363 protein-coding genes, 3 tRNA genes, 4 pseudogenes, 1 CRISPR repeat array and 3 riboswitches (1 of these 374 only partly in view) are annotated in these 423990 nt (G+C 71.2%); of the genes and pseudogenes, 131 read left to right on the top strand and 239 right to left on the bottom strand.

The features are described 5' to 3' along the window. Window positions 1–99: 99 nt before the first annotated feature. From OHA30_RS27330 to thyX, 3 genes are all read right to left on the bottom strand, one after another. Complete coding sequence (locus OHA30_RS27330) at window positions 100–1785, bottom strand: ribonuclease J (RefSeq protein ID WP_328916533.1); 1686 nt, start codon at window positions 1783–1785, stop codon at window positions 100–102. A gap of 102 nt (window positions 1786–1887) precedes the next feature. Then, window positions 1888–2787: a 4-hydroxy-tetrahydrodipicolinate synthase gene (gene dapA, locus OHA30_RS27325; RefSeq protein WP_328916532.1), complete on the bottom strand. Its 900-nt coding sequence runs from the start codon at window positions 2785–2787 to the stop codon at window positions 1888–1890. 252 nt (window positions 2788–3039) lie between these two features. After that, window positions 3040–4695, bottom strand: coding sequence for an FAD-dependent thymidylate synthase (gene thyX, locus OHA30_RS27320; protein ID WP_328916531.1), 1656 nt, complete (start codon window positions 4693–4695; stop codon window positions 3040–3042). Window positions 4696–4864: 169 nt separating this feature from the next. On the opposite strand from thyX, the gene OHA30_RS27315 reads away from it, so the two are divergent. Then, complete coding sequence (locus tag OHA30_RS27315; protein WP_328916530.1) at window positions 4865–5407, top strand: hypothetical protein; 543 nt, start codon at window positions 4865–4867, stop codon at window positions 5405–5407. Window positions 5408–5477: 70 nt separating this feature from the next. Here the strand turns inward: OHA30_RS27315 and OHA30_RS27310 are convergent, their stop codons facing one another. From OHA30_RS27310 to OHA30_RS27285, 6 genes are all read right to left on the bottom strand, one after another. After that, on the bottom strand, window positions 5478–5918 hold the full coding sequence (locus tag OHA30_RS27310) for a hypothetical protein (RefSeq protein WP_328916529.1): 441 nt from the start codon (window positions 5916–5918) through the stop codon (window positions 5478–5480). Window positions 5919–5923: 5 nt separating this feature from the next. Next, window positions 5924–6703: a 4-hydroxy-tetrahydrodipicolinate reductase gene (gene dapB, locus OHA30_RS27305; protein WP_328916528.1), complete on the bottom strand. Its 780-nt coding sequence runs from the start codon at window positions 6701–6703 to the stop codon at window positions 5924–5926. Between the two features lie 60 nt (window positions 6704–6763). Then, entirely contained in the window at window positions 6764–8140 is a 1377-nt protein-coding gene (locus tag OHA30_RS27300) for a M16 family metallopeptidase (RefSeq protein WP_328916527.1), read from the bottom strand. Then, complete coding sequence (locus OHA30_RS27295; RefSeq protein ID WP_328916526.1) at window positions 8137–10359, bottom strand: polyribonucleotide nucleotidyltransferase; 2223 nt, start codon at window positions 10357–10359, stop codon at window positions 8137–8139. The genes OHA30_RS27300 and OHA30_RS27295 overlap by 4 nt, the downstream gene beginning before the upstream one ends. Window positions 10360–10757: 398 nt before the next feature. Then, a complete protein-coding gene (gene rpsO / locus OHA30_RS27290; RefSeq protein WP_033173003.1) occupies window positions 10758–11045 on the bottom strand; it encodes a 30S ribosomal protein S15 in 288 nt (95 codons plus the stop codon). A gap of 174 nt (window positions 11046–11219) precedes the next feature. Continuing rightward, window positions 11220–11858, bottom strand: coding sequence for a chloramphenicol phosphotransferase CPT family protein (locus OHA30_RS27285; RefSeq protein ID WP_328916525.1), 639 nt, complete (start codon window positions 11856–11858; stop codon window positions 11220–11222). A gap of 512 nt (window positions 11859–12370) precedes the next feature. Between OHA30_RS27285 and OHA30_RS27280 the strand changes: the two genes are divergently transcribed. Next, entirely contained in the window at window positions 12371–15922 is a 3552-nt protein-coding gene (locus OHA30_RS27280) for a nucleotide-binding protein (protein ID WP_443045116.1), read from the top strand. Between the two features lie 198 nt (window positions 15923–16120). Here the strand turns inward: OHA30_RS27280 and OHA30_RS27275 are convergent, their stop codons facing one another. From OHA30_RS27275 to rimP, 10 genes are all read right to left on the bottom strand, one after another. Further along, on the bottom strand, window positions 16121–16696 hold the full coding sequence (locus tag OHA30_RS27275; RefSeq protein ID WP_328916524.1) for a DinB family protein: 576 nt from the start codon (window positions 16694–16696) through the stop codon (window positions 16121–16123). A gap of 46 nt (window positions 16697–16742) precedes the next feature. Next, window positions 16743–17795 (bottom strand): bifunctional riboflavin kinase/FAD synthetase, encoded by a 1053-nt coding sequence (locus OHA30_RS27270; protein WP_328916523.1) that lies wholly within the window; start codon window positions 17793–17795, stop codon window positions 16743–16745. Window positions 17796–18014: 219 nt separating this feature from the next. Further along, on the bottom strand, window positions 18015–21764 hold the full coding sequence (locus OHA30_RS27265) for a trypsin-like peptidase domain-containing protein (RefSeq protein ID WP_328916522.1): 3750 nt from the start codon (window positions 21762–21764) through the stop codon (window positions 18015–18017). Window positions 21765–22069: 305 nt separating this feature from the next. Beyond that, the gene (gene truB, locus OHA30_RS27260) at window positions 22070–22963 is read right to left on the bottom strand and encodes a tRNA pseudouridine(55) synthase TruB (protein ID WP_328916521.1); all 894 of its coding nucleotides are present in this window, start codon (window positions 22961–22963) and stop codon (window positions 22070–22072) included. Then, window positions 22960–23496: a 30S ribosome-binding factor RbfA gene (rbfA, locus tag OHA30_RS27255; protein ID WP_328916520.1), complete on the bottom strand. Its 537-nt coding sequence runs from the start codon at window positions 23494–23496 to the stop codon at window positions 22960–22962. Before rbfA ends, truB begins: the two co-directional genes overlap by 4 nt. 33 nt (window positions 23497–23529) lie before the next feature. Beyond that, entirely contained in the window at window positions 23530–23820 is a 291-nt protein-coding gene (locus OHA30_RS27250; protein WP_328916519.1) for a DUF503 domain-containing protein, read from the bottom strand. A 96-nt stretch (window positions 23821–23916) separates the two neighbouring features. Continuing rightward, window positions 23917–27009 (bottom strand): translation initiation factor IF-2, encoded by a 3093-nt coding sequence (infB, locus tag OHA30_RS27245; protein WP_328916518.1) that lies wholly within the window; start codon window positions 27007–27009, stop codon window positions 23917–23919. Window positions 27010–27160: 151 nt separating this feature from the next. Beyond that, entirely contained in the window at window positions 27161–27439 is a 279-nt protein-coding gene (locus tag OHA30_RS27240; RefSeq protein ID WP_328916517.1) for a YlxR family protein, read from the bottom strand. A gap of 114 nt (window positions 27440–27553) precedes the next feature. Then, window positions 27554–28543 carry a transcription termination factor NusA gene (gene nusA, locus OHA30_RS27235; protein ID WP_328916516.1) on the bottom strand — a complete coding sequence of 330 codons (990 nt, stop codon included), beginning with the start codon at window positions 28541–28543 and terminating at the stop codon, window positions 27554–27556. 2 nt (window positions 28544–28545) lie between these two features. Next, entirely contained in the window at window positions 28546–29151 is a 606-nt protein-coding gene (gene rimP, locus OHA30_RS27230) for a ribosome maturation factor RimP (protein WP_328916515.1), read from the bottom strand. A gap of 181 nt (window positions 29152–29332) precedes the next feature. Between rimP and OHA30_RS27225 the strand changes: the two genes are divergently transcribed. From OHA30_RS27225 to OHA30_RS27215, 3 genes are read left to right on the top strand one after another with little or no spacing between them, the layout of a single operon-like run. Further along, entirely contained in the window at window positions 29333–29821 is a 489-nt protein-coding gene (locus OHA30_RS27225) for a hypothetical protein (protein WP_328916514.1), read from the top strand. Further along, window positions 29818–30237 (top strand): ferritin-like domain-containing protein, encoded by a 420-nt coding sequence (locus OHA30_RS27220; RefSeq protein ID WP_328916513.1) that lies wholly within the window; start codon window positions 29818–29820, stop codon window positions 30235–30237. The genes OHA30_RS27225 and OHA30_RS27220 overlap by 4 nt, the downstream gene beginning before the upstream one ends. Before the next feature lie 48 nt (window positions 30238–30285). Then, window positions 30286–31230 carry an aminoglycoside phosphotransferase family protein gene (locus tag OHA30_RS27215; RefSeq protein ID WP_328916512.1) on the top strand — a complete coding sequence of 315 codons (945 nt, stop codon included), beginning with the start codon at window positions 30286–30288 and terminating at the stop codon, window positions 31228–31230. 7 nt (window positions 31231–31237) lie between these two features. On the opposite strand, the gene OHA30_RS27210 is transcribed toward OHA30_RS27215, so the two are convergent. From OHA30_RS27210 to OHA30_RS27165, 10 genes are all read right to left on the bottom strand, one after another. Continuing rightward, window positions 31238–32947, bottom strand: coding sequence for a proline--tRNA ligase (locus OHA30_RS27210; protein WP_328916511.1), 1710 nt, complete (start codon window positions 32945–32947; stop codon window positions 31238–31240). 74 nt (window positions 32948–33021) lie between these two features. After that, the gene (locus OHA30_RS27205; protein WP_328916510.1) at window positions 33022–33567 is read right to left on the bottom strand and encodes a GNAT family N-acetyltransferase; all 546 of its coding nucleotides are present in this window, start codon (window positions 33565–33567) and stop codon (window positions 33022–33024) included. Between the two features lie 89 nt (window positions 33568–33656). Next, on the bottom strand, window positions 33657–34499 hold the full coding sequence (locus OHA30_RS27200) for a GNAT family N-acetyltransferase (RefSeq protein ID WP_328916509.1): 843 nt from the start codon (window positions 34497–34499) through the stop codon (window positions 33657–33659). Window positions 34500–34743: 244 nt separating this feature from the next. Beyond that, window positions 34744–35898, bottom strand: coding sequence for a flavodoxin-dependent (E)-4-hydroxy-3-methylbut-2-enyl-diphosphate synthase (gene ispG / locus OHA30_RS27195; RefSeq protein WP_328916508.1), 1155 nt, complete (start codon window positions 35896–35898; stop codon window positions 34744–34746). A gap of 101 nt (window positions 35899–35999) precedes the next feature. Next, window positions 36000–37316, bottom strand: a complete 1317-nt coding sequence (locus OHA30_RS27190) for a M50 family metallopeptidase (RefSeq protein ID WP_328916507.1) — start codon at window positions 37314–37316, stop codon at window positions 36000–36002. Then, window positions 37313–38563, bottom strand: coding sequence for a 1-deoxy-D-xylulose-5-phosphate reductoisomerase (gene dxr, locus OHA30_RS27185; RefSeq protein WP_328916506.1), 1251 nt, complete (start codon window positions 38561–38563; stop codon window positions 37313–37315). Before dxr ends, OHA30_RS27190 begins: the two co-directional genes overlap by 4 nt. Before the next feature lie 107 nt (window positions 38564–38670). After that, complete coding sequence (locus OHA30_RS27180; protein ID WP_328916505.1) at window positions 38671–40593, bottom strand: acyl-CoA dehydrogenase family protein; 1923 nt, start codon at window positions 40591–40593, stop codon at window positions 38671–38673. A 181-nt stretch (window positions 40594–40774) separates the two neighbouring features. Continuing rightward, complete coding sequence (locus OHA30_RS27175; protein ID WP_328916504.1) at window positions 40775–42235, bottom strand: aldehyde dehydrogenase family protein; 1461 nt, start codon at window positions 42233–42235, stop codon at window positions 40775–40777. A gap of 237 nt (window positions 42236–42472) precedes the next feature. Next, window positions 42473–44011: a PucR family transcriptional regulator gene (locus tag OHA30_RS27170; RefSeq protein ID WP_328916503.1), complete on the bottom strand. Its 1539-nt coding sequence runs from the start codon at window positions 44009–44011 to the stop codon at window positions 42473–42475. Window positions 44012–44202: 191 nt separating this feature from the next. Then, window positions 44203–46392, bottom strand: a complete 2190-nt coding sequence (locus OHA30_RS27165; protein WP_405785174.1) for an ATP-binding protein — start codon at window positions 46390–46392, stop codon at window positions 44203–44205. 289 nt (window positions 46393–46681) lie between these two features. Here OHA30_RS27165 and gabT point away from each other — a divergent pair, with 289 nt between their 5' ends. Both gabT and OHA30_RS27155 read left to right on the top strand, forming a co-directional pair. Next, window positions 46682–48013 carry a 4-aminobutyrate--2-oxoglutarate transaminase gene (gabT, locus tag OHA30_RS27160; RefSeq protein WP_328916502.1) on the top strand — a complete coding sequence of 444 codons (1332 nt, stop codon included), beginning with the start codon at window positions 46682–46684 and terminating at the stop codon, window positions 48011–48013. Window positions 48014–48408: 395 nt separating this feature from the next. Beyond that, a complete protein-coding gene (locus OHA30_RS27155) occupies window positions 48409–49059 on the top strand; it encodes a phosphatase PAP2 family protein (protein ID WP_328916501.1) in 651 nt (216 codons plus the stop codon). Here OHA30_RS27155 and OHA30_RS27150 read toward each other — a convergent pair. The 3 genes from OHA30_RS27150 to OHA30_RS27140 form a co-directional block, all read right to left on the bottom strand. Then, complete coding sequence (locus OHA30_RS27150) at window positions 48995–50500, bottom strand: CoA-acylating methylmalonate-semialdehyde dehydrogenase (protein ID WP_328916500.1); 1506 nt, start codon at window positions 50498–50500, stop codon at window positions 48995–48997. The two genes, OHA30_RS27155 and OHA30_RS27150, sit on opposite strands and share 65 nt — an antisense overlap. Window positions 50501–50598: 98 nt before the next feature. Next, on the bottom strand, window positions 50599–51048 hold the full coding sequence (locus tag OHA30_RS27145; RefSeq protein WP_328916499.1) for a hypothetical protein: 450 nt from the start codon (window positions 51046–51048) through the stop codon (window positions 50599–50601). A gap of 122 nt (window positions 51049–51170) precedes the next feature. Beyond that, on the bottom strand, window positions 51171–51878 hold the full coding sequence (locus OHA30_RS27140; protein WP_328916498.1) for a GNAT family N-acetyltransferase: 708 nt from the start codon (window positions 51876–51878) through the stop codon (window positions 51171–51173). A gap of 363 nt (window positions 51879–52241) precedes the next feature. Between OHA30_RS27140 and OHA30_RS27135 the strand changes: the two genes are divergently transcribed. Then, window positions 52242–53318, top strand: a complete 1077-nt coding sequence (locus OHA30_RS27135) for an adenosine deaminase (RefSeq protein WP_328916497.1) — start codon at window positions 52242–52244, stop codon at window positions 53316–53318. Next, window positions 53318–54013 (top strand): glycerophosphodiester phosphodiesterase, encoded by a 696-nt coding sequence (locus OHA30_RS27130; RefSeq protein ID WP_328916496.1) that lies wholly within the window; start codon window positions 53318–53320, stop codon window positions 54011–54013. The genes OHA30_RS27135 and OHA30_RS27130 overlap by 1 nt, the downstream gene beginning before the upstream one ends. 47 nt (window positions 54014–54060) lie before the next feature. Here the strand turns inward: OHA30_RS27130 and OHA30_RS27125 are convergent, their stop codons facing one another. Continuing rightward, the gene (locus OHA30_RS27125; protein ID WP_328916495.1) at window positions 54061–55497 is read right to left on the bottom strand and encodes a gamma-aminobutyraldehyde dehydrogenase; all 1437 of its coding nucleotides are present in this window, start codon (window positions 55495–55497) and stop codon (window positions 54061–54063) included. 415 nt (window positions 55498–55912) lie between these two features. On the opposite strand from OHA30_RS27125, the gene OHA30_RS27120 reads away from it, so the two are divergent. The 3 genes from OHA30_RS27120 (at window position 55913) to OHA30_RS27110 (ending at window position 59134) form a co-directional block, all read left to right on the top strand. Continuing rightward, the gene (locus OHA30_RS27120; RefSeq protein WP_328916494.1) at window positions 55913–56641 is read left to right on the top strand and encodes an ABC transporter ATP-binding protein; all 729 of its coding nucleotides are present in this window, start codon (window positions 55913–55915) and stop codon (window positions 56639–56641) included. Window positions 56642–56732: 91 nt separating this feature from the next. Beyond that, complete coding sequence (locus OHA30_RS27115) at window positions 56733–57845, top strand: hypothetical protein (protein ID WP_328916493.1); 1113 nt, start codon at window positions 56733–56735, stop codon at window positions 57843–57845. Window positions 57846–58003: 158 nt separating this feature from the next. Continuing rightward, complete coding sequence (locus OHA30_RS27110; RefSeq protein WP_328916492.1) at window positions 58004–59134, top strand: LOG family protein; 1131 nt, start codon at window positions 58004–58006, stop codon at window positions 59132–59134. Here OHA30_RS27110 and OHA30_RS27105 read toward each other — a convergent pair. The 9 genes from OHA30_RS27105 to rpsB all read right to left on the bottom strand — a co-directional run bounded on the left by OHA30_RS27105 (window position 59121) and on the right by rpsB (window position 69139). Further along, window positions 59121–60161 carry an ABC transporter ATP-binding protein gene (locus tag OHA30_RS27105; RefSeq protein WP_328916491.1) on the bottom strand — a complete coding sequence of 347 codons (1041 nt, stop codon included), beginning with the start codon at window positions 60159–60161 and terminating at the stop codon, window positions 59121–59123. The two genes, OHA30_RS27110 and OHA30_RS27105, sit on opposite strands and share 14 nt — an antisense overlap. Before the next feature lie 2 nt (window positions 60162–60163). Further along, a complete protein-coding gene (locus OHA30_RS27100) occupies window positions 60164–61774 on the bottom strand; it encodes an ABC transporter permease (RefSeq protein ID WP_328916490.1) in 1611 nt (536 codons plus the stop codon). 128 nt (window positions 61775–61902) lie between these two features. Beyond that, a complete protein-coding gene (locus OHA30_RS27095) occupies window positions 61903–63003 on the bottom strand; it encodes a thiamine ABC transporter substrate-binding protein (RefSeq protein WP_328916489.1) in 1101 nt (366 codons plus the stop codon). Beyond that, window positions 62996–63107: riboswitch (TPP riboswitch) on the bottom strand. It overlaps the preceding gene by 8 nt. 44 nt (window positions 63108–63151) lie before the next feature. Next, window positions 63152–64258, bottom strand: a complete 1107-nt coding sequence (gene rlmN, locus OHA30_RS27090) for a 23S rRNA (adenine(2503)-C(2))-methyltransferase RlmN (protein WP_328916488.1) — start codon at window positions 64256–64258, stop codon at window positions 63152–63154. Between the two features lie 129 nt (window positions 64259–64387). Next, on the bottom strand, window positions 64388–65410 hold the full coding sequence (locus OHA30_RS27085) for a phosphatidate cytidylyltransferase (protein ID WP_405786048.1): 1023 nt from the start codon (window positions 65408–65410) through the stop codon (window positions 64388–64390). 145 nt (window positions 65411–65555) lie between these two features. Beyond that, window positions 65556–66113: a ribosome recycling factor gene (gene frr / locus OHA30_RS27080; protein WP_328918012.1), complete on the bottom strand. Its 558-nt coding sequence runs from the start codon at window positions 66111–66113 to the stop codon at window positions 65556–65558. Between the two features lie 137 nt (window positions 66114–66250). Beyond that, complete coding sequence (pyrH, locus tag OHA30_RS27075) at window positions 66251–67033, bottom strand: UMP kinase (RefSeq protein WP_328916486.1); 783 nt, start codon at window positions 67031–67033, stop codon at window positions 66251–66253. A gap of 149 nt (window positions 67034–67182) precedes the next feature. Further along, a complete protein-coding gene (gene tsf / locus OHA30_RS27070; RefSeq protein WP_328916485.1) occupies window positions 67183–68019 on the bottom strand; it encodes a translation elongation factor Ts in 837 nt (278 codons plus the stop codon). 172 nt (window positions 68020–68191) lie between these two features. Then, window positions 68192–69139 carry a 30S ribosomal protein S2 gene (gene rpsB, locus OHA30_RS27065; RefSeq protein WP_328916484.1) on the bottom strand — a complete coding sequence of 316 codons (948 nt, stop codon included), beginning with the start codon at window positions 69137–69139 and terminating at the stop codon, window positions 68192–68194. Between the two features lie 317 nt (window positions 69140–69456). On the opposite strand from rpsB, the gene OHA30_RS27060 reads away from it, so the two are divergent. Then, the gene (locus OHA30_RS27060; protein WP_328916483.1) at window positions 69457–70080 is read left to right on the top strand and encodes a M23 family metallopeptidase; all 624 of its coding nucleotides are present in this window, start codon (window positions 69457–69459) and stop codon (window positions 70078–70080) included. Window positions 70081–70161: 81 nt separating this feature from the next. On the opposite strand, the gene OHA30_RS27055 is transcribed toward OHA30_RS27060, so the two are convergent. From OHA30_RS27055 to proS, 17 genes and pseudogenes are all read right to left on the bottom strand, one after another. Continuing rightward, the gene (locus OHA30_RS27055; RefSeq protein ID WP_328916482.1) at window positions 70162–70749 is read right to left on the bottom strand and encodes a TetR/AcrR family transcriptional regulator; all 588 of its coding nucleotides are present in this window, start codon (window positions 70747–70749) and stop codon (window positions 70162–70164) included. A gap of 53 nt (window positions 70750–70802) precedes the next feature. Then, a complete protein-coding gene (whiG, locus tag OHA30_RS27050; RefSeq protein ID WP_328916481.1) occupies window positions 70803–71639 on the bottom strand; it encodes an RNA polymerase sigma factor WhiG in 837 nt (278 codons plus the stop codon). A gap of 290 nt (window positions 71640–71929) precedes the next feature. Further along, complete coding sequence (dprA, locus tag OHA30_RS27045; protein ID WP_328916480.1) at window positions 71930–73183, bottom strand: DNA-processing protein DprA; 1254 nt, start codon at window positions 73181–73183, stop codon at window positions 71930–71932. Beyond that, window positions 73180–74868, bottom strand: a complete 1689-nt coding sequence (locus OHA30_RS27040) for a YifB family Mg chelatase-like AAA ATPase (protein WP_328916479.1) — start codon at window positions 74866–74868, stop codon at window positions 73180–73182. The genes dprA and OHA30_RS27040 overlap by 4 nt, the downstream gene beginning before the upstream one ends. Further along, window positions 74868–75279: pseudogene (locus OHA30_RS27035) on the bottom strand (YraN family protein). Before OHA30_RS27035 ends, OHA30_RS27040 begins: the two are co-directional and overlap by 1 nt. A gap of 107 nt (window positions 75280–75386) precedes the next feature. Continuing rightward, window positions 75387–75713 carry a DUF2469 domain-containing protein gene (locus OHA30_RS27030; protein ID WP_328916477.1) on the bottom strand — a complete coding sequence of 109 codons (327 nt, stop codon included), beginning with the start codon at window positions 75711–75713 and terminating at the stop codon, window positions 75387–75389. Between the two features lie 101 nt (window positions 75714–75814). After that, window positions 75815–76546: a signal peptidase I gene (gene lepB / locus OHA30_RS27025; protein WP_328916476.1), complete on the bottom strand. Its 732-nt coding sequence runs from the start codon at window positions 76544–76546 to the stop codon at window positions 75815–75817. A 33-nt stretch (window positions 76547–76579) separates the two neighbouring features. Further along, window positions 76580–77542 carry a signal peptidase I gene (gene lepB / locus OHA30_RS27020; protein WP_328916475.1) on the bottom strand — a complete coding sequence of 321 codons (963 nt, stop codon included), beginning with the start codon at window positions 77540–77542 and terminating at the stop codon, window positions 76580–76582. Continuing rightward, complete coding sequence (gene lepB, locus OHA30_RS27015) at window positions 77436–78671, bottom strand: signal peptidase I (RefSeq protein ID WP_405785185.1); 1236 nt, start codon at window positions 78669–78671, stop codon at window positions 77436–77438. Before lepB (OHA30_RS27015) ends, lepB (OHA30_RS27020) begins: the two co-directional genes overlap by 107 nt. Beyond that, window positions 78664–79467 carry a signal peptidase I gene (gene lepB, locus OHA30_RS27010; RefSeq protein ID WP_328916473.1) on the bottom strand — a complete coding sequence of 268 codons (804 nt, stop codon included), beginning with the start codon at window positions 79465–79467 and terminating at the stop codon, window positions 78664–78666. Before lepB (OHA30_RS27010) ends, lepB (OHA30_RS27015) begins: the two co-directional genes overlap by 8 nt. Window positions 79468–79512: 45 nt before the next feature. Beyond that, complete coding sequence (gene rplS, locus OHA30_RS27005) at window positions 79513–79860, bottom strand: 50S ribosomal protein L19 (protein ID WP_328916472.1); 348 nt, start codon at window positions 79858–79860, stop codon at window positions 79513–79515. 132 nt (window positions 79861–79992) lie between these two features. Then, window positions 79993–80814, bottom strand: coding sequence for a tRNA (guanosine(37)-N1)-methyltransferase TrmD (trmD, locus tag OHA30_RS27000; RefSeq protein ID WP_328916471.1), 822 nt, complete (start codon window positions 80812–80814; stop codon window positions 79993–79995). Window position 80815: 1 nt separating this feature from the next. After that, window positions 80816–81466: a ribosome maturation factor RimM gene (rimM, locus tag OHA30_RS26995; RefSeq protein ID WP_328916470.1), complete on the bottom strand. Its 651-nt coding sequence runs from the start codon at window positions 81464–81466 to the stop codon at window positions 80816–80818. A gap of 176 nt (window positions 81467–81642) precedes the next feature. Then, complete coding sequence (locus OHA30_RS26990; protein ID WP_328916469.1) at window positions 81643–81882, bottom strand: RNA-binding protein; 240 nt, start codon at window positions 81880–81882, stop codon at window positions 81643–81645. Window positions 81883–81884: 2 nt separating this feature from the next. Next, on the bottom strand, window positions 81885–82322 hold the full coding sequence (gene rpsP / locus OHA30_RS26985) for a 30S ribosomal protein S16 (RefSeq protein WP_328916468.1): 438 nt from the start codon (window positions 82320–82322) through the stop codon (window positions 81885–81887). Window positions 82323–82470: 148 nt separating this feature from the next. After that, window positions 82471–83061, bottom strand: a complete 591-nt coding sequence (locus tag OHA30_RS26980; RefSeq protein WP_328916467.1) for a hypothetical protein — start codon at window positions 83059–83061, stop codon at window positions 82471–82473. A gap of 199 nt (window positions 83062–83260) precedes the next feature. Then, entirely contained in the window at window positions 83261–84673 is a 1413-nt protein-coding gene (proS, locus tag OHA30_RS26975; RefSeq protein ID WP_328916466.1) for a proline--tRNA ligase, read from the bottom strand. A 137-nt stretch (window positions 84674–84810) separates the two neighbouring features. Between proS and OHA30_RS26970 the strand changes: the two genes are divergently transcribed. Further along, a complete protein-coding gene (locus OHA30_RS26970; RefSeq protein ID WP_328916465.1) occupies window positions 84811–85356 on the top strand; it encodes a DUF402 domain-containing protein in 546 nt (181 codons plus the stop codon). Here OHA30_RS26970 and OHA30_RS26965 read toward each other — a convergent pair. From OHA30_RS26965 to nsdA, 6 genes are all read right to left on the bottom strand, one after another. Further along, window positions 85289–85843 (bottom strand): GNAT family N-acetyltransferase, encoded by a 555-nt coding sequence (locus tag OHA30_RS26965; protein WP_328916464.1) that lies wholly within the window; start codon window positions 85841–85843, stop codon window positions 85289–85291. The genes OHA30_RS26970 and OHA30_RS26965 overlap by 68 nt on opposite strands. Before the next feature lie 71 nt (window positions 85844–85914). Next, complete coding sequence (gene ffh, locus OHA30_RS26960; RefSeq protein WP_328916463.1) at window positions 85915–87468, bottom strand: signal recognition particle protein; 1554 nt, start codon at window positions 87466–87468, stop codon at window positions 85915–85917. A 130-nt stretch (window positions 87469–87598) separates the two neighbouring features. Continuing rightward, window positions 87599–90028 carry a [protein-PII] uridylyltransferase gene (locus tag OHA30_RS26955; protein ID WP_328916462.1) on the bottom strand — a complete coding sequence of 810 codons (2430 nt, stop codon included), beginning with the start codon at window positions 90026–90028 and terminating at the stop codon, window positions 87599–87601. A 56-nt stretch (window positions 90029–90084) separates the two neighbouring features. Further along, window positions 90085–90423 (bottom strand): P-II family nitrogen regulator, encoded by a 339-nt coding sequence (locus tag OHA30_RS26950; protein ID WP_328916461.1) that lies wholly within the window; start codon window positions 90421–90423, stop codon window positions 90085–90087. Further along, window positions 90420–91766: an ammonium transporter gene (locus tag OHA30_RS26945; RefSeq protein WP_328916460.1), complete on the bottom strand. Its 1347-nt coding sequence runs from the start codon at window positions 91764–91766 to the stop codon at window positions 90420–90422. The genes OHA30_RS26950 and OHA30_RS26945 overlap by 4 nt, the downstream gene beginning before the upstream one ends. Before the next feature lie 256 nt (window positions 91767–92022). Then, window positions 92023–93450, bottom strand: a complete 1428-nt coding sequence (nsdA, locus tag OHA30_RS26940) for a transcriptional repressor NsdA (protein ID WP_328918011.1) — start codon at window positions 93448–93450, stop codon at window positions 92023–92025. Window positions 93451–93829: 379 nt separating this feature from the next. On the opposite strand from nsdA, the gene OHA30_RS26935 reads away from it, so the two are divergent. Beyond that, complete coding sequence (locus OHA30_RS26935; RefSeq protein WP_328916459.1) at window positions 93830–94543, top strand: bifunctional DNA primase/polymerase; 714 nt, start codon at window positions 93830–93832, stop codon at window positions 94541–94543. Between the two features lie 70 nt (window positions 94544–94613). Here OHA30_RS26935 and ftsY read toward each other — a convergent pair whose 3' ends face one another. From ftsY to OHA30_RS26910, 5 genes are all read right to left on the bottom strand, one after another. After that, complete coding sequence (ftsY, locus tag OHA30_RS26930) at window positions 94614–95822, bottom strand: signal recognition particle-docking protein FtsY (RefSeq protein WP_328916458.1); 1209 nt, start codon at window positions 95820–95822, stop codon at window positions 94614–94616. Between the two features lie 99 nt (window positions 95823–95921). Continuing rightward, on the bottom strand, window positions 95922–97337 hold the full coding sequence (locus tag OHA30_RS26925) for a sugar porter family MFS transporter (protein ID WP_328916457.1): 1416 nt from the start codon (window positions 97335–97337) through the stop codon (window positions 95922–95924). Window positions 97338–97537: 200 nt separating this feature from the next. Next, on the bottom strand, window positions 97538–101200 hold the full coding sequence (smc, locus tag OHA30_RS26920) for a chromosome segregation protein SMC (protein WP_328916456.1): 3663 nt from the start codon (window positions 101198–101200) through the stop codon (window positions 97538–97540). A 362-nt stretch (window positions 101201–101562) separates the two neighbouring features. Next, the gene (locus tag OHA30_RS26915) at window positions 101563–101766 is read right to left on the bottom strand and encodes a hypothetical protein (RefSeq protein ID WP_328916455.1); all 204 of its coding nucleotides are present in this window, start codon (window positions 101764–101766) and stop codon (window positions 101563–101565) included. A 297-nt stretch (window positions 101767–102063) separates the two neighbouring features. Then, window positions 102064–102345, bottom strand: coding sequence for an acylphosphatase (locus OHA30_RS26910; RefSeq protein WP_328916454.1), 282 nt, complete (start codon window positions 102343–102345; stop codon window positions 102064–102066). Between the two features lie 151 nt (window positions 102346–102496). Here OHA30_RS26910 and OHA30_RS26905 point away from each other — a divergent pair, with 151 nt between their 5' ends. Next, window positions 102497–103366: a CAP domain-containing protein gene (locus tag OHA30_RS26905; RefSeq protein ID WP_328916453.1), complete on the top strand. Its 870-nt coding sequence runs from the start codon at window positions 102497–102499 to the stop codon at window positions 103364–103366. Between the two features lie 87 nt (window positions 103367–103453). Then, complete coding sequence (locus tag OHA30_RS26900) at window positions 103454–103849, top strand: winged helix-turn-helix transcriptional regulator (protein WP_328916452.1); 396 nt, start codon at window positions 103454–103456, stop codon at window positions 103847–103849. On the opposite strand, the gene mutM is transcribed toward OHA30_RS26900, so the two are convergent. The 9 genes from mutM to OHA30_RS26855 form a co-directional block, all read right to left on the bottom strand. Further along, window positions 103822–104688 (bottom strand): bifunctional DNA-formamidopyrimidine glycosylase/DNA-(apurinic or apyrimidinic site) lyase, encoded by an 867-nt coding sequence (gene mutM / locus OHA30_RS26895; protein ID WP_328916451.1) that lies wholly within the window; start codon window positions 104686–104688, stop codon window positions 103822–103824. The two genes, OHA30_RS26900 and mutM, sit on opposite strands and share 28 nt — an antisense overlap. Before the next feature lie 130 nt (window positions 104689–104818). Further along, window positions 104819–105577: a ribonuclease III gene (gene rnc, locus OHA30_RS26890; protein ID WP_405785194.1), complete on the bottom strand. Its 759-nt coding sequence runs from the start codon at window positions 105575–105577 to the stop codon at window positions 104819–104821. Window positions 105578–105584: 7 nt separating this feature from the next. Further along, window positions 105585–105758, bottom strand: a complete 174-nt coding sequence (gene rpmF / locus OHA30_RS26885) for a 50S ribosomal protein L32 (protein ID WP_328916449.1) — start codon at window positions 105756–105758, stop codon at window positions 105585–105587. Between the two features lie 2 nt (window positions 105759–105760). Further along, a complete protein-coding gene (locus OHA30_RS26880; RefSeq protein ID WP_328918010.1) occupies window positions 105761–106366 on the bottom strand; it encodes a YceD family protein in 606 nt (201 codons plus the stop codon). Between the two features lie 163 nt (window positions 106367–106529). Continuing rightward, window positions 106530–107678: an ATP synthase F0 subunit B gene (locus tag OHA30_RS26875; protein WP_328916448.1), complete on the bottom strand. Its 1149-nt coding sequence runs from the start codon at window positions 107676–107678 to the stop codon at window positions 106530–106532. Between the two features lie 9 nt (window positions 107679–107687). Next, entirely contained in the window at window positions 107688–108167 is a 480-nt protein-coding gene (gene coaD / locus OHA30_RS26870) for a pantetheine-phosphate adenylyltransferase (protein ID WP_328916447.1), read from the bottom strand. 80 nt (window positions 108168–108247) lie between these two features. Then, entirely contained in the window at window positions 108248–108829 is a 582-nt protein-coding gene (gene rsmD, locus OHA30_RS26865; RefSeq protein ID WP_328916446.1) for a 16S rRNA (guanine(966)-N(2))-methyltransferase RsmD, read from the bottom strand. 38 nt (window positions 108830–108867) lie between these two features. Continuing rightward, a complete protein-coding gene (recG, locus tag OHA30_RS26860; protein WP_328916445.1) occupies window positions 108868–111111 on the bottom strand; it encodes an ATP-dependent DNA helicase RecG in 2244 nt (747 codons plus the stop codon). Window positions 111112–111624: 513 nt separating this feature from the next. Then, on the bottom strand, window positions 111625–113340 hold the full coding sequence (locus tag OHA30_RS26855; protein WP_328916444.1) for a DAK2 domain-containing protein: 1716 nt from the start codon (window positions 113338–113340) through the stop codon (window positions 111625–111627). 213 nt (window positions 113341–113553) lie between these two features. On the opposite strand from OHA30_RS26855, the gene rpmB reads away from it, so the two are divergent. Then, window positions 113554–113739, top strand: a complete 186-nt coding sequence (gene rpmB, locus OHA30_RS26850) for a 50S ribosomal protein L28 (protein ID WP_093737864.1) — start codon at window positions 113554–113556, stop codon at window positions 113737–113739. Window positions 113740–113918: 179 nt separating this feature from the next. On the opposite strand, the gene thiD is transcribed toward rpmB, so the two are convergent. Together thiD and OHA30_RS26840 are read right to left on the bottom strand one after the other, a co-directional pair. After that, on the bottom strand, window positions 113919–114704 hold the full coding sequence (thiD, locus tag OHA30_RS26845) for a bifunctional hydroxymethylpyrimidine kinase/phosphomethylpyrimidine kinase (protein ID WP_328918009.1): 786 nt from the start codon (window positions 114702–114704) through the stop codon (window positions 113919–113921). Between the two features lie 50 nt (window positions 114705–114754). Further along, the gene (locus OHA30_RS26840; protein ID WP_328916443.1) at window positions 114755–115720 is read right to left on the bottom strand and encodes a thiamine-phosphate kinase; all 966 of its coding nucleotides are present in this window, start codon (window positions 115718–115720) and stop codon (window positions 114755–114757) included. Between the two features lie 158 nt (window positions 115721–115878). Between OHA30_RS26840 and OHA30_RS26835 the strand changes: the two genes are divergently transcribed. After that, a complete protein-coding gene (locus OHA30_RS26835; RefSeq protein ID WP_328916442.1) occupies window positions 115879–116112 on the top strand; it encodes an Lrp/AsnC family transcriptional regulator in 234 nt (77 codons plus the stop codon). Window positions 116113–116157: 45 nt separating this feature from the next. Further along, complete coding sequence (locus OHA30_RS26830) at window positions 116158–116640, top strand: DUF3515 domain-containing protein (protein WP_328916441.1); 483 nt, start codon at window positions 116158–116160, stop codon at window positions 116638–116640. A gap of 61 nt (window positions 116641–116701) precedes the next feature. Here the strand turns inward: OHA30_RS26830 and OHA30_RS26825 are convergent, their stop codons facing one another. From OHA30_RS26825 to OHA30_RS26815, 3 genes are read right to left on the bottom strand one after another with little or no spacing between them, the layout of a single operon-like run. Then, on the bottom strand, window positions 116702–117838 hold the full coding sequence (locus OHA30_RS26825) for a D-alanine--D-alanine ligase family protein (RefSeq protein WP_328916440.1): 1137 nt from the start codon (window positions 117836–117838) through the stop codon (window positions 116702–116704). A 12-nt stretch (window positions 117839–117850) separates the two neighbouring features. Continuing rightward, complete coding sequence (locus tag OHA30_RS26820) at window positions 117851–118852, bottom strand: NAD(P)H-dependent glycerol-3-phosphate dehydrogenase (RefSeq protein WP_328916439.1); 1002 nt, start codon at window positions 118850–118852, stop codon at window positions 117851–117853. Beyond that, window positions 118849–119565, bottom strand: coding sequence for a lysophospholipid acyltransferase family protein (locus tag OHA30_RS26815; RefSeq protein WP_328916438.1), 717 nt, complete (start codon window positions 119563–119565; stop codon window positions 118849–118851). The genes OHA30_RS26820 and OHA30_RS26815 overlap by 4 nt, the downstream gene beginning before the upstream one ends. Window positions 119566–119767: 202 nt before the next feature. On the opposite strand from OHA30_RS26815, the gene cofC reads away from it, so the two are divergent. After that, entirely contained in the window at window positions 119768–120418 is a 651-nt protein-coding gene (cofC, locus tag OHA30_RS26810) for a 2-phospho-L-lactate guanylyltransferase (RefSeq protein WP_328916437.1), read from the top strand. A gap of 53 nt (window positions 120419–120471) precedes the next feature. After that, window positions 120472–120690, top strand: coding sequence for a hypothetical protein (locus tag OHA30_RS26805; protein ID WP_328916436.1), 219 nt, complete (start codon window positions 120472–120474; stop codon window positions 120688–120690). Between the two features lie 161 nt (window positions 120691–120851). Here OHA30_RS26805 and OHA30_RS26800 read toward each other — a convergent pair whose 3' ends face one another. The 4 genes from OHA30_RS26800 to leuC all read right to left on the bottom strand — a co-directional run bounded on the left by OHA30_RS26800 (window position 120852) and on the right by leuC (window position 124096). Continuing rightward, entirely contained in the window at window positions 120852–121469 is a 618-nt protein-coding gene (locus tag OHA30_RS26800) for an HU family DNA-binding protein (protein WP_328916435.1), read from the bottom strand. A gap of 132 nt (window positions 121470–121601) precedes the next feature. Further along, window positions 121602–121826, bottom strand: coding sequence for a hypothetical protein (locus OHA30_RS26795; protein ID WP_328916434.1), 225 nt, complete (start codon window positions 121824–121826; stop codon window positions 121602–121604). Between the two features lie 246 nt (window positions 121827–122072). Further along, on the bottom strand, window positions 122073–122666 hold the full coding sequence (gene leuD, locus OHA30_RS26790) for a 3-isopropylmalate dehydratase small subunit (protein ID WP_328916433.1): 594 nt from the start codon (window positions 122664–122666) through the stop codon (window positions 122073–122075). 5 nt (window positions 122667–122671) lie between these two features. Then, window positions 122672–124096 (bottom strand): 3-isopropylmalate dehydratase large subunit, encoded by a 1425-nt coding sequence (leuC, locus tag OHA30_RS26785; RefSeq protein WP_328916432.1) that lies wholly within the window; start codon window positions 124094–124096, stop codon window positions 122672–122674. A gap of 193 nt (window positions 124097–124289) precedes the next feature. Here leuC and ndgR point away from each other — a divergent pair, with 193 nt between their 5' ends. Further along, entirely contained in the window at window positions 124290–125006 is a 717-nt protein-coding gene (gene ndgR / locus OHA30_RS26780) for an IclR family transcriptional regulator NdgR (RefSeq protein WP_328916431.1), read from the top strand. Between the two features lie 313 nt (window positions 125007–125319). Here the strand turns inward: ndgR and OHA30_RS26775 are convergent. The 7 genes from OHA30_RS26775 to OHA30_RS26745 all read right to left on the bottom strand — a co-directional run bounded on the left by OHA30_RS26775 (window position 125320) and on the right by OHA30_RS26745 (window position 129068). Then, window positions 125320–125392: transfer RNA gene (locus tag OHA30_RS26775), tRNA-Glu, on the bottom strand. A 62-nt stretch (window positions 125393–125454) separates the two neighbouring features. Then, window positions 125455–125527, bottom strand: a tRNA-Glu gene (locus tag OHA30_RS26770). Window positions 125528–125542: 15 nt separating this feature from the next. Continuing rightward, window positions 125543–125614: transfer RNA gene (locus tag OHA30_RS26765), tRNA-Gln, on the bottom strand. Between the two features lie 84 nt (window positions 125615–125698). Then, window positions 125699–126418: an HAD family hydrolase gene (locus OHA30_RS26760; protein ID WP_328916430.1), complete on the bottom strand. Its 720-nt coding sequence runs from the start codon at window positions 126416–126418 to the stop codon at window positions 125699–125701. A gap of 33 nt (window positions 126419–126451) precedes the next feature. Then, the gene (gltX, locus tag OHA30_RS26755; RefSeq protein WP_328916429.1) at window positions 126452–127951 is read right to left on the bottom strand and encodes a glutamate--tRNA ligase; all 1500 of its coding nucleotides are present in this window, start codon (window positions 127949–127951) and stop codon (window positions 126452–126454) included. Beyond that, window positions 127944–128744, bottom strand: a complete 801-nt coding sequence (locus OHA30_RS26750; protein WP_328916428.1) for a fumarylacetoacetate hydrolase family protein — start codon at window positions 128742–128744, stop codon at window positions 127944–127946. The genes gltX and OHA30_RS26750 overlap by 8 nt, the downstream gene beginning before the upstream one ends. 120 nt (window positions 128745–128864) lie before the next feature. Continuing rightward, the gene (locus tag OHA30_RS26745; protein WP_328916427.1) at window positions 128865–129068 is read right to left on the bottom strand and encodes a hypothetical protein; all 204 of its coding nucleotides are present in this window, start codon (window positions 129066–129068) and stop codon (window positions 128865–128867) included. Between the two features lie 581 nt (window positions 129069–129649). Between OHA30_RS26745 and OHA30_RS26740 the strand changes: the two genes are divergently transcribed. From OHA30_RS26740 to OHA30_RS26705, 8 genes are all read left to right on the top strand, one after another. Further along, entirely contained in the window at window positions 129650–134005 is a 4356-nt protein-coding gene (locus tag OHA30_RS26740) for a sensor histidine kinase (RefSeq protein ID WP_405785204.1), read from the top strand. A gap of 9 nt (window positions 134006–134014) precedes the next feature. Next, entirely contained in the window at window positions 134015–134428 is a 414-nt protein-coding gene (locus OHA30_RS26735) for a roadblock/LC7 domain-containing protein (RefSeq protein WP_205043647.1), read from the top strand. Window positions 134429–134506: 78 nt separating this feature from the next. After that, window positions 134507–134914 carry a DUF742 domain-containing protein gene (locus OHA30_RS26730; RefSeq protein ID WP_093788885.1) on the top strand — a complete coding sequence of 136 codons (408 nt, stop codon included), beginning with the start codon at window positions 134507–134509 and terminating at the stop codon, window positions 134912–134914. Continuing rightward, the gene (locus OHA30_RS26725; protein WP_328916426.1) at window positions 134895–135500 is read left to right on the top strand and encodes a GTP-binding protein; all 606 of its coding nucleotides are present in this window, start codon (window positions 134895–134897) and stop codon (window positions 135498–135500) included. Before OHA30_RS26730 ends, OHA30_RS26725 begins: the two co-directional genes overlap by 20 nt. A gap of 464 nt (window positions 135501–135964) precedes the next feature. Continuing rightward, a complete protein-coding gene (locus tag OHA30_RS26720) occupies window positions 135965–139135 on the top strand; it encodes a sensor histidine kinase (protein ID WP_328918007.1) in 3171 nt (1056 codons plus the stop codon). Window positions 139136–139144: 9 nt separating this feature from the next. Beyond that, window positions 139145–139558, top strand: coding sequence for a roadblock/LC7 domain-containing protein (locus OHA30_RS26715; RefSeq protein WP_033173109.1), 414 nt, complete (start codon window positions 139145–139147; stop codon window positions 139556–139558). A gap of 78 nt (window positions 139559–139636) precedes the next feature. Beyond that, window positions 139637–140209, top strand: a complete 573-nt coding sequence (locus OHA30_RS26710; protein WP_328916425.1) for a DUF742 domain-containing protein — start codon at window positions 139637–139639, stop codon at window positions 140207–140209. Then, the gene (locus OHA30_RS26705; RefSeq protein ID WP_326452080.1) at window positions 140190–140768 is read left to right on the top strand and encodes a GTP-binding protein; all 579 of its coding nucleotides are present in this window, start codon (window positions 140190–140192) and stop codon (window positions 140766–140768) included. Before OHA30_RS26710 ends, OHA30_RS26705 begins: the two co-directional genes overlap by 20 nt. Window positions 140769–140856: 88 nt before the next feature. On the opposite strand, the gene OHA30_RS26700 is transcribed toward OHA30_RS26705, so the two are convergent. The 12 genes from OHA30_RS26700 to OHA30_RS26645 all read right to left on the bottom strand — a co-directional run bounded on the left by OHA30_RS26700 (window position 140857) and on the right by OHA30_RS26645 (window position 154087). Beyond that, the gene (locus tag OHA30_RS26700) at window positions 140857–141072 is read right to left on the bottom strand and encodes an acyl-CoA carboxylase epsilon subunit (RefSeq protein ID WP_328916424.1); all 216 of its coding nucleotides are present in this window, start codon (window positions 141070–141072) and stop codon (window positions 140857–140859) included. A 45-nt stretch (window positions 141073–141117) separates the two neighbouring features. After that, window positions 141118–142701 carry an acyl-CoA carboxylase subunit beta gene (locus OHA30_RS26695; protein ID WP_328916423.1) on the bottom strand — a complete coding sequence of 528 codons (1584 nt, stop codon included), beginning with the start codon at window positions 142699–142701 and terminating at the stop codon, window positions 141118–141120. Window positions 142702–142879: 178 nt separating this feature from the next. Next, window positions 142880–143764: an HpcH/HpaI aldolase/citrate lyase family protein gene (locus OHA30_RS26690; protein WP_328916422.1), complete on the bottom strand. Its 885-nt coding sequence runs from the start codon at window positions 143762–143764 to the stop codon at window positions 142880–142882. After that, entirely contained in the window at window positions 143761–144876 is a 1116-nt protein-coding gene (locus tag OHA30_RS26685; protein WP_328916421.1) for an HpcH/HpaI aldolase/citrate lyase family protein, read from the bottom strand. The genes OHA30_RS26690 and OHA30_RS26685 overlap by 4 nt, the downstream gene beginning before the upstream one ends. Window positions 144877–144970: 94 nt before the next feature. Further along, window positions 144971–145465 carry a GNAT family N-acetyltransferase gene (locus OHA30_RS26680; RefSeq protein WP_328916420.1) on the bottom strand — a complete coding sequence of 165 codons (495 nt, stop codon included), beginning with the start codon at window positions 145463–145465 and terminating at the stop codon, window positions 144971–144973. Between the two features lie 178 nt (window positions 145466–145643). Next, window positions 145644–146174 (bottom strand): hypothetical protein, encoded by a 531-nt coding sequence (locus OHA30_RS26675; RefSeq protein WP_328916419.1) that lies wholly within the window; start codon window positions 146172–146174, stop codon window positions 145644–145646. Between the two features lie 203 nt (window positions 146175–146377). Next, window positions 146378–147976 carry a citramalate synthase gene (cimA, locus tag OHA30_RS26670; protein WP_328916418.1) on the bottom strand — a complete coding sequence of 533 codons (1599 nt, stop codon included), beginning with the start codon at window positions 147974–147976 and terminating at the stop codon, window positions 146378–146380. A gap of 537 nt (window positions 147977–148513) precedes the next feature. Beyond that, window positions 148514–149602: a branched-chain amino acid aminotransferase gene (locus OHA30_RS26665; RefSeq protein WP_328916417.1), complete on the bottom strand. Its 1089-nt coding sequence runs from the start codon at window positions 149600–149602 to the stop codon at window positions 148514–148516. Between the two features lie 188 nt (window positions 149603–149790). Continuing rightward, window positions 149791–150834 carry a 3-isopropylmalate dehydrogenase gene (locus tag OHA30_RS26660; RefSeq protein WP_328916416.1) on the bottom strand — a complete coding sequence of 348 codons (1044 nt, stop codon included), beginning with the start codon at window positions 150832–150834 and terminating at the stop codon, window positions 149791–149793. A 176-nt stretch (window positions 150835–151010) separates the two neighbouring features. Then, window positions 151011–151214, bottom strand: a complete 204-nt coding sequence (locus OHA30_RS26655) for a hypothetical protein (RefSeq protein ID WP_328918110.1) — start codon at window positions 151212–151214, stop codon at window positions 151011–151013. 218 nt (window positions 151215–151432) lie between these two features. Continuing rightward, window positions 151433–153064, bottom strand: a complete 1632-nt coding sequence (gene pruA / locus OHA30_RS26650) for an L-glutamate gamma-semialdehyde dehydrogenase (protein ID WP_328916415.1) — start codon at window positions 153062–153064, stop codon at window positions 151433–151435. A gap of 90 nt (window positions 153065–153154) precedes the next feature. After that, complete coding sequence (locus OHA30_RS26645) at window positions 153155–154087, bottom strand: proline dehydrogenase family protein (protein ID WP_328916414.1); 933 nt, start codon at window positions 154085–154087, stop codon at window positions 153155–153157. Window positions 154088–154295: 208 nt separating this feature from the next. Here OHA30_RS26645 and OHA30_RS26640 point away from each other — a divergent pair, with 208 nt between their 5' ends. Continuing rightward, window positions 154296–155606, top strand: coding sequence for a PucR family transcriptional regulator (locus tag OHA30_RS26640; protein ID WP_328916413.1), 1311 nt, complete (start codon window positions 154296–154298; stop codon window positions 155604–155606). A gap of 164 nt (window positions 155607–155770) precedes the next feature. Beyond that, window positions 155771–156526 carry a TnsA-like heteromeric transposase endonuclease subunit gene (locus OHA30_RS26635; protein ID WP_328916412.1) on the top strand — a complete coding sequence of 252 codons (756 nt, stop codon included), beginning with the start codon at window positions 155771–155773 and terminating at the stop codon, window positions 156524–156526. A gap of 655 nt (window positions 156527–157181) precedes the next feature. Here OHA30_RS26635 and OHA30_RS26630 read toward each other — a convergent pair. After that, window positions 157182–157397: a hypothetical protein gene (locus tag OHA30_RS26630; RefSeq protein ID WP_328916411.1), complete on the bottom strand. Its 216-nt coding sequence runs from the start codon at window positions 157395–157397 to the stop codon at window positions 157182–157184. Between the two features lie 156 nt (window positions 157398–157553). Here OHA30_RS26630 and OHA30_RS26625 point away from each other — a divergent pair, with 156 nt between their 5' ends. The 9 genes from OHA30_RS26625 (at window position 157554) to OHA30_RS26585 (ending at window position 171540) form a co-directional block, all read left to right on the top strand. Further along, window positions 157554–158702: a hypothetical protein gene (locus OHA30_RS26625; RefSeq protein WP_328916410.1), complete on the top strand. Its 1149-nt coding sequence runs from the start codon at window positions 157554–157556 to the stop codon at window positions 158700–158702. Further along, the gene (locus OHA30_RS26620; RefSeq protein WP_328916409.1) at window positions 158699–159835 is read left to right on the top strand and encodes an AAA family ATPase; all 1137 of its coding nucleotides are present in this window, start codon (window positions 158699–158701) and stop codon (window positions 159833–159835) included. Before OHA30_RS26625 ends, OHA30_RS26620 begins: the two co-directional genes overlap by 4 nt. Continuing rightward, on the top strand, window positions 159832–162444 hold the full coding sequence (locus OHA30_RS26615) for a TniQ family protein (protein ID WP_328916408.1): 2613 nt from the start codon (window positions 159832–159834) through the stop codon (window positions 162442–162444). Before OHA30_RS26620 ends, OHA30_RS26615 begins: the two co-directional genes overlap by 4 nt. A 113-nt stretch (window positions 162445–162557) precedes the next feature. Next, window positions 162558–164096, top strand: a complete 1539-nt coding sequence (locus OHA30_RS26610; protein ID WP_443045036.1) for an ISL3 family transposase — start codon at window positions 162558–162560, stop codon at window positions 164094–164096. A gap of 238 nt (window positions 164097–164334) precedes the next feature. After that, entirely contained in the window at window positions 164335–165699 is a 1365-nt protein-coding gene (locus OHA30_RS26605; protein ID WP_328916407.1) for a hypothetical protein, read from the top strand. A gap of 53 nt (window positions 165700–165752) precedes the next feature. Beyond that, entirely contained in the window at window positions 165753–165893 is a 141-nt protein-coding gene (locus tag OHA30_RS26600; RefSeq protein WP_328916406.1) for a hypothetical protein, read from the top strand. 325 nt (window positions 165894–166218) lie between these two features. After that, the gene (locus tag OHA30_RS26595; protein WP_328916405.1) at window positions 166219–167118 is read left to right on the top strand and encodes a radical SAM protein; all 900 of its coding nucleotides are present in this window, start codon (window positions 166219–166221) and stop codon (window positions 167116–167118) included. Further along, window positions 167115–167549 (top strand): DUF6375 family protein, encoded by a 435-nt coding sequence (locus OHA30_RS26590; RefSeq protein ID WP_328916404.1) that lies wholly within the window; start codon window positions 167115–167117, stop codon window positions 167547–167549. Before OHA30_RS26595 ends, OHA30_RS26590 begins: the two co-directional genes overlap by 4 nt. Further along, the gene (locus tag OHA30_RS26585; protein ID WP_328916403.1) at window positions 167536–171540 is read left to right on the top strand and encodes a hypothetical protein; all 4005 of its coding nucleotides are present in this window, start codon (window positions 167536–167538) and stop codon (window positions 171538–171540) included. The genes OHA30_RS26590 and OHA30_RS26585 overlap by 14 nt, the downstream gene beginning before the upstream one ends. 364 nt (window positions 171541–171904) lie before the next feature. On the opposite strand, the gene OHA30_RS26580 is transcribed toward OHA30_RS26585, so the two are convergent. Further along, window positions 171905–172789, bottom strand: coding sequence for an NAD(P)H-binding protein (locus tag OHA30_RS26580; RefSeq protein WP_328916402.1), 885 nt, complete (start codon window positions 172787–172789; stop codon window positions 171905–171907). 152 nt (window positions 172790–172941) lie between these two features. Between OHA30_RS26580 and OHA30_RS26575 the strand changes: the two genes are divergently transcribed. After that, window positions 172942–173919: a LysR family transcriptional regulator gene (locus OHA30_RS26575; RefSeq protein ID WP_328916401.1), complete on the top strand. Its 978-nt coding sequence runs from the start codon at window positions 172942–172944 to the stop codon at window positions 173917–173919. 76 nt (window positions 173920–173995) lie between these two features. On the opposite strand, the gene serA is transcribed toward OHA30_RS26575, so the two are convergent. The 6 genes from serA to OHA30_RS26545 form a co-directional block, all read right to left on the bottom strand. Beyond that, window positions 173996–175588 carry a phosphoglycerate dehydrogenase gene (serA, locus tag OHA30_RS26570; protein WP_328916400.1) on the bottom strand — a complete coding sequence of 531 codons (1593 nt, stop codon included), beginning with the start codon at window positions 175586–175588 and terminating at the stop codon, window positions 173996–173998. Between the two features lie 260 nt (window positions 175589–175848). Beyond that, window positions 175849–176847, bottom strand: a complete 999-nt coding sequence (gene ilvC / locus OHA30_RS26565) for a ketol-acid reductoisomerase (RefSeq protein ID WP_328916399.1) — start codon at window positions 176845–176847, stop codon at window positions 175849–175851. A 136-nt stretch (window positions 176848–176983) separates the two neighbouring features. Then, window positions 176984–177511, bottom strand: coding sequence for an acetolactate synthase small subunit (gene ilvN, locus OHA30_RS26560; RefSeq protein ID WP_328916398.1), 528 nt, complete (start codon window positions 177509–177511; stop codon window positions 176984–176986). A gap of 29 nt (window positions 177512–177540) precedes the next feature. After that, entirely contained in the window at window positions 177541–179412 is a 1872-nt protein-coding gene (locus OHA30_RS26555) for an acetolactate synthase large subunit (RefSeq protein WP_328916397.1), read from the bottom strand. 194 nt (window positions 179413–179606) lie between these two features. Continuing rightward, window positions 179607–182558: a putative bifunctional diguanylate cyclase/phosphodiesterase gene (locus OHA30_RS26550; RefSeq protein ID WP_328916396.1), complete on the bottom strand. Its 2952-nt coding sequence runs from the start codon at window positions 182556–182558 to the stop codon at window positions 179607–179609. Window positions 182559–183045: 487 nt separating this feature from the next. Then, a complete protein-coding gene (locus OHA30_RS26545) occupies window positions 183046–184014 on the bottom strand; it encodes a 2-hydroxyacid dehydrogenase (RefSeq protein WP_328916395.1) in 969 nt (322 codons plus the stop codon). 73 nt (window positions 184015–184087) lie between these two features. On the opposite strand from OHA30_RS26545, the gene OHA30_RS26540 reads away from it, so the two are divergent. Beyond that, entirely contained in the window at window positions 184088–185080 is a 993-nt protein-coding gene (locus OHA30_RS26540; RefSeq protein WP_328916394.1) for an aldo/keto reductase, read from the top strand. A gap of 202 nt (window positions 185081–185282) precedes the next feature. Further along, window positions 185283–186479 carry a PQQ-dependent sugar dehydrogenase gene (locus OHA30_RS26535; RefSeq protein ID WP_328916393.1) on the top strand — a complete coding sequence of 399 codons (1197 nt, stop codon included), beginning with the start codon at window positions 185283–185285 and terminating at the stop codon, window positions 186477–186479. Between the two features lie 758 nt (window positions 186480–187237). Here the strand turns inward: OHA30_RS26535 and OHA30_RS26530 are convergent. Together OHA30_RS26530 and OHA30_RS26525 are read right to left on the bottom strand one after the other, a co-directional pair. Beyond that, window positions 187238–190297: a helix-turn-helix transcriptional regulator gene (locus OHA30_RS26530; protein ID WP_328916392.1), complete on the bottom strand. Its 3060-nt coding sequence runs from the start codon at window positions 190295–190297 to the stop codon at window positions 187238–187240. Beyond that, window positions 190294–190548 (bottom strand): hypothetical protein, encoded by a 255-nt coding sequence (locus tag OHA30_RS26525; protein ID WP_328916391.1) that lies wholly within the window; start codon window positions 190546–190548, stop codon window positions 190294–190296. The genes OHA30_RS26530 and OHA30_RS26525 overlap by 4 nt, the downstream gene beginning before the upstream one ends. Window positions 190549–190950: 402 nt before the next feature. Here OHA30_RS26525 and OHA30_RS26520 point away from each other — a divergent pair, with 402 nt between their 5' ends. Further along, window positions 190951–192990: a protein kinase domain-containing protein gene (locus tag OHA30_RS26520; protein WP_328916390.1), complete on the top strand. Its 2040-nt coding sequence runs from the start codon at window positions 190951–190953 to the stop codon at window positions 192988–192990. 102 nt (window positions 192991–193092) lie between these two features. On the opposite strand, the gene gatB is transcribed toward OHA30_RS26520, so the two are convergent. The 18 genes from gatB to OHA30_RS26430 form a co-directional block, all read right to left on the bottom strand. Then, window positions 193093–194601 carry an Asp-tRNA(Asn)/Glu-tRNA(Gln) amidotransferase subunit GatB gene (gene gatB / locus OHA30_RS26515; protein WP_328916389.1) on the bottom strand — a complete coding sequence of 503 codons (1509 nt, stop codon included), beginning with the start codon at window positions 194599–194601 and terminating at the stop codon, window positions 193093–193095. Window positions 194602–194630: 29 nt separating this feature from the next. After that, window positions 194631–194912 (bottom strand): hypothetical protein, encoded by a 282-nt coding sequence (locus OHA30_RS26510; protein ID WP_328916388.1) that lies wholly within the window; start codon window positions 194910–194912, stop codon window positions 194631–194633. Further along, entirely contained in the window at window positions 194909–196402 is a 1494-nt protein-coding gene (gene gatA, locus OHA30_RS26505) for an Asp-tRNA(Asn)/Glu-tRNA(Gln) amidotransferase subunit GatA (protein WP_328916387.1), read from the bottom strand. The genes OHA30_RS26510 and gatA overlap by 4 nt, the downstream gene beginning before the upstream one ends. 5 nt (window positions 196403–196407) lie before the next feature. Further along, window positions 196408–196704: an Asp-tRNA(Asn)/Glu-tRNA(Gln) amidotransferase subunit GatC gene (gene gatC, locus OHA30_RS26500; RefSeq protein ID WP_328916386.1), complete on the bottom strand. Its 297-nt coding sequence runs from the start codon at window positions 196702–196704 to the stop codon at window positions 196408–196410. A gap of 101 nt (window positions 196705–196805) precedes the next feature. Then, window positions 196806–199091 (bottom strand): putative bifunctional diguanylate cyclase/phosphodiesterase, encoded by a 2286-nt coding sequence (locus tag OHA30_RS26495; protein ID WP_328916385.1) that lies wholly within the window; start codon window positions 199089–199091, stop codon window positions 196806–196808. 221 nt (window positions 199092–199312) lie between these two features. Then, window positions 199313–201631: an NAD-dependent DNA ligase LigA gene (gene ligA, locus OHA30_RS26490; protein ID WP_405786050.1), complete on the bottom strand. Its 2319-nt coding sequence runs from the start codon at window positions 201629–201631 to the stop codon at window positions 199313–199315. A gap of 23 nt (window positions 201632–201654) precedes the next feature. Beyond that, on the bottom strand, window positions 201655–202617 hold the full coding sequence (locus tag OHA30_RS26485) for a methionine synthase (RefSeq protein WP_405786051.1): 963 nt from the start codon (window positions 202615–202617) through the stop codon (window positions 201655–201657). A 284-nt stretch (window positions 202618–202901) separates the two neighbouring features. Then, window positions 202902–204284, bottom strand: coding sequence for an IS30 family transposase (locus tag OHA30_RS26480; protein ID WP_443045099.1), 1383 nt, complete (start codon window positions 204282–204284; stop codon window positions 202902–202904). Between the two features lie 100 nt (window positions 204285–204384). Beyond that, window positions 204385–205005, bottom strand: a complete 621-nt coding sequence (locus OHA30_RS26475; RefSeq protein ID WP_328916382.1) for a dihydrofolate reductase family protein — start codon at window positions 205003–205005, stop codon at window positions 204385–204387. A gap of 67 nt (window positions 205006–205072) precedes the next feature. Continuing rightward, entirely contained in the window at window positions 205073–206059 is a 987-nt protein-coding gene (locus tag OHA30_RS26470; protein WP_328916381.1) for an amidohydrolase family protein, read from the bottom strand. Then, a complete protein-coding gene (locus tag OHA30_RS26465; RefSeq protein WP_328916380.1) occupies window positions 206056–207033 on the bottom strand; it encodes a hypothetical protein in 978 nt (325 codons plus the stop codon). Before OHA30_RS26465 ends, OHA30_RS26470 begins: the two co-directional genes overlap by 4 nt. Window positions 207034–207101: 68 nt before the next feature. Then, the gene (locus OHA30_RS26460; RefSeq protein ID WP_328916379.1) at window positions 207102–208355 is read right to left on the bottom strand and encodes a Rieske 2Fe-2S domain-containing protein; all 1254 of its coding nucleotides are present in this window, start codon (window positions 208353–208355) and stop codon (window positions 207102–207104) included. Between the two features lie 13 nt (window positions 208356–208368). Next, on the bottom strand, window positions 208369–209403 hold the full coding sequence (locus tag OHA30_RS26455; RefSeq protein ID WP_328916378.1) for an ABC transporter substrate-binding protein: 1035 nt from the start codon (window positions 209401–209403) through the stop codon (window positions 208369–208371). 92 nt (window positions 209404–209495) lie between these two features. Then, complete coding sequence (locus tag OHA30_RS26450; RefSeq protein ID WP_328916377.1) at window positions 209496–210362, bottom strand: ABC transporter permease; 867 nt, start codon at window positions 210360–210362, stop codon at window positions 209496–209498. Next, complete coding sequence (locus OHA30_RS26445; protein WP_328916376.1) at window positions 210359–211222, bottom strand: ABC transporter ATP-binding protein; 864 nt, start codon at window positions 211220–211222, stop codon at window positions 210359–210361. The genes OHA30_RS26450 and OHA30_RS26445 overlap by 4 nt, the downstream gene beginning before the upstream one ends. 139 nt (window positions 211223–211361) lie before the next feature. Further along, window positions 211362–212375, bottom strand: a complete 1014-nt coding sequence (locus tag OHA30_RS26440; protein WP_328916375.1) for a fumarylacetoacetate hydrolase family protein — start codon at window positions 212373–212375, stop codon at window positions 211362–211364. Further along, window positions 212372–213304, bottom strand: a complete 933-nt coding sequence (locus OHA30_RS26435) for an amidohydrolase family protein (RefSeq protein WP_328916374.1) — start codon at window positions 213302–213304, stop codon at window positions 212372–212374. The genes OHA30_RS26440 and OHA30_RS26435 overlap by 4 nt, the downstream gene beginning before the upstream one ends. Before the next feature lie 180 nt (window positions 213305–213484). Continuing rightward, on the bottom strand, window positions 213485–214309 hold the full coding sequence (locus tag OHA30_RS26430) for an IclR family transcriptional regulator (RefSeq protein WP_328916373.1): 825 nt from the start codon (window positions 214307–214309) through the stop codon (window positions 213485–213487). Between the two features lie 55 nt (window positions 214310–214364). Here OHA30_RS26430 and OHA30_RS26425 point away from each other — a divergent pair, with 55 nt between their 5' ends. Together OHA30_RS26425 and OHA30_RS26420 are read left to right on the top strand one after the other, a co-directional pair. Continuing rightward, the gene (locus OHA30_RS26425; protein ID WP_328916372.1) at window positions 214365–215669 is read left to right on the top strand and encodes a flavin-dependent oxidoreductase; all 1305 of its coding nucleotides are present in this window, start codon (window positions 214365–214367) and stop codon (window positions 215667–215669) included. A gap of 202 nt (window positions 215670–215871) precedes the next feature. After that, on the top strand, window positions 215872–216204 hold the full coding sequence (locus tag OHA30_RS26420; RefSeq protein WP_328918006.1) for a 2Fe-2S iron-sulfur cluster-binding protein: 333 nt from the start codon (window positions 215872–215874) through the stop codon (window positions 216202–216204). A 44-nt stretch (window positions 216205–216248) separates the two neighbouring features. Here the strand turns inward: OHA30_RS26420 and OHA30_RS26415 are convergent, their stop codons facing one another. The 10 genes from OHA30_RS26415 to OHA30_RS26370 form a co-directional block, all read right to left on the bottom strand. Further along, on the bottom strand, window positions 216249–216962 hold the full coding sequence (locus OHA30_RS26415) for an SDR family oxidoreductase (protein ID WP_328916371.1): 714 nt from the start codon (window positions 216960–216962) through the stop codon (window positions 216249–216251). Then, complete coding sequence (locus OHA30_RS26410; RefSeq protein ID WP_328916370.1) at window positions 216959–217489, bottom strand: TIGR00730 family Rossman fold protein; 531 nt, start codon at window positions 217487–217489, stop codon at window positions 216959–216961. The genes OHA30_RS26415 and OHA30_RS26410 overlap by 4 nt, the downstream gene beginning before the upstream one ends. After that, window positions 217486–218646, bottom strand: a complete 1161-nt coding sequence (gene mnmA / locus OHA30_RS26405; RefSeq protein ID WP_328918005.1) for a tRNA 2-thiouridine(34) synthase MnmA — start codon at window positions 218644–218646, stop codon at window positions 217486–217488. The genes OHA30_RS26410 and mnmA overlap by 4 nt, the downstream gene beginning before the upstream one ends. 189 nt (window positions 218647–218835) lie before the next feature. Next, a complete protein-coding gene (locus tag OHA30_RS26400; protein ID WP_328916369.1) occupies window positions 218836–220002 on the bottom strand; it encodes a cysteine desulfurase family protein in 1167 nt (388 codons plus the stop codon). 80 nt (window positions 220003–220082) lie between these two features. Continuing rightward, entirely contained in the window at window positions 220083–220943 is an 861-nt protein-coding gene (locus tag OHA30_RS26395; protein WP_328916368.1) for a thioesterase family protein, read from the bottom strand. Between the two features lie 196 nt (window positions 220944–221139). Continuing rightward, on the bottom strand, window positions 221140–222243 hold the full coding sequence (locus OHA30_RS26390; RefSeq protein ID WP_328918004.1) for an ABC transporter ATP-binding protein: 1104 nt from the start codon (window positions 222241–222243) through the stop codon (window positions 221140–221142). A gap of 47 nt (window positions 222244–222290) precedes the next feature. Beyond that, window positions 222291–223397, bottom strand: a complete 1107-nt coding sequence (locus OHA30_RS26385; RefSeq protein WP_328916367.1) for an ABC transporter ATP-binding protein — start codon at window positions 223395–223397, stop codon at window positions 222291–222293. After that, window positions 223394–224407, bottom strand: coding sequence for an ABC transporter permease (locus OHA30_RS26380; RefSeq protein WP_328916366.1), 1014 nt, complete (start codon window positions 224405–224407; stop codon window positions 223394–223396). Before OHA30_RS26380 ends, OHA30_RS26385 begins: the two co-directional genes overlap by 4 nt. Before the next feature lie 95 nt (window positions 224408–224502). Next, on the bottom strand, window positions 224503–226278 hold the full coding sequence (locus OHA30_RS26375; protein WP_328916365.1) for an ABC transporter substrate-binding protein: 1776 nt from the start codon (window positions 226276–226278) through the stop codon (window positions 224503–224505). A 103-nt stretch (window positions 226279–226381) separates the two neighbouring features. Beyond that, window positions 226382–227380 carry an ABC transporter permease gene (locus OHA30_RS26370; protein ID WP_328916364.1) on the bottom strand — a complete coding sequence of 333 codons (999 nt, stop codon included), beginning with the start codon at window positions 227378–227380 and terminating at the stop codon, window positions 226382–226384. Between the two features lie 277 nt (window positions 227381–227657). Between OHA30_RS26370 and OHA30_RS26365 the strand changes: the two genes are divergently transcribed. After that, the gene (locus OHA30_RS26365) at window positions 227658–229220 is read left to right on the top strand and encodes a DUF885 family protein (protein ID WP_328916363.1); all 1563 of its coding nucleotides are present in this window, start codon (window positions 227658–227660) and stop codon (window positions 229218–229220) included. A 224-nt stretch (window positions 229221–229444) separates the two neighbouring features. Here the strand turns inward: OHA30_RS26365 and OHA30_RS26360 are convergent, their stop codons facing one another. Then, entirely contained in the window at window positions 229445–230212 is a 768-nt protein-coding gene (locus OHA30_RS26360) for an enhanced serine sensitivity protein SseB C-terminal domain-containing protein (protein WP_328916362.1), read from the bottom strand. A gap of 249 nt (window positions 230213–230461) precedes the next feature. Continuing rightward, a complete protein-coding gene (locus OHA30_RS26355; protein ID WP_328916361.1) occupies window positions 230462–231202 on the bottom strand; it encodes an enhanced serine sensitivity protein SseB in 741 nt (246 codons plus the stop codon). A 163-nt stretch (window positions 231203–231365) separates the two neighbouring features. Beyond that, window positions 231366–231467: riboswitch (glycine riboswitch) on the top strand. A 1-nt stretch (window position 231468) separates the two neighbouring features. Beyond that, window positions 231469–231573, top strand: a riboswitch (glycine riboswitch). A 62-nt stretch (window positions 231574–231635) separates the two neighbouring features. Between OHA30_RS26355 and gcvT the strand changes: the two genes are divergently transcribed. The 4 genes from gcvT (at window position 231636) to OHA30_RS26335 (ending at window position 236095) form a co-directional block, all read left to right on the top strand. Beyond that, complete coding sequence (gene gcvT / locus OHA30_RS26350; RefSeq protein WP_328916360.1) at window positions 231636–232751, top strand: glycine cleavage system aminomethyltransferase GcvT; 1116 nt, start codon at window positions 231636–231638, stop codon at window positions 232749–232751. 143 nt (window positions 232752–232894) lie between these two features. Further along, window positions 232895–233275, top strand: coding sequence for a glycine cleavage system protein GcvH (gene gcvH / locus OHA30_RS26345; protein ID WP_328916359.1), 381 nt, complete (start codon window positions 232895–232897; stop codon window positions 233273–233275). A gap of 82 nt (window positions 233276–233357) precedes the next feature. Continuing rightward, window positions 233358–234617 (top strand): serine hydroxymethyltransferase, encoded by a 1260-nt coding sequence (gene glyA / locus OHA30_RS26340; RefSeq protein WP_328916358.1) that lies wholly within the window; start codon window positions 233358–233360, stop codon window positions 234615–234617. A gap of 92 nt (window positions 234618–234709) precedes the next feature. After that, the gene (locus OHA30_RS26335; RefSeq protein ID WP_328916357.1) at window positions 234710–236095 is read left to right on the top strand and encodes an L-serine ammonia-lyase; all 1386 of its coding nucleotides are present in this window, start codon (window positions 234710–234712) and stop codon (window positions 236093–236095) included. A gap of 24 nt (window positions 236096–236119) precedes the next feature. On the opposite strand, the pseudogene OHA30_RS26330 reads toward OHA30_RS26335, so the two are convergent. The 20 genes and pseudogenes from OHA30_RS26330 to OHA30_RS26235 form a co-directional block, all read right to left on the bottom strand. Beyond that, window positions 236120–237345: pseudogene (locus OHA30_RS26330) on the bottom strand (IS701 family transposase). Window positions 237346–237480: 135 nt separating this feature from the next. Beyond that, on the bottom strand, window positions 237481–238035 hold the full coding sequence (locus OHA30_RS26325; RefSeq protein ID WP_328916356.1) for a hypothetical protein: 555 nt from the start codon (window positions 238033–238035) through the stop codon (window positions 237481–237483). Between the two features lie 104 nt (window positions 238036–238139). Continuing rightward, complete coding sequence (locus OHA30_RS26320) at window positions 238140–238895, bottom strand: 3-deoxy-manno-octulosonate cytidylyltransferase (protein ID WP_328916355.1); 756 nt, start codon at window positions 238893–238895, stop codon at window positions 238140–238142. A gap of 31 nt (window positions 238896–238926) precedes the next feature. Next, on the bottom strand, window positions 238927–239478 hold the full coding sequence (locus OHA30_RS26315) for an NUDIX hydrolase (protein WP_328916354.1): 552 nt from the start codon (window positions 239476–239478) through the stop codon (window positions 238927–238929). Between the two features lie 6 nt (window positions 239479–239484). Continuing rightward, window positions 239485–240606: an adenosylhomocysteinase gene (locus OHA30_RS26310; RefSeq protein ID WP_328916353.1), complete on the bottom strand. Its 1122-nt coding sequence runs from the start codon at window positions 240604–240606 to the stop codon at window positions 239485–239487. A gap of 31 nt (window positions 240607–240637) precedes the next feature. Continuing rightward, window positions 240638–241636 carry an NAD-dependent epimerase/dehydratase family protein gene (locus OHA30_RS26305; protein WP_328916352.1) on the bottom strand — a complete coding sequence of 333 codons (999 nt, stop codon included), beginning with the start codon at window positions 241634–241636 and terminating at the stop codon, window positions 240638–240640. 35 nt (window positions 241637–241671) lie between these two features. Continuing rightward, on the bottom strand, window positions 241672–242508 hold the full coding sequence (locus tag OHA30_RS26300; protein WP_328916351.1) for an aminoglycoside phosphotransferase: 837 nt from the start codon (window positions 242506–242508) through the stop codon (window positions 241672–241674). Next, the gene (locus OHA30_RS26295; RefSeq protein ID WP_328916350.1) at window positions 242505–243161 is read right to left on the bottom strand and encodes a histidine phosphatase family protein; all 657 of its coding nucleotides are present in this window, start codon (window positions 243159–243161) and stop codon (window positions 242505–242507) included. The genes OHA30_RS26300 and OHA30_RS26295 overlap by 4 nt, the downstream gene beginning before the upstream one ends. Then, the gene (locus tag OHA30_RS26290) at window positions 243158–243919 is read right to left on the bottom strand and encodes a phosphotransferase (protein ID WP_328916349.1); all 762 of its coding nucleotides are present in this window, start codon (window positions 243917–243919) and stop codon (window positions 243158–243160) included. Before OHA30_RS26290 ends, OHA30_RS26295 begins: the two co-directional genes overlap by 4 nt. Beyond that, complete coding sequence (locus OHA30_RS26285; protein ID WP_328916348.1) at window positions 243916–244767, bottom strand: class I SAM-dependent methyltransferase; 852 nt, start codon at window positions 244765–244767, stop codon at window positions 243916–243918. The genes OHA30_RS26290 and OHA30_RS26285 overlap by 4 nt, the downstream gene beginning before the upstream one ends. A 31-nt stretch (window positions 244768–244798) precedes the next feature. Continuing rightward, complete coding sequence (locus tag OHA30_RS26280; protein WP_328916347.1) at window positions 244799–245308, bottom strand: topology modulation protein; 510 nt, start codon at window positions 245306–245308, stop codon at window positions 244799–244801. Between the two features lie 96 nt (window positions 245309–245404). After that, window positions 245405–246457 carry a glycosyltransferase family protein gene (locus OHA30_RS26275; RefSeq protein WP_328916346.1) on the bottom strand — a complete coding sequence of 351 codons (1053 nt, stop codon included), beginning with the start codon at window positions 246455–246457 and terminating at the stop codon, window positions 245405–245407. Beyond that, entirely contained in the window at window positions 246454–248172 is a 1719-nt protein-coding gene (locus tag OHA30_RS26270; protein WP_328916345.1) for a carbamoyltransferase family protein, read from the bottom strand. The genes OHA30_RS26275 and OHA30_RS26270 overlap by 4 nt, the downstream gene beginning before the upstream one ends. 8 nt (window positions 248173–248180) lie before the next feature. Further along, complete coding sequence (locus tag OHA30_RS26265; protein WP_328916344.1) at window positions 248181–249131, bottom strand: thymidylate synthase; 951 nt, start codon at window positions 249129–249131, stop codon at window positions 248181–248183. Beyond that, entirely contained in the window at window positions 249128–249880 is a 753-nt protein-coding gene (locus OHA30_RS26260; RefSeq protein WP_328916343.1) for a hypothetical protein, read from the bottom strand. Before OHA30_RS26260 ends, OHA30_RS26265 begins: the two co-directional genes overlap by 4 nt. Further along, the gene (locus tag OHA30_RS26255; RefSeq protein WP_328916342.1) at window positions 249778–250974 is read right to left on the bottom strand and encodes a hypothetical protein; all 1197 of its coding nucleotides are present in this window, start codon (window positions 250972–250974) and stop codon (window positions 249778–249780) included. The genes OHA30_RS26260 and OHA30_RS26255 overlap by 103 nt, the downstream gene beginning before the upstream one ends. Next, window positions 250971–251666 carry an HAD family hydrolase gene (locus OHA30_RS26250; protein WP_328916341.1) on the bottom strand — a complete coding sequence of 232 codons (696 nt, stop codon included), beginning with the start codon at window positions 251664–251666 and terminating at the stop codon, window positions 250971–250973. Before OHA30_RS26250 ends, OHA30_RS26255 begins: the two co-directional genes overlap by 4 nt. 58 nt (window positions 251667–251724) lie before the next feature. Then, complete coding sequence (locus OHA30_RS26245; protein ID WP_328916340.1) at window positions 251725–252006, bottom strand: hypothetical protein; 282 nt, start codon at window positions 252004–252006, stop codon at window positions 251725–251727. A 129-nt stretch (window positions 252007–252135) separates the two neighbouring features. Further along, window positions 252136–252603, bottom strand: a complete 468-nt coding sequence (locus OHA30_RS26240) for a hypothetical protein (RefSeq protein ID WP_328916339.1) — start codon at window positions 252601–252603, stop codon at window positions 252136–252138. A 98-nt stretch (window positions 252604–252701) separates the two neighbouring features. Beyond that, a complete protein-coding gene (locus tag OHA30_RS26235) occupies window positions 252702–253091 on the bottom strand; it encodes an ATP-binding protein (protein WP_328916338.1) in 390 nt (129 codons plus the stop codon). Between the two features lie 261 nt (window positions 253092–253352). Here OHA30_RS26235 and OHA30_RS26230 point away from each other — a divergent pair, with 261 nt between their 5' ends. Further along, complete coding sequence (locus tag OHA30_RS26230) at window positions 253353–254600, top strand: helix-turn-helix domain-containing protein (RefSeq protein ID WP_328916337.1); 1248 nt, start codon at window positions 253353–253355, stop codon at window positions 254598–254600. Window positions 254601–254651: 51 nt separating this feature from the next. Here the strand turns inward: OHA30_RS26230 and cutA are convergent, their stop codons facing one another. Further along, window positions 254652–254978 carry a divalent-cation tolerance protein CutA gene (gene cutA, locus OHA30_RS26225; RefSeq protein WP_328916336.1) on the bottom strand — a complete coding sequence of 109 codons (327 nt, stop codon included), beginning with the start codon at window positions 254976–254978 and terminating at the stop codon, window positions 254652–254654. Between the two features lie 431 nt (window positions 254979–255409). After that, window positions 255410–256216 (bottom strand): transposase family protein, encoded by an 807-nt coding sequence (locus OHA30_RS26220; protein ID WP_328916335.1) that lies wholly within the window; start codon window positions 256214–256216, stop codon window positions 255410–255412. Window positions 256217–257436: 1220 nt separating this feature from the next. On the opposite strand from OHA30_RS26220, the gene OHA30_RS26215 reads away from it, so the two are divergent. The 6 genes from OHA30_RS26215 (at window position 257437) to OHA30_RS26190 (ending at window position 262399) form a co-directional block, all read left to right on the top strand. Then, entirely contained in the window at window positions 257437–258915 is a 1479-nt protein-coding gene (locus OHA30_RS26215) for an AMP-binding protein (protein WP_328916334.1), read from the top strand. Next, a complete protein-coding gene (locus OHA30_RS26210; protein ID WP_328916333.1) occupies window positions 258912–259169 on the top strand; it encodes an acyl carrier protein in 258 nt (85 codons plus the stop codon). Before OHA30_RS26215 ends, OHA30_RS26210 begins: the two co-directional genes overlap by 4 nt. Before the next feature lie 55 nt (window positions 259170–259224). Next, the gene (locus tag OHA30_RS26205; RefSeq protein WP_328916332.1) at window positions 259225–259599 is read left to right on the top strand and encodes an ectoine synthase; all 375 of its coding nucleotides are present in this window, start codon (window positions 259225–259227) and stop codon (window positions 259597–259599) included. Window positions 259600–259676: 77 nt separating this feature from the next. Further along, a complete protein-coding gene (locus tag OHA30_RS26200) occupies window positions 259677–260837 on the top strand; it encodes an acyl-CoA dehydrogenase family protein (protein WP_328916331.1) in 1161 nt (386 codons plus the stop codon). Window positions 260838–260864: 27 nt separating this feature from the next. Further along, window positions 260865–261551: a transglutaminase-like domain-containing protein gene (locus tag OHA30_RS26195; RefSeq protein WP_328916330.1), complete on the top strand. Its 687-nt coding sequence runs from the start codon at window positions 260865–260867 to the stop codon at window positions 261549–261551. A 20-nt stretch (window positions 261552–261571) separates the two neighbouring features. Beyond that, window positions 261572–262399: a maleate cis-trans isomerase family protein gene (locus OHA30_RS26190; RefSeq protein WP_328916329.1), complete on the top strand. Its 828-nt coding sequence runs from the start codon at window positions 261572–261574 to the stop codon at window positions 262397–262399. A 56-nt stretch (window positions 262400–262455) separates the two neighbouring features. On the opposite strand, the gene OHA30_RS26185 is transcribed toward OHA30_RS26190, so the two are convergent. Further along, the gene (locus tag OHA30_RS26185) at window positions 262456–262902 is read right to left on the bottom strand and encodes a MarR family winged helix-turn-helix transcriptional regulator (protein WP_328916328.1); all 447 of its coding nucleotides are present in this window, start codon (window positions 262900–262902) and stop codon (window positions 262456–262458) included. Between the two features lie 154 nt (window positions 262903–263056). On the opposite strand from OHA30_RS26185, the gene OHA30_RS26180 reads away from it, so the two are divergent. From OHA30_RS26180 to OHA30_RS26160, 5 genes are all read left to right on the top strand, one after another. Then, window positions 263057–263581, top strand: coding sequence for a nucleoside deaminase (locus OHA30_RS26180; RefSeq protein WP_328916327.1), 525 nt, complete (start codon window positions 263057–263059; stop codon window positions 263579–263581). Then, a complete protein-coding gene (locus tag OHA30_RS26175; protein WP_328916326.1) occupies window positions 263578–264234 on the top strand; it encodes a DsbA family oxidoreductase in 657 nt (218 codons plus the stop codon). The genes OHA30_RS26180 and OHA30_RS26175 overlap by 4 nt, the downstream gene beginning before the upstream one ends. Window positions 264235–264303: 69 nt before the next feature. After that, window positions 264304–264624 carry a DMT family transporter gene (locus OHA30_RS26170; RefSeq protein WP_328916325.1) on the top strand — a complete coding sequence of 107 codons (321 nt, stop codon included), beginning with the start codon at window positions 264304–264306 and terminating at the stop codon, window positions 264622–264624. Between the two features lie 46 nt (window positions 264625–264670). After that, on the top strand, window positions 264671–265102 hold the full coding sequence (locus tag OHA30_RS26165) for a DMT family transporter (protein WP_328916324.1): 432 nt from the start codon (window positions 264671–264673) through the stop codon (window positions 265100–265102). 349 nt (window positions 265103–265451) lie between these two features. Beyond that, window positions 265452–267125: an LCP family protein gene (locus tag OHA30_RS26160; protein WP_328916323.1), complete on the top strand. Its 1674-nt coding sequence runs from the start codon at window positions 265452–265454 to the stop codon at window positions 267123–267125. 31 nt (window positions 267126–267156) lie between these two features. Here OHA30_RS26160 and OHA30_RS26155 read toward each other — a convergent pair whose 3' ends face one another. The 4 genes from OHA30_RS26155 to OHA30_RS26140 form a co-directional block, all read right to left on the bottom strand. After that, window positions 267157–267420, bottom strand: a complete 264-nt coding sequence (locus tag OHA30_RS26155; RefSeq protein ID WP_328916322.1) for a hypothetical protein — start codon at window positions 267418–267420, stop codon at window positions 267157–267159. 109 nt (window positions 267421–267529) lie between these two features. Then, a complete protein-coding gene (gene mgtA, locus OHA30_RS26150) occupies window positions 267530–270265 on the bottom strand; it encodes a magnesium-translocating P-type ATPase (RefSeq protein ID WP_328916321.1) in 2736 nt (911 codons plus the stop codon). After that, on the bottom strand, window positions 270249–270602 hold the full coding sequence (locus tag OHA30_RS26145) for an ArsR/SmtB family transcription factor (RefSeq protein WP_328918003.1): 354 nt from the start codon (window positions 270600–270602) through the stop codon (window positions 270249–270251). Before OHA30_RS26145 ends, mgtA begins: the two co-directional genes overlap by 17 nt. A gap of 646 nt (window positions 270603–271248) precedes the next feature. After that, window positions 271249–274389: an AfsR/SARP family transcriptional regulator gene (locus tag OHA30_RS26140; protein ID WP_328916320.1), complete on the bottom strand. Its 3141-nt coding sequence runs from the start codon at window positions 274387–274389 to the stop codon at window positions 271249–271251. A gap of 432 nt (window positions 274390–274821) precedes the next feature. On the opposite strand from OHA30_RS26140, the gene OHA30_RS26135 reads away from it, so the two are divergent. After that, window positions 274822–276987 carry an AAA family ATPase gene (locus tag OHA30_RS26135; protein ID WP_328916319.1) on the top strand — a complete coding sequence of 722 codons (2166 nt, stop codon included), beginning with the start codon at window positions 274822–274824 and terminating at the stop codon, window positions 276985–276987. A gap of 35 nt (window positions 276988–277022) precedes the next feature. Here OHA30_RS26135 and OHA30_RS26130 read toward each other — a convergent pair whose 3' ends face one another. From OHA30_RS26130 to OHA30_RS26120, 3 genes are all read right to left on the bottom strand, one after another. Further along, entirely contained in the window at window positions 277023–277925 is a 903-nt protein-coding gene (locus OHA30_RS26130) for a carbohydrate kinase family protein (protein ID WP_328916318.1), read from the bottom strand. Window positions 277926–278244: 319 nt separating this feature from the next. Next, on the bottom strand, window positions 278245–278790 hold the full coding sequence (locus OHA30_RS26125) for a hypothetical protein (protein WP_328916317.1): 546 nt from the start codon (window positions 278788–278790) through the stop codon (window positions 278245–278247). 10 nt (window positions 278791–278800) lie between these two features. Beyond that, window positions 278801–279160 carry a hypothetical protein gene (locus OHA30_RS26120; RefSeq protein WP_328916316.1) on the bottom strand — a complete coding sequence of 120 codons (360 nt, stop codon included), beginning with the start codon at window positions 279158–279160 and terminating at the stop codon, window positions 278801–278803. Between OHA30_RS26120 and OHA30_RS26115 the strand changes: the two genes are divergently transcribed. Further along, the gene (locus OHA30_RS26115) at window positions 279159–279362 is read left to right on the top strand and encodes a hypothetical protein (protein WP_328916315.1); all 204 of its coding nucleotides are present in this window, start codon (window positions 279159–279161) and stop codon (window positions 279360–279362) included. The two genes, OHA30_RS26120 and OHA30_RS26115, sit on opposite strands and share 2 nt — an antisense overlap. Before the next feature lie 36 nt (window positions 279363–279398). Here the strand turns inward: OHA30_RS26115 and OHA30_RS26110 are convergent, their stop codons facing one another. The 6 genes from OHA30_RS26110 to OHA30_RS26085 form a co-directional block, all read right to left on the bottom strand. Continuing rightward, window positions 279399–280241, bottom strand: a complete 843-nt coding sequence (locus OHA30_RS26110; RefSeq protein ID WP_328916314.1) for a hypothetical protein — start codon at window positions 280239–280241, stop codon at window positions 279399–279401. 30 nt (window positions 280242–280271) lie between these two features. Further along, window positions 280272–280694 carry a hypothetical protein gene (locus tag OHA30_RS26105; protein ID WP_328916313.1) on the bottom strand — a complete coding sequence of 141 codons (423 nt, stop codon included), beginning with the start codon at window positions 280692–280694 and terminating at the stop codon, window positions 280272–280274. Window positions 280695–280753: 59 nt separating this feature from the next. Then, window positions 280754–282310, bottom strand: a complete 1557-nt coding sequence (locus tag OHA30_RS26100) for a hypothetical protein (protein WP_328916312.1) — start codon at window positions 282308–282310, stop codon at window positions 280754–280756. After that, window positions 282307–283794 carry a pyridoxal phosphate-dependent decarboxylase family protein gene (locus tag OHA30_RS26095; RefSeq protein ID WP_328916311.1) on the bottom strand — a complete coding sequence of 496 codons (1488 nt, stop codon included), beginning with the start codon at window positions 283792–283794 and terminating at the stop codon, window positions 282307–282309. The genes OHA30_RS26100 and OHA30_RS26095 overlap by 4 nt, the downstream gene beginning before the upstream one ends. A gap of 401 nt (window positions 283795–284195) precedes the next feature. Continuing rightward, on the bottom strand, window positions 284196–286538 hold the full coding sequence (locus tag OHA30_RS26090) for a glycoside hydrolase family 3 N-terminal domain-containing protein (protein ID WP_328916310.1): 2343 nt from the start codon (window positions 286536–286538) through the stop codon (window positions 284196–284198). Window positions 286539–286945: 407 nt separating this feature from the next. Continuing rightward, window positions 286946–287686 carry an alpha/beta fold hydrolase gene (locus OHA30_RS26085; protein WP_328916309.1) on the bottom strand — a complete coding sequence of 247 codons (741 nt, stop codon included), beginning with the start codon at window positions 287684–287686 and terminating at the stop codon, window positions 286946–286948. Window positions 287687–287734: 48 nt separating this feature from the next. On the opposite strand from OHA30_RS26085, the gene OHA30_RS26080 reads away from it, so the two are divergent. After that, window positions 287735–288124 (top strand): winged helix-turn-helix transcriptional regulator, encoded by a 390-nt coding sequence (locus OHA30_RS26080; RefSeq protein WP_328916308.1) that lies wholly within the window; start codon window positions 287735–287737, stop codon window positions 288122–288124. Window positions 288125–289358: 1234 nt separating this feature from the next. Then, a CRISPR array of direct repeats spans window positions 289359–289889; the repeat unit is 29 nt; unit sequence GTGCTCCCCGCGCACGCGGGGATGGTCCC. Between the two features lie 221 nt (window positions 289890–290110). Here the strand turns inward: OHA30_RS26080 and OHA30_RS26075 are convergent. Together OHA30_RS26075 and OHA30_RS26070 are read right to left on the bottom strand one after the other, a co-directional pair. Then, the gene (locus tag OHA30_RS26075) at window positions 290111–290479 is read right to left on the bottom strand and encodes a VOC family protein (RefSeq protein ID WP_328916307.1); all 369 of its coding nucleotides are present in this window, start codon (window positions 290477–290479) and stop codon (window positions 290111–290113) included. A gap of 551 nt (window positions 290480–291030) precedes the next feature. Then, on the bottom strand, window positions 291031–292020 hold the full coding sequence (locus OHA30_RS26070) for a LacI family DNA-binding transcriptional regulator (RefSeq protein ID WP_328916306.1): 990 nt from the start codon (window positions 292018–292020) through the stop codon (window positions 291031–291033). A 127-nt stretch (window positions 292021–292147) separates the two neighbouring features. Here OHA30_RS26070 and OHA30_RS26065 point away from each other — a divergent pair, with 127 nt between their 5' ends. The 5 genes from OHA30_RS26065 to OHA30_RS26045 all read left to right on the top strand — a co-directional run bounded on the left by OHA30_RS26065 (window position 292148) and on the right by OHA30_RS26045 (window position 296341). Then, window positions 292148–293068: a ribokinase gene (locus OHA30_RS26065; RefSeq protein ID WP_328916305.1), complete on the top strand. Its 921-nt coding sequence runs from the start codon at window positions 292148–292150 to the stop codon at window positions 293066–293068. Between the two features lie 37 nt (window positions 293069–293105). Next, entirely contained in the window at window positions 293106–294452 is a 1347-nt protein-coding gene (locus OHA30_RS26060; RefSeq protein ID WP_328916304.1) for an NtaA/DmoA family FMN-dependent monooxygenase, read from the top strand. A 55-nt stretch (window positions 294453–294507) separates the two neighbouring features. Then, complete coding sequence (locus OHA30_RS26055; RefSeq protein WP_328916303.1) at window positions 294508–295032, top strand: flavin reductase family protein; 525 nt, start codon at window positions 294508–294510, stop codon at window positions 295030–295032. After that, window positions 295025–295483, top strand: coding sequence for a riboflavin kinase (locus OHA30_RS26050; protein ID WP_328916302.1), 459 nt, complete (start codon window positions 295025–295027; stop codon window positions 295481–295483). The genes OHA30_RS26055 and OHA30_RS26050 overlap by 8 nt, the downstream gene beginning before the upstream one ends. Before the next feature lie 153 nt (window positions 295484–295636). Further along, on the top strand, window positions 295637–296341 hold the full coding sequence (locus OHA30_RS26045) for a nicotinamide mononucleotide transporter family protein (RefSeq protein ID WP_328916301.1): 705 nt from the start codon (window positions 295637–295639) through the stop codon (window positions 296339–296341). Between the two features lie 708 nt (window positions 296342–297049). Here the strand turns inward: OHA30_RS26045 and OHA30_RS26040 are convergent. From OHA30_RS26040 to OHA30_RS26020, 5 genes are all read right to left on the bottom strand, one after another. Further along, the gene (locus tag OHA30_RS26040; protein WP_328918002.1) at window positions 297050–297442 is read right to left on the bottom strand and encodes a sulfatase-like hydrolase/transferase; all 393 of its coding nucleotides are present in this window, start codon (window positions 297440–297442) and stop codon (window positions 297050–297052) included. 18 nt (window positions 297443–297460) lie between these two features. Beyond that, complete coding sequence (locus OHA30_RS26035; RefSeq protein WP_328916300.1) at window positions 297461–297850, bottom strand: hypothetical protein; 390 nt, start codon at window positions 297848–297850, stop codon at window positions 297461–297463. 47 nt (window positions 297851–297897) lie between these two features. Continuing rightward, window positions 297898–298632, bottom strand: a complete 735-nt coding sequence (locus OHA30_RS26030; protein WP_328916299.1) for a nucleotidyltransferase family protein — start codon at window positions 298630–298632, stop codon at window positions 297898–297900. 231 nt (window positions 298633–298863) lie between these two features. Continuing rightward, complete coding sequence (locus OHA30_RS26025; RefSeq protein ID WP_328916298.1) at window positions 298864–299241, bottom strand: hypothetical protein; 378 nt, start codon at window positions 299239–299241, stop codon at window positions 298864–298866. Further along, window positions 299238–299597 (bottom strand): ATP-binding protein, encoded by a 360-nt coding sequence (locus tag OHA30_RS26020; protein WP_328916297.1) that lies wholly within the window; start codon window positions 299595–299597, stop codon window positions 299238–299240. The genes OHA30_RS26025 and OHA30_RS26020 overlap by 4 nt, the downstream gene beginning before the upstream one ends. A gap of 210 nt (window positions 299598–299807) precedes the next feature. Between OHA30_RS26020 and OHA30_RS26015 the strand changes: the two genes are divergently transcribed. The 5 genes and pseudogenes from OHA30_RS26015 to OHA30_RS25995 all read left to right on the top strand — a co-directional run bounded on the left by OHA30_RS26015 (window position 299808) and on the right by OHA30_RS25995 (window position 303062). Next, window positions 299808–300629, top strand: a complete 822-nt coding sequence (locus OHA30_RS26015; protein WP_328916296.1) for a helix-turn-helix domain-containing protein — start codon at window positions 299808–299810, stop codon at window positions 300627–300629. After that, a complete protein-coding gene (locus OHA30_RS26010; RefSeq protein WP_328916295.1) occupies window positions 300629–300841 on the top strand; it encodes a DUF397 domain-containing protein in 213 nt (70 codons plus the stop codon). Before OHA30_RS26015 ends, OHA30_RS26010 begins: the two co-directional genes overlap by 1 nt. 304 nt (window positions 300842–301145) lie before the next feature. After that, window positions 301146–301409 (top strand): annotated as a pseudogene (locus tag OHA30_RS26005) (XRE family transcriptional regulator); the annotation flags it as partial. Window positions 301410–301611: 202 nt separating this feature from the next. Next, on the top strand, window positions 301612–301845 hold the full coding sequence (locus OHA30_RS26000) for a DUF397 domain-containing protein (protein WP_328916294.1): 234 nt from the start codon (window positions 301612–301614) through the stop codon (window positions 301843–301845). Window positions 301846–301886: 41 nt separating this feature from the next. Next, window positions 301887–303062, top strand: a complete 1176-nt coding sequence (locus OHA30_RS25995; protein WP_328916293.1) for an MFS transporter — start codon at window positions 301887–301889, stop codon at window positions 303060–303062. 112 nt (window positions 303063–303174) lie between these two features. Here OHA30_RS25995 and OHA30_RS25990 read toward each other — a convergent pair whose 3' ends face one another. Together OHA30_RS25990 and OHA30_RS25985 are read right to left on the bottom strand one after the other, a co-directional pair. Continuing rightward, on the bottom strand, window positions 303175–303591 hold the full coding sequence (locus tag OHA30_RS25990) for a hypothetical protein (protein WP_328916292.1): 417 nt from the start codon (window positions 303589–303591) through the stop codon (window positions 303175–303177). Between the two features lie 64 nt (window positions 303592–303655). Then, window positions 303656–304264, bottom strand: coding sequence for a TetR/AcrR family transcriptional regulator (locus OHA30_RS25985; RefSeq protein WP_328916291.1), 609 nt, complete (start codon window positions 304262–304264; stop codon window positions 303656–303658). A 117-nt stretch (window positions 304265–304381) separates the two neighbouring features. Here OHA30_RS25985 and OHA30_RS25980 point away from each other — a divergent pair, with 117 nt between their 5' ends. Then, entirely contained in the window at window positions 304382–305305 is a 924-nt protein-coding gene (locus tag OHA30_RS25980; protein ID WP_328916290.1) for an NmrA family NAD(P)-binding protein, read from the top strand. A 91-nt stretch (window positions 305306–305396) separates the two neighbouring features. Here OHA30_RS25980 and OHA30_RS25975 read toward each other — a convergent pair whose 3' ends face one another. Continuing rightward, entirely contained in the window at window positions 305397–306113 is a 717-nt protein-coding gene (locus tag OHA30_RS25975; protein ID WP_328916289.1) for an SDR family oxidoreductase, read from the bottom strand. Between the two features lie 71 nt (window positions 306114–306184). Here OHA30_RS25975 and OHA30_RS25970 point away from each other — a divergent pair, with 71 nt between their 5' ends. Beyond that, window positions 306185–307015 (top strand): helix-turn-helix transcriptional regulator, encoded by an 831-nt coding sequence (locus OHA30_RS25970; RefSeq protein ID WP_328916288.1) that lies wholly within the window; start codon window positions 306185–306187, stop codon window positions 307013–307015. Between the two features lie 91 nt (window positions 307016–307106). Continuing rightward, a complete protein-coding gene (gene fxsT, locus OHA30_RS25965; RefSeq protein WP_328916287.1) occupies window positions 307107–309737 on the top strand; it encodes an FxSxx-COOH system tetratricopeptide repeat protein in 2631 nt (876 codons plus the stop codon). Window positions 309738–310194: 457 nt separating this feature from the next. On the opposite strand, the gene OHA30_RS25960 is transcribed toward fxsT, so the two are convergent. The 5 genes from OHA30_RS25960 to OHA30_RS25940 all read right to left on the bottom strand — a co-directional run bounded on the left by OHA30_RS25960 (window position 310195) and on the right by OHA30_RS25940 (window position 312711). Further along, window positions 310195–310929, bottom strand: a complete 735-nt coding sequence (locus tag OHA30_RS25960) for an alpha/beta hydrolase (protein WP_328916286.1) — start codon at window positions 310927–310929, stop codon at window positions 310195–310197. 234 nt (window positions 310930–311163) lie between these two features. Then, entirely contained in the window at window positions 311164–311415 is a 252-nt protein-coding gene (locus OHA30_RS25955; protein WP_328916285.1) for a helix-turn-helix domain-containing protein, read from the bottom strand. Window positions 311416–311802: 387 nt separating this feature from the next. Next, window positions 311803–312186, bottom strand: a complete 384-nt coding sequence (locus OHA30_RS25950; protein ID WP_328916284.1) for a hypothetical protein — start codon at window positions 312184–312186, stop codon at window positions 311803–311805. Continuing rightward, window positions 312183–312317, bottom strand: coding sequence for a hypothetical protein (locus tag OHA30_RS25945; RefSeq protein WP_328916283.1), 135 nt, complete (start codon window positions 312315–312317; stop codon window positions 312183–312185). Before OHA30_RS25945 ends, OHA30_RS25950 begins: the two co-directional genes overlap by 4 nt. Next, the gene (locus OHA30_RS25940) at window positions 312304–312711 is read right to left on the bottom strand and encodes an ATP-binding protein (RefSeq protein ID WP_328918001.1); all 408 of its coding nucleotides are present in this window, start codon (window positions 312709–312711) and stop codon (window positions 312304–312306) included. The genes OHA30_RS25945 and OHA30_RS25940 overlap by 14 nt, the downstream gene beginning before the upstream one ends. A gap of 153 nt (window positions 312712–312864) precedes the next feature. Between OHA30_RS25940 and OHA30_RS25935 the strand changes: the two genes are divergently transcribed. After that, complete coding sequence (locus tag OHA30_RS25935) at window positions 312865–313692, top strand: helix-turn-helix domain-containing protein (protein WP_328916282.1); 828 nt, start codon at window positions 312865–312867, stop codon at window positions 313690–313692. Next, the gene (locus OHA30_RS25930) at window positions 313689–313898 is read left to right on the top strand and encodes a DUF397 domain-containing protein (protein ID WP_328916281.1); all 210 of its coding nucleotides are present in this window, start codon (window positions 313689–313691) and stop codon (window positions 313896–313898) included. The genes OHA30_RS25935 and OHA30_RS25930 overlap by 4 nt, the downstream gene beginning before the upstream one ends. Window positions 313899–313973: 75 nt before the next feature. Here the strand turns inward: OHA30_RS25930 and OHA30_RS25925 are convergent, their stop codons facing one another. Both OHA30_RS25925 and OHA30_RS25920 read right to left on the bottom strand, forming a co-directional pair. Next, window positions 313974–314243, bottom strand: coding sequence for a hypothetical protein (locus OHA30_RS25925; RefSeq protein WP_328916280.1), 270 nt, complete (start codon window positions 314241–314243; stop codon window positions 313974–313976). 186 nt (window positions 314244–314429) lie between these two features. Continuing rightward, window positions 314430–314915 (bottom strand): hypothetical protein, encoded by a 486-nt coding sequence (locus OHA30_RS25920; protein ID WP_328918000.1) that lies wholly within the window; start codon window positions 314913–314915, stop codon window positions 314430–314432. 441 nt (window positions 314916–315356) lie between these two features. Here OHA30_RS25920 and OHA30_RS25910 point away from each other — a divergent pair, with 441 nt between their 5' ends. From OHA30_RS25910 to OHA30_RS25890, 5 genes are all read left to right on the top strand, one after another. After that, a complete protein-coding gene (locus OHA30_RS25910) occupies window positions 315357–315623 on the top strand; it encodes a hypothetical protein (protein WP_328916279.1) in 267 nt (88 codons plus the stop codon). Continuing rightward, on the top strand, window positions 315589–316119 hold the full coding sequence (locus OHA30_RS25905) for a DUF6879 family protein (RefSeq protein ID WP_328916278.1): 531 nt from the start codon (window positions 315589–315591) through the stop codon (window positions 316117–316119). Before OHA30_RS25910 ends, OHA30_RS25905 begins: the two co-directional genes overlap by 35 nt. Before the next feature lie 41 nt (window positions 316120–316160). Next, window positions 316161–316964, top strand: coding sequence for a helix-turn-helix domain-containing protein (locus OHA30_RS25900; protein ID WP_328916277.1), 804 nt, complete (start codon window positions 316161–316163; stop codon window positions 316962–316964). A gap of 456 nt (window positions 316965–317420) precedes the next feature. Beyond that, window positions 317421–317876 (top strand): NUDIX domain-containing protein, encoded by a 456-nt coding sequence (locus OHA30_RS25895; protein ID WP_328916276.1) that lies wholly within the window; start codon window positions 317421–317423, stop codon window positions 317874–317876. Window positions 317877–317917: 41 nt separating this feature from the next. After that, window positions 317918–318862 (top strand): hypothetical protein, encoded by a 945-nt coding sequence (locus OHA30_RS25890; protein WP_328916275.1) that lies wholly within the window; start codon window positions 317918–317920, stop codon window positions 318860–318862. A gap of 557 nt (window positions 318863–319419) precedes the next feature. On the opposite strand, the gene map is transcribed toward OHA30_RS25890, so the two are convergent. After that, entirely contained in the window at window positions 319420–320187 is a 768-nt protein-coding gene (gene map / locus OHA30_RS25885) for a type I methionyl aminopeptidase (RefSeq protein WP_328916274.1), read from the bottom strand. A gap of 58 nt (window positions 320188–320245) precedes the next feature. On the opposite strand from map, the gene OHA30_RS25880 reads away from it, so the two are divergent. Continuing rightward, on the top strand, window positions 320246–320512 hold the full coding sequence (locus OHA30_RS25880; protein WP_328916273.1) for a helix-turn-helix domain-containing protein: 267 nt from the start codon (window positions 320246–320248) through the stop codon (window positions 320510–320512). 754 nt (window positions 320513–321266) lie between these two features. On the opposite strand, the gene OHA30_RS25875 is transcribed toward OHA30_RS25880, so the two are convergent. The 3 genes and pseudogenes from OHA30_RS25875 to OHA30_RS25865 form a co-directional block, all read right to left on the bottom strand. Then, the gene (locus OHA30_RS25875) at window positions 321267–322187 is read right to left on the bottom strand and encodes an aminoglycoside phosphotransferase family protein (RefSeq protein ID WP_328916272.1); all 921 of its coding nucleotides are present in this window, start codon (window positions 322185–322187) and stop codon (window positions 321267–321269) included. 73 nt (window positions 322188–322260) lie between these two features. Beyond that, window positions 322261–322531, bottom strand: a pseudogene (locus OHA30_RS25870) (hypothetical protein); the annotation flags it as partial. Window positions 322532–322705: 174 nt separating this feature from the next. Next, window positions 322706–324154 (bottom strand): MFS transporter, encoded by a 1449-nt coding sequence (locus tag OHA30_RS25865; RefSeq protein ID WP_328916271.1) that lies wholly within the window; start codon window positions 324152–324154, stop codon window positions 322706–322708. Between the two features lie 216 nt (window positions 324155–324370). Between OHA30_RS25865 and OHA30_RS25860 the strand changes: the two genes are divergently transcribed. The 3 genes from OHA30_RS25860 (at window position 324371) to OHA30_RS25850 (ending at window position 328501) form a co-directional block, all read left to right on the top strand. After that, window positions 324371–324640 carry a heavy-metal-associated domain-containing protein gene (locus tag OHA30_RS25860; protein WP_328916270.1) on the top strand — a complete coding sequence of 90 codons (270 nt, stop codon included), beginning with the start codon at window positions 324371–324373 and terminating at the stop codon, window positions 324638–324640. Window positions 324641–325320: 680 nt separating this feature from the next. Next, entirely contained in the window at window positions 325321–327750 is a 2430-nt protein-coding gene (locus OHA30_RS25855; RefSeq protein WP_328917999.1) for an endonuclease/exonuclease/phosphatase family protein, read from the top strand. Window positions 327751–328000: 250 nt separating this feature from the next. Then, the gene (locus OHA30_RS25850; protein ID WP_328916269.1) at window positions 328001–328501 is read left to right on the top strand and encodes a hypothetical protein; all 501 of its coding nucleotides are present in this window, start codon (window positions 328001–328003) and stop codon (window positions 328499–328501) included. Between the two features lie 15 nt (window positions 328502–328516). Here the strand turns inward: OHA30_RS25850 and OHA30_RS25845 are convergent, their stop codons facing one another. After that, window positions 328517–329920 carry a transcriptional regulator gene (locus tag OHA30_RS25845; RefSeq protein WP_328916268.1) on the bottom strand — a complete coding sequence of 468 codons (1404 nt, stop codon included), beginning with the start codon at window positions 329918–329920 and terminating at the stop codon, window positions 328517–328519. 204 nt (window positions 329921–330124) lie between these two features. Between OHA30_RS25845 and OHA30_RS25840 the strand changes: the two genes are divergently transcribed. The 5 genes from OHA30_RS25840 (at window position 330125) to OHA30_RS25820 (ending at window position 337462) form a co-directional block, all read left to right on the top strand. Then, window positions 330125–330292 carry a hypothetical protein gene (locus OHA30_RS25840; RefSeq protein ID WP_328916267.1) on the top strand — a complete coding sequence of 56 codons (168 nt, stop codon included), beginning with the start codon at window positions 330125–330127 and terminating at the stop codon, window positions 330290–330292. 244 nt (window positions 330293–330536) lie between these two features. Next, a complete protein-coding gene (locus OHA30_RS25835; protein ID WP_328916266.1) occupies window positions 330537–332186 on the top strand; it encodes an asparagine synthase-related protein in 1650 nt (549 codons plus the stop codon). Continuing rightward, window positions 332171–332905 carry a lasso peptide biosynthesis B2 protein gene (locus OHA30_RS25830; protein WP_328916265.1) on the top strand — a complete coding sequence of 245 codons (735 nt, stop codon included), beginning with the start codon at window positions 332171–332173 and terminating at the stop codon, window positions 332903–332905. Before OHA30_RS25835 ends, OHA30_RS25830 begins: the two co-directional genes overlap by 16 nt. A gap of 74 nt (window positions 332906–332979) precedes the next feature. Continuing rightward, window positions 332980–334959 carry an ABC transporter ATP-binding protein gene (locus tag OHA30_RS25825; RefSeq protein ID WP_328916264.1) on the top strand — a complete coding sequence of 660 codons (1980 nt, stop codon included), beginning with the start codon at window positions 332980–332982 and terminating at the stop codon, window positions 334957–334959. 628 nt (window positions 334960–335587) lie between these two features. Next, entirely contained in the window at window positions 335588–337462 is a 1875-nt protein-coding gene (locus tag OHA30_RS25820) for a discoidin domain-containing protein (RefSeq protein ID WP_328916263.1), read from the top strand. A 230-nt stretch (window positions 337463–337692) separates the two neighbouring features. On the opposite strand, the gene OHA30_RS25815 is transcribed toward OHA30_RS25820, so the two are convergent. From OHA30_RS25815 to OHA30_RS25795, 5 genes are all read right to left on the bottom strand, one after another. Continuing rightward, the gene (locus OHA30_RS25815; RefSeq protein ID WP_328916262.1) at window positions 337693–338163 is read right to left on the bottom strand and encodes a hypothetical protein; all 471 of its coding nucleotides are present in this window, start codon (window positions 338161–338163) and stop codon (window positions 337693–337695) included. A gap of 599 nt (window positions 338164–338762) precedes the next feature. Continuing rightward, a complete protein-coding gene (locus OHA30_RS25810) occupies window positions 338763–339254 on the bottom strand; it encodes an ATP-binding protein (protein ID WP_328916261.1) in 492 nt (163 codons plus the stop codon). 240 nt (window positions 339255–339494) lie between these two features. Continuing rightward, window positions 339495–340262 carry an enoyl-CoA hydratase/isomerase family protein gene (locus OHA30_RS25805; protein ID WP_328916260.1) on the bottom strand — a complete coding sequence of 256 codons (768 nt, stop codon included), beginning with the start codon at window positions 340260–340262 and terminating at the stop codon, window positions 339495–339497. Between the two features lie 82 nt (window positions 340263–340344). After that, complete coding sequence (locus tag OHA30_RS25800) at window positions 340345–341577, bottom strand: L,D-transpeptidase (protein WP_328916259.1); 1233 nt, start codon at window positions 341575–341577, stop codon at window positions 340345–340347. Window positions 341578–341727: 150 nt separating this feature from the next. Continuing rightward, window positions 341728–342666 (bottom strand): L,D-transpeptidase, encoded by a 939-nt coding sequence (locus OHA30_RS25795; protein WP_328916258.1) that lies wholly within the window; start codon window positions 342664–342666, stop codon window positions 341728–341730. A gap of 300 nt (window positions 342667–342966) precedes the next feature. On the opposite strand from OHA30_RS25795, the gene glgX reads away from it, so the two are divergent. The 7 genes from glgX (at window position 342967) to OHA30_RS25760 (ending at window position 355296) form a co-directional block, all read left to right on the top strand. Next, window positions 342967–345300 (top strand): glycogen debranching protein GlgX, encoded by a 2334-nt coding sequence (gene glgX, locus OHA30_RS25790; RefSeq protein ID WP_328917998.1) that lies wholly within the window; start codon window positions 342967–342969, stop codon window positions 345298–345300. A gap of 4 nt (window positions 345301–345304) precedes the next feature. Continuing rightward, entirely contained in the window at window positions 345305–346579 is a 1275-nt protein-coding gene (locus OHA30_RS25785) for an MFS transporter (protein WP_405785258.1), read from the top strand. Between the two features lie 179 nt (window positions 346580–346758). Further along, window positions 346759–348636 carry an ABC transporter ATP-binding protein gene (locus OHA30_RS25780; protein WP_328917996.1) on the top strand — a complete coding sequence of 626 codons (1878 nt, stop codon included), beginning with the start codon at window positions 346759–346761 and terminating at the stop codon, window positions 348634–348636. Continuing rightward, complete coding sequence (locus tag OHA30_RS25775; RefSeq protein ID WP_328916257.1) at window positions 348636–350504, top strand: ABC transporter ATP-binding protein; 1869 nt, start codon at window positions 348636–348638, stop codon at window positions 350502–350504. Before OHA30_RS25780 ends, OHA30_RS25775 begins: the two co-directional genes overlap by 1 nt. Window positions 350505–350876: 372 nt before the next feature. Beyond that, window positions 350877–353288 (top strand): M4 family metallopeptidase, encoded by a 2412-nt coding sequence (locus OHA30_RS25770; protein ID WP_443045115.1) that lies wholly within the window; start codon window positions 350877–350879, stop codon window positions 353286–353288. 278 nt (window positions 353289–353566) lie between these two features. Further along, the gene (locus tag OHA30_RS25765) at window positions 353567–353770 is read left to right on the top strand and encodes a cold-shock protein (RefSeq protein ID WP_328916256.1); all 204 of its coding nucleotides are present in this window, start codon (window positions 353567–353569) and stop codon (window positions 353768–353770) included. A gap of 29 nt (window positions 353771–353799) precedes the next feature. Continuing rightward, window positions 353800–355296 carry a DEAD/DEAH box helicase gene (locus tag OHA30_RS25760; protein WP_405785261.1) on the top strand — a complete coding sequence of 499 codons (1497 nt, stop codon included), beginning with the start codon at window positions 353800–353802 and terminating at the stop codon, window positions 355294–355296. 375 nt (window positions 355297–355671) lie between these two features. Here the strand turns inward: OHA30_RS25760 and glgP are convergent, their stop codons facing one another. Beyond that, window positions 355672–358260: an alpha-glucan family phosphorylase gene (glgP, locus tag OHA30_RS25755; protein ID WP_328916255.1), complete on the bottom strand. Its 2589-nt coding sequence runs from the start codon at window positions 358258–358260 to the stop codon at window positions 355672–355674. 637 nt (window positions 358261–358897) lie between these two features. On the opposite strand from glgP, the gene OHA30_RS25750 reads away from it, so the two are divergent. The 4 genes from OHA30_RS25750 (at window position 358898) to glgB (ending at window position 366762) form a co-directional block, all read left to right on the top strand. Further along, a complete protein-coding gene (locus OHA30_RS25750) occupies window positions 358898–360883 on the top strand; it encodes an alpha-1,4-glucan--maltose-1-phosphate maltosyltransferase (protein WP_328916254.1) in 1986 nt (661 codons plus the stop codon). Further along, window positions 360880–362580, top strand: coding sequence for a maltose alpha-D-glucosyltransferase (gene treS / locus OHA30_RS25745; RefSeq protein WP_328916253.1), 1701 nt, complete (start codon window positions 360880–360882; stop codon window positions 362578–362580). Before OHA30_RS25750 ends, treS begins: the two co-directional genes overlap by 4 nt. 249 nt (window positions 362581–362829) lie before the next feature. Beyond that, window positions 362830–364242 carry a maltokinase N-terminal cap-like domain-containing protein gene (locus OHA30_RS25740; RefSeq protein WP_328916252.1) on the top strand — a complete coding sequence of 471 codons (1413 nt, stop codon included), beginning with the start codon at window positions 362830–362832 and terminating at the stop codon, window positions 364240–364242. A gap of 87 nt (window positions 364243–364329) precedes the next feature. Further along, a complete protein-coding gene (glgB, locus tag OHA30_RS25735) occupies window positions 364330–366762 on the top strand; it encodes a 1,4-alpha-glucan branching enzyme (protein WP_328916251.1) in 2433 nt (810 codons plus the stop codon). Between the two features lie 95 nt (window positions 366763–366857). On the opposite strand, the gene OHA30_RS25730 is transcribed toward glgB, so the two are convergent. The 3 genes from OHA30_RS25730 to OHA30_RS25720 all read right to left on the bottom strand — a co-directional run bounded on the left by OHA30_RS25730 (window position 366858) and on the right by OHA30_RS25720 (window position 370819). After that, window positions 366858–368540 carry a glycosyltransferase family 2 protein gene (locus tag OHA30_RS25730; protein ID WP_328916250.1) on the bottom strand — a complete coding sequence of 561 codons (1683 nt, stop codon included), beginning with the start codon at window positions 368538–368540 and terminating at the stop codon, window positions 366858–366860. Window positions 368541–368748: 208 nt separating this feature from the next. Next, a complete protein-coding gene (locus tag OHA30_RS25725) occupies window positions 368749–369774 on the bottom strand; it encodes an ATP-dependent 6-phosphofructokinase (protein WP_328916249.1) in 1026 nt (341 codons plus the stop codon). 46 nt (window positions 369775–369820) lie between these two features. Then, window positions 369821–370819: a 2-hydroxyacid dehydrogenase gene (locus OHA30_RS25720; protein WP_328916248.1), complete on the bottom strand. Its 999-nt coding sequence runs from the start codon at window positions 370817–370819 to the stop codon at window positions 369821–369823. Window positions 370820–371068: 249 nt separating this feature from the next. Here OHA30_RS25720 and pta point away from each other — a divergent pair, with 249 nt between their 5' ends. The 3 genes from pta to pyk all read left to right on the top strand — a co-directional run bounded on the left by pta (window position 371069) and on the right by pyk (window position 376517). After that, window positions 371069–373180 carry a phosphate acetyltransferase gene (gene pta / locus OHA30_RS25715; RefSeq protein ID WP_328916247.1) on the top strand — a complete coding sequence of 704 codons (2112 nt, stop codon included), beginning with the start codon at window positions 371069–371071 and terminating at the stop codon, window positions 373178–373180. 719 nt (window positions 373181–373899) lie between these two features. Continuing rightward, entirely contained in the window at window positions 373900–375033 is a 1134-nt protein-coding gene (locus OHA30_RS25710) for an acetate kinase (RefSeq protein ID WP_328916246.1), read from the top strand. Window positions 375034–375098: 65 nt separating this feature from the next. Further along, window positions 375099–376517 (top strand): pyruvate kinase, encoded by a 1419-nt coding sequence (gene pyk, locus OHA30_RS25705; protein WP_328916245.1) that lies wholly within the window; start codon window positions 375099–375101, stop codon window positions 376515–376517. Window positions 376518–376635: 118 nt separating this feature from the next. Here pyk and OHA30_RS25700 read toward each other — a convergent pair whose 3' ends face one another. From OHA30_RS25700 to OHA30_RS25685, 4 genes are all read right to left on the bottom strand, one after another. Continuing rightward, complete coding sequence (locus OHA30_RS25700; protein WP_328916244.1) at window positions 376636–378198, bottom strand: hypothetical protein; 1563 nt, start codon at window positions 378196–378198, stop codon at window positions 376636–376638. Then, window positions 378188–378793 (bottom strand): DUF6114 domain-containing protein, encoded by a 606-nt coding sequence (locus tag OHA30_RS25695; RefSeq protein ID WP_328916243.1) that lies wholly within the window; start codon window positions 378791–378793, stop codon window positions 378188–378190. The genes OHA30_RS25700 and OHA30_RS25695 overlap by 11 nt, the downstream gene beginning before the upstream one ends. A 106-nt stretch (window positions 378794–378899) precedes the next feature. After that, window positions 378900–379517 (bottom strand): DUF6230 family protein, encoded by a 618-nt coding sequence (locus tag OHA30_RS25690; RefSeq protein ID WP_328916242.1) that lies wholly within the window; start codon window positions 379515–379517, stop codon window positions 378900–378902. Between the two features lie 648 nt (window positions 379518–380165). Then, window positions 380166–381140 (bottom strand): tetratricopeptide repeat protein, encoded by a 975-nt coding sequence (locus OHA30_RS25685; RefSeq protein WP_328916241.1) that lies wholly within the window; start codon window positions 381138–381140, stop codon window positions 380166–380168. A gap of 271 nt (window positions 381141–381411) precedes the next feature. On the opposite strand from OHA30_RS25685, the gene OHA30_RS25680 reads away from it, so the two are divergent. Beyond that, window positions 381412–382107, top strand: a complete 696-nt coding sequence (locus tag OHA30_RS25680; RefSeq protein WP_328916240.1) for a TetR/AcrR family transcriptional regulator — start codon at window positions 381412–381414, stop codon at window positions 382105–382107. On the opposite strand, the gene OHA30_RS25675 is transcribed toward OHA30_RS25680, so the two are convergent. The 7 genes from OHA30_RS25675 to OHA30_RS25645 all read right to left on the bottom strand — a co-directional run bounded on the left by OHA30_RS25675 (window position 382104) and on the right by OHA30_RS25645 (window position 388483). Next, a complete protein-coding gene (locus OHA30_RS25675; RefSeq protein WP_328916239.1) occupies window positions 382104–382274 on the bottom strand; it encodes a DUF397 domain-containing protein in 171 nt (56 codons plus the stop codon). The two genes, OHA30_RS25680 and OHA30_RS25675, sit on opposite strands and share 4 nt — an antisense overlap. Before the next feature lie 107 nt (window positions 382275–382381). Beyond that, complete coding sequence (locus OHA30_RS25670) at window positions 382382–384082, bottom strand: acyl-CoA mutase large subunit family protein (RefSeq protein ID WP_328916238.1); 1701 nt, start codon at window positions 384080–384082, stop codon at window positions 382382–382384. Window positions 384083–384271: 189 nt separating this feature from the next. Continuing rightward, window positions 384272–384613, bottom strand: coding sequence for a DUF3817 domain-containing protein (locus OHA30_RS25665; RefSeq protein WP_328916237.1), 342 nt, complete (start codon window positions 384611–384613; stop codon window positions 384272–384274). Between the two features lie 507 nt (window positions 384614–385120). Next, window positions 385121–385630, bottom strand: coding sequence for a MarR family winged helix-turn-helix transcriptional regulator (locus OHA30_RS25660; protein WP_328916236.1), 510 nt, complete (start codon window positions 385628–385630; stop codon window positions 385121–385123). A gap of 70 nt (window positions 385631–385700) precedes the next feature. Further along, window positions 385701–386960: a L,D-transpeptidase gene (locus OHA30_RS25655; RefSeq protein ID WP_328916235.1), complete on the bottom strand. Its 1260-nt coding sequence runs from the start codon at window positions 386958–386960 to the stop codon at window positions 385701–385703. Window positions 386961–386976: 16 nt separating this feature from the next. Further along, complete coding sequence (locus tag OHA30_RS25650) at window positions 386977–387918, bottom strand: hypothetical protein (RefSeq protein ID WP_328916234.1); 942 nt, start codon at window positions 387916–387918, stop codon at window positions 386977–386979. Continuing rightward, window positions 387911–388483, bottom strand: coding sequence for a SigE family RNA polymerase sigma factor (locus OHA30_RS25645; protein ID WP_328916233.1), 573 nt, complete (start codon window positions 388481–388483; stop codon window positions 387911–387913). The genes OHA30_RS25650 and OHA30_RS25645 overlap by 8 nt, the downstream gene beginning before the upstream one ends. 414 nt (window positions 388484–388897) lie before the next feature. Here OHA30_RS25645 and OHA30_RS25640 point away from each other — a divergent pair, with 414 nt between their 5' ends. Together OHA30_RS25640 and OHA30_RS25635 are read left to right on the top strand one after the other, a co-directional pair. Further along, the gene (locus OHA30_RS25640) at window positions 388898–389359 is read left to right on the top strand and encodes a prevent-host-death family protein (protein ID WP_328916232.1); all 462 of its coding nucleotides are present in this window, start codon (window positions 388898–388900) and stop codon (window positions 389357–389359) included. Further along, complete coding sequence (locus OHA30_RS25635) at window positions 389356–389712, top strand: hypothetical protein (protein ID WP_328916231.1); 357 nt, start codon at window positions 389356–389358, stop codon at window positions 389710–389712. Before OHA30_RS25640 ends, OHA30_RS25635 begins: the two co-directional genes overlap by 4 nt. Before the next feature lie 439 nt (window positions 389713–390151). On the opposite strand, the gene OHA30_RS25630 is transcribed toward OHA30_RS25635, so the two are convergent. Then, on the bottom strand, window positions 390152–390784 hold the full coding sequence (locus OHA30_RS25630; RefSeq protein WP_328916230.1) for a hypothetical protein: 633 nt from the start codon (window positions 390782–390784) through the stop codon (window positions 390152–390154). A gap of 81 nt (window positions 390785–390865) precedes the next feature. Beyond that, window positions 390866–392032, bottom strand: coding sequence for an MFS transporter (locus OHA30_RS25625; protein WP_405785265.1), 1167 nt, complete (start codon window positions 392030–392032; stop codon window positions 390866–390868). Between the two features lie 214 nt (window positions 392033–392246). Here OHA30_RS25625 and OHA30_RS25620 point away from each other — a divergent pair, with 214 nt between their 5' ends. Beyond that, the gene (locus OHA30_RS25620) at window positions 392247–393233 is read left to right on the top strand and encodes an ArsR/SmtB family transcription factor (protein WP_328916228.1); all 987 of its coding nucleotides are present in this window, start codon (window positions 392247–392249) and stop codon (window positions 393231–393233) included. A gap of 136 nt (window positions 393234–393369) precedes the next feature. On the opposite strand, the gene OHA30_RS25615 is transcribed toward OHA30_RS25620, so the two are convergent. Beyond that, window positions 393370–393663: an MTH1187 family thiamine-binding protein gene (locus tag OHA30_RS25615; protein ID WP_328916227.1), complete on the bottom strand. Its 294-nt coding sequence runs from the start codon at window positions 393661–393663 to the stop codon at window positions 393370–393372. Beyond that, on the bottom strand, window positions 393660–394007 hold the full coding sequence (locus OHA30_RS25610) for a DUF3817 domain-containing protein (RefSeq protein WP_328916226.1): 348 nt from the start codon (window positions 394005–394007) through the stop codon (window positions 393660–393662). Before OHA30_RS25610 ends, OHA30_RS25615 begins: the two co-directional genes overlap by 4 nt. A 270-nt stretch (window positions 394008–394277) precedes the next feature. On the opposite strand from OHA30_RS25610, the gene OHA30_RS25605 reads away from it, so the two are divergent. The 5 genes from OHA30_RS25605 (at window position 394278) to OHA30_RS25585 (ending at window position 397723) form a co-directional block, all read left to right on the top strand. Further along, the gene (locus OHA30_RS25605; RefSeq protein WP_328916225.1) at window positions 394278–395084 is read left to right on the top strand and encodes a DUF2127 domain-containing protein; all 807 of its coding nucleotides are present in this window, start codon (window positions 394278–394280) and stop codon (window positions 395082–395084) included. Continuing rightward, window positions 395084–395722: an AIM24 family protein gene (locus OHA30_RS25600; protein WP_328916224.1), complete on the top strand. Its 639-nt coding sequence runs from the start codon at window positions 395084–395086 to the stop codon at window positions 395720–395722. Before OHA30_RS25605 ends, OHA30_RS25600 begins: the two co-directional genes overlap by 1 nt. Beyond that, window positions 395723–396373 (top strand): AIM24 family protein, encoded by a 651-nt coding sequence (locus OHA30_RS25595; RefSeq protein WP_328916223.1) that lies wholly within the window; start codon window positions 395723–395725, stop codon window positions 396371–396373. A 29-nt stretch (window positions 396374–396402) separates the two neighbouring features. Beyond that, window positions 396403–397143, top strand: coding sequence for an AIM24 family protein (locus OHA30_RS25590; RefSeq protein WP_328917994.1), 741 nt, complete (start codon window positions 396403–396405; stop codon window positions 397141–397143). Window positions 397144–397240: 97 nt separating this feature from the next. Next, entirely contained in the window at window positions 397241–397723 is a 483-nt protein-coding gene (locus tag OHA30_RS25585; protein ID WP_328916222.1) for a MarR family winged helix-turn-helix transcriptional regulator, read from the top strand. Between the two features lie 129 nt (window positions 397724–397852). Here the strand turns inward: OHA30_RS25585 and OHA30_RS25580 are convergent, their stop codons facing one another. Next, window positions 397853–399055 (bottom strand): lipid II:glycine glycyltransferase FemX, encoded by a 1203-nt coding sequence (locus OHA30_RS25580; RefSeq protein ID WP_328917993.1) that lies wholly within the window; start codon window positions 399053–399055, stop codon window positions 397853–397855. 187 nt (window positions 399056–399242) lie between these two features. On the opposite strand from OHA30_RS25580, the gene murJ reads away from it, so the two are divergent. Continuing rightward, window positions 399243–400862, top strand: a complete 1620-nt coding sequence (gene murJ / locus OHA30_RS25575; RefSeq protein WP_328916221.1) for a murein biosynthesis integral membrane protein MurJ — start codon at window positions 399243–399245, stop codon at window positions 400860–400862. A gap of 215 nt (window positions 400863–401077) precedes the next feature. On the opposite strand, the gene meaB is transcribed toward murJ, so the two are convergent. Continuing rightward, complete coding sequence (gene meaB, locus OHA30_RS25570; RefSeq protein ID WP_328916220.1) at window positions 401078–402031, bottom strand: methylmalonyl Co-A mutase-associated GTPase MeaB; 954 nt, start codon at window positions 402029–402031, stop codon at window positions 401078–401080. A 210-nt stretch (window positions 402032–402241) separates the two neighbouring features. Continuing rightward, a complete protein-coding gene (locus OHA30_RS25565; protein WP_328916219.1) occupies window positions 402242–403444 on the bottom strand; it encodes an acetyl-CoA C-acetyltransferase in 1203 nt (400 codons plus the stop codon). Window positions 403445–403582: 138 nt separating this feature from the next. Here OHA30_RS25565 and mce point away from each other — a divergent pair, with 138 nt between their 5' ends. The 7 genes from mce to OHA30_RS25530 all read left to right on the top strand — a co-directional run bounded on the left by mce (window position 403583) and on the right by OHA30_RS25530 (window position 413091). Then, a complete protein-coding gene (mce, locus tag OHA30_RS25560; protein WP_328916218.1) occupies window positions 403583–404098 on the top strand; it encodes a methylmalonyl-CoA epimerase in 516 nt (171 codons plus the stop codon). 203 nt (window positions 404099–404301) lie between these two features. Further along, complete coding sequence (gene scy / locus OHA30_RS25555; RefSeq protein WP_328916217.1) at window positions 404302–407865, top strand: polarized growth protein Scy; 3564 nt, start codon at window positions 404302–404304, stop codon at window positions 407863–407865. A 105-nt stretch (window positions 407866–407970) separates the two neighbouring features. Beyond that, complete coding sequence (locus tag OHA30_RS25550; RefSeq protein ID WP_328916216.1) at window positions 407971–408909, top strand: cellulose-binding protein; 939 nt, start codon at window positions 407971–407973, stop codon at window positions 408907–408909. A gap of 99 nt (window positions 408910–409008) precedes the next feature. Beyond that, window positions 409009–410073: an ABC transporter ATP-binding protein gene (locus OHA30_RS25545; RefSeq protein WP_328916215.1), complete on the top strand. Its 1065-nt coding sequence runs from the start codon at window positions 409009–409011 to the stop codon at window positions 410071–410073. 1 nt (window position 410074) lies between these two features. After that, complete coding sequence (locus OHA30_RS25540; protein WP_328916214.1) at window positions 410075–410848, top strand: ABC transporter permease; 774 nt, start codon at window positions 410075–410077, stop codon at window positions 410846–410848. Window positions 410849–410968: 120 nt separating this feature from the next. Continuing rightward, window positions 410969–412219: an ABC transporter ATP-binding protein gene (locus OHA30_RS25535; RefSeq protein ID WP_328916213.1), complete on the top strand. Its 1251-nt coding sequence runs from the start codon at window positions 410969–410971 to the stop codon at window positions 412217–412219. Further along, window positions 412216–413091: an ABC transporter permease gene (locus OHA30_RS25530; RefSeq protein WP_328916212.1), complete on the top strand. Its 876-nt coding sequence runs from the start codon at window positions 412216–412218 to the stop codon at window positions 413089–413091. The genes OHA30_RS25535 and OHA30_RS25530 overlap by 4 nt, the downstream gene beginning before the upstream one ends. A 158-nt stretch (window positions 413092–413249) precedes the next feature. Here the strand turns inward: OHA30_RS25530 and OHA30_RS25525 are convergent, their stop codons facing one another. Together OHA30_RS25525 and OHA30_RS25520 are read right to left on the bottom strand one after the other, a co-directional pair. After that, the gene (locus OHA30_RS25525) at window positions 413250–414056 is read right to left on the bottom strand and encodes a polysaccharide deacetylase family protein (RefSeq protein WP_328916211.1); all 807 of its coding nucleotides are present in this window, start codon (window positions 414054–414056) and stop codon (window positions 413250–413252) included. A 540-nt stretch (window positions 414057–414596) separates the two neighbouring features. Then, complete coding sequence (locus OHA30_RS25520; protein ID WP_328916210.1) at window positions 414597–414926, bottom strand: ATP/GTP-binding protein; 330 nt, start codon at window positions 414924–414926, stop codon at window positions 414597–414599. A gap of 185 nt (window positions 414927–415111) precedes the next feature. On the opposite strand from OHA30_RS25520, the gene OHA30_RS25515 reads away from it, so the two are divergent. After that, window positions 415112–416137: an LLM class flavin-dependent oxidoreductase gene (locus OHA30_RS25515; RefSeq protein WP_328916209.1), complete on the top strand. Its 1026-nt coding sequence runs from the start codon at window positions 415112–415114 to the stop codon at window positions 416135–416137. Between the two features lie 99 nt (window positions 416138–416236). Here OHA30_RS25515 and OHA30_RS25510 read toward each other — a convergent pair whose 3' ends face one another. Beyond that, the gene (locus OHA30_RS25510) at window positions 416237–416629 is read right to left on the bottom strand and encodes an SCO5389 family protein (RefSeq protein WP_328916208.1); all 393 of its coding nucleotides are present in this window, start codon (window positions 416627–416629) and stop codon (window positions 416237–416239) included. Window positions 416630–417052: 423 nt separating this feature from the next. Here OHA30_RS25510 and nucS point away from each other — a divergent pair, with 423 nt between their 5' ends. Both nucS and OHA30_RS25500 read left to right on the top strand, forming a co-directional pair. Next, a complete protein-coding gene (gene nucS, locus OHA30_RS25505; protein WP_328916207.1) occupies window positions 417053–417724 on the top strand; it encodes an endonuclease NucS in 672 nt (223 codons plus the stop codon). A gap of 393 nt (window positions 417725–418117) precedes the next feature. Beyond that, entirely contained in the window at window positions 418118–421312 is a 3195-nt protein-coding gene (locus tag OHA30_RS25500; RefSeq protein WP_328916206.1) for a glycosyl hydrolase family 18 protein, read from the top strand. Between the two features lie 73 nt (window positions 421313–421385). On the opposite strand, the gene OHA30_RS25495 is transcribed toward OHA30_RS25500, so the two are convergent. The 4 genes from OHA30_RS25495 to OHA30_RS25480 all read right to left on the bottom strand — a co-directional run. Further along, window positions 421386–422234 carry an SDR family NAD(P)-dependent oxidoreductase gene (locus OHA30_RS25495; RefSeq protein WP_328916205.1) on the bottom strand — a complete coding sequence of 283 codons (849 nt, stop codon included), beginning with the start codon at window positions 422232–422234 and terminating at the stop codon, window positions 421386–421388. Between the two features lie 36 nt (window positions 422235–422270). Beyond that, window positions 422271–422960, bottom strand: coding sequence for a GntR family transcriptional regulator (locus OHA30_RS25490; RefSeq protein WP_328916204.1), 690 nt, complete (start codon window positions 422958–422960; stop codon window positions 422271–422273). A 78-nt stretch (window positions 422961–423038) separates the two neighbouring features. After that, on the bottom strand, window positions 423039–423839 hold the full coding sequence (locus OHA30_RS25485; protein ID WP_328916203.1) for an acetoacetate decarboxylase family protein: 801 nt from the start codon (window positions 423837–423839) through the stop codon (window positions 423039–423041). Between the two features lie 147 nt (window positions 423840–423986). Continuing rightward, window positions 423987–423990 carry the 3' portion of an amino acid ABC transporter ATP-binding protein gene (locus OHA30_RS25480; RefSeq protein ID WP_328916202.1) on the bottom strand. 746 nt of this gene lie beyond the right edge of the window, so only the last 4 of its 750 coding nucleotides appear in the window; the start codon falls outside the window, past its right edge — the gene reads right to left on this strand; its stop codon occupies window positions 423987–423989.

Raw genomic sequence — 423990 nt, 5'->3', positions numbered from 1 at the left:
GAGGCGGTTGTGCCAACGTACTGGAGCGGGCCCCCGGATGCAAATCCGGGGGCCCGCTCCATGTCGGCATGTTGACGTGCCGTCAGATCTCGACCTCCGTCAGACCTCCACGACGACCGGCAGGATCATCGGCCGGCGCCGGTAGGTGTCCGACACCCACTTGCCGACGGACCGCCGGATGAGCTGCTGAATCTGGCGGGTCTCCATGACGCCGTCCGACGCCGAACGGGAGAGCCCCTCCTCGATCTTGGGGATCACCGGGGCGAACGCCTCGTCCGCGATGCCCGACCCCCGCGCGTGGATGTTCGGGCCGCCGACCAGCTTGCCCGTGGTGCTGTCCACCACGACGAAGACCGAGACGATGCCCTCCTCGCCGAGAATGCGGCGGTCCTTGAGGGACGACTCGGTGATGTCGCCGACCGAGAGGCCGTCGACGTACACATAACCGGCCTGGACCTTGCCCGCGATCTTGGCGACCCCGTTGATCAGGTCGACCACCACGCCGTCCTCGGCGATGACCGTGCGCTCCTTGGGGATGCCGGTGAGCTGGCCCAGCTCGGCATTGGCCCGCAGATGGCGCCATTCGCCGTGGATCGGCATCAGGTTGCGCGGCTTGCAGATGTTGTAGAAGTACAGCAGTTCGCCGGCCGAGGCGTGCCCGGAGACATGCACCTTGGCGTTGCCCTTGTGGACGACATTTGCGCCCCAGCGGGTCAGGCCGTTGATGACGCGGTAGACCGCGTTCTCGTTCCCCGGGATGAGCGAGGAGGCCAGGACGACGGTGTCGCCCTCCACGATGCGGATCTGGTGGTCCCGGTTGGCCATCCGGGACAGGGCGGCCATCGGTTCGCCCTGGGAGCCGGTACAGACGAGGACGACCTTCTCGTCGGGGAGGTCGTCCAGGACCTTGATGTCCACGACGAGCCCGCCGGGCACCTTGAGGTAGCCCAGATCACGGGCGATGCCCATGTTCCTGACCATGGAACGGCCGACGAAGGCGACCTTGCGGCCGCGTTCGTGGGCGGCGTCGAGCACCTGCTGGATGCGGTGCACATGGCTGGCGAAGCTCGCCACGATGATGCGCTTCTCGGCCTTGGCGAAGGTCTGCCGCAGCACCTGCGAGATGTCCCGCTCGGGGGCGACGAAGCCGGGGACCTCCGCGTTGGTGGAGTCCGCGAGCAGCAGGTCGATACCCTCCGCGCCGAGCCGCGCGAAGGTCGGCAGGTCGGTGAGGCGGCCGTCGAGCGGCAGTTGGTCCATCTTGAAGTCGCCGGTGACGACGACCATGCCGGCCGGGGTACGGACGGCGACGGCCAGGGCGTCCGGGATGGAGTGGTTGACCGCGATGAACTCGCAGTCGAAGGGCCCGATCCGCTCCCGGTCGCCCTCGGTGACCTCCAGGGCGTACGGCCGGATGCGGTGCTCCTGGAGCTTGGCCTCGATGAACGCGAGGGTCAGCTTGGAGCCGATGAGCGGGATGTCGTCCTTCTCGCGGAGCAGGAAGGGGACGGCACCGATGTGGTCCTCGTGACCGTGGGTGAGGATGATGCCGACGATGTCGTCCAGCCGGTCCCGGATGGAGGTGAAGTCCGGGAGGATCAGGTCGACTCCGGGCTGCTCCTCTTCCGGGAAGAGGACACCGCAGTCGACGATCAGCAGCTTCCCGCCGAATTCGAAGACCGTCATATTGCGGCCGATCTCGCCGAGACCGCCGAGTGGTGTGATGCGCAGGCCGCCGTCGGGCAGTGCTCGCGGGGGGCCGAGTTCAGGGTGCGGATGGCTCAAAAGGTTCTCCTTACCGCGCACGCACCGGGCTCTCGGGGGAGCCGGGGCGCGCGCGACATCGATCGGTCTCTGTTCTCCGGTATTCAGTTGTGAAGTCTGTGGTCAGAGCTCTACCCCGCCGTCGGCGAGATCGCTCCTGAGCCGCTCGGTCTCGGCCTCGGTCAGGCCGACCAGGGGCAGCCTGAGCGGGCCGGCGGGCAGTCCGCGCAGCGCGAGAGCGGTCTTGGTGGTGACGACGCCCTGGGCGCGGAACATTCCCGTGTAGACGGGCAGCAGCCGCTGGTGGATCTCGGCGGCCTTGGCGATGTCACCGCCCGAGTAGGCGTCCAGCAGGGCGCGCAGCTCGGCGGTGACCAGGTGCCCGACGACGGAGACGAAGCCGGCGGCGCCGATGGACAGCATCGGCAGGTTGAGCATGTCGTCGCCGCAGTACCAGGCCAGGCCGCTGCGGCTGATCGCCCAGCTCGCCGCGCTGAGGTCGCCCTTGGCGTCCTTGTTGGCGACGATCCGGGGGTGTTCGCCCAATCGGACGAGGGTGTCGGTGTCGACGGCGACGGCGCAGCGGCCGGGGATGTCGTAGAGCATCACGGGCAGGTCGGTCGCGTCGGCGATGGCGGTGAAGTGCCGGTACAGGCCCTCCTGCGGGGGCTTGCTGTAGTACGGCGTGACCGCGAGCAGACCGTGGGCGCCGGCTCGCTCGGCCTGGCGGGCGAGGGCGACGCTGTGGGCCGTGTCGTTGGTGCCGATGCCCGCGACGACATGTGCGCGATCGCCCACGGCTTCGACCACGGCGCGTACGAGCTGGTCTTTCTCCGTGTCGCTCGTGGTGGGCGACTCCCCGGTGGTGCCGTTGACGACGAGGCCGTCATTGCCCGCGTCCACGAGGTGAGTGGCGAGCCGTTGGGCGCCGTCGAGATCGAGAGCGCCGTCCGCGGTGAACGGGGTGACCATTGCGGTCAGAACCCGCCCGAAGGGGGCCTTGGGGGTGGAGGTCGGAGCCATGGGTCCCACGCTACTCGGTGTGTGTACGGGGGCGCAGCCGTGGGACCTGCGGAGAAGGACTCCGGCGCTGCCCGCTCGGGGGTTCAAGCAGCACCGGAGTCCGTTTCTGCAGCCTAGATGAACTTCACGAATGCCTGCAATCCGAACACTTCGGACATTTACTGGTGAGGTGCTTGTCGGGTGGTCCCGCGCCGCCTTCCGGGCCGCACCTTCGTGCGGCCTTCCGTGCGGCCCGGCGGCGCGTCTCGCGCCCTAGGGCGCGACTCGGCCGTTCGCGTTGTAGGCGGCGTGGGTGAGCGGCATCAGCTCCGCCCAGGCGGCCTCCATCTTCTCGCCCACCATCTCGATCTCCCGCTGCGGGAAGGACGGCACCCGGGCGAGTTCGTGCTGGGTGCGCAGGCCGAGGAAGTGCATCAGCGAGCGGGCGTTGCAGGTCGCGTACATCGAGGAGTACAGGCCGACCGGAAGAGTGGCCCGCGCCACTTCCCGGGCCACCCCGGCCGCGAGCATCTCCTGATAGGCGGCGTACGACTGCTCGTACGACCCCTCCATCGCCTTGATCGTCGCGCTGCGCTGCTCGGGCGTGCCGTGCACGAATTCGTACTTCCCCGGCCGCCCCTGCTGCACGAGCTTCCGCTCCTCCCCCGGCAGGTAGAACACCGGCTGCAACTCCCGGTAACGCCCCGACTCCTCGTTGTACGAGTTGTGGACGACGATCCCGTCGGCCAGGAAGTTGTGCCACGGGCCGGCGACCGACAGGTCGTATGTCATCTCCTCGCCGTCCTCGGTGACCGCCACGATCCGGTCAGGTACCGCCACAGCGATCTTGCCGCCGCGCTGGGCGAGCGCCTGTTCCTCCGCGCTCTTGCTCGCGTGGCAGTCCGCGCACGCGGGAGCCAGATTCCGTTCGTCGAGTGCCTTGGTCAGGTCCGCGACGACGGGAACGACATGATCGAGGGCGAGGGACTCGCGCGGGAAGCTCCGGGCACACAGGTGACAGGTGTCCGTCTCCGCGATGATCCGGTTGCGCTGCATGGAGGTCCACACACCGATGCCCCGCCGCAGGCTGGGCGGCACCAGTCGCTGCGTGGGGCGGGGAGCCGTCCCTGCTGCCATGACGGCGTCGCCCGTCGACAGTTCGCCGGCCTTACGCCAGCCGTCGGGGGTGAGGATCGCGTGGTCCACCGAGCAGCGCAGCACCCGGCCGCCCTCGGTCGTGATCCTGATGAGGGACTTGACCCCCGACTCCATCACGTCGACGATCTGCGCCCGCTGAGCCCGGAGGGTGTCCTCGTCATAGCAGCGCACGTGATTGCGGCGGACGGAGTCGAGCTTCCTCAGACGCGTGCTGGGGTGTTCCTCGCGGAACTCGGCCACCGCGCTGTCCGCCGCCTCCCTGCTCTCGTACAGGCCGAGGTAGTGGTTCGCGCCGGCGTGCCGGGCCTGGGCCATCCACTTGCCCGCCTGGGCGTGCCAGGTGGCGCCTCCGGCGGACACCGGCATACGGTCCTCGACGCCTTCGTGCCAGTGGCGGTAGAGGTCCTTGATCGGGCGCCTGCGGAGATTGCCCGCTTCGCTCTCCAGGGTGATCATGGTGTCGCCCGCCAGACACCATCCGACCCTGTGGCGCATGAACTCGCGGAAGACGAAGATCGGGGCGCTGATGAAGAAGGTCATCGAGTTGTGCTCGAAGGGGCTGCCGTGGCGGTCGCGGAGGAGGAAGTTGATCAGGCCCTTGGACCGTTCGGGGTCCTTCGTCAGCTCCTCCAGGGACTGCTCACCGGCCGTCGAGACGCGCGCCGCCCACAGGACGTCGGAGTCCGACGCGCTGTGCTTGACGAGGTCGACGGTCACGTCGTCGCGGAAGTGGACGGGGACGGCGGTCCCGGTGGGCGGATCGGTCGACACCGGCAGGTCCTTCCATGTTGGCTGCTGTGCGCGGCCCAGCCTAAGTGGTGGGTCCGTCAGTGCGGTCCCGCGCGGCCGGGCCGACCCGGAGGTTGGCCGTGGTGCCCGCGACGGCTAGCCTCACCCGTCATAGCCCGCCACTGCCGGAACCCGAATGAGGTTTCTCCGCGTGTCCCTGCCATTCCGCTCCGCCACCGTGAACGACGAGTACGCCTCCGGCCGTGTCCTCCCGCACGCCGCGCAGGACCGCTGGATGAGGCCGTACCGCCCCGGCCCCTGGCGGGTCGGCACCGCCGCGCTCGCGCTGATGCTCGTCTCGTACCTGCTGTTCGCCGCGCTGATCATGGTCGCGGCCCGCAGCGCGGACGGCGCGGTGACCTGTGTGGTGGCCGCCGTGGTGGTGATCGCCGCCGCGCTGCGGCTGCTGCGGATGGGCGTCTGGCTGAGCGGCAAGGGGATGCGGCAGGTGAGGTACTTCACCACGACCACCGTCCCCTGGCAGCACATCGCGTCCGTGCGGACCGCCCAGCAGCCGGTGAAGGTGCTGGGGCTGCCGCGTACCGTCCAGGGTCAGGCGCTGGTCATCACGCGCCGCGGCGGTGGGTCGCTGCGCCCGCTGCTCACCGACCACAACGCCGACTTCCTGGGCCGGGTGGAGGCTTTCGACGTCGCGGCCGACGCCATAGAGGGATGGGCCACGGAGCTGCGCTGATCCCGAAAACGGCCCCCGCTGACCCCGCCGCCTGAAGGCCCCAAGGCGCCGCGTGAACCCCGCTCCCCCGCTACTTCCCGTCGTGCAGCGCGATCGCCCGCTGCATGGCCTTGCGGGCCCGGGGGGTGTCCCGGGCGTCGAAGTAGGCGATCGCCAACCTGAACCAGTTGCGCCAGTCGTCCGGCGCCGCCTCCGTCTCGGCCTGTCGCCTGGCGAAGACGGCGTCGGCGGAGGCGCGGTCGATCCGGCCGCTGGGGGTGCGTTCCAGCTCGTCGACGGGCAGTCCGCCCTCGGCCTCCAGCTCGCGTCCCAGCCGCCCGGCGTGCCGGGCGAACTGCGTGGTGTGCCAGAGGAACCACGCGCCGATCAGCGGCAGCACCAGCACGGCCACGCCGAAGGCGACGGTGACCGGCCGCCCGTCGGCGATCAGCAGCACTCCCCGGTCGCCGACCAGGACGAAGTAGAACAGGAGCGCGGCCGCCGAGGCGGCGTAGCTCAGTCTGGCGCGCATGGCGGTCAGTCCCCTTCCGTACCGGACCCGGCGGGCTCCTCGGACAGGAAGTGTTCCAGGCCGTAGGTGAGCCCGGGTACCCCGGGGACGGTACGGGTGGCGAGCAGGATGCCCGACATGAAGCTGCTGTGGTGCAGCGAGTCGTGCCGGATGGTGAGCGTCTCGCCGGTGCCGCCGAAGAGCACTTCCTGGTGGGCGAGCAGGCCGCGCAGCCGTACCGAGTGCACGGGTACGCCGTCGACGTCCGCGCCGCGGGCGCCGTCCAGGCCGTGGGTGGTGGGGTCCTGCTGGCGGTCGCGGCCGGCCTCCGCGCGGGCGGCGGCGATCAGCTGGGCGGTACGGGAGGCGGTGCCGCTGGGGGCGTCGGCCTTGTTGTTGTGGTGGAGCTCGATGACCTCGACGCTCTCGAACCAGCGGGCCGCCTGCTGGGCGAAGCGCATGGTCAGGACGGCGCCGATGGAGAAGTTCGGCGCCACGAGGACTCCGGTGCCCGGCGAGGCGGCCAGCCAGCCCTCCAGGGTGGCCAGCCGCTCCGGCGTCCAGCCGGTGGTGCCGACCACGGCGTGGATGCCGTGGCCGACGCAGAACTCCAGGTTGCCGAGGACGGCGTCGGGGTGGGTGAGTTCGACGGCGACCTGGGCACCTGCCTCGGTCAGCGCCTTCAGGTCGTCGTCCCGGTCGATCGCGGCGACCAGGTCCAGGTCGTCGGCCGCCTCGACGGCCCGGGCCGTTTCGGAGCCGATCCGGCCCTGGGCGCCGATGACGGCCACGCGGAGCTTGCTCATCGTTCTGCGGTCCTCCGAGTCGTACGCGGTGCACACGAGGTGCTGAAGGCGTTCATACGGTTATGCGATGGCTTCGTGCAGGCGGGCGGCCTGCTTGTCCTTGAGCGGGCCGATGACGGCCAGCGAGGGGCGCTGTCCCAGCACGTCGCGGGCCACCGCGCGTACCTCGTCCGGGGTGACCGCCGCGATCCTGGCCAGCAGGTCGTCCACGGACAGCTGCTCGCCCCAGCACAGCTCACTCTTGCCGATCCGGTTCATCAGCGCCCCGGTGTCCTCCAGGCCCAGCACGGTCGAGCCGGAGAGCTGGCCGACGGCGCGCCGCAACTCCTCGTCGCTCAGCCCGTGCTCGACGACCTGCTGGAGCTCGTCCCGGCAGATCTTGAGCACCTCGGGCACCCTGCGCGGCTGGCAGCCGGCGTACACGCCGAACATGCCGCAGTCCGCGTAGGACGAGGTGTAGGAGTACACCGAGTACGCCAGTCCGCGCTTCTCGCGGATCTCCTGGAAGAGCCGCGAGCTCATACCGCCGCCGAGCGCGGTGTTGAGCACGCTGAGCGCCCAGCGGCGTTCGTCGGTGCGGGAGAGCGCGGGCATGCCGAGGACGACATGGGCCTGCTCGGTGCGCCGGTCGAGCAGTTCGACCCGTCCGGCGGTGCGGATCGTCCGGGCGCCACCGCGCGGGGACTGCGGTACGGCCTCGGGGTCGCCGAGCGCGCCGGCCCGCTCGAAGGCGCGGCGGACCTGGCGGACGACCGCGGCGTGCTCGATGTTGCCCGCGGCCGCGACGACCAGCCGGGTGGGGTCGTAGTGCTTGCGGTAGAAGCGGGCGATCTGGTCGCGGGTGAGGGAGTTGATCGTCTCCACGGTGCCCAGGACCGGGCGGCCCAGCGGCGAGTCGCCGAGCAGCGCGGTGGTGAACAGGTCGTGGACCTGGTCGCCGGGATCGTCCTCGGTCATGGCGATCTCTTCGAGGACGACTCCGCGCTCGGCGTCGATGTCCTCCTGGCGGATCAGCGAGCCGGTGAGCATGTCGCTGACCACGTCGATGGCCAGCGGCAGGTCGGTGTCGAGGACCCGCGCGTAGTAGCAGGTGTACTCCTTGGCGGTGAACGCGTTCATCTCGCCGCCGACCGCGTCGATCGCGGCGGAGATGTCCAGGGCGCTGCGCCGCCGGGTGCCCTTGAAGAGCAGGTGTTCCAGATAGTGGGTGGCGCCGTTGAGCACCGGGGTCTCGTCACGGGAGCCGACACCGGCCCAGATGCCGAAGGTGGCCGAGCGCACGGTCGGCAGCGTCTCGGTGACGACGCGCAGGCCGCCGGGCAGCACGCTGCGGCGTACCGTACCGGTGCCGTCGGTGCCCGGCAGCAGGGTCCGCGTGCGGACGGCCCGCCCCTTGGTGGAGGGGCGGGCCGTCACTGCGGTGGAGCGGGTCGTCACTTGTCCGACTCGTCCTTCGCGTCGTCTGCGTCGGCGTCCTCGCCGTCGATGACCGGGATCAGCGAGAGCTTGCCGCGCTGGTCGATCTCGGCGATCTCGACCTGGACCTTGGCGCCGACGCCCAGGACGTCGTCGACGTTCTCCACGCGCTTGCCGCCGGCCAGCTTGCGGATCTGCGAGATGTGCAGCAGACCGTCCTTGCCGGGCATCAGCGAGACGAACGCGCCGAACGTGGTGGTCTTCACGACCGTACCCAGGTAACGCTCACCGACCTCGGGCATGGTCGGGTTGGCGATCTGGTTGATCACCGCGCGCGCCGCCTCGGCCTGGGAGCCCTCGGTGGCGCCGATGAGCACCGTGCCGTCGTCCTCGATGGAGATGTCGGCGCCGGTGTCCTCCTGGATCTGGTTGATCATCTTGCCCTTGGGGCCGATGACCTCGCCGATCTTGTCCACCGGGATCTTGATGCTGATGATCCGCGGGGCGTTCGGGGACATCTCGTCCGGGACGTCGATGGCCTCGTTCATCACGTCGAGGATGTGCAGCCGGGCGTCACGGGCCTGCTTCAGCGCGGCGGCCAGCACGGAGGCGGGGATGCCGTCGAGCTTGGTGTCGAGCTGGAGCGCGGTCACGAAGTTCTTCGTGCCGGCGACCTTGAAGTCCATGTCGCCGAACGCGTCCTCGGCGCCGAGGATGTCGGTGAGCGCCACGTAGTGCGTCTCGCCGTCGATCTCCTGCGAGATCAGGCCCATGGCGATACCGGCGACGGGGGCCTTGAGCGGCACACCGGCGTTCAGCAGCGACATGGTGGAGGCGCAGACCGAGCCCATCGACGTGGAGCCGTTGGAGCCGAGCGCCTCGGAGACCTGACGGATCGCGTAGGGGAACTCCTCGCGGGTCGGCAGGACCGGGATCAGGGCGCGCTCGGCGAGCGCGCCGTGGCCGATCTCACGGCGCTTGGGCGAGCCCACGCGGCCGGTCTCGCCGACGGAGTACGGCGGGAAGTTGTAGTTGTGCATGTAGCGCTTACGGGTCTCGGGCGCCAGCGTGTCGAGCTGCTGCTCCATCCGGAGCATGTTGAGGGTGGTGACGCCCAGGATCTGGGTCTCGCCACGCTCGAACAGCGCGGAGCCGTGCACCCGCGGGATCGCCTCGACCTCGGCGGCGAGCGTACGGATGTCCGTCACGCCGCGGCCGTCGATGCGGACCTTGTCCTTGATGACCCGCTGGCGGACCAGCTTCTTGGTCAGCGCCCGGTAGGCCGCGGAGATCTCCTTCTCGCGGCCCTCGAACTGCGGGAGCAGCTTCTCGGCGGCCAGGCCCTTGACCCGGTCCAGCTCGGCCTCGCGGGCCTGCTTGCCGGCGATGGTCAGCGCCTGCGCCAGCTCGTCGGTGACCGCGGCCTGCAGGGCCTCGAAGACGTCGTCCTGGTAGTCCAGGAAGATCGGGAACTCGCCGGTGGGCTTGGCGGCCTTGACCGCGAGCTCCGACTGCGCCTTGCAGAGGACCCGGATGAAGGGCTTGGAGGCTTCGAGGCCGGCGGCCACGATCTCCTCGGTGGGCGCCTCGGCGCCGCCCTCGACCAGCTTGATCGTCTTGTCGGTGGCCTCGGCCTCGACCATCATGATCGCGACGTCGCCGTCGTCCAGCACCCGGCCCGCGACGACCATGTCGAACACGGCCTCCTCGAGCTCGGTGTGGGTCGGGAACGCCACCCACTGGCCCCTGATCAGCGCGACGCGGACGCCGCCGATCGGGCCGGAGAAGGGCAGGCCGGCGAGCTGCGTGGAGCAGGAGGCGGCGTTGATGGCGACCACGTCGTAGAGGTGGTCGGGGTTGAGCGCCATGATCGTGCAGACGACCTGGATCTCGTTGCGCAGGCCCTTGACGAAGGACGGGCGCAGCGGGCGGTCGATCAGCCGGCAGGTGAGGATGGCGTCCTCGGAGGGGCGGCCCTCGCGGCGGAAGAAGGAACCGGGGATCCGGCCGGCCGCGTACATGCGCTCCTCGACGTCCACCGTGAGGGGGAAGAAGTCGAAGTGCTCCTTGGGCTGCTTCGAGGCGCTGGTGGCCGACAGCACCATGGTGTCGTCGTCCAGGTAGGCCACGGCGGAACCGGCGGCCTGACGGGCCAGCCGGCCCGTCTCGAAGCGGATGGTGCGGGTGCCGAAGGTGCCGTTGTCGATCACGGCTTCGGCGTAGTGGGTCTCGTTCTCCACTATGGGGATTCTCCTCGTCCTTGCCCGCCGGGCGTGTCCCGGGCGGGCCATCGGCGGAGGGGCGTCCTGCCGGTGCCGGTCTTCGATCGAAGCCTCCGGGGGTGTTGCCACCCGGGGGCCACTACCGAGGACCGGCGTATGCGGCGGATAGGAGGACGCTCCTCCTCATTCGTTGTCTACGGAACCATTGCACCAGACGGTGCCGTGGTCGCGCACGTCGTGTGCGGGCCCGGTCGTCCGGTGGGTGCGGCGGCCGTGTCGTACGGCTGCCGCGCTGTCGTGCGCGTCGTCGGTGTACGTCGCCCGCTGTCGCGGGGTGACGCGGTGCCGCCGTGCTCTGTCGCGTATACGGCAAAGGGAGCGGCCCCCGACGGGAACCGCTCCCCCTGCACGGTGTCCTAGCGGACGCCCGCCGCGCCGGCACGGATGCCGAGGCGCTCGCGGAGCTCACGGAAGCGCGTGATGTCCTTCTTGGCCAGGTACTGCAGCAGACGGCGGCGCTGGCCGACCAGGATCAGGAGCCCACGACGCGAGTGGTGGTCGTGCTTGTGGGTCTTGAGGTGCTCGGTCAGGTCCGAGATCCGGCGGGACAGCAGGGCGACCTGGACCTCGGGGGAGCCGGTGTCGCCTTCCTTGGTGCCGAACTCTGCGATGATCTGCTTCTTGGTCTCGACGTCGAGCGACATTCGGACTCCTCAGTGTCGGTGGCCTCCGAGCGCCCCCGGTCTTCTTCGCGGGGGTTCCTCAGGTAACTCGCGAGGCGCGGCCGCACGGTGTGAACACACATGTGACCGTCACCCAGAGTACCAGCCCGTGGCGACGTACTTACCCACGGGTCATCTGGGCGGTGCCGGGGCCGTTCACGGCTGCTCGGTCGCCGTCGCCTCTCGGGCTTCACGGGCTTGTCGGGCTTGTCGGGCTTCACAGGCTTCTCGGGCGCGGGCCGCCGCGCGCAGGCGGGCGAAGGCGGTCGGCGCCTCGCCGCGGGCGACGGCGGACTCGACGTGGGCCTTGATCAGTTCGGCGCACTCGCGCGGCGAGGAGGCGGCGGAGTCGCACTCGACGTCGTACACACCGTGCGCGTGCACCCGCTCGTACTGGTACGCCGCCAGGCCCGGCGGGCGGTCGCCGCGGGCGCGTTCCCGACGCTCCAGCTCGGCGAGCGGGCAGCGGACGCCGACCAGGAAGACGTCGACGTCCGCCAGGACGGTCAGGCAGTCGTCGAGCCGCCACGGTTCGCTCAGCACATGGTCGACGACGAGATCGTTCCCGGCGGCCGCCATGCCGGCGATCGCGCGGTGGTACCCCCTGCGGGTCCGGGTCAGTACGTCGTCGAGCGCGGCGGGGTCGATCTCCTTCTTGCCGCGCATCGCGTTGAACGCGTCGACGGCGAGATGGAAGTAGGGGTCGCCGTCGAGGATCGGCAGCAGTTCACGGGCGATGCTCGATTTGCCCGAACTGGAGGTCCCGTTGAGGAAGACGACCCGGCCCCGGCGCATACCGGAGACCGTATCGGCGGGTGCGCGACGGGCGTACGACGGGGTGTACCGCGGGCGTACGGCGGGAGTTGCGCCGGGCCACTCGCGCGGGTGCGGTGCGAGGGGTGCCCACCGGGGCGGGCGGACCTCACATCGAGTGCCGACCGGCGATTAGTCTTGCCCTGACGGGGAGGGGGATCGGCCATGGGGTGCTTGGGTACATGCGCCGCGGGACGGCGGGGTTCAGCAGACCAGGAGGCATTGTGAGCAGCGATCGGGACGAGAACCGCGTGGGCGGGGCCGCCCCTGTCGAGGACCAGTCGGAGTCGGACTACACCGGCGAGTTCAGTCTCGGGCCGCGGCTCCCCGCCTGGTACATGCCGGATGCCGGGGGCGTCGGGGCGGATGACGCCGACGAGACGACAGATGAGACGGCTGACGGGTCGGCTGACGGGCCGTCCGATGAGCCGGCGGTCGAGGCTCCCGCGCCTTCTTCGTTCTCCGCGGCGCTTTCGTCCTCCGATACGCCTGCTGTGAGCGGGAGTTCGGCGGAGACGGCGAAGGAGGCGGAGACGGCGAAGGAGGCGGAGACAGCGGCGGACGAGTCGGCGCCCGGTAGTACGGCCGGTGTCTCCCGGTCGGCCGCGTCCGTGCCGTCCATACCGCTGCCCGCAGAGGACGCGCCTGCCGAGGCCGACACCTCTGACTCACCCAAAAAGGAACCGGAGCCGTCGTGGTCCGCGGCGTCCGTGCCGGTGGTTCCCGCGCCCAAGGCCGAGGCGCCCGAGGCCACTTCGGCGGCTGCGCCGGAGCCACGGACCGAGGCGGAGAAGCCGTCGTGGTCGGCCGGGTCCGTACCGGTGATCGCGGCGCCGGAGCCGAAGGCCGCCGAAGCGGCAGAGGTGGCGGAGACGGCGGACCGGTCCGAGGCCGCCGAACCGTCCGGTGGCGAGCGGGAGTCGGCGACCGGGAAGGGGTTCCCGTCCTTCGGGTCGCCCTCCGCGTCGTCGCCCGTGTCGTCGGTGTCGCCCGCGCCCTCCGTGCCGACCGCGCCGCCCGCGCCGCCGTCCGGTGGGGCGGCGGACCTGCCTCGGCACGACGAGACGATGCGGTTCTCGGCGGCCGCGCTGCGACGTGAGATCGAGGAGCGTACGGGGGAGAAGTTGGACGACCTGAGGCCGTTCGAGGCCGGACGGGACGAGCCGAAGCCGAGCGCGGAGGCGAAGGAGCCGGAGGCCGCCAGGGAAGCGGAGGCCAAGGAACCGGAGGACGCGAAGCCGGTGAAGCGGGCGCCGGTGTGGACGCCGTTGCCGCCACCGCCCGCCGACGCGCAGCCGTGGGAGCCCGGTCCGCCGCAAGGCCCGGTCCCGCCGCTGCCGCCGCAGTTCGCGCGCGCGGACGCCCCGGCCTCACCGCCGGTCGGCCATCCCTATCCCCCGCCGCAGGTCCCCCTCCACCCGGGCGGCCTCAACCCGCCGGCCCCGCAAGGCGCTTACCCGCCGGCCGCCGCGCCCACCGCTCCCCCGCACCCGGGCGGTCCCCACCCGCCGGCGCCGCCCACGAGTGACGCGACCCCAGCGCCCACAGCCGAGCCGCAGGTTCCCGTCCACCCCGGCGGACCGAACCCGCCCGCACCGCCCACCGGTTACGCATACCCCGCGCTCACCACCGAGCCCCCGGCAGCCGCGCCCCCGCCCGCGCAGGGCGGCCTCTCCTCCTTCCCGCCGCCCACGGGCGAGCCGCAGGTTCCCGTCCACCCCGGCGGACCGAACCCGCCCGCACCACCCACGGCCTACGCGTACCCCCCGCCCACCACCGAGCCCCCGGCGCCCGCACCCGTGCCTGCGCAGCGCGGGCTCGACTTCCCTCCGCCGACGGGCCGGCCGGTGGACCCGAGCGGCTACGGCTTCCCGCCCGCCGCCCAGCAGCCTCCGGCTCCGGCTCCGGCCCCGGCTGTTCCGGCTCAGGAAGCGGCTCGGCCCACCGAATACGCCGCCCCCCAGACCCCGCAACCGGTGCCGCCCGCCGCGCCGAGCCCGTACGGATACCCGCAGGCACCGGTATCGGCCCCCGCATCGGGCATCCCCGCCCAGTCCGCCGCGCCCGAAGCCCCGCAGCAGGCCCCTGCCGCCGGAGCTCCCCAGCCGGGCAACCACCTGCCCACCCCCACCGGCTACGCGCAGCCCACGCCCGAAGCCCCGCAGGCACCGCAGCCGCCCAGGCCGAACCCATACGGCCCGCCGCAGGGCCAACTCCCCACGCCGGAAACCCCGCAGAGCGGCTACGGCTACCCCCAGCCGGGCGACCGGCTGCCCGCGCCGACCGGCTACCCGCAGCAGGCGCCCGGCCCCGTACCGACCGGCCTCCCGCACGAGGCCGTCGCACCTCAGGCCGTTATGCCTCAGGCCGCGCCCCAGCCGGTCCAGCAGCCCGTGCCCCCGCCCGTCCAGCAACCGCCGGCCCAGCCGCAGGGGCCGAGCGGTTACGGCTTCCCGCAGGTCGCCCCACCGCAGCCCGAGGCCGGGCCGTTGCCGCCGGCCCAGGCGCAGGGCGGTGGCTACGGTTTCCCGCCGCCGGCCCAGGCGGCGCCTCCGGCGCACCCCGTCCAGCCCCTCCCGCCGGAGGCCGCCGCCCCCGCCGCCCCCGTCGACCCACGGACCGGCGGGTGGCCGACCGTGACGCCGGATCAGCGGCAGCGGACCACGCAGGGCGGCGCGCCGCTCGGCTACACCGCGGCCGTGGAGCTGTCCTCGGACCGTCTGCTGCGCAACCAGCCGAAGCCGCGCAAGCCCGGCGCCAACGCGCAGCCCTCCCGTTTCAAGATCGGCGGGAAGAAGGAGGAGGCGGAGCGGCAGCGCAAGCTGGAGCTGATCCGCACCCCTGTGCTGTCCTGCTACCGGATCGCGGTGATCAGCCTCAAGGGCGGCGTGGGCAAGACCACGACCACGGCCGCGCTGGGTGCCACGCTGGCCACCGAGCGGCAGGACAAGATCCTCGCCATCGACGCGAACCCGGACGCCGGCACCCTGGGCCGCCGGGTGCGCCGGGAGACGGGCGCGACGATCCGCGACCTCGTCCAGGCGATCCCGTATCTCAACAGCTACATGGACATCCGCCGGTTCACCTCGCAGGCGCCCTCCGGTCTGGAGATCGTCGCGAACGACGTGGACCCCGCGGTGTCGACCGCCTTCAACGACGAGGACTACCGGCGGGCGATCGACGTACTCGGCCGCCAGTACCCGGTGATCCTCACCGACTCGGGCACCGGTCTGCTCTACAGCGCGATGCGCGGTGTCCTGGACCTGGCCGACCAGCTGATCATCGTATCGACGCCTTCGGTGGACGGTGCCTCCAGCGCGAGTACGACCCTGGACTGGCTGTCGGCGCACGGGTACGCCGAACTCGTCCAGCGCAGCATCACCGTCATCTCCGGGGTCCGGGAGACCGGCAAGATGATCAAGGTCGAGGACATCGTCGCGCACTTCAGGACCCGGTGCCGCGGGGTGCAGGTCGTGCCCTTCGACGAGCACCTGGCGGCGGGCGCGGAGGTCGACCTCGACATGATGCGGCCGAAGACACGGGAGGCGTACTTCAACCTGTCCGCGATGGTCGCCGAGGACTTCGTACGGGCGCAGCAGGCGCAGGGGCTGTGGACGCAGAACGGCCCCAACCCGCCGCCCGTACAGGCGCCGCCGATGCCGGGGCACTACGAGGCGCCGGGAACGTACGGGGGCGCGCCGGCCGGTTACCCCCCGCCGCCGCAGCAGGGCGGCTACCCGGCCCCGGGCCAGCCCTACGGTCAGCCGGGCCCCTACGGGCAGCCGGGGCAGCCCGGGCCGTACGGTCAGCCCGGCCAGGTCCCGCCCGGCCAGTACGGGGTGCCGCCGCAGGGCGCACCGCAGGCGTACCCGCAGCCCCCGCAGGCCGACGCCGCGCCGCAGTTCCAGCCGCAGTCCTCGCAGCCCCAGGCTCCGCAGGCGCAGCAGGGCTGGCCGCAACAGCAGCAGCCGGAGCCGCCGCAGCAGTTCCCGCCGCCGCAGGAGCAGCAGGGGTACGGCTACCCGCCGCCTCCGCAGCAGCAGTAGCGGGCGAGCCACCGAAGGGCCGCCGCCGTGGACCGGTCACCGTCCGCGGCGACGGCCCTTCCGGCTGTCCGCCCGGCGGCGGTCCGGGCACGGCGGCTCGGACCATGTGGTCCGGCGCCGCACGGGAACCACCCGACGGCGGCCCGGTCGATAGGCCCCGGGCCCCCGCCGACGCCCCCGCACGGACCTCGCCCGGCCTCAGACCCCCGTCATCCCGTCGATCCGCTCCCGCAGCAGGTCCGCGTGGCCGTTGTGCCGCGCGTACTCGGCTATCAGGTGGACCAGCAGGAACCGCAGCGACGTCTCCTTGCCGGTGGACAGCGAGCGGAAGGTCGTGTCCAGCGAGGGCGCCTCGGCGATGATGATCCTGGCCCGGTCGCGCTCGGCCCGCCACACCGCGAAGGCCGCCTCCACCGGGCCGTCGAGGCGGTCGAAGTCCTGGTCGGGGTCGTCGTCGGAGTAGTGCAGCATCGGCAGGTCCTCGGCGGCGAACTGCATCCGCACCCACCAGCGCTCGACCCCGGCGAGATGCCGTACCAGGCCGTGCAGACTCAGCCCGGACGGCGGGATCGCCCGGTCCGAGAGCCGTTCGGCGGCCACCCCGCGGCACTTCAGCTCGAAGGTCGCCCGGTGCCAGTCGAGGAAGGCGGTGAGTATCTCCCGCTCGCCGCCGGTCGTGGGCAGCGCGGGCCGCGAATCGTCCTCCTCCCACCTGGGCGAGAGCTGAACGGTCCGCGCGGTCGCTGCGATTCCCTGCTGTGCCTGCTCGATCATGCCGAACAGTCTCGCAGGGACCACTGACAATTCCCCTGACCTGCGGTTACTCCTGCCCGGAGGACTCGGCGGCGGCGGGCTCCACCGAGCCGGCACCACTGCCGACACCCGCGCCCGCCCCCGAGTCAGCGCCCGCGCCCGTATCCGCATCCGCATCCGCCGGTCGGACGATTTCACGCGCCCGCTTCACGTCGTCCGCCATGCGTTCCAGCAGCGCGTCGATCGTGTCGAACTTCTCCATCCCGCGCAGATAGGTGACGAAGTCGACCGCGACGTGCAGGCCGTACAGATCGAGGCCGATCCGGTCGATCGCGTACGCCTCGACCGTGCGGGCGGTGCCGTCGAACGTCGGGTTGGTGCCGACCGAGATCGCCGCGGGCATCGCCTCGCCGTCCACGTGCAGCCAGCCCGCGTAGACACCGTCGGCGGGGATCGCGGTGTGCGGCAGCGTCTCCACATTGGCCGTGGGGTAGCCTAGTTCGCGCCCGCGCTGGGCGCCCCGGACCACGACGCCCTCGACCCGGTGCGGGCGGCCCAGCACCTCCGCCGCGCCCTCCACATCGCCCTCGGCGACCAGTCGCCGGGTCAGGGTGGAGGAGAAGGGCTCGCCGCCGCCCGCCTCGCCGCGCACGAACAAGTCGACGACCTCCAGCTCGTAGTCGTACTTGAGGCCGAGCGCGGACAGCACGTCCACGTCGCCCGCGGCCCGGTGGCCGAAGCGGAAGTTGGGACCCTCGACCACGTACTTGGCGTGCAGACCGTCCACCAGCACCGTCCGTACGAACTCGCTCGCCGGGAGCTTGGAGAACTCGCTGGTGAACGGCAGGATGAGCAGCGCGTCCACACCCAGGCCCGCGACGAGTTCGGCGCGGCGGTGGTGCGCCGACAGCAGCGGAGGATGGGTGCCGGGCCGTACGACCTCGCTCGGGTGCGGGTCGAAGGTCACCACGACCGAGGGCAGTCCCTGTTCCCTGGCGCGCCGCACCGCCCGGCCGATGATCAGCTGGTGACCGCGGTGCACACCGTCGTACGACCCGATGGTGACGACGCTGCGACCCCAGTCACCGGGAACGTCCTCCAAGCCCCGCCAGCGCTGCACCTTGACGCTCCGCTTCTTCGCCGAAATCTCTGACTGTCGTCCTGCAGGGCCAAGCCTGCCATGCCGCCGCCCGGCGGTGACCATCGGCACGGTCCGAGGGCGCGGTGGCGGGCCTTCCCACCTGCGGCGCGCCCCCCGGTGTGATGTCGGCCGCGCGACCCCCGGGCCACGGCCCCGGTGCGGGACCGCGGACCCGCACCGGGTCGGCCGGGCCCCACCTCAGGCCACCGTGTCGAGGCTGCGCCGCGCGCTCGGCCCGATCAGCGCGTCCCAGGTGGAGCCCTCGGCCAGCCACGCGCGCAGCAGCCGGATGAAGTCAGGGCGGCTGCCCGCGAGTTCGACGATCCGCAGGTCGAAGCGGGCGGCGCCCTGCGGAGTGCGGCCCAGCAGCAGGCCGAGCCGGTGGACGAGGTCGCGGGTGAGCAGGGGATGGCGGGTGCGGCAGCCGTCGGCGGCCGCAGTGAGCAGGTCGACCAGCACCTCGGGGTCGCGTTCCGCCTCCAGCACCGTGTCCAGCAGCTCCTGCCGCAGCGGCCGCGACACTCGTGTGCCGGGCGCGGCGAACACCGGGGCGAGCACCCGCCGCACCTCGGGCGGGTGCTCGCGGACCAGGGCGGCGGCGAACGGCAGCAGCAGCGCCCGCGCCGCCGGGCCCTGCTCCAGCCGCAGATCCAGATAGCGGGCCACGTGCCGCGCGGCCCCGGGCCGGTGCCGCAGATAGTCCTGGACCAGGTCGGTGACCCGGCGGGCCGGGCCGTGGCCGGTGACGGCGGCCAGCTCCCGCATGATCTCGGCGGTCTCCGCGCCGCCGTCCGCGCTCTCGCGCACGGCCCGCAGCCTGGCCTGGAAGGCGGCGAGCACCGGCTCGGGGTGCGTGACGAGCGCCGAGGCGACCGCGCTCGGCGGCAGTTGGCGGTCGCCGGACGCGAAGTGCCGCAGGGCGGTCGGCAGATGACGGTCCCGGGTCGCCGGGTCGCGGACCAGGAGGCCGAGCGCGGCGCCGTGCAGCGCGCGGTCCTCCGGCCGGGCGAGCAGCGCGAGGGCGGCGTAGCGCAGCAGTTCGCGGTCGGCCGCGGACCGTACGAAGGGAGCCGTGCGCCGGCCGTACGCCGCCGCCGCGACATGGCGCTCCGGGCGCGGGTCGTGCGCCCAGCGGTCGACGGCCCGGCAGACGGCCGACGGCTCGTCCTCGGCGAGGGCCGCGAGCAGTTCGTCGGCCGCAGGGTGCCCCGCGGTCACCAGCGCCTCGGTGAGGTCGTCCACGGCGAGCCCTCGGTGGGTGTGCAGCAGCGCCTGCGCGGCCGAGGCGACGGTGAGCCGGGGCGCGTCCGGGCCGGGCAGCCGCGCCCGCAGCGGCCGGTCGTCGCCGAACCATCCGCACACGACGGGCAGCGCCGCCGCCGGCTGCTCGCGCAGCAGCTCCGCGGCCACGGCCAGGAACCGTTCGCCCGGTCCCGGCGGGCCGTCCGCGGGCAGCAGCATCCGCAGCAGTTCGAGCCTCTCCCCCACGGGCAGCGGCACCTGCCGCCAGAACCACGGCCCGAACTCCCCGAGCCCTTCCAGTCGTTCGGCCGCGAACCCGCCCGCCGCGACGGCCCGTACGACGATCCGTCCGGCCAGCGCACGCAGAACTTCGCGGTACGGCCCTGCGTCCGGTACACGCAGCAGCGCCTCCCGTACGAGGTGGGCGGCCCACCAGCCGGCCTCCCGCCGCCTGGCCGCGAACCCCGGCGGCTCGACCCGGACCAGGCCGTGCGGCGGCTGCGGCCGCACCCGTCGGGCCGGGACGGTGTCGGCGCCCTCCGCGCCCGATGGCTGCGTGGATTCCAGGGCCGGGCGCGGCACCCAGCGGGTCGGGGCCGGGGCCGCCCGGTCCAGGGCGCCGACCAGGGCGTGCAGATGCGTGGCCAGGACGGGCGGCGGCGCCAGCAGCAGCGCCTGGAGCACGGGCCCCGCCCGGTGACGGGGTACGGGCAGCGAGCGCGGGGACGCCGGGGGCGCGACCGGTGGGGCGGGAGGCACCGGCGGAGGCCGGCCGGCCCAGGCGACGGCGCGGGCTCCGGGACGGGACGGCAATCGGACCGGGGCCTCCGGGCAGGGCGCCGGGGGCGCGAACCAGCGGTGGACCAGCGCGCCGAGCGCCGTCTCCAGGTCGAGGTGGAGCGCCTGGAGCCAGTCCCCCTGCTCCTCGTGCGCGAAGCGGTACCCCGCGCCGGCCGGGACCAGCAGTCCTTCGGTGAGCACCGCCGACGCCCACCCCGTACGCCACGGGAACAGCTCCTCGAACGTCTCCCGGTCCAGCTCCCCCTGCCCGGGTCCCAGGCAGCGCCGGGCCGCTTCGTGCGCCTGCCCGGCCACCCGCGCCGCCAGCCGCCGCACGGCGGCGCCGCGCAGAGGCGGCTCGGACCCGGCGGCCAGCCGGACCGCGATCCGCAGGCACATCAGGTCGAGGTGGGCCGAGAAGAGCGCCGCCCTCGTCGGCGGGGCGCCGGGCCCGTCCTCGCCGTCGGGCGGCACACCGGGTTCGTCCCCGGGCTGCGCGGCCCGCACCTCGGAGAGCAGCCGCAGGGCCAGCGGGTGCGCGGCGTCCGCCTCCGCCAAGGCACCCTCGGGCAGCCCGTAGCGGGCCCGCGCCCGCTCGGCCTGCCCCGCGCCCAGGTCCCCGAGCCGTACGCACGGCGGCAGCGGCCGTACCGGGGCCCCGGGCGGTGGCCCGGCCGCGGGGGCGCCGTGCAGCAGTTCTCGCGGCAGCAGCGCCCCGGCCTGCTCCCAGAACTCCGGGCGGCACGCCACGATCAACCGGGCCCGGTCCGCGCGCAGCCAGCGCGCGGTGCCCGCCGACCAGTCGGCCAGCGCGTGGGCGAGGACCGGGGGCATCTCCTCCGGCGCGTCGAGAAGCACGAGCAGCGGGCGGCCCGCCGCCCTGGCGAGCGCGGCGACGGCGTCGGTGGGGTCGGCCGGCCCTGAGCCCAGCGGGTCGGCCGCCGCGCCCCCGTACCCCGGGGCGGCGCCGACGACGCGCGCCGCGCTCCGCAGCGCGCGCTCCACCGCGTCGCGCACACCGCCGTCGCCCGGGCGGAGTTCGGCGCCGCGCAGCCAGACCGTGGGCGCGGGGTGGGGGCCGCGGGCCCGCTCGGCGGCGAGCTGCGCGAGTACGGTGCTGCGCCCGGTGCCCGGTTCTCCGACCAGGCCGAGCGCGAGCGGCGCGGACTCGCCGCGCATCGCCAGGAACTCCCCCAGCGCGGCGGCGACCTCGGGCCGGTCGACGGGCTCGCGCCAGGCACCGGGCCGGGCGGCGGCGACCGACGCGCCGGTCAGCTGGAGCGCGCCCGCGAGGTTCAGATGCGGGCCGTACGCGGGTACGGTCGCCGCGTTGCGGGAAAGCAGCTCGGCCAGCGGCGCGGGCGCGCACCGCGCGCGCAGCGGCACGGCGAACCCGCCGGCGCGGTGGCCGGTCTGGACCGCTGTCACCACCACGGCGAGCACGGCGCCGGTAGCGGCGTCGATCAGCGGCGCGCCGGACGCCTGCGGCGCCACCCGGTTCAGGTCGGCGCCGTCGAGGGCGAGCTCGTACACGTCGTCGAGCAGATGGAAGCGGTCGGTCGCGGTGTACGTGGCCGCGGTCGTGCCGACGACGACGCCCTCGGTGCGGTGCGGCAGCCGCAGCCGGGTCCGCCGCTCGGGGTGGGCGGGGCCGCCGGGTGCGATGGGCAGCGGCGGCAGGGCGAGCCCTTCGGTGGCGACCAGGGCGAGCCCGGTCTCGGGCAGGGCGGTGATCGCCCCCGTCTCGACCAGGCACACCTGCCCGCCGGGGGCGTGCAGCACCAGCCGGGCCAGCCCGTCGACCGCTTCGTGGCTGGTGATCATCGTGCCGTCGGCGTGCGCGAGGAATCCCGTGCCGCGTGGCCGTCCGGCCAGGTCGCAGACGCGGATCAGTACGTCGTCCCGTTCGCCGCCGCGTGTCGCCACCGCGGCACCTCCCCCGCCACCATCGCCCCGTTTCGTCCCGCTTCGACGGTAGGTGCCCGATGATCCCCCGCCTAGCTCACAAGACGAACGCGCCCCCTTGCGCCCCCCGAGTTCACTCCGAGCGCCCGGCCATCGGGGTGATTTTCGGGTTCGAGGTGGATAGGACTGCTCGGGGGGTCGGGAGGGGATCGTGGAGCGGAGCCGCCCAGGGGACGGCGACCCCGCTCCACGATGAGTCCCGATCCGGCCCGCACCCCGCCTCCGCGCGAGCAGTGCCGCGCCCGGTCCCGGGGCCCGGCCAGGGGTTACTGGGCGAAGCCCGCGACGATCTTGGACTGGCCGTTCTTCTCCTCGACCAGCGCGAGGAACCGCCCGTCCGGGCCGAAGGCCGCGTTCGGCCCCGCCGCCAGCGCGGGCGCCTTGATCCGTACGCCGTTGCCCAGCAGCCGCGCCTGATCGGCGTCCACGTCCCAGCGGGGGAAGGCCGCGTCCGCCGCCTGCTCGATCGGCAGCACGGCGAAGGACTCCTCCAGCTGCTCCAGGGTGCGCGCCCCGTCGAGCCCGTACGGGCCCACCCGGGTACGGCGCAGCGCGGTCAGATGGCCGCCGACACCGAGTCCGGCGCCCAGGTCGCGGGCCAGCGCCCGGATGTACGTGCCGGAGGAGCAGACCACCGTGACATCGAGGTCGACGGCCTCCGGCGCGTCCGGCGGGGTCCGCATGTCCTGGAGGGTGAAGGAGGAGACCGTCACCGGCCGCGCCGGAAGCTCGAAGTCCTCGCCCTCACGTACCCGGGTGTACGACCGCACCCCGTTGACCTTGATCGCGCTGACCTTGGACGGGACCTGCTCGATCGGCCCGGTGAGCACGGCGATCCCGGCGTCCACGGCCGCCCGGGTGACTGCGGTGGCGGAGGCCGTGGAGGTGACCTCGCCCTCCGCGTCGTCGGTGACCGTGCTCTGGCCGAGCCGGATCGTGGCGACGTACTCCTTCTCGGTCAGCGCGAGATGCCCGAGCAGCCGGGTGGCCTTCTCGACGCCGATGATCAGCACTCCGGTCGCCATCGGGTCCAGGGTGCCCGCGTGTCCGACCCGCCGGGTCCCGGCCAGCCGCCGCATACGGGACACCACGCCGTGCGAGGTGAGCCCTCCGGGCTTGTCGACGATCACCAGCCCGGAAGGGCCCTCTTTGCGTGTCATGCGGACGCGGAACCGTCCTCGTCGTCGGAAGAGGGAACATCTGAACCGGCGCCAGAACCAGAACCGGAACCAGACCCGGCACCGGAACCCGTGTCGTCCTCGTCCTCGTCGTCCTCGGCCGGCTTGCGGTACGGATCGGCGTCACCCGCGTACTGCTTGTCCGTGGCGGTCTTGCGGACCTCCTCGTCGGCCGCGCGGGCCTTGGCGAGCAGGTCGTCGATGGTCTTCGCGTTGTCCGGGAGGGCGTCCGCGACGAAGGCCAGCGACGGGGTGAAGCGCACCCCGGTCTGCCGGCCCACCTCGGAACGCAGCACCCCCTTGGCGCTCTCCAGCGCCGCGGCGGAGGCGGCCCGCTCCTCGTCGTCGCCGTAGACCGTGTAGAAGACCGTCGCCTCCCGCAGGTCACCGGTGACCCGGGTGTCGGTGATCGTCACATAGCCCAGCCGCGGGTCCTTGATCCTCCGCTGCAGGGTCTCCGCGACCACGACCCGGATGCGGTCCGCCAGCTTGCGCGCCCGCGCGGTGTCGGTCATCGTCTTCTTCTCTCTGTCTTCGGTTCGTTCGGCTCAGTCGTCGCCGTGGATGCGCTGCCGTGCCGACAGCAGCTCCACCTCGGGCCGCTCGACCATCCAGCGTTCGCACCGGTCGAGTACGTCCTTGAGGTGCCCCAGGTCCCCGGACACCATCGCGACCCCTATTTCGGCCCTGCGGTGGAGATCCTGGTTGCCGGTCTCCGCCACGCTCACCCCGTACTTGCGGTGCAGCTCGGCGATGATCGGACGGACGACGGACCTCTTCTCCTTCAGCGACCGTACGTCACCGAGCAGCAGGTCAAAGCACAGCGTGCCTACATACATGGCAGTGAACGGTACACGCGACGGCCGGGGCCGATCGACGGAATTTCTCCCGCCGACCGGCCCCGGACCGATGTCACGCCTGACCGAGGCGCCGGATCAGCCGCGCGGCTTCTCCCGCATCTCGTACGTCGCGATGACGTCGTCGATCTTGATGTCGTTGTAGTTGCCGAGGTTGATACCGCCCTCGTAACCCTCACGAATCTCGGTGACGTCGTCCTTGAAGCGGCGCAGGCCCTCGATGTTGAGGCTCTCCGCGATGACCTTGCCGTCGCGGAGCAGGCGGGCCTTGGTGTTGCGCCTGACCTCGCCGGAGCGGACCAGCACACCGGCGATGTTGCCGAGCTTGGAGGAGCGGAACACCTCGCGGATCTCGGCGGTGCCGAGCTCCACCTCCTCGTACTCGGGCTTGAGCATGCCCTTGAGCGCCGCTTCGATCTCCTCGATGGCCTGGTAGATCACCGAGTAGTAGCGGACGTCCACGCCCTCGCGCTCGGCCATCTGCGCGGCACGGCCGGCCGCGCGGACGTTGAAGCCGATCACGATCGCGTCGGAGCCGGTCGCCAGGTCGATGTCCGACTCGGTGACCGCGCCCACGCCGCGGTGCAGGACGCGGATGTCGACCTCGTCGCCGACGTCGAGCTGGAGCAGCGAGGACTCGAGGGCCTCCACCGAACCGGACGCGTCGCCCTTGATGATGAGGTTGAGTTCCTGCACCAGACCGGCCTTGAGGGCCTCGTCCAGGTTCTCCAGAGAGAACCGCACACCCTTGCGGGCGAAGCGGACGTTGCGCTCACGGGCGGCACGCTTCTCGGCGATCTGCCGGGCGGTGCGGTCCTCGTCGACGACCAGGAAGTTGTCGCCGGCGCCCGGGACGTTGGTGAGACCGAGCACGAGGACCGGGGTCGACGGACCCGCCTCGTCCAGGTTCTCGCCCTTGTCGTCGAGCATGGCCCGCACTCGGCCGTAGGCGTCGCCGACCACCATGGTGTCGCCGACCCGCAGGGTGCCGCGCTGGACCAGGACGGTCGCCACGGCGCCGCGGCCGCGGTCGAGGTGGGCCTCGATCGCGATGCCCTGCGCGTCCTGCTCCGGGTTGGCCCGCAGGTCGAGCGAGGCGTCCGCGGTGAGGATCACGGCCTCCAGCAGGCTGTCGATGTTCAGCCCCTGCTTGGCGGAGATGTCGACGAACATGGTGTCGCCGCCGTACTCCTCGGCCACCAGACCGAACTCGGTGAGCTGACCGCGCACCTTGGTCGGGTCGGCGCCCTCGACGTCGATCTTGTTGACCGCGACCACGATCGGCACCTCGGCCGCCTTGGCGTGGTTCAGCGCCTCGATCGTCTGCGGCATCACACCGTCATTGGCCGCGACCACGAGGATCGCGATGTCGGTGGACTTCGCACCGCGGGCACGCATGGCGGTGAACGCCTCGTGGCCCGGGGTGTCGATGAAGGTGATCGCGCGCTCTTCGCCGTTGACCTCGGTGGCGACCTGGTAGGCACCGATGTGCTGGGTGATGCCACCGGCCTCGCCCGCGACCACGTTCGTCTTGCGGATCGCGTCGAGCAGTCGGGTCTTGCCGTGGTCGACGTGACCCATGACGGTCACGACCGGCGGGCGGGAGACGAGCATCTCCTCGCCGCCCTCGTCCTCACCGAACTCGATGGAGAACGACTCGAGCAGCTCGCGGTCCTCCTCCTCCGGGCTGACGATCTCCAGCACGTAGTTCATCTCGCCGGCCAGCAGCTCCAGGGTGGAGTCCGAGACCGACTGCGTGGCCGTGACCATCTCACCGAGGTTGAGCATCACCTGGACGAGCGACGCCGGGTTGGCGTTGATCTTCTCGGCGAAGTCGGTGAGCGAGGCACCGCGCGACAGGCGCACGGTCTGGCCGTTGCCGCGGGGCAGCAGCACGCCGCCCACGGACGGGGCCTGCATGGCCTCGTACTCCTGACGCCTCTGACGCTTGCTCTTGCGCCCGCGCGCCGGACGGCCGCCGGGGCCGCGACCGAACGCGCCCTGCGTGCCACCACGGCCGCCCGGGCCGCCGGGACGTCCGCCGAAGCCGCCGGGACGGGGACCGAAGCCGCCGCCACCGCCGGGAGCGCCGCCACCGGGACGGGGACCGCCGAAGCCGCCACCGCCGCCGCCGGGACGACCGCCGCCGCCGGGACCGGCCGGACGGCCGGCGAAGCCGCCGCCACCGCCGCCACCGGGACGACCGCCGGGGGCGCCGCCCGTGCGTCCGCCGGGACCGGGACGCCCGGGACCGCCGGGACGGCTGCCGGGACCGGTGGAGGCGGGACGCTGCGGCATCATGCCGGGGTTCGGGCGGGGGCCCGAGGACTGCGGACGGGGCATGCCGCCCGGGGACGGACGGGATCCGCCCGGACCGCCCTGGCCGCCGGCCGCGCCGCCGGGACGCGGGGCACCACCGGGACGCGGAGCGCCGCCGCCGGGACCCGCGGGACGCGGGGCACCGCCCTGGCCGCCGCCGGGACGCGCCGCGCCACCGGGGCGCGGCATGCCGGTGGAGCCGGACGTGAAGGGGTTGTTGCCGGGACGCGGGCCGGAGGGACGCGCGCCGCCGGGACGGGGACCGCCCTGGCCGGGAGCGGGACGGCTGCCCGGACGGGCACCACCGTCACGCTGCTGGCCGCCGGCGCCCTGACCGCCCGCGGCGGGGCGGGGCGGACGCGGGCCGGGAGCGGCGTTGGGACGCTGCGCGGCCGGGGTGGTCGGGGCCGCGGGCGCCGACGGGGGCGCCTGGAACTCCGCGGCGGGCACGGGTGCCGCGGGCGCGGGCTTGGGCGCAGCGGGAGCCGGCTTCGGGCCGGGGCGCGGGCCGGGCGCGGGCGCCGAGCCGGTGCTCGGCGCTGCCGGGGCCGCGGGGGCGGCAGGACCGCCGGCGGCCGGCTTCGGCGCCGGGGCAGCGGGACGGGCCGGCGCACCCGGGGTGGGGGCCGGCTTCACGGGCGCCGCCTTGCGCGGCGCGGAGGGCTTCGCAGCGGACTTGCCGGCGTTGCCGCCGGGCCCCTGGAAAGCGTCAGTCAATTTACGGACAACCGGCGCCTCGATCGTCGAGGACGCCGAACGGACGAATTCGCCGAGTTCTTGGAGCTTGGCCATGACGACCTTGCTCTCGACTCCCATCTCCTTGGCGAGTTCGTATACCCGGACCTTAGCCACTTCGCTCCTTTTAGGTCCGGGGTGATCGTCCGCCGGACCGTCGCTACTTCATGGGCGTACTCATCGCGTACTCATCGAGTGCTCATCGCAATCTCGACCTACTTCCATCTCGCGAGGTACCTGACCGCACGGGAACCCGTGCCGTTCTCTCTTACGGGGCTGCCTGCTCGACGAACCGGCGCAACTCCGCGGTATCGGGCGCCACCGGACCTTTGAGGGCCCGGCCGAACGCCCGGCGGCGGACCGCCAGGTCAAAGCAGGCAAGGGCGGGATGCAGATATGCGCCCCGACCGGGCAGCGTACCGCGATGATCGGGGACACATGCGTCCCCACTCACCACCACACGCAGCAGATCGCTCTTGGCCGCTCGCTGACGGCAGCCGATGCAGGTTCGCTCCGGGCATGCGCGGTCCAGCGTCCGACCAGACATCCTTTAGTCTACCTCCCCGCACCGACCTCACTCGTTCGAGTAGGTCGACGTACGGCTGTTCGTTCGCCGTCCGTCCCCGATTCGACTGAACGTGCCGGGGCGGATGGCCGGTTTTCAGCTCTCCGGCTGCTGCTCGGTGTCCGGGCGGATGTCGATCCGCCATCCGGTCAGCCGGGCCGCCAGACGGGCGTTCTGCCCTTCCTTGCCGATCGCCAGCGACAGCTGGTAGTCCGGCACGGTGACCCGGGCCGACCGCGCGCCGAAGTCCACCACCTCGACATGCGACACCCGGGCCGGGGACAGCGCGTTGCCGACCATCTCGGCCGGGTCGTCCGACCAGTCCACGATGTCGATCTTCTCGCCGTGCAGCTCGGCCATGACCGCCCGCACCCGGGCGCCCATCGGGCCGATGCAGGCGCCCTTGGCGTTCAGCCCGGACCGGGTGGAACGGACCGCGATCTTGGAACGGTGGCCGGCCTCGCGGGCGATCGCCTCGATCACCACCGAGCCGTCCGCGATCTCCGGGACCTCCAGCGCGAAGAGCTTCTTCACCAGGTTCGGGTGGGTCCGCGACAGCGTCACCGAGGGTCCGCGCACGCCCTTGGCGACCCGGACGACATAGGTGCGCAGCCGGGTGCCGTGGACGTAGTCCTCGCCGGGGACCTGCTCCTGCACCGGCAGGATGGCCTCCAGCTTGCCGATGTCGACCAGCACGTTCTTGGGGTCCTTGCCCTGCTGGACGACGCCCGTGACGATGTCGCCCTCGCGGCCGGCGTACTCCCCGAAGGTCACGTCGTCCTCGGCGTCGCGCAGCCGCTGGAGGATCACCTGCTTGGCGGTCGACGCGGCGATCCGGCCGAAGCCGGTCGGGGTGTCGTCGAACTCGCGCGGCTCGGCGCCCTCGCCCGCCTCCTCCTGGTCCTCGGTGGCCCAGACGGTGACGTGTCCGCTCGTACGGTCCAGCTCCACGCGGGCCCGGCGGTGGCTGCCCGGCTCGCGGTGGTACGCGATGAGGAGCGCCGACTCGATGGCCCCGACCAGCAGGTCGAACGAGATCTGCCTCTCCTGCACCAAACCCCGCAGGGCCTTCATGTCGATGTCCACGGCTACGCCTCCTCAGTGTTCTCGTCGTCGTGCGCGTCGTGCGCGTCAAGCTCGTCGTTGTCGTCGTGCTCGTCGAGGTCGTCGTACTCACCGTCGGCGTCGCCGTCGGCCGCGGTCTCGTCGTCCGCGCCGCCCTTGCGGTTGAACTCGATCTCGACCCGGGCCCTGGCGATCTCGGCGAAGTCCGCGCGGGCGGGCTTGGGCTTGCGGCCCTTGACGCCCGGGACCTCCAGGTCGAGCCCCGAGTCGTCCACCGTCATGATCCGCGCGATCAGCTCACCGCGCTCCTTGAGCTGGAGCTTGACCAGACGTCCCGCGTTGCGCCGGAAGTGGCGCGGCTCGGTCAGCGGGCGGTCGGTGCCGGGTGAGGTCACCTCCAGCACGTACTCCGTTTCGCCCATCGCGCCGGACTCGTCGAGGGTCTGCGAGACCGTACGGCTCAGCTCGGCGACGGTGTCCAGCCGCACACCCGCGTCCGAGTCCACGACGACCATCAGCTGCCGGCGCTTGCCCGCGGCCGACAGCGTGATCTCTTCCAGTTCCAGGCCCGCTTCGACGACAAGCGGCTCAAGCAGCGCGCGCAGCCTCTCGCTCTGGGTGGTGCTCATCCGGGTGACTCCTCGGCCGCGTCTGCTGTTGTCATGGAAGGTCGCGTGTAAACGGAAGGCTACCGGAGTTCGGGCCCCTCCTTTTCCCGTACGGCGGGCCGCGGGGGTCTCCGCGTGCCGCCGGAGCGGGCGCGGCACCCGTGTCACGGCTCCTCCCCCGCCCCACCCGTAGACTCCCCGCATGATCCCGGAGGCCGGTCGGCGGCTGAGCAGGCGCGGTGTGGTGGCGGTGGCGGCCGCGGGCGTGGTGAGCGGGTGCTCCGGGGGCGGAGGCACGGCGGCCGACGGGTCGGAGCCGTCCGGACCCGCGCCCGGCACGGTCGAGTCGGCCCGGGCCGCGCGGGAGAGCGCCGCGCTCATGGCGCGGTACGACGCCGTGGCCGCCGCGCACCCCTCGCTGGCCGCGCGGCTGGCTCCGCTGCGGGCCGAAGTCGCCCGGCACGTCGAGGCGTTCGGCGGGAAGCCGCCCGCGCCCGCCGCGGCCGCAGGACCGGAACAGAGCCCCGCCGCCGCGCTCGCCGCGCTCGCCGCCGCCGAGCGGAAGCTCGCCGACCGGCGGGCGGCCGCGCTGCTGACCGTGCCGGGCGATCTGGCCCGGCTGATGGCCTCGGCCGCGGCGGCCGGCGCGGGCCATGTGGTGCTGCTGAACACGGGGGCGAAGAACACGTGAACAAGGTCGTGGCCGCGGCGCGGGCGGCACTCGCCGCCGAGCACGCGGCGGTGTACGGGTACGGCGTCGTCGGCGGCCTGGTGTCCGCCGCGCGGCGGTCCGAGGCCCAGCAGGCGTACGACGCGCACCGGGCGCGCCGGGACGCGATGATCCGCACGGTCGCGGATTTGGGCGCCGCGCCGGTGTTCTCGGCGGGCGGCTACGAGCTGCCGTTCGCGGTCACGGACCCGGCCGGCGCGGTGAGGCTGGCCGCTTTCCTCGAGGAGCGGGTCGCGGGCGCGTACGGCGATCTGGTCGGGGCCGCGCTGGGCGCGGTCCGCCGGGACGCGGCGGACGCGCTGCGCGAGGCGGCGGTACGCGCGGTGCGGTGGCGCGGCGGCAGCGTAGCCTTCCCGGGGCTGGCGGAGCGCGACTGAGCGCCGCCCCGCCGGGCCGGCGACGTACCACGGAGGGAACGCGACACCATGAGTTCAGCGGCGCAGGACGGCCCGCCGGAGGCCGTGTCCCTGGAACCGCCCGAGCGGCTGGTGCGCGTCATCAGCGAGTGGGAGGGCGAGCCGGGCCGGGAGTGGCTGGCCGCTCTGCCCGGCCGGGCCGCGGGGTATCTGGAACGCTGGCGGCTGACACCCGAGCGGGTGTTCGCCTCGGGCGGCATGGTCAGCATGATCGTGCTGGTGCGGACCGCCGAGGGCGTGCCCGCCGTGCTCAAGCTCGGCCTGGTCACCCGGGAGACGGCGCAGGAGCACGCGGCGCTGGCGCACTGGGGCGGACGCGGCGCCGTGGAGCTGCTGCGGGCCGATCCGCCGGAGGGCGTGCTGCTGCTGGAACGGCTCCACGCCGATGTCTCGCTGCGGTCGCTGGCCGAGCCCAAGGCGATGCTGGAGGCGGCGAGCGTGCTGCGGCGGCTGTGGGTGCCGCCCGCCGAGGGGCACCCCTTCACCTCCGTGGCCGACCGGACGGCCGCGCTCGTCCCGCTGCTGCGGGAGCGGCGCGAGCAGCCGTACGCGGACGACGTCAGGCCGCTGATCGACCAGGCGCTGGAGCTGCGCGAGGAACTGCTCGCCGGGGACGCCGAGACCGTGCTGCTGCACGGCGACTACCACCACGGCAACGTGCTGGCGGGCGAGCGGGCGCCCTGGCTGGCGATCGACCCCAAGCCGATGGTGGGCGAGCCCGCGTACGACCTGGCGTGGCTGGTGCGGGACCGGCTCTCCACGCTCGCCGCGCAGCCGGGGTCCCGGGCGGCCGCGCGGCGGCGGGTGGGGAAGCTGGCGGCCGCGCTGGAGGTGGACGAGGAGCGGCTGCGCGGGTGGTCGCTGTTCCGGGCCGTGGAGGCCGGGGTGTGGAGCCTGTCGGTGGGTGACGGGGAGGACGGGGAACTGCTGCTGGAGTTCGCCGACTGGCTCTGAGGCGCCGTCAGGGCCGGGCGGACCGCGCGGCCCCCTCGGTGAGCCGCCGTACGGCCTGCTCCAGCGGGAGTTCCACGCGCTCGCCCGTGCGGCGGTCCTTGAGTTCCAGGACGCCGTCCTGGGCGCGGCGGCCGGCGATCAGGAGGGCGGGGACGCCGAGGAGTTCCGCGTCGGTGAACTTCACGCCCGGCGAGACACCCGCCCGGTCGTCCAGCAGGACCCGCAGGCCCGCCGTGTGCAGCGCCTGGGCGGCCTCCTCGGCGAGCGCCTGCTGCGCGGCCTTGCCGGCGGCCACGACGTGGACGTCGGCCGGGGCGATCTCGGCGGGCCAGCACAGGCCGTGCGCGTCGGCGGTCTGTTCGGCGAGGGCGGCCACCGCGCGGGACACGCCGATGCCGTAGCAGCCCATGGTGACGCGGACCGGCCTGCCGTCGCGGCCGGGGATGTCGACCTGGAAGACGTCGGTGTACTTGCGGCCGAGCTGGAAGATGTGGCCGACCTCGATGGCCCGTCCGACGGTGAGCGCCGCGCCGCAGCGCGGGCAGGGGTCGCCGGGCCGAACGGTGACCACGTCGAGATAGCGGTCGACGGTGAAGTCCCGCCCGCAGACGACGTTGGCGGCGTGCCGGCCGGGCTTGTTGGCGCCGGTGATCCAGGCCGTGCCGGGGGCGATCCGGGGGTCGGCGAGGTAGCGGACGCCGAGGCCCTGGGGGCCGACGTAGCCGCGGACGAGGTCGGGGCGGCCGGTGAAGTCCTCGGCGGTGACCAGCTCGACGACGGCGGGGGCGAGGTGTTCGGCGAGTTTGCCGAGATCGACCTCGCGGTCGCCGGGGACACCGACCGCGGTGATCTCGCCGTCCACCGTGACCAGCAGGTTCTTCAGGACGGCGGCGGCCGGCACCCGGCAGCGTTCGGCCAGTGCCTCGACGGTGGTCGTGTCGGGGGTGTCCAGTTCCTCGACCGGGCCGGGGTCGGTGGCCACGGGCACGGCCGCGGTGAAGGTGACCGCCTCGGTGTTGGCCGCGTAGGCGCAGGACGGGCAGTCCACGAAGGTGTCCTCGCCGGCCGCGGCGGGCGCCAGGAACTCCTCGGACGCCGAGCCGCCCATCGCGCCTGACACCGCCGACACCACGCGGATGTCGAGCCCGAGGCGCCGGAAGATCCGCGAGTAAGCCTCCCGGTGCAGCCGGTAGGACTCGGCGAGCCCCTCGGTGTCGGTGTCGAAGGAGTAGGCGTCCTTCATCAGGAACTCGCGCCCGCGCAGCACCCCCGAACGCGGCCTGGCCTCGTCCCGGTACTTGGTCTGGATCTGATAGAGGATCACCGGCAGGTCCTTGTACGAGGTGATCTGGTCCTTGACCAGCTGGGTGAAGATCTCCTCGTGGGTGGGCCCGAGCACATAGTCGGCGCCCTTGCGGTCCTTGAGCCGGAAGAGCAGGTCGCCGTACTCCTCGGCGCGGCCGGTGGTCTCGTACACCTCGCGGGGCAGCAGCGCGGGCAGCAGCACCTCCTGGCCGCCGATGGCGTCCATCTCCTCGCGCACGACCCTTGCGACGTTGTCCAGCACGCGCTTGCCCAGCGGCAGCCAGGTCCACACCCCGGCCGAGGAGCGGCGCACATATCCGGCCCTGACCAGCAGTTTGTGGCTGAGCGTCGCCGCGTCGGCCGGGTCGTCACGCAGCGTCTTGAGCATCAGCCGGGACATGCGCAGGACCATGGTGGTTCTCCGTAGGTTTCTAGGTGCCCAGGGTCCGGCGAGGATACCGACCTGCCCGGGCGCACCCGAAACGGTTATTCGCCCGTCCGGCGCGGCAGCGGCAGCGGCGCGCCCATCACCGCGTACGGGCGGGGGGCGCTGGGGAAGTGGACCGGGCGGGCCAGGTCCCGGTAGCCCAGCGAACGGTAGAGCCGGCGGGCCGGGGTCTCCCCGTCGATCGCCGACAGGATGCTGCGCGGCTCGCTCGCGGTGTCGGTGATGCCGGTGATCAGCCGGCGGCCGATGCCGCGACCCTGGAAGCCGGGCAGCACATGCAGTTCGGTGATGACGAAGGAGTCGTCGAGCCAGGCGTCGTTGCCCGCCTCGCGCACATACGGCTGTACGACGCTGGACCACCAGTGCGCCCGGTCGTTGGGCTGCCCGTACACGAAGCCGACCATCGCGCCGTCGTCGGTGTGCGCGGCCAGGGCCCGGGCCCCGGGGGACGCCAGGTGCCGCAGCACGATCTGCCGGCGGATGATCACCTCGTCGGGCCCGAGGCCGAAGGCGAGCGCTTGGACGGCAAGGGCTTCGTCGACGTGTGCGGTGAGATCGCACGGGCCGACCACCACGTTCTCCATGTCGGGGGACCTTACCCGGAGCGGGCGGCGGCACCCGCCACGCACCCTGTTCCGGCCGCTCGCGAAGACCCGCGGACGGCGGCCGCGGCTCAGAACAGCACGCTCATGAAGGCGCCGACCTCGGTGAAGCCGACCCGGCGGTAGGCGGCGCGGGCGGGGGTGTTGAAGTCGTTGACGTAGAGGCTGACGACGGGGGCCACATCGCGCAGCGCGTAGTGCAGCACGGCGGCCATGCCGGTCTCCGACAGACCGCGGCCGCGGTGGGAGGGCGCGACCCAGACGCCCTGGATCTGGCAGGTGTGCCGGGTGACGGCGCCGATCTCGGCCTTGAAGACGACCTCGCCGTCCTCGATACGGGCGAACGCGCGTCCGGCGGAGACGAGTTCGGCGACCCGGGCCTGGTAGAGCAGCCCGCCGTCACCGGCGAGCGGCGAGACGCCGACCTCCTCGGTGAACATCGCCACGCAGGCCGGCATCAGCACGTCCATCTCGTCCCGCCGCACCCGGCGCACCCCGGGGTCGGGGGCGACATCGGGCAGCGCGCGGGTGGTCATCAGCGGCTGACGGGCGCGGACCTCGCGGGCGGGCCCCCAGTACGGTTCGAGCCGCGCCCACAGATCGGCGGTGGGCTCGGCGGGGCCGACGATGGACGAGCAGCGGCGGCCGGCCCGGCGGGCGCGCTCGGCGAAGGCGCGTACGGCCTCGGGGGTGGCGCAGATGGGTACGAGGTTGGCGCCCGCGTAGCACATCGAGGTGAGCTTGCCGGCGGAGTACCAGCCCCACATCTCGCCGCCGAGCCGCCAGGGGTCGAGCCCGGCGATGCTCACGCGTGAGGTGACGAAGGCGTTGGAGACCGGGTCGCGGTCGAGCAGTGCGAGGGCCGCGTCGAGGTCGCCGGGGTCCAGGACTCGGGCAGTCGGGTGGGTCAACACGGGGACGCCTCACCGTACGGGCCGCGGGCGACGGCGGGAATTGACCCTGGCACCCTACCGCGCGGGCGGCCGCGGTGCCCCGCGGCCCCGCACCGGTACGCGTGACGCGGCCGGAACCCGGCGGTGGCCGGCGGCCGGAACCCGGCGCCGGGCCCGGGCCCGGCCGCGGGCCGCCCCGCCGGGGTGCGCGTCGGCGGCACCGACGGCACCGACGGCGGGGATCCTGACGGCCGGTACTTCTCGCTCAGGAGACGCTCACCTGCGGTTCGCCGGAGGCGGCACCCGCTGCTTCCATCTGCTCGGCGAGCTTCATGGCCTCTTCGATCAGGGTCTCGACGATCTTGGACTCGGGGACGGTCTTGATGACCTCGCCCTTGACGAAGATCTGACCCTTGCCGTTGCCGGAGGCGACACCGAGGTCGGCCTCACGGGCCTCACCGGGGCCGTTGACGACGCAGCCCATGACGGCGACGCGCAGCGGCACCTCCATGCCCTCAAGGCCGGCGGAGACCTGGTCGGCGAGCTTGTAGACGTCGACCTGGGCGCGGCCGCAGGACGGGCAGGAGACGATCTCCAGCCGGCGCTGGCGCAGGTTCAGCGACTCCAGGATCTGGATGCCGACCTTGACCTCCTCGACCGGCGGCGCGGACAGCGAGACCCGGATGGTGTCGCCGATGCCCTCGCTGAGCAGCGCGCCGAAGGCGACCGCGGACTTGATGGTGCCCTGGAAGGCGGGGCCGGCCTCGGTGACGCCGAGGTGCAGCGGGTAGTCGCACTTCTGGGCGAGCAGCCGGTAGGCGGCGACCATCACGACCGGGTCGTTGTGCTTCACGGAGATCTTGATGTCGTGGAAGTCGTGCTCCTCGAAGAGCGACGCCTCCCACAGCGCGGACTCGGCGAGCGCCTCGGGGGTGGCCTTGCCGTACTTCTCCAGCAGCCGCTTGTCGAGCGAGCCCGCGTTGACGCCGATCCGGATCGGGGTGCCGGCGGCCGAGGCGGCCTTGGCGATCTCCTTGACCTGGTCGTCGAACTGCTTGATGTTGCCCGGGTTGACCCGGACGGCGGCGCAGCCCGCGTCGATGGCGGCGAAGACGTACTTCGGCTGGAAATGAATGTCGGCGATGACGGGGATCTGCGACTTGCGGGCGATCGTGGCGAGCGCGTCGGCGTCGTCCTGCGTCGGGCAGGCGACCCGGACGATCTGGCAGCCGGAGGCGGTCAGCTCGGCGATCTGCTGAAGGGTCGCGCCGATGTCGGAGGTCCGGGTGGTCGTCATCGACTGGACGGACACGGGTGCGTCGCCGCCCACAGCGACACTTCCGACCTGGATCTGACGGCTTTTGCGGCGGTCGGCGAGTCTGGTCGGAACATCCGGCATACCGAGCGAAATCGCGGTCATCTGCGTGGCATCCCCAAGGTGTGGAACGAGGTCCCGTCGTGGGCGGGCTCCGGCATCGAGGTTACGGCACCCCGCCCACGAGTCTCACCTCGTACCGCATGTCATGAACTGAGTTTGACCGGGTTGACCACATCGGCGATCAGCACGAGCAAGGTGAAGGACACAAAGATTCCGGCCACGACATAAGCGATCGGCATGAGCTTGGCCACGTCGAAGGGGCCGGGGTCGGGTTTGCGGAAGACCTTCGCCGTCTTGCGGCGGACCGCCTCCCACACCGCGCCCGCGATGTGGCCGCCGTCGAGCGGCAGCAGCGGGAGCATGTTGAACAGGAACAGCGACAGGTTGAAGCCCGCGACCAGCATGACCATCGTCACGACCCGGTCGACGGCCGGCTCCTTGAGCGCGAAGACCTCGCCGCCGACCCTGGCCGCGCCGACCACGCCCATCGGCGAGTCCTGCTTGCGGGGGGCGCCGTTGAAGGCCGAGTTCCACAGGTCGGGGATCCGCCTGGGCAGGCTGACCAGGGAGCTGACGCCCTGCTGGGCCATGTCGCCCATGTGGCCGAAGGAATCGGTCAGGCCCAGCGGCTGGATGTGCGTGGCGGGGCTGAACCCGAGGAAGCCGGCCTTCACCGTGCCGTCCACGTAGTTGCCGTCGCTGTCGGTCTTGGCGACGGTGTTGGTGGTGATCGTCGGGTGCAGGGTGATCCGCTGTCCGTGGCGCTCGACCACGACGGTGGCCGGGCCCGCGCCCGTGCGGATGTCCTCCGACAGGGTGTTCCAGTCGTGCACCGGACGGCCGTTGAACTCCACGAACTTGTCGCCCGCCTTGAGCCCGGCGATCTTCGCGGGGGCGATGGGGTCACCGGCGCGGCACGGGTTCTCCACGTTGCGCTTGGAGGTGTCGGCCTGGGAGATCACACAGTCGCTGACCTGGCCGACGACGGTGGTGCGCATGTTGATGCCGAAGCCCATGAAGACGGTCAGCGCCAGCGCGACGGCCAGGATCAGGTTCATGAAGGGCCCGGCGAACATCACGATGACGCGCTTCCACGGCTTGCGCGTGTAGAACATCCGTGTCTCGTCGCCGGGCTGGAGCTCCTCGTACGCGGCCGAGCGGGCGTCCTCGATCATGCCGCGCCACGGCGAGGTGGAACGGGCGGTGATCCTGCCGTCCTCGCCGGGCGGGAACATGCCGATCATCCGGATGTAGCCGCCGAGCGGCACGGCCTTGAAGCCGTACTCGGTCTCGCCCTTGCGCCGCGACCAGATGGTGGGGCCGAAGCCGACCATGTACTGCGGCACGCGGATCTTGAAGAGCTTGGCGGTGGACAGGTGGCCCAGCTCGTGCCAGGCGATGGACACCATCAGGCCCACGGCGAAGACGACTATGCCGAGGATCGTCATGAGAGCCGTCATACGCCTGCTACCTCCGATGCTTGTGCCAGTTCCCTGGCCCGGGCGCGCGCCCAGGTCTCCGCTTCGAGGACGTCCTCGACCGTCAGCCGAGTTCCCGCCGGCGGTGTGCCGTGTTCCTCCACGACCTTGGCGACGGTGTCCACGATCCCGGTGAACGGCAGCCGGCCGGCGAGGAAGGCGTCGACGCACTCCTCGTTGGCCGCGTTGAACACCGCGGGAGCGGTGCCCCCGAGGCTACCCACATGCCGGGCCAGAGCGACGGAGGGAAAGGCCGCTTCGTCCAGCGGGAAGAACTCCCAGGTGGACGCCTTCGACCAGTCGAACGCGGGCGCGGCGTCCGGCACTCTGTCCGGCCAGCCGAGCCCGAGGGCGATCGGCATCCGCATGTCGGGCGGGCTGGCCTGGGCGAGCGTGGACCCGTCGGCGAACTCGACCATGGAGTGGATGTACGACTGCGGGTGCACGACGACCTCGATCCGGTCGAACGGGATGTCGTACAGCAGATGTGCCTCGATGACCTCCAGCCCCTTGTTGACGAGGGTCGCGGAGTTGACGGTGATCACCGGGCCCATGTCCCACGTGGGGTGGGCCAGGGCGTCGGCGGGCGTCACGCCGGCCAGTTCGGCCTTGGTACGGCCGCGGAAGGGGCCGCCGGAGGCGGTGACGATCAGCCTGCGCACCTCGGCCCGGCTGCCGCCCAGCATCGCCTGGAACAGCGCGGAGTGCTCGGAGTCCACGGGGACGATCTGGCCGGGCCTGGCGACGGCCTTCACGAGCGGGCCGCCGACGATCAGCGACTCCTTGTTGGCGAGGATCAGCACCCGGTCGGCCTCCAGGGCGGCCAGGGTGGGCCGCAGGCCGATGGAGCCGGTGATGCCGTTGAGCACCGAGTGGCACTCGAGGGTCGCGGCCTGGGTGGCGGCCTGCGGTCCGGCGATGATCTCCGGCAGCTCGGCGCCGCCGTAGTGGCCGGCCAGCGCGGCGCGCAGCGGGCCGACGGCGGCCTCGTCCGCGACCGCGACCGTGTGCACCCGGAGCAGGTACGCCTGTTCGGCGAGCAGGCCGACCCGGCTGCCCGCCGCGGAGATCGCGACCACCTTGAAGCGGTCGGGGTTGCGGAGCACCACGTCGATGGCCTGGGTGCCGACCGAGCCGGTGGAGCCGAGGATCACGACCGTCCTGGGGCCCGCGCCGGGGTCCGGCGTGACGTGCGGGCGGTAGTGCGGGTCTGCGAGAGCGTCCGTCATGGACTTCATTCTGTCCTGCCGCGGCGGTTTCTCACGCACTGCCCCGGACGGCCGGGCCGGGAGCCTGCCGCGCGCCCGCTCAGCGGCGTGGCGCGCGCCCCGGCGGATCAGCGCACCGGCCGGTGCACGTTGTCCCGGGCGCTCGGCCCCGGGGCGGCGTCGGCGATCCAGGGGCCCTCGCGGGTGGGGTCGACAATGCCCGCCTCCAGCCAGGTCACCGAGCCGTCGAGCACCGCCTTGGCGAGCCTGCGGTCGGGGCCGTCGGTGTTGGTCCACAGCCGGGCGAAGAGTTCGTCGACGCGGACCCGGGCCTGCCGGCAGAAGGTGTCGGCGAGCAGCCGGGCCTCGCGCCCGTGGTCGCCGGTCGCGGCGAGGTGCTGGGCCCGTACGCAGGCCGCGCTCATCGCGAACAGCTCGGCGCCGATGTCGACGATCCTGGCCAGGAAGTTCTGCTTCGACTCAAGCCGGCCCTGCCAGCGCGACATCGCGTAGAAGGTGCTGCGGGCGAGCCTGCGGGCGGCCCGCTCGACATACCGCAGATGACCGGCGAGTTCACCGAACTCGGCGTAGGAGTGGGGAAGCTGGCCGGGTCCGGCGACGAGCTTGGGCAGCCAGCGGGCATAGAACCCGCCGGCCTTGGCACCCGCCCTGGCCTTCTCGCCGAGCGAGGTGTCGGGGTCGATGAGGTCACCGGCCACCGACAGATGGGCGTCGACCGCCTCACGGGCGATCAGCAGGTGCATGATCTCGGTGGAGCCCTCGAAGATCCGGTTGATCCGCAGGTCGCGCAGCATCTGCTCGGCCGGCACCGCGCGCTCGCCGCGGGCGGCCAGCGAGTCGGCGGTCTCGAAGCCCCGGCCGCCGCGGATCTGCACGAGGTCGTCGGCCATCAGCCAGGCCGCCTCGGAACCGTAGAGCTTGGCCAGCGCGGCCTCGATCCGGATGTCGTTGCGGTCCTCGTCGGCCATCTGCGAGGACAGGTCGAGCACCGCCTCCAGGGCGAAGGTGGTGGCGGCCATACGGGCGATCTTGGCGCCGACGGCCTCGTGCCGGGCGATCGGCTTGCCCCACTGCTCGCGGGCCACCGACCACTCGCGGGCGATCTTCAGACACCACTTGGCCGCGCCCACGCACCCGGCGGGCAGCGAGAGCCGGCCGGTGTTGAGGGTGGTCAGGGCGATCTTCAGCCCGGCGCCCTCGGGGCCGATCCGGTTCGCGGCCGGCACCCGGACGCGGTGGAAGCGGGTGACGCCGTTCTCGATGCCGCGCAGGCCCATGAAGGCGTTGCGGTTCTCCACCGTGATGCCGACGGACCCGGCCTCGACCACGAAGGCGGTGATGCCGCCGCGGTGCCCCGCCGACTTCGGGACGCGGGCCATCACCACGAGGAGGTCGGCCACGACGCCGTTGGTCGTCCACAGCTTGACGCCGTCGAGCACATACGTGTCGCCGTCCGGTACGGCGGCGGTGGCCAGCCGGGCCGGGTCGGAGCCGACGTCCGGCTCGGTGAGCAGGAAGGCGCTGATGTCGGTGCGGGCGCAGCGCGGCAGGAACTTCTCCTTCTGCTCCTTGGTGCCGAACATCTTCAGCGGCTGCGGCACGCCGATCGACTGATGGGCCGACAGCAGCGCGCCGACCGCGGGGCTGACGCTGCCGACCAGGGCGAGTGCCTTGTTGTAGTACACCTGGGTGAGGCCGAGGCCGCCGTACAGCTCGTCGATCTTCATGCCGAAGGCGCCGATCTCCTTCAGGCCCCTGATCGTCTCGTCCGGGATACGGGCCTCGCGTTCGATCAGGGCCGCGTCCACCCGGGTCTCGCAGAAGTCGCGGAGCCGGCCGAGGAACGCCTCGCCCTTCGCCACGGCCTCGGGCGCGGGGAGCGGGTGCGGGTGGATCAGGTCGAGGCGGAAGCGGCCGAGGAAGAGTTCCTTGGCGAAGCTGGGCTTGTGCCAGTCCTGCTCCCTGGCGGCCTCCGCCACCTGGCGTGCTTCTCGCTCCGAGACCTTGCGTGCTGCGACGGGTGCGGACACGGTTGCGTCACCTCCGGGTAGGACGGCTACCGACCGGTACTACTTGTCCGTACTACCCGAGATCCGGTGATCCCACCAGAGAAGTTGGGCCGGGCTGCTGACCGTACGTCAGCAGCCCGGTGGCTCGGAGGCCGGCGCTCAGCCGCCGGGTCGCCGACGGCAGAGGCCGGCCCCCGGCGGCTCAGAGGTCGAGGCCGGTGAGGACGAGCACCCGCTCGTAGGTGTAGTCGTCCATCGCGTACCGCACGCCCTCACGGCCGGTGCCGGAGTCCTTCACCCCGCCGTACGGCATCTGGTCGGCCCGGTACGACGGCGCGTCGCCGATGACCACCCCGCCGACCTCCAGCGCGCGGTGGGCCCGGAACGCCAGTTGCAGATCGTGGGTGAACACCCCTGCCTGCAAGCCGAAACGCGAGTCGTTGACGGCCGCGAACGCCTCGTCGGCGCCCTCGACGCGGTGCAGGGAGAGCACCGGGCCGAATGCCTCGGCGCCCGTCAGGATCGCGTCGGCGGGCAGGTCCGCGAGCACGGTCGGCGCGTAGGCGGCGCCGTCGCGCACCCCGCCGGTCAGCAGCTTGGCGCCCTTGGCCACGGCGTCGTCCACCCACGCCCCGACCCGCTCGGCGGCGGCCTCGCTCACCAGCGGGCCGACGTCGGTGCGGTCGTCGCCGGGATCGCCGGTGACCTGCTCGCGCACCTTGGCCACGATCTTCTCGGCGAGCGCGTCGTAGACGGCGGTGTCCGCGACGACCCGCTGCACGGAGATGCAGGACTGGCCGCCCTGGTAGTTGGCGAAGGTGGCGATACGGGTCGCCGCCCACTCCAGGTCCTGCTCGGAGGACCAGTCGGCCAGCACGACCGCGGCCGCGTTGCCGCCGAGCTCCAGGGTGACGTGCTTGCGCGGCACCGAGTCCATGATCGCGTAGCCGACCGTGTCGGAGCCGGTGAAGGAGATCACCGGCAGCCGCGGGTCCTGGACCAGCGCGGGCATCCGGTCGTTCGGCACCGGCAGCACGCTCCAGGCGCCCTCGGGCAGGCCGGTGGTCTCGGCCAGGATCTCGCCGAGCACGAGCGCCGACAGCGGGGTCGCGGGCGCGGGCTTGAGGATGATCGGCGCGCCGACCGCGAGGGCCGGGGCGACCTTGTGGGCGACCAGGTTGAGCGGGAAGTTGAAGGGCGCGATGCCGAGCACGGGTCCGCGGGTGAAGCGGCGGGTCAGGGCGAGCCGGCCGACGCCGCCGGGGTCGGTGTCGAGCCGCTGCGCCTCGCCCCCGTTGAAGCGGCGGGCCTCCTCGGCGGCCCAGCGGAAGACGGAGACCGCCCGGCCGACCTCGCCGCGCGCCCACTTGACGGGCTTGCCGTTCTCGGCGGTGATCAGCCGGGCCAGCTCCTCGGTGCGCTCGGCGAGCCGCCGGGCCACGTGGTCCAGGGCCGCGGCCCTGATGTGCGCGGGGGTCGCGGCGAACGCGTCCTTGGCCGCGGCGGCGGCCGCGACGGCCTGCTCGACCTGACCTTCCGTCGGCACGCTCACCCGGCCGACGAGCGCGCCGTCCCACGGGCTGGTCACGTCGAAGGTGTCCGCGCCGGTGGCCGGGCGGCCGGCCGGCCAGAACGCGTACGGGGCTGCGGCAGTGGTGGTCACGGTGGGTCCGCCCTCTCTGGAAACTCGGTCCGACGCCCACACGGTAGGCGGGCCCGCCCGCCGAGTCCGTTGTCCACCGCGGAGTACGCGACCCCCCGCACGCTACGTATTGGCCACGCCGCCGAAGCCCGCCCCGGGTGCGGCCGCTGTCGGCGGGCGCTCGTACCGTGGTCGGCCGCTGTCCGGCGGCGGGGCTTACGTGTCGGCGCTTATGTACCGGCGCTTACGTGCCGGCGCTTACGTACCGGCCTTGAGGGCGAGCCACAGCTCCATGCGGACATCCGGGTCGTCCAGCGAGCGGCCGAGGATTTCCTCGACCCGGCGCATCCGGTAGCGCAGGGTGTGGCGGTGGACGCCGAGGTCGGCCGCCGCCGCGTCCCACTGGCCGTGGTGGGAGAGCCAGGCGGCGAGCGAGGCCACCAGGTCACCGCGGGCCGTCGCGTCGTGCTCACGCAGGGGACGCAGCAGACCCTCGGAGAAGGCCCGCACCGCGTCGTCGGCGAGCAGCGGCATGACCGAGCCCGCGCCCACCTCGTCGTGTTCGACCAGGTTGCGGCCCCGGCGCAGGGCGACGGCGAGGGCGCGTTCGGCCTGACGGTGGGCCTCGGGCGCCTCGGCCGGTTCGACGGCCCCGGACAGACCGGACGCCAGGGCGTCCTCGCCCTCCGCGAGGTCGGCCGTCGTGGACAGCGCCGCCGCGTCCTCCGCGGCCAGCACGACCAGCCGGTCGCCCTCGCGCACGGCGAGCAGCGGTTCGCCGGAGCGGACGGCCGCCGCCTCCGCGCGCTCGGCCAGCAGGGCGACGGCGTCGGGCCCGAGGTGCGGATCGGAGGGCTCGGCGATCAGCAGCCGCACCGGCCGGTCGAGCAGCGTGCCGTACAGCCCTCCGGCGACGCTGCGGGCGTGGTCCGGCTCCCCGGCGAGCAGCATCCGCAGCAGCGCGGCGGCCAGCCGGCCCTGCGCGTCCTGGAGGGTACGGGACTGTTCGAGGGACAGGGTCAGCAGCGCGACGGCGGCGTGCACGACATAGCGCGCCGAGGTGTCGAGACGTTCCTCCGTACCGACGGCGAGGAAACCGCGGGGGCGGCGGCCGGTGCCGAGGGACTGGAGCTCGACCCGGTCCTCGGTGCCCGCGGGCCCGGCGACGGCGGCGCTCGCCGGGGCCGGGGTGTCACGGAGCCGGTCGATCTCGCCGGCCAGCCGGGCGGCGCGGCGGCCCGCCCAGTCGGGGGCGGCGGCCAGGACCGCGCCCGAGGCGTCGTAGAGCGCGGCCCAGCCGTCGAGGTGGGCGGCGAGCCGGGCCAGCAGCGCGCCGGTGCCGTCGGGGGCGAGGGCGGCCCGGGTGAGTTCGCGCTGGGCCTCGAACCCGGCGGTGACCGCCTGGTACCGGTCGGCGGCGATGGCCGCGGAGACGGTCTTGCTGATGGCGATGAAGGGGGTCGCGCGCGGCACTTCGAGCAGCGGCAGCCGGGCCTGCGCGGCGGCGGTCACCAGGGCGGGCGGCACCTCGTCGTGGCCGACGCCGACACCGAAGCCCACCCCGACCACGCCGGCCGCGGCGAGCCGCCGTACGTAGGCGCGCAGGCTGTCCGGGTCGTCGACGTCGAGCTTGAGGCCGGTGGTCAGCAGCAGCTCGCCGCCCTCGAGGTAAGGCGCCGGGTCGTCCAGTTCGCTGGTGTGCACCCAGCGGACCTCCGCGTCGAGCCGGTCGTCGCCGGACAGGACGGTGAGCTTGAGTGCCGAGTGATGGGCGAGGGACGCGAGGGTGAGGGGCATACAGACCTGGTACCGGTGGGCGGTGGATGGTGGCCGGGCGGTGAGTGATGGCCGAGCGGTCGATGCCGGCCGACCCGCGGCGGTAGACACCCTCGATTGTTCCGCACCGTACAGCACCCGGCCCATCGGACCCCCATTTCATGATCGTCCGACGATCGGCGTACCTCGCCGAACGGGGTCGTACCCGCTGGTCAGGCCCGCAGGTCGAGCAGGACCGGCGGCGCGTGCTCACCCGCGGTGGTGGACAGCGACAGCACGGCGTGTCCGGCCGGTACGTTGTGCGCGAGGTCGGAGGCGGACCAGCGCTCGCGCTCGACGCTGCGCACGGTGACCGACTCGGTGGTCGCCGCCTCCCCCGTGAACAGCCGCCGCACCCCGCGTGTCGTCCGGCGCATGAACCCGCCCGACTGGTCGGGAGTGCGGGTGACGTCCCGGGTCTCGACCCAGGTCGTTCCCCACGCCTCGGCGAACCGCCTGCCGTCCCAGGTGGTGACCCCGGACAGCGCCATCCGGCAGCCGACCGCGCCGAGCAGCGCGGTGCGCAGATGCTCGGGCACGTCGTCCAGGGTGCGCAGTGTGAGCAGCACCCCGGCGTTGGCGGACCGCAGCCGGGCCAGACCGCGTACGGCGTCGGCGGTGATCGTGTGGGACGCGTCGTCGAGCACCAGGCAGGCGAACAGGGAACGGTCGCGGCGCGCGGCGACGGCCGCGGTGAACTGGGCCAGGACCAGCCGGGTGAGTATCCGGGACGCCTCGGCGTGGCCGCGCTCCGGCAGCTCGATCCTGACCCGCAGCGGGTATTCGAGCGCGTACATCGAGAACGGGCGGGAGCGGCCGGTCACGTCGAAGAACCCGGCGAACGCGGGCCGGTCGAGCAGGGCGACCCGGTCGGCGAGGCGGGGGCCGATGTCGTCGGGGCGGGCGGCCTCCCGCTCGCGCGCGGCCAGCTCCCTGACCATGGAGTGCGCTCCGGCCGCGTCGAGGGCGTCGCGCAGGGCGGCGAAGGCGTGCGCGGTGCCGTCGAGGAGTTCACGCAGTTCGCTGACGGCCGGGAAGCGGCCGTGGGCGGCGGCGAACGGGCCGAGCACCTGGGCGATCGCGGTGGCGGCCCGGCGCGGCTCGCCCTGGTCGGTGCTGTGCGCGTCGAGCAGGGCCTCGGCGAGGGTGGCCGCGGCGGTGTCGGGGTCGGTGCCGCCGCCGTAGAGGTCCAGGTCGTGCGGGGAGGCGGGGTCGGTCGGCGAGATCACCACGTCGTAGGCCTCGGCGGGCCCGAGGTCGGCGCCCGCGGCGCCGACGGCGACGACCGCGGCCTGCCCGGCGAGCGCCTGGAGGCACAGCGACTCCAGCACCGGGCGGACGATCTGCCGGGTCTTGCCGGAGCCGGGCGGCCCGACGGCGAGCATCCCGGTGCCGAGCACGGTCGGGTCGAGCGCGATGCCGGAGCCGCGGTGCTGGTACGGGTTGCGGTCGTCGTCGGCGCCGAGGCCGATCCTGACCTGACGGGTGTACAGGTCGTGCGGGGCGCCGCGGCGGGGCAGGTCGCGGCGGCCGGACGGGTGGCCGCAGGCCTCGGCGCCCTCTCGCAGTACGGCGTCGGCGAAGGAGTCGAGGAGGGCCGGTTCGTGCCGCGCGCGCTCCCAGGCGTGGCGGATGCGGGCGTAGTCCACGTCCTGCATCCGCCCGCCGCGGACCTCGGCGGTCAGCCGGTCGGCGAGCGCGTACTGCCCGGCGGCGCGCAGTTCGGGCCAGCCGACGGGGTCCTCCCGGCCGTCCTCGGGGGCGGCGCCGGCGGCGGGGGTGTCCCACAGGGAGCGCAGCCCCGGCCGGACGTAACGGCGCCACACCTCGGGCCAGTTGCCCAGGCGCGAGCAGATCCAGGCGACCAGCGCGGTGAACAGGACGTAGTAGACGTTGGAGGCGACGTTGAAGGCGTGGGTGTCCGCACCCGCGCCGCTGCGCCAGTCGGTCGGGGTGAGCCACAGCACGGGCCAGAACCAGAAGTGGAAGTAGCGGTTCCAGCACAGCGACCAGAAGAGCGCGCCGACCAGAGCGGCCAGCACCGCGCCGCCGATCAGCCTGCGCCCCGGCAGCCGGTCCGGGTCCGGCTTCGGCCGCGGCGTGTGCCCGAACCCGAAGATCCCCGGCGCGTCGATCGCCCGCGGCGTCCGCAGCCACACCTCCAGCGCGGACGGCGGCGGCGCCTGCGCGGGCATCGGCGGCGGCGCGGAGGGCCGCGGCACCGCTCCGCCCGGCCGCGGCGGCACGGACGGCGGCGGGGTGTACGGCGGCGGCGCGGAGGGCGGCAGCGAAGGGGGTGGCGGCCGCAGCGGGCCCGGCTCGTGGCCGTGCCCGTGCTTGCCCTCGTAACCCATGGCATCCATGGCGTGTCGCCCCTCGCCCCTGCGTCTCCGACGATGTGCTCAATGTAGTCGAGCCGCTACGCCAGTAAAAGGATCTTGACCAGGCCCGATACGCGGCTTCCCCGGAGGCTTCCCGCGTCTTCCCCACGTCTTCCCGCGGCGCGCGCACTGTCCGTTCCGGCGCAGAGCGCCCGAACAGTGCTACCTATCGGCGTATGCGGCCGCGCCGGACACCGGCCTAGCCTGCGGGAAAGACGTGAACACAAGACGCGAATACCGGACGACACGCCGTACGAGGGGAATACCCGCCATGACCGAACTGCCCCAGGAGCGCCGGCTCGTCACCGCTGTGCCGGGACCGAAGTCGCAGGAACTGCTGGCCCGTAAGTCCGCGGCGGTCGCCCACGGCGTCGGGGTGACCCTGCCCGTCTTCGTGACCCGGGCGGGCGGCGGGATCGTCGAGGACGTCGACGGCAACCGGCTGATCGACTTCGGCTCCGGCATCGCCGTCACCTCGGTCGGCAACAGCGCGCCCGCCGTGGTGCGCCGGGCCACCGAGCAGCTGGCCGACTTCACCCACACCTGCTTCATGATCACCCCGTACGAGGGGTACGTGGAGGTCGCCGAGCAGCTCAACGCGCTGACCCCGGGCGACCACCCGAAGAAGTCGGCGCTGTTCAACTCCGGCGCCGAGGCGGTGGAGAACGCGGTGAAGATCGCCCGCGCCCATACCAAGCGCACCGCGGTGGTGGTCTTCGACCACGGCTACCACGGCCGGACCAATCTCACGATGGCGCTGACCGCGAAGAACATGCCGTACAAGGAGGGCTTCGGGCCGTTCGCGCCCGAGGTGTACCGGGTGCCGCTGGCCTACGGCTACCGCTGGCTGACCGGTCCCGACCGGGCCGCCGAGGAGGCCGCGGACCTGGCGATCGACCAGATCACCAAGCAGATCGGCGCCGAGCACGTGGCCGCGATCCTGATCGAGCCGATCGCGGGCGAGGGCGGCTTCATCGAGCCCGCCAAGGGCTTCCTGCCGCGGATCGCCCGGTTCGCGAAGGAGAACGGGATCGTCTTCGTCGCGGACGAGATCCAGACCGGCTTCTGCCGGACCGGGCAGTGGTTCGCGTGCGAGGACGAGGGCGTGGTGCCCGACCTGATCACCACGGCCAAGGGCATCGCGGGCGGTCTGCCGCTGGCGGCGGTGACCGGGCGCGCGGAGATCATGGACGCGGCGCACTCCGGCGGTCTCGGCGGCACCTACGGCGGCAACCCGGTGGCGTGCGCCGCGGCGCTCGGCGCGATCGAGACCATGAAGGAGCTCGACCTGCCGGCGAGGGCGCGGCGGATCGGCGAGGTGATGACCCCGCGGCTGCGGGCGATGCAGGAGAAGTTCCCGTTCATCGGCGAGGTGCGCGGGCGCGGTGCGATGATCGCGATCGAGCTGGTCGAGCCCGGGACGAAGGAGCCGAACCCGGCGGCGACCGGCGCGGTGGCCAAGGCGTGTCACGCGGCGGGCCTGATCGTCCTCACCTGTGGCACCTACGGCAACGTGTTGCGCTTCCTGCCGCCGCTGGTCATCGGCGAGGATCTGTTGAACGAGGGCCTGGACATCATCGAGGAGGCCCTCGCCGGAGTGTGAGCCGCGAGGGGGCCGGGGTCGTGAAGAAGGTGTGCGGGCCTGATGGCGGAGGGGTGATCAAGCGGTTGAGTGGCCGTTCGGTGACGTACGGTTTCACCGGAACACCCCGCACGCGGCGGACTCCTCCGGAGGACTCCACGGGCGACACCGCGCCGGTGAATCCCCATCACCGGCACATCAGTGCCTTCGCGCACGACACCGCCGGGACCTCTGGCCCCGGCAATCCTCGCCGATCGGTCGGCCGTTCGTCCCACACCCCCCGGGACGGACGGTACGGCGGTCGCACTGGCCGCCCCGGAACTCTCCCCCCTGTTCCGGGGCGGCTGACTCGTCTGTGGGGCCTTGGCGCCCTGTTCTCGCTGGGTGTCGCGCTCTTCGCGGTACTGACCTGGCAGGTGACGTCCGGCGGCGCGCTGGTCGGCACCGACGGGCGGGTGCTGCGGGTCTTCCGGCGGGCGGCCGCCGCGCATCCGGGCTGGACCACCACCGCGCACTATCTGTGCAAGCTGGGCAACATCCAGGCCGCCGTGCCCGTACTGCTGGCCGCGGTGTGCCTGACCGCCTGGCTCGGCCGCCGGGCCGCGCTCCCCCGCTGGTGGCTGCCGCCGCTGGCCGCCGCGCTGGCCATGGCGGTGGTCCCGGTCGTGGTGAGCCTGGTGAAGTCGGCGGTCGTCCGCCCGGCCCCCGGGCGGATCCACCCGCGCGCCGACGGCTACGGCTACTTCCCCTCGGGCCACACCGCCACTTCGGCGATGGCCTTCGGCGCGGCTACCCTGCTCGTCCTGCCGTTCGTCCGCCGTGTGGCGGGCCGGATCGCGCTCGCCGCCGCGACCGCGCTGCTCCTGCTGGCGGTGGGCGCGGCGCTGGTCTGGTGCGACTACCACTGGCCGCTCGACGTGCTGGCGAGCTGGGCCCTGACCCTCACCCTGCTGTCGGCGGTGGCGGCGGCCAGGCTGCTGTCGGAGCGGGCCGCCGCGGCGGCTAACTGTTCGTCGGGAAGCCGAGGTTCAGACCCCCGTGACTCGGATCGGGCCAGCGCTGGGTGACCGCCTTGGTCCGGGTGAAGAAGCGCACACCCTCCTCGCCGTACGCGTGGGTGTCGCCGAACAGGGAGGACTTCCAGCCGCCGAAGGAGTAGTAGGCGACCGGCACCGGGATGGGGACGTTGATCCCCACCATGCCGACCTCCACCTCGTGCTGGAAGCGGCGGGCGGCGCCGCCGTCGTTGGTGAACAGCGCGGTGCCGTTGCCGTACGGGTTGGCGTTGATCAGCGCCAGCCCCTCGTCGTAGGAGCCGACCCGGACGACGGAGAGCACCGGGCCGAAGATCTCGTCGTCGTACACCGACATGCCCGGGCGGACGTGGTCGAAGAGGGTCGGGCCGAGCCAGAAGCCGTCCGCGGTGGTGTCGCCGGTGACCGGGTGCTTGCGGCCGTCCACGGCGAGGGTGGCGCCCTCGGTGACGCCTTGGTCGAGGTAGCCGGTCACCCTGTCGCGGTGGGCGCCGGTGATCAGCGGGCCCATCTCGGAGCCGGGGGCGCTGCCGGGGCCGACGGTCAGCCCCGCGACGCGCCGGCTGATCCGGTCGACCAGCGCGTCGCCGACCGGGTCGACGGCGACCAGTACGGAGACGGCCATGCAGCGCTCGCCCGCGGCGCCGTACCCCGCGTTGACGGCCGCGTCGGCGGCCAGGTCGAGGTCGGCGTCGGGCAGGACCAGCATGTGGTTCTTGGCGCCGCCGAGGGCCTGCACCCGCTTGCCGTGCCGGGTGGCGGTCTCGTAGACGTGGCGGGCGACCGGGGTGGAGCCGACGAAGGAGACGGCCTTGACGCCGGGGTGCTCCAGCAGCCGGTCGACCGCGACCCGGTCGCCGTGGACGACGTTGAAGACCCCGTCGGGCAGCCCGGCCTCGCGCCAGAGCGCGGCCAGGAAGTTCGCGGCGGAGGGGTCCTTCTCGGACGGCTTGACGACGACGGTGTTGCCCGCCGCGACGGCCAGCGGGAAGAACCACATGGGCACCATCGCCGGGAAGTTGAACGGCGAGATGACCGCGACCGGCCCGAGCGGCTGCCGCAGCGCGTACACGTCGACGCCGCCGGATGCCTGCTCGGTGTAGCCGCCCCTGGTCAGATGGCCGACACCGCAGGCGTACTCGACGACCTCAAGGCCGCGGGCGATCTCGCCGAGCGCGTCGGAGCGCACCTTGCCGTGCTCGGCGACGATCACGTCGGCCAGCTTCTCGCGGCGGGCGTGCAGCAGCTCGCGGAAGGCGAAGAGCACGGAGGTGCGCCGGGCGACCGAGGTGTGCCGCCACTGCTCGAACGCCTCGGCGGCCGCCTCGACCGCCCGGTCCACCACCTCGGGCCCGGCGAAGTCCACCCGCCCGGTGACGGCGCCGGTCGCCGGGTCGTACACGTCGCCGTGGCGGTCCGAGCCACCGGTCCAGGGCCCGCCGGCGATCCAGTGGGTGATGTGCTCGGTCGTCACGATATGACCCTTCCGTCGTCCTCTGCCCGCCAGTCTCGTCACTCCGGCCGCCGCCCCACAAGCGCCACGCGGGACCGGCCGTGTGCCCCGCGCCACCCTCACTCGCCCGCGAGCCGGGCCGCCGCCTCGTGCATCGCCAGCTCCAGCACCACGGGGTCGGTGAGGTGCCCGGTGCCGTCCGGCGGCACCAGCCAGCGCACCCCGCCGGTCGGCCGCCCGGGGTACGGGACCACGATCCATGTGCCGGGCCCGGCCGCCCGTACCCCCGTGCCCAGCCAGCGGGCCGCCGTGCCCGGGGGCACGAAGAAACCCATCCGCGCGTCGCCGAAGTCGGCGAGCACCGGGCCCGGCCGGTCGATCAGCCGGGCCAGTACGTCCAGGGTGGGATAGCCCAGCTCGCCGCCGAGGATCAGGACGTCCCACAGCCGGCCGGCGGGCAGCAGCGTCACCCCCAGCGGATTGCGCTCCCACTCCCACCGGCAGCCCTTCGGGTCGGCCGCCACCGACACCAGCCACTCGACCGCGTTCTTCGCTCCGGAAACCGCCATCGCAGCCCCTCCGTTCTCCCAGTCACGTCGTCCGTCACGGGGAGAGAGGGGGTAGGGGGCGGATCATTACGCGGGTTTCACTACTCATCGGTAGTGAGCCGCCTCACACGGCGTCCCGGCGGTCAGACCCGTGTCGTACGGGGCAGCCGGGCCGGGTCGTCCATCGGCAGCAGCGCGATCCCGCCGGGGTGCTCCATGGACGCGAACAGCGCGGCCGTCGCCGGGTCGTCGTCGGAGACCTTGCCCTCGGTCTCGACCAGGTACTCCGTCATGAAGAGCCGTACGGGTCCGGCGGGCACGGCGTCGGCCCCCCTCAGCTCTGGCGCGGTCGCCAGCAGGCCCAGCACCATGCCCGGCACCCGTGAGGTGCCCGGCCGCAGGGCGGGCTGGAAGTACGGCACGTCCAGCACGCGGGCGCCGTGCCGGGCGTAGAAGCGCAGCCGGGCCGCGGGGTCGCCGCGCCGCTCGTCGGACGGGTGGGCGTCGGGGTGCTCGATCTCCGCGAGGGTCAGCAGCGGGTGGACGCGCTCCTGCCAGGTGTCCCGGACGGCGGCCATCAGCGCGCTGCCGATGCCCCCGGACCGCACGTCGCCGCGCACCGACATGTAGGCCAGCAGCAGGACCCGGCCGGCCGGTGACCACTCGGCGACCGCGGCGCCGTCCGGGCGGCCGTCGCGCACCACCGCGGAGACGAAGTGCAGGCCCGCCGCCAGGCCGGCCCGCAGTTCGTCGGGGGTGATCAGCTCGTCGGGCGGAAAGGCCGGGACGAGCAGTTCGCCGTAGACCGTGTCGAGCAGCGGACTGTCGAGCCCGATGTCACTGACCTGCACGCCGTTCACCCCAATGCGACTCGCCGGCGGCTGACCGGGCCTGCCCCGGTGTCCGGGCGCGACCCTCCGTGTCCAGCGTGACACGCGCTCCGGGGCGCGGCAGGGCGGGACGCGGCCGCCGCCCGAGCCGATCACCCGCCGGGAGCCGTCAGGGGATCGCGCGGCGGCCGTGCCGGCTCGTCGGCCGGTGGAGTGGGACGGGCCTCCCCGGAGGGCCGACTTGGGGTTCGAACCCCAGGCGCCGCGGCGGCCGTACGCGTCAGGAGTCCGCTGCGGTTGTGTGACGGAACGGTATGCGGCCGGCCGGGCGCGCGGCCCTCCTAGGATGGTGGGCACGGATCAGCCTCCAGGGAAGGACCCCGCATGCCCGACCTCGTATCCGGTCAGGGACCCGGCAGCGCGCCCGCCGGGCTCGGCGCCCCCAGTGGCCTCGACGCCTTCATCGCCGGGCTGCCGAAGGCCGAGCTGCACGTCCACCACGTGGGCTCCGCGTCCCCGCGGATCGTCGCCGAACTGGCCGCCAGGCACCCGGACTCCGCGGTCCCAGCCGACCCCGCGGCCCTCGCCGAGTACTTCACCTTCCATGACTTCGCCCACTTCATCGAGGTCTATCTGTCCGTGGTGGACCTGATCAGGGACGCCGAGGACGTACGGCTGCTCACGTACGAGGTGGCCCGGGACATGGCCCGGCAGAACATCCGCTACGCCGAGCTGACCGTCACCCCGTACAGCTCGACCCGGCGCGGGATCGCCCCCCAGGCGTTCATGGAGGCGATCGAGGACGCCAGGAAGTCCGCCGAGTCGGAGCTGGGCGTGGCGCTGCGCTGGTGCTTCGACATCCCGGGCGAGGCCGGTATCGCCTCGGCCGAGGAGACCGCGCGCCTCGCGGTGGACCTGCGGCCCGAGGGCCTGGTCTCCTTCGGTCTCGGCGGGCCCGAGATCGGGGTGCCGCGGCCGCAGTTCAAGCCGTTCTTCGACCGGGCGCGGGCGGCCGGGCTGCACAGCGTGCCGCACGCCGGGGAGACCACAGGGCCGGAGACGATCTGGGACGCGATCCGCGAGCTGGGCGCCGAGCGGATCGGCCACGGCACGAGCGCCGCCCGGGACCCGCGGCTGCTCGACCACCTGGCCGAGCACCGGATCCCGCTGGAGGTCTGCCCGACCTCCAACATCGCCACCCGCGCGGTCGCCGCGCTGGACGAGCACCCGATCAGGGCGATGGTCGACGCGGGTGTGCTGGTCACCGTCAACAGCGACGATCCGCCGATGTTCGGCACCGACCTCAACACGGAGTACGCGGTCGCGGCCCGGCTGCTCGACCTGGACCCGGCCGGGGTCGCCGCGCTGGCCAGGAACGCGGTCGAGGCGTCGTTCCTCGACGACGCGGACAAGGCCCGGATCGCCGCCGAGATCGACGCGTACACCACCGGCTGGCGCTGATGGCGCCTGGTGCGGCGCGGACCGTCGCCCACCGCGGCGACCCGTACCACCACCGCGAGAACACGCTGCCGTCGGTGCGGTCGGCGCTGCTCAAGGGCGCGGACGTGGTGGAGGTGGACATCCGGCTCACCCGGGACGGGGTCCCGGTACTGCTGCACGACGCGACGCTCGACCGGCTGTGGAAGGACCCGTCCGAGGTCACGGAGCTGACCTCGGACGAGCTGTTCAAAGCCACCGGGGGCGGGGTGCCGTCCCTCGCGGACGCGCTCGGCGAGCTGCGTACGCACGGCTCCGGCCTGATGCTGCTCGATCTGACCGAGGCCGATCAGGCGGCCCCCACGGTCGCCGCGGTACGGGACGCGGGGGCGGCCGAACGTGTCTACTACTGCGGGGAGCTGTCCGCGATCCGGCAGGTGCGCGCGCTCGACCCCGACGCGGAGATCGCGCTGACCTGGAAGACCTCGCTGCGGCCGGCGGACAGCGTGCTGGACGGGCTGGCGCCGCGCTGGCTCAACCTCCGCTTCGGGCTGGTCGATCCGCCGACCGTGGCCTGGGCCCGCGAGCACGGTCTGCTGGTCGGCGCCTGGACCGCGGACTGGCGGCGCTCGATGACCCGGCTGCTGGACCTCGGGGTGGACGCGATCACCACCAACCGCCTCGACGCCCTCCAGCGCGTACTGGCCCGCGGGCGCTGACCGCCCGGCGGCCGACCGGAACCGCCGGCCGGCCGTTCGTCCGTCTCCTAGGCGTCGAGCGCGCTCATCACGTGCTTGATCCGCGTGTAGTCCTCGAAGCCGTAGCCGGAGAGGTCCTTGCCGTAGCCGGACTGCTTGAAGCCGCCGTGCGGCATCTCGGCGACCAGCGGGATGTGGGTGTTGATCCACACGCACCCGAAGTCCAGCCGCTTGGACATCCGCATCGCCCGCGCGTGGTCCTTCGTCCAGACCGAGGACGCGAGCGCGTAGTCGACCCCGTTGGCCCACGCCACCGCCTGCTCCTCGTCGGAGAAGGACTGCACGGTGATCACCGGCCCGAAGACCTCGTGCTGGATGATCTCGTCGTCCTGCCGCAGCCCGGAGACGACGGTCGGCGCGTAGAAGTAGCCCTCCTCGCCGATCCGGTGGCCGCCGGTCTCGACCTTGGCGTGCGCGGGCAGCCGCTCGATGAAGCCGCTCACCTGGGCGAGCTGGTTCGCGTTGTTGAGCGGGCCGTAGAGCACGTCCTCGTCGTCGGGCAGACCGGTCTTCGTACCGGCCGCGGCCTTGGCCAGCGCCGCGGTGAACTCGTCGTGGACGGACTCGTGCACCAGGACGCGCGTGGCGGCCGTGCAGTCCTGGCCCGCGTTGAAGAACCCGGCGACCGCGATGTCCTCGACCGCCTTGGGGATGTCGACGTCGCCGAAGACCACGACCGGCGCCTTGCCGCCGAGTTCGAGGTGGACGCGCTTGACGTCCTTGGCGGCGGACTCGGCGACCTGGACGCCGGCGCGCACGGAACCGGTGATCGAGGCCATCGCGGGCACCGGGTGCTCGACCATCGCCCGGCCGGTGTCGCGGTCGCCGCAGACCACGTTGAAGACGCCCTTGGGCAGGATCCCGCCCAGGATCTCGGCGAGCAGCAGCGTGGAGGCCGGGGTGGTGTCGGACGGCTTGAGCACCACCGTGTTGCCCGCGGCGATGGCGGGCGCGAACTTCCAGACGGCCATCATCATCGGGTAGTTCCAAGGGGCGACCTGCGCGCACACCCCGACCGGCTCGCGCCGCACGAAGGAGGTCATGCCGTCCATGTACTCGCCCGCCGAGCGGCCCTCCAGCATGCGGGCGGCGCCCGCGAAGAACCGGATCTGGTCGACCATCGGCGGGATCTCCTCGCTCGCGGTCAGCCCGAGCGGCTTGCCGGTGTTCTCGCTCTCGACGGCGACCAGCTCGTCGGCGCGCGCCTCGACCGCGTCGGCGATCCTGAGCAGCGCCTTCTGCCGCTCGGCGGGCGTGCTGTCCCGCCAGGCGGGGAACGCGGCCTCGGCGGCGGCCATCGCGGCGTCCACATCGGCCTTCCCGGACAGCGGCGCGACGGCGTACGCCCGGCCGGTCGCCGGGTTGACCACCTCGGTGGTGCGCCCGTCGGCCGCGTCGCGGAATTCTCCGTCGATGTAGTTGCGCAGAGTACGGAGTTCGGTCACGGCGCTTGCTCCCTGGTCCTACGAGTCCGATGTCCACTGACTGATGTCCACTTGCTGAGACGAACCCCAGCTTAGTCCGATCGCCGCACGACTCCAGGGGCGGGCGCCACCCGATTCCGTCGCCCGGACAGGCCGCGCACCCGGTGATCCGCGGCCCGTTCCGCCCGCCGCCGCGCCGCCGCCGCGCCCCCGCCGGGCGTACGCCCACCGGACGCGTACCACCGGCATACGACCCCCGTACGGCCACCCGCGCACGCCGGGGCTCACCCGTCCGGACGATCCGCGCCGCCCGGCCGCCGCGCCTGCGCGCCCTGGGCGCCGCGGCCTGCCTACGGTGCCCAGGAGTGACCGCTCCCTCCCCGGTTCGTTCGGCCCGGTGCCGAACGTCGGGGGGAACGACCCGCGGAGGAACGTCATGGCGACCCCGCCCGACAACGACGTGCTCTGGGCCCGCGCCCTGCGCCACTCCCACCAGGGCTCGCCGGCCTTGCTGGGTGTCTCGATCAACGTGAGGGCCGGCGAGATCCTGGCCCTGGTCGGGCCGCGCGGCTCCGGCAAGACCACGCTCCTGCGCTGTCTGTCCGGGCAGCTCGTGCCGGACGAGGGCGAGGTGTGGTTCAACAGCTCGCCCGTGCACACCCTGCCCGAGACCGCCAGGGACCGGCTGCGGCGGGACCGCTTCGGCTGGGTCGGCCCGAGCGCGGAGCTGCTGCCCGAGCTGAACGTGTGGGAGAACACCGCGCTGCCGCTGCTGATGGCCGGCGCCGGCCACCGCGCCGCGCGGGCCGCGGCCCGCGAGTGGCTGGAGCGGCTCGACATCGGGGAGATCGCCCGCAAACGGCCCTCCGACCTGGTCCAGGCGCAGCTGCAACGGGTCGCCGTGGCGCGGGCGCTGGTCGCCGGCCCCGCGGTGGTCTTCGCGGACGAGCCCACGGCGCCGCTGCACCGGGCCGACGGGGCGCAGGTGCTGCGCATGCTGGTGAGCGCGGCCCGCTCGCACGGCATCACGGTGCTGCTCGCCACGAGCGACCCGGAGACCGCCCAGCACACGGACCGGACGGTCCCGCTGATCGACGGCCGGCTCGGCGCGCCCATGCCCGCCCAGGACCGTGACCTCGACAGCCCCCGGCCGGCCTCGGTATGAGACACCCCGGTATGAGCCGCCTCGACACGAGACCTCCCGGCGGGGGACGGACCGGCGGAAGAACGCCTTCGGCGGGACGGGTGGTGGCGGCGTGCTGAGTCTGCGGGTGCTGCGCGGGGCCCGGCTCGCGGCCTTCGGACGCTGGGCCCTGGTGGCCGCGGCCTCGGCCGGTACCGGTCTGCTGCTGCTGTCCGCGCTCGGCTGGGCGCTGGACCATCCCCAGCACGGCGCGTCGGACGCGCTGGCACGGCTCGGCTGGTGCGCGGTGCCGGTCGCGGTGACCGTGCAGCTCGCGGTCATGGTCGCCCGGGCGCAGCCGGGGGGCTGGCCGCGCTCCGGCCTGGCCGCGGTCGGGCTCGGCAGGATCGGGCTGGTGCTGCTGTCGGCGGCGACCGCGGCGGCGGTGTGCGCGGCCGGGAGCGCGGTGGCGCTGCTGGTCTTCCTGCAACTGCGCGGCGATGTGACCGGGGTGCCGTTCGACGGGGTCGGTCCCGAACTGCTCGCGGCGGGCCGGCCGCTGCCGCTGGCCGGAGCGATCACCCTGCTGGCCCTGGTGCCGGTGGCGTCGGCGGCGGTGCGTACGGCCGCGCTGCGTCCGGAGCGGGCGCCCTCGGCGGAGGCGCCGGGCGGCCTGCCGTGGGGCGTCGCGCTGACGGCGGTCGGTCTGGCCGTCGAGGTGACGGCCCCCGGGGGGCACGACGTGCCGCTGCCCAGCGGCCTCGGGACGATTCCCCCGGTGGCCGTCGGCGGCTGGATCGTGACGACCGTGGGCATGATGCTGGCCGCGCCCGGTCTGATGCACGCGTGCGGGCGGGTGCTGGCCGCCTTCCGGCCGGGCGCCCTGCGGCTGCTGTCCGGGCGGGCGCTCCAGCAGGAGGCGCGGCGGCTCGGCCGGCCGCTGGGGCTGCTGTGCGCGACCGCCGCGGCGGGCCTGGCGGCGTACGGTCCGCTGCGCGACAGCGATCATCCGGTGGGGCCGGTGAGTCAGTTCGCGGCGGTGCTGGTCGCCGCGTGCGTGGTGGCCACGACGGCGCTCGCGGTGGCGGAGTCGCGCCGGACCCGGACGCCCGCGACGGGCACGCTGCGGGAGATGGGCGCGTCGCGGGTGATGGTCCGCTCGGCGGCGGCCCTGCGGGTGGGGGTGCTGGTCGCGGTGCTGCTGCCGGCCACGGTGGCGGTGGCCGCGCTCTCCAGGCTGGGCTGAGCCCGTCCGGGTGGCCGTCGGCCCGGGGTGAACACCGGGCCCGCGCCCTCAACGGCCGGACGGGCGGGCGCACTTCAGCGCTGTCCCCCGCACGCCGCACGGCACCCAGTGCCACGGGCGCGGGTCCGGAGGGCTATCGTGCTGGGGTGGTCCCACAGATGCCTGAATCCGAGGAACCGTCGTCCGTCAAGCGTTCCGGCGGGCGGGAGGTGGGAAGCCTTGAGGAGTTCGACCGGGTGGCGCTCGGCGGGTCGTTCGCCGGGTGCCGGGTGCAGTCGCTCGATCTGACCGAGCGGACGTTCGCCCTGCTGGTCACGGACACCTCGGACGCCGTCTTCCTGGGCTGCCCGATGGAGGAGCAGGCCCTCGTCCACATCCGGGCCGGCGGCGGCCTGGTCTTCCCGCCCGTGCCCGACCTGCCGTTCAACCCGTACCGCGCGGCGCCGTACAGCCCGGACGAGCTCTACGCGGGGCTCGCCGAGAGCGGGTACGAGGGGACGCCGGACGCCCTGACGTACGGCTGGTACCGCGACACCGCGCGGGGCGGCGACGTCTTCGCGTCGATGCTGCGCTCGATCCACGACGACGCGATGTCCGACACCCTCGACAGGCATCTGCGCGGGGCGCGCGTCGTGGGCGTGATGGGCGGGCACGCGATGGAACGGGGCGCCCCGGCGTACGCGGGCGCGGCGCGGCTCGGCCGTGAACTGGCCCGCGCGGGGCTGACCGTGGCGACCGGCGGCGGCCCGGGCGCGATGGAGGCCGCCAATTTCGGTGCCTACGCGGCCCCTTACGACGACGTGATGCTCGGCAAGGCGCTGAACGTCCTCGCCGGGAGTCCGTCCTTCCTCCCCTCGGTGAGCGCCTGGGCGGACACGGCCTTCGCCGTACGCGACCGCTGGCCCGACGGCGGCCCCTCGTACGGGCTGCCCACCTGGCACTACGGCCAGGAGCCGTCGAACGCCTTCGCCTCCGGCATCGCGAAGTTCTTCGCGAACGCCACCCGCGAGGACGGTCTGCTCTCGCGCTGCACGGCGGGCGTGGTGTTCCTGCCGGGCGCGGCCGGGACCGTGCAGGAGGTCTTCGACGCGGCGACGCCGAACTACTACGGTTCGCTCGGCGGGCCGGTGCCGCTGGTGCTGGTCGACCGGGCGCACTGGACGACCGAACTCCCCGTGTGGCCGCTGCTCGAAGCGCTGGCGCGGGACCGGGCGATGGCCGGCCGGATCGCGCTGGTGGACAGCGTCACGGAGGTTCCCGGCGCGCTGGCCCGGCTCACGGCGGCGTGAGGACGACCACGTCCTGCGGGACGAAGGTCGCGCCGACCACCGCTCCCACCTCCGGCGCGTCCCGCAGTCCGCACTCGGCGTCCAGCGCGGGTCCGCGTTCGGGCCGCAGCAGTACGCCGACATGCCCGCCGCGGAAGGTCCGCGCGACCACCTCGCAGCGCAGCGCCCCCTCGGGCGGGCCGAGCCGTACGCCGCCGGGGCGGACCATCAGCCGGACCACGCCCTCCGAAGTGCCGTCGGGCACCGGCACCTTGCCCCACTCCGTGACGGCCGTGCCGCCGCTGACCTCGCCGTCGGCGATGTTGTCGAAGCCGAGGAAGCGCGCGACGAACTCCGACGCGGGCCGCTGCCAGACATCGAGCGGCGTACCGGACTGGGCGATCCGCCCGTCGCGCATCACCACGACCCGGTCGGCGAGCGCGAACGCCTCGCCCTGGTCGTGGGTGACGGCCAGCACGGTCGTGCCCAACCGACGGAAGAGCTGGCGGAGTTCGACGACGAGCCGTTCGCGCAGCGAGCGGTCGAGCTGTCCGAGGGGTTCGTCGAGCATCAGCAGCCGCGGCTCGGGGGCGAGCGCGCGGGCCAGCGCGACCCGCTGCTGCTCGCCGCCGGAGAGCGTGGCGACCGCGCGCCCGCCGGCGCCGGGCAGGCCCACGAGGTCGAGGAGTTCGGCGACCCGGCGCTCGCGCCGGTCGCGCGGCTCGCGGCGCATCCGCGGCCCGAAGCCGACGTTGCCGCCGACGTCGCGCTGCGGGAAGAGCTGGTGGTCCTGGAACATCAGCCCGACCCCGCGGCGGTGTGCGGGCACCCCCGTCTGATCGGCGCCGTCCAGCAGCACCCGCCCGCCGTCGAGGTGCTGGAGGCCCGCGACGGCCCGCAGCAGCGTGGACTTGCCGCTGCCGCTGGGCCCGAGCACACAGACGATCTCGTGCGCGGCGACCTCCAGGTCGACGGCGTCCAGCGCGGTCCTGGCCCCGAAGCGTACGGTCGCGGCCTCGATACCGAGCAGCGCGGTCGTGGTGGTCATCGTCAGAACTCCCCGGTGGGTGCGGTGGTCCTGAGGTTCTCCAGGATCAGCAGCGACGCGGCGCAGACCAGCATCAAGATGGTGCTCAGGGCCATCGCCTGGCCGTAGTTGACCTCCCCGGCCCGGCCCAGCAGCCGGGCGACGGCGACCGGGAGGGTGGGGCTGTCGGGCCGGGCGATGAAGACGGTCGCGCCGAACTCGCCCAGTGACACCGCGAAGGCGAAGCCGGCCGCGATGCCCAGCGCCCGCCCGACGATGGGGAGTTCGACCTCGCGCCAGACCTTCACCGGGGACGCGCCGAGCACCGCCGCGGACTCCCGCAGCCGGTGGTCGACGGCCCGCAGCACCGGCAGCATGACCCGGATCACGAAGGGCGCGCCGACCAGCGCCTGGGCGAGCGGCACCAGCAGCCAGGAGTCCCGCAGATCGAGCGGCGGCGTGTCCAGGGTGATCAGGAAGCCGAAGCCGACGGTGACCGCCGAGGTGCCCAGCGGCAGCATCAGCAGCGCGTCGAAGCCGCGGACGAACCGGCCGGCCCGGCGGGTGAGCGCCGCAGCGGCCAGCCCGCCGATCACGAGGGCGATGACGGTGGCGACGGCCGCGTACCGCAGCGAGTTCCAGACCGTCTCCAGGGGCGCGACCAGGAAGGTGCCGTCACCGGAGGAGCCGAGGGCGCGGTAGAAGCCGAAGCCGTAGCCGCCGGGCGCGTCGAGCGAGCGGGCGGCGAGCACACCGAGCGGCAGCAGGATCAGCAGCGCGATCACGGCGAGCACCGCGCCGAGCAGCGCCCACTCACCCCTTCCGCGCGGCCGGTGCGCGGTGCGGGCGGCGTCCACCAGCCGCAGCGCCGACTCGCGGCGCCGTACCGTCCAGGCGTGCACGGTCAGGATCGCGACCACCGCGGCGAGTTGCACCAGCGTCAGCACGGCGGCGGTCGGCAGGTCCAGCATCTCGGCGGTCTGCCGGTAGATCTCGACTTCGAGCGTGGAGTACGTCGGCCCGCCCAGCACCTGGATCACTCCGAAGGAGGTGAAGGTGAACAGGAAGACCATCAGCCCGGCCGCCGCCACGGACGGCCCGAGCGCGGGCAGCACGACTCGCCGCCAGGCGGCGAAGCGGCTCGCGCCCAGCATCCGTGCCGCCTCCTCCTGCCGCGGGTCGAGCTGCGCCCACAGCCCGCCGACCGTACGGACGACGACCGCGTAGTTGAAGAAGACATGGGCGATGAGGATCGCCCACACCGAGGTGTCGAGCCGGACGCCGAAGAGCGCGTCGGTGAAGCCGTTGTGCCCGAGCAGGGCCAGGAAGGCGGAGCCCGCGACGACGGTCGGCAGCACGAACGGCACGGTGACGACCGCCCGCAGCAGCCGTTTGCCGGGGAAGTCCAGACGCGCGAAGACATACGCGCCCGGCAGCGCGACCGCCAGCGTCAGCGCGGTGGAGGCGGCCGCCTGCCAGCAGGTGAACCACAGGACGTGCCTGATCGAGCCGTCGCCGAGCACGTCGCCGATCCGGCCGAGCCGCCAGCCGCCGTCCTGGCGCAGACCGCGCCCGACGATCGTGGCGACCGGGTAGGCGAAGAAGAGCGCGAAGAAGGCGGCGGGCAGGGCCATCAGGGCGAGCCGGACAGCGGTCCCGCGCGAGACACGCGGGACCGCTCGGCGGGCCGGACGTGCGGACCGCGCCGAGGGCGTCGGCCGCTCGGGCTGCTCAGGCGGTGCCGGCGGCCCTTCCGGTGCGATTACAGGACGATCGAGTTCCACGCCTTGACCCAGGTGTCCCGCTCGGCGGCGATCTTCTCCGGCGCCAGCGTCGTCGGGTGGTCGATCCGCGCCCCGTACTTGGTGAACAGCTCCGGCTCGGCGGCGTCCCGGCGGACCGGGTCGACGTACATCTGGAGCGGCATGTCCTGCTGGAACTCCTTGCTCAGCAGGAAGTCGATCAGCGCCTTGCCGCCCTCGGTGTTCTTCGCGCCGTGCAGCAGCCCGGCGAACTCGATCTGCCGGAAGCAGGTGCCCGTGGACACACCGACCGGCGACTGCGCGGGTTCGGGGCTGACGCCGACCACCTCGGCGGGCGGGCTGGAAGCGTAGGAGACGACCAGCGGACGGTCGCCCTTGGCCTTCTTGCCCGCCGACGACCCGGAGAAGCGGTCGTCGTACGCCTGCTCCCAGCCGTCCACCACCTCGACGCCGTTGGCCTTGAGCTGCTTCCAGTAGCCCTGCCATCCGTCGTCGCCGAAGGTGGCCGCGCTGCCGAGCAGGAAGGCCAGGCCCGGTGAGGAGGTGGCGACGTTCTCGGTGACCAGCATGTTCTTGTACTCGGGCTTGACCAGGTCGGCGAAGGTCTCCGGCGGCGCGAGGTGATGCGCGGCGAAGTACGCGCGGTCGTAGTTGACGCAGACGTCGCCCGAGTCGATCGGGGTCACCCGGTGCTTGTCCGCGTCGAGTTGGACGTCGGCGGACACCTGGTCGAGGCCCTTGGCCTCGTACGGGTCGAACAGGCCGTTGTCGAGGGCGCGGGAGAGCAGCGTGTTGTCGACGCCGAAGAAGACGTCGCCGCGGGGGTGGCCCTTGGTGAGGATCGCCTGGTTGACGGCCGCGCCCGCGTCACCGCCGCGCAGCACCTTGACGGTGTAGCCGGTCTCCTTGGTGAACTCCGCGAGCACGGACTTGGACGCCGCGAAGGAGTCGTGGCTGACCAGCGTGACCGTCTTGGAGTTCGCGCCCTTGGTGCCGGAAGACCCGGACGACCCGGAGTCGCTGCCGCAGCCCGCGAGGGCCGTGACGCCCGCGGTGGCCAGGACGAGCGCGCCGATGGCACGCCGACGGATGGTGTTCATGAGGCTGACTCCCTACGCCGGTATGACCCGGATCAGGTCCGAGGGTCTGCGGCCTCGGGGGCCGCACTCTCAGCGCCGTCTCAGGCGCTCCCCTGTCGGAATGTTCATTTGTGTGAAGGTCGGACTACCCGTGCACGATAGCAGCAGGTCAGCGTTCCGCCGCAGCCAGCTGTCCGCACGCGCCGTCGATCTCCTGGCCGCGGGTGTCCCGTACGGTCACCGGCACGCCGTGGGCCTCCAGCGCGGCCACGAACGCCCGCTCGTCCTCGGGGCGGGAGGCCGTCCACTTCGAGCCCGGAGTGGGGTTGAGCGGGATCAGATTGACGTGCACCCGGTGGTTCTTGAGCATCCGGCCCAGCCGGTCGGCGCGCCACGCCTGGTCGTTGATGTCCCGGATCAGCGCGTACTCGATGGAGATACGGCGGCCGGAGACCTCGGCGTAGTGCCAGGCGGCGTCCAGGACCTCGCGGACCTTCCAGCGGGTGTTGACGGGCACGAGGGTGTCGCGCAGCTCGTCGTCGGGCGCGTGCAGGGAGACCGCGAGGCGGCATTTGAAGCCCTCGTCGGCGAACCGGTACATCGCCGGGACCAGACCGACCGTGGAGACGGTGATACCGCGCTGCGACAGGCCGATGCCGTCGGGCTCGGGGTCGGTCAGCCGGCGGATGGCGCCGATCACCCGGTTGTAGTTGGCGAGCGGCTCGCCCATGCCCATGAAGACGATGTTCGACAGCCGGGCCGGGCCCCCGGGCACCTCGCCGTCGCGCAGGCTGCGCATGCCCGCGACGATCTGGTGCACGATCTCGGCGGTCGACAGATTGCGGTCGAGACCGGCCTGACCGGTCGCGCAGAAGGGGCAGTTCATCCCGCAGCCGGCCTGTGACGAGATGCACATCGTCACCCGGTCCGGGTAGCGCATCAGCACGGACTCGACGAGCGTGCCGTCGAAGAGCCGCCACAGCGTCTTGCGGGTGTCACCGTCGTCGCAGGACGCGTGCCGGACGACGGTCATCAGCTCGGGCAGCAGGTCGTCGGCGAGCTTGCCGCGGGCCGCCGCCGGGATGTCGGTCCAGGCGGCCGGGTCGTCGGTGAAGCGGGCGAAGTAGTGCTGCGAGAGCTGCTTGGCCCGGAAGGGCTTCTCCCCGAGCGCGGCCACCGCCTCCTTCCGCTCCGCGGGCGAGAGGTCGGCGAGGTGCCGCGGCGGCTTCTTGACTCCGCGCGGCACGGCGAAAGTCAGTTCACCGGGTGCAGGCATGCGTCCCAGTCTCTCACCCTTTTGCCGGAGGGTTTTCCGGGTGCGCCACAGGGTCTTCCGGGTGCGGGAGCCCGGCAGCGCGACGGCGGGAAGGGGTCGCGGCGGCGGGAAGGCGGCGGGAAGGGGCGCTCAGCCCTTGCCGACGAAGGCGACCAGCAGCAGCCAGACCACCGGGGCCGTGGGCAGCAGCGAGTCGAGCCGGTCCATGATGCCGCCGTGGCCGGGCAGCAGCGTGCCCATGTCCTTGATGCCCAGGTCACGCTTGATCATGGACTCGCCGAGGTCGCCGAGCGTGGCGCTGACGGCGGCGGCGAGGCCCAGCAGCAGGCCCTGCCACCAGCGGCCGTCGTCGATGACGTACTGCATCAGCAGGGCCCCGGCCACCATGGCGAAGGAGATCGCGCCGAACAGGCCCTCGCGGGTCTTGCCGGGGCTGATCCGCGGCGCGAGCTTGTGCCGGCCGAAGCGCCAGCCGACCGCGTAGGCGCCGGTGTCGCTGATCACGGTGAGCAGCAGGAAGACCAGGACCCGGCGTGGGCCGTCGTCCGCGGCGAGCATCATCACCACGAAGGTGGCGAGGAAGGGGACGTAGAAGGCGGCGAAGATCCCGGCCGTGACGTCGCGCAGATAGTTCTCCGGCGGCTGGGCCATCCGCCAGACCAGGACGGCCAGCGCGGTCAGCGCCATGACCACCCAGGCCCCGTCGGCGCCGCTGACGTATCCGGCGACGACCATCCCGGCGCCGCCGACGGTGAGCGGGATCTGCGCCGCGTGGATGTCCTTGCGCTCGGCCAGCCGCGAGGTCAGCTCCCACAGGCCGATCACGACGGCGACCACGACGACGCCGACGAAGACCGCCTTCACGATGAAGAGCGCCGCGACGATGATCGCGCCGAGGCCGACCCCCACCCCTATCGCGGCCCGCAGATTCCGCCCGGCGGACTTCTTCGCGGGCGCGGGCTGCGGTTCCGGGGAAGGCGGCGGTGGCGGCATGGAAGGAGTCTTCCTCCTGGTCCCGGGTTCGGCGGGGGAACCCGCCGGATATGCGGTGTCTCCCGCGTGCCCGGCGCGTGGCGAAGCGCCCCAGGAAGAGTCGTTCACGGAGCTTCGCCTCGCGTCGTCGTCGGGTGGTGGGCCGGTGATGGGATGGATGGTCGGGGCAGTACGGGCACAGGCGCACCCGCCCGGTGGTACGGGCGCGGACCCGGTGGATACGGGCGCGGCCACGCCGCCGGGGGGCGCGGGCGGTCTTCCGCAGGGCCGCGGGCGGAGGCCGCCCGCTGCCGGAGCGGGCCGGTCAGACCTCCAGCAGCTCGGCTTCCTTGTGCTTGAGCAGCTCGTCGACCTGGCCCACGTACTTGGACGTGATGTCGTCCAGCTCCTTCTCAGCGCGGCGCACCTCGTCCTCGCCGGACTCGCCGTCCTTGACGAGCTTGTCGAGGGTCTCCTTGGCCTTGCGGCGGACGCTGCGGATGGAGATCTTGGCGTCCTCGCCCTTGGTCTTGGCGACCTTGATGTAGTCCCGCCGGCGCTCCTCGGTGAGCTGCGGGAAGACCACCCGGATGATGCGGCCGTCGTTGCTCGGGTTGACCCCGAGGTCGGAGTTGCGGATCGCCTCTTCGATGTTGCGCAGGCTGCTGCTGTCGAAGGGGGTGATCACGGCCATCCGCGGCTCGGGCACCGCGAAGGAGGCGAGCTGGTTGATCGGGGTGATGGCGCCGTAGTACTCGGCCACGATCTTGTTGAACATCGCCGGGTGCGCACGGCCCGTACGGATCGCCGCGAAGTCGTCCTTGGCGACGACGACGGCCTTCTCCATCTTCTCCTCGGCCTCAAGGAGGGTTTCTTCAATCACCATGTGCTCCTGGTTTTCGGAAGGCAGAGCCTGGTCCCTGCGCGCGTCTTCCTGCACGGTGTCCGACCGGGCAGCCTGTTGTCCATCCCCGTACCGGACGGGCGGGGCGTGTCGGGGGCGCGGTGCCCCGGCCGCCGTTACTCCCGGGTACCCCGGTCGTTGACCAGCGTGCCGATCTTCTCACCCTTGACCGCCCGCGCGATGTTGCCCTCGGCGAGCAGCTCGAAGACGAGGATCGGCAGCTTGTTGTCCTGGCACAGGGTGATCGCGGTGAGATCGGCGACCCGCAGGTCCCGGGCGATCACCTCGCTGTACTCAAGGGCGTCGAAGCGCACCGCGTCCGGGTTGTGCTTGGGGTCGGAGTCGTAGACCCCGTCGACCCCGTTCTTGCCCATCAGCATGGCCGCGGCGTCGATCTCCAGCGCGCGCTGGGCGGCGGTGGTGTCGGTGGAGAAGTAGGGCATGCCCATACCGGCGCCGAAGATCACGACGCGGCCCTTCTCCAGATGCCGGACCGCGCGCAGCGGGATGTACGGCTCGGCGACCTGTCCCATGGTGATGGCGGTCTGCACCCGGGTCTCGATGCCCTCCTTCTCCAGGAAGTCCTGGAGGGCGAGGCAGTTCATCACGGTGCCGAGCATGCCCATGTAGTCCGAGCGGGCGCGGTCCATGCCGCGCTGCTGGAGTTCGGCGCCGCGGAAGAAGTTGCCGCCGCCGACCACGAGTGCGAGCTCGTACCCGTCCCTGACGACGGCGGCGATCTCCCTGGCGATGGCGTGCACGACGTCCGGGTCGACGCCGAGCCCTCCTCCTCCGGCGAACGCCTCGCCGGACAGCTTCAGCAGATAGCGGCGGGGCGCGACACCGTTGCGGGTGCCGTGGCCGGCTGTGTCGTGGGCTTTGTCGGCGCCATCGTCCATGGAATTCTCCTCGTGCACGTACTGAGGAGGCCACTGCCGAGGGTCCTCAAGGGTTCCCTGTACGGCAATGGCCTCCTCGTCACCTCTGCGGCCGGCCGGCGGGCGGCCGACCGCGTACGACCCTAGCGGGGCCGTCGGTCATTCGCTGCTCAGACGCCGACACGGAAGCGGGCGAAGCCCTTCAGCGTCACTCCGGCCTCGTCCAGCACCTTCTGTACGGTCTTCTTCGCGTCCTTGGCGAACGCCTGCTCGACGACGACGTTCTCCTTGAAGAAGCCGTTGACGCGGCCCTCGACGATGCGCGCCAGGGCGGCCTCGGGCTTGCCCTCCTCGCGGGCGGTGGCCTCGGCGACACGGCGCTCGTTCTCGACCGTCTCGGCGTCGATCTCGTCGCGGCTCAGGTACTTCGGCGCGAAGGCGGCGATGTGCTGGGCGACGTCCTTGGCGACCTGCGGGTCGGCCTTGTCCAGCTCGACCAGGACACCGACCTGCGGGGGCAGGTCCGGGCTGGTGCGGTGCAGGTAGGAGGTCACGTAGGCGCCGGAGAACTGCGCGAAGCGGTCCAGCACGATCTTCTCGCCGAGGGTGGCGTTCGCCTCGTCGACGAAGGCCTGGACGGTCTGGCCGTCCTTGATCTCGGAACCGAGCAGCGCCGCGATGTCCGCGGGCTTGGAGGCGGTCACGTGGGCGGCGATCGCGTCGGCGACGACGATGAACTTGTCACCCTTGGCGACGAAGTCGGTCTCGCACTTCAACTCGACGAGGACGCCCTCGGAGTTGTCGGCGGCGATCTGGCTGACGACGGCACCGTTGGAGGCCGAGCGGCCCTCGCGCTTGGTGACGCCCTTCTGGCCCTTGACCCGGAGGATCTCGACGGCCTTGTCCAGGTCGCCTTCGGCCTCGACAAGGGCGTTCTTGCAGTCCATCATGCCCGCGGCGGTCAGCTCGCGGAGCTTCTTGACGTCGGCGGCGGTGAAGTTCGCCATGGGTTTAAGTCTCTTCCCGAATGGTCGGTGGATCTACGGGTGAACGGCGGGGGCGCTGGCCCCCGCCGTCGTCACGCGTGGTTCTCGGCGCGCACGCGATCCGTGCCGTGCGCGCCGCAACTGCTGCCGGAAGGCTGCCGCCGACGGTGATGCCGCCGGCGGCGGAGAAGGCTCAGGCCTGCTCGGCGTCACCCTCGGCGGCCGGGGCCTCGGCCGGAGCGGCGTCGGCGGGAGCCGCGGGGGCTTCCTCGGCAGCGGCTTCGGCGGCGGGCGCCTCGTCGGCCGGGGCCTCAGCGGCCGGGGTCTCGGCGACCGGGGTCTCGGCGGCCGGGGTCTCGTCGGCCTTCTTCTCGCCCTCGAGCAGGTCGCGCTCCCACTCGGCCAGCGGCTCGGCGGCGCCCTCGGGCTTCTTGTCGCCCAGCGCGGCGCCGGAGCGGGCGATCAGACCCTCGGCGACGGCGTCGGCGATCACACGGGTGAGCAGCGTGACGGAACGGATCGCGTCGTCGTTGCCCGGGATCTTGTAGTCGACCTCGTCGGGGTCGCAGTTGGTGTCGAGGATCGCGACGACCGGGATGTGGAGCTTGCGCGCCTCACCGACGGCGATGTGCTCCTTCTTGGTGTCCACGATCCAGACGGCGCTGGGCACCTTCTGCATCTCGCGGATGCCGCCGAGGGTCTTCTCCAGCTTGTCCTTCTCGCGGGAGAGGACCAGGAGCTCCTTCTTGGTGAGGCCGGAGGCGGCCACATCCGTGAAGTCGATCTCCTCGAGCTCCTTGAGGCGCTGCAGGCGCTTGTAGACGGTGGAGAAGTTGGTGAGCATGCCGCCCAGCCAGCGCTGGTTGACGTAGGGCATGCCGACGCGCGAGGCCTGCTCGGCGATGGCCTCCTGCGCCTGCTTCTTGGTGCCCACGAACATGACGGAGCCGCCGTGCGCGACGGTCTCCTTGACGAACTCGTAGGCGCGGTCGATGTACGACAGCGACTGGAGCAGGTCGATGATGTAGATGCCATTGCGCTCGGTGAAGATGAAGCGCTTCATCTTCGGGTTCCAGCGACGGGTCTGGTGCCCGAAGTGGACGCCGCTCTCCAGCAGCTCCCGCATCGTGACGACGGCCATGGCCGTACTCCTTGAGGTACTCGGTTACCGCGGTCGCCGGACGGCGGCCGCGCCTGACACCCCGACGCGCCGTGCCACGAGGGACCGAGAGGCGCGGCCACCGTCCCCTTGCGGGGGTGGGTGGCGGGGCGTGCGAAGTCGATCCGGTGACCCGGATCGCCAGAGAAAGTGTACGGGACCGGCGGAGCACCGGGCGACACCCGCGTTTTCGGCCGTCCGCGGGGGTTGTCCACAGGTTTCCCCGGTGGACGGACGTTGTCCACAGGCCACGGACCAAGATCATCGCGGGGGCGGTGGAGTACGGCACCGTGGGGGGCATGACGTTCACGACGATGTGGTTGACGATGATCGCGGCGCTCGCCCTGGCGCTCGCGCCGGGCGGTACGGGCGGACGCGGCGGCTTCGCGGGACCGGGTACGGGTCCGGGCCCGAGCGCGGATGTGGGTACGGGCGCCGGCGCGGCGGGATGCGCGGGCGGGGCCGGGGCGGACGCCCGGTGCTGGCCGGTCGTGGGGCCCGGGCCGCGCGGCCGTCCCACGGTGCTGCGCGGCTTCGACCCTCCCCCCGCGCCCTGGGCGGCCGGCCATCGCGGCGCCGACTTACGCGCGGGGCCGGGCGCGACGGTCCGGGCGGCGGCGCCGGGCAAGGTCGCCTTCGCCGGGCCGGTGGGCGGCTCCCCGGTGGTCGTGATCCGGCTCGCCGACAGCCTGCGGATCACCTATGAGCCGGTACGGGCCACGCTCCCGGTGGGCGCACGGGTGACGGCGGGCCTGCCGGTCGGGGTGCTGACGGGCGGGCTCGCGCACTGCCCGGCCGGGTGCCTGCACTGGGGGCTGCTGCGGGGCACGGACTATCTCGACCCGCTCACCCTGCTGCCCCCGTCCCTGCTCCGGTCGGCACCGTCCCGGCTGCTGCCGGTGTACGGGGTGCCGAGCGGGTAGCGCCGGACAGCGCGGCGAGCGGACGCCCGCGCGGATATGGGGTGCCCCGCAGCGGCGGTCCGCCGCGGGTGGCGGGCGGGCTCAGCGGGTCGCGTTGACTCCGTGCAGGGCCATGGCGACGGCGGCGTCGACGATCTGCGGGGAGGGCTCGGCGGCGCCGAGGTCGATCCGGCGGACGGCGGCGTCGACCACGCCCTGGAGCAGCATGGCGGTCAGCCGGGGTTCGGGGTGGCCGAGGTCGGAGAGGGCGGCGACGACCATGGCCACCAGGGCGCCGTGGGCGGCGCGGATCTTCTCCCGGGCGCCCGCGTCGAGTTCACCGGCGGAGATGGCGACCACGGCCCGGTGCCTGCGGTCCCCGACCAGGGTCAGCTGGGTGCGGACATAGGCCTCGATCTTGGCGCCGGGGGTGTCCTCGGCCTCCATCGCGGTCTCCACCTCGGCGGCCCAGACCGGGAAGTCCACCGCGCACAGCTCTTCGACCACGGCGGCGCGCGAGCGGAAGTACTCGTAGACCGACGAACGTGCCAGGCCGGTGCGCTCGGCCAGGGCGGGGAAGGTGAGGGCCTCGGTGCCGCCCTCGGACAGCAGCGCACGCGCGGCGTCCAGCAGAGTCCGGCGCTGCATCGTCCGATGTTCGGCCACGGAGGCCGCTCGAATCCTGGGCATCCCACCACTGTAGACAGTCCACGAGGGGACGGTCATCGGCCGAGGGAAGTACTTCAGCGCGCGCCCACGTCGGCGAGCTTCGCCCGCAGCTGGAGTACGGACTTGGTGTGGATCTGGCTGACCCGGCTCTCGGTGACGCCGAGCACCTGGCCGATCTCGGCGAGGGTCAGGCCCTCGTAGTAGTAGAGGGTGACGACGGTCTTCTCGCGTTCGGGCAGGGTGTTGACCGCCCGGGCGAGCAGTCGGCGCAGCTCACGGTCCTCGGCGACCTCGACGGGGTTGTCCGCGCCGGTGTCCTCCAGGGTGTCGACGAGGCTGAGCCGGTCGCCCTCGACGCCGACGTGCAGCAGTTCCTCCAGCGCGACGACATTGGCGAGGGAGAGCGCGCTGAAGACGCCGTGCAGTTCCTCCAGGCCGACGCCCATCTCGGCGGCGACCTCCGGCTCGCTGGGGGTGCGGCGCAGTTTGGCTTCCAGCGTGGCGTAGGCGCGTTCAACGGCGCGGGCCTTCTGCCGTACGGAACGGGGAATCCAGTCCAGCGCCCGCAGTTCGTCGATCATCGCGCCGCGGATCCGGGTGATGGCGTAGGTCTCGAACTTGATGGCGCGTTCCGGGTCGAACTTCTCGATGGCGTCGATGAGTCCGAACACTCCCGACGACACGAAGTCGGCCTGCTCCACATTGGCCGGCAGCCCGACACTGACCCGGCCGGCCACGTATTTCACCAGGGGCGAGTAGTGCAGGATCAGCTGTTCCCGCAACCGCGCGTCCCCGGTGGACTTGTAGGTCCGCCACAGCGCGTCGAGCGAAGTGGGGGCGGCGGGCCGGGCGGCGGCGGGGGCGGCGGTCGCCGCCGTCGCCCGTTCGGACCCGGGGATGTGCTGGGGCATGCGTCGTTGTGAGCCGTTCTGCCGTGACGTGGGCGGGGAGTCGAGCCTCCGCGAGCGTAGCGTGACCATGGTGTCGCTGGTTGCTACGGCATCCGTGTGGGACATGCGCAGATACGTTCCTCTACGGGTGCGTGGTCACCGGACCGGGTGGGTCGTCCGGCGTCGGGGCGGGCGGGGGAACCTCTGCGCAATGATGCGCGGCCACAGCGCGCCACTTGACCGGTCTTACGATCGTCCCAGGTCACGGCGTTTTCGTGTCACCTGATGGTGTGTCGATAGCGTCAACCGGTTCAGTACGGCCCCCCTTCCCCAACGGTACGTACCAACTTCCACCGGCCCTCCTCGCGTTCGACGAAGCCGAGGGCCTGCAATTCGTGGAGGCGGCCGAGCGTGTCGTCCCTGGTGGCACCCGCCGTGTGCGCGATCTCCTCGTCACCGGCGTCGCCCCGGCTGGGCAGCGCGTCCAGGATCCGGGCGGCGGCCGGCCCGAGCCGGTCCCGCGGCAGCACGGGGCCGAGCCGCCGCGGGGCGAGGTCGGCGCCGATCTCCCCGACCAGCTCCACGACTTCGGCGGCGTCGGTGACCAGGGCGGCCCCACCGCGCAGCAGTTCGTGCACACCTTCGGACAGACCACTCGTACAGGGGCCGGGAATCCCCATGGTGACCCGGCCGAGCGCGGCGGCCCGGCGCGCGGTGATCAGCGAGCCGCTGCGGTAGCGGGCCTCGACCACGACCGTGCCGCGGGTCAGCGCGGCGATCACCCGGTTCCGCAGCACGAACCTGCTCCGGGTCGGGTGGTCGCCCGGCGGCAACTCGCCGACCAGCAGACCGCGTTCGGCGACCTCCCCGATCAACTCGGCGTTCCGCGGCGGATACGCCACATCCACCCCGCAGGCCAGTACGCCGATCGTGGCGCCGCCCGCCGCCAGCGCGGACCGGTGCACGACGCCGTCCACCCCGTACGCCGCCCCGGAGACCACCACCCATCCCGCCCCGGCCAGTCCGGCGCCGAGCCGCGCGGCCATGTGGGCGCCGTAGTCCGTGCAGGTACGGGCGCCGACCACCGCGACCGAGCGCAGCGCCCACAGCCGTAAGGAGGGCCGGCCGCGCACCCACAGCCCGTAGGGGCGCTGCACCCCGAGGTCGTCGAGCTGACCGGGCCAGTCGCCGTCCCCGGGGCAGACGAAGCGGCCTCCGGCCCGGTGCGCGGCCGCCAGGTCGGCCACGGGGTCGGCGCGGGCGCCGCGGATCGCGTAACTCTCCGTCCGCCGCGGGCTCGCCCCCGGCAGTCGCTTGCCGCCCAGGGCCGCCCGCAGCGCGCCGCCCACCCCGCGGTCGCGTACGGCCCGGCCCATGACCTCGTCCCCCGGCTCGGCCACCCGGGTCAGTGCCACCCGCGCCAGCCGCTCCTGCCAGGAGACCGCCGAGGTGAGCCCTTCCGTCCCCGTCAGCCCGCCCGTCCCGTACGTCTCCCGCAGCGCCGACTCGACGGCCTCCGGCCCGCCCGGCGCCGCTTCGCCGCTCCTCCGCCGCTCCCCCGTCATGTGCTCCCCGCCATCGCGGCGCCACGGCTGAAGCCGGTCCGCAGTTGGAGGGCCCGCAGGACGTCGTCCGGGTCGGGGCGGTCGTGGCCCGCCAGGTCCGCGAGGGTCCAGGCGACCCGCAGAACGCGGTCGAGGCCGCGGGCGGTGAGCAGGCCGCGTTCCATGTCGCGCTCGACGCAGTGCAGTGCGCCGGGGGCGACCTGCCAGCGGGTGCGGATCGCATGGCCGGGAACCTCGCTGTTGAGCGTCCACGGGGTCTCGGCGTAGCGCGCGGCGGCGCGGGCCCGGGCCTCCCTGACCCGGGCGGCCACGGTCGCGCTCGACTCGCCGCCGCCCTGCGCGATGAGGTCGGAGCGGCTGACCGCCTCGACCTCGACCCGCAGGTCCACCCGGTCGAGCAGCGGCCCGGACAGTCGCGCCTGATAGCGGCGCACGGCGCTGGGCGAACAGTCGCATCCGCTGCCGAGCAGGGAGTGCCGCCCGCACGGGCAGGGGTTGGCGGCGAGCACGAGCATGAAGCGGGCCGGGAGCCGCATCACGCCCGCCGCCCGGGCCACCACCACGTGCCCGGACTCCAGCGGCTGCCGCAGGGCGTCCAGCGAGCGGACGCTGAACTCCGGCGCTTCGTCCAAAAAGAGGACCCCTCGATGAGCCAGCGAGACCGCCCCCGGCCGGGGTAGTCCGCTGCCGCCGCCGACCAGCGAGGGCATGGTGGCCGAGTGGTGCGGCGCGCAGTACGGCGGAGTGTCGACCAGCGGCCGCCCCGGCGGCAGGATTCCGGCGACCGAGTGAACCGCCGTGACCTCAAGCGACTCCTGCCGGGTGAGCGGCGGGAGGATGCCGGGCAGCCGCTCGGCCAGCATCGTCTTGCCCGCGCCCGGCGGGCCGTGCAGATAGAGATGGTGGCCGCCGGCCGCGGCGACCTCCAGGGCGAGCCTGGCCGCCCGCTGCCCGGCGACATCGGCCATGTCGAGGCCGTCCGCACCGCCGGAGCCGCCCGAGCCCCCGGGACTCCCGAACCCCCCGGTGCCGCCCGAACCGCCGAGGCCGCCGACCAGCCCGGCTCCCACCCCGACGCCCGGCACGGTCAGCCCGGCCAGCATCGGCTCCGGCCGTCCGTCCCCGTACGGCCTCTCCCCGAACAGGCCCTCCGGGTCCTCCTCGGGCACGGTCTCGTCGTTGAGCACCGCGATCAGCTGCCGCAGGCTGCGGACACCGAGCACGGCGACACCCGGGACGAGCGCGGCCTCGGCGGTGGTGCCCTCGGGCACCACGACATGCCGGTAGCCCGCGTCGGCCGCGGCGAGCACCGCGGGCAGCACGCCCCGGATCGGGCGGACCCGGCCGTCGAGTCCCAGCTCGCCGATCATCATCAGATCGGCGATGGACTTCGGGGCGATCCGGTCGTTGGCGGCGAGCACCGCGCACGCGACGCCGAGGTCGAAGCCCGAGCCGCCCTTGGGGACGGAGGCCGGGCTGAGCCCGACGGTGAGCTTCTTCTGCGGCCAGATCTCACCGCTGTTGACGATCGCGGCGCGCACCCGGTCGCGGCTCTCGCTGAGGCTCTTGTCGGGCAGGCCGACGAGGGTGAAGGCGGCGACACCCGGTTCCAGGTCGGCCTGGACCTCGACCACCACCCCCTCGACGCCGGTCAGCGCGACCGAGCACGTACGGGCGAAGCCCATCACGCCACCCCCCGCACATGCTCGACGCGGGCCGCGCCGCGGGCGGGCAGGACGACACCGACCAGGTCGATACGGACCCCGCCGGGCGGCGCGCCGCCGTGTTCCGCCGTCCAGCGCTCGGCCAGCGCGCGCAGCCGGGTCACCTTGTCAGGGGTGAGGGCCGCCATCGGATGCTGGAACGGTCCCTCGCGGCGTGTCTTGACCTCGCACACCACCAGGGCGTCGCCCTCGGACGCGAGGATGTCGATCTCGCCCCGCCGTCCGCATCGCCAGTTCCGGTCCAGCACGGTCAGACCGGCGTCCCGCAACGCGCGAACCGCCACGTCCTCGCCGTACCGCCCCAGCGCACCTCGTGCGTTCATGAGTACCACCTCCGTCACTCACTGTGACAGAGAACGACCCACCCGAGATGATCTTGGTCCGCGGCCTGTGGATAACTTCTCCGAGGCGCCTCGCCCGGGACACCCCGAAGGGCAACCCACCCAGGGCAGCCCGACCACGGCACCCCGCCCGAAGGCTCAGCCGTTGAAGCCCGCGTCGTCCGAGGACAGATCCAGGTCCGACTTGTTCAGCTCCTCGATGTTCACGTCCTTGAACGTGAGCACCCGGACCTGCTTGACGAAGCGGGCCGGGCGGTACATGTCCCACACCCACGCGTCGGCCATCGAGACCTCGAAGAAGACCTCGCCCTGGACCGAGTGCACCTGCATCTCGTAGTCGTTGGTGAGGTAGAACCGCCGCTCGGTCTCGATCACGTACTTGAACAGGCCGACGACGTCGCGATACTCCCGGTAGAGCTTCAGCTCCATCTCGGTCTCGTATTTTTCGAGGTCCTCGGCGCTCATGGCATGTTCCCCTTCAGCCGTACGTGCCCCCATTGTGCGCCAGCCGGGCTCAGTCCCCCACCACTCGGGACACGCGGCGTCGTAGCGGCACCGCGGCGGGGTCACCGCCGTCGCAGCAGCTTCGCCACCGGTGGGTACGCGGCGCCGCCCAGGATGAGCGCGGCCCCGGCGAGGATCACCACGGTGATCCAGCCCAGCGGCCCCCGCGGTGACTGGCCGCCGCCCGGCAGCGCGTCGAAGGAGGAGGTCCGGGCCAGCATGCCCATCCGGCCCGGCGGCCATGCCGTGGCCTCCACCCGGGCACGTATGTCGCCCACCGGGACCGAGCCCCGACCGGCGTCGTCCAGATGGACGCGGGAGTCCTGGGAGACCGCCCGGTTGTCGCCCAGCACGAAGAGTTCGCCCTTGGGCACCGTGGTCCTGAACCCCTCGACGGAGGCCGGGCCGGTGCCCTTGAGGTAGCCCTCCGCGACCGGGGTGCCGTTCACCATCAGCCGGCCCCGCTTGTCGCAGCACTCGACTGTGTCACCGCCGACCCCGACCACCCGCTTGACCAGCGGCTGACCGCCCCACAGCGGGTCCTGGAAGACCACCACGTCACCGCGGCGCACCGCCGTGCCCGACACATGCCGGGCCAGCACCTTGTCACCCGGGTGGACCAGCGGCTCCATGGAGTCGGTCGGCACGGTGTAGGGCCGGTAGAGGACCGCGGCCCAGGCGAAACCGCCCAGGAACAGCACACAGCCCAAGGCCACGGCCAGCCCGGACACCCTGTGTCCGAACCGGCCGTGGCCTTCGCGTATCGCGCCGCTACCGCTGCTCGGGGAGTTCATGGAGCGGAACCCTACCGGTCGGTATGCCGAAGGTCAGCTCTCGCCCTCGGCCTTGTCCAGCAGCCTGCGCCGGCGCATCAGCACCAGCGGCATCGCGCCCGCCAGCCCCGCGGCCGCCGGGACGGCCGCCCCGACCGCGTTGATGCCCGGCTGCGAGAAGGTGCTCGGGATGCCCAGCCAGTCCCAGCGGTTGATCGGCCAGGCGACCACGACGGCGCGGCCGACCACCTGCTTGTCCGACACCGTGCCGTGCCCGGGCATCGACGTGTGGAAGCGGGAGTCCAGCGAGTCCTGGCGGTGGTCGCCCATCACCCAGATCCGGCCCTTCGGCACATGGACGGTGAACTCCGCCTCCGGGCTGCACGGGGTGTTGCCGGCGTAGACATACGGCTCGTTCAGCGCCTTGCCGTTGACCATCACCGGACCGTCGCCCTTACAGCTGACGGTGTCGCCGCCGACCCCGATCACCCGCTTGATCAGGTCCTTCTCCTCGGCCGACGGCATCAGGCCGATGAAGCTGAGGCTCTTCTGCAGACCGCGGACCACCGGATTGCTGCTCGGCGGGGGGTTCTCGGGCAGCCAGCCGCCCGGGTCGTGGAAGACGACGACCTCGCCACGGGTCGGTGTGGAACCGAACCACGGCGTGAGCTTGTCGACCAGTACCCGGTCGCCGCGCTCCAGGGTGTGCTGCATCGAGTCCGACGGGATGGAGAACGCCTGGACGAGGAAGGTCTTGATCAGCAGCGCGAGCACCAGCGCGATGCCGATGAGCAGCGGCAGCTCTTTCCAGAAGGAGCGCTGCGTGCGCTCGGGCGGCGAGGGCTCATCCGCCGGATGGGCGCCACCCGGCATGTCAGGACCGCCGGGACCCTCTTGGTCGAGCGCGTCGTCACGGGCCACGCCATCGGCCTCCACCCTGTTGACAGGGGGTACCGGCCCGTCTCCCTTCTCGGGCTCGCCGGAACCAGACCGTGCGCCGACCACCAGGTCCCCCACGTCCACTCCTCACTTGAGATCTCCGCCCGCGCCGCCACCGGCGCAGGCCCACCACTCCCATAACGAGCGGGAGTTCCGCAGGAGTCGGCAGGTCGTTCGTCCTTTGGCTGTTGTTGGCCGAGCCCACCCTAGTGGCCGTACCTGTGGCCTCCGTGCCCGACGCGGTGGGTCCTGGCACGGAGGCGAACGTCCCCGGTTCCTTCAGCCGCTCCCAGTGGCCGAGCGGCCAGGCCACGACGAAAGCGCGTCCGACCACCAGATTCAGCGGGATCGTCCCGCCGCCCGGTTGGTCCGTGTGGTACCGGGAGTCCGCCGAGTCGGAGCGGTGGTCACCCATCACCCACAGTCGCCCCGGGGGCACATGGACGGTGAACTTCATCATCGACGGCGGATTGTCCGGATAGATGTACGTCTCGGCGAGCGGGGTGCCGTTCACCATCAGCCGGCCCTGCTTGTCGCAGCACTCGACCGTGTCACCGCCGACCCCGATCACCCGTTTGATCAGATCCTGCTCGCCGGAGGCGGGCAGCAGGCCGATGAAGGTGAAGAACTCCTTGACCTGCTTGACGACCACGGGGTCCGCTTTCGGCTGCGGCTCGCTGGAGAGCCAGCCGCCGGGGTCCTTGAAGACCACGACGTCCCCGCGGTGCGGCTCGGCGCCGAACCAGGGGGTCAGCTTGTCGACCAGCACCCGGTCGCCGATCCGGATGGTCTGCTCCATCGAACCCGACGGGATGACGAACGCCTGGAGCAGAAAGGTCTTGAGCACCAGTGCGATCACCAGCGCGACCGCCACCAGCAGCGGCACCTCGGCGACCAGCGAGCGGCGGCGTTTGCGCTTGACTTTGCGGGCCAGCTTGCGGCGCTCGACCCGGCTGGTCTCGGGCGGGCGCGACCCGGCCTCGGCATCGGCGTCGGTCACGCTGTCCTCATCGATGTCCCCCTCAACACCGCCGCCAACGCCCCCGCCGATGCCGCCGTCCACGCCAACGCCCCCGCCATCACCGTCGAGGCCAGGGCCCTCGGGACCGCTCTCGCGGCCGTCACCCGGCCCGTTTCCCGACCCGCCCGCCGCTGCTCCTTCCGGCGCCTTGTGGTGCCCGTAGCGCGGCCGTCCCCGGTTACCCATGCCGGCCGGCCGGAGGCGCGGGTACCGCGGCGAAGCCGGCGGGGCGGTTCAGCCGGCTCCAGTGGCCCAGCGGCCAGACGATCCACTCGGCCCGGCCGATCACCCGCCCGACGGGTACGGTGCCACCCCCGGGTTCACCCAGGTGGTCCCGGGAATCGCGGGAGTCGTCACGGTGGTCACCCATCACCCACAGCCTGCCCTCCGGTACCACGATGTCGAACGGTACCCGGGACGGCACGTCACCGGGGTGCAGATACGTCTCTTCCAGCGGGTGGCCGTTGACCAGCAGCCGGCCCTGCCGGTCGCAGCAGGTGACCCGGTCGCCGCCGACGCCGATGACGCGCTTCACGTAGTCCGTCCCGCCGTCCTGGGTGAACGATCCCTTGCCGTCGAACACGATCACGTCCCCCCGGTGCGGGGTGCCGCCGAAGCGGTACGCCAGCTTGTCGACCAGGATGCGGTCACCGATCCGCAGAGTGCCCTCCATGGACGCGCTCGGCACCTGGAAGGGCTCCACCACGAAGTGGGTGACGAGCAGCATGGCGGCGACGCAGGCAAGCCCGAACAGCACCGTCCGCCGCCAGGCCGCCCACCAGCCGGCCGGGCCGGAAGGGTCCGGCTCGGGCACGGGGTCGGCGCCCGAATCGGCGTCCGGCTTGACGTCCGCCCCTGCGTCGGCCCCGGCATCGGACCCGGCCGGAAACGCCGGGACAACGGAACGCGACCGCTCCTCCGGCTCCGCCTCGTCGGCGGGAGAGGAACGGTCGCGTTCCGGTGTCACTGCTTCGCTGTCCATCGGGGCGGAAGCTTATCCGGCCCGTGCCAAGGACGGGTCAAGCGGTCAGTCCCGCTTCTCCTTGATCTTCGCGGCCTTGCCGCGCAGCTCACGGAGGTAGTACAGCTTGGCGCGACGGACGTCACCGCGGGTCACGACCTCGATCTTCTCCACGATCGGGGTGTGCACCGGGAAGGTGCGCTCGACGCCGACGGAGAAGCTGACCTTGCGGACCGTGAAGGTCTCGCTGATGCCCGAGCCCTGACGGCGGATGACAACGCCCTTGAACTGCTGCACACGGGAGCGGTTGCCCTCGATGACGCGCACGTGGACGTTGATGGTGTCGCCGGGGCGGAAGGCCGGCACGTCGGTGCGCAGTGAGGCACTGTTGACGCTGTCGATCAGATTGGCCATGATGCTTCGCTTCCTCGCCGATGCCACAGGTCATCGACGGAATGTCGTGATTCGTCTACGGGGTGGCCGCTCGGTCACGGCTGGCGTCGTTCCCCCTGTGGCAGGGGCGCGCGCCGGACAGGCGACAGCGGGTCATTCTTCCATGGCGTCGGGGTTCCGCCCAAATCGGCCGTCGGGTCCGGGCTGCCAGCCGAGGATGCTGAGCATCTCGCGGTCCTTCTTGTCGAAGGCGGCGGGGCCGCAGCGCTCGATCAGATCGGGCCGGTTGGCGACCGTACGGCGGAAGGCCTCGTCGCGGCGCCAGCGGGCGATCTTCCCGTGGTGGCCGCTGAGCAGCACCTCGGGGATGCCGCGGCCGCGCCACCGCGGCGGCTTGGTGTAGACGGGCCCTTCCAGCAGGTTGGCCATCGGGCCGGGCGCGAAGGAGTCGTCGGCGTGCGACTGGGCGTTGCCCAGCACGCCGGGCAGCAGCCGGGCGACGGCCTCGGTGACGACCAGTACCGCGGCCTCGCCGCCGGCCAGCACATAGTCCCCGATGGAGACCTCGTGGACCGGCATCCGGGTCGCGTACTCGGCGGTCAGCCGGCTGTCGATGCCCTCGTAGCGGGCCGGGGTGAAGATCAGCCAGGGGCGTCGGGACAGTGCGACGGCCACCTCCTGGGTGAAGGGGCGGCCGCTGGGGGTAGGGACGACGAGGACCGGTTCGCCCGCGCCGGCCTCGTAGCCGTCGGCGAGGGTCTGGTCCAGTGCCTCCCCCCACGGTCCGGTCATCATGACCATGCCGGGGCCGCCGCCGTACGGCGTGTCGTCCACCGTGTTGTGCCGGTCGTGGGCCCACGCGCGCAGGTCGTGGACGTGCACGTCCAGCCGCCCGGCGGCGCGGGCCTTGCCGACCAGCGAGACGTTCAGCGGGTCGAGGTACTCGGGGAAGATCGTGACGACGTCGATCCGCATCTCAGACGCCGTCCCCGGACCCGGCGGAACCGCTGTCCGCACCCGACTCGGCGTCAGCACCGGCGCCCGACTCGGCGTCAGCACTGGCACCCGGCTCCGCGTCAGAATCCGCGCCCGGCTCCGCGTCCGCGCCCGGAGACCCGCCCTCGTCCAGCAGCCCCGGCGGCGGGTCGATCACCGCCCGCTGCTCCTCCAGGTCGATCTCCGGCACGATCTCGCCGACGAACGGGATCAGCACCTCGCCGCCGTCCGGCCGCCGTACGACCAGCAGGTCCTGGTACGGCAGATGGGTGATCTCGGCGATCCGCCCGACCTCGCGTCCGTCGACCGTGACCACGTCGAGGTCGATCAGCTGATGGTCGTAGAACTCCTCGGGGTCCTCCGGGGTCTGCGTCGGGTCGACCTCGGCGATCAGCAGCGTGTTGCGCAGCGCCTCGGCGCCGGTGCGGTCGCTGACGCCCTCGAACCGCAGCATCAGCCGGCCGCTGTGCACCCGGCCGGTGGCGATGGTCAGCGGACCCGTCGACGCCGGGTCGGTGGCGAGCACGACGCCGGGGGCGAGCCGCAGCTCCGGCTCGTCCGTGCGCACCTCGACGCTGACCTCGCCCTTGATGCCGTGGGCGCGGCCGATCCTGCCGACTACCAGCTGCATGGAGCGCTTCACCTTTCCAGTTTCCGGAGGGGGTTCCGGACCGAACGCGGTCGGGACATACGGCGCGGGCCGGGAACGGCCGAGGCCGTTCCCGGCCCGCGCCGGTGTTCATCAGATGTGTCAGCCGATCGGCGGACGACCCGCCCGAGGGACGGTGCGCCCGGCGAACCGCCCGCTCAGTGGACCTGGTCCACGTCCACGAGGTCGACGCGGACACCGCGGCCGCCGAGTGCTCCCACGACGGTACGCAGCGCGCGGGCGGTACGGCCGTTGCGGCCGATCACCTTGCCGAGGTCGTCGGGGTGCACCCGGACCTCCAGCACGCTGCCGCGCCGCAGGGTGCGCATGCCGACCTGCACATCGTCAGGGTTGTCGACGATGCCTTTCACGAGGTGCTCAAGAGCCTCCTCGAGCATGCTCAGGCCTCGGTGGAGTCGGCCGGGGCGGTGGCCTCGGCGTCATCGGCCTTCTTGTCGGACTTCTTCGCCTTGGGGGTGATGGCCTCACCCTTCGACTCCACCGAGTCCTTGGCGGCGGCCTCGAACAGGACGCGCTTGTCGGCCTTGGGCTCGGCGACCAGCAGCGGAGCCGGGGCCTCAAGGCCCTTGTGCTTCTGCCAGTCACCGGTGAGCTTGAGGATGGCGAGCACGGGCTCGGTCGGCTGCGCGCCGACGGAGAGCCAGTACTGCGCGCGCTCCGAGTCGACCTCGATGCGCGACGGGTTCTGCACCGGGTGGTACAGGCCGATCTCCTCGATGGCCCGGCCGTCACGGCGGGTACGGGAGTCGGCGACGACGATGCGGTAGTGAGGCGAACGGATCTTGCCCAGACGCTTCAGCTTGATCTTGACTGCCACGGGAGTGGGTTCTCCTGGTGTTGACGTGGTTGGGCACGACGAACGGCCACGTGGGGTTGTGGAGGTCGCGCGCCCGACGGACGCGTCAGCCGAAGGAGAGAGGGTTCCTGCACGGCTGTCGAGTGCTCAGCTGAACATTCTGCCACACTCAGGCCACCCCTACGACCTCCGGGATCCTGAACGGCTGCCCGCACGCCCCGCACATGATCGGCGCCTGGGCCAGCACGGACGGCACGACGCGGACGTTGCGCCCGCAGTCGCAGACGGCCTTGACCCGTACGCCACCGCCCGACGAGCCGTGCCGCGCGGCCGGGCCGCGGAAGGAACGGGCGGTGTCGGCGGTGGTGGCCGCGGTGTGCGCCTTGAGCGCGCGCTGCAACCGGTCGATGGTGCCCCGATATCGTTTCCGGGTGTCGGGCCGCATCACCACGAGCGAGAAGCCGCTGCTGGGATGCGGCTCCTCCGCGTGGTCGAGGCCCATCTCGTCGGCGATCGCGAGGAAACGGCGGTTGTGGTAGCGGCCGGCGCGCGAGGTGTCACGGATGCCGCGGGCGGCGGCGATCCCGTGCACTGCCTCGTGCAGCAGCCTTTCGAAGGAGAGCTCCGTCCCGCAGGCGGACGACGACTCTCCGATCAGGGACTCGGGCGCGGCCAGGTCGGGCAGCTCGGAATGGTGCCGTTGAATATCGGCCCAGGCGACTGCCAGCTCGGCGGCGAGAACAGGTGGTGTCGTGCTCACGCCGTAACAACGAGCCGGACGCTCCCGGTGTTCCGATTCCGGGCCAGTCCAATTAATTTGCACTGATCGGTCAGTTCCGGATGATGCGCATGACGAAGGGCGGGTGCGGAGGACAGTGGAGAACCCTCGCACCCGCCCCAGGGACGGACGTATGACGTATTCCGTACACCGTTTTTCGGTCAGCGGACGCCGGTAGGGGCTAGTAGGCCCTCGCGACGATCGCCAGGGTGCCCGGAGCGTCGTCGGAGACCGGTACGGAACCGTCCTCCGCGACCAGGCAGCGGACGGAAACGCCCTGCTCGGCGAGCTTTGCCTCGCCCTCGGCGCCGAGGTCGGCCCACGGGATACGAGCCCAGCCGGTGGCCGCGGCCTCGGCCGCCTCGCCGATGGTCGCGACGTCCACAGTGCGAGACGCCCGGCGTTCCCGGGACTGCCGCAGCAGTGTCTCCTGGTCCTCGTCAAGCACTCCGGGCAGCAGCGATACCAGGCTGTCCAGGGCGACCGGCGCCTTGCCGCCGGGAATCCGGCGGGCCAGCATCGCGGTGCCGGCCTCCAGGTCGCGCGGCCCGATCTCCACCCGCAGCGGCACTCCCTTGAGCTCCCAGTCCACCGCGCGGCGGCCGAAGGGGGTGTCCGTGCGGTCGTCCACGACCACCCGCAGGCCGGCCTCGCGCAGCCGGTCGCCGATCTCGCGCACCTTCGCGACGACGGCCTCGTCGTCCTTGATCGCCAGCACGACGACCTGGACGTGCGCCAGCCGCGGCGGCACCCGCAGCCCGTTGTCGTCGCCGTGCATCATCACCAGGGCGCCGATCATCCGGGTGGTGCTGCCCCAGGAGGTCTGCCAGACGTACTCCTGGGCGCCGTCCTTGGACAGGTACTGCGTGTGGAACGCCTTCGCGAAGTTCTGCCCCAGCTCATGGCTCGTGCCGAGCTGGAGCGCCTTGCCGTCGCCCATCATCCCTTCGAGGGTGAGCGTGTTGATCGCCCCGGCGAAACGCTCCTTCGGCGTCTTGCGGCCCAGCACCACGTCCATCGCCAGGACCTTCTCCATGAAGTCGGCGTAGACGTCGCGCTGGATACGGGAGGCGAACTCGCGCGCGTCCTCCTGCGTCGCGTGCGCGGTGTGCCCCTCCTGCCACAGGAACTCCGTGGTGCGCAGGAACAGCCGCGGCCGCAGCTCCCAGCGGACCACGTTCGCCCACTGGTTGATCAGCAGCGGCAGATCGCGGTAGCTCTGCACCCACTTGGAGAAGTACTCGTTGATGATCGTCTCGGAGGTCGGCCGTACGACGATCGGCTCCTCCAGCTCCTTGCCGCCGCCGTGCGTGACCACGGCCAGCTCCGGCGCGAAGCCCTCGACGTGCTCGGCCTCCCGGGTCAGGTAGGACTGCGGGATGAAGAGCGGGAAGTACGCGTTCTGCGCGCCGACCGACTTGATCCGCGCGTCCATGTCCTGCTGCATCCGCTCCCACAGGCCGTAGCCGTACGGCCTGATGACCATGGTGCCGCGCACGGGGCCGTTGTCGGCCAGCTCGGCCTTGTTGATCAAGTCCTGGTACCAGCGCGGGAAGTCGTCCGCCTGGGGGGTGAGAACGGGAGCCTTTGCCATGAAGGCGATGGTACGGCCCGGCGCGGCGTGACCGTGAATCGGTGGCTTTGGCGGGGACGGCGGCGCTTCGCCTCCTGGCTGCGAGCGCGGGCGAAATCCGGTTGGCCGCCCCGGGCGCCGTGCACCAGGCTGACCGTATGACCACTGCGCTCACCCCCGACGCCGCCACCACCGTCCGACTGGTCAAGGCGGGCCGCGAGAAGGTCCGCTACCTGGCGACCGTGCTGTACGACGACGGCGTCCGTGTGACCGTACGCGCCCCCTGGTCGCTGCCGGACGTACGGGACTTCGGCTTCGTCCGCTTCGAGCCGGGCGATGTGTTCACCGAGCACTACTGGCGCGACCGCTGGTACTCCCTCAAGGAGGTGGTCGACGCGCGCGGTGTCCCCAAGGGCTGGTACTGCGACATCACCCGGCCCGCGGCCGTCGCCGCCGACGGTCTGACCGTGGAGGACCTGGACCTCGACCTGTGGGTGTCCGCCGACGGCGCCGACGTACTGCGGCTGGACGAGGACGAGTTCGCCGACAGCGGGCTGGCCGCGCGGGACCCGGCGGCCGCCGCGCGGGCGGTGGCGGCGCTCGACGACCTGGAGGCGGTCGCCCGCGGCGCCGGGCTCAGGAGTCTGCTGGCCGCGGAGCCGCCTGCGCCGGACCGTCGAGACCCGGCCACTCCTCGGCCGTGAGCGCGAAGCGCTCGTGATCGCGCCAGGCGTCGTTGATGAAGAGCATCCGCGGGGAGAAGCCCTCGTGGCGGAAGCCGAGCCGCTCGGCCATCGCCACCGAACGGCTGTTGTCCGGCTGGACGTTGATCTCCAGCCGGTGCAGCCCGAGCCCGTCCGGGTAGCTGGTGAAGCAGCGGTCCACGACCAGCCGCAGCCCCTCGGTCATCCGCCCGGTGCCGTTGTACGGCCGGTAGCTGTCGTACCCGAGGGCTGCGTTGCGGAAGCGGGCGCGGACGATGTTGGCGACGTTGACCCGGCCGACGATGCCGCCGTCCTCCTCGTTGATGATCAGGAACGTCCGCAGCTCGTGGCCCTGGCGCCGCAGCAGCTCGTGGAAGCCGTCGGGGTCCACCGGATTCCACGGGCGGAGGTGCTCGACTGACCTCAGCACGGCCGCCCGATGGGCTTCGGCGTCACTGGTACGGGGCTCTCGGATCGATACGCGCATGATCCCATCATCGCCTCCCGGCCGGTGCGCGCAGCGCGCGGGGGCGCCCACCGGCCGTCGGGCGGCGGACGTCAGTCCATGAACTTCTTGAACTCGTCGGGCAGTTCGAAGTCCTGACCCGGGCCCGGCAGACCGAACGGAGAGGCGTTCGGGTCCTGGTTCTGCTGCTGCTCGCGGCGGGCGGCAGCGGCGGCGGCCTCCTCCTTGCGCTTCATCGGGTTGCCGCTCTGCCGCCGGCCCTTGGCCTGCTTCTGCTGCTTCTTCTGCCGCCCCGGACCGCCGCCCATGCCGGGCATGCCCGGCATCCCGGGCATGCCGCCGCCCTGGGCCATCCGGGACATCATCTTGCGCGCCTCGAAGAACCGCTCGACCAGGCTCTTGACCGCGCTGACCTCGACCCCGGAGCCCTTGGCGATCCGGGCCCGGCGCGAGCCGTTGATGAGGTGCGGGTCCTGGCGCTCGCCCGGGGTCATCGACTTGATGATCGCCGCGGTGCGGTCCACGTCCCGCTCGTCCAGGTTGTTGATCTGGTCCTTGATCTGGCCCATGCCCGGGAGCATCCCGAGCAGCTTGGAGATGGAGCCCATCTTGCGGACCTGCTCCATCTGGGCCAGGAAGTCGTCGAGCGTGAACTCCTTGGGGCCCTTCGCCAGCTTGGCCGCCATCTTCTCGGCCTCGGCCTGGCTGAAGGTCTGCTCGGCCCTCTCGATGAGCGAGAGCACATCGCCCATGCCGAGGATCCGCGACGCCATCCGGTCCGGGTGGAAGGCGTCGAAGTCGTCCAGCTTCTCACCGTTGGACGCGAACATGATCTGCTTGCCGGTGACGTGCGCGATCGACAGCGCGGCGCCGCCCCGGGCGTCGCCGTCGAGCTTGGAGAGCACCACGCCGTCGAAGCCGACGCCGTCGCGGAAGGCCTCCGCGGTGTTCACCGCGTCCTGGCCGATCATCGCGTCGACGACGAAGAGGATCTCGGTCGGCCGGACCGCGTCACGGATGTCCGCGGCCTGCCGCATCATCTCCTGGTCGATGCCCAGGCGGCCCGCGGTGTCCACGACGACGACGTCGTACTGCCGGGACGTGGCGTAGTCGATGGAGTCCTTCGCGACCTTCACCGGGTCGCCCACGCCGTTGCCCGGCTCGGGCGCGAAGACGGCGACGCCCGCGCGCTCGGCGACCACGGAGAGCTGGTTCACGGCGTTGGGCCGCTGGAGGTCGCAGGCGACCAGCAGCGGGGTGTGGCCCTGCTTCTGGAGCCACAGGCCGAGCTTGCCCGCGAGGGTGGTCTTGCCCGCGCCCTGGAGGCCGGCGAGCATGATCACGGTCGGCGGCTGCTTGGCGAACCGCAGCCGGCGGGACTCGCCGCCGAGGATCGTGACCAGTTCCTCGTTGACGATCTTGATGACCTGCTGCGCGGGGTTGAGCGCCTGGGAGACCTCGGCGCCCACCGCCCGCTGCTTGACGTTCGCGATGAACGACCGCACGGCCGGGAGCGCGACATCCGCTTCGAGCAGGGCGATACGGATCTCGCGGGCGGTGGCGTCGATGTCCGCCTCGGACAGACGGCCCTTGCCCCGGAGGTTCTTGAATGTCGCGCTGAGGCGGTCAGACAGCGTATCGAACACGGCGGACGCAGATCCTTGCGGTCGGGAGTGGGGTCAATCGCCTTCCAGGGTATCCGGCCCGGGGAGCGTACGGTCCGCCCCGCCGTAACGGGTGCCCGCCCGAACGCTCCCGTCCCGCCGCGGGGACGCGTCACCGCAGCGCCGCCTCCACCTGGCGGGCGACCTCCGCCGCACGCGCCTCGGGCAGCGGGCGGCCGTCCTCGCCGACGACGTAGAAGGCGTCGACCGCGTTCGCGCCCAGGGTGGAGATACGGGCCGAGCGCACGGTGACGGCGGCCGCTGACAGCGCGAGGCCGATGCGGTGCAGCAGACCGGGCGCGTCATGGGCGCGGACCTCCAGGACGGTGGCCTTCCGGGAGGTGCCGGGCGCCACGCTCACCCGCGGCGGGGGCGGGGTGATGCCGCGGCGGCGCGGATACGCGGCCTCCCGCTCGGCCAGCCGGGACTCGATGTCCAGCGAGCCGTCGAAGGCGCGGGCCAGGTCGGCCCTGAGCCTGGCCGTCTCCGGCAGGGCGCCGTACTCCGCGGAGACCCGCCAGTTCAGCAGCGCGACCTGGCCCTCGCCGATCGGGTCGACCGAGCGCAGATCGGCCGCCCGTACGGTCAGCCGGTGCAGGGCCAGCACTCCCGCCGCCTGGGCGACGAGCCCGGGCCGGTCCGGCACGGCCAGCAGCAGTTCGACGCCCAGTGCCTCGTCCAGGGCGTCTCCCTCGGCCTCGGGCTCGCTGTGCGCGTGCAGGGCCAGTACGGGGCCGCGGGTGCGGGCCGCCTCCACGGCGAGCCGCTCCTCCTCGGCGGTGGGATCGCGCTCGGCGGTGTCCGGGAGCGCGCCGCCCACCAGCGCCTCGGCGACCCGCTCGACCAGGTCGGCCAGGAGCGAGGCCCGCCAGGTACTCCAGGCGGCGGGCCCGGTGGCGAGCGCGTCGGCCTCGGTGAGGGCGGCCAGCAGCTCCAGCGTGGAGGTGTCCCGTACGGTCTCGGCGACCACGCGGATCGTCTCGGGGTCGTCCAGGTCGCGGCGGGTGGCGGTCTCGATGAGCAGCAGGTGGTGCCGGACCAGCAGGGCGAGGGTGTCCACGTCCGCGGGGCCGAAGCCGATCCGGGCGGCGAGGTCGCGCGCGATCACCTCGCCGGCCTCGCTGTGGTCGCCCGGCCAGCCCTTGCCGATGTCGTGCAGCAGGGCGGCGGTGAGCAGCAGGTCCGGGCGGCCGACCCGGCGGGTGAGCCCGGCGGCCCGCACGGCGGTCTCCACCAGGTGCCGGTCGACGGTGAAGCGGTGGACGGCGTTGCGCTGCGGACGGCAGCGCACCCGTTCCCAGTCCGGCAGCAGCCGGGTGATCAGGCCCTCCGCCTCCAGCGCCTCCCAGACCGGGACGGTGGACTCCCCGGCGCCGAGCAGGGTGACGAGCTGTTCGCGGGCCTCGGCGGGCCAGGGCACGGGCAGCGGCTTGGCCGAGGGAGCGCTGAAGCGGCGCACGGCGTACAGCGACAGCGGCAGCCCGGCCTGGGCGGCGGCAGCGGCGGCCCGCAGCGGGAGTACGGGGTCGCGCTCGGGCTTGGCGGCGAGCGCGAGCACGGCCTCGCCCTCCTGCTCGACGACGCCGTCGGCCAGCGGCACCCGCTCGGGCGCGTGGGTCGTGGGGGCGCTGCGGCCGCGGCCGAGCAGCCGGCGGCGGGGCCGGGACTCACGGGCGCGCAGCACCCGGCCGACCTCGCGCCAGGTGACGTCGGCGGCGTAGGAGATACGGCGGGCGGCCTCGTAGACCTGGCGGAGCAGGGCGTCGGCGTCGAGGAGGCCGAGGGCGGCGGCGACCTGGTCCTGTTCCTGGAGGGCGAGCCGGTCGGTGGCCCGCCCGGTGACCAGGTGGAGGGCGTCGCGGGCGTCCAGAAGGCGGGTACGGGCGTCCTCAAGCCCCTCGCGGGGGGCGTCGGCCAGCCAGGAGGCGGCGACCGCGCGCAGGGCCGTGGCGTCGCGCAGGCCGCCGCGGGCCTCCTTGAGGTCGGGTTCGAGCAGATAGGACAGCTCGCCCTGGCGCTCGCCGCGCTCCTGGCACAGCTCGCGGAGTGCGGGCAGCCGTTTGGGGGCCTGGTTGCGCCAGTCGGCGAGGACGGCGCTGCGCAGATGTGAGGTGAGGGACGGGTCGCCCGCGAGGTGGCGGGCGTCGAGCAGCCCGAGCTGGACCTTCAGGTCCTCGCCCGCGGTCCTGCGGGCCTCGGCCGGGGTGCGCACCGAGTGGTCGAGGGCGAGGCCGAGGTCCCAGACCGGGTACCAGACGCGGTCGGCCAGGGCGGCCACGGATTTCTCGGAGTCGTGCAGGAGCAGCAGATCGAGGTCGCTGCGGGGGGAGAGTTCGCCGCGGCCGTAGCCGCCGACGGCGACCAGGGCGTAGCCGCCGGTGCCGGTCACCAGGGCCGCCTCGGTGGCGAGGGAGGCCAGCCACTGGTCGGTGAGGGCGGCCAGGGCGGCCCGGCGCGGCGGCCCGGACCGCGCCTCCTGGGTGAGGAGGCGCAGCCGGGCCGCCGCGTAACTGCCGTCCTGCGCTTCGACGCTGTCGGTCACTCGTTCTCCACGCTGGGGGTTGTCAGGGGTCTCGGAGCGGACCGTGCGGACCGTCCCTAGAGCGCGTCGGGTCCGCGCTCGCCTGTGCGTACCCTGACGGCCGTGTCGACCGGCAGGCTCCACACCTTGCCGTCTCCGATCTTGCCTGTTCTGGCCGCTTTTACGATGACTTCTATGAGCTGGTCCGCGTCCGCGTCCTCGGCGAGCACCTCGATGCGGATCTTGGGTACGAGGTCGACGGTGTACTCCGCGCCCCGGTAGACCTCGGTGTGGCCGCGCTGGCGGCCGTATCCGCTGGCTTCGGTGACGGTCAGGCCGTGGACCCCGAACGCCTGCAGGGCGTCCTTGATCTCGTCGAGCCGGTGGGGCTTCACGACGGCGGTGATGATCTTCACGCGTCCACCTTCTTGCTGGAGGAGGCGTCCGCCTCGCTGCCGGTGCCGGCCGAAGCGGCGGTGGTACGGGAGCCGCCGCCGACGCCGGCGAAGTCGTATGCGGTCTCGGCGTGCTCGACCTGGTCGATACCGGTGATCTCCTCGTCCTCGGTGACCCGGAAGCCGAGGGTGACGTCGATGAGCTTGGCGAGGATCGCGGAGCACACCAGGGAGTAGCCGAGGACCGCGCCGACGCCGGTGAACTGCTTCCACAACTGGTCGAAGCCGCCGCCGTAGAAGACGCCCTTGGCGCTCTGGCCGACGCCGCCGGTGGCGAAGAAGCCGATCAGCAGGGAGCCGATGATGCCGCCGACCATGTGGACGCCGACCACGTCGAGCGAGTCGTCGTAGTCGAACCGGTACTTCAGACCGACGGCCGCGGCGCAGAGCACACCGGCGATCAGGCCGACGGCGATGGCGCCGAGCGGGGAGACCGAGCCGCAGGAGGGGGTGATGGCGACGAGGCCGGAGACCGCGCCGGAGGCGGCGCCCAGGGTGGTGAAGGAGCCGTGGCGCAGCCGCTCGTAGATCAGCCAGCCGAGCATCGCGGCGGCGGTGGCCACCTGGGTGTTGGTGAAGGCGACGGCGGCGACGCCGTCGGAGCCGAGCCAGGAGCCCGCGTTGAACCCGAACCAGCCGAACCACAGCAGGCCGGCGCCGAGCATGACCAGCGGCAGGTTGTGCGGGCGCATCGGGTCGCGCTTGAAGCCGTTGCGCTTGCCGATCACCAGGATCACGCCGAGGGCGGCCGCGCCGGCGTTGATGTGGACCGCGGTGCCGCCCGCGAAGTCGATGACACCGCGCTTGGCCAGCCAGCCGTCGGAGGCCCACACCCAGTGGGCGACGGGGAAGTAGACGACCGTGGCCCACAGCGTGATGAACAGCGACCAGGCGGTGAATTTCACCCGGTCGGCGAGTGCGCCGCTGATCAGGGCGGGGGTGATGATCGCGAACATCAGCTGGAATACGGCGAATACATAGACCGGTATCCCGAATCCGGGCCAAAGTTCGGTTATTCCTATGTTGCGCATGCCGAACCAGTGGGTTCCGCCCATGAATCCGCTGCCGGAGTCGAAGGCGAAGCTGAATCCGTAGAGCGTCCACAGAATGGTGATGATGCCCAGGCTGATGAAGCTCATCATCAACATGTTCAGGGCGCTCTTGACGCGCACCATGCCGCCGTAGAAGAAGGCGAGACCTGGGGTCATCACCATCACCAGGGCCGCACTGAGCAGCATGAACGCCGTACTTCCAGTGTCGAGCGTGGGCGCATCAGCGGCCAGCGTCATGATGGCTGGTGCCATCGGCGTCTCCTCGTCATCCGAACGGCCCGTGCGGGCGGTGCAGGGTGGGCCGGTTTTCGCCATGAGATTGACTCAGCCGGGTTTCCGCCGATGCCGTTCGGTGTTTCGCCGCCGTGACGAAGAAGTCGTCCTTGTTACATGGAGATGAACCGCCACCGGGTGTGGTGAAGGATGTATACGGGTGGGATGGAAGAAGACCGGAGCGGTCACCGTCCGGGGAACGGCGAGGCGCGTACGGTAATGCCGCGCGGGCCGCTCAGGCGGACTCGGCGACTTCCGGAAGCTCCTGGGAGAGCCGGTCGGCGAGGTGGACGACGGCGGGCACGTCGCCGAAGTCACGGACCGCGGTGTGCGTGGTCTTGCGGATCCGGGTGTTGACGCGCTCGGAGCGGACCCGGCGGGCGACGCGGATGGCGTGCTCGGTGAAGTGCGCGGCCTGCTCGGGCTCCCGCATCAGCAGATGGACAGTGCCCATGCCGACCAGATTGAGGGCGTAGGCACGCTGGTGGACGGGGTCGTCGCTGAATCCGTTGACGGCCTTCTCCATCTCGGGCCGCGCGAGGGAGGCGTAGGTGGGGCTGCGGCCCGCGACATAGGCGAGGTCGCGGTAGGAGTGGGCGTTCTCGGCGTGCAGCTCGGCCTCGTTGAAGAAGCTGATCCAGGAGGGGTCCTCGGCCGGCCGGGAGTCGGCGAAGGTGTCCTGGGCCATCCGGACCGCGCGGTGGCACTTGTTGACCTGGCCCATGTTGGCGTACGCGCGGGCCTCCAGGGCGTGCAGCATGGCCTGGGTGGTGGCGGTGGCCGACTCCCGGCTGCCGTACTGCGCGAGGTGGATCAGCTCCAGGGCGTCGTCCGGCCGGTCGAGGTGGATCATCTGGCGGCTCATCGAGGACAGGATGAAGGCGCCGAGCGGGCGGTCGCCGGCCTCCTTGGCCGCGTGCAGGGCGAGCACCAGGTACTTCTGCGCGGTGGGCTGGAGACCGACGTCGTAGCTCATCCATCCGGCGAGCGCGGCGAGGTCGGCGGTGGTCCGGTAGAGCCGGCGGGCGACGGGCTCGGGGTGCGCCTCCTGGAGGAGGTCGGTGACCTCGTGCAGCTGGCCGACGACGGCCTTGCGGCGCAGTCCGCCGCCGCACTGGCTGTCCCACTCGCGGAACATCACGGCGGTGGACTCCAGCAGCTCCAGCTCCTGCTGGGAGAGCCGGGAGGGCCGGCCGCCGCCGTCGCGGGACGCGGCGAGCACGGTTGTGGTCAGTCCCGCGGGGTCGGCCGACGCGGCGGGGGCGGTGGGCACCAGCCAGCGCTGCATCGGCTCCAGCAGGGCGGGCCCGGCGGACAGCGCGAGCGAGGTGCTGAGGAAGCCGCGGCGGCCGAGCATGAGGTCGCTGCGGGAGAACTCGTTGATCAGCTGGACGGTCTGCGGGCCGGCCCACGGCAGGTCGATGTCGCCGCCCGCGGGCGGCTGGTGGGGGGAACGCAGGCCCAGGTCCTCGACCGGGACGACACAGCCGAAGCGCTCGGAGAACAGCTCCGACAGGATGCGCGGGATCGGCTCGCGCGGCTGCTCCCCGTCGAGCCAGCGCCGCACCCGCGAGGTGTCGGTGCTGACGTGGTGCGCGCCCAACTGGCGTGCCCTGCGGTTGACCTGACGCGCCAACTCGCCCTTCGACCAGCCACTGCGCATGAACCATGAGCTCAGTTGCGCATTGGGCTGCTTCTCCGGTGTGCCGGTCACGGTCAAGCCCCCATCCCGCTTGTCTCGAACCCCTGCATATCAGGGTCCGTTGAGTCCTGTGGCCCGTATCGCCGGATCGGCGGCGGGCGTTCGGGCCTCACCTTGCCTCCGGCATATCCGGGAGGCGAGTGGGCCACCGCCATGGACTCCTGTACTGAAAGTAGCCCCACGATCACCCATCGGACGGCCGATGTCGCGGAAACGCCACCATTCGCCACCCCTTCGAATGAACTCGGTCGCGGTTGCGGACGATTCACTTGACACATGCCGGTCGGACAAGGTCAGGCAGCTGCGTAACCATCGGCGGCGGCGACGCGTTGGAGAGGTCATGGTGTTCACGATCGGCAACATCCGCGAGATGCGGCAGCAGCGGTACGGGGTGCGCGACACGGCCCGGCTCGCGGCGCTTTCCGGCACGCGGCGCCGTACGCACGCCGCGGTGTGCACCACGGTCGCGGAGTACACCGCGCTGTGCGGCTGGGCGGTGGCGCCGGGGGCGCGCGCGGCACGCGGGGGCGGCGCCTGCTCGTGCGGCGACACCCGCTGCGCGGCGCCGGGGGCGCATCCGCTGGCGTACGCCGGGGAGATCCCGGCCGGGGCCGGTCTTGAGCAGGCCGCGGCGGTGTGGGACCGGGTGCCGGGGGCGGCGGTGCTGCTGCCCGTGGGGCGTTCCTTCGACGTGATCGACATGGCCGAGGCGGCCGGGCGCCGGGCACTGGTCAGGCTGGAGCGGATGGGGCTGCACCTCGGGCCCGTGCTGCGCACGCCCACCGGCCGGGCGCAGTTCTTCGTCGCGCCGGGCGCGGCGGCCGAACTGCCGCAGCTGCTCTACCGGATGGGCTGGGACGACGCGCGGCTCGACCTGCGCTGCCTGGGCCCGGGCGAGCATGTCACCGCTCCCCCGTCGGACCTCGCGGGCCTCGGCCCGGTCGGCTGGCTGCGCGAGCCCCGCCTCGACTCGATCCCCCAGCCCCCCGAGGCCCGGCTGCTGCTGGGCACGCTCGCCTACGTCACCCACCGCGACCGCGCCGCCTACGCGTAAGGGGTGTCCTCCCGTGAGGACACCCCTTACGCACGGCTATTGATCCGGTGATGCGTAACAACTGACCCGGCTACTCCCCGATGAGGGCGTCCACGAACGCCTCGGGCTCGAAGGGGGCCAGGTCGTCCGCGCCCTCGCCGAGGCCGATGAGCTTGACCGGCACACCGAGTTCACGCTGGACGGCCACCACGATGCCGCCCTTCGCCGTGCCGTCGAGCTTGGTCAGGACGATGCCGGTGATGTCCACGACCTCGGCGAAGACCCGTGCCTGGACCAGGCCGTTCTGCCCGGTGGTGGCGTCGAGCACGAGCAGCACCTCGTCCACCGGCCCGTGCTTCTCCACGACCCGCTTGACCTTGCCCAGCTCGTCCATCAGGCCGGTCTTGGTGTGCAGCCGGCCCGCGGTGTCGATGAGCACGGTGTCGGCGCTCTCCGCGATGCCCTCCTTGACCGCGTCGAAGGCCACCGACGCGGGATCGCCGCCCTCGGGCCCGCGTACCGTACGCGCCCCGACCCGCTCGCCCCACGTCTGCAACTGGTCGGCCGCGGCGGCGCGGAAGGTGTCGGCCGCGCCGAGTACGACGCTGTGCCCGTCGGCGACGAGCACCCGGGCGAGCTTGCCGGTGGTGGTGGTCTTGCCGGTGCCGTTGACGCCGACGACCAGCAGCACGGCCGGGGAGTCCTCGTGGCTCTCGGTGCGCAGGGTGCGGTCGAGCGTGGGGTCGACCAGGGCGATCAGTTCCTCGCGGAGCAGTTGGCGCAGATCGTCCGGGGTCCGGGTGCCGAGCACCCGTACCCGGGTGCGCAGCCGCTCGACCAGCTCCTGGGTGGGGGCGACACCGACGTCGGCGGTGATCAGGGTGTCCTCGATCTCCTCCCACGTCTCCTCGTCGAGGCGTTCCCGGGAGAGCAGGGTGAGCAGGCCCTTGCCCAGCGAGTTCTGCGAGCGGGACAGACGGGAGCGCAGCCGTACGAGGCGGCCGGCGGTCGGTTCCGGCCGCTCGATCTCCGGCGCGGGCGGGACCGGCACCTCCTCGACGGCCTCGGGCGCGGCGGTGGCGCCGGGGAGCGGAACCTCCTCGATGGTCCGGCGGGGTTCCTCCCGCGGGGTCTCGGCCTCGTCCCCGACGTGCGGTTCGGCGGGAGGCGTGGTGATCGTCGGGGGGCTCGGCGGCGAGGGCGGCAGCTGCTTTTTCCTGCGGCGGCTGCCCACCACCAGCCCGCCGGCCCCGAGGACCACGACCAGAGCGATGACGACGACTAGGATGACGATTTCCATAACCCCCCCAGTATCACGGTTCGGTCGCCGCCTTCTCGCCCCAGGGCGCGCGGACTCGCCGCGGGAGGTACGGCCGCGCCCCCGCCGCGGAGAGCCGGCTCAGCCCATCTCCTCCAGGGTCTTGCCCTTGGTCTCCTTGACGAAGAGGAGGACGAACGGGATGGAGAGCACCGCGAAGCACGTGTAGATGACGTACGTGGCCGACAGGTTCCAGCCGGCGAGGCTCGGGAAGCTCGCGGTGACGGCCCAGTTGGCGATCCACTGCGCGGAGGCGGCGACGCCCAGGGCGGCGGCGCGGATCTTGTTCGGGAACATCTCGCCGAGGAAGACCCACACGATGACACCCCAGGACAGCGCGAAGAAGAGCACGAAGCAGTGCGCGGCGATCAGCGCGACCGTGCCCTCGGTGTTGGGGAGGGTGGCGCCGCTCTTGGCGGAGAAGGCCCACGCCTCCAGGGCCAGGGCGACCGCCATGCCGGTGGAGCCGATCAGGGCGAGTGGCCTGCGGCCGATCCGGTCGACACAGAGTATGGCGATGCCCGTGCCGATCATGTTCACGATCGAGGTGGTGAAGGAGTAGAGGAACGAGCTGCTGGGGTCGATGCCGACCGACTGCCAGAGCGTGGCGGAGTAGTAGAAGGCCACGTTGATGCCGACGAGTTGCTGGAAGACCGAGAGCCCGATGCCGACCCACACGATCGGCAGGAAGCCCCTCCGGGAGCCGAGCAGGTCCTTGAAGGTCGACTTGTGCTCGCGCCGCATCGCGTGCTCGATCTCGGCGACACGCGCGTCGAGGTCGATGTGCTCGCCCTCGACATCGGCCAGTACGGCCTTGGCGTCGTGCTCGCGGCCCACCGAGATCAGATAGCGCGGGGACTCGGGGATGACGAAGGAGAACATGCCGTAGATCACCGCGGGGACCACCATCACACCGAGCATCAGCTGCCAGGCTTCCAGTCCGATGATCTTGCCGCGCTGGTTGCCGTTGGCGCCCTGGAGGATCGCGTAGTTGACCAGTTGGGAGACAGCGATGCCGAGCACGATCGCGGCCTGCTGGAAGGACGCGAGCCGGCCGCGGTAGGCGGGCGGGGAGACCTCGGCGATGTAGGCCGGGCCGATGACCGAGGCCATACCGATCGCGAAGCCGCCGATGATCCGCCAGAAGGCCAGCTCCCACAGGGCGAACGGCAGCGCGGAGCCGACGGCGCTGATGGTGAACATCACGGCGGCGATCCGCATGCAGTGGATACGGCCGATCCGGTCGGCCACCCGGCCCGCGGTCGCGGCGCCGATCGCGCAGCCGATCAGCGCGATGGCGATGACCTGGGCGAGTTCGCCCGAGCCGATGTGGTACTTGTCCCGGATGGCCTCGACGGCGCCGTTGATGACGGAGCTGTCGTACCCGAACAGGAAGCCGCCCATGGCCGCGGCGGCGGCGATGAAGACGACATGGGCGAGGTGTTCGGGTGGCGGGGTCTTGTCCGCCGGCTCGCTTGCCTGTGCTGTGGTCGTCAAGGCGCTCTCCCTGGGCTCGGCGATGAGCCCTCGCATGAGGGGCTGGATCTTCCAGTGTTGGCCGACCCCCCAACGGCCACCACTCGAACGTGTTGCCCGCGTCCCGGGGGGCAATCCTGGGAATTTTGTCCCTCAATGCCGGAAACGCCCAGGTCAAGGCGGGCCCTCGCCGCGCCCGCGCACCCCGAAGGCCGTCCCGCTCAGGCGGTCTTCTGCTTGCCGTTCCGGAGTCGCTGGCTGATCACCTTGGACACGCCGTCGCCCTGCATCGATACGCCGTACAGGGCATCGGCGACCTCCATCGTCCGCTTCTGGTGCGTGATGACGATGAGCTGCGAGCTCTCCTGGAGCTCCTCCATGATCCGGATCAGCCGCTGCAGATTGGTGTCGTCCAGGGCGGCCTCGACCTCGTCCATCACATAGAACGGGCTCGGCCGGGCCTTGAAGATCGACACCAGCATCGCCACGGCGGTCAGCGAGCGTTCGCCTCCCGACAGCAGCGACAGCCGCTTCACCTTCTTCCCCGGCGGCCGCGCCTCGACGTCCACCCCGGTGGTGAGCATGTTGTCCGGGTCGGTGAGCAGCAGCCTGCCCTCGCCGCCGGGAAAGAGCCGCGAGAAGACGCCCTCGAACTCACGCGCGGTGTCGTGGAAGGCGGCGGTGAAGACCTGCTCCACCCGCTCGTCGACGTCCTTGACCACCTGGAGCAGATCGGCGCGGGTCCTGCGGAGGTCTTCGAGCTGCTCGGTGAGGAACTTGTGCCGCTCCTCAAGGGCGGCGAACTCCTCCAGCGCCAGCGGGTTGACCTTGCCGAGCTGGTGGTACGCCTTCTCGGCCGCCCGCAGCCGCTTCTCCTGCTCGGCCCTGACATACGGGCGCGGCTGGTTGCGCGGGTCCGCAGGGTCCTCGGGCAGGGTCTCGCCCTCGGCGGGCGGTGACGGCGGCACGGGCTGCTCGGGGCCGTAGTCGGCGACCAGCCCGGCCGGCTCCATGCCGTGCTCCTCCAGCGCCTTGGCCTCCAGCTGCTCGATCCGCAGCCTCTTCTCCGCGCCCAGCACCTCGCCCTTGTGCACATCGCCGGTGAGCCGGTCCAGTTCGGCCGTCAGCTCCCGTCCCCGGCGGCGCTCCTGGCCGAGTTCGGCCTCCCGCTCGGCCCTGGCCCGCTCCGCGGCGGCCCGCTCGGCCTCCGCCCGGCCCAGGGAGACCTGGACGTATTCCAGCAGCCCGCGGGCGCCGGCCAGGACGGCGGCGGCCACCGACGCCTCGTACGCCAGTCGGGCCCGGCGGCTCTCCGCCCTGGCCCGGGTCTCCCGCTCGGCGCGCGCGGCCCGGTCGAGTCCGTCGGCGCGGCCGGCCAGGCCCCTGACCCGCTCCTCATGGGTGCGCACCTGGAGCCGGGCCTCCATCTCGGTCTGCCGGGCGTTGGCGCCGTCGGCGGCGAGCCGGTCGCGGGTATAGGTGTCGGGCTCCTCCTCGCCGGGCTCCTCCTGGGCCTCGCTCAGCCGGTAGGACAGCTCCTCCAGCTCCTCGCGCGCGGCGGCCAGCGCCTCCTCGGCCCGTACGACGGCGGCCGCCGCCCGGTCGGCCTCGCCCGCGGCGGCGCGGGCCTGGCCGCCGAACCTGCCGAGCTGCTGGGCCACCGAGGACTTGGCCTTCTCCGCCTCGCGGCGCCGACGGCCGAGTTCGTCCACCGCGCGGGCGGCGGCGGCCCTGCGCTCCTTGGCGGCGGACTGCTCCTCGGCCAGCTGGGCGCAGCGCACTTCCAGCCCGGCCAGCTCGGCGGTGGCCTCGTCGACCGCCGCCTGCACCTCCAGCATGCTGGGCGCCCCGCCCGAACCCCCGTACGCGTTGTGCGCGGCCAGGACGTCGCCCTCGGCGGTCACGGCCGTCAGCCCCGGGTGCCGGGTCACCAGCGCCTCGGCGTCCGCCAGCGACTCCACGACGGCGGTACGCGCCAGCAGATGCCGTACGGCCCCGGTCAGCTCCTCGGGTACGGCGACCAGGGTGTCGGCCCAGCGGGCGCCCACGGGCAGCTCGGGCCGTACGGGCGCGGCGGGTTCAAGGGCGCCGGGCTCGGGCGCCACGGGCTCGGGTGCCACGGGCTCGGGTGCCACGGGCTCGGGTGCCACGGGCTCGGGCGCTCCGGCCAGCAGCAGGGCGGCGCGGCCCGCGTCGTCCTTGCGCAGCAGCCGCAGCGCGTCGGCGGCGGCCGCGGGTCCGGTGACGGCGACCGCGTCGGCGGCGGCGCCCAGGGCCGCGGCGAGCGGGACCTCGTAGCCGGGGGCGACCCGCAGCAGCGCGGCGGCGGAGCCGAGGACCCCGGGGGCCCGGTCGGCCTCGCCGGTGCCGAGCAGCGCGCCCGTGCCGTCCTTGCGGCGCAGTGAGGGGGCCAGGGCGTCCCGGCGGGCGGCGACGGCGGCGCGCCGGCGTTCGGCCGCGGTGGCCGCCTCGCGGGCGGCGGTGAACGCCTCGTCCGCGGCTGCCTGTTCGGCGCGGGCCGTCTCGAAGCGGTCCTCCAGCTCGGCGTCACCGGCGTCCAGGTCCTCGACCTGGGCGCGCAGTTCCTCGTACTCGGCCTGCGCGGACTCGGCGCGGTCGCGGGCCTCGTCGCGGGCGGCGGCCAGCCGGCCGATCTCGGCCTCGGCGGAGGCGGCCCGGGAGCGGGCGGCGTTGACCTGGCCGTTGAGGCGGGCCAGGCCCTCGCGGCGGTCGGCGATGGCGCGGGCGGCGGCCTTGAGGCGGCTCTCCTCCTCGGCGAGCCGCCGTTCGAGCTCCGCGCGGTGGCCGACGGTGTCGTCCAGGGCCCGCTGGGCGGCGTCCAGCGCCTCGGTCAGCTCCGCCTCCTGCTCGCGGATACGGGCGGCCTCGCGTTCCATGTCCTCCGGGTCGCGGCCCCTGCGGTCCTCGACGGGCTGGGTGGTGGCGTGCCGGTGGCGCTGTTCGGCCAGGCCGATGGTGCCGCGGACCCGTTCGGTGAGCTGGGAGAGGCCGTACCAGGTGGCCTGGGCCTCGGTGAGCCGCGGCGACAGGGCCCGTACCTGCTCTTCGAGGCGGGCCTCGCGCCGGAGCGCCGCCGTCAGTTCGGCCTCGACGGCGGCCCTGCGCTCCTTGAGCGCGGCCTCGTCGGCGACCTCGGCGCTCAGGGCCTCGCGCAGGGTGACCAGGTCGTCGGCGAGCAGCCGCAGCCGGGCGTCGCGCAGATCGGCCTGGATGACGGCGGCCCGGCGGGCGACCTGGGCCTGCCGGCCGAGCGGTTTGAGCTGGCGGCGCAGCTCACCGGTGAGGTCGGTGACGCGGGCGAGGTTGGCCTGCATCGCGTCGAGCTTCCGCAGCGCCTTCTCCTTGCGCTTGCGGTGCTTGAGCACCCCGGCGGCCTCCTCGATGAAGGCGCGGCGGCCCATCGGATCGGCGTGCAGTACGGAGTCGAGCTGTCCCTGGCCGACGATGACGTGCATCTCGCGGCCGATGCCGGAGTCGGAGAGGAGTTCCTGGATGTCCAGCAGCCGGCAGGTGTCGCCGTTGATCTGGTACTCGCTGCCGCCGTTGCGGAACATGATCCGCGTGATGGTGACCTCGGCGTACTCGATGGGGAGCACACCGTCGGCGTTGTCGATGGTCAGCGACACCTCGGCGCGGCCCAGCGGGGGGCGGCCGGTGGTGCCGGCGAAGATGACGTCCTCCATCTTGCCGCCGCGCAGCGACTTGGCGCCCTGCTCACCCATGACCCAGGACAGCGCGTCCACCACATTGGACTTGCCGGAGCCGTTGGGCCCGACGACACACGTGATTCCGGGTTCGAAACGCAGCGTCGTCGCCGAGGCGAACGACTTGAAGCCGCGCAGGGTGAGGCTCTTGAGATGCACGCCGGTCGACTCTACTAGGGCTCTGCGGTTTCACCAGGGAAGGTGCAGGGCACATCAGACGTAGAGCGGGGTGTGCGGGGTGTGGCTGACGTATGCGGGAGGCAGCGAGGAGCAGGGTGGGGACGACGAAGGGACGCCGAAGCGTCCCTCGCGGATGTTGCGTATGACGGTGCCCGGCCGTGGACTACAGGCCGTACTGCCGTTGACGTACCAGCTGTTGACGTAGAGCTGTTTGGTATACAGCTGTCTGACGTACAGCCGTTTGACATACAGCCGTTTGACGTACGGCCTGAAGACGTACGGCCTGTGGTGGACGTCCGTTGACGATTCGCCAGAGACGGTTCGCCGGATCGATCCCCGGATCAGGCGAGCACGGGCTCCGCGTGAGATACGTCGATACTGCTGAGCAGCGACTCTTCATGCGATGCCACAGTCAGCGCGTCGTTCTCCGCCTGCATCCGAAGAAGCTCGGACTCCAGGTCCTGAACACGCTGCTGCAGCCTTCGCATCTCGGCGAGAAGTCGCGGGTCGGGTCCGCCGACATAACCGAGAAGCGCCTTTGCCATGATGGATGGTCCTCCACGCTGAGTGACCGACCGGAGCGGGTGGGTCGTGGGTGAGGGGTACGCTCCCGCGCAAGGTGTGTGCCCTGGCCGCTTCCATGGCATTCCTTGGGGCCACGATGCGCGGGGCTTCCAGCGTCTCACCAATTGAGGGGACGGTCAACACGATCACAGCCCAGTCGCCGGGTCCGCCTCAGAAAACACGGCGCTGATAGCGCCGGTGGCCGCCCGCGTGGCTTCGAGATCATCCTCGCTGGGGGCAGCCTGACACGCCCTTCGCCAGATGGCAACCAGTTGTGCTCACCGGATCTCGAAACCCTCGTATCCGCCGCGCGGGTCCCCCCAGATTTCGGTCACCCCGTCGACCCGGCCGGGCGTGTCGCCGCGGCGCAGCCAGTCGAGCAGATGTTCGCAGCGCTCCCGTTCGCCCTCGGCGACCACCTGGACCCGGCCGTCGGAAAGATTCCCCGCGTAGCCCGCCAGGCCGCCGATCTCCAGCGCGTTGGCCCGGGTCCACCAGCGGAAGCCGACCCCCTGCACCCGGCCGCGTACCCACGCGGTGAGCCGGACATTCTCGTTCATGTACGCACGCTATCCCCCCGGTTCGGGCCGCGTCACAGCACCCGTGGCCGTCATTCGCTACAGTCGCCCCCCAACAGAACCTCACCCGTTCGGGTGAACGCACTCGATTCAGGGCCGGCCGGTTCACGGCCGGAGCGAAGGGGAGCAGCACATGGGGCGTCACGGCCGTCATGCGCAGCCCGCGGCGCCGCAGCCGGGCCCGGCGAGCCACCGCGGCCGCCGCAAGCACCACCCGGTCCGTACGGGGCTGCTCGCGTCGTCCGCGGCGATGGCGGTGGGCGCGGTCGCCGTCTCCTCCGGGCTGCTGTCCACGGTGACCGGCGGCCTGTCCTACCAGGACGGCGACGGCTTGGGCACGCAGGCCGGCGGTCCGGCGCCCGACTCCGGCAGCGACATACCCTCGCCGCTGGGCGGGAGCACCACGCCGGCCTCGGGCGGGACCACCACCCCGGCCGGTTCCCCCTCGGGCTCCCCCAGCGGCAAGGCCACACCCACGGCGAGCCCCCGCGCGACGCCGACCCGTACGGCGACGGCCGCGCCCACCCCGACCCGTACCACCGCCGCGCCGACCACGCCCGTGGCGACCAGGAGCGCGGTCCGCACCTCCGCGCCCACCACCTCGGCCTCCCAGTCAGGCGACGCGATCTCCTCGGCCCGGGGCCGGATCCTCGCGCTGGTGAACCAGCAGCGGGCCGCCGCCGGCTGCCAGGCGCTGACGGCCAGTGCGTCGCTCGACACGCTCGCCCAGAACTTCAGCGACGACATGGCCGCCCGCGGCTTCTTCGACCACACCGACCCCGACGGCCGCACCCCCTGGGACCGGGCCGACGCGCTCGGCGTCACCAGCCTCGGCGGCGAGAACATCGCCCGGGGCCAGGCGGACGCCCAGGCCGTGATGGACGCCTGGATGAACAGCCCCGGCCACCGGGCGAACATCCTCAACTGCGACTACAAGACGCTCGGCGTCGGCATCCACTTCGGCACCGGCGGCCCCTGGTGGACGCAGGACTTCGGCTTCTGAGCCGGACGCGGGGGGCCGGGGCCGCAGCGCGGCTTCGGGGGTGGCGCGACCCGGACGAAAGCGCTGCGGCGGAGTAATCTCGTCCGTATGGTCCAGGTCACCGAGCAGGACGAGAGGGACGACTTCGACGTCTTCGCGCGCGACTGCCCGTCCCGCAGAACGCTGGAGCACGTCACCGGGCGCTGGGGCAGTCTGACCCTGTGCGCGCTGGCCCGGGAGACCCTGCGCTTCAACGAACTGCGCCGCCGGGTGGACGGTGTGAGCGAGAAGATGCTCTCGCAGACCCTCCAGGCGCTGGAGCGGGACGGGCTGGTCCTGCGGGACGCCCGGCCGACCAACCCGCCGCACGTCGAGTACCGGCTCACCGAGTTCGGCCGGGAGACCACCGACCGGCTGCTCGCGCTCGTCGCCCTCGTCGAGGGCCGGATGCCGGACGTGCTGGCGGCCCGCCGGAGTTACGACGCGACGCGCGGCACCGGCTGACAGCGCGGGCAGAAGTAGCTCGACCGGTTCATCCAGGGGCGGCGCCGGATCGGCGTACCGCAGCGGCGGCAGGGCTGGTCCTCCCGGCCGTACGCGTCCAGCGACCGGTCGAACCAGCCGGACTCGCCGTTCACATTGACGTACATGCTGTCGAAACTCGTGCCGCCCGCGGCGAGGGCGTCGGTCATGACCTCACGGATGTGCGTGAGGAGTTCGGCGCTGCGGGGGCGGGTGATCCCCGCCGTGGGGCGCTCGTAGTGCAGCCGGGTGCGCCACAGCGACTCGTCCGCGTAGATGTTGCCGACCCCGCTGATCAGGGTCTGGTCGAGCAGGGCCCGCTTGATCGTGGTGCGCTTGCGGCGCAGCGACACATGGAAGAGGTCGTCGTCGAAGGCGGGGTCGAGCGGATCGCGGGCGATGTGGGCCAGAGGTATCGGCAGGGCCTCGGGGTCGCCCTTCACCGGCTCGTGCAGCGAGAGACCGCCGAAGGTGCGCTGGTCCACGAAGCGGAGGTCGGTGCCCTCGGCGTCGGCGAAGGTGAGGCGGATCCGCAGGTGCGGTTCGGCGGGGGCGTCGGCCGGGCGGATCAGGAACTGGCCGCTCATGCCCAGGTGGGCGACGAGGGAGAGGTCGTCCGTGACGGGGAGCCAGAGGTACTTGCCCCTGCGGTGGGCTTCGCCGAGGACGGTGCCGTGGAGGGTGGCGGCGAAGTCGGCCGCTCCCGCGGGGTGGCGCCTCACCGCGCGGGGGTGGAGGACGGTCACCTCGTCGACGGTGCGGCCGCTGGCCCAGCGGGCGAGTCCGCGGCGGACGACTTCGACTTCCGGGAGTTCCGGCAACGTTCTTCCTTTCCCACCCGCCCGCCCTTTTGCCTCAGTCGCCGGCGGGCTGAAAAAGCGCCTCAATCGCCGGCGGGGCTTTTTTGAGCCCCGCCGGCGATTGAGGCGAAGAGCGTGCCCCGCGAAGGGGTCAGCTCGCCGCGGAGGCGGACTTGCGGATGGAGCGCCAGGCGGCTTCAGCCGCCTGCTGCTCCGCTTCCTTCTTGCTGCGGCCGGTGCCGGCGCCGTACTCGACACCACCGACGCGGGCGGCAGCCCTGAAGGTCTTCTCGTGGTCGGGTCCGGACTCGGTGACCGCGTACTCGGGGACGCCCAGTCCCTCCGTGGCGGTGAGTTCCTGGAGACTGGTCTTCCAGTCCAGGCCCGCGCCGAGGTTGGAGGACTCCTCGATCAGGGGGTCGAAGAGCCGGTGGACCAGCTCGGAAGCCGCGTCGAGGCCCTGGTCGAGATAGACCGCCCCGATCACCGCTTCAAGGGTGTCCGCGAGGATGGATGCCTTGTCCCGGCCGCCGGTACCCTCTTCGCCCCGGCCGAGCCGGATGAACGCGCCCAGGTCGAGCCCGCGGCTGACCCCGGCCAGGGCCCGCGAGTTGACCACCGCGGCCCGCAGCTTGGCCAGTTGGCCCTCGGGCAGATCGGGGTGGGTGCGGTAGAGGGTGTCCGTGACCACCAGACCGAGCACCGAGTCCCCCAGGAACTCCAGCCGCTCGTTGGTGGGCAGCCCGCCGTTCTCGTACGCGTACGAGCGGTGGGTCAGCGCACGCACCAGAAGGGCGGGTTCGAGGTGATACCCGAGCCGCCCTTCCAGAAGCGTGTGGGACGAGGCTTTGTCCGTCGCGGCCTGCTGTGACGCCGTCGCGTCTGACGTGGAGGACACTGAGCCTGTCACCTGCCGATCAGACCTCGATGACCTGACGACGGTTGTAGGTGCCGCAGCTGGGGCACGCGATGTGCTGCAGCTTCGGCTCGTGGCAGCGCTCGCAGGCCACCAGGGTCACGGGCGCAGCCTTCCACTGCGAACGGCGGTGGCGCGTGTTGCTGCGCGACATCTTCCGCTTCGGAACAGCCACGGCTACTTCTCCTGGTTCTCGTCGGTGCCCTGGTCGGCACCGCTCTTCTGATTCAGATCCTTCAAGGCCGCCCACCGGATGTCGGTGACCTCGTGGTGGTGGTCCGGGTCGTCGGCGAGCCGCGCTCCGCACTGGGAGCACAGACCCGGGCAGTCGTCCTGGCACACCGGCTTCATCGGCAGTGCGAGCACCACCGCGTCCCGCAGCACGGGTTCGAGGTCGAAAAGATCGTCCTCGAGATTGAACGTGTCCTCGTCCTCGGCGTCGTCACCGGCTTCGTCCCTGCGGGCGGTCCGGGTGTCGGCGTCGGGGTAGGAGAACAGCTCCTGGAACTCCGCGTCGAGCTCGCGCTCGATCGGCTCCAGACACCTTACGCACTCCCCCGTGAGCGGCGCGCGGGCGGTGCCGGTGACCAGCACGCCCTCCATGACCGACTCCAGGCGGAGGTCCAGCTCGACGGTCGCGCCGTCCGGCACCCCGATGACCTCGATCCCGAGGTGTCCGGGCGCCGGCACCGAGCGGGAGACCTTCTTCATCGCACCAGGACGACGACCCAGCTCATGCGTGTCGAACACGAGCGGGGCACGGTGGTCGAGGCGGGTGTTCAGGGCTTCCTGCTTTCATCGGTACGACCGGCCCCTGGTCCCTTGCGGGCGGGCAGGCCAAAGCGCCGGCGATTCACACGGCTGGAGATGACAGGATACTGGACGTGCGGCCCCCGCCCAAACAGAGCGGGTTCCGCGGGACCCCGCTCGCTTTGGGCGGCCCCCGTCACAGACCCTGTTCCAGCTCCCGCAGCCGGTTGAGGTCGATCATCCCGGTGTCGAAGAAGCTGGTCTCGTCGAGCGCCGCGGGCTGCGCGTACCCCTGCTGCGGCAGGGGCTGCTCGCCCTGCTGCTGGTACGGGATCTGCGGTGCGTACTGCTGCTGCTCGTACCCCTGCTGCTGGTAGTCGTAGCCCTGGTCCTGCGGGTAGCCCTGCTGGACGTAGGGGTCGGCGTAGCCGGCCTGCTGGACGTACTCCTGCTGCTGGGGCTGGGCGTAACCGTCGCCCTCGTAGCCGCCCTGCTGCTGGTACGTCTCCTGGTAGCCGTACGCCGGGTCGGGCTGCTGGACCGGGACGGGAGCCTGGACCGGGGTGTCGTAGCCGTACTGCGAGAGGTCGGCGGGCTCGGCGCGCTCGGGGGCGGCGAGGCCGGCCATGTACTCGGCGTCGCTCTGCCGCTGGTGCCCGTCCACGCCGTCGGCGGCGTCCGCCGCGGCGATCTGCGCGGCCAGGTCGTCGATCGGGTTGTGCCCGGTGAGCTTGAGCCGGCCGCGGCCGACGGCTTCGAGGGTCTTGGTGAGCACGGCCTCGAAGGCGCCCATCTTGGCGTCCACGTACTCGTCCGCGCGGCGGCGCAGCGTCTCGGGGTCGCTGCTGCGCTCGGGGGCTTCCGGGTCGTCCTCGGAGTAGCCCTGCTCGTTGCCGTACGGGTCGCGGCCGAGCAGTTTCTCGCGGCCCCGGTCGACCGAGCCGATGGTCTTGGTGAGGACCACCTCGAAGTTGGCGAGCTTGCTGTCGACGTAGTCGTCGGCCTCGGCGCGGATCTCCTCGGCCTCACGGCGGGCCTCGGCGATGATCCGCTCGGCCTCGTCCTGCGACTGCCGGGCGATCTGGGTGTCGGAGACCAGCGAACCGCGTTCGGCGTGCGCCGACTCGATGATCCGCTGGGCCTCGCCGCGGGCCTGCTGGACCATCTGCTCACGGTCCCCGAGCAACTCCTGGGCCTGCGAGAGGGAACCGGGGAGCGCGGCCGACACCTCGTCGAGCATCGACAGCAGCTCGGCCCTGTTCAGCACGCAGGAGGCCGACATCGGCATGGATCGGGCGTTGGCGACGACGGCCGCGATCTCATCGAGCTTCTTCTGGACGTCCACGGCGGAAGCCTACTGCGGCCGGAGCCTCGCGTTGAGCGCGTCGAGAACCTGCGGCGGCACCAAGTGGGAGATGTCGCCTCCCCATTGGGCGACTTCCTTGACCAGGCTGGAGGACAGAAAGCTGTAAGCGGGATTGGTGGGGACGAACAGGGTCTCCACCCCGGACAGCCCGATGTTCATCTGGGCCATCTGCAGTTCGTAGTCGAAGTCGCTGACGGCGCGCAGGCCCTTGACGATGGCCGGGATCTCGCGCTGCTTGCAGAAGTCGACCAGCAGGCCGTGGAAGGACTCCACCCGTACGTTGCCGAGGTCGGCGGTGACCTGCTCGATCAGGTCGATCCGCTCCTCGATGTCGAACAGGCCCTTCTTGGACTGGTTGATCATCACGGCGATGTAGACGGTGTCGTACAGCCGCGAGGCGCGGGCGATGATGTCGAGATGGCCGTTGGTGACGGGGTCGAAGGACCCGGGACAGACTGCGCGGCGCAAGAGGGGTTCCTCGCTCTCCGTACGGGCGTTACGGGTACTGCGGGTGCTGCGGCTGGGGCGGGTGCCGGGCTCGGCCGGGCTCATGACCCGGCGGTGACCTCGGCGGCGCGACCGTACCAAAAGGTCGCCTCGCCGTACCGTCGGGACCGCAGGCCCTCGAACCCCCCGGGCCAGCCGAATTCGCCGCCTCGGGTCCTGCGCTCTACGGTGACCAGCGCTTCTCCGCTCAGCCAGTCATTGGCCAGGAGTGTGAGCAGGATCTCCCGCAGTTCGTCGTCGCCGACGTCGTAGGGCGGGTCGAGGAAGACCACGTCGTACGGCTGCCCGGGCGCGGGTCCCGCGACGGTCTTCTCGGCGCGCCCGGCCCGCACCTCGGCGCCCGGCAGGCGCAGCGAGGCGGTGTTCTCGCGGACGACGCGCAGGGCCCCCGGGTCGGCCTCCACCAGCAGGACATGGGCGGCGCCGCGGGACAGCGCCTCAAGGCCCACCGCGCCCGAGCCCGCGTACAGGTCGAGCACCCGCGCCCCTTCGAGGGTGCCGCGCAGCGACTGCCAGGTGGAGAAGAGCGCCTCCCTGGCCCGGTCCGAGGTCGGGCGGGTGCCTGTGCCCGGCGGCACGGCGAGGCGCCGCCCTCCGGCGGCGCCGGCGATCACGCGGGTCATGAACCGATCACATCGCCGACCCTACCCCTGACCGGCGCTCATCCCTTCTCCAGGTACTCCTCGCGGTCCGCGTCCAGCAGGCTCTCCAGCGCGCTGCGCAGATCAGGGTGCGCGGTCAGCTCGGGGTCGGCCGTCACCAGCGCGGTGGCCTCGTCGCGGGCGGCCGCGATGACCTCCTCGTCGTCGATGACGGTCAGCACCCGCAGCGAGGAGCGGTGGCCGGACTGGGCCTGGCCGAGCACATCGCCCTCACGGCGCTGTTCGAGGTCGATCCGGGAGAGCTCGAAGCCGTCGAGGGTGCGGGCGACCGCGTCGAGCCGGGTGCGGGCCGGGCTCGCCTCGGGGGCCTCGGAGACCAGCAGGCACAGCCCGGGGGCGGAGCCGCGGCCGACCCGGCCGCGCAGCTGGTGGAGCTGCGAGACACCGAAACGGTCGGCGTCCATGATCACCATCGCGGTGGCGTTGGGCACGTTGACGCCCACCTCGATGACGGTGGTCGCGACCAGGACGTCCGCCTGGCCCGCGGCGAAGCGGCGCATCACGTCGTCCTTGGCGTCGGGGGCCATCCTGCCGTGCAGCACCTCCACCCGCAGGCCGCCGAGCGGGCCCGCCGCGAGCTGCTCGGCGATGTCCAGGACGGCCAGCGCGGGCCTGCGCTCGGCGTCGTCGGGGTCCTGTTTCTGCTGCTTCTTCGGGCTCTTGCCCCCGCCCTTCGGTTCCTCCTCGTCGCCGATCCGCGGGCACACCACGTACGCCTGGTGCCCGGCCTCGGCCTCCTCGCGCACCCGCTCCCAGGCCCTGGCCAGGAAGTGCGGCTTGTCGGCGGCCGGTACGACATGGGTGGCGATCGGCGAGCGCCCGGCGGGCAGCTGGTCGAGCACGGAGGTCTCCAGGTCGCCGAAGACCGTCATGGCCACGGTCCGCGGGATCGGGGTGGCGGTCATCACCAGCAGGTGCGGCGGCCGTTCCGCCTTGGCCCGCAGGGCGTCGCGCTGCTCCACGCCGAAGCGGTGCTGCTCGTCGACGACGACCAGGCCCAGGTCGTGGAACTTCACCTTGTCCTCGATCAGCGCGTGTGTGCCGATCACGATCCCGGCCTCGCCCGTGACCAGGTCGAGCAGCGCCTGGCGGCGGGCGGGGGTGCCCATCGAGCCGGTGAGCAGTACGACCTTCGTACCGAGGTCCGTGCCGCCGAGCATGCCGGCGGACTCGGCCAGCTCGCCCATCATCTCGGTGATCGAGCGGTGGTGCTGCTGGGCCAGCACCTCGGTGGGCGCGAGCATTGCGGCCTGGCCGCCCGCGTCCACGACGCCGAGCATCGCCCGCAGCGCGACCAGTGTCTTGCCCGAGCCGACCTCGCCCTGGAGCAGGCGGTGCATCGGGTGGTCGGTGGCCAGGTCGGCGAAGACCTCGGCGGAGACCGCGCGCTGGCCCTCGGTGAGTGTGAAGGGCAGCTTCGCGTCAAAGGCGGCGAGCAGCCCGTCCGGGCCGGGGACCCTCGGGACGGCGGGCAGCGCGGAGTCCGCGGCCCTGCGGCGGGCGAGGGCGACCTGCAGGACGAAGGCCTCGTCCCACTTCAGGCGCTGTCTGGCCGCGTCGATGTCGGCCTTCGTACGCGGCCGGTGGATCTTCTCCAGCGCTTCGGGCAGCGGGCGCAGGTCCCGGCTTGCGCGCAGCGCTTCGGGCAGCGGCTCGCCGACGCCCTGCCACTGCGTGGCGCCGAGGGAGTTGAGCGCGGTGTCCACGGCCTGGGCGATCTTCCACGAGGTGATCTGCTTGCAGGCGGGATAGAGCGGGATCAGCCGGTTGGCGAAGGCGTCCACGGCCTCCTTCGCCTGCTCGCCGTCGTCCGCGTCCAGCAACTGGTAGTCGGGGTGGGCGAGTTGGCGGGTGCGGTTGAAGACGGAGACTTTGCCGGAGAACATTCCCCGGCGGCCCGGGATCAGCCGGTGGGCGTGCGCGTGGGCGGCCTTGCTGAAGAACACGAGGGTCAGTGAGCCGCTGCCGTCGGTCACCACGACCTCAAGACGTACGCCGGAGCCGCCGCCGTACGTCCTCTTGTCCGCTTTCGCGATCTGCGCGACGACGGTCACGTACTCGTCGACCGGGAGGTCGGCGAGGCGGGTCAGCTCCCCGCGTTCGGCGTACCGCCGGGGGTAGTGGTGCAGCAGGTCGCCCGTGGTGCGCAGGCCGAGGTGCTCTTCGAGCACTTTCGCGGTGCGGTCGCCGACGAGGTCGCGCAGGGGTTCGTCCAGGGGATTGGACACGTCATGGGAAGCCATCCCCCTCATCCTCCCCCACCCCTCCGACATTCCCCCGCGGATACGCGCGGGCGCGGTGCCCCGACGGGGGGTCGGGGGCGCCGCGCGCCCCGACCCGACCCGGCACCCGCACTCGCGGCGGCCGAAGCCGCCGACGCCGCGAACACGCAAGCGGCGAGCCGCCGCCTGCCAGGCGAACCGCGATCGGTCGGCTCGCCATCAGCACACGGCTCCCCGGCGGGTACCACGCAGGCGCGGCGAAACCCACACGCTGCCGCACCGGAACTCGACGGCCGCCCGCACCGGGACCCTCGCCGGCAGCGCGGCAGGCGAGCGGTGTCGCGCGGCTCGCACGGGCGGTGAGCGACCGTCTGCCGGCCGGCCCGCGTCGCGCGGGCAGCACGCAGCCTGCTGGGCGGCGCCCAGCTTCCGTGCAGGTGGGACGGGCGCCCGGTGCCGGAGCCGCGTGCGGCGGCGGTTGGTTGGAACGCGTTGCGGCGGGAGTGCGTGGCCTCCCCGGGGGTGGGCCGTGGGTTATTCGACGCCGATGAGGAGGGGGGAGGGGTCCTGGCCGCCATGGTAGACGACCGTGTCGACGGCCATGTGGCCGTCGCGGACGTGGGACTCGACGCGGGCGGCGAGGTCGGGCGGGGCCGTGGCGCCGAGGACGAGGGTGACCAGCTCGCCGCCGGCGGCCAGCATGCGGTCGAGGACGGTCGTGGCCGTCCCGGCGACGTCCGCGCCGATCACCGCCACGTCGCCGTCGATCAGGCCGAGCACGTCGCCGGCCTGGCAGACCCCCGCCATGGTCCACGACCGGTGCTCGGCGACGGCCAGTTCGGCGTACCGGGTGGCGCCGGCCGCCGCCGTCATCGCGACCACGTCCTCGTCGAAGCGCCGGGTCGGTTCGTGGACGGCGAGGGCGGCCAGCCCCTGGACCGCCGAGCGGGTCGGGATGAGCGCGACCCGCACCCCGTCGCCCCGGGCCTGCTCGGCCGCGGCCGCGGCGGCGTGCCGCAGCTCCGTGTCGTTGGGCAGCAGCACGACCTCCCGCGCGTGCGCCGTACGGATCGCGGCCGCGATCTCGCCGCTGGCGGGCTGCTCCCCCGGCCGTACGGCGACCACGGTCGCCCCCGCCTGCGCGCACAGCGCGGCGAGCCCGTCGCCGTGGACGACGGCGACCACCGCCCGCAGGGCGGGCTCCCCGCGCGGGTGCTGCCGGGTCTGGTCGCCGAAGTGCGTGACCCTGATCCGGTACGGCCGCCCGGCCTCGATCCCCGCCTCGATCACGGCGCCCACGTCGTCGGTGTGGACGTGCACGTTCCACAGCCCGTCGCCGCCGACGACCACCAGTGAGTCGCCGAGGGCGTCCAGCCGCGCCCGCAGCGCACGGACGGCCGGGTCGGCGGCCTCCAGCAGGTAGATCACCTCGAAGCCGGGCCCGTCGCCGGCCGGCGGCCCGTCGGCCGCGCAGAGGTCGGCCTCCGCGAAGGCCGCACCGGCCTGGTCGGCGGCGGCGTGGACATGACGGAAGGACGTACCGGACCCGGCGGTCTGCGCCGGGGGCGCCTGCCCGGTAACCGCCTCGCAGAGCGCGCCGAGGACGGCGACCAGACCGAGCCCGCCGGCGTCGACCACACCGGCCCGCCGCAGCGCGCCCAGTTGCCCCGGCGTGGCCGCCAGCGCGGCCAGCGCGCCGGAGTGCGCCGCGCGCACGACCTCGGCGAGCCCGCCGGCCGCGGCCTCGGCGGCGTCCGCCGCACCCGTGGCGACGGTGAGCATCGTGCCCTCGACCGGCCGCGCGACGGCCGCGTACGCCGAGGCGGCGGCGACCCGCAGGGCCCGCCGCAGGTCGTCGGGGGTGGCCGTACCGGTGGCCGGGGACGGGCCCCCCGGGGAGTCCGCCGGGCAACCCTCCCCGCCGAGCCCGGAGTTCATCCCCCGCAGCAACTGCGCCAGGATCGTGCCCGAGTTGCCCCGCGCCCCGATGAGAGCGCCGTGCGACATCGCCCCGAACGCCTCGGCGAAGGTGGGCCGGGAGTCCGCGGCCCCGGCCGCGCCGTGGCCGTCGAAGACCGCCTCGACCGACTGGGCGGCGGACTCGACCGTCAGATAGAGGTTCGTCCCGGTGTCCCCGTCCGCGACCGGATAGACATTGATCGCGTCGATCTCCTCGCGGGCCCGCCCCAGCGCCCGCAGGGAGAGCCGGCACCAGGCGCGCACCGCGGAAGCGTCGAGCGTGGGCGGCAACACGTCCTCCTGCGGAACACCGGAAACCAAGGGGCTGCTTCTGGTGAGCTTAGGGCCATGGCCGCGGGGGTACGTGGGGGCGGGGCCGGACGGGAGGGCTCCCGGACCATGGTAGTTTCGTTGTACGGGAGCAGGCGTTGTATGCTGCTCCGGTTGCCCGGGGCTCTCTCGGGCTTTTCATCGTAAATGCATCTGAAGTCTTTGGAGTGACCCGTGGCTGCTAACTGCGACGTCTGCGGCAAGGGGCCGGGCTTCGGCAACAGCATCTCCCACTCGCACCGCCGTACCCCGCGTCGTTGGAACCCCAACATCCAGCGCGTGCGTGCGGTCGTCGGGAAGACGCCGAAGCGGCTCAATGTCTGCACCTCGTGCATCAAGGCCGGCAAGGTCACGCGCTGACCGTCTCTCCGCTCACGCGGAGCTGACCCCGGTCTCGCGTCGACGCGTCATACGTACGTCGTAGCGGCGCGGCCTTAGCGGCTACTCGAAGCCGGTCCACCTCCGGGTGGGCCGGTTTTGCCGCGTTCCCCAAGCCTTCGGCAGGCCCGGCCGCCAAAAGAGCCGAAGACCGGCCCACTTCACCCCCGCGTACGCCACCCGTGGTCCACCGGCCCGGTCCCCCCGCCCAGCGGGAAGCCAGCCGCGATGGCACCGCTCACGTACTCCTTCGCCCGGCCCACCGCCGTCGGCATGTCCTCCCCCAGCGCGAGGTACGAGGCCACCGCGCTCGCCAGGGTGCAGCCCGTGCCGTGGGTGTGGCGGTTGGCGATCCGCGGGGCGCGGTACCAGTGCTCGGCGCGGCCGTCCGTGAGCAGGTCGACCGCTTCCGGGGAGGCCGAATCCGCCAGGTGCCCGCCCTTGATGAGCGCCCACCGGGGCCCGAGGGCCAGCAGCGCCGCCCCGGCCGCCCGCATCCCCTCCTCGTCATGGACGACCATCCCGGTCAGCTGCGTGACCTCGTCCAGGTTCGGTGTGACCACGGTCGCCGCGGGCAGCAGCCGGGACCGTACGACGTCCAGCGCCGCCGCGTGCAGCAGGGTGTCCCCGTGCTTGGAGACGCCGACCGGGTCCACGACGACGGGTACGCCGAGACCGGTGACGAGTTCGGCGACGGTGGCGGCGATCGCGGCGGAGGAGAGCATGCCGGTCTTGACGGCCTCCACCCCGATGTCGTCCACGACGGCACGGAACTGGGCGCGTACGGCCTCCGGCGGCAGCTCCCAGGAGCCGTGCACCCCGCGGGAGTTCTGCGCGGTGACCGCCGTGACGACGCTCATGCCGTGCACTCCGAGGGCGAACGCCGTCTTGAGGTCGGCCTGGACGCCGGCGCCGCCGCCGGAGTCGGAACCGGCGATCGCCAGCATCCGGGGCGGCGCGCCGTTCACCCGCTCCCCCGGGTCCGGCGCGCGTCCGCTCACAGATCCTCGCCGAAGTGGTCCCAGCCGCCCGCCTTGGCCCAGGGAGCGCCGTCCACGGTGACCTGCGGGGTGCGGCCGGCGGGCGCGGTCACCTCGCCGATGATCCGCCAGCGGGCCGGCAGCTTCACGTCCCGGGGGAAGGCGGCGACGATGGCATGGTCCTCGCCGCCGGTGAGCACCCAGTGCATCGGGTCGACCCCGACGGCCTGGCCGATGTCCGTCATCTGGGCGGGTACGTCGATGTCGGCGGACCGCAGGTCGATGTCGACACCGCTGGCGACCGCGATGTGCCCGAGGTCGGCCACCAGCCCGTCGCTGACGTCGGTCATCGCGGTGGCGCCGAGGTCGGCGGCCGCCGGGCCCGCGTGGTACGGCGGTTCGGGGCGGCGGTGGGCCTCCACGAAGGCCCGGGGCGAGCGGAACCCCCGGGAGAGCACGGCCAGTCCGGCCGCGGACCAGCCGAGCCAGCCGGTGACGGCGATGAGATCGCCGGGGCGCGCTCCCGAACGGGTGACGGCCTCCCGGTTGCGAAGATCACCCAGAGCGGTGATCGCGACCGTGATGGTGTCGCCGCGTACGACATCGCCGCCGACCACGGCCGCGCCCGCGACCTGGCACTCGTCACGGATGCCGTCCATCAGCTCCACCGGCCAGGTGGCGGGCAGTTCGGCGGGGACGACGAGCCCGAGCAGCACGGCGGTGGGCACCGCTCCCATGGCGGCGATGTCGGCGAGGTTCTGCGCGGCGGCCTTGCGGCCGACGTCGTAGGCGGTGGACCAGTCGCGCCGGAAGTGGCGGCCTTCCAGCAGGACATCGGTGGTGGCGACCACCCGACGGTCCGGCGCGGTGACGACGGCCGCGTCGTCCCCGGGGCCGATCTTCACGGCGGGGGTCGAGGTGAGGCGGGAGGTCAGTTCCCTGATGAGCCCGAACTCCCCCAGCTCGCCCACAGTCCCCTTCATCGGTTCGTCCCCTTCGGTCTCGGCATCCGCCGGTTTCGCTGTGTGTTTCCCGTCAATACGGGGGTCAGGTACCGCGCGGGTCTCCCCGCTGTGCGCGACGACGCGATAACGTGGCGTCCCCCTCCCCACATGATCCTCGTAGCCGCTCTGGAGGTTCCGTGGTACAGGCGTACATCCTGATCCAGACCGAGGTCGGAAAGGCCTCGGCAGTAGCGGAGGTGATCTCCAAGATCAACGGAGTCATCCAGGCCGAAGACGTCACAGGTCCCTATGACGTCATCGTCCGGGCCCAGGCCGACACGGTCGACGAACTCGGCCGCATGGTGGTCGCCAAAGTCCAGCAAGTGGACGGCATCACCCGTACTCTCACCTGTCCCGTCGTGCATATATAGCCCCCCACCGAGCCCGGTTCCCTGGGCTCTTCATATGCTCGCCCGGTGAGGTTCTATCGTCGCCGGGCCGTACTGATCGCCGTGTCGACCGCCGCCTGTGTCTCAGCGGCGGCGGTCTACGCTCTCATCTCCGCTACGGACGACACGGTCGCCGTACCGGTTCCTGACGCACACGTGGCCGGCTACTGCCGCGCGCTCCACGCCGAACTGCCGCGCGAGGTCGCGGGGCTGCCCCGGCATGATCTCAAGCCGGGGTCCGAACTGACCGCCGGGTGGGGAAATCCGGCCATTGTGCTGCGCTGCGGGGTGCCGCGCCCGGCGGCCGACGGTCTGGTCTCGACACCGGCGGCCGAGGTGGGCGGCGTCAGCTGGTCCTTCGAGGAGGGCGCCCACGGCAGCGTGCGGCTGACCACGACCCTGCGCAAGGCGTATGTCGAGCTGACGCTGCCCGAGAAGTACGCCCACGACGCGACTCCGCTCGCCGATCTGGCGGCCGCGGTCAAGCACACGATCCCCGAGGGGATCTGACCCCGGAGGGCGGGCGCTCGGCGCGCCCTCCGGAGCCGGTGGTCCGGCGCGGCGGGACCGCTCAGCGCAGTCCGGTCGAACGGCGCAGCGCGGCCTGGATGAGCAGGTCGATGAGTTCGGGGTAGCTCACCCCGGTCTCCTGCCACATGCGCGGATACATGGAGATCGGCGTGAAACCGGGCATGGTGTTGATCTCGTTGATCACGAACTCGCCGCTGTCCAGCAGGAAGAAGTCGGCGCGGACCAGTCCTTCGCAGGAGGCCGCCTCGAATGCCTCGACGGCGAGCCGCCGTACCTCCGCGGTCTGCTCGTCGGTGAGCGGAGCGGGCACCACGCCTTCGGCGGAGTCGATGTACTTCGCCTCGAAGTCGTAGAAGGCGTGGCTGGTGACCGGCGGGATCTCGGCCGGCACCGAGGCGCGGGGGCCGTCCTCGAACTCCAGGACGCCGCACTCGATCTCGCGGCCGCGCAGCAGCGCCTCGACGATGACCTTGGGGTCGTGCCCGCGGGCCTCTTCGAGGGCCGCGTCCAGTTCGTCCGGGCCGTCGATCTTGCTGATGCCGAAGGACGAACCGGCCCTGGCGGGCTTGATGAACAGCGGCCAGCCGTGCTCGCCGGCGAAGTCGGCGACCCTGCGGCGCACCGACTCGGCGTCCCGTTCCCACTCGCGCGGGCGGATCACCGTGTAGGGGCCGACGGCCAGGCCGAAGGAGGTGAAGACCCGCTTCATGTACTCCTTGTCCATGCCGACGGCGGAGGCGAGCACGCCCGCGCCGACGTAGGGGACGCCGGAGAGTTCCAGCAGGCCCTGGAGGGTGCCGTCCTCGCCGTAGGGGCCGTGCAGCATCGGGAAGACGACGTCGACCTCGCCGAGCGCCTTGGGCACCGCGCCCGCCTCGGTGTAGACGATGTCGCGGTTGCCCGGGTCCACCGGCAGCGCGACGACGCCCTCGTGGTCGGTGACCTGCTCGACGGTCGGCATCCGGCGGTCGGCGATCGCCATCCGTTCCGGCTCGTCTGCGGTCAGCGCCCAGCGGCCCTCGGTGGTGATGCCGATGGGCAGGACGTCGTACTTGTCGCGGTCGATGGCGCGCAGCACGCTGGCGGCGGTCACCACGGACACTCCGTGTTCGGAGCTGCGCCCGCCGAAGACGACGGCGACGCGCGGTTTGCGGTCGGAATTCTGCAGGTTGCTCATGTCGCGTTGACCCTACCGTTCCGGCTTGGCGGAGCGTGACATCAACTCCTTGAGTGCTGCCACCGGCGATTTGCCGTTGTGCACGATGTCGACCACCGTCTCGGTGAGCGGCATGTCGACGCCGTGTCTGCGGGCCAGATCGGCCACGGATTCGCAGGACTTGACGCCCTCCGCGGTCTGGCTGGTGACGGCGATGGTCTGGGCGAGACTCATGCCACGGCCGAGGTTGTGCCCGAAGGTGTTGTTGCGGGACAGCGGCGAGGAGCAGGTGGCGACCAGGTCGCCCATCCCGGCCAGCCCCGCGAAGGTGTACGCGTCGGCGCCCATCGCCAGGCCCAGCCGGGTGGTCTCGGCCAGTCCGCGGGTGATCAGCGACGCCTTGGTGTTGTCGCCCAGGCCCATGCCGCCCGCGATGCCGACGGCGAGCGCGATCACGTTCTTCACCGCGCCGCCCAGTTCGCAGCCGACGACGTCGGTGTTGGTGTACGGGCGGAAGTACGAGGTGTGGCAGGCGGCCTGGATCCGGCGGGCCACCGACTCGTCCCGGCAGGCGACGACGGACGCGGCGGGCTGCCGGTCGGCGATCTCGGGGGCGAGGTTGGGTCCGGAGAGCACCGCGACGCGCTCGGGTCCTGCCTTGGTGACGTCCTCGATGACCTCGCTCATCCGCTTGGCGGTACCGAGTTCGATGCCTTTCATCAGGCTGACCAGCACCGCGTCCGGGCGCAGCAGCGGCGCCCAGGCGGCGAGATTGGCGCGCAGCGACTGCGAGGGGACGGCGAGTATCACGAACTCGGCGTCGGCCGCGGCCCGCGCGGGGTCGGCGGTGGCCGTGACGGAGGCGGGCAGTTCGAGGTCGGGGTGGTAGTCGGGGTTGCGGCGGGTGGTGTTGATGGCGTCGACCACGTCGGCGCGGCGGCCCCACAGGGAGACCTCGCAGCCCGCGTCGGCGAGCACCATCGCGAAGGCGGTGCCCCAGGATCCCGTGCCGTAGACCGCGCAGCGGGCGGTCACGCGCTCCTCCGGGTCTTGCGGGGGTCGTACAGGGCGGCGGGGGCGGGCTCGCCGCGGACTTCGGACAGCAGGTTCGTCACCGCTGCCATGATGGTCTCGGTGACCGCGCGCAGCACCTCGGCGGTCGGTTCGAGTCCGTAGTACGCGCTCAGGTCGACCGGCGGACCGACCAGGACGTGGTGGGTCTTGCGCGGGAAGGGGTGCGGGCGCTTCGAGTACGGCGGCAGCACTTCGTTGGCGCCCCACTGGGCGACGGGGATGACGGGGGCCTTGGTGAGCAGGGCGACCCGGGCGACGCCGGTCTTGGAGACCATCGGCCACTGGTCGGGGTCGCGGGTGATGGTGCCCTCGGGGTAGAACACCACGCACTCGCCCCTGTTGACCCCCTCCACGGCGGCGCGGAACGCGGCGGCGGCGTCGGCGGTGGCCCGGAAGACCGGGATCTGGCCGGTGCCGCGCATCACACGGCCGATGAAGAACGGGGTGAACAGCGACGCCTTCGCGAGGAAGCGGGGGATGCGGCCGGTGTTGTACTGGAAATGCGCATAGGCGAACGGGTCGAGGTGCGAGTTGTGGTTCACCGCCGTGAGGAATCCGCCCTCGGCCGGAATGTGCTCCATTCCTCGCCAATCCCGCTTCAACAGCACAATGAGCGGCGGCTTCGCGATGACGGCCGCCAGGCGGTACCAGAAACCGATTCTGCGGCGGGACACCCGGACTCCTCTTCGTTGCGAGGGCGCCGCGCCCGTGCGGCGCCCGATCGGCCGCACCAGCATCGCGGCTAGGCACACCGTAACGCCACACCTTCGCCCGCCGCGGGGCACCTCTGATACCGGTGCACACCGTGTGCGCCACACCACTCACAGGGGCGCGCCCGCGCCCCGCACGGCCGCCTCGCGCCCGCACAATGGCGGGGTGGATGTCGTGGGGAAGTGGTCGCTGGTCGTGCCGCTGAAGCCGCTGGCTTTGGCGAAGAGCAGGCTGGCGCCGGCGGCGGGCGCGGTACGGCCCGCACTGGCGCTGGCGTTCGCGGTGGACACCGTGACGGCGGCGCTGGCGTGTCCGGAGGTCACGGACGTGACCGTGGTGACCGACGACCCGACCGCCGGGCGGGAGTTGGCGCGGCTGGGGGCGTTCGTGGTGCCCGACCGGCCCGCCGCGGGTCTGAACGCGGCGCTGCGGCACGGCGCCGAGCGGGTACGGGACCGCAGGCCGTACGCGCCGGTGGCGGCGCTGAACGGCGATCTCCCGGCCTTGCGGGCCGACGAACTGGCCGGGGTGCTGCGGGCGGGCGCGGGCGCCGGGGAGCGGGCGTTCCTGGCCGATGCGGCCGGGGTGGGGACAACCTTGCTCAGCGCCGGTCCCGGTGTGCCGCTCTCCCCCGCGTTCGGCGGCCCGTCACGGGCCCGTCATCTGGCGTCGGGGGCACGTGAGATCACACTCACCGACGTCCCCTCGGTCCGGCAGGACGTGGACACCCTCGACGACCTGCGGGCGGCCCTGGCCCTGGGCGTGGGGGTACGCACCGCGCCGCTCTTCGCCGCCCTGGTGCCGCCGGGCCGCTAGGGCGGGTCCTGGCCGTTGGCGGGCGGCGGCGGTCAGACGGCAAGATGGGCCGCATGCAGGCAACCGCGTTCACCTTCGATCCCGACACCCGCGCCGGCAGTGTGCTGCTGGACGACGGGACGCCGCTGCCCTTCGACACCGCCGCGTTCGACGCGGGGGAGCTGCGGCTACTGCGGCCGGGCCAGCGGGTGCGGATCCGTACCGAGGGCGCGGGGGACGCCCGCCGGGTGGTCTTCGTGACGCTGCAGACGTTCGCGGACCCGGCGGCGTAGCACCTTCGCGGGCGCGGGGCCCGCGCGGGCAGGGCCTTCGCAGTACCCGGAGCCCTCCGTGGACAGGGCCTCGCGGCCCGTCCGGACATGGCGCGGGCCGGGCTCCCTGGACGGGGGCCCGGCCCGGCGCGGTCGTACGGCCGACGGCGCGGCCGTGCCTATCACCTCGCGGCGGTGCGCTTCGCCGTGGTCTTGCGCGCCGACGCCCGCCGGGCCGGGGCCTTCTTGGCGGTGGCCTTCTTGGCCGGCGCCTTCTTGGCGGCGCTCTTCTTGGCGGTCGCCTTCTTCGCCGTCGTCTTCTTCGCCGTGGTCTTCTTGGCCGCGGTGGTCTTCGCCGCGGTCTTCTTGGCGGTGGCGGTGGTCTTCTTCGCGGCCGTGGTCCTGGCGGTGGCCTTCTTCGCCGCCGCCTTCTTGGTGGTGGTCCTGGCCGTGGTGGACGGACCGCCGCTCAGGCTGCCCTTGGGGGCCTTCTTGACGGCGACCTCGCCGCCGCGCGGCAGCTTCTTCGTCCCGCTGACCAGGTCCTTGAAGCCCTGTCCCGCGCGGAACCTCGGCACGGAGGTCTTCTTGACCCGGACCCGCTCCCCGGTCTGGGGGTTGCGAGCGTAGCGGGCCGGACGTTCGACCTTCTCGAACGAACCGAAGCCGGTGACCGACACCCGGTCGCCGGACACCACCGCGCGGACGATCGCGTCGAGAACCGCGTCAACCGCGTCCGCGGCGGCCTGTCGGCCGCCTACCTTGTCGGCAATCGCTTCTACGAGCTGCGCCTTGTTCACGTCTTCCCCTTCGGAAACTTGCCCGGCGAATGAGTACGGGCTGATTTCGCACGCTAGGCGGATATATACCGCAAATCAAATACGAAACGGGCGAATCACCCTTGTGCCGCAACGAACTCGGTACTCCACAGATCAGCGATCGGGGATTCCGAGGTCGTCCAACTCAGCCGTTAACACGTCCAGACGCCGTACCGCGTCGGCGAGATCGTGCTTCGCCACGGCGGTCACCGCGAGCAACCGCCGACTCAACTCCCGCCTTGTCCCATCAGGGACTTCGGGATTGGCCACGCGAGTGTGCGCCTGCTTCAAACGCGCCGCGAGAACCCCGTAGAGCTCGAGTTGGCCGTCGCGTTCCATGCGTCGATTGTGCCATCTGCGGCGAGTTGTCGAGAGCGACAGGGCCAACCGGGTGTTCCGGGGCTCTTTCACCGTACCCATGGCGGACGGGTGTCCGGGTCGTCCGCACATGCCGAAGCGCCCCCCACGGACGGGTGGGAGGCGCTTCGGAGTGTGCGGCGCGGGGCCGCCGATCGGTGCGGACCCGCGGGGCCCGCAAGGGTCCGGCCCGCGGTCGGGGCGGGACCTTTTCGGGGCCCGGAGGGATCAGACCTGCACGGTGCTGGGCTTGTAGGACGGCCGGAGTGCTTCGAACGCGGAGATGTCCTCCTCGTTGGCCAGTGTCAGACTGATGTCGTCGAGCCCTTCGAGCAGCCGCCAGCGGGCGTTGTCGTCCAGCTCGAACGGCGCGGTGACGCCCTCGGCGCGTACTTCGCGCGCCACCAGGTCCACGGTGATCTCGGCCGTCGGGTCGGCCTCGACCAGCTTCCACAGCCGCTCGACGGTCTCCTGCGGCAGGACCACCGTCAGCAGGCCGTTCTTCAGCGAGTTGCCGCGGAAGATGTCGGCGAACCGGGACGAGATCACGGTCTTGAAGCCGTAGTTCTGCAGCGCCCACACGGCGTGCTCACGGGAGGAGCCGGTGCCGAAGTCGGGGCCCGCGACCAGGACGGTGGCCCCCGCCCGCTCGGGGGCGTTGAGCACGAAGGTCTCGTCCTTGCGCCAGGCTTCGAACAGGCCGTCCTCGAAGCCGTTGCGGGTGACCTTCTTCAGCCAGTGCGCGGGGATGATCTGGTCGGTGTCGACGTTGCTGCGGCGCAGCGGTACGGCCCGGCCGGTGTGCGAGGTGAAGGCTTCCATGGTGCTCAGACCTCCGCGGGGACAGGGGCGTCGGACAGGTCGGCGGGCGAGGCGAGATGGCCGAGCACCGCGGTGGCGGCGGCGACCTGCGGCGACACCAGGTGGGTGCGGCCGCCCTTGCCCTGCCGTCCCTCGAAGTTGCGGTTCGAGGTGGACGCGGAGCGCTCGCCGGGCGCGAGTTGGTCGGGGTTCATACCCAGGCACATCGAGCAACCCGCGTGCCGCCATTCGGCGCCGGCCGCGGTGAACACCTTGTCCAGGCCCTCCTCGACGGCCTGCAGCGCGACCCGTACCGAACCGGGTACGACCAGCATGCGGACACCGTCGGCCACCCGGCGGCCGCCGACGACCTCCGCGGCCGCCCGCAGGTCCTCGATCCGGCCGTTGGTGCAGGAACCGACGAATACGGTGTCCACCTTGACCTCGCGCAGCGGCTGTCCGGCGGACAGGCCCATGTACTCCAGGGCCTTCTCGGCGGCGAACCGGTCGCTGGGGTCGTCGAAGGACGCCGGGTCCGGCACCGACGCGCTCAGCGGCGCGCCCTGGCCGGGGTTGGTGCCCCAGGTGACGAACGGCGCGAGCTCGCTCGCGTCGATCCGCACCTCGTGGTCGAAGACGGCGTCGTCATCGGTCCTGAGCGTCTTCCAGTACGCGATGGCCGCGTCCCAGTCCTCGCCCTTGGGCGCGTGCACGCGCCCTTCCAGGTAGTCGAACGTGATCTGGTCGGGGGCGATCATGCCCGCCCGCGCGCCCGCCTCGATCGACATGTTGCAGACGGTCATCCGGGATTCCATCGACAGCTTCTCGATGGCCGAGCCGCGGTACTCGATGACATAGCCCTGGCCGCCGCCGGTGCCGATCCGGGTGATCACGGCGAGGATCAGGTCCTTGGCGGTGACGCCGGCGGGCAGTTCGCCGTCGACGGTGATCGCCATGGTCCTGAACGGCGCGAGCGGCAGCGTCTGGGTGGCCAGCACATGCTCGACCTGCGAGGTGCCGATGCCGAACGCCAGCGCGCCGAAAGCACCGTGCGTGGAGGTGTGCGAGTCGCCGCAGACCACGGTGGTGCCCGGCTGGGTCAGCCCCAGCTGCGGGCCCACCACGTGCACGACGCCCTGCTCGACGTCACCGAGCGGGTGCAGCCGTACGCCGAACTCGGCGCAGTTCTTGCGCAGCGTCTCCAGCTGGGTGCGCGAGACCGGGTCGGCGATGGGCTTGTCGATGTCGAGGGTCGGGGTGTTGTGATCCTCGGTGGCGATGGTGAGGTCGGTGCGGCGTACCGTCCGCCCGTTCATCCGCAGCCCGTCGAACGCCTGGGGGCTGGTCACCTCGTGCAGCAGGTGAAGATCGATGAAGAGCAGATCGGGCTCGCCCTCGGCGCGGCGGACGACATGGTCGTCCCAGACTTTTTCCGCGAGTGTCCTACCCATCGCTGTCCCTCCGGCCCGCGCCATCACGGGCCAACTCGTGTGTGGTGCACGTGTACGGCGGAGGTCTCGGCGCCCCCTCGCGCGTCGTGCTTGCCGCCGCGGGAGCCGACCGTCCTGCCCTGTGCTTCCAGCCTGACGGCTTTCCGGCAAAATTGAACTTGCGTTTCACAGTATGAGACGCGAGTATCGTTGCATGGACAACTCTAGCGGCGTCGGCGTTCTCGACAAGGCGGCTCTGGTGCTCAGCGCGCTGGAGTCCGGTCCGGCCACTCTGGCCGGGCTTGTCGGCGCCACGGGCCTCGCCCGCCCCACCGCGCACCGGCTGGCGGTCGCGCTCGAACACCATCGCATGGTGGCCCGCGACATGCAGGGCCGCTTCATCCTGGGCCCCCGGCTGTCGGAGCTGGCCGCGGCGGCCGGCGAGGACCGGCTGCTGGCGACGGCGGGCCCGGTGCTGACGCATCTGCGGGACGTGACCGGCGAGAGCGCGCAGCTCTACCGCCGGCAGGGCGACATGCGGATCTGTGTCGCGGCGGCGGAACGGTTGTCCGGACTGCGGGACACCGTGCCGGTGGGCTCCACGCTGCCGATGAAGGCCGGGTCGGCGGCGCAGGTGCTGATGGCCTGGGAGGAGCCGGAGCGGCTGCACCGCGGTCTGCAGGGCGCCCGTTTCACCGCGACCGCGCTGTCCGGCGTACGGCGCCGCGGCTGGTCTCAGTCGATCGGTGAGCGCGAGCCGGGTGTGGCCTCGGTCTCGGCGCCGGTGCGCGGCCCGTCCAACCGTGTGGTGGCCGCGGTGTCCGTCTCCGGCCCGATCGAGCGGCTGACCCGCCACCCGGGCCGTATGCACGCCCAGGCCGTCGTGGACGCGGCCGCCCGCCTCAGCGAAGCCCTCCGCCGCACCAGCTGACCCCCTCACCGCCGGCGGAAGCAGTTCCCAGGCCCCGCCGGCGTCCAGGGCGAACCGTTTCAGCTCGGTCGGCGCTTGAGGCGAAGGATTTCAGCCCCGCCGGCGTTTGAGGCGCCCCGCAGGGGCGAAAGCCCCGAGCCCCGCCGGTGGGAAAGCCGCCACCCCGCGGAGGCGAACCGTTTCAGCCCCGCCGGCGTTTGAGGCGCCCCACAGGGGCGAAAGCCCCGCCGCAACCCACCCGGCGCGGCAACGCCGAAAGCCCGCCGCGGAAAGCGACGGGCCCGACCCAAACTGCTGCACGCAGTGCACACCGTACCCCCGACCGGATTCGAACCGGCGCTACCGCCTTGAGAGGGCGGCGTGCTAGGCCGCTACACAACGGGGGCCCTAGCGATCCTGCATCGCGACCACCGGGTGCGACCCAAAGTGACCACGCGAGAAGGATCTGTACCCCCGACCGGATTCGAACCGGCGCTACTGCCTTGAGAGGGCAGCGTGCTAGGCCGCTACACAACGGGGGCTTGCTTCAACATGCGCTGGGGTACCAGGACTCGAACCTAGAACAACTGAACCAGAATCAGCCGTGTTGCCAATTACACCATACCCCACCAAAACGCAACCCCTTGGGGGTTTTGTTCGGTTACGCTTTCCGGCCGGGCCTCTCGGCCCTCTCGGGCGGCGCAGGAAGAACATTACCCGATCCGGGACACCGCTCCAAAACGAGTATCGCCGCGCAGCAGGCCGGGCAGTTCGGCGAGCCCGGTGATCCGGGTCAGCTCGGGCCGGCCGCCCACGTTCTCCCGGTCCAGCCAGATGCCCAGCAGCCCCGCCTCGACGGCCCCGCGCGCGTCGATGTCCGGCTCGTTTCCCACGTACGCGACCTCGTGCGGCTCCAGCGCCAGCGCCTCGCACACCGCGTGGAAGGCCCGGGCCGCCGGCTTGGACACCCCCAGCTCCACCGCGCACAGCAGCGCCTCGAACCGGTCCCGTACGCCCAGCACGGACAGCTTGCGGTGCTGCGGATCGAACGCGGAGTTGGAGAGCACCGCGTGCCGGTACTCCCCCGCCAGCACGTCCAGGGCGGGCAGCGCGTCGGGGAACAGCGCCCAGGCGGCCTCGAAGTGCACCACGTGCCGCCCGAACCAGGCGCTCGCCTCCTCGTCGCTCAGCGGCCGCCCGACGAACTCCCGCACCCGGTCCCTGCGCTGTCCCTCGAAGTCGCACTCGCCGGCCGCGAACCGGGCCCAGTGCGCGTCGGTCAGCTCCCGCCAACGCGTAAGGGCCTGCTCGACGGAGTCGTATCCGTCGGGCAGGCCCTCGTGCTTCAGATGTTCTCGCATGCCGGCGCGGTCGGCGCTCGCGTAGTCGAAGATCGTGTCGTCGACGTCCCATACAACGGCTCGAATCGCCATGCGCGCAGCTTATCCGCGGCGGCCCGCGGCGGTTCAGCCCCCGAGCCGGGCCAGGGCGGCGTCGATCCGCTCCAGGGTGCGCTCGCGGCCGAGCACCTGGAGGGACTCGAAGAGCGGCAGCCCGACCGTACGGCCGGTGACGGCCACCCGGACCGGGGCCTGCGCCTTGCCCAGCTTGAGGCCGTGCGCCTCGCCCGCGGCGAGCACGGCGACCTTCAGCGCCTCGGGGGACGACCAGTCGGCCGCGTCGAGGTGGGTGCGCGCGGTGCGCAGCAGGTCGGCCGAACCGTCCTTCATCGCCTTGGCCCAGGACGCCTCGTCGTCGGCGGGGGTGTCGAGGAAGAGGAAGTCGACGTTGGCGGTGATGTCCGACAGCACGGTCAGCCGGGTCTGCGCGTACGGCGCGATGGCCTGCCAGGCGGCCTCGTCGAAGTTCTCCGCGGGCCAGGGCGCGTGCGGGGCGCTCAGCCAGGGGCGGCAGGCGTCGGTGAAGTCCGCCACGTCCAGCCGGCGGATGTGGTCGGCGTTGATCGCCTCGGCCTTCTTGAGGTCGAAGCGCGCCGGGTTGGCGTTGACGTCGCCGATGTCGAACTTCGCGACCATCTCCGCGACCGTGAAGACGTCCTGGTCGGCGGAGTAGGACCAGCCGAGCAGCGACAGGTAGTTGAGCAGGCCCTCGGGGAGGAAGCCGCGCTCGCGGTAGAGGTTGAGCGAGGACTCCGGGTCGCGCTTGGACAGCTTCTTGTTGCCCTCGCCCATGACGTAGGGCAGATGGCCGAAGGAGGGGACGTCCTTGGCGACGCCCAGGTCGATCAGCGCCTGGTAGAGCGCGATCTGCCGCGGGGTCGAGGAGAGCAGGTCCTCGCCGCGCAGTACGTGGGTGATCTCCATGAGCGCGTCGTCGACCGGGTTGACCAGTGTGTAGAGCGGGGCGCCGTTGGCCCGGACGATGCCGTAGTCCGGCACGTTCTCCGGGGTGAAGGTGAGTTCGCCGCGGACCAGGTCGGTGAAGGTGATCGGCCGGTCGGGCATCTTGAAGCGGACGATCGGCTCACGGCCCTCGGCCCGGTAGGCGGCGGCCTGCTCGGCGGTCAGCGTGCGGCACGTGCCGTCGTATCCCGAGGGCCGGCCGGCCGCGCGGGCGGCGTCGCGGCGGGCGTCCAGCTCGGCGGCGGTGCAGTAGCAGTCGTACGCGTGCCCGGCCTCCTTGAGGCGGCGGGCCACGTCGGCGTAGATCTCCATGCGCTGTGACTGCCGGTAGGGCGCGTGCGGGCCGCCGATCTCGGGGCCCTCGTCCCAGTCGAGGCCGAGCCAGCGCAGCGAGTCCAGCAGCTGCTGATACGACTCCTCCGAGTCGCGGGCGGCGTCGGTGTCCTCGATCCGGAAGACCAGGGTGCCCTGGTGGTGCCGGGCGAAGGCCCAGTTGAACAGGGCGGTGCGGACCAGGCCCACATGGGGGTTGCCGGTCGGCGAGGGACAGAAGCGGACGCGGACGTCAGAGCCGCGTGCGTCGGAAACAGGAGCGCTAGCCACGCGAGATCACCTTGTTGGTGAGAGTGCCGATGCCTTCGATGGAGACGGCGACCTCGTCGCCGGGGAGCAGCGGGCCGACACCCGCGGGGGTGCCGGTCAGCAGGACGTCACCGGGGAGCAGGGTCATCGCCTCGGTGATGTTGACGATCAGGTCCTCGATGGAGTTGATCATCTGGCCGGTGCGGCCGGCCTGGCGCAGTTCGCCGTTGACGGTCGCGGTGACCGCGAGGTCGGAGGCGGTCGCCAGGTCGAGCCCGGTCTCGATCCAGGGGCCCAGCGGGCAGGAGGAGTCGAAGCCCTTGGCCCGCGCCCACTGCTTCTCGGTCCGCTGGGTGTCGCGCGCGGTGACGTCATTGGCGCACGTGTAGCCGAGGATGACGTCCTTGACCCGCTCGCGCGGCACCTCGCGGCACATCCGCCCGATCACGACGGCCAGTTCGGCCTCGTGGTGGACCTCGTTCGAGAAGGAGGGGTAGACGATCGGGTCACCGGGGCCGATCACCGAGGTCGACGGCTTGAAGAACGCCCAGGGCGCGGCCGGTACCTCGTGGCCGAGTTCGGCGGCGTGTTCGGCGTAGTTGCGGCCGATCGCGACGACCTTGTTGGGCAGGACGGGCGGCAGCAGCCGCACCTTGTTCAGTGGCACCTTCGTACCGGACAGTGTGAAGTCCGCGAAGGGGACGCCCTTGATGATGTCGAGGAGGAGGCCGTCGAGGCTGTCAGGGCCTGTCGGGTCGCCTTCGACCGCTCCGAAGGCGACATTGCCGTCGATGGAGAACCTGGCGATGCGCATGGCTCAAGACTAACGGCCGGGCGTACGCCCACCGACCAGCCCGTACCCCGGTCAGCCGACAAGAATGCGCAGGTCAGCGACGTGTGAAGGGCACAGGCGGTACGGCGGGCGGGCGGCGGGTCAGGGGGCGACCGGCGCCTTGGGCAGCTCGGTGAGTACCGTACGACGGGGGTTCGCGGTGCGCTGCGGCAGTTCGCGCGCCTCGGGCACCGCGGTCTCCTCCGCGGTCCGCGCGGTGCCCAGCTCGGAGGCGTCCTTGAGGTGCGCGAGGGTGGTGCGCCGCGGGTTGGCGGTGGTCCGGCGGATCGTCAGAGTGCGCTTCATCAGCCGTGGGGACCTCGGGTCTCGGGCGCCGGGGGGCGCACAGCGGTGGACATTGTGCCGTTTTCGTAAAGCACCAGATTAGTGCCGCGCATGCCCGAAATCAGAGGGCCCAGACATCTGACAGCCTGTGATTTTGCTCACGAAGTGAGTCGCATACCTCGTATTTCCGACAATTGTCCTCGCCATCGAAAACGGACATCAGCCACCTTACGGCGACATTCCACCCGTGAGCCATCGGACCGGGACACCCGAACGCCCCTCCGAACCCCCTTCCAGGCGGTCCGCTATCACCCCATATCACCGGACCGGCGACCCACACTGTGTGCCTGGCTCATTGCCCCGAGTGACACATTCCAACAGGTCGGCTACGGGCCTTGTTGGGAGATCAGGCACTGTGCTGGAATTCCTCGGACCGCCGCATCACATCGAGCCGGCGCGCAGGGGGCGCGTCAGGAGCACTGAGCGACGGTGAAGGGCATCAACGACCTCCTCGCGACCCGGGGCGGTCCGGGCCCCCATGACTCGACACCGTCCCGTCCGCTTGACTGCGGGGGACGCCTGGTCCAGAGGTTGCGACGCTAGTGCAGGGACGTTTCAAGAGGGACAGCGGCGCTGCGGGTGACGCGGAGCAGCCGCCCGGCGGGACCGGCAACGGTTCGACGCACGCGGCGGCCGACTCCGGAGCCGCCACGTCCGGGGCCACGGTGGCCCCTGGGCGGATGAGCATGCCCAGTGGCATCGAGGCGGGCCGTATCACCGGCCTCGACAGCAAGCCCGGCCCCCGAATAGCCATGCGCAACTGGCGGATCAGCACCAGACTCATCTCGCTGCTCGCCCTCCCCGTGGTGACCGCCTCCGCGCTCGGCGGCATGCGCATCCACAGCTCGCTGGACAACATCAACCAGCTTGAGCACATGAAGACGCTGACCGACATCACCGAGCACGCGACGGACCTCGCCGCCGCGCTCCAGGAGGAACGGGACAGCTCGGCCGGCCCCCTCGCTTCCGGCCAGAAGAACAGCGACGCGGTCGCCGCCTCCCGCCAGGACACCGACCGCGAGCTGAAGCTCTACCAGTCCGCCACCGACGACGTCTCGGACCGCGACCCGGTCTACAGCGGTGTCCGCGCGACCCTGGTCTCCATCGGCGGCCAGCTGAGCACGCTGAGCGAGATCCGCGACGAGGCCTACTCCGGCGAGTCCGGCATCGCGCAGACCGTCTCGCAGTACGACGGTCTGGTCACCTCGCTGCTGTCGCTCTCCCAGGACATGGCGCAGGCGACCAACAACCCCGAGATGATCAAGGCGACCCGCGCGCTCGCGGCCTTCTCCTCGGCCAAGGAGTACGAGTCGATCCAGCGCGCGGTGATCAGCGCCGCGTTCGCCACCGGTGGCACGTTCAACCCGAACGACTACCAGACGGTCAAGTGGAGCTCGTCCGACGAGGCCACCGCGCTGACCCGCTTCCAGAAGGTCTACGGCACCGACAGCGCCGCGCTGCTCAAGCCCATCGAGGGCGGCAACGACACGATCAGCGCGCACGACAACCTGCGCCAGCGGATCGCCGCGTCGCAGGGCGCGATCACCAAGATCGAGAGCTCCTACCTGGACTGGGACGACGCCGCCAAGACCAAGATCCAGGCGATGAACCAGATCGAGCGCTCGCTGCTGAACGAGATGCAGCAGAAGTCGCTCCGGCTCCAGAGCGAGGCCAAGCAGGAGGCGCTGATCTCCGGCGCGATCATCCTGCTCGTCCTCGGTGTCGCCGTGATCGGCGCCTTCGTCGTCGCCCGCTCGATGATCCGCTCGCTGCGCAGGCTCCAGCAGACCGCCCAGGACGTCGCCCAGAAGCGGCTGCCCGAGCTGGTCAAGCAGCTCTCCGAGACCGACCCGCAGGACGTGGACACCTCCGTCGAGTCGATCGGCATCAACAGCCGTGACGAGATCGGCCAGGTCGCCCGCGCCTTCGACGAGGTCCACAGCGAGGCCGTACGGCTCGCCGCCGAGCAGGCGCTGCTGCGAGGGAACGTCAACGCGATGTTCACCAACCTCTCGCGCCGCAGCCAGGGCCTCATCCAGCGCCAGCTGTCGCTGATCTCCGAGCTGGAGTCCCGCGAGGCCGACCCGGACCAGCTCTCCTCGCTCTTCAAGCTCGACCACCTCGCGACCCGTATGCGCCGCAACGGTGAGAACCTGCTGGTCCTCGCCGGTGAGGAGCCGGGCCGCCGGTGGACCCGCCCGGTCCCGCTGGTCGACGTGCTGCGCGCCGCCGCCTCCGAGGTGGAGCAGTACGAGCGCATCGAGCTGACCTCGGTGCCGTCCGCCGAGGTCACCGGCCGTATCGTCAACGACCTCGTGCACCTGCTCGCCGAGCTGCTGGAGAACGCCACCTCGTTCTCCTCGCCGCAGACCAAGGTGCGCGTCACCGGTCACTCGCTGCCCGACGGCCGGGTGCTGATCGAGATCCACGACACGGGCATCGGCCTGTCGCCGGAGGACCTGGCCGACATCAACGAGCGGCTGGCCAGCCCGCCGACCGTGGACGTCTCCGTCTCCCGCCGCATGGGCCTGTTCGTGGTCGGCCGGCTGTCCCTGCGGCACGGCATCCGCATCCAGCTGCGCCCGTCCGACTCCGGCGGTACGACCGCGCTGGTCATGCTGCCCGTCGACGTCACCCAGGGCGGCGCGAACGCCAAGAACACGCCTCCCGGGCGGGCCGCGGGCGCTCCCCCGGCCCAGGGCGGCGGTTCGGGCTCCGGTATCGCCGGCGCCTTCGGCAACTCCCCGCAGGTCAACCGAGGCCAGCAGCGCGGCCAGGTCGGCGGCGGCGCGGGCCGGCCCGCGCTCAACCCCGCGGCCGGGCGCCCCGGCGGTCCCGGCGGCGCCCCGCAGCAGCCCGCGGGCCCGCGCTGGGCCGCGCAGGACGGCCCGCAGGGCTTCCCCGACGACCGGGGACTCCAGGACACTCCGCGCGGTCACGAGGACCACGAGGCGACTCCGGCGTTCGACGGCCAGGGCGCGCCCGGTCAAGGCGCGCGGGCCGACCTCCAGCAGCAGGGCGGCGACCCGTTCGGCCAGCAGCCGGGCAGGCCCGGACAGCAGGGCGGCCGCCAGGGCCGTCCCGGCGGCCCCCAGGGGCGCCCGCAAAGCAACCAGAACCAGCCCGGCGGTCCGCAGGGCCAGCCCGGCCAGCCCGGTCAGGGCGCCCAGGGCGGCGCTCCGGGCCGCGGCTTCCCGCCGCCGCAGCCGCAGAGCACCGGTCCCGACGGCTTCCGCTCCGACGTCTTCGGCGGCCGTCCCGGCCCGTCCCCGCGCCAGGGCGCGGGACCGGTCGGCGCGGGACCGGTCGGCGCGGGTCAGGGCAGCGGCGGCCAGGGCGGTCCGGCGCAGGCCGCGGCCGGTCAGGGCCGGCCGGACGACACCGGGCAGTTCCCCGCTCCCCCGCGGCAGGGCGGCCCGGGCGACACCGCCCAGTTCCCGGCCATCCGCGGCGACGAGTTCGCGCCGACCGGCCAGGGCGGTCCCGGCGGTCCTGGCGTACAGGGTGGTCAGAGCGGTCAGGGCGGCCGTCCCGGCGGCCTGCCGCAGCGCGGCCAGCGCGGCCCGCAGGGCAGCCCCGAGTGGACCCCGAACCCGGACGACCCGTTCAACGCCGGTCTGCCCCGCAGCCGCGACAACGGGCCGTTCACGGCGCCGCCCAACCCCGACGACCCGTACAACGCGGGCCTCCCCCGCAACCGCGACAACGGCCCCTTCACCGCGCCGCCCAACCCCGACGACCCGTACAACGCCGGTCTGCCCCGCAACCGGGACAACGGGCCCTTCACGGCTCCCCCTGAGCCGTCCGGCCCCGCCGACACCGGGCAGTTCCCGGCGCCCGCGCAGCAGGGCGGGCCCGGCGACACCGCCCAGTTCCCCGCCGTCCGCGCGGAGGAGACCGGTGAGTTCCGGGCCCCGCGGCCCCCGCAGGGCGAGCCCCGCGGCCTGGAGGGCGGCCCGAACCAGTACGGCGCCCCCGCCGCCCGGCCGCGGCAGGACCGGCCCCAGCCCGGCGGGCTCCCCCAGCGCGCACAGCGCGGCTCGCAGGGCAGCCCCGGCTGGACGCCGAACGCCCAGGACCCGTCGAACACCGGCACCCACCGGGCGCCCGGCGCCGACGGCACGGGCCAGCACGCGCTGCCCCCGCAGCCGCAGGCCCGGCCCCAGAACGGCCCCGGCGACACCGGCGGCCCCGGTCAGTACCCGGTCCAGCAGCCCCCGCAGGGCCGCCCCGAGCACCAACTGCCGCCCGCCCACGAGCCGATGGCGCTGCCGCCGGCCCCGACCCGCGGGGACGAGCCGACGCCGATCTTCGCGGCGATCGAGTCCGACTGGTTCCGCACCGGCCAGGCCGAGCGGATGCAGCAGGTCCACGTCGAGCAGGCCGGACGCGGCCAGCAGGCCCCGCCGCCGCGCCCGGTGGGCCGTACGGCCCCGCCGCAGCGCCGCGACGACCGCCCGGCCGCGGGCCCGCAGCGGCCCGCGAGCACCCCGCAGCCGTCGACCGCCCAGTCCACCGCCTCCCCGGCAGGCCCCGCGGCCCCGGCCGGTGCCGCCTCCCCGGCACCGTCCGCACCCGTGGCCCAGCCGCTGCCGCGCGAGACGCCGAACTGGCGCAGCTCGCCCAACGACGCGCTGCGCCAGCGGGCGGAGGCCGTGCGCGAGCCGTCGGCCGGCGGGGTCACCCCGTCGGGCCTGCCGCGGCGCGTGCCCCGGGCCAACCTGGTCGCGGGCGGCGCGACACCGCAGGCGGCGCCGCAGGGCGGCCCGCAGGTGTCCCGGGCCCCCGACGCCGTGCGCGGCCGGCTCACCAACCTCCGCAGGGGGATCCAGCAAGGCCGCCAGGCCGGGGGCAACACCGACGGCCGTGGTATCGGTACGAATCACCAGGAGCGCTAGTTGAGTGCGATGAGCCAGGCGGCACAGAACCTGAACTGGTTGATCACCAACTTCGTGGACAACACCCCCGGGGTGTCCCACACGGTGGTGGTCTCCGCCGACGGCCTGCTGCTCGCGATGTCCGACGGATTCCCCCGCGACCGAGCCGACCAGCTCGCCGCCGTCGCCTCCGGCCTGACCTCCCTCACCGCCGGAGCCTCCCGCATCTTCGAAGGCGGAAGCGTCAACCAGACCGTCGTCGAAATGGAACGCGGCTTCCTCTTCATCATGTCCGTCTCCGACGGCTCCTCCCTCGCCGTACTCGCCCACCCCGAGTGCGACATCGGCCTCGTCGGCTACGAAATGGCCCTGCTCGTCGACCGAGCAGGAACCGTACTGACCCCGGATCTCCGTGCTGAGCTCCAGGGCAGCCTCATGCACTGAGCGAAGGAAGTCAGCGAGTCACCGCATGTTCTCGTTATCGCGCACCAGCAAGCACTTGCCCGGACACGGAGGACCCTCATGACCCCGCCACCCGCCTCGCCGGGCCCGTACGGCGCGTCCCACCACGCGCCGTACGGGGTGGAAGGCGACCAGCCGCTGGTGCGGCCGTACGCCATGACCGGTGGCCGTACCCGGCCTCGCTACCAGCTCGCCCTTGAGGCGCTGGTCAGCACGACTGCCGATCCGGCGCAGTACGCGGGGCTGCTTCCCGAGCACCAGCGGATCTGCCATCTGACGCGTGAGATCAAGTCGGTGGCCGAGATCTCCGCGCTTCTGGCCATCCCGCTCGGCGTGGCCAGGATTCTTGTGGCCGACCTCGCCGAGGCCGGCATGGTGGCCATCCACCAGCCGGGCAGCGGCGAAGCGGGCGGTCAGCCAGATGTGACACTGCTTGAGAGGGTGCTCAGTGGACTTCGGAAGCTCTAGATCGCAGCCGCAGCAGGCGTACGGCGCGCCGCCGGTGCGGTCCACGACCTCGGCGAAGATCGTGGTGGCGGGTGGCTTCGGTGTGGGCAAGACCACATTCGTCGGCGCGGTGTCGGAGATCAACCCGCTGCGCACCGAGGCGGTCATGACCTCGGCGTCGGCCGGGATCGACGATCTGAGTCACGTCCAGGACAAGACCACGACCACCGTGGCGATGGACTTCGGCCGTATCACCCTCGACGACGATCTGATCCTTTATCTTTTCGGCACTCCGGGCCAGGACCGTTTCTGGTTCATGTGGGACGACCTGGTGCGCGGGGCGATCGGCGCGGTGGTGCTGGTGGACACCCGCCGGCTGGCCGACTGCTTCCCGGCCGTCGACTACTTCGAGAACAGCGGACTTCCGTTCGTCATCGCCCTCAACGGCTTCGACGGACACCAGCCGTACCGCCCAGAGGAGGTCCGTGAGGCCCTCCAGATCGGCCCCGAGGCACCCATCATCACCACCGACGCCCGACACCGCGGCGAGGCCAAGAGCGCGCTGATCACGCTGGTGGAGCACGCCCTGCTGGCGCGTCTCAAGTAGGTGGCGGGCGTGGCGAGTTGCCACATCGCAGGAGCACGGGGACCCGTTGTGCCGACCGGCACGGGGGGTCCCCGTCTTCATAACATTTCGAGAGAGTTTCCACGGCCTGTGAACACTGCTCGCGCTCACCCGGTGCCACAGCGCGTACGTCTGTCATATGGTTTGACGGGGCTTTGGACTTATGCCCGTTTTATCTTTACCCTTCGGACGTCAGTTCCCCTGTGCCGGACGTTTGGCCGGTACCCCCATGACGTGCTGGAATTCGCAGAACCCGAGCGTAGGAACGGCCGTCGTTGCGCCGTCGCCGAGAGGTTGTTGGTCCAGTGAGGAACACGAGGCGAGCAGAAGCGGGTACCGATCAGGGCCCGCGGGGGAACTTCACGCCGCCCCAGCGTCCGGGCACCGGCCCCGACCCGGTGGCCGCGGAAGCTCCCGAGCCGCCCGGCCCCGGCGGCCGGTTCAGCATGCGGAACTGGCGGGTCGCCACACGTCTGAACGCGATTCTGCTGATCCCGGTGCTGGTCGCCCTCGTCTTCGGCGGCTTCCGGGTCAAGAGCTCGGTGGACACCTGGAACGAGGCGGAGACCGCGGTACGCACCGCGAACCTGGTCCGGGCCGCAGCCACGTACGGCAACGCGCTGGAGAACGAGCGGGACGTCACCGTCGTCCCGCTGCTCGCCGGCAAGCGGGAGTCGGCCACGGTGAGTTCGGCCTACGCCGCCACCGACAACGCCGCCCGCGACTTCAACGAGGCCGCGGGTCGCATACCCAAGGACTCCGACCTCCAGCGCCGGATGAACAACTTCCGCGTGGTCGAGCCCCAGTTGGCCTCCCTCCGCAAGTCCGCCTACACCGGCCAGCTGTCCGGTGTGCAGACCGAGGAGTGGTACGTCAGGATCCAGCACCCGCTGATGGAGCTGGCCAATGAACTCGGCTACGGCACCGACAACGGCGCCGCCTACGGCCGTACGCTCTACGCCGTCTCGCTGGCCAAGGCCGCGGAGTCGCTGACCCGGTCCATCGGGATGCACATCCTGGTCGACCCGTCGTCCACCTCGACCCAGCTCTCGCTCCAGCGGACCTCGCTCGGCTCGTACCAGTACCTGGAGACCATCGCGCTCGAGGAGTACGCGGGCGGCGGCACCGACGAGGACGCGCAGCGGCTCCAGGACGCGCAGAAGCAGGCGGTGGCCAAGGGCCAGGAGCAGATCACCGCGGCCCAGAACAAGGCGGTGGCGAGCCACTCGGCCTACGTCGTGCCGCCGGACCTGACCAAGATGGTCAACGACCTGGGCAACCCGGCCTACTCCCTGTCCCAGCTGCACGCCGAGGGCGTGACCCCCGAGTCGTACATGGCGGCCTCCACGCTGCTGTTCGAGGCGTACCGCTCGGTCGAGGTCCACCTCGCCGACCAGGCCACCACCAGCGCCGCCACGGTCGCCTCCGACGCCAGGCGGGACGCGCTGGCCAACTCGGCGATCGTGCTGGTCGCCCTGATCATCGCCTTCATCGTGGCCGGCCTGATGGCCCGCTCGATGAGCCGCAGCATGCGGCGGCTGCGCTCGGCGGCCTTCGACATCGCCGAGACCCGGCTGCCCGCGCTGGTCGACCAGCTGTCGCGTACCGACCCCGGCCGGGTGAACACCCAGGTCCAGCCGATCCCGATCAACACCCGGGACGAGATCGGCGAGGTCGCCCGCGCCTTCGACCAGGTGCACCGCGAGGCGGTCCGGCTGGCCGCCGAGCAGGCGCTGCTGCGGGGCAACGTCAACGCGATCTTCACCAACCTCTCCCAGCGCAACCAGGGCCTCATCCAGCGCCAGCTCACCCTGATCACCGAGCTGGAGAACAACGAGGCGGACCCGGACCAGCTGGAGCACCTGTTCAAGATGGACCACCTCGCCACGCGCATGCGGCGCAACGGCGAGAACCTGCTGGTCCTCGCGGGCCAGGAGCCCGGCCGCAACTGGAACCAGCCGGTGCCGCTGGTGGACGTGCTGCGCGCGGCCGCCTCCGAGGTGGAGGCGTACGACCGCATCGAGCTGGTCGGCATCCCCGACACCGACATCCACGGCAGCGCGGTCAGCGACCTCGTGCACCTGCTGGCCGAGCTGCTGGAGAACGCCACCTCGTTCTCCTCGCCGCAGACCAAGGTGCGGATCACCGCGACCCGGCTGCCGGACGGCCGGGTGATGGTCGAGATCCACGACAAGGGCATCGGCCTGACGGCCACGGACTTCGCGGACATCAACCACAAGCTGGCCGACCCGCCCACCGTGGACGTGGAGATCGCCAAGCGGATGGGTCTGTTCGTGGTCGGCCGGCTGGCCGAGCGGCACGGCATCCGGGTCCAGCTGCGCCCCTCGGGCGAGCAGGCCGGGACGACCTCGCTGGTCATGCTGCCCGAGCCGATCACCCACGGCGGTGGCGGCGAGGAGGAACTGCCCGAGGACGACCGGGACTTCACCGTCTCGCGGATCGTCCCCGAGCACACGGCCGTCGAGGAGGGCGCGGGCCTGCTGCGGCCGGAACTCGGCCACCAGCGCACGGCCGCGGAGCTCGGCTTCGACGACTCCCGCTACGAAGAGGGCAACTCCCTCGACCCGGTGGGCCGCTCGCTGCTCCGCGAGGAGCGCCGCGCCCAGCTGGGCGCCGCGGCCGCGGACCGCCAGGAGGACGTGCAGCAGCCCCAGCAGTCCCAGGAGCAACAGACGGCCCCGGCGTACGAGAACGGCGGCTACGAGCCCGCCCAGGGCGCCCAGGGCTACGACCAGAGCTATGACCCGGCCTACCAGCAGCAGACGTACGAGCAGGGCTTCCAGCCCGGCTACGACCAGCAGGGCTACGACGGCCACGGCTACAGCGAGCAGCCGGCCTCCGAGGGACTTGAGAGTTACGTACCGCAGCAGCCCCAACAGCCGGACCCGCAGCCGCAGAACGGTTTCTTCGGGCAGTCGTACGCACCTCAGTCGTACGACAGTTCCTTCGACTCCTTCGACCAGGGCTACCAGCAGCCGTACGACCCCGCCGCGTACACCCAGGGCGGCCAGGGCGGGTACGACGCCGGCTACCCGGAGGCGGAAGCGCGTCCCGCCGGTCACCAGGCGGAGTACTCCGGTTACTCCCCTGCTCAGGAGGGATGGCCGGCTCCGGAACCCGAGGTAACGGAATCCGTTCCGCCGCTCCCCCAGCAGCCGTCGGAGAGCGTAGTCTCGCCTTCGCTGACGGATGCCGGCCTGCCGCGCCGCGAACGGCAGCAACCGAGTTCACCTCAGGAACAGCCCGCTCAGGAGACCCCCGAGCCCGAGCCCGAGAACCCGCCGCAGCCGGACGGCACCGACTGGCGGTCGACCAACGACGAGAACTGGCAACGGGCCGAATCGGTCCGCGAGCCCAAGGCAGGCGGGGTCACCCCCTCCGGCCTGCCCCGCCGGGTGCCCAAGGCCAATCTGGTTCCGGGCGCCGCGGCGCAGACCCCGCAGGGTGGCCCACAGGTCTCCCGCGCACCGGAGGACGTACGCGGCAGGTTGAGTAATCTGCGACGTGGCGTCCAGCAAGGGCGCACTGCTGGAACTGACACGAACGGACAGGCCACCGATCGCCGATTCGGCGGCCCCCAGAACCAGGAGCGCTAGTTGAGTCCGATGAGCCAGGCGGCACAGAACCTGAACTGGTTGATCACCAACTTCGTGGACAACACCCCCGGGGTGTCCCACACGGTGGTGGTCTCCGCCGACGGCCTGCTGCTCGCGATGTCCGACGGATTCCCCCGCGACCGAGCCGACCAGCTCGCCGCCGTCGCCTCCGGCCTGACCTCCCTCACCGCCGGAGCCTCCCGCATCTTCGAAGGCGGAAGCGTCAACCAGACCGTCGTCGAAATGGAACGCGGCTTCCTCTTCATCATGTCCGTCTCCGACGGCTCCTCCCTCGCCGTACTCGCCCACCCCGAGTGCGACATCGGCCTCGTCGGCTACGAAATGGCCCTGCTCGTCGACCGAGCAGGAACCGTACTCACGCCCGATCTGAGGGCCGAACTGCAGGGCAGCCTGCTCAACTAACGTATGGGCGTGCGGGCTCGCCCGGGTACCTTCCAGGGGTCCGGGCGGGGCAACGCAGCCGTATCAGGAGGAGGACTCGTGAGCACGTCCCCCGGTGGAGATCCGTACGGCAGTCAGCATCAGCCGCCTCTTAACCCGTACGGCTACCCCTCGGCACCCACTCCGGAGCCCGAGCCGCAGTACCGGCAGCCGCGTATCCAGCCCTACGCGCCGCCGCAGGCTCCGCCGCCGCAGACCGCGCGGGGTGGTGCGGGTGCCGGTGGTGCGGGCCGGGGCGGTGGCACCGGCGGTGGTGGCCGCGCCCGTACGCCCTCCGGCCTGGTACGCCCGTACGCCATGACCGGCGGCCGCACCAGGCCGCGTTACCAGCTCGCCATAGAGGCGCTGGTCACGACCACCGCCGACGCCGAGCGGCTGCGGGGGCAGCTGCCGGAGCACCAGCGGATCTGCCTGCTCTGCCGGGAGATCAAGTCGGTCGCGGAGATCTCCGCACTGCTGACCATCCCGCTCGGAGTCGTCCGCATCCTCGTGGCCGACCTGGCCGAGGCGGGACTGGTCGCGATCCACCAGCCCGGTGGCGACGAGTCGGCGGGCGGCCAGCCAGATGTGACATTGCTTGAAAGGGTTCTCAGTGGACTTCGGAAGCTCTAGCGGCCCGACCCGCGCCACCACCTCCGCGAAGATCGTGGTGGCGGGCGGATTCGGCGTGGGCAAGACCACGTTCGTCGGTGCCGTGTCGGAGATCAATCCGCTGCGCACCGAAGCCGTGATGACATCGGCGTCCGCCGGGATCGACGACCTCACGCACGCGCCGGACAAGACCACCACCACCGTGGCGATGGACTTCGGCCGTATCACTCTCGACGAGGACCTGATCCTGTACCTGTTCGGTACCCCCGGGCAGGACCGCTTCTGGTTCATGTGGGACGACCTGGTCCGCGGCGCGATCGGCGCGATCGTCCTGGTGGACACCCGCCGGCTGGCCGACTGCTTCCCGGCCGTCGACTACTTCGAGAACAGCGGGCTGCCCTTCGTCATCGCCCTCAACGGCTTCGACGGACACCAGCCCTACGGTCCCGAGGAGGTCCGTGAGGCCCTCCAGATCGGCCCCGAGGCACCCATCATCACCACCGACGCCCGACACCGGGCGGAGGCGAAGAGCGCGCTCATCACGCTCGTGGAGCACGCGCTGATGGCCCGCCTGCGGTAGGTGGCGGTCCACACCACGCAGAAGGCCCCGCACCGGTCGGTGCGGGGCCTTGCGCGTGGTGCGTGCGGCTTGCGGCGCGCGGGGCTGCTCAGCCCTGCCAGGAGTGCGGGGCGCGGAAGCCGGGGGTGCGCTCCAGCCGGCGCCACTTGGCGGTGGACCGCAGCGGGCGGGCCGGGACGTCGCTCTCACCGGCGGCGGCGCGGACGAGCAGAAGCGCGGTGAGCGCGGCGAGCTCCTCGGGGTCGGCGTGACCCTTCTCGACTCGCACGAGGGAATCGGCGGGAGTGCTCAAGGTGGTCTCCATCGGGGAACCGTGGGTGAGGGCCATGGGTGGGAGTGGGCGCGGAGGCTACTGCGGCGGGTTGCCGTGCTTGCGCGACGGCAGGTCCGCGTGCTTGGTGCGGAGCATGGCCAGCGAGCCGATCAGCACCTCGCGGGTCTCGGCCGGGTCGATGACGTCGTCCACCAGGCCGCGTTCGGCCGCGTAGTACGGGTGCATCAGCTCGGACTTGTACTCCTTGACCATGCGGGCGCGCATGGCCTCGGGGTCGTCGGCGCCGGCGATCTGGCGGCGGAAGATGACATTGGCGGCGCCTTCCGCGCCCATCACCGCGATCTCGTTGGTGGGCCAGGCATAGGTGAGGTCGGCACCGATGGACTGGCTGTCCATGACGATGTACGCACCTCCGTAGGCCTTGCGCAGGATCAGCGAGATCCGCGGGACGGTGGCGTTGCAGTACGCGTACAGCAGCTTCGCGCCGTGGCGGATGATCCCACCGTGCTCCTGGGCGACGCCGGGGAGGAAGCCGGGGACGTCCAGAAGAGTGATGATCGGGACGTTGAACGCGTCGCACATCTGTACGAAGCGGGCCGCCTTCTCGGACGCCTCGATGTCCAGGACGCCCGCGAGCGAGGCCGGCTGGTTGGCGACGATGCCCACCACCTGGCCGTCGAGCCGGGAGAGCGCGCAGATGATGTTGGTGGCCCAGCGCTCGTGGATCTCCAGGTACTCGCCGTCGTCGACGATCTCCTCGATGACCTTGTGCATGTCGTACGAGCGGTTGCCGTCGGCGGGCACCAGGTCGAGCAGCGAGTCGCCGCGGCGGTCGGCCGGGTCCTGGGACTCCACGCTCGGCGGGTTCTCCCGGTTGTTCTGCGGGAGCAGCGAGAGCAGGTAGCGCACCTCTTCGAGGCAGGTCTGCTCGTCGTCGTACGCGAAGTGCGAGACGCCGGAGACCGAGGAGTGGACATCGGCGCCGCCGAGGCCGTTCTGGGTGATCTGCTCACCGGTCACGGCCTGGACCACGTCGGGTCCGGTGATGAACATCTGCGAGGTCTCACGGACCATGAAGACGAAGTCGGTGAGCGCCGGGGAGTAGGCGGCGCCGCCCGCGCACGGGCCGAGCATCACGCTGATCTGCGGGATGACGCCGCTGGCGCGGGTGTTGCGCTGGAAGATGCCGCCGTATCCGGCCAGCGCCGAGACGCCTTCCTGGATCCGGGCGCCGGCGCCGTCGTTGAGGGAGACCAGGGGGGCGCCGGCCGAGATGGCCATGTCCATGATCTTGTGGATCTTGGTGGCGTGCGCCTCGCCGAGCGCGCCGCCGAAGATCCGGAAGTCGTGTGCGTAGACGAAGACCGTACGGCCGTGGACGGTGCCCCAGCCGGTGATCACTCCATCGGTGTACGGGCGCTTCTCCTCAAGACCGAAGCCGGTGGCCCGGTGCCGCCGCAGCTGCTCCACCTCGTGGAAGGAGCCTTCGTCGAGCAGCAGGTCGATCCGCTCGCGCGCGGTCAGCTTTCCCTTGGCCTTCTGTGCCTCGGTCGCCTTCTCGCTCGGTCCGCGCCGGACCTCCTCGCGGATGGCGTGGAGCTCGGCGACTCGCCCGCGGGCGTCGTTCACCGCGACGGGCGCCTCTTGCGATGTGGTCATGTATCGACAGTACGAGCGAGCGCTCGGGAATGGGCCATAGGCTTTGTACAGTGTCCGACCGGTGTTCGTGGTGGTTCCCTACAGAGGCACCCGTCGGCGGGGCCTCGTCCACCAGGAACGAGACCCCGTACTTTGTCCGATTTGCCCAAGCAGATACCGCCGGACGGGCGGTCCCGGGTCAGCGGCCGGCCACCGCCTCGGCCAGCGCGAGCACCCGGCGGGCCTCGTCCACATGCAGGTTCTCGATCATCCTGCCGTCCACGGTGACCACCCCGCGGCCCTGTGACGTGGCCTGATCGAACGCCTCGATGATCCGCCGGGCCCGCTCGACGTCCTCCGGCGCGGGCGCGAAGATCCGGTTGCAGGGTTCGAGCTGCTTGGGGTGGATGAGGGTCTTGCCGTCGAAGCCGAGCTGCCGCCCTTGGAGGGTCTCCGCTTCGAAGCCGGTCAGATCGTGCACGTTGTTGTAGACACCGTCCAAGACGACCCGGCCGGTGGCGCGGGCCGCCAGCAGGGCGAGCGACAGCCCGGTCAGCAGCGGCGCCCTGCCCGGTACGTGCTCGGCGTGCAGCTCCTTGGCGAGGTCGTTGGTGCCCATGACGAGGACGGTGAGCCTCGGGGACGCCTCCGCGATCCGCCGTGCCTCGAACATCGCGACCGGCGTCTCGATCATCGCCCACACGGCCGTACGGTCGGGGGCGCCGGCCGCCTCCAGGGCCGCTTCCACGGCCCTGACGGTCTCGGCGCCGTCCACCTTGGGGACGACCACCGCGTCGGGGCCCGCCTCGGCGGCGGCCCGCAGGTCGTCGGCGTGCCAAGGCGTCCCCGGCGCGTTGACCCGGATGGTGACCTCGCGGTAGCCGTACTCGCCGCTCGCCGCGGCCTCGGCCACGCGCTTGCGGGCCTCCGCCTTGGCGTCGGGGGCGACGGAGTCCTCCAGGTCGAGGATGAGGGCGTCGGTGGGGAGGGTCTTGGCCTTCTCCAGGGCGCGTTCGTTGGCGCCGGGCATGTAGAGGACCGAGCGGCGGGGGCGGGGGGCGGTCGTCGGGCGGGTGGCGGTCATCGGGCGGCCTCCGGGTCGTGGGCGGGCTTCTGCGGGTCGGAGGCCGGGCGCTGGGCGGTCTGCCGGGCGGCCGCCGCGTACGCCTCGGCCAGCTCCGGGTCGCGGGCGGCCAGCGCGTCCGCGAGGTCGGCGACCACCAGGCACTGCTTGTACGTGGCGTCGTCCTGCATCTTGCCGTCGATCATCACCGCGCCCGTGCCGTCGCCCATCGCGTCGATCACCCGGCGGGCCCAGGCCACGTCCTCGGGCGCGGGCGAGAACACCCGCTTGGCCAGGGCGATCTGCACCGGGTGCAGCGTCCAGGCGCCGACGCAGCCGAGCAGGAAGGCGTTGCGGAACTGGTCCTCGCACGCCGTCACGTCCTGGATGTCCCCGAAGGGCCCGTAGTACGGCAGGATGCCGTGCGCCGCACACGCGTCGACCATCCTCGCGAGTGTGTAGTGCCACAGGTCCTGCTGGTACGTGGCCCGGGGTGTGCCGTCGGCGTGCGGGTCCTCGCGGACCAGATAGCCGGGGTGGCCGCCGCCGACCCGGGTCGTCTTCATCCGGCGGGAGGCGGCGAGGTCGGCCGGGCCCAGGGAGATGCCCTGCATCCGGGGGCTCGCGGCGGCGATCTCCTCGACGTTGGCGACGCCGGTCGCGGTCTCCAGGATGGCGTGCACCAGGATCGGCCGGTGGACCCCGGCCCTGGCCTCCAGCTGGGCCAGCAGCCGGTCCACGTAGTGGATGTCCTGGGCGCCCTCCACCTTCGGCACCATGACGACGTCGAGTCTGTCGCCGATCTCGGTGACCAGGGTGAGCAGGTCGTCCAGGGCCCACGGGGAGTCCAGGCTGTTGACGCGGGTCCACAGCTGGGTGTCGCCGAAGTCCGTGCCCCGGGCGATCTTCACCAGTCCGTGGCGGGCCGCCTCCTTGCGGTCGGCTGCCACCGCGTCTTCCAGGTTGCCGAGCAGGACGTCCACCTGGGGTGCGATGACGGGCACCTTGGCGGCCATCTTCTCGTTGCCGGGGTCGAAGAAGTGAATCATCCGCGAGGGCCTGAACGGCACTTCGCGCAGGGGGGTCGGCGCCCCCACGGCCAGCGGGCGGAAGAAGTCCTTCGCCGAGCGCATACGTACTCCCGGTTGTCGGTCGAGGGTGGGGAGGTACTGCCTGACGTGCTGCCTGACGTACGGCGCTCACCCTATGACCGGCCCGGCCGCGCGATTACCCGTCAGTACCTGTGCCGTTGGTCACCGGGGTCCACCGCAGGGTCATGTCCGGTTCGTTCTCCATGTTCCGCGAACCGTCGTTGAGGTCCACCACCGTGAAGCCGTGGCGTGCGTAGAAGGCGCGGGCGTCGGTGTTGCGCTGGAAGACGTGCAGGGACAGGCCGGCCGGGCTGAGCGCCTTCGCCTCGGCGAGCAGGAGGGTGCCGATGCCCTGCCGGCGGCTGTCGGGCAGCAGATAGAGGTGCTCCAGCCAGTCCTTCTCGACGGCCGCGTAGCCGACGAGGGCGCCCTCGGACTCGGCCACCCATACGGTGCCCTCGGCGAGCAGGACGTTCTTCACCCACCGCACGACCTCGGCGTCCGAGCGTTTGCGCGGCGGGAGGTACGGCATCGTCACCTCGCGGGAGGTGCAGTGCACATGGGCGATGGCAGCGGCGTCGGCGGGCCCGGCCGCGCGCACGACGATCTTCTTCTCAGCGGTGTCCGTCACGCAGGCACCGTACGGCCGCGTGGCACCGCCGCACGAGCGAATTAAACAGGTTGACCGGTTGCCGCCCTGGGGGACTTCACGTCCGGCGCCGCGCGGTGCGGCACGGCGCGGACGTGGGAGGCCCGCATCGGGGGAAGGGGGGCCGATGCGGGCCGTGGTCGCGGGGGCCGGAGAGGCGTCAGCAGCCGCCGCAGTTGTAATACGTCGCGTCCCAGTGGTTCCCCTCGTCCGCGTACAGATTCCCCGACGCGGCCTGCCACTGCTGGTAGCCGTCGCCGCGCAGTCCGATGTACGTGAACGCGTTGTGGACGTAGTTGTTCAGGCAGGTGTTCTTGCCGTAGTCGAGCTTGTAGCCGTTCCAGTGCGAGTACGTGCCGTCGGCGTGGCCGGTCTCGGTGCCGCCGGTGATGTTGATCGCGCAGCCCGTGGCGTGCTTGAGGGTGACGGCGCCCTGGGCGGTGGCCTGGTTGAGCTGGTCGAAGGACGTACAGGTCGAGACGTTCCGGTTGGAGCAGCCGCCGGAGGACGACCAGGTGATCCCGGCGCCCCGGAACATGCTCTCGGCCTGCGCCTGGGTCAGCTTGGTGACGGCGAAGGCCTCATGGGTGGCGGCCATGCCGACGCCGGGGGCGAAGAGCACGGTGGCGAGAAGCGTGGAAGCGCTGATCAGGGAGCGGACGCGGGGTCGCAGACGCGGTTGTGGGCTCATGCGAACTCCTCCTGCCGAGTGCGGCTGTTGCCGCTGGGGGTGAGGGTGTGCAGGTGGCGCATGAGGAGTGTGCCCGAGTTCTACGCGCGTCCGCCAGGGCTGGGCACATGAATTCCCCCTCCGGACCTGGCCTTTCGGACGCCGCAGCACCAATCGCCCCCGCCCGGGGTGGGGCCGGGTCCGGGCGGGGGCTGGGGTGCGGGCTACTCCTGGGGGTCGAGGCCCGCGCGGAGGAGGCCGTAGGCGTACGCATCGTCGAGGGCCTGCCACGACGCGGCGATGACGTTGTCCGCCACGCCGACCGTCGACCACTCGGCGCCGCCGTCCGTGGTGGTGATCAGCACCCGGGTGGTGGAGTCGGTGCCCGAACGCCCCTCCAGGATGCGGACCTTGTAGTCGACCAGGGCGAAGGACGCGAGCTGCGGGTAGATCCGTTCCAGCGCGGACATCAGCGCGCGGTCCAGCGCGTTGACCGGGCCGTTGCCCTCGGCGGTGGCGACGATCCGCTCGCCCTTGGCCCACAGCTTGACCGTCGCCTCGTTGGCGTGGGTGCCGTCGGGGCGGTCCTCGGTGATGACCCGCCAGGACTCCGTACGGAAGAAGCGGCGCGCCCTGCCGTCCACCTCGGCGCGCAGCAGGAGCGCGAAGGAGGCGTCGGCGGCCTCGAACGTGTAGCCCTTCAGCTCGCGTTCCTTGACGCGGTCCACGACCCGGCCGACCAGCTCGCGGTCGCCCCCGAGGTCGATGCCCAGCTCCTTGCCCTTGAGCTCGATGGAGGCCCGGCCGGCCATGTCGGAGACCAGCATCCGCATGGTGTTGCCGACCTGCTCGGGGTCGATGTGCTGGTACAGGTCGGGGTCGACCTTGATCGCGGAGGCGTGCAGCCCCGCCTTGTGCGCGAAGGCGGAGACACCGACGTACGGCTGGTGGGTGGCGGAGGGCAGGTTGACGACCTCGGCGATGGCGTGCGAGATCCGGGTCATCTCGCCGAGCGCGCCCTCGGGCAGGACCCGGCGGCCGTGCTTGAGTTCGAGCGCGGCGACCACCGGGAAGAGGTTGGAGTTGCCGACCCGCTCACCGTAACCGTTGGCGGTGCACTGGACGTGGGTGGCGCCCGCGTCGACCGCGGCGAGGGTGTTGGCGACGGCGCACCCGGTGTCGTCCTGGGCGTGGATGCCCAGCCTGGCGCCGGTGTCGGCGAGCACAAGACCGGTGACGGCCTGGACCTGGGCGGGCAGCATCCCGCCGTTGGTGTCGCACAGGACGACGACGGACGCGCCGGCCTCGTGCGCGGCCCGTACGACCTTGGTGGCGTACTCGGCGTTCGCGCGGTAGCCGTCGAAGAAGTGCTCGCAGTCGACGAAGACCCGGCGGCCCTGGGAGACCAGGTAGGAGACGGTGTCCCGGACCATCTCCAGGTTCTCCTCCAGGGTGGTGCGCAGGGCCAGCTCCACATGCCGGTCGTGGGACTTGGCGACCAGGGTGATCACCGGGGCCCCGGACTCCAGCAGCGCGTTGACCTGCGGGTCCTCGGCGGCCTTGGCGTTGGCGCGGCGGGTCGCGCCAAAGGCGACGAGCGTGGCGTGCTTGAAGTCCAGCTCGGTGGTCGCACGGGCGAAGAACTCGGTGTCGCGGGGGTTGGCTCCTGGCCAGCCGCCTTCGATGAACCCCACCCCGAAGTCGTCCAGGTGCCGGGCGATCGTCAGCTTGTCGGCGACGGTGAGGTTGATTCCCTCGCGCTGGGCCCCGTCGCGCAGCGTGGTGTCGAAGACGTGGAAGCTGTCGTCCAGTTCGGCGGTCATGGCTGTCGTAACTCCTGTCGGGTGAGTGGGTTACCTCCGGCCGGGACTGCCGTCCGGAGGTTCCGACTCCACTTGCCCCCATCATCCCGCGCGCCTTTCGTTTGCCGGTACGGGTGGTCCGGGAAACGAAAAAACCTCTCGCGGATGCGAGAGGTCTGCACGCGGGTCTGGGGCACGATGACGTTTCACTGGGATGAGCGAGAACGTCACTGCGGACCGGCGTGCCTGCTGCCAATAATCATCGTGGCGTACGAGAACACGTATGCAGTCTTGCATACGGGTGCGGGATACGGCGGGGCGTCTCATTATCCGGGCTCGCGCCCGAGGGTGCGCCCCGACAGGGGCGCTGGGGGCACCCCCGGGCGAAGCCTGGGGGCGGAACTGCGCGCTCAGCCGGTCACCGGCCTGAGGACCGGACTCCGCCGTAACCGTGACGGCGCTACCCGGTCTGCGGCGCCGCGGTGGCCGTTCGCGCAGTTCCTCGCGCCCCTAACGGGGCCGCTCAACGCGGCCGCAGCCACGCCCCTTACGGGGGCGCTATGCGCCCAGGGGGTGCATCCAGGTGTGGGGGTCGGCGGCGCGGCCGGTCTGGATGTCGAGGAGCGCGGAGCGCAACCGCATCGTCACCTCGCCCGGCTCCCCGCCCGCGACCGTCCAGTCCGCCCGGGTGGACTTCACCGAGCCGACCGGTGTGATCACCGCCGCCGTACCGCAGGCGAACACCTCGGTGATCGACCCGTCCTCGTTCCCCCGCTTCCAGTCGTCCACGCTGATCCGGCCCTCGCCGACCTCGTAGCCGAGGTCGGCGGCGATGGACAGCAGCGAGTCACGGGTGATGCCGGGCAGCAGCGAGCCGGTCAGCTCGGGCGTCACGATCCGGTTCCCGTACACGAAGTACAGATTCATGCCGCCCATCTCCTCGATCCAGCGGCGCTCGATCGCGTCCAGCCAGACGACCTGGTCGCAGCCGTGCTCGATGGCCTGCGCCTGGGCGACGAGGGAGGCGGCGTAGTTGCCGCCGGTCTTGGCCGCGCCGGTGCCGCCAGGGGCCGCCCGCACGTACTCCTCGGAGAGCCAGACCGAGACGGGCTTCACACCGCCGGAGAAGTAGGCGCCCGCCGGGGAGGCGATGACCAGGAAGAGGTATTCGTTGGCCGGCCGCACCCCGAGGCCCACCTCGGTGGCGATCATGAACGGCCGCAGATAGAGCGACGCCTCGCCCTCGCTCGGCACCCACGCCTTGTCCTGCCTGACCAGCGCGTCGCACGCCTCGATGAACGTCTCGACGGGCAGCTCCGGCATCGCCAGCCGGCGCGCGGACGCCTGGAAGCGCAGCGCGTTGGCCTCCGGCCGGAAGGTGGCCACGGAACCGTCGGGCTGGCGGTACGCCTTCAGGCCCTCGAAGATCGTCTGGGCGTAGTGCAGGGTCATGTTGGCCGGGTCGACGGAGAGCGGCGCGTACGGGACGAGCTGCGCGTCGTGCCAGCCCCGGCCCTCGGTCCACTTGATGGTGACCATGTGGTCGGTGAAGTGGCGGCCGAACCCGGGCGCGGCCAGTACGGCCTGCCGGTCGGCGTCCGACAGCGGGTGCGAGGAGGGCTTGAGCTCGATCGTAAGCGTCGTCATGTCTGTGTCCTTCACCGTCTCACCATGGTCACCGTATGGCCCCTGTGGTCCGTGTACTCGTCTGTACGGGGTCTGCCGGGAGCGCCCGGATGCGCCAGATACTAGGACGTCCGAGTTTCCCGTCATAGCGCGGCCCCACCACCCGATTATCACAGTGGTGGGGCCGGTCACCTACATCATGGGTGGGGTCAGCCGGACACCCGGGCGGCCAGCGCGTCACCGATCGCCACCGTGGAACGGGCGGGCAGGCCGCCGCGCTCGGCGAGGTCCGCGTGTACGGCGGCGTCGATCCGGGCCGCCTCGGCCGCGTAGCCGAGGTGCTGGAGCAGCAGCGACACCGACAGTACGGTCGCGGTCGGGTCGGCCTTGGACTGGCCGGCGATGTCCGGGGCCGAGCCGTGCACGGGCTCGAACATCGACGGGAAGGTCCTGGCCGGGTTGATGTTGCCGCTCGCGGCCACGCCGATACCGCCGGAGACCGCCGCGGCCAGGTCGGTGAGAATGTCGCCGAAGAGGTTGTCGGTGACGATCACATCGAACCGCTCGGGCTGCGTGACGAGGAAGATCGTCGCCGCGTCCACATGCAGATAGTCGGTGCTGACCTCGGGGAACTCGGTGCCGACGGCCTCGAAGATGCGCGTCCACAGGTGACCGGCGTGGACCAGCACATTGTTCTTGTGGACGAGCGTGAGCTTCTTGCGCGGACGGGCCTGGGCGCGGGCGTACGCGTCGCGGACGACCCGCTCGATGCCGAACGCCGTGTTGAGGCTGACCTCGGTGGCCACCTCGTGCTCGGTGCCGGTCCTGATCGTGCCGCCGTTGCCCGTGTACGGGCCCTCGGTGCCCTCGCGGACCACGACGAAGTCGATCTCGGGGCTGCCCGCGAGGGGGGTGCTCACACCGGGGAAGAGCTTGCTCGGCCGCAGGTTCACATGGTGGTCGAAGGCGAACCGCAGCTTGAGCAGGAAGCCGCGCTCCAGGACGCCGGACGGGACCGAGGGGTCGCCGATGGCGCCGAGCAGGATCGCGTCGTGCGCTTTGAGCTGCTCCAGATCGTCGTCGGTGAGGGTCTGGCCGGTGGCGTGGTAGCGCTTGGCGCCGAAGTCGTACTCCTTCGTCTCCAGCTTGACGTCCTGCGGGAGCACTGCGGAGAGGACCTTGAGGCCCTCCGTGACGACTTCTTGGCCGATGCCGTCACCGGGGATCACTGCGAGGCTGATGCTGCGAGACATGCGGGTACCTTACTCCGCGTCCCAGCCTGTGACATGGGGTGTCCGCATGTCGGACGGGCTGCGCTCAGGCGCCGCGCGGGCTTCGCTGCCCTCAGACGCCGGGCGGGCTTGTTCCTGCCCTCAAACGCCGGGCGGGCTTGGATGGGTGAACCTGCGCGGCCCCGCAAAGGCGAGGGTCAGTGTTCGTGGCCGGTACTGCCGCCGTTGTCACGGCGGTCCATGCTCCGCTGGAGGGCGCGCAGGGCGTTCTGACGGGCGGATTCGTCCATGGTGATCAGCTCCTGGAAGAAATCGGAGGAGTCGGTTTCGCCACAGAACGGCGGACGGCCGGCGCCGCGGGGGTGACCCGCGTAGAAGGGCGCCTTGCACACATCCGTCACTCGCTCGATAGAGCGGGAACGTTCGGCTTCTACAAAGCTAGGACAGCGGAGCCGTCCTGTCGCCACAGTTACTCGGACTTCCTACTATCTGAGACGGAGAATGCACCCGCATGGACCGCGCCCGCCTCCCCAGGGGTACGGGAGGCGGGCGCGACATTCAGGAGACAGCCGGGAAAACCGTCGGGAACTGTCAGGAAAGCAGCCGGGAAAAGGGCAGGTCAGCCCTGGTGCGGGTAGTGGTAGTCGGTCGGCGGGACCAGGGCTTCCTTGATCGACCGGGTGGACGTCCAGCGCATCAGGTTCTGCGCGGCGCCCGCCTTGTCGTTGGTGCCCGAGGCCCGGCCGCCGCCGAAGGGCTGCTGGCCGACGACCGCGCCGGTCGACTTGTCGTTGATGTAGAAGTTGCCCGCCGCGAAGCGCAGCTTGGCCATCACCTCGGCCGCCGCCGCCCGGTCGCGGGCGATGACCGAGCCGGTCAGCGCGTACGCCGAGACGGACTCCATCTGGGTGAGCACGGCGTCGAAGTCGGCGTCCTCGTAGACGTGGACGCCGAGGATCGGGCCGAAGTACTCGTCGCGGAAGATCTCGTTCTCCGGGTCACCGGACGCGAGCACGGTCGGGCGGACGAACCAGCCCACCGAGTCGTCGTACGTACCGCCTGCCACGACCTCGACGCTCGGGTCGGCCTTGGCCCGGTCGATGGCGGCCTTGTTCTTGGCGAAGGCGCGCTCGTCGATGACGGCGCCGATGAAGTTGCTCAGGTCGGTGACGTCGCCCATGGTGATGCCGTCGACCTCGGCCGCGAACTCCTCCTTGAAGCCGTTCTCCCAGATCGAGCGGGGGATGTAGGCACGCGAGGAGGCCGAGCACTTCTGGCCCTGGTACTCGAAGGAGCCGCGGGTCAGCGCGGTCTTGAGCACCGCCGGGTCGGCGGAGGGGTGCGCGACCACGAAGTCCTTGCCGCCGGTCTCGCCGACGATCCGCGGGTACGACCGGTAGCGCTCGATGTTCTCGCCGATCGTGCGCCACAGGTGCTGGAAGGTCCTGGTCGAGCCGGTGAAGTGGATCCCGGCGAGGTCGGGGTGGTTCAGCGCCACCTCGGAGACCGCGATGCCGTCGCCCGTGACCAGGTTGATCACACCGTCCGGCAGGCCGGCCTCGCGCAGCAGCCGCATCAGCAGCACGGCGGAGTGCGTCTGTGTCGGGGACGGCTTCCACACCACCACGTTGCCCATCAGCGCGGGGGCGGTGGGCAGGTTGCCCGCGATGGCCGTGAAGTTGAACGGCGTGATCGCGTAGACGAAGCCTTCCAGCGGCCGGTGGTCGAGGCGGTTCCACACGCCGGGCGAGTTGGTCACCGGCTGCTCGGCCAGGATCTGCCGGGCGAAGTGGACATTGAACCGCCAGAAGTCGACCAGCTCGCAGGGACTGTCGATCTCGGCCTGCTGGGCGGTCTTGGACTGCCCGAGCATCGTGGAGGCGGCGATCGTCTCCCGCCACGGCCCGGCCAGGAGTTCGGCGGCGCGCAGGATGATCGCGGCGCGGTCGTCGAAGGACATCGCGCGCCAGGCGGGGGCCGCGTCGAGAGCCGCCTTCACGGCGTCCTTCGCGTCCTGGGTGGTGGCGTTGCCGTAGGTGCCGAGAGCGGCGCCGTGGTTGTGGGGCTGTACGACGTCGAAGCGCTCGCCACCGCCCATCCGCTGCTCCCCGCCGATGAACATCGGCAGGTCGACCGGGTTTCCGGCCAGCTCCTTGAGCTTCGCTTCGAGCCGGGCGCGTTCCGGGCTGCCGGGCGCGTACGAGTGCACCGGCTCGTTGACCGGCGCGGGGACCTGGGTCACGGCGTCCATGGAGCGTGTCTCCTTGTGGGAAGTCGGTCGGGGCGGGCGGGCGGAGAATCAGGGGGTGCCGGGTGCCGGGTACCGGGTGGCGGGGCCGGGTCAGCGGGTGCCGGGCACGAACGAGCGGAGGAAGAAGGCAAGGTTCGCCGGGCGCTCCGCGAGGCGGCGCATGAAGTATCCGTACCAGTCTGCGCCGTACGGCACATAGATGCGCATACGCAGCCCTTCGTCCGCGAGGCGCCGCTGCTCGGCGGTCCTGATGCCGTAGAGCATCTGGAACTCGTACGAGTCGGGCAGCCGGCGGTTGCGGGCGGCCAGCTCCTGGGCGATGGAGATGATCCGCGGGTCGTGCGAGCCGACCATCGGGTAGCCGTCGCCCGCGAACAGGATCCGCAGCGCGCGGACGTAGGCCCGGTCCACGTCCCCCTTGTTCTGGAAGGCGACGCTCGCGGGCTCGTTGTAGGCGCCCTTGACCAGCCGCACCCGCGACCCGGCGACGGCCAGCGCGCGGGCGTCGTCCTCGGTGCGGAAGAGGTACGACTGGAGGACCGCGCCGGTCCGCGGGTGCTCGCGGCGCAGTTCGTGGAGGATCGCCAGCGTCGAGTCGACGGTGGTGTGGTCCTCCATGTCGAGGGTGACCGTGGTGCCGATGTCGCTCGCCAGCGCGGCGACCTCACGGACCCCGGCGAGCGCGATGTCGTGACCGCCGTCGGGGAGGGCCTGGCCGAAGGCCGAGAGCTTGACCGAGACCTCGGCGCGGTCGCCGAGCCGGTCGTCCCTGAGGGCTTCCAGCAGCCGCAGATACGCGTCGCGGGTGGCCTGGGCGGTGGCCTTGTCGGTGACGTCCTCGCCGAGGTGGTCGAGCGTGACGTCCAGCCCGCTCGCGGCGAGCGCCCGGACGGTGTCCATCGCCGGGTGGAGCGCGTCGCCCGCGACGAATCGGTTCACCACAGGGCGGGTGACGGGCGCGGCGGCGACCACGCGGCGCATACGGTCGCTGCGCGAGGCGGCGAGCAACACGGGACCGAGCACGAGGTCCTCCTGGCGGGGGTGTGACAGGGACTTTTGCCCGTAGCGCCCACGGGGTTCTGCGGGCGCTACGGGTCAGTGCGGGCCGGGCTGTTCCGCTGGGTTTCACGGAACGCGGCCGACAACGGAAATCTAGAATTCGTCTTCCCCGTGAACCAGCGACACCTGTCACGTGTCCGAGTGCCCTCCCTCATACAGATGTATGAGGGCGATGGGGGACAATGGACGCGTGCCAGGTGAGTACGGTGATTTCCAGGATCTCGTGGACGAGGTGTCGGCGCTTCTCGGCGCCCCCGCGACGCTGGAGGACCGGGATTTCCGGTTGATCGCGTTCGGGGTCCACGACAGCGACGACTCGGCGATGGACCCGGTCCGCACCCGGTCCATCCTCACCCGCCGCTCCACCGCGGAGGTGCGGGCCTGGTTCGAGCGGTTCGGGATCGCCCGCGCCACCGGCCCGATCCGTATCCCGGCCGCGCCCTCCGCCGGGGTGCGCCGCGGCCGGCTCTGTCTGCCCGTACGGCACGGGGGCGTGGTTTACGGCTATGTGTGGCTGCTGGACGAGGCCGAGCACTCCCCCGCGCAACTGGTGGCCGCGATGTCGGTCGCCGCGCGGATCGGTGACCGGCTCGCCGAGGTCGCCCGTACCGGCAGCGACACCGGGCTGGCGCTGCGCACCCTGCTCACCGCGACCGCGCGCTCGGCCCGGGAGGCGGCCGAGGACGAGCTGCGCGCGGCGCTCGGCCCTGACGCGGACGAGCCGCACGCGCTGCTGTGCGTACGGCTGCCCGCCCCGGCCGCCCCGGACACGTCGGCGGGCGTCCCGCCGCCCGCCGACGTGACCCGGCTGAACGGTGTCCGGTCGATCGGCAGCGCGGGCCGTGCGGGGTGGGGCCGCGAGGCCGCGCCGCCGGAGCCGGACGGGGGCCGCTGGGGCGGGGTCGAGCTTCCGGCCGTACGGGTGATCCCGGCCGCCGCCGCGCTCACCCGGGTGTCCGGGGGCACCGGCGGGACCGATCTGGTCGCGCTGCTGGTACGGCTGCGGTCGGCGCATGTGCTGGCGCCCGCCCGGACCGCGGGGGCCCGGCTGCTGGACGCGCTCGGCGTGCCGGAGGCCGTCGCGGGGGTCAGCGCCCCGCGTGCGGCGCTGGCCGAACTGCCCGACGCCTGGCGGGAGGCGACGGCGGCCGCGCGGGCCGCGCACGCCCAGCCGCTGCTGGGGCCGATCGCGAAGTGGTCGGGGCTCGGCCCGTACCGGCTGCTGACCGCGCTGCCCACCGATGTCCCGCCCGACCCGGCGGTCGCGCCGCTGCTGGCCCCGGGGCACCGGGAGCTCGCGCACACCGCCGAGGTGTTCCTCGACCACGCGGGCCAGGCGGGCCGTACCGCGACCGCGCTGGCCATCCACCGGCAGACGCTCTACTACCGCCTGTCCCGGATCGAACAGCTCACGGGCCTCGACCTCGCGGACGGCGAGTCCCGTCTGCTGCTCCACATGGCCCTGAAGGCGGCCCGCCTCTGACCTCGTCTAGGATCCGCAGTTTCGTGAGCACTTCCGCGTGATCATGAGCACCGTTCGAGCATTTCCGCGTAATCATGAGCAGTGACTACGTTCAGTAGCTGTCAGTAGTCGACTGTTTACGATCTTCCGGTTTAGGCGGTGCGTGGCGTTCGCATCGTTCAACTATGGCGACAGAGCGTCCACGCAAGGGCCACAGCACGCGCACGGTCCCGACGGCGTCGATCCGGTACGGGGACGGATCGACTCGTGAGTTCCCATTCGCTCAGCTCCGGTTGAGGGATTTCACCGAGTCCGAACCGTGGCGCCGGGTTCGTTCGGTACACGGGAAGGCGCACTACTCGGGCGACTACGCGTCCTCGACGACGGGCGGTCAGGTCGTCTACGAAAGTCGGCTGGAGCTGGCGCGTCTGCTGCTCGCCGACTTCGATCCGGTGGTGTGCGGCATCTTTGCCCAGCCCTGTCGCATGGTGGCGCGGATCGACGGCAAGGTGCGCAGTCACGTTCCGGACTTTCTCCTGGTGATGGGTTCGGCAACGGTGCGCGTCGTCAACGTCAAACCGGCCTCACGGCTTGAGGACCCCAAGGTCGTGCAGGCGCTGGCCTGGCCGAGGCAGCTGATCGAGCGGCATGGCTGGGAGTACGAGATCTGGTCGGGGGCAGAGCAGACGCTCGTGGAGAACGTCAGGTTCCTGGCCGCCTATCGGCACCCAGGAGTCGTGCCCGATGACGAGGTCGAGCGGGCCTGGCAGGAGGTCGTTGATGGTGAGGAGATGGCTCTCGCCGAGCGTCGTCTGGCGGGCGGCCGGCCTCCTGAAGAAGCCCGTCCGGCGCTGATGGCGCTGTTGTGGGCGGGGCGGCTGACCACGGACCTGGCGGCCCGGCCACTGTCGGGTGAGTGCGTTCTGTGGAGGCATGGATGACCGAGTGGACGACAACGCTGCGGCCCGGTCTGCCGATCAGCTTCGACGGTGAGCAGTTCACCGTCGCGGAGATCGAGGGCCGACGGATTCTCCTGCGGCAGTCAGGGCTGGCCGGGCCACCGAAGCTGAGGCAGGTCGACATCTCGGTGCTGCTCTCCCATCCCACCACCGCGGTCTTGGTGTCGGTCCCGGAGGAGGTGACGGCGGCTGCGGCTGTGCTGAGTGGTCTGGCCGACGAGGAGGACGACGAGCTGACAGTGAAGGTCCAGCACCTCCAAGAGGTCCTCACCGGGTACCGGCTCGGCGACGCTGCGCTTGCGCTGGAGGGAGAGCCGCGTGCGGACTTCGCACCAGGGAAGCCGATGCTGCACCGCTACGCCGTCAAGGCCGCCGAGCTCGGTGTCGGGGTTAGTACGGTCCGCCGGTGGATGGCGGCGCTGAAGAAGTCGGGCCCGGCCGGACTCGTTATGGACCGGCCGGTACGCAATGTGGTGGAGCGGGCGGATCCCCGCTGGGTGGAGATGGCCGAGTCAGTCTTGAAAGCGAACGTCAAGGCGAGTCGCCCGGTGCGGGGGCTGATCCTGACCGAGATCGAGGAGCGACTGGTCAAGGAACACGGGAAGGGCACGGTTCCGCTGCCGGCTCGCACGATGGGCTATGAGCTGCTGCGGCAAATGTCCAAGGGGACCAACGCCTTCGAGGGCAGCACGAAGGGGAAGCGGTCGATCGCGGATGGTCCGCAGGGCACGTACGGCAGGCTGCGTGCCACTCGGCCGGGCGAGTACGTGGTGCTGGACACCAACAGTCTGGACGTCTTCGCGATGGAGCCGGTGACCTGCCGGTGGGTGCGCTGCGAACTGACCGTCGCCATGGATCTGTACAGCAGGTGCATCGTGGGGCTGCGGCTGACCCCGGTGTCGACGAAGTCGGTCGATGTCGCGGGCGTGTTGTACGAGACGGTGCGTCCACGTGAGGTCCGCGCGGACGGCGGGGAGCCGCTGCCGTACTGCGTGTTCCGTCGGCTGTGGTGGTCGACGCGGAGAAGCTGGTGGACCGGGACGGGCAGCCGCTGCTGCCGACGGTCGCCACGGAAACAATCATCTTCGACCACGGCAAGGTCTACCTCTCGAACCACATCAAGAGCGTCTGTGCCAAGCTCCGGATCTCGCTGCAGCCCGCCCGTCCCAAGACTCCGACCGACAAGCCGGTGGAACGCTGGTTCGGCACCCTCAACAAGGGCATCCTGGCCGCACTGCCCGGATACAAGGGCTCGGATGTGCACAGCCGCGGCGAGAAGGTCGAGGACGAGGCGTACTTCTTCATTGACGAACTCGAAGCGATCATCCGGGAATGGATCACCACGGTGTACCACCGGCGCCACCACCGAGGGCTGTGCATCCCGGAGGTGCCGGGGCTGAAGCTGAGCCCGCTGGAGATGTTCGAGCACGGGGTGACCCGGGCCGGCCCGCTGCGAATCCCCCTGCGGCCCCATCTGGCCCTGGACTTCCTCGAGGAGTTCCGCGTCCCGATCCACCACTACGGCGTGGAGGTCGACGGCCTGCGCTACAACGGCGACGGGCTCAACGGCCACCGCAACCAGCCCAGCCCTTACCGGGGCGTTGACGCCGGGAAGTGGCCGATCGCCGTCGACTCCGGCGACATCACCAAAGCGTACTTCCAGGACCCGCAGGAACGGACCTGGCACGTCCTGGACTGGGAGCATGCGGCAGCTCTCGATGGCCCGGTGAGCCGGGAGGCAGTGGTCTACGCCCGCAGGCTCGCCAAGAAGATGCATCGGTTCCCGGATACCAAGCGTGCACTGATCGAGCTGCTGGACCGCTGGGGTGCGGGACTGACTCGGGACCGTACCGAACGCCGGATGGCGCTGCGGCTGTCGCAGGATCGGCTGCGCATGGTCGGCGAAGATGAAGCGCCGGACGAGGCGGACGTGGTCGCCTCGCTGCCGTCCCTGCGGCGTGTGGCGGCCACTGGCGGGCCCGGGGCCAGCAAGGACGAGCCGGGGCATGCGAACCTGCGGGCCGTCGCAGCCACGGAACAGGTTCCGGGTGGCGACGATGACGAGGACGACGAGCTGGAAGCGGTCTTGCCCGGCGAGGAGGACATCGTCGCGAACGACGACGAGGACTACTACGCCGATGTCTGGGAGAGCCGTTGAGTACGGCCGAGGGCCTCGTGCCGTTCGAGGGCGATGACCGCCAGTACTCGCCCACCCGGCTTGCGGGCTGGCTGCAGGAGGTCAACGGCCCGGACCGCATCAGGCCCAAGCAGCTCACCCGGGCCCAGATCGCTGGCCTCTCACCGCGGGATCTGTTGGTGCACAACGATGGCCGGGAGGTCTGGCACGCCAACATCGGCCCGATCGACACGCCCCAATTCCTCGCGCTGCACGATGAGCTTGCGGAGATCGTGGAGTCGAACCGGCACGACGGCGACAAGACCAAGCCGGCCGCGCTGGTGGACGCCTATCCGGGGCTGGGGAAGAGTACGGCAGTGCGGGCTTACGGCTGCGGCCTCTACCGCAAGCAGGTCGCCCTGCGAGGGGAGACCACGCCCAGCGGGGACCGCAGGGTCCCGGTGATCTACATCGCTTTGAGCGGCAACACGCAGATCCGCGGGCTGAATGCCTCGATCTGCCGCTTCTACGGCCTGCCGGTCACCGGGGACGCCGACACTCTGGCCGAGCGGGCCGTCGATGCGGTGCTGAGCATGAAGACCACCGCGATCATCGTGGATGATGTCCACTTCCTGGCGGGTTCGAGAACCAACTCATCCAGGATGGCCAACCAGTTGAAGTATCTGTCCAACGTCTTCCCGGTCACTTTGATCTATGTGGGTGTCGGAGTCCAGCACCGCGGCATCCTCAAGGAAGGCATGGGCCACGGTGGCTCTCTCTTCGCCCAGTTCGGGCGCCGCACCACCCCGCTGACCCTGCGGCCTTTCGATGTCGAAAGCGAGCAGGGCCGTCTGGAGTGGAGGACGCTACTGAAGACGATCGAACAGCAACTGGTCCTCGCGGAGAAGTTCCCCGGCATGCTGGCCGAGGACCTCTCGGACTACCTCTACGCCCGTTCGACCGGGCACTTCGCCTCGCTGATGTCGCTGATCAACCGCGGCTGTCTGCGGGCGATCCGCCGCGGTCACGAGCGCCTCGACGAAGACCTGATGAACCGGGTCAAGAACGACGCGGCTGCGGAGGAGGCCCGCCTGGAACTCGATGCCGCAATCAAGGCAGGGCTTTTGACCACGCGACCCGGCATGCGCTCACCGTCCCTGAAACGGCCGGCATGACACTCTGGACTCCCGACCGCATCCCCCTCGTGGTCACGCCGGCGCCCGGCGAGGCCTTGGAGAGCTGGATCGGCGCCTACGCACGGCGTCTCCGTGTCACCGACAGCGTCTTCCTCGAATCCGTCGGGCTGCCCGGCGCCCGCACGTCACACCTCGCGCTACGGCTCATCTCCGACGAAGCGGCTGCCTTGGAGCGGGCCACCGGCGTCGAACGGCAGGCACTCACCAGCATGACGCTCGAACCTTACGACGGACTGGCAGTGGCGATCCTGCCCGACCGGCGCAAGCTGGCCAGACCACCGGCCTGGAGATTCAGCGGAAGCCGAGCCCGCTACTGTCCCGGGTGCCTGGGCGATTACGCCGGCCGTGGGCCGGTCTTCTGGCGCCTCCCGTGGGCTTTCGCCTGCATCACCCACCACACACTGCTACTGGACTTCTGTCCCGACTGCCGTCAGCCCCCGCACCCCTGGAAGGCAAGACGGCTCGGACCTCGCACAACGGGCACTTGCACGCGAGCCCACAGCGGTCTCGGCCTCAGAGCGGCCTGCGGAGCCGACCTCACGCAGGCCCGGGGCACCCCGCTGCCCGCCTCGGGACTCGTACTGGCCGCCCAGCAGCACATCACCACCCTGCTGAACGGCGAACCGGCCGCACGGCCGACCGCGCTGGCCGAGGTCAAGCAGCTCTACGCTCTGGCCTGGCGCATTTTGCGTGGCCTGCACACCATCGCGGACCGGGCGCCGGAAATCGTACACACCGTGATAACCGAATGCGGCGGAGAGCTGCCGGAACTGACCAGCGAGGACGTCGGGCACGACGCCCACAACGCCGCCGTCGGCACCGCACTGGCCCGCATCGCCCTCCACCCCGGCCATGCAGACCACGAGGCACTCTTCGAGTGGGTCCTCGAAGCCGACCGCTCGCTGCTGAAGACCTCGAAGAACAACATCGGAGCGATGGCCGACCGATGGACCTGGAGCGGTCCCGAGCTGGTTGGGCGCGTGCTGGCCAAGCTCGACCCCCGCGCCACCTTGCACGCCCGACTTCGTTACGCCAGCGCCAGCCCCCGACCGCGCTGGCCGGACCTCCCTGCGGACGCCATCACCCGCCGGGCGACCATGATCCCTGCCATGCTCTGGCCCGGGTGGACGATGCGCCTGCTCCCACGGCCCAAGAACAACAAATACCCCCGCGCGGGCACGTTCCGCCGCGGCTGCAGCAGCTTCCTCCTGCTTCCCGGCGGACCGCCCCAGCTGAACTTCGAACGTGTCGGCCCACTCCTGGGCAACCAGGAGATCAACACCGACCGCGACAGCATCGAACGACGCCTCTACCTCGATCACGATCTGACCCCACTGGCATCAACTTTGGCCCAGCTCGCCCGCGCCTTGGACCAGCACGGCTCCCCTATCGACTACGCCAGACGGCGATCCACCTTCACCAGCACCACGGTCACCCTCGATCTCGATGCATACGCCCGGCTATGCGCGCAGCAGGGCTGGAACCCCGGCCAGCGACATCGCGTCCTCCTCATGCGTGCGTATCTCCTGATGCTGCTGACCGGCGAGGTTCATCCCCCGCCCGAAGGGGCGTCCTACCGATTCACATGGCACTGCTCGGAGTTCCGGTTCCATGCGCCCCGCGCCCTCCGCTCGTTCCTCCGCCAGCAGGCCGAAGACAACCTCACCCACCACAAGATCATCGAGCCCGTCACCTGGGAACCACCCGATGCCTGGGTGACCGCCGTCCGATGGCCCGGTATCTCCCCCACAGACATCGTCAAGGACGAATTCCGCGATCTGCTCGCAACGTCCGGCACCGTCCACGAGGCCGCTGATGCTCTCGGCCTGACCACAGAACACGTCCGCCTCTACTGTGACCTCACGGAGACCGGCGCAGCCACCCCCAGCGACGTAATCGGCAAGCACCTCAGCACACGCACAGTGAGAACGGTCAAGACCCGCGAGGGCACTCTTGCCCGGGACCGACTCCACGACCTCTACGTGAACCAGAAGCTGGAACTCACGCACATCGCCAACCTGGCATCCTGCAGCCCCGACACAGTCCGCCGACTCCTCCGGCAAGACGGCATCCCACTCCGCCCCCGGCCACGACGAATCCCGGACCGCCCTGACATCACCCGCGAATGGCTCCACCATGAGTACATCGAACGCCAACGCGACATCGCCAACCTCGCCCGCGAGCGCGGCGTCACTCACTACCACCTCGCCAAGATGGCCAAAGCCTGGGGCATCACGATCCGCCCCTCCGGGGGCCAGTGCTACAACGCCGTCGGACACCTGAACCTTCACCTCCCCTTGTCCGAGGACATGCGCAAAGTAGTCATGACCTCGCAAGCCCTCAGCCGACTGCGAGCCATCACCCAGATCCCCGGCCACCCCAGCTTCGCCGCCGCGGCCCGGAGCGACGGCTCCGGGACCGACAGCGCGCTCCGCCAGCGAGTCATCGGCATCGAAAAGGCAGTTGGCTTCCAGATCTTCGATCGCTCCACCAGACCCCTCGCCCCCACCGAACGCGGACAGGAGTTCCTCCGCGAAGCCGCCCAAATTCTCCGCATCGCCGACGCAGCCCGTCTTCACCAAGAGTGATCAACCTCGGCGCCCCACCTCTGCTGCACGCTCGTCAAGATCGGGTGTGTCATGAATTAGGCTCTGTCCCGTAATCGGTGGTAACGAAGGGTGACGGCCGTCGTTGGCATGGTGTGCGCGATGTCAATGAGCTTGTGGCTGTGGTGTTTTCAGGGTTGTCGGCCCTGGTCATCGAGGGCGTGACGGACGAGGGCGAGGTCATCCGGGTTTCGGCGCGGACTCGGGACTATCCGGTACCGTGCCCCGCGTGCGGGACGCGAACAGCGCGGATGCACGGGTTTCATGGGCGGGTGATCGCGGACGTGCCGGTGGACGGACGGCGGGTCGTCGTCTCGGTGCGGGTCCGTCGCCTGGTGTGCCCGGTGTCCGGCTGCCCGCGGCAGACGTTCCGCGAGCAGGTTCCCGGCGTCGTGGAGCGCTACCAGCGCCGCACCAACCGCCTGGCCGACCAACTCGGCTCCGTTGTAAAGGAGTTAGCAGGCCGGGCGGGCGCCCGCCTCTCCCGCGTCCTGGCCTGCGCAGTCTCGCGCTCGACCGCCCTGCGCATGCTCATGCGCCAGGCAGTGACGCCGCTGCGCGTCCCGCGCGTGCTCGGCGTCGACGACTTCGCCCTCAAACGCCGGCATCGCTACGCCACCGTGATCATCGACGCTGAGACCGGCGAGCGGATCGACGTCCTGCCCGACCGCACCGCCCAGACCCTGATCGCGTGGCTGCGCGAGCATCCCGGGGCCGAGTACGTCTGCCGTGACGGCTCCGCCTCCTACGGCGAGGCGATCCGCCAGGCCCTCCCCGAAGCGGTGCAGGTCAGCGACCGGTGGCACCTGTGGTCCAACCTGTGCGGCAAGGTCCTGGCCGAAGTCCGCTCCCACGCCGTCTGCTGGGCCACCGCAGTGAACCCCGCCCGCCCCGGAGGCGTACGCGAGCAGACCACCCGCGAGCGCTGGCAGCAGGTCCATCACCTGCTCGACAGGGGCGTCGGCCTGCTCGAATGCGCCCGCCGCCTCGATGTCGCCCTGAACACCGTCAAGCGGTACGCCCGCATGAAGGAGCCCACCACCGAGCGCCGCGCACCCCGCTACAAGCCCACACTCGTCGACCCCTACCGCGACCATCTTCGCCGCCGCCGAAACGAAGACCCCGCTGTGCCCGTCACCCACCTCCTGCACGAGATCAGGGAACTCGGCTACACCGGCAGCGCCAACCTGCTGGTCCGCTACATCACCCAGGGCCGCGCCGAAGGCGACAAGCCGGTCACCACCCCGCAGCGCTTCGCCCGCCTCCTCCTCACCCGCCCCGAGAACCTGCGCGACAAGGACGCCGCACTCCTCAGGGAACTCACCCGGACTTGCCCCGAGATGACCGAACTCGCCCGCCTCACCGGCGAGTTCGCCCAGCTACTGACCCCAGCGGACGGCAACGACGCCAAGCTCGGCGAGTGGATCACCACAGTCCGCGCCACCGACCTGCCCCACCTGCACTCCTTCGCGAACGGCCTCGAACTCGACCGTGCCGCCGTCGACGCCGGACTCACCCGCCCTTACCACAACGGCCGCACCGAGGGCGTCAACACCCGAACCAAACGGATCATGAGACAGATGCACGGCCGAGCCAGATTCCCCCTGCTCCGCCACCGCATCCTCCTCCAATGATCACTACACAGCGCTACCACCGATTACGGGACAGAGCCTAAATCCTGATAGACCCTCAAGATCTACGAGCACCACCGCTGTCCGGGACCACCATTACCTTGGAGGCGGGACACCGAGATCCGGGGGACCAGCATCACGGCGGTGATACAGATCACATTGTGGCGATGAAGATTTATTGCCGGAACGGCCTGCTCCCGCCACCAGGAAGTAGAGACACTTCCGAATCAAGGAGGGCCGAGTGGCCACGTTGTTCCCCCTTCTGAAGACCGTCCCCACCTCCCCCAGCCTGGGAAAGGTGTTGGCCGGCATGTCACCGGCGCTCAAGTTCACCGCTGCGGGGTCTGCGCTTTCATCCATGGGCGCCGCGAACATCGTCGGCGGGCAGCTCGCTGAGGCAGTCGGCAAGCAGCTGACTGGTCGCCCGCCGGCGGTCAGCATCGCCTCCACCGCGCTGGAGAAGCTGTCCCTCATCGATACGCCCGCCACCCGGCTCGCCAAGACCGGCATGATGGGCAGCAGCCTCGTCTCGCTCGGTCTGAAGCTGCCCGAGTACAACCCATTCGGCGACACGATCGCCTCAATCGGGTTCGCGAAGCTGACCGGCAGTCGCCTCACCGACTCATCACCGGTGTTCCGTATCTCCTCCGCACTGAAGGAGCTGTCCCTGTTCGACACGAGCATCGCCCGGCTGAATACGCAGTTCACCGCTCTGGACACCCTCGCCGACGCGATGAACAACTTCGCCCGCCGGTCACCGGCGTCGATCCTCGGCTCTCCTGCGCTGGACAGGCTGGCGCTGTTCGACACGCCAGCCGTCCGGCTGGCCTCGACCGGAGTCATGAGCAGTGGCCTGGCCTCGCTCCGCCTGAGGATGCCCAAGTTCAACCCGCTCGGCGACGCGATGGCGTCGGCCTGGAACCGTGTCTTCGCCATGCCTAATCTGACGGGTGTCGGCCTGCTGCGAGGACTCCCAGACGGGTTGCTGCAACCGCTGCGATCCATCACCCGGCTGATCGAGAGTCTTGGGGCGCCGATCGTTTGGCTGGCAAGGGCTGCTCTGGATGCCTACCTGCACGACGACCACGAACCGATGCGCGAGTTCCTCTACACGCACCTTCGTCTCCGGCCCCCCACGGAGGACCATGCCCAGGCCCTGGCTATGGCGCTGATCCTCCGAGAGTGGGAGAACCAGGTCGACCTCCAGGACGCCGACGCGGTCCGTGCCGTTCTGCGGCAGTGCGCCCGGGAAGGCAACGACCTGGACGGCGATCACCAGGTCATCGGTCACAGGATCGGCCACATGGAGGAGGGGATCGACCTACTCTCCCCCGAGCCGGGGCCGGAGGCCCTGGCCATCGCCTCTGTGATGCCATGGGCCGAGCACTTCGACAACCGACACGTCCGCTATGCGACCAGGCGATTGAAGGACACGGAGCAGCGAGTGGCGCGCGTCTGGGCCGAGAACGCCCCGATCAACTGGCGCCAGGCACCCCAGCTCGACGGCCAGGACGTCGCCGTCGGCGAGCGGGTACGGCGCAAGCTCCTGCGGCTGGGCGACGACATCGTCGCGCGGGCCAAGGCTCACATCCCGGGGGCAAACTGATGGCGAGAAACGACAGGTCTCAGGAGCCGCTGCTGAGCCTACGCTCCGCCGTGGTGTTTCTGATCAGTCTGCAGGCCGCCGCGGCGGCCGGGTTCCTCACCTACACCTCCGGCAACCCGCTGGCCACCGCCGCGCTCGCCGGAGGAGCAGCCTTCGGCGCCACAGTCGCCTTCGCGCGCTCGGCGATCGGCTGAGTTGGTCGCAGGCAGAGCCTCATGGCAAGCCAAGCCATGCGAAACAGCCCTGGGGCGCCCTCCATGAGGGCGCCCCAGGGGCCCAGTCCGATCAACCTGAGCACACTTTGAGTCTTGGCCAGCGTGCTGGCGAGCAGGCGGGCGAGAACGCCCACGTCGCAGGTGCTGTCTAGCAAATGATCAACCTCATGACCCGCCGACTGACCGGTGAAACCACTCCGACCTGGCACGGAACCGGACCATCAGAACCAGAGATGAAACGCCAGCAAGCGATATTCTCCGTTCACACCTCGCCGCCGCTGGCCTTGGTGGCATGATGTCGTCGATGCCGTGCAAGATCCGCCTGTCCGCTTGTGGCGTTCACCTGTTTGACCGCGCCTCTGGGATGAACGTCCTGCTCGATGAGGTGCCTGTCGCTGCTGAGCAGTTCTCTCCCGCACCGCGGTACCTGTCTGTTGCCTTGACGAATGCGTGCGAGCTCCACTGCCTGTACTGCTACGCGCCCAAGCATGCTGCGGCTCTCAACCCCGAGAACGTACTGGCCTGGGCGGTCGAGCTCGATGCGGCCGGGTGCCTGGGCGTCGGTTTCGGAGGCGGGGAGCCGACCGCGTACCGCAGGTTTTCTCAACTGTGCGCGGACATCACCCAGTCCACGTCGATGGCGGTGACGTTCACCACGCACGGGCACCGGCTGACGCCCGACTTCGCCGAGTCTCTGCGCGGCGCCGTGCACTTCGTCCGTCTGTCGGTCGACGGAATCGGACCCACCTACGAGCGGCTCCGCGGCAAGCCATTCACCTCCGTGGTCCGCGCGGCCTCTCTGCTCGCCTCCCTTGTCCCGTTCGGAATCAACACGGTGGTCAACGCCGACACCGTCGATGAACTGGACGACGTCGCCAGGTTCGCGGCCGATGTCGGCGCCTCCGAGCTGCTGCTCCTGCCGGAGCAACCGACTGCGGCCACCCCTGGTATTAGCGAGGCCGACGCTCAGCGCCTCGTCGAATGGGTCTCGGCTGCCAGGGCCGGGGTACGCCTCGCGATCTCCCGCACCGGCCTCGAAGCGGCGCTGCCCGTCGCGGAGGCCCTCCCGGGGGAGGATCCCTTGGAGGCGCACATGCACGTCGACGCTGCAGGGATCCTACGCCCTCACGCCTACGCTTCCGCGGGAACACCGGTCGGCGCCTCCATTATGGATGCCGTCCAGGCGCTGAGAGGAACACGATGAGGATCTGGAACGGATACGGCTCGGAACACTCGATGAACCTCGTCATGATCGGCCGCTTTCAAGAAGTAACCGGCGCGAAGGCGGCCGAGGAATGTATGAAGGCACTGCAGGAACTCGCTGAAGGCACCTGGTCCGACGACGATTGGCGCAGCCACGATGAGCGCATGCCCCGCGAACTTGGCGACGCACTGGGCGAAATGAAGCTATACGACATGGGCCGCTCCGACGTCGACAACTACGCGTTCGACCACAGCGTCACCCGCAACGCCGAGACGGTCAGGCTCTGGACCGATGAGTCCGACGTACAGGGGTTCTTGAAGGTGCTCCTCCACTATGGCGCGAAGGTCGAGGTGTTCTCCCGTCACGAATGGAACGAGGACGCGACACCGAGGTCGGATGTGCGCGAGCGGAGCGACAGTGGATCTGACTGATCTCGATCGCCTGCCTGGTGCCGCCGACCAGAACTTCGAAGCCCTAACGCGGGCGGTGGTTTCCCGGCGCTACGGCGCGCTGGGAAGGATGCGGGAGCGACGCAACCAGCCCGGCGTCGAGTTCTACCTCTGCGTCGACCACGTCGGTGCCCTGGGAGATCCCGGCAGGGTCTGGGGCTGGTCGTGCAAGTGGTTCATCCTCAATGGCAAGAACCAGCTCACCAGCCGCCAACGTGAACTGATCGAGGACTCACTCAAGCTGGCGGTCACGCACGTCAAGGGGCTAACCGATTTCGTTCTCTGTTTGCCACAGCGGCCGGCAAAGAGCGATGAGGAATGGATCGACAGCCTCCGCCAAGGAACCGTCAAGGTCAAGCTGTGGTGCGCCGAGAACTTCGACGCCGAACTGGCCGGGCATGACGAGTTGCGCGCCACCTTCTTCGGCGAACTCACCCTCACCCCAACAGCGCTGGAACACGCTCACGAGCGGTCCGTTGCGCCCGTCCGTCTCCGATGGATGCCCCGCCTGCACACCTCCACCTCAGCGGAGCACCACATCGACCGGGCATTGCTGCGCCCGGCGGCATTCGACTGGCTGCAGCAGCGTACCGATGAGGTTGAAACCCGGGCTGACGCGCTTCGCATCGCTCTCGACAGCCTAAATTCGGACTCCCGCGTCGATGCCTCAGTGGTCGCCGACGACCTGGACCGGTTCGTCGCGGAACTGAAAGAGATTATCGACGCCGGCAGGAGTCTTCGCCCCGGGGAGGTCCGTGAACGGCTCGCCAACCAGCAGCCACCAGCGACTTCTCCACGCGCGCTGAAGCGCCTGGTAGCCAAGCTGCGGAGGTATCAGCGACCCGAGGCCCTGCTGGTGACCGGTCTTGGGGCGGAGATCCGTGACATCGTCCAGTGGATCAGCACCACGCGGGCCGATGCCGATGCGCCGCTGCTCGCCGTCGCCGCCGCCGCCGGACAGGGCAAGACGCATCTCTCTGCACAGATGACCGCACCGACCGGCCGACCAACAGCAGGGGTGTTCGTCCAAGGCGGCAGCTTGCAATCGGGCGGCTCTCTCGACGACCTCGCGCGTCGGATCCCCGGGGTGAAGGCCGACCGTATCGAGGGGCTCTTGGAGGCGCTTAACTCGACTGGCATGCGCGCAGGTTGCCGTATCCCGTTGGTCATCGATGGGCTGAACGAGGCCGAGCGGCCACTTGGATGGCGCAGGCTGCTCGCCGAGCTGGTGCCGGCGTTGGGCGACTACCCCTACGTATTGGTCATTGTCACCCTTCGCAAAGCACACGCCGACCAGCTTCTCCCTGTGGGCACTGCGCGGCTGGACCTGGAGTGGCAGCAAGCGGAAGTCGTCGAGATCCTCAAGGTCTACTTTCGCGAGTACAAGATCAATCCGTCCGATGCCTGGCTTCCGACGGTCGCCTTCGGCAGTCCTCTGTTCGTGCGCATGTACTGCGAGGCCACGAACCCCAAACGACAGACACCGGTGGGCGCGGAAGCGCTGCCTCAGTCCCTGGTCGGTGTTTTCGAGCTTTATCTCGATGGTGTGGCCGAACGCCTGGCCTTCGACCCGGCGCGCATTCACGTGCCCGCTGACCAGATCAAGCGCCGCCTCGCGGACCTCGCCAGGCACATGTGGACTCATCAGCTCCGCCGTCTCCCATCCGACACGGCCAGAGAAATCCTCGATGCGGGCCAGCCGAACTGGGACGAGAGCCTCTTCCGGCGCCTTGTGGAGGAGGGTGTCCTGATCCGCCAGGAGACGGAGGGCTTCGACGACACCGAGTGCGCATTTGCGTTCGACCGGCTCGCCGGATATCTGATCGCCGAATCGTTCTTGGTACGTATGACCTACGCCAGTGTCAGCAGGCAGCTCGCGGAGCCGGATCTGTGGAAACGCCTCCTTGGCGAGCAGGCGCACTCCCTCGGCGAGGATGTCACCATCGGGCTGATCGGCCTGCTCCCACGCCGCTTCACCAAGCTTCATCTTTGGCGCGCGGCGCCAGCCGAGCACCGCGATTTCGTGCTCACCTGCGAGCTCGCCACCGAGTCCGGCTTCCTGGATGACGAGACCGTCAGCGCTCTCGAGGCCCTGATCGGCACACGCTGGTCCGGTACGTCCGGCAACCGTCATGTGTTCGATCGCCTGTGGGAGGTCCGCAGGTCTGCCCAGCACCGCCTGAACGCCGTATTCCTTGATCGGGTGCTTCGGCGGATTCCCCTTGCGCAACGCGACCCGTACTGGACCGAATGGGTCCGCGGTCAAGCCCCAGGAGTGCTTACTACGGCTCTGGAGCGGGCGGTCAGCCGATGGGACGGCCGGGCAGGCCGCACCGAAAGCGACGACTTGGACGCGCTGGCCATCTCCTGGCTGCTGGCCTCAACTGACACGGTCTTGCGTGACCTCGCCACGAAGGCCCTCCAGCGGTACGGCCGGCCGGAGCCCAAGCGGCTGTTCGACCTCGCGGCCATGATGCTCGAAGTTGATGACCCCTACATCGTCGAGCGTCTCGTCGGTGCCGCGTTCGGTGCCGCCAGCACCCACCAGATGCCGGATCCCGCAGGGGCGTTCGAGCCGGCGCTGCGAGACTGGCTGGCGCAGCTGCACGACAGCTTCCTCGAGGGCGGGTCCATGCCCACCTCTCACGAGCAGTTGCGCGGCTACGTGCGGGCGACCTTTGAGTTCGCTGTCGCTCTCCACCCCGCCGCCGTCCCGGACAATGTTGACGCCCGCGCCCTGAAGTTTGCCGCCGCGGGGCCCGCCAATGTGATGGCCGACGACGATCCCCATGCAGGGGAATGCGACCGCACCATGGGCATGGATTTCGAAAACTATGTCATCGGCGCTGCAATCAACAACCGCGGCAACTACGACTACACCCACCCAGACTTCCGTCAGGCCCGCGCCGAAGTCAGGGCTCGTGTCTGGGAACTCGGCTGGCGCAGCGACGAGTTCGGTAGCCTCGACGAGGGCATCGCCATGAGTGCAGAGCGTCGTTACGGCTCTTCCAGGAAGGTGGAGCGTTACGGCAAGAAGTACAGCTGGATCGCCTATCACGAAATGGTCGGCCGTCTCGTGGACGCCGGACGGGCACCGGCGCCCTTCGGGGAACCGGAACGCTTCATGCCCGATATCGACCCGGGCTTTCCCGACAAGCCTCCTGCCGCGCCCGTGCCCCTTCCGCCGTGGGCATCCGTGGAGTCCAGGGACCATCAGACCTGGGTCACGTCAGGAAGTGTGGCAGTCCCCGACCGCCTGTGGTCTCCGGTAGAGATCCATGGCTTGGACGACGGCTGGCTCCTGGCCGAGGGCTACCTGGCCCACGAGCATGAAGGCCGGACGGTGTTCGGTTTCTTCCGGACCCTTCTTCTGGCCCCCGAAGATGCCGAACGCGCACGGCAGTTCGCCGCAGAGCAGGCCTATCCGGGAAACGACTTCTTCCCCTCACTGCCGACGGCTCGCGGCGTTCTGGCCACTGAGATGCCCTGGAGCTCCAGGTTTGACCCAGCTTTCGCCCCCGAATCAGCCGCTTCCCCACAGCCGGAAATTCGGCGGCATTGGCAGGACCATGAAGGCATCGGTTTCGATCAAGTCGCTGTGGAGTTCTCCTCCGACAGTGAATCGGAGAGTGCTCTGGACGGGTCGTACAATGTGCCGTCCTTCGAATTCGCCGCCCGGTTCGGCTTGCGTCAGTTGCCCGGCACCCTGGACCTCGTGGGCTTGGACGGCCGACGCGCCTCTGCGGCCTTCAGCGTGGACAAGCCCTGGCGCGGGCACCTGCTGTTCCTGCGCCGTGACGTCGTCGAGAGCTTCGCCGCTGGCCGCCGGATCATGCAGGTGGCGTGGGGCGAGCGCGAGGTGGCCGTCGACTGGCACGCGCCCCCTTCTTGGGTGCGGGAGGCCCAGCGTGACTACACGAGCGTGTGGCGCCATGTCCGGCTGCTCAAGCCGGTCAGCCCACCCTCGTCCTGACCGTCTGCCACAGCAACGGGTCTCCAGAGATAGGGGCACCCACGCAGGGAAGCCTGCCGCTGCCGAAGGCCGCGCCTGGGGCCCGTCACAGTGGCAGTACCGTCCCTGACCGAGGATGCCTCCGCACCGACATATGGACCGCTTAGCACGCGGTCAGCCGACCTGACGCCCGGCCGAACGTCGGGAGTGCGAATCACGGGGCCTCCACTACTCAAAGTGACCGCACTCAGTATTCTGGTAGCGGTTTTTGCTCATGATCAGCCGACACGAGCAGTGCTCATCACTCGCGCATTCCGACGTTTCCGCAGGAACTCGTGCTCACGATCTCGCGCTCCCTACACCTCGGGCCTTCGGTCGCGGCGGGTCAGGCGAGGACGGCCGGCCTGAGCACGTCCTCGCACCACTGGCGGAAGCCGGTGGGCGTACTGGACCGGGCGGTGCGTGGCACGGCGTTGTCCAGCCCGGCGTCCTTGGCCAGCGCCATGTCCAGCAGACCCTGGGCCACGGCGTCGGACATTCCGAACTGCGTCATCCGGGCCTTGAAGTCCGGGCCCGGTACCTGCTGGAAGCGGACCGGGCGCTGGAGCACCTCGGCCATGATCCGGGCCATGTCGTCGAAGGAAAGGTCCTCGGGCCCCAGCACGGGCACCTCCTCGACGCCGCTCCAGGTGTCGTCGAGCAGGAGTTCCGCGGCCACCGCGGCGATGTCGCCGACGGCGCAGGTGGGCATCGAGCGGCTGCCGGAGACGGGCGAGGTGAAGATGCCCCGGTTCTTGATCAGCTCCGTCTGGCGCAGCAGGTTGTCCATGAACGAGGGCATCGTGAGCGCCCGGTAGCCGACCCCCGTGGCGGCCAGCAGGTCATCCATGGCGAGGGACGCGGTGACGTGTCCGGCGTGGTCGGCCATGGGCGTTCCCCGGCCGAGGGCCGAGACGGCGACGACCCGCTTGACGCCCTGTGCCTTGAGGGCCGCGCTCGCCGGCCGGCTGAAGTCCGTGTACGCGGCGTCGAGGCTGGGCGCGCGGGGGTCCGGCGGTACCAGCCAGAAGACGGCGTCCGCCCCGGCGAAGGCCTCGGTGACCACCTCGGGGTCTCCGTGCGAGCCCTGGACGACCTGGACCCGGTCGCGCACCGCGGCGGGGAGGCGGGAGGCGTCGCGCACGATCACCCGGACCTGCGCTCCGGCGGCCAGGAGGCGGGCCAGGGCCTGCCGGCCGATCTGGCCGGTGGGGGTGGTGATGACGATCATGGGAAACCCCTGACAGAAGTGCTGTGGGAGGGCGGGCGGGCCGGCCGTGTGACGCGGTGGTCCGGGCCCGCTCGCCGGTGACGTTCCTCAGTGAAGCCGCAGCGGCGGCGGATCTGAAGGACCGATCACAGCGCCACTGATACCGTGGAGGTATGAGTGATCTGGAGGTCAGACAGCTCCGGTATTTCGTGGCCGTCGCCGAGGAACTGCACTTCGGACGGGCGGCGGAGCGGCTGGGCATGGCGCAGCCCCCGCTGTCGCGGGCGATCCGCGAGCTGGAGCGGCAGCTGGGCGTGACACTGATGGAGCGGACGACACGCCGGGTCGCCCTCACCTCCGCCGGCGAGATCCTGCTGCGCGACGCGCGGACGGCGCTCGACGCGGTCACGGCCGCGGCCCGGCGGACCCGGCGGGCCGGGCAGCCGGAGCCCGGGCTGCGGCTGGCGCTCAAGGCCGACTACGACGGTGGGCTGCTGCCGCAGATCTTCGCCGCTTACCAGAACGAGGCGGCCGCCCTCCCGGTGGAACTCATGCTGGGCGGACGCGGGGATCAGGAGCCGGCGCTGCGCGACGGCAGCGCGGACATCGCGCTGCTGCCCGGACCGTTCGACGACCGCGGCCTGGATGTGGAACCGCTGCTGACCGAACCGCGCCTGCTCGCCGTCGCGGCGACCGATCCGCTGGCCGCGCACTCCTGCCTGCGGCTGGCCGACCTCGCGGGGAGGGTCCTGCCCGACGGAGGCCCCGCGGACCGGGAAGGACTCCCCCCGGTCCCCGCCGTCGAGCCCCGCGACGACGACCGGCGGCCCGCGTCCCACACCCTGGTGACGCCGGCGCCCCGCCGGCTGGACCTGGCCCAGATCTTCAACCTGATCGAACTGGGCACCATCGTCTGGTTCCCGCCGGCCTCGATCGCCCGGCGCCACCCCCGGCCGGACATCGCCTACCGGACCGTCAGCGACCTCTCGCCCCTCGAACTCGCCCTGGCCTGGCCCCAGGAGTCCCGCTCCCCGGCCGTCGCCGCCTTCGTCCGTACGGCCACCGCCGTCGCCGCGGCCGCCTACCCCGAGGACCGGCCGCCCGTCACCCCCACGACGCCGCCGGGCCGGCCCACCCACACCCCCGCCTGACGCCGGCCCCTGAACGCGTCGGCCCGCCTCCCCCGGTGCGGGGAAGGCGGGCCGACGGCTGTGGTGCGGGGCCGGGTCAGTCCGTGAGGTTGACCGCGCGGGCCGAGGTCGCGCCGATCTCCGCCGCGATGTCCGACAGGACACCGGTCGGAATGGACGAGTCGATGGTCAGCGCGACCAGCGCGTCGCCGCCGGCCGCCGCACGGGCGACCTGCATGCCCGCGATGTTGACGCCGACCTCGCCCAGGATGCGGCCGAGGGTGCCGACCACGCCGGGACGGTCGGTGTAGCGGAGGAAGGCCATGTGGTCGGCGAGGACCAGGTCCACGTCCTCGTCGCCGACCGCGACGATCTTCTGCACATGCTTGGGGCCGGCCAGCGTGCCGGAGACCGAGACCTCGGTGCCGTCGGCGAGGGTGCCGCGGACGGTCACCAGGTTGCGGTGGTTGGGCGACTCGGAGCTGGTGGTGAGGCGCACCTCGACCCCGCGCTCCTGGGCGAACAGCGGCGCGTTGACATAGCTGACCGTCTCGGCGACGACGTCCTCGAACACGCCCTTGAGCGCGCTGAGTTCGAGGATCTTGACGTCGTGCTGGGTGATCTCGCCGCACACCTCGACATCGAGGCGGGCCGCGACCTCGCCCGCGAGCGCGGTGAAGATCCGGCCGAGCTTCTCGGCGAGCGGCAGACCCGGCTTGACGTCCTCGGCGATGACGCCGCCCTGGACGTTGACCGCGTCCGGCACCAGCTCACCGGCGAGCGCGAGCCGCACCGAGCGGGCGACCGCGATACCCGCCTTCTCCTGGGCCTCGTCGGTGGAGGCGCCCAGGTGCGGGGTGGCCACCACGTTGTCGAACTGGAACAGCGGCGAGTCGGTGCACGGCTCCTTGGAGTAGACGTCCAGGCCCGCGCCCGCGACCCGGCCCTCCTTGAGGGCGGAGGCCAGCGCCTCCTCGTCCACGATCCCGCCGCGCGCCGCGTTGACGATCCGCACGGACGGCTTGACCTTGTGCAGCGCCTCGTCGCCGATCAGCCCCAGCGTCTCGGGCGTCTTGGGCAGGTGCACGGTGATGAAGTCGGACTGTTCGAGCAGCTCGTCGAGCGAGAGCAGCTTGACACCCATCTGGGCGGCGCGCGCGGGCTGCACATAGGGGTCGTACGCGACGATCTTCATACCGAAGGCCGACATCCGCTGGGCGACCAGCACACCGATCCGGCCGAGGCCGACCACACCGAGGGTCTTCTCGCTCAGCTCGACGCCGGTGTACTTGTTCCGCTTCCACTCGCCGTTCTTCAGCGCCGCGTTGGCGGGCGCGATGTTGCGGGCGGTGGAGATGAGCAGGCCGCAGGCCAGCTCGGCGGCGGTGACGATGTTGGAGGTCGGCGCGTTGACCACCATGACGCCGGCCTTGGTGGCGGCGGCGACGTCCACGTTGTCCAGGCCGACGCCCGCGCGGGCGACGACCCGGAGTTTACGTGCGGCCGCGACGGCCTCGGCGTCGACCTTGGTGGCGCTGCGGATCAGAATGGCGTCGACATCGGCGATGGCGGACAGCAGCTCGGCTCGGTCCGCGCCGTTGCAGTGCCGGATCTCGAAGTCCGGGCCGAGCGCGTCCACCGTGGCGGGCGACAGCTCTTCTGCGATGAGTACGACAGGCTTCTGGCTCACGTGGTCCTCACTTGTCCTTCTTAGGCGGCCGGTCCCGTTCGACCGCTCCAGGCAGGAAATCCACCTTGCGGGGTGCTGGCTTGCCGCGTGGAAGACGCACGACGCTGTGAGCCTGACGCGCTTGTTAAGGCAGTGTATCGGCGCCCTGAACGGCGGCCTTCGACGAAATGGAAGGATCACCCGGAGGGGTTCTTCGCTTCGTACAAAGCCCCGGGCGGCAGAGCCGCCCGGGGCCGGTGGAAAAGGTGTCGAACCGAGGCTTACGCCTCTTCGTCGACCCAGCTCATGAGCTTGCGGAGCTTCCTGCCCGTGGTCTCCAGCAGGTGGTCCTCGTCGGCCTTCTTGTACTCGTTGTACTTCGGCAGGCCGGCGTTGTACTCGGCGATCCAGGCGTTGGCGAAGGTGCCGTCCTGGATCTCGGCGAGCACCTTCTTCATCTCGGCCTTGGTGTTCTCGTTGATGATGCGGGGGCCGGTGACGTAGTCGCCCCACTCGGCGGTCTCGGAGACCGACCAGCGCATCTTCTCCAGGCCGCCCTCGTACATCAGGTCCACGATGAGCTTGAGCTCGTGCAGGCACTCGAAGTACGCGATCTCCGGCTGGTAACCGGCCTCGACCAGCGTCTCGAAACCGGCCTTGACCAGCGCGGACGTACCGCCGCAGAGCACGGCCTGCTCGCCGAAGAGGTCGGTCTCGGTCTCCTCGGTGAAGGTGGTCTTGATGACGCCGGCCCGGGTGCCGCCGATGCCCTTGGCGTACGACAGCGCCAGCTCGAAGCCCTTGCCGGTCGCGTCCTGCTCGACGGCCGCGATGCAGGGGACGCCGCGGCCCTCCTCGTACTGGCGGCGGACCAGGTGGCCCGGGCCCTTGGGGGCGACCATGCAGACGTCGACGTTGGCCGGCGGCTTGATGAAGTCGAAGCGGATGTTCAGGCCGTGGCCGAAGAACAGCGCGTCGCCGTCCTTGAGGTTGTCCTTGATGGACTCCTCGTACACACGGGCCTGGATCGGGTCCGGCACCAGGATCATGATGACGTCGGCCTCGGCGGCGGCCTCGGCGACCGACACCACACGCAGGCCCTGCTCCTCGGCCACGGCCTTGGACTTGGAGCCCTCGTGCAGCCCCACGCGCACGTCGACGCCCGAGTCACGCAGCGACAGCGCGTGGGCGTGGCCCTGGCTGCCGTATCCGATGACCGCGACCTTGCGGCCCTGGATGATGGACAGGTCTGCGTCGTCGTCGTAGAACAGCTCGGCCACTTCGGGTCTCTCCTTGGATCGGTTGTACGGCCCACCGTACGACGGGCGGGCGAAACTGGTTTCGGGGTCTCGCTATGCGGATCGGGTCGCGCGGGGCCGGCGGTGGCCGCCCGCGCGACCCGGGGTACCGGGCGGCTTACGCGGAGCGGTCCAGCGCGCGCAGGCTGCGGTCGGTGATGGAACGGGCGCCGCGGCCGATCGCGATGGTGCCGGACTGGACCAGTTCCTTGATGCCGAAGGGCTCCAGCATTTTGAGCATGGCCTCCAGCTTGTCCGCGCCGCCGGTCGCCTCGACCGTGACGGCCTCCGGGGAGACGTCGACGGTCTTGGCGCGGAAGAGCTGGACGATCTCCACGATCTGGGAGCGGGTCTCGTTGTCGGCCCGCACCTTCACCAGAACGAGTTCGCGCTGGACGGCGGCGACCGGGTCGAGTTCGACGATCTTCAGCACGTTCACCAGCTTGTTGAGCTGCTTGGTGACCTGTTCGAGCGGCAGTTCGTCGATGACGTTGACGACGATCGTGATGCGGGAGATCTCGGGGTGCTCGGTGGTGCCGACCGCGAGCGAGTCGATGTTGAAGCCGCGGCGGGAGAACAGGGCGGTGATCCTCGCCAGGACACCGGGCTTGTTCTCCACCAGGACGGAGAGCGTGTGCTTGGACATGATTGCGGGGTTCCTTCTCTCGTCCTGGCTCAGTCGTTGACGTCGTCGCCGAAGTCCGGACGGACATCGCGGGCGGCCATGATCTCGTCGTTGGAGGTGCCGGCGGCGACCATCGGCCAGACCATGGCGTCCTCGTGGACGATGAAGTCGACGACGACCGGGCGGTCGTTGATGGAGTTGGCCTTGGCGATGACCGCGTCCAGCTCGTCGGGGGACTCGCAGCGCAGACCGACGCAGCCCATGGCCTCGGACAGCTTCACGAAGTCCGGGATGCGCGTGCCCCGGTTCTCGATCGAGCCGACCCCGCGGGTGGAGCCGGGCACGCTCTCGGCGCCCGAGTGCAGCACCGTGTTGGAGAAGCGCTCGCCGTAGAACAGGTTCTGCCACTGGCGGACCATGCCCAGGGCGCCGTTGTTGATGATGGCGACCTTGATCGGGATGTTGTTGAGCGCGCAGGTGACCAGCTCCTGGTTGGTCATCTGGAAGCAGCCGTCGCCGTCGATGGCCCAGACCGTGGCGTCGGGCATACCGGCCTTGGCGCCCATCGCGGCCGGGACGGCGTAGCCCATGGTGCCCGCGCCGCCGGAGTTGAACCACATGGACGGCTTCTCGTACTTGATGAACTGCGCCGCCCACATCTGGTGCTGGCCGACGCCGGCCGAGAAGAGGGTGTTCTCGGGGGCGAGCTGGCCGATCCGCTCGATGACCTGCTGCGGGGAGAGGCTGCCGTCGGCGGGCTGGTTGTAGCCGAGCGGGTAGGTCTCGCGCCAGGAGTCGAGCTGCTTCCACCACTCGGTGTAGTCGCCCTTGTGACCGGCCTCGTGGTCGGCCTGGACGGCGACGATCAGATCGGCCAGCACCTCGCGGGCGTCGCCGACGATCGGCACGTCCGCCGTGCGGTTCTTGGAGATCTCGGCCGGGTCGATGTCGGCGTGCACGATCTTGGCGTGCGGCGCGAAGGTGTCCAGCCGGCCGGTGACCCGGTCGTCGAAGCGGGCGCCGAGCGCGATGATCAGGTCGGACTTCTGCAGGGCGGTGACCGCGGAGACGGCGCCGTGCATACCCGGCATGCCGATGTGCTGCGGGTGACTGTCGGGGAAGGAGCCCAGCGCCATCAGGGTGGTGGTGACGGGGGCGCCGGTCAGCTCGGCGAGGATGCGCAGCTCGGCGGTGGCACGGGCCTTCATCACCCCGCCGCCGACGTACAGCACCGGGCGCTTGGCCTCGTTGATCAGCCGGGCGGCCTCGCGGATCTGCTTGGCGTGCGGCTTGGTGACCGGGCGGTAGCCGGGCAGGTCCTGCTGGGGCGGCCAGCTGAACACGGTCTGGTTCTGCATCGCGTCCTTGGCGATGTCGACCAGGACCGGGCCGGGGCGGCCGGTGGCGGCGATGTGGAACGCCTCCGCGATGGTCCGAGGGATGTCGGCCGCGTCGGTGACCAGGAAGTTGTGCTTGGTGATCGGCATGGTGATGCCGCAGATGTCCGCCTCCTGGAAGGCGTCGGTGCCGATGGCCTGGGAGGCGACCTGGCCGGTGATGGCGACGATCGGCACCGAGTCCATGTGGGCGTCGGCGATCGGCGTCACCAGGTTGGTCGCGCCGGGGCCCGAGGTGGCCATGCACACGCCGACCTTGCCGGTGGCCTGGGCGTAGCCGGTGGCGGCGTGGCCCGCGCCCTGCTCGTGCCTGACCAGGATGTGGCGGACCTTGGAGGAGTCCATGAGCGGGTCGTACGCCGGCAGGATCGCGCCACCCGGGATACCGAATACGGTGTCGGCGCCGACGGCCTCAAGGGAGCGGATGAGGGCCTGTGCGCCTGTCATCCGCTCGGCGGTGGCGGCGGGGGCCGCGCTTCGGGTCCGCGGCTGCGGGTGGTGGGACCCGGTGGCCTGCTCGGTCATCTGCGTTCTCTTCTCTCGAAGATGAGGGTTTGTCTGGGTACCGGACAACAAAAAACCCCTCGTGCCGTCAGGCAAGCGAGGGGAGCGCGCCGGTGGGTGCGAGGCGATGAGAGCCTCGGTCAGCCGACGCGCTTTCCAAGTACGAGAATTCGGGTGCGCATGGGTTTGACCTTCCTCCCGTCCCCCTTGGGGTGTCAAGCCGGTGGGACAGGCGTCTCAGCATTTGAGCGACTGGCCGAAAACGGCAGGGTACGCGACGCGGCCTGTTCGCGAGGTGTTTCCCGGGGCACGGGATAGCGGCCGCGGGAGAGCGAGCCGCGCAGCCGATTCTCGTCCAGCAGGCCCGAGAATGCCATGCCCAGGCCGTGGGTGCAGCCCATGTCGCGCAGTGTCTGGACCTGCTCGGGCCGGTCGATGCCGTCGGCGACCGTACGCACCCCCAGATCGGCGGCGATCCCCAGCAGTCCGCTGGTGATCTTGTGCAGCCGGGCGGACTCGATGAGGCCGTCCACGAAGGTGCGGTCGAGCTTGACCAGGTCCACCGGCAGGGCGCGCAGCGCGCCGAGTGCGCCGTGGCCCCGGCCGAAACCGCTCAGCGCGATCCGGACGCCGAGCCCGCGCAAGCCGGTCAGCCGGTACTCCAGCTCCTCGGGGACGATCCGGGGGTCGCAGCCGGTGACCTCCAGCACCAGGCCGCCCGCGGGCAGCTCATGGCGGGCGAGCAGCTTCTCCACGGCGGTGGCGGGCAGGTCGCGGTGGAGCAGTCTGCGGGCGGAGAGCCGGACGGTGACGGGGATACGGTGGCCCGCGCCGTACCGCAGCGCCGCCTGCTCGACGGCGTGCTCAAGGAGCCACCGCCCCAGGTCTAAGCTGCGGTCGCCGTCGTCGGCGGCGCGCAGGAACTCGCCGGGGGTCAGGAGTATGCCCTGGGCGGAGCGCCACCGGGCCTGGGCCTCGACGCCGGTGATCCGGCCGCCGGACAGCTCGACCACGGGCTGGTGCAGCAGGGTGAACTCTCCGTCGTCCAGCGCCTTGCGCAGCCGCCCGGCCAGCGCGGTACGGCGTACGGCGTCGGCCTGCATCTGCGGCGCGTACAGCTCCACACGGCCCTTGCCCGCCTGCTTGGCCCGATACATCGCGAGGTCGGCGCGGCGCATGATCTCGCCGGGGGTGGCGCCGGCCTCGGCGTAGGCGATACCGATGCTGGCACCGACCCGGACCTCGACGCCGTCCACCCAGTAGGGCTCGGACAGCACGGCCCGCAGCCGGTCGGCGATGTCGCGGATGCGCTGGTCGCGGGCCTCACGGGCCTCCCGCTCCGCGCCGGACTCACGGCCGGGGCCGGGCTCGGGGTCGCCGCTCCCGGGGTCCGGGCCCGCGGCGGAGTCGGGCTCCGGCTCGGGACCGAGGGCCGGTGTCGGGGCCGGTCCGGGCGCGCACACCAGGGCGGCGAACTCGTCGCCGCCGAGCCGGGCCGCCGTGTCCCCCGCGCGCAGCGAGTCGCGGAGTCTGCGGGCGGCCTGCACCAGCAGGTCGTCGCCGACCTGGTGGCCGGCCGAGTCGTTGACCGCCTTGAAGCCGTCGAGGTCGACATAGAGCACCGCGGCCCTGGTGTCCGCCGCACGCCGGCCGGTGAGCGCGTTGCCGACGCGCTCGGTGAACAGCGCGCGGTTGGGCAGGTCGGTGAGCGGGTCGTGGGAGGCGTTGTGCTGCAACTGCGCCTGCAACCTGACCCGTTCGGTGATGTCCCGGCTGTTGAAGATCAGCCCGCCCTGGTAGCGGTTGACGGTCGACTCGACATGCAGCCAGCCCTCCTGGCCGTCACGGGCGTGGCCGGAGCGGATCCGGCAGTCGATCCGGGTGGCGGGCTCGTCGCCGGGCGGGGCGGCGAGGAAGCGGCGCACCTCGTGCACGACACGGCCGATGTCGTCGGGGTGGATGTGCGCGGCCAGCTCGGTGCCGACCAGCTCCGTGGGGTCGCGGCCGTAGACACCCTGGGCGGCGGGGCTGACATAGCGGAGCACCCCGCTGGGCGCGGCGATCATGATGACGTCGCTCGACCCCTGCACCAGGGAGCGGAAGTGGTTCTCCTGCTGGGCCAGCTCCTGGGTGAGGGCGATGTTGTCGAGCAGCATGATGCCCTGCCTGATCACCAGGGCCATGACCACGGTGGAGCCGGTGAGCAGCACGACGCGGTCGCACTTCTGGCCGGTGATCACGTTGTAGAGGATGCCGAGGGTGCAGACGGCGGCCGCGAGATAGGGCGTGAGGGCGGTCATCGAGCCCGTGACCTTGCGGGTGGCCCCTCCGGTGTCCGAGCCGGGGGCGGCGACCGGAGCGGCGGCCGGCTGGAGGCTCGCGGCGACCCAGGGGGCGTACGCCAGCAGCAGGCTGCCCGCGAACCAGCCCGCGTCGAGCACCTGCCCCGAGCGGTAGTGCGCCCGCAGCAGCGGTGAGGTGAACAGGGCGTCGCACAGCACGGTCAGGGCGAGCGCGGCGATGGCGGTGTTGACCGCGGCGCGGTTGGCCGTCCGGCGGAAGTGCAGGGCCAGCACCATGCTGACGAGGACGATGTCCAGCAGCGGATAGGCGAGCGACAGCGCGGTGCGCGCGGTGCTGGGGCCGTCGAACTCCGCGGCGTGGGCGAGCGCCAGGCTCCAGGACAAGGTGAGCAGCGAGCCGCCGATCAGCCAGGTGTCCAGGGCGAGGCAGACCCAGCCGGCCCTGGTCACCGGGCGTTTGGCGAGCACCAGCAGCCCGATGATGGCCGGCGGGGCGAACATCAGGAAGCAGTAGTCGGCGGCGGAGGTCTGCGGCACCGGGCGGCGCAGCACCACCTCGTACCACCCCCAGATCGCGTTGCCGAGGGTGACCATCGCGGAGGAGACCGCGAACAGCAGCCAGGCGGGGCGGTGGGGTCCCGCGGCGGTGCGGGCGTAGAGCAGGGCGGAGACGGTGGCGGCGGCCGCGGCGGCGGCGAGCCCGAAGTCGCCCATGACCAGGGCGACTTCGGTGCTGCCCCAGCCCAGGGCGGCGCCGGTGGTGTAACCGCCGCACACCAGGGCGAGCAGCAGTTGGGGCACCAGGCCGCTGCGGCCGCCAGGAACCGGTTGCGGCGGGACGAGCACCGCGCCGGTGGCGGTCACGGCGCGACCCGGCGTGCGGCGGCCGTCAGGGCGGCGACCGGGTGTACGGCAGCCCGCTGGGCGGCTTCCCGGCGTACGGCTGCGGGCAGGGCGGCGACCCGGCGCGCGGCGGACGGCCCGGGAGCGCCCGGGCGCCCGGCCGGTCCGCCTCCCGCGCGCCGGCGCACGGCTGTTGGTCGTACGGCGCGTGGGGCCCGCCTGATCGAGATACCCCGTCGGTCGTGCATCGCCCGTCGCCCCCCTTCGCATCCTCGTCGTTCGCATCGCCGTGACCGCGGTGTGCCGGTCGCGGCATGCCCCCTGGTCTGGACGATACACCAGATTGGTCACTCAGGGATAGGCTTCTTCTACTGTGTGTAATCGTCAGGGGGTTGGCGAACAGCGGATGTCGGCCGCGGACCCGCTGTGTGTCGGCCATGCGTCAGCCGTGCACCGGCTGTACGTCCGGGCGGTGTCCGCCGTACGTCCGCGTCGCGTCAGGCGGAGGTCAACTGGACCCCACCACGTTGTCCAGCGGCTCGCTCGCGGCGAAACGGGCGAGCTGGGAGCGGATCAGCCGTTTGGCCCGCGGCAGGAACGCCGAGGTGCTGCCGCCGACGTGCGGACTGATCAGCACCCCCGGCGCGTGCCACAACGGGTGCCCGGGCGGCAGCGGTTCGGGGTCGGTGACGTCCAGCGCCGCCGTCAGCCGGCCCGACTCGGTCTCCGCGAGCAGCGCCTTGGTGTCGACGACCGGTCCGCGCCCCACGTTCACCAGTAGTGCGCCGTCCTTCATCGCGGCCAGGAAGGGCGCGTTCACCAGGCCCCTGGTCTGCTCGGTCAGCGGGGTGGTGAGCACCACCACATCGGCGGTCGGCAGCAGCCGGGGCAGCTCCTCCAGGGCGTGCACCGGCCCGCGGGGCGCCTGCCGCGCGCCGCGCGCGACCCTGTTCACCTCGCACTCGAAGGGCACGAGCCGGTCCTCGACGGCCGAGCCGATCGAGCCGTAGCCGACGATCAGCACCTCGCGGTCGGCCAGCGACGGGTAGAACCCGGCGTACCACTTCTCGTTGTCCTGCCCGCGGACGAAGCGCGGCAGGCCCCGCAGCGAGGCCAGGATCAGCGCGACGGTGAGCTCCGAGGTGCTCGCCTCGTGCACCCCGCGCGCGTTGCACAGCCGTACGCCGGGCGGGAGTTGACGCAGATGCGGCGTGATGTGGTCCACGCCGGCGCTCAGGGTCTGGATGACGCGCACGTTGCGCATCAGCGGCAGGGGACGCGCTCCGGCCTCCTCGCCCCTCATGTAGGGGACGACGTAGAAGGCGGCGTCGGCCGGGTCGGCGGGGAACTCGTCGGCGCCGTCCCAGAAGACGTAGTCGAAGGCGTCCGGCAGTCCCTCGATCTCCTCCGGCGGCAAGGACAGCCACACCTGGGGGCGCCGTCCTCCGGCGCTCTGGCCTCGGGTTGTATCAGTCATGGTCAGGAGGCTAGGGCACGGCGGCTGTGACACAGTGGGGCGGCGGCGAAGGGATCGGGGAGAGGTCACAGAGGTGTTGCGCAGGACGGTCGGCGCTGCGGCGCTGGAGGTGGGCGCGGTCGGTCTGGGGTGCATGCCGATGAACTGGGCGTACAGCGCCTCCCGTCAGGACGGCGAGGAGTCGCTGCGTACGGTGCACACCGCGCTCGACCGCGGGACCACGCTGCTGGACACCGCGGACATGTACGGGCCCTTCACCAACGAGCTGCTGCTCGGGCGCGTCCTGAAGGAGCGTCGGGGCGAGGCGTTCGTCGCCACGAAGTGCGGGCTGCTCGTCGGCGAGCAGCACCTCGTGGCCAACGGCCGTCCCGGGTACGTCAGAAGGGCCTGCGACGCGTCCCTGCGCCGGCTCCAGACCGACACGATCGACCTCTTCCAGCTGCACCGGGTCGACCCCGAGGTGCCCATCGAGGAGACATGGGGCGCGATGGCCGAGCTGGTCGCGGCCGGGAAGGTACGGGCGCTCGGGCTGTGCGCGGTGGGCGCCCGCGGCGACCGCCGCACCGGCGCCCAACTGCACGACGAGACGATCGGCCATCTCGTCCGCGCCCAGCAGGTCTTCCCGGTCGGCTGTGTCCAGGCCGAGCTGTCGGTGTGGGCCGCCGAGGCGCTGGACGAGCTGCTGCCGTGGTGCACGGCGCGCGGCGTCGGCTTCCTGGCCGCGATGCCGCTGGGGAACGGTTTTCTGACCGGGACGCTGGTGCCCGGTGAGGGGTTCGAACGCGACGACCTGCGGGCCCGGCATCCTCGGTTCACCGCCGAGATGACGGCCGCCAATCAGCCCATCGTGGTGGGGCTGCGCCGGGTGGCCGAACGCCATGGCGCGACCGCCGCGCAGGTGGCGCTGGCGTGGGTGCTGGCGCAGGGGCCCTCGGTGGTGCCGGTGCCGGGCACGAAGCGGGCCCGCTGGGCGGCGGAGAACGCGGGCGCGGCGGAGCTGACGCTGAGCACGGCCGACCTCGCGGAGATCGCGGACCTGCCGGCGGCGCGGGGGTCCTGGGACTGAGCGGGGCCGGGGCCTGTGCCTTTGCGGCGGGCCGCCCGCGTCCACCGGTTGAGCGTGATCGCGCGCGGGGTGGGGCCGGTGTGTGATGTGCTTGGCCGGAACGAGGGGGCCAGTCGCGTTGCGAGAGCTGACGATGAGTGTGAGATCAGTGAGCCGGACCTACGGGCGCCGCCGAGGCGCCCGTCGTACCGCCGTATCGGCCGTGACCGCCGGGGCCGCGGCGGTCGCGCTGCTGCTGAGCGGGTGCTCGGGCGGCGGCACACCGTCGCCGATCTTCTCCAAGCCCGGGAGGAGCGCGCCGACGGGGTCGACCGGGACCGGGCCGACGACCGGCTCGGCGCCCTCCGCGCCGGGGACCGCGTCCCCTTCCACCGACGCGACGAGTTCGGCGGCGCCCGCGACCGGCACGGCGAAGGTCACCGGCACGGTGGCGACCGACCTCAAGTCGCCCTGGGGCCTGGTCCGGCTGCCCGACGGTGCGCTGCTCGTCGGCTCCCGGGACAGCGGGCACATCCTCCGGGTCGACCCGGACAAGAAGACGGCGGACGAGATCGGCATCGTGCCCGGCGTCACCCACACGCAGGGCGGCGAGGACGGCTTGCTCGGGCTCGCGACCTCCCCCGACTTCGGGTCCGACCATCTGATCTACGCGTACTTCTCGACGGTGTCGGACAATCGCATCGCGCGGTTGCTCTACGACCCCTCGCGGGCCAAGGGCGAGCAGCTCGGGGCGCCCGACACGATCCTGCGGGGCATTCCGCACGGCACGATCCACAACGGCGGGCGGATCGCCTTCGGGCCGGACGGGATGCTGTACGCAGGGACCGGTGAGGCCGGGCAGCGCGAGCTGGCCCAGGACCCGTCCTCGCTCGGCGGGAAGATCCTGCGGATGACGCCGGACGGTCAGCCCCCGAAGGACAATCCGACCGACGGGTCGCTCGTCTACTCCAGCGGTCACCGCGATGTCCAGGGTCTGGCGTGGGACGCGCAGGGGCGACTGTGGGCCTCGGAGTTCGGCGAGAACAAGTGGGACGAGCTCAATCTGATCGAGCCCGGGAAGAATTACGGGTGGCCGGTGGTGGAGGGGATCGCGCACCGCGCGGGGTACGTGGATCCGGTGGCGCAGTGGCATCCGGATGTGGCGTCCCCCAGTGGGATCGCCTACGCGCAGGGCTGCATCTGGATGGCGACGCTCAGGGGGGAACGGCTGTGGCGTGTCCCGCTGGACGGTCCGAAGCTGGCGGCTCCGCCGCAGGCGTTCTTCGCGTCGAAGTACGGGCGGTTGAGGACGGTGGTGGCGGTCGATGAGGGGACGCTGCTGCTGAGCACGAGTAATACGGATGGGCGTGGGACGCCCAAGCCCGGGGACGACCGGATCCTACGAGTCACGATCACATAGCCCCTGCGGGCGGCACGCCACCAACCGGCCGCTTGCGGCCGACACCGACCCGCGCCCCGGTGCGGGTCTCCGAGTCCCAAGCGCCCTGCCCCCGCGGGTCCGTGATCGGCCGCACCCCCGCCGGGGTTACCCGCGCAGTTCCTCGCGCCCCCAGGCTCCGCCCGGGGGTACCCCCAGCGCCCCCAAAAGCCCTGCCCCCGCAGGTCGGTGGCCAGGCGCACCCCCGCCGGGGTTGCCCGCGCAGTTCCTCGCGCCCCCAGGCTCTGCCCGGGGGTACCCCCAGCGCCCCGAAGGGTCGGCTTCGCCGGGGGTGGACGCGCATTGCGTGGGTCCAGGGAGCCGACGCCCGTTCTTGTTTCCGCCGCGACGGCGGGAAGTCCACGAGCGCGGGACGGCGGTGCCAAAACGCCCTTGCGGGCGGCACGGCACCAACCGGCTGGTTGCGGCCGACACCGACCCGCGCCCCGGCACGGGGTTGCCCGCGCAGTTCCTCGCGCCCCCAAGCGCCCTGCCCCCGCAGGTCCGTGATCGGCCGCACCCCCGCCGGGGTTGCCCGCGCAGTTCCTCCCCCAGGCTTCGCCCGGGGGTACCCCCAGCGCCCCCAAAAGCCCTGCCCCCGCAGGTCCGTGATCGACCGCGCCCCGGCCGGGGTTGCTCGCGCAGTTCCTCGCGCCCCCAGGGACCGCCCGGGGGTACCCCCAGCGCCCCCAAAAGCCCTGGCCCCGCAGGTCGGTGGCCAGGCGCACCCCCGCTGGGGGTTAGGGGGGTGGGGGGAAGAGGTGGAGGCGGTGGGAGAGGGCCGCGGCTTCGCCTCTCGTGGCGACGGAGAGCTTGGCGAGGATGTTGGAGACGTGGACACTCGCCGTCTTGGGCGAGATGAAGAGCGCCTCCGCGATCTGCCGGTTCGTGCGTCCCTCGGCGACCAGCCGGAGAACGTCACGTTCGCGCGCGGTCAGCCCCAGCGACTCGACCGGGTCCGCAGGACCCGACACCCGTAGCCGCGCCCGCTGCCCCACCGCGGTGATCCGCTCCACCAGCACCCGCGCCCCCGCCTCCTCGGCCGCCGCCAGCGCAGGCGCCAGCAGCCGCGCCGCCGCCTCCCTCGCCTCGGGCCCCCCGGCCGCCAGCAGCGCCTCCGCCCGCCGGAAGCGGATCTCCGCCAGCTCCACCGGCCGCTCCTGCCGGGCGAACGCCGCCTCCGCCGCCGCCCACAGCCCGTCCTCGGCCCGCCCCTCCGCCCGGGCCAGCTCCGCCTCGACGAGCAGCGCGTACGCCTCCGTCAACGACGTCGGCCGCGGCAACTCCCGTGCGGCGGCCCGGATCCGCTCGGCCACCGACCCCGTACCGCCGTCCGCCTCCGCCGCCGCGCCGATCGCCAGCATCGGCCAGGTGAACCGTGTCGTCCCCGGCGGGAACCCCGCGTCGATCCCGGTCAGCAACTCCCGCCGCGCGTCCGCGTACCGCTCCTCCGCCACCGCGAGCCGCAGCGCCAGCATCCGCAGCGGAATCAGGTGCTGCGGCTGCGTGTCGTGCCGCAGTCCCTCCGTCGCGCCCGCGAGATACCGCCGCGCCGCCTCGATGTCGCCGAGCGCCAGCGCCATGAAGCCCTGGTGCATCTCGATGCCGGCCCGCAGATACGACGACGCGAGTCCCATCCGCAGCGCCTCCGCCAGCGGCTCCGCGGCCTCGGCGTAGCGGCCCATCGCGAGCAGCGACTCGCCCTCGTTGGTGAGCAGCCACGCCCCCGTGGCGTTGGCGACCTTCCCCCCGATGAGCGTCCGGCCCTCCCGGGCCCGCCGTATCGCCTCCGCCGAGCGCCCGGCGCCCTCCAGTACGGAGGACAGATTGCCGTACGTCCGCGCGATGATGCCGGGCGACGGCTGATCGCTGACCAGCCGCCGTACCTCCTCCATCTCCGCGAGCCCGCCTTCTACGTCGCCGGAGTCCGCCTGGAGGACGCCGAGGGCCACCCGGGCCTGGAGTTCGGTGTCGCGGGCGCCGGACTTGCGGGCGTACTCCGCGGCGCGCCCGGCGATGGCGATCCCCTCGGCGCCGGACTTGTGCACCATGATCCAGCCCGCGATCAGCGACAGCACCTCCGCGTGCGCGGCGGACGGCGGCTGTCCGCGCACCAGCTCACGGGCCCGCGACAGCTCCTCCCAGCCGTCACCGCGCCCGAGGTCCTCGGTGAGCCGGGACCGCTGGGACCAGAACCAGGCGGCCCGCAGCCCGTCCTGCTCGCCGTCGCGTTCCATCAGCCGCAGCGCGCGCCTGGCCATGGCGTAGGAGCGTTCGCGCTCGCCGCTGAGCCGGGCGGCGACGGTGACCTCGGCCAGCAGGTCGAGAAACCTCAGCGGCGTCTCGGGGTCGCAACCACTGGGGTTCCCCATGCCGAAGGCCAGGGGCGGATACGCCTCGGCGTAGTCCGCCGGCCGCAGCCCGGCCCGTACGTCCTCCGGCGTGTCGTCCCACAGTTCGAGCGCGCGGTCCAGCAGCCGGTACTGCTCGGAGTACGCGTGCCGGCGCCTGGCCTCGACGGCGGCGCGCAGCACGGCGGGCAGCGCCTTGGCGGGGTCGTGCGCGGCGTACCAGTAGCTGGCCAGCCGCGCGGCCCGCTCGTCGGCGCGGACCAGCGTGGGGTCCGCCTCGACCGCCTGGGCGTAGCGGCGGTTGATCCGGCTGCGCTCGCCGGGCAGCAGGTCGTCGCCGACGGCCTCGCGGACCAGCGAGTGCCGGAAGCGGTAGCCGTCGCCGCTGTCGGTGGGCAGCAGGATATTCGCGCCGACGGCGCTGCGCAGCGCGTCGAGCAGATCGTCCTCGCCGAGCCCGGTGATGGCCGCGAGCAGCCGGTACTCCACCGCGTTGCCGCCCTCGGCGACGAACTTCGCCACCCGCTGGGCGTCCTCGGACAGCGCCTCGACCCGGACCAGCAGCAGGTCCCGCAGCGACTCGCTGAGTCCGGTGCTGCACCCGCCGCGGATGCTGCACGCCAGTTCCTCGACGAAGAAGGGGTTGCCGTCGGAGCGGCCGAAGACCTGGTCCACGACGCCGGCCTCGGGCTCGACGGCGAAGATCGACGCGAGCTGGCGCCGTACCTCCTCGTGGTTGAAACGCCTCAGCTCGATCCGCTCGACGGTCCGCAGCCGGTCGGTCTCGGCGAGGAAGGGGCGCAGCGGGTGCCTGCGGTGGATGTCGTCGGCGCGGTAGGTGGCCACGACCATCACCCGGGAGCGCTGGAGCGAGCGGAAGAGGTACGCGAGCAGTTCGCGGGTGGAGCGGTCGGCCCAGTGCAGGTCCTCGACGACCACGACGAGCGTACGGTCGGCGCCGAGCCGTTCCAGCAGACGGGTGGTGAGCTCGAAGAGGCGGACCCGGCCGTCCTCGTCGTGCGGGTCGCGGCGGGCGCCGCCGGGCTCGCCGAGTTCGGGCAGCAGCCGGGCCAGCTCGGCCTCCTGCCCGGCCACCGCGGCGGTCAGCTCGGCGCCGAGCGTGCGGTACAGATCGCGCAGCGCGGTGGAGATCGGGGCGAACGGCAGCCCCTCCGCCCCGATCTCCACACAGCCGCCGACCGCGGTCACGGCGCCGGAAGCGCGTGCCGCGGTCAGGAACTCCTCGGTCAGCCGGGTCTTGCCGACCCCCGCCTCGCCGCCGATCAGCACCGCCTGCGGCTCGCCGCCGTGGGCGGCGGCCAGCGCGCCGGCCAGCCTGGTCAGCTCGGCGTCGCGGCCGATGAACCGGGGGCTGAGCGACTGGGTCTGCACACCGTCGAGCATTTCACGCCAAGCCCGCGGCGCGACACCGATTACCTGGGCGGTCATACCGCGCGGTGCGGGCGCGGCCCGCGGTGGAGCAGGCCGAGGACGCCGCCGCGGGACGGCGCCGGGGAGGAGGACGGGGAAGGCGCGCCCTCGGCCTCTTCCCCGGTGCGGGCCGTCCCGCGCGATCCGGTACGGCGGGCCGCGCGGCGCTCGCCGGTACGGGCCGCCTTGGCGTCCCTGGCCAGCCGCCACTTCTCGGCGCGGTGCTGGAGTTCGTTCTGCCGTGCCTGGTGCAGTTCGTAGGCGAACATCGTGTTGTCTCCTTGGTTGTGACCGTCGTTGTCCGGTACTCAGCTTCGTCTCCAAGGGGGGTCCGCCACATCGGGCACCTTCCCGAACTTCGGGTCCGGCAGGTACTTAGGCGGGGGCCTCATTCAGCCACCGGGGGCCTTAGGCGGGCCCTACGCCCCCCTCAGACGGACCCGCGCCGCACTCAGCCGCGCGGGGGAGGCGTCCGGACGCGCGCCCCCGCCGCACCTCCGTCCACCCGGGCCCCACGCCCATCCCGATCCCGCCCCGTTCCCGTCACCCGCGTGTTACGGGCGGGCAACTCCGCTTGACCCGTTGTCGACCGTCGCGGGACCCTGAACACCCCCTGGATTCCGGTGTATTGGGTCAACCGGCCAGGGCGTAGGGGAGGGAAGTAAGCGCACGTGGACACCGGTCTCTACATAGGTCCCGACGACGCCCCCGATCGCTACCGGTTGCTCCGGTCGATCGGACGCGGCGGCGAGGCCGTCCTCTATCTGGCGGAGCTGGAACTGAGCGGGGCGACCGAACCGGTCGTCGTGAAGGTGCTGGACGCGCGGCAGACCCTGTCGCAGGAGCTGTTCTCGAAGATCAGCACCAAGTGGCGTGAGCAGGCGGAGCTGCTGCGCTTTGTGCACCGCCTCGGGGTCGTCGGCATCAGGGAGCACTTCGAGGGGGCCTCGGCGCACCCGGGCGGGCAGACCGCGGACGGCGGCGGCCGGGCGCTCTACCTGGTGATGAACCACGTCGAGGGCCTCGACCTCCGCGACTGGCGGGCCGAGCGGAGTCTCGCCACCCCGGCCGAGCGCCGCGAGGCGGTGCGCTGCCTCGAACAGCTCGCCGACGTCCTGGACTGGCTGCACAGCGGTACGGCCACCCCCTCGGGACGTACGGTCGTGCACGGCGACCTCTCCCCCGGCAACGTCATGATCGACGCGAACGGCCAGGCCACCCTGGTCGACTTCGGCCTGAGCAAGCTCACCGCCGACCACCAGACCGCCGAGGTCTGGTTCACACCCGGCTTCGCCGCGCCCGAGGTCTTCGAGGGCAAGCGCAGCCCGGCCACCGACCGGTACGCCTTCGGGGCCATCGCGTACTTCCTGCTCAGCGGGGTGTCCCCGGCGACCATGCCGGAGACGCTGCGGGCGTCGCTGCTCGATCTGCCCGAACTGGTCGCGCTCGGCCCGGAGAAGGCCGCGAAGATCGCCACGATCTTCGCGAACGACCCGGCCGACCGCCCTGAGTCGCTGTCGGCGTGGGTACGGGAGCTGCGGCCCGCGGTGATCTCCACCACGACCCGCCCGCCGGTGCTGCCGCCGCTGCCCGCGGCCGCCGCCGTACCTCCGCCGCCCGCGCACGCGCCGGGCGCGGGCCCGACCACGGCGGACCCGGTGCTGCCGCCGGCGCCGCAGACCCCGCCACAGACGCCGCCGCACCCGGCGTACAACCCGCCGGTCCACACCCCGCCGCCGGCGTATCTCCCGCCGGTCCAGCCGCCCGTGGTCCAGCAGCCGCCCGCGCAGCTCCCGCCCGTACAGCCGCCGGTGGCCGAGGAGCCGCCCGCACCCGCGTCCACGGCCCCGCTGACGCACGCCGAGCCCGCGCCGGCCGCCGAGCCCGCCACGGCCGTGCTCCCCGAGCCGGCCGAGTCCGCGTACGACACCCGGCCGACGGTCGTACTCGGCGCGGCCGCCCCGCCCGACCGGTCCGGCCCTGCCGGTACGACGGGTGGCGGCGGCGGCGACGACGGCGGGAAGCGCCGCAGCCGCAAGCCGCGGATCATCCTGGCCGCCGTGGTGGCCCTGCTGCTGATCGGCGGCGGGGCGTACGCGGGCGTGGTGCTGTCGGGGGGCGGCGGCAAGAGCGACGACAGCGCGTCGCAGTCGCACACCACGACGACGACCCCGACGACCGACCCGCCGACCACGGCCACCACCGAGCCGCCCGCCGACGACCCGTCGACCGACCCCGCGACGGACGACCCGACGGACGACCCGACGGACGACCCGTCGGGCGACGAGACCCCCGGCGACCCGGCGACGCTGAGCCCCGGCGACACCGAGGCGCTCACCACGGAGACCCCCGCGGACGACGACGACTCGCTGTCGAAGGCCAACGCGCAGGTCAACGGGAAGCAGTACTACGACGCCCTGATCACCAGCCACTGGTGCGACGGCGGCTACGCCGAGTACAACCTCGGCCGCCACTGGTCGAAGTTCGACGTCACGCTCGGGGTGGACGACAACGGCAAGAACCTGCCGGTGATGTTCACCATCAGCGCCGACGGCAACCAGCGCTTCCACAGCCAGGTCACCCTGGGCAAGCCGGCCCAGAAGAGCTTCGACGTGGCCGGGGCGCTGCGGCTGCGCGTGGAGTGGGCGGTCAACGACAACGGCGAGGGCTGCGGCACCGGCGTCCTGGCCGACCCGACGCTCGTGCACTGAGCATTAAGCACTGAGCACTGAGCACCCGGACAACGCCTGAGGGCGGCGCCCCCGTGGGGGGTGCCGCCCTCAGGCGTTCAACCGCTCGGTCCCGTAAGGGACTCAGCCCTGGACGCCCAGCTTCTCCAGGACGAGTTCGCGGACCCGCTTGGCGTCCGCCTGCCCGCGGGTGAGCTTCATGACCGCGCCGATCAGGGCGCCGGCCGCCGCGAGGTTGCCGCCGCGGATCTTGTCGGCGACGGCCGCGTTGGCCTCGATCGCCTGGTCGACGGCCGCGCCGAGCGCGCCGTCGTCGGAGACGACCTTGAGCCCGCGCTTCTCCACGACCGCGTCCGGCTCGCCCTCGCCCGCGAGGACGCCCTCGATGACCTGACGGGCCAGCTTGTCGTTGAGGTCGCCTGCGGCCACCAGGGCGGCGACCCTGGCCACCTGCGCCGGGGTGATCGCCACCTCGGCCAGCTCCGTACCGCTCTCGTTGGCGTGCCGGGCCAGCTCGCCCATCCACCACTTGCGGGCGGACGCGGCGTCCGCGCCCTCGTCGATGGTGGCGACGATCAGATCGATCGCGCCCGCGTTGAGGGCGGACTGCATCTCGAAGTCGGAGATGCCCCAGTCCTCCTTGAGCCGCTTGCGACGGGCCAGCGGCAGCTCGGGCAGCGTGGCCCGCAGCTCCTCGACCCAGGCGCGGGCCGGGGCGACCGGCACGAGGTCGGGCTCGGGGAAGTAGCGGTAGTCCTCGGCCTCCTCCTTGATCCGGCCGGAGGTGGTGGAGCCGTCCTCCTCGTGGAAGTGCCGGGTCTCCTGGAGGATCGTGCCGCCGGAGGAGAGCACCGCGGCGTGCCGCTGGATCTCGAACCGGGCGGCGCGCTCCACACTGCGCAGCGAGTTGACGTTCTTGGTCTCGCTGCGGGTGCCGAACTTCTCCCGGCCGTACGGGCGCAGCGACAGGTTGACGTCGCAGCGCATCTGGCCCATTTCCATCCGGGCCTCGGACACACCCAGCGCCTTGATCAGCTCGCGCAGCTCGGCGACGTACGCCTTGGCGACCTCGGGGGCCCGTGCGCCCGCGCCCTCGATCGGCTTGGTGACGATCTCGATCAGCGGGATGCCGGCCCGGTTGTAGTCGAGCAGCGAGTGCGAGGCGCCGTGGATACGGCCGGTGGCGCCGCCGATGTGGGTGGACTTGCCGGTGTCCTCCTCCATGTGGGCGCGCTCGATCAGCACCCGGAAGACCTCGCCGTCCTCCAGCTGGACGTCCAGATAGCCGTTGAAGGCGATCGGCTCGTCGTACTGCGAGGTCTGGAAGTTCTTCGGCATGTCCGGGTAGAAGTAGTTCTTCCTGGCGAACCGGCACCACTCGGCGATCTCGCAGTTCAGGGCGAGGCCGATCTTGACGGCGGACTCCACGCCGATCTCGTTGACCACCGGCAGCGCGCCGGGCAGGCCCAGACACGTGGGGCAGGTCTGCGAGTTGGGCTCGGCGCCCAGCTCGGTGGAGCAGCCGCAGAACATCTTCGTCCTCGTGCCCAGCTCCACATGGACCTCAAGGCCCATCACCGGGTCGTACGACGCCAGCGCGTCCTCGTAGGACAGCAGATCCGTGACGGTCACTTTTTCCCTCTACCTCTCACTCCGTCAGGTCAGTCCGTCAGGATGTCGTCGTCGTTCATCCGGCGCAGCTCGCGGACGAGCAGGGCGACACCGGTGGCGATGGCGGCGGCGCTGACGACGGCGTCGACGAGCTTGAGCGTGTCGCTCTCGCCACGCGCGGTACGTGCCCTCTTGATGTTGTTGAAGGCGCTGAACAGCGAGGTCCCGATGGCCAGATAGGTGCCGGGCCTGGTCTTCTTGAAGCCCTTGGCCTTCTTGATGGCGCTCTTCTTCTCGGCGGTGTGCCTCTCGGCGGTGTGCGCGGTGCTCACAGCTGGGGTGCCTCCTCTAGCAGCGGGTGGCCCCACTTCTGTACGAAGGCGGCCTCGACGGCGGCGCCGACCCGGTAGAGCCGGTCGTCCTTGAGCGCGGGCGCGATGATCTGCAGACCCACCGGCAGACCATCCTCCGGCGCGAGGCCGCAGGGCAGCGACATCGCCGCGTTCCCCGCCAGGTTGACCGGGATGGTGCACAGGTCGGCGAGATACATCGCCAGTGGGTCGTCTGCCCGCTCACCGATGGGAAATGCCGTGGTGGGCGTGGTCGGCGACACGACGACGTCGACCTGCTCGAACGCCTTCTCGAAGTCCCGGGTGATCAGTGTGCGGACCTTCTGCGCCGAGCCGTAGTACGCGTCGTAGTAGCCGGAGCTGAGCGCGTAGGTGCCCAGGATGATCCGGCGCTTGACCTCGGGGCCGAATCCGGCCTCGCGGGTGAGCCCGGTGACGTCCTCCGCCGACCTGGTGCCGTCGTCGCCGACCCGCAGCCCGTAGCGCATGGCGTCGAAGCGGGCCAGGTTGCTGGAGCACTCCGAGGGGGCGATCAGGTAGTAGGCGGCCAGGGCGTAGGTGAAGGACGGGCAGGACAGCTCCACGATCTCCGCGCCCAGCTCGCGCAGCAGCTCGACGGCCTCGTTGAAGCGCTGCACGACACCGGCCTGGTAGCCCTCGCCGCCGAACTCCTTGACGACGCCGACCCGCAGGCCCTTGACGTCACCGCTGCGGGCCGCCTCGACGACCGGCGGGACCGGGGCGTCGATGGAGGTGGAGTCCATCGGGTCGTGGCCCGCGATGACCTCGTGCAGCAGGGCGGCGTCGAGCACCGTACGGGCGCAGGGGCCGCCCTGGTCGAGGGAGGAGGAGAAGGCGACCATGCCGTAGCGGGAGACCCCGCCGTAGGTCGGCTTGACGCCGACGGTCGCGGTGACGGCGGCGGGCTGCCGGATGGAGCCGCCGGTGTCGGTTCCGATGGCCAGCGGCGCCTGGTACGACGCGAGCGCCGCGGCGCTGCCGCCGCCGGAGCCGCCGGGGATACGGGTCAGGTCCCAGGGGTTGCCGGTGGGGCCGTACGCGCTGTTCTCGGTGGAGGACCCCATGGCGAACTCGTCCATGTTGGTCTTGCCGAGGATCACCACGTCGGCGGCCTTGAGACGCTTGGTGACGGTGGCGTCGTAGGGCGGGATCCAGCCTTCGAGGATCTTGGAGCCGACCGTGGTCGGCACGCCCTCGGTGGTGAAGATGTCCTTGAGCGCGAGCGGGACGCCGGCCAGCGGGCCGAGCGGCTCGCCGGCGGCACGCTTGGCGTCGACCGCGCGGGCCTGGGCCAGCGCGCCTTCGCGGTCCACGTGCAGATAGGCGTGCACCTTCTCGTCCACGGCCTCGATCCGGGCCAGATGGGCTTCGGTGACCTCGACCGCGGTGAGTTCGCCCGAGGCGATCTTCTCGGCGGTCTGTGCGGCGGTGAGCCTGATGATGTCGGTCATGGCGGTCAGTCCTCCCCCAGGATCTGCGGCACCTTGAAGCGCTGCTGCTCCTGCGCGGGGGCTCCCGACAGGGCCTGGGCCGGGGTCAGGGACGGCCGGACGGTGTCCGGCCGCATGACATTGGTCAGGGGCAGCGGGTGGGAGGTCGGCGGGACGTCCTCGCCGGCCACCTCGGAGACGCGGGCTACGGCGCCGATGATGTCGTCGAGCTGTCCGGCGAAGTGGTCCAACTCGTCGCCGGACAGCTCCAGACGTGCCAGCCGGCCGAGGTGGGCGACCTCCTCGCGCGTGATGCCAGGCATGCAGCGTTCCTCTGGGGGGTGAGATGTGGTCTGTGGCCCCAATCCTATGGGGGCGCGGCGGCCCGGGGCGAAACGGTTGCCCCCGGGGAGGGTGACGGCCCTCAGGGCTGGGTGACGGCCTGCCCCGGGGACTCGGCCGCGTCGGCGACCGGGGCGTGCTGCGGCTCGGGCTCGGGAGCCGCCGCGGCGGCGGAGACGGCCGGGGCGACAGACTGCGAGCGGGGCTGCGGGCCCTGGCCGACGGCCCGCCCGGAGGCGGCGACCTGACGGGCGGCGACGGCGGACACCGGCGGGGGCGCGGCGACGGGGGCGCGGTTGCGGGCCGGGCGCTGCCAGCCGTGCTCACCGCGGGCCAGCAGCCAGTTCGTGGTCTCGTCGGCGGGCATCGCGGCGGCGACCAGCCAGCCCTGGACGGCGTCGCAGCGCAGGTCCCGCAGCCGCTCCCAGGTCTCGTCGTCCTCGACGCCCTCGGCGACGACCAGCAGCCCGAGGGAGTGCGCGAGGTCCACCGTGCAGCGGACGATCTCGGCGTCCTCGGTGTCCACCACCAGCCGGGCCACGAACGAGCGGTCGATCTTCAGCTCGCTGACGGGCAGCCGCCGCAGGTGCACCAGCGAGGAGTAGCCGGTGCCGAAGTCGTCGAGCGACATCTTGACGCCGTGCCCGGTCAGCCCGTTGAGCGTGTCGGCGGCCCGCTGCGGGTCCTCCAGCAACACATGCTCGGTTATCTCCAGTTGCAGCGACCCGGGCGGCACCTGGTGGCGGGCCAGCCGGGCCGCGACGGCGCCCGCGAAGCCGGGGCTGTGCACGTCGCGCGGCGAGACGTTGACGGCGACCGGCACCTCAAGGCCCATCAGCCGCCAGCGGGCGACCTGGGCCAGCGCGGTGTCGAGCACGTACTCGGTGAGCTGCGGCATCAGCCCCGAGGTCTCGGCCATGGTGATGAACTCTTCGGGGTTGACCCGGCCGCGCTCGGGGTGGACCCAGCGCACGAGGGCTTCGAGCCCGGCCACCTGGCCGTCGAAGCGGACCTTGGGCTGGTAGTGCAGCTCGACGTCGCCGGCCTCCAGGGCCCGCCGCAGGTCGCCGAGCAGGCCGAGCCGGTCGGGCGTGTTGCCGTCGCGGGTGGCCTCGTAGACCTCGACCCCGCTGCGGTCGCGCTTGGCCTGGTACATCGCCACGTCGGCGCGGCGCAGCAGCCCCTCGGCGTCCACGGCGTGGTCGGGGAAGACGGCGACCCCGGCGCTGGCCTCCAGCACCAGGGTCAGTCCGTCCAGACCGATCGGTGATCCGAGCTCGGCGACCAGTCCCCGGGCCACCCGCTGGGCGCGCGTGGCCGAGTCGCAGCCCGGCAGCAGCACCGCGAACTCGTCGCCGCCGAGCCGGGCCGCCTCGGCGCCGCGCGGCAGCGCCAGCCGCAGCCGGTCGGCGATCTGGAGCAGCAGCCGGTCGCCCGCGAGATGGCCGAGAGTGTCGTTGACGGAACGGAACTTGTCGAGGTCGATGAGGATCAGCCCGACGCGCTCGCCGCGGTCCTGGGCGGCGCCGATGGCGCCCCAGGCGCGCTCCAGCAGCCACTGGCGGTTGGGCAGACCGGTGAGCGGGTCGCGCAACTGCTCCTCGGCGCGGGCGTGCGCGATCCACAAGGTGGAGTCCAGCGCGATCAGCGGGACGGCGAACAGCGGCAGCAGCACGGGCTGGTCGGCGGTGACGACCAGCAGCAGCGGGGAGATGCCGAGCAGCGCGACGCCGACCATGCCCTGCCGGGTCAGCGCGGTCCGGGCCACGGTGGGCAGTCCGCCGCGGGGGGCGAAGACCCACCACAGCAGGGCCCGGGTCCCGGCGAGGTAGGCCAGGGCGGCGAAGGCGACGGCGGGCACGGCGGCCGCCGTCCAGCCGTCGGGGTTCCAGGGGTGTTCGACGGACGGGTGGGTGCCGAAGAGGGCGAGCACGACCGCGCCCGCGCCGATGCCGAGGATGTCGATGGCGCCGTGCAGCCCGGCCTGCCGCCAGCGGTGCCTTCGGGCGGCGCCGACCAGCACCACCAGGGCGAGGCTGACCAGGACGGCGGGCACCCAGCCGTAGAGCATCAGCATGGCCAGGGTGAGGGCGCCGCCGGAGCCGGTGCCGCCCCACCAGCGGTCGCGGCCGAGTGCCACCAGATGGCCGACGATGATGCCGGTGAGGACGGCGAAGCCCCAGCCGGCGGTGCCGCCGGGGAAGAGCGCGTGGCCGTGCTGGAGCATCCGGACGACGCCCGCGACGAGCGCGACCGCGGCGGCGCCCGTGACGGCCCGGCCGACCGCGAGCCGTGGTTCGGCGGGGGGTACGGACGCGGCAGGGCTGCGGGGCAGCGGCGCCGCTCCGGCGCTTCCCGTCGGTTCCATGCCCGTCCCTCTCACAGCCTGGTGAAGCAAGCAGGTCCACCGCGCCGGTGCCCGCGGTCAATACCGCTGAGGCCGCTGCAAGGTTGGTGCCCGGCAGGCGCGCTTCTCAACAGTAGGCCGCGAGGCACCACCTCGGGCACCGATCGGCTGCCATTGACAGAGGCGACCTGGGGGATCTCCCCCTTCTGATATGGGCTGATCGGGTGACATCTGTGGGCTATTCAGACTGACTCGGTGTTGGATTCCGGAGGATTCTCCGAAGCCTCCCCGGCGTCGGCGGCGTCGGTGCCCTTGTCGGCGGCGGTGTCGGTGTCGGTTTCGGTGTCCGTGTCGGTTTCGGTGCCGGTGTCGGTTTCCGGAGGATTCACCGTCACCTCCCTTGCCGCGTCGGCGCCCTGTTCGAGCAGGACCGCGAAACCGTCCTCGTCGAGCACCGGGACCTTCAGCGAGACGGCCTTGTCGTACTTGGAGCCGGGATTGTCGCCGACCACCACGAAGTCCGTCTTCTTCGAGACCGAGCCGGTGACCTTCGCGCCCCGGCTGCCCAGGGCCTCCTTGGCGCCGTCCCGGGTGTGGGAGGCCAGGGTGCCGGTCACCACGACGGTGAGTCCTTCCAGTGGCCTCGGCCCCTCGTCCGAGCCCGGCTCGGTGAAGGTCACCCCGGCTTCCTGCCACTTCCGGATGATCTCGCGGTGCCACTCCTCGGTGAACCACTGCGTGACCGAGGCGGCGATGGTGGGCCCGACGCCCTCGACCGCGGCCAGCTCGGCCTCCTCGGCCGCCATGATCCGCTCCAGCGTGCGGAACTCGCGGGCCAGCGCCTCGGCGGCGACCGGGCCGACATGACGGATCGACAGACCGGTCAGCAGCCGGGACAGCGGCCGCTCCCTGGCCGCCTTGATGTTCTCCAGCATGGCCAGCGCGTTCTTCTTCGGCTCGCCCTTCTGGTTGGCGAAGAACGTGACGATCTTCTCCTCGCCGGTCGCCGGGTCGCGCTTGGGCAGACCGGAGTCCTGGTCGAGCACGTAGGAGCGGATCGGCAGCAACTGCTCGATGTCCAGGTCGAACAGATCGCCCTCGTCCTTCAACGGCGGCTCGGCCTCCAGCGGTTGGGTCAGCGCGGTGGCCGCCACATACCCGAACGCCTCGATGTCCAGGCACTTGCGGCCGGCCAGGTAGTACAGCCGCTCGCGCAACTGGGCCGGACAGGAACGGGCGTTGGGGCAGCGCAGGTCGATGTCCGCCTCCTTCATGGGCTGGAGGGGGGTGTGGCACTCCGGGCACTCGGCCGGCATCACGAACTCCCGCTCGCTGCCGTCCCGCAGGTCGGCGACCGGCCCGAGGATCTCCGGGATCACATCGCCGGCCTTGCGCAGCACCACGGTGTCGCCGATCCGGACGCCCTTCTTCTTGACGACCTCCTGGTTGTGCAGCGTGGCGAACTCCACCTCGGAGCCCGCGACGGTGACCGGCTCCACCACCGCGTACGGCGTCACCCGGCCGGTACGGCCGACACCGACCCGGATGTCGACCAGCTTGGTGTTGACCTCCTCCGGCGCGTACTTCCAGGCGATCGCCCAGCGCGGCGCCCGCGAGGTCGAGCCGAGCCGCCCCTGGAGCGGGATCTCGTCCACCTTCACCACCACGCCGTCGATCTCGTGCTCGACGTCGTGCCGGTGCTCGCCGTAATAGGCGATGAACTCCCGTACGCCGTCGAGGGAGTCGACCACCTTGTTGTGTCGGGCGGTGGGCAGACCCCACTCGCGCAGCAGCTCATAGGCGTGCGACTGGCAGTCGATGTCGAAGCCTTGGCGGGCGCCGATACCGTGCACGACCATCCGCAGCGGCCGCGAGGCGGTGATCCGCGGGTCCTTCTGCCGCAGCGAACCCGCCGCCGCGTTGCGCGGATTGGCGAACGGCTTGTCGCCGCCCTCCACCAGCCGCTCGTTCAGCTCCTCGAACTTCTCGCCGGGGAAGTAGACCTCGCCGCGGATCTCCACCAGCTCCGGCACCCGGTCCCCGGCCAGCCGGTCCGGGATGTCGGCGATCGTCCGTACGTTGGGCGTGATGTCCTCGCCGGTACGGCCGTCGCCGCGGGTGGCCGCGCGGGTCAGCCGGCCGCGCTCGTACGTGAGGTTGACCGCCAGGCCGTCGACCTTCAGCTCGCACAGGAAGTGGTACGGGCTGTGCGTGTTGTCCGGCGGGCCCAGCTCGGCGGCGACCCGCTCGGCCCACGTCGCCAGCTCCTCGTCGGCGAAGGCGTTGTCCAGCGACAGCATCCGCTCCCGGTGCTGTACAGAGGTGAACTCCGTCTCGTACGCCCCCGCGACCTTCTGGGTGGGCGAGTCGGGGGTGCGCAGCGCCGGGTGCTCCTCCTCGACCGCCTCCAGCCGGCGCAGCAGCCGGTCGAACTCGGCGTCGCTGACGACGGGGGCGTCGTTGACGTAGTAACGGAAGCGGTGCTCCTCGATCTGCTCGGCCAGGCGCGCGTGCTCCTCGCGCGCCTCGGCGGGGATCTCGGTGGAACCTGCGTCCTCCACGGCTGCCACGGCTGCGTCCTTCCTCACTCCGGGTTGTCGACCAGCGAGCGTGCGGCCCTCGCGCAGTGCACGAGAGCGGCACGGGCGTAGGCCGGTGAGGCCCCCGCCAGACCGCACGACGGGGTCACGGCGACGGAGGACCCCAATGCCCCCGGTGCCAGCCCCAGCCTGCGCCACAGCGCCCGAACACCACTGACGCTACCGGCAGGGTCTGACAATGCCCGCGATTCGTCCGCCACGCCGGGCACGACACCGGCGAAGAGCGCGGTGCCGGCCTCGGCGGCCTCGCCGAAGGCGTCCCAGTCACGCTCGGTGAGCAGATCGAAGTCGAAGGAGATCCCGGCGACCCCGGCCCGGCGCAGCAGCGCGAACGGGACGTCGGCGGCGCACGAGTGCGCGATCGCGGGTACGCCGGCGGCCCCGATCAGCTCCCGCAGCGTGGACTCCACCAGCGTGCGGTCCACCGCGCGGTAGGTCTGGTAGCCGCTGGCCGTCCCGATCCGCCCGCGCAGTACGTCGGTCAGCGACGGCTCGTCCAGCTGGAGCACCGGCCGCGCGCCCGGCAGCCGCCGCCGTACGTCCTCGACGTGCAGCCGTACGCCCTCGGCCAGCGACCCGGCGAGGTCCCGTACGGCGCCCGGGTCGCGCAGGGCGCGCTCGCCGTTCCTGGTCTCCACCGAGGCGGCCAGCGTCCACGGGCCGACCACCTGGATCTTGACCGGGCCCTCGTACCCTTGGGTGAACTCCTCCAGCGCGTCCAGGTCCTCGCCCAGCCACGACCTGGCCCGCCGGGTGTCGCGGCCCGGCCGGTCGCCGAACCGCCAGCCGCTGGGCTCCACCCGGGCGTACAGCTCGACCAGCATCCCCAGGGTGCGGCCGATCATGTCGGCGCCGGGTCCGCGCGCGGGCAGTTCGGGCAGGAACGGCAGACCGCCGACCGCCTCCACGGCCACGCGCGCGGCCTCGCGCGCGTCGCCGCCGGGCATCGACCCGATCCCGGTCGCGGCCCCCTCGGGCAGGACGAACTCCGGCTCGGCCGGTCGCGTGCTCACATCGGTACTCACGCCCGAAGCGTAAACGCCCGCCGCCGGGCCCCTCACCAACCGGGGACCAGGCCCGGCCCGCGGCCCCCCGCCGCCCGGGACGGGCCGCCCGCGGCAGCATCGCGGCCGAGACGACCCCCGGCCCGCACGGCCCCGCGCGGGTCACGGCGCGCGGAGCCCCGTACCGGGAACGGCGGATTCTTGGGGTCCTCGCAACACCTGATGGTCTACGTGGTCGTCAGTAGATCACGCAGGCGCTCGGCTGGGGTTTTCCAGCCGAGCGTTTTGCGTGGCCGGCCGTTGAGTTGCTGGGCGACGTGTTCAAGGTCTTCGGGGTTGTGCACGGACAGGTCGGTACTCTTGGGGAAGTACTGCCGTAGCAGGCCGTTGGTGTTCTCGTTCGATCCGCGCTGCCAGGGTGAGTGCGGGTCGCAGAAGTAGACCGGCACTCCCGTGGCCACGGTGAACTGCTTGTGCGCGGCCATCTCGCAGCCCTGGTCCCAGGTCAGTGAGCCTCGCAGGTGCCCGGGCAGGGTCTGGATCAAGGGCACCAGCACGTCGCGGACCTCCTCGGCGGTATGCCCGCCGGGCAGATGCCCGAGCATGACGTAGCGAGTGGAGCGCTCGACCAAAGTGACGATCGCGCTCTCGCTGCGGGGGCCGACGATCAGATCGCCCTCCCAGTGGCCGGGCACCGCCCGGTCCTCGACCTCGGCAGGACGCTCGGAGATCATCACCATCTCGTCGACGAACCGGCGCGTGCGCCGGTCCGGGCTGCGGTGCGGCTTGCGGCGAGTGCGCCCGGTGCGCAGCGCTGCCGCGACCTCGCGGCGCAGCCCGCCACGGGCCTGGACGTAGATCGCCTGATAGATCGTTTCCGGGCTCACGCGCATGCTCTCGTCGTCGGGGAACTCGATGACCAGAGCGTGACAGATCTGCTCGGGCGACCACTGTTCCTGCAGCTTGTCCGCGACGGACCGGCGGAGCGGGCCGTCCTGGGCGAGCTTGGAGTCCTTGGGGCGCGACCGGCTCCTCGCCCATGCCCGCTGGGCCCGGTGCGGCCGGTAGAAGCCATCGACCGACCGGGCGTCGATCTCGCGCTTGACCGTGGATGCCGGCCGGCCCAGTGCCCGTCCGATCGCGCGCAGCGACCGGCCTTCACGGTGCAGATCGGCGATCAGCTCCCGCTCGGTCACCGTGAGGAATCTGGGGTGCAGCTCGGCCTCGACCGTTGCGAGGGACGACTCCGAAGCGGTGGCGGCGATGCTGGTCACACCGGTCTTGTAGTCGATGCGGCGCCCGTCAGGGTGCAGGCGCGAGTGGCCGATCTGCCGGATACCGCGGTCCCAGTCCTCAGCGGTGCGCTCATGGACGCCGGCCTGCGCGGCTGCATCACGGCGCCGGACTCCCGCAGCACGCAGCCGCTCGTACTCCGCCCGACCGGGGTGGCCGGGCCTGCGAGGCCTGCCGAGACCACGGATTCCGGCCTGGCGTGCCCACCCGAACGCCGTGCTGCGGTTCATTCCCACTGCACGAGCCGCAGCGGTGATGCTGCCGTTCTCCCTGTCCAGCGCCTCGAAGAACACCGCCTTCAGCACCTCGAAATCCACGATCCCCGCAACTCCCTGAACTCCAGGGTGTTGCGGGGATCAATAGAACCCGCCAACCGTGCGGGCGGGGCGGCCCCGCGGAGCCCCGGCGCCGACCCTGTCAGGGGCCCGGGGTGGGCGCCGGGCGAGTGTGGCCGGGGGCGTATCGCACGACGAGCACCCCGCACGGGAACGTGCGCTCGCCCACCCGGCGGCCGGCCAGGCTTCCGTGGTCGCGTCGCGGCCAGCGGACGCCGTCGCCCAGGGCGACCGGATCGACGAGAAGCAGCAGCTCGTCGACCAGCCCCGCGGCCAGCAGTGCGGCGAGCAGCGGCGCGTCGCCGAAGGCGAGCAGGGACTCGTCCTCCGGAGCGTCGGCCCCGGCCGCGCGCACGGCGTGCGAGATGTCGTCACGCCCGGGTCGCGGAAGCCCTCCGTCGCCCGTGCCGCCGTCCACGACGATCTTCGTCGCCCGGGTCACGGGCCGCGCGAACTCGAAGTGCGTGTCCCCCGCGTGGGCGCCCACCTGCCGCTCCAGATGCCGGAGGTATCCCTCCTCGGCCGCGCGCCGGCCGAGCAGCAGGCGGTGCGACCGCGCCAGGAGGTCACCGGCGTACGCCTTCAGGTCGTCGTCCCACATCCACGAGTCGCTCCAGTTCCACAGCCGGCCCGCGGCGGCCACGTCGGCGCCGGCCAGATAGTGGTCGGCCGAGATCTGGGTCAGGACGCTCAGCCGGGCCACCGCGGCACCCTCTCCCCTTGAGTCGTCGATCGGGTCACCGGGCCGGACCGGCTCCCTCCGCGGAGCCTCACGCGAAGGCCCTCGGGTAGAGGCGCCGCGCGTTGCCCTCGAAGACCAGCTCGCGGTCCTCGGCGCTGAGGAACGGAATGTTCTCGATGACCGGTTTGAGGATGTCCATGTGCACGCCGCGTTCCGGGTCGAGTACCGAGGCGCTCCCGGGCAGTTCGCTGCCGAACAGGCAGTTGCGGGGACCGACCACCTTGAAGAGGAGTTCCAGCCCTTCGGCCGAGTACACACAGGTGTCGTAGTACAGCCGTCGCATACGGTCGACGAAGATGTCCTCGGTGCCCCGGCGCAGGTACTGTGCGCGGAAACGCCCGATCTGGTACGGGATCGCGCCGCCGCCGTGGCCGATCACCAGCTTGAGATCCGGGAAGTCCTCGAAGACCCGGGACTTGGCGAGGTGGGCGACGGCGATGGTCTCCTCGTTGACGAAGTGCACCGAGTGCAACTCCCGCTGGGAGCTGCAGCTCGCCGAGTGCACCAGCGCCGGCACGTCCAGTTCGCAGAGCTTCTCGTAGATCGGGTACCAGAAGGGATCGCCCAGGCCCGGGGGCGCGGGTGCGTCCCCTTCCATCGGGTCCGGGTTCAGCAGGACACCGACGAAGCCGAGGTCGTTGACGCACCGCTCGATCTCCGGAAGGCAGTCCTTCGGGTCGTCCAGCCTGAACTGCGGCAGGCCGGCCACCCCGCGGAAGCGCTCGGGACGCATCGCGACCTGGCGCGCGATCAGGTCGTTGACGGTCCGGTTCCAGACGTGCGACAACTCGGCCGTCACCAGACCGTGGAGCATCATGTACGGCCGGGGCGAGATGAACTGGACGTCGATGCCCGCCCCGTCCAGCAGGGCCACATGCCGGTCGAGGTGCGTCTCGATCAGGTCGTCCGGAATCCGGGCCCGGCCCATGGGAGCGCGGTTCGCGACGATGCGCGCCTGGTGTTCGTAGAGTTCGGGCGGCGCGACCGTGTGGCCGTGGACATCGATCGTGGTCATTTCGACACCATTTCCCACTGCGCGAAGCCGAGGCCGCAAGGAGAGGCCGGAACCGGCACGTAGTCGAGCACCTCACCGGCCAGGTCGCCCGCCGCGGCCGCGGCGACGATCCAGTTCCTGGTCTCCCCGCTTCCGCTGCCGACGCCGCCGCCTCGCATGCCCGTACGCGGACCGACCGAGGACTCCACGGCCGGATGGGCGTCGAACCAGGCGGCCATTCCCCGGGGATCACCCGCGCTGACGGCGTCCAGAACGGCCCGGTCGAAGGGCTCGTTGACGACGGCGTCGGGCGCCCCGGGGGTGTGCCACAGGCCGCCGGAGCCGATCACCGCGATCCGGAGGTCCTCGTCCCACTCCTCGATCAGCCGGCGCACCGCGACACCGAGTTCGTAGCAGCGTTCACCGGTGGGCTGCGGTTCGAAGTAGCAGTTGACGAAGAACGGCACGGTGGGCAGGTCGTATCCCGGGCGGAGGAAATAGGAGGGCCGCATGAACGCGTGCCCCATTCCCTCGGCGGGGTCGGGCAGGCGGGTCGAGAAGGCGAGGTCGAACTTGTGCCGCACCAGGCCCTCCGTCAGATGACGGGCGAAGGGCGCGTGGGACTTCACGTCCACCCAGGTCTCGTCGTTCCGCGGTGCCCGGACCCGGGTCTCGCCGGGCACGTACATGCTCTGCCACGGCGACACCTTGTAGCCCGCGTACTCCTCGCCGACGAAGACCGCGAACGCGGGGAAGTTGTCGAAGTGGAACTGCTCGCCCTGGTCGTCACCGAACACCAGCAGGATGTCCGGAGCGGCGGCGTGGAGAGCGGCCTCCATCGCCGACACCGCCGCCAGGACCCGCGCGTGCTTCTCCCGGTTCACCTCGGGCGGGTCGATCGCCGAACCGGGGGCCGTGCCGCCGGCCGCCGCGCGGCGGGCGCGGACGGACTCCCACTCCTCGGGAGTCTCGAACAGATAGGGGGAATGTGACATACAGCCGACATAGCAAAGTGTTGCCACGGATCTTCCTTTCCCCGGACGGCGAGGCCGCCCGGCGGGGATCAAGAGCGCGCGTTCTCCGAAGGGCCGCTCGTCGTCGCCGTCTCGCCGTCCACCGCTCGCGCCAGCCAGTCGCGCCAGTCGGACCCGAGGGGGAGATTGACAGCCGCCGTCAAAGGCGGCTCGGACATCGGAATCGCACAGACCTCGGGGGCCTCACCGCGGACGATGGCCTGGACCTGTCCGATCAGGACACGACGGGCGGCGATGACCGCCTTGTCGGTCGAGCCCAGGTGCTCGATCGTCCTGGCCTGGACGACGCCCTGCGACTGGACGGCATAGGCGTCGTGCACCTCGAAGTTGCTTCCCAGGCCCGCGAACCAGTGCTCGCTCATCGAGGACCGGTCCTGGCGGTAGCGGTTGGCGGCGGTGCGCTTCAGCGAGTAGTCGCCGTTCATCTCCTCGGGGTCGAACCGGACGGCCCTGTCGCGGTCGATCGGCGCGCCCACCGTGAACTGCACGACGAACTTCACATGGGTCGAGTCGTCGACCGGCACGTGCCAGTGGAGTTGATAGCCGCCCGGCTCGCAGGCCGGGGTCGGGAACGAGCTGGCGTTCGGTGTGATGAAGTTCGAGACCCGCACCAGCAGCGCGTCGTTGACCTCACGGGTGGCGATGATGCGCGTCCCGTACGCGCACGGTTCGACGTAGATCGAGGGTGTCGGGTCCGCCCGGTGGATGTCGAAGGTGTCGAGACGTCCATGGAGGAACGACAGGTGCTGCGGGTCCAGATTGCCCTCGTTGGCCTGGAGGTAGTTGCACGAGAGACGGACCTTCATGACGGCCAGGTGGTCCTCGTCGGCCGCCATGAAGCCGTATCCGGGGAACTCCGGCGGTTCGCCCTCGCCCATGAAGGCGAAGACGAGACCACCGGCCTCCCGCACCGGGTAGGAGGTGTTCCTGACCCGTTCGAACAGACGGCTGCCCGCGGGCTCACCGGGCTGCTGAAGACACCGCCCTCCGCGTTCCCAGAGCCAGCCGTGGTAAATGCACCGCAGCCCGCCGTCCTCGATCCGTCCGTAGCTGAGGTCGGCTCCGCGGTGCGGACAGTGGCGTCCCAGCAGTCCCAGTTCACCGTGCTCGTCCCGGAAGAGCACAAGTTCCTCGCTCATCACGGTGAGCGGGACCGGGTCGGCCGATCCGGCGCCGACCTCGGAGCCGAGGGCGATCGGCTGCCAGTACTGGCGGAGCAGTCGCCCGCCCGGTGTGCCCGGCCCGGTCCGGGTCAGGAGTTCGTTGTTCTCCTCGCTGAGCATGGAGGCCTCCGATCTACGGCTTGAAGCCCTGGTCGTCGATGGCTTTGGCGGCCTTCTGGGCGAACGTCCAGTCGGCGATGTCGGTGGCGGACTTCTTGGAGTCCGGAATGGCGGCCCGCCGGCGGTCCACGGCGTCCGACCACTGGCCCGGCTCAGGAACACCGTCCGGGGTCAGGATCGGCGTCAGTTTCGCCATCACCTGCTCGGCCGTCCTGGAGCTCGCGGCATCGGGCTTGCCGTCGGTCGACAGGCCGGCGGCGACGTAGGGCAGCGCCCGGCTCGGATTGTCGACGTAGACCCTGGCCCCTTCGATCGTGCCCTGCAAGAAGGCGTCGACGGCGGCCGACCGGCCCTTGAGTACGGAATCCGTCGTCCAGATGCTCCAGTCCATGGTCGGGAGGTCGCCGAAGTCGCCGAGGACCGTCAGACCCTTCTGCTCCGCCTGGATCACACCGATCGCGGACACGACGGCGGCGTTGTACGCCCCGCTCGCGATCGCCGCGAGCTCTGCCTGGTCGTTGTAGCCGCCCGCGGCCGAGAAACTGACCTTCCGCGCGGCGGCGTCGACCCCGTGGGTCTTGAGCACCTTGGTGGTGTCACCGACCAGAGTGCCCGTGGTGCTGTACACACCGACGACCTTGCCCGCCAAGTCGTCGTAGGACTTGATCTCCGGGTTGGCGACGATCCAATAGGGACCGAGGGGTGTGCCCGTGTAGATGGCCTTCAACGGCGCCCCCTGAAGTGCGGCGTTGATGCCCGGTGAGGCCGCGTGCGCGATGTCGATCTGCTTCGCGATCAGCGCCTGGGCCGCCTGCGGGGAGTTGAGGACCTTGATCTCGACATCGAGCCCGAGCTTCTTGTAGAAACCCTCTCCGATGGCGATCTGGACGAAGTTGGCCGGCGCCACCTGTGTGCTCGCGAAAGCCACCTTGAGGGTGCCGAGATTCGGGTTTTTGTCCGCGCTTCCCGAGGCTTCGGGGGAAGACCCGGACGAGGAGTTGCCGCACGCGCCCAGGAGCAGCGCGGCCGTCAGGGCCGTCAGCGCCACGAGCACTTTCCGTCTTCGGGCAGGGAGAATTCCAGTCATGTGATGCGTGCCTTTCTGGTGAAGTAAGGAACTCCGGGGACCGGGGTGTTCCCTTACGCCCCGCGGGAGTCGCCCTCGCGGGCACTGATCCAGGGCGCGAACTTTCGTTCCAGACGCCCGGCGATGAACGACAGCAGAAGACCGGTCAGCGTCATGACGAGCACACCCACGTACACGAGGGCACTGTCGAAGAGCGAACCCGCCTGGACGATGAGGTGTCCGATGCCTTCGTTCGCCGAATAGAGTTCGGCGACGAACACCATCGTCAGGGCCCGGATGATCCCCAGCCGCAGACCGGCCATCACGAACGGGACCGCCGCGGGCAGGATGACCTTGGTGAAAAGGAACCGCTCACCCGCCGTGAACGACCTCGCCATCTCCACCAGATTCCGGTCCACCTCGCGGACGCCCGTCTGGGTGTTGATGATGATCGGGAAGACGCCGCCGAGTACCACCAGGGCGATGTTCGAGGTGACGCCGATTCCCAGGATCAGGATCAGCACGGGCAGCAGAGCCACGGCGGGCGTCGAATACAGCGCGATGATGTACGGCTCGACCGTCCGGCGCACCAGCCGGTACCGGCCGATCACCAGCCCGATCGGAATTCCGATCACCACGGACAACAGGAACCCGATCGCCAGGGTCCTCCCGCTGAACAGCAGGTCGGGGTAAATGGTGCGGTGGGTGATGAAGACATCGACCGCTTTCCGGCCGATCGCCTCCGGCGAGGAGAAGAAGAGCGGATTGATGAAGCCCGCCCGGGCGCCGGCCTCCCAGCCGGCGAGCAGCACGACCAGCAGGACGAGCGCGGGTACGGGGCCGGGAAGTACAAGCCGTCCGCGCGGCTCCGGCGGCTCCTCGGCGCCGGAGTCGGGGACCGACTCCTGATAAGTGGGCCCGGCGGCCTGGCTCACGGTCACTTGTCGTTCCTTCCGCCGCTGGTGGGGCTCGTCGATCCGCTCCGGTCCTCGGACTCGGCCAGAAGGTGGGCAAGCCGGCGTCGGTAGTCGATGAACTGCTCCCCGGTCTCCAGTTCCTCCGTGTACACCCGCGGCCGGGGAAGCTCGATCGGGAGGACCGCGTGGATACGGCCGGGCCGCGCCGCCATCACGATCACGGCGTCGGACAGGAGAACCGCCTCCTCGATCGAGTGGGTCACGAAGATCACGGTCTTCCGGTCGGCCTCCCAGATGCGCAGCAGTTCCTGCTGCATCGCCGCACGCGTCATCATGTCGAGCGCGCCGAAAGGCTCGTCCATGAGCAGCAGTTGGGGGCGGGTGCACAGCGCCCGGGCAAGCCCGACCCGCTGCCGCATACCGCCGGAGAGCTGGCCCGGATAGTGGTTCTCGAACCCCTTCAGACCCGCGAGTTCCATGGCTTCCTCGGCGCGCACACGGCGCTCCGCTTTCCCGACGCCGTGGATCTCAAGGCCGAATTCCACGTTCGACATCGCGTTGCGCCACGGCATCAGGTTGGCGTCCTGAAAGACCATCGCGCTGGACTTGCTCGGCGCCGTCACCCGCCGACCGCCCGAGTACACCGCCCCGGAACTGGGGCTCACCAGACCGGCGATGATACGCAGCAAGGTCGTCTTCCCGCAGCCGCTCGGTCCGATGATCGACACGAACTGCTTCGAAGCGATCTCACAATTCACATCCTGCAACACGGTGAACGCGGACCGCTCTTTTTTCGCGCTCGAAGTGAAGGTCTGTCCGACCGATTCGACGCGCACATCGCCGGTCGGCTGCTGACCCTCGTGACTGAGCTCGGTCGAAGACACTCGACCCTCCTTTCCAACCCGATCAGCGGGCTGAAGACCATGATCTGCACTGGCGAAAGTCGGCAGCAATGAGCCCGACCGACTTTCCCGAGAGACGAATTTCACGAACGGGCCGGGAGCGGCCCGCGGGCGGTATCGGCTAGACGAGGCGATTGGAAAGGACGCCCACTTGGGGCGAACTGATCGAGACGGCGTCCCCGGGGCGTACGAACGCGTCCGCGGCTCTCGTACCGTCCGGTCCGAGGGGGGTGGTGTCCGCGCCCGTTCCGGCTCCCGTCCCGCCGGCGACGACATCACCGGGCACAAAGGTGAAGTCGCGGCTCAGGAACGACACGATCTCGCCGAACGAGAAGATCATGTCCGCGCTGTTGAAGGACTGACGGCACCGGCCGTTGACCCACGTCTCGACATCGAGAGCGGCGGGGTCGGCCCCGACGACGATGCACGGCCCCATGGAGACGCTCCCGTCGAAGTTCTTCGCCGTGTTGTAGGACATCGGCCGGGCCGCCCCCCGGGGTTCGTCCCTGATGCTCCAGTCGTTGAGCAGGGTGACCCCCCAGATGTGCCCGGCGACGTCCTCCGGAGCCAGGTCCTTCCCTGCCCGGCCGATGACGATCGCGACCTCCGCCTCGTAGTCGAACCGCCGCGTCCGCCGCGGGACGGTGACGTCGGCGCCGGGTCCCGGAACCTCGGCCGGCACCTTCCAGAAGCCCCACTGTCCCTCTTGGCGTGCCCGTCCGCGGATGTCCTCGACGTCTCCTCTGCCCCCTGTCGGAGTCCGCCACATGCCCGCGAGATGGTCCGCGTAGTTGCCGCCCGCGCAGGCGATGCGTCCGCCCGGCCACGGAGCGTGCAGTTGCACGGTCGACGCGGGACGGCAGACCGACTCGTCGCCCCGTTCGACCGCCCGGGCCGCCGCCGGCCGCGCTTCGTCCAGCGCCGCGGAGCCGGCCGCGACGAAGGAGCGCAGGTCCGCCGGTACGAGCGCGGCCGCCCGCTCGACGGCGTCGGCCGCACCGCGGTGACGCAGTTCCCGGCTCACCGCGCGCTGGGCGTCGACGACCACGTCCCCGATCAGGAGGCCGACCCGACGCTCGGGGCCGAACACGACGACCTTGGTCGGTTCGGCCGCCCCCGCCGCCCCCGCCGTCATGCCCCGAGCCCGAGGAGTCTCAGCGCGTTGCCGGAGCAGATCGCCGCCACGTCTTCGTCCGGCAGCCCGAGGTTCTGGACGATCTCGATGGCGCGGGGCAGCAGCGGGGACAGCGGGGGCGCGTCGGCGCCGAGCACGAGATGACCGGCGCCGACCGTCTCGACGGCGCACCGGATGGCCGGCGGGTGAAAGCTCACGGTGTCGAAGTACATCTGCCGCAGATACCGGCTCGGCGGCTTGCTGATGAGCATCGGCTCGTAGGGCCCGAGGAACTGGGCCTCGTCCCGCAGCTCATAGGCGTAGTCCATGCGGCCGATGACTTCGCAGATGCCCCCGCCGAGGTGGGCGCCGACGAGCACGAGGTCGGGATGCCGCTCCAGCACCCCTCGTACGATCATCCGTGCCAGCGACAGGCACTCGTCGAACGGCCGGCCGACGCTGGAGGCCAGCCGGTAGTCGCGCATGCGTTCCTCGCCGAAGCCCGAGAAAGGCGCGTGGACGAACACGGGGATGCCCAGCTCGGTCACGAGCTCGAAGAAGTCCCGCGCGTCGTCGTCGTCGGGATAGTGGCCGTCGTAGCTGGAGTTGATCAGCACTCCCTTGAGCCCGCAGTCGCGGACCGCCCGTTCCAGCTCGGCGAGGTAGGCGGGCCCGCCGCCCGGAATCGTGCTGGCGAACGCGACCACCCGGTCGGGAAATGTCTCCTGCACCTCGGCCGCGTAGTCGTCCCACCGCTTGATTCCCGTGAGGGCCCGCTCGGGCGTCAGGCCGCGGAGGCTGTGAATGGTGTTGGTGACCACGGACAGGTCGACACCGGCCCGCGAGTGGATGTCGAGGTAGCTCTCGATGGCGAAGGGCGACGCGCCGTTCCATGTGCGCGCCGCGATGTCCTCGGGTGGGTAGACGTGGCCGTGCCAGTTGACGATCACCGGAAGGGACCTTCCTCTCAGAAGCAGGACAGCCGTCGGCTGAGTACGCCTGCCGGCTGGACACCGCGGTCCCCCGCCGAGTCCGCAGCACCGAAGTCGCGATGTTAGGGCGACCGCGGGACCACGGCGTGGCCGTTGTCACCGCTTTCGGCATAGGGGGAAGAGAGACCGGACCCGCCGTTACACGGGTTGCCCGGGTTGGGGCAGTGCCGCGTGATCCACCGGGTCCACGTCCGCGTCGGCCCGCAGGGCGTCCTGTAGCCGGTTCACCGCGGCGGACAGCTTCGGCGCCAGTTCCTCTACGGTCGACCGGCGCCACCGGGCGCTGGGAACGGCGATGGCGAGGGCCCCGACCACCGTGGTCGCCGGACCGGCGACATGCATCCCGATCGCACTGACACCCTGCAACGACTCGTCGGCGTTGATGCCGTAGCCCCGTCGTCGGGTGGTCGCGAGTTCCTGGAACAGCTGGGCGAGGTCCTTCGGCATCCGGCCGGGCGTCAGTGTGGTCCCACGGGGATAGCGGTGCATCAGCTCGGCGTCACCGAGGCGCGAGAGCATGGCCTTGCCCGCCGCGGTCACATGGGCGGGCAGCAGCATCCCGGCGCGCGACGCGATGCGCAGAATCTGCGAGGACTCCACACAGTCGACGAACCGCACGCTGTTTCCCTCAAGGACCGTGAAGTGACAGGTCTCGTCGATGCCCTCGGCGAGCGCGAGCATCTCCCGTCGGACCGTCCGGCGAAAGACCTCGGACGGAAGCCCCGGCGGTGTGGTCGCGAGCATCGGCCCCCGGTGATAGGCCCGCGAGCGGTCCTGGACGGCGAAGCCGCGGTTCACCAGTGTCGCCATCAGCCGGTGGGCGGTGGAGTTCGCGATGTCGAGTTCGGCGGCGGCCTCGGTGATACGTACCTGCGGCCGTTCGCTCAGCAGCATCAGCAGCCGGAGGGCGTTGTCCACCGACCCCAGTACATACGGATCCATTTTCTCGGAAGCGGAAACCATCGTCTCTCAGTTCCTTAAGTTTCAGGCCCCTCGCGAGCATGAGTCCGACTCACTCATGACGTGGTCGGTCGCACAGGCAAGGAGAACATATATGCGGGTTGCTGGCGATAACACCCCATTCGCAGTGGTGGTGGGCGGCGGCATCGGGGGGCTCACGACAGCACTGGAGCTGCACGCCGCCGGTCTCACCTGCGTTGTCCTGGAGGCCGTCGAGACTTTCAGCCCTGTCGGAGCCGGTGTCAACATCATGCCCCACGCCGCCGGGGTGATGGCAGAGCTGGGATTGGCGGAGCGGCTCTCGTCCTGCGGAGTCGTGACGAAGGAAGCGGCGTTCTTCAACCGCTTCGGTCAGCTCATCTACCGGGAGCGCGCCGGGGTCGAGGGCGGCTTCGCGCATCCGCAGTTCTCCGTCCACCGCGGCGATCTGCACGACGTGCTCCTCTCGGCGGTCCTGGAGCGCCTGGGGCCGCGGGCGGTGCGGACCGGTGCGCGGGTGACAGCCGTCGAGCAGGACGCGGCGGGGGTACGCGCTCATGTGCGGCGCCCCGACGGGGGCACGTACACCGTGTCCGGACAGGTGCTGATCGCCGCCGACGGTCTCCACTCGGTCGTGCGCGGGCAACTGCACCCGCGGCAGAACCGGCCCCGGCACTCCGGCGTGACCATGTGGCGGGGGGTGAGCGTGTGGGAGCCGTTCCTGTCCGGTGCCACCATGGTCCGCGCGGGGTGGCTGACGCACGGCAAGATGGTGATCTACCCGGTCCGCGACAACTTCGACGGGCACGGGCGGCAGCTCGTCAACTGGGTCGCCGAGATCGAGACGCCCACTGATCTCGACCAGGACTGGTCGCGTGCCGGACGGTTCTCCGACTTCCTGCCGGCCTTCGCGGACTGGACATTCGACTGGCTCGACGTCCCCGCGATGATGGCGGCGGCCGAAAGCGTCCTCCTGTTCCCGATGGTCGACCGGGATCCGCTCGGCGGCTGGGGAAGCGGCCGGATCACCCTGCTCGGCGACGCGGCGCACCCGATGGTGCCGCGGGGGTCGAACGGCGCCGGGCAGGCGATCCTCGACGCGCGGTGCGTGGCAGCTTGCCTGAGGCACGCGAAGAACGACCCGGTCGCCGCGCTGGAGCGGTACGAGAGCGAACGCCGTCCGGCCACCTCCGCGATCGTCCGGCTCAACCGCGAGAACCCCCCGGACGCGATCCTCCGTGAGGTCTACGAGCGCACCGGCGACCGGCCGTTCGCGAACATCGACGACGTCATCTCCCAGGACGCGCTCAGGGCGGTCGTGGAGAGTTACCGCGCCGCCACGGGCCAGATCAGAACGGGTGCGGGCACCACCGACTCGCCGTGACCCACGGCGAGCGGGGCATGGCGTCGGCGATCGACAGCGGCGTCGCGGTCACCGATGCCGTGCGCGACGGTAAGTTCCCTTCACCGGAAGGGGAGCCTGGTCGAGCGGGCACCCTCCCGCGCCGCGATCCACTGCTGCGGGCCCACCGCGATGATCCGCGCTGTGACGGACGCCTGCGCCGCAGCCGGCCGGTGACCTCCACATCGAGAGGTTCGGCCCGGCGCCCGCACCGGATGCCACCGGAATCCCGGCAGATCGGGCGGCACGCCGGCCGTTCGCCGTCGAGCTCCGCAGGTCCCGACAGGTTCTCGTCGTACCCGCCGACCGGACGATCCTCGATGTCGTCCGGGACGCTGTCCCGGGCGTGCCCTACTCGTGCGAGGAGGGGTACTGCGGGTCCTGCGAGACACGGGTGCTGGCGGGTATCCCCGAGCACCACGACACCGTGCTCTCCGAGGACGAGCGACGCACCGGCCGAACGATGATGATCTGCGTGGGCCGGGCCCGCAGCAGCCGACTGGTGCTCGACCTCTGAACACGGAGGGGCGGTCGGCGGCCGCAAGGGCGGCCCGACGACCGTCAGGCGCCCGGGCGGACGGTGAGGTCGGTGATCTCCGCGTCGCGCGGGAGGTCGAGGGCGGTCAGCACGGTCGTGGCCACCGACTCGGGGTCGATCCAGCGGGCCGGGTCGTACGGCTTGCCCTCCTGCTGGTGGACCTTCTGCTGCATCGGCGTGGCGGTACGGCTGGGGTAAATGGAGGTGACCCGTACGCCCGCCGCGTGCTCCTCCGCGCGCAGCACGTCCGCGAGCGCCCGCAGGCCGAACTTGCTGGCCGCGTAGGCGCTCCACTCGGCGTTCGCGGCCAGCCCGGACGTGGAGTTGACGAAGACCGCGTGGCCGCGCGAGAGCCGCAGTTGGGGCAGCAGCAGCCGGGTCAGCTCGGCCGGGCCGAGGAGATTGACGGCCAGTGTCTCCTGCCAGATCTTCGGGGTGAGGTCGCCGACCCGGCCGAGTTCGACCGTGCCGGCGATGTGCAGCAGCGAGTCCAGCCGGTCCGGCGGCGCCTGGTGGCCGAGCGCCCAGGACAGCCGGGAGGGCTCGGCGAGATCGCCGACCAGGGTCTTCGCGCCCGGGTAGCGGTCCGCCAGGGCCCGGGCCCGGCCGGCGTCGCGGGCCAGCAGCCACAGCTCGTCACCGCGGGCCAGCAGGCGTTGGGCCACCGCGCTGCCGATACCGGACCCCGCGCCCGTGACGAGGTGGATCCGGGGCTCCCCGGTGCCGTCGCCGCTCATCGCTGCTCCTGGAGGTAGGCCATCGCGGCGGCGCCGTCCTCGGCGAAGTACACCAGGTCGGCCAGCGGCAGTGGCAGGAAGCCTTCGGCCTCCATTCTGCGGAACTGCTGCTTGAGCCCGTCGTAGAACCCCGCGCTGTTGAGCAGGACCACCGGTTTGGAGTGCAGTCCGTGCTTCTTGAGCTCCAGGATCTCCGTGGCCTCGTCCAGCGTGCCGGTGCCGCCGACCATGATCACGACGGCGTCGGAGCGCAGCAGCAGCTCGGCCTTCCGCTGGGCGAGGTCGCGGGCGATGATCATCTCGTCGGTGTCCGGCCGCGCCTTGTGCTGAAGGAACTCCACGGACACGCCGACCAGCCGGCCGCCCGCCCGCTGCACGCCGTCCGCGACGACCTTCATCAGCCCGACATCGGAGCCGCCCCACACCAGGGTGTGGCCGCCCTTGCCGAGCAGCTCGGCGAACTCCCGCGCGGGCGTCGTGTACTGCTCGCCCAGGTCGGCGGCGGAGAGGAAGACGCAGATGTTCATACGCCCGCCCCGGCGTGCGCGGCCGCGTGGTCGGCGGGCTGCCGTGTCGCGGCCCGCTCCGTCGTGGCGATCGTGGCCGAGCCGACGACCCGCGTGCCGTCGTACAGCACCACCGCCTGGCCGGGGGCGACCCCGCGCACCGGCCCGGTGAAGGTGACCGCCAGGACGCCGTCGGTCAGCTCGGCGGTCACCGGTACGTCCTCGCCGTGCGCCCGCAGCTGCGCGGTGTACGCGGCCGGGCCGGCCGGCGGGGTGCCGCACCAGCGCGGCCGGATCGCGGTCAGCGCGGTGACGTCCAGCGCCTCGGCGGGGCCGACGGTCACCGTGTTGTTCACCGGCGAGATGTCCAGGACGTAGCGGGGCTTGCCGTCGTCGGCCGGCACGCCCAGCCGCAGGCCCTTGCGCTGGCCGATGGTGAAACCGTAGGCGCCGGTGTGGGTGCCGACCCGGGCGCCGGTCTCGTCGACGATCGCGCCCTCCTCCGTGCCGAGGTGCTTGGCCAGGAAGCCCTGGGTGTCACCGTCGGCGATGAAGCAGATGTCGTGGCTGTCGGGCTTCTTCGCCACCGCGAGGCCGCGGCGCTCGGCCTCCGCGCGGATCTCGTCCTTGGTGGTGAGGGTGTCCCCCAGCGGGAACATCGCGTGCGCGAGCTGCCGCTCGTCCAGCACACCGAGGACGTACGACTGGTCCTTGGCCGCGTCGCTGGCCCGGTGCAGTTCGCGGGTGCCGTCGGCGTTGACGAGCACGGTCGCGTAGTGGCCGGTGCAGACCGCGTCGAAGCCGAGGGCGAGGGCCTTGTCGAGCAGCGCGGCGAACTTGATCTTCTCGTTGCAGCGCAGACACGGGTTCGGGGTGCGGCCGGCCGCGTACTCGGCGACGAAGTCCTCGACGACGTCCTCGCGGAAGCGGTCGGCGAGGTCCCACACGTAGAAGGGGATGCCGATGACGTCGGCCGCGCGCCGGGCGTCGCGGGAGTCCTCGACGGTGCAGCAGCCGCGGGCTCCGGTGCGGAAGCTCTGGGGGTTGGCGGAGAGGGCGAGGTGGACGCCGGTGACGTCGTGGCCCGCTTCGGCCGCGCGGGCCGCTGCCACGGCGGAGTCGACGCCGCCGCTCATGGCTGCGAGTACGCGGAGGCGCCGGCGCCGGCCGTCGGGAATGTCGTTCACCCGTCCAGGGTAACGGTGGCGCGAGAGCGCCCTCTCTGCGTCTGCTCTGCGCTGCGTCTGCTCTGCGCTCGAACGCCGCGCGGGCTTCGCTGCCCTCAAACGCCGGGCGGGCTTGGTTTGGCTGGACCTTCGCGGCCCTGCGCACGCCTCCGCCCTCGAACGCCGGGCGGGCTGAGTGGCCTAGGTCTGGCCCGCGGCGCGGGCGCGGGTGACGGCGGGGCCGATGGCCGTGGTGAGGGCCGCGACCTCCGCGGGGGTCGAGGTGTGGCCCAGACTGAACCGCAGCGTCGCCCGGGCGTACGTGGCCGGCTGATGCATGGCCAGCAGCACATGGCTCGGCTGCGCCACCCCCGCCGTGCACGCGGACCCCGTGGAGCACGCGATCCCCTGCGCGTCGAGCAGCAGCAGCAGCGAGTCCCCCTCGCACCCGGGGAACGTGAAGTGCGCGTTGGCCGGCAGCCGCCCCTCCCCCGACGGGTCCCCGTTGAGGATCGCGTCGGGCACCTCCTTGCGCACACCCCGCACGAGCACGTCCCGCAACGCGCCGACCTCGCGGGCGAAGTCGGCCCGCCGCTCGGCGGCCAGCGCGCCCGCCGCGGCGAAGGCGGCGATGGCGGGCACGTCGAGCGTGCCCGACCGGCTCCGCTCCTGCCCGCCCCCGTGCAGCAGCGGCACGGGCGTGTCCTCGCGGCGCAGCACCAGCGCGCCGACCCCGTACGGCCCGCCGATCTTGTGCCCGGTCACGGTCATCGCGTCGAGCCCGCTGGCCGCGAAGTCCACCTCGGTCTGGCCGAACGCCTGCACCGCGTCGGAGTGCATCGGCACGCCGAACTCCCCTGCCACGGCGGCCAGTCCGGTCACGTCCATGACCGTGCCGACCTCGTTGTTGGCCCACATGACGGTGACCAGGGCGACGCCGTCCGGGTCGCGCTCCAGGGCCGCCCGCAGGGTGTCGGGGTGCACCCGGCCGTACGCGTCGACCTCCAGCCACTCCACGACCGCGCCCTCGTGGTCGGCGAGCCAGTACACCGCGTCGAGCACGGCGTGGTGCTCGACCGGGCTGGACAGCACCCTGACCCGGCGTGGGTCGGCCTGCCTGCGGGCCCAGAACAGGCCCTTGACGGCGAGGTTGTCGGACTCGGTGCCGCCGCCGGTGAAGACGATCTCGCTGGGCCGGGCGCCGAGCGCGGCGGCCAGCGTCTCTCTGGACTCCTCGACGGTACGCCGGGCCCGGCGTCCCGCGGTGTGCAGCGAGGAGGCGTTGCCGGTCACCGAGAGGTGGGCGGTCATCGCCTGGACCGCCTCCGGAAGCATCGGCGTGGTGGCGGCGTGGTCGAAGTAGGCCATGGTGCCCCGATTCTACGGTCGCCGCGTGCCCCGGCCGACCGCGCCCACCCCCCGGCCCGCCGCTGCCCGGCCCCGCCCGCTCAGCCCCGCGGCGCCCGGGCGAGCTGCCGCGCCTGCGCGACCAGCCGGTCCGCGCTGTCCCAGACCTGGGCGTCCTCCTCCAGCATCCCGCCGGCCAGATTCCGCGTGGTGAGCGCCACACGCAGCGGACCGGGCGCGGGCCGGGCGCGCAGGTGCGCGGTGAGCTCCAGGGTGGGGGTCCAGCCCTTGAGGCCGAGGTCGAAGGCGGTCGGCGGCAGCGCGTCCACGGCGAGCAGCAGCGAGAGCGCGTCGTGGTCGCGCCCGTCGGCCAGGCCCAGCCAGCCGCGCATGTCGCCGGCGCCCGAGGGCCGGCCGACCGCCCAGCCCGCGGTGGCCGGGTCGAGCCGCAGATCGAGCCGGTCGAGGAACTCGGACGATCCGGGTACGGACCCGCCCGCGCCCGGGTCACCGGTGTCGACGCACGCGTCGGCGTCGGGCATGGCCGGCGGGGTCGCGGAGGTCCTTACGTCGTCGGGGAGCGCGTCCAGGTCCCCGTAGCCGGCGATGACCCGGATGCGTTCGACCTCCTCGCCGTCCTCGTCGGTCTGGAAGAGCGACGCCTGGCCGGTGGAGAGGGTGCGCCCGGCCCGTACGGTCTGCGTCCTGATCACCGCGGGGCCCGGCTGGGAGGCGGTGAGGTAGTGCGCGGTGATGGTGAGCGGGTCGGGGTGCGGCAGCGCGTGGCGCAGCGCCCGGCCGACGACGGCCAGCAGATAGCCGCCGTTGACGGCCGAGATGATCGTCCAGCCCGCGGACAGGTCGATGTCGTACGTGCCCGGCTCGTCCGGCCGGGGGGTGACCGCGGTGTCCCGGTCGAATTCGCTGTCGCCGATGGCCGCGCGGGCGGCTGCATATGCCATGGGGCCTACGTTACCCAGCGGTAGGGCCCGTTTGTCCAGGGTTTTCTGTGACGAAACGAGCAAGCGCTTGCTCTGGCGGGCCGCCGCACGAACCCGCGCCCCCGTGCACCCACCCCCGTACAACCGCCCCCGTGCACGGCGAGGGGGCGGCACCGGTCACCCGGTCCGCCCCCGTCCCCGTAAAGGACCCACCCCGCTACACCGCCGCCGCGCTCCGCGGCACCGCGCCGGGGGCGTTCTCCGGGTGGTGGCAGGCCACCTGGTGTCCGGTCGCCAGCGTCGCCAGCGGCGGTTCCTGCGTCTTGCACAGGTCGGTCGCCTTCCAGCACCGCGTGTGGAAGCGGCAGCCGGGCGGCGGCGCGATCGGCGAGGGAACGTCACCGGTGAGCAGGATCCGACCGTTGCTCGCGGAGGGCGCGCCCCCGCTCCCGCCGGTCGCGCTGCTGCGCTGCTGACGCCGCTTCGGGTCCGGCACCGGCACCGCGGAGAGCAGCGCGTTGGTGTACGGGTGGAAGGGCGTGGTGTACAGCGCCTCGCGGTCCGCGATCTCCACGACCTTGCCGAGGTACATCACCGCGATCCGGTCCGAGACATGGCGGATCACCGACAGGTCGTGGGCGATGATCACATAGGTCAGCCCCAGCTCGGCCTGGAGGTCGTCGAGCAGATTGACCACCTGGGCCTGGATGGAGACGTCGAGCGCGGAGACCGGCTCGTCGGCGACCACCAGCTTGGGACGCAGTGCCAGCGCCCGCGCGATACCGATGCGCTGCCGCTGCCCGCCGGAGAACTCGTGCGGATAGCGGTTGTAGTGCTCGGGGTTGAGGCCGACCAGCTTCAGGAGGTCCTGCACCTCCTTCTTCACCCCGTGCTCGGTCGCCACCTTCTGCAGCCGGAAGGGCGCCCCGACGATCGTGCCGATCGTGTGCCGGGGGTTGAGCGACGAGTAGGGGTCCTGGAAGATCATCTGTACGTCGCGGCGCATGGGTCGCATGTCGCCGGTACTCAGATGGGTGATGTCACGGCCCTGGAACTCGATCTTCCCGCCGGTCGGCTCCAGCAGCCGGGTGATCAGCCGGCCCATGGTGGACTTGCCGCACCCGGACTCGCCGACCACGCCCAGGGTTTCGCCCGGCGCGACCTCGAAGTCGATGCCGTCGACCGCCTGGACCGCGCCGACCTGCCGGCGCAGCAGCCCCCTGTTGATCGGAAAGTGCTTGACCAGACCGGTGACCCGCAGCAGCGGTTCGACGGGCTTACCCGACGCGCCCAGCTGGCCCGGCAGCTCCGGCTTGCCCAGTGAGGTCTTCTCCGCCACGGTCTTGTCCACGGCTTCGTCCCGGCCCTTCACAGCTTCGGCTCGATCTCTTCGGTCCAGATCCGGGCCTTGTCGTCCGGCGACAGATGGCAGGCGACGACATGGCCGGCGGCCACCTCGCGCAGCTCGGGGACGACCGACTCGGAGGAACCGCCGTTCAGCGACGCGTACGGGCAGCGCGGGTGGAAGGCGCAGCCGGACGGGACGTTGATCAGGCTCGGCGGGGAGCCCTTGACCGGGTTGAGCCGGTCGGTGCGCTCCCGGTCCATCCGCGGCATGGAGCCCAGCAGGCCCCAGGTGTACGGGTGCCGGGGCTCGGTGAAGACCTTCTCCGCCGTGCCGCGTTCCACCACCCGTCCCGCGTACATCACCAGCAGGTCGTCGGCGACCTCGGCGACCACACCGAGGTCGTGGGTGATCATGATGACCGCGGAGTGGAACTCCTCCTGCAGATCGCGGATCAGGTCCAGGATCTGGGCCTGCACGGTGACGTCGAGCGCGGTGGTCGGCTCGTCGGCGATGAGCAGTTCGGGGTTGTTGACCAGCGACATCGCGATCATCGCGCGCTGCCGCATACCGCCGGAGAACTGGTGCGGGTAGTCCGAGAAACGCCGCTGCGGCTCGGGTATGCCGACCCGGTCCAGCATTTCCAGGGCCCGCGTGGCGGCGGCCTTCTTCGACACCTTGTGGTGCACCCGGTACGCCTCGACGATCTGCGCGCCGATCGTGTAATAGGGGTGCATCGCGGACAGCGGGTCCTGGAAGATCATGGCCATCTTCCGCCCGCGCAGCCGCCGTACCTTGTCGGGGTCGGCGCCGATCAGCTCCTCGCCGTCCAGCCAGACCTCACCGGAGATCCGGGCCCGCGCGGTGCGGTGCAGGCCCATGATGCCCAGCGACGTGACCGACTTGCCGGAGCCGGACTCACCGACGATGCCGAGGGTACGGCCGCGCTGGAGGTCGAAGCTGAGGCCGTCGACGGACTTGACCAGACCGTCGTCGGTGTTGAAGTGGATGCGCAGGTCGCGCACGGAGAGAAAGGGCTTGGCGGCGCCGGGCGCGGTGGCCTCGGCGGTGGCGACCTGGGCGTTCTGCTCGGCCGCGCCGGGCCCTGCGGACTTGTCGGCGGGGCTCATGAGTACCTCACCCGGGGGTCGATTGCGGCGTACACCAGGTCAACCAGCAGGTTGCAGATGACGATGAAGAAGGCCGCCACCAAGGTGACGCCCAGCACGATCGGCAGATCGTTGTCCTGCACACCCTGGATGGCGTAGGCGCCCATGCCGGGGAAGGAGAAGACCTGCTCGGTGATGACCGCGCCGCCGACCAGCAGACCGAAGTCCATACCGAAGATGGTGATGATCGGGGTGAGCGCGGCCCGCAGACCGTGCTTGGCGACCACCGTACGCTCCCGCAGGCCCTTGGCGCGGGCGGTGCGGATGTAGTCCTCGCCCATCGTCTCCAGCATGCCGGCCCGGGTCAGCCGGGCGTAGAGCGCGGAGTAGAGGAAGGCCAGGCTGCACCACGGGACCAGCAGGTTCCACGCCCAGTCGGCCGGGTTGTCGGTGAAGGGCACGTAGTTCATGCCGTTCGACCACAGCGGCCACTGCACGGTGAAGATGCTCAGCGCGAGAATGCCGGTGAAGAAGATCGGCAGCGACACGCCCGCCAGGGCCACGCCCATGGACAGCCGGTCGAAGATCGTGCCGCGCTTGAGGGCGGAGACCACACCGACGGCCACACCGGTGACCAGCCAGATCACGGCGGCACCGATCGCCAGCGAGAAGGTCACCGGGATACGGGACTTCAGCTGCGGCCAGACCTCCACGTGGCTCTTGAAGGAGTAGCCGAAACACGGTGCGTGACACTGCACCGGGTCCGGGCCGAAGTTGTAGTGGGCGCCGACGAACAGGGCCTTGAGGAAGTGCCAGTACTGCTCGTACAGCGGAAGGTCGAACCCGAGGTTCTTCTTGATCGCCGCCACGGAGGCAGGGTTGGCGTCCTTGCCCACGTACTGGGTGGCCAGCTGGGTGGTCGTCTGGCCGCCGAGGCGCGGCACCAGGAAGAAGATCGCGAAGGTGATCGCGCTCACCACGAGGAGCAGCACCACCGCGGCGAAGACACGTCTGATGAAGTATGCGGTCACGGCCGTCCGGCGCGGCGCCCGCCGGACCGGGTCTCCCCGGACCGGCGGACGCCGTAGCCTTCACCTGCCTTTCGGATGCGTACGGGGCCTTGCGGCTACTTCGAGGAGCCGATCAGCAGGTAGTCGTACATGCCCAGATACGCCTGGGTGACCGTCACGTTCGTGGCGGACGGGGGACGGTAGAGCAGGTTCTTGCGGTAGATCAGCGGGACCACGGAGGCGTTCTCCATGACCAGCTTGTCGATGTCGCCCCACGCCTTGGTACGGGCGTCCGAGTCGGTGTTGGCGATCGCGTCCGACAGGGCCTTGTTGATGGCCGGGTCGTTCAGCTCCATCAGGTTGTTGCCGCCGGAGGGCTTGATGGCCGCGCCGTCCACGATCTGGTCCAGGAAGCCGTAGCCGGTCGGCCAGTCGGCACCCCACGCCATCATCATCATGCCGATGCCGTGCGAGTGGACGTAGGAGGGAACGCCCGCGTAGTTCGAGAAGTACTTGCCGGCCGGGAAGGTCTTGATGTCGACGGTGATGCCGACCTTCTTCAGCGCCGCCTGGATGGCGGTCGCGCCGTCCACCTCGGTCTGGCGGTCGGTACGCGCGGTCAGCGTGGTGTGGAAGCCGTTCGGCTGGCCACAGGCCTTGAGCGCTTCCTTGGCCTTGTCGACGTCACCCTTGTTGTCGGGCGTCGCGTACAGGTCGAACTTGTTGTAGCCGTTGACCGACGGCGGCAGCAGGGTGCTCGCCACGTCGCCCTTGACGGCGCCGCCCTCGGCGTCCACCACGGACGCCTTGTCGACGGCGTACTGAACGGCCTTGCGGCAGTTGACGTTGTCGAACGGCTTCACGTTCAGGTTGAGCGCCATGTACGAGGTCGCGCCCGCGATGGAGTCGTCGGTGGCGTCCAGGCGCTTCTTGTTGCCGAGCACCTTCGACTGGGTCTCGGCGGCCACGCCGGTGCCCGCCGCGTCGACGGTGAGGTTGTCGGCGAGCAGGGAGTCGTCGATGCTGCGCTGGCTGACCTTGAAGCGGATGTCGTACTCGTCCGGCAGCGCGGTGCGCACCTGGTCGGTCGACTGGTCCCACTCGGGGTTGCGGACCAGGACGGCGCTCTTGCCCTCGTCGTACGACTTGAACATGTACGGACCGCTGGACACGATGTGCTGCACGTACGTGGCGCCGGTGTCCTTGGCCGCCGGAACGGGCGCGGTCTGGGAGAAGGTCGCCAGGTAGTCGAAGTCGGCGAACGGCCGGTTCAGGTGGAAGACGATCGTCTGGTCGTCCGGGGTCTCGATGGACTTCAGCCCCTCGGGGGACTTGTCCTTGTACGGACCCTGGTACTTGTCGCCGCCCTCGAGGTACGCCTTGAAGTACGTCGGGCCGTTGGCCATGACCTCGGGCGCGAAGTTGCTGCGCTCGATCGCGTACTTGACGTCCTTGGAGGTGACGGCGGTGCCGTCCTGGTACTTCACCCCGGTGCGCAGGTGGTACGTCCAGGTCTTGGCGTCGGCGCTCGCCGTGCCCAGCCCGGTGGCCAGGTCGGGGACGAGCGTCAGGCCGTCCTTGCCCGCGGCGGGCTTGAACGTGAGGAGGGAGCGCCCGTAGAGCCGGGAGAAGTTCTGCACCCAGCCGTAGTAGGTGTTGCCCGGGTCGAGGGAGTCCGGCACGTCGGAGTCCGCGAGGGTGACCGTGCCGCCCTTCTTGCCGGACTGGTTCACGATCGACGTGAGCGCGGCGTCCCGGGCGGCGGCCGTGCCGCCCTTCGAGGTGGATTTGGAGTCGGAACTGGACTTGCCGCCGGAACCGCCACAGGCGGACACACCGAGCGCCATCGCGGTGGCCAGCGCCAGCGCCGCTGTCGCCTTTCTGCTGTTCATACCGGGTTATGCCCCTCATTCGTTGGGTTGCGTGGGTTGGCAACACTTTTGCCGTACGGCACGCGGGATGCCGCGCCCGCTGGAGCTCGAAGTGCCCGCGGATTCACTTACCGCGAGGGTCCAGCGCATCGCGCAGGCCGTCTCCGAGCAGATTGAAGGCCAGCACCGTGATGAAGATCGCCAGTCCGGGGACGAACATGTACTGCGGATCGGACTGGTAGACGTCTACCGCGCTGGTCAGCATGCCGCCCCAGGACGATTGCGGGGGGGCGATGCCGACTCCGAGGAAGCTGAGCGCCGCCTCGAAGAGGATGTTGGTCGGGATCAGCAGCGTCGAGTAGACGAGGATCGGCGCGACCAGGTTGGGCAGGAGTTCCTTGAAGAGGATGAACGGACCGCGGGCGCCCATGCTGCGGGCCGCCTCGACGAACTCGCGCTCCCGCAGGGTGAGGGTCTGGCCTCGGACGATCCGGCCCATGTAGGGCCAGTTGAAGAAGCCGATGACAAAGATCAGTACACAGATCCGCAGCGGAAGTCCGTTGAGGCCGAAGGCCCCGTCCTGGAGGGACGCGGAGATCGAGATGGCGAAGAGCAGCAGCGGGAAGGCGAGGAAGGTGTCCATCAGCCGGCTGATGACACTGTCCACCCAGCCGCCGTAGTAGCCCGCGATGACACCGAGCACGGTGCCGATCACGTTGGAGAGCACGGTGGCGCCGGTCGCCACCAGCAGCGAGATCCAGGAGCCCTCGATGATCCGGGCCAGGATGTCGCGGCCGAACTTCGGGTCGACACCGAGCAGATGATGCCAGCTCATGCCGCCCCAGCCGCCCTTGGGCGCCAGGAGTTCGGGGTCGACCAGGTCCTGGTGGAAGGCGTTCGGGTCCAGGCCGAAGACGGCCTCGATCGGCTTGGCCAGGATCGCCAGCAGTACGAGCAGGATGACCACGACGCCGCCGGCCATGGCCGCCTTGTCGCGTTTCAGCCGTATCCACGCGATCCGGCTGAGGGAGCGGCCCTCAATCGTCTTGCGGTCCGCCCCTTCGAGAACAGCCTCCGGTGATGACCCGGCCTGCCCAGGGGTGGTCTCTATCGGTGCGGTCATGGCTGACCCCTCTCGCCGGCGGGTAGCCGGCGCACGCCCGCCGCTGTAGCGGCTTAAATCGTTGATCATGCGATGTTGAGAAACGACTGCGACCGTTGGTGCGGTCGATAACGCTGGTTCACTTGTTACTAGCAGTGTTCATGCCGCAGGTTCTCTGCGGGTGGATTCTTGTGCCCGTCGGCGATCACCCGCCAGCCCTGATCGAGAAGGGATGCGCAACTGTGATGTGGTGATTCTTCGACCGTTACCAATGCTTAGAGCGGGGTACGGTCTGGTTGTGAACAAGCGGCTGCGCGCGGTGTGCGACCTGATGATGCCTCAGTCCCGGGAGATGGCGGGGCTCCACGAGTACGACGGACGGGTCCAGGATCTCTCCCCGGAGGGCATACGACGGTCACTGTCCGCACTCGACCGCGCCCGCCACCGGGCCGGTCCGCTCGACAGCCGGCACGACGAGACGCACCTGTCGATCTTCGAAGAATCCCTCCGGGTCCAGTACGGCGATCTCGAACTGCACCGGCGTGATCCGTACCCGCATCTGTCCAATCTCGAACTCGCCTGTTACGACCGGGAGTACGCCCCGCGCGAGGAACGCGCCGAGGCCCGCCGCAGGCACCTCGCGCAGTGGCCCGACGCCGTGGACGGCTCGCTCGCCGCGCTCGACCAGGTCAGCGCGCCGGTGGCCGAGGCGCTGCTCGGCGCGGTCCGCGGGCTCGCCGCCGACCTCGACCCCGACGCGGGCGCCGAGGAGACCGCCGCGCTCCGGGCGCACGCCCGGCTCCTGGCACGGGTCGAGGACGCCGCCGAGCACGGCGATCCCGACCCGCGGCTGGGCGGTGAGGCGCTGGCCGCGCTCATGGGCGCCCAGGAGGGCCTACGGGTCGATCTGGGCGCGCTGGCGGACGACGCGGAGCGCGAGCGCGCCCGGCTCACCGATCTGCTCACCGGCTCCTGCCGCGCGCTCGACCCGAGCCGCAGGGTGGACGAGCTGATCCCCGAACTGCTCGCCGACCATCCGGACGCGGACGGCGTCATCCCCGAGGCCGCCCGGCTCACCGAGGAGGTGATCGCCTTCACCCGCGAGCGCGGGCTCGCCCCCTGGGTGGACGGCGAGTGCCTGGTGGGCCCGGCCCCGCCGTCGCGCCGCTGGGCGATGGCGATGATGACCTGGGCCGCGCCGGGCGAGGCCGAGGCGCCGTCCTGGTACCACGTCACCCCGCCCGAGCCGGACTGGCCGGCCGAGGAGCGCGAGGAGTGGCTGACGGTGTTCAGCCGTACGAGCCTGCCGTCGATCACCGTGCACGAGGTCGCCCCCGGCCACTTCGCGCACGGCCGCGCGCTGCGCCGGGTGGAGAGCCCGGTCCGCCGGGCGCTGCACGGCCTGTCCTTCACGGAGGGCTGGGCGCACTACGTGGAGGAGGTCTGCCTCGAAGAGGGCTTCCGGGCCCATGACCCGCGGTTCGCGATCGGGGTCGCGCTGGAGGCGCTGGTCCGGGTCACCCGGCTGACCTGCGCGATCGGGCTGCACACGGGAGCGATGGACCTGGACGACGCCACCCGGCTCTTCATGCGCGACGCCCATCTGGCCCGCGCGGGCGCCGCGTCGGAGGCCCGCAGGGGCACTTTCGACGCGGGGTACGGGCGTTACACGTGGGGCAAGCTCGAAATCATGCGGCTGCGCGACCGCGCCCGCCGCACCGACCCGGCCTTCTCCCTCGCCGCCTTCCACACGTCCCTGCTGGCCCTGGGCAGCCCCCCGCTGGGCCTCCTCCCCGCCGCCCTGACGCCCTTGACGCCGAATCAGCCCGCCCGCAAGCACCCCAGCCCGCCCGACGCTTGAGGGCGGAACAAGCCCGCGCGGCGACTGAGCGCAGAAGCAGCCCGCCCGGCGTTTGAGGGCAGAACAAGCCCGCGCGGCGACTGAGCGCAGAAGCAGCCCGCCCGGCGTTTGAGGGCAGAACAAGCCCGCGCGGCGTTTGAGCGCAAAAGCAGCCCGCCCGGCGTTTGAGGGCAGTAGAAGCCCGTCCGGCGTTTGAGGACAAGCCCGCGCGGCGACTGAGCGCCCTACCGGGCGGGCCCCCAGGCGGCGCCGCCCCCGTACGCCTCACGGTCGAAGAACGGCTGCCCGTTCGCCCGCATCCACATGGCAACGGGGTCGTACCCGTCGGCCATCGCCACGGTCGAGACGGCAAGTCCGTCCGGCACCCCACCCACCGCCTGCTGCATCATCAACCGCACGGACTCCACCGCCTGCGGCACCCCCTCGTACAGCTCGACCCCCACCGCCAAGTACGGCTCCCCCAGCACCGGTTGCACCCACGCCCGCCGCAACGACCGCACCGCCGGGGTGCGGTGGGCCGCCTGCGCGAGCAACGCGTAGAACTGCGGTACCTGCAACGACGGTTCGCCGATCTGCAACGGCCCCGCGGGCAGCACTTCCAGCCCGACGGCGATCCGTCTCAGATCCGGCCAGGGAATGCCGACGCCGCCGCCGGCCGCGTGCGGATTGAGCCACAGCCCGGAGCGGTCCGGGTAGAGGGTGAGCGCGATGTCCCGCCCGGAGACCACCTCGTGGTCCCGGGTCCAGCCGCTCGCGGCCAGTTCGCGCGGCGAGGTGAAGCAGGGCGCGTACCCGTGGCCGCCGACCTCCATCGTGCCGTACTGCGCGTCGGGCGACCCGGACGCGCCCTGCCACAGCAGCATCCACACCTCGCCCTCGGCGAGGGAGGCGAGCAGGTTCTCGTATGCGTCGAACCGGCCGGGCGCCACCTGGAGCAGCATCTGCTCCACCTGGCCGGCCGGCGCCGCACCGCCTTGCGCGCCCGCGATCACGTGGGACCGCCCCTTTCCCCTCGTCGGTATTCGCACGACATCAAATCAGGTCGAGTGTTCCCGATGGAACGTCGACCGACTCAAGCGGCATCGCCTATACACCGCGTATACGACCGGTATACGCAACCGGCCCGAATCGCCCGATCCCTGTCCGCGGCCGGAAATACGGCCCCGCCCGTCCCGTACGAAACGTCAACCCCGTGCGGGGCATTCAGTCCCGCGCGAAGCGATCAGTCCCGCACCGCGCATTCAGTCGCGTGCGAAAAACGGCTGCACGGTCTCCAGCATCCAGTCGCCCACCGGGTCCTGTGCCACGTCGAGCAGGATCAGATGGACCGGCCAGGCCGTCGGCACCTCGCCCAGCGCCCGGCCGAGCGCGTCCATCGCGGCCGTCCGGTCCTCCTCCTGCCAGCGGTCAAGCTCCACGCCGACGAAGAGCGCGGGCGGCTGCTCCTCGACCGCGGCCAGCGCGCGCCGCGCGGTCAGCACGACCGGGGTGACCGCGAACTCGCCCGCCGCTGCGGCCAGGAAGTCCACCGGTTCGGTGTCGGGCTCGGGCTCCCACAGCAGCACCCTGGCGCCGATGGCCGGCTGGTCCGCGCCGCGCCCGGTCCGGCACAGGTCGGCGACCGCGGCCGGCGGCAGCGGCACCCCGACGGCGCCGCCCGGGTTGACCGCGATACCGATCCCCGTCGGCAGCCCGCGGGCGAACTCGTGGACCGGCGCGACCGTGCACGCCATCCCGTCGGCGGCCCGCCGGAACTGCTGCTCGGAGCTGAAGACGGGCACATAGGGAGCACCGTCCAGCTCGACGGTCGGCAGGTCGAAGCCGGGTCCGTCCGCCGGGCCGCCGTTCGGCAGCGGCACCCACACCCGGGAGCGGCCGAGCACCTCGATCAGCCGGGGCGTGGCCGCCGGGTTGCCGAGGCTCGCGGTGAGCACTTCCTCCAGCTCATTGGCCGGCCAGATGTACGGTGCCGGATTCTCCATGTCCACCCTTGTCCGCCCGTGTGCCGCCGTGCCCGGCGCCGTCCTGCTGCCGGGCAAACCCTAGCGGCTGGCGGCCCCGTACCGGTGGGTCACCGGGGGTGACGCTCCCCGCCGGGCCGGACGTCGTGCAATGATGAGCGGCACAACATGCATACCGGCCGTTGGAGGCCGCGCGGGAGAGCCCCGATCCCGGTCACCCGGGGGCGGGCGCCGAAGGAGCAAGTCCTCCCTTGAATCTCTCAGGCACAGATACCGCGCGGACGAGGCAGATCTGAAAAGCGGAGGAGCCGCAAGCTCCTTCCACCCAAGGTGCAAACCGTGCCCTCGCCGGGTTCACGGTGAACCTCTCAGGTTCCGATGACAGATGGGGAGGCCGGGGTCACCACCCTGACCTCGTGCCCGTCGTCCGTTCCGACCTGGGAGCCCGTAACCGATGAGCGATTCCCGCCGTACCGCCCTCGACGCGCTGCACCGCGCGCTGGGCGCGACCATGACCGACTTCGCGGGCTGGGACATGCCGCTGCGCTACGCGAGCGAGCGCGAGGAGCACCTGGCCGTACGCACCCGGGCCGGTCTCTTCGACCTCTCGCACATGGGCGAGATCACCGTGACCGGCCCGCAGGCCGGCGAGGCGCTGGACTACGCGCTGGTCGGCCATCTGTCCGCGCTGGCGGTGGGCCGGGCCCGCTACACGATGATCTGCGGGCCCGACGGCGGCATCCTGGACGATCTGATCGTCTACCGGCTCGCCGACCAGGAGTTCATGATCGTCGCGAACGCCTCCAACGCGCAGACCGTGCTGGACGCGGTCACCGCGCGCGCGGCGGAGTTCGACGCGGCCGTGCGCGACGACCGGGACGCGTACGCGCTGCTGGCGATCCAGGGCCCGGAGTCCTCGGGCATCCTCGGCTCGCTGACCGACGCCGACCTGGCCGGCCTCAAGTACTACGCCGGGCTGCCGGGCACGGTCGCCGGGGTGAGCGCGCTGATCGCCCGTACCGGATACACCGGCGAGGACGGCTTCGAGCTGTTCGTGGCGCCGGGCGACGCCGAGCGGGTGTGGCAGGCGCTCACCGAGGCGGGCGCGGCGGCCGGGCTCGTCCCGTGCGGGCTGTCCTGCCGGGACACCCTGCGGCTGGAGGCCGGGATGCCGCTGTACGGGCATGAGCTGACCGCCGCGGTGACGCCTTTCGACGCCGGGCTCGGCCGGGTGGTGAAGTTCGACAAGGCGGGGGACTTCGTGGGGCGCGAGGCGCTGGAGGCCGCCGCGGCCAAGGCCGCCGCGCACCCGCCGCGCAAGCTGGTCGGGCTGGTCGCCGAGGGCCGCCGGGTGCCGCGGGCTGGCTACCCGGTCACCGCCGCCTCGGGCGAGGTCGTGGGCGAGGTCACCTCGGGGGCGCCCTCCCCCACGCTGGGCGTACCGATCGCGATGGCCTACGTGGACGCGGAGCACGCGGCGCCGGGCACCGCGGGGGTGGCGGTCGACATCCGGGGAGCGCGCGAGGCGTACTCCGTGGTGGCGCTGCCGTTCTACAAGCGCGAGCGCTGAGCCCGCGCTCCCGCGTACGCCGCGGCGCGCACGTCCCGCCGGTCCCTTCCGTCTCCGTCACCGCCGCCTCACCTCTGTCCTCGGCGTTCCGCGCTCTTTCGCGGCGCGCGCGAGCACACCTCACCATCCAGGAGAATTCCGTCATGAGCATCAACCCTGAGCAGCTGCGCTACAGCAAGGAGCACGAGTGGCTCTCCGCCCCCGAGGAGGGGGCCGCCACCGTGGGCATCACCTCGCACGCCGCCGACGCGCTCGGCGACGTCGTCTTCGTCCAGCTCCCCGAGGTCGGGGCGACGGTCACCGCGGGTGAGACCTGTGGCGAGCTGGAGTCCACCAAGTCCGTCAGCGACCTGTACTCGCCGGTCTCCGGTGAGGTCACCGAGATCAACCAGGATGTCGTGGACAACCCGGCTCTGGTCAACTCCGCGCCTTTCGAGGGCGGTTGGCTGTTCAAGGTGAAGCTGTCCGACGAAGCGGCGGAGCTGCTGTCCGCCGCCGAGTACGACGCCTTCATCGAGGGCTGATCCCCGGCGGGCCGCGTCCGCGTCCGTCGCGGGCCGGGTCCGCGCGCCACCCCCAGATCTCGTTCCCGACCAGGAAGATCACATGTCGCTCCTGAACCAGTCCCTGCACGAGTTCGACCCCGACGTCGCCGCCGCCGTCGACGCCGAGCTGCACCGCCAGCAGTCCACCCTTGAGATGATCGCCTCGGAGAACTTCGCTCCGGTGGCGGTGCTCGAGGCGCAGGGCTCGGTGCTGACCAACAAGTACGCCGAGGGCTACCCCGGCCGCCGCTACTACGGCGGCTGCGAGCACGTCGACGTGATCGAGCAGCTGGCCATCGACCGGGTCAAGGCGCTGTTCGGCGCCGAGGCCGCGAACGTGCAGCCGCACTCGGGCGCGCAGGCGAACGCGGCCGCGATGTTCGCCCTGATCAAGCCCGGCGACACCATCCTGGGCCTGGATCTGGCGCACGGCGGTCATCTGACCCACGGTATGAAGATCAACTTCTCCGGCAAGCTGTACGACGTCGCCGCCTACCACGTCGACGCGCAGACCGGCCTGGTCGACATGGCCGAGGTCGAGCGGCTGGCCAAGGAGCACCGCCCGCAGCTGATCGTGGCCGGCTGGTCGGCGTACCCGAGGCAGCTGGACTTCGCCGAGTTCCGGCGGATCGCCGACGAGGTCGGCGCCTATCTGATGGTCGACATGGCCCACTTCGCGGGCCTGGTCGCGGCCGGGCTGCACCCCTCGCCCGTGCCGTTCGCCGACGTGGTCACCACCACGACCCACAAGACCCTCGGCGGCCCGCGCGGCGGCGTGATCCTCTCCAGGGCCGAGCTGGCCAAGAAGATCAACTCCGCGGTCTTCCCCGGTCAGCAGGGCGGCCCGCTGGAGCACGTCATCGCCGGAAAGGCCGTCGCGTTCAAGGCCGCGGCGACGGACGAGTTCAAGGACCGCCAGTCACGTACGCTGGAGGGCGCCAAGCTCCTCGCGGCGCGGCTCTCCCAGCCGGACGTGGCCGGGACGGGCGTCTCCGTACTGTCGGGCGGCACGGACGTCCACCTCGTCCTGGTCGACCTGCGCGACTCCGCGCTCGACGGGCAGCAGGCCGAGGACCGGCTGCACGAGGTCGGCATCACGGTCAACCGCAACGCCGTCCCGAACGACCCGCGTCCCCCGATGGTCACCTCGGGTCTGCGGATCGGCACACCGGCGCTGGCCACCCGCGGCTTCGGGGCCGAGGACTTCCGCGAGGTCGCCGACGTCATCGCGGAGGCGCTGAAGCCTTCGTACGACGCCGACGCCCTCAGGACCAGGGTCTCCGCCCTGGCCGCCAAGCACCCGCTCTACCCCGGCCTGTAGGCCCCTTTCCCCGGGTGGGGCCGCCGCGAACCGGCGGTCCCGCCCGCACCCCGGCGGACACTGGCGTCCGCGCAACCGAGGAGTACGCAACCGTGGCGATTTCGGTCTTCGACCTTTTCTCGATCGGCATCGGCCCGTCCAGCTCGCACACGGTGGGCCCGATGCGGGCCGCCGGGATCTTCGCCCACCGGCTGAAGAACGAGGGCCTGCTGGCGCACACCACGTCCGTACGCGCCGAGCTCTTCGGCTCGCTCGGCGCCACCGGGCGCGGCCACGGCACGCCCAAGGCCGTCCTGCTCGGTCTGTCCGGCCACTCCCCCCGTACGGTCGACGTCTCGACCGCCGACGACGAGGTGGCCGCGATCCACGCGTCGCGGCGGATCAGTCTGCTCGGGGCCCACGAGATCGACTTCGACCCCGCCACGCATCTGATCCTCCACCGCCGCCGCTCGCTGCCCTACCACGCCAACGGCATGACGCTCTTCGCCTACGACGAACTGGGCGCGCCGCTGCTGGAGAAGACGTACTACTCGGTCGGCGGCGGCTTCGTCGTCGACGAGGATGCTGTGGGCGAGGACCGGATCAAGCCGGACGACACGGCGCTGCGGCATCCGTTCCGCACCGGCGACGAGCTGCTGCGGCTGTCCCGCGAGACCGGTCTGTCCATCTCCGCGCTGATGCTGGAGAACGAGCTGGCCTGGCGCAGCGAGGCCGAGATCCGCACCGGGCTGCTGGAGATCTGGGACGTGATGCGGGAGTGCGTACGGCTCGGCATGTCCCGTGAGGGCATCCTGCCCGGCGGGCTCAAGGTCCGCCGCCGCGCCGCCCAGTCCGCCCGCCAGCTGCGCGCCGAGGGCGAGCCCGCCGCGCGCGCGATGGAGTGGATCACGCTCTACGCCATGGCCGTCAACGAGGAGAACGCGGCCGGCGGGCGGGTCGTGACCGCCCCCACGAACGGGGCCGCGGGCATCATCCCGGCGGTCCTGCACTACTACCTCAACTTCGTCGCCTCCCCCACGGCCACCGAGGCCGAGCGCGCGGACGACGTCGTACGCTTCCTGCTCGCCGCGGGCGCGATCGGGCTGCTCTTCAAGGAGAACGCCTCCATCTCCGGCGCCGAGGTCGGCTGCCAGGGCGAGGTGGGCTCGGCCTGCTCGATGGCCGCGGGCGGGCTCGCGGAGATCCTCGGCGGCAGCCCCGAACAGGTCGAGAACGCGGCCGAGATCGGCATGGAGCACAACCTCGGCCTGACCTGCGACCCGATCGGCGGCCTCGTCCAGATCCCCTGCATCGAGCGCAACGGCATGGCGGCGGTCAAGGCGGTCACCGCCGCCCGTATGGCCATGCGCGGCGACGGCCGCCACCACGTCTCGCTGGACAAGGTCATCAAGACGATGAAGGAGACGGGGGCGGACATGAAGGTCAAGTACAAGGAAACAGCCCGCGGCGGCCTCGCGGTGAACGTCATCGAGTGCTAGTACTCCCGCTGTAGATCGTGATCTTCACGCTTGAGTGGCTTGTTGCCGGTAATGGCTGGCCTGTGATCGGGCCTGGTGTCGGCGCCGCCAGTCGGACCAGCCGAGCCGGTGGGCGGCATCGTGGACGGGGCTGACGATGAGGGTGATGAACAGGCGCTGGATCTCGTTGCAGGTCAGGGGGATCAGTTCGTCGCGTCCCGGCCGGTGGGCATGCTCCTCTGCGCGTACCACGGCGAGGAAGGCGTGCGCGAGCATGGCCAGGGTGACCCAGCGGGACCAGGAGGGGTAGCGGCGGACTTGGTGCTCGTCGAGTCCGGCCAGGCCCTTACCGGACTGGAAGAACTCCTCTACCCGCCACCTTGATCCGGCGACTCGGACCAGCGTGGTTGTCGGCACGGGTGTGGGCGAGTAGCAGCGGTAGCAGGCGAGTTCGCCGGTGCTGCGGTTACGGCGGATCAGCAGTTGATGGCTCCCAGGGCGGGAGTCGCGGAGGTCGATGACGGCCCAGTCGTAGAAGCGGTGGCCCTTGGCCCCGGCCCCTGCGGACAGCTTCTGCTGGGCACCATCGTGGCCAGGGTGTCCGCGCGGAACTTCCCTGCACCAGTGGTGACTTCGTGGGAACATGCCACCGCCAGGACGTAGCCGGTAGCGCGTTCCTCCAGAGCGGTTCGCAGTTTCGGGTTGCCACCGTAGACCTCGTCACCCGCCACCCATGCAGCCCGGTGGCCGGCGTCCAGGAACCGGGCGACCATGCGGGCGGCCAGTTCGGGCTTGGTGACGAAGGCGGTTTCCTCGGGAATGCCTGCGGCACGGCAGCGGTCGGGGTCGGAGGTCCAGGAGCGCGGGACGTGGAGTTCCCGGTCCACTGCCGCGTGGCCACGCTGACCTGCGTAGACCATGTAGACGGCGACTTGGGAGTTTTCGATCCGGCCGGCGGTGCCGGTGTACTGGCGCTGGACCCCGACCGTGGCGGTGCCCTTCTTCACGTCGCCGGTCTCGTCGACGACCAGCACCGCGGCATCGTCGTGGAGGTGCTCCACGACGTATTCGCGCACGTCGTCGCGGACGGCGTCGGCGTCCCAAGAGGCCCGACAAAGGAGGTGCTGCATGCCGTGCGGGCTGGCCTCCCCGGCCCACTCTGCGATCGTCCAACAGTTCTTGCGCGGAAGGTCCGACAGCAGGCCCAGCACCAGCCGGCCTGCCCTCAGCCGGGGCTCAACCCGGCTGAACCGGCCTGCAATACGGCCCATGGCCACCTCGAACGCCTCCCGCCAACGCCCGGGATCTATGCTGTGGCCTGCGGCCACCGTCTCTTCGTCAGTCCACACAACTCACGATGATCAACGGTGGCCGCACCGTTCCCCGACCGGGCCTCACCCGTAAGATCACGATTTGCGGGCAGCATGCTGCCCGGCCCAGCCGGTAGCCGTCACCACCTGGCGTGCGATGTCCGCAACTGACCGACCGTCAGTTACCACCCGCACGGCTTGCGCGGAGACCCGCTGGTCCAGGATCCGCGCCGTGCGGACACTGCCTTCCAACTCCCGCTCAAGCTCCGAGCCGAGCTCTCGGCCTACCAGGCGCTCGCGGGCGGTGGCGTCCAACGCGGTGAGCAGGACCCGTACGATCCGCACCCCGGGGCCCATGGCACGCTCGAACATCCCCGTCGCCTCGGGCAGCACGCTCGCAGTGTTCGTATAGATCAGCCGGCGGTAACCGCGCCGTGTGAAGTTCGCCCACACGGCCGTCAGGTTGCTCTCGGTTATCACCGACCGGTCAGGGTCCCCCTCCGGCGCCGGATGGACCTGCCCCATGAAGTCGCCCTCGATGACGGCGTGCGAGACAGCTGCGGCGCGGAGCTGAGCCGAAACCTCCCACCCGACCGACGTCTTGCCGACACCGGCCCGTCCCCCGATGAGCAGTACTTCCGCGTGATCCATGGGATCAGAGTGCCAGCCCGCGAGCGCCTCACGCGATCCGATATCGCTCCGTCCCCGCGACTGCACACCCATCCCCAGCAAGATCACGATCTACAGCGGGAGTACTAGCCGATAAGCCGCTCGGCGCGCGCCAGATCCGCGGGAGTGTCTACGGCCACCCCGTCGTCCAGGACAGGCACCATCCGCACGGCGTGGCCGTGTTCGACGAAGCGCAGCATCTCCACTCCCTCGGCACGCTCCAGGGGCCCCTGCTGGAGCTGCCGGAAGTGCTGGAGCGCCTCGCCGGTGAAGCCGTAGAGGCCCAGTTGGCGCAGGTACTTCGGCCGGTCGCCCCTGGGGTATGGGATGGGCTGGCGCGAGAACATGAGGGCCTCGCTGCGGGCCGTGACGACGACCTTGACGACGTTGTGGTCCAGGACGGCGCCGACGTCGACCAGCTCGGTGTAGGCGTTCACGGCGCAGGTGCCGGGCGGAGTGAATTCCAGGGCCTCGGAGACGTCGTTGATGGCGGTCGGCGAGATGAACGGCTCGTCGCCCTGGACGTTGATGTATCCGTCGGCCGGCAGGCGTTCGGCGACCTCCGCGACGCGGTCGGTGCCGGTGAGGTGCTCCCCGGTACGGATGCTGTCGATGCCGAGTTCGCGGCACGCTGCTTCAATGCGTTCGTCGTCCGTCGCGACGATGGCTCCGTCGAGGCGTTTCGCCTCCAGGCAGCGCTGGTGGACGTGCCAGAGCAGCGGCATGCCGCCGAGGAGGGCCAGCGGTTTGCCGGGGAAGCGGGAGGCACCCCAGCGGCAGGGTATGACGGCGATGTGCCGGCGCCGTTCGGCGTCGATCGGTCGGGCTGTGGTGGCGGCCACGGCGTCCTCCTGGTTGTCGGGTTCGGGGGCTTCAGGTGAGCTGGGCGAGCTTGGCGCGGACGGTGGGTGAGGCGGTGGTCGCGAACGGCCGCCACTGGTAGCCGTCGACCTCCTCCTCCTGCAGCGTCACCGCGTGATCGGCCCCGAGGTGGAAGGCCCAGCGGAAGTCCACGTGGTGGTGAGCCGGCTCGTTCTTCGACAGGTTCGCGTCGATCGCGTGCACGTCGATGTCGAGGGGGATGTCCTCGTGGCCGGCGAGGGGGACGACGGCGCTGGGCGGGATGCCGGCCTCCTCGTGCAGTTCGCGCAGGGCGGCGTCGCGCAGGTGCTGGTCGGACGGTTCGTTGTGCCCGCCGGGCGCCAGCAGTTTCCTGGACGCCTTGTGCAGGATGTGGAGCACGTGCCGTTCATCGTTGATGAGGATGGCGCTGCAGGTCACGTGGGCGGGGAAGGTCTTGCGGCTGGTGGGATCGGCCGCGCCGGCGAGCGCGGCGAACAGCATCGCCAGGGAGCCGCGCTCGTCCGGGTGGCGGGCGAGGTACGCCTCGGTGACTGCGCGGATGTGTTCGGTGGAGGGTGGCAAACGAGGTCACCTTTCGAAGTGGCGGAGCCAGGTTCTGGCGATGGTGTCGCGGTCGGCCGCCGGCATCTCGTGCAGTCCGGGCTGGAGTCGCGCGTGGCTGAGTGCGGCGGTGGCGGCGAGTATCTCGGCCTGTACGAGGTGGATGTAGGTGCCGACGGCGGCGCCGTGCACGAAGTTGACGGCACCCCCGTCGGCGAGGACGTAGAAGTAGTGGCCAGTGACCTCGTATCGAGTCAACTGGGGTCCGACGGGTCTGCGTTCGTAGAGGTCATCAAGGCTGCTGAGTTCGAGTTCGTCCTCGGAGGAGGTCACCGATCCGAGGTACGCGCCGTTGCGCAGGGCGGCGAAATCCTCGTGCCGGAGGGCGAGATTGCCAGTGGCGCAGAGGACGAGTTCCGCGTCGTGGACGGCCTCGGTGGTGGACGCGCTGGTGCGGAAGCCGAGGGCGTGCGCCTGTACCCGCTTGACCGCGTCGTTGTCGTACACGGTGACGCGCAGGTCCTGGGCGCGCAGGGTCTGCGCAATGGAGCGGCCGATCTTGCCGAAGCCGATGACGCAGGCGCTGCGGCTCGTGAGGATGTCCCCGCGGGCGCGGACGAGGGCGTCGGTGGAGAACACGATGGACCGGCCGACGAGGTGGTCCTCGCAGTCCTTGAGCGGTGAGCGGGCCACGGACACGACCGGGCACGGCAGCGAGCCGAGAGCCGCGTACCGCTGGTGTCCGTTCTCGGTGTCCTCGACCACGCCGAGGATGCGGCCGGAGAACTTGTTCACGAGGGTGTGGAGGCTGGCCGCGAAGTAGCCACCGATGTCGGCCAGGACGACGTCCTGGCCGCCGGCCGTGTCCTCCAGGTAGTGCAGGGCCTGGGTCTCGTCGGTGAACCGCTCCCGGCTCAGGTCGTGGACCGGCAGGGTGCGGCGGACGGTGTCGAGGGTCGCCTGGTGGATCGACCGGGGCTTGGGGAGGACGGCGCCGATCGTGGACACCGCCGTCATGGCGCGCAAGAACGCGGGGCGTTCCGGGAGCAGGTGGGTGATGACCAGCGTTGTGATCGCCTGCCCGGCGGGGAACTGCGCGGTGATCCTCCGAAAGAAGGCGTCCAGCCGTGCTCGCTCGGGGGTTTCCATGAGCATTCCTCTCGGATTCCGAGGCGTAGGGCTACGCGGCCCGGCTGTAGTCCGGCACCGGGGCGGCCAGAGCCTGCATGTGCGCGCGCAGTCCGCTGTGGAGGTCGACGCGCGGCTGCCAGCCGAGGACCTCTCCCGCGCGGCCGGAGTCGGCACGCGTGAGCAGGACGTCCCCGTTGCGCACGTGGTCCTGGTGGAGCTGGATCTCGCGGCCGGTAAGGCTGTTGGCGATGTCGATCACGTCCAGCAGCGACGCGTTCGAGCCGCCGCCGACGTTGATGGGGCCGTGAGCGTTCGGAACGACGCCGGCGGCGATCGTGGCGGCGACTACGTCGCCGATGTAGGTGAAGTCGCGGCGCTGGTGGCCGTCTCCGTACAGGCGCAGGGGCTGTCCGGTCAGAGCGGCGTACAGGGCGCGGTGGGTGAACATGTCGGCGCGCTGCCGGGGGCCGTAGACGGTGAAGTACCGCAGGGCGACGACGCTGGGACCGCCGGGGCGCTCGGCGTAGGCGAGGCAGAGCTGCTCCTCGGCCAGCTTGGTCACGGCGTACGGGGAGGCGGGATTGGGGCGGTCGGTCTCGAGGCTCGCATCGCCGTCGGTCGGACCGTAGACGCTGGAAGAGGAGGCGACGACCAGTCGGGGGACGCCGATCCGGGTGGAGGCTTCGAGGACGCGGTGGGTGGCCAGCACGTTGGACGCGAGATAGTCGCCGAACTGCGGTCCCCAGGAGGGCCGCACGCCGGGGATGCCGGCGAGGTGGAATACCGCGTCGGCGTCGATCAGAAGGGGGTCGATGACGCAGTGGAGGAGGTCGGCCGTGACGTGGTGGTATCCCTGGCGTCCTCGCAGCGCGGCGAGGTTGGCGGCGGCCGTCGGGTCGGTGGACGGGTCTCGGCGGTCCACGCCGATCACGGTGGTGCCGGCCTGGACGAGGGAGTGGGCGAGGTGGGAGCCGATGAATCCGGCGGAGCCGGTCACCACGGCCCGTCGGAGGGAAGCGTTGGTCGGGGGCTGCTCGTGCTGTGGCACGGGGATCTCCAGAGAGGTGTCGTCGAAGGGGTAGGTCAGGTGATCCGGGACAGGACGGTTCTGCCGTGCGCGCTGAGGGCGGCGTCGTTCTCTTGGTGGCCCTTGACCAGGGCTGTGGCCGCCTCAATGGCGCCGAAGGACTCCAGGAGGCGTCGTTCGGTGTCGTTGGGCGAGCGCCCGTAGCCGTCGAAGAAGGCGGTGCGGAGGTGGGGTGCGGCCTGCCAGCGCCGGAATTCGAGCCGGGCGAAGTCGCGGACCCGGGCGTCGCGTCGCATGTGCTCGAAGTCGTAGATGCCGAAGGTGTCGCCGAGCAGCCAGTTGCGCGGCTGGTAGTCGAGGTGGCAGATCGCGCTGTCCATGTGGCTGGCGCCCAGGATCACCGCGTGGTGCTTCAGCAGGTTCTCCTCGGCCGCGTCGAGCAGGTCGGCGTGGACGGCCCGGTCGATCCACCCCTGGAACCGCTCGGCGAGCGAGGCGCCGACGGCACCGCCCTGGAGCATGGTGGTGGCCCGGTGCAGCTTGCCCAACACGTGCCCGGCCTCGTGGTGGGCCAGCTCCTCCTCGGGCGAGCCCGGAGCGAAGGCATCCGCCCGGTCGCCTGCGAGCGCGGTGAGCAGCAGGGTGCGGGTGGCGTCATCCCGGCCGACCAACTCCGGCGCATGGCCGCTCAGATGGGTGACCCACGCCCGGTAGGCGTGGAGTTCACCGGCGTACCGGTCTCGCTCCGCGTGCTGCTTCGCGATGAACTGACGCCCGTCGCCGGCCACCAGGCGTACGACGCGGGGCGGGAGCGCGGGGTCCGCTGCGATGTCGACTGCGCCGAGGAGGAGGTGCGCCAGTTGTATCCGGGGGTCGCGCGAAGTCGCGATCACGGGGTCGGCTCCGGCGTGAGGAGACTGAGGTGCTCGGTGTCGTTGTGCCGGTCGAGCATCCAGCGGGTCTGGCCCAGGCGGTTGCGGTGGTGCTGCCAGCGGGTGATGGAGGCGTGGTTGTGGGTGAATCCGGCGGGCGAGCCGATCGGGATGCCGAGCAGCAGGGTGTGTGCGGTGATCACCGTCTCCCCGTGGGCGGCGAAGACGACGCGCTTGCCGTGGTTCTCCTCGATGAGCTGGCTCAGGTTCCTGCCGGCGCGCTCCAGGAACCCGTTCCAGGTGTCGGAGCCGTTGGCCCAGGGCGTGTCGGGGTGGGCGTGCGGCCCGCCGTCGGCGGCCGTCTTCACCGCGTCCCAGGGCCGGCCGTCGGCGTCACCGTGGACCGGGCCGTCGAGTCGGTCGTCGTGGTGCACGGGGATCTGGAGCGTCTGGGCGATGATCTCGCCGGTCTGGACGAGGCGGATCCGAGGGCCGGTGTAGATGACGTCGAAGGGCCTCTTCAGGTGCTCGGTGGCCAGGCGGCGTGCGGCCTGTTCGGCTTGGGCGTACCCGAGGTTGGTCAGGCCGGTGCAGGTGCGCGGTCCCCCGACGAGGCCGGCCGCGTTGCACTGGGCCTGGCCGTGCCGGACGAAGACGAGTTCGGTGATGATCATGAGGCTCCTCGGTGGCTGAAACGGAGGGGCAGGCTGTAGTGGTAGCCGTTGCGGCCGACGTACGGGGCGGTGAGCACGGCGTGCAGGCCCAGGAAGCTGTCGAGCTGGCCCCGGTCCGTCGTGCCCAGCCGGGCGTCGTGGCGTCGGGCTGCCGCGTTGTACGCGAGCAGTGCGGTGGTGACGGCTTGGTCCGTGAGCGGCCCGTAGGTCAGGTGGAGCGTCGCGACGAGCTTGGCGAGGTCGTAGCCCATCGGGGTGAGGGACAGGTCGTCGGTGTCGACAGCGACGATGTCCTGCGTGCTGGTGATGATGAAGTTCCGCGGGTTGCTGTCCTTGTAGAAGGCGCACGGTCCCTCGGCGGTCGCTTGCAGCAGGTCGAGCATCGCGTGCAGTGCCGTCTTGTTCGGCAGGTAGCCCTGCTCGTGACGTCGCCGCAGAGCGACCCTCCGGGGCCCGAGGTAGTCGTCGAACTGCGTGCCGTCCTGGAAGTGGTGCGGGGTGTCCAGCGATGCGGAGTGCAGGTCGCTGGTCCAGGCGGAACCGTGGGCATGGCCCAGCAGTTCCGCCACGCGCGGGAGGTCCTCGGGGCGTACAGGGCGGCCCTCGATCCGTTCGAACGTCAGGAACCGCGGTCCGGCGGTGTGGAGGGCCGGCTGCCGCAGCGGTTTGGCGTGCGCGGTGAGCCACCGGTAGTGGCGCACCGCCCCCGCCGCGCGCTCGGGTTCCGCGTAGTGCTTGGTGAACGGGGCGGGGCTCATGTCGGCTCTCCTCCTTCCTTCGGCTGGGCGACGACGAAGGTGATCCGGGAACGGGTGGTCAGCGGCCGGTCGGGAAGGCACTCGTGCAGGGTCGCCGCCAGGGCACCGGGGTTGCCGTACAGGCCGGGCGCCAGGTCGTACTTGGGGTTGGTGGCCAGGTACTGCGCCGTGTGGTCGTGGCCGTCGAAGGTGAAGACGTGTTCCTCGTCCAGGACGGCGATCACGTCGAGCGAGGAGGCGGCCACGTCGGCGAGGTTGCCGCTGTGGGCTGCGGTGTAGAGGCTCTCGCGCTGGGCGGCACGCGGATCGAGGCCGGCGGAGGCGACCAGCTGGTCCATCTCCCGGTAGCTGTCGAGGCCCTTGGTGACGAGCACGGCCACACCACCGGGGGCGAGGACCCTGGCGATCTGCCCGACGACGTCCTCGGGGTGCAGCGAGTGGTAGAGGCAGAACGCCGCGACGACGACATCGCTCGACCCGTCGGGCAGAGGGAGGTCGTGGAAGTCGCCTTCGACGAACTCCACCGTGCTGTCGGGCAGGTTCTTGGCGCGCTCGCGGGCCTGGGCGAGCAGGGAGGGGGCGGCGTCCAGGCCCACGACGCGCTTGGGCCGGAGCTGCTCGGCGATGACGAGGCTGCTCGTGCCGCGACCGCAGCCGATGTCGAGCACCACGCCGAGCCGGTCCGGCCGGGCGTGGTGGGTCTGTACCAGGCTGACGATCGTCTCGGGCACCGGGTGTCCGGCGGTCTTGGCGCGCATCAGGGCACTGGTCCGCCCGGCCAGCCGCGAGGCGTGTCCGTACAGCTCCGACTGCCGGGCGGGGTCCAGGAACGGGTTGGGCTCGTTCATGCCGCACCCCCTGACCGGGGGCACGGACCGGTCAGGACTGCTCGGCGGCCACCTTCCGCAGCCAGCGGCGCGTCTGGCGCCGGTTGGCCAGCAGCACCACATCGGCGCCGGAGCCGAACTCCTCGATCTTCGCCATCACGCGGGGTCGCATCTTGCGCCGGTACGTGGCGACGTACTTGATCACGCCCCAGTGGATGCGGTTGTGAATCCCGTTGCCCTTGTGCCCGGCCCCGTGCCCGATCTGCCGGGAGAAGATCCCGTACAGCGCCGCCACGGTCGACACGTCCATCAGGACCACCGTGTCGCAGGCTTCGAGCCGTACCTGCAGCGTCGAGTTGTAGTTGCCGTCGATCACCCACCGCGGCTGCGCGACCAGCTCGCGCTGGACGTCGGTGAACTTGTCCATGGGCAGCGCGTTCCACTCGTCGTCGTAGAACGCGGCGTCCAGGTGCGTCACCGGGGCGTCGAGGATCCTGCCCAGTTCGCGGGCCACGTGGGATTTGCCGCTGCCTCCGCAGCCGACGATGGCGACCTTCTTCATGGTGCTCCAGCGTAGAGAGGTTCGGGTGTCCGGCGGACCCATCCTCCGGGACGCGCCCGGAGGATTCGCGCGCCGTGGTCGATCGAGCGGTCTGCATCAGGCAGCTCCCCGCTCGGTCGCGGTGGTCTGGAGGAGGCCGTGCAGGATGGACTCCAGGGTGTTGACCTGCTTGCACAGGCCGAACAGGCGCAGGCGGTCCACACATGCGGCGATCAGGGTGGCGTGCTGCTCGGTGCCGGCGATCTCGCGCAGGTAGGAGAGGCGTTCGAGCACGTCGCTGCCGGAGTGCACGACCAGTTCCTTCGGGACGAACCGGTCGGCGAAGCGGATGTCCGCCGGGGCCAGCGGCAGGCAGCCGGCGAGCACGGCCTCGAAGATGCGCTGGGTCATCTGCCCGACGGCGGCGTACCGCTCGGGGAGCATGAGCACCGTGGCCAGGGACCGGCCGTAGACGCCGGCGGCGGCCTCGAAGGGGATCCGGCCCGCGAAGCGAACGTGCGGCCAGCGGCCGGTCTTCGTCCACTTCCCGGCGACCAGGTGCTCGACGTGGGCGGCGGCCGGGGCGAAGAAGCGGTCGAAGGGCTCGTCGCGGTCGTACTGGTTGCCTACGTAGCCGAGCGCGAGATCCCGGGGCCGCGCCACAAGGGTGAGGGGATCGGCCTGGGCGAGGAGGTCCTCGGCGACGGGGAAGAGCAGCGAGTGTGCGCCGAGGGTCGGTGCGAGCGCGGCCTCGCAGACGCGGGTGTGGGCCGTGCGGCGCCACACGCTCTCGGCGCGCAGGGTGCGGTCCTTGTCCCAGATGACGGTGGGCGTCCGGTGCCGGGCCGTGTAGTGGTTGATGAGCTGGGCCTGCCGGTGGAGGTCGCAGGTGTGCCCCTCGCTGCCGCACACGGTGGTGTTGCGGCCGGGGATGGCCCAGCGCCACTCCAGGAACAGGGCGTCGATGCCGGGCAGGCCGTCGTCGAAGGTGTACGCGCCGCCGAGGTCGTCACCGGCTTCGAGGCGGTCGCGGTCGGACTGGAGGAAGACGATCTCGTGACCGCGGGCAAGGAGGGCGTCGATGAAGGGGCGGCGGTGGCTGCGGCCTCCGTCGGGGGTGTCGGTGACGCCGTTGCCGAGGAAGCCCCAGAAGCTGTATCCGATCTTCATTTGGTGATCCACCGCCCTTCGAGGAGCAGGGCGTCGAGGCCGGAGTTGGCCAGGCAGTCCAGGGCCATCTCGGGTGTCCCGCAGATCGGCTTGCCCTTGACGTTGAGGGAGGTGTTGATCAGCACGGGTACGCCGGTCCGGCGGCCGAAGGCGGTCAGCACCGCGTGCATGAACGGGTTCTGCGACCGGGTGACGGTCTGCAGGCGGGCGGTGCCGTTGGCGTGCACGATGGCCGGGACCCGCTCGCGCGTCAGGTCTGTCACCCCGGAGGCCATGGACATGTACGGCGCCGTCTGGCCGAGGGTGAAGAATTCGGCGGCGCGCTCGGCCGGGACCATGGGGGCGAAGGGCCGGAACGGCTCGCGGAACTTCACGGTGGCGTTGAGCCGCTCGACGACGCCGGGCTCCAGCGGGGAGGCGAGGATCGAGCGGTTGCCCAGGGCACGCGGCCCGGCTTCGACCCCTCCCTGGAACAGTCCGGCGATCATGCCGTGGGCGAGCTGGTCGGCGAGGAACTCGGCGGTCTCGATGCCGAGGGTCTTCTGGCGGAGGCCGGGCCAGGGGGTCAGGTCGAGGGGCTGGTCCTCGTAGGAGGGGCCGAGGTAACAGTGGCGGGCGATGCCGGCGACCGGGCGAGGGCTGCGCCCATCGACATGCACGGCGAGGGCGGCCCCGATGGCGGTTCCGGCGTCTCCGGGCGCCGGCGGGACGAACACCTCGTCGAAGATTCCGGCCTCGATGATCTTCCCGATGCTCACGCAGTTCGTGGCGACGCCGCCACCCACGCACAGGCGCCGGGAGCCGGTGAGCACACGGGCGCGGCGGGCGAGGTGGACCATCACCTGCTCGGTCCGCTCCTGGAGGGCAGCCGCCAGGTCTCGGTGGACATCGGTGAGCGGTTCGTTCGGGTGCCGCTCGGAGCAGGTCTCGGCGACGAACCGCCTGGATGTCCTCGGGTATCCCGAGGTGAGGGTGCGCGTCGGGAAGTAGCCGGGGTGGATGCGGAAGCCCGTGGCCGTCGTGCGGACGGCCGTGGTGAACAGGTGGCGGAACCGGGCGGGGTCACCGAGGGCGGCCAGCGCCATGACGGTGCCCTCCTCGTCGCCCCGGCGCCAGCCCAGGTGCTCGGTGACGGCGCCGTATACGTAGCCGAGGGAGGCCGGGTCGTTGATCGCTTCCAGGGTCTGGACGCGGGGGCGCTGAACGCCGTGACCGTGGGCGATGGTGGTGGTCTGCCGCTCGCCGAGGCTGTCGACCACGAGGACGGCGGCTTCCTCCCAGCCGGAGGCGGCGTAGGCCGTGAGCTGGTGGGCGCGGTGGTGCAGGACCGGTGTGACGCGGGCCGAGGGGAACTGGCTGCCGAGGACGCGCAGCCGTCGCCGGGTCCGCAGGGCGACCTTGGCGAACCCGTGGGCGCGGGCCAGGCTCCGGTCGCGTGTCGTCGGCGAGAGCGCCATGCGCAGGGCGGCGGGCGACTCGGCGAGGTAGCGGGCGGGCTGGAAGTTGTAGGCGACGGCGTCCACGTCGGTGGCGCTCAGCTTGGCCTGGTCGAGGAGCCAGCCCACGGCGCGAGCCGGGTAGAGCTTGGTGTGCTTCTGCTCGGAGAGGCGTTCCTCCTCGACGAAGCCGACGAGTTCGCCGTCCACGAGAAGGGCGGCCGAGGAGTCGTGGGTGTACGAGCACAGACCGAGGATCACGGAAGGGGTGCGCTTCATGGCGGCGGTCACCTTGCCCCGGCCGTCGCGGCGCGCTTGGCCGAGCGACGTTCCAGCTCTGCGTACCAGGTGGTGAGGGCCTGGCCGAGGGGCCCGTCGATCGCGTCGGCCGCCCGCCACGCCTGCTCGCGCTTGCCGTCCTTCCACAGCCGGTAGCTGCGCAGCGTCTCGGCCATCGCGTCCCAGCCGGGATGGCCGGTCATGTCGCGGGCCTCGACCTGGTCGAGCAGGCCGGAGAAGCCCGTCCAGGGCGTTCGCAGGTCGGGCATGACCTCGCTCGCCGAGAGCGAGGTCAGCGCGTCGGCCTGCTCGATGTGCTCGTCGTAGATGTGCAGCGAGCCGATGTGCAGGTGGAACTCCCCGAGTTCCGCGTCGAGCCATCCGGCGACCAGCTCGTGCAGCACGGTGTAGAAGAACACGTCGTACGGCATGCCGATCCATACGTCCTGGCCGCGCATCATGGTCGCCATGTGCAGGCGGCCGGCGCGCAGGTGGAACCGGAACCCGAGGGTGCAGGGCACGTCCTTGTGCCCGGCGGCGTCCTGGGCCGGGTCGTAGAGCTGGATCAGGGCTCGCCGGGAGTCGGGGTCCGCTTGGAGGATTTCCACGACGCGGGCGAGTTGGTCGACCTTGCCGGCCCAGTTCCGCATCCTCGGGCCGTACGCCCCCAGGAGGATGCCGTCGTCGGCGAACTGCCGCAGCCGGTTGTTGTAGTCGAAGATCCACGGGGCGTCGGATCCGGACAGGTGCCAGACCGTCTCGGCGACGGCGAAGGCCGGATTCACGATGCGGGCGGGCGGGGCGTAGAGCAGGCGGGCACGCGGCTGGGTGAGCAGCAGGTGCACGTCGCGGACTTCGTGGGTGGCCATGCCCCGGGGGCTGATCTTCTCGCCGGACTTGGCCAGCATGACGGCGCCGGAGAACAGCTCGGCGATGCTGTCGGCCGTGAGGGATGTCATCGGACGGATGCTCCTTCGTCCTTGGGCGACGCAGCGGCGCCCGGGGGGTGGTGGGTGGAGTCGTCGGCCCTCGGGCCGGAGGTGGCGCGGTCGGTGATGAGCCGGGCGATCCGAGCGGCGCTGTCGCCGCGCCACCGGCAGACCGCGTCCAGGGCCGCCCGCGGGATCGGCGCAGAGCCCGCGCGCACGCCGGAGAGTGCTTCGGCGACCTCACCGGTGGCCTCGCACCGGGTCGCCAGTCCGTGACCGGTCAGGCCCAGGGTGCGTTCGCCCGGCGGGCCGATTTCGAGGACCGGGATGCCGAGCAGCGCGGCTTCGATCCCACACGTCGAGTACGCGCTCGCTATGGCGTCAGCGCCGGCGAGGCAGCCTCGGGCTCCGACTCGGGGATCGGCCACCACGACGGGCGGCCCGGCGTCCCGCTTCACCAGAGCGGTGAAGGCGTCGGTTCCCTGCGCCGGGTGTGGAGCGATGACGAGTCCCCAGTCGCCGCCCGCCTCGGCGAGGCCGTCCAGGAGGAGGTCCGCGTGGGACTTGAGGTGAACGGGGTTGAAGGGCTGGCATGCCCACACCGCGATCCGGGCGGGCGCTCGCCGGCCCGCCGGAGCGAGCAGCTTTTCCAGGTACCGCCGTTGCGCCTGGCGGCTCAAGCCGGCGAGGACGTCGAAGCGGGGCTGCCCGAGGACGTGCACCTCGGCCTCGGGGTGGCGCGCCCACCCTCGGCCCAGGGCGAGGTCCCGCTCGCCCATGACGATGATGTCGCGGCTGTGCAGGGCCGGCCAGGCGACCGATTCCGCCGTCCACGCCCCGTGCTGGACTGCACCGAGTTGGCTCCGTGCCGCTCGGCGGCGTGCACGGCCAGCACACCCAGGGGGCTGGTGTCGTTGCTCAGCAGGACGGTGTGCGGCCGGGTGATCGACAGGATGTCGTCGAGCCAGCTCTCCGCCCGCACCACCGTCCGCCACGACGGCTGGGTGCAGCCCCCGCTGGTCTCCAAGAGCACGGACAAGAGCCTCACGAGCCGGGCAAGTTGGACACCGTGGCCTCCCACTTGGACGACGTGCTCGTCGTCGGGACGGTGGAGGCCCTCGGCGGTGCCGGAACCGGTGAAGAGGTCGCTTGGAGCCGAGCGCAGCTCGATACCCGTTGCCGGTCCCGCGCTGCACCGCTCGGCGGCATCAGTGGCGAGATCGAGCAGGAGGCTCATCTGCCCGCCGCGCGCCAGTTCGGCGAGAACCGGGGTCAGCGTGGCCGCGTGGCGGGAGGTCCACGACAGCGCCAGAACGTCCTGCCGTCCGAGATCCGAGTGGAGCGGACTCGGCTCCGTGTTCGCCGTACTCGTCCGGGCGAGGTTGCGGAGTTGGGCGGAGCGGGTCGGGTTGTGCGGTGCCGCAGCACCGAGCACGTACGCGACGCCGGACCACGTCACGGTGTAGGCCAGGTACTCACGCGAGCTGCTCGAACGCAGTCCCACGAGCCCTTCGTACGGGGCCAGGGTCAGGGGCCCTGGGGCCAAGGCGAACGGTGCCCAGGAGTTCAGGGCCAGGAGCTTGCGCACGATCTCGGTGACGAAGCGTCGCACGGGGACGTGCTGGACGTGGAGCCAGCCGGCTCCGCCCGGGGTGGAGGCCAGTGTGGCGCTGTAGTGGTCGAGGGCGGCCATGACGTCTTCGACGCCGGAGCGCAGTAACTGCTTGTCGACGGCCGTCGCTTCCAGGTCCGTGGTGTGGACGTGGTCGGTTCGCGCGTGCGCCAGGGCACCGGTTCCGACGAGAGCCCACGTCGGCTTCCCGGCGTTGGAGGAGCGGACCAGGCCGAGGGCACCAGTCGTGCGGGGGCTCACACCGTGCTCCCCTCGACGAGCTGCTTGGCGGGGAGGAGGAGGCTCAGCAGTTCCTTGGGCGACGCGGCCGTCTCGGGGCCGGGAGCCGCCGGCTGCCCGTAGCCCCATGCAGCGTGTACATAGGGGACGCCGGCGCGTGCGGCCGACTCCTGGTCGACCGCCATGTCACCCACGTAGACGGCGGAGGCGGGGTCGACTCCCAGGTCGACCAGCGCCAGGAGGAGCGGGTCCGGGGCCGGCTTCGTCCGGCCCGCTCCGGCGGGCGTGCGGATGGTCGAGAAGGGACATCCGAGGCGCGCGAGGAGCGGGGCCGCCCGGTCGACGTGCTTGGACGTCACGACGCCCAGCCGCCAGTCGGCGGCCACGAAGGCGTGGAGCGTCTCGACGATGCCGGCGAACTCCTCCGCGAGGTGCGCGGTGGCCACGGACTCCGCCTCGTACGTCTGGCGGACAGCTTCGGTGTCGGTCAGGCCCAATCGCTGCATGATGTCCCCGAACTCGCGACCCAGGTGGCGCTCGTAGTCGCGGAAGGGGAGCGCGACGCCATGGATCTCCTTGACCCTCTGCCACGCCTTCCGCATCACCGGACGCGTGTCGAGCAGGACGCCGTCGAGGTCGAGGAGAAGAGCGCGCGACCTGTGGTCGCTCGGCGCGACCGGAGCCGGCGGCGATTCGTGAGTGGGAGCGGTCATGATCATCCTCTCGTCAGGGGTGGCCGTTGCGCCTCAGAGGGCGGAGGCCGGTTCGAGTTCAACTCGGGGTGCTGGGCCGGGCCAATCGGGCCGCGTCCGGCGGGCCGTCAGTCGAAGGCGAGACCGATCCGTTCGGCGCGGCCGGCAGGCGCGAGAGCCGGTGAAAGCGCGAGAGGTCGAAGCCATGCCCCTGCACCTCACCGGCGGGTACGGCAAAGAGGTCGATGCTCTCTTCGCTAAGCGCCGTCGGGGCGGCCTCCCGGATGGCGAGGAGCGCTTCGCCCTGCTCGCGGTGCGGCAGGAGGCGCGGTGCACGATCGGTGTGTCCCTCGAAAGTCATGGTCAGCCCTCGGTCAGGTGTATTTGAAGGTGAAGGCGAGCACGACGCTCACGGTGGCGATCAGGGCGATCTGGGCGCTGATCTGCCGCCAGCCCAGCCCTTCCTGTCCATCCAGCGCAGTGGACGCCTTCAAGTCGGCGCGACGGGCTCCTCGGAGATCACGAGGTGGAGAAACGCCCGGCAGTGCTCGCCCAGATGTTTGATCACGGCGTGGTACTCGTCGTCATCGGAGCTGATGTTGTGCCGGTCGAGGACGAGCACGCCGTCGGCCAAGCCCGCTCGGAGCTGCCGCTCGGCTTCCCGCCAACCAGGTCGATCCCAAGGCGGCGTGTAGACGCCCTGGCTCGCGCTGGATGCCGGGAAGTACGTCGTGGTCACCGGGACCGCCACATCGTGGAGCCGGGCGGCGATCGCGTAACCGAGCTGGTCGGCCTCAGCCTGCAGCGTCCCCCAGTCCTCGTCAGGTCGGGCCCTCGGACTCGGTACCAAGCTGTACGCCAGCACGCGCAGCGGCTGATCGGCCTGCGCGTCGACGATCTGTCGGTAGAAGTGCTCACGTAAGCCTCGGAGTTGGCCAGCTCGGGACTGGCGCTTCACTCGGGGAGAGGTGCGAGCCCATCTCGGGTGGTCATGGCCAGCAGTCGGCGCCCCACCGCCCGTGTGCTTCTCTCGCCCCCGATCAAAGGCAACGAGGCTCAACACGTCGGCTCCGTGCTTGACTGCGTTGTGCGGCGACATGGGGGTGCCTCCGTGAGAGTGGGAATGACCGCGTATGTCGTTCGGCCGCCGTCCGCGACGCCCCACCGAAGCGACAGGCAGGCGACGAGGTGCAGCCCTCGACCACTGAGTCCGGCGGTACTTGCACGTCGTCGCCTCGCCGGTGCGGTGCTGTCGTCGGTGACTCGGATTCGAAGCTCGTGGTCGTCGTGTCGCAGTCGCAATCGGACATCCCCGGAACCGTGGACGATCGCGTTGGACACCAACTCCGAGACGACGAGCCGGGCGTCCTCTGCCGGCGTCTCCGGCAACGACCACTGCTTCAAGCACGGTGGCCGTGGTTCGCCGTGCTTGAGCGACGTGCACATCCACCGGCTCCATGACCATCTCGAAGACGTGAGAGGCCAGCGGACACCGAGCGGTCGCGGCGCCGACGACGTGGGCGCCACCGTCGTCGCCCCCAGGTCGGGGTGGCGTTGCTGTCCGGTGCGTGGTCATGCCCACATCGCACCGTGGCTGCGCGATCCGGAACAGGGGAAACCGGAGGGGGAAAATCTTTGTCAAGGGGGGAAAATCAGGGGGGAGTTGAGGGGAGTATTGGCTTTCTCCCGCGGATAGGGGTCAGACTCATGGCAGTGGATCCATTTGCCGAGCTGCTCCGTCACCTGCGGCGTAACGCGAATCGGACGCAGGACGAGCAGGCCGGTGCGATCAACGCCGCTTCCGGCCGGGCAACGATGACCCGCCGAGAGGTGAACCGGTACGAGAACGGTGCCAACGTTCCGACGGACCACACCCTGGGGAACATCGCTTTGGCCTGTGGCGTCCCGCTGGAGCCGCTGCTGCGCGAGGCGAAAGCCGCCCGCGCCAGGCGGCGAGAGAAGAACAAGGCCGAGGCGGAGGACCTGGACGACGTGAAACGCCGAACGCTGTTGGGAGGCGCAGTCATCGGTGCGGCTGCGGCGGCCGAGCCGTGGGGCCGGCTGGCCTACGCACTCAGCAAGGGTTCCAAGATCGACCCTGAGTCCGCGGGGGTGCTTGTCGATCATGCGGCCCGGTTGCACGTGGACGAGCTGAACGAGAGCGCGCTCAGCCTGCAGTCTCGGGTCGAGGCGCACTTGGACGCGATCACCGCAGCCCTTCCCCGCGCCGGAGCCCACGAGCGGGCCCTGACCATCGCGGCGGGAGAGACCGCTGCCCTTGCTGGATGGGTTGCCTGGGACCTCGGCGAGCACGACAAGGCCACTTCCTATTACGAAGTGACCTCGGAGTGCGCGAAGAAGGCTGGACACCCCCCGCTGCGCGCCCTCGCTCTGGGCTACGCGAGCTACGGTGCCCCCAGCCCTGCGAAGGCGCTGGAGATGCTTTCGCAGGCAGCTCAAGACGTACGCGGACGTGGCAATGCAACCGCCGCAGCGTGGGCCCTGGGCCGGTACGCGGAGGAGGCCGCTCAGTCAGGCGATGACGCCGGCGCCCTTCGTGCTCTCGACCAGGCCAAGTTCGCCTATGACTTCGCCGACCATACGAGCGAGCAGGCGTGGGTCCGCTTCGTGACGCCGTACCGGATGGACTCCTTGACCCTCTCGGTCTACGGCGAACTCAAGCGTCAGGAGCTGACGGCCACCGCCGACTCCGCAGTCGAGCGCCTCGGCGGTGAACTACCCGAGTCCGGTGTGGTCGTCCTGGGTGACCTGGCGTCCGCCCTTCTGCGCGGCGGCGACGTAGATCGCGGGGCCTACGTCGCGCACCAGTTCGCCGCAGCGGCGGAGTCGAAGCCCAACACCATGGGCCGGCAGCGGGCCCAGGCCATCGCTGCCGGGCTCCCCGACACTGAGCATGACCTGGCCAGCCACCTGCTGACGTTCGCGACGCTGTGAAGCGTCGAAGCACACAGGCTCGGTGAGAGCGAGGCGCTGTAGTGGAGACCTCTACCGCGGGCGCGTCTCGTCGACGACCCAGGACAAGTACGCCTCCGACCCTCCGGTCACAGGCAGCGTGACCCACTGGGGGACGTCGTACGGGTGCCTCTCGTGAAGCCATGCCTCCAGCGCGGGGAGGCGATCCGACGACGTCATGTAGGAGATCCGCCACTCCTGCGCCGCTTCGACCTTCCCCTGCCACCAGTAGAAGGCGGTGATGGGCGCATCGATGTGAACGCCCGCCGCCAGTTTGCTCTCAACAGCGTCTCTGGCGAGGGTCTTCGCCTGCTCCTCGTCGTCACTCGTCGTCTGCGCGATCACGATCTCGGGGTCCATGCGGCTACCTCTCCACCTCGGGTACCGCGACCCTACCCAGAGGTTCGACGCTGGTAGGCGGGTTGGCTTCGCCCATGAGCGGTTCTGGTCCAACGTCTGTCGAGCCCCGTCGTGCGCGCTCGTCCCTACTTTGGGTCAACGAACTGACCTGCTGGATGCCTTCGTGGTGGAGCGGGCCCGCTTGCTCACCGGTCTTCTTCCGGGGCTTCAGTACGTGATTCGATGCCCGCCATGGCGACTTCCTCGCAGCTGCTCAGGGAGAGGCCGCAGAAGGGGCAGGAGAAGGACTCGACCGTTCCAACGTCGACAACCCCGCCGGGGTGGATGCACGACACTTCCCACTCATTGCAGCGGCAAGGTACGGGGCTGAGGTCCCCGTACACGTTGCCGCCGTAACCGCATGCCGGGCACTGAGGTTTTCTCAACGAAGATCATTTCCAGATTCCGTTGAGGACGAGTGCGGCGCGGGCTATGTCGCCGATCCGGCTGGGACTGAGTGAGACGTACTTGAGCGCGCGCCAGCGCTCCTTGAGTTCGGCGGCGGCGCGTTCGCCGAGGGCGCGCAGGTCTCTGATCAGGGTGTTCGTGGTGCGGGTGTCGGCGTGGAGGGCTTGTTCGGATTTGCCTTTGGGGCGGCGGACCGGGATGTGGATGCCGATGCCGGCGCCGGTGTAGCCCTTGTCGGCGAGTGTCGGCAGACCGTCGGCGGCGGCTTTGTACAGGGCGGGCAGGGCGTGGATGCGGGCTGCGGTGATGTCGGGGGTGGAGCCGGGTTCGACGTCGGAGACCCACAGTGGGGTGCCGTCCGGGGAGGACAGGAACTGCACGTTGCCGCCGAATGCCTTGTGTTTCTGGCTGAACCAGAGGTCGTTGCCGTTGTCGCGGACGCCCGTGAGGCGGTCGGACTCGATAAGTGTGCCGTCCAAGATGTGCGTCATGTCTTCCTGTCGGCAGCGGTTCAGGACGTCGTGCAGGTCGGGGGCCTGCTCTGCGAGGACGTCGATGCCTTCGTGGAGGTACCGGTAACCGGTGGCCTGGGAGACCCCGGCGTCCCGCGCCAGGCAGTGCACGCAGCCCCGCTGACGGAACCAGCGCAGCACCAGCACGGCCTGACGGAACGGACCCAGCGCCCGCGACCCCCGCGGAGTGCGCAATCGCCGCCGGTGGGCGGCCAGCAGTCGGGAAAGGTGATCCACGACATGGCGCGGGACGTCGAGCGTGGCAACATAGGTGACCAACGTGAAGCCTCTGGTGGTTCGGACAAGATCTTGTGGTGAGACCTGTCCTACCAGGGGCTTTACGTCTGCCCACAACCAGGATGAGTTCGCCCGAACCGCCCACGGACGAGCGGTTCACAACGTTTCGCGAAGATCATTTCGCTGAGAAAACCTCAGTGGCCAGTGCAGCGTCCAGCGCACTGCGGGTGATGTCTCCTTCGAGCTCTCTGGACATTGTGGCCTCGTCCCAGGAAACAGCCTCAATACCTGTGCTCAGGGCTACCGAGATCGCAGAGCGCGCACGCTCGCGCGCGCCGTCTTCGGGGTTCGCTGTTTTGTCGGCGCCCGGATTACATTCAATTAGTTGCTTGCGCGTGCAAACATACTCCCCCTATGCACCCCGAGAAATCGGGGGAAGTCGGAGAAATTTGCATGACCACCTATGCGTTGGCCAATGTCGCTTCGGGCGGAATTCCAACGATGTCCGCCACCCCCGCGCACCCACCGCGTCCTCGGCGGGCCAGGTGGAGCAAGGCCCTCACCTCGGACGCGTTTGTCGGGCGTTGCGCAGCCCAAGCGCCGCGGCGCAGGCATGGCATATGCCGTACGAAATTCCGCACCCGGAGCGCCCCGCCCGAATCACCGACGGCGAGCCGCTCACACGGGACCCTGCCGACCGGGTGCACCCCGCCCGGAATTGGGTGACGTGCCTGGTCAGCCGCCTCGACACGGCGGGCTGGGCTTTCGGCGGCCGGTCCTGACGGCAAGCCCGGGACGTACGCCGCCGAGCGACGTCCGAGCGGCACTTCTGCCCTTCCCCGCCGACCCCGTCCGGGTGAATGGGCCAAGAGAGCCGCCCGGCCCCCTGAGCGGCCCTCACCGTTCCGGGCCGGCCCAGCAGTCGCCCGTGAACGCCCGGCCGCGGAGACGAAGCGTCCCGTAACGGCCTTGGCACCTCGGCGGCCTCCCCTCCTCGCCTTCGAAACCATTGATCAAGCAAGAAGCGTTGGCCACAGGAGTGACTTCTGTCACAACAGATATCGTCTGATGCATGCTTGACTCTGCATGTACCTTCGCTATCGTAATTGCAGGTCGATCGCGGGGGAGTGAGCGGAGTCGGCCCGGCTTGATGGGCGCACCAGGTGCTGCGGACGCAGTTTTCTGGCGCGTTCTGAGCGCCGCCACCCCCCTTGCACCGAAGATCAATTCTCTGTTGATGTCCGGATGAACAAGGGGGAATCGTGCCATCACCACGTCTCTATGACGCGTTGGCCGCGCATGCGCGGGATCGGCCCCACTCCGTGGCCCTGGTACTGGGCGGGCAGCGGACGACGTACCGCCGGCTCGTCGACCTCGCCGGGGAGCTGTCCGCCGCGCTGGACCGCCTGGACCTCGACCGCGGCCGCCCGCTGTGCGTACCCGCGCACAAGACACCGGAGACGATCGCCCTGCTCATCGGGGCCTTCCGGGCGGGCTACGCCGTCCTTGTCCCTTCTCCCGGGCTGGGCAGCGCGGCTCTGGGAACGCTCACCGCGCAGGCCCGTTGCTCCGCCGTCCTCACCGTCGACGGCACGGGCGCGCTGCACCACGACGACATCGCACGGGACGAGGAGGCGGCTCGCGGATTCGACGCCGTCGACCCCGCCGCCTCGCCTCTGCTGCTCACCACCTCCGGATCCACCGGAACGCCGAAGATCGTGCCCATCATGGCCGACGCCTTCGACCGGTTCGCCGACTGGGCCACCGGACACTTCGGTCTCACCGGGCAGGACACGCTGCTCAGTTACGCCCCGCTCAACTTCGACCTCTCCCTGCTCGACGTCTGGACCGGGCTGCGGCTCGGCGCCGGCGTCGTGCTCGTCGAGCAGGACGCCGGCGCCGACGCCGGCTACCTGCGCGGCCTGGTCGCGGAGCACGAAGTCACCTTCGTGCAGGGCGTACCCATGCTGTTCCGGCTGCTCACCCAGGACGACATCCCGTACCCGCGCGTCCGCACGGTGATCTTCACCGGTGACGCGATGCCGCCCCCGCTGCTGGCCCGGCTCGGCGCGGCCTTCCCCGGTGCCCGCTTCCACAACGTCTTCGGCTGCACCGAGACCAACGACAGCTTCATCCAGGACGTCGACCCCGGGGCGGCGGAGGGGAAGACTCCGATCGGCCGCCCGCTGCCCGGCGTACGGGCCCTGCTCCTCGACGACGAGGGGAAGATCCTCGACGGGCCCGGCACCGGTGAACTTCTCGTGACGACCCCGTTCCAGACCTCCGGATACCTGCAACGCGGGCGCAACGAGGGCGTGTTCGTCCCCGCGCCCGACGGCGGGCCCGAGGTCTTCTACCGCACCGGCGACATCGTCTCCCGGGACGCCGAGGGCCTGCACCGGCTCGACGGCCGGACCGACTTCCAGGTCAAGGTCCGCGGCGTGCGCACCAACGTCCAGGAGATCGAGAACGTCCTGGCCGCCCATCCGGACGTCTCCGAGGCAGCCGTGGTGGCCCTCCCCGACCCGGAGGCCGGTTACCGGCTGCACGCGCAGGTGACCCGGCGGCCCGGCACCGCGCTCACCTCCCTGCGGCTGCGCACCCACAGTGCCGCGCATCTGCCCCGGCACGCCATTCCCTCTTCGGTCCAGGTGAGCGACGCACCCCTGCCGCGCACCGCGACCGGAAAGCCCGACCGCGACCTCATCAAGGCGCTACGCCAGAAGGGACATCGCCCATGAGCATTCTGCAGGACGAGATCCGCGGCTATGTCGTCGCCGAATTCCTCGACGGAGAGGAAACCGCCGACCTGACCACCGAATTCGACCTGATCGACAGCGGAATCGTCGACAGCCTCGGACTGGTCAGGATCGTCTCGCACCTCTCCCGTGCCTACGCCATCCCCGTCGACGACATCCCGCTGAAGCCGGAGAACTTCCGCAGCATCGGGGCCATTGTCGCCTTCATCGAAGACGCGACCCGGGCCACTCTCTGATCTTCCGGGCGAACCCCGGAAAGCCCAGCCCTCCCTACCTCGAAGGAGACTTGCCGTGATCGTGCGAAGCACCAGTGATGTCACCCCCGTGGAGTGGGGCAACGGCACCAGCCACCGTCTACTGACCGAGGCCGACAACATGGGCTTCACCGTGTGCGAGACCCTGGTCCGCAGGGGCACCTCGAGCGCGTTGCAGTACCGGCAGCACCTGGAGGCGTGCTACTGCGTCGGTGGGTCCGGCGAGGTCATCACCAAGGACGGAACGCGCTTCAAGTTAACGGACGGAACCATCTACGCCCTCAACGAGAACGACGCGCATCACCTCGTGGCGTCGGACGACGAGGATCTGAGACTGATATCCGTCTTCAGCCCGGCCCTGCGCGGAGACGAGAAGCACACGCTGTCCTCCGACGGCTTCTCCCAGTACTGAGTTCCGTGTTCCGGGGCCCACCCGCCGGTGGGCCCCGGCTCTTCCGCTCACCACGTACCGGAAGGCCGGCCACAGCCATGACATCCGCACCCGCACAGCCCGCTCCGGGAACCCCCGACTCCGCCTCCGACCCCTACGAACTCGCCACCCCGTGGGCCGAGGCGCTCAATCGCGACCTCGACGAGTTCGACGCCCGCGCCGAATTCCCCTGGGAGAAATGGAAGACCATTCAGCGCTCGGGGATTCTGGCGGTTCCCTTCGAGAAGCGCTGGGGCGGCCTCGGCGGCACCCTGACCGAGACGATGCGCGCCCTGGAAGGACTCGGCCACACCTGCCGGGACGCGGGCCTCAGCTTCTCCGCCTCCACACAGATCGTCAGCGTCGGCGTACCCCTCCAGGCGTTCGCCGGCGATCAGCTCAAGTCCCGGTTCCTGCCGGGGATCGTCTCCGGTGAGCTGATCACCGCGCACGCCGTCACCGAGCCGGACCACGGCTCGGACGCCATGAACATCACCACCACCGCGCGCCGCGACGGCGACGACTACGTCATCGACGGCAGCAAGATGTTCATCACCAACGCGCCGATCGCCGATCTGTTCCTGCTGTACGTGCGCACCGGCGACCCCGGTCCCTTCGGCCTGAGCGTCTTCCTCGTCGAGCGGGACTCCCCCGGCCTCAGGATCGGTGAACCGCTGGCCAAGATGGGACTGCGTACCTCTCCGCTGAGCGAGGTGACCTTCGAGGGGCTTCGGGTGCCCGCCGCCCGCCGCATCGGCAGTGAGGGCGCCGGCTTCCTGATCCTCGACCACGTGATGAAGCGGGAGATCCTGTTCTCCTTCTCCCTCACGCTCGGCGAAATGAGCCACCGCCTGGAGCGGGTGATCCGCTACGCCAAGACCCGCCGCCAGTTCGGCCGGCCGATCGGCGCCTTCCAGGGCGTCTCGCACCGGATCGCCGACATGAAGATCGCGCTGGAGACCTCCCGCAAGTGGCTCACCGACACCGGCGCCAAGGTCCAGGCCGGACAGGACGTGGCCATCGACATCGCCGCGACCAAGACCGTGGTCAGCGAGGCCAACAAGAGCAGCGCCCTGGACGCGGTGCAGATCTTCGGCGGCCAGGGCTATCTGACCGGCACCGGCATCGAGCGCGAGGTACGCAACGCCGTCGGCGGAACCATCTACTCCGGCACCAGTGAGATCCATCGCAACCGCATCGCCGCCCTGCTGGGCCTGTGAGCGCGGAACGCTGACGAGAGGGTGACCATGAACGCCATCACGAGCGCCGAGCACGCCCGGCTCACCGCACCCACCGATTTCCTGGACTACGAGACGGACGCCGTCCAGACCTTCGTCGACGACGCGGTCGCCGACCGGGCCGCCGACAAGAGGCAGCTCGCCGTCGAGCTGTACTACGCGGTCCGCGACGACGTCTTCTACGAGGTGTACGGGGCCGACCTGTCCCCCCGGGGGCTGCGGGCCAGCCACACCGCGACCACGAAGAAGGGCTTCTGCCTGCACAAGTCCGCCCTGTACGCGGCGGCCTGCCGGGCCGTGGGCATCCCCGCCCGTGTGCACTACAGCGACGTGCGCAACCACCTCGCCTCCGACCGGCTGCGCGCCCACATCGGCGGGGACGTCTTCTTCCACGGTCTCAACAGCGTTCACCTGGACGGCCGGTGGGTGAAGGCCACCCCGGTCTTCAACAAGATCCTGTGCCGCCTGTACGGGATGACGCCGCTGGAGTTCGACGGCACCGCCGACAGCGTGCACCAGCCCTTCGACGACAAGGGCAACAAGAGCATGGAGTTCGTCGCCGACTACGGCGACTTCGACGACGTGCCCTACGAGTTCGTCATGTCCAACATGCGCCGCAAGCACCCCGGTTTCCTGGACAGCAGCGGCACCGGCACCGTCCTCGGCGGCTCGCTGGCCGCCGAGGCGACGAGCTGAGCCCGAGAGGAGTGACCGTCATGAGCAATGTCCAGGCGGAGAAGGACGGCTGGGAGGCCCGGGCCCGGGTCGGCGTGGTCGTACCGCACGCGGATGTCGGCCCGGAGTCCGAGTTCCAGGCGATCGCCCCCGACGACGTCTTCATCCACGGCTCCCGCGTGTACTTCGGTGCGATGCGGCCCGGCGGCGAGATGGACCCGAAGATCCCGCACGACCCGGTGCGCGCCTTCGTGGAGCCGCCGCTCATCGACGAGGCCGTGGAACTGCTCGCGGCCTCCCCGCTCGACGTGATCGCGCTCGGCTTCACCAGCTCCGCCTACGTGCTCGGCGCGAGCGGCGAGCAGAAGCTGTTCGACCGGCTGGCGCGCCGCACCCGGGGCATCCCGCTCACCGGCACCACCGCGGCCGCCGTCACCGGCTTCGCCGCGCTCGGCGCCCGCAGCGTGGCGATCGTCAACCCCCCGTGGTTCGACGACCGGCTCTCGGGCCTCGGCGCCGACTACTTCACGGAACAGGGCTTCAAGGTCGTCCACCACGGCCCCTGCGGCCTGCCCAGCAACCAGAAGCTGATCACGCCCGAGGCCCTGTCCGACTGGATCCGTACCACCGTCGCCGGACACCGGCCCGACGCCGTCCTGGTCGCCGGCAACGGCATCCGCGCGGTCGGCGTCATCAACGCCTTGGAGAAGGAGCTGGACTTCGCTGTTCTGACCGCCAACCAGGTGCTGTTCTGGCACGCCCTGCACCTGGCCGGCGCCGGTGAGGCGGCACGACGGATCACCGGCTACGGGCGTCTGTTCGACACGGTACCCGGGGGTGGCACGGCCAACGGTGACAGCGGTGCCTAGCCACTGACATCCGCGTGCTGAAGGGGCGGGGACGCAGCGATGCGTCCCCGCGCCGGTCAGGCGCCGCTGCGCAGCATCTGGACGGCGCCGGCGAGCTCGGGGGTGGCCCCCGCGGTGTTCAGCGCCGAGCTGAGCACCTCGACATATGTGCTGCGGGCGTCGGCATAACGGCGCCTGCCCTCTTCGGTGATGACCGCGTACACCCCGCGCTTGTCGTTGGGGCACAGATCGCGGAAGGCGAAGCCGGCCGCGCCCAGCCGCCCGACCAGGCGTGTCACGGAACTCTGGCCGAGCCCCACCTCGCCGGCCAGCTCCTGCATGCGCAACTCGCCGTCGGCGGCCTGGGAGAGGCACTCCAGGGCCCGGAACTCGGACAGTCCTATCCCGTGCTTGCGCTGGAGCGCCTGGGCGAGCTGACCCTCCACGTGCGAGTACAGGGCGAGGACCTTGCGCCACATGCCCTGGTCAGAGGATGCGGCGGTCATATAAGAGATGACGGTCATGGCGGAGCTCCTCCCATGGGCATTGACAGCAAGATACATGTTCATGCAAGATCTGTCTGCCCGCTGCGCTCTTACCGGCGGACACTAAGGGTCGTGGAAATATGTACGTACAAGCAAATACATACCGGACCGCTACCTGAGCCGGGGAGCGAAGTTGCCCAATTTCGAGATTTCCGAGATTTCCGAAGTTTCCGAGACATCCGAGATTTCGGAGAGCGAGCTGACCGAGTACGTCCGTGAGGCGGTACGGATCAGCCGCGAGCACGTCGCCAAGGGCGGCATCCCGTTCTCCGGTGTGGTGGTCAACGGCGGTCGTGTCCTCGGCACCGGCTTCAACCGGGTACGCGAGGACAACGATCCCACCGCGCACGCCGAGGTGGTCGCCCTGCGCGCGGCCACCGCCGCATACGGACTGCACGCCACCGACGGGGCCACGCTGATCGCCTCCGGTGAGCCCTGTGCCCTGTGCTACATGGCTTCGCTGTACTTCAACGTCAGCCACATCGTCTACGCGGCCGACCGCGCGACGGCCGCACGGTACGGCTTCGACTATTCGGGCTCGTACGCGATCTTCGCCGACGACCCGGTCGACTGGCGCGTCAAGGTCACCTCGCTGAAGACACCGGACGCGACAGAGCCGTTCGCGGATTTCCTCGCCATGAGTCGGAGGCGGACATGACCGGGACGGAAACCGGCAAGGTCGGCATCAAGGTCTGGTCGGACTATGTCTGCCCGTTCTGCATGCTCGCCGAGGGCCCCCTTCACGAGGCCACCCACGACCTCGACGTCGAGATCGAGTGGATGCCGTTCGAACTGCGGCCCCATCCGACCCCGACACTGCGCCCGGAGGACGAGTACCTGCCGGCGATCTGGGCCCGTTCGGTCTACCCGATGGCCCGCCGGATGGGCGTGGACATCACCCTGCCCACCGTCTCACCGCAGCCCTGGACCGGGCTGGCCTTCGAGGGCTACCAGTACGCGGCCGAGCACGGCAGGGCCGCGGAATACACCCCGCGTATGCTGCGGGCCTTCTTCCAGGAGAACCGGGACATCGGCCGACTGGACGTCCTCGCCGACATCGCCTCCGAACTGGGCCTGGACAAGGCCGGTTTCACCGAGGCGTTGACGGCCGGAACCTATACCGGGACCCATCAGAAGGCGCTGCGGACCGCCGAGGCGTACGGCGTCTCCGTCGCTCCCACGATCATCATCGGTGAACGCCACCGCATAGAGGGTGTCCCCGCCGTGGGCCAGATCCGCAAGGCCGTGCTCGACATCCAGATCGAACAGGCCGTCGCCCGAGGTGCCGCCTGCGGAACTGACGGGTGCTGACATGACACGACGGTTCCGCGGCGGGCCGCTCCCGCGACGCCGACCCTCACCGAACGAAAGGACTGCGCCATGCAGTGGCTCTACCTCGCCATCGCGGACATCTTCGAGATCACCGTCGCCATCTCGGCCGGCAAGGCCGAAGGCTTCAAGAACCGCCCGTGGACCATCGCGACCCTGGTCAGCGGTGCCATTGGCACCTACTTCCTCAGCAAGGCGCTGCTGACCTTCGATGTCGGCGTCGGCTACGCCATCTGGACCTCCATCGCCGGTATCGGCATCACCCTTCTCGGAGCGCTGCTCTTCGGCCAGCGCCTGGACTGGCGCAAGGCACTCGGCATCGTCGTCATCATCACCGGGGTGGTCGGCCTCCAGCTCAGCGGTGCCGCCTAGGAATCCCGCCGTCGCCCGACCCATCTCTACGAAAGGACCCGGGCACATGCCCAACACCGGCCGCTCCTCAGCCAGCCCCTGGCTCACGCTCCTCCTTGCCGGAGGTTTCGAAATCGGCTACGCGCTCTCCGTCGGTGGAAGCCATGGCTTCACCCGCCTGACGTGGTCGCTGGTCGCCGTCGTGTTCTTCCTTCTGACGCTCTGGGCGCTGAGCGTCGCCTTACGCACCATCGAGGTCAGCATCGGCTATGCCGTCTGGGCGGGAATCGGGTCGGCCGGTGCGGCGCTGCTGGGTCCCGTCTTCTTCAACGAGACTCTGACCGCCGTCCAGGCGCTGTGGCTGGGCGTGATCATCGTCGGAGTGATCTGGCTCAAGCTCGCCGACAGGCCGCAGAAGACCCAGGAGTCTGCCGACAGCCCGCAGGACGCTCAGGGGATCAGTGCCGGCTCGCAGGAAATCCAAGGCGCGAAGCTCTGAAGAGGGACGCACGAGGCTCCCGTGCGGTCGGGTGAGAGGTTCGGCGTCTCGACCCACCGGCACAGGGGCCTCGTCGGTTCCCTGTCCTGCCGCACCCGCCCAGTCCTGCCGCACCCGCGCTGCCGGTCCTGACCCACGGCCTGACCCACGGTCTGACCACGGCGTGGTGGCAGTCCGTTCGACTGTTGCCACTTTGCGCAACTGTGCAACCAAATCCCGTCCTGATTCGTCGTAGTGGATGCGATGGCGTCCCGCTCGCCGCCGCCCCGCGGCCGCGGCGGGCTCCCGCCGACGGCCCGGACCGTGATCACGCCGTCGGCCCGTGGGCCTGTCCGTACGAGGAGTAGAGATGTCCGGCCCCTGGGACAGCCCTGACGGCAGCCGCACCGACTCCGCTCCCCCGGCCGCCGCCGGTCGCGCGGCGGCACGGGCCGCGGCACGCGGGGGCGGGGGCGGGCGCGGGCGCCGCAAGCAGGTGTCGCGGGGGCGGCGCGGGCTGCGCGTGGCCGCGATATCCCTGGCCGTGCTGATCCTGGCGACCGCCGGCGCCGGGGCCTGGTTCTACCACCACCTCAACGGCAACCTCCACAGCGTCTCGCTGAGCGACGGCGCGAACGGCGATGTCGGCGGCACGGAGAAGGCGGACGCCTTCGGCCGCACACCGATCAACATCCTGGTCATCGGCTCCGACGGCCGGAGCAACAAGGCCAATTGCGAGCTGGGCGGTGGCTGCGGCCGGGCCTCGTCGGAGGCGGGCCGGAACGCGGACGTGGAGATGGTGGTCCATGTCTCCGCCGACCGCTCCAACGCCACCGTGATGAGCATCCCCCGCGACACCATCACCCGCGTCCCCGCCTGCCGGAACGCCGACACCGGTGCCTCGACGCCCGGCTACCAGGGGATGATCAACAGCGCGCTGCTGTACGGCCCCGCCTGCCAGGTGGCCACGGTGCACCAGCTCACCGGTATCCCCATCGACCATTTCGTGATGCTCGACTTCTCCGGCGTGGTCACGATGTCCGACGCGGTCGGCGGGGTCTCGGTGTGCGTCAGCGACGACGTCTACGACACCTATTCGCATCTGAAGCTCTCCAAGGGCTCCCACACCCTGAAAGGCGACGCCGCCCTGGAGTTCGTCCGCTCCCGGCACGGCTTCGGCGACGGCAGCGACCTCGGCCGCACCTACGCCCAGCACATCTTTCTCGGCTCGATGATCCGCAAGTTCAAGAGCGCGGGCACCCTCACCAACCCCGCGGCCGTCTACCGGCTCGCCGACGCCGCCACCAAGGCGCTCACCGTCGACACCGGCCTGGGCAGCGTCGCCAAGCTGATCGGACTGGCCGGCGACCTGGACAAGGTGCCGTCCCGGCGGATGATCTTCACCACCATGCAGACCGGCCCGGACCCGGCCGACCCCAACCGGGTCGTGGTCGGCGCGGGCGCCGACGCGCTGTTCGCCAGCATCGCCGACGACCAGCCGCTCACCTCCCCCGACGGCTCCAAGTCCCCGGCCGCCTCCGCGACGGCCCGGCCCACGGCGACCGTGCCCGCCGCCCGGATCACCGTCCGGGTCGAGAACGGCACCGGCATCGGGGGCCGGGCCGCCGCCGTCGCCGGCGAACTGACCGCCAAGGGCTTCGCCCCCGGCACCTCCCACGGCAACGCCCCCGCGCCCGCCGCCACCACCGCGCTGACCTACGGCGCCGGGAAGCAGGACCAGGCCAGGACCGTGGCCCGCGTCCTCGGGATACCCGGGAGCCATCTCCAGCAGGGCAGCGCCCCGGGCCTGACCCTGGTGATCGGAGCCGACTGGGGTACGGGCACCGTCTACCCCGGCGGGACCCCGTCCGCCGCTCCCGTCGACACCCGGGCGGCCGTCGCGCAGGCCCATGCCCAGACCGCGGACCAGGGTTCCGACTGCGCCCCGACCAGCCACTACAGGACGGTACGGGTCAACGGCGTCCCGATGACGCCCACGCAGGCCTACGCGGTCTCCACGAAGAAGCCGGACTCCGCCCCCTGACGCCGGACCCGGCCAGCCACCTGCGCGGGCGTCACGTACCCCCCTGGACCAGTGGGACCATGCGCTCGGGGTCGAAGGCCGTCCACCGGGGCGCCCCCGCGCCCGTCAGCCGCAGATGGCAGCTCCTCACGCCGTCAGGACCCACGCGCCAGGCCAGGATCGTCCCCGGCCAGGGGCGGCCCGCCCGGTCGTACACCTCCACCGGCTGGTACACGGAGCGGACCTGGTCCTGCTGGGAGGGAGGGGACTCCCGCACGAACTCGTCCAGTACCCCCTCGGCCTCGCTCGCACCCATCACGATCCCCATTCCCTCCCGGACGGCGGTCTGATGGTTCCATTCTTGCGCAACTGAGCATTTCTTCCGCCCTTTTACGGCCTCCTGTCGCGGTCGGCGGCCCGTTGCCTCACCCGGCGCCGGCCGCCGGCAGGGCCCCTTCCCGGGCCGTGCCACGGGCGGCGCGGGCCTCGTACCGGGACTTGGCCACCACCAGCGCGGTTCCGTACGCCGTCAGTACCCCGGCCAGCAGCGTGTAGTAGAAGAGCGGCAGGGCGGTGAGGCCGAGCGCGGGGGCCAGCGGGGAGAGCGGGAGCAGCAGACCGATGGCGGCCAGTGCGCAGGTGCTGAGCCGGATCGGGCCGGGGACCCGGCCTTCCGCGGCGTGGCGGCCGGTACGCAGCAGCAGCATCACCAGCGCCTGGGTGAGCAGGTTCTCGGTGAACCAGCCCGACTGGAAGGCCGCTTGGCCGCCGGGGCCGCCGAACCCCCGTACGGACAGGGCGAGTACGCCGAAGGTGGCGATGTCGGCCGCGGCGTTGAGGACGCCGAAGGCGGTGACGAAGCGGAGGATCGCGCGGGGTTCGAGCACCGAGGGCCGCAGCAGTTCGGCGGCCGACGGCCGGTCGTAGGCGAAGGCGAGTTGCGCGGCGTCGAAGCACAGATTCTGCACGAGAACCTGGGCCGGGAGCATCGGCAGGAAGGGCAGCAGCAGTCCGGCGGTGAGCATCGCGATCACATTGCCGAGGTTGGAGGACAGCGCGATCCGCAGGTAGGTGGCGATGTTGCCGCTGCTGCGGCGGCCGGCGACGATCGCGTGGTCGATCGCGGTGAGGTCCTTCGAGGCGAGGACGACGTCGGCCGCCTCCCGGGCGATGTCGGTGGCCTCGCGGGGGGTGATCCCGACGTCGCAGGCGTACAGCGCGGGCAGGTCGTTGATGCCGTCGCCGAGGAAGCCGGTGACCCGGCCGCCCGCGCGCAGCGCCCGTACCACGCGGGCCTTGTGCCGGGGCGAGCAGCGGGCGAAGACCGTGGTGCGCTCGGCGAGTTCGGCCAGTTCGTCCTGGCCGAGGAAGTCGATCCGGTCACCGGTGACCACCTCGCCGGGGTCCAGACCGATGGCGCGGCAGGCGCGGGCGGCGGTGCCGGGATGGTCGCCGGTGAGCACCTTCACGGCGACGCCGTGCCCGGTGAGCGCGGCGAGCGCGTCGGCCGCGGTGTCCGCAGCGGCGTCGCGCAGCCCGACGGTGCCGAGGAAGGTCAGCCCGTACTCGTCGGCCGGGGTGAGGGCGTACGGGCCCAGCCGGGCCGGGCGTTCGGCCAGGGCCACGGCCAGCACGCGCAGCCCGCTCTCGGCCCGCTCCGCGCAGTCGCGCAGCAGCCGGGCCCGGGTGTCGTCGTCCAGGTCGGTGTCCTGTCCGCCGGCCCGTACCCGGGTGCAGCGGCCGATGACCGCCTCGACGGACCCCTTGACCACCAGGGTGTGCGCACCGGGCCGGCCGGGCCGCCGTACGACGGCGGTGGCCAGCCGGCGCACCGGGTCGAAGGGCAGTGCGGCCAGGGCGTCGTGGCCGAGGTCTTCGTCGCGCTCCCCGGCGGCGGTCAGCAGCGCCTCGTCGAGGGCGTCGGGGGCGGGGAGTTCGGCGAGCTGGAGGGTCCAGTAGCTGTTGACGGCCGCCCAGTGCAGTACCCCGGGGTCGTCCCGCCCGTCCGGGCCGAGCGCGGACTCCAGGACCGGCCGGTCCTGGGTGAGGGTGCCGGTCTTGTCCGTGCACAGGACGTCGACGGCGCCGAGGTCGTGGAGCGCGGGCAGTCTCTTGACGATGACACCGCTGCGGCGGGCCAGCAGTGACGCTCCCCGGGCCAGGGCCGTGGTGACGACGACCGGCAGCATCTCGGGGGTCAGTCCGACCGCCACCGCGACCGCGAACGGCATGGTCTCCAGGCCGCGTCCGCGCAGCCCGGCGTTGGACATCAGCACCAGCGGCGGTGTCAGCAGCATGAAACGGATGAGGGACCAGGAGATGCCGTGCACGGAACGGTCGAACGCCGTCTCGCGCCGCCGCGGCGCCGGTCCGCCGTGGGTGGCGGCGAACCGGGTGCGCTCCCCGGTCGCGACGACGACCGCGGTGCCGCTTCCCGAGGCCACGCTGCTGCCCTGGAAGCACAGATGCGGACGGCCGGCCGGAAAGGGCGGTGTCGGGCCGGGGACCTCCACCGGGTACTTGGCGACGGGGGCGGACTCGCCGGTGAGGGCGGCCTGGTGCAACGTGAGGCCGTTGGCGCGCAGCAGCCGCAGATCGGCCGGGACCAGGTCGCCGGGGCCGAGCAGGATGACATCGCCGGGCACGAGCTGGTCGACGGGGACCTCACGGGTCTCCGGCGGGCTGTTCACGTCCGTCCGGCGCCGTACGGTCGCGGTGGCGGCGACCAGTTCGCGCAGCCCTGTCGCCGACCGGTCGGCGCGGTACTCGCCGCTGGACCGCAGCACGCAGCTGACCGTCACCAGCGCCATGATCACGCAGGCGGTGGTCCAGGCGGCGACGGCGGCCGACACCAGGGCGAGGCAGAACAGCACCGTGGTGAACGGATCGCGCAGGCTGCGCGCGAAGCGCCGGGGCCAGGAGACGGACCGCAGCGCGGGCAGGACGTTCTCGCCGTACCGGACGAGGCGCTCCTCGGCCCGCGACTCCGGGAGACCACGGGGCTCGGTGCCCAGAACGCGCAGGAACTCCAAGGTGGGCAGGCCGGTCGGATCGCGCTCGGCGGCGGCGCCCGGGAGGCGCGTGTCCGTGTCCGCGGTGCCGCGCGGTTCGGTGGCGACCCGGGCCAGGGGACGTGGACCTCCGTCAGGCGCCCAGATCACGGATGCGCCCAGGCGCCGTCGTGTGCCCGCCGCGGTCGGCGAGCTGTCCCAACAGCCAGCGCACCATGGTCTCCACGTCCGGGTCGTCCACGAGATACACCACGTGCCGGCCCTCTCGGCGGGAGCGCACCAGACCCGCCAGCTTCAGCTTCGTCAGATGCTGGCTGACGGCGGGCAGGGCGCCGCCGACCCGCTCGGCGAGCGCGCTCACATCGCTCTCGCCGTGCATCAGGGCCCACACCAGGTGCAGTCGGGCGGGCGAGGCCAGCAGGCCGAAGGCGACGGCGGCCTGGGTCAGCACTTCGGCGGGCAGCTCCTCGAAGTCGCCCATGCCCATCGCCGCCACCCCTCGCCCCTCCCGCACCGCACACCCGACCGCGCGAGCGCCCAGTCTAGACGCCGCCCGCCCCGCCCCACCGCGCCCCAACCCCGCCGGACGGCTGCGGCGGGGGCTGTCTCCGGGGGCGGAGGAATGCTCGCCCGCCCCCTTCCGAACCTGTTCCGAGCCCGTTCCGAGGGCCGTCGGGGGCAGCACGCCATTGCGCCAGCAAATACGCGCAGCCCACTTTTGCGGGCGATATGGCCGGGGTTCGCGCGGGCGCACCACGGGCCGGGCGCGCGGCAGCGGACGGACCCGCGCCGAAGCCGTGCGGCATCGGCGGCCGCTCACTCATGAGTCAGCGTATCCGCTGGCCAACCCCTGTGCCAACGGCTGCAACGTGCACGGAGTGACGATTCGTCACCCACCCTGAGGGCCCACCGGAACGGTGTGCGCCGGCGCCCTCCGGCCAGGGTATGATCACGGCGAGTGCTCTCGCACATACGGACCAGCACATCCCTGCCCGTGCGTAGTAGCGCGTAACTTCTAAGGAGCGATTTGCATATGCAATCCGCAATGCGCTGTGGCGTGCCCACGACGGCCGATGAGAAGCTTGAGATCTTCATGTGGTTCGGCTGGCTCTGACAGCGAACGTCGGGAGCCGCTAGGATCCGGTGGCTCCCGAGGCACCCAGCCTTCTCCGCACCGCCTCGGCGTCCTGGACGCCGAGTTGCTCGTACACGGCGAGAGCGCGTTCGAAGCAATTCCGCGCCGCCGCTGCCCCCTCCATGGCCTCCAGGGTCTGGCCCATCCCGTCCAGCGCGCGTCCGACGGCGAGCGGGATGTCGATCTCCTCGGCCAGGCGCAGCGCTTCCTGGAACGTCGCCATCGACGGACCGAACTGCCGCGAGGCCCGTTGCGCGTGGGCCGTACCGACCAGTGCCTGTTGACGCGCGTAGCGGTCGCCGATCCGGTCCGCGACGTGCTCGGCCATCTTGAAGTGGAGCCGGGCTTCATTGTGCCGGGACATCTCCAGGTAGGTCTGGCCGATGCAGATGAGCACGTCCGCCTCCCCCCTCGGGTCACTGGTGTCGCGGTAGGCGTTCAGGGCACGGCGGTACTGGGAGAGCGCCCCTTCGAAGTCCCCGGTCGCCCGGCGGATGTTGCCGATGTTGGTGAACAGATTGGACATCTCCTGGCGGCCGCCGATGACACGGACCAGGGCGAGCGAGCGGACGTAATGGCCGCGGGCTTCCTCGTACCGGCCCAGAATGGAGAAGACCTCGCCGATGTTGTTCAGCGCCTTCACCTGGCCCAGGCGATCACCGATGTCCGTGTTGGTGGCGAGCATGGCCCGGAACTGTTCGACGGATTCCGCGTATTGGCCGGCGTGGGACAGGGCGACGCCCAGCAGATTCTGAACGTATGCCTCACCACCGCGGTTTCCGGTGGCCCGGTGCAAGGCCAATGCCCGGCCCAGGCAGTCGAAGGCGTCGATACGGCGGCCGTCGATGAGACGGCTCCGGCCGATCTGGATGAGGGCCTGGGCCTGTGTCTCCTGGTCGTCCCGGTCCCGGCCCATGGCCCATGCCTCCTCGGCTACGGACAGGGCTTCGTCGTGTGCCCCCTGATTCCACAGCAACGCGGCCATTTCCGCGAGCAGTCGGCCGGTCACCGCGTCGTCGGCGCCTTCCCGTGCCAGGTCCACCGACGCGGTGTAGAGATCCGTCGCCGTGTCCCAGATTCCCCATGCCAGGAAGGACGGGCCCAGGACATGGGGGAAGAACAGCGCGTGGTCGGGCGACCGCGCGACCGCCGTACGGGCGGCGGCCAGCAGATTCGCGCGTTCGAGGTCGAGCCACGCCTCGCCCTCCTCGGCGGTGCGCAGCCGTGGATCGGCCGCTGTCGGGCCGGGCACGGAAGGCGGCACGCCGATACGGCGGCGGTGCGGACGGGCCAGCCGGTCGGCCCGGTCCGCGTGGAGGAGATAGTGGTCCAGCATTCTCCGTACGGCGGCCTGCCGTACGACCGGGGAATCCTCGCGATCTCCCGTCTTCAGTCCGAATTCACGAATGAGGTCGTGGGTCCGAAACCGGTCACGTCCGCTTTCCTCGATGAGGTGGCCGTCGAGGAGCGTGTCAAGACCGCGGCGTGTCCGGCCTTCTTCCTCGCCCGCCAGCGCGGCGGCGACTCCGACGGTGAAATCGGGTCCCGGGTGGAGAGCGAGACGGCGGAAAAGGCGCCGGTCCCCGATGTCCAGTTCCGCGTAGCAGAGTTCGAATGCGGTGGCGATGCCCAAGGACGTGTCGATCTCATCGAGCAGTGAGGCCGCCCGGGTCAGCCGGTCCGCCAGATCCTCGATGTCCCAGCCGATCCGGTGCCGGAGGCGGGCGGCGGCCAGATGGAGTGCGAGGGGATGGTATCCGCACAGTTCCACCGTACGGCGGAGGGCGGCGGAATTCGTGGTGCGGGCCCGGCCGGCCACCCGGGTGAAGAGCGCCGACGCCTCCGACGGGGAGGGCACTTCGAGGGAGAGCGACCAGGAGCCTTCGAGGTCGGTGAGCCGGTGCCGGCTGGTCACCAGTACCGAGCAGCTGTGGGTGCCGGGCAGCAGCGGACGTACTTGAGCGGCGTCGTAGGCGTCGTCGAGAACGACGATCGCTCTGCGCCGGGCGGTCAACTCCCGCCAGAGGGCCGCCCGCTCGTCCAGTCCGGCCGGCAGGCGTTCCACCGGCACCCCGAGCGTGATGAGCAACTGGGCGAGCGCGCCGCCGGGATCGAGCGGGGGCTGACTGCCGAAAGCGCGTAAATTGATGTAAAGACGCCCGTCCGGATACCGCTCATGGAGAAGATGCGCGACGCGAATGGCCAAGCGGGTCTTGCCCACGCCTGGCATTCCGTGCACCACCGCGAGCGGCAGGGCCGTACGGCCGCCCGGTTCTCCCAACTGGGCGAGCAGCAGGCCGATTTCCTCCCTGCGTCCGGTGAAATCGGGTATGTCGCGCGGCAGGTTGTCCACCGCCGGTAATTGGGGGTGTTCGGGCTCGACGGGAAGGAGCAGTTCGGGATCGCGCCTGAGCACACGCTGATGAAGCTCCTGGAGTTCCCGTCCCGGCTCCAGGCCCAGTTCGTCCTGGAGCCGCCGGCGGGCCGAGCGGTACGCGGTCAACGACTCGGCCGGGCGGCCGCATCGGTAGAGCGCGATCATCAGGTCGGCCACCACGGGTTCGACCACCGGGCTGAGACCGGCCAGTTCCCTCAGTTCGCTGACCAACTGGGCGTGCCTGCCCAGGGACAACTCCAGCCGGATACGGGATTCCGTGGCCTCCCGCAGTTCCTCCCGGAGCCGCTCCCGCACGGACTCGGCCCAGTATCCCGTGAGTCCCGCGAGAGGCTCGGCCCGCCGCAATGCCTCGGCCTCCCGCAGCAGGGTGACGGCGTACTCGACGTCCCCGCGTTCGGCGGCCTGTCGGCTCTGTCGGCACAAATGCCGAAAACTCATGAGGTCGACCGACCCCGACAGAATTCGCAGCGAGTAGGTGCGTGAGGAGAAATCCAGACTGACCTGGTCGCCGATCGCGGCGCGAAGCCGGGACCGCAGGCGGGAGATGTAGCTGTGCAGGGTCTCCGAAGCGCTCGGTGGTGGATCTCCGTCCCAGGCTTGATCGATGAGCCGGTCCACCGGAACCGCTCTGCCCTCGGCCATCAGAAGTATCGCCAGTACGCGTCCTTCTTGCTGGGTTCCGAGTCGGTGTCTCCGGCCATTCGCCCACAGCTCAAGGGGGCCAAGGATGCGCAGTTCCACCAGCGATCTCCCCGTGCCGATCTTCTCCGTCGTCTATGCAACTGAGTGGCATGCACGTGTCGCTCAGAACGGCAGTGTGACACGGGCCACGGTCATGTGGCAGGGGCCGCGGAATTGGGACACGGGCGCGCCCGGGGAGAATTCGCCAAAATCCCGCGGACCGGAATTTTCGGGGAATCACCCATTCCTGCGGCCGCCTCGTCTGCTGCCCCCGGGGCCACCCTGGTCAGGCCGGGCTCGGGCTGCGGTCGCCTGTGCGGAGTGGTGACGGGTCCGCCGGGTCGGTGAACGCCGGCAGCGGGAATCCGGCCAATTGTTCGTACGCCGAATAATAGCCTTGCCGTTTGCTGAGGCCAGGAAAAGGGCAGATCGACCGAGGCAGCGGATGTACCTGTGCCGGTGAATCGGCCGTGGCGGCACTCGGGGGCCTGTGTGGAGAGTTCCGACCGTCATGCCACGCCCGCGATCAACGACACACGCAACGCGATGTCCGGCACGGTCCACGGCCCCAGCGTCCAGGCGGCCACCATCCACGGTGACGTCTATCTGGGGATCGCCGCCGCCCAGGAGCAGGCTCCTCGCGTGCCCCGCCAACTGCCTCCCGGGCCACGGCACTTCACCGGCCGCACCGAAAGCCTCGACGCTCTGGACGCCGCACTCGACGCCGCACTGACCGGGGAGGGGCCGGCCCTGGCGGTGATCAGCGGACCGCCGGGCGTCGGCAAGACCTCGCTCGCGCTGTCCTGGCTGCACCGGCGCGGCGACCGCTTCCCCGACGGCCAGCTGTACGTCGACCTCCAGGGACACCTCACCGAGCAGCCGGTGGCGCCCAGTTCCGTACTGCCGCGGTTTCTGCACGCGCTGGGCGTGGGCCCCGGCCATGTACCGGGCGACCTGGCCGAGCAGACCTCGCTGTTCCGTACGCTCACCGCCGGCCGGCGCCTCGCCCTGCTGTGCGACAACGCCTTCTCGGCGGCCCAGGTGCGCGTACTCGCGCCGGTCGCGCCCGGCAGCGTCTGCGTGGTCACCAGCCGGTGGCGGCTCACCTCGCTGCTCCTGGACGGCGCCCGGATGGTGCCGCTCGAACCGCTCGACACCGAGGATGCCGTAGAACTCCTCGCCCTTATCGCGGGCCAGGAGCGGGTCGCCGCCGACTACGCCGCCGCACGGGACCTCGTGGACTCCTGCGGGCGCTTTCCCCTCGCGGTGTGCGTCGGCGCGGCGCTGCTGACGGTCCGGCCCGGGTGGAGCATCGCCGAGGCCGCCGCCGACCTCGACACGGGGATTCGTTCCACCGCAGCCGATGAGGAGTTCTCGATGATCGCGTGCCTGGACCAGGCATACGCCGCCCTCCCGTCCGACGCCGCCCGGCTGTACCGGCGGCTGGGCCTGCACCCCGGGCCGGAATTCGGCGCGGGCGTCGTCACGGCCGTGGCCTCGGCCGAACCGGCGATCGGCGGCCCAAGGGAACGGGCGGCCGCGCTGGTCGACGCGAGTCTGCTGAGCGCCCCCGGCCCCGACCGCTACCGCTTCCACGACCTGATACACCAGCACGCCCTCGGCCGTACCGAGGCCGACGACCCCGGCGAATTGCGCGGCGGGATCGTACGGCGGGTCCTCGACCACTACCTCGCGACGGCCAACAGCGCCGACCGGGTCCTCAATCCCCAGCGCCACCGGCCGCCGCCGCACTATTCCTCACCCTCGCCCGACGCGATCACCTTCACGGACTCCGCCGCCGCGCTGGAGTGGTTCGCCACCGAGCGCGGCAATCTGGTCTCGGCCCAACGGCTGGCGGCCGACAACGACTTGCACTCCGCCGCCTGGCAGATCGCGGACGCGATGTGGCCGCTGTTCTCCTCCCTTCACCTTCACGAGGACTGGACGGCCGCGTATGAACTCGGCGTTGCCTCCGCGCGAGCCTGCGGGCACCGACTCGGCGAGGCGCGCCTGCTCACCGGGCTGGGGGTCGCGTTGCGCGACGCGGGCCGCGACGCCGAGGCGTTACGGGCCTTCGACCGGGCGGTCTCCGTACGCCGTGACATCGGCGACCGCCGCGGCGAAGCCCTCGTCCTGCACCACGCCGCGCTCACCCACCGGGCCCTCGGCGACCTGCCGCGGACCGGCGAACTGCTGCGCACGGCGCTGGACCTCCGGACGGAGGTGGGCGACACCCGCGGCCAGGCCCGCGAACACGCCGCCATCGGCGAGACGGAGAGCCTGTCGGGCCGCCACACCGAAGCCCTCGCCCAACTCACCCGGGCCCGCGACATGCTCACCGGAACCGGCGACCACCACGAAATCCTCGTCGAACGCCTCCTCGGCCAGGCCCACGTGCGGTCCGGGGACGAGCCCGCCGCACGCGCGCACTTCGCCGTCGTACTGGACCTGCTGGACGGGAAGGGCACGGTGTTCGAGGAAGGGACCGTGTACGAAGCGCTCGGCGACCTCGACGAGCGGGAGGGCGACCGGGCTTCGGCCCGGAGCTGTTACGCCCGGGCCGAAGCCGTCTACACGGGACTCGGCGCCGTCCAGGACGCGCGGCGCGCCGCCGCTCGTCTGGCCCGTCTGGACGACACCACCGCCGGATCAGGCTGACGGATCACGCCGAAAGCCTGTCGCCGGGGGCCGGCTCACCGCCAGCTGCCCACTCGCGTCCGCATCGGGTACGCCCGCCGCAGGGCGGCGAGTTCCGCGCGGGTGACGAACCCCTCGGCCGCCGACTCCGCGCCGATCTTCCAGCCCGCGAACAGCACCGCGGACTCCAGCGCCTCGACCGGCTCCCCCGACGCGAGCCACCCGTGCAGGAAGGACGCGAACAGCGCGTCGCCCGCCCCGTCCGTGCTCCGGATCGGACGAGGGGTGACGGCCTCGATCTCGACCAGGCGGCCGTCCCACAGCCCCATGACACAGCCCGCCGCTCCCCGCCCGACCGCGACGATCCGGCAGCCGGGGTAGCGCCGGAGCACTTCGGCGATCCACTCCTCGGGCCGGCCCGGCAGCCGTTCGTGGCTGCAGAAGAGCACGTCGGCCGATTCGAACCACGGCCGCTGCCGCTCGTTGTCGAGATCCGCCGCCAGGTGCATGTCCACCGCCACCGGCATCTTCAGCAGTTCCTTCGACACGCCCAGGAACGGCTTTCCGAACGGATGGCTGGTCACGATGGCCAGATCGGCCTCGACCGCCCGCTCGATGTACCGCTCCATCGGATACTCGACCCACGTCTCGGAATTCCAGGCGTTCCGTGCCACCCGGCCTTCCGAGTCGACGAAGATCACCGTCTTCGGGGACTCCTGGGTCGTCACCACTCCTCGCCCGTCGAGTCCACGACGCTTCAGGGCCGTCCTGATGGCGTGGCCGGCGTCGTCCTTCCCCACCTGCGTGCACAGTTGAGGACTGTCACCGAGGGCCGCCAGCGCGCTGGCGATGTTGTACGCTCCCCCGACCACCGCGCAGCCCATCCATGACGCATGACGCAAAGCGCTGTACTCGAGCGGAAAACGGTCGACCGGCACGGTCATCGCCAGCCGGGTCATTCCCACCACTGCAAACCGCGACATATTCGCTCTTGCCTCCCCCACGCGATTCGAGACAGATCGGGCCATGGGCCCGTCCGCCCGAGTATGCGGGAGGCGTCTGGACGAAAACCTTGCAACTTCCCTGCGAATACCTTGACCGCGAAACGGAAGTTCCGAAGTGCCGCAAGTGCCACCGGAATTCGTCGTGCCGTTCGTCAACGTACCGCCAAGGGCCCGGCGCCGCGAGGGGGGTCTCGCGGGCCGGGCCCCTGGGAGCGGGTGCCGCCAACCGGCGACGCCAAACGGTGTCGCCAACCGGTGTCGCCAACCGGTGTCGCTAGACGGCGAGCACCCTGATCGACGGGTGGTCGACCGAGTTGAGGTACAGCCGTTCCTTCTTGCCGTCCTGTTCCAGCTCCAGGACGAGCCGGTACTTGTACAGCCCCGGCCGCAGCGTGCTCAGCACCGTACCGGCCCAGTAGTAGTAGACCGGGGTGTACTTGTCGCGGATACGGTCGGGCATGCCGTAGATCTTCAGCTCGGTGCAGACCTTGATCTCGGCGACGTCCTCCTCGTCCCCCTCCTCACTGTCGAGGAAGACGATGTTGTTGATCTTCGGCATGGGCGGCCAGGTGCCGTCGGGCCGCTTCTCCATGTCGATCGGGCGGATGATCCAGTTCAGCACCTGGCCCTGCTTGCAGTACGTCTCCAGGTGGGGGGTGCCCTGGCCCTGGCCGCCGACGCTGTTGTCCATCATGTAGACGGCGTCCTTGAGCGAGCCGTTGGCTGCCGCCTTCTCCATGTCGACGAAGGTGACGATGTTGAGCTGGACCGAGTTCAGCTGCCCGGGGTTCTGCTTCTTGTCCTCGACGCTGGTGGTCATGGTCTCCCTCTCAGCCCCGTCCGTTGACGGCGTTCGCACCGACCAGGACCGGCGACAGGTCCGTGGTCAACGGCTCGGTCCGCGTGCCCAGCCGGAAGGTGATCCGGTACGGGGTCGCCGCCACGTCGTCCTTCTTCACCGTGCCGATCCAGTACGAGACATCGGTGCCGGGGTAGACCTTGCGGACCGGCTCGCACACCGAGGGGTCGATCGCGATGTCCTCGATGGCGACATACGCCTCGCACTCCAACGCGAAGGTCGACCACAGCAGTTGGTCGCCGGCCTTCACCTTGGTCCGCAGCTCCTCGGTGCCCAGACCGGTGGAGCCGAGCGGCTTGTTGGTGTCGTACAGATACAGATTGCCGTGCATGCCCAACGTCGCCAGGGCGCCGACGACGTCCACCACGGCGGCGATCGACACCGGCCGCCGTGTACTGTCCGCCGACCCCTGGGCACCCTTCGGCTGGTGCTTCTGGCTCTTCGCCGCCGGACTCGTCGTCCCGCTCGCCGTCGCGCTTTTCGCCACGCTCTTCGCCGCGCTCATCGGCCCCTCCTCACTCGTACGCCCATAAGGTCGTACGCTCGTGTGCTCGTCGACTCGCCGCGGATCACGCGTGGCTGTCGTACGGCTCGTGGATGTCGTACGGCTGCGGCGGGGCGATGGGCAGCAGGCCCAGGCCCCCCTTGGTGAAGCCGTTGCGCTTCGGGTCGGTGGCGATCCTGAGCTTGGCGTCGTACGTCATCCGTACCGGCAGCCAGATCCACTCGCCGTCCTGCTCCTTCAGCTCGTGGAGTTCGATCTCCATCGTGTAGGAGTAGGTGCCGGGCCGGGACGTGTCGACCGACGCGGACCAGTACCACCCGTCGGTGACCAGGTCGGGGGAACCGTAGGCCGCCGGGTAGATGATCTTGTTGTCGACGGCCTCGCCGGTCACATCGGTGAGCACCGGCGCCGGGTGAACGGCCGCGGACGGGGGCTCGCCGGGGTCGTGGGTGACGACCTTGCCGGTGAGGTCCACGACCTTGTGACCGCCGCGGCTGCCCGGACGGTTGGCGCTCTCGACCCTCGTACGGGTGCCGACCTTGCGCTGGATCGCGCTGAGTTCGGCCGCCACGTCGGTGCCGTCGGACTGCGCCCGGCTCGCGAGGTCGTCCAGCGCGGCCAGCGCCTTCTGGTCGCTCTCCCTGGCCCGGTCGGCGAGATAGCCGCGCGGGACCGTCGGGGGGATCGAACCGAGGCTGTACAGCAGCCAGTTGAGCACCTGCTCGTTCGCCTGCGAACCGTCGTTCCAGTACGTGCCGTTGATGGCCGAGACGAGTTCGCCCGTGCCCTCGCCGGTCGAGCCCTGGAGCTTCATGTTGTCGAACAGATAGGTGTTGCCTTCCAGCGTCCTGGACTCCAGGGCCGCGGCCACGTCCACCATGACGATGATCGCCAGCTGTTGGCTCATGGACCTGCCTTTCTCATGGGGTAGCGATCTCTACAGGCACGTGAGGGAGGCCGAGTCGATGTGCGCGACGCTGGCCGCTCCCTCGTACATCTGGAACTCCACCCGGTACCGCTGCGGAACTCCGCGCGGCATGTAGGCGGGCACGACGCCGGACCAGACGTCCCGGCCCAGTTCCGCGCTCTCCGACGACGGGGTGATCTCGCCGGCCGGGGAGCCGTCGGCGCCGAGGAAGGTGATGCTCTTGATCTCGACCGGCGTCTGCACGTCCAGCGCGATCGCGGACCACTGGACGACCTGGCCCGGGCGGACGACCGTGCACAGCTCGGGAGTTCCCTGGCCCGTGCTGTCGTAGGCGCTGTCGTCGATCAGACAGAGATTGCCGTTGAGCAAGGTGCTCTCCGACAGCGCCCCGATCACGTCCACCACGGCGGCGATGTTCACTTGCGGTTTCATTTGCGGTCCGTCCCCACTTCTCCGGTGTTCTGGTCTGCCAGGGCGTGTGGAAACACGCCCTATCCCCGGTCCCGCACCAGGGGCACCTTTCCGACGTCCGTGCGCTCGATCTCCGCCGAATGCCTCGGCACGAAGCGCAGATCGAAGCGGTAGCCGGTCTTCTCGATCGAGGCGGGCACGGCCTCCCACTCGTTGTAGAGCGACAGCGAGCGGGGCAGGGACTCGGTGAACAGCCGCTGCACCCCGTGCACACCCAGCGCCGTGTCCAGCCGGTACGCCAGCGCGGGCACGTCGTCGACCGCGGCGAGCAGGGTGAGCACCTTGCCCTCCCGGTAGTTGACGAACTGGATCTCGTGCGCCGCCTCGTCCAGGTCGCACGCCCCGGCCGCCTTCAGCGCGTCGCGCACGACGTCGTAGGCGCGGGTGGCGGAGTACTGGCTGTCGTTGAGGTGCAGCACATCGCCGCTGCGGCCCGCGAACTCGAACCGCTGGGCCTTAAGCCCAGGCCCCTCCGTCCTCGGCCGGCGGGCCATCCGGTCGCCGAGCTTGAGGCGCAGCAGCGGCGCCTCGTGGGCGTGCAGCCGGGTGACGACGAGCTCGCCCTCCTCGCCCTCGGCGACCCAGCGCCCGTTCTCGTCCACGATCTCCACCAGGTGCAGTCCGGGGACCGCGGACAGATACGGGGAGTCGTGCCGGAGCTGGAGCCCGATGGTCTCGGCCTGGGTGGCGGCGAAGTAGCTGAGGATCTCCAGGTTCGGGTACATCGCCTGGAGTTCGACCCGCTTGCGGTGCGGCAGCACACCGCTGCCGTACATCGCGACGCGGAAGCTCTCCTTGGCCGCCTGGCTCATGCCCGCGCCGAGTTCGGTGAGGATCGCGATGCCGGCGGTGATCCCCATCAGGGCCTTGGGGCCCGGGTAGGAGAACATGTGCTCGATCACCGCGGTGCCGACGGGGCCGGCGCCGATGTAGTTGATGCCGGGGACGCTCTGGAGCACGCCGCCGACCATGGTGCCGCTGCTCCACATCTGGTAGTCGGCCAGCGTGGTGAACAGCCACTTGGGGTCGCTGCCGGTCAGATACGCGTCGAGCATGTAGGCGCCCATGAAGTCGCCCGCCACCCGGTAGGTGTCCTGGAGTTCGCGCAGCGAGTAGACGCTCTCCACGGGCAGTCCGCCGCTGGTGCCGCCGCTGGCCACGATCTGGAAGCCGCCGCGGTCGAGCGGCACCACCAGTCCCGGCCGCGTCCCCATGAAGAAGTCGCGCTGGACCTCCTTGTCGGCGAGCGGGATCTCCTGCCACTCCTCGTACGACGCGGGGACGCGCTTGACGCCGGCGCTGTCCAGCCGGTCCTGCCACAGCGGGTTGAGCAGCACGGTGTTGACCATCTGCTGGAGACGGCGCAGCACCAGGGCGTCCTGGATCTCGTGGTCGATCTCGCTGTACGGGCGCTTGCAGAGCTTCGCGCTCTCGCGCATCTTGCCGAGGAACGAGGGGAGTTCGGCGACCTGGTCGACGGAGGTCGGCTCCAGTTCCGCGTCCGGGATCAGCCGGTCGACCAGCGTGTCGATCTCACCGGGCGAGAGCCGCAGGGGGGCAGGTTTCACAGGGCTCATCGGTGGTTCTCCCTCTCGGGTCGGTGCTGCCCGGCGCGCTCCGGATTCCGGAGTTCGTCGAGAGCGGCCTGTCCTGCCTTGCGGATCTCGGCGAGCAGCAGATGGACATGCTCGGCGGTGATCCGGTGGTTCATCATGACGACGCGCAATGCGGCGACACCGTCGATGTTCACCTTGGAGATGAAGAATTCGCCCTGGCTCTTGATCCGGTTTCTGATCTCCTCCTGGAGGCGGTGCACCTCCTCTTCCGCGACGCCGGGCGGGCGGTAGCGGAAGGCCAGGATGTTGGACTCCGGGCGGTGCGGGGTCTCGAAGTCGGAGTCGGCCCGCAGGATTTCGTGGACATCGGCCGTCAATTGGCAGAGATAGTCGATCTTCTCGGCGAAGAGCGCCCTGCCGTACATCGCCCACAGCACCCAAAGACCCATGATCATCGGGCGTTTGGTGCATTCGAAGTTCTTGTCGCCGCTGTCCAGCGCGGTGTAGATGTCCGGCTTCTCGTCGAACACATAGCTGGCCTTCTGGCGGAAGGCCCCCGAGCTTTTCTCCTGGTCCCGGTAGAAGAGCAGGGTGCAGGGCGCGGGGACGAACATCATCTTGTGCGCGTCCCACGTCAGCGAGTCGGCCTTCTCGATACCGCGCAGCTTGTGGCGGAACCGGTCCGACACCAGCAGGCTCGCGCCGTGCGCGCCGTCGACGTGCAGCCACATGTCCCGCTCGCGGGCGATCTCGGCCAGTTCGTCGAGCGGGTCGAAGGCGCCGACCGCGGTGGTGCCGGCCGAGGCCACCAGGCAGAAGACCTTGAGGCCGCGCGCCTCGGCCGCGTCGAGGGCCGCCCGGGCGCGCTCCACGCAGATCTGCTTGTCGTCGTTGAGCGGCAGCCGCACCAGATGGGCATCGCCGATGCCCATCACGCCGGCCGCGCGGGCCACGCTGTAGTGCACGTCCTCGCCCACCGCGATGGCGGGCCTGGGCTGTCCCTCGACCGCGGCGACGCCGTCCGGCCAGAAGCGGGGGAACTTGTCGTTGCGCGCCGCGAGCAGCGCCGTCAGATTGGCCAGGGACCCGCCGGAGGTGGTCACCATGGCGAAACGGCCGGGCTCGTAGCCGATGAACTGGTTCAGCTCGTCGGCCATGATCCGCTCGACGACGCTGGGCAGCTGCGCCGCCTCGTAGAAGGACGACGGCTGGTTGACCACGGAGCTTACGAAGTCCACGACGGCCGCGAGCGGGACGACGCCGGAGAACTGCCGTCCCATGTAACCGGGCGAGTGGACCTGGATCCCGGTCCTGATGTACAGGTCCATGATCGCCGAGAGCTTCTTCTCGTCGAATTCGGCGATCCGCTCGGACTCCGCCGTCATCAACGCTTTCGCCGCCTGCGCCAGCAGGGCGGGGTCGGTCAGATCAAGACCCTTGATGGAGGTGTCGGCCAGATGGGATTCCAGCTTGCCGACGATCGTCTGTGAATTCGACCGGAACAACTGGGGATCGAACGCGTCGAGGGATAATCCGTTCTGACGTTTCCGGTCCGCTAAGGGCGGAGGAGCGGCCCGGCCGCGCGGGGCGACCAGCGATTCCAATCCCTTGCGTTGTTCGAGGCTCGGCGCATTCTCGGACCGAGACTCTGTCATATGCGTTCTCCCTGAGAACTAATCACGCAACCGCTGGTTCGGTGAAGCATCTCTTTGCCAATCCTTGGCATTACCCTTGTGCGGGCGAGTTCGAGAATGTCGCCGATCTTGGACGGCTGTCCAGCGGGGTCACTCGTTGGTGGGACGCCAGCTCACTCTGATGGCCTAATCCGCGCCTTTTCTGGGCATACGAAAGGCCCGACGCGGTGATCCGCGCCGGGCCGTTCGTCGTGCTGAGTTACTTTACGTTTCTACGACAAGGTGCAGACCGGCGTGTACGTGCCGGCCGTCCCGTTGGCGGTGAATCCGAAGGACGTGTTGCCCCCGGCGGCGATGGCGCCGTTGTAGGGCGCGTTGGTGACGGTGACGTTGTTGCCGCTCTGGCTGACCACACCGTTCCACAGGCTGGTGATGGTCGTGTTCGTCGCACTCCACTTGACCGTCCAGCCGTTGCTCGTCGACTTTCCGGTGTTGGTGACGGTCCCGTCGGCCTGGAAACCGCCTGGCCAGGAGCTGGTGATCGTCAGCGTGACCGAGCATCCGCTGCCGTTGCCCGGAGGCGTGGTCGGCGGGGTCGTCGGAGGCGTGGTGGGGGGCGTGGTCGGCGGAGTGGTCGGGGGCTTCGTGGGCGGGGTCGTGGGCGGCGTTGTCGGAGGCGTGGTGGGGGGCGTGGTCGGCGGGGTGGTGGGAGGCGTCGTCGGCGGGGTGGTCGGCGGCGTGGTGGGCGGGTTCGTCGTCGAGTACGTCAGCCCGTAGCCGAACGGGAACAGCGGTGTCTTGCCGTCACCGTCGTTGATCGGCTCCTGCGAGGCGCTCTGCATCCACGACATGGGGAGCTTGCCGCTGGGCGCGTAGTCACCGAAGAGCACGTCCGCGACGCCGGCGCCCTCGGTGCCCGGCAGCCAGGCGGCCACCAGGGCCTTCCAGTCGGGCAGTTGGGCGGCGATGTCCAGCGGGCGGCCGGAGACCAGGACCGTGATCACCGGTACGCCGCTGGCCTTGAGCTTCGCCAGCACGGCGAGATCGTCCGCGTCCAGGCCCAGTGAGCCGGTGCGGTCGCCGTCGCTCTCGGCGTACGGGGTCTCGCCGATGACCGCGATGGCCGCGGAGTAGCTGTTGTTGATGCCGTTGCCGTTGCGGTCGTACGTCACCTGGGAGGAGTTGTTCACCGCGGACTTGATGCCCTGGAGGATCGTCGTGCCCGGGGTGATGTTGCCGCTGCTGCCCTGCCAGCTGATCGTCCAGCCGCCGCTCTGGTTGCCGATGTCGTCGGCGGACTTGCCAGCCACGAAGACCTTGGCGTTCTTGGCCAGCGGCAGCACCCCGCCGTCGTTCTTGAGCAGCACCTGCGACTCGCGCACGGCCTGCCGGGCGATCGACCGGTGGGCGCTCGAACCGACCGAGGAGGTGTACGACCGGTCGGTCAACGGGTGCTCGAACAGACCGAGTTGGAACTTCTTGGTCAGGATGCGGCGGTTGGCGTCGTCGATCCGCGACATGGGAACGGCGCCGCTGTTGACGTCGCTCTTGAGGTAGTTGATGAAGGTCTTGTAGTCGTTGGGCACCATCACCATGTCGACGCCGGCGTTGACCGCGGTCGCGATCTCGGCGGCGGTGAAGCCCTTCTTCCCGTCGATCTGGTCGACGCCCGCCCAGTCGGTCACCACGAAGCCCGAGAAACCGAGTTCGGTCTTGAGCAGGTCGGTGATCAGGTACTTGTTGGCGTGGTCCTTGACCCCGTTCCAGCTGCTGAACGAGATCATGACCGAGCCGACCCCGCGGTCGACCGCGGCCTTGAACGGCGGCAGGTGGATGGCCCGCAGATCGGCCTCGGAGAGGGTCGCGTTGCCCTCGTTGACCCCGCCGTCGGTGCCGCCGTCGGCGATGTAGTGCTTGGCGGTGGCCAGTACGGAGGCCGCGCCGCCAAGCGTCGTACCCTGGAGACCGGTGATCTCCGTGGTCATCGCGGTGGGCAGCTCGGGCTTCTCGCCGAAGGACTCGTAGGTGCGGCCCCAGCGGTCGTTGCGGGCCACGCACAGGCACGGCCCGAAGTCCCAGTCGACGCCGGTCCCGGAGATCTCCTCGGCGGTGGCCCGCCCGATCTGCTGGACGAGCGAGGGGTCACGGGTGGCACCGAGGCCGATGTTGTGGGGGAACATCGTGGCGCCGTACACGTTGTTGTCACCGTGCACCGCGTCGACCCCGTAGATCATCGGGATCTGCAACGGGCTGGTCAGGGCGGTGCGCTGGAAGCTGTCGTACATGTCGGCCCAGGACGAGGCCGTGTTGGGGGTCGGCGCCGAACCGCCGCCGGACAGCACGGAGCCGATCCGGTACGTGGCCAGGTCCGACTGCGGGACCAGCGCGGCGCGTTCGGCCTGGGTCATCTGGCCGACCTTGTCGTCCAGGTTCATCCGGGACAACAGATCGTCCACCCGTTGGGACACGGGCAGCCCGGGGTCCTGATAGGGCAGCACGCCGGCGGCCGCGGCGGCGGGCACGGGCGCGGCGTTCACGGCGGCGTTGGTGAGGGAGAACATCGCGAGAGCCGCGGCTAGGGCGATGCCGGTTCGGCGAAGTGTACGTCTGGACATGGGAACTCCGTGTGGGGGGATTTCTATGGGAGCGCTCCCATAGATCAAGCCAGTGGAGTCAAAGGAGTGTCAAGACGCGGGTCACCGTGCACTACTTGAACGCCGGGCACGCCTGGGCGCGCGCCCGGGTCGGACACGCGCACCGGCCCTGCTCCCCCGGCCCCCGAACACCGGGCGCCCTCGGTCCGCGCCCGCGCCGGACGGGTGTCGGCCATCCCCAACCGGCGGTCGGGCTTCGAGGGTTGACGCCGGGTGGGGAGGCTACGCCCTGATCTCGTGCATCAGCATGCGCAGGGTGAGGCTGTGCTTCTCGGGCGGCAGGGCGTCCATGGCCGAGCGCGCGTACGCCACGCCTCCCGTACGTTGCCCGCCGGGAAGTCACGCGCGAGGACACAGCCGGCGACCGGTCAGTCGGCCTTCAGCAGCAGGTCGGTGAGTGCGTCCGGCACGGTGACCATGCAGTCGTGGCCGCTTCGCAGCTCCCACACCTGCGACGCGGCGCCGCCCGGCCGCACCTCCGGCACCGGGCGACGCGTGACGTCCACCGGTGCGCTGCCGACACAGTGGATGTACGTCCGGGAAATCGCGTCCACCGCCGGGTTGTCCAGCCGGACCGGCTCCAGGAAGCAACGCACCGACTCGTCCGACAGCATGGTGCGCAGCCACGCAGTGTCCTGCGGGTCGGTCACCCCGAACAGGCCCACGGGCGCGGGCATTTCCGGCAGGGGCGGGATACGCCAAGGGGTGTCGGAGTCGGCGGCCGCGTCAATCATTCGCCGGGTCCGCGGTATGACGTCCAGCGCGCTGTCACCGTCGCTCGGGACCATCGCGTCGACGTAGACCAGGTGCGCGATCCGGTCCGGGACCTCGTTGGCCACGCCGGAGATGACCATCCCGGCGTAACTGTGCCCGACCAGGACCACGTCGGTGAGGTCCCGTTCGCCGAGGAGAGCGACGACGTCGCCGATGTGGGTGTCCAGGCCGACGTCCGCGGTGAGCAGGTGTTCCTTCTCGCCGTGGCCGGTCAGTGAAGGCGCGAACACTTGATGCCCGGCCCGCGTCAGCAAAGGAACCACCCGGTCCCAGACGCGCCCGCTGTGCCAGGCGCCATGGACAAGAACATAGGCTTTCGTGTGCGATGTACTCATGCAGGAGACGCTACTGAGCCGATAGGAACCCCCGGGTAACCTTCGGCCATGCATGACTCAGCCGGAAGCGTCTTCCTTGCCGACTGCCCCGCCCGGCTCGCCATCGACATCATCACCAACAAATGGGCCGTGGTCGTCCTGTTCGCCCTCAGTCACGGGCCCTGCCGGCACGGTAAACTCGTCGACCTCGTCGGTGGCATCTCCCGCAAGGTACTCACCCAGACACTGCGCAGACTGCAAAGCTACGGCCTGATCGAGCGCCGCGCCTACGCCGAGGCACCCCCACGGGTCGAATACAGCCTCACCGACCTCGGCCAAACCCTCACCGAACCCATCGCCGCCCTGACCGACTGGGCGAAAACCCACGGCGCCGCTGTCGCCGACTTCCAGGAACAGGAAACGGCGCAACAGAACACCACCACCGCCTCCGACAGTTGATCCGTGACCGTCCGAGGTCGGGGCCGCCGTCGGCGCATGTGGTCTGCTCAGGGCGTGTGCCCTGCCCCCGAAGAGTCCGCCGATTCGGTCCGGCGCCCCGGCGACGCATGGAGGAACAACACCATGAGGTCGGGCCTTCCGTTCGTTCATGTGATCTGCGCGTACCGACTGTCAGAGGGCGAATCCGATCACGCGGCGCGCTGCTCGCGCCTTCCCGAAGCTTCCCGAAGCTTTGCGGGCCTGTGCGTCCAGAGCACTCACCCTGAGACGATCACCTCAGACACCCCAGGGCGGGTCCGTAGGCATCCAACGCCCTGTCTCCTCCCACCGAACCCACGTCCACGCCGCCACTGTAGCCCCGGCAAACCTCCTCGGGCGTCCACGTGGCCATGGGACCATCCCCGCGGACGCGGGGAGCACCTGTATCCGAGCGCGCGTTGGTAGTCGGCGTAGGGACCATCCCCGCATGCGCGGGGAGCACGACCCGGGTCTCTTCCTCCGCGCCACGGCACCGGGACCATCCCCGCATGCGCGGGGAGCACCCGAAGGCGCCGCCGCTGCGCGCCTTCCCGTGGGGACCATCCCCGCATGCGCGGGGAGCACTCTCTGCGCTTCTTCCAGCAGAGGTCTGGCTGAGGACCATCCCCGCATGCGCGGGGAGCACGTCACCCTTCACCCCCGCCGAGCGTCCTCACCGGGACCATCCCCGCATGCGCGGGGAGCACCCTAGATGACCTGGGGCTTTACCGGCCAGGAACGTCTGTTTTCACCACTTCCACAGAAACCGGCATACGGGACCAGCAGGCCATACTCGACCTCAACTCGTAGCTCACACGTCCAATTGACCTCAGCCTACGGAACCCACCCATCACGTAGGCCCACAACGTCTACAGCCCGACCCCCAGTCCCTCAGAGTTCGGACTCATGCAGCGATGGGTTCAGCAGCCGATCGGTGACATCGTTGCTCGCACCGCAGGGTGCGGGGTATCTGCGGCTCCGGCGGCATGGCATCGGCCGCCGCATGCACGAGAACCCGCAGGCCGCCAACTGAGGCCCCCGGGCCTGGTCCGACACGCTACGGCCCTGCGTGCCGGGCGCGCCGCGTAGGCTCAAGCAGGTTGCGTTTTTCCGAGCTACGCGGCGAGGCGAAAGGGTTCATTGGCTCCATATGTCGGTTCCAATGGAAGTGACGAAAACTAGCGCCCTTGGCCAGTAAAGCCCCAGGTCATCTAGGGTGCTCCCCGCGCACGCGGGGATGGTCCCTGCTCGCTGGCGAGGTTCTTCGCGAGGTCGTCGTGCTCCCCGCGCACGCGGGGATGGTCCCACCGGCACCGAAGCCGCCGCTGCGCTGCTCGCCACCGACGAAGCGGTGCTCCCCGCGCACGCGGGGATGGTCCCGTCACTGGCCGGGGCCAGACCTACCCGCAACCGTGCTCCCCGCGCACGCGGGGATGGTCCCGGGAACGGCGTGCGGGCCGCCCGCCAACTTCTGTGCTCCCCGCGCACGCGGGGATGGTCCCCAGCCCACCAGGTCGCCGGCGGGAAGCGCCGGGTGCTCCCCGCGCACGCGGGGATGGTCCTACGGCATCTGCCCGCTGGGGTATTCCCGGGGAGTGCTCCCCGCGCACGCGGGGATGGTCCCCACTCCGCACACGACAGGGAGAAGTTACGTGTGTGCTCCCCGCGCACGCGGGGATGGTCCCTCGGTGCCGACTGGGCCGCCCAGCTCACCGCGAGTGCTCCCCGCGCACGCGGGGATGGTACGTCCTTTGTCTCCGGGGCCTGGCTGCTGGACGTGTCCCCCGTTGAACGCGGCTTTGCCCACCTGGAGAACCGGCGGGGCCTCACCGGGCTCCGTACTGGCCCCGCCTGCGCCACCCACCTGTTACGCGCGAAGCTCGTCCTGACGAACATCGGGGCCAGCAGCGGCAATTGATCCCTACCGCAGCAGATAGCCCACGATCAGCACAAGCACCCGGAACAGCGTCACCGGGCCGGAATCGGCTGGGTGAGGTTCACCGGGTTGCCGTCGGGGTCCTTGATGTGGGCGACGCGCTGTCCCCACGGCATGTCGTTGGGGCCTCCGCTGACCGAGCCGCCCAGCGCCTCCACCCGGGCGAGCGTCGCGTCGACGTCGTCGACACCGATGCTGAGCAGGATCCGCGGTGCCGCCCCGGTCCCCGGGTCCGCCTTGGCCACCAGCCCGAGGTCGGTGTCGCCGATGCGCAGGCCGAGGTAGAAGGCCGGGCCTTCCGCCGGTACCCGGAAGATCTCCTCGGCGCCGAACAATTCCGTATAGAAGCCGAGCAGGACGTCCTGGTCGGCAGTCAGGATCACGGGCTGGATGGTGGACATGGCACTCCTGTCGAGAACGGTCGTGTCGCCGGGTAGACCGTTCGAGGAGGGTGAACTCATCGGCAAAGCCACCCCGCCGGACGATCTGCACCCCAGACTGCCGCCCGCGACCAGCACAAGCACCCCGAAACGCGGCCACGCCACCCCTGCTGACCAGCCACTTCACGATGGCGGAGCCTCAATGGGGCCTCACTCGGCTGGGAAGGCAAAAGATCAGAGGCGGTTGAACGGCTCGGCGTACGTGAAGGCTCCCCGCAGAGGGTCGGCTCGTACGCGGTCAGGGTGCGGACCTGGAAGTAGGCGCCCCAGCCGGGGTCCGGCGGTGTGATGCCGAGTCGTGTGCCGGCGCGGAACCCGAACCGGTTGTAGTAGGTGGGGTCGCCGAGGAGTACGACGAGGGGTTCGCCGACCGCGTCCGCCGCACCCAGTACGGAGTGGACGAGCGCCAGGCCGACGCCGCGTCGCTTCACCGTGATGCGACGAGCACTCGGCCAGCACCAGCCGTAGACCGGGAACCGCCGAACCACCGACCCGACCAACCTGACCACCCGTCAGGACTCTTCCGTCGAGGCCCGGACGACGAGTTGGGGAGGGAAGCGCTCGACCCCTTCCGTCCGTTCCCGGCTGGGCGCCTGAAGCAGCGTCAGCGCGCGCTCCGCCATGGCCGACAGCGGGTGGCGGATGGACGTGATCGGCGGGTCGATGAGTTCGAGTATCTCCGTGTCGTCGAACCCGGTGACGGCGATCTGCCCGGGTACCGCGACCGACGAGCGGTGCAGCGTGCTCACGAGCCCCACGGCCAGGACGTCCGCCCCGCAGACGACCGCGTCGACCTGGTCGCGCTGCTCGATGATGCGGCGCCCCGCCATCCGTCCGGCGTCGGTGGTGAAGCTGGGCAGGAGGATGGTGTTGGCGTCGGGTCCTTGCGCCTCGGTGAAGGCCGCGAGCCGTTCGGCGCCCGAGGAGGACGCCTGATCGGCGGCGACGAGAGCGATCCGGTGCCGCCCGATGCCCTCCAGATGGTCGATGAGAAGCCGGACCGCGGACGCGTTGTCGAGCGTGACGGCGACCGTGCCGGATCCTTTGGCCCATCGGTCGAAGAGGACGACGGGACGGCGCTTGGCGGCCTCGCGGACGGCGGGTCCGGACGCTCCGGCGGATACGGGGACGACGATCAGGCCGTCCACCCGTCCGCCGAGCAGGGTGTCGATCTGCTCGGCCTCGATCGCGGTGTCGTTCGCCGCGTCGGTGACCACGTGCGTGCCCCCCGCGGCACGCACGTGCCGTGCGATGGCATCGGCGAGTTGGACGAAATACGGGTTGGCGAGCGTAGGGAGGACGATGCCGATCGTGCCGGTACTGCCGGTGCGCAGCGCCCTGGCCGAGTGGTTGGTCTGGTAACCGAGCCGTTGCGCGGCCTCCTCGACGCGGCGCGCGAGCTCCGGATCGACGTTGCGCGGCGTTCCGGCGAGAACACGTGACGCCGTCGCGCGGGAGACGCCGGCGGCCTTGGCCACGTCGAGGAGTCGGGGCGCTGTCACGTAGGAGTCCTTACTCGGTCGGTGGGCGCTGCGCCGTCACGGCGGGGCGGGCGTACCCGACGAGGCTACTTGACGGCGCGGGAACCCTGGTACAGCATGTCGGAGATCGATCTCCCAAGGAGTGCCAATGTCGTCCATCACGGTCGTCGGTTCGGTGAACCGCGACTTCGTCCTGACCGTCAAGGACCTGCCGCACCCCGGCGAGACCGTGCTCGCACGGCACTTCGTGGAGGGGGTGGGCGGCAAGGGTGCCAACCAGGCCGTCGCCGCCGCCCGCCTCGGATCGCGGGTGCGTCTGGTCGCCAGGGTCGGCGCGGACGCGGCCTTCATCCTCGACGCGCTCGCGTCCGAAGGCGTGGACGTCGAGGCCGTACGGTCGGACGAGCGGACCACGACCGGAATCGCCGCGGTGGTCGTCGACGACGCCGGCGAGAACACCATCGTCGTGAATCCGGGGGCCAACGCGGACCTCGGCGCCCAGGACGTGCCGTCCCGGCTCGTCCGGTCGAAGGGAGAGGTCGTCGTCATCCAGCACGAGATCGCGCCCGACGTGGTCGACCTGACCGTCCTGCGGGCCCGCGAACAGGGCGGGGTCGTCGTCCTCAATCCCGCCCCCGCCCGCCCGATCGACACGCGGGTACTGGCCGCCGTCGACGTCCTCGTCCCCAACCTCGGCGAGCTCGCCTCACTTCTCGGCGCCGACCTGCCCGCCACCCTCGACGAGGCGCGCGGCCTGCTGGAGCGCGCCGAACTCCCGTGCCGGGCCGTCGTGGTGACGCTCGGCGCGGACGGCGCCCTCCTGAAAGAGGCGCACAGCACCGACATCACACACATCCCCACGCCGTTCGTGGACGTCGTCGACACCGTGGGTGCCGGCGACACCTTCTGCGGCGCCCTCGCGGACGCCCTCGGACGTGGCACCGGCCTGCCGGCCGCGGTGGAACGCGCCGTGCACGCGGCGTCGTACGCGGTCACCGGCCTCGGCGCACAGGCGTCCATGCCCTACGCGTCCCAGCTCGACGTACCCGCGGTCACCTCTGCTTCCTGACCCGCGGGTCACCCAACAGCACTACGGAGAACCACCCATGAGGAACCTCAAGCTCGGCGTGTTCGAGAACGCGCAGACCAACGCGAGTGGCACGGCCACCTGGCGTCACCCCGACAGCCGGCGGCACCTTTTCGACACTCTCGAATACTGGCGCGATCTCGCCGCGATCTGCGAGGACGCCAAGCTGGACTTCCTGTTCCTCGCCGACGCCTGGGGCTGGTCCGAGATCGACGGCACGCGCCCGCCCATCGCCACGGAGGAGACCCTCGACCTCCCGCGGCTCGATCCGATGGTCGTGGCGTCCGCGCTTCTGTCCACGACGACCGACCTGGGTCTCGTCGTGACGGGCTCCGTCCTCGTGGAACCGCCGTACGCCTTCGCCCGCCGCCTCGCCACGCTCGACCAGCTCTCCGGTGGCCGGATCGGCTGGAACATCGTGACGACCGGCACGGCCGACACCGCGGTCAAGGCGTTCGGCATGGAGATGGTGGCGCACGACAACCGCTACCGGATGGCCGAGGACTTCCTCGACCTCGTCTACAAGTACTGGGAGGGGGCCTGGGAGCCGGACGCGCTGGAGAAGGACAAGGACGGACGGTTCGCCGACCCCGCCAAGGTGCACCTCGTCACCCACGAGGGCCCGTTCTTCCGCTCCGAGGGGTACGGCAACACCGCGCGTTCCCCGCAGGGCTCGCCCGTGCTGTTCCAGGCGGGTGCCTCGCCCGCCGGTCGCCGGGTCGGCGGGCGGCACGGCGAGTGCATGTTCGTGGGAAGCGGCTCGGTCGAGCAGCTCGCCGGGCACACCGCGTCCATCCGCGAGGAGGCCGTCAAGGCGGGCCGCCGAGCCGACGAGGTGAAGGTGATGTCCGCGTTCTCCTGCGTCATCGGCGCGACGACATCCGACGCGGAGCGGCGCTACCAGCGGATCCTCGACGCCCAGCGGCCCGAGGTGACCGTGGCCAGCTACGCCATGTTCACCGGGCTCGACCTCTCGTCCTACGCGCCCGAGACACCCATGACCGAGCTCTCCACCGAGATGTCGCAGACCCAGGTGGCCCGCTTCGCCGGCAAGACGGTCGGTGACGTCCTCGCCGACTGGCACACCCACGGTGTCGGAGCGCGGCCCGTGGTCGGTACGGCCGAGGAGATCGCCGACGAGATCTGTTCGCTCGCGGAAGGCGCCGACCTCGACGGATTCCTGCTGTCCCCGACGGTCCAGCCGGCCTCGACGACGGACTTCGTCGAGTCGGTCCTGCCGATCCTGCGGGCGCGCGGAGCCTTCCGCGGGGAGTACACGGAGGGCGAGAGCCTGCGCGAACGGCTTACCGGAGCGTCCGACCGCGCGCTGCCCGCCAGCCACCCCGCGGCGCGGTACCGGCACTGAGACCGCGTACCGGCACTGAGAAACAGAAACTCGCGACGAGAGGATGTCCAAGACCATGGCCACGTCTGCCCACAACCAGCCCGGGGCGTCCGCGCCGGCGGAGCTGAACGCGGCGACGCTGCGAGAGGCGTTCGGTGCCTACCCGGCCGGTGTCGTCGCGATCAGCGCGCTGCTCGGGAACGAACCGGTCGGGTTCGCGGCGAGTTCGTTCGTATCGATCTCGCTCCAACCGCCCATGGTCGCGATCAGCGTGGCCCGCACCTCGACCACCTGGCCGCGCCTGGCGGGGGCACCCGTGCTGGGGCTGAGCGTGCTCAGCCGCGGTCAGGGTGAGCTGTGCCGGCGTCTGGCGTCCCGGGAGGGCAACCGCTTCGACGGCGTCGCGTGGCGGGCGACGCCCGAGGGTGCCGTCGTGATCGGGGACGCCGCGCTCTGGCTGACGGCCCGGGTGAGCGCGACCTACGACGGCGGCGATCACGAGATCGTGCTCATGGAGTTGCTGACGACCGAGCTGTTCTCCGGCGTGGAGCCGCTTGTCTTCCACACCAGCCAGTTCCGCGAGCTCATCCCCCATGGGTGACAGCCCGGCCGTCCACGCGCACCTGACGGGTGCGGTGGTGCACGGTGCCGGCCGGGGCCGTGGGCTCGGGTTCCCCACCGCGAACGTCGCGGCCGAACCCGGCTCGCCGGTCCCGCCGCCGGCGATCTACAGCGGCTGGGTCGTACGCCACGCGACCGGCGCCGTCCACCGGGGGACGATCAGCATCGGATCGAACCCCACCTTCAGCGACTCGGCGGACGTACACGTCGAGGTGTACTGCCACGACCTGTCGGAGGAGCTCTACGGAGAGCGCGTCGGACTGTGGTTCGTGGCACGGATCCGGGACACGGTGAAGTTCGCGTCGTCCGAGGACCTGATACGCGCCGCCCGGCAGGACGTCCTGCGGTCCGAGGCCCTTCTCGCCTCGGACCTCGGGCGGCGCGTCCTCACCGACGCGCTCGCCGCGTACGGGAGAGCCGTCTCCGCCTGAAGTTCCACTCCGCTCCGCACGGACTCGACACCCACTGTCGAGCTCCGTGCGTCATCACCGGCCCGGTCCGGGCCCCATCGCCCATCGGCGTACCCATCGCCGTACCCAGCAGCCGTACCCAGCCTTGCTCCGAACGAACAAAGGTGTTTAGCAATGAGCGCATTCCACTGGCTGAATCAGCAGTTCAGCTTCTTCGGTCTTCCCGTGTACTGGTCGGACTTCCTGGGCAACATCCTGGCACTCGCTACCGTGTGGCTGGCGTTGCGGCGACTGCTCGTGGCGTGGCCGGTGCAGATCCTCGGGTCGATTCTGCTGCTCATCGCGAGCCTGAACGTCCATCTCGGAGGCAACGCCGCCCGGCAGGTTGTGATCATAGCATCGGCGTCATGGGGCTGGGCCACTTGGCGGCGCAGCAGAGAGAAGGAAGGCACGATCAACGTCCGCTGGGCATCGGGGCTGGAGCGCTCCGTGCTGATCGCCGTCATGGCCTTGGGAACGGTCGCGTTCGGCGCGCTGCTCAAGTCGACCGACGCGTCGTTCTACCCGGGCGCTCCCTGGTGGATGGTCCTCGCGGACGCCTGGATCTTCGTCGGCTCGATCCTGGCGATGTACACCCAGGCCCGGCGCTACGTGGAGTTCTGGTTCGTCTGGCTGGCCGTCGACCTCGTCGGGGTGCCCCTGGCCATCCACTCCAAGCTGTACTTCTCCGGGATCGTCTACGGGATCTTCTTCGTCATGGTCCTCATCGGTATCCGCGACTGGGCGTCCCACAGCAAGGACCAGGACATCGCCTCTCCGCTGGAGCCGGCCGCCGTCCTGGAAAGCCGCAGCGACGCGTCCCCGGCGACGGGTTCGTAAGGCCGGCCTCGTAGGCCGCCGGTTCGCTCCGGGCCCCGCGCGACGTCGGCCTCCAGGACCGGATTAGGTCCCGGAGGCCGACGCTGCCGCGCGGACAACCCCGCACGTGCGGGGAGCACACCAGGATCGAGGACATCCACTGGTCGAAGGAGGGACCAACCCCGCGCGTGCGGGGAGCACCACCAGTGGTCGGTCATGTGATCGGGGTGTGAGGGACCAACCCCGCGCGTGCGGGGAGCACTCCGCCTCCACCCTGTCCGGTGCCCAGCCGCAGGGACCAACCCCGCGCGTGCGGGGAGCACCCTAAGTGACCTGGGCGTTTACCTCGCGTGGGTGGCGGATTCCATCACTTTCACCGATGTCGACGTGCGGAACGAATCGCCCATCCCCCTGGACCTCCACTCCCGCGCGCAAGCCAACCGTCCACGTCAGCCTAGGGCTTGCCGCCGCGCCGGGCGGTCGGCGTGCCGTTACTCGTTGCTTCGCGGCGTGCGATGCGCGGCCCAGTCGTCGCGGGCTGCGGTCAGGGCGGGAACGACATCGTGGTCGAGGTGGTCTGCGTGGGTACGTAACGCGGTGGCCAGGGCGCCCAGTTGGGCAGGGCTGCGGCCGGTGATCCAGTGGTCGTCAGTCGTGGGCCCGAACACGGAGCATCGGGCCCTGTCCCTACGGCCCAGGCAACAGTCACCCTGTGGGGTCTCCAGGCCGTCACCCCGGGAGCAGCGATTCCGCGTAGGGCACACTCCATACGGCCGGGTGGGCGATCCCGTGACCGTTGTGACCGTCTTCTCCGAACGCCTCGCCGTGGTCCCCGCACATGAGCACCAGCCAGGAGCCGTGCTCGGGCAACGCGTCGAAGAGGCGCCCGAGTTGTCCGTCCGCGTACGAGAGTGCCGCGCTCTGGCTTTCCCATGAGTCCTCGCTCGCCCCGGCCAGGTAGCCGAAGTGCGGGGTGTGCGTCGCGGATACGTTCACGAAGAGGAACGAAAGCCGTTCCTCCCGGGGTGTCCTCAACGCTTCAAGTGCGAGGTTCACTTGATGGCGGGTGGAGTCCTGGCAGTCCGTCCCGGTGAGGGGACTCCAGTGGCTCTCCTGGAACAGGGCGGGTAAGACGCGCCCTCACTCGGTCTCGCCCGAGAAGAGCCCGATGCCCCCGATGCAGACCGTCCGGTAGCCGAGGCCGGCCAGGCCACTCACGATGTCCGGCGCGTTGAACACGAACGTGCGCTCACCGATGGTGGTTCCGCGCTGAGCACGGCAGGCAAGAAGCCGCTTCGGCCGGTCCGGTCCGGAGGGAACCGGCAGAAAGCCGGAGAAGAACGCCATGTGCGCGGGCAAGGTGAACGAACCCTGCGTCCGGCGTTCCTCCCAGCGACCGCCCGGCAGCACCCCCGCAAGGTTCGGGGTCAGACCGGCGAACAGTGACGCCCGCGCCACGTCGAAACGCAGCGAATCGAACGTAATGAACAAGATGTTGCGCTTGCCTACTACCTCATGGGCGTCAATCACAGCTGCCCTGTCCTCTCGGCTCACCGGGCCCGGTCACGGCCCGGCATTCACAAGTCCGGATCCGTCGTGTGGAATCGCGGCGGCAGCAGCCTGCCGGAGGAACGCACCTCATCGGACGCCGCGATCACGTCCTTCACCGTGTCGATCCCCCGCCAATAGCCCGACAGCCGGTAGCCGATGAGACGCCCCTCCGCCGCGAGCCGCGGAAACGTACTGTCCTCGTGGTCCCCCTTGTCCGGGAGCATCGGCACCACGTCCGGGCTGAACAGGTAGATCCCCGCGTTGATCCAGTACGGGAGTTCGGGCGACTGGACGAACCCCCGGATACGGTTGCCGTCGTCCAACTCGGCCACGCCCCAGTTCGACCGGTAGGGCGACAGAGCGACGGTGACAGCCCCACCGTTCTCATGGTGGTACCGCGCGAGATCGGTGAGGGAGAACGTCGTGATGACGTCCCCGTTCAGCACGTAGAACGGCGCTCCCGGGTCGGCGAGTTGACGCGCGCCGAACTTGAGCCCGCCGCCACGACCCAGCGGTTCAGCCTCGATCGCGTAGCGGATGTCCACGCCGAACCGTCCGCCGTCGCCCACGTATTCCCTGATCAACTCGTGCTTGTAACCACCGCTGATCGTCACGGACTTGACGCCGTGCTCCGCCAACCAGGCAAGTTGGTAACCGACGATGGGGGCTCCAGCCACGGGCACCATGGCTTTGGGAGCGTCGTCGGTGTAGGGGCGCATACGGGTTGCCTGTCCACCCGCAAGGATCAATGCCTGCGTCACGGCGGCAGAGTTCATATCCGTTACCTCCGGCTTTTGGCGTGTCCGTCCGACACTCCGGGCGCATCCTCTCAGCGCCGGGACCGTCGGCTGCATCAAAGGCGACGGCGACGGAGTTGCCGTCGCCCGTACCCGCAGCGTCGAAACTGCGCTTCCGGCGCTCGGGGCTATGCCGTGACGGTTGCGCGTTTGCGTTTTCCTGGTGCAGGTGACGAGGGCGGGTACGGGGGCGGGTCATGAGCGGGCTGCTGTCCTTACCGGCAAGGAACTCCGGTAGATGTCGTGGTCGACGCGGCACGCCACCAGGTCCTGCACGAGATAGCCGCTCGCCGAGTACACGGGATCGGCCTGTGCCGGGTGGAGGGCGAGGTGTTCACGGGCGTACGCGACCCGGTCGTCCGGCGACAGATCCCCCGGCAACGGCGCAACACCCTCCAGCGTCACCCCCAGCCACGACAACGCGTCCTCCGGCCGGTCAAACGTCGCCGCATACACACCCCGCGGCCGGAACACCCACTCCCGCACCACCAACGGAGAAACCGCGGACACCGCCAGGGGGAGGGCTGTTCCCGTCGCCACCGACGTGTGCCAATGGACTTCGGGGAGACTCACGTACTGTCACCGCTCGCGGTCACAAACGCCCAGACCAGCTTGCCCACCCCGTCCCGCTCGCTCACGCCCCAGCACCCCGGCCCGACCAGCGCGTCCACCAACGCCAGCCCCCGCCCCCGCTCGTCCTCCGCGCCCGTCCGGTGCGCCTCCGGCCGCCGGGAACTCGCGTCGTGCACCTCAAGCCGTACGCCGTCCCCCTCGCGTACGAACCTGGTCTCGATCAGCCGGCCACGCACCCGAGCGTGCTGGACGCTGTTGGTCACCAACTCCGTCAGCACGAGTTCGGCCACCTCGGCGAGGTCGCCCAGACCCCACTTCCACAGCACCGCCCGCAGGCAGTGCCGCGACCGGCTCACCGAACGAGGCGTACACGCCCAGTACGAAGCCACCAGCGGTTCGGGGGACGCTGTTACTGCCGGAACTTCCATAGCTGGGCCTTTCCCTGGTGCCACGCCGTGTTCGCGCCATAACCTTGTGTTCACCAGAGTGGCGGGTGGCAAGTGCCGTCACCAGACAAAACGGGGTTCCAAGGACAGCGGAACGCCCGGGCGTTGGGGGAAAAACGAATGAGTGAGCATGCGGTGAATGGCCGGAAAAACGGTGCGGCCTACTTCGGGCAGGAGGTCAGGTTCGCCCGCGAGCACCGGGGCTTGACCCAACACCAACTCGCGGACGAGGCGCGGTACGAGCGGCCGTACGTCACCCGTGTCGAGAGCGGACGGCTCCTCGGCTCCGAGCAGTTCGCGGAGGTGTGCGACCGGGTCTTCGAGACGTCGGGGTTCTTCGTACGGCTCCGGGAGCGGGTGAGCGAGCGCGGACACCCGGGCTGGTTCATCCCGTACGTCAACCTTGAGCGGGACGCGACGCAGATTCTCAACTTCTCGCCCATGACGATCTCGGGCACGCTCCAGACCCGGGACTACGCGACGGTCGTCTTCCGGCAGGCCCACCCTCGGGAGGAAATGGAGGTGATCGCCGCTCGGGTGGAGGCACGGCTCGAACGGCGTGAGGCGCTGAGGCGGCGGGTGCACCAGCCCTCGCTCTGGGTGGTGCTGCACGAGGCGGCTCTGCGTACGGTCACGGGTAGCCGTGAGGTGATGGCCGGCCAACTGGACCGTCTCCTCACGGAAGCGGAGAGCCCGCACGTCACTGTCCAGGTCCTGCCCTTCGCGCAGGGCACTCCAGCGGGCGGTCTGCCCTTCACCCTGCTGACCCCGGAAGAAGGTCCGACGGTGCTCTACACCGAGACCGTGCAGCTGGGGCACGTTGACGACTCCGCTGCTGTCGTCGCAGATGCGCAGGACAAGTACGATCGGTTGCGAGCCGCCGCGATGCCTCCGGAGGACTCGCTGGCGTTCATCCGTGACGTGATGAAGGAGTACACCTGATGAGCAGCGTCCCTGACTTCTCCGGCACGACGTGGGTCAAGAGCAGCTACAGCGAAGGCAACGGCGGCGAATGCGTCGAGGTGGCGCCCGGCTTCCCCGGCCTCCTGCCCGTACGCGACAGCAAAAACCCGGAGGGCCCCGCCCTGGTCTTCCCGGCGTCCGCCTGGTCCGCGTTCATCACCGACGTGAAGGCCGGGCGCTTCTCCGCCTGACCGTCGATCCCGAATGGCCCCGCAGCAGACAGCAGGGCCGTTCCCGTCACGCGCGCACCACCCCCGCAGCCGCGCGGGGAGCACCAGTCGTACGCGAAGTGGCAGCGCAAGCGCGGGGGACCACCCCCGCGTCCCCGGACCCTGGGCAGGTCGTACAGTGCGTGCTCCCCGCGTACGCGGGGATGGTCCTACCTGGGTGGTCCTGGACTTGGCTATGGCGGTGTGCTCCCCGCGCTCGCGGGGATGGTCCGGCCCCGGTCCCCTCCGAGAGGGGACCGGACCGGGTGCTCCCCGCATCATCGCGCGGACGAACGTCCCCCGTTCCATGCGGCCTGCCCGCCTGGGTGACGAGAAGGGCGCGGTCGAGGCGCAGGAGGCCGCGCGTCGGGAGCTGCCGGGGACGTTGCCCCGTTTCGCCACCCACCTGGAGCTGCACCGCGGCCTGATGCTGGCCCGGGCGGGCGACCGTACGGGAGGCGTGGCGTACGCGCGCTCGGCCATGGACGCCCTGCCGCCCGAGAAGCACAGCCTCACCCTGCGCATGCTGATGCACGAGATCAGGGCGTAGCCTCCCCACCCGGCGTCAACCCTCGAAGCCCGACCGCCGGTTGGGGATGGCCGACACCCGTCCGACGCCGACGCGACCGCGCGGGACGAACGCTTCCCTCCCCAACTCGTCGTCCGCGCCTCGACGGACGTGGATTCCTGACGGGTAGTACCGCCCTACCACCCGCGATCGGGTTGCCCGACAATGCTCACACAGCCCTGTGATGGAGGTATCTGTGGTCGAGGAGAACTTCGCGTCCGCACTCTGGCGCAAGAGCAACAACAGCGGCGACACCGACTGCGTGGAAGTAGCGCTGCACACGAAGCTGATAGGGGTCCGCGACACCAAGGACGACGGCACCGGCCCTGTTCTCGCCTTCAGCCGAGACGCCTGGGCGTCCTTCGTGAGCGGCGTACGCGTCGGCGACTTCGGCACGCACGAGGAGATCCGCACCTGAGCGCGAGTCAGGAAAACCACGTACAGGCAGTGGACCCTCCCGTGACCACAACGGGTCGGGTCGGTCCACTGCTGGCTTCCACCGGGATCTCCGTCACCGGCGACGGCGCCTTCCTGGCCGCGGCTCCACTGCTCGCTGCCTCGCTCACCCGCAACCCGCTCGCCGTCGCCACGGTCACCGCTGCCTTCTCCATTCCCTGGCTGATCATCGGCCTGCCCGCAGGAGCCCTCGCCGACCGCTGGCCGCGCCGCGCTGTGATGATCACCGCCGACCTCGTGCGGGCAGTGGTCCTGATCGCCCTGTCCGTCCTCCTGGTGACCGGCCACGCCACCCTGCCGCTGCTCACGGCGACGATCCTGGTCGTCGGCATGGCCCGGTGCTTCTTCGACGCCTCCTCCCAAGCCGTCATCCCCCTGCTCGTGGGCCGTGACAAGGAAACCCTGACGAAGGTGAACGGCCGCTACTGGGCCGTCGACACCGTCGGCCGCTCCTTGGCCGGGCCACCCCTCGGATCGGGCGCCTACGCCCTGAGTACGACGCTGCCCTTCGCCGCCGACGCCGCATCCTTCGTGGCCTCCGCCGTTTTCATCAGCCGCCTGCCGAAGATGCCTGCCCCGGGCGGTCACACCTCGATCACCGCCGCCATCCGCGCCGGGCTCGCCCACCTGCTCGCCACTCCCGAACTGCGAACGCTCGCACTCAGCATGAGCGCGTACAACTTCGCCTACAACATGGCCATGGCACCCTTCGTGCTGTACGCCACCGGGACCCTGCACGTGGCCAAGGGTGTGTACGGCGTCCTGCTCGCGGTCGCGGCTCTCGGCGGCATCGCGGCCGGCTGGCGAGCAGCGCCACTGACGCGCCGGCTCACGTACCGGCAGATGACGGCTGTCGCCATCGGGCTTCAAAGCTTGGCCTGGTTCGGTATCGCGGCGGTTCCCGACGTCTTCGCGGCAGGTGCGTTCCTTGCCCTGCTGGGCGCGGCTTCCACGCTCACCAGCGTCGCCGCGGGTTCCGCGCGCCAGGCCCTCACCCCGGACGATCTGCTCGGCCGTGTTGTCACCGCCTTCCGCCTCTTCGGCGGTGGCGCCGCCGGCCTCGGCGCACTGACCGGTGGCATCATCGCCCGCGAAGCGGGCCTGCGAGCCCCACTGTGGACCGCGGCCGCGCTACTCGGCGCGGCCGCCCTGGCACTTCGGGCGTGGCGGCGCCCCTGAGCCGGCCCTCCGGCGGTTGGGGACGTCGACGTCTGGCCTGCGCGGGCGCGGACCGAGCTGGTCGAACGCGGTCGGTCAGGTTGGTCGGGTCGGTGGTTCGGCGGTTCCTGATCTACGGCTGGTGCCGGCCGAGTGCTCGTCGCATCACGGTGAGCGGGTCCAACTCCGGGAAGCGCTGACGGATTTGTTTCCGCGCCTGAGCGATCAGGTCATCGAGCAGGACGGGCGCGGCGCCGTACAGCACGTCGTGGAGGTACGGCACCACCGCGGATGGGTCGGCCGGCAACACCAACTCGGCGACCAGCGGTACGCCTTCACTCTTGTAGCGTCCCGCCGGGAGTCCAACTTTCCCGGGGTGGACACATACGGGTGTCCCATCGGCCAAGTACCGGTGTCCGTCAGCCTTGTTGAAGGGGCACTCCGGCCCCGGCCGCTCGACCACGTCGAACTCACCAACGGCGTGGAAACGGGACGGACACATACCGCACGCGCGGTGGTGCGCGTCGCCGTCGGCGAAGGGCTCGGGCATGACCGGAGCGTAGGGGCTACGCCGTAGCCCCTGCCGCGAGGCGCGCGCGCAGGCTAGCTCGCTTCTACGGCGGGTCGCTGGGCAAGGTCACCGAGAGCGGTGGGCCGTCGGCCGATGCGATGTCGTCGAAGCCCGCGAGGGCGAGTCGGAAGGCGCGGTCCGCCTGCGTCGCCGGGTCGGTGTAGTTCTCGGTGGCCAGGGCGATTCCGACGATCAGTACGAGCAGATCGTCGATGGTGATGTCCGCCCGGACGGCTCGGTCGTCAATGGCCCTGCGCAGCAGCAAGGCGCCGGCCGCACCGATGGCTGTCGCACAGGAGTCCTCGGTGGCCTCGTCCTGGAGGGGCTCGTAGGAGAGGACGTCCGCCAGACCACGTGCGGCGAGCGAGTACGTGAGCAGTTCGCGCAGCCATTCCACCAGTGCGGAGCGGCTGTCGTGCTCGCCGCAGAGCGTATGAGCGCGCTCGCACAGGGCATCGACGCGCTGGTGGAAGACGGCTTCGAGCAGGGCTTTGCGGGTGGGGAAGTGGCGCCGCACGGTGGCTGATCCGACGCCTGCGACGCGGGCGATCCGTTCCAGGGACGCCTGGGCGCCTTGGGCCGCCACCTCGGCTTCGGCCACGGCGAGGATGTGCGCGTAGTTGCGGCGGGCGTCCGAACGCTGGCCGGTCATCGATCTCCCCTTGCTTCCCCTTGTTGATAAGTGGCGGGCCCCGCCGTATTGTAGCGAACGTGAAACGGCGGGCCCCGCCGTTTGCCGGGTGCGTGACCGCTGAGGAGATGTACACCCATGACCACTGCCACAACACCGGTTCTCGTCACCGGTGCCACGGGCCGCCAAGGCGGCGCCACCGCCCGCGCCCTGCTCGCGCGGGGAACACCCGTACGCGCCCTGGTACGCGATCCGAGCACGCCGCGCGCACGGGCCGTCGAAGCACTCGGCGCCGACCTCGTCGTGGGCGATCTCACCGAACCCGCGACCCTTGAGGCGGCCGTGGACGGCGTACGGGCCGTCTTCTCCGTACAGATGCCCGCGTACACCGAGCAGGGGTTCGACTTCGCCGGCGAGGTCAGCCAGGCGGACAACCTCATGACGGCCGCGCGGGCTGCCGGTGTGGAGCAGTTCGTCCAGTCCTCCACCAGCGGCGTGGGACAGCACGTCGAGGCTCCGGGCTGGGCGGAAGGACGGTGGGCGGTGCTGGAGACCCCGCTCGGCACAAAGGCCGCGATCCAGGACCGGCTGCGCGAACTCGACTTCCCCTACTGGACGTTGCTCAAGCCGTCGTTCTTCATGGAGAACTTCGAGCCGTCCATGCGGTTCTACTTCCCGCGCGGCGTCGAAGGCGGTCTGGTCGCGATCCTCAAGCCGAGCACGCACCTGGCACTCGTAGCGGCCAAGGACGTGGGCCGAGCCGCGGCAGCCGCCCTGTCCGCCCCCGCCGAATTCCACCGAGTGGAACTGGAACTTGCCAGTGACTACCTGACCATGACCGAAATCGCCGAGACGCTCTCCCGCGCTCTGGGCGTCCCGCTGACCGCCCCGGACATGACCGAGGAACAGGCCCGCGCCGCCGGCATGGGAGACATGGGTGCCACGCACGAGTTCATGGACGTGGTCGGCCAGCCGGCCCGGCCGCAGTTCGCCCGTGCGCTGGGCATCGACCTGACCAGCTTCGAGGAGTGGGCGCACGAGCGTCTGCGGCCCGCCGCCTGAGCAGGGAGGCATGACGGCAGCGTGTCGCCGCGGTCCCGGCCGTGGCCGTACCCGGCGCCCGACCCCGACGCCGCCCATGGCCGATCACCGATCACCAGGGCACGGGCGTTCCGTCCCAGGAGAAGAAGCCGCCGGTGGGGCCGTCGTCCGGCAGCAGGGCCAGGCGGAGGGCACCTTGCGCGGCCTCGGCCGGGTCGCCGCCGGTAGCGGCGGCCAGGGCGTTCAGGTCGGTGGCCCGCAGGCCGGGGGCGAGCGCGTTGACCTTGAAGCCGTCGTCGGCCAGCGTCTGGGCGTAGAGGAGGGTGAGGGCATTGAGGGCGGCCTTGGACGACCTGTACGCGGCGGCGCCACCGTTTCCCAGGGCGAACTGGGCGTTGGCGTCGCTGCTCCGGGTCAGTGACGCGGTGCCACTGGAGACGTTGACGATGCGCGGGCGCGGGGACCGGCGCAGGGCGGGCAGGAAGGCATTGGTCACCGCCGCCACCCCGAACACGTTGGTCTCGTACGTGCGCCGGTATTCCTCGACACCGGTGTCCGCCGGCGGGGTGAGTGACGGTGAGATGCCGGCGTTGTTGACCAGTACGTCCAGGCGGTCCACCTGAGCCGCGGCCTGTGCGATGACGTCGGGGTCCGTGACGTCGAGGACCAGCAGGCGGGCCCCGTTCCCGATCTCCTCGACGGCCCGCTGCCCGCGCCCGGGGTCGCGGGCGCCCACGTACACGGTGAGGCCCTCGGCGGCGAGCAGCCGGGCGATATCCTTGCCGATGCCCTTGTTGGCACCTGTGACCAGAGCTGTGCGTTCGTCCATGACAACCATGGTTCCCCGGTCCCGGGCGCCCTGCCAGGGACAGCCTGTACCAGGCAGTGGGAGGAGGCGGCATGGCGCGGCAGGAGCTGGCCCACTACCTGCGGGACCGCCGGGCGGGCCTGCGTCCGTACGACGTGGGCCTGACGGAGACGGGCACCGCTCGCCGCACACCGGGCCTGCGCCGCGAAGAGGTGGCCGGGCTGGCCCACATGTCGGTCGACTACTACACACGGCTGGAGCAAGCCCGGGGGCCGCGGCCGTCGGCCCGGATCCTGGACGCGCTGGCCCAGGCGCTGCGCCTCACACCGGCCGAACGCAGCCACCTGTTCCGCCTGGCGGGATCGAGCGCACCGCCCGGCGTCAGCGCCGTGCGGCGGGTACGGCCGCACGTGGCCCGGATGCTGGAGCGGCTGCCGGAGACCGGTGCCGTGGTCACCGACGCGGCGTACGACGTCGTCGCCTGGAACCCCCTGGCCCGGACACTGCTCGGCGGCGACCCCCGAGGCGGGACGACGAACCTGGCCCGGCGCCGCTTCCTGGGCCAGGGGCGGATGTACGAGAGCTCCAGCGCCGAGGAATTCGGGCACATCGTGGTGGCGCGGCTGCGCCGGGCCGCGGACCGCTACCCGCACGACCTGCGGCTGACCGCTCTGCTGGCCGAACTGCACGCCGACAGCGAGGAGTTCCGGCAGATCTGGCAGACGCGTCCGGTCCACGCTCCCGGGCACCGCACCAAGACCCTCGACCACCCGGACGCCGGCCCGCTGCGGTTGAACTGCGATGTCCTGCTCGTGCCCGAGGACGACCAGGAAGTCGTCCTGATCACGGCCGACCCCGGGTCACCGGCCGCGCGGGCCTTGCGCACGCTGGCGCGGGGGTCCCACGCTTCGCCGTTCACCTGACCGCTGGGCGGCAGGGCCCTTACGGTGTGTGAGGGACGGGGCCGGGCGCGCGCACATGTGGCCGGTGCGCGGTGGGAGTTGGGGTGGGGACGTGCTGGTGGAGGGGCTGTCCGCGTTGGCGGCGGCGGGTGGCGGCGCGGTGGTCCAGGCCGCGGGGACGGACGCGTGGAACGGGCTGCGGCAACGGGTGGGGGACCTCTTCGGCCGAGGCGACTCGGAGCGGGCGCGCGCCGAGTTCGTACGGCTGGACCGGACCGCGGCGGCCCTTGCGGAGGGAACTCCGGCCGATCTGGCTGGGGAGCGGGCGCGGCAAGAGGGGGTGTGGCAGGGGCGGTTCGAGAACCTGCTGGAAAATCTCGACGCTCCCGGGCAGCGGCGGGCCGTCGAGCAACTGCGCGAGTTGCTGGTGTTCGTCGCTGCGGCGGCACGAGGCCCGGGTGGTCCCGGGCCGACCGTGCCTGGCACGGAGGACTCGTGGCAGGGCGTGTTCGGCAGCGGGAGTGCGACTGCTTCTCATGGCGGTACCGCTGTGACCGGTATCTACAACGATCATTCGACGGTGAGCCTGCCGTCGTCGGCATTGCGCCCGCCCGCTGAGGTGGAGGCTCGCGCCGGGATGGACGAACTTGCGCATCAGGCAAGGTACTTCACCGGTCGTGGCGTAGAACTGGACCGTCTTGATGCCGCGTTGAGTGTGCCGGGTGTGGCGCTGGTGCAGGCGGTGCACGGGCTGGGCGGGGTCGGCAAGAGCGCTTTGGCCGCGCACTGGGTGGCCACCCGCCCGCACGGCCGCTCCCCCGTGCGGTGGATCACCGCTGACAGCCCGGCCGGTGTTCAGCAGGGGCTGTCCCGCTTGGCCACTGCCTTGCAGCCGGCGCTGGCCAAGGCCCTGACCGCTGAGGCGCTGGCCGAGTACGCCGTGCAGTGGCTGGCCACTCACACCGGCTGGCTGCTGGTCCTGGACAACGTCAACGACCCCGCCGACATCGCGGGCCTGATCACCCGGGCCCCAGGTGGCCGCTTCCTGATCACGAGCCGCCTGGCGACCGCTTGGACCGACGTTTCCACCTTGATTCGGCTCGACATCATGACCCCGGCCGAGTCCCTGGCCCTGCTCACCCGCATCACCACCGCCGGCAACGGTTCCCGGGACCTGGACGGCGCCGCAGAACTGTGCGAAGAGCTCGGCCATCTGCCCCTGGCCGTCGAGCAGGCCGCCGCCTACCTCGCGCAGAACCCCCTCGTCACCCCACGTGCCTATCTGGGGCTGCTCGCCGAGTACCCGGCGGACATGTACGGGCAGGGCGCGGCCACCACGCCCGCCGAACGTACCGTTGCCCAGGTCTGGAACATCACCCTGGACCAGGTCACCCGCCTCCAGCCAGCCGCCGCAGACCTGCTGCGCACCCTGGCCTGGTACGCCCCCGACGAAATCCCCGCCGCCTTGGCACACGTCCCCGCCGGCCCGCCCGCCGTCAGCGCGGCGATCGGCCTGCTGACCGCCTACAACATGATCACTCCAGATCCCGCCACGTCGACGGTGTCCGTGCACCGCCTGGTCCAGGCCCTCACCCGCACCCCCGACCCCAACGACCCCCACCGCACCCCCGACCTGATCGCCGCAGCCCGCGAACAGGCCACCGAAAACCTGAGCAAGGCCCTGCCCAAAACCATCAGCGACCCGGCCTCCTGGCCCACATGGCGCACCCTCACCCCCCACGTCGACGCCCTCGCCGACCAGGCGGCCCAGGAAACCGACACCGCTACCACCGCCCGCATCCTCAACGAGACCGGACTGTTCCTCAAAGGCCAGGGCCTGATCACCCCCGCCCTCCGCCACCTCCACCGCGCTGCTACAGGCAGCGAGCGCGTGCTGGGCAAGGACCACCCCGACACACTGACCTCCCGCAACAACCTCGCCAGCGCCTACGAATCGGCGGGAGACCTGGACCGCGCCATCCCACTGCTCAAGCGGACTCTCACCGAGCGGGTTCGGGTGCTGGGCGAGAACCACCCCGGCACACTGACCTCCCGCAACAACCTCGCCGGCGCCTACCAGGCGGCGGGAGATCTGGACCGGGCCATCCAGCTCTTCGAGCAGACCCTCACCGACTCCGAGCGCGTGCTGGGCGAGGACCACCCCGACACACTGACCTTCCGCAACAACCTCGCCTACTCCTACCAGGCGGCGGGTGATCTGAGCCGGGCCATCCAGCTGTACGAACAGACCCTCACCAACCGGGTCCGCCTACTGGGCAAGGACCACCCCGACACACTGATGTCCCGCAACAACCTCGCCAGCGCCTACGAGTCGGCGGGAGACCTGGACCAGGCCATCCCACTACTGGAGCGGACTCTCACCGACTGCGAGCGAGTGCTGGGCAAGCACCACCCCGACACACTGACCTCCCGCAACAACCTCGCCAGCGCCTACGAGTCGGCGGGAGACCTGGACCAGGCCATCCCACTGTACGAACAGACCCTCACCAACCGGGTCCGCCTACTGGGCAAGGACCACCCCGACACACTGCTGTCCCGCAACAACCTCGCCTACACCTACCGGTCGGCGGGAGACCTGGACCAAGCCATCCCACTTTTCGAACGAACCCTCGCCGACTGCGAGCGCGTGCTGAGCGAGGGTCATCCGCTCGTGGGACTGCTCCGCGGCAACCTTGCTGCTGCTCGGGCCGAGCGTGACGACGGCAGTACGGGACGGTCTTGATCTGACCCTGTCGTGAGAAGGCGGGCAACCTCCTACTGACCGTCATTCACCGCAGCGACGTCACGAAGTCTGAGCAGGAAGCCGAACTGTGAACCGTCCACACCTCACGTGGAGACCACTGCATTGCCAGCAGCCGAGGATAACGTCGGGGACGTCAGCCACAAGTGCTCCCCTGCCCGTTAGGCGTTGCTCATTCAGTGGTTGACGATCACGGTCAACGCTGCCGGGCTCTGTTCACGAAAACCCCGACAGCACCCGTACACGAGATTCGGCAGCGCTCGAAGCTCTGCCGAAATTGAACAGTTCATGGCTTCGGGCAGCGCGGGCCCCTGCCGAGTTGGCAGGGGCCCGTGGTGCAGAGCTGAGGAGAGCAGGGAGCTGTCCTCAGCCAACACCATCCTGGCCTACGCCGCTTACCGTCTGCCGCTGGCGTGACGGCGGCGAGGCCGGCCGGCGGCTAGCTCAGGTGCCGGGCGAAGAACCGGGCCCCGGCGTCGACCTCGAACGACGGGACGCCCGCGTGCCCGCCGAGATTGGCGTGCAGCGTCTTCTCCTTCGTGCCGAAGGCGTCGAACAGGTCCAGGGACGACTGCCGGTCGTTCCCTTCGTCGTCCCACTGCAGCAGAACCTGCAACGGAACGGCGACCTGGCGGGCCTCCTCGAACATGGTGGCGGGCACGAAACTCCCGGCGAACAGATTGGCGGCCGCGATGCGCGGCTCGACCACCGCCAGCCGGATGCCGATGGAGATGACTCCCCCCTCGTACCCGACCGGGCCGCCGATCTCCGGCAGCGAAAGGAGGGCGTCCAGGGCGGTCCGCCATTCCGGGACGGCCTTTTCGACCAGCGGGAGGACGAGGGCGTCGACGATCTCGTCGCCTACCGGCTCGCCGGCCGCCATCGCCCGCCGCAGGTCGGCGCGGACCTGCTCGACGGCGGCCAAACGGGGCCGGTCACCGCTCCCGGGGAGCTCGATGGTGGCCGCGGCGAAGCCGTACTGCGCCGCGTAGTGCCGGGCCCGGGCCGAGAGCCGGGGGTGCATCTTACGGAGTCCGCCGGGGTGGCCGACCAGAATCAGCGGCGCCGGTGCCGGTGCGGATCCGGGCGTCCACAGGATGCCGGGGATCTCGCCGAGGGTGAATTCGCGTTCGAGGACGCCGTCGTCGAGGCGCTGCTCAGAAGTGAACTGCATGGTCGTGCCTTTCGGGAGTGCTCTGAAACGGCGCTCCCGGACGACCTATCGCCCGACCGTGGCCCCAGAGGGGAGCACCCATGTCGATACTGCGTTCACGGGTACCACCTCCTCGTTCTCTCGCACGGCCTCCGGAAATGTAGCAGCGGTCGCAGTGATCCGCCAACGCATATCTACGTGGGGCCTCATCGCGGCTTCCCGAGGTGAGGCCGGGCGACGGCGGGGTGCTCGGGGCTATGCCGTGACGGTTGCGCGTTTGCGTTCGAGGGCGACGAGGGGGCAGTTGAGGGCTTGGGCGATCTTGGCGAGGTTGGTGGGGGTGGCGTTGCGCCAGCCGGATTCGATCTCGCCCATGAGCACTTCGGAGATGCCTATCTGGCGGGCGAGGGCGCGTTTGGTCAGTCCGGCTTTCTCGCGGGCCCAGGTGACGGCCTCGGGTTCCTGGTGCAGATGACGAGGGCGGGTACGGGGGCGGGGGCGGGTCATGAGCGGGCTGCTGTCCTTTCGTACGACGTGGGGGTGGGAGCTTGGGGTGGGGGTCACGCCGTCTGTGTCCGGCGTGACCCCCGGGGGTGAAGGAGTCCCGTTCACCCCGCCTGTGGCGCCAGGCGGGGGACCGGGCGCGGGCGCGCGTAGCCGTGGGGGCCGGCACGGGGTGGACCCGGCCGTGCGGCCCCCCGCGCGCCTGCCGGCATCCGGTCGGGGAGTCCTTCACCGGCCTCGGTCCCGCGTGAAAGGGGTCGGGACCGAGGGGTCTGGGGTGGCCTGGGGTGGTGGGGGCTGCACGTCCGGACGTGCAGCCCCCACCGGGTGGGTCTGTCCGCAATGCGCTCGCAGTCGGTGAGCGCAGAGTCAAGCCGGATTCAGACCCCCTCACCCGTGCGGGGCGAACCTCTTCTCCCGCACCGGCAAGGAACTCCGGTAAACGTCGTGGTCGACGCGGCACGCGACCAGGTCTTGTACGAGATAGCCGCTGGCCGAGTACGTCGGCTCACCGGCCTGCGGCGGGTGGAGGGCGAGGTGTTCGCGGGCGTACGCGATCCTGTCGTCCGGCGACAGATCACCGGGCATGGGCGCGATGCCGTCCAGCGTCACGCCGAGCCAGGACAACGCGTCCTCGGGCCGGTCGAACGTCGCCGCGTACACACCCCGCGGCCTGAACACCCACTCCCGCACCACCAACGGGGAGACAGCGGGCACCGCCAGGGGGAGGGCGGTTCCCGTCGCCACCGACGTGTGCCAGTGCAGGCCGGTCACAGCTTCACCACCAGCGCGCCCAGCGCCACCGCGCTGGTGAGCAGCCCCAGCAGCCAGATCGTCTCCAGGTGATGCCCGAGCCACGCCCGGACACCGCCCAGGGAGCGGCCCCGGCGTTCAGACCTGGACACCAGGACTGTCCTCACCGCAGCAGGCCACGGTCACGCGGGCCCAGACCCTCTTGCCCACACCCTCGCGCTCGCTGACCCCCCAGCCGTCCGGCCCGACCACCGCCGCAACCAGGAACAACCCCCGCCCGCTCTCCTCGTCCTCACCCGCCCTGTGCCGCACGGGCATCCGCTCGCCGGCGTCGTGCACCTCAATCCGCACACCACCCGCCTCCCGCGCGAACCGCGTCTCGACGTAACGGTCCTCGACCTCGCAGTGCTGAATCGCGTTCGTGAACAGCTCCGAGAGCACCAACTCCGCAGGCGCAACAAGGGCGTTCAGGGCCCAGCGCTCCAACACCCTCCGCAGAGAAGAACGCGCCTGACCGACCGACAAGGGCTCGCTGGCCCACCGCATGACAACGAGCGGTTCAGGATGGGCGATTGGCAAGGGTCGTTGCACCGTCCACTCCTCTCTGTAGTGCTTCGACTACCGGGAGGGCCCAATGTGGCCTACAGTCAGAGGTGTCATCAACTTGCTGAAGTTGTTCGATTAGTTGGACGGTGACCGTTGAATCGGAAAGAGCTGGACCCCGAGAAATCGCCGAGCGCAGCCTTTGGGCAACGACTGCGCACGCTGCGGGACGAACGAGGCTGGACCCAGGACGAGTTGGGTGCACGTATGGGGTGCACCGGGACGCACGTTTCCGCTGTGGAAACTGGTCGCCGCCCTCCAACTCGCCGCTTCGCGATCAACGCTGACCGGGTGTTCGGGACCGGGGACAGACTCGAACGCCAGAGCCGGGCCGTACGCCACACCGCACTCCTTGAGGGGTTTCCGGAGTACGTCACGTATGAGGCACGCGCGGCGGAGATCAGGCTCTACGAGGTCGGTGTCATCCCCGGAATACTCCAGACACCGGAGTACGTTTCGGCGCTCACCGCCCGCACGGTCGAGAGAGGCGCGATCACTCCTGAGCAGGGAGACGAACGAATCGCGCTCGTGGCGGAGCGTCAGGCATCCCTCGACCGGACACCGCCACCGCTGGTGTTCGTGGTAGTGGACGAAAGCTGCCTCAGAAGGCCCGTTGGCAGTCCTACCGTCATGGACGGTCAGTTGCAGCGGCTGGTCGAGTTCGCCGCACTGCCGAACACGGTGCTTCAGGTAGCCCCGTTTGACCTGGGTGACCGTCGCCCGCTCAGCTTGCCGCTGTACGTCCTGACGATGGAGAACCGCTCCCTCTTCTCCTACGCGGAATCCGCGCAGCGGGGCCAGTTGGAACGGGAGACCACTTCCGTAGTGCCCCTGTTGACGGCCTACCATCAACTACAGGCCGAAGCACTCTCCCAGGCAGCTTCCGTGGCCATGATCAATCAGTTGCGAAAGGGCACCCCGTGACGTCCGAAACCCCGCGTTGGTTCAAGTCCTCGTACAGCGAGAATGGCGGCGCCTGTGTCGAGGTCGCTGCCAACCTCGCCGCTTCACGCGGCATCGTCCCCGTCCGTGACTCCAAGGACCCGAGCGGCCCGGCTCTGAACTTCCCCGCCGACGCGTTCACCGCCTTCGTAGCGGGCGTCAAGGCAGGCGAGTTCGGCACCGTCTGAAGCCCCACCCGAGACCCCACCACGCAACTCTGGCGTGGTGGGGTCTCCCGTTCCCCCGCCGGCCACGACCGCCCCTCAGACGCCGTACTGCTCTTCGACGGCGTCTTCCTTCTGCGCCCAGAACTCGTCAACCGGTGGGACCTGCGCATCTTCGTGTCCGTCCCATTCGAGCAGACGGTGGATCGCGCCCGGGACCGAAGCACAGTGCTGGCCGGATCCACCACTGACACCGCCGAAATCGAACGGTCCTGGCGCGACCGCTACATCCCCGCCCAGCAGCTCTACTTCGCCACCACCCGCCCAACCGACCACGCCGACATCATCGTGTACAACGCTCAACTCCAACGGCCGACCTGGGAAGTCCGACCACACTCATCGATACACGGGATTTGACAATTGCTCACGACAAGAAGATCGCCCAGGGAAAGCACCACAACCATGCCTTGATCTGCCTCACCTGACGCCGGGCAGACGTCCTCTTCGCGATACTCCTCGACGGCACCTTCTACGAACACCGGCCGACGGCCGCGGTCACATGACCAGCGGCTCAGCCAGGAGGACGACCCGATCGGACTCGATATCGAAGCCGAGCACCGGATGACCGAAATCGCCCTCCGGATCCATCAGGACCGGCTTGCCCAAGAGCCGCCCGATCTCCCGGAGGAAGCCGCAGAACACATCGAGTCGTTCCTGGCCCTGCAACTCCCGCAGGTCAACGTCGAAGTCGATGACCTGGTCGTCAAGGAAACGGAAGATCGCCAGCACGTCGGCCGTCGGCCAGACCCGCAGGTCCGGGCGCTCAGCGTCCGCCGGGCGGGACAGCACGGTCTCCGCCCGGGGCACCGGCAACACCGCCTCGCCTTCGGAGTACTGGCACTTCCAGCTCCTCGCCTCGACAAGATCGAGGAGCGCCTGCCAGTCCTCCACCGAACAATCCGGCACACGCACGTCCGGCAGCGACCCCATCATGTCCGGGTCGAAGAAACAGCTCACGTCGTCCCACAGAAGATCAGCCACACCGCCATGCTGCCCGGCTCCCCCCATCCAACGCAGCCCCGTTTCCCTTGACCAAAAAGAGGGCGTACCCCCACCCGTCGACGTATCGAGCTTCGCGGGGTCGATACGGCTCGGGCGCTCCACCCCGGGCAGCAGGGCCAACGCCGGGCGGGGCGGCCGGTCATGGGGCCGGGCGATCATAAAACTCGTATAGCCGGGCAGAACCTGCCCGTGGCCTCCCCGGACCGTGCACGTCGAGCAGCGCAAGGGCGGACGCCTCAGACTGTGGAACTGACCCCATGCCACCGCAGAGCCCCCGTGCTCGTCACCCACATCAGGGCGGCGGCACGGGGGCTCGCTGCGTTGTGCCAACGTCTCTACAGCTGGGTCCTCTTGACCTCATGGGTCGACTGGGTGACGCTCAAGCAATCTGCTGCAATCGGATCGGCACGGGGAGAGGTCATGCGCTTGCGTTTCCTGGGGATCATCCCGACCACCGGCAAGGACGACTCGCCCACCATCTGGCTGGACGAGGACAGCGGAGACCTGCTGATCCAGTCCTACCGGGCCACCGAAGAGGAGGTGAAGGCGTGCCAGGAGATCGGTTCAGTTCCCGGTCACGGCACGGACGTCCCGGACCACGAAGCAGTCATTCGGCTGCCCAAGGTCATGATCCAGTACATTCCCCGACCGGATGGAGGCACTGCCGATGAAGCCTCCGGCACGTGAGCCGTTGTCTCGTGCTCAGCGAACCGCGATCCACCTGGAAGTTCGTGATCAGTACGCGAGTACAGACCCTGATTTCCTCGAATGGTGTGAGGGCCGCCGCACATTCACCCCGGACAACCGTGCGGACTGGTGGGAAGGTTGGCACGACGTCGTACAGACCGCTGTTGCGCGCGGGGTGTCGGTTCGGCGTGCCCGCGTGGTCTCCGAGCCTCTGACTGAGTACGTGCGGTGGGAATACGACTATGCCGTGACCAACGTCACCGCCGGTGAGAACGTCCGTTGGCTTCCCCGGCGCCGAGCCAAAGATCTCGCGGTACCCGCCGTAGATTTCTGGGTCTTCGACGCTGAGTTGGTGCTCTTCCATCACTTCAGCGGAGACGGCGTTCTGATGGAACGTGAGTATGTCACCGACGCGGCATTGGCTACCCAGTGCGTTGACGCATTCGACGCCATTTGGGAACGGGCCACGCCTCACGAGGAGTACAAGCCGGTCTAGTGCGATCAGTATCATCTAGCGTCCAAGAGGCCCGGCAAGCGTTGGCCAGCCGTCTGCGCGACTTGGTCAAGGATTCCGGGCTGGATGGAAAAGACCTCGCCGCGCTCTGTGGCTGGCACCCCTCCAAAGTCTCTCGAATCTCGACAGCGAAGACGCAGCCGAGCGAGGACGATATTCGGTCGTGGTGCCGGGCGTGTGGTGCCGAGGACCAGATAGGCGACCTGATCGCCTCGCTTCGGGCCGCAGAAGGTACCTGGCTGACCTGGCGTCGGCTTGAGCGTGCGGGACTCAAACGGTCCCAAGAAGAACGGCTACCCCTGTACCAGCGCACGCGTCGATTCCGCTCGTACAGTGTGTGGGCACTTCCCGGACTTCTTCAGACCCACCAGTACACCGAGGACGTGCTTCGCACGATTCAGCGGCAGCGAGTAGCAATGGACGACGTGGCCGACGCCGTGGCCGCCCGCATGGAGCGGCAGCGAGTACTGCACGAGGGGCAACGGGTGTTCGCTTTCCTAATCGAAGAGCCCGCGCTTCGAAACACGCTCAGCGCCGGCGAGGCACAAGAAGAACAGTTGGAGCATCTACTTGCTGTGAGCGGCCTGCCCAATATCAGTCTCGGTGTGGTCCCGGTTTCCCAGCGACGCCCCCAACTTCCGGTCGAGAACTTTTGGATTTATGACAATGCGCAAGTCAATGTGGAGCTGGTATCGGGGTACTTGACGCTGACGCAGCCCAGCGAGGTCGGGGCGTACTCGGACACGTTCGCCAAGCTTGCGGACATGGCTGTCTACGGGGCGCGGGCCCGTGCCTTGATCTACAAGGCACGGGACTCGCTCGTCTAACTCGTGCGCAATCACGTGCAATCGACTGTGAGTTGAGGGTCTGCCGTTCCTAGCGTTGTCGTGATGCAGACGACGTGAAGGGGTCGGCATGAACGAGCCGCGAACCTGCCCGAGAGCACCAGCGGCTTTGCCGCTGAGGTTGGATGCCGAGCCGAAGCCGGAACCGGGATGCGCGCAGTGCCACAACATCGCCATGGAGTATGACCGGGCTCAAGCGAACGGTGACGCCGGCAAGCGCAGTGCCTGCAACGGCAGGCTGCGTCGACACCTGTCGGCGGATCATCGTTGAGCGCCCTCGCGCAGTACAGCGGTGCACTGCACCGCCCTACTCGTGCCGGCCTCAACTGGCCGCCTCCAGCTCGGAGCCGGCGAACCAGGGCGTAACCCGCTCCCTACAATTCAGGTTGAATCAGCTACCGCAGGCGCCCCCGCGCTTGCCCTATCGAAAGGGTGCGCATGAAGCGAATCATTGCCCGACTGTGGAAACTAATTCGCGGCCCTCTGCAATGGCGCGTCCTATGGCTGGCACACGCCAAATTCATGATTGGCGTGACGGGAGTAGTGCGAAACGATCAAGGGCAAGTCCTTCTGCTCAAGCATCGCATGTGGCCCGCAGACCGGCAATGGGGACTTCCGACCGGCTATGCAATCAAGAGCGAGGAATTCCCGATGACCATTGTTCGAGAGGTCCGGGAAGAAACCGGCCTTGATGTGGTCCCGGGCCGGCTGGTTCAGGTGACCAGCGGCTACAAGCTCCGCGTGGAAATTGCGTACGAAGCTCTTCACGTGGGTGGAAATCTCAAGCTCGACGGCTTCGAGATTCTGGAGGCGAAATGGTTCAGCCCGGATGCACTCCCGGAGGGGATGCAAGAGTCTCACGTCCAACTCATCAAGTCGGACATCCCGACTTAACGGAACTCGCCCCGAACGAGTCCGTCACCGGCGTCAAGGCAATGGTCGCCCTGGCTGCCATCCGTGCCGACGCTTTATCGCTCACGGGGACGCACTCCGCCCACGCGTTCCGGCCCCTATCGGAAACGCTCATCGGGTGGGAAGCCGATGGTATCGACACCACGTCTTTCCGCGCTGGTGTTGAAATCGCCACTCGCCGTTACGCCGGGTACGGGCTGACCAAAATGCTGCCGCTTGACCGCGTATTGGTCGGCTACGAATCCTCGCGGGCCGGTGCCTTCGGAGGGTTCCATCACCCGGACCAGGGGTACCGGCACCTTCAAATGGTGGCCGTCATCACTATGTACGGGCCCATGCAACGCCAGAATCCCGAGCGCCCCGCGCTGGCCCTTCTCGACCTGCTGCGGGCGTACGCGCATGACTGCCTTCACTACGGATCACGTCGGCGGTACGTGGAAGTGGCAGGCGTGCCCGTCCGCACTCAGTACGGAATCAACTACCGCCGCACAAGCGGACAGTCGTACTCGGCTGCCGACCAGCGCGGAAGCCACCACACGCGGAATCTCGGAATCGTCATGGAAGGCGCCTGCGACAAGGAGGCGCGCGCCATCACCCGGCAGACGGCTGAACGCTTCGGCGTGACGGAACCCTCAGACGTTCTCGGCGCACTCGCGTTCCGGGACGTGACGGGAACGCTGACGGAAGAGGACGCCGGTCGCGCGGTGCACGGGCTTGGAAGCGAAGAGCAGACGCGGTACGCGGCGGCCCTCAGCGGTTACGAAAAGGGCGTCAACCTCCGATACTCGCACTTCCTTGAGGAGTTCGCCCCGAGGGAAGAAGACGAACTACACGCCTTGCTGCTCGCAGCCATCGTCAGCGGCGACGTGACGGCGCTGGGGGCGTGGCTGGACGAACGGCACGGCCCCGGAACCTTTACGGGCCTGTTCCGCACGCCGGGGTACTTCGAACCTGGCTTGACCGCTTAGGCGGTCTCTCAGCGGCCCCGTCCGTGCGCTGCCCCCCTGGCGCATGGGCGGGGTCTACTACGTGTCCCGGTGCTCGGCCTCGCTGCGGCACGGTGTAGACGTACCCGAGTTCCGGCAGGTGCCGAACCGCGCGGCCGTAGCGCCATGGCTGGTACCGCCGTCTCACGGGTTCCGATTGGTTCCGCGAGCGCCACCCGCGCAGTGCGCACCGTCAAGAGTGCCCAAAACGCGGGCGGTTGGCGCGAACGCAACGGGGCCAAGTCTGGGACGGGGACCATCCCCGCGAGCGCGGGGAGCACTGACTCGTGCTGGGAACCCACCGTGGTGTCGAGGGACCATCCCCGCGGGTGCGAGGAGCAGACCGGATGACCTGGAACTTTACTGGCCAGGGATGTCCGTTTTCACCACTTCCGCCGAACTCGACATGTGGGACGAGCGGGCCGTACGCGCCTCGCCCCGTGGCGTCGCAACGTGCGCCCGGCGCGAAGGCCCGCTGCGGCCATGCGGCTCACCGCCGCACCCGTACGCCCGCCCGCGCCCGGGCGGCAGCCCGGACGTCAGGGGGCGGTGAGGATGCGGGGGCCCGCGGCCGTGATCGCGATGGTGTGTTCGATGTGGGCGGCGCGGCTGCCGTCGGTGGTACGGAGGGTCCAGCCGTCGGGGTCCGTACGGTACTCGTTGCGCCCGCCGGCCATCATCATCGGCTCGACGGCCAGGGTGAGGCCGTGCCGGAGCGGGTAACCGCGCCCGGGGCGGCCCCAGTTGGCGACGTGGGGATCCTCGTGCATACGGCGGCCGATGCCGTGGCCGCCGAAGTCCGTGGGCATGCCGCAGGCCGCCGCGCGGGCGACGGAGGTGACGGCGTGCGAGATGTGGCCGATCCGGTTGCCGACCGTGGCGGCGGCGATCCCGGCGTCCAGCGCCTCCTGCGTGGCCGCGATGAGCCGTACGTCCTCCGGGCGCGGTGTGCCGACGGTGAAGCTGATCGCGGCGTCGCCGGTCCAGCCGTCGAGTTCGGCGCCGCAGTCGACGCTGACCAGGTCGCCGTCGCGCAGCCGGTACCCGTCGGGGATGCCGTGTACGACGGCGTCGTTGACGGACGTGCAGATCACGGCCGGGAAGGGGGTGGGCGCGAAGGAGGGGCGGTACCCCAGGAACGGGGAGCTGGCGCCCGCCTCGCGCAGCACCGTACGGGCCGCTTCGTCCAGTTCCAGCAGCCGTGTGCCGACCGCGGCGGTCTGCCGTGCGGCGGCCAGCGCGTGGGCCACGACGCGGCCGGCCTCGCGCATCAGGTCCAGTGAGGCGTCGCTCTTGATCTCCACCATGCCGTCGTGCTCCCCATTCTTATACCGGTATTTGTATCCCGGTATTAGTATCACGGACATGGTGAGAAATCCTCTGACTCCTCAGGAGCGGGCCCGCGGCGAACGGCTCGGCGCGCTGCTGCGCGAAGCACGCGGCGAACGCAGCATGGCCGTTGTGGCCGCGGCGGCCGGAGTCTCGGCGGAGACCCTGCGCAAGATCGAGACGGGGAGGGCGCCGACGCCCGCGTTCTTCACGATCGTGGCGCTGGCCGGGGCGCTCGGCCTGTCGACGGATCTCCTGGCGGTGGCCTGCGCGGCGGACGAGCCGGAGGCGATCCCGGCGTAAACGCCCGCCCGGCAGGTCAGGCCGGGGCTCCGGACGAGCAGACGGCTCGTCCGCGCGAACGAACGCACCTCGGCAAGCCACGCCGGGCTCCGCGCGAACCGACGGCCCGTCCGCGCCCACCAACACACCCCGGGCGGACCACGCCGGGCTCCGCATAAACCGACAGCCCGTCCACGCGAACGAACGCCTCCCGGCAAGCCACGCCCGCACACCGGCCGAACCGACGGCCCGTCCGCGCCCACCAACACACCCCGGGCGGGCCACGCCGGGCTCCGCGCGAACCGACAGCCCGCCCACGCGAACAGACGCACCCCGGCAAGCCACGCCCGCACACCGGCCGAACCGACGGCCCGTCCGCGCCCACCAACACACCCCGGGCGGGCCACGCCGGGCTCCGCGCGAACCGGCGGCCCGCCCGCGCGAACGGACGTACCCCGGCGGCCCACGCCCGCACACCGGCCGAACCGACGGTCCGTCACGCCCACCAACACACCCCGGGGGCTCCGCACAACGCGACAGCCCGTCCGCGCGAACGAACGCACCCCGGCGGGCCACGCCCGCGCTCCGGCCGAACCGACAACCCTCTCGGCGTAAACAGCCCACCGCTCCCACCACCCGGCGGGTCAGGCCGAACCCCCGGCCAACCGGCGGTCCCGTCCGCGCGAACGGACACGCCCGCCCGGTCAGGCCGGACGACGGCGAGGGCACCGACTCCGTCCGCGCAAGCCTGTCCTTCAACCTCCCGCCAGGGGGCTTACCGGTGGTGGACCGATGCGGTGAGGCGTCGCAGGGCGGCGTGGGCGGGTGGGCCCCACGTGGGCTTGCCTCCCGGGCGGCCGTGGACGCCGGCGTCTCCGATGTGGATGCCGGTGAGCGCGCGCAGCACCGCCCAGCCGCGGGCGCGTCGCAGGGTCGCGGCGTCCGGGCTCGGCCGGTAGGTCGCGTGGAAGCGGTCGGCGGCGCCGTCCGGCAGCAGGATCCAGGCGGCGGCGAGGTCGTACGCCGGGTCGCCGGCGAACAGGTCGCCGAAGTCGATCACGCCGGAGAAGGTGCCGTTCGTGGTCAGGATGTTGGCCGGGTGCAGGTCGCCGTGGAGCCACAGCGCCGGACCTGTCCAGCCGGGCGCGGCGGCGGCGTCTTCCCAGACCGCGCGGACGGCGTCCGGGTCGCGGATCAGCCCCAGTCCGGCGGCCGAGGCGAGCCCTTGGTCGAAGCCTTCGGCGGTGTCGGCCAGCGGGCCCCCGCGGTCTCGGCCCGCGGGCGCCCCGTCGGGGGCGGGCCGGTGGAGAGCGGTGAGGAAGGCGGCCAGGGTGACGGCCGCGTCCGCGGCGCGCGTCGCGGGGACGCGGTCGGCGGGCTCGCCGGGTACCCAGGTGGTGACGAGCCACGGCCGTGGAAACCGTTCGGAGGGCTCACCGAGGCGCTGCGGGACGGGGATCGGCAGAGGAAGGTGCGGGGCGAGGACGGGCAGCCAGGCGTGTTCCTTGCGCAGGAGCGCGTCCGCGGACTGTGTCGCCCAGGGCAACCGGACGGCGAGGTCGTCGCCGAGCCGCCACAGTTGGTTGTCCCAGCCGCGCGCGCCGAGCCTCACGGGAAGGTCCGCCAGGTCGGGGTGCTGCTCGCGCAGCAGATCCCGGACCAGTTCCTCTGTGATGTCCATCGCGGTGGCTGTCATGTGGAGCAACGGTAATCGGGCAGCGGCCCTGCCCGGGTTTCGGGCGAACCCGAGTCAAGTACCGGCGTCGAACGTCCCTCTCGCGGAAGCGCAGCGTCGAATCCGATGCCAGCACATGTCCGTCCGGATCGCGCGTCTCGAAGACCGGATACCCGCCGGGCCGCGGCGCTCCGTGCGCTCCCCGTAGCGTCGTCTGCCAGGTCCGCGGATCAGCGGTCGGCCAGGAGAAGTGCGAACACCCCTGTGCCGCAACCGATGTCCAGTGCTCGTTGCGCCTCGCACTCTTCTGCCATCCGCAGGTACGCAGCGAGGTCGCCGCGGTCGGGGTCGAGCGGAGCGTAGATCGCGGCGAGTCATGGATGCGCGAAGCAGTCGTCAGTCATGTGGCCGAACGTACGCAGAGTCAGGGCGCGTGCCTTCGCTGGGGTTGCCCCGGGCCGGCCGCTGGACGTGGACTGCTGTCCGCGTCCGGCGGCCGTGACGGCGGGGGTGCGTCGTTTACGGTAAAGGCGCGGGGCTCAGACGGCTGCCTTGTATTCGGGCCTCTCGTCGTTCTCGGCCTGGTCGCTTGTGGGCGGGGTGCGCAGGGTCAGGAGGGAGGCGCCCGCGCCGACGGCGGCCAGTACGGCGGCGCCGAGGAAGGCGGCGGAGAATCCGTTGGTGAGGGCTGTCGGGTTCCCCAGTTGATTGGCGCCGTGGGCGGCGGCGATGGCGGTCATGGCGGCGAGGCCGAGCGCGGAGCCGACCTGGTAGCTGGTGTTGACGATGCCGGAGGCGAGGCCGCCTTCTTCGGGGCGCGCGCTGGAGAGTGCGGTGCCGAGGGAGGGGATGAAGGCCAGGGACATACCGGCCGCCGCGAGGAGGGAAGCGGGCAGGACGTCGACCACGAAGCTGCCGTCAGGTCGGGCGAAGGACAGCCAGAGCATGCCGGCGGCCAGTGCGAGGAGCCCGGTGACGATCAGGGGCTTGGGTCCGAAGCGGGTGATCAGCCGGGGTGCGAGGACGATCATCATGATCATGATGGCGACCGTCATGGGGAGCAGCGCGGATCCGGAGGCGAAGGCGCCCAGGCCGAGGACCTGCTGGAGGTAGAGGTTGAGGAAGAACCACATGGGGATCCAGGCCGCGGCCATCAGCAGTTGGGCGATGTTGGCACCCGCCAGGTGGGGCGTGCGCCAGATGGCCGGGCGCATCAGGGGTTCCTGGCGCTTGGACTGGATGGCGACGAACGCGGCGACCAGTGCCAGGCCGGCGAGCAGAACCAGCCAGGTCCGGAGTGAGCCCCAGCCGGTTTCGGGTGCGCGGACGATGGCGTAGACGGTGGTGGCGAGCCCCGCGGTGACGGTGAGCGCGCCGGCCAGGTCGATGGAGCCGCGGCGGGCCGGGGCGGAGGGCATGACGGCCGGAGTGAGGGCCAGGACGAGCAGGGCGATGGGGACGTTGATGTAGAACACCCAGGGCCAGGAGGCGTACTGGGTGATGACGCCGCCGAGGAAGACGCCTGCGGTGCCGCCGGCCGGGGCGGCCGCGCCGTACAGGGCGAAGGCCTTGGTCAGCTCTTTGGGATCGGTGCCGAAGAGCATCATCAGCAGCGTGAGCGCGGACGGCGCGATCAGTGCGGCGCCGACGCCCTGCACGGCGCGGCCGGTCAGTTCGACCCAGACCTGCCCGGCCAGGCCGGCGGTCAGGGAGCCGGCGGCCATGACGATCCAGCCGGCGGTGAACAGGCGTTTGGCGCCGAACAGGTCCGAGAGGCGTCCGCCGAGGAGCAGCAGGCCGCCGAAGGCGACGACGTAGGCGTTGAAGACCCAGGACAGGTTCTCCTGTGAGAAGCCCAGGTCGGTCTGCATCTTGGGCAGGGCCACGCCGATGATCGACGTGTCCATGATCACCATGAACTGCGCCAGGGCGATCAGCGCGAGGGCGGTCCAGCGGCGTGGATACGCGGGTGCGGTCGATATTGACATCAGAGGTTCCTGTACCGGAGGGGGGTATGTGTTGACGGGAGCAATATACCCCCCGGGGGTATTTCCGCCAGTCCGGTGGGACAGAAGGGCCGCCGTCGGCGCCGCGCGGGAAGGGAGACCCGGATCACGCTTGATCTGATACCCCCTGGGGGTATCTTGGTCCATGGCCGGCGCCGCACGAGGCGACGGCCCACCGAGAGCGAGGAGAGGTTCACCATGGCCGCAACCACGTCGCCCCAATCCACGGCCGTCTACACGGTCACCGGCATGACGTGCGGACACTGCGTCATGTCCGTCACGGCAGAGGTCGAGAAAGTTCCCGGCGTCGATCACGTCGACGTCGACCTGGCCACCGGCCGGGTGTCCGTCACGTCCAGCGCCGTCGTCGACGACGCGGCGGTCACCGCCGCGGTCCAGGGGGCCGGCTACGAGGTCGCCTCCGCTCCCGAGCCCCCGGCGACCAGTTGCTGCGGCACCTGCCACTGACACCGCCGTCGGCTCCGGCGTCCGGCCGACCACCGGCCGGACGCCCGGCGGGCGCCGAAGTCCCGGAGTCCACCCGCGAGGTGGACACGATCGTGCTCGACAGGACCGGCACCGCACCCGCCGTACCGGGTGCGGCCCCTTCGGCCGGCACACGCCGCCCCCGGGAAGTCCCGGACGGCCGCAGGCGGACAGGACGCGAAATCGTTCGGCCCCGCGCCTCCAGGGCGTGGCGATCGGCACCGGTCATCGCGCGCACGCCCACCGCGAGCGCCGCGCGAGCGGCCCGCCCGGTCGCGTCGGGCAGTGACCGTCCGCCCCACCCCCGCGATCAACCGCCTCGCACAACTTCCTTGAGGGCCGGCCGAACACCGCCCCGGACCACCGCGAGCCGTCGCAAACCGCCCCGAGCCGTCCCGGACAAAGAGCCGCAAAGTGCGCCCCATACGCCCCGGCGTGCGATCCCGTACCACTGACCCACACGCAGATTTAACCCGCGAACCGCTTCTACGACCGTATCTACGCGCGTATCTTGAGCCCCGGTCGCGCGTGGCTCCCCTCGCGGGGTGTGACGCGCTGTCAGCAATGGCCGCTCCCCAAGAAGGAGATACCCTCCGGTGTCGCACCCCTCAGACGCCACGCCTCGCTCCGCGAGACCAGGCCCGTCCCGTCTCCGCAGACGTATCCTGCCGATCGGCATAGCCGGCGCCGTCGTCCTCGCGGGCGTGGGCGTTCACTCCGCTTTCGCCACGCCGTCCGCCGACGCCCTGATCGCCGAGGTGTACGGAGGCGGCGGCAACTCCGGCGCCACGTACACCAATGACTTCATCGAGCTCGCCAACGCCGGTGCCGCGTCGCTGAGTCTCGGCAACTACAGCGTGCAGTACCTCCCCGGCAGCCCGACCGCCAGCTCCAAGTGGCAGGTCACCCCGCTGACCGGTTCGCTGGCCGGCGGCGGCCGTTACCTCGTCGGCGAGTCCGCCGGCACGGGCGGTACGACATCGCTGCCGACCCCCGACGCCAGCGGCACGCTCGCGCTGTCGGGCACCACCGGCACGGTCGCCCTGGTCTCGGGCACGGACCCGCTGACCTGCGTGACGGCCGCGGACTGCGCCGCCGACTCCCGGATCAAGGACCTGGTCGGCTACGGCACCGCCACCGTCCACGAGGGCGGCGGCGCCGCCGCGGGCGCGAGCAACACCGCCTCCGTGTCGCGCGATTCGGCCCTCAAGGACACCGACGACAACGCCGCCGACTTCACTTCGGGCGACCCCTCGCCGGTCAACTCCGGTGGCACCGGCGGCCCGACGACCGGGCCCACCGACTCGCCGACCACCACTCCCCCGACGGGCCCGACCACGCCGCCGACCACCGAGCCGGCGACCGAGGCGAAGATCCACGACATCCAGGGCGACACCCGGGTCTCCCCGCTGGCGGGCAAGCAGATCACCGGCGCGACCGGAATCGTCACCGGTGTACGGGACTTCGGCTCCTCGAAGGGCTTCTGGGCCCAGGACCCGCACCCGGACGACAACCCCCGCACCAGCGAAGGCGTCTTCGTCTTCACCAGCTCCAGCCCCACGGTCGCCGTCGGGGACAGCGTGTCGGTCGCCGGCACGGTCTCCCAGTACTACCCGGGCGGCGCCGACACCGGCGTGCAGGCGGTCACCGAGATCACCAAGCCCACGGTGACCAAGCTCTCCAGCGGCAACGCGCTGCCCGCGCCCGTCGTCCTCGACGACCGAGCGGTGCCCGCGGCCTTCGCCCCGAGCGCGGGCGGCGGCACCATCGAGAACCTGCCCCTGCGGCCCTCGGAGTACGCGCTCGACCTGTACGCGTCCCTCGAAGGGATGTACGTCCAGGTCGCGGACACCCGCGTGGTCGGCGCCACCGACACGTACGCCGAGCTGTGGGTCACGGTGAAGCCGAAGCAGAACGCCACCAAGCGCGGCGGCACCCTCTACACGGGTTACGACAACCCCAACTCCGGCCGTCTGATGGTGCAGTCGCTGATCCCGGCGGCCACCTCGGCGTTCCCGACCGCGAACGTCGGCGACACGCTGCGCGGCAAGACCGCGGGCCCGCTGGACTACAGCCAGTTCGCGGGCACGTACGTCATCCAGGCCCGTACCCTCGGCACGGTCAAGAGCGGCGGCCTCAAGCCCGAGGTGACCGCCAAGGCGTCCACCAGCCAGGCGACCGTCGCCACGTACAACGTGGAGAACCTCGCGCCCGGCAACGACCAGTCGAAGTTCGACCGGCTGGCCAAGGGCCTTGTCACCAACCTGCGTTCGCCCGACATCGTGGCCCTGGAGGAGATCCAGGACAACAACGGCGCCACCGACAACGGCACGGTCGCCGCGGACCAGACGCTCACCAAGCTCACCGACGCCATCGTGGCGGCCGGCGGCCCGCGCTACGACTGGCGTCAGATCGACCCGGTGAACGACAAGGACGGCGGGCAGCCCGGCGGCAACATCCGCTCGGTCTTCCTCTTCGACGCCAAGCGGGTCTCCTTCGTGGACCGCCCGGGCGGCGACTCCACCACCGCGGTCGGCGTCACCGGCAAGGGCGACAAGACCGCGCTGACCTTCTCCCCCGGCCGGATCGCGCCGAACGACCCGGCGTGGAACACCAGCCGCAAGCCGCTGGTGGGCGAGTTCACCTTCCGCGGCAAGAAGCTCTTCGTGATCGCCAACCACTTCGACAGCAAGGGCGGCGACCAGGGCATCGACAGCCGCTTCCAGCCGCCGGTGCGCAGCTCCGAGGTGCAGCGGGTGCGGCAGGCGATCATCGAGCACGACTTCGTCGCGCAGCTGGAGAAGGCCGATCCGCACGCCAATGTGGTCGTGCTCGGCGACCTCAACGACTACCAGTTCGCCCCGGCGGTCCTCGCCCTGACCGGCAACGGCCAGGTCCTCACGGACCTGGTCAACACGCTGCCGGCGGCGGAGCGCTACTCGTACGTGTACGAGGGCAATTCGCAGGTGCTCGACCACATTCTGGTGAGCCCGGCGCTGAAGCACGTCGACTACGACGTGGTGCACATCAACGCGGAGTTCGCGGATCAGACGAGTGATCACGACCCGCAGGAAGTGCGGCTGACTCTCTGACGCCCCGGGCCCCCGCGCGGCCGGCGTTCCCCTCCCCCGGGGCGCCCGCCACGCGGGGGCTTTTCCGTGCCCTTTTTCGGCGTTTCCCCGCCGACCGCCCACGGAGCCCCGGCGTAACCGGAGTTGGAGCCCGCTCGGGTTCCCGGACGCTTTGCCGGACGCTTTGCCGTTACGGGTCGGCGCGGAGACACTGGCAGCGATCCGCCCGCACCGCCCGCCACGGCGGTCCCCGACGTACGAAAGCCGCCCGTTGATCTCCGACTTCACCACCGCGGGCGCCCTGTTAGGAGCGGCCCTCGTCGCCCTTCCGTTCTCGGCCGGCCTGCTGCTCGTCAAGGCCGTCCATCTGGTTTTGACGCGGCGCGCGTTCTTCTCCCGGCTCCGGGGCGGGCCGGGCCGCGGCATCGAACTCATGGCACTCGGTCTCAGCGCCGGCCTTCTCGCCTGCGTGGGTGGGTTCTTCATCGGCCTCGACCCCGGGGGCGACCGGGCGGCATGCGCCAAGGCCGCCGGAAACCCCATGCGCGACGAAGGGCCCCGGGGCGAAGTACGCCTTGTCGAGCACATGTTGCCGCTCTCGCGCGAATGCCGGTGGGGCGACGGGACTCATCTGCAACTCGTTCCGCTCTGGATCAACATCGTGATCTTCGCGGCGATCGCCGCCACGCTGGCCGGAGTCACGCTGCTCACCCGCGTGGCCGCCGCCCGCACCGGCCTCCCCAGCCGACGTGGACTCCGGGCCTCGCCGTAGTCGGGCCCCCGCGCCTCACCGGCAACGGCGCAGGGCAGTTGTGGTCTGACTCGCGGGCGCCAAGGCCGCGGCGATCCTCTCCCGGGTGGGCGCGGTGGCGGGTCCGGCCGCGGCGAGTTCGGTGTCCAGTTCGGCCAGGCGTCCCGGGACGCGGGTGGATCCGAGATTGCCCATGAGATCCAGGGCGGCACTCGTCGCGGTGTCGGCGCCGTCGAGTTCGTTGTTGGCGGTGTAGGCGCGGGCGAGGGCGATCTGGTCGAAGGCCCGCGAGCGCACGCGGCCTTCCGGGCGCAGGGCGGTGCCCTCTTGGATGGCGTGGACGGCGGTCGCGGCGTGCTCGGGTCGCCGACCCGCGGCGATGAGATGGCAGACGCCGATGGTGACTTGGTGCTCGGCGTGGTCGAACCACTGGACGAAGACGGGGTCGTGCGGGCCGGCCTGCTCCAGTGCGTCATGAGAGGCGCCCACGGCGCGGGTGAAGCCGCCGAGATCTCCGAGGGTGGCACGGCAGCGGGCCTCCAGGGCGCACAGGACGGCCCGGGTGCGTCCCGGCGGCAGGCGGCGGGTGCCGTACTGGGCGAGTTCGACCAGTTCGAGCGCGTCGTCGATGCGGCCCAGGTGGCTGGCCTGGCGGGCCATGCAGTTGAGCAGGTGTCCGGCGACGGCCGGGTCGCCGGCTTCCCGGGCGGCGTCCAGGCCCAGCAGGAAGTACTCCTGTGCCTGGACATGTCTGCCGATGTCGTAGGTCATCCAGCCGGCGACCGAGGCGAGGTCGGCGACGGCGGCGAACAGGTCGCGGCCGACGGCGTCGCGGGGGCGGGCGTTGCGCAGCAGTTGGGTGGTCGCGCGCAGTTGGGCGACGACTGCGTCGCGGGACAGACCGCCGTGGGCGTTGTCCCAGGTGCGGAACACGTCGGTGGCAGCGCGGATGCGCGCGACGTCGTGGTGGTCGATGTGCGGGGTGCGGACGGGCTCGGGCAGCGGCCCGGTACCGAGGTGGAGCCAGCCCTGGACGCGGTCGACCAGGGCTTCGCCGGAGAGGGGTTCGCCTGGGTGGTCCGGGGCGTCGGGTTCGGTCATCAGGTCGCTCCCGGTGGTGTCGAGCAGGGCGCGCACCACGGCGTCGCCACCGTGGGGCGGTGGTGCGCTCCCGGCGATGGTGAGGCCGAGGTCGGCTGCGGTCAGCGGTCTTTCGGTACGGCACAGGCGGCTGAGGGTCACGGCCAGGACCGCGGGCATCGGGGCCCGGGGGATCTCTCCGGACAGCCAGCGGGTGATGCGGGAGGCGTCCGGAGCGAGGTCCCGGTAACCCATCTCCATGCCGGTCTTGCGCAGCTCTTTGGCCAGAAGCGAGCGGGACAGGCCAGTGGTGTGGATCCACGTGGCCAGGCGCTCGTTGCGGCGATCGGGTTCGGTCATCTGCGGCTCCGACGTGGCAGCGGGCGCACGGGGTGACTCTTGTTTCGACGTTAGCGCCGGCGGTACCCGGTGCGGGAGCAGTGCGGGCAATTCGCATCGCGGTGCGAACCGGTTCGCACCGGCAACCGCTCTCGCTTCGCACCGATGTACGGGCCTTTCCTGGGTTCAGCCCCGGCACCCCGGCCGGACCGAGCAGGAGGTCTCGTGATGCAGGAGTCCGACAACACCGTCGTGGCCGAACCGGCCCAGGACAACAGCTCCCAGTACACCTACGCCGCGCCCGTCGTCGTGGACGGCGGCGAGGTCGTGTCCGTGACCCTGGGCCGCAACGGCGCCAACCGCCAGGACCGCACCGAGTACTACGACAAGTAGCACCGCCGCTGCCGGGCGCGCGGGCCGGAACATGTCCGCGCACCCGGTACCACCGCGTCATCGGGCGAGGAAGGGAACGACCATGCGGATGGCCTCCGGAATGTGGCACCCCGACGGGGTCGGGTCGGGTGCGCGGTATCCGCTCGGTGGAAGACAGGTGACGGGGTGTCGGTGGCCGATATGGACAGTGGCCCTGGCGCCGGCCGAAGTACGCACCGCCGTTGGCCCGGACGGGAGCGTGACGGTGGCGGGCAGCTGCGGAGCCGACGACGACGCGCTGACGCCCGCCACCGCGGCGGGCAGCCGCTGGGCCGGGTCGCATCTGACCGTCGTGCAGAACGGCCGGGGCCTGCGGGTGCGCGGCGATCTGGCGGGACTGTGGCCGGTGTTCTACACGTGCCCGGGCGACGGAACTCTCGTCTGGGCCACGGCGGCGGCCCCACTGGCCGCGCTGACCGGCGCCGAGCCGGACCTGGTACGCGTGGTCGCGGGCATCGCCTTGAGCGGCGTCGACGCCTTCGGGTCGCACAGCTATTTCCCCGGTGTGCACCGGGTTCCGCCGGGCAGCGAGCTCGTCGTGGACGTCGCCGGACCGCGCACTGTGGCCTACGAAGACCTGCGACCGCCCATTGATCCGGAGGCCCGGGAGGCGGTGGCCGCGGCACTGACCGAGGCGGTGGATCTGCGAATGGCCGCTTCCCGGCAACCGTCGGCCGACCTGAGCGGCGGCAAGGACAGCTCCACCCTGGCCTGTCTGGCCTCGCAGCGGACAGAGATCACCGCCTTCACCTACACCGACGACCGCTCGGTGAACGCCGACCTGGACTACGCGCGGGCCGTCGCCACCGCCTTTCCCGGCATGGACCACCGGATCGTCACCGGTGACGCGGGCACCACGGACTACGCGCGCTTGTCGGACCCGGCGGCGGTCCCGGTCACCGACGCCCCCGTCCTGGCCCTGGGTGTCCTGGGCCTCCTTCGCACCATGCACGCCGCCGTCGCGGACTGCGGATCCGACATGCACCTGTGCGGGGAAGGAGGGGACGCCGTACTGACCGGGGACCCGGCCCTGCTCGCCGACCTGCTGCGGCAACGCCGACTGCGCGACGCCGCCGTCGGCGGGGCCACCTGGTCGCGGGTCGGCCTGCGTTCGGTCCAGCAGACCTGGCTCCGCACCGCCGCTCTGGCCCGCACCTCCTATCCCGGTGCGCTGGCCTGCCTGGCCAGCCGACTGCGCGGGCCCGATCCCCTGGCCCCGTCGGCGAACCCGCTGACCTGGTGCGCGACCCGGCCGGCCACCGGCTGGCTCACCCGGCCCGGCCGTGACGCGCTCGCCGCACTCGTATCCGACAGCGCCTCCTGGGCACCGGCCGACCTGGAACCGGGCCTGGTCCACCAGTGGCAGGGCATCTGGGCCTCTGGCGCCCAGCACGGCGACCTGCTGCGGATCGCCGCCGACGACGGTGTCCATGCCCTGCACCTGCCGTACCTCGACAACGCCGTCATCCGCGCCTGCGTCGCCTCCGACCCGCTGGAGCGGCTGCCGGGGCATTCCTACAAACCGCTGCTCAACGGCCTCGCACCGACCGTGCCCGCGCTGCTGCTGGAGCGCACCTCCAGCGGAGCCTTCGACGGCACCGGACACGCCGGTGTCCAACGCCGCCACGCCTGGCTGCGCGAAATCATCGGCACCTCCCGGCTCGCCGCCGCCGGACTCCTCGACAGAACCGCGGCCCGCGCCGGCCTGGACCGGGCCGTCGTCGGCGCCGGACCGCTGTCCGACCTGCGCCTGCTCATCTGCGCCGAGACCTGGCTGACCACCGTGCTCCGAGACCGCGCCACCTGGTGGACGACCGACCCGAACCCGCAGGAGGCGGCATGCGCTGGCGGGTGAACGACGGCGTCCACTGGCACACGGGCGAGCGCGGGGGCGCGATCCTGAACCTGGGAACCGGCCGCTGGTACTGGCTCAACCCCACTGCCGCCGCCCTGTGGGAACTCCTGACCGACCCGGACAGCGACGATCCGGCCGCAATCTCAACCGCACCTGGTCCACTGGCCGGTGTGCCCGCGATGAAGGTCGGCGCGGACCTGGCGGACCTCGCCGAGCAACTGCTCGCCATGGGCGTGCTCTCGGCCGCGCCGGCCGGGGCGAAGGTGCCCCGAACCCCCCGCATTCCCGCCCAGCCCGTGCCCGCGTCCGGCCGCACGGAGTGCAGCGAGGTCGCATCCACCGCCCCCGAGCGAGGAGCCCCGGCCGCGCTGTGGGCAGCGGCGGCGATGCTGCACATACTGCCGACCTCCACCGTGGTCCGCCTCGCCCATGGCCTCCGACACCGGGCCGGAGGCCACCGCACGGTCGATACCGGACAGGCGTCGGCCGCCCTCACGGCTGTTCGCCGGGCCTGCGCCTGGTACCCCGGACGCGCGGCCTGCCTGGAGACCAGCCTGGCCGCCGCCCTGCTCTGCTGGGCCCACCGGCTCCCCGTCACCTGGAACCTCGGCGTGCGCTTCGACCCCCATGAATGCCACGCCTGGATCGCCGTCGACGGACAGCCCGTCGGCGAACCGGCCGAGCGCGACCGCGCCCTGCACCCCGTGCTGACCGTCTGACAGCGGCTGCGGCTGCGGCTGCGGCCCGTTAATGGGTTGATCCGCCACCTCGCGCTACCCCCCACTTGGAGGACATGCGATTCTCCAAGCCGCGCCCCGCCGACGCGGCCGCCGAACCCGCCGCCGAGATCGCGGCCACCGACATCCTCGTCCCCGACCCGGCCGTCGCCGATCCGCACACCCGCACCCTGGCCGGCGCGTCCCTGCGTTCCATCGCCGCCCGCGCCCCCGCCGACCTCGCCCTGACCTTCCGCCTCGCCTGGCGGGTCGATCGGCGGGCTCTGGTGGGTGTGACCTGCGCGGAACTGGCCTCCGCGGCCGCCACCGGTCTGGGGCTGCTGGCCACCGCCGACGCGCTGACCCCGCTGCTGTCCGCCGACGGCCACTGGCACGCCGCCATCGGGCGCGCGGCTCCGGCACTGATCACCCTGCTGGCGGCAGGATGCGTACGCTCCGTGCTCCAGGCCGTCATCACCGCGCTGACCGCCCGGCTGGGGCCCCGGGTCGACAACCACGCCGCCCAGGTACTGCTGGAGACCATCACCCGCAGCGAGTTGATCGCCTACGAGGATCCGGCCTGGGAGAACGCCAAGACCGCCGCCGAGGACGGTGCCCGGCGCGGACACCAGCTCGTCCAGGCCGCCCTGGACACCGCGGCCGCCACGCTGCGGCTGACCGCGGCGGCCCTGGTGCTGGCCACGCTCAGCTGGGTCCTGGTTCCGCTGCTGCTGCTCGCCGTGGTGCCCAACGGCGCCGCCGGTCTCATCGCCGCCCGGGTCGCGCATCGCAGTGCCCGTAAGACCGCCGCCGCCCGCCGCTGGCGTGCCGGGCTGATGACCGAGCTGACCTACCGGGACGCCGCCGCCGAGGTCCGGGTGCACAGCATGTCGGCGTTCCTGATGGCCCGTTACCGCGCCGCCACCGACAAACTGGAGCAGGAGGCCGCCCGGGTCGGCCGGGCCACCGCCCGCGTCCACCTCACCGGCCAGGCCGCCGCCGGCATCGGCACCACCGCCGTCTACGCCACCCTGGTCTACCTCACCGCCCGCGGCTCCCTGGCCCCCGGCACCGCCGCGGGCGTCGCCGTGGTCATCCGCACCGCCGGCGCCGCCCTGGCCGACACCGTCACCGCCGCCGGGACCCTGTTCGAACACGGCCTGTACGTCGCCGACTGGGCCACCTTCACCACCAGGGAACCCGCCCCCAGCGCCGTCCGGGGCTTTCTGCCGCTTCCCGAGGACTGGACCTCCGTCCACCTCGACAGCGTCACCTTCACCTACCCGCAGGCCGCCTCGCCCGCCCTGGACCACGTCACCTTGACGTTGAACCGGGGCGAGGTCATCGCCCTGGTCGGAGAGAACGGATCCGGCAAGACCACCCTGTCCAAAATCATCGCCGGTCTGCTGCTGCCCGCGTCGGGAACCGTGACCTGGCACGGCCCGTCCGGCCCGGTCTCCGTCGCCGACCTCGACCCCGAAGGGCTGTGGCGCCACGTCACCGTCGTCGCTCAGAACACCTACGACTGGCCGCTGACCGTGCGCGACTCCATCACCCTGGGCCGGCACCACGGCGGCGACGAGGCGATCCACGCGGCCGCCGCCCAATCGGGCGCCGACGCGGTCATCGCCGGCCTGCCGCACGGCCTGGACACCTCACTGGCCCGCTCCTTCTGGGGCGGCCACGATCTGTCCGCCGGCCAGTGGCAGCGCTTGGCACTGGCCCGCGCCTTCCTGCGCGACACGGCTCTGCTGCTGATGGACGAGCCGACCTCGGCCCTGGACGCGCGCGGTGAGCACCTGCTGTTCAGCCGTCTGCGGGCCCTGGCCGCCGGCCGTACCGTTGTTCTGATCACCCATCGTCTGGCCAACATCTGTGACGTCGACCGCGTCATCGTTCTTGAGCACGGACGCGTCCGCGAACACGGCGGATTCGGCGAACTCCTCACCACACCGGGCAGTCTCCTGGGTGAGCTCCACGCCCTGCAGAACAGCCGCGGCGACAGCCCTCCCCCGCAGGCCGGGCCGGTCGAGGCAGATCCGGAACCGGTGAGGTAGCCACGCCGTTTGCCGCGCCGGACTCTGCGGCACCCCGTGCGAAGGGCCTTACGTCACGGACCGATGTAAGGGCTTACTGCGCACACCCCTCCCCACCTCGGACTTTTTCCCGGCTTCTTGACGCCACCCCGCGAGGGGGATAAACAACTCCCTGACCGAGAGAGCGCTCTCACGACGCATCACCCCAGCCCCACCCTGCACACGGTCCCCCACCCGGTCAGGAGCAGCCCCATGTCACGCAGCACTTCGCTGCCGCCCCACGCGCCCCGGAAACGGTTACATCCGTTGCCGCCGGCGCGGTACGAGGCCCCCGCCGGCCGGACGTCGGACCGTGGCGCGGGCTCAGCGTTCGCTCAGGTCACCACCGCCACCGCGTCGTATCCCGAAATCGCCGTGATTCCGGCATGGGCCGCCGTCGACGACGCGTACGGCTCTCTGCACCGCCTGCATTCGCCCTGACGCGTCGAGGGTCGGCGCCACCACCGGCCACGCCGCTCCTGGAGAGCGCTCTCGAAAGCGCTCTCCATCCCCCGGCACCCCCGGCACAGCACCGCCACCCCACCGCCGCGAACGGGCGCGCACCCCCCACACCGGCCCCACCGGGCCTCATCGGGACAGGAGATCACGCATGTCCACCGGACAGGCACCAGACCACGAACAGCACCACCAACCGCACGCCGGCGCCGGCACCGCCCCCCACCCCCGCCGCTCCAAGGGCCGCCTCGCCCTCGCCGCCCTGGCCGTCGCCGCGCTGAGCGTCGCGGGCCTCACCGCGGCGACCGGCACGGGCGGCGCGGCCACCCCCGCGGGTACGACCGGCGGACTCGCCCCGGCCGCCGTCGCCGCCCCCGCCGCCGTGGCCGCTCCGCCGGCCGGCTTCACCACCACGTGGAGCGACGACTTCACGGGCGCCGCCAACACCGGCGTCAACGGCGCCGATTGGAAGTACGACACCGGTCCGGGGAGCAGTTTCGGTACCGGTGAGATCGAGACGATGACGAACAGCACGGCCAATGTGTACCAGGACGGCAACGGCCACCTGGTGCTCAAGGCCCTGCATTCGGGCACCGACCCGCGGTCCGGCTGGACCTCGGGCCGTATCGAGACCCAGTCCTCGTCCTTCGGCGCGCCGGCGGGCGGTGTGGTGCGGATGGAGTCGTCGATCCAGCAGCCCAACGTCACCACCGCCAACGGCGCCGGCTACTGGCCCGCGTTCTGGATGCTCGGCTCCACCCTCCGCGACGGCGTCACCTGGCCCAAATCCGGCGAAGTCGACATCCTCGAGGACATCAACGGCCGCAGCTCCGTCTTCGGCACCCTGCACTGCGGCACCAACCCCGGCGGCGTCTGCAACGAATCCACCGGCATCGGCAGCGGAGAACACGCCTGCGGCGGCTGCCAGACCGGCTACCACGACTACGCCGTCGAAATCGACCGCTCCACCAGCCCCGAACAGATCCGCTGGTACCTCGACGGCAACAACTACTTCACCGTCAAGGCCAACCAGGTCGACGCCACCACCTGGGCCAACGCCGTCGACCACCCCTTCTTCATCATCTACGACCTCGCCATGGGCGGCGGCTTCCCCGACGCCTTCGGCGGCGGCCCCAACGCCAACACCGTCTCCGGCGCACAAATGAACATCGACTGGGTCGCCGTCTACAACAAGGGACCCGGCAGCGGTGGTGGTACGACCACGCCCCCGCCGCCGGTCGGCAACAACATCGCCCTGGGCAAGCCGACCACCGCGTCCTCCACGGAGAACGCCGCCAACCCGGCCTCCGCCGCCACCGACGGCAACACCGCCACCCGCTGGTCCAGCGCGTTCAGCGACCCGCAGTGGCTCCAGGTCGACCTCGGCCAGTCGTACAACGTCACCCATGTGCAGCTCAACTGGGAGTCGGCGTACGCCAAGGCGTTCCAGATCCAGGTGTCCAACGACGCCAACAACTGGACACCGTGCTACAGCACCACGACCGGCACCGGCGGCGTCCAGGAACTCGGGGTGAACTGCACCGGCCGCTACATCAGGTTCTACGGGACGCAGCGCGGGACCGCGTACGGCTACTCGCTCTACGAGTTCTCGGTGAACGGCACCCCGAGCGGCACCGGCGGCGCCACCCTGCTCTCGCAGGGCAAGCCGACCACCGCGTCCTCCACGGAGAACGCCGCCAACCCGGCCTCCGCCGCCACCGACGGCGACAACGGCACCCGCTGGTCGAGCGCCTTCAGCGACCCGCAGTGGCTCCAGGTGGACCTGGGCGCGAGCCACACCGTCAGCCAGGTGAAGCTGAATTGGGAAGCCGCGTACGCCAAGGCGTTCCAGATCCAGACGTCCAGCGACGGCGCCAACTGGACGTCGGTCTACAGCACCACCGCCGGCACCGGCGGCAACCAGACGCTCAACGTCTCGGGCTCCGGCCGGTACGTACGTGTCTACGGCACCCAGCGGGCGACCGCGTACGGCTACTCGCTCTACGAGTTCCAGGTGCTCGGCAGCTGATCGCCCCCGGGTGACAGCGCCAACGGACGGCGGGCGGGCCGGACTTCATGTCCGACCCGCCCGTCGTCGCGTGGCGGGCGGCCCGTGCTCACCCGGTCAGGACGATCTTCCCCGTCAGATGTCCCGCCGCGCTCTCCTCCTGCGCCCGCGCCGCCTCGGCCGGCGTGCGGGCCCGGCACCGGACCGGCCGGTGCGCGCGGTCGGCGCGTAGGCCCAGCAGCCGACATGTCCTACGCGGCCACCGTCACCGCGTCCCTGACCAGGCGCGGCGGCCGCGCCCGGGTGCGGGCGGCGGAGAAGACGACCAGCCGCAGCACGAGGAACCGCCCGATCCCGGCCAGCGCGGAGGCGGCGAGGTAGACGCCCTGCCGGGTCAGCGCCCCGCCGCCCGGGTGCAGTGCGTCGAAGGCGAGCAGCGCGCCGGTGGTGAAGAGGTACGACACCAGGACGGTGACCCCGCTCGCGCAGTGGTCGCTCCAGCCGGCCCGGCCGCGGCCGAAGGTGAACCGGCCGTGCAGCTCGGTGGCGAGGACCGTGGACGCCACGGTGACCACGGCGTTGGCCAGTGCGAGCGGCACCCGGTCGCCGATCGCGAGCAGGACCGCGCTCGCCAGCAGGGTGACCCCGCCGCCGCAGACCACGAAGCGGATGAACGATCGGAAGACCGCCGCCGGTCCGGTGCCTGCCGTCGTGGCGGCCATGGGGTCAACTCCTCGGTCGGGCACGGCCGTCGGATGTGCCGCCGTGTCGTGACCGACTCTTCCGTACGGCCGTCGCCCGCCCCATCCGGCTTCTCCCCCATTACGGGTGGGGGCTACCCCCACCCCGGTCTCAGGGGCAGCCCGGGGGCAGGGGGCGGCACGACACGACGGTACGCAAGAACGGATGTATGACGGACGCATAGAGATACGCCATATGAGAAGGCTATGAGGACATTCAGCCATTGTTTGGAAGGCAGTGGCGGATGTCACCCTTGCAATGACAAACGGTTCGCCCGCTTTGCGAAAATCAACCTGGTTTGGGACTTGCCTCCGTGCCGCCGCCGTGCCACAGTCGAATGCAACGGCCCCGCGAGACCCGGGCTCGGCCGTTCCACAGACGCCGCGGAACACACCCCCCCTTGCTTCGCGGCGGTTCAGAAGAGGCCCTGCCGCTGTCATCCCCCCCGACGCGGCAGGGCCTCTTCCCATGTCCGGACCACCGCCCCGGGACCACCGCCCCGGGACCGCCGGTCCGGGACCGCCACCCCGGACCGCGACCCGCGACCCCCGATCCCCGGCCCCCGGCCCCCGGCGCCGGCTCAGCGCTCGGTGACCCTCAGCTCGAACCATGTCGTCTTCCCCCGCGGCTGGAGGTCGACCCCCCAGCGGTCGGAGAGCTCGTCCACGAGGAACAGCCCGCGCCCCCCGATGTCCAGCGGGCGCACCGGCAGCAGACAGGGCAGCGCCCGCGAGGGATCGCGCACCTCGACCCGCATCCAGCCCCGCCGCCGCCGCATCCGCAGCCCGAAGGTACGGGCGCCGGTGTGCCGTACGGCATTGCCCACCAGCTCCGAGACCAGCAGTTCGACGGTGTCCGACAGATGCGCGACACCCCAGACCATGACCACGGACAGCGACATCCGGCGTGCCGTGGAGGCGGATTCGGGCCGCGAGGTCAGATGGACCTCGCCCGCCGACGGGTCGCCCAGGAGGTCGAGGGCCTTGGCCGCCCCGTCCTCGGTGAGAAGCAGCGTGCGACTCGCCGCACCGTCCGTCCATTGCGGCCGTTCTGTTCCGCCCCGTCCCACCATGGTCCTCATGATGGCCGTAACGGCTCCGTTTCGCCGCGTAACCCCGGGAATTCATCCGGCGAAACAGACCGGTTCGTCCCCCAGTCCTGGCATATGCCCTCGGCATAAAACCCCCTCGGACGGCCGGGTGGACCTGCGCTGTTGCACTGAACAACCATCCCAGCGGAGAGTGGCAGCCCCAGAATCCTTAAGGCTCTCTTAAGGTTGTCTTAAGGTAGGCTGCCCACCCTCCGTGACGGTTCAGCGGAAGACGGCCTTGCCCGGCCCGTCCTCCACGAAGCTGCGCATCCCCGTCTCCCGGTCCTCGGTCGCGAACAGCCCGGCGAACAGCCCGCGTTCGATCGCCAGCCCGGTGTCCAGGTCGGTGTCGAGACCCGTGTCGACGGCCTCCTTGGCGGCCCGCAGCGCGTACGCGGGACCGCGGGCCAGCCGCTCGGCCCAGGCGCGCGCCTGCGCGTACACCTCCTCGGCCGGGACCACCCGGTCGACCAGGCCGAGGGACAGCGCCTCGGGCGCGGCCACCATACGGCCGGTGAAGATCAGGTCCTTGGCCCGGGAGGGGCCGACCAGCCGGGCCAGCCGCTGGGTGCCGCCCGCGCCGGGGATCAGGCCGAGCAGGATCTCGGGCTGGCCCAGCTTGGCGTTCTCCGCCGCGATCCGGATGTCCGCGCACAGCGCCAGCTCGCAACCGCCGCCCAGCGCGTATCCGTTGACCGCGGCGACCACCGGCTTGGGGATCCGGGCCACCGCGGTGAAGGCGTCCTGCAGGCCGCGGGAGCGGTCCACCATGTCCTCGTACGACATGGCCCGCATCTCCTTGATGTCCGCGCCCGCCGCGAACACCTTCTCACCGCCCCACACCACCACCGCCCGTACCTCCCGGCGCCCGGTCGCCTCCTCGGCGACGGCTTTGAGCAGGTCCTGCGTGGCGCTGTCCAGGGCGTTCATCGGCGGCCGGTCGAGCCGGATCGTGCCGACTCCGTTGTCGACTTCGAGGGTCACAGTCATGCACGCGAGCGTACGACGCACACGGCCCGCCCCTGCGCACAGGGGCGGGCCGTGGTGAGCGGGTGGCGGAAACCGCCGTGGATCAGGCGGTCCACTCGGTCCAGGGGAGGTTCCAGCCGTTGAGGCCGTTGTACCACTGGACGGTCTTGTCCTTGGAGTTCACGACCTGGACGACGTCGCCGATGATCGAGCTGTTGTAGAACCAGGCGGCCGGCGTGGTCGCGTCGCCCGCGCCGCGCACGTCGTGCAGACCGACGCAGCCGTGGCTGGTGTTGCTGTTGCCGAACACCGAGGTCGCGGCCCAGTAGTTGCCGTGGATGAAGGTGCCGGAGTTGGTGAGCCGCATCGCGTGCGGCACGTCCTTGATGTCGTACTCCCCGCCGAAGCCGACGGTGTCACCGTTCATCCGGGTGGTGAGGTACTTCTCGGAGATCACCATCTTGCCGTTGTACGTGGTGTGTTCCGGCGCGCCCGAGGAGATCGGGATCGTGCGCAGCACCTTGTTGTCCCGGTAGACGGTCATCGTGTGCTTGGCCGCGTCCACGATGCTCACCTGGCGGCGGGCGATCGTGAAGTGCACCTGCTTGTGCTGCTTGCCGTAGACGCCGGGGGCGCCCTCGACACCGTTCAGGTTCAGGTCGAGCGTGACCTTGGTGCCGGCCGCCCAGTAGTCCGCGGGGCGGATGTAGAGCTGCTGGTCGCCGTACCAGTGCGCGGCGACCGGGACCGACGGGGAGGCGGTGACGGTGACGCCCTGCTCGACGGCCTTCTTGTTGGTGATCGGCCGGTTGAAGTTGAGGTAGACCTCCATGCCGACGCCGACGGTCGAGCCGTCCTCCGGGGTGAAGAACCCGACGAAGGTGTCCTTCGGGGTGACCGTGGTGAAGGTGGAGTGCTTGTCCGACTCGCGGCCCGCCGCGTCCTTGGCGACGGCGTCCACCGTGTACTCGGTGGAGGTCGACAGGTGGTCGCTCGGCGTCCAGCCCAGACCGTCCGAGGAGATGTCGCCCGGTACGGTCGAACCCTTGTCGTCCTTGACGGTCACGGATTCGAGCTTGCCGCCCGAAGCGGACACCTTGAGCGTGCCAGTGGTGGCCACGTCACCGGCGCCGTCCTTGGGCGCGATGTTCACGACCGCGGTCGAGGCGACCGTGTCGGACGTACTGGTCGATCCGCCGCCGGGCTTGCCGTCGTCGCCCGAGCCCGCGTTGCTTCCTCCGCCGGGACCGCACGCGGTGGCCAGCAGCAATATCGCACCGAGCGCCAGCGCCGCCGCGTTCCTCCTGGCACCCGGCGCCACACCTATCGGCTTCAACTTCTTGACTCCCCTACCACCTGAAACACCAGAACTCCCCCTGTCAGCGCAAGATAACCACACCAATCACATGGTCTTGCTCAAGGGATTGTCACTGTTCCGTCCCAGATCGCCGTTCACCGGGCATCGGCGGAGGGTCCACGTCCGGTTCTACCCGGCGTCACTGGCCTCCCACTGGTCCCAGGGGAGGTTCCAGCCGCTCAGGCCGTTGTCCGCGGCGACCGTGACGTCGTCGGAGCGGACGACGGTGACCGCGTCGCCGATCAGCGAGTTCGCGAAGAACCAGCCCGCCGGGGTGTCGTCGCCGCCGCCCTTGATGTCCTCCAGACCGACGCAGCCGTGGCTGACGTTCACCGTGCCGAAGACCTGCGGCGGCGACCAGTAGTTGCCGTGCACAAAGGTCCCGGAGGTGGTGAGCCGCATCGCGTGCGGCACGTCCTTGATGTCGTACTCCCCGCCGAAGCCGACCGTGCGCCCGTTCATCCGCGTGACGGGGAACTTCTCGGTGATGACCATCACACCGTTGTACGTGGTGTGCTCGGGGCTCCCGGCGGAGACCGGCAGGGTGCGCAGGACCGTTCCGTCCCGCCGGACGGTCATGGTGTGCGCGGCCGCGTCGACCGTACTGCTCTGGTCGCGGCCGATGGTGAAGGTCACATCCTTGGACTGGACGCCGCGCAGCCCGGGGGCGCCCACGACACCGCGCAGCCGCAGATGGAGGGTGACCCGGGTGCCGGGACGCCAGTACGCGGCCGGGCGCAGATCGAGCCGCCGGTCGCCGAACCAGTGGCCCGCGACCTCCACCGGGGGCTGGGCGGTGACGGTGATCGCGCGGGAGACGGCGGCGCGGTCGGTCAGGGCGTGGTCGAAGTTCAGCGAGACGATCATCGCGGTGCCGACCGTCGAGCCGTTCTCCGGGCTGTAGTAGCCGATGAAGGGTGTCGGCGGCGGACCGCTCGCCGTGGCGGTCGGCTGCGCCTTCCCGTCGGCGCCGCCGATCATCGTGCAGCCGACGACCAGGGCGGCCAGCGCCGCCGTCAGTACCGCTCCCGCACTCGCGCGCCGCGCGCGCCTCACCGCTGTCGTCACGCACCGTCAACGACGCCGTGCCCGCCGGGGAAACGCGCGGGCGCCCGCGCACCCGGCGGCGTACGGCCGCCCGGGGGAACCGGCGGGACGCCCTCGACCTGGTGAATCCCCGGCCGCGGAGGGGAATGCTGTCTGTGGGGGACACGGTCCGCCGCCGGGCACGGGACGCCGGGCGGCCGGGGCCGCGCCGAGCCGTGGGAGGAAGTCGTGTCCGAGACACGCGAGTCCGGTGTCACCGGCCGGGCCGGGCCCTTCCCCCGGCCCCGGTCCGCGCGCGGGAACCCGGCGACCGCGGCCGTCCTGCCCGGCTCCCCGCTGCCGCTCGGCGCCACCTTCGGCACCGGGCCCGACGGCCGGCCCGGCACCAACTTCGCGCTGTGGGCGGGCGGCGCCGACTCCGTCGAGCTGTGTCTCTTCGACGAGGAGGGCGCCGAGACCCGGGCGCCGCTGACCGAACCGACCGACGAGGTGTGGCACGGCTTCGTGCCCGGTGTGCTCCCCGGCCGGCGGTACGGCTACCGGGTCGGCGGCCGCTGGGACCCGTGGAGCGGCGCCCGCTGGAATCCGGCGAAGCTGCTGCTCGACCCGTACGCGCGGGCGGTGGACGGCGACTTCGCGCTCGCCCCCGAGGTGTACGGGCACATACGCCACTGGCCCGATCCGGCCGCCGCCGACACCGTGCGTGACGACCGCGACTCGGCGCCGTACGTCCCCAAGGGCGTGGTCGTGCACGACGAGGACGACTGGGCGGACGACCACCGCCCTCGTACCCCCTGGCCGGACACGGTGATCTACGAGCTGCACATACGCGGATTCACCCGGCTGCACCCCGGGATACCGCCCGAACTGCGCGGCACCTACGCCGGTCTCGCGCACCCCGCCGCCCTGGCGCATCTGACCCGGCTCGGTGTGACGGCCGTGGAGCTGCTGCCGGTCCACCAGTTCGCGCACGAGGAGCATCTGGAGCGGCGGGGCCTGCGCAACTACTGGGGCTACAACTCGATCGGCTGGTTCGCGCCGCACGCCGCCTACAGCGCGAGCGGTACCCGCGGCCAGCAGGTCGGGGAGTTCAAGCGGATGGTACGGGCGCTGCACGCGGCCGGTATCGAGGTGATCCTCGACGTGGTCTACAACCACACCGCCGAGGGCGGCCGGTGCGGCCCCACGCTGTCGCTGCGCGGCATCGACAACCGCGGCTACTACCGGCTCGCCGACGACCCACGCGGCTACACCGACCACACCGGCTGCGGCAACACCCTCGACGCCGGCCGGCCCCAGGTGCTGCGGCTGATCGCCGACTCGCTGCGCTACTGGGTGACCGAGATGGGCGTGGACGGCTTCCGCTTCGACCTCGCGGCGGCGCTGGCCCGCTCGGCGCGGGGTGTGGACATGCTCTCCCCGTTCCTGGCCGTGATCGCCCAGGACCCGGTGCTGCGACGGGTCAAGCTGATCGCCGAGCCGTGGGACGTGGGCCCCGACGGCTACCGGGTCGGCGCCTTCCCACCGCTGTGGACGGAGTGGAACGACAAGTTCCGCGACACCGTACGGGACTTCTGGCGCGGCGCCGTCCCCGATCTGCGCGACCTCGGCTACCGGCTGACCGGGTCGAGCGATCTGTACGGCTGGGGCGGCCGGCGGCCGTACGCCTCGGTCAACTACGTGACCGCGCACGACGGTTTCACCCTACGGGACCTGGTCAGCCACAACACCAAGCACAACGCGGCGAACGGCGAGGACGGGCGCGACGGCACCGACGACAACCGGTCGTGGAACTGCGGGGCCGAGGGCGACTGCGCCGACCCGCGGGTGCTGGCGCTGCGGCTGCGGCAGATCCGTAATCTGCTGGCCACGCTGCTGCTCTCCACCGGGGTGCCGATGCTGGTCGCGGGCGACGAGATGGGCCGCACCCAGGGCGGCAACAACAACGCGTACTGCCAGGACAACGAGATCGGCTGGGTCGACTGGTCGCTCCTGGACGAGCCGCACTGGGCCGCGGTCCGTGACCTGGTGACGCGGCTGATCGCGCTGCGGCGGGCCCATCCGGTGCTGCGCCGCGCCGGCTTCTTCTCCGGGCGCGGCCTCGGCGCGCGGGGGCTGCGCGACGTGGCGTGGTTCGGCCCGGACGGGCGGGAGATGGCGGACGGCGACTGGTACGGGACCGCGCTCACGCTCGGCGTGTTCCTGTCGGGGAGCGACATCCGGCAGCGGGACGCGCGGGGCGGGCCGGTGACGGACGACAGCTTTCTGCTGATCCTGCACGCGGACCACCGCCCGGCGGAGTTCAGGCTGCCGGGGGCGCCGTGGGCGGGGGCGTACGAAGTGGTGCTGGACACGGCGGAGGAGGGGAGCCCGCGCGGGGGTTCCGGCGGGGGCGGCGGGGGCGGCGGGGGCGACTCTTCCGGGGCCGCCGGGACGTCCGGGTCCCCCGGGGCCGCCACGGCCGGCGGGACATCCCGGCCTCCCGGGGCTTCCGGGACCTCTGGGGCTTCCGGTTCTCCCGGGCCGGGTGCTGCCGCCGGGGCCGGGGAGACGGTCACGGTGGCGGCGCGCTCGGTCCGGCTCTACCGCGTGTGCGCAGCTCAGCGGGCATCCGGGAATCGTCTGGACGCGCCCGACTGGTCCAGTCCAATATGACGGGGTGAGCTCTTCCGCACCCACCCCCGGCCCCGGTACGGCCCCCGCCGACCACGCCGGGGGCTCCGCCGCGCCCGCGCCGACCGCCCGGCTGTGGTCCGCCAACTTCCGGCTCTACTTCACCGCCCGCTCGGTGGCGATGCTCGGCGACACCATGCTGCCGGTCGCCCTGTCCGCCGGGCTGCTCTCGTACGGCTACTCGGCCGGTGACATCGGTCTCGTGATGGCCGCCTCCACCGCCTGTTTCGCCGGATTCGTCATCTTCGGCGGCGTCTTCGCGGACCGCTTCAACGCGCGGGCGCTGATGATCGGCGCCGACCTGGTCCGGGTCTGCTCGCAGTCCGCCGTCGCCTTCCTCTTCCTCACCCACACCGTACGGCTGTGGGAGATCGCGATCGTCGCGGTGATCAACGGCACGGCGGCGGCGATGTTCCAGCCGGGCGTGGCCAGTACGGTCGTGCGCGTCGCGACCGATGTCCAGGGCGCGAACGGGGTGACCAGGACCGCGGAGTCCGTCGCCGGTCTCGCGGGGCCCGCGCTGGCCGGTGTGCTGGTCGGCTTCACCTCGGCGGGCACGGTCTTCGCCGTCCACGCCGGCACCTATCTGATCAGCGCGCTCTGTCTGATCGCGCTGCGGCTCACCCCGCTGCCGGCCCGTACGGCCGCCTCGGCCTTCCGGTCCGATCTCGCCGAGGGGTGGCGGGAGTTCAGGGCCCGCACCTGGATGTGGTCGGTGATCGTGGTGTGGATGGTCTACATGGTGTGCGTGGTCGGCCCGTACACCCCGCTGTCCGCGGGCCAGATCATCCCCGGGCACGGCGCCGGGGCGTACGGCCTGGTCAACTCCGCGCTGGGCGGCGGCACGGCGGTGGGCGCGCTCGTCGCGATGCGGATACGGGCGGAACGGCCGCTGCGCGCGGGGTCGCTCGCGCTGTTCGGCACGGCGCTGATGCCGGTCTCGGTCGGCCTTGACCTGCCCGTCTGGATGATGGCCACCGGCGTCTTCGTGGCCGGGGCCGGGTGGGCGTACTGGGGGGTCAACTGGGCGACCAGCGTGCAGACACAGGTGCCCGGGGACATCCTGAACCGCATCCACGCCTACGAGGTGGCGGGTTCGGTGGCCATGGTGCCGGTCGGCCAGGCGCTGGCCGGGCCGGCGGCGTCGGCCTTCGGGGCGCAGCGGGTGCTCCAGGCCGGGGGCCTGGTGGCCGTCGCGGTGGCCGCGGCGCTGCTGGCGATACCGGCGGTCCGCGATCTGCGCCGGGCGCCCGCCGCGTAGAGCGCCCGCGCCCCCGCGTCGCCACCCCACCGCACCCGAAGAGACCCAGCCGTATCACCCGCACCAACACGCCAGGAGCGAAAACCAGATGAGAGCTGTCAGTGCCTGGATCTAAGGTCAGGGGGGTGGTGGCTGCCCCGAAACCCGAATCCGCACCCTCCGACCGCTCCCGCTCGGCGATCCGCTCCCTCCTGCGCCTGTGGCCGTATGTCAGACCCGTACGTGTCCGGCTGGGCGTCTCCGCGGTGGTCGCCGTCGTCGCGTCGTGCATGTCCCTGCTGATCCCGCTGGTGCTGAAGTGGATGGTCGACGGGCCCGTGCAGGACCACGACCCGGGCGGGGTGTGGCTCGGTGGCGGGCTGGTGCTGCTGCTGGGGCTGTTCGAAGCGCTGCTCTTCGGGATCAGACGGTGGCTGGTGGCCAGACCGCTGGCCGGGGTCGAGGCGGCGATGCGCGGGGATCTGTACCGCCATCTCCAGCGGATGCCGGTGGAGTTCCACGACCGGTGGGCGTCGGGTCAGCTGCTGTCGCGGGGGACGACGGATCTCCAGATCCTGCGGATGTTCCTGGCCTTCCCGCTGGTGTTCCTGGTGGTGAACGGCGCCACGGTCCTGATCGGGTTCGCGATCCTGTTCACGCAGGCGTGGTTGCTTGGTCTGGTGCTGCTGGGGCCGGTGGTACCGCTGATGATCCTGTGCTCGTACTTCGAGGTCCGCTACGCGCTCGCCGCCCGCAAGGCGCAGGACCAGGCCGGGGATCTGGCCACGCTCGTCGAGGAGTCGGTGCTCGGCATCCGGATCGTCAAGGCGTTCGGGCGGCACCGCAGCCAGGCCCAGGCGTTCCGGTCGCAGACGAAGGACCTGTGGCACACCGAGATGCACAAGGCCCGGCTGCTGTCGAACCTCTGGGCGCTGATCATGACGCTGCCCGAGATCGCGATCGGCGCCGCGCTGGTGATCGGGGTGATCCAGGTGTCGGACGACCGGCTGTCGGCGGGCACGCTGGTGGCCTTCCTGTCGACGGCGCTGGCGCTGCGCTGGCCGGTGGAGTCGATCGGCTTCCTGCTGGCGATGAGCAACGAGGCGGCGACCGCCGCAGACCGCTACTTCGAGGCGATGGACGCGCCCGAGGCGGACGACACCGTCGCCGGGACCGCCGCCGGGACCGCCGCCGGGCGCCCCGAACCGGAGGCGGCGGGCGAAGAGCCGGACGGTCCGCGGGCCGGCGGTGTGCGGCTTGAGGGGGTGCGCTTCCACTTCCCCGACGCGCCCGGGGACGGCGCCGATCTGCTCCGGGGCATCGATCTGCACATCCGGCCCGGCGAGACGATGGCGCTGGTCGGCGCCACCGGCAGCGGCAAGACCTCGCTGAGCGCGCTGCTGCCCAGGCTGCACGAGGCCACCGCCGGCCGGATCACCCTGGACGGCGTGGACACCGCCCGGCTGCCGCTGGCGAAGCTGCGCGAACTGGTCTCGGTGGCGTTCGAGGAGCCCACGCTCTTCTCGGCGACCGTACGGGAGAACGTCGAGATGGGCGCGGGCCCGGCCGGCGCGACCGAGGAGGACGTACGGCGGGCGCTGGCCGTCGCGCAGTGCGGCTTCGTCGACGGGCTGCCGCGCGGCATGGACACCCAGGTCGGCGAGCAGGGCCTGAGCCTGTCCGGCGGCCAGCGGCAGCGGCTCGCGCTGGCCCGCGCGGTGGTCGGCCGCCCGCGGTTCCTCGTCCTGGACGACCCGCTGTCGGCGCTCGACGTGCACACCGAGGCGCTGGTCGAGGCCGCGCTGCGGGACGTGCTGCGGGAGACGACCGCGCTGGTGGTGGCCCACCGGCCGTCGACCGTACTGCTCGCGGACCGGGTGGCGCTGCTGTCGGACGGCCGGATCACGGCGGTCGGCACGCACACGGAACTGCTGGGCACCAACGCCGAGTACCGCCATCTGATGTCCGGCGCCGACGAGGGCGCAGACGGACCCCTGACCGACGCCGTCACAGACACCGGGAACGGGAACGGCGGCGGTGACGCCGTACCGGCCGCGCTGGAGAGGAGCGACGCCTGATGACCTCCGTGGCCGAACAGACCCCCGAGGAGACGTCCCCCGACCCCGGCCCCGGACCCGCCCGGCCCCCCGCGCCGGTCGACCCCTTCGACCAGGACGTCCTCCCTGCCCCGAAGAACGCCCAGTTCACCCTGTTGCGCGAGCTGCTGCGCCCCGACCGGGCCCGGGTGTGGGTCGCGGCCGTCCTGCTGCTCGTCCAGCAGGCGGCGGTCCAGGCCGGTCCGCTGCTGGTCGCGTACGCGATCGACCGGGCGATCCCGGCGGTACGGGACGGCCGGCACGGCCCGCTGATCGCGGTCGCCTGCGGGTACGCGGCCTGCGGGCTCGCCTCCGGGGTGCTCCAGCGCGGCTTCGTCAGGACCGCCGCCCGGATCAGCCAGGACGTCCTGGTCGATCTGCGCGGCCGGATCTTCCGGCACGCCCAGTCGCTGAGCCTGGACTTCCACGAGCGCTACACCTCCGGGCGGCTGATCTCACGGGCCACCTCCGATGTGGAGTCGATCCGCGAACTGCTCAACGACGGCCTGGACGAGCTGATCGAGGTCGTGCTGTCGGCGGTCTACATCTCCACCCTGCTGGTGATCCTGGACTGGCAGCTCGGGCTGGTCACGCTCGTGTCGTACGTCCCGCTGTACATGGCGGTCCGGCGCTTCCGGCGCCGCTCGATGGTGGCCTACCGCAAGCGCTCGACGGCCATCGCGGCGGTGATCGTCAAATTCGCCGAGACGATGAACGGCATCCGCCCGGTCAAGGCCTTCCGCCGTGAGGAGCCGAACGACGCGGCGTTCCTTGAGCTGAACAGCCGTCATGAGCGGGCGAACGGCGACGCGATCCTGGAGATGGCGAGCTATGTCGTCAGATCGCGGCTGATCGCCAACGTCACGATCGCCGGGATCGTGCTGTGGGGCGCGTACCGGGTCGCGGACGGCGGAATGGCGCTAGGGGTGCTCGCCGCCTTCGTGCTCTATCTGCGCAGGCTCTACGACCCGATCGACCGGCTGGGGATGTTCCTCAACTCCTACCAGTCGGCGGCGGCCTCGCTGGAGAAGATCGCCGGGCTGCTGGCGCAGGCGCCGACCGTACCGGAGCCCGAGCGGCCGCTGCCGCTGCCGGACCGGGCCGATGACAGGCCGGGGCGCGAGGTCGTCTTCGACGCGGCGCAGTTCTCGTACCGCACGGGCGGCGAGGTGCTGCCGGTGTTCGATCTGCGGGTGCCGGCCGGGCAGACCGTCGCGGTGGTCGGCGCGACCGGCGCGGGCAAGTCCACGCTGGCCAAGCTGCTGGCCCGGTTCTACGACCCGACCGCCGGCCGGGTGCTGCTCGACGGCGTGGAACTGCGTGACCTGTCCCCCACCGATCTGCGGCGCGGGGTGGTGATGGTGACCCAGGAGGCGTTCCTGTTCTCGGGCACCGTCGCGGAGAACATCGCGATCGGCCGGCCGGACGCGACCCGCGCGGAGGTCGAGGCGGCCGCGAAGGCCATCGGCGCGCACGACTTCATCGCCGCGCTGCCGGACGGGTACGACACGGACGTCCGCAAGCGCGGCGGCCGTATCTCCGCCGGTCAGCGCCAACTGGTGGCGTTCGCCCGGGCGTTGCTCGCGGACCCGGCGGTGCTGATCCTCGACGAGGCGACGTCCTCCCTCGATGTCCCCGGGGAACGGGCGGTGCAGCACGCGATGGCCACGGTCCTCACCGGACGCACGGCGGTGATCATCGCGCACCGGCTGTCCACGGTGGAGATCGCCGACCGGGTGCTGGTGATGCGCGACGGCCGCATCGTGGAGGACGGCACTCCGGCCGAACTCATCGCGGACGAGGGGCACTTCGCCGGCCTCCACCAGGCCTGGCGGGACAGCCTGGTCTAGGGGTGGCGCACGGGGGTCGGTTCGGCCATCCGTCGCCGCCCCGGAGTTGACATTCTGCCGGGTCCCAGGCTGAAAAGAGCCCTCCCGGTACCCCGCTTTGCCCTGATTCCGCCGGGAAAAAACTTCTTCTGCACGCAACACCGTGCTCACACACGCCCGCTATGCGAACCCCCCGCACCGCCCACCGGACGAGTTTCAGCCAATTTTGGGGCACGGCAATGACATGGACAGGTAAAGGGTGCCACTCTGTGCCCCGTTCCACAGCAACACCAGCAGCACAACCGATTCACAGCTGCACCCGGGCAGCCCACCATCCCCATCTGCCCGGACTGTCCCGGCCGCCACCCGCGGCCGCCGCAGAAGGAGTGTCGAGTGCGACAAACCCCCCGCACAGCAGTAGCGGCAGGAGCGCTGATCGCCGGAGCCGCGATGCTCGCCGTGACCCTGCCCGCCGTCACGGCATCGGCCAGTGCACCGAGCCAGGGCGGCACCACCGCCCAAGCCGCACAGGCGAGTTCACATGTCCAGCCGCGCTCGGGCGCCCTGCCCGCCGCGCTCTCCCCCGCCCAGCAGGCGACCCTCGTGTCGCGCGCGCGGTCGCAGGAAGCGACCACCGCGTCCTCGCTGCACCTCGGCGCGAAGGAGAAGCTGGTCGTCAAGGATGTCGTCAAGGACGAGGACGGCACCACCCACACCCGCTACGAGCGGACCTACGACGGACTTCCGGTCCTCGGCGGCGATCTGATCGTGCATCAGAGCGCGGCCGGCGCGACGACGGGCGTCGACCGGGCGACCAACGCCTCGGTGGCGGTGGCCAGTACGACCGCCGCCAAGACCGCCGACTCCGCCAAGTCCTACGCGCTGACCCGCGCCAAGGCGGACGGCGCCGCCTCGCCGACCGCGGCGGGCGCGCCCCGCAAGGTGATCTGGGCGGCGAACGGTGTGCCCACGCTGGCCTGGGAGTCGGTGATCGGCGGTCTCCAGGACGACGGCACGCCCAACCAGTTGCACGTCATCACGGACGCCGGCACCGGCGCGCGGCTCTTCGAGTACCAGGGCATCGAGACCGGCATCGGCAACAGCGAGTACAGCGGGCAGGTGACGATCACCACCACCAAGTCCGGCTCCACGTACAACCTGACCGACGGCACCCGCGGCGGCCACAACACGTACAACCTCAGCCACGCCACGTCCGGCAAGGGCACCCTCTTCACGGACGCCGACGACACCTGGGGCGACGGCAACGGCGCCACCGCGCAGACCGCCGGTGTGGACGCCGCCTACGGGGCCCAGGAGACCTGGGACTTCTACAAGAACACCTTCGGCCGCAACGGCATCCGCGGGGACGGTGTCGGCGCGTACTCCCGTACGCACTACGGCAACAACTACGTCAACGCCTTCTGGGACGACTCCTGCTTCTGCATGACGTACGGCGACGGCAGCGGCAACACCCACCCGCTGACCGCGCTCGACGTGGCCGGCCACGAGATGAGCCACGGCGTCACCTCCAACACCGCGGGCCTGAACTACAGCGGTGAGTCCGGCGGTCTGAACGAGGCGACCTCCGACATCTTCGGCACCGGCGTGGAGTTCTACGCCAACAACGCCGCCGACCCGGGCGACTACCTCATCGGCGAGAAGATCAACATCAACGGCAACGGCACGCCGCTGCGTTACCAGGACAAGCCGAGCAAGGACGGCGGCTCGAAGGACTACTGGTCCTCCAGCCTGGGCGGCCTGGACGTGCACTACTCCTCCGGCCCGGCCAACCACCTGTTCTACCTGCTCTCCGAGGGCAGCGGCGCCAAGGTCATCGGCGGGGTGAGCTACGACAGCCCGACGTACGACGGTCTGTCGGTGCCGGGCATCGGCCGGGACAACGCGCTCAAGCTCTGGTACAAGGCGCTCACCGAGCGCTTCACCTCCACCACCAACTACGCGTCGGCGCGCACCCAGTCGCTCCAGGCCGCGGCCGACCTGTGGGGCGCGGGCAGCGCCACGTACAACACGGTCGCCAACACCTGGGCCGCGATAGGCGTCGGCAGCCGGGTCTCGACCTCCGGGGTCACCGTCACCCAGCCGGCCAACCAGTCGACGCAGGTGAACACCGCGGCCAGCCTCCAGATCCAGGCCGGCACCAGCAACGGCGGCGCCCTGACCTACAGCGCGACGGGCCTGCCCGCCGGGCTGTCGATCAACGCCTCCAGCGGTCTGATCTCCGGCACCCCGACGGCGACGGGCAGCTCCAGCGTCACGGTGACCGCCAAGGACTCCACCAACGCGACCGGCTCGGCCTCCTTCACCTGGACGGTCACCAGCGCCGGCGGCGGCAACCCGGCGCAGCTGCTGGCCAACCCCGGCTTCGAGAGCGGCAACACCGGCTGGACCACCAGCAGCGGCGTCATCGACAACAGCACCGGCGCCCCGGCCCACAGCGGCTCGTACAAGGCCTGGCTCGACGGCTACGGGACCACCCACACCGACACGCTCGCCCAGTCGGTGACCATCCCGGCCTCGGCCTCCAGCGCGACGCTGACCTTCTACCTGTACATCAGCACGTCGGAGACCAGCACCTCCACGGCCTACGACAAGCTCACCCTCCAGGCGGGCAGCACCACGCTGGCCACCTACTCCAACCTCAACCACACCACCGGCTACGTCCAGAAGTCCCTGGACCTGTCCTCCTACGCCGGACAGACCGTGAACCTCAAGTTCACCGGCACCGAGGACGTCACCCTCGGCACCTCCTTCCTCATCGACGACGCCGCGCTGAACATCACCTGATCAGCTCACCCGATCAGCGGTACGGGCCCGGGCGGGCGGCGGAAGTCGCCCGCCCGGGTACCCGCCCCCGGCGCTGTTTGCGCCGGAGGCGGGGGTCTCTGGTAGAGTGGGTCGTGTTGCAGTTGTGGTACCCAGAACTTTCAGTGCGCCTGGATGATTGCGATTCTCCGGGCGTACTTTTGTTTTTTGCCGGAATTTCCGGTGTGGGGTGATCATCTACAGCGACCCGGATACGTACAGTGCGGATCTGGAACCTGCCCCACCAGTAGGAGATTGATATGGCAACCGGAACCGTGAAGTGGTTCAACTCGGAAAAGGGCTTCGGCTTCATCGAGCAGGACGGCGGCGGCTCCGACGTCTTCGCCCACTACTCGAACATCCAGTCCCAGGGCTACCGTGAGCTCCTTGAGGGCCAGAAGGTCGAGTTCGACGTCACGCAGGGCCAGAAGGGCCCCCAGGCCGAGAACATCCGCGCCGTCTGATTGGCGTCACCGGGTGCTCACGCCCGGTAATGCGAGGCCCGCACCGCACGGTGCGGGCCTTCCGCATGCAGCCGCCACAGTGGCGGCCCGAGGTAAGGAAACCCTCTTTGTCCGCCGTCACGCTCTTCTCCCAGCTGCCGCTGCCCGCACAGCTGGTCGCCGCCCTCGACGCCAACGGGGTGACCGAGCCGTTCCCGATCCAGGCCGCCACCCTCCCCGACTCGCTGGCCGGACGTGATGTCCTCGGCCGCGGCCGTACCGGCTCGGGCAAGACCCTGGCCTTCGGGCTGCCGCTGCTGACCAGGACCGCGGCGGCCGGGCGGCGCGCGGAGGCCCGCCGGCCGCAGGCACTGGTGCTGGTGCCGACCCGGGAGCTGGCGAACCAGGTCACCGAGGCGCTGGACCCGTACGCGAAGGCGATGCGGCTGCGGATCACCTCGGTCGTCGGCGGCGCGTCGATCACCAAGCAGATGAGCGCGCTCAAGGCGGGTGCCGAGGTGCTGGTCGCCACCCCCGGGCGGCTCTTCGACCTCATCGAACGGCGGGCGTGCGCGCTCGACCAGGTGGCCGTGACCGTGCTGGACGAGGCCGACCAGATGGCCGACATGGGCTTCCTTCCGCAGGTCACCCGGCTGCTTGAGCAGGTACGGCCGGGCGGGCAGCGGATGCTGTTCTCCGCGACGCTCGACCGCAATGTCGACAAGCTGGTCAAACGGTTCCTCGACAACCCGGTCACCCACTCGGTGGACCCCTCGTCCGCGACCGTCACCACGATGGAACACCACGTGCTGCACGTCGACGAGGCCACCAAGCGCGCGGTCACCGCGGAGATCGCCGCCCGCAAGGGCGGCGTCATCATGTTCGTCGACACCAAGCGCGGCGCCGACCGGCTCACCAAGCACCTGCTCGGCCAGGGCGTACGGGCGGTGGCGCTGCACGGCGGCAAGTCCCAGCCGCAGCGGGTACGGGCGCTCGACCAGTTCCGCACCGGGACGGCGGACGCGCTGATCGCCACGAACGTCGCCGCGCGCGGCATCCACATCGAGGGCCTCGACCTGGTGGTCAACGTGGACCCGCCCGGCGAGGCGAAGGACTATCTGCACCGCGGCGGGCGCACCGCGCGGGCCGGCGAGTCGGGGACGGTCGTCACGCTGGTGCTGCCCGAGCAGCGGCGGGAGAACGCGAAGCTGATGGCGCAGGCCGGGATCCGGCCCCACACGGCCCGTGTCCGTCCGGGTGATCCCGAGCTGATCAGGATCACGGGGGCGCAGAAGCCGTCGGGGACGCCGATCGTGCTGCCGGCCGCGGAGGTTCCCGCGCCGGCCGCCAGGCCGACGGGCGGTACGTCGTCGCGGCGGCGCCGCGGGTCCGGCGCGGGTGCCGGCGCCGGCGGCGGAGGTCAGCGCGAAGGCGCTGCGCGCGGGCGTCGTACGGGGCCCGGTGTGACCACCGGCCGCGGCGGCGCGGTGGGCCGCCGCGCCCGCGGCGAAGACGGCACCCCCGGCCGCGGCCGCCGCGCCGCCTGACGGCGCCGGTAGTTTTTTCCCACCCACCCACCCGTGCGGGTCAGTCGCCGACGGCGGCGCACCCCCACGGGAAGACCCGCAGGCGACAACGAATCCGCACGGGCGAGCGCAGCGAGATGGGGGTACCCCCAGGCGAAGCTCTGGGGGAGGGCGGGAAACACCCCGCGCCGCCAGGCGCGGGCACCCCGCACGGACGTGCGGACACCGACGGTGGCGCGCCACCACCCACCCAGTGCGGACGCACAAGCCGCACGGACGTGCGGACACCGACGGCAGCGCGCCACCACCCACCCAGTGCGGACGCACAAGCCGCACGGGCGTGCGGACGCCGACGGTGGCGTGCCACCGAACGCCCCACCCTCGGCGGGTGGCCTCCTACTGGAGGCCACCGCCCGGCACGGCGACCAACCCCAGCTCCGCCGCCGAGGCGAGCAGAGGATGCGCCGGCAACACCCGCACCGTGTACCCGAACGCCCCCGTCCGATCCAGCGTCAGCGGCCCTTCGTAGGCGTACCGCCCCGACACGTCCGCCCGCCCGGTGACCTTGAGCGACAGCGCGGTCGGCGCCCCGAGCCGGTCCGCCGCGTCGACCCGCCCGGACAGCAGCTGCACGTCGACGTCCGCGGGGTCGAGCCCGCCCAGTGACACCTGGGCCCGCAGCGTGAGGGTGGACCCCAGCTCCGGAGTGCCGTCGACCGCGCTGGTCTCGACATGGTCGACGGAGACCTGCGGCCACCGCTGCCGTACCCGCCGCTTCCACTCGGCCAGTGCGACGGCGGTCGGCCCCTGTATGGCGCGGTGGGAGCGCGCGGCGGGCGCGTACAGCTCGTTGACGTAGTCCCGGACCATACGGCCGGCCAGCACCTTGGGGCCGAGGGTGGTCAGCGTGTGGCGGACCATCTCGATCCAGCGGCCGGGCAGCCCCTGCGTGCCGTGGTCGTAGAAGCGCGGCGCGACCTGGTGCTCCAGCAGGTCGTAGAGCGCGGCGGCCTCCAGCGCGTCACGGCGGTCCTCGTCGGCGATGCCGTCGGCGGTCGGGATCGCCCAGCCGTTGTCGCCGTCGTACCACTCGTCCCACCAGCCGTCGAGCACCGACAGGTTGAGGCAGCCGTTGAGCGCGGCCTTCATCCCCGAGGTGCCGCACGCCTCCAGCGGGCGCAGCGGGTTGTTGAGCCAGACGTCGCAGCCGGGGTAGAGCAGCCGGGCCATCCGCATGTCGTAGTCGGGCAGGAAGACGATCCGGTGGCGGACCCGCGGGTCGTCGGTGAACCGGACCAGCTCCTGGACCAGCCGTTTGCCGCCGTCGTCGGCGGGGTGTGCCTTGCCCGCGACGACGATCTGGACCGGCCGCTCGGGGTGCAGCAGCAGCTCGGTGAGCCGGTTTTGGTCGCGCAGCATGAGGGTGAGGCGTTTGTACGACGGGACGCGGCGGGCGAAGCCGATGGTGAGGACGTCGGGGTCGAGTACGTGGTCGGTCCAGCCGAGTTCGGCCTCGCCTGCGCCGCGCTGCCGCCAGGATTCGCGCAGCCGGCGGCGTACGTCGTCCACGAGCTGTTCGCGCAGGGTGCGGCGCAGCTCCCAGACGGCGGCGTCGGGGATGGCGGCGACGGCCTCCCAGCGGTCGGTGCCGCCGACCATCAGGGCGTCCTCGGCGCGCTGGGCGCCGAACTGGCGGGCGCCGAGCCTGAGCACTTCGGGGGCCACCCAGGTGGGGGCGTGCACCCCGTTGGTGATGGACGTGATGGGGACGTCCTCGGGGTCGAAGCCCGGCCACAGTCCGGCGAACATGGTGCGGCTGACGGCGCCGTGCAGGGTGGAGACGCCGTTGGCGCGCTGGGCCAGCCGCAGGCCCATGACGGCCATGTTGAACAGGTTGGGGTCGCCGCCGGGGTAGGTCTCCCGGCCCAGTTCCAGGACGCGGCCGATGTCGATGCCGGGCAGGTCCCCGCCGTCGCCGAGGTGGCGGGCGACCAGATCGCGCTCGAAGCGGTCGATGCCGGCCGGGACGGGGGTGTGGGTGGTGAACACCGTGCCCGCGCGGACCGCTTCCAGGGCCGCGTCGAAGTCGAGCCCGTCGCCGGAGAGTTCCCTTATCCGCTCCAGGCCGAGGAAGCCGGCGTGGCCCTCGTTGGTGTGGAAGACCTCGGGGTCGGGGTGGCCGGTGATCCGGCAGTAGGCGCGGACGGCCCGCACGCCGCCGATGCCGAGCAGCATCTCCTGGAGCAGCCGGTGCTCGCTGCCGCCGCCGTAGAGCCGGTCGGTGACGTCGCGCTCCGCGGGCTGGTTGCCCTCGACGTCGGAGTCGAGGAGCAGCAGGGGGACCCGGCCGACCTGGGCGGTCCAGATCCGGGCGGTCAGGGTGCGGCCGCCGGTGAGCCGGAGGGTGACGACGGCCGGGCCGCCGTCGGCCTCGCGGAGCACGGTGACGGGCAGCGAGTTGGGGTCGAGGACCGGGTACTGCTCCTGCTGCCAGCCCTCGCGGGACAGCGCCTGGCGGAAGTAGCCGTGCCGGTAGAGCAGGCCGACGCCGATCAGCGGGACGCCGAGGTCGCTGGCGGCCTTGAGGTGGTCCCCGGCGAGGATGCCGAGGCCGCCGCTGTACTGCGGCAGGGCCGCGGTGACGCCGAACTCGGGTGAGAAGTAGGCGATGGCGGCGGGCAGGTCGCTCTGTTCCTGGTACCAGCGGGGGTTGGCGGTGTAGTCGGCGAGGTCCTCGGCCGCGGTGGCCAGCCGTCGCAGGAAGCGGCGGTCGGCGGCGAGGGCGGTGAGCCGCTCCCGGGAGACGGCGCCGAGCAGCCGGACCGGGTCGCCCTGGGCGGCCCGCCAGCCCTCGGGGTCGACGCATCGGAACAGCTCCCTGGTCTCCTGATGCCACGACCAGCGGAGGTTCTGGGCCAGTTCCCCCAGCGGGCGCAGAGGTTCCGGCAGGACGGTGCGCACGGTGAATCGACGGATTGCCTTCACGTCCTCGACCGTAGCCCGGCGGGCGGGGGCCCCGTGGGCGCTGCCCGCGATCCTGTGGATAAACGCCCGAAAGGAGGCTCACGGAGGTGAAGGCCGCCGGAGCGCGGGCGCGGGCGCCCGGCGGACGGCGGAGCGCCTGGTTCCGGGGCTGATGACGGGGCGTGAGGGGCGCGGGTGGTGATGCGCCACGGGGGGCTCGGCCGATACGGCGCGCGAAGGGTCCTGCTGTGGCTCGGCGGCCCCGGTCAGCGTACGCGGGGGCGTATTGGGGGGCGTGAACACGGCGCGCCGTACGTATACGGCTTATTCGGCCGAACGGCCCAGCGCGCGGGACGGATTCGCGCACTCACCGTGTGCGCCCGAAACGCCGTCAGGGAGTGCGTTCACCGCGCGAGGGGTGGGCAGGCTCCCGAATGCATGGCGTCGCGCACCACCGGCCGCCCCCGCACCACCGCGCGCGAGACGGCGGACGGGCCGGGCGGGGTCGGCCTCGTTCACCGGCCTCCACCCGGGTGAACGCGTTTCCGAGCGGCCAGGCACGCAGGCCGGCACCGCCAAGAACAGTTAAAAAGAGCGAGAGCCGTCATCCCGTATTCCCGACGATGTCAAGAGATGTCCCGAACTGTCAGGTGAGGCAATGATCGGTCGTATTCCCGTAGTCGATGTCCGCCCGATCGTGGACTGCGGCCGCCGGCCTGCCAAGGCCGTGGTCGGCGAGACGTTCGAGGTGACGGCCACCGTCTTCCGTGAGGGGCACGACGCGGTGGCGGCCAACGTGGTGCTGCGCGACCCGTCCGGCCGGTCCGGGCCGTGGACGCCGATGCGCGAGCTGGAGCCCGGCACCGACCGCTGGAGCGCGCGGATCACTCCGACGGCCGAAGGGCGCTGGACGTACACCGTCGAGGCGTGGTCGGACCCGGTGGCGACCTGGCGGCACACCGCGGGCATCAAGATCCCGGCGGGCATCGACACCGAACTGGTGCTCACCGAGGGGGCACAGCTGTACGAGCGGGCGGCCGCCGGGGTGCCCAAGAGCGACGGCCGGGCGGTCGTCCTGGCCGCGATGGACGCGCTGCGCGACGCCAGGCGCCCGCCCTCCGCCCGGCACGCGGCGGCGCTTGCCCCCCAGGTGGTCGGGGTGCTCGACCGCTATCCGCTGCGCGAACTGGTCACGGCGGTACGGCCGCTGCCGCTGCACGTCGAGCGGCCGCGGGCGCTGTTCGGCTCCTGGTACGAGTTCTTCCCCCGTTCGGAGGGCGCGGTCGTCAAGGAGGGGGTCCCGCCACGCTCGGGCACCTTCCGTACGGCCGCCGAGCGGCTGCCCGCCATCGCCGCGATGGGCTTCGACGTGGTGTACCTGCCGCCGGTCCACCCGATCGGCGACGCCTTCCGCAAGGGCCGGGACAACAGCCTGTCGGCCGGCCCCGACGACGTGGGCTCGCCGTGGGCGATCGGCTCGTCCGAGGGCGGCCACGACGCGATCCACCCCGACCTGGGCACCTTCGCGGACTTCGACCACTTCGTGGAGCGGGCCCGCGACCTGCGCCTGGAGATCGCGCTGGACTTCGCCCTCCAGTGCTCGCCCGACCACCCGTGGGTGTCCAAGCACCCGGAGTGGTTCGCCCACCGCGCGGACGGCACCGTCGCCTACGCCGAGAACCCGCCGAAGAAGTACCAGGACATCTACCCGGTGGCCTTCGACCAGGACTTCGCCGGGATCGTCCACGAGACGCTGCGGGTGCTGCGGCTGTGGATGGGCCACGGGGTGCGGATCTTCCGGGTGGACAACCCGCACACCAAGCCGGTGGTGTTCTGGGAGAAGATCATCGCCGACATCAACCGCACCGACCCGGACGTCATCTTCCTGGCCGAGGCGTTCACCCGCCCGCCCATGATGAACCTGCTCGGGCAGATCGGCTTCCAGCAGTCGTACACCTACTTCACCTGGCGCAACGGCAAGCAGGAACTGACCGACTACATGCGGGAGCTGAGCCGGGAGACGGCGGGCTGGACGCGGCCGAACTTCTTCGTCAACACCCCGGACATCCTGCACGCCTACCTCCAGAACGGCGGGCGCCCGGCCTTCGAGACCCGGGCCGTGCTCGCCGCGACCCTCTCCCCGAGCTGGGGTGTCTACGCCGGGTTCGAGCTGTGCGAGGCGACCCCCGCCCACCCGGGCAGCGAGGAGTACCTGCACTCCGAGAAGTACGAGCTGCGGCCGCGCGACTGGGCGGCCGCCGAGGCCGAGGGGCGCTCGCTCGCCCCGCTGATCACCACGCTCAACCGGCTGCGCCGCCGTCATCCGGCGCTGCAGCAGCTGCGGGACCTCACGTTCCACCCCGTGGACAACGAAGCGCTGCTGGCCTATTCGAAGCGTCGCGGCGACGACGTCGTACTGGTGGTCGTCAACCTGGACCCGTTCCACACCCAGGAGGCCACCGTGTCGTTGAACATGCCGGAACTCGGCCTCTCCTGGCACGAGTCGTTTCCGGTGCGCGACGAGCTCACCGGAGAGACCTACCACTGGGGCAGGGACAACTATGTGCGCCTCGAACCGGGCCGCGCGCCCGCGCACGTCCTGTCGCTGCGACCGTCTCCATCGATCGGAGGGTCACTCAGTTGATCGTCAACGAACCCGTCCCTGACACCTTCGAGGACACACCGGCCAAGGACCGCGATCCCGACTGGTTCAAACGGGCGGTGTTCTACGAAGTCCTCGTCCGCTCCTTCCAGGACAGCAACGGCGACGGCGTCGGAGATCTGAAGGGCATCACCGCCAAACTCGACTATCTGCAATGGCTGGGCGTCGACTGCCTGTGGCTGCCGCCGTTCTTCGCCTCCCCCCTGCGGGACGGCGGGTACGACGTGGCGGACTACACGGCGGTCCTGCCGGAATTCGGCGACCTGGCCGATTTCGTGGAGTTCGTGGACGCCGCGCACCAGCGCGGCATGCGCGTGATCATCGACTTCGTCATGAACCACACCAGCGACCAGCACCCCTGGTTCCAGGCGTCCCGCAGCGACCCCACCGGGCCGTACGGGGACTTCTACACCTGGGCGGACGACGACAAGCAGTTCGCCGACGCCCGGGTCATCTTCGTCGACACCGAAACCTCGAACTGGACCTTCGACCCGGTCCGCAAGCAGTACTACTGGCACCGGTTCTTCTCCCACCAGCCGGATCTCAACTACGAGAACCCGCGGGTGCAGGAGGAGATCCTGGCCGCGCTGCGCTTCTGGCTCGACCTGGGCATCGACGGCTTCCGGCTCGACGCGGTGCCGTACCTCTACCAGGAGGAGGGCACCAACTGCGAGAACCTGCCGCGCACCCACGACTTCCTCAAGCGGGTGCGCACGGAGATCGACACGCAGTACCCGGACACCGTCCTGCTCGCCGAGGCCAACCAGTGGCCCGAGGACGTCGTCGACTACTTCGGCGACTTCGGCAAGGGCGGCGACGAATGCCACATGGCGTTCCACTTCCCGGTGATGCCGCGGATCTTCATGGCGGTCCGGCGGGAATCCCGCTACCCCGTCTCGGAAATCCTGGCCAAGACCCCGGCCATCCCGGCCACCTGTCAGTGGGGCATCTTCCTGCGGAACCATGACGAGCTGACCCTCGAAATGGTCACCGACGAGGAACGCGACTACATGTACGCGGAGTACGCCAAGGACCCACGGATGCGGGCCAACATCGGCATCCGCCGCCGCCTCGCGCCCCTGCTCGACAACGACCGCAACCAGATCGAGCTGTTCACCGCGCTGCTGCTGTCCCTGCCCGGCTCGCCGATCCTCTACTACGGCGACGAGATCGGCATGGGCGACAACATCTGGCTCGGCGACCGGGACGCCGTGCGCACCCCCATGCAGTGGACCCCGGACCGCAACGCCGGCTTCTCCTCCAGCGACCCCGGCCGGCTCTATCTGCCGACGATCATGGACCCGGTCTACGGGTACCAGGTCACCAATGTCGAGGCGCAGATGAGCTCACCCAGCTCGCTGCTGCACTGGACCCGGCGGATGATCGAGATCCGCAAGCAGAACCGGGCGTTCGGAGTCGGCTCCTACACCGAGCTGTCGTCCAGCAACCCGGCCGTGCTGGCCTTCCTGCGGGAGGACGGCGACGACCTGGTGCTGTGCGTGAACAACTTCTCCCGGTTCGCCCAGCCCACCGAGCTGGACCTGCGGCAGTTCACCGGCCGTCACCCGGTCGAGCTGATCGGCGGGGTGCGCTTCCCCGCGATCGGCCGGCTGCCGTACCTGCTCACCCTCGCGGGACACGGCTTCTACTGGTTCCGGCTGCGCCGCGATCCGGCCTGACGGCGGGGGGCCGGCCGGACCGGCCCCCCTTGCGCCCGGGGGGCGCGCGGCCGGCCTCACGAGGTGCGGGCCCGCTGCTCCTTTGGCACTATCCAGAAGGACCCCAGCAGCCCGTACGGCGGTTTCCTGTCACCCGCCCGGGGCAGGCTCCCCGTGTCGCCGGACAGCCCGTACCCGTCATCCGGGAGGCTGGCGCCCCCGCCGTTCGTCGTAACGGCAGGGTGCGCGACTCCCCGGGGAAAGGACGTCATGTCGGACAGCTCCTGGACCCGTGTGCCTTCCGCCGGTGGCCGTGACCTGGTGCCGGGGCTGCTGCGCTCGCTCGACCCGCTGCTGCGCGGCTGGCTGCCCCGGCAGCGCTGGTTCGCCGGCAAGGGTCTGCCCATCGGGCGGTTCCGGCTGGCCGCGGCCACCGAGCTGGTCCCTCCCGGCGGGCGGCTCGGCCCGCTGGGGCTGCTGCACGTGCTGGTCGACGTGGAGCAGCCCGGCCGCCCTCCGGACTGCTATCAACTGCTGCTGGGCGCCCACCCCCTGCTGCCGTCCGCGCTGGTGCGCGCCGCGCTCGGCCCGGCGGTCGGCGGCCCCTACGACGGCCTGACCCTCTACGACGCCCCGCACGACCCCCGGCTGGCCGCGCTGCTGCTGGAACGGCTCAAGCTGCCGGGGCGGACCGGGGGGCTGCGCTTCACCACCGAGCCGGACGTGACCTTCCCGCCCGGACTGACCCCCCGGGTGTCCACCGCCGAGCAGTCCAACACCTCGGTGGTGTACGGCGACGCGTACATCCTCAAGCTCTTCCGCCGGGTCTCGCCCGGCACCAACCCGGATCTGGAGCTGTCGCTCGCGCTGGCCAGGGCGGGGTCACGGCGGGTCGCCGAGCCGGTGGCGTGGTTCGAGTCCCCGGCCGCCGACGGCGACCCGGACGGCGAGCCGACCACGCTCGGGGTGCTCCAGCGCTTCCTTCCCGGCTCCTGCGACGGGTGGGCGCTGGCGCTGGCCTCGGTGGCCGAGGACGGCGACTTCCGGGCCGAGGCGACCGCGCTCGGCCGGGCGACCGCGGAGGTGCACGGTTCGCTGGCCGCCGCGCTGCCGGTCCGTCAGCTCGACGGACGGGCGCTGGAACGTATCTCCACCGCCATGACACGGCGGCTGGAGGAGACGGCGGCCGAGGTGCCCGCGGTACGGCCCTACACGGGCGCGCTGCGGGCCGCCTTCGACGACCTGACGAAACTGGGCGCGAGCGCCGGGGTGGGCGGCGGGGTGACCGCCCAGCGCATCCACGGCGATCTGCACCTCGGGCAGACGCTGCGCGGACCCGACGGCGCGTGGGTGCTGATCGACTTCGAGGGCGAGCCGGCCCGCCCGCTGGCCGAGCGGCGCCGCCCGGCGCCCCCGGTCCAGGACGTGGCGGGCATGCTCAGGTCCTTCGACTACGCCGCCCACCACAGCGCCAACGGCCCCTGGGCGGCCCGTCACCGCGACGCCTACTGCGCCGGCTACGCGGACGTCTGCGGGGTCGACCCGCGCGAACAGCCCGTGCTGATACGGGCCTTCGAGACCGACAAGGCGGTGTACGAGGCCAGGTACGAGGCCCGCCACCGCCCGGCCTGGCTGCCCATCCCCCTCTCCGCCCTGGCCCGCCTGGCGACCTCGGCGGGCTGACCCCCGCACCGACCCGCCCCCGGCGGCCTCCGTTCCGCCGCCCCCGACCCCGCCGACCCGCCCCGACCCCCGCCGAGGAGACCCGCCGTGACCCCCCCGAAGTTCCCGCACCCCGACACCCCGCCCGAACGCCGCGGCACCGAGGGCTCCACCGAGGCCGCCGCCCGCGGCTACGGCGCGACCACCCCGCACCCGGCCGCCTCCGGCACGGCCCCCAGGTCCGCGGCGGTCACCCCCTCCCCCTCCCCCTCCCCTGCCCAGGAGCCGGTCCGGGCGCCGAAAACCCCGCGCCCGCCGGCCGCCGCGCCCACGGGCGGCCCGGGCAGGAGCGCTCCGGTCCAGGGCGGCCTCGACGAGGGCGAGCGGTGGCGGCTGCTGAACGGCGCCCACCACGACCCGCACGCCCTGCTCGGCGCGCACCCCGAGGCGGGCGGGGTGCGGTTCCGGGCGCTGCGGCCGTTCGCCCTGGGCGTGGCCGTGGTCGCCGACGGGCTGCGGGCCGAGCTGGCCTCCGAGGGTGACGGGCTGTTCTCGGCGGTGCTGCCGCTGAGCGCGGTCCCGGCGGCGTACGAACTCGCGGTCAGGTACGAGGACGGCGAGCACCTGGTGGAGGACCCGTACCGCTTTCTGCCCGCGCTCGGGGAGCTGGACCTGCATCTGATCGGGGAGGGGCGGCACGAGCAGCTGTGGAAGGCGCTCGGCTCGGAGCCGATGACGCACGGCGGGGTGGCCGGCACCCGGTTCGCGGTGTGGGCGCCGAACGCGCGCGGGGTGCGGCTCGCGGCCGACTTCGCCTTCTGGGACGGCACCGCGTTCCCGATGCGGTCGCTGGGCGCCTCCGGGGTGTGGGAGCTGTTCGTGCCGGGGGTCGGGGCGGGCACGGCGTACAAGTACGAGATCACCCGCCCGGACGGCTCGCGGGGCATGAAGGCCGACCCGATGGCCCGGGCCACCGAACTGCCGCCCGCGACCGCCTCGGTGGTCACCGCGTCCGACTACACCTGGGCCGACCGGGAGTGGATGGACCACCGCGCGGACACCCCCGTGCACCGGGCGCCGCTGTCGGTGTACGAGGTCCATCTGCCCTCCTGGAGACCGGGCCTGAACTACCGTCAACTGGCCGAACAGCTCCCTTCGTACGTACAGGAACTCGGCTTCACGCACGTGGAGTTGATGCCGGTCGCCGAGCATCCCTTCGGCGGCTCGTGGGGCTACCAGGTGACCTCGTACTACGCCCCGACCTCGCGGCTGGGCTCGCCGGACGACTTCCGTTTCCTGGTGGACGCGCTGCACCGGGCCGGGATCGGCGTGATCATGGACTGGGTGCCCGCGCACTTCCCCAAGGACGACTGGGCGCTCGCCAGATTCGACGGCGAGCCGCTGTACGAGCCCGCCGACCCGCGCCGGGCCGAGCACCCGGACTGGGGGACCCTGGAGTTCGACTTCGGCCGTACCGAGGTGCGCAACTTCCTGGTCGCCAACGCGGTGTACTGGTGCGAGGAGTTCCACATCGACGGGCTGCGGGTCGACGCGGTCGCCTCGATGCTCTACCTGGACTACTCGCGCGAGGGCGGCGACTGGCTGCCCAACGCGTACGGAGGGCGGGAGAACCTGGACGCGGTGGCGTTCCTCCAGGAGATGAACGCCACGGTGTACCGGCGCTGTCCCGGCGCGGTCACCATCGCCGAGGAGTCCACCGCGTGGGACGGGGTGACCCGGGCCACCCACCATGTCGGCCCGACCGGCTTCGGCGGCCTCGGCTTCGGTCTGAAGTGGAACATGGGCTGGATGCACGACTCGCTGGCGTACATGGAGCACGAGCCGGTGCACCGCAAGTACCACCACGACGAGATGACGTTCTCGATGGTCTACGCGTACAGCGAGAACTACGTACTGCCGATCTCGCACGACGAGGTGGTGCACGGCAAGCGCGCGCTGGTCTCCAAGATGCCGGGCGACTGGTGGCGGCAGCGCGCCGACCACCGGGCGTATCTGGCCTTCATGTGGGCCCACCCGGGCAAGCAACTGCTCTTCATGGGCCAGGAGTTCGCCCAGGGCGCGGAGTGGTCGCACGACAGCGGCCCGGACTGGTGGCTGCTGGACGAGACCTACTCGGCGGCCGGCGACCACCGCGGGGTGCGCGACCTGGTACGCGATCTGAACGCGGTCTACGCGGCCACGCCCGCGCTGTGGCAGCGCGACACCGACCCCGGCGGCTTCGAGTGGGTGGACGGCGGCGCGGCGGAGGACAACACGTTCTCCTTCCTGCGCTTCGACACCGAGGGCCGCCCGCTGCTGTCGGTCAGCAACTTCTCCCCCGTCGTGCGGCAGGAGTACCGGCTCGGGGTGCCCGAGGGCCTGTGGACGCCGGTGCTCAACACCGACGAGGAGCGTTACGGCGGCAGCGGGGTGCCGGTCGAGGGGCCGGTGAAGAGCGAGCCCACGGCGTGGAACGGCCGCCGGCACAGCATCGCGCTGACGCTGCCGCCGCTGGCGACGGTGTGGCTGCGGCCGTCCTGATCCCGCGCGGCGCCCCCTCGCGCGCGGAACCCGGGACGCGCCGAACCCGCCCGGGACACGGGCGGGTTCGGGGCACGGCGGTCAGTGGCCGGCGGTCAGCGCCCGGCGGACTTCAGCACCCGGCGCAGCCGCTTGCGCAGGCCCTTGGGCAGCCTGCGCCCCACCGCGTTGGCCGGCGTGCGCAGCCGGTCGTCGGTGCTGAGCCGCAGCAGCAGCGCGCGGGCCGCCGGCATCTGCCGCGGCGGCGAGACCTGGAGTTCGAGCTGCTGGTTCTGCCCGGTCCAGCCGGTGCCGACCACGCGCGGCGGTGTGCCGACGACGGCCTGCCGCGAGCCCTGGCGGGCGTCGCGCAGCTGGGCCTTGGTCGCCTTCTTGGGCAGCGTCAGCCGGGGCCGCCGGCCCAGGCCCAGCAGCTGGGTGTCGAGCCACACCTCGTGCCGTCCGGGGGTCATCGGAGCGCCGCCGGCCAGCTTCAGCGGGTCGATCACCGCGTCGGCGGACAGCACGACATGGCACAGGTCGCCTTCGAGCGGTTCGAGCCGGGGCACCATGTCGTTCTCGGCGTACCACCACGTCGAGCGCGTGGTGTCCTTGACCACGACCTCGCCGTGCACCTGCGAGAAGGGGTCCTTGACCTCCCACTCGTCCACGCCCGGCACGCCGTCGAGCAGCACGGGGTCGAGCAGCAGCCGGTCGCCGCTGCGCAGCAGGGTCACCGGCTGCCCGTCGGCGCGGACCAGCCAGGCCCGGACCGGAATGGTCAGCCTGCCGCCGCGCCAGCCGGTGGTGCCGACCTCGTAGCGCAGGGCGATGCCCCGGGTGCGGCGGGCCAGTTCGACCAGGGAGTCGAGCCTGCCGGTCTCCAGCAGATGGCCGCGCAGGGAGGCGATGGCCGGGAAACCGGCCGAGACACCGGGCGGGAACTCCTCGCGCACCAGGTCGCGGACGATGGTGAAGTAGCGCTCCAGCTCCTCGCCGGTGCGCTGGAGCACCCGCGGCTCGGTGACCGGGCGCAGTATCTCGGTGCGGTAGTTGCGGCGCAGCATACGGTCCTGCACCGGGCCGGGCTCGGAGTGTTCCTTGATCGCGCGGACGACGTTGCGCAGATGCCCGTAGTAGTCCTCGGGACGCGGCGGGGTGCTGCTGTTGTTGTTGCCGTCGGTGCGCTTGTGCCAGTGGTACGACGGGTGCTCGCCGAGTATCGACACCGTCTTGGCCAGGGGGTAGGCGTGGGCCAGGAAGAGCTGGTCCTCCAGCCGGACCCGGCCCTCGGGGAAGAGGATGTCGTTGTCGAGCAGGAACTGCCGGCGGAACATCTTGTGCGGGGTGAGGGTCTCGAAGAGATCGGTGTCCTCGACGGAACAGCGCTCGCGGTGGTGACGGAATATGTCCGCCGGGCCGCGCATTTCGCCGTAGGTCTTGCCGAAGACGATGTCCGAGTCATTGCGCACGGCCAGGTCGTAAAGGCGTTCCAGGGCGTCGGGGGCGATTTCGTCGTCCTGGTCCACGAAATGCACATATTCGCTGCGGGCGAGCCTGACGCCGACATTGCGCGGTTTGCCCGGCCAGCCGGAATTCTCCTGGGTGTGCACCTGGACATGCGGGTGGAGCTCGGCGAGGCGGCGCAGACGTTCCAGGGAGTCGTCCGTGGAACCGTCGTCGACGTATATCACCTCGTAGTCGTCGGTCCCCAGGCTCTGTCCCGTCAGTGACGGAGCACAGTCGTCGATGTACTCACCGGCGTTGTATATGGGTACGACGATGCTGGCTTTCAACACTTTTGGTCCTTCCGTGCACTCATCGCAGCGCTCTCCGGAAGACGGGCGGAAATGCCAAAAGGTTGCACAGGCCGAAAAAGAACCTCAGGTGTGCGCACGGTCGAACCGGTGGGTCACGTCTCTGCTGGGCGTGCGGGGCCACGGCACGGCCGAAGTGCTGCCCGGCCGTGCCCGCGCCCCGCGGGTACCCGCCCAGCGTACCCGGACCCTAGAACACCGATTCGGCTTCTTCGATCCGGTCCTCGGGGACGGTCTTGAGATGGGTGATCGCGTCGGCGAGCGGGACCATGGCGATGCGGTTGCCGTGCAGGGCGGCCATGTGGCCGAAGCAGCCGCTGTGCGCGCCCTCCACCGCGTGCCAGCCGAAGCGCGTGGCCAGCACCCTGTCGTACGCGGTCGGCACGCCGCCGCGCTGGACATGGCCGAGGATCACCGGGCGGGCCTCCTTGCCCAGCCGCAGTTCCAGTTCGCGGGCCAGCGTCGTGCCGATACCGGTGAAGCGCTCGTGGCCGTACTTGTCGATCTCGCCGACGCCGTACTCCATCGTGTCCTTGGCCGGGTGGGCGCCCTCCGCGACGCAGATCACGGCGAACCGCTTGCCGCGGGCGAAGCGCTCCTCGACCATCGCCACCAGGTCGTCGGGGTCGAAGGGCCGCTCGGGCACGCAGATGCCGTGGGCGCCGCCGGCCATGCCGGCCTCCAGGGCGATCCACCCGGCGTGCCGGCCCATGACCTCGACCACCATCACCCGCTGGTGCGACTCCGCGGTGGTCTTGAGCCGGTCGATGGCCTCGGTGGCGACGGTGACGGCGGTGTCGAAGCCGAAGGTGCGGTCGGTGCCGTTGATGTCGTTGTCGATGGTCTTGGGCACGCCGACGACCGGCATCCCGGCGTCGGACAGCATCCGGGCGGCGGTCAGTGTGCCCTCGCCGCCGATCGGGATGAGCACGTCGATCCCGTACTGCGTGCACAGGTCGTCCGCGTTGTCCGCGGCCTCGCGCAGCCGGGCGCGCTCCAGCCTCGCCGAACCCAGTATCGTCCCGCCCCGGGCCAGGATGCCGCTGACGGAGTTGAGGTCCAGGGGCCGGAAGCGGCCCTCCAGCAGTCCGACGAAGCCGTCCTCGAAGCCGATGACCTCGTCGCCGTGGCCGGTCAGCGCGCGGTGCACGACCGACCGGATGACGGCGTTGAGGCCGGGGCAGTCGCCGCCGGCGGTGAGGACTCCGATACGCATGAGAGGCGTCTCCAGTCAGGGTGTCAGATGGTCAACGGAGAGCGGATCACGGGGACTTCGGGATCAGGGTGCACTCCGTGATCCTTCCCGCGAGATAGTCGTCCACATTCCGAACGGTCGCCGCGACGATCTCCTCGACCGCGTCCACCGTGTAGTACGCCTGGTGCGAGGTGATCAGCACATTGGTGAAGGTCAGCAGCCGGGCGAGAACGTCATCGGTCATCACCTCAAGTGACTTGTCGTAGAAGAAGATTCCGGCCTCCTCCTCGTACACGTCCAGACCCACTCCGCCGAGCCGGCCCTCGCGCAGGGTCTCCACCAGCGCCTCGGCGTCGATCAGGCCGCCGCGGCTGGTGTTGATCAGCAGCGCGTCGTCCTTGATCTCGGCCAGCCGCCGGGCGCCGAGCAGATGGTGGGTCGAGGGCATCAGCGGTACGTGCAGGCTGATCAGGTCCGACTCCCGCAGCAGCCGGTCCAGTTCGACGTACTCCATGCCCATCTCGGCGCACTCGGGGTTGGCGGTGATGTCCCAGCCGAGCAGCCGCATCCCGTAGCCGCGGGCGATCGCGGTGAAGGCGGTGCCGATGGCGCCGGTGCCGATCACCCCGGCCGTACGGCCGTGGAAGTCCCGGCCGAGCAGGCCGTCGAGCCGGAAGTCGAAGTCCCGGGTGCGGCTCGCGGCCCGCACCATCTTGCGGTTGAGCGCGCCGGCCAGCGTCCAGGCGAACTCGGCGACCGCGTACGGGGAGTAGCGGGCGACCCGGGCGACGGTCATGCCGAGGCGTTCGGCGTGGGCGAGGTCGATGTTGTTGTAGCCGGTGGACCGCTGGGTGATCAGCCGGGTCCCGCCGCGTACCAGGGTCTCCAGGGCGGGCGCGTCCAACTGGGAGTTCACACTGGTGCAGACGGCCTCGTAACCCTGGGCGAGCGGGAGGGTGTCAGGGGTCAGAAAGGTCTCCACACAGTGGATCCCGTGGCGGGGCGCGAAGGCCCGCTCCAGCAGGGGCCGCTCGTCGCGCTGCACTCCGGTCGCGAGGATCTCCACCGCGTCGCCCTCCTTGTCCGCTCGTGTTCACCCTACGTGCACCGCGCGGCGATCCCCGGCACCCCGCGAGGGGGAACCATCGGCGCGGGTGCTGAGCTGCGGCTGAGCGTGCCGCCCCGGCGGTGCGTGTCCGCCAGGTGACCTCGGTGGGCACGCGTTTCGCGGGCGCGTTAGCGTTTTGTCTGCGTACGCCCGTACGCGGAACCGGGAAACCGGGGCGCCGGGAAGCCAGGAGATCGGAGCACAGGGGTGACGCGCAGCGTCTATGTCACGGGGATCGGCCGCGGTGACGGCCGCCAGGTCGTGGAGCTGGGGGTGATGGAGCTGCTGACCCGGCAGGTGGACCGGGTCGGTGTCTACCGCCCGCTGGTGCACGACACCCCTGACCGGATCTTCGAGCTGCTGCGCGGCCGCTACCGCCTCACCCAGGACCTGTCCACCGTCTTCGGCATGGGCTACGAGGAGGCCGCCGCGCTCCAGGCCGAGCAGGGCCAGGAGGCGCTGACCGCCCGGCTGGTGGAGGGCTATCTGCGGGTCGCCGAGTCCTACGACACGGTGCTCATCCTCGGTTCCGACTTCGCGGGCACCAACCTGCCCGCCGAGCTGGGGGTGAACGCGCGGCTGGCCAACGAGTGCGGGGCCTCCGTGCTCGCGGTGATAGGAGGTCGCCACCAGAGCGCCGAGTCGATCGTCGCCGAGGTCCGCAACGCCCACCACGCGTACACCAACCTCGGCTGCGACGTGATCGCGATGATCGCCAACCGGGTGGACCCCGGGGTGGTCGAGGACACCGCCGAGCAGCTCGGCCGGACGCTGCCCGTACCGGTGTACGTGCTGCCCGACGAGCCCGCGCTGTCGGCGCCGACGGTCGCGCAGATCGTGGAGACGATGGGCGCGCAGGTGCTGCTCGGCGACGACGCGGGGCTGGCCAGGGACGCGTTGGACTTCGTCTTCGGCGGTGCGATGCTGCCGACCTTCCTGCCGCGGCTGACCCCGGGCTGTGTCGTGGTGACCCCGGGCGACCGGGCCGATCTGATCATCGGATCGCTGGCCGCGCACTCCGCGGGCTCCCCGCCCATCGCGGGCGTGCTGCTCACCCTGGACGAGCGGCCCGGCCCGGACATCCTGGCGCTGGCCAACCGGCTGGCCCCCGGCACCCCCGTGCTCGCGGTGCCCACCGGCTCCTTCCCGACCGCCGCCGAGCTGTCCGGACTCGACGGCAAGCTGGGCGCGGGCACCCCGCGCAAGGCGGAGACCGCGCTGGGCCTGTTCGAGACCCATGTGAACACCGCCGAGCTGACCGAACGCCTCTCGGTGGCGAGGTCGGCCCGGGTCACCCCGATGATGTTCGAGCACGCCCTGCTGGAGCGGGCCCGGGCGCACCGGCGGCGGATCGTCCTGCCGGAGGGAGCGGAGGACCGGATACTGCGCGCCACGGAGGTGCTGCTGCGCCGTGGCGTCTGCGAGCTGACCCTGCTCGGCGAGGAGGACGCCGTGCGCAAGCGGGCCGGCGACCTCGGCATCGCGCTCGACGACCCCAATCTGGCGATCATCGACCCTCAGACGTCACCGCTGCGGGACCGTTTCGCCGCCCAGTACGCCAAGCTCCGCGCGCACAAGGGCGTCTCCTACGAGCTGGCGTACGACGTGGTCGCGGACGTGTCGTACTTCGGCACGCTCATGGTCCAGGAGGGCCTGGCCGACGGCATGGTCTCGGGCGCGGTGCACTCCACGGCCGCGACGATCCGCCCGGCCTTCGAGATCATCAAGACCCGGCCGGACGCGGCCGTCGTCTCCTCGGTGTTCTTCATGTGCCTGGCCGACAAGGTCCTGGTCTACGGCGACTGCGCGGTCAACCCGGACCCGGACGCCGAACAGCTCGCCGACATCGCGATCCAGGCGGCGGGCACGGCGTTGCGCTTCGACGTGCAGCCGAGGATCGCCATGCTGTCGTACTCCACGGGCACCTCGGGTACGGGCGCGGACGTGGACAAGGTCCGCCGGGCCACGGATCTGGTGCGCGAGCGCCGTCCCGACCTGCTGGTCGAGGGGCCGATCCAGTACGACGCGGCGGTGGCGCCCTCGGTGGCCGCCACGAAGATGCCGGGGTCGGCGGTGGCCGGGCAGGCGACAGTGCTGGTCTTCCCCGACCTGAACACGGGCAACAACACGTACAAGGCCGTGCAGCGCTCGGCGGGCGCGGTGGCGGTCGGCCCGGTCCTCCAGGGGCTGCGCAAGCCGGTGAACGATCTGTCGCGCGGCGCGCTGGTGCAGGACATCGTGAACACGGTCGCGATCACGGCGATCCAGGCGCAGGACATCGTCGACGAATCCCCCCGCCCCCAGGGAGCCCCCTCGTGACCCCGCCCCCCGACCAGGCCGACGGGGACTCCGCCCCCACGAACAACGAACCCGCCACCACCGACCCCCGCCCGGCAACCGGGGAGGACAGCCGCGCCGGACACCCGGGCGAGACCACACCCCCACCGCCGGCAGGCGGACCGTCCGCCCGCGCGGACAACGGACGCCAGACCACCGGGCCCCACCCGGCAAGCGGGGGAGACGGCCGCGCGGGACACCCGAGCGAGACCACACCCCCACCGCCGGCAGGCGGACCGTCCGCCCGCGCGGACAACGGACGCCAGACCACCGGGCCCCACCCGGCAAGCGGGGGAGACGGCCGCGCGGGACACCCGAGCGAGACCACGCCCCCACCGCCGGCAGGCGGGCCGTCAGCCCGCGCGGACAACGATCAGGCGGCCACCGGCCCGCAGGCCGCACCCGCGCACCCGCCGCGCGAGCGGGCGGGCGGACCGTCCGCCCCCGCGGACAACGGACGCCAGACCACCGGGCCCCGCCCGGCAAGCGGGGGAGAGGGCCGCGCAGGACACCCACCACCGGCAGGCGGGCCGTCCGCCCGCGCGGATAACGATCAGGCGGCCACCGGCCCGCAGGCCGCACCCGCGCACCCGCCGCGCGAGCGGGCGGGCGGACCGTCCGCCCCCACGAACGACAGACGCCAGACCACCGGCCCCCGCCCGGCAACCGGGGGAGACGGCCGCGCGGGCCGGGGCACGCGCGTGCTCGTGCTGAACTCCGGCTCCTCCTCCGTGAAGTACCAGCTGATCGACATGGCCGACCACACCCGGCTCGCGTCCGGTCTGGTGGAGCGGATCGGCGAGGAGGGCGGCGTCGCGGACCACGCGGAGGCGCTGCGCAGGGCCGCCGACGACCTCGCCGGGCAGGGCCTCGGCCTGGACTCCCCCGAGCTGGCCGCCGTGGGCCACCGCGTCGTGCACGGCGGCACCCGCTTCACCGAGCCGACGCTGATCACCGACGAGGTGGTCACCGAGATCGAGAAGCTCGTCCCGCTGGCCCCGCTGCACAACCCGGCGAACATCACCGGCATCAAGGTGGCCCGCCGGCTGCGCCCCGACCTCCCGCAGGTCGCCGTCTTCGACACCGCCTTCCACGCCACGATCCCCGAGGCCGCGGCCCGCTACGCGGTCGACACCGCCACCGCCGACCGCTACGGCGTCCGCCGCTACGGCTTCCACGGCACCTCGCACGCCTTCGTCTCGCGCGCGACCGCCGCCCTGCTGGGCAAGGAGCCGTCCGAGGTCAACGTCATCGTGCTGCACCTGGGCAACGGCGCCTCGGCCGCCGCGGTCCGCGGCGGCCGCAGCGTGGACACCTCCATGGGCATGACCCCGCTGGAGGGCCTGGTGATGGGCACCAGGTCCGGCGACATCGACCCGGCGGTCGTCTTCCACCTGGAGCGCGTCGGCGGCATGACCACCGACGAGATCGACACCCTGCTCAACAAGCGGTCCGGCCTGCTCGGGCTGTGCGGCGCCAACGACATGCGCGAGATCGGCCGCCGGATGGGCGAGGGCGACAGGGCCGCGCGGCTCGCCTTCGACGTGTACACCCACCGGCTGCGCCGGTACATCGGCGCCTTCACGGCCGTCCTCGGCCGGGTGGACGCGATCGCCTTCACCGCGGGCGTCGGCGAGAACTCCGCCGCCGTGCGCGCGGCAGCGCTGGCCGACCTGGAGGGCCTGGGGATCGTGCTGGACCCGGTGCACAACTCCGTACGCGGCAGCGGCGCCCGGCTGATCTCCGCGGAGTCCTCGCGCGTGGCCGTCGCCGTGGTCCCCACCGACGAGGAGCTGGAGATCGCCCGCGACACCTACGCGCTGGCCCGCGGCTGACCTTCCCCCTGACCACAAAGCCCCTGGATTATTCCGGAGCGGAACAAACCGATAGGATAGCGCCCATGCGCCGAGCCAAGATCGTCTGCACCCTGGGTCCCGCCGTCGACTCCTACGAACAGCTCAAGACGCTGGTCGAGGCAGGCATGAACGTGGCCCGACTGAATTTCAGCCACGGCAGCCACGCCGAGCACCAGGACCGCTACCAGCGCGTGCGCAAGGTGGCCGAGGAGACCGGCAGGGCGGTCGGCGTGCTCGCCGACCTCCAGGGTCCCAAGATCCGGCTCGGCAAGTTCGCCGACGGACCCGTGGAGCTGGTCGCGGGCGACGAGTTCACCATCACCACCGAGGACGTGGCCGGTGACCGCTCGATCTGCGGCACCACGTACAAGGGCCTGCCCGGCGACGTCTCGCAGGGCGACCCGATCCTGATCAACGACGGCAACGTGGCGCTGCGCGTCATCGAGGTCGAGGGCCCGCGGGTGCGCTCGCTGGTGGTCGAGGGCGGGGTCATCTCCGACCACAAGGGCATCAACCTGCCGGGCGCCGCGGTGAACGTGCCCGCGCTGTCCGAGAAGGACATCGAGGACCTCAGGTTCGCCCTCCACCTCGGCGTCGACATGGTCGCGCTGTCCTTCGTGCGCGACGCCAAGGACGTGCGCGACGTCCACCGGGTGATGGACGAGGAGGGCCGCCGGGTCCCCGTCATCGCCAAGGTGGAGAAGCCGCAGGCGGTCGACAACATGGAGAGCGTCGTCGCGGCCTTCGACGCGGTGATGGTGGCCCGCGGCGACCTCGCCGTGGAGTACCCGCTCGAACAGGTGCCGTTGGTCCAGAAGCGGCTGGTCGAGATGTGCCGCCGCAACGCCAAGCCGGTGATCGTGGCGACCCAGATGATGGAGTCGATGATCACCAACTCCCGGCCCACCCGCGCCGAGGCGTCCGACGTCGCCAACGCGATCCTCGACGGCGCCGACGCGGTGATGCTCTCCGCGGAGTCCTCCGTCGGCAAGTACCCGATCGAGACGGTCAAGACGATGTCGCGGATCGTGGAGGCGGCCGAGGAGGAGCTGCTGTGCCGCGGTCTCCAGCCGCTGCCCCCGGGCAAGAAGCCGCGCACCCAGGGCGGCGCGGTGGCCCGCGCGGCGGCCGAGCTGGGCGACTTCCTGGACGCGCGGACGCTGGTGGCCTTCACCAAGTCCGGTGACACCGCCCGCCGGCTGGCCCGCTACCGGGTGCCCGCGCCCGTGCTTGCCTTCACCACCGACGCCGCGACCCGCAACCAGCTCGCGCTGACCTGGGGTGTGGAGGCGTTCGTGGTCGAGCACGTCGACAACACCGACGCGATGGTGGAGCTGGTGGACCGGGAGATGCTCAAGCTCTCCGAGTACGCCAAGGGCGACACCGTGATCATCACGGCCGGCTCCCCGCCCGGCGTCCCCGGCACCACCAACCTGGTCCGCGTCCACCACCTCGGCGACTGACCTCCCCTACGCACGCCGTGCGGCCCGCACCCGGTCGTCAGCGGGTACGGGCCGCGCGGCTGTCGTCGTACGGGGCCGGGGCGGACCGGCGGTCGCGGTTACGGACCGGCCGTCGCGGTTACGACGTGCCGGGGCGCAGGCTCATGCCCGGGATGGTCAGCGTGCCGCCGAACTGGCCGGCCTGGAGGACCGTCACGTCGGTGAAGAAGAGCACCGGTAGGGTCAGCGGCGGCGGCGCCTTCGGGGTGAACGTGACCGGGATCAGGCCGAGCAGGTCGCCGCTGAGCGACTCGGTGTACATCGTCACCGTGCCGTGGCGGATCGTGGACGTGGAGCCCTTGCGGGCCCGTACGTGGGTGTGGCCGTCGCCGGGGCCGTCCACGATCTGGTGCAGATCGGCGATGTCCACGCCGGTCGCGGTGAACTTGAGCACGTCCTTGACCCCGCCGCTCCACGTCCGCACCTTCACGATGCCGTCGTAGTCGAGGCCGTACAGGGTGAGCATGCTGCTCTTGAGGGTCCAGGGCGCGTCGGGCAGCAGCGGGATGCCCGGCTCGGTCTTGGCGTCGGCGAGCGCCTGCGCGTCGTAGGTCGGGCACGGGTACGGCTGCTTGCCGTCGGAGTCGGCCGGGGCGGTGGCCGAGGGCGACGCGACGCCGGCGTCCTGGAGGGCCTTGGTGACCTTGTCGACGGTGTCCTGGTCGACGCCGGCGGTCTCCTTGGCCTTCGGGCCGCGCGAGGGCGTGGCCGAGGTGCTGCCGCCCGAGGATCCGCCGGACGAACCGCCCGCCGACGAACCGCCGGACGTACCGCCGTCCTGCGACGTACCGCCGGACGTACCGCCGTCCTGCGACGTACCGCCGGACGTACCGCCGGAGGAGCCCCCGCCGGACGAGGACTTCGGCGGCGCCTCGGTGGCGGTCCCGGTGGGCTCCGGCGCCTGGGTGGTCGGCGCGGGCTCCGGCGGCTGCGTGGTGGGCGCGGTGGTCGGGCCGCCGGGCTTCTTGCCGCCGCCGAGCAGGCCGTTGAGCAGATCGCCCAGGCCCAGCGGGTCCAGCGGGTTGACCTTCTTCGCGCCGGCCGACGTCGCCGCGGCCGGCGCGTCGGCCGCGGGTGCGGTCACCGGCGTCGTGGCCTGCGGCGTCCCGCCCGCCGACTTGGCGCTCTTCGCTGTCCCGGCCTTCGACTTCACGGCCTTGGTCGCCACGGTCTTGGCCGTCGCGCTCTTCGGCAGGAGCCCGCCCAGCGGGTCGTCGGCGGGCTTCGACCCGGTCGCGGTCGGGTCGGCCACGGGGTCCGGTTGCCCGTCCGACGTGGCGGACGGGCTCGGGGTCGTCGTCGGCCGGTCGGTCGCCCGGTCGGTGGGCGTGGACGTCGGCGTACCGGCGCTCCCGCCGTGCTGGCCGCCGGCCGTCGCGGACGGCGACGGGGTGTCGGACCGCGTCACGCAGGGCCCGGGCTTGAACGGGTTGTCGGGCAGTTCGTCGGCCTGCGCGAGATGCGGGGTGAAGCCCATCCCCATCAGCACCGCCGTGGGCATGGCGGCCAGCGCCACCGCTTTCCCGGCGGGAACGTGCAACTTGGTCAGCAGCGATTTGCGGGGGGCCGCGTGGCGCGGCCCTGCGGCCGCCCGCTTGCGGGAGCCCTCGCTCCCGTCCGGCTGAGCCTCGTCACCCAGCACGGTGCCTCCCGTTCTCCTCGGTGGACTCGTCGTTGGAGCGCGCGCCGGCGTGCACCGGCTCGGGTGAAGCGTGGGACTCCCCCGCCTGGGCGGGTACGAAGGGCTCGGCGGGCTGGACCGTCCCGGGTCCGCCCCGCTCGCCGCCCGAGTGGGGGTCGCCGTCGGGCAGTTCCGCCTTGTCGCCGGGTTCGTCGGTCACCGGGACGCCCGGCACCCAGGCCAGGGCCAGCGCGCCACCGATCAGCGCGAGCAGATAGCCCGCCAGGAAGCCGCCGAAGTTGGAGATCACCAGCGACACCAGCGCGAGCAGGATCGTGGCGACCCCGGCGAAGAACCGTACGGCGGTCTGGAACCACATGGTCAGACCCAGTACGAAGAGCAGGACGCCGATGATCAGTGAGCCGGAGCCCGCGGTCGTCGCCATCCGGATGGTCAGCTGACCGAGCGTCATATGCGCGTAGGGGAAGTACATGATGGGCGCGCCCCCCAGCAGGGTCAGCAGACCCGCCCAGAAGGGGCGCTGCCAACGCCAGTGGCGGAACGTCAGACGCCAAAAGCGGATCCGGGCACTCAGTTCTGTCGACTCGGCGCTCATAGCAAACAGCTCCCTGGAACTGGCATCACTGCACGGTTGATCGGTGGCCCGGGCGAGCCGCGGCCGACGCGGCTCGCCCGTGGCCCCTGGGGCGGGGCCGACCCGCCTAGTAGCACTCCTTGTCCGGGCCCGAGCCCGGGTGCAGGCGCAGGCTCAGACCGGCCAGGGTGAAGGTGCCGGCGCTGGTGGCCCAGGCCCGCTGACGGACGTCCGTCAGGTCGGCGATCCTCGCCTCCTGCGCGAACTCTCCGCCCGCCTTCTCCTTGGTCGTGCTGTCGGTGAGCCTGTTGCTGCCCGCGGCCACACCGATGTTGATGTCGGTGAAGGTCGCGTTGGCGTCCAACTGGTCCAGGTCGATGTACAGGTTGTGCGCCGTGACCGGCGTCTTCCCGTTGCCGGCCCTGAGCACCATCGTCACATCGCCGATGGGGGTCGGGACGACCACCGACTGGCACAGTCCGGTGATGGTGGCGTCGCTGAACGCCGACACCGCCACCGGCACCGGCCCGCTGCCACTGGGCACTTCGATGCTGCCGTACTGGACGAATCCCTCACCGTGCAGCGTCTTTGCCGCGACCTTGAACTGCTGGCCCGACACGCTGAAGGACGCGGCGAGCGCACCCTGCGACATCGCCACGCCTATCGCGGCCGTGGCCGCGATGCTCGGCACCATGACGACGGCGAACCGCCGCCATCTGGTACCGCCACGAACGAGCGACTCCATATTTCCTCCTTCTCGGACGTACATCTCCGGCCGGGAACTTCACGTCCGGGCCTGGGATGGGAGAAGTGCTACGTCCTCGGGAAGGAGAGCGCCGGCGATCGGCGAGCCGTCCCTCCCACGGGAGTTACGGACGGCGGTGTCCGAGTCTTCGGCGATCACCCCCGAGCGACAACCACTGGCCGTACTCGCGCACGACCGGTGGGACAGGCTCCATCCGGTTCCATCCGATGGACGGAGACCCCCCTGTCCCGGGGCCGCGGCGGTCACCGCGCCCCCACTCGGCGGGGACCCGCGGACACGTGCGCCGACTGGCGGCCGGGCGGTGCCAACGGACCGAGCTTGGCCGATCGTGGTGCATTCCCGGCCGACACACAAGAGGGTTCATTACCAGCGAGTAATGGATGGATGGCGGGGCCAAGATCGCCACGCGGAGTAATGTCACCGCGCGTCACCGAAGCCCCATGAGGCGAATCCGGCAAATGCCGTCATCACCCACAAAAAGGGGTCTGATTCTTACCGGAAGTAACAGCGGCCGCTCATTGTCACAGTTTGATAAAGAGCGGCCGCCGTCCCGTCGAATTCACGCCCTGAAGCGGCGACGGCGAAGATCGGCCACCCGCCCGGACCGGGCGCGGCGGCCGTCCGGACTCAGAACAGAACTCTGGCCAAGGCTGTACGCGCGGTAATCACCCGGGGGTCGTCGAAGCCGATGACCTCGAAAAGTTCGAGCAGCCGCAGCCGCGCGTGGTCCCGGTCGTCACCCACTGTGCGCCGTACGGTGTCCACCAAACGAGCGAACGCGTCCTCGACATGTCCGCCGACCAGGTCCAGATCGGCCGCGGCCAGCTGCGCCGGTACGTCACCGGGCGCGTTCGCCGCCGCCTCACGTACGGCCTTGGGGTCGGCGCCCTCCACCCGGCGCAGCAACTCGGCCTGGGCCAGGCCCAGTTTGGCCTCGGCGTTGGCGGGCTCGTCGGCCAGCACATTGCGGTACGCCTGGATGGCGCCGCCCAGATCGCCGGCGTCCAGCGCGTCGTGCGCGGCGGACAGCGCCAGCTCCTGCGGGGTGGCGGGGCGCGGCGGGGCGGGCTCGGGCCGCGCCTCGGCGGCGACGGCCCCCGGGTCGACCTCGGGACCGACGATGCCGAACCGCTGCTCGGCGACCGCGATCAGCTGGTCGAGCACCTCGGCCACCTGGTCCTCGGGCGCGGAGCCCTGGAAGAGCGGCATGGCCTGCCCGGCGAGCACCGCGAAGACCGCGGGCACTCCCTGGACGCCGAACTGCTGAAAGAGCATCTGATTGGCGTAGACCTCGGCGGTGGCGAGGACGAAGCGCCCCCGGTACTGGGCGACAAGGCGCTCCAGCACCGCGTTGAGCTGCTTGCTCTGCTCGGCCTGGTCGGCCCAGAAGCTGATGACGACGGGCACCTCGGCGGAGCGCTGGAGTACATCGCTCTCGAAGGTCGCCTCGGTCACCTCGATGACGAGCGGGGAGGCGACGGCGTCGGCGCCGGCGTCCTGCCGCTGCGCCCTGGCCTGTTCGGCCTTCGCCTTGGCCTCAGTGGCCGCCTTCACCGCGGCGAGGTCGACCACGCCGCTCATGGACATGTTCCGTGGCTGCATGCGCCAATCCTCCCCCCTCGTGGAGCAAAGCGTGTACAGACCCCGAATCCCCGCCGGTTCGCGGGGGCCGGAGCGCCGACCGTGTGCTGCCTGTCCTGCCGCCGTCGCGCGGTTCACGCGTCCGGCCGGTACGAATCCCCATCCGCACCCGTGGTTGCCACTCGTTACGCTACGGCTCGTAGCGTAACTGGGCGGGGGCCGGGCGGGCAGCGGGGGCCGGTGTGAGAACGATCACTCGTCACGCTACCTACCGGCCGGTATGGTCCGCCCTATGTGCCCCTCCCCCCGTCAGAGACGCACCGGCCGCCCCCGAAGCGCCGAGGCGGACCGCGCGATCCTCGCCGCCACCCGGGAGGCGCTGGCGGAGCTGGGCTGGGGACGGCTGACGCTCGGTGACGTCTCGGCCCGGGCCGGGGTCGCCAAGACCACCCTCTACCGGCGCTGGGCGGGCAAGAACGAGCTGGTGGTGGACGCGGTCGCGGCGCTCTTCGAGGAGCAGTTGGAGCTGCCCGACCTCGGCAGCCTCCAGGCCGACATCCAGGGCGTGGTGCTGCGCTTCGCCGGGCTGATCCAGCGGCCGGAGACCAGGACCGCGCTGATGGCGGTGATCGCCGAGGCCACCCACGACGACGCGCTGCGGCTGCGCATCCGCGCGGCGATCGTGGACCGGCAGAAGCATCTGGTGCTGACCGGCCGCGAACGCGCCCAGCGGCGCGGCGAGATGCCGTTGGACGACGGCGACGGCGACCTCTTCCGTGACGATCTGGTCTTCGACGTGATCGCGGGCACGGTGGTGCACCGGGTGATGGTCAGCTCCGAGCCGGTCGACGAGGAGTGGGCGCGGCGGCTGGCCCGGCTCCTCGTCGTCGGCCTCACGGGAGCGTGTCCGGCCGGGCGCGGCGAGCCGCCCGCCGGAGCACACCCCGCGGCGCCCGTACGGCCCACGACGCCCGTACGGCCCGCCTAGCCCGCCTCGACCTCCACACCCGCCACGAAGTGGTCGAACTCCCCCGCCCTGACGCCCTTGACGAACGCGTCCCACTTGGCGGGAGTGGTCACGGCCACCACTTCCGGCTGCTCTGTCTCGCGGATGTAGATCATCCCGTCGTCACCGACGGTCGCTTCGAGGGACACGAGGTTCCTTCCTCGGAGAGCCGGTTGGGTGCGTACAGAGGGTACGAGGCTTCCCCGCCGCGAGCGCCACCTTGATCGACTTGTTCGTCCGGGAAGGGCCGTCGGGCTCAGAACCTGGCTGGTTCGATGTACGTCCCCCACTCCTCGCGCAGCACCCCGCAGATCTCACCGAGCGTGGCCTCGGCCCTGGCCGCGTCGAGCATCGGGCCGATCATGTTGCCGCCGTCCCGGGCCGCGGCCAGCATCGCGTCGAGCGCGGCCCGTACCGCCGACTCGTCCCTGGCGGCCCGGCGGCCGGCCAGCTCGCGCACCTGCTCGCGCTCGACCTCGTGGCTGACCCGCATGATCTCCAGGTCGCCGGTGACCGAGCCGGTGTGGCAGTTGACGCCGACCACCCGCTTGTCGCCCTTCTCCAGCGAACGCTGGTAGCGGAACGCCGACTCGGCGGTCTCGGCGGTGAAGTAGCCGTCCTCGATGCCGCGCAGGATGCCCGAGGTGATGGGGCCGATCGTGTGCTCCCCACTGGGTACGGCCCGCTCGCCGAGCTTCCTGATCTTGTCGAAGATCTTCTCCGCGTCGGCCTCGATCCGGTCGGTGAGCGCCTCCACGTACCAGGAGCCGCCCAGCGGGTCGGCCACATTGGCGACGCCGGTCTCCTCCATCAGCACCTGCTGGGTGCGCAGCGCGATCTCGGCGGCCTGCTCGCTGGGCAGCGCCAGGGTCTCGTCGAGGGCGTTGGTGTGCAGCGAGTTGGTGCCGCCGAGCACCGCGGACAGCGCCTCTATGGCGGTGCGCACGACGTTGTTGTACGGCTGCTGGGCGGTGAGCGAGACGCCGGCGGTCTGGGTGTGGAAGCGCAGCCACTGGGCCTTCTCGGACGTGGCGCCGTACTCGTCGCGCAGCCAGCGGGCCCAGATCCGGCGGGCGGCGCGGAACTTGGCGATCTCCTCGAAGAAGTCCAGGTGCGCGTCGAAGAAGAAGGAAAGACCGGGCGCGAAGGTGTTGACGTCCAGGCCGCGGGAGAGCCCGAGTTCCACGTAGCCGAAGCCGTCGGCGAGGGTGAAGGCCAGCTCCTGCGCGGCCGTCGCGCCCGCCTCGCGGATGTGGTAGCCGGACACCGACAGCGGCTTGTACGCCGGGATCCGCTCGGCGCAGTGCTCCATCAGGTCGCCGATCAGCCGCAGATGCGGGTCGGGCGCGAAGAGCCACTCCTTCTGCGCGATGTACTCCTTGAAGATGTCGGTCTGGAGCGTGCCGTTGAGCACGGCCGGGTCGACGCCCTGGCGCTCGGCGGCGACCAGGTACATGCAGAAGACCGGGACGGCGGGTCCCGAGATCGTCATCGAGGTGGTGACGTCGCCGAGCGGGATGCCCTGGAAGAGGACCTCCATGTCGGCGGCGGAGTCGATGGCGACCCCGCAGTGGCCGACCTCGCCGAGCGAGCGGGGGTCGTCGGAGTCGCGGCCCATCAGGGTGGGCATGTCGAAGGCGACGGAGAGTCCGCCGCCGCCCGCCGCGAGGATCATCTTGTAGCGCTCGTTGGTCTGCTCGGCGTTGCCGAAGCCCGCGAACTGCCGGATGGTCCAGGTGCGGCCCCGGTAGCCGGTCGCGTGCAGCCCCCGGGTGAAGGGGTACTCCCCCGGCCAGCCGATCCGCTCGAACCCGGGCACGTCCGCGCCGGACGGCGGGCCGTAGACGGGGTCCACGGGGTCGCCCGAGAGGGTGGTGAAGTCGGCCTCCCGCTTACGGGCTGAGTCGTACCGTGCCTGCCAGCGCTGGCGGCCTGTCTCGATGCCTTGGGCGTCCATGCCTTCAAATTTACTAGGACGTCCAAGTAAATGTCGATGAGGCACGGCTCACCTCGTCGGCGAACCGGTCATACGGTCGTACGGGCGGCCGGGTGCACGGCCGATCAGAGGGCCGGGCACGCATCCCGGACACACGGGTGCCCCGCCCGGCGCCGCGCGGCTCCGCGGGCGTTTCGGGCGGGGCGGCGGCTACGCCTTGACGGGCTCGGGGTCGCCCGCGTGAACGACGAGCGGCGCCAGCTCGCGGGTGACGCGGCGCTCGACGAAGAAGGCGGCGGTCGGCACAGTGCCGGCCAACAGGACCCACGCCATCCGGCCGATCGGCCACTTCGCCTTGGAGCACAGGTCGAAGGCCATGACGAGGTAGACGACGTAGAGCCAGCCGTGGGCGAAGCCGACGACGCTGGTGAAGGGGCCCGCGCCGTTGATGTCGAGCACGTACTTGGCGATGACGCCGAGGGTGAGCGCGATCAGCAGCACGCCCGTCACGTAGGCCATCACCCGGTAGCGGGTCAGCACGCTGGATTTCATGCACCCGAGCGTAGCCGCCCACCCGCGCCCCCTTTCCCCCGGGGCGTGGACCCTACTCGGCCCCTTGCATCTGTCGGCCTTCCTGCTCGCTGCCTCCGCGGACAGCCTCCGCCGAGCCCCACGGACAGGAGCAGCCCCCGGCCGGCCACTGCGGCAGCTCGGGCGTCAGTCCTCCGCACCCTCTTTCGGCCTTCCTGCTCACTGCCTCCGCGGACAGCCTCCCCCGTGCCCACCCTCAGGCAACAGGACCCATCGGCCGGCCACTGCGGCAGCTCGGGCGTCAGTCCTCCGCACCCTCTTTCGGCCTTCCTGCTCGCTGCCTCCGCGGACAGCCTCCGCCGAGCCCAACGGACAGGAGCAGCCCCCGGCCGGCCACTGCGGCAGTTCGGGCGTCAGTCCTCCGCACCCTCTTTCGGCCTTCCTGCTCGCTGCCTCCGCGGACAGCCTCCCCCGTGCCCACCCTCAGGCAACAGAACCCATCGGCCGGCCACTGCGGCAGCTCGGGCGTCAGTCCTCCGCGAAATCCCCCGCAGCTATCCGCAGCGGACGCAGCAGCGCGAAGATCTCGCCGCACTCCTCGTCGTCGTACGCGCTCAGGCCGAAGTCCATCGCGACCAGGTCGCGGGTGGCGGCCTCGACGATCTCGCGGCCCTTGTCGGTGATCGAGGCCAGCGTGCCGCGGCCGTCGTTGGGGTTGGGGCGCTTGGCGACCAGGCCGGAGCCGACCAGCCGGTCGACCGTGTTGGTCACCGACGTCGGGTGGACCATCAGCCGCTCACCGATCTTGGACATCGGCAGCTCACCGGCCTTGGAGAAGGTGAGCAGCACCAGTGCCTCGTACCGCGCGAAGGTCAGCCCGTACGGCCTGACAACCGCGTCGACCTGGCCGAGCAGGATCTGCTGGGCGCGCATGATCGAGGTGATCGCGGCCATCGAGGGCACCCCGCCCCAGTGCTGCGTCCACAGCTCGTCGGCGCGGGCGATGGGGTCGAAGGGCAGGCTCAGGGGCTTTGACACGTCCCCGAGCCTACCCGCCGGTCACATACCGGGACCAGGCGTCCATCATCTGGTCGTGACGATCGGTCCGTCAGGCCAGCGCGCTGAGCGCGTGCCACTGGTCGAGCGACAGATTCCACTCGCCGTACCCATTGCCCTTGTCGACGGTGGCCCGGGTGGAGCCCGTGGTGATCACCAGGTCGCCGCGGGTCGCCCTGTCGAAGAACCACGTGGCGTCCGCCATGCTCATTCCGACGCACCCGTGGCTGGCGTTCTGGACGCCCATCAGCGCGTCGTTCCAGGGCGCGGCGTGCACAAAAGTGCCCGAAGAGGTGATCCGCACCGCTTCCTTGACGTCCTCGTCGTAGAAGTCGGAGGAGTCCTCGGAAGTGGCGATGCCGACCGAGGCCGAGGTCATCCGGACCACGGACTGCTTGGTCATCACCACCATCTTGCCGTTCCAGGTCGGATAGTCGGACCGGCCCCCGGAGATCTTGAAGTTCTTGACCGTCTTCCCGTTCTCGGTGACCCGCATGGTGTGGGCCTTGAGGTCGACGTAGGAGATCCGGGCGGTGCCGATGGAGAAGGTGTCGTTGATGTCGCGGCGCAGATAGCGGTGGTCGCCGGTGTCGATGCCGCTGAGCTTCGCGGTCAGTGTGACCTTGGTCCCGGGCTGCCAGTACGTGTCCGGCCGCCAGTCCACCCGCTGGACGCCGGTCAGCGGATCGGTCAGCCAGCCCCAACTTCCGTGCACGGCCGGGGTGGTGGTGACGGTGAGCGCCTTCTCCACGGCCGCCTTGTCGACCACGGGCCGGTCGAAGGCGAGCGAGACCGGCAGCCCGACGCCGACCACGTCGTGGTTGAGCGGGGTCGGTGTGACGCCGTTGACCTTGGCGGCGGCGGCCGTGGTGAACGTACTGGTGGTCCCGGTCGCCCGGCCCGCCGGGTCGGCGGCGGTGACCTTGACGGTGTACGAGGTGCCGGGCGTCATCGTGCGGTCGGAGGTCCAGGTGTGCTTGGCCGGGTCGAGGGCGCCGGTGACCTCGACCGGCTGGACGCCGTCGTTGGCCTTGCCGTCCGGGGTGACGGTGACCGTGCCGAGCGTGCCGCCCGAGACGGTGACCTTCACCGGGGTGCCCGGCAGGACGTTCGCGGTGTCCGCGGCGGGCGTGACGGTGACCCGCGCGGGGGCGGCGGTGGTGGACGCCGGGCCGGCGCCGTCCTTGCCGCCGGAGGAACCGCCGCCGGCGTCGCTGTCGTGGCCGCCGCAAGCGGTGGCGCCGAGTGCCACGGCCAGCAGCACGGCGGGCACGGTGAGGGCCCGCGGTCGGGTGAAACGTATGCGGTACACGGGATCACGGTCCTTGTCAGCAGTGCGGGGTGAGCGTGGTGGAGTCGGGGAAGGAGTCGATGCCGGTGCCGGTGCCGCCGACGTCCGGCCTGTACGCCCCGGCGGGCGGCACCTCGCCTCCGGTGACAGCGCTCCCCTTACCGACCGGACCGGTGGGAACGGGACTGTCCACGGCGTCGGGTGCCAGCCGGCTGAGCGACCTGGCAATGCACTTGGCAGGCTCGTCGCCCGCACCGGAGAACCCGGCCTTGCCCATGTCGCCGTCGCCGGTCGCGCGGAGGTCGAACACGGCGAGATACGCGCCGCGCCACGCGATCCACACGGAGACCGACCCGGGGTCGCGGTCACGGCCGGGGCCGGCCGACGCGATGCTGTCCGGTCCCGCCACCACCGGGCCGCACTTGGCCTTCGCCTGGGCCGCCACCCGGGAGGCGGCCTCCTGGGTGGCGGCCTCGCCGGTCAGGGCGTACAGCCGGTAGTGGGCGACGAGCCCATAGGCGCTCTCGGCGTAGGTGCGTTCCACCGACGCCCGTACCGTCTGGGGTCCTGGGGCTATCGGGCAGGTCCGCGGGTACTTGCCCTCCGCCGCGACCGGGACCTCCTCCCATCTCCACTTCGGGTAGAGCGGGAGGGCCTCGGGCGGGAGGAGTTCGGCGTCCAGGACGGTGGTCAGCGCGGCGGGGGACGGGGAGGCGGGGGTGGACGCGGCGGGCACGGTGGGGTCGGCGCCGGTACGGAGCCCGGGGAGGAACTGCCAGCAGCCGACGGCCAGCGCGAGGGCGGCCACGAGGGAGACGGCACCGGTCCTGCGCCGGGCGCGCCGCCGCTCGCCGTGTCGGCGGGCCGCCGCCGCTCCGGCCAGGACGACCAGCGGCTCGGTGTCACGGGCGAGTTCACGCAGCCGGTCGTCGATCGGGTCGGGTCCGACCGGGTTCGTCGGGCCGGACTGGTCAGCCATGAAGGGGCACCTCCTCGGTGCGTAGGTGCCTGGAACGGGCGGGGTGTTCGGGGTCGTCCGCGCCGGGTTCCTCCTTGAGGCGGGCGGCGAGCGCCTTGCGGCCACGGCTGAGCCGGGTGCGGACGGCGGCGCTCGACACACCGGTCACGCGGGCGATCTCGTCCACCGGGAGGTCGAGCAGGTGGTGCATCACGACGGCCGTGCGCTGGTCGGTGCCGAGCGAGCGCAGGGCCTCGACGAGCGCGACCCGGTCCGGGGCCAGTGCGGGCGCGTCGGGGAGGGGACCGTGCCGGAACTGGGCGCGCACGCGGTTGCGTGCCTTGCGCCAGGTGCTCACGGCGAGGCGCAGCGCGACCGTACGCACCCAGGGTGTGGGGTCGCCCTCGTCGGTGAGCTTCGCCCAGCGCTGCCACGCGCGGGCGTACGCCTCCTGCACGGCGTCCTCGGCTTCGGCCAGGTCGCCGGTGACGGCGTAGACGACGGCGACCATGCGTTTGGCTGTCGCCGTGTAGAACTGGTCGAAGTCCGCGGTCCGGGCGGGGCCCGGGGCGCGCTGTTGGGTCATGTGGTTCGTCCCTCCCGCTTGCTTACACGCGCGGGCGACCCTCATCGTGACAGCTCCCGGCCGACTTTCTTCCTGACATCGGTGGCCGGTCCTCCCCTGCCCCCAGCCGCCGGCCGGGCTTTGGCCTCAAGCGCCGGCCGGGCTGGTTCTGCCCTCAGACGCCGGGCGGGTGTCCTCTGCCCTCAAGCGCCGGGCGGGCTCGATGGGTTGACGTCGGGCGGGCTCGGAATCGGTTGACGTACAACCGGGCCCGACGTGGTCGGCTCGCACCGCGACCAGGCAGACACCAGAATCTCCGCCGCGCCCGTCATCACGGCGGCCACTGACACTCATCGACACGGTTCGCTCGGCCGCAAGAGGTACGGCGCCACCTCTTCCTTGACTTCGGAATGTGTTCCGAAGCAGGCTGGACCCATGTCCACTCTCACCGTTTCGTTCTCCGACCTGTCGAAGAACTCCAAGCGGGTTGCCGACACCGTCGAACGCGCCCAGCGCGTTCACGTCACGCGTCGCGACGGCGAAGATCTGTACCTCACCACTGAGCGCCATGATCGTCAACGCGAGGAGACCGCCGATGTCACCGCCCGGCTGTTCTCAGCCCTGATCAGCAGCGACGAAGGCGCCCGCGCGATTCTGCTCGCCCTGCCCGCGGTCTTCCCGTGGACCCGGCACCTGTCGACAGAGGAAGTGCGCGAGTTCGTCGTCGACCTCGTGAACGCAACCCACGACGCCGCAGAACTGGATGTGCACACCAATCTGCACCGAGTCATCGTCGAATGGCGCGCCACCGCCAGGATCCTCGCCGATCCCGACCTGACGGCGCAGCTGACCTCCCCGCTCCCGGACGAGGACCACGGCGAGGTACCTGCTCCATGAGCCCCAAACGCGGCGACGACGTCCCGCCGCCGCCGATCGGCAACGAATGGCGCCTCCGATTCGCCACGAACGACGCAGCCAAAGGCTGGGGCGACCTGTGCACCGAAGCCCCGGGTAACACCCGGCGCTGCTACGAGGCGCTGCGCGCCGACCCGGTCTCCACGAACGACCCCGACCGTCAGCACAGGCTCCGCGGACGCCTGGCCTCCGCCACCCTTGGCGGCACGGAATACCCCCAGTGGGAGTACGAGGTCACCGCCGGCGGCCGCGTCCGCTACCTCGTCGACCTCCCTCGCCGTACCGTGCACCTCGTCTACGCCTCCACACGGCACCCCAAGGACACCGACAGCTGACCCACGTCGCACCGTACAGGCGCCAACAGCTCCCGACCCGGTGGGCAGGTTCGGCGCCCAGGACAGAGCGTGCGCCGCCGACATGGGACATGCCCGTCGGGGACGGTGCGAAGCGCACTCACATCGGGTTTGGCATGCAGCCAGGACTTGGCCGACGGCGGGCCCGATCCCGCCGTGGACGGCCTCGCCGAACGTATGGCGCGATGGACCAGTTGGGCGGCGATCGCCTCCGACTCCTCGCGCAACTGCCCGGCCTGCCTCAGGCGCCGGGCGGACTCAGAATCGGCCAACGCGCCACCCGCGCTCACGCCCCCGCCCTCAAGCGCCGGGCGGGCTTGAGGGGTTGACGTCGGGCGGGCTCGGAATCGGTTGACGTACAACCGGGCCCGACGTGGTCGGCTCACACCGCGAACACCGCGACCTGCACACCCATTCGCGTTCAGTGGCGCTGAGGTGACAGCACGTTGAGGACGTGGTCCTTGGCGAAACTCTTTTCCCACGGCGTGTCCAGGACCACACAGCCGCCGAGTTGCTCGATGTCGGCCTTCACCACATCCGAACAACCCATGGGAGCCCTGCTCGTGAACTCGAATCTCCACGGCATCCAGCCCGAGACCGTGGAATCCGTGGGCCTGTCGGAGAAATTCGGCGGCGCCGCCGGGAAAGCGGGGCACGGAACGAAAGTGTAAGTGACGATTTTACGCGAGGGGAGGAATCCGGATTTCTCCCCTCGCCGCCCCTCGACGTACAGCTCTCCCTCGGTGGTGATATAGAACATCGGGGTCGCTCCTGGAGCCCGGTTGATGATCCACCCGCCGGGATGAGAGATGAACGAGTCCAGATACCCCCGGCCCGTGGGCGACTTGTCGCGCCCCCGGCCCACCACTTCCTTTCCGGTTTTCGGCGAAATCCCCTTCCGTGGCGCCAGTGTGGCAAAATCCCGGCAGTAGACGAGGAAATCGCTCCAGACCCGCGAGGCGACCTCAAAGGTCGCCTCGACTTGGTTGCGGATATCGGATTCCGCGGAGTGAGCAGCCGCCTGAGCCTTGTTCAGATCGTCCATGAGCCCCATGGCGGCAGTTTACCCAGCCGACCGGGTCCACAAGAGGGTGTTCTCCGAGGCCCGATGGGGGCGTCCCGCAGGTCAGGACGCCTAAGCTGCCGGAAGGGGGTCGACGGGGACGCGGGTGCGGTGGACGGAGCGGACGACCGCGGCGACCGCGACCGTACCGAGCACACCCCCGCCGCAGATGACCGTGTACGGCGGGGCCCACTCCGCCACCGCGCCGCCGATCGTCAGGCCGATGCCCTGGAGCAGCATGATCCCCGCTCCCAGCAGGGACATCGCCCGCCCCCGCATCTCCTCGGGCACCTCCTCGACGAACCAGCGGTCCATCCCCAGGGCGTAGGCCGCGCACAGGCCGGTGAGCACCAGCAGCACGATCGCCCAGGGCAGCGGCGGATGCAGGACGAACGCCGCCATCGGCAGCAGTGAGACCCCGGCCAGCGGCAGCGCGATCCGGTCGCGGGTCACCGGGCCGAGCAGCGTACCGGCCAGCACCTCGCCGACCACCGTCCCCACCGGCATCGCGGCCAGGAAGATGCCGAACCCGGCGGAGCCGGCCCCCGCCGCGTCCGCGAAGGGCGCGCCCACCCCCTCCGCCATCGCGAAGAACGTCGGCGGCACCCACCACATCAGCAGCAGCGCCCGGATCCGCGGGTGCGCGAGCAACTGCCCCGCGGAGGCCAGCGAGTGGCCCATCACCGTGCCCTCGGCCCCGGCGCCGCGGGCGGGCCGCTCACGCGTCCCGGTCCGCAGCAGCAGGGCGGAGCTGAGGAACGTGACGACGGTCACGCACAGCGCCGCCCGCGGCGACATCCACACCAGCACCAGGCCGCCGACGCCGAAGCCCACGATCTGTGAGCTCTGCGAGACGATCCGGATCAGTGAACGCCCCAGCACATAGCGGTCGCCCTGGAGGATGTCGGCCAGGCTGGCCCCCCGGGTCCCGGTGAAAAGCGGCGAGACCATCGAGACGGACACGCGTAGCGCGAGCAGAACGGCGATCGGTGTTCCCGGCACCGCCATCACGGCCACGCACGCGGCGGAGAAGAGGTCGCAGCAGACCAGCACCCGGCGTGGGGGGTAGCGGTCGGCGATGCCGGACAGCAGGGCGCCGCTGACGGCGTACGGCAGGACGGTCAGGGCGAAGACCAGTGCGGTCAGCACCGGGGAGTGGGTTTCCCGGAACACCAGGACGGCCAGAGCTACTTGGGCGAGAACCGTGCCGAGCATGGACAGGACGTGGGCGGCGAACATGGGCCGGAACTCCCGGACCGCGAACACCGCGCCGTATCCCGCGTGGGTACTTCCGTCGCTCCCGGGGGTGGTGGGAGCGTTGTCTGTTCCGGCCGGCGAAGGAGGGTGACCACCACGTGGAGGGTGCTCGCTGTCCGTTGTCATGGCATCACACTGGTGGCACAGGCCCCACCCGTCGTAGTCTTTCGGGCGAAGCCGAATCTTGGGGGGCGTGATGTCGTTTCGCATGCGGTTTGCGGCTGAGGACCTGCTCCGGTGCCGCTTCGCGATCTCTCCGCTGCGGGAGATCCAGGGCGCCATCCGTACCCTGTCCCGTCCTGACCGGCACGGATACCACCTGCCGTGGCTGCGTCAGGTGCGTACCGCCGCGGCCGGGCTCGATCTCGCGTCCCTGTGGCTGCTCTCTCCGGAGAACGGAAACGGCCCGGACTTCCTGCACCCGCTGCCCGACGCCCCCCTGGCGGCCCTTGAGGACGAGCTGGCCGCGATCCGGGCCACCCCGCCGGAGGTGGCCCGCGGTCAGATCGCGGCGGCCCTGGCGCAGACGCCGGGCGCGGACGCCACCCGCAGGGGCACCGGCATGCTGGCCGACCCGGAGGGCGCCGTACGGCAGTTGGCGGGCCTGTACGAGCATGTGTGGTCGGCGCTGCTGGCCCCGCACTGGCCGCGGCTGCGGGCCGTCCTGGAGGCCGATGTGGCCTACCACGCACGGCGGTTGGCGGACGGCGGCATGCAGCGGTTGTTCACCGGGCTGCATCCGAAGCTGAGTTGGTCCGACGGCGCGCTGACGGCGACCGGGCACGCCAATCAGCTGCCCGAACCCGCAGGCCAGGGGCTGATCCTGGTGCCGAGTGTGTTCTTCTGGCCGGAGGCGGGCAGCGCCTTCGACCCGCCGTGGCAGCCCACCGTGGTCTATCCGGCGCGCGGGATAGGCGGGTTGTGGGCGGAGAGCGGACCGGCCGCCTCCACCGCGCTGATCCGGCTGCTGGGCGCCAACCGCGCGGCCATCCTCACCGCCCTGGACTCCCCCACCACCACGACGGCGCTCTCCCACCGGCACGCGATGGCGATGTCGTCGGTCTCCGCGCATCTGTCGGTGCTGCGCGACGCGGGACTGCTCCGCTCCCGCCGCTACGGCCACCAGGTGCTGTACGAGCGCACCCCGCTGGGCATCGCGGTGGCGACCGGCGGCCTGCTGTGACCGGACAGCAGCCGCCGTACGGACGATCGGATACGGACACGGTACGTCACCGCGCGGTCGCCCGGAGACATGAGGTGAAACGTCCGGTCATCGGCCGTAAAACGTCCGAAAAGCGCTGTCCGGCGGCGGAATCCCGTTACTCGGCGAGAAAGCGCTCGACGGTCTCCACCTTCGAGGTGAGTCCGTCCGTGACGCCCGGCCGGATGTCGGCCTTGAGCACCAGCGAGACCCGCGGGGCCCGCTCCTCGACCGCGGCGACGGCCCGCCGTACGACGTCCATCACCTCGTCCCACTCGCCCTCGACGGAGGTGAACATCGCGTCCGTACGGTTGGGCAGGCCGGACTCGCGCACGACGCGCACCGCGTCCGCGACGTACTCCCCGACCTCCTCGCCGACGCCGAGCGGGGTCACGGAGAAGGCGACGATCACGCGGGGGTCACCGCCTCGGTCTGCGCCCGGCGGGCGGCGTCGACGCTCTCCTGGCACTCGCGGTGCAGCATCCGCTCGGCGAAGAAGCCGCCGGTGGGCAGGACCGAGAGCACGAAGTACAGCGCGGACCGGCCCAGCGTCCAGCGGACCCGGTACCAGGCGAGCGCCCACAGCACCACGTAGATGATGAAGAGCACACCGTGGATCATGCCCATGGTGGGGACCGCGTTGAAGTCCGTGGTGCGCTTGAGCACCGAGCAGACCCCCAGCAGCAGGAACGACACCGCCTCGGGGGCGGACACCAGGCGCAGCCTGCGCAGGGCGGAAGCGGTCTTCAGGTCCACGGGAACCTCACTGTCGGCGGTCGGGCGGTGCGGGTCTTGTGAACGCGATCACAAGACTCCCGACCATTATCACCGGACCTGGGCCCGCGTCCCGCCCCGGGGGGGTCGGCTCCCACGCTCCGGGGGGTCGGCAACCGCGCGCCGGGGCGATAACGTCCCCTCTCACGGACCACGTTGTCCCGCACCCGCCGCCGGTGACCGCCCGCCGGCCCGGACGCGGACAGCGCCGCCCCACCCGCCACCGACCCACACAGACGGGGACCGACACCGATGAGCATCGACTGGGACCGCAGACACTGCTCCCGCAGGGGCCACATCACCTACGCGCCCACCGAGCTCCGTCTGCGCGCGAAGCTGCACGCGCAGACGCCGGTCGGCACGGTCTGGCGCTGTCTGCGCTGCGGTGACTTCGTCCTCGGCGAGCCGCACGGCAGCGGCCCGGCCGACCAGGCCCCGCTGGTGCCGCGCGGCAAGGCGCTGCGTGACCTGTTCATCCTGCGCTTCCTGGCGGTCGAGCGGGTGCTGCGCGGGCTGCTGATCGTGCTGGCCGCCTGGGCGGTGTGGAAGTTCAGCAACTCGCAGGACGCGGTCCACCAGCTCTTCGAGAAGGACCTGACCGCCTTCAAGCCGGTCGCCGACCACTTCCACTACGACCTCGACCACTCGCCGGTCGTCGACACGATCCGCAAGACCTTCGACTACAAGCAGTCCACCCTGCGCCTGGTGGCCGGCGGACTGGTGGTCTACGCGCTGATCGAGATCGTCGAGGGCTTCGGCCTGTGGTGGGGCAAGCGCTGGGCGGAGTATCTGACGGTGGTCGCGACCGCCGCCTTCCTGCCGATCGAGGTCTACGAACTCACGGAGAAGACCAGCTCGTTCAAGATCGCCACGCTGGCCCTCAATGTCCTGGCCGTGCTCTACATCCTGCTCGCCAAGCGGCTGTTCGGGCTGCGCGGCGGGGTGGAGGCGTTCGAGGCCGAGCGGCGCGGCGAGTCGCTGCTCGAAGTCGAGGAGGCGGCCGGTGAGGTGCCCGACCCGCTGCCGGTACGCCGGCGCCCGACGGCGGACAGCGTCTGATGGCGAACTTCCGGCTGCACGGCAGCCGCGTCCTGGCCGTCGACCTCGACGGCGACGCCGTCAAGGCGAAGAACGGCGCGATGGTCGCCTACGACGGTGAGATGACCTTCAAGAAGATGACCGGCGGCGGCGAGGGTCTGCGCGGCCTGGTCACCCGCCGGATCACCGGCGAGTCGATGGCCGTCATGGAGGTCAAGGGCCGCGGCACCTGCTACTTCGCCGACCGCGCCACCGAGATCAACCTGGTCCGGCTGGCCGGCGAGAAGCTGTATGTCGAGGCGAGCAATCTGCTGGTCACCGAGCCCGGCCTGCGTACCGGCACCACCTTCACCGGGCTGCGCGGCGCCTCGCAGGGCAACGGGCTGTTCACCACGACCGTCGAGGGGGTCGGGCAGGCCGCGATCATGTCCGCCGGACCGGCGATCGTCCTGCGGGTGACCGCCGCGACCCCGCTGATCGTCGATCCGGGCGCGTATGTGGCGCACACCGGCAGTCTGCGCCAGCAGCTCCAGTCCGCGCTGGGCTGGCGGACGCTGATCGGCGAGGGCTCGGGCGAGAGCTTCCAGATCCGCTTCGAGGGGGAGGGCCTGGTCTACGTGCAGCCCAGCGAGCGCGACACGATCGGGGGACAGCTCTAGATGCCGTTCACCAGGATCAACTCCAAGATGGTCGAGGCGCCGGTCGTGCCCGGCCAGCGGCTGTTCAGTCAGCGCGGCGCGATGCTCGCCTACCGCGGCGAGGTGTCGTTCACCCCCAGCATCACCGGCGGGCAGGGCGGGGTGATGTCGATGATCGGCCGCCGGGTGGCCAACGAGGCGACCCCGCTGATGACCGTCGAGGGCAACGGCTCGGTGATGTTCGGCCACGGCGGCCACCACATCCACACCGTGGACCTCACCGGCGAGACGCTCTACGTCGAGGCCGACCGGCTGCTGGCCTTCGACGGCTCGCTGCGGCAGGGCACGATGTTCATGGGCTCGCAGGGCGGGGTGATGGGCGTGATACGCGGTCAGGTCACCGGGCAGGGCCTGTTCACCACCACCCTCCAGGGCAAGGGCTCGGTCGCGGTGATGGCCCACGGCGGCGTCGTCGAGCTGCCGATCACCCCGCAGCGTCCGGTCCATGTCGACCCGCAGGCGTATGTCGCCCACCGCGGCGACGTACGCAACAAGCTGACCACCGCGCTCGGCTGGCGCGAGATGGTCGGCCGCGGCTCGGGCGAGGCCTTCCAGCTGGAGCTGTCGGGACAGGGCATGGTCTATGTGCAGGCGTCGGAGGAGAAGCTGTGACGTATCCGCCCCCACCGCCCCTGCCCCCGGTGCCGCCGTCCGTACCGCCGGGGCAGCCGTCCGCGCACGGCGGGCCGGTGATCCACGACGCCCACACCCTGCCGTCCAACGACAACGTCAACGCCTACGCGTTCAGCGTGGACCTCGACGGGCAGTGGTTCCTGCAGAAGGGGAAGATGATCGCCTACTACGGGCAGGTCGACTTCCTCGCGATCGGCCACGGCCCGCTGGACCGGCTGGTCGCGGCGAACTTCCACTCCCCGCTGCACGCGGCCGACTGGGTGGTCGCCCAGGGCCGCGGCAAGATGCTGCTCGCCGACCGGTCGTACGACATCAACTCGTACGACCTGGAGAACGGCAATCTCACCATCCGCTCGGGCAACCTGCTGGCCTTCCAGCCCGGGCTGGCCCTCAAGCAGTCGATCGTCCCGGGGTTCCTCACGCTGATCGGCACGGGCACCTTCGTGGCCGCGTCCAACGGCGCCGTGCACTTCGTGGAGCCGCCCATCCGGGTGGACCCGCAGGCACTGGTCGGCTGGGCGGACTGCCCGTCGCCGTGCCACCACTACGACCACGGCTACATGCGCGGGGTACTCGGCGGCATCCGGGCGCTCACGGGCATCGGCGGGGCCTCGGGCGAGGAGCACCAGTTCGAGTTCGTGGGGGCGGGACAGGTGCTGCTCCAGTCCACCGAGACGCTGATGGGAGAACTGGCCACCGGGGGAGTGCCGGGGCAGGCGGGTCCCGGGGTACCGGGGGCGGGTACGTAGACGGGCGTGGCCTCGGAGGCGACGGAAGGGCACCCCGTGTGACCGCGCGGCTACCCTGGCGATCATCCACGGTTCAACCGCCGGTAGGATTGACCGTATGGAGACCGAGACCGCGGACGCAGTCACCACCTGGCTCAGCGAAGACGAGCAGCGGGCCTGGCGTATCCACCTCGATGTCAGCCGACTGCTGATGTACCAACTGGAGCGCGACCTCCAGCCCTTCGGGCTGACCAACAACGACTACGAGATCCTGGTCAACCTCTCCGAGGCGGAGGACCGCCGGATGCGGATGAGCGACCTGGCGAAGTCCACGCTCCAGTCCAAGAGCCGGCTGTCCCACCAGGTCACCCGGATGGAGACGGCGGGAATGGTCCGCCGGGAGAACTGCGAGTCCGACCGCCGCGGGCTGTACGCCGTGCTGACCGAGCTGGGCTGGGAGACGATGCGCAAGGTCGCGCCCCGCCATGTCGCGTCGGTGCGCGCGCACTTCATCGACCTGATCCCGTCGGAGTCCCTGGTCGCCTACCGCGAGGCCCTGGCCCCGGTAGCCACCCACCTCCGCGCCGCCCGCACCCGCTGACCCGCCCCGCCGGGCGACGTCAACCAACCAAGCCCGCCCGGCGTTTGAGGGCAGGATCAGCCCGGCCGGCGCTTGAGGCCAAGCCCGGCCGGCGATTGAGGGCAGGGGGCGCCGGGCACGGCCCGACGTTCAGCGATGCAGGAGATACGCGTTCATCCCCCGGTGCAACGCCTTGTTCACCGCCCCCTGCAACCCCAACTCCCACTCCCCCAGCGTCTCCACCACCTCACCCCCGGTCCCGAGCTTCCACCGCACCAACCCGTGCCCCCGCACCTCGGGATCCAACGCGTCCGGCACCCCCCTCATGTCGTACACCCCGACGCCCATCGCATGGGCGTCGCACAGCATCCGCCACTGCAACGCGTTGCTCGGCCGCACCTCCCGCCGGTGATCGGCGGACGCGCCGGTCTGGTACCAGACGCGCCCGCCGTCCGGCCCTGTGAGCATCGTGTGCGCGGCGAGCATCTCCCCGTCGTGCCACGCGGTGTACAGCCGCATACGGCCGGGCAGTTCGGCGTTGAGCGCCGCGTACTGCCGCTGGTAGTAGTCGAGTCCGCGGCCGAGGTCGAAGCCGTCGCGCCGCTCGGTGATCCGCAGCAGCTCGTGGAAGGCGGGCAGCGCCTCCGGGCCCTCCACCCCGGTCCTTACCCCGGACTTCGCGGCCTTCTTGATGTTGCGGCGCCACTCCTGGTTCAGGCCGGTCCACAGGTCGTCCAGACCGCGGCCGGCCATCGGTATCTCGAACACCAGCCGCGGCTGCGCGTCACCGCCCTGCCCGTCCTCGCCGCAGCGCCGCCAGCCCGCCTCCCGCAGCCGGTCCGCGACCGACGCGCCGAGCGGTTCCACCAGATCGGGCAGTACGTCGCCGATCCGCCGCCCCGGCCCGACCGCGCCCTTGAGCGTGGGTGCCGTCCACCGCCGATACGCCAGCGGCGGCCCCATCCGTACCGCGAAGGCGCCCGTGGCGCGCAGATGGTCGAGGAGCGGGTCGAGCCAGCGGGCGAGCCGAGGGTCGGACCAGTCCAGGCACGGGCCCTCCGGGAGGTACGCGAACGAGCGTCGTACGCCCGGCAGTTGGCGGTACAGCACCAGCGCGGTGCCCACCAGCCGCTCCCGCGCGTCGGTCCAGCCCAGACTCTCCGCCTGCCAGCCGGTCTTCACCCGGGCCCAGGCGGGGTTCTGCAGAAAGCTCACCGTGCCGGCACCCCGGCCCCCAGCCGCCCCCGCGCCGCGCAGGAAGGCCGCGTGCGTCTCGGCCGGGATCGGGCGCAGCCGCAGGGCGCCGGACATGCCGTCGTCCATGGTCCGTTCGGAACGCTGGTGCGTGGTCATCGTCAAGGCGTCGTCCTCCGCGCTGCGGAGCGGACCGCCGCGGCCCGCTGACCCGTCTCACGCCTGTGCGGGCCCCCAGGTGACAGAGACCTTTCCGACACGCCCGCCGACTACCACCCGCCTCGGCCGCCGGTGCAGACTTGCGCGTCTGCGACGATCGGGCAGGGCGACGTGGGGAGTACGACGGGTGAGTTCAGCAGCGGACCTCAAGGGGCGGCGGGCGCACGCCCGGCAGCCCTCGCTGCGGCGCAGCGGCGGGGTGATGGTGGCCGGTTCGCTGGTCTCGCGGGCCACCGGGTTCATCCGGCTCTCCGTGATCACCGCGGCGGTCGGCACAGCCGCGTACGGCGACGCCTTCGGAGTGGCCAACACCGTGCCGAACATCATCTACGCGCTGATGATCGGCGGCGCCCTCCAGTCCGTCTTCATCCCCGAACTCGTCCGCGCGGCCAAGGAACACTCCGACGGCGGGCGGGCGTACACGGACCGGCTGCTGACCCTGTGCGGGGTCGCGCTGCTGGTGATCACCGCGCTGGCCGTACTCGCGGCGCCGCTGCTGGTGGGCGCGTACGCCCCGGACTTCACGGGGGCGCAGCGCGATCTGACGGTGGCGCTGGCCCGTTACTGCCTGCCGCAGATCCTCTTCTACGGGCTCTTCACACTGCTCGGCCAAGTGCTGGGCGCCCGGGACCGGTTCGGCGCGATGATGTGGACGCCGGTGCTCAACAACGTTGTGGTGATCGGGGTGTTCGGGCTCTATCTGGGGCTCGCGCACGGCGGTGTCGACCGGCGGGACGCGATGCTGCTGGGGCTCGGCAGCACCGCCGGGATCGCCGTACAGGCGCTGGCCCTGCTGCCCTCACTGCGGGCCGCGGGCTTCCGCTGGCAGCCGCGGTTCGACTGGCGCGGGTGGGGGCTGGCCGCGCCGATGCGGGCGGCGGTGTGGACGCTGATGCTGGTGCTGGTCAACCAGCTCGCGTACTGGGTGGTCACCCGGCTGTCCACGTCCGCCGGGCAGCACGCGCTCGCCGCCGGGCACCACGCGGGCGTCGGCTACGCGGCCTACAGCAACGCGTACAGCCTGTGGGTGGTGCCACAGGGCATCGTCACCGTCTCGCTGGTCACCGCGCTGCTGCCGCGGATGAGCCGGGCGGCGGCGGACGGCGACCACGCGTCGATCGGGGCGGACCTCTCGCGCGGTCTGAAGGTGTCGGGGACGGCGATCGTGCCCGCGGTGCTGGCGTTCCTGGCTCTCGGGCCGCAGATCGCCGGGGTGGTCTTCCAGCACGGCGCGACGACGGAGGCGGACGCACGGGCGATCGCGTGGATGCTGACCGCGTTCGCGCTGGGGCTGCCGGCGTTCGCGGGCCAGTACCTGCTGGCCCGCGGCTTCTACGCGCTCGGCGACACGCGGACGCCGTTCTTTCTGAACGTCGTCATCGCGGCGGTCAACGCGGGCCTGGCGGCGGCCAGTTACGTACTCCTGCCGGCCCGCTGGGCGGTCACGGGGATGGCGGCGGGGTACGCGGTGGCGTGCACGGTCGGGCTGGTCTGCACGACGGCTCTGCTACGGCGGCGGCTCGCGTGGCGGCCGCGGGTCCTGGGCCATCATGTCCGGCTGGCCGTGGCCTTCCTGCCGGGCGCGGCCCTCGCCTGGGTCACAGCCCGCGCCTGCGCGTCCCACCTGGGCCCCACCCTGGCGGGCGACCTGGCCGGCCTGCTCCTGGGCGCCGCCGCCCTCGCCCTCCCGGCCCTGGCCCTGGCCAAACCCCTCCACCTCCCCCTGCGCCCCCGCCCCCACGCCTGAGCACCCCATCAGCCCGCGCGAGCGTCACCCAACCCAAGCCCGCGCGGCGTTTGAGCGCAGAAAGCCCGCCCGGCGATTGAGGGCAGCGCGAGCCCGCCGGAACGCTCGCTTCACCCGAGCCCGCCCGGCGATTGAGGGCAGGATCAGCCCGCGCGGCGTTTGAGCGCAGAGAGCCCGGCCGGCGTTTGAGGCCAAGCCCGCCCGGCGATTGAGGGCTACCCGGCGGTCAGGCCCGCGACGAGCTCGTCCGCTGCCGCGTAAGGGTCAAGGCGGCCCCCCACGACGGCTGCCGCGAGAGCGGACAGCCGTTGATCGCCGGGCAGATCGCCGAGCCGCGCTCGCAACGCGGTCAGCGCGATATTCTCGATCTCCCCCGCCGCCCGCCGCTCACGCCGCAGCATGAGCACCCCGTTCTCCTCCATCCACGCCCGGTGCTTCTCCAGCGCCTCGACGACCTCGTCGATCCCCTCGCCCCGCGACGCCACCGTCTTGACGATCGGCGGCCGCCAGTCCCCCGGCGCCCGGGACTCGCCCAGGCCGAGCATGTGGTTCAGCTCGCGGGCCGTCGAGTCCGCGCCGTCCCGGTCCGCCTTGTTGACGACGTAGACGTCGCCGATTTCGAGGATGCCGGCCTTCGCCGCCTGGATGCCGTCGCCCATGCCGGGCGCGAGCAGCACCACCGAGGTGTCGGCCTGCGCGGCGATCTCCACCTCGGACTGGCCGACCCCGACCGTCTCGACCAGGATGACGTCGCACCCGGCGGCGTCCAGCACCCGGATCGCCTGGGGAGCGGCCCACGCGAGGCCGCCGAGGTGGCCTCGGGTGGCCATCGAGCGGATGTAGACGCCGGGGTCGGAGGCGTGCTCGGACATCCGGACCCGGTCGCCGAGCAGCGCGCCCCCGGAGAACGGCGAGGACGGGTCGACCGCGAGCACCCCCACCCGCCGGCCGGCCTTGCGGTACGCGGTGACCAGCGCCGAGGTGGACGTGGACTTGCCGACGCCGGGCGAGCCGGTGAGCCCGACCACGTATGCCCCGCCGGTCAGCGGCGCGAGCGTGGCCATCACCTCGCGCAGCTGGGGGGACGCCCCCTCCACCAGCGAGATCAGCCGGGCCACGGCACGCGGCCGGCCCTCCCGCGCCTGCGCGACCAGGGCCGGGACGTCCATCGTTGCTCCCTCTTTTTGTGGCTCGCATGTATGTGGCTCGGTTCGCCGCCGGGCTCCCCCGCACGGAATCCGGGGACACCCCCGAACACCGGCACGACCCCGGGTAACCGCCCCCGCGCAACCGTAGCCAATCGCTCGCGCGAGCGGGCACCCCGCTCAGGGTGCCCCGCTCAGGGTGCCCCGCTCAGAACACCAGGTCAGAACACCGGCTCAGGGCACGCGGATGATCAGCGCGTCGCCCTGACCCCCGCCGCCGCACAGCGCCGCCGCCCCCGTACCGCCCCCGCGCCGCTTCAGCTCCAGCGCCAGATGCAGCACGATCCGCGCGCCGGACATCCCGATGGGGTGGCCGAGCGCGATCGCCCCGCCGTTGACGTTGACCTTGTCCGTGGTCACGCCGAGGTCCTTCATGGACTGGACAGCGACGGCCGCGAACGCCTCGTTGATCTCGATGAGGTCCAGGTCGTCGACGGTCAGCCCGGCCTTGCCCAGCGCGTGCCTGATCGCGTTGGACGGCTGCGACTGGAGGGAGTTGTCCGGGCCCGCCACATTGCCGTGGGCGCCGATCTCGGCCAGCCACTCCAGGCCCAGCTCCTCGGCCTTGGCCCGGCTCATCACGACCACCGCGGCGGCGCCGTCGGAGATCTGCGAGGAGGTGCCGGCAGTGATGGTGCCGGCCCCGTCGGCGGCGAAGGCCGGCCGCAGCCTGCCGAGCGATTCGGCCGTGGTGTCCGGGCGGATGCCCTCGTCCTCGCTGAAGACCACCGGGTCGCCCTTGCGCTGCGGGATCTCGACCGGCGTGATCTCTGCGTCGAACAGGCCGTTCTTCCGCGCGGCGGCGGCCCGCTGGTGGGACAGCGCGCCGAAGGCGTCCTGCGGCTCCCGCTCGATGCCGAGCCGGGTGTTGTGGGCCTCGGTGGACTGGCCCATCGCGATGTTCTCGAAGGCGTCGGTCAGCCCGTCGTACGCCATGGCGTCGAGCACCTGGATCGCGCCGTACTTGTAGCCCTCGCGGGACTTGGGCAGCAGGTGCGGCGCGTTGGTCATGGACTCCTGGCCGCCGGCGACGACGATGTCGAACTCGCCGGCCCTGATCAGCTGGTCGGCCAGCGCGATGGCGTCCAGGCCGGACAGACAGACCTTGTTCACGGTCAGCGCGGGCACGCTCATCGGAATGCCCGCCTTGACGGCCGCCTGGCGGGCCGGGATCTGGCCGGCGCCCGCCTGGAGCACCTGCCCCATGATCACGTACTCGACCTGCTCACCGCCGATCCCGGCCCGCTCCAGCGCCGACTTGATGGCGAAGCCGCCGAGGTCGGCGCCGGAGAAGGAGCGCAGGCTGCCCAGGAGGCGGCCCATCGGCGTTCTGGCACCTGCGACGATCACGGATGTGCGTGCGGCCTGGCTGGTCATGGTGCGGCCCCTTCGGCGGAAGAGAGGTTAACGAGGGTTACCGTCAATGTACTGAGGGGACAGGGCCCAGGTCACCGGGCGGAACGTGTGATGGCGCGCACGTTGCGTGACCACATATCGGTGCGGTGGACTGTGTACATGCTGACTCGCATCGACCACATCGGGATCGCCTGCTTCGACCTCGACACGACTGTCGAGTTCTACCGTGCCACCTATGGCTTCGAGGTGTTCCACTCCGAGGTGAACGAGGAGCAGGGCGTGCGCGAGGCCATGCTCAAGATCAACGAGACCTCCGACGGCGGGGCCTCCTACCTCCAGCTGCTCGAACCGACCCGCGAGGACTCCGCGGTCGGCAAGTGGCTGGCCAAGAACGGTGAGGGCGTCCACCACATCGCCTTCGGTACCTCGGACGTGGACACCGACTCCGAGGCGATCCGCGACAAGGGCGTACGGGTGCTGTACGACGAGCCGCGCCGCGGTTCGATGGACTCCCGGATCACCTTCCTGCACCCCAAGGACTGCCACGGCGTGCTGACCGAGATCGTCACCTCTGCGAAGGACCTCACGAAAGACCCCGCGAAGGAGCACGCCGCGGGCCCCGGCCGGGACCCCGACGAGGGCGAGCAGTCGGCCCCGGACCGGCAGGATCACTGACCCACCCCCGTCCTGCCCGGTAGAGTGACCCGGGCCGACCGGGGTGGACGGCTGGATACGGTGCCGCTCCGCGACGTTGATCTGACACCATTCTCCTTGGAGCTCCCTCCGTGGCCGGGCAGCGCGGGCCGTCAAGGGCGGAGCGACGGAGAATCTCACCCGGTTGGCGGGTGAGAACGCCAGGAGACCGATGGGACCGCGGAGTGCGGGGCAACGACAGCTACCGGGCTGACGACCACCTCTCTCGACTCGAAGCCGAGATGGACAGGCTGCGTACCGAGCGGGGCAAGGCCGTCGACCACGCCGACGACCTCGGATACCAGGTCGAGGTGCTGCGCGCCAAACTGCACGAGGCGCGGCGCAACCTGGCGTCCCGGCCTGCGTACGACAACATCGGCCACCAGGCCGACCAGCTGCTCCGCAATGCCCAGATCCAGGCCGACCAGCTGCGCGCCGACGCCGAGCGCGAGCTGCGCGAGGCCCGCGCGCAGACCCAGCGGCTGCTCCAGGAACAGGCCGAGCACCAGGCCAGGTTCGAGGCGGAGTGGCACGCCGAGGCGATCGCCCGCCGCCGCCATCTCGACGAGGAGCTGGCCGAGCGCCGGGCCACCGTCGAGACCCACGTCAACGAGAACGTCGCCTGGGCCGAGCAGTTGCGCGCCCGCAGCGAGTCCCAGGCCCGGCGGCTGCTGGACGAGACCCGCGCGGAGACCGAAGCCGCGCTGGCCGCCGCCCGCGCCGAGGCGACGAGGGTCGCCGAGCAGACCGGCCAGCGGCTGAGCGCGGACGCGGAGGCCGCCAGGATCGAGGCCGAGCAGCTGCTGCGCCGGGCCAGGACGGACGCCGAGCGGCTGCTGGCCGCGGCCTCCGCGCAGGCCCAGGAGGCCACCTCCGAGGCCGAGCAGCTGCGTACGACCACCCGCAGCGAGTCCGACGAGGCCAGGGCCCGGGCCATCGAGCTGTCCCGGCTGGCCGAGGAGCGCATCCGCGAGGCCGACGAGGCGCTGCGCACCGCCAGGGCCGAGGCGGACCGGCTGCGCGAGGAGGCGAGTGCCGCCGCCGCCAAGCGGCTGGCCGCGGCCGAGTCGGAGAACGAGCAGCGGACCCGTACCGCCCGCGCCGAGATCGCCCGCATGGTCGCGGAGGCGACCAAGGAGGTCGAGGCCGCGAAGGCGGAGGCCGAGCAGACCGTCGCGGACGCCCGCGCGGACGCCGAGCGGATCAGGACCGAGACGCAGGAGACCGCCCGCGCCAAGGCGACCGAGGACGCGGCCGCGCAGCTCGCGCAGGCCGCCAGGTCGGCCGAGGAGATCCTGACCAAGGCGTCCGAGGACGCCCGCTCGACCACGAAGGCGGCCGCCGAGGAGGCCGAGCGCATCCGCCGGGAGGCCGACGCGGAGGCCGAGCGGCTGCGGACCGAGGCCGAGGCATCGGCGCAGGAGCTGCGGGGCGCCGCGCAGGACGACACCGCGGAGTACCGGGCCAGGACCGTCGAACTCCAGGAGGAGGCCAGGCGGCTGCGCGGCGAGGCCGAGCAGTTGCGGGCCGACGCGGTCGCCGAGGGCGAGCGGCTGCGCGGCGAGGCGCGGCGCGAGGCCGTCCAGCAGATCGAGGAGGCCGCCCGCCGGGCCGAGGAGCTGCTGGCCAAGGCGAAGGCCGACGGCGACGACGTACGGCAGAGCGCGGCGACCGAGGCCGACCGGCTGCGTACCGAGTCCGTCGAGCGGGCGTCGACGCTCAACACCAAGGCCGAGGAGGCGTTGCAGCAGGCCCGCGCGGAGGCCGAGGAGCTGCGGGCCGAGGCCGAGCAGGCCGCCGCCGCGGTGCGCGAGGAGGCCGACCGGGCCGCCGCCGAGCAGCGCGCGGAGACCGAGGCGGCGGTGACCCGGATGCGAGCCGAGGCCGGGGTCGACCTGGCACGGCTGCGCGAGGAGGCCGAGGCGCGGGTCACCGCGGCCGAGGAGCGGCTGCGCGAGGCCACCGACGAGTCGGACCGCATCCGCGCCGAGGCGGCCGAGGAGGGCGAGCGGCTGCGCCAGGAGGCCGCCGAGCGGGTCCGTGTCCTTCAGGAGCAGGCCAGGGCCGAGGCGGTACGGCTGCGCGACGAGGCCGCGGCCGACGCGGCGCAGACCCGCGCGGAGGCCGAGACGGTGGCCCTGCGGCTCCAGGCGGACGCCGCCGCGGAGGCCGAGGCGCGCAAGACCGAGGCGCAGGAGACCGGCGACCGGCTGCGCGCGGAGGCGGCGGCCGCGGCCGAGCGGACCGGGGCGGAGGCCGCCGAGGCGCTGGCCGCCGCGCGGGAGGAGGCGGCCAGGCGCCGGCGCGAGGCCGAGGAGCTGCTGGGCGCGGCCCGTACCGAGGCCGAGCAGGAGCGGACGCAGTCCCGCCGGGAGAGCGAGGAGTTGCTGGCCGCCGCCCGTAAGCGCGTCGAGGACGCGGCGGCGGAGGCGGACCGGCTGGCGGCGGAGGCCGAGCAGCGGGCGGCCGAGATGGTCGCGGCGGCGGAGAGCACCGCGCAGCAGGTACGGGACGCGGTCGCGCATCTGCACCAGGAGGCCGAGGAGGAGGTCGCCGGGCTGCGCTCGGCCGCCGAGCACGCGGCCGAGCGGATGCGCGGCGAGGCGGAGGGCGAGGCCGGCCGACTGCGCGCGGACGCCAACTCCGAGCGGGAGCGGGCGCACGAGGACTCGGCGCGCATCCGCCGGGAGAGCCAGGAGGAGGCCGAGGCGGCCCGTTCGCTGGCCGACCGTACGGTCAACGAGGCGATCGAGGAGTCCGACCGGCTGCGCTCGGAGGCCCGCGAGACCGCGAACCGGATGCGCACCGACGCGGCCGCCCAGGCCGACCAGTTGGTGGCCAAGGCCCGCGAGGAGGCCGAGCGGCTGAGCACCCTCTCCCTGGAGACGCTTGAGGCGGCCGAGCGGGACGCCGAGCAGGCCAGGGAGCACGCGCAGCGCGTCCTTGACGAGGCCCGCGAGGCGGCCAACAAGCGCCGCAGCGAGGCCGCAGAGCAGGCCGACGAGCTGATCGGCCAGGCGCAGACGGAGGCGCTGAAGACCCAGGCCGCCGCCGAGGAGCAGGCCGACGCGATGGTCGGCGCGGCCCGCGGCGAGGCCGAACGGATCGTCAATGAGGCGACGGCGGAAGGCAATGCACGGGTGGAGCGCGCCCGTACGGACGCGGATACCCTGCTACGGGAGGCCCGCACCGACGCCACGGCCACCCGGGAGCGCACCGCCGAGTTGCGGCAGCGGGTCGAGACCGAGGTCGAGGAGTTGCACGAGCGGGCCCGCAAGGAGGCCGCGGAGGCGATGAAGTCCGTCGGCGAGCGGGTCGACAAGCTGGTGGCCGCCGCGACCGAGCAGTTGGCGGAGGCGGAGGCGAAGGCCGCCGAGATCAAGACCACGGCCACGTCGGAGGCGAGCAAGGTCCGTATCGCCGCCGTCAAGAAGGTCGAGGGCCTCCTGAAGGAGGCCGAGCAGAAGAAGAACGAGGCCGAGCGGGAGGCGGAGCGGGTCAAGGGGGAGGCACGCGCCGAGGCCGACCGCATCGTGGCCGAGGGCAGACGAGACTTGGAGATCCTGGTGCGCCGCAGAGAGGACATCAATGCGGAGATCTCCCGTGTCCAGGACGTGCTGGAGGCGTTGGAATCGTTCGAAGCACCGGTCGTCGGGGGCGGTAGCACGAAGAGTACGGTCGCCGCAGGCGCGAGCGCGGGTTCCACTCGTTCGAGTGGCAAGCGTATCGACGACGCTCCACTCGATTGAGCGGACCATTTTCATACCTCATACGCAATGGCTCGGTGACACGCCGCTCGGGCCCCTAGGATTCCCACTATCACCTCTTCGGTCTGAATCATCGACAGGAACCTCATGAGCGACACTTCCTCCCCATTCGGCTTCGAGCTCGTGCGGCGCGGATACGACCGCGGACAGGTGGACGACCGCATCACCAAGCTCGTCGCCGACCGTGACAGCGCACTGACCCGGATCACCGCGCTGGAGAAGCGCATCGAGGAGCTCCACCTCGAAACCCAGAACGCCCAGGCTCAGGTGAACGACTCGGAGCCGTCGTACGCGGGTCTCGGTGCCCGTGTGGAGAAGATCCTCCGCCTCGCCGAGGAGGAGGCGAAGGACCTGCGTGAGGAGGCCCGCCGCGCCGCCGAACAGCACCGCGAGCTGGCCGAGTCGGCCGCCGCGCAGGTGCGCAGCGACGCCGAGAGCTTCGCCTCCGACCGCAAGGCCAAGGCCGAGGACGAGGGCGCGCGGATCGTCGACAAGGCGAAGGGCGACGCCACCCAGCTGCGCACCGACGCGCAGAAGGACGCGTCCGCCAAGCGCGAGGAGGCCGACGCGCTGTTCGAGGAGACCCGCGCCAAGGCCGCCCAGGCCGCCGCGGACTTCGAGACGAACCTCGCCAAGCGTCGTGAGCAGTCCGAGCGCGACCTGGCGTCGCGTCAGGCCAAGGCGGAGAAGCGCCTGGCGGAGATCGAGCACCGCGCCGAGCAGCTGCGCCTTGAGGCGGAGAAGCTGCGTACGGACGCGGAGCGCCGGGCCCGGCAGACCGTGGAGACCGCGCAGCGCCAGTCCGAGGACATCGTCGCGGACGCGAACGCGAAGGCCGACCGGATCCGCAGCGAGTCCGAGCGCGAGCTGGCGGCGCTCACCAACCGCCGCGACAGCATCAACGCCCAGCTGACCAACGTCCGCGAGATGCTGGCCACGCTGACCGGTGCCGCGGTGGCGGCGGCGACCTCGCCGGCCGACGACGAGCCGATCTCGCGCGGCGTCCCGGCCCAGCAGTCGCGTTGATCTGACGAAGGGCCCTGCGGGGCAGACCGTCGGTGTCTTGTGCGGAACCCCCGCCCCTCCTCGGGCGGGGGTTCCGTCGCACTTGCTAGCCTCGCCCCCATGATTGAGTTGCAGGGGCTCACCAAGCGGTACGGGGACAAGACCGCCGTCGACCATCTGACCTTCACCGTGCGCCCCGGCGTGGTGACGGGCTTCCTCGGGCCGAACGGCGCGGGCAAGTCCACGACGATGCGGATGATGCTGGGTCTGGACACCCCGACCAGCGGCGATGTCCAGATCGACGGCAAGCGCTACGCGCAGCTCAGCGAACCGCTGAAGTACATCGGCGCGCTGCTGGACGCCAAGGCGATCCACGGCGGCCGGACCGCGTACAACCATCTGCTGTGCCTGGCCCAGTCCAACCGCATCCCCCGGAACCGGGTGGACGAGGTGCTGGAGACGGTCGGTCTCAGCGCGGTGGCCAAGAAGCGTTCCAAGGGGTTCTCGCTGGGCATGGGCCAGCGGCTCGGCATCGCCGCCGCGCTGCTGGGCGACCCGGAGATCCTGATGTTCGACGAGCCGGTCAACGGACTGGACCCGGAGGGCATCCACTGGATCCGCAATCTGATGAAGGGCCTGGCCGCGCAGGGCCGTACGGTCTTCGTCTCCAGCCATCTGATGAGCGAGATGGCACTGACCGCCGAGCACCTGATCGTGATCGGCCGGGGACGGCTGATGGCCGACACCTCGATGGCCGACTTCATCCAGAAGAACTCCCGCTCCTACGTCCGGCTGCGCACCCCGCAGCCGGAGCAGCTCAAGGACGTGTTGTCGCAGGCCGGGCACACGGTGGTGGAGACCGAGGACGGCTCGTACGAGGTCACCGACGGCGACGCGGCCGAGCTCGGCGAACTCGCGGCGCGGCATCAGCTGGTGCTGCACGAACTCAGCCCGCAGCGGGCGTCGTTGGAGGAAGCGTTCATGCAGTTGACCGCCGAGTCGGTGGAGTACCACGCGCAAGGGGGGATGCACGGCGCGGGTGTCGCCGCGGCCCCGCTGCCGACCGCCGCGGAGCAGCACCGGTCCGGCGGGCAGCCGCCGGCCTCGCAGTGGGGGGCGAGCTGGCGCGACCCGGGCTCCGGCTCCGACGGCTCGGGTTCCGACAACTCCGGAAAGGGGCGCTGACATGGCTTCGCCCGTGGCGATCCTCCAGTCGGAGTGGACCAAGATCCGTTCCGTACGTTCCACCGTGTGGACCCTGGCGCTGGCCTTCGTGGTCACCGTGGGTCTTGGCGCGGTGATCTGTCTGGTCTTCAACAACACCTGGAGTTCGCTGGACGCGACCGACCGGGCCACCTTCGACCCGACGAACACCAGCTTCTTCGGCATGTCGCTGGGCCAGCTCGCGCTGATCGTCTTCGGTGTGCTGGTGATCTCCAGCGAGTACAGCACCGGCATGATCCGCACCTCGCTGGCCGCGGTGCCGCAGCGCGCCTCGTTCTACGCCTCCAAGGTCACGATCGCGGGTCTGCTCGCCCTGGTGGTCGGCATGCTCACCAGCTTCATCACGTTCTTCCTCGGCCAGGCGCTGCTCGGCTCGCACCGGGCGTCGATCAGCGACCCCGGGGTGCTGCGCGCGGTCTTCGGCGCGGGTCTCTACATGACGCTGATCGTGCTCTTCTGCGTGGGCGCGTCGACGATACTGCGCAGCCCGATGCTGGGCCTGGGCATTCTGATGCCGTTCTTCTTCCTGGTCTCGCCGATCCTGTCGGCGGTGCCGAAGGTGAAGAAGGTCGCGCGCTACTTCCCCGACCAGGCGGGCCAGAAGATCACGCAGGTCGTCCAGTCCTCGGACAACCACACCTCGTACGGCCCGTGGGGCGGTCTGGGCATCATGGCCGTCTGGGTCGTCGCCGCGCTGCTCGGCGGATACGTGGTGCTGAAGAAGCGCGACGCCTGACAGCGGGCTGCCGCCGGGGGAAGGTCCGCTGCCCTCCCCGGCGGTTCGGCCGGAGGGTGGGCCCCTCGCTATCCTCCTCCTCACGGGGGCGAGTGCCCCCGGGTACGCGAGGGGCGGCGCATGATCCAGGCAATCGGCCTGACCAAGCAGTACGGCGCGAAAACGGCCGTGTACAACCTGTCGTTCCAGGTGCGGCCGGGCTCCGTGACCGGATTCCTCGGCCCCAACGGTTCGGGCAAGTCCACGACGATGCGGATGATCCTGGGTCTGGACACCCCGACGGCCGGACAGGTGACGATCGGCGGACTGCCGTACCGCCGGCTCCCCAACGCCCCGCGCCGGGTCGGCGCGCTCCTCGACGCGAAGGCCGTGCACGGCGGGCGCAGCGCGCGGCAGCATCTGCTCTGCCTGGCGCAGCTCTCCGGGATTCCGGCCCGCCGGGTGGACGAGGTGCTGGGCGTGGTCGGCCTGCACGACGTGGCGTCCCGCCGCTCCAAGGGCTTCTCGCTCGGTATGGGCCAGCGGCTCGGCATCGCGGGCGCGCTGCTCGGCGACCCCGAGGTGCTGCTCTTCGACGAGCCGGTCAACGGCCTTGACCCCGAGGGCATCCACTGGGTCCGCAATCTGATGCGCAAGCTCGCCTCCGAGGGCCGTACGGTCTTTGTCTCCAGCCATCTGATGAGCGAGATGGCGCTGACCGCCGACCATCTGATCGTGATCGGCCGCGGCCAGCTGCTCGCCGACATGAGCGTCAAGGACTTCATCGCGACCCACTCCACCGGGTACGCGGTCGTCCGCACCCCGGACGAGGCCGGGCAGCGCGACCGGCTCGGCAAGGCGCTGGCCGCGGCGGGCGCCGCCGTACAGCCCGAGCAGGACGGAGCCCTGCGGGTCAGCGGGCTGGAGCTGCCGCGGATCAGCGACATCGCCTACGAGGCGGAGGTCCGGCTGTGGGAGCTCTCGCCGCACCAGGCGTCGCTGGAGGAGGCGTACATGCGGCTGACCAACGGCGCGGTGGACTACCGCTCCACGCAGGACCCGCGCCAGGGCCTCCAGCAGGGGGCGCCGTACGGGATGCCGCCGCAGGGGCAGCCGGGGTGGGGGTGGCAGCCGCCGCAGCAGCCGGTCCCGCAGCCGCAGCACTTCGGACCACCGCAGGGGTACGGGGCTCCGCCGGCGGGTCCGGTGCCCGCTCAGGCGCCCGCGCCCGTTCAGGCTCCTGTCCAGGCGCCCGTTCCCGTTCAGGCGCCTCCGCCCGCCGCTCCTGTGCAGGCCGCCGCGCCCGCCGTACCGCCCGTACCGCCCGCGCCCGCTCAGGCCCCCGCGCCCGCCCCCTCCCTCACCAAGTCCGACAGCGAGGACGCCCGATGACCGCCCCCGCCCCCTACGCGTACCAGCAGCCGCAGTTCGCCTCGCAGCTCCCGGTCGAGCAGACCCGCCTCAGCCACGCGCTGCGCTCGGAGTGGACCAAGATCCGTTCCGTCCGCTCCACGATGTGGACGCTCGGTGTGATGATCGTGCTGGTCGTCGGCATCAATCTGCTGGTCGTCGTGCCCATCGCGCACTCCGACGACCCCTCCACGCCGGTGCTCGCGGCCGGTCTGTTCGGCCTGATGCTCGGCCAGATGGCGATCCTCACCCTCGGGGTGCTGGTGATCACCTCCGAGTACGGCACCGGCATGATCCGTACCACCTTCACCGCGTGCCCCCAGCGCTCGCGGGTACTGACCGCCAAGGCGATCGTCTTCTTCCTGCTCTCCTTCGTCACCACCACCGTCGCCTGCGCGATCACCGCGATGATCAGCAACGCGGTGGTGGGCGGCCGGCACATCCCCGAGGACTGGGGAGACATGCCCGGCGTGGTCGTCACGAACGGGGTGACCGGGGCAAGCGGCTCGGAGTGGCTGGGCGCGACGGTCGGCGCGGGCCTGTACGTGGCGCTGCTCGGCCTGCTGGCGCTCGCCGTCGGCACGCTGCTGCGGCACTCGGCCGGCGCGATCACCTCGATGATCGGTGTCGTCCTGCTGCCGCTGATGGTGGCGATCTTCCTGCCCATGAGCCTCCAGAGCGTCCGCGACGCCCTGATCAAGTACTCCGCGCCCAACGCGCTGGCCACGCTCTACCGCATCCCGATGATCGGGGAGGCCGACCAGAACGGCGTACGGCAGCTGGTCTTCCTGGCCTGCGTCACCGCCGTCGCCCTGGGCGCGGCCTTCGCTACGCTCAACTCGCGTGATGTGTGAGGCGCGTCAGGCGTGCGTGAGGTTTCCGGCCTGTCCCGTCCGTGCCGTCCGTTCCGCCTGTTCCGCCTGTTCCGTCTGTTCCGTCTGACGGACGCCGGGGCCGGGGCCTGGGCCTGGGCCGGCTGACGACCGGTGCCGGGGGCTGCCTCCGGCACCGGTCACTTGTACACCTTGCCGGGCTGCGGTGTCCCCGGCGCGAGGAGCTGCTTGACGGTGACGAAGGTGTAGCCGCGGGCCTGGAGGGTGGAGATGATGCCCGGGACGGCGGCGATCGTGCCGTTGTAGCCGCGGTCGGTGGGGTCCACCAGGTCGTGCAGCAGGATGATGCCGTCCCGCTTGGTCTGCTTGAGCACGCGCTTCTCGATCAGCGCGGAGTCGGTCGTCTTGTAGTCCGCTCCCTGGGCGCTCCACTCGACCTCCGACATGCCGAGGTCGCGCGCGATCGCGGTGACCGCGTCGCTGGTACGGCCCTGCGGCGGGCGCAGGAGGGTGGGCCGGACGCCGATGACCTTCTCGACGGCGTCACGGCCCTCGGTTATCTCCTTGCGGACCTCGGCCTTGCTGATCTTGGTGAGGATCTGGTGGCTCCAGGTGAGGGTCTCCACCTCGTTGCCCTGGTCGTACATGTCCTTGACCATCTCGGGGTGCACGCGCACGTGGTTCTTGCCGAGGGTGAAGAAGGTCGCGTGCACGTGGTACTTGCGCAGGATGGCGAGGATCTGCGGGGTGCGGACGCTCGGCCCGGCGTCGAAGGTGAGCGCCACGCACGTGACCTTGCGGCAGTCGACGGCTCCGTTCGGGCCCTGGGCGAAGTCGGCCTTGCCGCTCGCCGGCTCCTGCTTCCTGGCGGAGGCCGGGCTCGTGCTGTGGTAGCCGTTGCAGCCGGTCAGGCCGATCGCCACGGTCGCCGTGGTCAGCAGGGCGGCCAGCGCTCGGGTTCGGCGCGCTGTGGTCGTGCTCCGCATGCGGGAGTTCCCCCTCGTAGGTCGTGAGGCCCGCGAGGGCGGACCGCGAGGCACTGTAACCACTGCGTATGGCTCCCCCACACGTGGGTCCAACGTGATCATCGTACGACCCCACCCCCCACCCAGCCTCCCCACACCCGACCCGCCCCCGCGCGGAATTTCTCGGGGTTCTCGGCGGGCGCCCGCACGCGCTACGTGTCCGCAGGGATTCACGCCACGGCCGACCCACGGGCACCGGAGTCAGCGCCCCGCGCGGGGCACGTCCGCGCAGGGACCTTTCGCCCGCCGCCCGGCGCGGCCTCCGGCCGCCGGCCGTTCACGCTTCGCGCGGAGCGCGGGATCATCGCTCACGCACGCTGCGTCCGCGCGAGACCTTCGCGCGGCCGGAGTGCCAACGGCTCACCCGCCGAGCGCGGAATCGACGTCCGTGCGCGACGCTCGTGCGCCGGGAGCGTTCGCGCTCGCCGCCCGGCGCGGGGCGCCCGGCCGCTGCGGCTGTACGCCCTCGCGGGGCCGCCCGCCGCGGCTCGCGGCGGCCGGTCAGTAGCGGGGGGCGTTGCGGGATCGCTGCACCTTGCTGGTGCGGCGATCCTTCGCGTTCCAGCACGCCCGGTGCCAGTGGCGCCGATCGTCCACTCCCCCGTAGGCGCGCCAGGCAACGACGTGCGCGACGCCCGGCGGGATCTCCTGGTCGCAGCCCGGGCACCGGTAGTGCTTCGCCGAGGCGCTGCCCGCGATGGGCCGCATCACCCACTCCTCGCCCTGCCACTCCTCGGTATTGCCGCCGCCGAACCCCGTACCCCCGTCGTCCTCCTCCATACGGTCGGCAGGGCGTCGTCCGCCGTGCGGGCGGTTTCGTCGCGGCGACACTGGCACACCTCACACGCTGCTGGGCTTCGCGGACTGGCGTCCAGATTACGCGTACGCTCCCGGCCGGGCCGAATGTCCGCTGTCCGGTATTCGTCCCCCGCCACTGCCGAAAATCATGAAATCGCGGGGGAAAGCCGTGCCTTTGGCACGTGCCAAGCGTTAGACCGTGCAGGAGGGAGTGAGCGATGCGCGTGGGAACATTCGTCCTCTCGGCCCAGTTTCCCGGTCAGGGCCAGGGAGAAGCGCTGCACAGGGCGATATCGACGGCCGAGGCGGCAGAGACAGCGGGCCTCGACGCCGTGTGGCTGGCCGAGCACCACTTCGTGCCGTACGGAGTCTGTCCGTCGGCGATCACCCTGGCCGGAATGCTGCTCGGCCGCACGGCCAGAATCGGGGTGGGCACGGCCGTGAGCGTGCTGCCGACCGCCCATCCGGTGGCCGTCGGCGAGCAGGCGGCGCTGCTGCACCTGGCCTCGCGGGGCCGTTTCACCCTCGGCGTCGGCCGCGGCGGCCCCTGGGTGGACCTGGAGGTCTTCGGCACGGGGCTCGCCGCCTTCGAGAGCGGCTTCCCGGAATCCCTCGACCTGCTGCTGCGCTGGCTGCGCGAGCCCTCGGTCGCCGGAGCCGGCCCGCGGTACACCTTCCGCGAGGTCCAAGTCGTGCCGCGCCCGGACGAGTTGGACGGCCGGCCCGGCCCGCCGGTGGTCGTCGCCTGCACCTCGCCGGGTACGGTCCGGCTGGCCGCCGAGCGCGGGCTGCCGATGCTGCTCGGCATGCACTGCGGCGACGAGGACAAGGCGGCGATGGTCGCGCTGTGGCGGGAGGAAGCGCTGGCCGCCGGGCAGTCGCCGGACGCGGTCGCGGCCGCCGACCATGTGTCGGCCGGCGTCGTCCAGATCGGCGACACCCGCGCGGACGCGGCCGAGACACTGCTCAAGTCCATGCCCGGCTGGCTGCACCAGGGTCTCGGCGCCCACCGTACGTACGACGGCTCGCCGCGGCGGATGCGCGATCCGCACGCGTATGCCGAACTGCTCTGCGACCTGCACCCGGTGGGCCCGCCGCGGCTGTGCGCCGACCGGCTCGCGGCGACCGCGGAGCGCACCGGCATCACCCGGTTCGCGCTGCTCGCGGAGGGCTCGGGCGATCTCGCCGCCACGCTGGAGAACGTGGCCCGGCTGGGCGGGGACGTGCTCCCGGAACTGGCCTGATCCGGTATGGACGGCCGGTCACGGGAGCACGCCCGGTTGTGCGTGGCGCCCTTGATCGTCTACGTCACGCGGTTGATCGTCCGCGTGCCGCGCCCGGCCTCAGCAGTCCCTGAACTCCGGTGACTGGTTCAGCACTTGGGACCGTACCGAGGTGAACTTGCCGTAGCTCCCGGCGACCGAGGGGTCCATCGGGAAGACAGCCACCCGGTGGCAGTTCTGGAAGGCCAGCCGCACCCCGAAGTGCCGCTGCAGGGCGCCGCGTATCGCGTCACTCGCCAGCGCGCGGAGCAGTTGCCCGCGTTCCTTCTCACTCGGCGGCGGTGTCTGGTTGTCGGCGAAATCGCCTCCGTCAACCTTGAGTTGCGCCACCAGCGAGCTGATCATCTCCCACGCGTACGGGAGGGACGTCCGGACGCAGTCGACGAATTCCTGCTCGTCGACCTCGCCTCGCTCGGCCTGTTCGAGAAGGGCCGGTGAGACGTCGAGCGACATGGATACTCCTCTCGGACCCAGTCCTGCGCGGACGGGGTCGTTCGGACGGATTGCCGGGACCCGGTCCGGCGTCTGCCACGCGTCGGCTCCCGGCTTTCACCGTAGGCGTCCGCGGCAGGGCCGCACCAGGCGGCAGCGCCTACAACCGGCCAATTTTGCGGCGGGGGGCGGGGTTGGCCGGAGTCCTACGGGTCCGCCCGCGCGGGGCGGTCCGGGGACAGCCGTACGGGTCCCCCGGGCGGGGGCCGCGCGGGGGTACGGGGCTCCCCGGCGGGTGATCGCGCGGGTACGGTTCCGGGGCCGCGAGGGTCGGCGCGCATACGGTGCCGGCGTACGGGTGCCGACGTACGGACGCCGGGCTCCGGGGCCCGGCTCCCGGGGCGAATCGCGTGCGGGCCTCGCGGTCGAGTAGCGTTGCCGACCATGCGCCTCGTCATCGCCCGCTGCTCCGTCGACTACGCGGGCCGGCTCTCCGCTCACCTCCCCTCGGCCACGCGCCTGCTGCTGATCAAGGCGGACGGCAGCCTGTCGGTGCACGCCGACGACCGTGCCTACAAGCCGCTCAACTGGATGTCGCCGCCCTGCACGCTCAAGGAGTCCGAGGACTCCGGGGCACCGGTCTGGACGGTGACCAACAAGACCGGCGAGCAGTTGATCATCAGCATCGAGGAGATACTGCACGACTCCTCCCACGAACTGGGCGTGGACCCCGGTCTGATCAAGGACGGCGTGGAGGCCCACCTCCAGGAACTGCTCGCCGACCGGATGGAGGTCCTGGGCGAGGGCTGGACCCTGATCCGCCGCGAGTACCCGACCGCGATCGGCCCGGTCGACATCCTCTGCCGTGACGCCTCCGGCGGGACCGTCGCCGTGGAGCTCAAGCGCCGCGGCGACATCGACGGCGTGGAGCAGCTGACCCGCTACCTCGAACTCCTCAACCGCGACCCGCACCTGGCCCCTGTACGGGGGATTTTCGCCGCCCAGGAGATCAAGCCGCAGGCCCGGGTCCTGGCCACCGACCGCGGCATCGGCTGTGTCGTCCTCGACTACGACGCGATGCGCGGTATCCAGGACGACAAACTGCGCCTTTTCTGACCTTCCGTCAGCCCGACACGCCCTCTCCATCAGGCAGTTCACCGCGCCCCCCGTGGCGCCGCCGGCGGCATGCCCTCGCATACCGGCCACCACGGGGAAGTTCTGGACTTGCAGGTCCACTTCATGTCGCGCACCTTGGACGCCGGCGCTACGCCGCTGAACGGCCGTCAGTGCACGGTCCGTCAGCGGATCGGCATGTCTCCGCGGCCTCACGAAGGCGGTGGGGACCTGCCGTGCGCGCGAGTCCCAGCGAGAGAGCTGCCCGACCACTGTGGAGAGTTCATGAAGAGCGCACGGCTGCTCGTACGGCGCCGCGACAGAGCGGCGTCAACCAGTCCAACCGCTGCAACCGGCACAAGGGTGCCGCCCGCCGGAGGCCGGCCCGGGGGCGCGGTGGCCCGACTGTTCGCCCGCTGGCGGCTGTTGGCGGTCGCTGTGGTGGCCGCGCTGGGCGCGGGGCTGCTGGTGGCCCCGCCCGCCACCGCCGTGATCGGCGACAAGCCGCTGATCACGTACAACATGCAGGGGGCGTCCACGGGCGTCGACAGCAAATGGACCACCACCATCCGCAACTACGCCATGCGGGCCGAGATCGTCGCGCTCCAGGAAGCGGGCGCCAGCCCACCGGGGGACATCGTCGACTTGATCCACGGCGCCGGCCTGGCGAACTCCGGCAACAATGTCGCCGCCAACCTGCGGGAGGACCGGCTGCCCCAGGCCATGCGGCCCACGGGGGTGCGCCACAGCCTGTGGAACACCGGCGCCGGCGCCTTCGACATCTACTTCCTCCAGACCGACCGCAACGGCCAGAGCGACTACCACGGCGGCCGGGTCAACGTCGCCATGGTCACCCAGCGGGCGGCCGACGACGTGGCGGCCCTGCCCAATCCGTTCTACGTGGAGCCGGACCCGCAGAACGGAGTCGCCGGCACCCAGGGCCCCCGGGCGACCCTGGGCCTGCGGTTCGGTGACACCTGGTACTTCACGCTGCACGCCCTGTCGGGCGGTGGCAACGACGCTCCCGGTCTCCTCGCGAACATCAGCGCCTTCGTCACCGGACGTGGCCTGGGCGAGCACTGGATCGCCCTGGGCGACTTCAACCGCACGCCGGGCAGCCTCGGGGCCAACATCCCGGGCGGGGCACGGATCTACGCCAGTGGGGTCCCGACCCAGCAGTCCGGGAACGAACTGGACTACGCCGTCTCCTCGCAGAACCAGAACGGCGTCCAGGTCAACCGGATGGCCGGAGCCAGCTCCGACCACTACGCGGTCAACATCGGCCAGCTGCGGGCGGCGGCGGAACCGACGCCGATGTTCACCGAGCGCAGGACCATCGAGAGCGTGCAGTCCGGCGGTCTGATCGACGCCAAGGAGGGCGGGACCGCCGTAGGGACACAGATCGTCTCCAGCAGGCGCAACGGCGCCGACAACCAGAGCTGGACGATCGACGCCTACAACGACAACTCCATCCGGATCAGGGGCAAACAGAGCAACCGCTGTCTTCTGCCGCAGCAGAGCGGCAGTTCCTGGAGTGTGAAACTCGACGACTGCGGCGACTCGATCTGGGAGCGCTTCCGCCTGGAGTACATGGGCAACGACGAGTACCAGGTCCACAGCGAGTACGACGCCTCCCTGTGCCTGAACGTGAAGGGCGGCCAGACCGACCCCAGCACCGTGAAGGACGTGATCCTCTGGGAGTGCCAGAACACTCCCAACGAGCGCTGGATGTTCACCCCCGCCGAGGCGTCCGTCGACGCCGACACCTCCGCGTACGACCTGCGGGAGTCCTTCCCGAACGCCGTGGTCCTGGAGAGCCTGAAGGCCGGCGGTGTGGCGAGCGCGAAGGACGCCGGAACCACGAACGGCACGAAGGTCGTCTCCTTCCACCGCACCGGATACTCCAATCAGGGCATGCTCCCGGTCTGGCTGGACGGCGTGACGGCGGTCTTCAAGGCCACCGCGGCCCCCAACCTCTGTCTGGACGTCAACGGTGGTGACGACTCCGTCGCCGCGGGGAAGAAACTGGAGCTGGACGTCTGCGACAACCATGACAGTCAGCAGTGGGTGGGCGAACGGCTCCTCAACAGCACGGTGCTGCTGCACAACCGCGCGGCGCCGGATCTGTGCATGGACATCGCGGGCTCTCCCGACAACCCCAACAACGGCGACTTCGACGTCGAGAACTGCACTGCCACGGCCAGCCAGCAGATCATCTTCGGCTCCTTCGACCCGACCGGGGTACCGGAGCCGGACCAGGACTGGGGCAGGGACGGCAGCGACCTCTCCGTGATCCCCGACCCCGGGGCGCCCGCGCAGCGCACGGCGTACTTCCCCAGCTGGTCCGTCTACGCCAACGAGTTCTATGTGAAGAACCTGGACACGGAGGGGATCGCGGGGCGGCTGACGACGCTGACGTACGCGTTCGAGAACATCGACCCGGTGGATCTGACCTGCTTCGCCGCGAACCAGGCGGGCTCGTCGGACGAGAGCGACACGACAGGGAACGACGGTGCCTCGGACGCCTGGGCGGACTACCAGATGGGCTACACGGCGGACAACAGCATCGACGGCACGGCCGATGCCTGGGACCAGCCTTTGAAGGGCAACTTCAACCAGCTCAAGAAGCTCAAGGCCAAGTACCCCAACCTCAAGGTGACCGTCTCACTGGGCGGCTGGACCTACGCCAAGTACTTCTCCGACGTGGCGGCCACCGAAGCCTCCCGGCAGAAGTTCGTCAGCTCCTGCATCGACATGTACATCAAGGGCAACCTCCCCCAGCTCGGCGACGACCCGGCCGGCGGCACGGGCGTGGCCGCCGGCATCTTCGACGGCTTCGACATCGACTGGGAGTTCCCCGGCAGCGAGAACGGCCACGCCGGAAACCACATCAGCGCGCAGGACACCGAGAACTTCACCCTGCTGCTGGCCGAGTTCCGCCACCAGCTCGACGCTCTCGGCCAGGGCCACTACCAGCTCACCGCGGCCCTGCCCTCCGGTCCCGCCGACATCGACAAGATCGACGTGGGCTCGCTCGGCAACAGCCTCGACATGGCCGACATCATGACCTACGACATGCACGGCGCCTGGGAGACCGAAGGCCCCACCAACTTCCAGGCCCCGCTGTACGACTCCCCGGCCAGCCCGGCCGCGGGCATCGGGTTCACCGCGAACGACGCGGTCGACAACTACCTCATCCACGGCCTCCCCGCCTCGAAGCTCAGCCTGGGCGTCCCGCTCTACGGGCGTGGCTGGACCGGGGTGCCGGAAGGCGGCACCGACGGCCTGTACCAGTCCGCGACCGGTCCGACCGACCCCTTCCCGTACTCCCAGCAGGACGGCGTCGCCATGTACAAGGAGCTGGAGGCGGCGGGCAAACTGGTCGACCTGCACTACGACCCCCAGACCAAGTCCTCCTGGGTCTACGACGGGACCAACTTCTGGAGCATCGAGTCGCCCGACTCGCTCACCGCCAAACGCCAGTACATCAAGGACAGGCACCTGGGCGGCATCATGATGTACTCCCTCGAAGCCGATGACGCGAACGCCACCCTGGTCACCGCGGCCACCGGCCTGATCCCCGCCCCCTGACCCCGATCCACTCCGGACCGGGCGCGGGCCCGCTTCCCCAACGGCCCGCGCCCGGTCAGCTCTGTCAGCCCCGTCAGATGGAGGCGAGCCAGCCGCCGTCCACCGCGAGGGTGTGGCCCGTGACGTAGGACGACGCCTCGGACGCGAGGAAGAGGACCGCGCCGCTCAGGTCCTCGGGTTCGCCGATACGGCCGAGGGGGATGTGGCTGCGGACGACCTGGTTCTCCGCCTCGCGGTCCGGCATGAGGTCCGAGGTCATCGCCGTGCGCATATAGCCGGGGGCGATGGAGTTGACCCTGATCCCGTACTTGCCCCACTCGTAGGCCATGTTCTTCGTCACCTGGACGACGGCCGCCTTCGACGCGTCGTACACGGACGAGCGTTCGCCGTCGACGGCCAGGCCGCCGATCGAGGACAGGTTGATGATCCGCCCGCCACGCCCGCCACCAGCCTCCTCACCACCCGCGCCTGCGGCCCCGCGCCCGCTCATCGCCCGCGCCGCCCGCTGCGCGATGAAGTACGTCCCGCGCAGATTCACCGACAGCGTGAGGTCGAACTCCTCGGGCGTCGCCTCCAGCGCGCTGTTCCGCAGGGACACCCCCGCGTTGTTCACCACGATGTCCGGTGTGTCGCCGCGCTCCGCCAGCAGGGCGAACGCCGCGTCGATGCTCTCCAGCGACGTGGCGTCGAGTTCCAGCGGTATGGCGTCCACGCCGTGGTCTGCGAGGACCGCGCAGAACTCCTCCGCGGCCTTGAGGTCGAGGTCCGACGCGATGATCCTCGCGCCGGCCGCGCCCAGCGCCAGCGACTGCGCGCGGCCCAGTCCCCCGGGAGCGCCGGTGACCAACGCGGTCTGTCCGTCCAGCGAGAACAGCGAGAGCAGCGAAGCGGGTGAGGAGGGGGACGAGTGGTCGGCCTGCATGGGTGGTGGTGCTCCTCGGTACGGGGGATGCGGGCGCTACAGCCCGTAATCGGTCAGTATTTCCACGACCTGCCGTGAGTCGTGCTGTACGTGCTCGCGCACATGCTCGCTCGCCGCCGCCGCGTCCCCCGCCGCGATCGCGGCCGCCAGCGGCCGGTGGTCGACCCCGGTCCAGTCGGGGGTCTTCACGACTTTCGAGCAGAAGTACCACTGGCGCAGCGCGAGGTTGAAGTGGATCTCCGCGGCCGTCGTCAGGTAGTCGTTCCGCGTCATCCGGTACATGCTGCGGTGGAAGGCCGAGTCCAGGGTGATGCACTCCTGGAGGTCGTCCGTCCCGAACTGCTGCTCGGCGAGCGCGGTCAGCTGTTCCTTCTCCGCGACGGATCCGCGACCGCAGGCCAGCGCGGCGGCCAACCCCTCCAGTTCGAGGCGCAGTTCCGTGACGGAACGGGAGTCCTTGAGCGCGATGTCGGTGACATAGGTCCCGCTGCGGGGGTAGATCACCACGAGTTTCTCGAACTCGAGCCGTCTGATGGCCTCCCGCACGGGTGAGGCCCCCACGCCGAGACTGCTGCGCAGGTTCGGTTCGCTGAGCCGCTCGCCCGGCATGATCTCGCACCGCACGAGACGCGAACACAGCGTCGTATAGGCGGAGTCACTGAGCAGGTTCGGAGCCGAGGCTTCGTCTTTGGCCGGTCGACCGTCGGCGACATACGCAGAACACAAGGTGTCCAACCTCTCTGCGGGCGGCGTTCCGGACTGGCCCGGAACGCCACCGAGGGATGTGTGCGTGCAGGATATTCGTTACGGTGCGGCGCCCTCATCGGCTGCGACGGCACCATCGGCCGCGGTCCCGCCGCCGGCCAGCAGATCGTCGATCACGGTGGAGATGCCGTTCTCCACGGTGCACGCGTAGTCCCCGACGGAGAACTCCCCGCCCAGCACCTCGACCAGCTTGAGTTCCACGCCGTCCACCGACAGCACGTCGCTGAGTTCGACCTCGGCAGGACCGAAGGTCTTGCTCTTGAGGACGAAGTCCTTCGACGTGTCGCGGGAGACGATCTCGAACGTCTTGAAGCCGGGCCCGTTGGCCTCCGGCAGCGCGTGCACCTGGAAGTGCGGATACAGCGACATGTCGGCCCAGGCCGCGTTGGAGTACCCCTCCTCCGGCGTCATCGAGATGCCGAAGATCTGCCGGCCGGCCCGCCGTACCGTACCGGCCACGAGGTCGGCGCTGTCGGTGAGTTCGACCTCGCCGTAGTGCTTGGGGTAGCCCCAGACCTCACGGCCGAAGGCCACACTCCACTGCTGGTCCTCGAACTCGAAGAAGTAGGTGACCGCCTTGCGGCCCTTGTACAGGACGGGGATGACGACGCCGGAGTCGTAGAAGGCGCCCGGCGTGGCGTTGCCGAAGTCCGCGATCTGTACGACGAAGCGGTCGTCGGCCGGCTCGAACGGCGTCGGCGCCAGCAGCGCTTCGAGGTTGGCGATGTCGCCGCGGCAGTAGACCGACAGGCTGCGGAGGTTCTCGGACCAGTACGGCTGGTCTCCGCTCGGGTAGCCCAGGTACTTGAAGTAGTCCTTCACGTCATAGTTCTTCGTCATCATCGATTCTCAGTCGTGAGTGGTGGTCATGGAGTGGCCCGGAGGGCGCGGGCGACACGCCCCGACGGTCGGGCACAGGGGTGGTCGGGCAACAGGGGTGGTCGGGGCCCGGCGGACGGACCCCGCAAGCGGGTCGGCGTCAGGCGGTCAG

This window comes from Streptomyces sp. NBC_00223 (genome assembly GCF_036199905.1).
In the GTDB taxonomy this organism is placed as follows: Bacteria; Actinomycetota; Actinomycetes; order Streptomycetales; family Streptomycetaceae; genus Actinacidiphila.
This window is presented reverse-complemented; position numbering and strand designations above follow the sequence as displayed.

What these genes read in the sequence shown, in the direction of transcription:
- OHA30_RS25765 (WP_328916256.1), top strand. Translation starts at nt 353,567, where the DNA reads ATGGCAACCGGAACCGTGAAGTGGTTCAACTCGGAAAAGGGCTTCGGC.
- OHA30_RS26760 (WP_328916430.1), bottom strand. Translation starts at nt 126,418, where the DNA reads ATGGCGATTCGAGCCGTTGTATGGGACGTCGACGACACGATCTTCGAC.
- OHA30_RS25815 (WP_328916262.1), bottom strand. Translation starts at nt 338,163, where the DNA reads ATGGCCGCCACGACGGCAGGCACCGGACCGGCGGCGGTCTTCCGATCG.
- lepB (WP_328916473.1), bottom strand. Translation starts at nt 79,467, where the DNA reads ATGGACAGCGAAGCAGTGACACCGGAACGCGACCGTTCCTCTCCCGCC.
- OHA30_RS26100 (WP_328916312.1), bottom strand. Translation starts at nt 282,310, where the DNA reads ATGAGCCCTGTGAAACCTGCCCCCCTGCGGCTCTCGCCCGGTGAGATC.
- OHA30_RS25990 (WP_328916292.1), bottom strand. Translation starts at nt 303,591, where the DNA reads ATGCCCGAGCCCTTCGCCGACGGCGACGCGCACCACCGCGCGTGCGGT.
- OHA30_RS26120 (WP_328916316.1), bottom strand. Translation starts at nt 279,160, where the DNA reads ATGCACGGCAATCTGTATCTGTACGACACCAACAAGCCGCTCGGCTCC.
- gcvH (WP_328916359.1), top strand. Translation starts at nt 232,895, where the DNA reads ATGAGCATCAACCCTGAGCAGCTGCGCTACAGCAAGGAGCACGAGTGG.
- OHA30_RS26730 (WP_093788885.1), top strand. Translation starts at nt 134,507, where the DNA reads ATGACCCCGCCACCCGCCTCGCCGGGCCCGTACGGCGCGTCCCACCAC.
- OHA30_RS27250 (WP_328916519.1), bottom strand. Translation starts at nt 23,820, where the DNA reads ATGTATGTAGGCACGCTGTGCTTTGACCTGCTGCTCGGTGACGTACGG.
- nucS (WP_328916207.1), top strand. Translation starts at nt 417,053, where the DNA reads ATGCGCCTCGTCATCGCCCGCTGCTCCGTCGACTACGCGGGCCGGCTC.
- OHA30_RS25725 (WP_328916249.1), bottom strand. Translation starts at nt 369,774, where the DNA reads ATGCGTATCGGAGTCCTCACCGCCGGCGGCGACTGCCCCGGCCTCAAC.
- OHA30_RS25695 (WP_328916243.1), bottom strand. Translation starts at nt 378,793, where the DNA reads ATGAGCGCCGAGTCGACAGAACTGAGTGCCCGGATCCGCTTTTGGCGT.
- OHA30_RS26700 (WP_328916424.1), bottom strand. Translation starts at nt 141,072, where the DNA reads ATGGAGACCACCTTGAGCACTCCCGCCGATTCCCTCGTGCGAGTCGAG.
- OHA30_RS27210 (WP_328916511.1), bottom strand. Translation starts at nt 32,947, where the DNA reads ATGGTCCTGCGCATGTCCCGGCTGATGCTCAAGACGCTGCGTGACGAC.
- OHA30_RS25975 (WP_328916289.1), bottom strand. Translation starts at nt 306,113, where the DNA reads ATGGACGAACGCACAGCTCTGGTCACAGGTGCCAACAAGGGCATCGGC.
- dapA (WP_328916532.1), bottom strand. Translation starts at nt 2,787, where the DNA reads ATGGCTCCGACCTCCACCCCCAAGGCCCCCTTCGGGCGGGTTCTGACC.
- OHA30_RS26000 (WP_328916294.1), top strand. Translation starts at nt 301,612, where the DNA reads ATGGAGGTATCTGTGGTCGAGGAGAACTTCGCGTCCGCACTCTGGCGC.
- OHA30_RS26045 (WP_328916301.1), top strand. Translation starts at nt 295,637, where the DNA reads ATGAGCGCATTCCACTGGCTGAATCAGCAGTTCAGCTTCTTCGGTCTT.
- OHA30_RS25630 (WP_328916230.1), bottom strand. Translation starts at nt 390,784, where the DNA reads ATGGGGCTCATGGACGATCTGAACAAGGCTCAGGCGGCTGCTCACTCC.
- OHA30_RS25830 (WP_328916265.1), top strand. Translation starts at nt 332,171, where the DNA reads ATGCGCTGGCGGGTGAACGACGGCGTCCACTGGCACACGGGCGAGCGC.
- ilvN (WP_328916398.1), bottom strand. Translation starts at nt 177,511, where the DNA reads ATGTCCAAGCACACGCTCTCCGTCCTGGTGGAGAACAAGCCCGGTGTC.
- OHA30_RS26055 (WP_328916303.1), top strand. Translation starts at nt 294,508, where the DNA reads ATGGCCACGTCTGCCCACAACCAGCCCGGGGCGTCCGCGCCGGCGGAG.
- OHA30_RS26310 (WP_328916353.1), bottom strand. Translation starts at nt 240,606, where the DNA reads ATGGAAACCCCCGAGCGAGCACGGCTGGACGCCTTCTTTCGGAGGATC.
- OHA30_RS26260 (WP_328916343.1), bottom strand. Translation starts at nt 249,880, where the DNA reads ATGGGCGAGCGGGACCTCGCCCTGGGCCGAGGGTGGGCGCGCCACCCC.
- OHA30_RS26695 (WP_328916423.1), bottom strand. Translation starts at nt 142,701, where the DNA reads ATGACCACATCGCAAGAGGCGCCCGTCGCGGTGAACGACGCCCGCGGG.
- OHA30_RS25985 (WP_328916291.1), bottom strand. Translation starts at nt 304,264, where the DNA reads ATGACCGGCCAGCGTTCGGACGCCCGCCGCAACTACGCGCACATCCTC.
- OHA30_RS26145 (WP_328918003.1), bottom strand. Translation starts at nt 270,602, where the DNA reads ATGGGCATGGGCGACTTCGAGGAGCTGCCCGCCGAAGTGCTGACCCAG.
- OHA30_RS26285 (WP_328916348.1), bottom strand. Translation starts at nt 244,767, where the DNA reads ATGAACGAGCCCAACCCGTTCCTGGACCCCGCCCGGCAGTCGGAGCTG.
- OHA30_RS25685 (WP_328916241.1), bottom strand. Translation starts at nt 381,140, where the DNA reads ATGCAGCCACGGAACATGTCCATGAGCGGCGTGGTCGACCTCGCCGCG.
- OHA30_RS27285 (WP_328916525.1), bottom strand. Translation starts at nt 11,858, where the DNA reads ATGCGCCGGGGCCGGGTCGTCTTCCTCAACGGGACCTCCAGTTCGGGC.
- lepB (WP_405785185.1), bottom strand. Translation starts at nt 78,671, where the DNA reads ATGGGTAACCGGGGACGGCCGCGCTACGGGCACCACAAGGCGCCGGAA.
- OHA30_RS26575 (WP_328916401.1), top strand. Translation starts at nt 172,942, where the DNA reads ATGAGTGATCTGGAGGTCAGACAGCTCCGGTATTTCGTGGCCGTCGCC.
- OHA30_RS25750 (WP_328916254.1), top strand. Translation starts at nt 358,898, where the DNA reads ATGATCGGTCGTATTCCCGTAGTCGATGTCCGCCCGATCGTGGACTGC.
- OHA30_RS26110 (WP_328916314.1), bottom strand. Translation starts at nt 280,241, where the DNA reads ATGAGCCAACAGCTGGCGATCATCGTCATGGTGGACGTGGCCGCGGCC.
- OHA30_RS26640 (WP_328916413.1), top strand. Translation starts at nt 154,296, where the DNA reads ATGGGGGACAATGGACGCGTGCCAGGTGAGTACGGTGATTTCCAGGAT.
- OHA30_RS25875 (WP_328916272.1), bottom strand. Translation starts at nt 322,187, where the DNA reads ATGACAGCCACCGCGATGGACATCACAGAGGAACTGGTCCGGGATCTG.
- OHA30_RS27120 (WP_328916494.1), top strand. Translation starts at nt 55,913, where the DNA reads ATGGCGACCCCGCCCGACAACGACGTGCTCTGGGCCCGCGCCCTGCGC.
- OHA30_RS26690 (WP_328916422.1), bottom strand. Translation starts at nt 143,764, where the DNA reads ATGACCGCCACCCGCCCGACGACCGCCCCCCGCCCCCGCCGCTCGGTC.
- rsmD (WP_328916446.1), bottom strand. Translation starts at nt 108,829, where the DNA reads ATGACCCGCGTGATCGCCGGCGCCGCCGGAGGGCGGCGCCTCGCCGTG.
- OHA30_RS26050 (WP_328916302.1), top strand. Translation starts at nt 295,025, where the DNA reads ATGGGTGACAGCCCGGCCGTCCACGCGCACCTGACGGGTGCGGTGGTG.
- map (WP_328916274.1), bottom strand. Translation starts at nt 320,187, where the DNA reads ATGGTGGAGATCAAGAGCGACGCCTCACTGGACCTGATGCGCGAGGCC.
- OHA30_RS26325 (WP_328916356.1), bottom strand. Translation starts at nt 238,035, where the DNA reads ATGGATCACGCGGAAGTACTGCTCATCGGGGGACGGGCCGGTGTCGGC.
- OHA30_RS26270 (WP_328916345.1), bottom strand. Translation starts at nt 248,172, where the DNA reads ATGAAGCGCACCCCTTCCGTGATCCTCGGTCTGTGCTCGTACACCCAC.
- OHA30_RS26900 (WP_328916452.1), top strand. Translation starts at nt 103,454, where the DNA reads ATGGTCCAGGTCACCGAGCAGGACGAGAGGGACGACTTCGACGTCTTC.
- gabT (WP_328916502.1), top strand. Translation starts at nt 46,682, where the DNA reads ATGACCGAACTGCCCCAGGAGCGCCGGCTCGTCACCGCTGTGCCGGGA.
- OHA30_RS25775 (WP_328916257.1), top strand. Translation starts at nt 348,636, where the DNA reads ATGACCTCCGTGGCCGAACAGACCCCCGAGGAGACGTCCCCCGACCCC.
- OHA30_RS25495 (WP_328916205.1), bottom strand. Translation starts at nt 422,234, where the DNA reads ATGCAGGCCGACCACTCGTCCCCCTCCTCACCCGCTTCGCTGCTCTCG.
- OHA30_RS25910 (WP_328916279.1), top strand. Translation starts at nt 315,357, where the DNA reads ATGCGCTTGCGTTTCCTGGGGATCATCCCGACCACCGGCAAGGACGAC.
- OHA30_RS25625 (WP_405785265.1), bottom strand. Translation starts at nt 392,032, where the DNA reads ATGTTCGCCGCCCACGTCCTGTCCATGCTCGGCACGGTTCTCGCCCAA.
- OHA30_RS26660 (WP_328916416.1), bottom strand. Translation starts at nt 150,834, where the DNA reads ATGTCTCGCAGCATCAGCCTCGCAGTGATCCCCGGTGACGGCATCGGC.
- OHA30_RS25665 (WP_328916237.1), bottom strand. Translation starts at nt 384,613, where the DNA reads ATGAAATCCAGCGTGCTGACCCGCTACCGGGTGATGGCCTACGTGACG.
- OHA30_RS26545 (WP_328916395.1), bottom strand. Translation starts at nt 184,014, where the DNA reads ATGACTGATACAACCCGAGGCCAGAGCGCCGGAGGACGGCGCCCCCAG.
- OHA30_RS26425 (WP_328916372.1), top strand. Translation starts at nt 214,365, where the DNA reads ATGACGTGGTCGGTCGCACAGGCAAGGAGAACATATATGCGGGTTGCT.
- OHA30_RS26615 (WP_328916408.1), top strand. Translation starts at nt 159,832, where the DNA reads ATGACACTCTGGACTCCCGACCGCATCCCCCTCGTGGTCACGCCGGCG.
- whiG (WP_328916481.1), bottom strand. Translation starts at nt 71,639, where the DNA reads ATGCCCCAGCACATCCCCGGGTCCGAACGGGCGACGGCGGCGACCGCC.
- OHA30_RS26355 (WP_328916361.1), bottom strand. Translation starts at nt 231,202, where the DNA reads ATGGAGAATCCGGCACCGTACATCTGGCCGGCCAATGAGCTGGAGGAA.
- OHA30_RS25890 (WP_328916275.1), top strand. Translation starts at nt 317,918, where the DNA reads ATGGTCGCCCTGGCTGCCATCCGTGCCGACGCTTTATCGCTCACGGGG.
- cutA (WP_328916336.1), bottom strand. Translation starts at nt 254,978, where the DNA reads ATGGACCCCGAGATCGTGATCGCGCAGACGACGAGTGACGACGAGGAG.
- OHA30_RS26395 (WP_328916368.1), bottom strand. Translation starts at nt 220,943, where the DNA reads ATGGCATATGCAGCCGCCCGCGCGGCCATCGGCGACAGCGAATTCGAC.
- OHA30_RS25805 (WP_328916260.1), bottom strand. Translation starts at nt 340,262, where the DNA reads ATGACTGTGACCCTCGAAGTCGACAACGGAGTCGGCACGATCCGGCTC.
- OHA30_RS27275 (WP_328916524.1), bottom strand. Translation starts at nt 16,696, where the DNA reads ATGATCGAGCAGGCACAGCAGGGAATCGCAGCGACCGCGCGGACCGTT.
- OHA30_RS26275 (WP_328916346.1), bottom strand. Translation starts at nt 246,457, where the DNA reads ATGAAGATCGGATACAGCTTCTGGGGCTTCCTCGGCAACGGCGTCACC.
- OHA30_RS27130 (WP_328916496.1), top strand. Translation starts at nt 53,318, where the DNA reads ATGGCGCCTGGTGCGGCGCGGACCGTCGCCCACCGCGGCGACCCGTAC.
- OHA30_RS26265 (WP_328916344.1), bottom strand. Translation starts at nt 249,131, where the DNA reads ATGACATCCCTCACGGCCGACAGCATCGCCGAGCTGTTCTCCGGCGCC.
- OHA30_RS25515 (WP_328916209.1), top strand. Translation starts at nt 415,112, where the DNA reads ATGCGCGTGGGAACATTCGTCCTCTCGGCCCAGTTTCCCGGTCAGGGC.
- OHA30_RS27225 (WP_328916514.1), top strand. Translation starts at nt 29,333, where the DNA reads ATGATCCCGGAGGCCGGTCGGCGGCTGAGCAGGCGCGGTGTGGTGGCG.
- OHA30_RS26440 (WP_328916375.1), bottom strand. Translation starts at nt 212,375, where the DNA reads ATGACGGCGGGGGCGGCGGGGGCGGCCGAACCGACCAAGGTCGTCGTG.
- OHA30_RS26685 (WP_328916421.1), bottom strand. Translation starts at nt 144,876, where the DNA reads ATGCGCTCGGCGAAGGACTTCTTCCGCCCGCTGGCCGTGGGGGCGCCG.
- ispG (WP_328916508.1), bottom strand. Translation starts at nt 35,898, where the DNA reads ATGACCGCGATTTCGCTCGGTATGCCGGATGTTCCGACCAGACTCGCC.
- OHA30_RS26595 (WP_328916405.1), top strand. Translation starts at nt 166,219, where the DNA reads ATGCCGTGCAAGATCCGCCTGTCCGCTTGTGGCGTTCACCTGTTTGAC.
- OHA30_RS25740 (WP_328916252.1), top strand. Translation starts at nt 362,830, where the DNA reads ATGTCGGACAGCTCCTGGACCCGTGTGCCTTCCGCCGGTGGCCGTGAC.
- mce (WP_328916218.1), top strand. Translation starts at nt 403,583, where the DNA reads ATGCTGACTCGCATCGACCACATCGGGATCGCCTGCTTCGACCTCGAC.
- OHA30_RS26410 (WP_328916370.1), bottom strand. Translation starts at nt 217,489, where the DNA reads ATGAACATCTGCGTCTTCCTCTCCGCCGCCGACCTGGGCGAGCAGTAC.
- cimA (WP_328916418.1), bottom strand. Translation starts at nt 147,976, where the DNA reads ATGACCGCCGAACTGGACGACAGCTTCCACGTCTTCGACACCACGCTG.
- OHA30_RS27240 (WP_328916517.1), bottom strand. Translation starts at nt 27,439, where the DNA reads ATGTCTGGTCGGACGCTGGACCGCGCATGCCCGGAGCGAACCTGCATC.
- OHA30_RS25880 (WP_328916273.1), top strand. Translation starts at nt 320,246, where the DNA reads ATGGTGAGAAATCCTCTGACTCCTCAGGAGCGGGCCCGCGGCGAACGG.
- OHA30_RS26580 (WP_328916402.1), bottom strand. Translation starts at nt 172,789, where the DNA reads ATGATCGTCATCACCACCCCCACCGGCCAGATCGGCCGGCAGGCCCTG.
- OHA30_RS26290 (WP_328916349.1), bottom strand. Translation starts at nt 243,919, where the DNA reads ATGAGCCCCGCCCCGTTCACCAAGCACTACGCGGAACCCGAGCGCGCG.
- OHA30_RS26210 (WP_328916333.1), top strand. Translation starts at nt 258,912, where the DNA reads ATGAGCATTCTGCAGGACGAGATCCGCGGCTATGTCGTCGCCGAATTC.
- OHA30_RS26905 (WP_328916453.1), top strand. Translation starts at nt 102,497, where the DNA reads ATGGGGCGTCACGGCCGTCATGCGCAGCCCGCGGCGCCGCAGCCGGGC.
- ftsY (WP_328916458.1), bottom strand. Translation starts at nt 95,822, where the DNA reads ATGGAAATCGTCATCCTAGTCGTCGTCATCGCTCTGGTCGTGGTCCTC.
- OHA30_RS25960 (WP_328916286.1), bottom strand. Translation starts at nt 310,929, where the DNA reads ATGCAGTTCACTTCTGAGCAGCGCCTCGACGACGGCGTCCTCGAACGC.
- OHA30_RS26010 (WP_328916295.1), top strand. Translation starts at nt 300,629, where the DNA reads ATGAGCAGCGTCCCTGACTTCTCCGGCACGACGTGGGTCAAGAGCAGC.
- OHA30_RS26485 (WP_405786051.1), bottom strand. Translation starts at nt 202,617, where the DNA reads ATGCCCGGCGGCGACGCGCGCGAGGCCGCGCGCGTGGCCGTGGAGGCG.
- OHA30_RS25550 (WP_328916216.1), top strand. Translation starts at nt 407,971, where the DNA reads ATGAGCGACACTTCCTCCCCATTCGGCTTCGAGCTCGTGCGGCGCGGA.
- OHA30_RS27100 (WP_328916490.1), bottom strand. Translation starts at nt 61,774, where the DNA reads ATGGCCCTGCCCGCCGCCTTCTTCGCGCTCTTCTTCGCCTACCCGGTC.
- OHA30_RS25955 (WP_328916285.1), bottom strand. Translation starts at nt 311,415, where the DNA reads ATGACCCGCCCCCGCCCCCGTACCCGCCCTCGTCATCTGCACCAGGAA.
- trmD (WP_328916471.1), bottom strand. Translation starts at nt 80,814, where the DNA reads ATGCGGATCGACGTCGTCACGATCTTCCCCGAGTACCTCGACCCGCTG.
- OHA30_RS25820 (WP_328916263.1), top strand. Translation starts at nt 335,588, where the DNA reads ATGTCCACCGGACAGGCACCAGACCACGAACAGCACCACCAACCGCAC.
- OHA30_RS25845 (WP_328916268.1), bottom strand. Translation starts at nt 329,920, where the DNA reads ATGACCGAACCCGATCGCCGCAACGAGCGCCTGGCCACGTGGATCCAC.
- OHA30_RS26295 (WP_328916350.1), bottom strand. Translation starts at nt 243,161, where the DNA reads ATGATCATCACCGAACTCGTCTTCGTCCGGCACGGCCAGGCCCAGTGC.
- OHA30_RS26060 (WP_328916304.1), top strand. Translation starts at nt 293,106, where the DNA reads ATGAGGAACCTCAAGCTCGGCGTGTTCGAGAACGCGCAGACCAACGCG.
- OHA30_RS25760 (WP_405785261.1), top strand. Translation starts at nt 353,800, where the DNA reads ATGCGAGGCCCGCACCGCACGGTGCGGGCCTTCCGCATGCAGCCGCCA.
- OHA30_RS25690 (WP_328916242.1), bottom strand. Translation starts at nt 379,517, where the DNA reads ATGGAGTCGCTCGTTCGTGGCGGTACCAGATGGCGGCGGTTCGCCGTC.
- OHA30_RS25540 (WP_328916214.1), top strand. Translation starts at nt 410,075, where the DNA reads ATGGCTTCGCCCGTGGCGATCCTCCAGTCGGAGTGGACCAAGATCCGT.
- OHA30_RS26080 (WP_328916308.1), top strand. Translation starts at nt 287,735, where the DNA reads ATGCATGACTCAGCCGGAAGCGTCTTCCTTGCCGACTGCCCCGCCCGG.
- OHA30_RS26280 (WP_328916347.1), bottom strand. Translation starts at nt 245,308, where the DNA reads ATGAAGAAGGTCGCCATCGTCGGCTGCGGAGGCAGCGGCAAATCCCAC.
- rimP (WP_328916515.1), bottom strand. Translation starts at nt 29,151, where the DNA reads ATGAGCACCACCCAGAGCGAGAGGCTGCGCGCGCTGCTTGAGCCGCTT.
- lepB (WP_328916476.1), bottom strand. Translation starts at nt 76,546, where the DNA reads ATGAACTCCCCGAGCAGCGGTAGCGGCGCGATACGCGAAGGCCACGGC.
- rplS (WP_328916472.1), bottom strand. Translation starts at nt 79,860, where the DNA reads ATGGCCAATCTGATCGACAGCGTCAACAGTGCCTCACTGCGCACCGAC.
- OHA30_RS25680 (WP_328916240.1), top strand. Translation starts at nt 381,412, where the DNA reads ATGTGCCCCTCCCCCCGTCAGAGACGCACCGGCCGCCCCCGAAGCGCC.
- OHA30_RS26555 (WP_328916397.1), bottom strand. Translation starts at nt 179,412, where the DNA reads ATGACCGAGCAGGCCACCGGGTCCCACCACCCGCAGCCGCGGACCCGA.
- OHA30_RS27095 (WP_328916489.1), bottom strand. Translation starts at nt 63,003, where the DNA reads ATGAACACCATCCGTCGGCGTGCCATCGGCGCGCTCGTCCTGGCCACC.
- OHA30_RS26250 (WP_328916341.1), bottom strand. Translation starts at nt 251,666, where the DNA reads ATGACCGCTCCCACTCACGAATCGCCGCCGGCTCCGGTCGCGCCGAGC.
- OHA30_RS26970 (WP_328916465.1), top strand. Translation starts at nt 84,811, where the DNA reads ATGACCACTGCGCTCACCCCCGACGCCGCCACCACCGTCCGACTGGTC.
- OHA30_RS27190 (WP_328916507.1), bottom strand. Translation starts at nt 37,316, where the DNA reads ATGACGGCTCTCATGACGATCCTCGGCATAGTCGTCTTCGCCGTGGGC.
- OHA30_RS25510 (WP_328916208.1), bottom strand. Translation starts at nt 416,629, where the DNA reads ATGTCGCTCGACGTCTCACCGGCCCTTCTCGAACAGGCCGAGCGAGGC.
- glyA (WP_328916358.1), top strand. Translation starts at nt 233,358, where the DNA reads ATGTCGCTCCTGAACCAGTCCCTGCACGAGTTCGACCCCGACGTCGCC.
- OHA30_RS27055 (WP_328916482.1), bottom strand. Translation starts at nt 70,749, where the DNA reads ATGCCCAGGATTCGAGCGGCCTCCGTGGCCGAACATCGGACGATGCAG.
- OHA30_RS25595 (WP_328916223.1), top strand. Translation starts at nt 395,723, where the DNA reads ATGCCGTTCACCAGGATCAACTCCAAGATGGTCGAGGCGCCGGTCGTG.
- pruA (WP_328916415.1), bottom strand. Translation starts at nt 153,064, where the DNA reads ATGGACGCCGTGACCCAGGTCCCCGCGCCGGTCAACGAGCCGGTGCAC.
- OHA30_RS25525 (WP_328916211.1), bottom strand. Translation starts at nt 414,056, where the DNA reads ATGCGGAGCACGACCACAGCGCGCCGAACCCGAGCGCTGGCCGCCCTG.
- OHA30_RS26235 (WP_328916338.1), bottom strand. Translation starts at nt 253,091, where the DNA reads ATGTGCACGTCGCTCAAGCACGGCGAACCACGGCCACCGTGCTTGAAG.
- OHA30_RS27060 (WP_328916483.1), top strand. Translation starts at nt 69,457, where the DNA reads ATGACGTTCACGACGATGTGGTTGACGATGATCGCGGCGCTCGCCCTG.
- OHA30_RS27165 (WP_405785174.1), bottom strand. Translation starts at nt 46,392, where the DNA reads ATGGATGCCATGGGTTACGAGGGCAAGCACGGGCACGGCCACGAGCCG.
- recG (WP_328916445.1), bottom strand. Translation starts at nt 111,111, where the DNA reads ATGGCTTCCCATGACGTGTCCAATCCCCTGGACGAACCCCTGCGCGAC.
- OHA30_RS26590 (WP_328916404.1), top strand. Translation starts at nt 167,115, where the DNA reads ATGAGGATCTGGAACGGATACGGCTCGGAACACTCGATGAACCTCGTC.
- OHA30_RS26525 (WP_328916391.1), bottom strand. Translation starts at nt 190,548, where the DNA reads ATGTTCGCCTACGAACTGCACCAGGCACGGCAGAACGAACTCCAGCAC.
- OHA30_RS26745 (WP_328916427.1), bottom strand. Translation starts at nt 129,068, where the DNA reads ATGAAGCGCACTCTGACGATCCGCCGGACCACCGCCAACCCGCGGCGC.
- OHA30_RS26630 (WP_328916411.1), bottom strand. Translation starts at nt 157,397, where the DNA reads ATGGCGACGGTCAGTTCGCAGCGCACCCACCGGCAGGTCACCGGCTCC.
- OHA30_RS26230 (WP_328916337.1), top strand. Translation starts at nt 253,353, where the DNA reads ATGGCAGTGGATCCATTTGCCGAGCTGCTCCGTCACCTGCGGCGTAAC.
- OHA30_RS26190 (WP_328916329.1), top strand. Translation starts at nt 261,572, where the DNA reads ATGAGCAATGTCCAGGCGGAGAAGGACGGCTGGGAGGCCCGGGCCCGG.
- OHA30_RS26375 (WP_328916365.1), bottom strand. Translation starts at nt 226,278, where the DNA reads ATGAACAGCAGAAAGGCGACAGCGGCGCTGGCGCTGGCCACCGCGATG.
- leuD (WP_328916433.1), bottom strand. Translation starts at nt 122,666, where the DNA reads ATGGAAGCCTTCACCTCGCACACCGGCCGGGCCGTACCGCTGCGCCGC.
- rpsO (WP_033173003.1), bottom strand. Translation starts at nt 11,045, where the DNA reads ATGTCGCTCGACGTCGAGACCAAGAAGCAGATCATCGCAGAGTTCGGC.
- pyk (WP_328916245.1), top strand. Translation starts at nt 375,099, where the DNA reads ATGCGCCGAGCCAAGATCGTCTGCACCCTGGGTCCCGCCGTCGACTCC.
- OHA30_RS26840 (WP_328916443.1), bottom strand. Translation starts at nt 115,720, where the DNA reads ATGAAGGGGACTGTGGGCGAGCTGGGGGAGTTCGGGCTCATCAGGGAA.
- OHA30_RS27215 (WP_328916512.1), top strand. Translation starts at nt 30,286, where the DNA reads ATGAGTTCAGCGGCGCAGGACGGCCCGCCGGAGGCCGTGTCCCTGGAA.
- OHA30_RS27135 (WP_328916497.1), top strand. Translation starts at nt 52,242, where the DNA reads ATGCCCGACCTCGTATCCGGTCAGGGACCCGGCAGCGCGCCCGCCGGG.
- OHA30_RS26160 (WP_328916323.1), top strand. Translation starts at nt 265,452, where the DNA reads ATGTCCGGCCCCTGGGACAGCCCTGACGGCAGCCGCACCGACTCCGCT.
- OHA30_RS26470 (WP_328916381.1), bottom strand. Translation starts at nt 206,059, where the DNA reads ATGACCACGATCGATGTCCACGGCCACACGGTCGCGCCGCCCGAACTC.
- OHA30_RS26635 (WP_328916412.1), top strand. Translation starts at nt 155,771, where the DNA reads ATGGCGACAGAGCGTCCACGCAAGGGCCACAGCACGCGCACGGTCCCG.
- OHA30_RS26665 (WP_328916417.1), bottom strand. Translation starts at nt 149,602, where the DNA reads ATGACGACGCTTACGATCGAGCTCAAGCCCTCCTCGCACCCGCTGTCG.
- OHA30_RS27040 (WP_328916479.1), bottom strand. Translation starts at nt 74,868, where the DNA reads ATGGGCTTCGCCCGTACGTGCTCGGTCGCGCTGACCGGCGTCGAGGGG.
- OHA30_RS25530 (WP_328916212.1), top strand. Translation starts at nt 412,216, where the DNA reads ATGACCGCCCCCGCCCCCTACGCGTACCAGCAGCCGCAGTTCGCCTCG.
- OHA30_RS26795 (WP_328916434.1), bottom strand. Translation starts at nt 121,826, where the DNA reads ATGGAACGCGACGGCCAACTCGAGCTCTACGGGGTTCTCGCGGCGCGT.
- OHA30_RS25860 (WP_328916270.1), top strand. Translation starts at nt 324,371, where the DNA reads ATGGCCGCAACCACGTCGCCCCAATCCACGGCCGTCTACACGGTCACC.
- OHA30_RS25905 (WP_328916278.1), top strand. Translation starts at nt 315,589, where the DNA reads ATGGAGGCACTGCCGATGAAGCCTCCGGCACGTGAGCCGTTGTCTCGT.
- OHA30_RS26910 (WP_328916454.1), bottom strand. Translation starts at nt 102,345, where the DNA reads ATGAACGAGAATGTCCGGCTCACCGCGTGGGTACGCGGCCGGGTGCAG.
- OHA30_RS26675 (WP_328916419.1), bottom strand. Translation starts at nt 146,174, where the DNA reads ATGAGCCCACAACCGCGTCTGCGACCCCGCGTCCGCTCCCTGATCAGC.
- OHA30_RS27145 (WP_328916499.1), bottom strand. Translation starts at nt 51,048, where the DNA reads ATGGCGGTTTCCGGAGCGAAGAACGCGGTCGAGTGGCTGGTGTCGGTG.
- OHA30_RS26715 (WP_033173109.1), top strand. Translation starts at nt 139,145, where the DNA reads ATGAGCCAGGCGGCACAGAACCTGAACTGGTTGATCACCAACTTCGTG.
- OHA30_RS26430 (WP_328916373.1), bottom strand. Translation starts at nt 214,309, where the DNA reads ATGGTTTCCGCTTCCGAGAAAATGGATCCGTATGTACTGGGGTCGGTG.
- gatC (WP_328916386.1), bottom strand. Translation starts at nt 196,704, where the DNA reads ATGCCTGGCATCACGCGCGAGGAGGTCGCCCACCTCGGCCGGCTGGCA.
- OHA30_RS25810 (WP_328916261.1), bottom strand. Translation starts at nt 339,254, where the DNA reads ATGGTGGGACGGGGCGGAACAGAACGGCCGCAATGGACGGACGGTGCG.
- OHA30_RS26460 (WP_328916379.1), bottom strand. Translation starts at nt 208,355, where the DNA reads ATGCTCAGCGAGGAGAACAACGAACTCCTGACCCGGACCGGGCCGGGC.
- OHA30_RS27030 (WP_328916477.1), bottom strand. Translation starts at nt 75,713, where the DNA reads ATGAGCGCCGAGGACCTCGAAAAATACGAGACCGAGATGGAGCTGAAG.
- OHA30_RS27105 (WP_328916491.1), bottom strand. Translation starts at nt 60,161, where the DNA reads ATGACCACCACGACCGCGCTGCTCGGTATCGAGGCCGCGACCGTACGC.
- OHA30_RS27170 (WP_328916503.1), bottom strand. Translation starts at nt 44,011, where the DNA reads ATGCCCCTCACCCTCGCGTCCCTCGCCCATCACTCGGCACTCAAGCTC.
- OHA30_RS25970 (WP_328916288.1), top strand. Translation starts at nt 306,185, where the DNA reads ATGGCGCGGCAGGAGCTGGCCCACTACCTGCGGGACCGCCGGGCGGGC.
- OHA30_RS26090 (WP_328916310.1), bottom strand. Translation starts at nt 286,538, where the DNA reads ATGTCCAGACGTACACTTCGCCGAACCGGCATCGCCCTAGCCGCGGCT.
- OHA30_RS26165 (WP_328916324.1), top strand. Translation starts at nt 264,671, where the DNA reads ATGCCCAACACCGGCCGCTCCTCAGCCAGCCCCTGGCTCACGCTCCTC.
- rpsB (WP_328916484.1), bottom strand. Translation starts at nt 69,139, where the DNA reads ATGGCCGTCGTCACGATGCGGGAGCTGCTGGAGAGCGGCGTCCACTTC.
- OHA30_RS26245 (WP_328916340.1), bottom strand. Translation starts at nt 252,006, where the DNA reads ATGACTTTCGAGGGACACACCGATCGTGCACCGCGCCTCCTGCCGCAC.
- OHA30_RS25895 (WP_328916276.1), top strand. Translation starts at nt 317,421, where the DNA reads ATGAAGCGAATCATTGCCCGACTGTGGAAACTAATTCGCGGCCCTCTG.
- OHA30_RS25620 (WP_328916228.1), top strand. Translation starts at nt 392,247, where the DNA reads ATGTCGTTTCGCATGCGGTTTGCGGCTGAGGACCTGCTCCGGTGCCGC.
- OHA30_RS27205 (WP_328916510.1), bottom strand. Translation starts at nt 33,567, where the DNA reads ATGGAGAACGTGGTGGTCGGCCCGTGCGATCTCACCGCACACGTCGAC.
- rimM (WP_328916470.1), bottom strand. Translation starts at nt 81,466, where the DNA reads ATGCAGCTGGTAGTCGGCAGGATCGGCCGCGCCCACGGCATCAAGGGC.
- OHA30_RS26200 (WP_328916331.1), top strand. Translation starts at nt 259,677, where the DNA reads ATGACATCCGCACCCGCACAGCCCGCTCCGGGAACCCCCGACTCCGCC.
- proS (WP_328916466.1), bottom strand. Translation starts at nt 84,673, where the DNA reads ATGGCAAAGGCTCCCGTTCTCACCCCCCAGGCGGACGACTTCCCGCGC.
- OHA30_RS26750 (WP_328916428.1), bottom strand. Translation starts at nt 128,744, where the DNA reads ATGCGCATCGCCAGGTTCTCCATCGACGGCAATGTCGCCTTCGGAGCG.
- OHA30_RS26170 (WP_328916325.1), top strand. Translation starts at nt 264,304, where the DNA reads ATGCAGTGGCTCTACCTCGCCATCGCGGACATCTTCGAGATCACCGTC.
- OHA30_RS25605 (WP_328916225.1), top strand. Translation starts at nt 394,278, where the DNA reads ATGAGCATCGACTGGGACCGCAGACACTGCTCCCGCAGGGGCCACATC.
- OHA30_RS25565 (WP_328916219.1), bottom strand. Translation starts at nt 403,444, where the DNA reads ATGACCAGCCAGGCCGCACGCACATCCGTGATCGTCGCAGGTGCCAGA.
- rbfA (WP_328916520.1), bottom strand. Translation starts at nt 23,496, where the DNA reads ATGACCGACACCGCGCGGGCGCGCAAGCTGGCGGACCGCATCCGGGTC.
- OHA30_RS25600 (WP_328916224.1), top strand. Translation starts at nt 395,084, where the DNA reads ATGGCGAACTTCCGGCTGCACGGCAGCCGCGTCCTGGCCGTCGACCTC.
- thiD (WP_328918009.1), bottom strand. Translation starts at nt 114,704, where the DNA reads ATGCTGGCGATCGCCGGTTCCGACTCCGGCGGCGGCGCCGGCGTCCAG.
- dapB (WP_328916528.1), bottom strand. Translation starts at nt 6,703, where the DNA reads ATGAGCAAGCTCCGCGTGGCCGTCATCGGCGCCCAGGGCCGGATCGGC.
- OHA30_RS26400 (WP_328916369.1), bottom strand. Translation starts at nt 220,002, where the DNA reads ATGGCCTACTTCGACCACGCCGCCACCACGCCGATGCTTCCGGAGGCG.
- OHA30_RS26530 (WP_328916392.1), bottom strand. Translation starts at nt 190,297, where the DNA reads ATGACCGCCCAGGTAATCGGTGTCGCGCCGCGGGCTTGGCGTGAAATG.
- OHA30_RS26990 (WP_328916469.1), bottom strand. Translation starts at nt 81,882, where the DNA reads ATGCTCGAGGAGGCTCTTGAGCACCTCGTGAAAGGCATCGTCGACAAC.
- OHA30_RS26075 (WP_328916307.1), bottom strand. Translation starts at nt 290,479, where the DNA reads ATGTCCACCATCCAGCCCGTGATCCTGACTGCCGACCAGGACGTCCTG.
- OHA30_RS25545 (WP_328916215.1), top strand. Translation starts at nt 409,009, where the DNA reads ATGATTGAGTTGCAGGGGCTCACCAAGCGGTACGGGGACAAGACCGCC.
- gcvT (WP_328916360.1), top strand. Translation starts at nt 231,636, where the DNA reads ATGAGCGATTCCCGCCGTACCGCCCTCGACGCGCTGCACCGCGCGCTG.
- truB (WP_328916521.1), bottom strand. Translation starts at nt 22,963, where the DNA reads ATGACACGCAAAGAGGGCCCTTCCGGGCTGGTGATCGTCGACAAGCCC.
- OHA30_RS25635 (WP_328916231.1), top strand. Translation starts at nt 389,356, where the DNA reads ATGAGCCCCAAACGCGGCGACGACGTCCCGCCGCCGCCGATCGGCAAC.
- tsf (WP_328916485.1), bottom strand. Translation starts at nt 68,019, where the DNA reads ATGGCGAACTTCACCGCCGCCGACGTCAAGAAGCTCCGCGAGCTGACC.
- OHA30_RS26465 (WP_328916380.1), bottom strand. Translation starts at nt 207,033, where the DNA reads ATGTCACATTCCCCCTATCTGTTCGAGACTCCCGAGGAGTGGGAGTCC.
- OHA30_RS25580 (WP_328917993.1), bottom strand. Translation starts at nt 399,055, where the DNA reads ATGACCACGCACCAGCGTTCCGAACGGACCATGGACGACGGCATGTCC.
- OHA30_RS26935 (WP_328916459.1), top strand. Translation starts at nt 93,830, where the DNA reads ATGGTGTTCACGATCGGCAACATCCGCGAGATGCGGCAGCAGCGGTAC.
- OHA30_RS26155 (WP_328916322.1), bottom strand. Translation starts at nt 267,420, where the DNA reads ATGGGTGCGAGCGAGGCCGAGGGGGTACTGGACGAGTTCGTGCGGGAG.
- OHA30_RS26965 (WP_328916464.1), bottom strand. Translation starts at nt 85,843, where the DNA reads ATGCGCGTATCGATCCGAGAGCCCCGTACCAGTGACGCCGAAGCCCAT.
- OHA30_RS26195 (WP_328916330.1), top strand. Translation starts at nt 260,865, where the DNA reads ATGAACGCCATCACGAGCGCCGAGCACGCCCGGCTCACCGCACCCACC.
- OHA30_RS26720 (WP_328918007.1), top strand. Translation starts at nt 135,965, where the DNA reads ATGCGGAACTGGCGGGTCGCCACACGTCTGAACGCGATTCTGCTGATC.
- OHA30_RS26130 (WP_328916318.1), bottom strand. Translation starts at nt 277,925, where the DNA reads ATGACCCGGCTGGCGATGACCGTGCCGGTCGACCGTTTTCCGCTCGAG.
- OHA30_RS27310 (WP_328916529.1), bottom strand. Translation starts at nt 5,918, where the DNA reads ATGCGCGCCAGACTGAGCTACGCCGCCTCGGCGGCCGCGCTCCTGTTC.
- OHA30_RS26115 (WP_328916315.1), top strand. Translation starts at nt 279,159, where the DNA reads ATGCCCAACGTCGCCAGGGCGCCGACGACGTCCACCACGGCGGCGATC.
- OHA30_RS25650 (WP_328916234.1), bottom strand. Translation starts at nt 387,918, where the DNA reads ATGGCTGACCAGTCCGGCCCGACGAACCCGGTCGGACCCGACCCGATC.
- OHA30_RS26805 (WP_328916436.1), top strand. Translation starts at nt 120,472, where the DNA reads ATGCAGGCAACCGCGTTCACCTTCGATCCCGACACCCGCGCCGGCAGT.
- OHA30_RS26125 (WP_328916317.1), bottom strand. Translation starts at nt 278,790, where the DNA reads ATGACCACCAGCGTCGAGGACAAGAAGCAGAACCCCGGGCAGCTGAAC.
- nsdA (WP_328918011.1), bottom strand. Translation starts at nt 93,450, where the DNA reads ATGCGCAGTGGCTGGTCGAAGGGCGAGTTGGCGCGTCAGGTCAACCGC.
- OHA30_RS25940 (WP_328918001.1), bottom strand. Translation starts at nt 312,711, where the DNA reads ATGCGGTGGGCCAGCGAGCCCTTGTCGGTCGGTCAGGCGCGTTCTTCT.
- OHA30_RS26945 (WP_328916460.1), bottom strand. Translation starts at nt 91,766, where the DNA reads ATGGCACCAGCCATCATGACGCTGGCCGCTGATGCGCCCACGCTCGAC.
- ndgR (WP_328916431.1), top strand. Translation starts at nt 124,290, where the DNA reads ATGGACAACTCTAGCGGCGTCGGCGTTCTCGACAAGGCGGCTCTGGTG.
- dxr (WP_328916506.1), bottom strand. Translation starts at nt 38,563, where the DNA reads ATGACGGACGCTCTCGCAGACCCGCACTACCGCCCGCACGTCACGCCG.
- OHA30_RS26825 (WP_328916440.1), bottom strand. Translation starts at nt 117,838, where the DNA reads ATGAGCAACCTGCAGAATTCCGACCGCAAACCGCGCGTCGCCGTCGTC.
- leuC (WP_328916432.1), bottom strand. Translation starts at nt 124,096, where the DNA reads ATGGGTAGGACACTCGCGGAAAAAGTCTGGGACGACCATGTCGTCCGC.
- OHA30_RS26370 (WP_328916364.1), bottom strand. Translation starts at nt 227,380, where the DNA reads ATGACCGCACCGATAGAGACCACCCCTGGGCAGGCCGGGTCATCACCG.
- OHA30_RS25980 (WP_328916290.1), top strand. Translation starts at nt 304,382, where the DNA reads ATGACCACTGCCACAACACCGGTTCTCGTCACCGGTGCCACGGGCCGC.
- gatA (WP_328916387.1), bottom strand. Translation starts at nt 196,402, where the DNA reads ATGACCGACATCATCAGGCTCACCGCCGCACAGACCGCCGAGAAGATC.
- OHA30_RS26495 (WP_328916385.1), bottom strand. Translation starts at nt 199,091, where the DNA reads ATGGAACCGACGGGAAGCGCCGGAGCGGCGCCGCTGCCCCGCAGCCCT.
- rlmN (WP_328916488.1), bottom strand. Translation starts at nt 64,258, where the DNA reads ATGCCTGCACCCGGTGAACTGACTTTCGCCGTGCCGCGCGGAGTCAAG.
- OHA30_RS26085 (WP_328916309.1), bottom strand. Translation starts at nt 287,686, where the DNA reads ATGAGTACATCGCACACGAAAGCCTATGTTCTTGTCCATGGCGCCTGG.
- OHA30_RS26415 (WP_328916371.1), bottom strand. Translation starts at nt 216,962, where the DNA reads ATGAGCGGCGACGGCACCGGGGAGCCCCGGATCCACCTCGTCACGGGC.
- OHA30_RS25535 (WP_328916213.1), top strand. Translation starts at nt 410,969, where the DNA reads ATGATCCAGGCAATCGGCCTGACCAAGCAGTACGGCGCGAAAACGGCC.
- OHA30_RS26185 (WP_328916328.1), bottom strand. Translation starts at nt 262,902, where the DNA reads ATGACCGTCATCTCTTATATGACCGCCGCATCCTCTGACCAGGGCATG.
- OHA30_RS26915 (WP_328916455.1), bottom strand. Translation starts at nt 101,766, where the DNA reads ATGGCAAAGGCGCTTCTCGGTTATGTCGGCGGACCCGACCCGCGACTT.
- OHA30_RS26735 (WP_205043647.1), top strand. Translation starts at nt 134,015, where the DNA reads ATGAGCCAGGCGGCACAGAACCTGAACTGGTTGATCACCAACTTCGTG.
- OHA30_RS25825 (WP_328916264.1), top strand. Translation starts at nt 332,980, where the DNA reads ATGCGATTCTCCAAGCCGCGCCCCGCCGACGCGGCCGCCGAACCCGCC.
- OHA30_RS25670 (WP_328916238.1), bottom strand. Translation starts at nt 384,082, where the DNA reads ATGGACGCCCAAGGCATCGAGACAGGCCGCCAGCGCTGGCAGGCACGG.
- pyrH (WP_328916486.1), bottom strand. Translation starts at nt 67,033, where the DNA reads ATGGACGATGGCGCCGACAAAGCCCACGACACAGCCGGCCACGGCACC.
- OHA30_RS26175 (WP_328916326.1), top strand. Translation starts at nt 263,578, where the DNA reads ATGACCGGGACGGAAACCGGCAAGGTCGGCATCAAGGTCTGGTCGGAC.
- OHA30_RS26065 (WP_328916305.1), top strand. Translation starts at nt 292,148, where the DNA reads ATGTCGTCCATCACGGTCGTCGGTTCGGTGAACCGCGACTTCGTCCTG.
- OHA30_RS25865 (WP_328916271.1), bottom strand. Translation starts at nt 324,154, where the DNA reads ATGTCAATATCGACCGCACCCGCGTATCCACGCCGCTGGACCGCCCTC.
- OHA30_RS26385 (WP_328916367.1), bottom strand. Translation starts at nt 223,397, where the DNA reads ATGAGCCCCGCCGACAAGTCCGCAGGGCCCGGCGCGGCCGAGCAGAAC.
- OHA30_RS27110 (WP_328916492.1), top strand. Translation starts at nt 58,004, where the DNA reads ATGCCTGAATCCGAGGAACCGTCGTCCGTCAAGCGTTCCGGCGGGCGG.
- OHA30_RS25585 (WP_328916222.1), top strand. Translation starts at nt 397,241, where the DNA reads ATGGAGACCGAGACCGCGGACGCAGTCACCACCTGGCTCAGCGAAGAC.
- OHA30_RS25485 (WP_328916203.1), bottom strand. Translation starts at nt 423,839, where the DNA reads ATGACGAAGAACTATGACGTGAAGGACTACTTCAAGTACCTGGGCTAC.
- OHA30_RS26015 (WP_328916296.1), top strand. Translation starts at nt 299,808, where the DNA reads ATGAGTGAGCATGCGGTGAATGGCCGGAAAAACGGTGCGGCCTACTTC.
- OHA30_RS26105 (WP_328916313.1), bottom strand. Translation starts at nt 280,694, where the DNA reads ATGAAACCGCAAGTGAACATCGCCGCCGTGGTGGACGTGATCGGGGCG.
- dprA (WP_328916480.1), bottom strand. Translation starts at nt 73,183, where the DNA reads ATGACGGGGGAGCGGCGGAGGAGCGGCGAAGCGGCGCCGGGCGGGCCG.
- OHA30_RS25640 (WP_328916232.1), top strand. Translation starts at nt 388,898, where the DNA reads ATGTCCACTCTCACCGTTTCGTTCTCCGACCTGTCGAAGAACTCCAAG.
- OHA30_RS25645 (WP_328916233.1), bottom strand. Translation starts at nt 388,483, where the DNA reads ATGACCCAACAGCGCGCCCCGGGCCCCGCCCGGACCGCGGACTTCGAC.
- meaB (WP_328916220.1), bottom strand. Translation starts at nt 402,031, where the DNA reads ATGGACGTCCCGGCCCTGGTCGCGCAGGCGCGGGAGGGCCGGCCGCGT.